This window comes from Hymenobacter rigui, assembly GCF_003944715.1.
Lineage (GTDB): Bacteria > Bacteroidota > Bacteroidia > Cytophagales > Hymenobacteraceae > Hymenobacter > Hymenobacter rigui.
The window spans coordinates 115,010-569,329 of record NZ_RWIT01000002.1 but is presented as its reverse complement, the minus strand read 5'-3'; the positions used below and the strand labels follow the sequence as shown (position 1 = coordinate 569,329).

Here is a 454,320-nt window from a genome sequence, read left to right as displayed (position 1 = left end):
AAGCCGCCTGCATATCGAAGCTGAATGCTTTGGTAGCCCCCACCGCCGCCGAAATGATGTTGGCCGTGGCCGGAAATACCAGATCAGGAGTGGTCGTGGCGCAGATGAGCAGGTCAATATCCTCGGCTTTGTTGCCGGTTTTGGCCAGCAGCTGCTCCACGGCCTTAATGCCCATCACGGAGGTGCCCTGGTTCTCGCCCTTCAGAATGTGACGCTCCTTAATTCCGGTTCGGCTCAGAATCCACTCGTCGGTGGTGTCCACCAGGGTTTCGAGCTCTTGATTGGTCAGCACGTAGTCGGGCACGTAGGAGCCAACTCCGGTAATGGCAGCGGTAATCTTCATCAGCGAATTGGGAAACAGCAGATGCGGCAAAGGAAAAGTCCGGCGCGGCGGCCGGACTTACAGTCGCTCTTTAGGACTTGAAGGTGTTTTTTATCTGGTCGGCAATACCGGAGCTGGCCATTTGATAGCCTTGCAGCAGCATGTTACAGATGGCGGTAGGCGTGCTCACGCCGTGGCCAATGATGGCGTTATCGTTGATGCCGAGGATGGGCGAACCGCCCACGGCTTCGTAGTTGAACTTGTCGAGGAAGGGGTCATGAATGTTCTTCTCGGCAATGATATCATACACCGATTCGGCCATTTTTAGCACCACGTTGCCCGTAAATCCGTCGCACACAATTACGTCGGCTTTGTCGTTGAACAGGTCGCGGCCCTCAATATTGCCGATGAAGTGAATATGGGGATTCACTTTCAGCAGCTGGTGCGCGGCCTGAGTAATGGCAGTGCCCTTACCCTCTTCTTCGCCCAGGTTCATGAGGCCCACTTTAGGCTTCTCAATGCCCAGCACGTACTGGGCGTACAAGGAGCCCAGCTCACCGAACTGCTCCAGCATTTCGGGCTTGCACTCGGCGTTGGCCCCCACGTCCAGCATAATGCCCATACCGCCGTGCAGCTTCGGAACGAAGTTGGCAATGGCGGGGCGCATTACACCCGGAACGGCTTTTACGCTGAACATAGCGCCTACCAGCATAGCCCCGGTATTACCGGCCGAGCAGAATGCTTCTACCTCACCGGTAGCTAGCATTTTATACCCTACGGCGATACTGGAGTCCTGTTTTTGCTGATACGCTTTTGCCGGGTGCTCCCCCATCTCAATAATCTGGGAAGCGGGAACAAGCTGGAGGTCGGCGGCCGCAGCCCCATGCTGCTCCAGCAGCGGGCGTACGGCATCTTCCTGGCCAATGAGCACTATCTGGGCCTTACCGGCCAGCGCTTCAGCGGCCAGCACGGCCCCATCGACGGCGGCCTGAGGAGCAAAATCGCCCCCCATTGCGTCCAGGGCTATCTTCATGAACGGAGAATCAAAGAGGTCCGGGAGAGAAACCTCGGGCCGCACCTCACCGCCCGGCCCCGCGCAGCTGTATCAGCAACACGGGAAGCCGGGCGGCGGTAGTGGCTGCGGAGCCGCGAGGCAATAAGCAGCTAACGTGCGACTATTCTTCGTCGTTGTCGGTAGCGGCCGGGGCGGCTACGGGCGCGTAATCTTTGATGGCTACTTTACCGTTCAGGTACAGGTCGCCGTCCACTACGTAGGCTTTGTGACGCAGGTGCAGCTCGCCGGTGTTCGAGCACACGGTAACAGCTTTGGGGGTCAGTTTGTAGTGGCTACGACGCTTATCACGGGTAGCGGAGGAGGTCCGGCGCTTAGGATGTGCCATGCTTGAAAAAAAGTTAAAAAGTAAAAGTTAGAAGCGAAGAACCAGACCGGAAAGATGGTCTAATTCAGGTTTTTGAGCGCACTCCAGCGCGGGTCAATATCATCGTCGTCATGGTCATCGTCGCCCTCCTGGCGGGTGGTGAAGATGAGTTTAGCGTCGGCGTCGGGGTTTTCGTCGGTTTCGTTCTGGAAGCGCGGGTGCAGCTTCTTCATGGGCAGAGCCAGACCGATGTAGTCAAACAGGTGCTGGGCCAGCGGGAGCGTCTGGGTGTCGGGCGTGATTTGCAGCACGTTGTCGTCCAGCTCCTGGTTCTGGTCGCCGAAGCGCACCAACAGTTGCTCCTGCGCATCAATTTCTTGGTCGTATTCGTCCAGGCTCCGGTCGCAGATCTGGCGCACGGTGCCGTGCAGGTCAAAATCCACGGTGATGAGGCGTTCCGTTTTGGTCAGCGTCACGTCGGCGTGCACGTTGCCATCCGGAATCAGCTCCTGGTCGAACTGCTCGAAGAAGGAGCGGTCTAGGTCAAACGCAAAATGGTGCGTTTTATCGGCCAGCCGGGCAATGTTGATGTCGTATTGCGAATCCTTCTTCACGATGGTTTTTTAGCAAGGGGCAAAAGTAGTAAGTTTTGCCCGGTTCGTAAAAGCGGTGGGGGAGTTGCGCTAGGCGTTTTTGAGAATAAAATCGGAGGGAATTCCCAGCCGCTCATACAGTCGTTTAGCCAAATCCAGGGTTACACGCCGCTTGCCGCTCAGAATCTGGGAGAGACGGCCGGCGGGCACTTCCAGCAACTCCGCCAGCTCCTTTTGCTTCAGGCGCATCTGCTGGCGCTTCAACTCAATCATTTCGGCCAGGGAGGTCGGTAGATTGGGAATTGGCAGCAGACCCAGCTTGCTTTCGTAGGCATCCAGGGCCGTAATCAGCTCCCGGAATTCCGTTTCCAGCGCCGCGTTTCCTTCCACGCCCGCGGCCACCAGCGCATCAAGGCGGCGCAGGGCAGTGCGGTAATCGGTAGGAGTGGTCAGCGTCATCGAAACGGGTGAAAAGCAAAACGGAACCGTAATGGTTCCGTTGATTACGAATGCAAACTTACGGCGGTATTTTAAAACCGCAAAGTAAATTTCGTTTTTGAAAAGATTATTTCGTTTCAGTAGCATAAAAAGTGCGTGCCCCACGGTATACCCGGGACACGCACTTTCAGCACTAGTAGTAGCGGCGGGGCCAGTTAGTCGTGGCGGGCGCTCCGCAGCGGGGGGCCGGGAACCAACGGTTTAATTTCGGCCTCGCCCTTGCGGTAGCGTACCAGCTGGCAGGCCAGGTACAGGGCTTCGCGGAAGGAGGTGGCATCGGCCTGAAACTTACCGGCCAAGCCGTAGGCCGTGCCATGGTCGGGGGAGGTGCGAACCACCGATAAACCGGCCGTGAAGTTCACGCCCCGCTCGAAAGCCAGGGTTTTAAACGGAATCAGCCCTTGGTCGTGGTACAATGATAGAGTGGCATCGAACTGCCGGAACTGGCCGGTGCCAAAGTAGCCATCGGCCGGAAAGGGGCCGTAGGCGAGGTGGCCTTCGGCCTGCAACTGCTGCAGCACGGGCGTTACCACGGCAGCTTCCTCGGTGCCCAGCAGGCCGTTTTCGCCGGCGTGGGGGTTGAGGCCGAGCACGGCCACGCGGGGCTTGGCAATGCCGAAGTCGTTCTTGAGCGAATTCAGCAGGATGCGCAGCTTGGTGGTGAGCAGCTCCTTGGTGAGGCGAGCGGGTACGTCCTTCAGCGGAATATGGCCCGTAACGGTAGCCACGCGCAGGCCGGCGGCCTCGTCGGTGAGCAGCATCAGGCTTTCTTTGGCCTCAAAGAAGCTGGTCAAGAACTCGGTGTGGCCGGGAAAGCGGAAGTCGTCGGCCTGGGTATTCTCTTTGCTGATGGGAGCCGTTACGAGGGCATCGAGCAGGCCGGCTTTCAGGTCGCGGGCGGCGGCCTGCAGGCTCAGGCGGGCGGCGGTGCCGCTGGCCTGGCTGGGCTGGCCGGGGGTGAGGTGGTAGTCCTCTTCCCAGCAGGTTACGGCGTTGTGCTTGCCGGGGGCAATATCGGCCGCCTCGCGCACCTGGCGGAAGGTGAGAGGTTCGTGGTCGGCGGCCTGGGGAAAGTCATCAAAGAGCACGGCGGCAGTGCCGTACACTACCGGCGTGCAGAACTTGAGCAGGCGCTTATCGAGGAAGGTTTTATAGATGATTTCCGGACCAATGCCGGCCAGGTCGCCGACGGAAATACCAATGCGTGGAAGCATGTACTGAGAATGAGTGAATGAGCGAGTGAATGAATGGGGGCGGCTGTCCTCCTGCGCTTGCGAAGGACCTTCTCACATCAGAACGGTTCTGGCGTCATTTTCCGCAGAGGAATGCAGAGTCGTTCAGCGGGGAGAATGTCCTTCGCAGGCTCAGGAGGACAAGCGGATGGTTACAACCCCTTCAAAAACTCATACGTGGAGCGGATGGCGGTACCGGTGCCGCCTTTGCCGCGGTAGGAATCGGGGGCGGTGAGGAAGGCGGGGCCGGCAATATCGAAGTGCACCCAGGGGTAACCCTCGGTGAAGCGCTCCAGGAATTTACCGGCCGAAATGGCGCCGGCCTCGGCCTTACCCAGGTTGCTGATGTCGGCAATGGGGCTCTTGATGTGGTCGGCGTACTCGTCCCAGAGGGGGAACTCCACCAGTCGCTCGTGGGTAGCGTTGCCGGCTTTCTTCAGGGCCAGCATGGTATCCTCATCGGCGGTGCCCATGTACACGGTGCCTTCGATGCCGATGGCGCGCACGGCCGAGCCGGTGAGCGTGGCGTAATCGAGTACCAGCTGCGGGTCATACTTCTTGGCGAAGGCTAGGGCATCGGCCAGAATCAGGCGGCCTTCGGCGTCGGTGTTCATTACTTCCACCGTGAGCCCGCTGTACATGGTGATGACGTCACCGGGAGCCAGGGCGGGGCCGCCGGGGCGGTTGTCGGTGGCCGGCACCAGGCCGATGACGTGCAGGGGGACCTTGTTTTTGGCCAAAGCCGTGAGCACGCCCACTACCACGGCGGAGCCGGCCATGTCGCACTTCATCAAATCCATGCTGTTGGGCGTGGGCTTGAGGCTGAGTCCGCCGGTATCATACACGACGCCCTTGCCCACCAGTACGATAGGCTTGGCGTTGGTGGCACCTTCGGGCTTGTACTCCATGATGGTGAAGGTGGGCGGCTCGGGGCTGCCCTGGTTTACGGCCAGCAGCCCGCCCATGCGCAGGGCCTCAATCCGCACCAGGTCCAGCACCTCCACGTGGAAACCGGCGGCTTCGCCGGCCTGCTCGAACTGCTGGGCCAGCTGGGTGGCGTTGAGGTGGGAGTAGGGCATGTTTACCAGGTCGCGGGCCAGGTATACGCCTTGCAGCACGCCATCCAGCTCCTGCACCTGCTCGGCAGAAAGGTCAGGGCCGACCAGGGTGAGCTGCTGGAGCACGGCGGGCTTCTTTGATTTCTCGTCGGTTTTGTAGCCTTCAAACTGATAGGCCGTAAGGGCGAGTCCTTCGGCCAGGGCCAGGGCACCGCCGGGGGCGGTGAGGTTGCAGATGTAGAGTTCGGCCACTTCATCGGCCTTAAGCTGGGCGTGCAGCTTGTGGCCGGCTTTGCGCAGGGCTTCCGTGCGGAGGTCGGCGGTTTTCTTATCCTCGGCCACCACGTAGTAATGGTGGTGGGTGTACTGGTTTACGCTGATGAGCTTGTCATCGGCCTGGAGGCGGGTGGCCACGTACTGGCGGGCGGCCTCGGGCAGGTCGGCGGCGGCGGTTACGGGCAGCTCCCGGGTGCCGGCCGGCAGAATGAACACGGTATCGGCAATGGCGGGAAAATCGGCGGAGTAGGCGAGGGCTAAGGGCATAGGAAGAAGCAGGTAAAACGGGAAGCCAGGGCTGCTTTCCGACCCAAGGCCGGAAGAAACGGCCGGGACTGGCGTATCTTTGGCCGTGAAGGTAGCCGATTTATAGAAGTGAGTACAGAGAAGCCAGAAGTTAGACGTAGTTCTGACGGGTACGCTTCGGACTTGCTTCCGGCCAAGGTTCACGCAGAACCTAGCTTCCTTCTCCGCACTCATTTCAGCGCACAGCATGGATTCCGTTAAAGCCAAAAAGCACCTCGGGCAGCATTTCCTCAACGACCCCAACATTGCCCGCAACATTGTGGAGGCGTTGCGCCTGCCCGATGGGGTGAAGGAGGTGCTGGAAATTGGCCCCGGCATGGGCGTACTCACCCAAACCCTGCTCCAGCACCCCGAGTACCGCACCTCGGTGGTGGAAATTGACCGGGAGTCGGTGGAGTACCTGGGCAAGCACTACCCGGCGCTGGAAGACCGGATTTATTCCCAGGATTTCCTGAAAATGGATCTGGCCAAGCTCTACAATGGGCAGCCGCTCACCATCATCGGCAACTTCCCCTACAACATCAGCTCCCAGATTTACTTCCAGGTGCTGGCCCACCGCCAGCAGGTACGCGAGTGCGTGGGCATGATTCAGAAGGAAGTGGCCGACCGCCTGGCCGAGGGGCCCGGCTCCAAAACCTACGGCATCCTGAGCGTGCTGCTGCAGGCGTTCTACGATATCGACTACCTGTTTACGGTGCCCCCGCACGTGTTCAGCCCGCCGCCCAAGGTGCAGTCGGCCGTTATCCGCCTCACCCGCAATAAAACCGAGCAGCTGGCCTGCGACGAGAAGCTGTTCTTCAAAGTGGTGAAGCAGGCCTTTTCTACCCGCCGCAAAACCCTGCGCAACGCGCTGAAACCACTGGGTATGCCCCCCGAAGCCACCACCGACCCCATCTTTGACAAGCGCGCCGAGCAGCTCAGCGTGGCCGATTTCGTGGGCTTGACGCAGCACGTAGAAGAGCATAAAGTGGACTAATGAACGACTTTGGGTTGCAGGCATACTTGGTGCAGCAACCGCATCAAAGTGGGAAAAATACAGCACGATAGTAGATAGCCGGGCGGTAAAACGATGATGCTATGAAACCTAATTATTGGCCTTTTCTGGTGATGGTAGGTCTTGCTGTTTTTCAGCCGTTTATCATGGCTGGCACCCGCAGGCTGAGCGAAAAATTCCTATCAGAGACGCAACGGCAACTGCTGGATAAAACGGCTCAGGCGTTGTTCATCTTAGTCCAAAGCTTTCTTACTCTGTTCGGTGCAGTCACACTGATTTCTATTCAGCGCAACGGTCACAAATTCGGAATGTCAATTTCTTATTCTTGGTTGTGGACAGTTGCAGTGACCTCCGTCTGCATCACGGTACTCCGGCTGCTGAAGGAAAAATACCCTGTTCAGGAAAGTCTCTAGTTCATTTTTGGCACCGAAACTTACCATGTCCCTCTGCCTCGTCATCGACGAAATGCACCCCAGTTTGCCGGCGTACCTGGAGCCGCTGGGCGTGACGCTGCACTACCGGCCCGAGCTGAAGGCGGCCGACGTGCCGGCCGCGCTGGCCGCGCACCCCTACGATGGGCTGCTGGTGCGCTCCAAGCTGCGCGTGACGCGGGAACTGCTGGCCCACGGCCCGCACCTGCGCTACGTAGGCCGGGCCGGAGCCGGCGTCGATAACATCGACGAAGCGGCCCTGGCCGAAGCCGGCGTGACCCTGCTCAACGCCCCCGAGGGTAACCGCGACGCGGTGGGCGAGTACGCCGTGGGCCTGCTGCTGGCCCTATTCCGCAACATTGCCCGCGCCGACCAGGAAGTGCGCCAGGGCCGGTGGCGGCGCGAGGCCAACCGGGGCGAGGAAATCGGGGGGAAAACCATCGGGCTGCTGGGCTACGGCCACATGGGCAAGGCGTTTGCCAAACGCCTCCAGGCTTTCGACTGCACCGTGCTGGCCTATGACCATGACCCCGCCGTGGAGCCTGACCACCACGCCATCCTAGTAACGCTGGCCGAGCTGCAGGAGCGGGCCGAAGTGTTGAGCCTGCACATCCCATATTCGGCGGCCAACCACCACTTCGTGAACGAAGAGCTGCTGGCAGGCTTCCGCAACTCGCTGTGGCTGCTGAATACGGCCCGGGGCGAAGTGCTCGACCACGCCGCCGTGGTCCAGCGCCTGCAAAACGGCCAGCTGCGCGGCGCGGCGCTGGATGTACTCGAAAACGAAAAGCTTACCACTCTGAGCCCCGAGCAGCAAACCCGGTTCGACTACCTGCGCACGGCCCCGAACGTGGTGCTTTCGCCGCATGTAGGCGGCTGGAGCTTCCAGAGCTACGAGCGGATAAACCGGGTGCTGGCCGATAAGCTGCGGGCGTTTCTGGCGAGGAAGGGGTGAGACTCGGGTTTTCCTCCCTGTAGCCTCTTTGCCCAACATTTCGTATATTTGCCTAAACCTGTTCCGGGGAGAACGGCCAGCCGCGCTGGCCGTTCTCCTTGTTTTTTGAGCTTACATCACCCCACCATGGCTACCATCAACTATTATACTCCCGAAGGTCTTCAGAAGCTGAAAGATGAGCTCCAGGACCTCAAAATCCGCGGCCGGGCCAAGGCGGCCGACGACCTGCGCGAAGCCCGTGACAAAGGCGACCTGAGCGAAAACGCCGAGTACGACGCGGCGAAGGAAGCGCAGGGCCTGCTGGAGCTGAAGATTTCCAAGCTGGAAGAAGTGGTAGGCAACGCCCGCCTGCTTGATGAGACGAACCTGGACCTGACCAAGGTGCTCATCATGAGCAAGGTGAAGCTGAAAAACCTGAAGAATAATATGGTGCTCGACTACACGCTGGTAGCCGAGGAAGAAGCCAACCTGGCCGCCGGCAAAATCTCCGTGAAGTCGCCCATCGGCAAAGGCCTGCTGGGTAAATCGGCGGGGGATACCGCCGAAATTACGGTGCCGGCCGGCAAGCTACAGTTCCAGATTCTGGAAATCAGCCGCTAGCGGCGAATTTGTGAAGTGGTGAATTTGTGAAATTTGCCAGCTCCACGGAAGGGCGAAGCCACTGGCTTCGCCCTTTTGCGTTTTGCCCCGTACTTTGGCTGAGCCCTGCCATAGTTGTTCGCAGCTTCACCATTTCACAACTTCACCATCTTCCCGCATGCCTTCCATTTTCTCTCGCATTGTGTCCGGCGAGCTGCCCGCCTTTAAGGTGGCCGAGGACGAGCACCATTTGGCTTTCCTGGACATCACGCCCTTGGTAGAAGGCCATACGCTGGTCATTCCGAAGCGCGAAGTTGATTACATCTTTGACCTGCCCCCGGCTGAGCTGGCAGCATTGCACCTGTTTGCCCAGCGGGTGGCCAAGGGCGTGAAGGCCGCCGTGCCCTGCAAGCGGGTGGGTGTGGCCGTTATCGGACTGGAAGTGCCCCATACCCACATTCACCTGATTCCGATGAACAACGTGGCGGATATGAATTTCGCCAACCCCAAAATCAAGGTGCCGGAGCAGCGCCAGAACCAGCTGGCTGCTGCTATTGGCGCTCAGGTACCAGCCCAGGTAGCTGGTACGCCGGCCGCCCCTGCTGACCCACGCGACACCAAGGGCGGCCGGGAAACCATTGCGGAGTCAGAACCCCAGGCCAAGCACAGCAAGCCCGCTGCTGCGGCCTCCGACGACCCCACGCTGGCCCAACTGCGCGAGATGACCAAGGGCCTCGTGTACATGAGTGAGGGCGACGCTCCATTGGAGCCCGTAAGTTTTCCGGCCCCCGGCGGTGGCCTTACCGATGCTGCTCTGGCCCAGCTGGCCGGCCTGCCCGCCGATACCAAAGTGGAAAAGCAGGAGCTGACCTACTTCCTGCGCAACCACACCGCCGACAACGGCGTGCTGGGCAACCCCGAGTTGGCCAACCGCTTCAAATCCCTGCAGATGTACCTGAAGCAGGAGCTGAGCGGTACGCAGGTATACCGCTTCGGCACGGGGCCACAGGTGCCGGTGCTGGTGCTGGGCGAGGCCGAAGGCGGCAAGCTGGTTGGCTTCAAAACTGTTTTGACGGAAACCTAGCGCGCACAGTACCCAGGAACTGCCGCCATGCCCTGGTTTTGTCTGGAACAACCAGATGAAGCCAGGGCATGGCGGTTTCTGTGGGCAAGCAGTGCCGTGGCATCACGCAAACTTTCTTGTTATTTGATTACACAAACGATTGTGTAAGTGCGAAACCTTCTTTTAATTTACATGCCGCTTAGCAAGACTACAGATATTCATTGGTGCCTACCGCTCCGGAAGTTACACCACTGCTGCTAGGTTTATGTTGGTTGCGGTAGTTTGATCAGGGTGGATAACCGTCCTTCATTCTCTCTAAAAATTCCCACTCCTTCGGTTCATGAAGCATTACTCAACGGCTCGTGAAGCCACTCGTAATACCGCTATGCTGGCGGGCTTGCTGCTGATTGCCAGTTGCAACCAATCGGCTCCTACTGAACAGACCACTGGCTCTTCCGCAACCATGACAGACTCAACCCATACAGCCGCTCCTGTAACTCCGGCCGTTACCTCCTTCGGCAAAACTACCGATGGCACCGAGGTACAGCTATATACTCTTACCAACGCCCACGGCCTGCAGGTGAGCATCACCAATTACGGCGGCACCATCACCAGCCTGCTAGTACCCGATAAGGCCGGCAAGCCCGGTGAGGTAGTGCTGGGCTTCAACAGCGTGAGCGGCTACCAGAGTCCGGAGTTTCTGAAGGCCGGGCCGTACTTCGGAGCCCTGATCGGGCGCTACGGCAACCGCATTGCCGAGGGCCGGTTCACGCTCGATGGGAAGGAGTACACTCTGGCCAAAAATAACGGCGAAAACACGCTGCACGGCGGCAAAAAGGGTTTCGATAAAGTGCTGTGGCAGGCCGAGCCGGGCACTTCCGCCGAGGGGCCGACGCTGAAACTTACCTACCTCAGCAAGGACGGCGAAGAGGGCTACCCCGGCAACCTCACCGTGACGGTGGTGTACACCCTGACGGCCGACGACGCGCTGGAAATCGACTACTCCGCCACCACCGACAAGGCCACGCCCGTCAACCTCACCAACCACGCCTACTTCAACCTCAGCGGCAGCAAAGATGTATTGGGCCACGAGGTAACCATTGCCGCCGACCGTTACACCGTGGTGGATGCGGGCCTGATTCCGACCGGCGAGCTGCGCCCTGTGAAGGGGACGCCCTTCGACTTCACCACGCCCCACGCCATTGGCGAGCGAATTGCCCAGGTACCCGGCGGCTACGACCACAACTGGGTGCTAAACCAAACTACCGGTCTGCACGCCGCCGCTACTGTGTATGAGCCTACTACTGGCCGCACGATGGAAGTAACCACCACCGAGCCCGGTCTGCAGTTCTACACCGGCAACTTCCTCGATGGCACCCTGAAAGGCGCCAACGGCCAAACCTACGGTAAGCACGCGGGCTTCTGCCTGGAAACCCAGCACTTCCCCGACTCGCCCAATCAGCCCAAGTTTCCGAGCACTATTCTGCAACCCGGCCAGTCCCTGCACTCCACCACCATCTACAAGTTCGGCGTGCGTCAATAAGGTTTCTGACCTGGTAGGAACGTCATGCTGAGCCCAGTCGAAGCATCTCTACTGCTTCGTTGCGGTAATAATCAAATGAAGCGGCGGAGATGCTGCGACGGCACTCAACATGACCGGTTACGGCTTGTCTAACCCCACGATTTTACAACTTCACCTTTCCCCGTGGAAACTCCCTCTTCAACCGCTACCTATGTTATCGGCCTGGACTACGGCACTGATTCCGTGCGGGCTGTGCTGGTAAATGCCCACACCGGCCAAGAGGTAGCGCAGGCCGTGCATCCCTACGCCCGCTGGAAACAGCAGCGCTACTGCAACGCCACCAAAAACCAGTTCCGCCAGCACCCGCTCGACCACATCGAGGGCCTGGAAGCTACCGTGCGCCAAGTGGCCCAGAAGGTGCCCGCCGCGCAGATTGTGGGGCTGGCCGTAGATACTACCGGCTCCACGCCCGGCCCCGTGGACGAGCAGGGCGTGGCGCTGGCTCTCAAGCCCGGCTTCGAGGAAAACCCGAACGCCATGTTTGTGCTCTGGAAAGACCACACGGCCCTACCCGAAGCCGCCGAAATCAACCACCTGGCCAAGACCTGGGGCGGCGAGGATTTCACCCGGTTTGAGGGCGGTATCTATTCCTCGGAGTGGTTCTGGGCCAAGATTGCCCACGTGGTGCGCGAAGATGAAGCCGTGGCCAAAGCCGCCTATTCTTGGATGGAACACTGCGACTGGCTGACGCTGCTGCTCACCGGCGGCGAGCTGAGTACCTTCAAGCGCAGCCGCTGCGCCGCCGGCCACAAAGCCATGTGGCACGAAAGCTGGGGCGGCCTACCTTCAGAGGAGTTCCTGACCCTGCTGGAGCCCCGGCTGGGCGGCCTGCGCGAGCGGCTGTTCGAGCAAACCTACACCGCCGACGAAGTAGCCGGCCACCTCTCCGAGGAGTGGGCCCAACGCCTGGGCCTGACCACCAATACCGTCGTGGCCGTGGGTTCCTTCGATGCCCATGCCGGGGCCGTAGCGGGCGAAATTGAGGCCTACTCGATGGTGAAAGTGATGGGCACCAGCACCTGCGACATTGTGGTGGCGCCCATGCACGAAGTAGGAGGAAAGCTGGTGCCTGGCATCTGCGGGCAGGTAGATGGCTCCGTGATTCCCGGCATGCTGGGCCTGGAAGCCGGGCAGTCGGCCGTGGGCGATTTGCTGGCTTGGTTCCGGGGTGTGCTGGAGTGGCCGCTGCGCACGTTGCTGCCGCAGTCGGCCGTGCTGACGCCGGAGCAGCAGCAGGCGCTGCGCCAGGAGCTGAGCGACAACATGATGGCCGAGTTGAACCGGGCCGCCGCCGCCGTGCATCCTGACGACTCGCAGGTGCTGGTGCTGGACTGGGTGAACGGCCGCCGTACCCCCGATGCCAACCAGGCGCTGAAAGGGGCCCTGATGAACCTCACGATGGGCACCGATGCCCCGCAGATTTTCCGGGCCCTGGTGGAAAGCATCTGCTACGGCTCCCGCCAGATTGTGGAACGGTTTGAGCAGCACGGTATTCCCATCAAGCAGGTAATCGGGCTGGGCGGCGTGGCCAAGAAGTCGGGCTTTATGATGCAGACGCTGGCCGACGTGCTTAACCGCCCCATCAAAGTGGCCGAATCGGACCAGGCACCGGCTTTGGGCGCGGCCATGTACGCGGCCGTAGCCGCCGGCATTCACCCCGATGTGGTATCGGCTCAGCAGGCCATGGGCAACGGTTTTGCCGAAACCTACTCGCCCAACCCGGCCCGCGTAGCCGACTACCAGCGCCGCTACGAGCAGTACCAGGCCTTCGGTCAGTTTGTGGAAGCCGCCACCCCGCCCATGGCCCCGGAAACCGAGAAATCCGCCCTTCCACAGCAGCACGCATGAGCCAGTACCAGGAACTGAAACAGGCCTGCTACGAGGCCAACATGCAGCTGCCGACTCTGGGGCTGGTACTCTTCACCTTCGGCAACGCCAGTGTGGTGGATCGGGAGCGGCGGGTGTTTGCCATCAAGCCCAGCGGCGTGCCCTACGCCACGCTTAAAGCGGAGGACATGGTGGTGCTCGACTTCGCCAACACCGTGGTGGAAGGCAGCAAGCGGCCTTCCTCGGATACCAAAACCCACGCCGTACTCTACAGTCACTGGGAGCATATCGGGGGCATTGTGCACACGCACAGCACCTACGCCACGGCCTGGGCCCAGGCCCAGCTCGATATTCCGATTCTGGGCACCACCCATGCCGACCACCTTACGGTGGACATTCCCTGCGCCCCGCCCATGGACGACCAGATGATTGCCGGCGACTACGAGCACCAGACCGGCTGGCAGATCATCAACGAGTTTCAACGCCGCGGCCTCTCGCCCGAGGAGGTAGAAATGGTGCTGCTCAGCAACCACGCGCCCTTCACCTGGGGCAAAAACGTAGAAAAAGCCGTGTACCACAGCGCCGTGCTGGAGGAGGTAGCCCGCATGGCTTACCTCAGCCGCACCCTGCGCCCCGACGTGCCCCGCCTGAAAGAAGCCCTGATTCAGAAGCACTACGAGCGCAAGCACGGCGCCCATTCCTACTACGGCCAGAGCTAGAACGTCGCTCCCCTCCTTGGAAAGGAGGGGTTGGGGGTGGTTGACCCGCGAACGAGCGGTATCTCACGTTAGTTTTTAGCTCAAAAAAATCAACCACCCCTAGCCCCTCTTCGGAAATGAGGGGAGCCAGTTACTCTTCTTACCGTTTCTCAACACAATCGATTAACTAAATCCACTCCGGCTTCATTCGCCTTTCACGCATGCTCGACATTTCGCACTACGAAGCCTGGTTCATCACCGGCAGCCAGCACCTCTACGGTCCCGAAACCCTGGAGGAAGTAGCCCAGCACTCCCAGCAGATTGCCGAAGCTCTCGGCTCCGCGCTGCCCATCAAGGTGGTCTACAAGCCCGTGCTGACGGGTCCGGCCGAGATATACCAGCTGATGCAGGAAGCCAACACCACCCCCAGCTGCGTGGGACTAATTGCGTGGATGCACACCTTCTCGCCGGCCAAAATGTGGATCAACGGCCTGAAGATTCTGCAAAAGCCCATGGCCCACCTGCACACTCAGTTCAACCGCGACATTCCGTGGCAGGACATCGACATGGACTTCATGAACACCAACCAGTCGGCGCACGGCGACCGGGAGTTTGGCTTCATCACGTCGCGCATGCGGGTGAAGCGCAAGGTGGTGGTGGGCCACTGGCAGAGCCCGGACGCGCAGGAGCGCCTCCGCGTCTGGGCCCGCGCGGCCTGCGCCTGGGCCGACTGGCAGGGCGGCCGCATCGTCCGCTTCGGCGACAACATGCGCTACGTGGCCGTAACCGAGGGCGACAAGGTGGAGGCTGAGCTGCAGTTTGGCTACGAGGTGAACACCTACGGCATTGGCGATTTGGTAGCCGTGATTAATGAGGTAACCGAGGAGCAGGTAAACGAGCTGCTGGCTACCTACGAGCAGGAATACGAGCTGGGCGAGGCCCTACGGGACGGCGGCAGCCAGCGCGAAGGCCTGCGCGACGCGGCCCGCATTGAGGCCGGGATGCGCCGGTTTCTGCAGGACAAAAAGGCCATTGGCTTCACCGATACCTTCGAGGATCTGCACGGCATGGTGCAGCTGCCCGGCATTGCCACTCAGCGCCTGATGGCCGAGGGCTACGGCTTTGGGGGGGAAGGCGACTGGAAAACGGCGGCCCTGGTACGCGCCATGAAGGTGATGGGCGCGGGCCTACCCGGCGGCAACTCCTTCATGGAAGACTACACCTACCACTTCCAGCCCGGCAACGAGCTGGTGCTGGGCTCGCACATGCTGGAAATCTGCCCATCCATTTCGGAGGGCAAGGTGAAGGTGGAAGTGCACCCCCTGGGCATCGGTGGCAAGGCCGACCCGGCCCGCCTGGTATTCAACTGCCCGGCCGGCCCGGCTCTCAATGCTACCATCGTGGATCTGGGGCACCGCTTCCGGCTGATTGTGAATGAGGTGGAAGCCGTAGCGCCCGAGCACGACCTGCCTAAGCTGCCCGTAGCCCGGGTGCTCTGGAAGGTGAAGCCCGACCTGAAAACCGGCGTAGCCGCCTGGATTCACGCCGGCGGGGCCCACCACACCGGCTACAGCCAGAACCTCACGGCCGAGTACCTCGAAGACTTCGCTGAAATGGCCGGCATTGAGTACCTCATCATCGACGACGAAACCAAGCTGCGCACCTTCAAAAACGAGCTGCGCTATAATGACGTAGCCTTCAGCCAGCGCTAGGCTGCTACGCTGAATAGAACGTCACAACCAGTCCGTCATGCTGAGCGAAGCCGAAGCATCTCTCATGCTGACGTTGGCAAGAAAACAGCCCGTCATGCTGAGCTTGCCGAAGCATCTCTACCGCAATGCTAACTTCTTTGATTAGCCAGCGGTAGAGATGCTTCGGCTCCGCTCAGCATAACGGGCTGCTACGTTCGTTCTGGCTGTTCCCTACACCAATTCCTGCATAAAGGCGTCGGTGTAATCGGGGGCGAAGTGGAGGATGTTGGGCAGGTGGGCGAATTCGGCCGGCTCGTGGGTGGTGGTGAGGATGACGGCCCGCATGCCGGCGTTGATGGCAGCCTCGGCCCCTTTGGGCACGTCCTCAAACACGAGGCAGTCGGTGGGGACTACGCCGAGCTGGGTGGCGGCTTTCAGGAAGGTTTCGGGGTGGGGCTTGCTGATGGTCACGTCATCGGCCGAAACAATGGCCGCGAAGTAGTGCCGAATGTTCAACGTGTCGAGCACGAAATCAATGTTGAACGGAATAGCCGCCGAGCCAATGGCCATCGGAATGCCCCGCTGGTGGGCGCGCGCCAGAAACTCCGGAAGTCCCGGCAGCAGCCGCAGGTGCGGGCGGTAGGCCTCCTGGTAGCGCTTTTCCTTCTCCAGGGCAAGGCTGACCATTTCTTCCTCCGTAAACCGGTCGGGGCCGAACATACGCACCAGCACTTCCTGGTTTTTACCGTACATCTGGAGCTTCACCTGCTCGCGGGTAAACTGCCCACCCAGGTCCTCGTTCAGCAGCTGCTGCCAGGCCCGGGTGTGGTAGTCCATATCGTGAATCATGGTGCCATTGAGGTCGAAAAGGAATGCCTTCATGCAGGTAGAGAATGAGTGTCAGCGCCGGAACAGGCTGCAGTGACAAAGGTATTAGGGAAACAGAAGGGTTACCAGGGCAAATGGCATGATTAAAATGATATGTTGAGTTGTTTAACACAAACGATTGTTTTATAATTATCTGCTTTTCATATTCCGGAGAAATTAGGTCGTTGCAACGGTGGGAGGGAGTAAGATCCGGCCGTGTATACACGATTTATAGCCCGTTCAATATCCATAACGTACTTATTCTGTTTGTACGCGTAGCGAATGTTACACCACGGGATGCCGGGGCGCTACTGCTGAAGCCTCGGCCGTTATGCCGGATTTTTGCTTTATTTACACAAAGCATTGTGTATTACCAGTTATATGGCTCCCCGTAAAAAGACTCCCGCTGCGCCCTCATCCGGCACTCCCGTTTCTATGGCCGACCTAGCGCGGGAGCTGGGCGTATCCATGACTACCATTTCCCGGGCGCTGAGTAACCACTATAGCATCGGGCCGGAAATGAAGGCGAAGGTACAGAAGCTGGCCAAGAAATATAATTACCAGCCTAACCGGCTGGCCTCAGCCCTGCGCAAGGGCAAGAGCAAGCTGCTGGGCATTATCGTGCCCTACATTGAAGGGCGGTTTTTCCCATCGGTCGTACACGGCATCGAAACGGCCGCCACCAAAGCCGGCTACAACGTCATCATCTGCCAGTCGCACGAGGATGCGGCCCAGGAGCGGCGCAATATCGAGGCTTTGCTCAGCGCCCAGGTTGCGGGCATTATGGTGTCGTTGTCGCGCACTACCACCAGCTACCGGCACTTCGAGGAGGTCCAGAATCGGGGCCTGCCGCTGGTGTTTTTCGACCGGAGTATGGAGGGGGAAGACGTAAACGCCGTGGTGCTTGATGACCAGGAAGGAGCCCTTATTGCTACCCGCCATCTGGTGGCGCAGGGCTGCCGCCGCATTGCGCATCTGGCAGGGCCGCAGCATCTTACCATCTACAAAAACCGATACCGGGGCTACCTGGAGGGCCTGCGGGAAGCCGGCCTGCCCGTGGACGAGGAGCTGATTGTGTTTACCGACATGACCCAGCTGGAAGGGGCAGGCGCTATGCGCAACTGGCTGGCCCTGCCCAACCCGCCCGATGCCGTCTGCTCGGCCGGCGACTACTGCGCGCTGGGGGCTTTGCAGGAAGCCCGGCGTCAGGGCGTGCCGGTACCCGACGGCGTGGCCATTACGGGCTTCAGCAACGAGGCCTTTACCGTTATTTCCGAACCCTCCATCACCACCATCGACCAGCGCTGCGAGGAAATGGGCCAAGCTACGGTACGCCTGCTGCTGGAGTTGATTGAATCCCACGGCACCGCCTTTGCGCCCCGGCAGATTGTGCTACGCCCGGAGCTGCTGATGCGGAGCTCTTCGGTGCGGGAGGCGAAACCGGCAGCGCCGGCCGGCAAGCGCGCCGCCAAAACTGCCGCCCGATAGGTCTGCGCCCATGCCCCGGCAGTATCTGCTTTTTATTGATACCGAAACCACGGGCCTGCCGGCCCGCTGGCACCGCCCGTACGCCGAGGAGTGGGAGTGGCCTCATATTGCCCAGCTGGCCTGGGAAATTTACACGCCGGAAGGCGAGTTGCTGAAAGCGGAGCAGGCCTACCTGCCGGTACCCGCCGGCCGCATGACGGCCCAATCAGTAGCCATTCATGGCCTGACGCCGGAGTTTCTGGCGGAGCAGGGGCAGGAGCCGGAGGCGGTGTTGCGCCGCCTGCTGGCCGATCTGGCGGAGTACACCCCCCGGGTAATCGGGCACTTTCTGCAGCTGGATTTTCACGTGGCAGGGGCGGCCCTGTGGCGGGCGCAGCTGCCCAACCCGCTGCCGGCGCTACCGCAGTTCTGCACCATGCAGGTGAGCCGGGCAGTCCGGCCGGAAGGCCCGGGCCGGGCGCTGCGCCTGCACGAGCTGCACGAGCGGCTGTTCGGGGAGCCCATGCCGCGCCTGCACGATGCCGTAACGGATGTGGCCGCCACCGCCCGCTGCTTTTTTGAGCTGCGCCGCCAAGGCATTATTTCGGATGCGGTGCTCAACGGGCAAGCGCCCTTACTTCTACCCGGCGGGCGCACGACGCGCCGGTTTCCCTGGCCCTGGCTGCTGACGCTGGCCGGCTTTCTTGTACTGGTTTACTGTCTCGCGCATGGATAATCGACTGGCTTTTCTGCGGACGGTAGCCCCGTTCAACCTGTTGCCCGATGAGGTAGTGCGCGGCGTGGTCGACCTGCTGGAAGAAGTGCGCTACACCAGCGAGAAGCTGCTGTACCAGCAGGATGTATCCAAGCTGCGCAGCCTTGATATTCTGGCGGAGGGAGCCTACGAAACCTTTTTCTACGACAGTGAGCAGCACAAGCGCCTGCCCGAAACTTACGGGCCGGGCACCTGCTACGGGGGCATGTCCATTCTGCTCAACAAGAAACGCTCCTTGCGCACCGTGCTGGTTCGCAAAGGCACCCGCGTGCTGCAGCTGCCCCGCCGGGATTTTCGGGCCCTCTGCCTGGCGTATGAGCCGTTTTTTCACTACTTCACGGCCCGCTACGGGGAGCGGATGCTCGACGAGGAGTACGCGCACTTCGTGAAGCCGGTAGCCCCGCCGGAGCAAAACTACCTGGTGGCCGACCAGCTGTTTTCGCGCCGCATCAGCACGCTGGAAGTGCGGGCCCTGGTGACGTGTCCGGGGCAGCTACCCATTTTTGAAGCCGCCCGCCGCATGGCCGCCGCCAAGGTCAGCTGCCTGTTCGTGACGGATGAGCACGAGGCCATTACCGGCTACTGCACGGATATTACCCTTCGCGACTCCGTTATTGCCCGCTGCCTTGATGCCCGCGGGCCGGTGCAGGAAGTGGCCGCCACGCCGCTGGTCAGCATTGCGGAGGAGGCCTACGTGTATGAGGCTGTGCTGCGCATGTTCCAGACCAAAACCCGCTACCTGCTGGTGGAGCGGGCGGGCCGCTACGTTGGGTTTCTGAGCCGCAACAAGCTGCTCAGTGATTTGGCCCAGTCGCCGTTTATGTTTATTCAGGCCGTGAAGCTGGCCCAGAGCCCCCGGGAGCTGAAGCGGCGCTGGGAAATGGTGCCCGATATTGTAAACCAGCTCCTGAGCCGGGGCGTGAAGGCCGACATCGTCAACCAGGTTATCAGCACCGTTGTCGATACGATTTCGCTGAAGGTGATTGAGCGGGCCCTGGCCGAGCAGGGGCCGGCGCCGGCGCGTTTTGTGTTTATGGTGCTGGGCAGTGAAGGCCGGCAGGAGCAGACCTTGGTGACGGACCAGGACAATGCCATCATCTACGAGGACAAGGCCAATGAGCATCGGGAAGAGGTCCGGGCCTGGTTTCTGCGCTTTGCCACGGCCATTTCTGATGAGCTGAACCACATCGGGCTGCATTTCTGCACGGGCGGCTTTATGGCCAAGAATCCCAAGTGGACCCACTCTCTCTCGCACTGGAAGCGCAACTACCAGCAGTGGATGAGCGAATCGAACCCTGAAACGGTGATGCGGATGGCTACTTTCTTCGACTGCCGCTACCTGTACGGCGACGCCGGGCTGATGCAGGAACTGCACGCGTTTCTGCGGGAGGAGCTGGCCCGCCCCCTCGACCGGTTCCTGTTCTTCATGACCCGCAACGCCCTGCAGTACGAGCCGCCACTAACGTCATTTCTGGGCCGTTTTCGCACGTTTGAGCAGGAAGGCCAGCGCGTGTTCGACCTTAAAAAGGCCATGACACCCATTGTGGACCTGGTGCGGGTGTATGCTCTGCGGCATCAGTTGTTCGAAACCAATACCGGCCGGCGGCTGGCCGGGCTGCGGGAGCTGGGCGTGTTCAAGGAGCAGGAGTACCAAGAGCTGCTGCAGGCCTACTACTACCTCATGGGCATGCGCCTGCAGAAACAGGCCCGCCAACTCATCAACGACCGGGAAACCCCCACCAACTACCTCGACCCCAAGACGCTGACCCAGGTGGAGCAGGTCACGCTCAAGGAAATTTTCAAGGTCATTGCCGATTTTCAGCTGAAAATCAAGGTCAGCTTTACCAAGGCGCTGTAAAACCAGTGGGTGCGTTGAAGCCATCTGCCGACGCTCCAACGCACCCACTGCTACGCTACCGGAAAAGACAATTCCGCCGTAGCTACTGCAAATCGTAAATGCCAACGGGGTCCATGTCGGTGTACTCCAGGTTTTCGCCGGCCATGCCCCAAATGAAGGCGTAGTTGCTGGTGCCGCAGCCGGTATGAATGGACCACGGCGGCGACAGAATGGCCTGCTCGTTGCTCACCCACAGCGGACGGGTTTCGCTCGGCTCGCCCATCAGGTGCAGCACCCGCTGGTTTTCGGGCAGGTTGAAATACAGATAGGCTTCCATGCGCCGCGTGTGCGTGTGCGAGGGCATGGTATTCCACACTGAGCCCGGCTTGAGCTGGGTGAGGCCCATTACCAGCTGGCAGCTCTGGATACCTTCGGAGTAGATGTACTTGTAGATGGTGCGCTGGTTGGCGGTTTCCAGCGTGCCCATTTCAAGCGGTGTGGCCTCCGCCTGGGTGCGCAGAGTGGTGGGGTAGGCGTGGTGCGCCGGCGCCGACAATACGTAGTATCTGGCTTCCGCACCGCTGAACTGCACTTCTCTGGAGCCCCGGCCCACGTACAGGCAATCCTGGTGGCCGAGCTGGTAGGTGGTGCCATCCACGGTTACCTGGCCGGGCTGGCCGATGTTGAGGATGCCCAGCTCGCGGCGCTCCAGGAAATAAGCAGCTTTCAGCTCATCAGGATTTGGCAGGGCTACCGTAGCGCCGCCGGGCACTACGCCGCCCACAATCATCCGGTCGTAGTGCGTGTATACCAGCGTGATGTCACCGGCCACGAAGAGTTGTTCAATCAGAAAATGCTCCCGCCGTTCGGCAGTGAGCATAGCCGCCGTTTCGCGGGGGCTGACAGCAAAGCGTTGTTGCATACAGAGTGAAATTGTGAATTTGCGAAGTTGTGACTGGGTGAATCTGGCGGGTGAAGTTTCTCGTCAGCTGCTAAGGCCGCCGCACAATTGCACCACTTCACACATTCACCGTTAGCGGCCCATCCAGCCGCCATCCACGGTCAGGATGGTGCCGTGCACGTAGTCGGCGGCGGCGGAAGCCAGGAATACGGTGGGGCCTTTAAAGTCTTCGGGGGTGCCCCAGCGGCCGGCCGGAATCCGGCCCAGAATGCTCTGGGAACGGTCTGGGTCCTGGCGCAGGGCGGTGGTGTTGTCGGTGGCAATGTAGCCGGGGGCAATGGCGTTTACGTTCACCCCGCGCCCGCCCCACTCGTTGGCCAGAGCCTTCACCACACTGCCGATAGCACCCTTGCTGGCCGCGTAGCCCGGCACGTTGATGCCGCCCTGAAACGTCAGCAGCGACGCCGTGAAGATGATTTTGCCGGCCCCCTGCTCCAGCATGCGGCCCCCGATGGCCCGGGCCGTCCGGAACGGAGCATCCAGGTTAATCTGCAGCACCTCGTCCCACAGCTCGTCGCTGTGCTCGGCGGCGGGGGCGCGCCTGATGGTGCCGGCGTTGTTGATAAGGATATCAATCCGGGGGAAATCCTGCATCACCTGGGCCAGAAAAGCATCTGTTGAGGCCCGCTGGCTAAAATCAGCCTGGTAGGCGGTGAAGCTGCGGCCCAGGGCCTGCACTTTCTGCTCGGTTTCGGAGCCGCTCAGGGCCAGCGTGGCCGATACGCCGATAATGTCGGCCCCGGCCTCGGCCAGGCCCAGCGCCATACCCTGGCCAATGCCTTTGTTGCAGCCCGTTACCAGGGCAATTTTACCGGTCAGGTCAAAAGGTGAAGTCACGAAAAGAGAGCTATTAGGTGAACGTAGGTGTCAATGAAAAGTGCCCTATGGGCTGCCTGCGGCGCTGTGCCGAGTGGGCAAGCTTCCAAGCAGCTGCGGCGTCCATTTATGAAGATTTAGTCATTTTATGCACAAACGATTGTGTATGGACTGCCTAATGTACAACTTCTTCTTTCAGCTGGCGGCTTTCCGCGTTACTGCTCTGGTACGTCTGGGGTAGGGCTATCTGCCGGCCGGCTTAATGCTACCGATGACGGTGTCGCTGAGCGGGGAAACGGCGGGGCCGAAGTAGTTGAGCAGGCGGCCGTCCTCGCTGATGAGGTATTTGGCAAAGTTCCAGTCGGGGGCCTGTTCGTTCCAGCCGTTGCAGCCGGCATCGGAAAGCCACTGGTACACCGGGTTCTGCTCGGATTGCTTCACCACCACGCTTTTCTTCATCAAGGGGAAGGATACGCCGAAGTTTACCTGGCAAAACTGCTCAATGGCTTTATCGTCGGCCTTTTCCTGTTCGGCAAAATCGTTGGCCGGGAAGCCCAGCACCACCAGCTCATCTTTGAACTGCTCGGAAAGCTGCTGCAGCTCCTCGTACTGGTTGGTGAAGCCGCAGTTGGAGGCCGTATTCACCAGCAGCACTTTCTTACCCTTCAGGTCCTGAAACGCCAGGCGCTGGCCGCTGTTCAGCTGGCCGTCGAGCTGGTAGAACGAAACCGGCCCAGCCACTTGCTTCTTGTTTTCGAGCACCTTGCCCCGGTTGCCTGATTTGGACAGCCGCATAATGAGCGGATAGAGGAACTTGAGGGCTTTCTGGCGGAATGAGGTCATGCAGAAGAAGAAAAAAGGGAAGTAAGTTCAGAGGCCAACTACCCGGCCCGCCCCGGAAATGTTTTACCCGGGGCGTGCGGCAAAAGTAAACGGTACCCCCGGTATTTCTGCCCGCCAGTGAGGCCATAAGGCCGGAGCTGCAAATGTTGTAGGTCTGGAAGGGTAATTCTGCACCGCCAATGGCGGGCTTACCTGGTTTATTTGTTGCGGAGTCTGACTCTGCTGCCCCACTGCTTGCTATTGCTTTCCGATGTCTGCTGCTCAACCCATCGGCCCGGCCGCGCCGCCCGCCGGACCAACCCGCACTGAAACCCTGAACATTGAGGGAATGACGTGCGCTTCCTGCTCCAACTTTGTGGAGCGGGCCCTCAGCCGCACGCCCGGCGTGCAGCGCGCCACCGTCAACCTGGCCTCCGAAAAAGCCACCATTGAGTACCTGCCCACTCAGATTGACCGCGCCGGCCTCAAAGCTGCTGTGGAGCAGGCCGGCTACGCGGTACACGAGCCCGCCGTAACGCCCGGCCCCGGCGTGCTGGGTGCCACTGAGGAGCTGGACCAGCGCAAAGCCGCCGCGTATGCCAGCCTCAAGCGCCGGTTTCAGGTGGCGGTGGCACTGGCCGTTGTAATTATGCCGCTGAGTATGCTCATGCTCTGGCCCCGCCTGATGGCCCTGGTGCCCGCGCCCGCGCTCAACTACGTACTGCTGCTGCTCACGCTGCCCGTGTTGCTGTATAGCGGCCGGGAGTTTTACGTGGCCGCCTGGAACGGCCTGCGGCACCGCACGGCCAGTATGGATACGCTCATTGCCGTGGGTACCGGCGCGGCCTTCCTCTATAGCCTGGCCGCCACCGTGGCGCCGCACTACTTTATGCAGCGCGGCATCATGCCAGAGGTGTACTATGATACCACGGCCACCATTATTGCCCTGATTCTGCTGGGAAAAGTGTTGGAAAGCCGGGCCAAGCAGAAAACATCGGCGGCTATCAGGGCCCTGATGCAACTGCAGGCCAAAACGGCACGGGTACTACGCCAGGGCCAGGAGGTAGATGTGCCCATTGAGCTGGTGCAGCCCGGCGACGAAGTGCTGGTGCGCCCCGGCGAGAAGGTGGCCACCGATGGCCTGATTCTGGAAGGCCGCTCGGCCCTGGATGAGTCCATGCTGACCGGGGAGAGCCTGCCGGTGGAAAAGCAGGCCGGCGACGTGGTATTCGGGGCCACCCTCAATAAAACCGGGTCGTTCTGCTTCCGCGTTACCAAAGTAGGGGCCGATACAGTACTGGCCCAGATTGTGCGGCTGGTAGAAGAGGCCCAGGGCAGCCGCGCCCCCATTCAGCGCCTGGCCGACCAGGTTAGCGCCGTGTTTGTGCCCATTGTTGTGGGTATTGCCCTCGTCACGTTTGTGGCGTGGTTTGCGCTGGGTCCGCCAGAGCAGCGGCTGCCGCTGGCCCTGGTCAATTTCGTGGCGGTGCTCATTATTGCCTGTCCCTGCGCGCTTGGGCTGGCTACTCCCACGGCTATTATGGTAGGCACCGGGAAAGGGGCCGAACAGGGCGTGCTTATCCGCAACGCGGAGGCCCTGGAAAAGGCCCACCGCGTGGATACCGTCCTGCTCGACAAAACCGGCACCATCACTCGCGGTGAGCCTAACGTAACGGATTTCGTGCCCGCCGGGCAGCCGGCTGCCGAAGTGCTGCCACTGCTGGCGGCGCTGGAGCGCCACTCCGAGCACCCGCTGGCCGCCGCCGTGGTGCGCTACGCCGAAGCCCAGAGCGCCGCCCGGCCCGAGGCCAGCGGGTTTCAGGCACACGAGGGACGTGGGGCCGGTGCCACGGTGGCCGGCCGGCAAGTGCTTGTGGGTAACCGGCGCCTGCTGGCAGACCACAACATCCTTCTGGCACCGGAGCTGGAAACCACAGCCACGCAGCTGCTGAACCAGGCCAAAACGGTGCTGTACGTGGCTATTGATGGCCAGGTAACAGCCCTCATTGGCGTGGCTGACACGGTGCGGGATACCTCAGTGGTGGCCATCCGGCAGCTGCAGGCCGAAGGTATTGACGTGGTGATGATGACCGGCGACAATGCGCAAACGGCTGCCAGCGTGGCCAGAGAAGTGGGCATCACGCGGTATTTTGCCGAAGTGCTACCCCAGGACAAAGCCGGTAAAGTGAAGGAGCTGCAGGGCGAAGGCCGCACCGTGGCCATGGTGGGCGACGGTATCAACGATGCGCCCGCCCTGGCCCAGGCCGATATCGGGCTGGCCATTGGGTCCGGGACGGATGTGGCGATGGAGGCTGCCGGCATCACCCTCATGCGCTCCGACCTGGGGGGCGTGGTTACGGCCATCAACCTCTCGCGCCAGACCATGCGCACTATCCGGCAAAACCTGTTTTTTGCGTTTATCTACAATGTGCTGGGCATTCCGGTAGCGGCCGGACTGCTGTACCCGTTCACCGGCTGGCTACTTTCGCCCATGCTGGCCGCCGCCGCCATGGCCCTCAGCTCCGTTTCAGTGCTCACCAATTCCCTGCGGCTGAGAAGGTAGCTGTTGGTTGTTGGTTGTTCGTTGTCAGGTGAGGTTGTTGGTTTTTGGCCGAATTCTCTGCTATTGCCTGACAACGAACAACTAACAACTGACAACCAGCAACTAACAACTATTATCCGGGTCCCGGCTGCGTGGGGGGCTCCAGGTAGTATTGGTTGAGCCGGTTGAGGTCATCATCCAGTTCCAGCACCAGCGGGGTGCCGGTCGGAATATCCAGCTCGGCTACTTCGGCGTCGGAGAGGTGGTCGATGTACTGCACCAGGGCCCGCAGGCTGTTGCCGTGGGCGCACACCAGCACTTTCTGGTGGCTGCGGAGGGCCGGCACAATGGTTTCCGTCCAGAAGGGCAGGGCCCGGGTTATGGTCTGGCTGAGGTTTTCCGTGAGGGGCAGCTCCCGGGCCGTCAGGTGGCGGTAGCGGGCATCGTGGCCGGGGTAGCGCGGGTCGTCGGGGGTGATGGGCGGGGGCAACTCATGCGGGTCGCGGCGCCAGCGCTGCACCTGTTCGGTACCATACTGGGCAATGGTATCGGCTTTGTTGAGGCCCTGCAGTGCCCCGTAAAACCGCTCGTTCAGCCGCCACGATTTCTGCACCGGAATCCAGAGCAAATCCATAGCCTCCAGCGTCAGGTGCATGGTTTTAATGGACCGCTTCAGCACCGAGGTAAAACCTATATCAAACATGTAGCCGTGCTGGCGCAGTACGTCGCCGGCGTGCCAGGCCTGCCGCAATCCTTCCTCCGACAAATCCACGTCGGTCCAGCCCGTAAAGCGGTTTTCCTGGTTCCAGATACTCTCGCCGTGGCGGAGCAGCACAAGTTTTAGCATATAGTAAAAGCTAGGAACTGTAGCTACGAAGGTTGAGCCAGAAGGTCATTGCCTCGGATGGAAATCTTCCGCACAAATTCGTCAGAAATTAGAATTTCATCCATAGCCAGTAGATTTTAAGCGCATGCTCAACCTATACCTGGATATCGACGGGGTATTGCTGACAACCCGCCACTCAACCAAGCCAGCCGGCATCGAGCCGCTGCTAGACATAGCCCTAAACCGATTCACCTGTTATTGGCTCACTACTCACTGTAGGGGAGATGCGGCCACGGCCCTGCGCTACCTGGCGCAATTCTATGAGTCTTACTGGCTAAACCGGCTGGCGGCAGTACGCCCTACGAATTGGGACGCGCTGAAAACCGATGGCATAGATTTCACCCAGCCCTTTCGCTGGCTGGAGGATGCCCCTTTTGAAGCCGAAAAGGCAGTGCTAAGTAGCCAGCAGTGTCAAAGCAGCTTGGTACTGGTGAACCTGCGGCGGCCTTTGGAAACAGACCGGGTGCGGCTGCTGCTGGAGCAACTGAGCCGCTAATTGGTTGGCGAGGCCTCCTCAGCTGGACCAGCCGCCGGAAGCTGCTCGGCACGGACGCGGCGGTGCAGGCGGTTCTCCCGCTCAAATACGCCCATCAGCACCATGAAGTAGGAGAGGAGCAATGGCCCCAGCACCAGTCCCAGAATCCCGAAAATTTCGACGCCCAACACTACCCCGGCCAGCGTGATAAGCGGGTGAATATTGCCCATGCGGCGGGCCAGCACAATGCGCAGCAGGTTATCGATGTTGATAATGAGAATGATACCCACCAGCAGAATCCCGACGCCCTGCCCCGTATGGCCCTGGGTGAGCTTCAGAATGGCCGCCGGCCCCCACACCAACGGCGTGCCCAGCACCGGAATGAAGGCGGTAAAAAATGCCACTGTACCCCAAAACAGGGCATCGGGTACGCCAAAAATCCAGAGGGTGAGGCCGGTAAGCACCGCCTGCACGAAGGCAATGAGGGCCTGGCCGAGTACGTTGGCATTCACCGTGTTGCGTAGCGACTCGCCCAGTTCCCGCAGGGTGCTGGCGCGGAAGGGCAGGTAGCGCCGCAGCCCCCGCAGAAACCCTTCTTCCTGCGTGAACATGAAGTACATGGTAAACAGCATCAGCCCGATAATCACTGTAAAGTGCAGCAGGCCAGTGGCCAGAGAGGGAATCCGGGTGCTGAGCCAGCTGACGCTTTGCTGCACCAGCCCGCGCACATTCTGCTCGGTGGTGAAGCGGTAGCCGGTTTTCTGCTCGATTTTGTGGAGCACGGCCATAATCTGGGTGGTATCCTGGGCGTAGTCGCGGATGCGGTCCACCAGCATCAGGGTGAGGGCCGTAAAGGGCAGAATAATCACCACGAAGGCAAAGGTGAGCAACCCCGCCGTGACAAGCTGCCGGTTCCAGCCGCGCCGGTGCACCAGCGCCTGAAACCACGGCCGGAACACCACATACAGAATGCCCGCCCCCAGAAAGGCCGTAATGTAGCTGCCCAGGCCCACCAGAATCAGTACGGCCAACCCGATCAGGCACACAATCAGCAGCACGTACTGCTGACGCGGGGTGTAGATATTCTCGGAGGGCGCGTCGGGCATGGCAGCGGGGAGGGTTGGTAAGGCGCCCCAAAGAACGACATTCCGCGCGTGGCGGGAAACGCCCCCTCCATTCCCTGATTACGGCCTAAAATTACTCCTCTACGCGCCGGGCCAGCAGGGCTACTACAAGCCCCATTACGGCAATAAGCGCAAAGGACACGCGCAGACTGGTAGCCCCGGCCACCAGCCCGATAACCGGCGGCCCCAGCAGAAACCCCGCAAAGCCCACCGTAGACACGGCCGCCAGTGCTACCCCCGCCGACATGGTTTTGGAGCGTCCGGCCGCCCCGTACACCAGCGGTACCACCGACGACACGCCCAGGCCCACCAGCATAAACCCGATGGTAGCCGTGATGAAGCCCGGGAAACCCACGGCCAGCAGCAGGCCCGCCGCTTCCAGCAAGCCGCTCAGCATGAGTGTGCGGGTGCGGCCAAACCGGTCGGTAAACCAATCGGCAATGAAGCGGCCGGCGGCCATGGTGCTCATGAAAGCGGCAAAGCCCACGCCCACCTGCGCGGTGGGAGCCTGCACCACTTTGCGGAAGTACACCCCGCTCCAATCGAACATGGTGCCCTCGCAGAGCAGGGAGCAGAACGCCAGCACCCCCAGCAGCAGCAACGATTTGTCGGGCAGCACGAAGATGGGGGCGTCGGCTTCGCGGGGAGCATCCTGGGGCAGCAGAAACGGCCGGGCCACCAGCAGCCCCAGCAGCACCGCCCCCGATATCAGCAGGAAGTGGGGCAGCAGTGCCACGTGGTGGGCAATCATAAACGCGCCGATAGCCGAGCCGGCAAAGCCGGCCAGACTCCAGACTCCGTGAAACTTAGCCATAATGGAGCGTCCGTACAGCCCCTCCACGCCCACGGCCTGGGTATTCACGCTGATGTTGGCCATGTTACTCGCCACCCCAAACAGCACCAGCGCCGCCAGCAGCTGCGGCACCGAGGCCGCCAGGGCCAGCAGTGGCAAACCCAGCGCGTACAGCATCACGCCCAGTACGGCCATCAGCCGGCTCCCGAAGCGGGCCACCAGCCAGCCCGTGAGCGGCAGCGAAGTCACCAGGCCCAGCGGCACGGCCAGTAGCACCCCGCCCAGCTCCGTGTCGGAAAGGCCCATTTGCTGCTGCACCGTAGGGATGCGGGCCGCCCAGGTTGAAAAGCACAGGCCCTGCAGCAAGAAAGTGCTGCCCACTGCCAGCCGGTAGGTGTGCCGGGGCCGCAGCGCAGGCGAAGGAACGGATTGAGTAACCATGTGATAAACGGCCGGAAGCCCAAAAAAACGCCCATTCCACCCCCACGGAGGGGCAGAATGGGCGGGGAAGTCTCAAGGAAAAAACGATGAGGCGGTGGGACGCGTCAGAGCAAAGGTACGCGCCCGCAAATGGAATAGTTCACCAACCCATGTAGATACGGGTATTTGCTACTCATAAACCGCACCCGAAGGCGGCAGTGTAGGTAGTTGACCAGAAAGCCATATCTAAAAGGTCGTCATGCAGAGGCGCAGCCGAAGCATCTCGCGTGCTGACGTTGAAATGCTATTCAGACGTCAGCACGCGAGATGCTTCGCTGCGCTCTGCATGACGTTCCAGTGGGTTGTAGTCCGCGCAGTGTGGCCGTGAGGCTTTGTTTTCTTCTTTGCTGCTGATGTAGTTACCGCGTGGGGGCGGTATCTACCTGGGCCTCCAGCCGGTCCTGGGCGGCCAGCGGGATTTTGCTGAGCAAATCCAGGCCGGTGGCCGCTTCGATGGCGTCGATGCTGGTGCGGTACTGGCTCCAGTCGGGGCTGACGGTCTGGTCGTTGGGGGTATCCACCGCCAGCAGTCGGGCCTGGCCGGCGGCAATGCGCTGAATATCATTGGAGCCCTCGGGCAGAATGACCAGCACCTTCCACACCCGGGCCGGCACGGTCACGTGGCCGTTATCGATGGTAGTTTTGAAGCCGGCCGTGCCGGTGCCGCCCTTGCCGTAGCTGCCCATGATGATGTACACTTCCTGGCCCCGCTGCACCTGCCCGCGCGTCCATTCTTCCAGGCTGCTCCAGGTGCGCTGGTTGTTGTTGCCAGCCTGCGGAATCATGTTGGTCATCAGGAAAGTGGCCGAGTTGTCGTCCAGCTCCCGGGTGCGGTCAGCACTGGGGCAGTTGTGGCCTTTGTCGAAGCCCGAACCCGAATAGGAGTTGCGCGTCACCTGGTAAAACTCCCGGGGCAGGGCCGGGTCGGGCCGGAAATCGTCCTGGCGCGGGGCCGAGCCAATATCGGTGCGGGTAAGATGCCAGCTAACCCAGGTGGGCGTGCCGCGCAGGGCGTTGTAGCCAATGGTAAACTGCGGCTTCACCAGCAGATAGTTGGTGGACATGCTCACGTTGGCCGTGGCGCCGCTGGGGTTGCCCAGGCCCAGGTTGTCGTTGTCGAGGGAAGGGGCCTGATTGGGAGCCTGGGAGGTTGAGGGCTTCGGAGCTGAAGTGGATGGCCGGGGCGCAGGGGTGGGAGCCGGCACCGAAGCCACGCCACCGGCCACAGCTGCGCCGCTGCCCGTTTCTAGCTCAATATCATCAATATTCAGCCGGCCGGAGCCGCTGTCCGTTTTGCGGATTTCCAGCCGCAGTGGACCGGGCGTGGTACCCTGAAAGGTGGTGGTCAGCAGGCGCGGACCTTTGGCCTGCACCGGGCTACCGATGCGCCGGAACGTGCGGCCCCCGTCCACGCTGCCCCACAGCTCCCAGATACTGGCCGCGTCCTGGCCGTAGGCCGCCGAGCTGATGCGGATGGTGCGCACTCCACTGGGCGCGTCGAAGTTCATGCGCAGCCGGCCCCGGGTCCGCAGGCGGGCGGCGTGCTCCCCGCGCTTGTGGTCCTGGTCGGAGGAGCCGATAAGCGCCTCGGTGAAGTGCCAGGAGCCGGAGCCCAGCTGCTCGTCGCCCTCCGAGTAAGCGCCTTTGCCGCCCTGTTCAAACGTTTCAGGAAAGCGGCCGGAAGCCTGCATCACGGCCGCCCCCGACTCTACCGGAATAGCGGGCGGAGCATCGGCGGTTGGAGCAGTTCGGATGGTTTCGGGCGGGGTGGTCGAGCAGGCCGAAGCCGAAAGGCTCAGCAGCAGGCCGGAAAGCAGAAGCGGGGAGAAGCGGCGCATAGCGGAAAGAAATTCTATCCGGCGAATGTAGCGCGAAGCGTTGGTTTCGCGAAGTGCGGCGGGTTAGCTTCGGCTGCGGCCTGTCGAAACGGCGGGTCTACTTCCGTTTGATTTTGAGCTTAGTGGTGTTGACGGGCGCTTTGGCCTGCTGCATCTGCGCAGCCAGGGGCAGACTGCTCATAGCCAGAATAATCTGGTCGTTGGGGAGGGAGGCGCAGGAGAGGGCAGCCAGGCTGCCGTGCCACTTGTAGCTGAAGCCATCCGGCCGGCCGGGGCCGTAAAGGGCTTCAAACATGGGTAGCACCTTCTGCACATGCTCGGGGCCGCGCACGATGATGGTCACGGTAGCAAACTGGTCTTTGTAGAACTTGTAGTGGATGCGAGCCGCCGAGAACTGCCCCACGCGCAGGTCTTCGTCTTCCCGCTCGTAAATCTTCTCGTCGCCTTTGTCCTGCAGAAGTTTCAGGTGCAGGCTTTCCGTAAGCGGGGATCCGAAGCGCAGGCCCCGGAAGCCGTTGCTTTCATCGAGGCGGCGAACGGAGCCCTGCTGGGCCTTGAGCGCCAGCGGCAGCACCAGAAACAGCAGTGGCAGCAGGTGCCTGGCTTTCATTTGAAATAACGGTAGGAGGAGGCGCATACGCAGAAACAGGCGGGCGACTGACCCGCTTGGCGCTAACGTGGCCGCCCGCAAAAACGTGTCAGGAAAGCCTGGGATTTTTGGGGAACCAGAGCCGGCCGCGTCAATAGAGAACAGGTCCCCAAAAAGAACGTCATTCCGAGCGCAGCCGAGGAATCTCGCGTGCTGACGTTGCCAAACTATCTGTCATGCTGAGCGAAGTCTAAGCATCTCTACCACTTCGCTGGAGTTACCATTACAACATCAGCACGCGAGATTCCTCGGCTGCGGTCGGAATGACGGTCTGGGTTGTGGTGCTGTCTACCCCCGGCCGGCCAGGAAATCGGGGTAGACCTGCAGACAGACGGGGGCGGGAAGCTCCACGCTGGTGCCGGTGGGGGTGAGGCGGCCGGTGCGGGCATCGGCGCGGTAGGTGACGATGGTGTTGCTTTGCTGGTGGGCCACCAGCACTATCTGGCCGCTGGGGTCGAAGGTGAAGCTGCGCGGGGTTTTGCCGGGTAGCTTCACGTGCTCGACCAGGGTGAGGCGGCCAGTGGCTTCATCGAGGGCAAACACCACCAGGCTGTCGTGGCCGCGGTTGGAGCCGACGACGAAGCGGCCGTTGGGGGAGACGTGCACATCGGCGCAGGCGTTCCAGCCGGTAAAATCGGGCGGGAGGCAGGGCACGGTCTGGATTTCGCGCAGGGTACCCTGGCGGGCATCGTAGGCCAGGGCGGTGAGGGTGGAGTCCAGCTCGTTGATGAGGAAGGCCAGCGGGCGGCTGGGGTGGAAGGTGAGGATGCGCGGCCCGGCCCCCGGCTTAGCCTGGAAGGCCGGCGCGGCCTGGCGCACCAGCTGGCCGGTGGAACTCAGCGTGTAGCTGTACACGGTATCATTGCCCAGATCCACAGCGAAGAAGAACTTGCCGGCGGGGTCCGGAATGATGCAGTGGGCGCGGGCGTTGCTTTGGTTTTTGTGGGGGCCGTGGCCGGTGTGCTGGTCCACGGAGGCGGCAGGCTGCAGCTGGCCCTCGGTAGTGAGGGGCAAAGCGGCCACGGTGCCAGTGCCGTAGTTGGCTACTAAGGCGTGCCGGCCGGCTTTATCGAGGCTGATGTAGCAGGGGATGGTGCCGCCCGAGGCCTGCTGGTTGAGCAGGGTGAGGCCGCCGGTGCCGGGGTCAATGGCGAAGGCGCTGACGCCGCCGTTGGGGGTGTTCTGGTAGTTATCTACCTCATTCACGGCGTAGAGGCGGCGGTGGCGGGCATCTACGGTGAGGAAGGAGGGGGCTGCCCCGCCCCGGGCCCCGGCCACGCGGGTAAGCGCGCCGGTGCCGGGGTTGAGGCGGTAGAGCCAGATGTTATCCTGCTCCGCAGGGCCGTAGCTGCCCACGTACACGAGGTACGCGTCGGCTGCAGAGCCCGAGCCGGCCCGCAGGCAAGCGGGCAGCAGGACGGTGCCGGCAGCACTCAGGCTAAGGGTGTAGAGAAACCGGCGGCGGGAAACGGAATGCGACATGGAGCAGCTACAAGCAGGTGGCGGAGCGCCAAATGTAGCGCGTAGCCGGGAAGTAGCCTGTGGTTGTGCTTGGGGTAGGAGCGCATTACTGGTAGGCTGCCGCAACGTCCGGTAGCAACCCGCGTCCTTTCGGCGCTACCTTGCGCTGTAAACTCAACTGTACATGTCCCACCGTTACTTCTCTCATACGCTGCCCCTGGCCGGCCTGCTGGCGCTGGCGGCCTGCAACTCCGGCAGCAAGCCCACCTCCGGCATCCCCGAAACCGTGAATGCCGATTTCGACCGGTACAAGCAGCGCTTCATCGACTCCCTGTGGTACTACAACCCCGAGTGGGCCAGCGGGGCCGGCTACCACCGCTACGATTCGCTGCTGGTGGTACCCAACGCCGGCCGCCGTCAGACGGAATCCGCCGCTTTGGCCCGCCGCCGCCAGGAAATGAAGACGTTTAAGCTGGAAGACCTGTCGGTGAACAACCAGACGGACTTCCGGCTGATGCAGAACTACCTGGAGTCGGCCCGCTTCTACGCCGATACCCTGCGCGACTGGCAGTGGAACCCGGCCAACTACAACCTGGGCGGCTCGGTGGCTGATATCCTGAACGGCCGCTACTGGCCCCTCGACCGGCGGCTGCGCGCCATCAGCCTCAAGCTCAGCCGCGCTACTGACTACTACGAAGCCGCCAAGGAAAACATCAAGCAGCCCACCCGTGAGCATACCGATCTGGCCATCCGCCAGAACCAGGGTGGGCTGGACGTGTTCGGGAAGGCACTACAGGATTCGGTGGCGAAATCGGGCCTGTCGGCGCGGGAGAAGCAGGATTTGCTGGCCCGCGTGGCCACTACTCGCCTAAGCATGGAAGGGTACGTGCGGTTTCTGCAACAGGAGGTGCTGCCGGCCGGGAAGTTTCGTTCATTCCGCATCGGGCCGGCGTTGTTTGCCCGCAAGTTCGCCCTCGATATCCAGTCCACGTACTCCGCCGACGAGGTGTACCGCAAGGCCCTGGCACATAAGCAGGAGCTGCTACGCGACATGAAAAAGCGGGCGGCGCGGCTGTACCCGAAGTATTTCCCCGGCCAGCCCCAGCCCGCCGATTCATTGGCGGCGGTGCAGCAGGTAATCGGCCGCCTCTCGCAGCAGCACGCCACGCCCGCGGGCTTCGTACAGGCCGTGAAGGATCAGATGCCCACGCTGGTGAAGTGGGTGGATGACCACAAGCTGCTTACCCAGGACCCCAGCAAACCCCTGGTCGTGCGCGAAACGCCGCTGTACATGCGCGGCAGCGGGGCCGGTGCCAGCATCTCGGCCCCCGGCCCCTACGACAAGGCCGCCAACACCTATTATAACGTGGAGCCCCTCACCGGCCAGCCCGCCGACCGGGCCGAAAGCTACCTGCGCGAATACAATACCTACACGCTCCAGATCCTGAACATTCACGAGGCTATTCCGGGCCACTACACCCAACTGGTGTACGCCAACCGCAGCCCCTCGCTCATCAAATCCATCTTCGGCAACGGGGCCATGATTGAGGGCTGGGCCGTGTACACCGAGCGCATGATGCTGGAAAGCGGCTACGGCGGCAACACCGACGAAATCTGGCTGATGTGGGACAAATGGAACATGCGCGTGACCCTCAATGCCATCCTCGACCACGAGGTGCAGGCCGGTACCATCACCGAAGCCGCCGCCGTGGCCATGCTCCGCCGCGACGGATTTCAGGAAGAAGCTGAGGCCCGCAACAAGTGGCTGCGCGCCACGCTCAGCCAAGTGCAGCTCAGCAGCTACTTCACCGGCTCCACCGAAATCTACGACCTGCGCGAGGAGCTGAAGCGGCAGCAAGGCAGCAAGTTCGACCTCAAGGCCTTCCACGAGCAGTTCCTGAGCTACGGCAGCGCCCCGGTGAAGTATATCCGGCAGATGATGCTAGCCGGCAACAAGCTGAACTGATTTCCCGTTTTAGGACGAAAAAAACCGCTCTGGGAAGGAATTTTCCGGAGCCGGTTTTTTGTCTGCTGAGGAAATTTGGTCTGTCCGGATTAGTGGCAGTTCAATCTCAGTCAACCAGCTTGCCGCATGAAAGTAATTGATACCAACGACCAGGGCCTGCGCACCCTTATTCACGACTACCCCCGGGTAATTGCTAAGTTCACCTCGGCCAACTGCCCGGTGTGCGACCTGCTGGCCCCACCTTTCGAGAGTTTCTCGCAGGATGCACGGTTTGGCAGTACTGCTTTCCTGCGGCTGGATGCCAGTGAAAACCCGGTGGCCCGCAAAATGATGGATACCAAAGTGGCTCCGTTCTTTGTGTCGTATTGCCGGGGCGTGCTCATGGAGTGCGACACGCTGCGGGCCGAAGAGGAAGTGCTGGAAATGCTGCAGAACCTGCAGCGCTGCACCGATGTAGCCCCGCAGCCGGCCTAATACCGTCTGCCGGCAATTGGCAAAACATCTTGGCCGCGAAGCACTGGCAGCATTTCCTGCCGTAGCTTCGCGGCCATGTTTTTTATCCTGTCCAAGCTTCTTGATTTTGTGTTGTCGCCGGCCGTGTGGCTGGTGGGGTTGGTGCTGCTGGCGGCTTTAGTGCGCCACGCCCGCTGGCAGAAGCGGCTGCGCTGGGCAGCTGCCATCGGCCTGCTCGTCTTCACCAATCCGGCCCTCGTGAATGAGGCTTTGCTGGCCTGGGAAAAGCCCCCGGTAACGCTACGTCAGCTGGGTCGCCACGACGCGGGCATCCTGCTCACCGGCATCACCGAGGGCCAGAAGTCGCCCCACGACCGGGTGTACGTGGGGCCGGGAGCCGACCGACTGCTGCATACGCTGTGGCTGTACCGGGCGGGGCGCATCAAACGCATCATCATCACGGGTGGCTCCGGAGCATTGGTGCAGCCCAAGGTAAGCAAGGATGAAATGCCCCGCACCGAGGCCCAGGAGCTGCAGGTGCTGCTGCGCCTGGCTGGCGTGCCCAGGCAGGATATTCTGCTGGAAACCCGCAGCCGCAACACCCGCGAAAATGCGCTGTTTACCAAAGAGCTGCTGGCTCAACACCCCGAAATCAAGTCCACGGTGCTCATCACCTCGGCATTTCATCAGCGCCGGGCCCTGGGCTGCTTCGCCAAAGTTGGCCTGCACCCCGCGCCCTTCCCGGCGGGCTTCTACTCTTCCGACCGAAAACCCACGTTATCCTATTGGCTGCTCCCCGGCGACCAGCCGCTGGCCTTGTGGAGCATCCTGCTCCACGAAATGGCCGGCTATGCCGTGTACCGGGTGCTGGGCTACGCCAGTTGAGTCATGTGGGCTAGCTAGAGTTAGAGCTAGTTCCCCTCCTTAGAAAGGAGGGGCTAGGGGTGGTTGATTCGTTGAACGACGACTAGAGCTAGTTCTAAAACCATTCTGACGCAAGGTCAACCACCCCTAACCCCCCTTTCTAAGGAGGGGAACTAGTTTCTAGCTGCAGCTACATCCAAAGAGGCAATCTGGGCACGATACTCTAGTGGCAGCAGGCTGGTCTTGGCCCATTGGCTGAGGCGCAGGTGGCGGGTAGCGCGGTAGAGTGGTACCACAGGCCCAAGCCAGGAGCGGCGGCCGAAGCCCAGCAACCGGCTCACTACTGCAGGCACCACCAGCCGCTGCCCCTGTAGCAGCAGCTGATACCGTACCGGGCCCAGGTGGCGGCGGTACTGGCGGTACAAATCGGAGGTGCAGGCGCTGTGCTCCAGGTCCTGCTCCAGGTGCCGTTGCCGATCCGGGAGCCAGGCGGCGTAGGTAGCAGGGATGTCCGGAACGCCCATGCGGCGACCCACCCGCCCAAACACATCGAATACCTCAGCCCGCTCAGCCTCCGTAAGGGGCCGTTCCAGCAGCTCAAAGGCCCGTATGGAATAGTCCATGAGCATGTACAGCACGTCCCGGTAGGCCCAGGCCGGAATCGGCTGGCCGCGTTGGGCTTCCACCTCGCTGTGGATGGCGGCAATGGTATCAATGGCCTGCTCAGCCCCGGCGCGGTCGGCAAACACAATGCGGCGCGCATACTCTACCGTCGAAAACAACCGGCCCAGCGGGTCGGCGGGCAGGCGGCCGGTGAAGTACAGCCAATCCACGGCCTTATTCACGGCAAACTCGGCCGCGGCCCCGGCAAAAATGAACAGCACGGTATCGGCCTTGCCCCAAATGGTACGCACTACCGAATCCTCCGTTACGAAATACTCCATGTATGGCCAGTATTATCAACTCTGAGCCCAGCAGAAAGCTGAATGCATGTAATATTGATGCAAATTACTTTGAAATACAAAGTAAATAAAATTACTACCGATTCGCATCTGAAGTTTTCAAACTAACAGTTCATTGAGGCTGGTCAGGAAGTCATAAAATCAATAGAACGTCCTGCAGAGCGCAACATCTTACGGGCTGTCGTATGAATAGCCACGAGATGCTGCGCTCTGCAGGACGTTCCACTACTTCCTGAACAGTTTCATTAACTGGCACCAGCCCGGCGCAACGTCTCAACTGCCTCGGTTCGTAACATGACACCATCAGCATGCGGGACACTTCGGGCTGCACTCGGGATAACGTAAACACGCCCTTAACCCCGGAAGCCAGGCCAGCTGGATAACGAGGTGGACGTTACTCGACCTTTTTCGCGTGGGTTTCTTCGTTTTTCGCCACCCAGATGGATTTCTGGTTTACAAACTCCCGGATGCCCAAGTGGGATAACTCCCGCCCATAGCCCGACTTCTTAACCCCTCCGAACGGCATTTCCGGCGACGACTTCACCATACTATTCACGAAAACGGCCCCGGCCTCTACGCGCCGGGCCAATTCCTGGCCCCGGGCCGCGTCGCGCGTCCAGACGGAGCCGCCCAGGCCAAAGCGGGAGTCGTTGGCGAGGCGGATGGCATCGTCAGCATCTTTAGCTTCCAGAATGATGGCTACCGGACCAAAAAACTCCTCCGAGTACGCCCGTTGCCCGGGTCGCACGTGGCTCAGAATCATGGGCCGGAACAGGGCCGTGCCGGATTTGCTTTGGCCGCCGTACAGCTCCACTTTGGCACCCTGCTTCACGGAATCTTCCACTTGCTGGGTCAACTCGTCGGCTAGGTCGGCGCGGGCCAGGGGGCCGTACTGGGTAGCTGCATCCAGCGGGTCGCCGGGCCGGAACGCCAGCAGGTGGGTTTTCATCTTCGAAATAAACTCCTTCACCACCGGCTTTTCCACGATGAAGCGCTTGGCGGCAATGCAGCTCTGGCCGGCGTTGATCATGCGGGCTTGGGCAGCGGTTTTGGCAGCCAGCTCCAGGTCGGCATCGGCCAGCACAATAAAGGCATCGGAGCCGCCCAGCTCCAGCACGGTTTTCTTGATCTGGCGGCCGGCGGCGGCGGCCACGGCGGCCCCGGCCGGCTCCGAGCCGGTCAGCGTCACGGCCCGGACCCGGTCGTCTTCAATCAGTTGCTCCACCACCTCGGAGCCTACCAACAAGGTGCGGAACGTGGCGGGCGGGAAACCGGCGTCGTGAAATATTTTTTCCAGCGCCAAAGCACACTGCGGCACATTGGAAGCGTGTTTGAGCAGGCCCACGTTGCCGGCCATCAGGGCCGGAGCCGCAAACCGTACCACCTGCCAGAACGGAAAATTCCAGGGCATAATGGCCAGCACAATTCCAATGGGCTCATAGGCAATAAAGCTGCGCTGGGCCTCAGTTTTAATTTCCTCATCGGCCAGAAACTGCTCGGCGTGCTCGGCGTAGTAGTCGCAGCACAGCGCGCACTTCACGGCTTCGGCCCGGCCATCGGTAACGGGCTTGCCCATTTCCACGGCCATCAAATGGGCCAGTTCCTCCTGCCGCTCGCGCAGCAGCTCGGCGGCGCGGTGCATCAGCCGGGCCCGGTGCGCGAAGGTGGTGGTGCGCCACTCGCCAAACGCACGGTGGGCCTGGGTTACAATCTGCTCTACTTTAGCCTGGCCGAAGGGGCGGAAGCGCCGCTCCACGCGGCCGGTGTAGGGGTTGAGGGATTCTATAGGCATAGGAAAGGCAAGTGATTGGACCAGTACCGGCCCCGATTCAGAAAGAAAGCAAACAACCCGGGCGGCAGATAGGTTAGCTTGCCGAAACATCCGTTCTAGCTCCGTCGTAGCTACCGGGTTCGGCGTGCCAACCATATTTTACAATATGCAGGCCGCCGAAATCTAGGTTTATCGTGTACTTTCGTTTCATCCGTGGGGTTTGGCCCGTTACGCCGCCCTGCTTCCCTTAGTTGCTGCCCGTGTCTGCCACCACTCCTGAGTCAGCTGCCCTCGAAACTGAAGTTCTGCTCGTGCAACGCCTGCGCGACCGGGACGAAGGGGCCATGACCATCTTCTACGACAAATACTCCGCGGCTCTTTATGGCGTTATCCTGCGCATCGTGAAGAAGGAAGAAACCGCCGAGGATGTTTTACAGGAAGCTATGGTCAAAATCTGGCATTCCTTCCCATCCTATGATGCCGAGAAAGGCCGTTTGTTTACCTGGGTGATGAACGTGTGCCGAAATTTAGCCATCGACAAAATCCGCTCCCGACAGTACCGCGTAGGTAGCCGTACGCAGCCCATCGAAGAAAGTGCAGCGCTGCGTCAGGCCGCCGAGCCTTCGTTCCGGCCTGAGCACATTGGCTTGCAGGAAATGACGAACCAGCTGAATCCGGAGCAGCGGCAAATCGTGGACCTGCTTTATTTCGGCGGATTTACGCAAAGCGAAGTGGCAGAAGAACTGAACCTACCTCTCGGGACGGTGAAAACCCGGGCCCGGGCAGCTATTAAAGTACTCTCTAAACTGATCCGGTAATCGTGAACATCCAAGAGTACATCGAATCTGGTATCCTTGAAGAGTACGCCTTGGGCGTACTCAGTGAGGCCGAGCGCGCCGAAGTAGAGCGCGTCGTGCGGGAGCATCCGGAAGTAAGCCGGGAGCTACAACAAATACTGAACGGGCTGGATGCCTACGCCGAAGCCCACGCCGTTACGCCCCCTGAAGGCATGCGGGAGCGGGTGCTGCAAGGCTGGCAACAAGCTATCCGGAATACGGCCGGGCAGGAAATACTGATTCAAACGGCTGATGCCCCGGTGGCAACCCCTCTGATGACGGCTTCCGTGACGCCAATGCAGCCGGTACCGGCTGCTCCTGAGCAGCAGGGGGCCGTGGTACGCCAGATGCCCGCAGCCCAGGAAGCTCCCAGTCGCCTGAAATGGCTGATTGCCGCCTCCGTAGCCTTGTTGCTGCTGAGTGGTTTAGGCAATTATCTGCTCTACAGCCGGCTACAGGAAACTGAAGCCAACTTAGAAGTGGCCCAAACGGCGCAGTCGCGCTATGCGGCTACCCAGCAGGCAGCTCTTAACGAGCGGGACCAGCAACTGGCCGTACTCCGCAACGCCGATTTCCGCGCGGTAGAGCTGAAAGGCACGCCCAAATCACCGGAGGCCTTGGCACGGGTGTACTACAACCCCAAAACCAAAGCCGTGTACGTGGATGTGCGCAATCTGCCCGCTCCGCCCAGCGGCAAGCAGTACCAGCTGTGGGCCCTCGATAATGGTAAGCCCGTGGATGCCGGCATGCTGGCCACCACAACGGCAGCCGGCGACAGTATCCAGCAGATGAAGGATATTGACAGTGCCCAGGCATTTGCCATGACGGTGGAAGATGCCGGGGGCGTAGCCTCACCCACTATGAGCACGCTGACGGTAATCGGCAACCTCTAGGGGCGAAGTAAGGTTAAGGTGGGGAGCAGGTTGCGCAAGCAGTCTGCTCCCTGCTGTATCTGTCTGGTTCATTCAGGCAAAACAGCCTATCTTCCGGTCCTACTCTTCAGCTTCTGTTCCGTGCACGGCACCATCTTCACCCTACTCAAACGTTACGTTCAAACCCAGTACGACCACAGTACCTGGATCCGGCTGCTGGAGGTTTCCGGCCTGACGGCTGCCGATTTCGACCACAAGCACGTGTACCCCGATGAGCACATGTATCGACTGATAGGGGAGGCGGCCACCATGACTGGGTTGTCGGCGGATGAGCTGCACGAGAAGTTCGGCGAATACCTGGTGCCCGACCTGATGTACATGTACCAGCGCCTGCTACAGCCCGGATGGGATACGCTGGATATGCTGGAACACACGGAGGGCACCATGCACCGCCAGGTTCGGCAGGAGCACGCCGATAATGCCCCGCCGGTACTGCAGGTCACCCGCGTGTCGCCGAACGAGTTGTTCATTGACTATGTTTCGAAGCGGCGGATGGGCGCCCTGGCCGTGGGCATTGTGCGCGGAGTGGCAAAATACTACGATGAGGCCGACCAGATTACCGTGGAGCCGACCACATCGGAAAATGGGGAGCAGGTCCGCATCCGGGTGCTGCGTGGAAAGTAGTGGAGAGCGGGCGCCTCAATGGATGAATCGGTTGGTATGGGTGTAAGGGAGAAAGGGTGCAAGTTTCGCCGCTGTAAATGACATACTCCATGGTGGTCACCACTGTTTCCCGCTTCGGCTCCCGCATAGCCCACAGAGGCAGCCACGTACTACTGACGTTGCTGCTGGCGGCCTGTGCTGCCTGTGGTCAGCAGAAGGCCGGCACCTCACCCGCAACTGCTGATATGACGGCCTACGACCATATGCTGAAACTGCTGTACAGGCAGACAGTACCTGTTATGCAGCCGGCGGGGCTGGCGGCCCTGCTGCGTCAGCCCACACCAAATGTGCTGCTGCTGGATACGCGCACGGCCGCCGAGTACCGCGTCAGCCATCTGCGCGGTGCCCGGTTCGTGGATTTCGACCATTTCCGGCAAACCGACCTGAGCACCGTCCCGAAGACCCGGCCGGTGGTGGTCTACTGCACCGTAGGAGCCCGGAGTGAGCAGGTAGGAATGTGGCTCCGGGAGCAGGGCTTTCAGCAGGTGCACAACCTGTACGGAGGTATTTTTCAGTGGGTAAACGACGGCTACGACGTGGTAAACGCGCAGGGCACTACTACCACCAACGTGCATCCATACTCGGTGCTCTGGCGGCCCTGGCTGAAAAAAGGCACCCCAGTATATGAATGAGTTGTCAGTTGCTGGTTGTCAGTTGTCAGGTCTGTAGCTGCAATGACAACTAACAACCAGCAACTGAAAACCAGCAACTAACAACCAATCATGCCCCATCTGCTTATTTTCGCCCGTCATCCGGAACTGGGCCGCGTGAAAACCCGGCTGGCCGCCACTGTTGGCGCGGAAGGCGCGCTGGCTGTTTACAAGGAACTGCTGGCGCACACCCGCGCCGTGGTAGCTCCATTGCCGGTGCACAAAACGGTGTGGCTGGCGGAGGCCCCTACTTCTCCAAGGCAGGCCGCCGAGTGGCCCGGCTACGAGCCGCTCCTGCAGCCAGCCGGTGACTTGGGTCGGAAAATGCAGGTGGCTTTCGAACATGCGTTTGCCCAGCACGCGGGGCAGGTGCTTATCATCGGTACTGATTGTCCGGGGCTGACTACTGCCCATTTAACGGAGGCCTTTGAGGCCCTGCACACTCACGATGTGGTGCTGGGGCCGGCCGCCGATGGAGGGTATTACCTGCTGGGCATGCGGCAGCTGTATCCGCAGCTGTTTCAGGGCAAGAACTGGAGCACGGCTACCGTACGCGCCGAAACCCTGGCCGATATCCGGAACCTGAACCTGCGGCTGCACCAGCTACCGGAACTGCAGGATATTGACACCAGTGCCGACCTGAACGCCTGGCAAATCAGCAGCGGCCGAACATTAGTGCCGGGTTTACGCGTAGTATAGCGCATTCCTGAGCTTCTGTTCCCTTTGTATGCGTTGTATAACCCTGGTTGCCGCAGGAGCGTGGCTATCCGCCAGCCTGATTGCCTGCTCCTCTGATGCCGATAAAAAGGCTGTGCCAACGGCGGCCCCGGAGTTTCTGGACAACCCGCTCACGCGCCGTGGCGGCCCGTTTCGGATGCAGTGGGCCATGAATCCGCTGTGGGAAGATGGCAAAGCCGAAGTAGCTACGTACGACGCCGAACGGGTTATCTACGGGGAGCCGCGCCGGTTTCAGTACACCCTCATTACAGTGAAGGAAGAGTTCAACTATCAGTACAACGTCAAGACGGATAACTATCAGCGTAAGGACGTGTTTCCGGTGATGAAGGTGAACCAGTTCTGCAGCATTGCCACCAACAACTACCCGTATCATTTCCTGACGTCCCTGTTTTTCCGGCGCGACCAGCCCGTGCAGCTGCACAAGCTCACCACGTCGTCGCAGGAATGGTGCGGGAACACCTTCAAGGCCATTACCGACGACGGGCTACAGTACCAGCAGCAGTACAACTCGTACTGGGACGGGCAAGGAGCCGGCCAACGGGCTTTGCGCCATGATGTGCTGTTTGAGGATGCGCTTTCGTATACGCTGCGCAGCCTGCGCTTCGAGGAGCAGCCCGCGTTTGAAGCCCCGGTGTATGAGCTGCAGCAAACCAGCAAAGCGCCCGTGCCAGCCCTGTACAAAGCCCAGGTAAAGGTAGAAGATGCCCTGACCGCCGATACCAAAGAGCCCGCCTGGCGCGTACGCGTGGCCCTGACCGACCAGAAGCAGAACGTTTACTGGTTTGCCAAAGCATATCCCAACCTGCTGCTGCGCCAGACAAGCTGGGACGGTCGCAACCTATGGCTGAAAGACGTGAAGCGTTACGCCTACTGGCCCCAGACTACTCCCGCCGCCGCTACCGCCCCGGCTGATTCCGCCACGGCAAAATAGCGAAGCTGCCCAGTCGCCGCTGTCGGGCATCGTAGAGGAGTACCGTCAGCACCACAGCGTATTCCACCGCCACAAGCCAGAGGTTTTCGGAGTACGCGGCCGTGCGGTAAGCCGCGTACGACAGCACCGCCAGCCCCGACCACACCAGCGCGTAGCGGGCCTGGGTAAACACGCTCAGCAGTACCAGCGGCGTCAGGTACCAAGGGTGTACGGTGGTGGCCAGCAGGAAGTACAGCGTCAGGAGCAGGAGCAGCGTGCGGGGCAGGGTGGCCCAGGTGGAGCGCCGTTCGGTGGCCGCCAGCCCCAGCCCACCCAGCGCCACGGTAAGCGCCAAAGTCGGGCCGATGCGGGCAATGGCATTGTAGCCGTAGTACCACTGGCCCGCCGCCCGCAGCAGGTAGTAGAAGCTGGCGTTGAACTCGAAGTTGCGGAAATACAGATTCAGGCTTCGGCTGATGTTCTGCAGCAATTCCGGGCTCAGAAACGGCACAAACAGCGCCACCAGCATTCCCGCGAGGCCCGCCCCAAACCAGCTCAGCTGCCGGATGCTCAGCCGCCGTACCAGCAGCGGCAGTACCAGCAGCGGCAGCAGCTTGGTGGCTACGGCCAGCGCCAGGGCCATACCGCCGGCCGCCGCCTGGCCGCGGGCCAGCAGCCATAGCATCAGGAGCAGAAAGCTGATAACCAGCGCCTCAAAATGCAGATTGCCAGTCAGCTCCACGATAACCAGCGGGTTGAGTAGATACCACAGCGCCCGTTGGGGCGGCTGGCTAAAGTGGCGCAGCAGTGCCACCAGCAGTGCCGCCGAAGCCATTTCCGCCACCAGCACGCACACCCGTAGCAGCAGCACGAATCCGGTTTCGGAAGCAGGGGACACCCAGGCTGCCGTTCCGAACAGAACCTGGCAAACCGGCGGATACACGGAGTAGTAGTGCGGCGAGTTCAGCCGGGGGTACAGGCTTTGCAGTTCAGCTGCGAGCTGCGTGTGCTTCGGCCGGCCAGCGGGCTGGGGAGCAGCCGGCAACGCCACCAACTCATCGGGCCGGTATTGGTAGGGGTTGACACCGTGGGAGAGGAGCAGGCCGTCCCACCGGAAGCGGTGGTAATCATCGGACAGGGCCGGCAGAGCCGGTAGCCAGAGCAGCCGCAGCACCAGGGCCGTTGCTAAGCCGGTGCGCAAGGCAAGGCCGGTTTTCAGCAACCAGGCGTACAAGCCAAACACCACCAGCAACAGCCCCAGCAGCTGCGGAAATGCGGCCCGCTGCGTAGCATAGGCCAAGAAGCCATACGCACCGGCGCTCAGCAGCAGGGCCGCCCAGTGCAGAGCGCGCGGCGTTTCCTGCGGCCCGTGGCTACGCATGCCGAACGGAGTAGTAGAACACCAGCCCATAGCCGGTGGCCAGCAGCAGATGCGTAGGCAGCATCCCGAACTCGCGCAGGTATATTCCGGCGGCAATGCCCACCCCAAAATATACCGTCAGCAAACCTTCCAGCCAGGTTAAGCCATTCAGTAGCCGGCCGGTGCGGTAGTGGCGGCCCTGCAAAGCTCCCTGGCGGTGCAGCAGGCCCAGCTTGGGCGTGCGGATAAAGGCGCTGCGCCGCCCCACCAGGCCCAGCAGCACGGCCCGGGCATTGTGCAGACTCAGCCCCATCGAAAAAGCCAGAAACAAGACCAATTGCCCCACGAAACCCGGTCCGGGCGAGGTCCGGTAGCGGGCCGCCTGCTGCCAGGCCGTGTGGAAGTAAAAGACAAGCGGGGCCAGCGCCAGCAGAAACAGGGAAGCCAGCCGGAAGGCAGGCCGCAGCTCCTCCGCGCCCAATGCCCGCACAAATACCAGCGGTACGCTCAGCACGGCCATCAGCAGAATTGCTACAAACACGGAGCTATTCAGCAAATGAAACGTAGCGTACAGCCGGGTGCTGAGGGGCTGCCTGGAACGCCACACGGCACCCAGGTGCTTACGGGCCGTTTCAGCAGCACCCTTGGTCCAGCGGAACTGCTGCGACTTGAGGGCATCCATGGTAGCGGGCAGCTCGGCGGGGGCGGCTACCTGCGGCAGGTAGCGGAACTGCCAGCCCCGCAACTGCGCCCGGTAGCTCAGGTCCAGATCCTCGGTGAGGGTATCGGCGCTCCAGCCGCCGGCGTCTTCAATGCAGGTGCGCCGCCAGATACCGCCCGTGCCATTGAAGTTCAGGAAATGCCCGCCGGCCTGCCGGCCCGGCTGCTCCACAAAGAAGTGCGCGTTCAGTCCGAAAGCCTGCAGCGTCGTCAGCAGCGAAAATTCTTCATTGAGGTGGCCCCAACGGGTTTGCACCACGCCGGTGCGCGGGCCGTCAGGTTCATCCAAGAAGAAGTGCGGCACTACCCGCTCCAGAAAATCCGGTTCGGGCAGAAAATCGGCATCGAAAATGGCAATCAGCTCCCCATCCGTCTGGGTGAGGCCGTGGGCCAGCGCTCCGGCCTTGTACCCCACGCGGTCAGGTCGGCGTACGTGGTCAATGCGCAGCCCCTGGGCCTGATACCGGGCTACCTGGGCCGCTACCAGCCCCACCGTGGCGTCGGTTGAGTCATCCAGAACTTGCAGATGCAGGCGGTGCGGAGGATAACGCAGGGCGGCGCAGGCCTCAATGAGGCGCTCCGCTACAAACTGCTCATTATAAAGGGGCAGCTGCACCGTTAGCCGGGGCCACTCAGCCGGGGTGGGTGGTTGCGGGGTGGGCGTAGTGGCATAAGCGCGGCGGGCCAGCCGCGTGAGCTGCCACTGCGTGAGACTAAACCCCGCCAGCAACAGCAGGCACAGCCCAAAAAGCCCTACCAGTACAACCTGCAGAACGAGCATTCAGATAAAAAGTGAAACGGCGTACTAGTTTGAAAAAACTACCACCGGCAGTAGCCGGTAGTATAGCGCAGGAGGTTATAGGTAGCGGAAAATCGTCCACAGAATTTTGTAGCCGGCTCCCAGCGTACCTTTCACCGTGCCCGAGACCTTGCTGACGCCAATGCGGCGACGGTAGCGCACAGGGACCTCTACGGAGCGCAGCCCCAGCTTGGCGGCCTTCAGCTGCATTTCCACCGTCCAGCCGTAGGTGGTATCCTGCATCCCGATACGTTGCAGCGCCTCCCGTCGGATTGCCCGAAATGGTCCCAGATCCGTGAACCGGGCCCCGTAGAGGCGGCGCAGCAGGGTGGTGGCCAGCCAGTTTCCAAAGATTTGCTGGGGCAGCATGGAGCCGGCTTCCCGTTCGCCCAGCGCCCGGGAGCCAATCACCAGGTCGGCCTCCTGGCGCAGTAATGGGGCTACCAATGCCGTCATATCTTCGGGATAATCGGAGTAGTCGCCATCCAGAAACACAATGATATCGGGCTGCTCGGCGGCCGGCCGGCCGTAGCAGCGCGCCATACCAGCCAGGCAGGCGTAGCCGTAGCCGGGGCGGGGCTCCCGTAGCACGGTGGCCCCGGCGGCGGCGGCTACCGCGCCGGTCTGGTCCCGGGAGTTATTATCCACCACAATCACTTCACGCACCAGTCCTTCCGGAATTTCGGCCAGTACCTTGGCAATGGATTGCTCCTCGTTGTAGGCGGGAATGATGACGTCGATAACGGACGGACGCGGGGGAGAAGCGGGCATGGAGGGAAGTTTAATCCGCAAAGATGCACACCTGAGCGGGCTTAATCGGTACGTGCCGGGTACAAACTCCTGAATCTGGCCGCCTCCCGCCTGCCCTGGCGGCGGGCTTGCACGGCCAACCGGACCACGGCCCGTTGATCAAGCGGGAGTTGTTGATCATCCTTTTCTGACGAAAAACGGTCGCGCGGCAACTGGTACGGTGGTAATACCCGAAAGCTGAACAGTAGTTGGTGCCGAGCCTGGCAATTGTGTAGTTTTGCATACGTCCTGTTCTACTGCTCTTTTCCCGGTCCTATGAATCGTTTGCCTGATGAGCTGGTGCCATCCAACGACGCCAGCCGCCTGCGGAGCCTGCACAATTACCAGGTGCTGAATACCACGCCCGAGCCCATCTTTGATGAGTATGTAGCGCTGGCAGCCCAATTGTTCAATCTGCCCATTTCTCTGCTGTCGCTGGTGGATGAGCAGGAGGTATTCTTCAAGGCCAACACCGGCCTGCCCGGCCTGGAGCGCGTGGCTCGCCCCGACAGCCTGTGTTCGGCTGCCATCCTGCAGAACGAGGTGCTGGCCTACGGTGACTTGGCGGCCGAAGGCTGCTCGCTGGTTAACCCGGTAGTGGCCAAATCGGCTGGGCTGCGGTTTTATGCCGGTGCCGCCCTCAAAATGCCCGATGGCCACAACATTGGCTCACTGTGCGTGATTGGGCGCGAGCCCCGCACTATCTCCAGCGAGGAGCAGGAACTGCTTATGCGCCTGGCGGAGCTTACCAGCATGACCATTGAGCTGCGCAGCTACTACCTGCGCCAGAACCGCCCAGCCGAATGGCAGCAAACCCAGCAGCAGCTCCAGACCCTGCTGAGCGACGAGGCGGCCATGGCCCGGTATCTGACTAGCCGCCTGGGTACGCTCTCCGTCCTGAACGGGGAGCACGCCCCCATACAGCAGCGGCTGCTGGCACTGCGCCACATACTCACCACCCTGCTGGCTGGCTGCATGGCCTCTCCGGCCAAGTAGGGTATTGTATTCTTCTATTTTCGTTTGATGCCCGGTTTATTTCAGGAAATCTTTGAGCGTGCCCGCCAGGAAAAGCGTCTGCTCGGTGTTCGCACCAGCCAGAGCGACCCGGGCCGGTTTTCGGTCGGCTACGTGCTGAGCTATTCAGATGAAGTGGTGGTGCTGCGCATCATCAACCGCGACGGAATGCCCACGGCCATTCAGTCGTTCAACATGCTGGAAGTATTCCAGGTGGATTTCGACGACCAGTACATCCGCCACGTGGAGTTCAAGGCCGATAACCTGGATAAAGTGTACGCCGGTCTGAAGTCGCCGCCGTTTCTGGAGCAGGAGTACGTGACGGTGCCGCTGCTGCTGGAGCGGGCCCACCAGACGGGCCAGCTCGTGAACGTGTACACCCACCTGGGCATGGACTACTATGGCTACATCCGCCGGCTCACGCCCGAGCAGGTGCTCATGGAATGCTTCACCGAGTACGGCGCCCCCGACGGGCTGGTGGTATTCCGGGTGGAAGACGTGCGTAACTTCATCTGGAGCAACGAGGATACCCGCGTGCTGGAGCTGCGCCTGAAGCCGCGCGGCCCGGCGGGCGCATAGCCCAAGCCGCAACCTAATATCGGGGCGGGCAGTTGAACAGCGTATCTGTTCGACTGCCCGCTTTTGCTATGTTTCGTTTTCTTGCCTGCGTGTGCAGCATGCTGCTGCTGACCACCGCCCCGGCCCCCGCCCAAACGCCCGCTGCCCTCAACGCCACCCTCGACGGGCTGGAGTACCCGTACCCGGTGCGGTATCTGCCGCTGACGCTGGAGGGCCAGACCGTGCGCATGGCCTACATGGACGTGCCCGCCAGCGGCCCTGGCAACGGCCGCACGGTGCTGCTGCTGCACGGCAAGAACTTCTTCGGGGCCTACTGGCGCGAAACCATCAGGGCGTTATCGGCCAAAGGGTTCCGGGTGGTAGTGCCCGATCAGGTGGGGTTCGGCAAGTCGGATAAGCCGGCGCTGCACTACTCGTTTCATCAGCTGGCCCGCAACACCCACCGCCTGCTTGATACGCTGGGCGTGCGGCAGGCCGTGGTGGTGGGCCACAGCATGGGCGGCATGCTGGCCACCCGTTTCGCGTTGCTCTACCCGCAGCAAACGGCCCAATTGGTGCTCGAAAACCCTATCGGGCTGGAAGATTACCGCGTGGGCGTACCGTTTCAGTCGGTGGACGAGGCGGCCGCCACTGAGCTGAAAAGCACCGAAGCCAGCATCCGGAAATATCACGCCACCTACTACCCCCACGGCTACTCCGCCGCCCACGACGAGTGGCTGCTGCCCCTGGCCGCCCAGACCCGCCACCCCGATTTCCCACAGGTGGCCCGCGCCAACGCCCTCACCTTCGACATGATCTACCAGCAGCCCGTCTGCTACGAGTTCAGCCGGCTGACGGTGCCCACGCTGCTCATCATCGGCCAGGACGACCGCACGGTGGTGGGCAAAGGGCTGATCAAGAACCCGGCCGTGCTGGCGCGCATGGGCCAGTACCCGGCCCTGGGCCAGCGCACCGCCGGACAGATAAAAGGAGCCAAACTGGTGCCGCTGAAAGGCATCGGCCACATCCCGCACCTCGAAGCGCCGGCCGCTTTTCAGGCCGCGCTGCTGGGTTTTCTGCAGTAACGGGCTATTTACGGTTCGGGTATGATACCTCGCACACGCACCGGAACCCGATGTGTGGGGCCGGGCCGCCGTAGGTGCCGCGCGCCTTTACGGTGCAGGCCTCCAGCGGGTCGAGGTAACTGCCGCCCTTGGTCACGCCCCGTTCCTGCACCATTTCGGCCGCGTTGCCGAGTAGTTGATACAGGCCGTGGTCGTTGGGTGGTCCTTGGTACACGTAACCCGGGGCCAGCAGCGTCAGGAAGTAGGGCTCCGGTTGCCGGTAGTTAATCCAGGAACGCAGGGGTTTTCGTTGGTTGTACTGCTTGATGTCGGCCTTGATTTGCGCCGCGTCGGTGGGGCTGCCGGACCGTTTTTTCAGGTAGGCGGCGGCGCTGGGGTTGACGACGACGGGTAGCTCGGTGCAGGTAGTGCCGTAGGGCAGTCCCCGCTCCACAAGTGCCGCCAACTCCCATTCCGCCTCCGTGGGCAGTCGAAACGTGAAGCGCATGTAATCTGTCGACAGGCTGTCAACCGGTTTTGCGTTACCCTGATTAAAGCTGGCGGTGACCACCTGACTGCGCCAGCGGCAGAAGGCTACCGCCTGCTCGTAGCTGATGCCCGTTATTGGAGAGTAACGGTAAAACGGATCAGAAAAATAATCGGGACTGGGTAAGCCTGAAGAGAGGGGTAAGAGAGGGGCCGCTGTTGCGCCAGCCTGCTCTTGGTGTAGCAGATACTGGAGCCATTCCCGGTTGGGAATTTCTGCCTCATCTATTCCCAACGTGTCGTTGACTCGTACGATGCCCAGCGCAAATACCTGCTTGGCTTCTTGTGCTGCTTTACGGGGAGGCTTTACCTGACCAAAAGAGCAGATAGCAGTCCGGAAGTTGAATTGCAGCACCCGGTCGTCAGGATAGCCCCGGTAGGTGTTAGCACCAGTACCCGGTATAACCCGTCGCCCTGTAGTTGTGCTGTATATACCGTCGAAGGTGCTGCTTGGGGTACGGATAGAACAGCCGGCCGCCAACAGTAGGACAGCAGAGAATAGAAGTGTAGGATAGGTCATGCCAGTAAAGAAAAGTAAGCCTTGCTGCTTACCCCAAAATCCGTAGCGAGTCGGCGGAAATGAGCTGGGACGATTGCATACGGCCTTCGCGCGGGCCGTTTTCGAGGTTGAGTACACCGCGGGGGCAGGCGGTGCTGCACAGGCCGCAGCCCACGCAGGAAGCCCGCACAATCGGCTCGCCGCGCTGGGCGTACTGCTTCACGTCGATACCCATTTCGCAGACGTTGGAACAGTTGCCACACGAGATGCACTGGCCCCCATTGGTGCTGATGCGGAAGCGGGAAAAGTGCTTCTGCAGCAACCCCAGATAGGCGGCCATGGGGCACCCGAAGCGGCACCACACCCGGCTACCCATCAGCGGGTAGAAGCCCACGCCAATCACGCCGGAGAAGATGGAGCCGATGAAAAAGCCGTATACTTTGCTCAGCCCATCCACTGGGCTCAGCCCGCCTACCAGGGGCAGGCCCGACTGCTGCGGCGTGGTAAACCAGCCCGGCAGCACGCCCGCCGACCCCAGCCACAGCAGCGCCGTAACCAGCACAATAAAGCCCAGGATGGGGTAAATCAGGCGGACTTCCCAGCGCCAGGCGGCGCGGCTTTTGTCGGAGAGGTGGCGGTACGGGTCGCCGGCGGTTTCGGCCAGACCGCCGCAGCCGCACACCCAGGAGCAGTACCACCGCTTCCCGAAGAAGTAGGTAAGCACCGGCGTGGCCACGAACGACATGACCGCGCCCCAGAACACCATAAACACGCCCAGGGCCGGGCCGCCATCCTTGAGCAGGTAGCTCACGGTGCCCGGAAACAGGTAGTCATACTTCAGGGGCCAGAAGTAGCTGAAGTAGTACTCGGGCCGCTGAAAGGCCAGCAGCAACCCCGGCAGCAGAAAGGCAAACCCCAGCTGAAAGAACATGACCGACGCCGTGCGGATGCGCTGGTAGGGCGAGTGGCGGTACTTCCACAAAGCCCGTCCGCCCATCAGCAGCACGGCCAGGGTGTAGAAGGTGCCGTAAAGAAACCACTGGTCGGCGGGGCGGCGGCGCAGGGCCTGGCTTACGGGGTCGAGGGCGTGGATGAGCTGGTTGAGCGGGCCGAAGTTGCCTTGGCCGTTGTCGTTGCTGAACCAATAGAGCACCACGTAAAAGCCGGTGAGCACCACGGCCGTGAGCCAGGCCAGGGCCCCGCGGCCGGTGCTGCCGCGCAGCCACAGGTTATTATGGTGTACCCCGGTCGGTCCGCGCCCGAACTTCCACCAGCTCCAGCCCAGGGTGCCCGCGCTCAGCAGCCCCAGGGCCGCGAAAAAGCACTGCTGGGCCCGGGCCGCATCCCCGTCGAAGGCCACGGGCAGTAGCAGCAGCAGCCCCAGGCCCACCACGGCCAGCAGCAGCTTTTCAGGCACCGAAACCGGCGAAACAGGAGCAGTCGTCATGGCGGTAGGGAAAATCAAAAGGCAAAGGGAAAAAGGAAAAGGGGGCGTTGAGGAGAGTGGGATAGAGACGCAATATTTTGCGCCTCCCGCATGCTGGCTCTCCGCGTACTGTTCTAACGAGGAGACGCAAAATATTGCGTCTCTACCTCGTTCTGCGGCGTGCTGATGTAATCGGGCGGTACCTCATCCGGAAGTCCATACGCTAGATTTCTCGCCGGCTCGGAATAACGTTCCGGTGACAACTGACAACCGGCAACTCAATGATGGTGGTGGTCGTCGGAGGGTTTGCCGAAGTAGTTGAGCAGGGTGCCGAAGATGTAGAGGGCCAGCCAGCACAAGTACAGGTAGTTGTAGCCCTCGGGCTGCGCGTTGCCCAGCAGGCGGATGATGAGCTGGGCCCCGCCGCTCATGATGGCCCCCACCACGGCAATAAACTGGAAGCTGTTGAGGGCGTTGGGGTGATATAGTTTGGAAAAATCCATCAGGGGAAGAAAAAGAGAAAACGAAAGGTAGGCCGCGCGGGCCGGGCTTACCGCCCAAACAAGCCTTTACGGCGGCGCAGTGCCACCGGATGCTGCGGAAACTGCCGGTTGAAGGCCGCCACAATGTCGGCCTCGTATTGGCGGAAGAATTCGGGGTCGAAGTTAGCGGCTCCCAGCTCGGCCAGCACCTGCGGGGCGGGCGTACCGGCCTGCAGCCAGGCGTGCCAGGCCTCGTGGCGGTGGCGCAGGCCCAGCACGTTCAGGCCCGTGACGGCCAGCGTATCGCGCCGGAAATTCAGGCGCAGCAGATGGCGGCCGTTGGGGTGCTGCCAGCAGAAGCTGTGCTCGGCGGGGTCGGGGCGGGCGGGCACGCGGCCGTATGTCTGGTACTCGAGGTCGAAAAACTTGGCCGAGTTGAACCACACGCCGCGCCGGTAGGGGCGGGGTTGCCCGCACAGGGTGTAAGCCACGGTTTCGCCCTGCTGCCGGCCGGTGTACCAGAGCTGCTCCACGGCCACCTCGCCGGGGGCTGGCTGGCGGTGCTGGGCACAGTCGCCGGCGGCGTACACGTGGGGGGCGCTGGTCTTCAGCTGCTCATCCACCAGAATGCCCCGCGCTACCTCAAGTCCGGCAGTCTGGGCCAGCTCAGTGTTGGGCTCCACGCCAATGGCCAGGCCTACCCACTGGGCCGGTAGCTCCTCACCGGTAGTGGTTTGCACGGCCCGCACCCGGCCCTGCGTATCGGGGAGCAGGGCGGCCAGCTCAGTGCCGTAGCGTACGGCAATGTGGTGGGCCGCCAGCTGCCGCTGCACCAGGGCCGCTTCCTCGGGCGGCAGCACCGAGCCCCAGTAGTGCGCGTCGCGGATGAGCATGGTGACACCCACGCCTTTGGCGGCCAGCATTTCGGCCAGCTCAATGCCAATCAGCCCGCCGCCCACCACCACGGCCTGCCCGATGCTATGCGTGTCGCGGGTCATCTGTTCCAGGTCGGGTAGCGTCACGAAGCCCTGCACGCCGGCCAGCTCCCGGCCCGGCCACTGGCCGGAGCGGCTGCGGGAGCCGGTGGCCAGCAGCAGCTTATCATAGGAAAGTGCGGCGCCGGTGCTCAGCGTGACGGTGCGAGCTTGCGCATCGAAGGTGGTAGCGGTGGCGTGCACCAGTTCCAGGCGGTTTTCGGCCCAGAACCAGTCGTCGTAGGGCTTGATATCCTGCGGGCGCAGATGGCCCAGGTACACGTACATCAGGGCCGGGCGCGAAATGTGGTGCGGGCTCTCGTCGGCTACCAGCGTGATGCGGGCCGCGGGCTGCAGCCGCCGGGCCGTAAGGGCGCACGTAACGCCGGTAATGCCATTGCCGATGATGACCAGGTGCATGCGGGGAAGGCGCGGAAAAGTGGTGGACGCCCGAGCAAAGCTACGCCACTGGCGCGCATGTGGTTCTGTCCGGGCTTAACCCCGAAGCCCAACCGTGCGTACAGTCCCTCACATACCCCTTCCACTCAACACCCCCGCCCATGGCTACCGATAACGAAAAATCAAACAACGACATCATCCGCAACGACGAGCAGGCCATTCCGGAGAACGAGCAGCTGCAGAAGGAAAAGGAGTTTAAGCAGAGTATGAGCAACGATAAGGCCGCCAGCGACCCATCGGCCCAGCGCAACACCGGGGCCGGCGGCTACACTCAGCGCGCCGACCAGAAAGACCAGCTGGAAAACCTCACGATTCGGGGCGGTGAAGGCGTGCCCCAGGGTGGGAACGAGCACCATGAGGCGGGCGAACAGGCCAGCGGCCCCGGATTCGAGGTAGAGGGTAGCTACGATATGGGCAATCCTATTCGCAGCCAAGAGCAGGAATTTGGTGAGAAGGCCCCCAGCGGACCCGCCCAGCCCGCTCACGACTAAGCTGCTGTACTCGCAGCGCTGCCGCCGCTGCCCGGTTTTCAGTCTGGAAACCGGGCAGCGGTTTTTTTATGATATTTTCAGATAATAGTGCCTATTGCTGATAATCATACCGGGAAATAAATCCGAAAATTGGAATAGCTGATTAGGTAAGGGACCAATCAAGGTTATATCTTTAGGAGCCGATGGTATCTGCTTCAAGTGAATTCCCGCAAAACAGGACCAGCATCGTGCTTTTCTGCTCCTTTGAAAATCCCCACTTTTTACCTAACCCCTTATGGATGCTAACACCACTACCCCCACTGAAAACGAAGAGCTTACCCCGGAGTTTATAGAAGAGGAAGAAGATTTTTCCTCGGGTAACCGCCGGCTGGCCATCATTGTCGGGGCCATTGTGGCTATTGTAGTGCTGGGTTACGTGCTGCTGCCCGCGCAGGCTACGCGCCGCCTGGCCGCCGCCATGCCCGTTATGGAGCTGGGAGAAGCAACCGTAACGGCCACTCGTCCCACCGATGAGGTAAAAACCGAAGCCGTTGCCACCGAAGAAGTAACGGACGTGAAAGCCGCTGCCAAAGCTCCCAAAGCCACCGCTACGGCCAAAGCTGCTGAGGTAGCTACGGCCGCTCCGGTGGCCACAGAGGCTGCCCCGACCGAGGAGCCGGTGGCCGTTGAGCCGGTGCCTGCCGCTGCGGCCCCTGCCGCCGAAGCGGCTCCTGCTACTGTCACCATGAGCGGCCGTATTCTGGACGAGAATGGCCGTCCGATGGCCGGTGCTACCGTAATGGTGCGCGGTCTGAAAAAGGTAACCGGTACTGATGCCAATGGTAATTACTCCATTGAAGTACCCGCCGGCGACAATACACTGGTGTACGGCTACGGCGGCTACGAGGACCAGGAGGTCCGGACCCGCAGCACCCAGCCTCAAAATGTAACCCTGCTACCCAAGGAAGGCACCCGCCGCAAGCGCCGCTAACACCATAGCCGACCCTGCTGAGTTCAGCTTCCAAACACCAAAAAGCCCCGTGCCGGTTAACCGGCACGGGGCTTTTTGGTGGAACAGACACCCGTATTACTTCTCGGGAGTATTAGCAGCGAAGCGTTTGCCGAACAGGAAGTACACCGGCACACCCACGGCTACCAGCAGCAGCCCGCGCTGGGCGAACTTGGAGTTGGCCGGGTCGGTGAGCAGGATAAAGCAGAAGGCGGAGGCCAGCACCACGTACAGCAGCGGCACCACCGGGTAACCCCAGGCACGGTAGGGGCGGGGGGCGTCGGGGCGGGTGCGGCGCAGCACGAAAATGCCGATGATGGTGATGACGTAGAACAGAATCACGGAGAACATCACGTAGTTCAGCAGCTCACCGTAGGAACCCGACAGGCACAGCAGGCAGGCCCACAGGCACTGACCCCACAAGGCAACGCTGGGTACGCCGGCTTTGTTGAGCTTGGCCATACCGGGAAAGAACACGCCATCCTTGGCCATGGCATAGTAGGCCCGCGCCCCCGAGAGCAGAATACTGTTGTCGGCGCTGAAGGTGCTGATCATAATGAGCACGGCCATGACGTAGGCGCCGGGGGCACCCAGAATAGCCTCGGCGGCGGCGGTGCCCACCCGGTCGTTGGCGGCGTACATAATGCCCCGGCCCATTACATCAGTGGCCGTGGGGTCGCCGTGCAGGGGCAGCACCAGCAGGTACACCACGTTGATAAGAATGTACAGCGCTGTCACGATGCCAGTGCCCATGGCCATGCTGAGCACGATGGTGCGCTCGGGCCGCACAATCTCGTCGCCCGAAAAGCCGATGTTATTCCAGGCGTCGGAGCTGAACAACGAGCCCGTCATAGCCAGGCCGATGGCCGATACCAGCGCCGTTACGGTGAGGGGCGTACCCTGGCCGGCGGCATCGAAGCTCATGGCCTGCCACACGTTCTGGAAATTCTGGCTCACGGCCTGCCCGTTCACGCCCAGCGTGAGGCCGAACAGAATCAGCAGGCCCAGGGCTATCAGCTTGGTGCTGCCGAAGATGTTGGAAATCAGCTTACCCGAGCGCACGCCCCGGGAGTTGATGAAGGTGAGGAACACCAGCAGCCCAATAGCCAGCAGCTGTACCGTGGTGAAGGTGAACGTGCCCAGCAACGGCACGCCCTCCAGCTGAAACAGCACGTTGGTTTCGGAAAACCAAGGCAGTAGCACGCCGGTAAAGCGCGCAAACGCTACGGCCACGGCCGCAATAACGCCGGTCTGGATTACTAGGAACAGCGTCCAGCCATACAGGAAGGCTACCAGCTTGTTGTAGGCCTCGCGCAGGTACACGTACTGGCCGCCCACTTTCGGGAACATGGAGGAAAGCTCGCCGTAGCTGACGGCCCCGGCCAGCGTAATTACGCCCGTAAGCAGCCACACCACCAGCAGCCAGCCGGTGGAGCCCACCTTGCGGCTGATGTCGGTGCTGACGATGAAGATACCGGAGCCAATCATGCTGCCGGTCACAATCATGACGGCATCAAATAGCGTAATGGCCCGCTGAAACTGGCCTTGTTTTTCTGACATAGAGGGAGAGTAGAAAGTGTTTCGGGGCGGAAGATAGAAAACTGCCTTCCAAACCCCAGCGGCCGCGCCGCGCGGCACTCTGCCCCGAATGCCTATTTTTGCCCTTCCCCACCTCCCGGGTTTCCCGCATGTCGAACCGCATTCTGGTTTTTTTAACGGCTCTGCTACTGCTCACGGCGCTGGGCTCCTACGTATATTACCGCCGCACGGTGGCCAGTATTCCCGTGGACCCCTGGGCCCTGGTGCCCGACGATGCCGTGCTGGTGGCCGTTACCCGCGACCATCCCACGCTGGTGCGCCACCTCAAGGAAACCCAGCTCTGGGACAACCTCTCGGCCGTGCGCTACTTCCAGCAGGTGCAGAACCAGCTCACCCTGGCCGACAGCCTGACCGGCGGCCGCAACGTGGTGCTGCGGTTTCTGGGCCGGAAACGCGTATTTACCTCTCTGCATGTGACCGGGCCGGGGAAGTTTGATGTGCTGTTTCAGATACCCATAAGCAGCGTACGGGAGTACCGGCAGGTGCGCAGCCTGGTGGAAGGACTGGGTCGTAGCTCCCGGTTTCAGGTGACTACCCGCGAGGTGGCCGGCCAGCAGCTCACGGAAGTGCGGGAGCGGGGCAGTTCAGAAGGCCTGACCCTGCTCAATTACCGCAACCACCTGCTCATCAGCGCCAGCCCGGCCCTGGTGGAAGCCGTGGCTCACCGCCTCAATAAGCCGGAGGCCCCCACCGTTGCGGCCGATTTTCAGACTACTGATTATTTTCAGTTGCAGGATGTGGATGCCACCCTGCTGCTCAACCAGCGTCGGCTGCCCCAGCTGCTGAGCGTATTCTTCCGGCAGGAGCTAACGGCGGAAATGGCCGCCGTGGCCAGCCTGGCCCGCAACGAAATGACGGAGATGAAGCTGGCCGGCAACAAAGTGGCCTTTGCCGGTTTTGCCAACCCCGAAACCACCCACGACGGCCTGCACCAGCGGCTGCTGGGGCAGCCGGCCCAGCGCCTGCGCATGGCCGAGGTACTGCCCACGCGCTCCGCCCTGGTGGTGCACGTGAGCCTGGGCCCGGCCGCCGCACTCCGGGGCCAGCGCGCCGCCCTGCCCGGCCCCGACTCATTGGCGGCCGTAGTAGGGAGCCTGCCCGACAGCCTCACGGCCCAGCTCAGCCAGGAAGTGGCGCTGTGCTACCTGGCTACCCCCTCGGCCCGGGCCCGGCCGGGCAAGCTGGTGGTGGCTTACACGGCCAACCCCGGCAAAGTCAGCAACCTGCTGGGTCAGCTGCGCCGGGCCGCGGGAGCCAGCCCGGCCTTCGGGCGGGTGGGGCCGTACCAGTGGTACCAGACCGGTGTGCCTGAGCTGCCCCGGCGCTTGCTGGGTAGCATGTTTGGTGGGTTTGCGCGGCCGGTAGTAGCGCAGGTGGGTAACTACGTGGCCTTTGCTGATGATGAAGCCGCGCTCCGGCAGTGGCTCACGGATGTAGCCGCCGGTGAGGTATGGAGCCGTTCGCCCACGCAGGTGGCATTTCTGCAGGAAAGCCAGCCGCTGGCCCGCCTGCGGGTGGTGCTGGATACCCGCAACTGCTGGAACCTGCTGCTGCGCGGGCTGCAGGAGGAGCGCCGGGCCGGGCTGTTGCGCAACGAGGCCCTGTTCAAACGGTTTCCCCAGGTGAGCATGCAGTGGGTGCCCGCCGCCGATGAGCGGGAGCCTGGGGCCCAGTATTTCACCCAGTTTGTGCTGCGCCACCCGGTGGTAGGCCCGGCCGAAGCCCGCCCCCAGAACCAGAATGGTACCGGCAGCACACTGGCCTTCAAAACTCCACTGGCCAGCTCCCCCGAGGCCGTACTCATCAGCGGGGCCAAGCTGCCCGGTGTGTTGGTGCAGGATACTGCCCACGTGCTGCACTATGTAACCCCCGATAACGTGGTGGCCTGGTCCGATACGCTGCCGGGGCCGCTGGTAGGACCCACATTCCGGCTGCCCGGGGCGGCGGGTTTTCTGCTGGCTACGCCCGGTCAGCTGTTCCAGTTCAACAACCGGGGGCAGCTGCAGCCCAACTTCCCGCTGAACCTGCCCGATACCGTGCGGGCCACCTCCCTGAGCGTGTCGTCGGGCGGTGTGGGGCCGCGCCGCCTGCTGGTGGCCGGGGCCAGCGGCAACCTGTTTCTCTACGATACCCAGGGTCGCACCTTCCCGGGCTGGCAACCCAAGCAGCTGGAATTCCGGTTGGCTGGTCCGGCCCATTACCTCACCGTAGCGGGGCATGATGTGGTGGTAGTACTGCTGGAAAACGGCTACGTGTACGCTTTTGACGAAGCCGGAAGCCCTTACCCGGGCTTCCCCATCAGCATGGGCGGCCGCCTTACCGAAGGCGTGCTCACGGAGCCCGGGGCCACCCTCAGCCGCACCCGGGTAACGGTAGTGAATCAGCACGGAGAGCTGGTAAGCTTCAACCTGAGCGGCGACATCGTGAGCCGCCGCCGGGTAGCCACCTGGAGCCGCACCAGCCGCTTCCGCCTCATCCCCGACCAGCAGCAGCGCACGTACGTGGTGGTGCGCGAAGACGGCGGACAGCTCAGCCTGTTCGACCCCACGGGCCGGCAGCTGCTGAATCAACGCTTTGTTACCTCGGCCCCCCGCTCGGTGCAGTACTTCAACTTCGGGGCGGGCCGGCAGCTGTACGCCCTCACCGAAACCGGCCCCGGGCAGGTGTTTCTCTACGATGCCCGGCTGCGTCTGGTGGGCGGCCAGCCCTTCCGCAGCACCGCCCCCCAGGTAGCCCTCACCTACGACCCCACTACCAACATCTACCACCTGTTTCGGGTAACCGGCAATGAGCTGCGCCGCACCGACGTGAAGCTGTAGCACCACTAATGGGTCGCGGAGGACGAGCGTGCGGCAACAGTGAAGAAAGCGGTTCTAACCCGCATCCTCAGCCATTTTCGCCTGAACATCCACTGCCGGCTGCAGTGCGTCGGCCGCTTGTTGGCTGCTGCGCATAAACCAGAGCAGGGCCAGCACGGCGGCCAGCGCGTTACTGGCGACAAAACTCCACCACAGCCCCCGGAAACCCAGGTCGGTGTGGCTGGAGAGGTACCAGGCAATGGGAAACTGCAGTACCCAGGTGCTGATGATAGTGAGCAGCATGGCTGCCAGGGTGTTGCCCGCCCCGCGCAACGCCCCCGATACCGACTGCTGCACCCCGGTAAAACACAGGCTGCCGGCGGCAATGCGCACAAACTCCACCGCATCGGCGGTTACGGCCTCGTCGCCGGCCAGGAAGAACTGCACTAGCGGGCGGGCCGCCAGAAAAATGGCTGCGCCCACCAGCAGCAAGCCCAGAAAGCTGGTGGCAATGGCGTAGCGGGCCGTTTGGCGGGCCCGGTCGGGGCGGCGGGCTCCCAGGTTCTGGGCCACTAGGGTGGAGCAGGCCAGCGAGATGCCCAGGGCCGGAATAATACCCAAGGCCAGCAGCCGCGAGCCAATGCCGTATGTAGCCAGCACGGTGGTGCCGAAGCCCGCCGCCAGCGTCGTCATCACCGACAGCCCCAGGGCCCGGGCCGATAAATCGACGGAGGAGGGCGCCCCGAGGCGGAAGGCGCGCTGCATCAGGGCCGTATCGGGGCGGAAGCCGCGGAAGCTCAGCCGGAGCCCGGCCGTGCCGCGCAGCATCACCACCAGCCCCAGCACCATGGAAAGCGCCTGGGTGCTGACGGTAGCCAGGGCCGCGCCGGCCACGCCCAGGCCTTGTATCGGGCCGTAGCCGTAAATAAAAAGCGGGTCGAGCAGGAAGTTGAGGGCCAGGGCCAGAATGTTGATGTAGAGCGGAATCCGCACCTGGCCCACGCCCCGCATCAGGGACTGAAACATGATGAAGCCAAAATTCAGGGGCAGCCCCAGAAACAGCACCCGCTGAAACGCATTGGCTTCCGTGAAAATATCAGCGCCCACTCCAATCAGCCCCAGCAGCAGCGGCGAGGCAAAATAGGCTACCACGGCCAGCACCAGGGCCAGCGCGGTTTCAAGCACCAGCGTTTGAGCCGCCACGTGGTTAACGGTAGCCAGGTCGCGGGCCCCAAAGGAGCGGGCCACCAGCACCGAGCCCGCCACCGAAAACCCCGAGCCCAGCGCCACCAGCAGAAAGTTGATGGGAAAGCTCACCGCTACGGCCGCCACGGCATTGGCCCCCAGCCGGCCCACCCAGTAGGCATCTACCAGCTGATAGCCCGTCTGTAGCAGGTTGGCCAGCACAATGGGCAAGGCTAGCGTGAGCAGGGCGCGCAAAATGGAACCTTGCGTGAGGGCGGGGGTGGGAGCAGGCATAAAGCCAGCTAACGGGCAAGCTGGGCTGGGCGTTGTGCCCCGGCCCGGCTCCCGCAGGCCTCCCGCGCAGCGTTACCGGTTCGTCAGCCAGCCTTTGCGGTAGAAATACGTCAGCTGCCCGATGACGATGAGCACCAGCACTGCCAGCAGCACCGGGTAGCCCCAGGGACTGTACAGCTCGGGCATGTTGAGGTAGTTGATGCGGCCGTCGGGGCCTTCGCGCTGGAAGTTCATCCCGTACAGGCCCACCACAAAGCTCAGCGGTATGAAAATGCTGCTGATGATGGTCAGCACCTTCATTACCTCGTTGGCCCGGTTGGCCTGGTCCGACATGTACAGCTCCACCAGGCTGCTCACGGTTTCGCGGTAGCTCTCGGCCAGGTCCAGGGCCTGAATGGCGTGGTCGTAGCAGTCCTTGAAAAACACCTTGATGTCTTCCGGAACGGTTTCCTCCGGCATGCGCAGCAGTTCCCCGATTTTTTCCCGCTCCGGGTACACCAGCCGCCGGAAGCGCACAATGTCTTTTTTGATGTGCAGGATGCGGTTGAGCACCCGCCGGTCGGGGCGGCCCTGAAAAATGCGCTCCTCCAGCGTTTCCAGGTAGTCGCCAATGGCGGCCATGGTGGGGTAGTAATGGTCGAGCACTACATCGGTGAGGGCATAGGCGAGGTACAGCGGGGGCCGGCGGCGGATGTTGCTGCGGCCGGTGCGCAGGCGCAGGCGCACGGCCTCCAGGCAGTCCTCGTAGTCGTCCTGAAACGTGAGCACGTAGTTGGAGCCGGTGAAGATGCTGAGCTGGTCGTCGTCGATATCAAGCAGGGGGGTAAACTCCGTCATGCGCGACACCAGGAACAGGCCGTCCTCGGTTTCCTCCACTTTGGCCCGCTGGTAGTCACCCAGCACGTCCTCCATCTGCAGCGGATGAATCCGGAAATCTTCCTGAATCCGTTGCATCAGGGGCAGGTCGTCGTAGCCGCGCACATCAATCCAGTGCTTTAATTCGGGGTGCTGATGGAAGTAAGCCAGCAGCTCGTCGTACTGCTGGTATTCCTGCTCCGTGAAGGCAGTATCGTCGTAGGAAACCAGGAACAGGCGGGGCGGCAGGGCATCTTCGCGCACAATGAGCGTGCCGGGGCGCTGGCCCACCATCTGCTGGCGGGCCTGGCGGGTGGCGTCCCGGTCGGCCACGGCGCGGTTGTGTAGGTGGTCGTCGTCGGCCGGGGCAGAATCGGGCTGGGGCTGGGGCGGAAGGGGAGTAGCGGCAGTTTCCGGAGGGGTCATGCGGGCAGAAAGAGGCAGTATACGGGGCAGTTTACGGGAATCTGCCGGAAAAGCTGGGCCCTGGGTGTTTCCCGGCCCGCGAAAAATGGTCTGGGAGCGGCTCGGGTGCCGGAGCCGGCTGGAAAACCTTGTACTTTCGTGCTTCTTCTGCGCCTGCTGCCCTTGTCTGCTTCACTCACCGCTGCTTCCTGCTTTCTGCCATTGCCCGCCGCAGCGGGGCAATACGCCCTGCGGTTGGTATCGGCCGATGCGCCGGCTCCGGTGCTGACGCCAGTCTATCAGCCCTGGCTGTACCATACGCCCGAACACCTGGCCTTGCAGCTAAGTCCGGGAGAGAGGCTGCATTTCTTTCTGGAAGAACCTGCCCTGAGTTGCACGGTGGCCCAGCTTTCCGTGTTTCTGAGTGCCGATGGGCAGGAAGCGCGTAGCCCCTGGCAGGCTCCGTTTGGGGGTGTGCAGGCCGGGCCCACGCTGCCCGCGGCGGTGCTACGCGAGATGCTGCTGGCCGTGGAAGCCGAGCTGCGGGAGCGGGGCGTGCGGCACTTTACGTTGCGCCTGCCGGCCTTCGCCTACGAGCCGGCCGCGGCTTCCAGGCTCACCGAGGTGCTCCGGCAGCTGGACTACCAGGTGGCGCTGGCCGAGTTGAACAACCATCTGCCGCTGGACCGGGAGTTTCGGGCGGGACTGCATCCTTCGGAGCGCCGGCGGCTGCTGAAGTGCGAGCGGCACGGCCTGCGCTTCGAGCAGGAGCCCCCGCTGCTGCTGCCGCTGGCCTACGAGTTTCTGCGCCGCTGCCGCCAGGAGAAAGGTCAGGACCTGTCCATGACGCTGGAGCAGCTGCAGACGCTGTTTCGGACGCTGCCGGGCCACGTGTTCCTGTTCTCGGTGCGGGATGCCGCCGGCGAGTGGGCCGCCCTCACCATTGCCATTCGGGTGCGCGCCGATGTACTGTATAACTTCTACCCGGCCAGCCCGCTGGCCTACAACACGCTCAGCCCGGTGGTGCTGCTGAACGCCGGTCTGCACGCCTTTGGGCAGGCCAGCGGCATGCGCCTGCTCGATTTGGGTACTTCCACGCTGCCCGAGGGCCTCAACCATTCTCTGCTGCAGTTTAAGCGCCACCTGGGCGGCGTGCCGAGCCTGAAGCTGACGCTGGAAAAGCAGTTGGGAACCGCCAGCCAGTAACCCTGACAAGCCCGCCAGCGGTGCACGCGGGGCAAGTTGCCATCCGGCCCGCCAAGCTTGCCCTTACCGAAACCCAAAACCAGCAACAAACCCATGACCGACCCTCAGCCCGAACCCCGCGCCACCGTACTGGGTCGGTTGCTGCGCGGCTCCCTGGGCTCGGGGGTGGCAGTGGGGGCCCGTACGGCCGGGGCGCTGGTGCTCAATAAGCTGCTGGCCGTGTACGGCGGCCCTGGCGGCCTCACCCTGCTGGCCCACTTCCAGAACCTGATGGCCCTGTTTACCACTTTGCCCAACGACGGAGTGCACGTGGGCACGGTGAAATACTTGGCCTCGCTGCGCCCCGGCTCGGGGCGGTACCGGGCCTGGCTGGGTGCGGGCGTGGTGCTGAATGGTGCTGCGCTGGTGCTGAGTGCCCTGCTGCTGGCGGGCGGGCGCGGTCCGCTGGTGGGCGTGTTTGCGGCGGGCTGGGGCTGGCTGACGTTGTTCGTGGTAGGGTTGGGGCTGCTGCTGGGGCACGCGTTTGTGGTAACGGTGCTGCTGGCCGCGGGCCGGCTGCGGGCCTACGTGGGCCTGACGGTGCTACTGAGCGTGCTGGGCCCGGCGGCGGTAGCCGCCGTGCTCGGGCTGGGCGGCTCGGTGCCCACGGCTCTGCTGGCGTATCTGCTGGCGCAGGGCCTCACGCTGGGGCCGGCGGCCTGGGTGGCGGGGCGGGCCGGGCTGCTGCCGCGCCTGCGCGGGGCCGTGAGCCGCCCGGCCCTGCGCGGGCTGGGCCGGTTTCTGCTGATGGCCCTGAGCGTGCTGCTGTTCTCCAAAGCCGTGGATTTCAGCCTGCGGGAGCTGCTGATCAGGCAGTTCGGGCTGGCGGTCACCGATTTGTGGCAGGCCGTAGCCAAGCTCTCCGATAACTACACGATGGTATTTTCGGCCCTGATGAGCAGCGTGTACTACCCCCGGCTGGCGGCGCTCAGCAGCCGCCCCCGCGAGCGGGCCCAACTGGTACGCACGGTGCTGACCGTGCTAGCGCCGGGGCTGGCCCTGGGCCTAGGGCTGCTCTGGCTGCTGCGCGGGTGGCTGCTGCCGTTGCTGTTCGAGCCCCGGTTTGCGGCGGCCGGCTTTCTGCTGGCTCCTCAGCTGGTGGCCGACTGGGCCAAGTTTCTGAACTGGATTCTGCTGTTTCTGCTCACGGCCCAGGCCCGGGTAGGGCGCTACGTGCTGGTGCAGGCCGTATCGGCGCTGGTGCTGGCGGCGCTGCTGGCCCTGCTGCTGCCGCGTTACGGGTTGCTGGGGGCTCCGCTGGCCCAGGCCGCCCGCTACGGCTTGCTGCTGCTTTGGGGCCTGTGGTACTTTGGGGACTCGATTCGTTCGTAAAAGAGAGCTGCCGTGCGACATTGTATCTTGCTCCCGCATGCCTGCCTCCGAACTCCCCCTCGTCACTATCGTGGCTCTGTGCTACAACCACGCCCGGTTTCTGGAAACGGCGCTGGATTCTATTCTGGCCCAGACGTATCCGCGCCTGGAGGTATTGCTGGTGGATGATGCCAGCACCGACGGCAGTGCGGATATCCTGCGGCGCTACGCCGCCGCCCACCCGCACTGGCACCTGCGGCTGCTACCGGCAAACGTGGGCAACTGCCAGGCGTTCAACTCGGCTTTCCGCGAATCCCGTGGCGAATTCGTCATCGACTTTGCCACGGATGACGTGCTGCTGTCCGAGCGGGTGGCGCAGCAGGTAGCGGCCTTTGCCGCAGCCGGCCCCCGCTGCGGGATGGTGTATTCCGATGCGGAGCTGATTGACGAAGCCGGCCGGTTCGTGCGTTACCATTTCCGCCGCGACGCCCAGCACCAGTTGCACCCGCGCCCGGCCAGTGGGGACGTGTTTGCCGAGGTGCTGGCCCGCTACTTCATCAGCACGCCCACCATGCTCATGCGCCGCGCCACACTGGAGCAGCTCGGTGGCTACGACGAAACCCTGGCCTACGAGGACTTCGACTTCTGGGTGCGGGCCAGCCGTAACTGGGAGTTTCACTTCCTGGATGCGGTAACCACCCAAAAGCGTCTGCACCCGCAGTCCATGTCCAGCAAAGGCTACCGCCCCCACGACCCGTACCTGCGCTCCACTATCCGGGTCTGCCGTAAAGCCCAGACCCTGTGCCGCACCCCCGCCGAGCGGACCGCCCTTGCCGTGCGCGTACGTTGGGAGCTGCGCCAGGCCGTGCGCTACCGCAACCTCCCCGAGGCTCGCGAGCTATACCAGCTGCTGCAGGAGCTCCGCGCCGTGCGCCCCCTCGATTGGCTGCTGGGCCAGGCAGCAAGATGGAAAAACTAGCAACATCATCGCTACCGTAGTAAGACGAAGTTCACGGCCCGCCGTTACCACTTCTCACTTCTCACTTCTCACTTCTCACTTCTCACTTCTCACTTCTCACTTCTCGCCCTAGCTCCACCTCATACAGCTCCACCCGGCCATCCTGGGCTACCAGACGCCGCCTTGGGTACCAGCTCAGCACCGAATCGGGTGAGTAGCGGATGAGTTTGCGGGTGAGTTCGTCGTTGCTGAGCGTGGCGCGGTTGAGCAGCAACCAGGCGTGCTCCTTGGGGGCCAGCTGCACCGAGTCGCGGGCCCAGTAGCGGCGATACTGCAGCCCGGCCGGCACCCGAAAGCCGTAGTAAAAATCGTAGTTGCCGATGAGGTAGTCATCCACCAGCACCGTGCCGCCAGCCGGGCCGCTTAGGTGCTGCCGAATTACCCGGTCCTGCTCAAAATGCGCCGATACCGACGGTTTGCGCATGAAATACACCGGCCGAATGGTCAGGACGCCCGCCAGCACCAGCACCGTGGCTGCTGCCAGCGCCGACGTACCGGGCCGCAGCCGGTCTGGCCAGCTCCGCAGCCGCCCGCCGATTCCCACCAGCAGCAGAAATAACCCTGGTACCGCATACACCACCGATAGTGGGTCGTGCAGCCAGGCGGCCAGTCCCAGCAGCAGCAGCCCCGCCACCACCGCCCGCAAGCCCCCGCTGCGCACCACCCGTTGCAGTCCGAAACCGGCCGCCAAAGCCAACGGCGGCAGCAGGGGCGTGGTCATGCGGGGCAACAGCGTGATGGGGTTGTAGCTGCTGAGCGAGGTGCTGCCAACCCAGTAAAATACCAGCGTAGTGGCCGCCAGTAGTAGCCAGAAACGGCGGTCAGAAGCTTCCGGCTGCGGGCCGGCTGGGCGTGTGGCGGCCATACCCGCCAGTACCAGCAGCAGGCCCATCCCCGCCCCCACAAAAAAGGCCAGCGGCTGCCAAGTAACCCGGCTTAGCAGTGCGGCCCGATTGCCGGCCAGAAAATTCCCGTCCCGGAGAAACTCGTTGGTATGCTCAATCAGGTGAATCCGGTACAGCGCGTCGCCGGTGAAATGCTGGTACAGGCCCAGATAGCCCGTTAGCAGCACAGCCCCCGTGCCTAGGGCTGTCAACCAGAACCGACCGTTGCGGCGCCGCCACGCGTCCAGCCCCAGCACCCCAAGGTAGAAGGGTAGGTAGTAGGCAATGGTTTCCTTGCTGAGCAGGGCCGCGAAGTTGAGCAGGGCAAATCCAGCCCCCCACCAGCCGGCCCGGCGGCCCGGCTCTCGTCCGCGCAGCAGCACCGCCCCACTGGCCAGGCACCAGAACATCAGAATGTTATCGGGATAAAGGTAGTTGGTGAGATTAAGCGTGAAGTAGTGCAGCCCCAGCAGCAGCATGGCCCCGCTGGCCACCACCGGCTCCCGCCGCCGGTACAGCCGCCAGATCAGCCCGGAGCAGCCCAGCGTAGCCAGCAGCGGCCACAGCGTCGCGCTGATGATGTTTAGTCCAAAAAGTCGAAAAAACACCGCCACTGGCCCGAAAATCAAATACCGCTCCTTCAGCGGGTCGTGCAGCAGGCCCTGAGGGTCGGGCGCCAGCCGAAAGGTGCCATCAAGCAGTTGCTGGGCGTAGCGGGAGTAGTAATAATCATCGAGGGCGTACAGGCCTTCGTGGGTCAGAAAGAAATACGCCAGCGTGACGGCCACTACCAGCAGCAGCGTCCAGTCCGGTAAACGGGTTAATCGTCGAATCACTGGGGCAAGATAGTGAGCAGGTAACAGGTGACGAAGTAAGAGGTGATAGGTTGAACGCCATACAGTCGTAGCCGAAGCATCTCGCATGCCGCCGTCAGAATTACTTCCGCAACGTCAGCCCGCGAGATTCCTCGCGCTGCTCGGAATGACGTACCAACCTGCCACCTCTTACCTCGTCACCTGTTACCTGCTCACTATCTTGCGCCCCATGTTGCGTCGTCGCCTGGTTATGCTATTGCTTCCGTTGCTGCTCCTACTGCTGAGTGGGGCGGTGCTGGGCTGCTACTTCGAAACCAACGACGACCTGACCATTGTGGCCCTGCTGCGCGGCGAAACGGCCGCCGTGCCGGTTACGGAGCTGTACCTCTATTTTCACGGGTATGCCTGGTTCTGGAGCCGGCTGTACGCCGTAGCCCCGCTGGTGCCTTGGTACGGCCTCACGCTATACGGCCTGCTGTATGTTGCCACAGTGGGCATATTTGTCGTGCTGTGGCGGCTACTGCGGCCTCACGCCGGCCGCTGGCAGGTGCTGGCGGTGTTGATGCTGTTTTGGAGCGTGGCCTGGCTCGAGCATGGCCTGTGGTTCAACTACATGCGGGTGCCGCTGCTGCTGGCCGGAGTGGGCGTGCTGTTCGCCGCCCAGCGGGCCCCGGCACGGTGGGCGCTGGCCGTAGGGCTGCTTGCTTTTGGCTTGAGCTGGCTGATCCGGCCCAGCGCGGCGGTGCTGGGTGCTGCCGTGGCGGCCCCCGGCGCGTGGTGGCTGGCGGGCCGCAAAGGCCTGCCGGTGCTGGCCGGAGCCGTTGTTTGGGCCTTGGCTGGGGCTCTGTGGCTGAACCTGACGTGGCCGCCCGCCGCCGCCACGTTCCGCCGCCTCGATGTGCTCAAATCCAACCTCAACGACTTCCAGCTAACGGCCCCACCCGCGCAGCCGCTTACGCCCGCCGACAGTCTGGGGCTGGCTGAGGCCCGCGCCTGGATGTTCCCGGACTCCGCGCTGGTGAATGAGCCGCTGTTTGCCCGCGTCGCGCCATTCCGACCTGGCTATTTTCTGCAGAAAACAGCCCCCGTCAAGATCCTGGCGCTGCTTCAGCAACTGCCCCGCGACTATTTTTCGCTGCTGCTGCTGTTGGCGGCCACTTGGGCGCTGGTGGGCCGTGGGACGGGCCGCCGCTGGTTCTGGCTGGTGCAGTTAGGCTACGCGGGGCTGCTGCTGGGCCTGGGCACGCTGCTGAAGCTGCCGCCCCGGCTGGCCCTGCCACTACTCGATTTCTGGGTTATCGGAAACCTGCTTTTGGTATTTCGCAGCGAAGCCGCGCCGCGCCGGGCGGTGCCGCTGCTGCTGGCGGCGCTATTGGTGGCCGCCGTGCCGTACGGCTACAAAATCTGGCACCGCAGCCACACGCTGGCACAGGAGCAGCAGCGCAACTATCAACGGCGGGAGGATTTACACAAGCTGGCGGGCACGGCCGATATTGTCGTGTCCGATCTGTGGGAGGAGACCTACAAATCGCAAAGCCCCCTTACGGAAGGGCACCCGCCGGGTATTTATGCTTTCCGAATCATCAAACCTCGCAAGCACCTTTCCCTGCTGGGCTGGCAAACCCTGCACCCCTCGCAGCCTGCGTTGCGGCAGCAGCTCACCGGCTCCCGCGACTTTACCGGAGCCCTGCAGCAGCTGGGGCAGCGCCCTGATGTGGCCTGGCTGCTTTCCCCGGAAGGCGCGGCCCTGCTTAACCGCCACCTGGCCCTACGCCGGCAACCCGGGCAGCCGTTACTGCAGTTGGTACCTGTTCAGCCCAACCGCCGAACCCGGAAAAATGCTATGCATGCATACCTTTTTCGTGTAAAATTCCCGCAATCATCTTCGAAAGCCAAAATTTTGTAGTGCAGCTTGGACTTATTCCCACTATGACGGGGTAGGGGTAGTATACCTTTGGTGCTACCAGTACTTTTTTCTCCCATCACCATGATTACCGCCTCCGTCACCTCGCGCTCCGAAGTCCTCCAGTATATGGAAAGCTTCGTGAAAGAAAACATGGGCTCTTTCCTTAAAAGTGTGGAAAGCAGCTGGCAACCCGCCGATTTTCTGCCCGATTCCCGCCTCGATACTTTCTTTGATGAAGTAAAGCTGCTGCGTGAGCGGGCCAAAGAACTGAGCTATGATCTGCTGGCTGTGCTCATCGGCGATACCATTACCGAGGAGGCCCTGCCCAACTACGAAGCCTGGTTTCATGAACTGGACGACCTAAACCGGGACCCCGACAACGGTTGGGCCCAGTGGATCCGGGGCTGGACCGCCGAGGAAAACCGCCATGGCGACCTGCTTAACCGCTACCTCTACCTCTCCGGCCGCGTGAACATGCGCGAGTTTGAGGTAAGCACCCAGTATCTCATTGCCGATGGCTTCGACCTGGGTACTGCCCACGACCCGTACCGCGCCTTCGTGTACACTTCCTACCAGGAAACGGCCACTAACCTCTCGCACCGCCGCGTGGGTACCCTGGCCCGCAAAGTGGGAGAGGATCAGCTCAGCAAAATCTGCGGTATGATTGCCGGCGACGAAACCCGCCACGCCCGCGTGTACAAAACCTTCGTGGAGAAGATTTTTGAGGTAGATGCGTCCGAAATGATGCTGGCCTTCGAGGATATGATGCGCAAGAAGATTGTAATGCCGGCGCACTACATGCGTGAGCTGGGCGTAGACATCGGCAAAACCTTCGGCCACTTCACCGATGCTGCCCAGCGCCTGGGCGTGTACACCAGCCACGACTACACCGATATTCTGGATACGCTCATTGCCGATTGGAAAATCGACCAGATTACCGGCCTGACCGGTCCGGCTGAAAAAGCCCGCGAGTACGTGATGGCCCTGCCTAACCGCCTGCGCCGTGTTGCTGACCGCATGCCTGTACCCAAGCTGGAGTATAAATTCAAATGGATTGAGTAGTTGCCTGGTGGTTAGTGCTTAGTACTCAGTTTTTAGCGTCCAGGACCAGAAATGGCAGCAAAAAAAGAGGCCCCGCCGAGTAACGGCGGGGCCTCTTTCATACATTCTAAGCACTAACACTAAGCACTAAGCACTAACGCTGAGCACCCATTACCAGCTTACCGGTTGAGTCGAGCGTGTACTCCACGGTGCGGCTGCCCGCTTGTTTGGTAGAGTCGGTGGCGGTTACCGGGAACGTACGCACCAGTTTGTTGCCGCTGATCTGGTACATATCCTGACCGGAGTAGCCCATGCCAGCGGAACCGGACGGAGTGCCGGGGAAGCTGATGGGCGTGTAGCCCCGCTCCCCAAACTCGTAGGCATACAGGCCACCATTGGCCTTCTTGTTATCGGTCATGATGTACAACTCGGGCTTACCGTTGCCGTTCAGGTCGCCGGCGGCAATATTGGTGACGGCTCCGCTCACCTCCGCGCGCAGCGGGTCAATGGTCTGGGCCGAGCCACGGTAGGAGCGGATGCTCACGATGCGGGGCTCCTGCGAACCAAAGGTTTTCACGGTGAAGCGATAATCGCCCTGAGTTACTTCCCGGTTAAAGCTTACATCCCCTTCGTCAACGGTAGGAGCGGCCGGTACACTGTCAGAAGAAGATTCACTAGCTACCTGACGGGTAGAGTCGCAGGCGGTGAGCGAGGCGGCTACCACGCCGGTAGCCAGCAGCAAAAAGGAAAAGGAAGTACGCATGGGTAGTAAGGAGATTAGGGAAGATGCTTCGATACGCTCCGGTACTCACCGGAGCTCAGTTTCATCTAAGGGAGAGTTCGGCAGTTGTAAACGCAAGGTAAAGAGATTGAGTTGTATTTTTTCCATTATGTATTGATTAAGTCACTAACTTCTATACTACAACGTATCTATATACTGAAACTGAACGATGGCACCCCACCGCGGGTATTATCCCTTTACCTGATCTATGGGATTACCTGTACTCCTTTCCAGAATGCTACCCGGTTTTTGATGGCTGCTGCCGCATCTTTGGGCTCCGGGTAGTACCAGGCGGCGTCCTTGTTCAACTCGCCGTTTACGCGCAGGGAGTAGTAGCTGGCCCGGCCCTTCCAGGGGCAGGAGGTATGCGCAATACTATCCTCAAAGTATTCACGCCGGATGGCATCGGCCGGAAAATAATGGTTGTTTTCCACTACCACGGTGTCGTTGCTCTCGGCAATTACCGTATCGTTCCAGATGGCTTTCATAAGGTGAGTTGGGGGATGTAGGAAGAAGGGAAGACTGAATTACTCCTTACTGAACATTGCCCCCCCGCCCGTTGTTCTGATTACTCACTCCCCTTTTATTATGTCGGCAGGCTTTCGTTTTCGGGACTTCACGCCCGAGGAGTCGGGTAATCCGGGCTTCGACTCCCTTTTCAAAATATTTATGCAGCTGGTTTCCATTACCAGCGGCGACGTGGGCGAGGCCCTGCAATGGCTCAACGAGCTGGATAAGCAGTATGGTCTCACTAACGACGAGTACGGCATGGGCAATTTCATTGAAGACCTGAAGAAAAAGGGTTACATCGATGAGAACCCCCAGGAGCCGGGCGCATTCAACATCACGGCCAAAAGTGAGCAGAACATCCGCCGCTCGGCCCTGGAAGAAATCTTCGGCAAGCTCAAGAAATCGGGCACCGGCAACCACCGTACGCCCCACACCGGGCAGGGCGACGAGCTGAGCACCGACATGCGCGAGTTCCGCTTCGGCGACTCGCTGGAGCAGATTCAGATGACCGAATCCATCCGCAATGCCCAGCTCAACCACGGCATGGATGGCGACAACTTCATGCTGACCGAGGGCGACTTGGAAGTGCGCGAAAACGAGCACAAGAGCCAGACCTCCACGGTGCTGATGATTGACATCTCGCACTCCATGATTCTGTACGGCGAGGACCGCATCACGCCCGCCAAAAAGGTCGCCATGGCCCTGGCCGAGCTGGTGAAGCAGAAGTACCCCAAGGACTTCCTCGACGTCATCGTGTTCGGCAATGATGCCTGGCAGATTGAGGTGAAGGAGTTGCCGTACCTGCAGGTGGGACCCTACCACACCAACACCGTGGCCGGCCTGGAACTGGCCCTGGACCTGCTGCGCAAGCGCAAAACCGCCAACAAGCAGATTTTCATGATTACCGACGGCAAGCCCACCTGCCTGAAGGAACCCGGCGGTTACTATAAGAACTCGTTCGGGCTGGACCGTAAAGTGGTGAACCGCACCCTGAACCTGGCCGCCGCTGCCCGCCGTCTGAAAGTGCCCATTACCACCTTCATGATTGCCGACGACCCGTATCTGCGCAGCTTCGTACAGGAATTCACGGAGGTGAACCAGGGTAAAGCTTACTACAGTTCATTGAAAGGCCTAGGCCACCTCATTTTCGAAGACTATAAACAGAACCGGCGCAAGTCGTTGTAATTGTTGAGCGGCCGTAAAGACGCGTATTCGCGTCTTAATTGGTGGCGGTGTTGTTTACCTGACGCGGATTCGGCCGTTCAGTCGCCTTCCTTCCATTCGCATAATCTATCTTCCCTACATGCCTTCTTACGCCTCCCTTTCTGCTGCCGAGTTGCAGCAGCTTACTACCCTCGGCCAGCTAAAGGCCAGTGGCTACCAGCCCCGCTCCGTGAAGCAGGAACTGCGCGACAACCTGATTCAAAAGCTCAGAAGCAAGCAGGATGTGTTTCCGGGCATCTATGGCTACGAGGAAACCGTTATTCCGGAGCTGCAGCGCGCTATCCTGGCCGGGCACCACATCAACCTGCTGGGTTTGCGCGGGCAGGCCAAAACCCGTATTGCCCGCCTGCTGGTGGGCCTGCTGGATGAGTACGTGCCCGTGGTGGCCGGCTCCGAGCTGAACGACGACCCGCTGCAGCCCCTGAGCGTATTCGCCAAAAACCTGATTGCCGAGAAAGGCGACGATACGCCCGTCAGCTGGCTGCACCGCGACGAGCGGTACACCGAGAAGCTGGCTACTCCCGACGTATCGGTAGCCGACCTTATCGGCGACGCCGACCCTATTAAAGCGGCCACGCTCAAGCTGCCGTACTCCGATGAGCGGGTAATTCACTTCGGGCTGATTCCACGGGCTCACCGGGGCATCTTCGTGATTAACGAGCTGCCCGACTTGCAGGCCCGCATTCAGGTTTCCCTGTTCAATATTCTGCAGGAAGGCGACATCCAGATCCGGGGCTTCAAAGTGCGGCTACCGCTGGATATCCAGTTCGTATTCACGGCCAACCCCGAGGACTACACCAACCGGGGCTCCATTGTAACCCCACTCAAGGACCGCATCGACGCGCAGATTATCACGCACTACCCCAAGAGCCTGGAAATCGGGAAGCGTATTACCAAGCAGGAGGCCCGCATCCGGGAGGAGCAGCGCGGCCTGGTAACAACCAACGACGTGGTGCACGACCTGGTGGAGCAGGTGGCCATTGAGGCCCGGGGTTCCGAGTTCGTGGATGCCAAGTCGGGCGTGTCGGCCCGCCTCACCATCTCGGCTTACGAGCAGGTAATTGCGGCAGCGGAGCGCCGGGCGCTGCTCAACGGCGAAAACCACACCTACGTGCGCATTGCCGACTTCCTGGGCGCGGTGCCGGCCGTAACGGGTAAGGTAGAGCTGGTGTACGAGGGCGAGCAGGAAGGCGCGGGTATCGTGGCCGAGAAGCTGATGGGCAAAGCCCTGCGCACCCAGTTTCTGCAATACTTCCCGGACCCCGAGAAAACCAAGAAGCAGAAGGACAAGCCCAACCCCTACAAGCCCGTGCAGGAGTGGTTTGGTTCGCGCACTATTGATCTGCTGCACGACGCTTCTGACGAGGACTACCGCAAGGTGCTAAACGTGGTGCCGGGCCTCAAAGACATGGTGCAGCAGAGCGTGCCCGCCGAGTTGAGCAAGGATAACCTGCACTTCTGGATGGAGTTTGCCCTGCACGGCATGGCCGAGCACAGCCTGATTTCGCGCAACCGCCTCACGGCCGGGGCCCAGTTCAAGGACCTGCTCAGCAGCATGTTCACCATGCCCAACTTCGGCGATGATGACGACGACGATGAGGAATACCTGTCCTCGAAGAAGCGTAAGCGCCGGTAGTTAATAGGTCATTGCCAGAGTAAGAAGGCCCGCTTTCTGTTGCTATAACAGGAAGCGGGCCTTTCCGTGTGGGGTGGTTGCGTAGAGTAAGTGATAATGAAGTAGGTTCCCAGCTTCAGCTAGAAAACCTGCTCATTCAGAGAGAAAGCAGCTGGGGCTGGCGAAGCAGGCCGGCTGGGGCCGAAACCGCACCGTTCCTTTGTAGTGTTCCCGGCCGGCAAATAGCCTGCCACCTCTTCCTCCTGATACTCCCACTACTCCCGGATATGAAAGCTGTACTCGCCGCCCGTTTCGCCTGCCTCGCCCTGGTGCTTGCCTTGTTGTTGCCCAGCCTTCCCGCCTCGGCCAACCGCGTCAGCAACGCCCGCTACTACAAAGGTGGCATGCACCGGCCCGTGTATAAGAAATACCAGCCCGGCTGCCGCTGGATCTTCCAGAAGCGCTAGGCTGCTTATTATCTTCTTGCAGAAACAAAAAGGCCCCGCCTACCACTTGGTAGGCGGGGCCTTTTTGTTTAGGGGTTTCGTAAGAACGTCATGCTGAGCTTGTCGAAGCATCCCTACCGCTTTGCTGGGTTAGCATCACAACGAAGCGGGAGAGATGCTTCGACAAGCTCAGCATGACGTTCTTTTGCGGTACGTGTAGCCGGAGCTTATGCCTCGTTCACCACGATTTTGTCGATGGTGTCGTTGGCTTTGATCTGGTCGATGATATCCTGACCTTCCACCACTTTGCCGAAGCAGGTGTGGTTGCGGTCCAGGTGGGCGGTATTGTCGCGGGAGTGGCAGATGAAGAACTGCGAGCCACCGGTGTTGCGGCCGGCGTGGGCCATGCTCAGCACACCCCGGTCGTGGTACTGGTTGCCGCCATTCAGCTCGCAGTCGATTTTGTAGCCGGGGCCGCCAGTGCCGGGCGTGCCGTTGGCACCCGCGCGGGAGTTGGGGCAGCCGCCCTGAATCACGAAGTTGGGGATAACGCGGTGAAACTTCAGGCCGTCGTAGTAGCCTTTCTGGGCCAGGTCGGTGAAGTTTTTTACGGTGTTGGGCGCGTCTTGCTCATAGAACTCAACTTTCATCACGCCCTTGTTGGTGTGGATTTCGGCAGTTTTCATGCAGATTCTAAAACGTGGGTGGAACGGCCCGTATACGTACAATGGGCCGCTGGCGGACGCCCGCCGGGGGCAAAGGTAGCCATTTTGCTTCCGGCCAAACATCCATTGCAGGTAATGGTTCGTATGGATACCGCCGGCCGGCAAGCCGGTACACCGTATTCCATACTTTCCTCACCGATTTTTCTGTTGTATGAACCAACCGTTGCGCTTCGCCACGCTTTCCCTGTTCTCGGCCGCCGTCCTTAGCCTCAGCAGCTGCGGCGACAACAAAACTGCCGACACCACTACCACTACCCGCACCGACTCGATGGAAACCACCGTCGATTCTACCGCCATGCTTTCCGACTCGGCCCGCATTGGCAAGAGCGAAGGCGTGATGGTGGATGGCGTGGCCATGACGCCCGATAAAACTATCGTGCAGAATGCCGTAATGGCTTCCAGCGTGAGCACCCTGGTGAAAGCCGTGCAGGCCGCCGGCCTCGATGGTGCCCTCAGCGGCCCCGGCCCCTTCACCGTATTCGCCCCCACCAATGCCGCCTTCGATAAGCTGCCTAACGGGGCGCTGGCTGGTCTGCTGAAGCCCGAAAGCAAAGAGAAGCTGAAAGGCGTGCTTACCTACCACGTCATTCAGGGCCGCCTAGTAGCCCAGGACCTGAAGGATGGCCAAGAGCTGACCACCATGAACGGCGAAAAGCTGAAAGTAATGGTGAAAGACGGCAAAATCATGATTGGCAACGGCAAAGATGCCCCCGTCAACATCCTGACCCCCGACGTTATTTCCAGCAACGGCGTAACCCACGTTATCGACGGGGTAGTGCTGCCGCTGGCCAAGTAATTCCCTGATCTTTCCTGATTGGTTAAAAAGGCCCGGCTGGTTCAGCCGGGCTTTTTTGTGGTGTCAGGATGGATGCGGAAGTAGGTAGAACGTCATGCAGAGGCGCAGCCGAAGCATCTCGCGCACTGACGTTGCAGTGGTAAATTCACCGAAGCGGTAGAGATGCTTCGACAAACTCAGCCTGACGCTCTTTTACTGTTTGGGCGTCAGCACGCGAGATGCTTCGGCTGCGCCTCTGCATGACGTGTTGGTGCGTATCGTTCAAAAACTACAGTCCGGCACCGTCGGTGATGCGCTCGGCGAAACCGGCCCAGTCCACCTTTTCGCCTTTGGCTACGGTGGTGGAAAGGTGGTCGTGGAGGATGTTGGCGAAGGGCATGGGCACCAGGTGGGTGCGCGACTCATCCAGCACCAGGCGCATATCCTTGCGGATGATGGCCGGGGCCGCGCCCACGGGCTGATAGTGCCGCTCGGCCACCAGCTTGCCGTAGCCCTTGTGAATGGGTGTGTTGAATAGGGTAGAGGTGAAGAATTCGTACACCTGCTGCCGGTCGAGGCCGCTTTTCTGAGCCAGCGTGAAGGCTTCGGCCATGGCCTCAATGGCGGCCCCCAGCATGAAATTGCCGCAGAGCTTCACGGTACTGGCCGCGCCCGGGTCGTCGCCGAAATCGTGGACGCCCTGGCCCAGCGCTTTGAGCAGGGGCGTAACCTTGCGCCGGGCGGCGGCTTCACCGGAAACAGCCAGCCACAGCTTAGCGGCGGCGGCCACATCGGGCTTGCCGAAAACGGGCGTGGCTACCAGGGCGCTGCCGTGGCGGGCGTGGACTTCGGCGAGGCGGCGGTTGGTATCGGGGGCTACGGTGCTGCAGGAGGCGTGCACGGCCCCGGCGGGCAAAGCCGGCAGCAGACCATCGGGGCCCAGGCAAAGCTCTTGCAGCGCGTCATCATCGGTTACCATCGTAAACACGAAGGCGGCACCCGCCACGGCTTCGGCTGGAGTAGTGGCTACGGTGGCACCCAGCTTTTTGAGGCCAGCGGCTTTGCTGGCGGTGCGGTTATACACGGTCAGCCGATGGCCGGCTTTCAACAGGTTTTCGGCCATGGCCTCGCCCATATTTCCCAGGCCGAGGAAGGCTACGTTATGTGGTGTCAAAGGGGAAGTTGTTAGTTGGTAGTTGTCAGTTGCTTGTTGTTCGTTATTAGTTCTCCGTTGTTCGTCATCAATAGCGGAAAACTGACAACTGACAACTGACAACTACCAGCTAACAACGAGCAACGCTACTTCCGGTTGTCCTCGGCTTCCAGCATGCTCACGTAGCTGTCGTAGCGGGGGAGAGCAATACGGCCTTTGTCCACGGCTTCGCGCACGGCGCAGCCGGGCTCGTGCAGATGCTGGCAGTTGTGGTAGCGGCACTGGTTGAGCAGGGCGCGCATCTCGGGGAAATAGTGGGCCAGCTCGCCGGGCTTCATGTCTACCAGCCCCAACTCCTTAATGCCGGGCGTATCAATCAGGTACGTACCGGGGCGTACTTCCAGCATCTCGGCGAAGGTGGTAGTATGTACGCCCTTATCCGAAAACTCACTGATTTCGGCCGTTTTCAAGTCCAGGTCGGGCACCAACGCGTTGATAAGCGTGCTTTTGCCTACGCCCGAGTGCCCCGACAGCAATGAAACCTTCCCGTCCAGCAGCGCATCAATATCGGCCACACCCTCACCGTTGTGGGCCGAGCAGCGCAGCCCGGGGTAGCCCACGCGGGAGTACATCTTCAAAATCTGGTCCTGATAATCGGCCAGATCCTCGTCGTACAGGTCGGTTTTGTTGAACAGCAGCGTTACCGGAATGCTGTACGCTTCGGCCGTCACCAGAAACCGGTCGATGAACCCGAACGACGTGGCCGGGGAAGCCAGCGTAACTACCAGCAGGGCTTGGTCGAGGTTGGCAGCCACAATGTGGGCGTGCTCAGTTTTATGCACCGAGCGGCGGATGATATAATTGCGACGTGGCTCAATGTGATGAATGACACCTGCGCCTTCAGTCTGCGCCTCCACCGTAAAGTCCACCTGGTCGCCCACTGCCAGCGGGTTGCTTACTTTGAGGCCTTTGTGCTTGAATTTGCCCCGCAGGCGGCAGCGGTGCAGCTGCCCGGAGGCCTCGCGCACCACGTACCACGAGCCCGTGGATTTAACGATGGTTCCGGTCATGGAGGTGAAGTTGTGAAACGGTGAAGTGGTGAAATGGTGAGTTTGATGTTCTGTCGGGGCTACCTGCGCACATTGGACATCAAATTCACCATTTCACCACTTCACCAATCCAGTTCATAATCTTGCGGGTGGCACCGCTATGGTCGTGTACGTAGTCGAGGCTGACATCCTGCACCTGCAGGCGGGCTTCTTCGCGGTGATAGAGCGGGCCGAAGGCCGTTAACAACTCCTCGGCTGAGGAAATCGGGAAAGCGCAGCCAAGCTCCACCAAATCCAGGGCTTCCTGAAACTTGTGGTAGGTAGGGCCGAAGAACAGCGGCAGCCCAAAGGCAGCGGCTTCCAGCGTATTGTGCAGCCCCTTGCCAAACGCCCCCCCGATGTAGGCAAAATGCCCGAAGCGGTAGAGCTGGCTGAGCAGACCCACGTTGTCCATGAGCAGCACCCGGGCCTGCGCCACCGTGGCCGCGTCGGCCTGGGAGTAGCGCACCACCTGGCTGGGCAGGGCGGCTTCCACGAGGCGCAGATTGGTTTCGCTGATTTCGTGGGGAGCTACAATGAAGCGTAGCTCCTGCTGGTATTGCTGCAGCAGGGGCGTGAGCACCGGCAGGTCTTCGGGCCAGCTACTGCCCACAATCAGCACCGGGGCCCAGTCGTCGGTGAAGGCATCCACCAGCGGCAAAGGCCGGGCCGAAGCCTCCGCCGTGCGCACCACCGTATCGAAGCGGGTGTCGCCGGCCACGCTGGCCTGGCTGATACCGGCTTGGCGCAGCAGCTCCACGCTGGCCTGATTCTGGGTGAAAATGTGGGTGAACCGGCTCAGGATGCGACGGAAAAAGCCGCCCCAGGGCTGGAAAAACACCTGTTCGGCCCGAAAAATGGCCGATACGCATACCGTGGGCACCTGCCGCCGCTGCAGCTCGGTGAGGAAGTAATACCAGAACTCGTACTTCACAAACACGGCCAGCCGGGGCTGCACCGCCGCCAGAAAAGCGCGGGCATTAGCGGCCGTATCGAGGGGCAGGTAGAACACGTAATCGGCCCCCGCCCAGTTTTTGCGGATTTCATAGCCCGAAGGCGAGAAGAACGTCAACACAATCTTGTGGTCCGGATACTGCGCTGCGTAGGCTTCCATCAGCGGGCGGCCCTGCTCAAACTCGCCCAGCGAGGCGCAGTGAAACCACACGCGCGGAGCCATATCGGCCGCCAGCGCCGCTTGAATCTGCAGCAGCAGCCCGCGCCGCCCGGCTGTCCACTGCGCCGCTTTGGGCACGAACGGTGCTACCAGCCGCAGCAGCAGCGCATACAGGTGCAGGCCAATGGTATAGAGAAAGCGCAAGAGGTGGTTCTTAGGACGTAAGGCTTACATCAGGAAGCCAAAGAAAAGTGTGCTTGTAATGGCACTAGGCCACGCTGCTGCAAAAATAGGCCTTTTGCCCGCAGCCCCACAAAAAAGGCTCCGCCGTAACCCGACGAAGCCTTTTTCATACATTCTAAGCACTAAGCACTAAGCACTAAGCACTAAGCACTAAGCACTAAGCACTAAGCACTAAGCACTAGCATTAGTGAGCCGCGTGCTTGCCGAGGTAGTTGGCTACGCCCTCACGGGTGGCCGACATAGCCTCTTTGCCTTCTTCCCAGTTAGCGGGGCACACTTCGCCCTTTACCTCGAAGTATTGCAGGGCATCCACCATGCGCATGGCTTCGTCGATGCTGCGGCCCAGCGGACCGTCGTTTACTACCTGGTGGCGCACGATGCCGTCCTTGTCAATCAGGAACAGGCCGCGGTAGGCCAGAGGCGAGCCCACGAAGGTCATTTCGCCGGCTTCGTTGTAGTCGTAATGACCGCCCAGCACGTCGTAGTTGGCGGCAATGGTTTTGGTGGCATCGGCTACCAGCGGGTATTTTACGCCCTCAATGCCGCCGTTGTCGCGCGGGGTCTGCAGCCAGGCAAAGTGCGAGAAGTGCGTATCGGTGGAGCAGCCCACAATGGCTACGCCTTTGGCTTCGAAATCGGCCAGACGGTCCTGGAACGCAATGATTTCGGTGGGGCACACGAACGTGAAGTCGGCGGGGTAGAAGTAGAAGATGACGTGCTTCTTGCCCAAATAACGGTCAAGCGAGAAATCCTCCTCGAATTCGCCGTCGATAACAGCGGTAGCTTTGAAAGAAGGAGCACGTTTGCCTACGAGAACTGCCATGAGGTATGGAAAATGGTGAAAAAAGAAAGTAGAAGGAAGATGGCGGCCGAAGCCACCAGGCCCATAAACAGGCCGGTTTAGCTCAGCACCTTGTTGCCCGTCACGTGCAACGAGAAGGAGTGGGGCTGAAAGCCCGTCAGGCCCTTGGTAGCGAAGAAGTCCCGAATCAGGGCGTCCAGCTGCGGGTCGCAGTAGTCAATGATTTCCTGCGTGTTGGCGCAAAACAAGTGGTGGTGCTCGGTGCAGTCGGCATCGTAGCGGCGGGAGGAGCCCTCGGCCGACGCTACTCGCTTGGTGAGGCCGGCGGCCACAAACGCATCGAGGGTTTTGTACACCGTGCCCAACGACACCGACGGCGTCTGCTCGGTCACGCGCCGGTGCACCTGCTCGGCCGTGGGGTGGCCCGGCAGCACCAGCAGGCTTTCCAGAATCAGCAGGCGCTGCTGGGTAGCCCGCAGGCCGGCAGCGGCCAGCCGGTCGCGCAGGTGGCCGGCTGTGGGAGCAGGGTGTGAATGGTCAGACGTGTGGTTCACCAGATGAGAATAATTCTCCGCAAAGATACGGCTATAAGGTCCGGCCGGGCAAAATTGTTTCATGCCGGCTGCCGGGCCTATGTGCGCCCCTATTTAATCCACTCATTCTCACCGCCCCGGCACACAAACTGAAACGTCTGGCGGGTGCGCTGCTCCAGCAGCAGCTCCCGGCCCTCGGTCAGCCGCCGGATGCTGGCGGCGTCGTAGTTTTTAATGGTGTACAGCTCCAGGCCGGTGTTGTAGTGAATGGTGAACTGCTCCCGCAGCACGCCCAGCAGCTTCTCTAGGCGGTAGGCCGAAAAATCGGTGCAGACCGAGAAGCTGATGGCGGAGTTCTGCATCAGGTGAATCTTGAGCCGCACCTGCGCCAGCGCCCCGAAAATCACCTCCAGGTTTTCCTCCGATATAAACGTGAGGTCCTTGGACTCAAAGGACACCAGGCACTGCCCGGTTTTGCGGATTAGGGCGGGCACCAGCAGCCCGTGCCGGCAGTCGTGAATCACGGTGCCCTCGGCCGCGGGGTCCACAAACGACTTCACCAGCAGCGGAATCTGCTTTACGGCCAGCGGCTTGATGGTTTTGGGGTGAATCACCGAGGCCCCGTAGTACGCCATTTCAATGGTTTCCTGGTAGCTGATTTCGGGGTAGCGCACCGTGTCGGCAAAAATCTTGGGGTCGGCGTTCAACAGGCCTGCCACATCCTTCCAGATGGTGACCGAAGCGGCCCCCAGGCAGTAGGCCAGAATGGCGGCCGTATAATCGGAGCCCTCCCGGCCCAGGGTAGTGGTCTGGCCGCTGGAGGTGCCGCCCAGAAACCCCTGCGTCACCACTGGGCCGTGGGCCAGCCGCTCGGGCAGAATGCTGGTGAGCAGCCGCTCGGTAGCGGGCCAGGCCACGCGGCCTTCGCGCCAGGTGTGGTCCGTGCGAATCAGCGTGCGGCAATCCAGCCACTGCGCCTGCATGGCCCGGGCCACGATGCGCGTCGCCAGCAGCTCCCCGAAGCTCACTACTTGGTCGTACTGCTTGTCGAAATCACCGGGCTGCAACGTGGCCAGGCGGTCCTGCAGCTGCTCCAATAACTCCGCCAGCGCCGGTGTGCCGGTCGCTTCATCCGTGGTTCCCAGCTCAGCGGCTACCTGCAGATGAAAATTGCGCAGGGCGGTAAGCTGAGCCGTGTACTCCTGGCCGCTGTGAGCCAGCTGAAAGATTTCTTCCAGGGCATTGGTGGTTTTGCCCATGGCCGATACCACTACCACCAGCGGGCCGGGCTGACCGTAGGTTTGGGTAATGTGCACCAGGTTGCGGATGGCGGCAGCATCTTTCACGGATGCGCCGCCAAACTTGAAAATCCGAAGTTGCTGCGGTTCCTGCATGGCCCAAATGTAGGGCCAAGGCGCGCATTCTGCCTAAATACCGGTAAAACAGCCTTTCTAAAGCGGTGAAATAAACGAATAGCGAAATTTCGCTGCGGCTCTGCGGCAAATTGGTTAATTTTGGCCTTCCACCCGCATCATTCCCACTCAGCCCATGACCAACCACGACAAACTGGCCCTGCCCGTTGGTACCACCCTGGACCGCTTCATTATGCGGAAGCAGGAAGATTTCCCCTACGCTACCGGGGAGCTTTCCCAGTTGCTGCGCGACATTGCCCTGGCGGCCAAAATCGTGAACCGTGAAATCAACCGCTCCGGCCTCATTGATATTGCCGGCGCCTACGGCAACCGCAACGTGCAGGGCGAAGACCAGCAGAAGCTCGACGTAATTGCCAATATCCGCTTCATCCGTGCCCTGCGCAACGGGGGCGAGGTGTGCACCATCATTTCGGAGGAAGATGACGAGATGATTCAGACCGGCAACACCCAGGGCAAGTACGTGGTGGCCATTGATCCGCTGGACGGCTCTTCGAATATTGATGTGAACGTCAGCATCGGCACCATTTTCAGCATCTACCGCCGCGTATCACCCACCGGCCTGGAAGGCACTACCCAGGACTGCCTGCAAACCGGCACCCATCAGGTAGCGGCCGGCTACGTGATTTATGGCTCCAGCACCATGCTGGTATATACCACCGGCAATGGTGTGAACGGCTTCACCTACGAGCCCAGCCTCGGCGAGTTCTTCCTCTCGCACCCCAACATCCAGACGCCCAAATCGGGCGCCATCTACTCCATCAATGAGGGCGTGTCGGAGTCCTTCTCCGAAGGCATGAAGGCCTTCGTGGCTTACTGCAAAGAGCAGAACTACTCGGCCCGCTACATTGGCTCCTTGGTGGCCGATTTCCACCGTAACCTGCTGAAGGGCGGCATCTACATGTACCCGACTTCGAAAAAAGCCCCCAACGGTAAGCTGCGCCTCATGTACGAGTGCAACCCGCTGGCTTTCATTGTGGAGCAGGCCGGGGGCAAATCCAGCAATGGCCGCCGCCGCACCCTGGAGCTGGAGCCCCGCGACCTGCACGAGCGGTGCCCCCTGTTCATCGGCTCACCGGAGTTGGTAGAGAAAGTGGAGGAGTTCCTCGCCGCTGAATTTGCCCACGACGCCGTGCTGAAGGCGTAGTCCCGGTTAGCGGAGGCTAATCGAATAAAACATAAAAGACCACCCGGAACCGGGTGGCCTTTTGCATAAGAAAGGCGGCAGTTACTCGGCTTTCTTTTTCGTGGTTTTCTTGGCAGGCTTAGCCTCGCCGGCTTCGGGGTTGCCGGCGGCGTTGGTTTCCTCAGCAGCCGGAATAACGCCGGCCGTGCTCAGGGCTTCGTCGGCGGCGGGCTCATCTTTCTTGGTGGCCTTTTTCTTAGCCTTGGGCTTCTCTTCAGTTGCTTCTGCAGCCGGGGTTTCGTCCTCGGTAGCTGGAGCCTGGTATTCCAGATTCTGGCTTACCACGCGGTACCACTGCACCAGCTTTTTGATGTCGGACATATACACCCGCTCCCGGTCGTAGTCGGGCATGATGCCGGCCATAAACGCAGCCAGGTCCCGGTCGTCCGATTTATTGGTGAGGGTCAGGTCTTTGCCGTGCTGCTGGTAAATTCGGTCAAACACTTCCGACAGCGGAACCGTCTGGTCGTAGTCCTGAGTATACATGGAAATTTCCTGCAGCAACGACACCTTGTTGCGGGCGGAAGCCACGGAACGGGTGCCCTTTGCATCGAGGGCTTCAATGATAACGCCGGCGCGGGTGGGCTTCACGAGGCGGTACAGACCGGGCATTCCGCTGATGGCGGCAATTTCCTTAAGGTCGAAAGGCATAGGATGTAAGCGGTTGTTGAAAGTGCAAAGTTACTCAGTTGGGGCGGCTTGGCCGGGGACCGGCAATTTAAACGTAACGGGTAGGCTGGTCAGAATAGCGTAGTCGGGCTTATTGAACTTCAGCAGGCGTACTATGCGCAGAGCTTCCTCGCCGCAGCCGCCGCCAATGTTCTTCACCAGCTTAATCCCCGACATAGTGCCATCGGTGTTCAGCGTGAAGCTCACAATGCACTGACCCTGAATCCGGTTGCGGCGCGCCATAATCGGATATTTCAGCTCCTTCTCAATGAAGGCGTACATAGCTTCCTGACCGCCTTCGTAATATTCCGCCACCGGAATGGCCTTGGGCGCATGCGCCGGAGCAGCCGGGGCGGCCTCATCCGGGGCAGTCGTCGTTTCGGGCGTCGGGCCGTCGGTTTTTATCTTAACCTTGGTTTTTTGGGCCAATACGGGAGCTGAGCAAGCCAGCAGTCCGATACCCAACAGGAAAGCGAATTTTTTCATGTGAACGTGAGCGGAGAAAAGCGAAAAACACGGTAGGAAAGACTCCCGCCGGAGCCTGGCAATTACGAGGCCAATCTACGCATTATCGGGCGTTTCGGCGTACTGCCGGTTAATCTCCTCAATGAAGCTGAGCACCTCCTCACGGCCGGTTTTCTCTTCCGCGGAGGTGACAAAATGCCGGGGTACCTCGTCCCAGGTTTCCTCCATTTTACGCAGATAATCCACCACGTTTTGCTGCGTCCGGGAGCCGGATTGTTTATCAGCTTTAGTAAATACCAATACGAACGGAATTCCTTCGGTACCCAGTTGCTCCATAAATTCCAGATCTACCGCCTGGGGCGTATGACGGGAATCAATAAGCACAAATACACACGCCAGATTTTCGCGCTTGCGTAAATAATAATTAATCATGCGCGACCATTTGACGCGCGCATCTTTACTGACCCGAGCGTATCCATAGCCCGGTAAATCAACCAGATACCAATTATTATTAATGATAAAATGATTGATTAACTGAGTTTTACCCGGCAGCGAAGACGTTTTGGCAAGCCCCTTATGGTTGGTGAGCATGTTAATCAGCGACGACTTGCCAACATTCGAGCGCCCAATGAAGGCATACTCCGGCAGGGTGGGCGCGGGACAGTCCTCCACCCGGGAATTGCTCATCAAAAATTTTGCGTCCTGGATATTCATGAGTTCAAGGATGATCTGAGCAGCAAAGGTAGGTATTCAATGACGGGCGTTACGACACATAATTTTTTTGGGAAAAACCTTGTAATTTAAGTAGGCGAACTATATTTGTGCGTCCGGTAATGCATTCAGGAAAGGTTTTGGAGCGGAAAACTTCATTTCTTTTCTGCTTCACTGCCTGCTATTTTACGTAATTGGATGCGGCGAAGGCCGTATTATGAAATTCCTATCTTTGCCCGCTTATTCCCCGTCTTTGGGGATGTATGTAGTGGGCAAAATGTGTGGCTAACGACCAGTTATTTACGTGTAGCAGCACATTTTTACCTACTACCCCTCAACCCTGAGGCGGGTTTTCAGTATAAGAGGCAACTCTTGAAAATCCGCTACGCGCAACCGGCGTTCGGGGTATTCTCTCCTCCTTTGCAACTCCTTATTTCCCTAACCCCTCCAACAATGGACAACTTAGTCAGAAGGTTATTGAAAGCCTCGTGCGCCTTCGCGCTTACGGCTGCTGTGGCCCAGCCTGCCCTGGCTCAGAGCACACGAAAGCAACTGAAGACTGCCAATAAGTTCTTCGGACAAGAGAACTACCGGGCCTCTTTGCCTTACTATGAGCAAGTGCTGGCCAAGGAGCCAAACAATGCGCAGGCACTGTTCCGGGCGGGTATTGCCTATATGTCGTTTGATAAAGAAAAAGCCAGCGACTATATCTATAAGGCGCAGCGCCTGAAGAAGAATGTATCCAAGGACGTAGAATACTGGCTGGGCCGGGTTGACCACCTGAACTACAACTTCGACGAGGCTATTTCGCACTTCCAGGCCTACAACGCCACCCTGAAGAGCAAAGACACCCGTAAAAAGGAGCTGGCGCAGCTGATTCAGCACAGCAAAAACGCCAAGGTGCAGTTCAACAGCCCCAAGGATATCTTCGTGAAAAACCTGGGCCCCACCATCAACACGCAATGGTCGGAGCACAGCCCGGTAATTTCGGCTGACGATAAAATCCTGCTGTTCACGTCGCGCTCCGATGACATGAGCAACGCCCCGGCCGTAAGCGCCGACGGCACCGTGAAGGATAAAAACAAAATTGCCGCCGACGGCCAGTACTACGAGAACATCTACGAAGCCAAGCGCATCGACGATGAGAACTGGGAAAAGCCCCGCTCCCTGAGCGGCGTGCTGAACGGCAAAGGCCATGATGCTTCAATTCAGGTGTTCGATAACGACACCAAGCTGCTCATGTACCGCAACGACGAGAACGGGGACATCCTGTATTCGGAGAAATCGGGAGCTGACTGGACGGAGCCGAAAAAGCTGAATAAGAACATCAACACGTCGGCTTTCGAGTCGGATGCTTACATCACGCCCGATGGACTGACGATTTACTTTTCGACCAGCAAGTATTCGGACGATAACACGCTGGATATTTACTATGCTACCCGTCAGCCCGGTGGCGACTGGGGACCGGCTAAAACCATCGGTAACGCCGTTAACACGGCGTACGATGACGACAGCCCGTACCTGAGCCGCGACGGCAAGACGCTGTACTTCTCCTCGCGTGGTCATAACACGATGGGTGGATACGATATTTTCAAATCGGAGTGGGACTCGGTGGGCCGCAAGTGGGGCCGGGCCGAGAATATGGGCTACCCCATAAACACCCCCGATGACGACACGTATTACCGCCTGTCGCCGGATGGCTCGTACGCTTACCTGTCGTCGTACCGCATCGGTGGTTACGGTGAGAAGGATATCTACACCATCAACTACATAAAAAACGCCATTATCCGCGGCCGGGTGCTGAGCCAGAAGGACAGCACAGTAATTCCGGGCGTGGAGCTGGTGTTCAGCGGAACCCAGGCCGATAAAACGGCCCTGAGCTACCGCGACATCACCAAGCCCGTAACCGGCGACTACCAGGTGAGCGTGCTTTCGGGCCGTACCTACCAGGTAGCCGTGTCGAAGGATGGCAAGAACATCGAGACGCAGGAGTTTGCCGTGCCGATTTCGACTAACGACTCGACTACCATTACCAAGGACTTCTACGTACCGTACATCGATACTTTAAACCGTGGTATTGTTGCGCTGAAGCCGATTTATTTCGATACTGACAAGTACAAGCTGCGGCCGGAGTCGATTACGGAGCTGAACAAAATCAGCGAGATTCTGAAGGCTAACCCCGGCATCAACATCTCAATTGAAGGTAACTGCGACTCGCGCAATACCGATGAGTACAACATGGTACTCGGCCAGAACCGTGCGGATGTGGCCTACAACTACCTGAAAAAGCAGGGTGTAGCCGAAACGCGCATGGTGACGGTAAGCTACGGTGAGCGTCGTCCGGTAGCCGCCAACGATTCGCCGGAGAACATGCAGCTCAACCGCCGCACCGACTTCCGCGTGATTACCAAAGAAGGCGAGGCAGCTCCGACGCTGAACCCTGCTACGCCTACCTCGGGGGCTAACTCAACGGGTTCGTCTTCCTCGACTACCACTACCACCATGCCGCTGCAGCCTGGCAAGAGCAAGGCGAAGCTGCCCGATGGCACCAAGGTGAAAACCAAAGTGGATGAGGACAGCGACAAAGTGAAAGTAAAAACCAAAGGTGCCAACGACGAGAAGAGCAAGACCGTGACCAAGGACGGTACCATCGACTCGAAGGCAAAAGATGCCAACGGTGAGAAGACCAAAGTGAAGACCGACAACGACTAAGCGTTGGGTTTAGCTGAAGCAAACGGGTCGGGCCAGCAGCCCGACCCGTTTTTTTTTAACATAATGCTGGGCGGGCCGTTGTAATTGGGCAATTTTGCCTGAGTTTCCTCGTTCTTCGCCCTGAGAAGTATGTCCGTAGTTCCCTACAAAGATGACGCCGCCGGCAAAAAGTCGCAGGTGGCCCAGATGTTCAATAGCATTGCCGGCAAGTATGACTTCCTGAACCACTTTCTGAGTGTGGGCACGGACATCTACTGGCGGCGCAAGGCCGTGGATGAGTTGAAACAGCTGCGGCCGGCCCGGGTGCTGGACATTGCTACCGGCACCGCCGACTTCGCCATTGAAACCCTGCGGGCCGCCACGCCCGATGCCCAGATTACGGGTGTGGATATTTCGGAGGGGATGCTGGAGGTAGGACGGCGCAAGCTGGAGCAGAAGGGCCTGAGCCAGCGCATCCGGCTGGAGCTGGGCGACTCGGAGGCCCTGCCGTTTCTGGATAACCATTTTGATGCCGTAACGGCTTCATTCGGAGTGCGCAACTTCGAGAACCTGGAAAAGGGACTCTCGGAAATGTACCGGGTGCTGCGGCCGGGCGGCAAGATGGTGGTGCTGGAGTTCAGCAAGCCCACGGCTTTCCCCATGAAGCAGGCCTACAACTTCTACTTCAAAAACATTCTGCCGGTATTCGGCAAGTTGATTTCCAAAGACCGCGCCGCTTATACGTACCTGCCCGAATCGGTGCAGGCCTTCCCGGATGGTCAGGATTTTCTGGCAATTCTGCGTAAAGTTGGCTTTACCTCTCCTGCATGGCAACCCCTCACGTTCGGCATCAGCTCCATTTACACGGCTCAAAAATAGTGCGTCTGGCAGTAGTTGCCCTGGCCATCGGGGCGTTGCCCTTTGGAGCGCAGGCCCAGAAAAAAAGCCTGTCGAGCGCTAACAGAGGCAAAAATGGCCGGGTAAAATCGGTGACAGTAAACAACCTGCCGGGCTACGACGACCGGTGGTTGCACCTGGGCATGTACGTGGCACCCAACTTCTCGCGCTATAAGCTGGAGCAGGCGGCCGGCTACCCCAGTCAGGGCGTATCGGCCAACTCGGTAGTGAGCCCCGGCGGCTCGGTGGGGTTTCTGGCCGATGTGCGGCTTGGCTACTACGGGGCCCTGAACTTTGCGCCCGGTGTGAGCTTCCTTACCCGGCGCATCGAGTTCAAGCCTTACGGCTACTCGCAGAATACGGCCCAGTATCCCAACGACCCCAAGGAAATTGAGGATCAGGAAATCAGTGCTACCCAATTGGATTTCCCGTTGCTGTTCAAGCTGAAATCGGAGCGCCGGCGCAACTCGCGGGTGTATATCATTGGCGGAATAAAGCCCAGTTTCACCATTGGGGGGCGGAAAAAGGAAACTACCCAGACGCTGCTGGAAGCCGGCCGCTCCGATGTGGCCATTGAGTACGGCGTGGGAATGGACCTGTTTTATCCGTTCTTCAAATTCTCGCCGGAACTGCGCTTCTCCCACGGCCTCACCAACCTGTACGTGCCCAATAACAACGACGTGTACAGCCGCAGCCTGCAGAGTATGAAAAGTAATACTGTGACGCTGTACCTGAACATCTGGTCGGGCAGATAGCTGCTGGTGTATCAACCACGGACTGCTTATTCTGACGTTGCCCTTCCGCGGGAGGGGCAACCTAGCTACTGAATTATGAAAACTGCATTTGTAACCGGCGCTTCGTCGGGGATTGGGCGGGCTACGGCCGTAGCGTTGGCAGAGGCCGGTTTCCGGCTGGTGCTGGCGGGCCGCCGCCGGGAGCGACTGGAGGAACTGGCGCAGCAACTGGCTGGTACGCCCACGCACCTGCTCACGTTTGATGTGCGTGACCGGGCCGCCGTAGAAACCGCTGTACAAAGTCTGCCCGCTGAGTTTCAGGACGTGGACGTGCTCATCAACAACGCCGGCAACGCCCACGGTCTGGCTCCCATTCAGAGTGGTAACCCGCAGGACTGGGACGATATGCTGGATGGCAATGTGAAGGGGCTGCTGTACGTGAGCAAGGCCGTGCTGCCGGCCATGACGCGCCGCAACGTGGGCCACATCATCAATATCGGCTCCATTGCCGGGTATGAGGCTTACGCTAATGGTAACGTGTACTGTGCCTCCAAAGCGGCCGTGGCCTCCCTTACAAAGTGTATGCGGCTGGACTTGCTGCCCCATAACATTCGGGTGGCCGAAGTAAACCCCGGAGCCGTGGAAACCGAGTTTTCGGAGGTGCGCTTCAAAGGCGACACGGAGCGTGCCGCTAAAGTATATGAAGGCTTCGAGCCGCTGAAGGCCGAGGACGTGGCCGACGTTATCCGGTTTATGGTAACGCGTCCGCCCCACGTGAACGTAGCCGAAGTGCTGTTGCTGCCCACGGCGCAGGGCGCTGCCACTACTATTCGGCGCAGCTAACTCTTGGTCTGTTCATAAAAAAGGCTTCTCCTGTCAGCAGGAGAAGCCTTTTTTATGATGCCGGATTAGCTAACTCGGTAAGTGTGGCGGCATCCAGGGTATGCCGGCCGGGGAAGCGGAGGATGCGGGGCGTAGAACCCAACTGCTCCAGAAACTGCTGCTGCTGCCGGAGCTGCACCTCCGATACATACTCGTCCTCGGTGCCACACACCAGCGTAACGGGCACTTGACGAAGCAGGTGGGTAGCCGTAGGTAGTTCCATATCGGGCGGGAAGCCCCCGGCCCAGAGGACCAGGTGGCTGGGCCGGAAAACTGCCTTGGCCAGCCAGCGGCTGATGGTGGCGGCTCCCTGCGAAAAACCCAGCACGGTAATTTCTGTTTCCGGTGCCGCCTGGGGCAGTATGCTGGCGGCCAGTTGATTGAGGTAGCCCACGTAATCGGCAATTTCCGTCAGCCGGTCGTCCTTCGTCATCCAAGTAGCCCCGACGCGGCCGGAAGAGCCCTGCAGGTAAAAGCGCGACAATCCTTCGGGCGCAATAACTACCAGCGCCGGGTCGGCAGCGGTGAGGTGGGCGAAGTGCCGGATGAAGTAGGCGGCCAGCTGCCCGTAGCCGTGCACCACAAACCACACCCGCCGGGTAGCGGGCGTAAGTTCGCCCAGCTGATAATAACGGGCCGAGCGTGTAACGGCCAGGTGCTGTTCCCGGGCCTGCATGGCTATTGTGCCGAGGGCAGGTCGTCGGCCGTGAAGCCGAAGGGTAGCAGGTCGGAGAGGGAGCGAAACCGGTAGATGCTGCCATTGGGGCCGGGCAGCAGTAGCGGAATGGGCTGTTTCTGGCGGTGCTCGTACTCGGCCATCACCTGGCGGCACGCGCCGCAGGAGGTAACCGGCACAAACTCTCCATTGGCCGGGCGGGCCGCTACGGCCATACCCACAATACGGCGCTCCGGCTGGGTAGCGGCCAGCCCGAACAGGGCCGTACGCTCGGCACAGAGCCCGGATGGGTAGGCCGCGTTTTCCTGATTGGTGCCCCGAAAAATGGAGCCATCATCGAGCAGCAGGGCAGTACCTACGTGAAAGTGGGAGTAGGGCGCGTACGCGTGGTCGGTAGCAGCGCGGGCCGCCTGCCAGGTGGCAGCTTCGGCGGGAGTAAGGTCGGCTTCGGAAGCCACCACGTCAACGGTGATGGTCAGGTGAAGGGGGTGGGCCATTGGAGGCAAAGAACGGCCCGGCACCGGCAAGCGGCCCCGGGTAGTGAAAAAGGGGGCGGCGAATGTACAACCTTTTTTGAGAAGACAATCAGATACTTCTGAAGATGGAGAAGCTCCATGATTGAAAACGGACTTACAGAACTACTGTGGGCCTTTCTCTCGGGCATTATGCAGATATTGGGCTCCGAGTTCATCCCACCTTCCCACCCCCAACATGACCCGTATTCTGCTGCTGGGCGCCGGCCGCTCAGCTTCCTCCCTGATTCAATACCTGCTGCTGCACGCGCCCACCGAAGGCTGGCAGCTGACGGTGGCCGACATGCAGCCCGCCCACCTGGCCCCCGTGCTGGCGGCTCACTCGGAGTATGCCCGCGCCGTGCCCTTCGATGTGCACGACGAAGCCCGCCTGGAAGAGCTGGTACCTCAGGCCGACGTGGTGATTTCCATGCTGCCGGCTCTGTTTCATGGAGCCGTGGCGCGGGCCTGCGTGCGGCACCGGCGGCACTTGGCCACGGCCAGCTACGTGAGCGAGGAAATCCGGGCCCTGGAGGCCGAAGCGCAGGAGGCTGGTATTACCATTTTGATGGAGTGCGGCCTCGACCCCGGCCTCGACCACATGTCGGCTATGCGGGTGCTCAACGATATTCGGGCCCGGGGCGGTGTGGTTACGTCGTTCAAATCTTACTGCGGGGGGCTGCTGGCCCCGGAAGTGGAAGGAGATAATCCGTGGAAGTACAAGTTCACCTGGAATCCGCGCAACGTGGTGCTGGCCGGCCAGAGTACCGCCAAATTCCTGGAAAACGGCCGCCCGCGCTTCATTCCTTACCAGCACCTGTTTGCCCGCACGGAAACCGTAGCGGTACCCGGCTTCGGAGAATTTGAAGGTTATGCCAACCGGGATTCGCTGAGCTACCGTGCACCTTACGGCCTGGAAGATATCCCCACGATGCTGCGTGGCACCCTGCGCCGGCCCAGCTACTGCGCGGGCTGGCACGCACTGGTACGCCTGGGCCTCACCGATGACGCCGTGCACCTCGATAACCCGGTTACACTGCCGTGGCGGGAGCTGGTGGAGGCCTATCTGCCCACCGGCTCTGGCGACACGGCCGCCCGCGTGGCCGCCTACCTGGGCCTGGACCCCGCTGGTACCGTACTGCAGCACCTGGTGTGGCTGGAGCTGTTCACGGAGCGGCCGGTAGGCATGGCCAACGCTACGCCCGCCCAGCTGCTGGAAAAGCTGCTCACCGAAAAATGGGCCCTGCAGCCCCACGACCGGGACATGATTGTGATGCAGCATCAGTTCGAATACGAGCTGGAAGGTGCGCACCACGGCCACACTTCCTCCTTGGTGGTGCTGGGCGATGATGCCGTGCACACGGCCATGGCCAAAACCGTAGGCCTGCCCCTGGCTATGGCCGTGCGCCGGTTAACCCAAGGAAGGCTTACGCAGCGCGGCGTGGTTATCCCAACAGCGCCAGAACTGTATGAGCCAATTCTGGCGGAGCTAGAGGCAAGCTACGGCATCCGGTTTGTGGAGGAAAGCCAGCAGCCGGCCGCAACCGCGGACTAATTTTCGGGGAGAATACCGTTTACAACGCCAGATAGAATGGCCCCAACGCTTCCCGAAACCACGCCGAATAATCCTCTGAGCCGGCCTCGTGCAGCGGTAATGCCTGTTGCTGCGCGGGAGCCGGCTGCCGGCTAAAGGTGGTGATGTGGCGCAGCGGTTTACTGTCCGGCCGGTGGTGCAGCACCCGGCGGTGAGTGGGGTAGAGGCTGGCCGCAGCGGCTTCCTGCTCAAACTGCTGCATCTCGGGCAGGGGCAGCAGTACCGTCAGTTGGCCCGCGGGCGTGAGGAACCGGGCCGCAAACCCGGCCAGTTCCGCAAAGGTCAGCGAGTCTTCGGCGGTGTGGCGGGCCGTGGTGCGCTGGGCGTTGGGAGAGCGGAGCGAGTTGCGGAAGAAGGGCGGGTTGCAGAGAATATGGTCGAAGGGCACGGGCTCAGTGGCGGCAAAAGCCGCCAGCGGAACCGGATGCAGCCGGAGTCGCCCGGCCCAGGGACTAGCCGCAAAATTGGCCGCCGCCTGAGCCGCAGCGGCTTCGTCCAGCTCCACGGCCTCAATCTGCGCGTGTGGGTTGCGCTGGGCCGCCATCAACGCCAGCAGGCCCGTGCCCGTGCCGATGTCTAGGATGCGCTGCGCGTTGGCTATGGGGGCCAGCGCGCCCAGCACGCAGGCATCGGTGCAGACCTTCATGGCGCAGGCGGCCTGCTCCACCCGGAACTGCTTGAACTGGAAATAGGAATTTGCCACGCCGGTAGGTTAGCCGCGCTTCGATTCAATCAGCTCGTAGCCTTCATCCGTGAGCAACGGGCCTTGGGTGGCGCTGCGCACGGCCAGCTGGTCGCACCGCTCGTTTTCGGGGTGGCCGTTGTGGCCGCGCACCCACCGAAACTGCACCGTGCGCTGCCGGTACACCTTCACGAAGCGCCGCCACAAATCCTCATTGGCCTTCTTGCCGAAATCGGGCTTGTTCATCCAGCCGAACACCCATTTCTTTTCCACCGCATCCACCACGTAGCGCGAATCAGTAACCACGGTAATGGGCAGCTCGGGGCGGTTGATGGCTTCCAGGCCCACTATCACGGCCAGCAGCTCCATGCGGTTGTTGGTGGTGAGGCGGAAGCCCTGGGTCAGCTCTTTCTCATGCTGGCCAAAGCGCAGAATGGCTCCGTAGCCGCCAGGGCCGGGGTTGCCCCGGGAGGAGCCGTCAGTATACAGGTAAATCAAGCGGGAAGCGGTAAAAGCAGAAAACCCCCGCAAGGTACGAAGTGGGAATTGTTGGATGGGTGAATGGCTGGATTGTCGAATGGTACTTATGGGCTCGGTCCGACAAATCAACCATTTATCATTTCAACAACTCACCCAGCCATTTACTCACTTTCCTTAATCAGCTGGCGGCGGTAGTTGGCCAGGATGGTGGATTTGAGCAGGAAGCCTAGGTACCGGTCATCGAGGTCGAGGACGGGCAGGGCCCAGGCCCCGAGTTGCTCCATACAGCGTAGGGTATCGAGCAGGGTATCATCGGGACGCACAATGGCGGGCGGGTCGGTCATCAGGTCGCGCACCCGGGTAGTGGTATAGTGCTCATCGTCGAACAGCGCGTCGCGGACAGTATCCAGGCTGACCACACCGTGCAGGTGCCCCGCACTGTCTACCACCGGAAACAGATTGCGCGAGGCATGCCGGAAGGTCGTCACCAGCTCGCCCAGCGTATCGTTGGGGTGTACGGGCAGAAAATCCGTCTGGAGCAGGCTACGCACGTCCAGTTGGGCCAGCAGGCCCCGGTCCCGGTCCTGGTTCACGTACACGCCCTTCTGCACCAGCTTGCGGGTGTACACCGAGTACGGCTCGAAGTAGCGCGTGATGAGGTAGGAGCCGGACGTAACCACCATCAAAGGCACAAACAGAGCGTAGCCGCCGGTTATTTCGGCAATGAGGAAGATGCCGGTGAGCGGGGCATGCACCACGCCGGCCAGCGTACCGGCCATGCCTAGTACAATAAAATGTACCTCGGAAATAGGGTAGAGGCCGCTCAGGTTGATGAGGCGGGCAAATACGAACCCACACAGCGCCCCGGCAAACAACGAGGAGCCGAACATGCCCCCGTTGCCGCCCGAGCCGATGGTGATGGTGGTAGCTACCACTTTTAGCAGCATACTGCCCGCCGCCACCAGCAGCACCAGCCACACGCTTTCGTCCCGGAACACATCAAACAGAGAGCCATCCACCAGCTGATCAGCATGGCCGCCCAGCAGCAATTGCACGATGTTGTAACCTTCGCCGTAGAGCGGCGGAAACAGGAACACCAATCCGCCCAGGGCCAGGCCGCCCAGCAGCACCTTACGGAAGGTGCCGTGAAGCTGCTCGAAATACTTATCGGCCCAGAAGTATACCCGGATCATATACACCGACAGCAGGGCCGTAAACACGGCCAGCATCAGGTACAGCGGCACGGCATCCACGGGCCAGGACGTGGTGATGAGCACGAAGGGCTGCCCCGCGTACAGCGCTTTAGAAACCACCGTGGCCGTGGCCGAGGCAATGAGCAGCGGCACGAAGTAGGCCGCCGACAGCTCGGATAAGATGACTTCTACCGCAAACAGCACACCCGCAATGGGCGAGTTGAAGATGGCCGCCACGCCCGCCGCCGCCCCGCACCCCGTGAGCAGCCGCCGCTCCCGCCGCCCGATACGCAGGATACGGGACGTGTTGGAGCCAATGGCCGAGCCCGTTACGGAAATAGGGGCTTCCAGACCCGCTGAACCCCCGAACGTAACCGTCAGGAACGACGACACCAACTGCGAATACAGCTTGCTGCGCGGTACAATGCTGCCCTGCCGGGCAATGTTGTATATGATGGGGCCGATGCCGCGGCCCAGGTTGCCATCTAAGAAATACCGCGTAAACAGCACCGTGAGAGCAATACCAATAATCGGGTAAAGCGAGTTAGCAAATACCCGGTACTCGCTTGGCACCCAGGCGCTGAGCATTGACTGCGAATCGTGGACCAGGGTTTTGAGCAATACCGCCGCCAGCCCCGCCAGCAGCCCCACCAGCATGCTCACCAGAATCAGGTACACCCGGTCGCTCATGTGACGCACGCGCCACACAAGCAGCGGGCGAAGCAGCCGGTGAATGGTATTCTGAGGCATAGGCGTGCAAAGGGTGGGTGGCAGCCAGCGGGTGAAGCTGCTAACCTAACGAAAACTTCGTTGAGTTATTCGGTGCTCATGGTTAGTTATCAGTTGTTAGTTGCTCGTTGTCAGAGAAAATTCCCACGCGGTCCGAATCGAACAACGAACAACTAACCCGCCAGAGCCGGCACGCCCAGACCGGCACCGAGCAGTTCCTGCTTTACCTCCTGCATCAGCCGACTTTTGAGTTGCAGCACGCCCCGGCGGTAGTCCTCCGAATCGGCCCAGAAGTACACGCGCAGGTCGGCGGTGGTGGCGGTGGCTTTTTCGAGGTTCACGTAGGGGGCGCGCGGAGTTTGCTGCACGTCGGCCACGGTGCGCAGGTAGTTCAGGATGATGGTGGTTGCCACGTCGGGCGAGGCGTTTTCGCCCAGTTCCACGCTCACCAGAAATTCCTGCCGCAGATTCCCGTCGCGGGTGTAGTTGATGAGCGGCTCCTTGAGCACCAGCGAGTTGGGCAAGTAAATGTGCTTGCCATCAAAGGTGCGAATGAGCGTGATGCGCAGATTGAGCGCCTCCACGTGGCCAATCAGCCCTTTAATTTCCACCGTGTCGTTGATGTGGAAAGGGCGGTTGAAGGCTAGAATCACGCCGGCCAGGAAGTTCTCGGCAATATCCTTGAAAGCGAAGCCCACAATAAACGCCGACACGCCCGCCGCGCCCACCAGGCTGCCCACAATCCCCGAAAAACCCAGGATATTCAGCGCCAGCAACAGGCCCAGCAGCACCATCACCCACTTGCTGATACTGGCCAGAAAATCGGCCAGCAGCGGGTCAGTAGAGCGCTGCCGCAGCCGCCCGCCCAGCAGCGTACTGACGCGGTTGGCAATGAAAACAGCCACAATCAGCAGCAGCAACGCAATAAACAGCTTGGGCAGTACGAATAGAAAATGTTGCCAATAAGTGGCCAGCACGCGTTGCAAATCCTGAAACATAAGCAGAAATGGTAGTGCGGAGAAGATGGTTTTTCCACCGCAGAAAGGTCAAAGCAAAGCCCCACGGGCACAAGCCAGCGGGGCCAGATATGACCGTCTATACGCAGAAACTACCGTTACAGGTTAGCCAGCTTCGGTTCAGACCACGGCCGGCTTGTTCATCCAGCGCCAGAAAATCAGGCCGCCCACGGCATAGGCCACCACATCGAGCCAGTCGGCCGTAGCGCCGCGGCCGTAGCGGGGCCACAGCCACTCAAACCACACCGACGTGAACAGCCAGGCGCTGAAAATCCAGCTGGTGGGCAGCACAAACTGCGGCTGCCGGAAGTAGTAGCGGCGTAGCAGCCACAGCATCAGCGTCAGCTCCAGCGGCAGCGTGAGCAGGTCGGTGAGTTGGCCGTTGAGCACGCGTGGCCACCAACTCAAGAGCATGTGAGGTCCTCCCTTTTTCTGGGTGATGGTCAGCAGATACAGCGCCGTGCCCACCCAGAACAGCGGGTGCCGTAGTTCCCGGGGCAGCTTCATCCGGCCAGAATCGTTACGAGCCAGAGCACAAATGCCATCAGCGCCCCAAACGCCAGCTGCCCGCCCCGAATCAGGTACTTTATGAAGCGCATCAGCGGCTTGTCATCGGGCTTGATTTCGATGAGCATAATGGGCGAAACCGGTTCCTGAGCCAGCCGCTCTCTTTCCTGCTCGCTACGCAGGCGCTGCGGGTCCAGCAGCTGCCCGCACCGCTCGCACCGGTCGGTGGTCAGCTGCTGCCAGCTGCTCCAGTATCCGCAGGCCGGGCATTTTTTGGTGGCTTGCAACGTGGGGAAAGGTGAAGTGGTGAAATTGTGAAGGGTGAAGTTGTCAGGAGGGTATCCTGAGCTTGCCAAGACCCTTATCCTGGCAAAATAACTCGCAGCAGCATGATATGATTCTTGGCAAGTTCAGGATAACAGCGGAAGGCCGCCTGGGTGTTTTCACTAGTTCACCTTTCACCACGTCGCCTTTCGCTTACAGTTCCATGATATCCTCGTTCCAGAGCGTGGGCTCGGCTTCGATGAACTCCTCCATCATGCGCACGCACTCGTCCAGGTCGAGGTCTACCACTTCCACGCCGTGGCTTTCCAGAAAGGCCCTTGACTCGCCAAACGTGCGCGACTCGCCCACCATCACCTTCGGAATTTTGAACTGCACGATGGTGCCGGCGCACATGTAGCAGGGCATCAGGGTGGTATACAGCACCGTGTCGCGGTAGCTGCGCTGGCGGCCGGCGTTGAACAGGCAGTCCATTTCGCCGTGCTTGATGGGGTTATCCTCCTGCACCCGCTTGTTGCGGCCCCGAGCCACCAGCTTGCCGTCGCGCACTAGTACCGAGCCAATCGGAATACCGCCTTCCTGGCGTCCCTGCCGCGCTTCATCAATGGCAGCCTGCATGAATTCGTCCATAGTTGCTTGGTTTTTGGTTGGTGGTTTCTGGTTGAAAGTAGGCAATCAAACCTTCTATTGGTTTCGTTCTAGGCCGCTTCCCGAAGCCCGTTTTGGTTGAAAGTGAATAATCAAAGCCAAACTAACAACCAGAAACCAGCAACGAGAAGCTAAACTTACCGGGCGCAGATGCCGCGGTAGGGGCAGTACTGGCACTTGTCCAGGTCGTCGGTTTTGCGGATGGGCTCCTGCGGGTCCAGCATGCGGCGCACCAGCTGGCCCAGCAATTGCTCGCTGTGCTGCACGAAATCCTGGCCTTCGGCAGTAAGGAAGTTCATATCGGCCGACATGGGGCCCGCGCCGAGGTTACGCAGGGAGATGATGGCGGCATCGGCGGCGGGGCGGCCCTGCTGGGCCAGCAGGAAGCGGTACAGCCACAGCTGCCGCACTTTGTCGGTGGCCGGGGAGGTGTCGGTGAGCAGGCGCTCCACGGCCTCGGCGGCTGAGTCCTTGCCCTTCTGCAGGCGCAGCTCGGCGGCCTGCACTAAGCCGGTCTTGTAATCGACCACCCGCAGGTTGCCGCCGGGGAGCTGGTCTACGCGGTCGGCTTTACCCAACAGGCGCACGGGCAGCTTTTCGCCGGTTTCGGGCAGGGCCACGAACACGGTGGCGTGCAACTCTTCTTCCAGGCCTTGAATCTGCAGGGGCAGACTTTCGGGCTTTTCCAGCAGGCTTTCCAGGTAGCGGCGCACCAGCTGCCCGGCCACCTGACCCAGCACGTGGTTCAGGCCCTCGTCGGCGCGGGCGTGGCGGCCGGTTTCCTCCTTGCGCAGGGCCTTGGCCACCATCACCGGAGCCAGCTTGAGCAGCCCGGCAATATCATTGGCGGTAAGGGGCGGGGCCTGCGGGTTCACCAGGTTGCGGCGAATGGTTTGGGCGAAAGGCGTCAGCAGCTCCTCCAGTGCCTCGTGCACCACCGTGCCGAACCCGTCGGGGCCCAAGGCTTCCTCCACCTCGTCGTTTTCCCGGAACCGGGCAATTCGCTGGAAATAAAACTGCAGGGAGCAGCTCAGGTACTGGTTCAGGGCCGTGGGCGAGAGGCCTTTATCCAATAGCTCCCGTATGGCCAGCAGCATGCCGGTGTCCTTCTCCAGCACGAGGTCGGTGGCTTCTTTTTGGCTGTTAGCTGCTAGCTGTTGGCTGTTAGCTTCTTCCACTGAGCCATCAGCTAACAGCTCTAAGCTATCAGCGGAAGAAACCGTCAAATCCAGCAGCTCCAGGGCGGGGTTTTGCAGGGCCAGGTCGTTTTCCAGCTGCAGCAGGAAGCGGCTCCGCTCGCCGGTGCGGGTGCCCTCAGCGCCGGGCAGGATGTGCAGCAGATCGACGCGGCGGGCGCGCTGCAGCAGCCGCCAGAACTGGTGGGCGGTGGCGGCTTCGTGGTCGGCGTAGGTGGGCAGGCCGAAGGTGGTGAGCACGTCGTAGGGGAACAGGGAGCTGTGGCGCTTGGGGGCCGGCAGCACGTTTTCGTTGCAGCTCAGGATGATGACGTGGTCGAAATCCAGGGCCCGGGTTTCCAGCAGACCCATCACCTGCACCTCGGCAATGGGCTCCCCGCTGAAGGGCAGGCGGGTATTCTTCATCTGCTCGTACAGAAACCGCCGGAACGAGCGCACCGACAGCCGCTGCTCCCGGCAGTCGAACACCGATTCCAGCCGCTTCACCAGCGTGAAAAACAGGTACAGGTACTCCGCCTCAATAGCCGAATGCTGGTCCTGGTAGGCCTTTTTGAGCAGGTCGATAAGAGCGTAGCAGGCTTGGATAATGTCGTCGCAGTTGTTCCAGGTGGCAAACAGGGCCGTGAGCAGCGGGTGGCCCTGGCCCATTTCCACCAGCTCCTCGGCCGTGAGCAGCACCGCGTGGCGCTTGATGATGGTGCGGCACACCTGGTCGAGCAGGCCGGGGTGCTCGGTGTCGGGCTGCTTGTCGAGCCACTGCTGGTAGCGGCGCAGAAACGGGTGCTGCAGCAGCTTGCTCACGGCCAGGTGGTGGTAGCGGGGCACGCCGTAGCCGGTTTCCGGCGAGCCTTCCCGCACGCCGGTGAGGTGCACTTCAAACAGCAAATCCACCAGGTTGAACAGGGGCGTGCTCTGGAAGTTGAGGCCCATGGTTACGTTGTACTCGGGCACTTCCTTGGGCGGCAGGCCGTGCAGCACCGGCAGCAGCAGGGTTTCGTCGGGCAGCACCACGGCCACGGTGCCAGTGGGGTGCAGGCGGCGGGCCTCGGCCAGCAGCTGGCCGGCCACTTTGCCCTGCATGGAGGCGTTGGCCATGCCCACCAGTCGCACCGTGCGTGGCAGCTGCCGCAGCAGCTCGGCCGGCCCGCCGAAGTTATCCCAGGGCAAATCCAGACGGTCCTGGTACTGTTTCAGGTGCTGGCCGGCGCGGTTGGGCGAGCCTTTTTCGAGGTAGAAGGCGTCGCCATCAAACTGCACTTCGGCCCGGCCCACCTTGCGCAGCCGCCGAATCAGCCGTTCCTCGGCCTTCGACAGAAAACCCAGCCCGATAAACACGTGGTAGGGCATGGTTTCGCCGGCTTCCAGCCGGGCGCGCACCCGGCGCTGGGCCAAACGGTAGGCCAGGCCGGGGTAGGCCAGGCGGTCCTGGCGCATGCGCTTCTGGAGGCGGTAATACACTTTCTGCAGGTCGTCCCAGAAGCGGAAGTAGGCCGTGGTACTGCTCTGGGGCGTGAATTCGGCGCCCAAATCCCAGCGCTCCAGGGCTTTGGCCTGGCTCAGATACTCAAACACCTTACGGGGCGAGGCCAGGTTCTGGTCGAGGCTCGAAAAATCCTGCAAGAGCAGCGCCGACCAGCCCACGAACTGGTCGAATTCCAGCCGCGGGTCAATGTCGCGCATGATTTCGAACAGCAGCAGCTGCAGGGCAATGGGCTCCTCCACCTGCACGCCGGCCAGTTCCACCATGTAGTCTTCCATGGCCGCAATGCGCGGGCTCCACAGCGCCTGCCCGGCCTCGGCGGCCAGACTCAGCTCGTTCTGCAGGTACACCACCGCCCGCCGCGTAGGCACCACCACCACCAAATCCGACAGCTCGCCCGAAGCCCCGTACTGGGCCACCAGCTCCCGGGCCATGCGCCGCAGAAACGGCGTAGCATCAGGCGGGGGCAGGACGGGGGAAAGCGGGGTGGGGGCAGCGGGGGCGGGCAGCATAGAGTGTAAAGATAATGCCGGGTGAGGCGGAAATGGTTTACCGGGCCGTAAAGGGTATTTTGTGGTATCTGTGTTCCGCCCGCAAAGGTAAATGCCCCATATGCTTCCTGCTTTTACTGTTCAGCAATCCGTTCAGCTCCCGGTGCCTCACCCACCTACGCGGTGGCCGGAACACGTGAAAAACGGCTTGTTGCTGGTGGTGGTGATTGCGCCGCTACTGTTACTGTTGGTGGTAGCCGGCGTAGTGGCAGGAGCGGGCTACCTGATGTGGGATGCCCGCCAGAAAGCATGGCTGGCATTACGCCGCACGCTGGGCTACCAGCCACCACCGCCGCCACTTCCGGAGCCTGAGCAGCCAAAGGAGCTGCTGGTTAATGACCAGCTCCGGCTGCTGACAACTGAGGCAGATTGGGAAACGAATGGACCTGAGTTCCGCGAATGGCTTTACCTGTGGGGTGAGTTGGAAGATGAGTTCGGCCGCTACCCTAGCCTTTTTTGCCTGCACACCGAGCCCGAAATCTCCGGTCTGCACGGTCAGCTCATTACCGACCTGTGCCGAACCGACGCCGCGGGCGTATTTCTGCAGTTGCTGGAGCCGCGGCCGGGCCAGCAGCCGGCCGGTACGTCCTGGCTCGGGTACCTGGAGTTTGCCACCCGGCAGTGGCAGTACGTCACCGAAACCAGTGATTTTTACCTTCTGCCCGAAGAGGCCGGGGGGCCTTATAATTTCAGCGGGATACAGGTTGGGGGCGGCCGGCTGACACTACAAGCTCAACCGGCAGAACCAGCACCCTAATGCCCCGGCACCGCTGCCTCGGCCGGTGCGGCGGCTTTGGCGGGCTCCACGTAGGTGGCCAGGGAGCGGACGGCCAGCAGCAGACTCACCAGAATCAGCACGGTGCCGAGCAGGAAGGGCGCGCCGGGGAAGTACACGGGGGCTCTGGGGCCGGTGAAGTAGGAGAACAGGTTGGTCATCAGGGGCGGGCCGATGATGGAGGTGAGGCTCATGAGGCTGGTAAGCGCCCCTTGCAGCTCGCCCTGCTGGTTACCGGGTACCTGGCCCGAAATAATACCCTGCAGCGCCGGCCCCGAAATACCAGCCAGGCAATACGGCAGCAGAAACACGTACATCATCCAGCCCTTGGTGGCGAAGGCAAACAGCAGAAAACCCAGCGCATACAGGGCCATGCCCAGAAATACCGAGCGTTTGGCCCCCAGCGCCGGGTTGATGCGCCGGATAAGCACGCCCTGTACAATGGCTACCAGCAGCCCGATGGCGGCCAGCGAGTAGCCCACCTGGTCGTTGTTCCAGCGGAATTTCTCCATCACGTAGTACGTCCAGTTGCTTTGGGTGGCGTGGGCGGCAATGTAGATGCACAGCAGCGACGATACCAGCCCCGTAATAACGGGGTAGCGCTGCAGCAGCCGCAACGAGCCCACCGGGTTGGCCCGCTTCCAGTCGAAAGCCCGCCGCCGCTCCCGGGGCAGCGACTCAGGCAGCACGAAGAAGCCGTAGAGCAGGTTCAGAAACGTGAGCCCCGCCGCCGCCAGGAAGGGCACCTTGGGTCCGAAGCCCACCAGCTGGCTGCCCAGCAGCGGCCCGACGATGAAGCCCAGCCCGAAGGCGGCCCCGATCATGCCGAAGTTCTGGGCCCGGGTTTCGGGCGTGCTGATGTCGGCAATGTAGGCTGAAGCAGTGGTGAAGCTGGCTCCCATCACGCCCGCAATCAGCCGGCCCACAAATAGCCAGCCCACGGTGGGCGCAAAGGCCAGCAGCACGTAATCCAGCGCGAAGCCCAGCAACGAGAGCAGCAGCACCGGCCGCCGCCCGAACCGGTCGGAAAGGTTGCCCATTACGGGCGAAAACAGGAACTGCATCAGCGCAAAGGCAAACAGCAGCCACCCCCCAATGCGAGCCGCGTCGCTCACGGTGCCGCCTGTCAGGTGCCTGATCAGGGTGGGAATCACCGGGATGATGATGCCGATGCCCGTGACATCCAGCAGCAGCGTGACGAAAATAAAGCCCAGCGCGGCTTTGCGGGGAGGAGAGGAAACGGTCATGGCGAGGCGTCAGGAAGGAGCCGCAAAGCTACGGGTTTGGGGGCCGGGATGCGTGCCGATGAGCCAGCTGTGGCCGTTGCGGAAAATAATCCGTTCTTGGGCCCGATATGCCCGCGGGGCAACACCGAGTAATTGTTCCTTATCCAGTAGCTGTATGATCTTTATTTATGGTACGGGCACGTCCCGCCTCATCACCGCCCCGCTGCCCACCACCACGTGCGCACACTGCGGCACCCGGGGGCAGCTGAGCGTTACCGTTTTCTCGCGCTACGTGAGCCTGTTCTGGATTCCCGTTTTCCCCTTCGGCAAGCTCAGCGTAACCGTCTGCAACCATTGCAAACAGACGCTCACGTCCAAGGAGCCATTACCGGAATCCTACCGGCTGCCCGTGCAAACGGTGCAGCAGCACGCGCCGCGGCGCCTGACCAACTTTGCCTTGCCGCTGCTACTGCTGGCCGGAGTGGTGCTGATAGTGGTGCTGGCTCGTCTGGGTCCCGCCCGCCCGTCGTCCGCTTCGGCCGCTACCGTCGGCTCCGACGATGCCGGGGTAACGGTGGGTGCGCGCTACAAAACGCAGCCGATGGCAGGCACCCGCGGATACGCGCTGCTGGAGGTAACCCGCCTCACCCCCGACACGGTGTACTACAAAACCACCACCGGTCTACTCGGGAAGCCCACGGCGGCCAGTGTGGCCGTGGCCTTGCGGGATTCGGTGCCTCCCGGTGCCGAGCGGGCCCGTTACCCCCGCGCTATGTGGCACTTTCTGGTGGAAGGGCAGGGTATGTTCCGGCCGTTCGTCGCCACCGAGTAGCCCGCCGTTACGCGTAGTGCCGCAGTTGGTAAACACGCCGGTAGGTGAATGGCAACGGCGGTGTGCCAGCTGGTGGTCTCAGTCGTTTTTTATGCTGCTCTGGTAGCTATCCAACGGCGGCGGGTGGTAAATTGCGGGAATTTGGGGCCAGGGTTGGTCCCGTTGCTATCCGGAATTATCCTGATGAAAAAATTATTACGCTTCCCGCTGTTGGCGTTGGCCTGTCTGACGGCCGCGCCGGTACTGGCACAAACTGCGCCGGCCAACTTACCGGCCAACTTCGTGTACGCCTCGGCGTTTGAAAAGGCCGCCTTCGTTCCCGAAACCCCGCGCACCGAGCGGGAGTACTTGGCTCAGCTGCTGGCCATCAACCCCGCCAGCACCGATGCGGCCCTGCAGCAGGCCGAAACGCTCCTGGCCGACTTCTACACCCAGCTCGACCGGGAAAACATTGGGGCCAAACCGTTGGCCCGGCAGGTGCGCAGCATTTTTGAGTTGGCCCACCAACGGTTCCTGACCAAGTACGAGGACGCGGCCACCTTCGACCGCACGGTGCAAAGCGGGGTGTATAACTGCGTCAGCGCTTCGGCTCTGTATGCGCTCATCTTTGAGCACTACCACCTCCCGTACGCCATCCGCCAGAAGCCGACCCACGTGTACCTGGTGGCTGATCCGCAGGCCAGCAACATTACCGTTGAAACCACGGCCCCCACCTTCGGCTACTTTCTGCCCGATGCCAAGTTCAAAAAGGCCTACGTGGAGTACTTGGTGGAAAGCAAGCTGGTGAGCCAGAGCGAGGTGCAGCAGCAGGGAATGGAAGAAATATTCAAGCAGAAATTTCAGGCCGATAAAACCATTTCACTGCCGCAGCTGATTTCGCTGCAGTATTACAACGAGGCCGTGCTGGCGCTGCAGGCCGATGACTCGGAGAAGGCTTACTATGCGCTGCGCAAGGCGGAAAAGCTGTTTCCGGCCACCGAAACCAAATACCTGCTCACCCAAAGCCTGGCCTCCCGGCTGCAGGGCAACAACTACAACACGCTGGCGGATGTGCAGCTGCTGACCGAGTTCTACGCCCGGCAGTCGGCCACCAAGTACCGCGACGAGTGCGTGAATGCCTTCAAGTCCATCACCCAGAAGTTTCTGCTGGAGCGCGGCGACACGGCCACGTACCGCACCATGTACGGAACTTTCCTGAACAGCGTGGCCGACACCAGCACCCGCAACACCCTGTCGTACGTGTACTACATGCAGCGCGGCCGCATGCTGGCCATGCAACAGCACTCGGAGCAAGCCTTCCCGCTGCTGCTGCAGGCCTTCAGCTACAACCGGGTGAGCCCGGAGTTGCAGGGACTGATCAGCGCAGTGGTGCAGGACGAAATCAACGTGCACCGCAACTCAGTGGGCTTGTTGCAGCGCCTCGATAAGTACAGCGCCACCTACCCTTTTCTGCGAAGCTCACCGCCCATGCGCCAGGCCTACCTCTACAGCTACGCCCGTGCCGCGTACGATGCCTTCATGGGCAACAAGCGCACCGAAGGAAAGAAATATCTGACGGCCTTTGAGCAGGCATACGCCCGCAAAGATGCCACCATCGACGCCGAGCAGGTAGCTACCGTGTACCTGGCCGCCAGCATCGCCTCCGGCAAAGCCAACGACTTGGCCGGGGCCCGCACCTACGCCCGCAAAGGCCTGACCTACGAGCCCACCAACCCCGAGCTCAAGCGGATTGCCAGCATGAACTAATTGCTTGTGCGTGCAGTGAAATAAAGAAAGCCAGCGCCTGTTAGTCAGGCGCTGGCTTTTTCGTTGGTACTTCTTGGCAGGAAGCATTTACGCCTCCCACTCCTGCACCTGCTGGGTGTCGAAGTAATACAGCACGCAGCACACTTGCTCAAAGCGCAGCTGCCGGAACAGACCCGCGTAGTGCTGCAGGGCCTGGCGGTGGCCAGGGTGGGGTGGGGGCAGCTTGAAGTCGATGAGGGTAACGCGCTGGCCCTGGCCGCCGGGCAGGGTTTCGAACACAATCCGGTCGGGCTTGTAGTCCTGCTTGCGGGTGCCGCCCACCAGAATTTCCCGCTCCGCCTCGGCCGCTACTTCGGGGCTGAAGTAGTGGGCCATGTAGGGGTTGCTCACCACCTTCCGCAGCCGCTCCAGCAGGCCCGCCCGCTCCCGGGTACTGATGAGGCCATCGGCCACCAGCTGCCCGGCCACGCGGTCCACGTCGTCGGCCTGGCGCACGCGGCGCAGGGCGTAGTGCAGGCGGCGGTTCCACTCGTGCTGTTCCTGCTGGTCGTCGAAGTCGAACACCGTGTTAGCGTGCCGTTTCAGGCGCAGGCGCTTTTCCCAGGGCGTGCTGGTGAGGTTGGTTAAGGGCAGTTCGTTGGTGGCTTGCCGCTTGGAGCTTGCCGCTTGTCGCTCTGCCTCAGCCTGTGCCGCCTGCAGTTCCGGGGGGAGCTGACCATGGGCGTCGGCCAATACGTAGGCCATCTGCTCGTCGTGCCACTGGTTGGTGCTCACCAGGTAGCGGTGCAGCAGCTCGGCCACGGTGGCGGCGGGCTTGTCGGTGGGGGTGTCGTCTTTGCTGGCTTTGGCAGGCTTGGGCTGGCGGCTGATGAGGTAGAGGCGGTAGCGGGGGCGGGTGAGGGCCACGTACAGCGTATTCAGGCCTTCCAGGAAGGTTTTTTCTACTTCCTCGGTGTATTGCTCAGCCAGCGGTGTCTGCTGCAAATCCTGCTTCAGGCCCACCACGGCCACGCCGGGCATTTCGGCCACGGGCCGGTCGGCCTCGGCGGGCAGGCGGCCCCAGAGCAGCGTGTTCAGGTGGGGCCGCAACGACCAGTCAGCAAACGGCACAATCACCACCCCGTAGGCCAGGCCCTTGGCCTTGTGCACCGTGGTGATGGTAACGGCGTTGCGGCCGGCCGGGGCGTTGATGCTGAGCGTGCTCTTTTTCTGGTCCCAGTACGCCAGGAAGTTGTTGAGGTTGTTGCCGAAGCGCAGGCTGTACTCCAGCGTCAGGTCCAGAAACCGGAACAGGTATTCTTGCTCTGTCACCCGGTTGAGTAGCCCCAGCAACCCCACCAGCCGCTCGGTCAGCTCGTAGAGGCCCAGGTTGCCGGTTTCGCGCTCCTGCACGTCGTAGCCCAGGGCGCGCAGCTCGTCCCAGAACGGTTGGGCGGTGTCGGCGTTGGCCAGGGCGGCGTGGTGGCGGGCCCGTTCGGGCGAGGGGTTAAGGCCGCGCACCACGCGGTCTACCAGCAGCAGGGCCTCGGCCCGGGCCAGGGTATCGGCCGGCTGGTTGAGCACCCGGAACAGGGCCACCAGCAGGTTTACCACTTCCGCAAACTCCAATGACAGGGAATCGGCCGAAATAATGTCGTAGCCCCGCTCTTTCAGGGATTTGGCCGTGCGCCGGCTGCTATGGCGGGTGCGGCACAGCACGGCCACATCGTGCAGGGCGAAGCCGTCGGCCACGGCTTTTTCCACCAGCTGCAGCGTCAGGTACAGGGTACTTTCGTCGTAGTCCAGCGTCTGGCCCGCTAGGTAGCCGGGCAGGGGTTCGGGCGTGTAGGTGCCCAGAGCGGCATCGTAGCGGCAGGCGGGGGCGTCGTTATCAGTGAACAGCAGCTCAACATGGGCGTTGGTCGGGGCGTTGGCCGGGGCCTGCTGCACAAAATCAGCGTCGTAAATGCCCTGCACCAGCGGCAGCGCGGCGTGGGTGGCGCTGATAAACCGAAACAGGTCGTTGTTGAACTGAATAATGGCTGCGCCCGAGCGGTAGTTGGTGCTCAGGTTGCGGGATTCCAGGGCCCCGTCGATGGTGCGGTAGCGCTCCGTCAGAATCCGGCGCAGCTCCTCGTCGGCCACGTGCTGGTAGAGGTGCTTGGTCTGGCGCTGGTACAGGCGCAGAATCTGTTCCATCTCGCCGCCCCGCCACCGGTAAATCGACTGCTTGGCGTCGCCCACGGCTAGGCTCAGGTTGCCCTGGCCCAGGGCGTTTTCCACCAGCGGCAGCAGGTTGTTCCACTGCAGCACCGAGGTGTCCTGAAACTCGTCAATCAGCAGGTGCTGGTACCGGTCGCCCAGCCGCTCGTACAGAAACGGCACCGGCTCGCGCAGCACAATGCGGGCAATGCGGCGGTTGAACTCGGCAATGAGTACAATGCCCCGGTCACGGCTGATCTGATCTACGGCCTTGCTCAGCTCACTCAGCAAGCTCACCTGAAACACGTAGGGCAGCATGCCCGTGGCCACCAGGTAAGGTGCCAGCAGCCGCTCGCGCTGCTGCTGCAACTGCCGAAACACCTGCTCCAGCACCGGCGCGGCGGCGTCCACGGCCTCCCGCAGCGGGCCCTTCTTCGATTTGGCACTGCTCCAGTCGCCCGATTCCAGCGGCTTCAGGGCCGTGGCCGTGGGAAACTGCCCGCCGGCCGTCGGTAGCTCCAGCCAGCGCCGCCAGTTGCTGAAGTGGCCGTACACGCCGTTGGTGCCGCCGTTCAGGTGCTCGGCTTCCAGCCCATGCTGCTGCAGGGTTTCCAGGGCCAGGGCGGCGGTTTGCTCTACCAGCAGTTCAATTTCCTGCTTGCGCTGCCGCAGTCCTTCGTAGAGGCGGCGGTGGTCCTGCAGGCTCAGCTGCTGCAGCTGCTCCACGGCCTCGTGCACCGGCTCGCTCAGCAGAAACTGCCCAAACTGCACCAGCTCCTCGGGCAGGTTGTTCCAGCTGCGGCCCTCGTCGGCCTTGTTCAGGGCGAAATCGGAAATGGTTTTCGACAGCAGCGCCGAGTTGGGGTCCCGGTTCACCTTGTCCAGCAGCACGGCCACGGCATTCTGCAGCACGGTGGCGCTGTCCAGCTCCACCTCAAACGTAGCCGGCAGCCTCAGCTCCCGCGTGAAAGCCGTGACGATGCGCTGCACAAACGAGTCGATGGTGCTCACCGCAAAATCGGCGTAGTGGTAGAGCGCCAGCCGGAACGTGGCCGTGGCCCGCTGCTGCAGCACCTGCTGCCGCTCCTCGGGCGTTTCCAGGTGGGCCAAAGGGCCTTCTTGGGCCAACTCGTCGGCAATTTCTGTCAGCAGCCGGTCGGTGCCGCCGGCGGGCAAGCGGGCAAACCGCCGTAGTGCCCCCAGAATCCGCTCCTTCATCTCGCCGGCCGCATCGTTGGTGAACGTAATGGCCAGAATGGTTCTAAAGTACGCCGCGTCGTCGGTGGCCAGGGCCAGCTTCAGGTATTCCTTGGTGAGCTGGTAGGTTTTGCCGGAGCCGGCCGAGGAGGAGTAAATGCGGAAGGAGGGGGGCATTGGAGGGAAATTAAAAATCGTTGCGGGCGTCTAGTTGCCGGTTTTTCTCAATTAATCGCCTTTTCTGAGCCCAGCTCATATTTCGTCCGCGGTCTAGGTACCGGTCTTGTTGTCTCGACCAGACATAGGCCATTCGTTGATAGGTTGTTTTGCGTGCTGCAGAGAGGGTGTCCTGCGCAAACTGTCTGCTTCCTCTGTATTTAAGCAGTATAAAACCAACCACCGTGTATGTAGAAGTAAAACAGCCACATTGCCGGTCAAATTTGTCCGTGTCCCGCCGATGCCGGAGCATCAGCAGATACAAATCTACCTCAGGCCGCTCCGACAGCGCCCAAAAGGCATATCCGCGCACGGCCGGCGACTTGTGTTCCAGCAACGCCTGTAATTCTGTGGAACTGCAGTAGCGGCGCAACGAATCGAAGCGAATATACTGGCGGGGAGTATAGCCGATGCGACTGACGGCTTCACATTTCACTACCCCTACATGGGCAATGGTGTCGGTTACGCGCTTGATAAAGGCTTGATGGCGGTCCTGCGCCCACATCCCGCGGCTTAGGAACAACATCACCAGAAGAGTAAACAGTCGATACATCATCGTAATAAAGTATAGTGCTGAGAATAAACGGGGTAGAAATCAGCCGTAATATACCTACACCGGCTCCTGCACCCACCGGGCCATTTCCGGCGGGATGCGCTGGGGGCGCATTGTATCCGGCTGCAGCAGAATCCAGTGAGTTTCCGCCTCGCACAGCAGCTTGCCGTCCCGGGCCCGCTCGATGCGCACGTGGCGGTGCGAGGTCACACCTTCCATACTACTCACCCAGGTAATGCAGCGCAGCTCGTCCCCCAGCAGGGCCGGGTGCAGGTAGCGGATATGATGCTCCCGCACCACCCACACGTACTGCGCCTGAACAGTAGCCGGCGCGGCAGCATGCCAGTGTGCCCCAGCCGTATCCTGCACCCACTGCACGTAGCGCACATTATTAGCATGGTTGAGCTCGTCGATGTCTTCGGGCTGTACTGTAATCAGACGCGCGAAGCGGTAGGGAAGCGGTGTGGGTGTATCCATCGGGGCAAAGTAAACAGAGGACAGCCGGAAGTCCTTGCGCACATTCCGGTGCCGGCTCTTCCATATCTAAAATATCCCCGTATCTTTGGGCAGGTTAAGAAAACGCGGTTCCACCGCCCTGTTGAGTACTTCCGTAAGGAGGGGAAAGCAGAGTTGAGTACTGCTTTCCTTCCTAGAAACATCCATCATCACAAGTACCATGCAGACAGGAACTGTAAAATTCTTCAACGAAACCAAAGGTTTCGGCTTCATCAAAGTTGACGAAACCGGCGAGGACGTATTCGTGCACGTAACTGAGTGCATTGACGAAATCCGCGACAAAGACAAAGTGGAATTTGAAATTGCTCAGGGCCGTAAAGGTCCTAACGCCGTGAAAGTGAAGCTGGCCTAGTCCGGCATCCTTTTCGGATAGCTCAGAAAAGCAGACTCCTCTCGGGGTCTGCTTTTTTTATGTTCTGTATAGCAAGGCGTTGGGTAGAAAGTACGGTGCGCCATATCGGCACCGGGCTATATTTTATGACCGGGTTGGAATTATTTCCGGAATGATTGGCTTGTAAGCCCATCGGTACAAGAGAAGATAGAGCCGGGCTGCGGACAAGTCGTAGCTAAATTCGCGCTTCTTCGAAAAAATACATACCTTTGCACCCGCATTTGAGAACGGCCACGTTCCGCGCAGCTTGTGAGCTGCCTTTAAAAGAAACTTGTTGGGCCGGCTTTGTCTTCCGTCCGTTGCTTCCGTCACTTGTCGTTGTGTTGAGTGGGAGAGAAGAGCGTCGCTGAATCCGCTGTTTTCAGAGCTATTCACTCCACTCCATTCAACTGACATGGAAAACGAAACTGTAAAGACCAAATTCAGCGAGCTGACCCTCTCTGAAGAAATGCAGCGCGCCATTACGGAAGTTGGCTACGAAGAGGCCTCGCCGATTCAGGCCAACGCCATTCCCGTCCTGCTGCAGGGCCGCGACGTAATCGGCCAGGCCCAGACGGGTACCGGCAAAACCGCCGCCTTCTCCATCCCCGCCATTGAGCGTATCGACACCGACTCCCGCGAGGTGCAGGCCATTGTGCTGTGCCCCACCCGCGAGCTGGCCGTGCAGGTTTCCGGCGAAATCCAGAAACTGGGCAAATACAAGCGTGGTCTGGCCGTAGTGCCCATCTACGGTGGCTCCTCGTACGACCGGCAGTTCCGCGCCCTGGAGCGCGGCGTGCAGATTGTAATCGGTACCCCCGGCCGCGTAATGGACCACATTGAGCGTGGCACCCTGAAGCTGGACGCCTGCAAAATGATCATCCTGGATGAGGCCGACGAAATGCTCGACATGGGCTTCCGCGACGACATCGAGACGGTGCTCAAGAAAATGCCCGAAGACCGCCAGACGGTATTCTTCTCGGCTACCATGAGCAAGCCGATCATGGAGATGACCAAGCGCTACCAGAAGGATCCGCAGATCGTGAAGGTGAACCATCAGGAAATGACGGTTACCAACATCGAGCAGAGCTACTTCGAGGTGCGTGGCCCCCAGAAAAAGGACGTGCTGACCCGCCTCATCGACATGTACAACATCAAGTCGGGCATCGTCTTCGCTAACACGAAGCGCATGGTCGACGAGATTGTGGGCGACCTGCAGGCTAAAGGCTACTTCGCCGAAGGTCTGCACGGCGACATGGGCCAGCAGCAGCGCCAGAACACGCTGGATAAATTCCGCAAAGGCACCCTCGAAATTCTGGTAGCTACCGACGTAGCCGCCCGCGGTATCGACGTGGACAACGTGGAAGTGGTAGTAAACTACGACCTGCCCGCCGACGAGGAATACTACGTGCACCGCATTGGCCGTACCGGCCGCGCCGGCAAGCAGGGCAAAGCCTTCACCTTCGTGAGCGGCCGCGACATCTACAAGCTGCGCGACATCATGCGCTTCACCAAAGCTACCATCAAGCAGGAGCGTGTGCCTTCGTTTGAGGATGTGTCGGAGGTGAAAACCACGCTGATGCTGGGTTCCATTAAGGAAGTAATTGAGAAGGGCAACCTCGACAAGTACATTGCCCGCGTGCAGCGCCTCATTGATCAGGATCAGGAAGATGGCGTTACGTCGCTGGACGTGGCCGCTGCCCTGCTCAAGATGACGATGAAGGAAGACAAGCGCGCCCAGGAAAGCCTCGACGCCAGCCGCACCCAGGGTGCTGCCCGCCCCGGCTTCACGCGCCTGTTCGTGACTATGGGCAAGAAGGACCGTCTGCACCCCCGCGACATTGTGGACCTGATTGCCGAAAACACCAGCCTCACGGCCGGTAAAGTAGGTGATATTGCCCTCTACGACAAGTTCAGCTTCGTGGAAGTACCGAACGAGTTTGTGGAAGAAGTAGTAAGCCAGCTGGGCCGCAGCACCATTCAGGGCCGGCCGGTAGCCTTCAACATTGCTACGCCCCGCCAGGAAGGTGATGCGCAGCAGGAAGGTGGCAACCGCGGCGGTTTCGGCGGTGAGCGTCCGCGCCGCACCGGCGGCTTCGGCGGTGAGCGTCGGGAAGGCGGCTTCGGTGGTAACCGGGGTGGCGGCAGCTACGGCGGCAACCGGGGTGGCTTCGGTGGCGACCGGCGCGAAGGTGGCAGCTACGGCGGCAACCGCGGCGGTGGCTCCTACGGTGGCAACCGCGGCGGCAGCTACGGCGGCGACCGTCGGGAAGGTGGCTTTGGTGGCAACCGGGGTGGCGGCAGCTACGGCGGTGGCTACAAAGGCAAGCGCGACGGCGGCTTCGACGAATAGAACCACTGATTCCACGAGTTTTTCGCGGATTCCACGGATTTTGTAGACGATTCTGTTCAGAATTCTGATTACACCAAAGCCGTAAAAAAAAGGGGGCTTGCCAGATGGCAAGCCCCCTTTTTTTTACGGCTTTGGTGTACAAACTCCGTGGAGTCAACGGTCTTTACTTGGCGGCGTCGCGCAGGTTGCGGATTTCGTCATGGCCCTGCTTGATGCCGGCAGCCTGCTTCTCAATGAGAGCTTTGAGCTCGGCGGGTACACCTTCAATCTTCGTGGCTTTCTCGTAAGCGGCTTTGGCGTAGTCTTCGCCCCGCTCGCACTCAGCCAGAATGCTGTGACGGTCTTTGCTGGTTACCAGACCCTTGAGGTTGATAAACGCACGGTGAATGGTGCCCGTGATGGACGACTCTTCGTCCGGCTTCAGGTTCAGTTTGAACATCTGATCTTCCAGCTCAGTAATGTACTCGGAACGCTGGGCCGCGTATTTCTTGAACGTCTCTTTCAGGTCGGCATCTTCCACGTCGGTCATTGCCTCCGCATAGCCTTTCTGGCCGTCTTTCAGCGTTTCAATCAGTTCGTTCAGGCCGGCTTGCATTACTTTAGCTTCCATGAGGAGAGGGTTATTTGGGTGTTGGTGGAAAAGAGGATATGAGATGCTGTACTGATAAACACAGCGCAGGGTTATGCCTGAGGATGCAAACCATTCTCCGATGGAGCCATTTTGCGAGGAAACCTTATCCTCCTGAGCGTAAGCTCAGCAGTAGGATAATGCAGTTGCGTAAGCATGGGTATAAGTCATTAAATGGTTAATATATAAGTATATATATGTATTGTGTAATGGTAGAATAACAAGAATTTACACGTCGTATTTTAGAACAGGCAAGGCTTGGAAGCGTATGAACGGGGGAAGCATATCGTATTCTGTTCTTTCACCTTTCATCCCACCCTGTATGGAAAATGAACAAATGAAGCAGGCCCAGCCCACCAACCCAACCACCAACGCGTCGGGTATGGGCAGCAGCGTGAATGCCAACTCTTCAACTACCTCAACGAAGCCTGGCTCCGCCACTTCCAACTCCTCGGCAACAACTCCTGTTGGCGGCACGTCCGGTGTTTCCAGCCAGTCGCTGGCATCATCGGAAATGAGCGCCGGCCGGGGTGGTCTGGGCAGCAGCCAACAGGAAAACAAGGAAGCGAAACCCAGTGCCTTGAAGCCTGAGACGAAGAAATCTTCCTCTGCCACTAAATCCTCCTCGGCAAGTAAGCCTGCCAGCAGCGCCACGGCTAAACGAGCAACCGCATCTACTTCTTCAACTTCCTCTAGTTCTTCCCCCACCCAAAAAACGAAAAGCAAGATGAATCAGTCAGAAAATCAGCAGCAAAGCCAGCATTCAACCACTAATTCAACTAACTACGGCAGCTCCACGGACAGCGGTCAGCACGACCGGAATGAGATGAGCAACGGCGGCTCAATGGGCCGGCAGGAGTATTCCGGTTACGGTAATGCCGGTGGTATGCATTCCGGTAGCATGGGCCAGGGCGGCTACGGCAACCAGTACCGCGACAATGACCACAACTACGGTAGCAACCAGGGCAACTACAATAGCTACAACAGTCGCAACGATTATTCGTCGTCGCAGGACAGCTACGGCCGCTCGGGCCAGGACGACTGGAATAACTCGAACCGTAACAGCTACGGCAGCAACTATGGCAGCCACGAAAATGATAACCGGGGCGGCTGGATGAACTCGGGTAACCGCCAGGGCAACACCCAGAACCGCTACGGCAACCAGGACGACCAACGCGGCTATAACAGCAACTCGCGCAGCAACCAGTGGAGCCAGGATGAGCAGCGGTGGAGCGGCAGCAATAACATGCGCAACGATTCGCGCAGAGACAACGGCGACATGGGCTACGGCCGCTCTGATTACGAATCCCGCTCGGGCCAGGGCTACCCGGACAATGCAAACCGCATGAATTCGCGCCAGAACGACAGCTACGGCTCATCCGACTACGGCCGCAACAGCAACCAGGGCCGCTACGACCAGAACAACCGCTCGTCGTGGTCGGGCAGCAACCATCGGCAGGACGAGTACCGTTCCGGTCAGCAGAACCGCTATAATCAGGACAGCTATAACCAGGACCGGTACAACCGCATGGGCGGTGGCCGCAACGACTACGACCAGAGCAACTACGGCCAGAACAGCTATGGTCAAGGCAACTTCGGGGACAATCAGGGGAGCCGCGGCAGCTACGGCCAGAACCAGAACCGGGATAACGCGCGCGGTAATTCATATAACGACGACTATTCGTCGTCGGGAAATAACTCCATGCGCGGCAGCTACGGCAGCGGCCAAGACTGGGACCGGGATAATAACCGCAACCAGAGCCGCAACTATGGCCAGAATCAGTCCAACCGGTACCGTGACCAGGACGACCAGGAGTACGGCCGTGCATCGGGGCGCAACAGCCGCCGCGACGATGATGACCGGTATTAAACTGCCGACAGCGTGACCAGTAAGAAACCGGGCTTCCTGCACAGGAAGCCCGGTTTTATTTTGCCGTAACTGGTACGGCTCCCGCCATGGCACGGCCGGCGAGGTAGCCGGTGGTCCAGGCTGCCTGGAAGTTAAAGCCGCCGGTGATGCCGTCGACATCCAGCACCTCACCCGCGAAATGCAGCCCCGGCACCAGCCGGCTTTCCAGGGTGCGCATGTTCACTTCCGAAAGGGTGATACCCCCGCAGGTCACAAACTCATCCTTGTAGGTGGTTTTGCCCTGTACGGGCAGGGAAGTGCGCAGCAGGGCTTCAATCAGACGGTTTTGCAACTTGAGCGGCAAATCCAGCCAGCGCAGGTCGGGGGCAATGCCGGCCTGCTCGGCCAGGGTGCGCCACAGCCGTTGCGGCAACCCGAACAGCGGGTTGCCCGCAACTTGTTTTTTGCCGTGCAGCTCCCGGTAATTGAGCAGATGTTGCCGCAGCGTGTCCTCGGTAAACTCCGGAATCCAGTTGATGAGGGCTGTGCTCTGGTATTGCAGCTCGTGCAGGCGGCGGGCCCCCCAGGCCGAGAGCTTGAGCACGGCCGGTCCGCTGATGCCCCAGTGCGTGACCAGCACCGGGCCCTCGTATTCCAGCTTTTCGCCGGCTACCCGCACGCGGGCGTGGGGCACGCTTACGCCCGGCAGCTCACGCAGCGGGGAGTTGGGCACGTTGAAGGTGAACAGGCTGGGAACCGGCTCCTGCACCGTGTGCCCCAACTGCCGCAGCCACGCGTACTGCTCCGATTTAGGGGCTCCGCCAGTGGCAATCAGGATTCGGGCGGCGGGCAGGGTTTGGGCGTGCGTTCCGGTGAGGGTAAGCTGAAAACCGCCCCCCGGTAGTGGCTGAATCTGCTCGGCGGTGGTGTGGGTCAGGATTTCGACCCCGGCCCGGCGGGCGGCCTCCAGCAGGCATTGAGCAATGGTTTCGGAGGAATCGGTGGTGGGAAACATGCGGCCGTCGGGCTCGGTTTTGAGCCGCACGCCCCGGCTGGCAAACCAGCGCACCGTGTCCAGCGTCCCAAACTGTTTGAATGGCTCCTTCAGCTGCCTGGCCCCGCGGGGGTAGTGCTGCACCAGTTGCGCGGCCGTATCGGCGGCGTGGGTTACGTTGCAGCGCCCCCCACCCGAAATCCGCACTTTGCTCAGCAGCTTGCCGGTTTTTTCCACCAGCAGTACCCGCAGGGCCGGGTTAGCCTCGGCGCAGGCAATAGCCCCAAAAAAACCGGCGGCCCCGCCGCCCAGCACTACTACCGTATTCTGCTCCGTATTCACTCCGGCAAAGATACGGTTCCCGCTAGCAGAACGCCAGGGCCGCTACCACATCATCGTGCCGGAACTGGTAGCCGGTCATTTCCCGAATCAGGGATGAATCAATTTGCTTGCCGCTGGTGGTTTCTTCCTGAAAAGTGGGCGGCTGCAGGCCCAGGCGGGTAGCGGCTTCCGTGTAGAAGGTGCGCCGGGAAGGGTGGGAGGCGGCGCTGGCATTGAAGGTATGGCCCCACAGCTGCCGCTCCAGGATGCTCTGGAGCAGCCCGATACAATCCCGCAGATGAATCATATTCACGGGGGCCTCGCCGTGCGCTACCCCGGCACGGCCCGCCAGAAACCGGCCCGGAGAGCGGCCCGGCCCCATCAGGCCGGCCAGCCGCACTACCGTGTGCCGGTCCGATTGTACCAGGGCCTCTGCCCGCAGCAACGGCTGCAGGGCCAGGTCATCGGCTACGGCATCCGGCTCCCGCATCAGCCGTGGCTCATCGGGGTACACGCCGGTGGAGCTGACCAGCAGAATGTGCTGTACGCCGGCCGCTTCGGCGGCCTCCGTCACCTGGCTCAGCAGGGTTGGATAGGCCTCGGGGCTGCCGGCGGCCCGGCTGGGGGGTACGTTGAGCACCAGCACCTCCACCCCGCGCAGCAGAGCCCGGAGCGTATCGGCATCGGTGGGGGAAAGCGTGGGGGAGAGCCGCAGCAGATACGGCCGGATGCCGGCGTCGCGCAGGGTGAGCAGTTGGCCGGGCGTGGTGGTAGAGCCGTGCACGGAGTAGCCCGCCGCCACCAGGGCGCGGGCCAGGGGCAGACCCAGCCAGCCGCAGCCCAATACGGCTACGGTGGGCAGGGCGACGGATGGCGTGGAGTCGGTCATGCGGGGTAAAGGTGGCAAAAAATCTTTCCCGGGCAAGACGAGTCCGCCCGGAATCCGGAAACTGTTACCTTGCACCCAAACCAGTATGCAAGCATACTATTTATGACCTCGCCGACCCGTCTGCACCCTGAGTTTCCAACCGACTTTGAAGCCCGCGTGCGAATCCTGCGGGCCGATGAGGGCGGACGGCAGCAACCACCGTACAATGGTATCCGCTGGGATTTTAGCTACGCTACGGCTAAGCCCAGGCAGTTTCATATGATGCTGTACCCCGATTTCTTCGACCCCATGACCGGCGACTCGTGGCGGGAACTGCCGGTGCCGGTGGATGAGTGGCTGCATGTGCGGGTGAGCGTAATGTTGGAACATATGCGCGCCTTCCACCAGACCCAGATTCGGGCTGGTACCAGCTTCTACTACTGTGAAGGCAGCCGAATAGTGGCCGAGGGTACCGTTACCCGCATAATCGGTTTATTTGAACCCCGGCCGTAGTTAACAGCCCTGAATTCTGATTTCCCACTTCAACCTTTCTCACCTTATGTCTTTCGCGCACCCTTACGCCCAGCCCATGCTCCGCGACAACGCCCTGCAGGGTAAAACCATTGTGGTAACTGGCGGCGGCACCGGCCTTGGCCGGGCCATGACTACGTATTTCCTGCAGTTGGGAGCCAACGTGGTTATCAGCTCCCGCAAGCTGGAAGTGCTGGAAAAAACGGCCGCCGAACTGCGCGAGCAAACCGGCAACGCCAACGTGCTGGCCGTGCAGTGCGACGTACGCAAATACGATGAGGTAGAGAAGCTGCTGCAGCAAACCATTGACACCTACGGGGCCGTGGATGTGCTGCTCAACAACGCCGCCGGCAACTTCATCAGTCCCACGGAGCGCCTGAGCCACAAGGCCTTTGATGTGATTGTGGACATCGTGCTGAAGGGCTCCTACAACTGCACCCTAGCCTTCGGGAAGCGGTGGATTGCCGACAAGCGCCCCGGTACAATCCTGAGCATCGTGACGACGTACGCCTCGGTGGGCTCGGCATTTGTGGTGCCCTCGGCGGCGGCCAAAGCCGGCGTGCTGGCCATGACCCGCTCCCTGGCCGTGGAATGGGCCAAGTACGGTATCCGCGCCAATGCCATTGCTCCCGGCCCGTTCCCCACGGAGGGTGCTTGGAGCCGCCTGTTCCCCGAGCCCCTGGCCTCCAAGCTGGACCCCGCCGCCAACGTGCCGCTGAAGCGCGTAGGCAACCACCAGGAGTTGGCTAACCTCGCCGCCTACATGGTATCCGACTTCTCGGCTTACATGAACGGGGAGGTAGTTACCCTGGACGGGGGCGAGTGGCTGAACGGAGCCGGCGAGTTCAACAAGCTGGAACTGCTCACCCCGGAAATGTGGGATCAGATTGAGAAAACCATGCGCCGCTAGCCCACGGACTTCACTCATTTTGTGGATGACTCTGGGTCGAGGCGTAGCGTATGCCGTGCGCTAATTGGCCTAGGGTACAGCCTGCAACAAACCAGTTGAGGTATAAAACAGCAAGAGGCTTGCCGAGCGGCAAGCCTCTTGCTGTTTTATCTGGTAGGCGAAGCCGTCAACCGACGCATGGCACAAGCCAAAATCGTCCACAAAATCCGTGGAGGGATTAGAGTTTATAGCCTTTAAAGTCCTTAGTGAACTCCTGGGCGGGAATGGGCTGGTTGGCGACGATGTCGGAAAACTCGAACTTTTCGAACAGGCCCTTGTCGTCGTTTACCTGTACTACCAGCGGCAGAAACAGTTTCTGATCCACGCACATGATGGTGCGGCGGCCGTAGCCATTGGGCACCTGCACCGTCTTGCCAGCCGGCACCACGTCGCCCGGCGACAGGTTATTGCGCTCCAGGATGCGGTATTCTCCGCACCCGAACTTATCGGAAATGGTGGTTACGCTCTCGTTTTTGGTGGGCTTGTAGCTCACGTAGCGGAACTGCGGAAAATCGGAGCGGAGGATGTAGGCGGGACGGCCCTGCACTGTGGTGTCGCCGGCGTAGCGGAAGGTTTTCTCGAAGCTCCGGTCGAGGCGCTGGCTGGAGCCGTGCAGCATTTCGGCAATGGTGCCGTAGCCGGCGTCCAGGGTGCTGTGGTGCTGGTTTTTGCGCATCACCGAGCCGTTGGGGTCGAGGCTGAGCGTGACGTAGGGGAAGCTGTTCGGGTACACCCAGGCGTCGCCGTTGTTTTGGCCCGTCACGTACAGGATTTCGATGCCCTTCTGGTTGCGCATGTACACCTTGTACGGCCCGAAGCTGATTTTCATGAGGGTACGAGCTTGCTGAATTCCGCCCGGAATCCGCTCCTGGGCGCGTACCGTGCAGCGTAGGGTTTTCAAACCCTGAATAGAAGTGCTCAGCCGGGAAACAAGTTGTTCGGTGGTCAGTTTGGGCTCGGGAGAAATGGCCGCCGCAGTAGTGAGGCCCAGAGTAGCCGCAGCCAGCAGCCGGTAATAACGAATCATGTAATGCGTAAGGAAGAGGTTATGCCGGGGAAGATACAGGAAAGCGCCGGACCTGCAGCGCTGCAAAGCCCCGGCAGATGACAGGCAAGCAGCAAAGCCAGTATCGTGCCTGATTAGTTCAGGCTGATGGCGGGGAAGCGGCTGGCTTTGCTGTCGAAGATGAACAATTCATCTACCTCAATACCCTGCAGAAACCGGAACAGCGGAAACTGCTCTACAATTGCCTGGATGGCCTCGGCGCTCTGCCCGTTCATGGTAACCCAGCCGCGCGTGCGGTCGGCACTAATGGCGTAAGCCTCAATGATATCATCTTCGATGAGGCGGTTAATGAAGGCCCGATGACGCGAAATGAGGGCTATAAAGGCATCATCGAAATCATCGGGCAGGCGCAGAGTTACTACAAATTTGGCCATAAGGAAAAGCGGCTTTCCTGCCATAACGGACGCAGCCCCCGCAGGGTTGACACCCACTCAACCGTAACTTTTTCGGGGCAGGTACAGAATAGAAAGGCATGCACTTTACTGTTATTACCCCGACTCACAACCGCCGCGACTATCTGCCCGAGGCCATAGCCAGCGTACGGGCCAGCGTATCGGCCCCGCTGGACTTTTCCTTTGAGCACCTGATTTGTGAAAATGCCAGCACCGACGGCACGGCCCAGTGGCTGCGCGAAGCCGCCCCGGAAGCCGGCCCCACGTTGCGCGTCCGTACCCAGCCTGTTTTACTGAAAGCCGGACCGGCGCGCAACCTGCTCATCCGGGAAGATGCGCCCGCCGATACCTGGATTGTACCCCTCGACGACGACGACCTGCTGTTGCAGCGCACCCTGTTCCACTACGCCGACCAGATCCAGCGCCACCCCGGCCGGCCCTGGCTGGTAGCCGATTTCCTGCGCGTAGACCAAGACCGGCGCTACCTGCCCAACGAGGATTACTACGCCTGGCAGTTCGATTCGCCCCGGACCATGCTGCAGGCCATTTTCCGGGCCGAGCACTTCATTCAGGGCAACGTGTGCTACAGCCGGGAGTTGTTTGATGCGGTGGGGGGCTATGATGAACACATCAAAATGGCGGAAGACCTGGACCTGTACGTGCGGTTTCTGCTGGCCGGGCACCTGCCCGTCATCTGCCCCCACATCAGCCACCTGCACCGCTTCCACACCAGCAACGTGAGCATCGGCGTGGATGCCGACCACCACGCCCAGGACCTACGCGTTATCTACGACAACTACGCCGAACAGCTGCAGCAGCTGGGGATTGAGCGGCCGTAGAAACTACTCGTCATTGTGAGCCGGAAGCGAAGCAAACCGTCCTCCCAAAGTATACTTGTACTAATAAAGCCCCTGCGTGTGCACGTCAGGGGCTTTATTATGAGGATGAGTTGAGGCGGGGGGAAGGACGGATTGCTTCGTCGTGCCTCCTCGCAATGACGGTTCTGTTACTCTTTCACAACCACCCCGCCTTTCACCACCAGCTGTATCTGGCGCAGCGTTTTGATGTCCTGAGTGGGGTCGCCGGGCACGGCTATGAGGTCGGCGAGGAGGCCGGGCTGGAGGCGGCCCCGGTCGGGGAGTTGGAAGAGGCGGGCGTTGGTGGCGGTGAGGCCGCGCAGTACCTGCAATGGGCTGAGGCCGTAATTCTGCACCAGATGCTCGGCTTCGCGCAGGTTGTCGCCGTGCTGGAAAACGCCCACGTCGCCGCCTACGGCCAGCTCCACGCCGCTTTGCAGGGCCAGGCGCATGCTTTCCCGCTTCTGGCGGATGCGCTCAGGCTCGGGCACTTGGCCGGGCTGCCAGCCCCGGTAGCGGGAAATGGCGTCGCCGGCGGCTACGGTGGGGCAGAGGGCCACACCGCGCTGCTTCATCAGTTTGAATACATCCAGCGTGCCCCCGTCGCCGTGTTCGATGGTTTGCACGCCGGCCAGGGTGGCGCGGCGCATGCCCTCGGGCGTGCTGGCGTGGGCCACCACCGGGCGGCCGGCGCTGCGGGCGGTTTGCACAATCAGGTTCAGCTCCTCCTGGGTGAAGGTAGGGCGGCTGGGCTCGTTGGGGCCCCAGCGGTAGTCGGCGTACACCTTGATAATATCGGCGCCCTTGCCAATCTGCTCCCGCACGGCCCGGATGATGCCGTCGGTACCATCGGCCTCCTGGGCTCCCTGGGGCACATCTACGTCCACGGAAAGCTTGGGACCGTAGCTGCCGGTGGCCACCAACGCCCGGGTGGCTACCAGCAAGCGCGGGCCCGGAATCAGGCCCTGGTCGATGGCTTGTTTCAGGCCCACATCGGCGTAGCCCGCGCCTTCCGTGCCCAGGTCGCGGGCGGTGGTGAAGCCGGCTTCCAGCGTTTGGCGGGCGTGCACCGTGGCCCGGGCCACCCGCAACGCTTCCGATTCCAGCAGCACCTGGTCGTTCCAGGGCGTTTCATTGTATGGGTGCAGCAGCAGGTGGCTGTGGCCCTCGATGAGGCCCGGCAGCAGCGTGAGGCCCGGCAACTCCAGTGTGCGGGCACCGGTCGGGGCCTGGAGCTGGGCGGCGGGACCCACGGCCTTAATCCTGTTGCCCTCCGTGAGCACCGCCCAGCCTAGGTGCAGTGTTTCACCATCGAACACGGCGGCGGGGCGCAGGAGCAGGGCGGGAGGAGAAGTCTGAGCGGAAGCTGCCCCGGTAATGCTGAAAAGCAGAGCGGTTGCAAAAGGCCACAAAAGACGCATAGCGGGCGAGGGGAAAGGAGTGCCGCACAAGGTAGCGCAGCCTTTCAGAATTGCCACCATGCTTTCGGCTCCGGCTCTACGGGCAACCCCAGCACCTGCCGCAGCACGCGGGCTATTTTTCGGGCAGTATCCATTGTTTCAACCTCCGCCAAGTATAAGCGAGTGTTGTTGGTCAGTAGTAAATACACTTCGCCGTACTCCATCTCCTCAGACCTGCCGATTAGGTTAGCTCTTATCTCGCGCACCTCCTGGAAGGCTACCACAGCAGTTTCACTTACCCGTTGCCGGAAGTATGGATGCAGATGCTCCACCGTAATCTGCTGATTGAGCATGCTGACTATAACATCGTTCTGCAACCGTACAGCCTCTAAAGAGGGAGGGTTGTTGCGCGTCCAGTACATATGCCAAGCGGACCCCAACCCAAAAAGTGCCGTTATTACCCCAAACGCATACGCTCCACTGATGAAAGCACCAATGCTAAAAATTCCTGTTATTCCCAGCCAAACCAGGATAGCGTGCCACGTATTTTCCGGGCTGTAAGCCGGTGCCTGAATTCGAATAGTGGTTTCGGAATAGCTGAATTTGAGTTTGCTGGATTGCTCTCGCAAACCACGGCTGATTATCTGTAAATCGGGAAATAGCGGTGTCAAATCCATATAAAGCACAAACGCCCGCCGGAAGATACATTTCCGGCGGGCGTTTCCCTATAACTCCAAGCTGCGTTGATTACGCTTTTTCCTTTGCGGGCTTGCGCTTCACTTTGATTTTTTCCAGTTTCTTGCCATTGGTATTTGGCGTGGCATCATTGGAGCTGCCCACCAGGGTCATTTCCTTCACCAGGTGGCTGGCTCCGGCGAATTTATCCACTACGAACAGCATGTAGCGCACGTCCAGGGTGATGTTGCGCACCCGGTCGGGGTCGAACATGATGTCGGACATGGTGCCTTCCCAGTTCCGGTCGAAGTTGGTGCCGATGAGCTCCCCGCGGCCGTTGATAACGGGCGAGCCGCTGTTGCCGCCTGTCGTGTGGTTGGTGGCAATGAATGCCACCGGTACCGTGCCTTTGTAGGCGTAGGGGCCGAAGTCCTTGTTGCGGTACAGCTCGGCGAGGCGGGCGGGCACTTCAAACTCGGGGTTGGTGGGGTCGGCCTTCTCTATGATGCCGTCGAGGGTGGTGTAGAAGTCGTACTTCGTGCCGTCGGCGGGCTGGTAGCCGGCTACCTGGCCGTAGGCGAGGCGCAGGGTGGAGTTAGCATCGGGGTAGAACTTGCGCTCGGGCTGCTGCAGGCGCAGGCCGGCCACGTAGGTGCGCTGGAGCAGGGCAATCTGGTCGGTGGCGGCGGTGTAAGTGGGCAGAATAGCCGTGCGATAGTTGCCGATGATGGCCGAGGCCAACTGGGCGGCGGGGTCCTGGCGCAGCGCATCGGCCTTGCCCTGAGCCACCTCGTCCAGCACCGCCAGCGCCGACTCCTGCGACGTGAGGCGCGACTTGCTGAACAGCTGGGCGGCGTAGGCGTTCCAGCCGCCCTGGGCGGTGTACTGCTTCTGCAGGTTGCTCACGTAAGCGGGCAGCAGGCGGGCCGGGGTGCCGGCAGCGTACAGGGGCAGCAGCTGGGCGGCTACCTTCTGGTCGGTGGGGGCGTTGTAGTTGCGGAAGAAGCCCGGGGTGCCTTTCTTGGCTTTGTCCACGGCGGCGGCCAGCTCGGCGGCGGGGGCCTTCTTATCCACCAGCTCCAACAAGGGCAGCAGGCTGTTGGCGTAGGTCACCAGCTCCACACCTAAGGCGGCCTCGGTCACGTAGTCGCGGGCCAGGGTGTAGTCGCGGGCGGTGGCGTAGTTGCGCTGCAAATCGGGCAGCAGGGTGGCGAAGGTGGCCCGACGGGCTTCGTCGCCGCTTTCGGCCCACTGCTGAAACAGCACTTCCTGCTGCTGCTTCACGCGCACGGCATCCAGTTTTTTCAGCCCGCGTACCTCGCCAATCCACTTTTTCCAGTAGTTGGCAATGCTGGCGTATTTGGCCGCGTACTGAATCCGCACTTTGTCGGAAGCCTTCATATCGGCGTCCAGCACCTTCAACTTGGCTTCCCGAACACGGATTTTGGCCGGATCGGAAAGGGCGTAGGTTTCTTCCACGCCCCAGCTGGTGAGGTACTCGTTGGTGCGGCCGGGAAAGCCGAACACCATCGTAAAGTCGCCGGGTTGCACGCCGCCCAGGGAAATGGGCAGGTGGTGGCGGGGCTTGAAGGGCTTGTTATCGGGGGAGTAGGGGGCGGGCTTGTTGTCGGGGCCGGCGTAGATGCGGAAGATGCTGAAGTCGCCGGTGTGGCGGGGCCAGGCCCAGTTGTCGGTGTCGCCACCGAATTTGCCGATGCTGCTCGGGGGCGCGCCCACCAGGCGGATGTCCTGGAATACTTCGGTTACGAACAGGTAGTATTCGTTGCCGTTGAACATGGGCCGCACGAAAGACTGGTAGCCTGTTCCCTGCACCGAAGCCTGAGCCACGCGCTGTGAGTTGGTTTGCACCATTTTCTCCCGGTCGGCTTCGGCAATGCCTTTGGTTGGCACGCCGGCCAGCACCTGGCTGGTCACGTCCTCCATGCGCACGATGAAGGTGGCCGTGAGGCCGGGGTTGGGCAGCTCCTGGCTGCGGTCCATGGCCCAGTAGCCTTTCGTCAGGTAGTCCTTCTCCACGGAAGAATGACTCTGAATCTGACCGTAGCCGCAGTGGTGGTTGGTGAGCAGCAGGCCCTGGTCGGAGATAATCTCGCCGGTGCAGCCGCCGCCAAACTGCACGATGGCGTCTTTGAGGCTGCCCTGGTTGATGGAGTAAATCTGCTCAGCGGTAAGCTGAAGGCCTTTTTTCTGCATGTCGGCCTCGTTGAGCTGCTTCAGCAGCAGCGGCAGCCACATGCCCTCGTCGGCGCGGGCCGCGGGCAGGGCCGAAAGCAGCGTGAAAGCCAGCAGCGCCAGCCGGGTACGAATTGTCATTCTGTAAATGAAAGGGGGTGGAGGTGGTCTGAAAGACGTAAAAGTACGGCTTCGGCTGCTTGCCAACCCGATTTCTCGCAGTGTTTCGCGGGGGAAGGCGCAGTGTCTTGTAGGGCCGTTCAACGCAAAACGCCCGACCAAAACCGGTCGGGCGTTCCAAAACGAATCTGCGTAATTCGCGCAATCTGTAAAATCTGTGATGCTAGGAGTGACCCAGCTCGGCTACGGCCGGCGTGTTCTGGGTATTGGTGTTGGAGGCTTTCAGGTTGCGGGATGCCGCCGGAATATCATCTGTTTCTTGGTCGGCGTGGGTGGATTCCCACTCGCGGAAGCGGGTGATTTCGCCCTGGAATTTCTCCACAAACCAGCTCAGCAAGGCCAGATCATCCAAAAAACCCACTACCGGAATAAAATCGGGCACCAGATCCACCGGCGACAATACGTACAGCAGCACGCCCAGCGCCGATACGATGGTGCCGGTTTCAATCTGCCGGTACTCGCCGCTGATGTAGTTGCGCACCATCCGAATAACGGTGCCGGCAATGTCGAATAGTTGCTTGAATTTATTGTCGCCGCTGTCTTTGCTGGCCAGCTTATTGGCTACTTCGTTGAGTACCATCACCACCTTAAAGGGGCGGCCCAGCAGCTTGCCGGCGCGGTTCAGGAATACGCTAAACAGGGCGTTTTTGGAAATGGAGAGGCCTTTTTCGGTAATCGAAGACATGAGGAAATGTTGAGGTTGTGTGCAGCGTGTACGGCCCCGGTAGGGGTAGCGTTACAGCTCGTCAGCGCCACCACGCCGCATACAGCGCCGGCACCTCCCGCAACAGCGCGTACCCGTCGCGCACTTCCACGTAGTGGGCTGCCGACCCCGAAACGCGCGTAATTCCCGCCTGCCGCAGCAGCAGCTTGGTGCGGCTCAAGTGGAAAAACTGCGACACAACCACTGCCGATTTCCAATGTTGCGCCTGGGCCAGCTGGGCAAAGTTCTGAGCCGTAGCCAAAGTATTGCTGCCTTGATTGTCAATGTAAACAGCTGTGCCGGGCACTCCTTGCTGCAGTAGGTAGCGGCGCATTGCAGTACCCTCAAAATGACCTTCCTTGCCCAAGCCGCCGCTGACGAAAATATGCCGACTTACGCCGGCCCGGTACAAGCGTAGCGCCTCATCGAGACGGGCCTTTAAGCGCGGAGAAAGGCTGCCGTCCAGGTTTACCGTGTTGCCAGGCACTACTAAACAGTCGGCCGGGCGGGCTTGGTCGGTGAGGGCGTCGAGGGTAATGCCAGCGGCGTGTAAGGCCAGTAGCATCAGCAGCCCACCGGCTAGTCGACGCCAAACGAGAAAACGCATGTAGTGAACGTATAAGAATGCCGAATGGCCTTGGATAGACCGGAGAGTTCCGGCAGGCCGCACTCAGCCCAGCATGCGACCCGTGCACCGGCTCGCCCCGAAGTTATCCGGATTCCGCTACATTCGCCGCCATGAGCACCCATTTCACCCTACCCTCCTCCACCGAGTACGCCCCGTATTACCATACGTATGTGAAGCTGATTGCCGAAGACCCGCTGGAAGCATTGCGCCGGCAGTCCCGGGAGTTGCGCCAGCTGCTGGCCGGCCTCACCGAGGAGCAGGGCGCGTTCCGGTACGCCCCGGGCAAGTGGAGCATCAAGGAAAATCTGGTGCACATGCTCGATACGGAGCGCATCTTCGCCTACCGCGTCCTGCGCATCGGGCGGGGCGATACAACGCCGCTCCCCGGTTTCGAGCAGGACGACTACGTACCCGTTTCCGGGGCGGATGCCCGGAGCTTTGCCAATATCCTGGCAGAGTACGACACGGTACGGGCCGCCACGCTCAGCTTGCTGGAGTCGTTTACGGCTGAGGACGTGAGCCGCCAGGGTACGGCCAGCGGGCAGCCGGTGAGCGTGCGGGCTTTGGCCTACATTCTGCCCGGCCACGAGGCGCACCATCTCAACCTGCTGCGGGAACGGTACCTGCCGGTGCTGCACTAATCCGGCGCGCGGCACAACACCCGCTGCCAGCACCACGTTAAAAACCTTCTGATTCACCCTTTATCCCACACTACGCATCATGGCAAAAGCCCAGGAACCCCGCAAAGAGAAAAAGAAAGAGCCGGCCAAAACCACCAAGGAAAAAAAGGCCGCTAAAGAAGAGAAAAAAGCTCTGAAAGCTCGTCAACAAGACTAGAAATTTAAAAAATAACCTTTGTTCAAATTGGATGAGGGTTATTTTTTATTCATTACTGAATTATGAAACAATTGATTAAACCAGATAAATGTTTGCTTTTATATGTCTTTGCAAAGAATATTATTTTTATTTCGTTCATTTGGCTGGTTATGTCCTTCTTCTCTGGTTACAAAGCAACTATGTTGTTGTATATGCTTTGACTGGCCTCTACCTTTAGTTTGCTAGATATATTAGTGTCAGCGGGATATTGGAAGCTAGTTGATGTATTGGATATATATGGATATAAAGCCAATTTGGATACAGTGATATATGCGTCGTACATAGTTGTCAGTATGATGCTTTTTAATTTCATGATAGGGCGAATTGAACTAACAATTACTTTCTGTAAGATTGTAGTAGATAGTGTATTGTTGTGGTGGTTTGTGTACAGGTTAGAAAAGCAAAAATTATATAATTAATATAATCTGCAAGTACAAAGCGAAACTCCATGCCTCAGCGTATTGCTCTTGTTACCCTAGTGGTGGCGGACTATGACGAAGCCATTCACTTCTACACGGAAAAGCTGGGGTTTGTGCTGGTGGAAGACACGCCGCTGAGTCCGGAAAAGCGCTGGGTACGAGTTGCACCACCCGGCGCAACTGGCGCGAAGTTGCTGCTGGCCAAGGCGGCCACGCCCGCCCAGCAAGCGGCAGTCGGCAATCAGACCGGCGGCCGCGTGGCCCTGTTTCTCTACACCGATAACCTCGCCCGGGACCACGCCCGCCTGCTGGCGCAAAACGTGCGCATTGTGCGGCCGCCGGTAACGGAGCCCTACGGTACCGTGCTGGTATTCGCCGATTTATACGGCAACCTCTGGGATTTGCTGGAGCCCAATCAGAGCGTGTAATACACTTCCTTCTGCTTGTCGTGGTGCTTGATGTAGCCGTGCAGCGTGAGCTTGATGAGGGTGCGGTAAGCCCGGCGCTGCCCGATGTTGAGCAGTTTCATGTACTGCGGCAGCGTAATACGCGGATTCTGCCGCAGGTATTCCAGCACGGCCAGCTCTTCCTTGTTTAACGGAATCCGCTCGAACTGCGGTGCTGGCTCCTGGCGTTCCAGCACTTTCTCGGTGAGGAAGCTGGCCAGCACGCTTTCGTCGCGCACCCGCACGTAAGTGCGCCATTCATCGTCGGCTATTTGGGCGCGGTGAGGTTTTTCGGCGCTTTCCGGCACGGTTACGATGAGTACGGTCCGGCCGTTTTCGGTTTCTACTTCCTCAAACCGCAGCCGGATGGGCGGGTCAATGTAATGCTGGGCCGCCTGCCGAAGCTGAAACAGTTCCTCCTCCACGTCGCGCACGCCCAGCACCCGGCCGTTATCATCCACGCCCACCAGCACCCGGCCCCCGTGCGTGTTGGCCAGCGACGACAACGTGCGGGCAATGCGGGTAGGGTGGGTGGTGCGCTGCTTGAACTCCAGCCGTTCCCCTTCGCCCTGCTTAATCAGTTCCAGTAGCTCGGTCATGGATGTATGTGGTAATGGCGGCAGTATGACAAAGCAAAAAAGGCTGCTTAAAAACTACTAACGCACGTCATTCCACGCCGGTTTCCTCCGCCGAGACGCGCCAGAGGCGGCTGGCTTCCTGGGCACTGCTGGCCCGGCCGGAGCAGCGCGCCGGCTTGCAGTTGGCAAAATAGCGCCCGCTCTGGCTGGCTACTTCGGGCGCAGTGGCTAAGTATAGAGTGGTTTGTGCGCCGAGCTCCGGGGAGGTTATGGCGGGACGGGCCATCCACCATAGGGCCTTCATAACGGCCGAAGTATCGGGGCGCATCAGGCCGGTGTCCACCATGCCGGGGTGCAGGCAGTTGGCGGTGATGCCGGTGAGGTCGAGGCGGTGGGCCAGTTCCTTGGTGAACAGGATGTTGGCCAGTTTGGAATCGGCGTAGGCCGTGAGCCAGCTGTAGTTATCCGGCGAGTTGCGCATGTTGCGGTCGGGCTCAATCTCGCCCACCCAGTGCATCAGCGAGGAAACCGTAACGACCCGGGCCCGGCCGGCGGCATCCAGCAACGGCAGCAACCGGTTCGTCAGCACGTAGGGAGCCAGGTGGTTGGTGGCCCAGCATAGTTCGTGGCCTTCCTCGGTCAGCGCAAAATGGCCCGGCATAATACCGGCGTTATTCACCAGAATATCCAGCTGGTCAAACTCCTGCTCCATCTCGTCGGCCAGCTGATGCACGTTCCGCAGCAACGATAAGTCGAAGCACTTCACATGCACCAGTGCCTCAGGCCCGGCCGCCAGCTGAATGGCCTGCTGCGCCCGGGCGGCTTTATCGGCGTCGCGGCCCACCAGCACTACCCGGGCACCACGCCGGGCCAGATCCCGGGCCGTTACCAGCCCAATGCCGCTGGTGGCCCCGGTTACCAGGGCGGTTTTTCCGGCCAGTGGCAGCACTGAAACGGTTGTCATGCAGAAAAATGAGAATGGGAGAGAAACGAAGTGCCGCCGCAAAGTACCACCGCGCCGGCAATGTGCTACTTACAGACGTAGCCCCGACCCGGAAGGTTGAGCGGCTTCCGCAGAAAACAATAGCCCTTGCAGCTCCTGGCTGATTTCCGCGAGCAACGGCCGGGCTGCAATGGTGGGCTGCAGGCAGCGCTGTTGCCAATGCCGGAGCTGCTGAGCAGTGGCATTGTCAGCCGTAGCCTCCGGACAAAAGTCCAGCAGCTCTTCCAGCAGGTAGCCAAACGCCCGCACCTCCAGGCACTGCAGCGCGGCTGCCGTCGGTGAGCCCACGTCAAAGAAGCCCGCCGCGCCAAAATCCCCCAGCAGGCTGCGCCCGTCGGCCGCTACCAGAATGTTATGCGCATACAGGTCGCCGTGCAGAATGCCGCGGCTGTGCAGGTGGGCCGCCGCCGCCGCAATACCTTGGGCAATCCGCAGCACCGCCGTCAGCGAAAAGGTGGTGCCCGGTGCGTACACGTCGCGGGTGCAGGTGCTGAAGCTGGGCGGCCCGGCCAGGTTGCCAAATTCCGGGCTGATGAGCTCCAGCACCAGGCCTTCCGCTTCGGCCGGGTGGTTCACCACTTTGCCCAGGACCGGAATCAGATTGGGATGAGCCCCGGCCCGGATGCAGGCCACCATTTCGCTGTGCGGCAGTCCGTCGCTGGTTACGGCTCCTTTGAACAGCTTTACCGCTACGGGCGTGTTCTGCCACTCGGCCTGAGAAATTACTCCCGAAGCACCTTCGCCCAATACGTGCTGCAGCTCAATTTCGCCCCAGCTGATTTCCCGGATGGGGGAGTGGGCCAGGGCCGCCGCCTCAGCCGGCTCCGCAAACGGGTTGCCGGCGTACGCCAGCCAGGTCAGGCGGGGCAATTGCAGCAGCCAATCAGGCAGCCCGGGCAACTGGTTGGCCGAGAGGCGTAGCAGCTCCAGATTCTGGCACTGGCCCAGCTCCGGCGGCAGCTCCCGCAGCTGATTGCCGGCCAGCATCAATTTCTGCAGCCGCGCACAACGGCCAATTTCCGGGGGCAGCGCGGTCAGCTGGTTGTCGGTCAGAATCAGCCAGCGCAGCCGGGGGGGCAGGGCCGCGCCGGGCAGGGTGTGAATCTGGTTGGCTTTGAAGCCAACCATTTCCAGCGCTTGGCACTGACCCAGCACGGCGGGAACTTCGGTAAACTGGTTTTCGGAGCAGAACAGAATCCGTAGCCGGTGCAGGCGGTGCAGGTCGGCTGGCAGCTCCCGCAAGGCATTGCCCGTGAGGTTGAGGATTTCCAGCGTATCGGCCAGCGCAAAAATTTCCCGCGGAAATTCAGTCAGACCTCCGCGTAGGTCCAGGCGGGTGGCTCCGGCCAGCGCGCCGGTGCGCAGTTGGTGCAGCGTGTGCATGCGTTTTAGTTGTCAGTTGCTCGTTGTCAGTTGTTCGCTCGTTGTTAGCTGCTTGTTGTTAGATGGGTTCTGACAACTGACAACGAGCAACTGACAACTAAAAAAAGCCGCCTCCGGCGTGCGGAAGCGGCTTTTAAGAGGTAAGACAGCCGAAAGCTAACAGCTAGTAACTCTCAGCCAGCAGCTTTTTAACCTTAGAAAGGCAGGTCGTTGTCGTCGTCCGAAGCAATGGGAGCGGCCGAGGCGCGCAGGTTCGGGTTAGAGTTCTGAGCGGGGGCAGCAGCGCGGGGAGCGGCCTGCTGATAACCACCACCCTGGGGAGCAGCGGCGGCACCGGCACCCGACTCGATGCGCCAGGCTTCGAGGTTGGTGAAGTACAGCATCTGGCCGTTCTTGTTGAACCCGCGGCCCCGCAGGTTGAAGGAGATTTTTACTTCGTCGCCGATTTTGTAGGGGTCGATAAGCGCGGTTTTATCCTGTACCAGCTGGAACTTGATATGCTCGGGATACTGGCCGTCTACGACCTCCAGCACGAACTCGCGCTTGCGGAATTTTTCGCTCACCTGCTGTTCGTCGAAAATTTCGTGCAGGCGGCCGGTAGCTTCGTAAGCCATAAGGTTGAATATGTTTGGGGAGTTGAAAACAGTAAACCAAACCTACGAAAAAAAACGCGGTTCGTTCCGGTCGCGTAAGCCCATTCCGGGCCCGTAGCCTGACTACCTTTACCTTGCGTTTTTGCCCACCCACCAACTTTTTTACCCATGACTGCTCCCTTCGCTCTGGCCCTGCACGGCGGGGCCGGCACCATTTCGCCCGCCCTGATGACCCCCGAAAAAGAACATGCCTACCACCAGGCCCTGCAGGCGGCTTTGGCCGCCGGCTACGGCGTGCTCCGGCAGGGTGGGGCCGCGCTGGATGCCGTGGAGCAGGCCGTGCGCAGCCTCGAAGACTGCCCGCTGTTCAATGCAGGCCGGGGCGCGGTATTCACCCACGACGGGCACCACGAAATGGACGCCGCCATTATGGACGGCCGCAACCGCGCAGCCGGAGCCGTAGCCGGAGCCCGAACGGTGCAGAACCCCATCCGGGCGGCCCGGCTGGTGATGGAGAAAACCGAGCACGTACTGCTGGCCTGGCCCGGGGCCGATGAGCTGGCCCGGCTGCACGGCCTGCCCACCCAGCCCCAGGAATATTTCTTCACCCAGCAGCGCTACGACCAGCTGCAGGAGGCGCTGCAGGAAGGCCGTATGCGCCTCGACCATTCCGAAGCGCAGTCCGCCGATACGGCGGCTACCCCCACGCACGAAGACCCGAAAAAGAAAATGGGCACCGTGGGCGCAGTGGCCCTCGACCAGCACGGCAACCTGGCCGCCGCTACCAGCACCGGCGGCATGACCAACAAGCAGTTCTCCCGCATCGGCGACTCGCCCATTATCGGCAGCGGCACCTTCGCCGATAACCGCACCTGCGCCATCAGCTGCACCGGGCACGGCGAGTTTTTCCTGCGGGCCGTGGTAGCGCACGATATCAGCTGCCTGATGGAGTACCGGGGCCTGAGTCTGGCCGAAGCCTGCCGCGTGGTAGTGCACGACAAACTGGCGCCGATTGGAGGGGAGGGAGGCTTGGTAGCCGTGGATGCGGCCGGTAACGTGGCCCTGCCCTTCAATTCCGAAGGTATGTACCGGGCCTGGCAAACCTCCGCCGACCACACTCCTTCGGTCGCCATTTACAAAGGCTAAACCGAAAGCACACGGCGTCGGTCCTGGCTGCGTTTCAGGTGGCTATATATATAAGGAGTAGCCGTTGCAATAGAGCAACGGCTTCCCGATCAGGCAATATAGCATTTGGATAAATCTAAAAACCCCTTATTCAGCCTGAATAAGGGGTTTTTATGCATTTGGTTAATCGAGCTTACCCGGCCGGGGCTGGGGCGTTGGCCGATTTGCCGGCCGTGAGTCGTTCTGACTCGGCGGCCTGCTGACGGAGCTTCAAGTCGGGGTAAAACTCGCGCTGGGTTACGTCGTAGAGGTTGCCCTTCACCAGCACATGCAGCAGCATATTTTCGATGGAAATGGCTTCCCCTTTTTTGGCGGCGGCGGCATTATTGTGTTCCAGCTTGTGCCCGTCCATGATGATAACCAGGTTGGAGCCGATGGCTTCCAGCTGATTTCCTTCCGTGATGAGCACACCCGTATCCTCGCCCAGCCCAATGCCGATGAGCTTGGGATGCAGCGCCACTGCCTCAAGCAAACGGCCGAAACGGCCCCGCTTCACAAAGTGCGAGTCGATGACCACGTTATCCAGAAAGCCCAGGCCGCTGCCCATTTTCACGGCCCCTTTCATCAGCGCATCCGGCACGCTGCCGCCCTTCACCATCGTCTTCGACATGGCGACGGCCCCGGCCGAGGTACCGGCAATAATGAAGTTAGGCGTGGAGTAGTACCGTTGCTTGAGCGTGGTCAGAAATTCCGTCTCGCCGAACATTTCGGTCAGGCGCGACTGGTTGCCCCCCGAGAACATGACAATATCGGCCTGGCGCAGGCGCTCCAGGTACTGGGGCTGCAGCGCGTCTTCACGGGTGCGGATGTCCATAATGTTCACGTTGTTGCAGTTCAGCATCGTGAACGAGGACAAATAAACGCGGGCTACTTCTTCCGGAATCATAGAGGCCGTGGTGATTACCTCAATCTGAGGGTCCTCCTTGCCTGACTCCAGTACCACCCGTTTCAGAATACCCAGCTCAAAAAAATTGAGATAGTACTTCTTTTTGGTGCGGGGGTTTGGGTAGGTGCCCTTATCCTCATTGCCTCCAATGGCAATGAGCTTACCGAGCGGTTTATGGTTTTTCAAGGCAGAAATCAACTAAAGCAAATGAAAGAAACAGCCGCCTCCGAGGAAAATCCGGCTTACTTACCGGGCTTTGCAAGCAAGCTTCGGGCCATCCGGCCAGCTGCACAAGTAAAAAAGTAATGTCAACCCGCGCGCTTCAGCGGTTGCGCGGCCCATTTTTCCGGACGAAAGTAACGTAATGCGCTTCACCAGCGGTACGACACGGCCGGCTGCTGGAGCAGCTTAGTGCGGCGGACGACCTACCAGGGCATCCAGCGTGCTGGTAGCCACAGCGTGGTAGTTGGGACGAGCCAGCGCGTAGAGCTGCAGGGCCCGCTCGGGGCCGCCCGGGGTAGTCAGCAGTATCCGGTACAGGGGCGTAAGAAACTTGCGCCGCCCCACGTGCCGCAGAAACTGGTGCAACGCCTCATCAGCCGGCGCGTAGCCCGCCGCAACTGTAAGCGGAAACCAGGCTGCCAGAATTTCCGAGTTGCCGGACCGGGTAAGGCCAAAAGCATCATCCAACTCGGCTAGTTGCTCGGAAGAAAGTTGGCGGGGGAGATGCTGCAGGAAGTGTACCCACTCGTGGCTGCTCCAGCTGCCCGTGGCGAGCTGAGTGGCCGGGGTACCCCGTTGCCAGCTCTGCACCGCGGCATCCACAGCCGCAAACCGCTCCGAGAAAACGGGCGGCGCTCCGGCCGGAATGCCCGGGCCATATATCCAGGCTTCCAGCTGCAGCTTCTCCTCCAGGCCGGGGTGCTGGTCGAGCAGCTCCCGGCGCAGGTACTGCACAAACGAGGCTGTGTCCATGCTCTGAAAACTGTGCCGCGCGAAGTACTCCTTTATAAAGGTATCGAGGGTAGGACGGCCCACCAGATTTTCCAGGGTCAGGAGCAGATAGTCGCCCTTCTCGTAGGCAATATCATTAAGGCCCTCGTCCGGGTCGCGGCCGGCCAGGTTGAGGTGCAGGTGCGTATCGGGACTATCGGGGCCGAGTTCCTGCAGGGTGTGATGCAGGGAGGTATTGCCCAGCACCTGGAGCATATCGGCGTAGGGCCGGCCGTAGAGTTGCTCCATAATGCGGCGCTCGAAGTACACAGTGAAGCCCTCGTTCAGCCAGAAGTCGTTCCAGGTGGCGTTAGTGACCAGGTTGCCGCTCCAGGAATGGGCCAGCTCGTGGGCCACCAGGCTGGTCAGGCTCCGGTCACCGGCCAAAATCGTGGGCGTTACAAAAGTCAACCGTGGGTTTTCCATGCCCCCGAACGGGAAGGAGGGCGGCAGCACCAGCAAATCGTACCGCTCCCAGCGGTAAGGACCGTACAGGTCTTCGGCGGCGGCTACCATCTTCTCCAGGTCTTCAAACTCGCGGGCCGCTCCCGGTAAGGTAACCGGCTCGGCGTACACGCCGGTGCGGGCGCTCAGAGCCTGGAACTGCACGTCGCCCACGGCCAGGGCCATGAGGTAGGCCGGAATGGGTTGGCGCATGTGAAACTGGTAATGGCCGCCCGGGTCGAGCTGCTGCGGGTTCTCTGCACTCATCAGGGCCAGCAGATGCGGCGGTACCGTCACGCGGGCCTCGTAGGTGAAGCGCACCCCCGGCGAATCCTGACACGGCAGCCAGGTGCGCGCCAGAATAGCCTGCGACTGGGTAAACAGGAACGGCTGCTGGCGGCCGGCCGTTTGCTCGGGGCTGAGCCATTGCAGCGCGGCTGCGTCGGGAGCCGTTCGGTAGCGGATGCACACGGCCGTGGTATCAGGACGGAGGCTGATACGCAGGGCCTGGCCCAGCACGGCATCGTCAGGTCCCAGCTCGAATTCGGCCGGGGCGCCATCGGGACCATCGAGCAGCACGGCCTCTAAGTGCAGGCCGCGCACATCCAGCAGCAGGTGCTCAGCTGAGGAGGTGGAACGGGTGAGTTGCCAGGTGGCGGAGCCGCGCAGTTGGCGGAGCTGAAAGTCCACGGTCAGGTCGAGGGCGAGGTGATGCACGCTTACCTCGGCGGGGCGGGCGTGGCTGTGCGGGTCGGCGGCAAGCAGCTGGTCGGGCATAAGTGGGAAAGGGCAGGAGAGAGGCCGGCGGGCCTCCGGTGAGTAGCGGGGCAAAGGCAGCCAAAGCGGCAGCCTACGGTTTACGGGAAATCCGGCCCGGGCGGATAGAAAAGAGTCGACCGAAATGCGCTACCTTGCGGCGTTGAGGGCGAATTATCGGCCGTGGCAACTCCGCGCCGCCGAAATCAGTACAACGCCCTGACTCCGCCGGCTGCCTGGCCGGTGCGCGTCAGGAACTGATTTTTTGATTCTCTCCCGACCACCCCGCATGAACGAAATCCACCGTCCCTCTTTTCTCACCACTTTCTGCTGCTGGCTATTGGGCCTGCTGCTGTGCACCTCCGTGGTGTCGTGCAGTCAGGATCAGAAAGCGCAGATGAAGGACGCCCTGCCCGCCGGCCTTACCAAGGCTGGGGGTGCCCAGCCTACGCTCGACAGCATGTACATTGAGAAGTACATGGTAGCCGAGCCCAAATTCAAGGACCAGCTGGAATGGGCCAAGAAATTTTACCGGGAGCGAAACTACCGCCTTGGCTGGTTTCGCAACCACGAGGTAGTGCCCCAGGCCCAAACCCTGCTCGGCGTCATCAACAAGGCTGCCGACGAAGGCCTTGATCCTAAAGAATACAAAACCAAGGACTTCGATAAGCTTTTTAAAGAACTGGAAGCTGCTCAGGGCGACTCTACCCGGCGTAACGCGCTGGAGAAGGAAATCGATGTGGCCCTGTCCGGGACCTACTTCAACTACGCTTCCGACTTTTACCGGGGCACCGTAGACCCGCGCGCCGTCAAGACGATTGACTGGAAAGTGAAGCGCAACAAAGTGAAGCTGCACCGCGCCCTGCAAACCATTCTGAAGGAGCGCGAAAGCACCTACGGCTATTACGACTTTGAGCCCCTGCACCCCGAGTATGACCGGCTGAAAAAAGCCTTGGCCGACTACCGCACGATCCAGCGCAACGGCGGCTGGCCCACGCTGCCGGCCGGTACCCGGCTGGTGCCGGGTGCCACCTCTTCGGCCGTGGCCGCCCTGCGGGCCCGCCTGCTGGGCAAGGATGCCACTACCCCGGCTACCACCGCAACGCCCGCCGTAGCAGTGTCCAACAAGCCCGGCCAGCCGGCTACTCCTGCCCCGGCCGCCCAGAAATACGATACCGAGCTAGTCGCGGCCGTGAAGGAATTCCAGTCGCTGAATGGCCTCAAGGCCGATGGCATCGTGGCCGGTGAAACCCTACGTTTGCTCAACGTGCCGGTCAATCAGCGCATCGACCAGATTACGCTGAACATGGAGCGGTGGCGCTGGATTCCGAAGAAGTTCGAGCCGGACTACCTGCTGGTAAACATCCCCGAGTACACTCTGCACGTGGTGGAGGATGGCAAGGAGCAGTTCACCATGCCCGTCATCGTGGGCAAGACGCTCAACGCCACGCCGGTGTTCAGCGACAAGATGGAATTCGTGGTGCTGGCTCCCTACTGGAACGTGCCCTTCAGCATCATCGACAAGGAGCTGCGCCCGAAGCTGGAAGCCAATGCCCAGGCTACCCTCGACCGCCTCGATATGGAAGTGGTGAAGGGCTGGGGTGCCAAGGCTACCCCCATCGACCCCAACAGCATCGACTGGGCCAACGTGAGCCAGAAGACCTGGAAGTATACCCTGCGCCGCCGGCCCGGTCCCAAGAACGACCTTGGCGACGTGAAGTTTATCTTCCCGAACTCGAACGATATCTACCTCCACGACACGCCCCACGACGAGCTGTTCAGCCAGACCAAGCGCGGCTTCAGCCACGGCTGTGTGCGCGTGGCCGAACCCATCAAGCTGGCCGAATACCTGCTGCGCGACAAGCCGGGCTGGGACCGGACCGCCATACTGGATACCATTGCCGGCCGCCGCGAGAAGTACGTGACGCTGCCCGAGAAGCTGCCCGTATACTTGGTGTACTTCACTACCTGGGTGGATGAAGCCGGCAAGGTGCACTTCCGCGACGACATCTACGGCCACGACAAGGCCTTGGCCAAAGAGTACTTCAACTAACTCCCCGGATTCCCCAACTCATCGGGCCCCCATCTGCCAACCCTCTACGGGTCGGGCGGGTGGGGGCCCGATGCGTTAGGCGGGAGTGTCGCCATTCGGGTTGGCCAGGAGAAGAGCATTGAGCAGCCCGGTTGTAACCTGGGCTGCTACGTCGAAAGTTGGGAAAGGGCATGCCCAAACGCCCGACAGTTGGAAGATACTCTGGGTTGACGAAACACAAGCTTCTCAGTAAGCCCACCATAACAGCGTCTACCTGGGGGGGGGGGATTTTACAAGGGATGGCAAACGGTAGTCGTGGAGGAAGCAGTACATAGAGCCGTTTGCAACTAGTAGGATGATGCACCGCTAATGGCCCATCAAGTGGCTTATTTAACTGTAAGCTTTAAGTAGGAAGGATAGTTGAGGTGAGGGGTATAGCAAGCAGAATATTAGTTTACATTTGTTTAACATATGTAATCAGAATACAGATAATTGTCAATTGTAAAGCATTAAAATAGTGTAGCCAAGCCTTGTTTACAATTGATAACAAATGATAAGCAGTCCATGCGGTTAAAATCATTACAGTACATTTGTAAATAATGACTTTTCTATGCTTGAGCGTATTCGCACACTGTTAACAGCCCGTCAGCTTACTCCTACGCAGTTTGCTGATACCATTGGCGTTTCCCGGCCTATTGTCAGTCACATCCTCAGCGGCCGTAATAAGCCCAGCCTGGAAGTAGTGCAGAAGATTATTGGCGCGTTTCCAGACCTGTCGCTGCTCTGGTTACTTAACGGTGAAGGCCCAATGCTGGCTCCCCAGACCCTGACAGCCCCTGTAGCCCCATCCCAGGCCCGTCAGGTGGCACCTGAGCCTGCGCGGGCCGTGGCATCGCCACAGCCCGCGCCTGAGCGCACTGTACCTGCTGCTATACCCGCGGCTGCTCCTGCTCCAGAGCCAGCTTCCCTGCCCGTAGCTGTACCCGTGGCTCCCCCCGAGCCAACTGCTGAAAGCCGCACAGTGACGGAGGTTACGCCGACTTTTAGTTCAATGTTTGAAAATAAAGTAGTTACGCCGATTGCGAGTGCAGCCGCCTCCGCGCCCGCCCCGGCCGATGCAGCGCTGGCCCAGGGGTTAGCTGAGCCGGGTAAGCGAATTCGTCGCATCGTTATTTTCTACCAGGATGGCACATTTGCTGATTATCAGCCGGATGCTACTGCCTGAATCGGCGAAACATCGTAAAACCTGGGTGAACTGCCGGTGTTTCACGGTAGCGTATTAGTCCGATACAATTTGGCAGGCTTCTATACACACGCACAAACCTTGCTTTCATATTGGGCGTCAGTGAGATAAAATAGATGTACGAAGGAAGGCTTTTTTAGCAGGTATAGTCATATCGTTATTTGTGCTAATAATGTTGTTAGATGGTAAATAAGTAGATATATAAGTTGCTGTATTTGAGAATGTATAAAGCAAGTATATTTACCATGGGTTTAGATTAAATGAATTAGATCATGACTGTTTGGTAACAGGAATAGTTAAAATAGTGAGCAAAGTATATTGCTCTTGTTAGACAACCCTGTGAGAGAGTGTTAGATGCTAAATTTATTGCCTTACCTGGCTCTTTGATAAGTAACAACGGTCTGTCTGGCTAAATCAGATGGTTAGCGCGCAAATTCGCAATCCAACGCTTCGATTAGGCCACGGCCAATGTGAGGAACCCGGTGCAGCCTCCAAGGGTAGTCAACCTGCTATTTACAACTGTGGCAGGAGGTAATTGAAACGAACTTGTCTACGCATGATGGGTGAGATGGATTATAATTGTTAACAGGAGTGTGCGCTGCATGTAGGGTGCAACGGGGCGTTACATTTGTAAGATATGAGCAAGGGGCGAATTGCTGCCCTGTAAGCAGCCGGAAGGCTTGCCCGGTTTCGGGGCGGTGCGTACCTTTGGCGCATGAAAAATCTTCGTCTGCTTTTCCTGCTCGCCGCTGGCGCTTCCCTGATTCTGTCGTCCTGCTCGCAAGCTCCCGACGCGGAGAAGGACCCCAACGCCGACGCGGCCTATAAGCGTAGCCACCGCCCCGAGGGCTACCGCGAGGCGCAGCGCAGCAACGTAAACTACTAAGGCACCCGGCTCCGGCCGGTTCTGACAGACAAAAGCCCCGTTGGCCAGTTGGCTAACGGGGCTTTTGCGCGTGTGTTGATTGCTCCTTCGGGCTACTGGGCAGCTACCAACTCGGGGGTGGGCTGGGGCAATAGCGCAGGAAGTTCAATTCCGGCCAGCAGGTCGCCTTCCAGCAGGTCAGCCCAGGTACGCAGGTACAGCACCACATCGTCGCGCTGGTTGTGGCGCAGGGCGTCGCGGCGCTCGAAGGGAATAGCCGCCCGGATGGTAGGGTCGGAAAGACGCTCCAGGTGCGTGAGGTCCTGGCGGGTGAAGCCCAGGGCCAGCATCTCATCAATGGTTTCATCGATAGGCAGGCCGCTGGTGGGGCAGTAATCGGTGAGTTGCCGCTCCCAGTCGCCGTAGCGCTCCATGGCGCGGGCGTGGATTTCGGCTTTTGTGAGCCGGGTAATCGTCTGGGCCAGGTGGCCGCAGTTGCAGCTGCCCATGTGCCCCCACTGATATGGAGCCTGGCTGTTGAGGCGCTGAGCAGTGTCGCGCAGGGCCTGAATAACGGGAAGAGTGCGTTGTGCCATAACGAAACGAAGGAGGTAAAAACCGCCCACCGGGCGTCCGGGAAAATAAGCAACTTCCGGCCCGAATTGTTTATCCTCACTGCATCGGTCCGGCCCCATCCAAACTGCCCGCCCTCTGCTAACGCACAACGCCACGACCAGACCGGCCGGGGCGTTGAAGACTAGGGCTGGATACAGGCTTAGCGGCCGCTGCCGCCCCGGTAGCGGCGCTGGCCGCCCCGGCTGGTTCCGCCGGCGTTGCCGCCTTCAGGATGAGCAGTGCCGGCCGGTCGGCCCGCCGCGGCGTGGCCGCCGCGCTGCCCTTCCCGACCCGCGTTGCCGCCAGCCCGCTCGGGGCGGCCACCGCCCTGGCTGCCAGCACCACGCTGCCCTTCCGGACGGCCGCTGCCACCGGCCTGCGGACCCCGACCCGGCCGGGCCGGCCGGCCGGCCGGACCTTTGGGGCGCTTGATGGCCGGACCGCCCGAGAGCGGCACCGGCGCCACGGCGCTGGAAGTGTACGGATGGTTCTGCACGACCGGAATCTGACGGCGGATCAGCTTCTGGATGTCCTGCAGGTAAGCGCGCTCCTCGTCGTCGCAGAAGGAAAGGGCCGTGCCGTCGGCGCCGGCGCGGCCGGTGCGGCCGATGCGGTGCACGTAGGACTCGGGCTCGTTGGGAATTTCGTAGTTGATAACGTGGGTGAGCTCCTCCACATCAATGCCGCGGGCCGCAATATCGGTGGCTACCAGCACGCGGGTGGTGCCGGCTTTGAAGTTGCTGAGGGCCCGCTGCCGATGGTTCTGGCTTTTGTTGCCGTGGATGGCCTCGGCCCCGATGTTGGCTTTAAGCAGCGTGCGAACCACCTTATCGGCCCCGTGCTTGGTGCGCGTGAACACCAGCACCCGGCGGATATTCTTGTCCTGCAGCACGTGCTCCAGCAGGTCAGCCTTATCGGTTTTCTCCACCATGTACACGGCCTGGGTTACGGTATCGGCCGTGCTCGACACGGGCGTAACCGTCACCTTCACCGGGTTGGGGCGCAGAATGCTGTCGGCCAGCTCCTGAATCTGGCCGGGCATGGTGGCCGAGAAGAACAGCGTCTGGCGCTGCTTGGGCAGCTTGGGCAGAATCCGCTTGATGTCATGGATAAAGCCCATATCCAGCATGCGGTCGGCCTCGTCCAGCACAAACACCTCGATGGTGCGCAGGTCGATAAAGCCCTGATTCATCAGGTCGAGCAACCGGCCGGGCGTGGCAATAAGTACTTCTACGCCGCGCTTGAGGGCCTGCACCTGCGGGTGCTGACCTACGCCGCCGAAAATAACGGTGGAGCGAAGCTTCGGCAGGTGACGGCCGTAAGCCCGGAAACTTTCGCCAATCTGAATGGCCAGCTCGCGGGTGGGCGTGAGCACCAGGCAGCGGATGCGGCCGGGCGCGTGGCGCTCTACCTGGGCCGTCTGGTGCAGAATCTGCAGGATAGGAACGGTGAAGGCGGCCGTTTTGCCGGTGCCCGTCTGGGCAATTCCCAGCAGGTCGTGGCCTTCCAGCACCTGCGGAATGGCCTGCTGCTGAATGGGTGTGGGGGTAACGTAGCCTTCCTCGTGCAGCGCAGTAAGGATGGGCTCAATCAGGTTGAGTTCGTCGAACGACATCTAGGAAAAAAAAGCAGCCGCCCGGAGGGGCAGCGAAAATGACACAGCTATAAGAGCCCGCAAAGGTCGGCTTTTTTTACCGTAACGCACTCCATAGCCCGGCGCGCACTCCGGGCAGGAGCAACAACGGTCCGGCACGGGGCCGCAAAATTCGTATACATTGGCTTCCTCAGCATCACTTACCTTATTTTACTATGCAGATCATCGAGCGAAAAACAGCCTTCGATGGGCACTACAAACTCAGCGTGCTGCGGGTGCAGGATGGCCCCGACGTGCTGCGGCGGGAGCGGTTTGAGCCCGGTACGGCGGTGGCCGCGCTGGTGTACCACACCGGCACCGGGCAGTATATTCTTACCCGGCAGTACCGCATCGGGCCGGAAGCCGAAATTCTGGAGCTGGCCGCCGGTATGGTAGATGGGGAGGAAACACCCGAAACGGCTATCCGCCGCGAAATTCAGGAGGAGTTGGGGTATGATGTGGACCACCTGGAGCAGATTGCCCGCATGCTGCCCTCGCCCGGCACCAGCTCAGAAGTCATCACCGTGTTCTACGCCGAAGTCAGTCACCAGTCGGGCCCCGGTGGGGGGCTGGCCGAGGAAAACGAGAAGATTGAAGCCGTACCCTTCGCCGCCGCCGACTTGTGGAAGCTGCCCCTGGAGGATGCCAAAACCATTATTGCGGTGCAGTGGGCGCAGCTCCGGGAGGCTCGCAAATAACCTGTCTACTACGCGCAAAAGCCCGGCCTTTCGTAGGAAAAGCCGGGCTTTTGCATGCGGTAATCGGGGGGCTGACTACTCGGCCTTGATGATGTACTCGAAGTTTTGCTTGGTTTTGGCGTCGTTGATAGTCAGGAAGATATCCTGCGCTGCATCGACTTTACCAAATGGGATAGTGCGCTTGCTCATGTACAGGTCCCGGTTCCAGAAGCGGCCGTTGCCGGCGGGGAGGCCGGGCACGTTCAGCACTTCTTTGCCATCCTTGGTTTTGGCAACCAGGCTCAGGTAAGCGGGGTCGGCGTTGGCGGCACCCCGGCGGTACATGGTGATTACCAGCTGGCCGCCGGCGGCCAGCTGCTGGAAGCGGCGCTGGTACGTGGTATCGGCCCAGTTGTTCATGCGCTTCAGCTCGTTGATTTCGGTGAGCAGCAGGCTGTAGGGGCGGTAAGCCACGCGGGTTACGCAGGCATCCACTTCGGCGTCTTCATCCGTGTTTTTAGTCACGTTGAGTACGTAAGGGCTTTCCTCGTCTTTTTTAGGAAAGGTGTATTTTTTGCGGGGCTTGCCGGGCATGTACTGGGCCGAGGCAGCCAGCGTGGTCAGCACCAGAATGGCGAGGAGGAGAAGTTTCTTCATTATAGGAGGTGAAAATGCGAATTATAACAGAGGCTGATTTTTGGAGGATACAAAGATACACAAAGCCCGGCCCGCTGCCGCAGGTTTCGGTCAATGACGGCTGGCAAGCGGTAGGAATTGGTTCGCATCGGACCAAACGTCTACTCGGCGTGGCGTAGCTGCATAACCCAGGCGGCCAGCAGGCTGCCGACGGCCAGCACCGCCGTGTACCCAAACAGGCCCAGCAGCAGAAACCCCATAAACAACCCGAACACGATCCGCAGGTACCGGTTCATGCGGCGACCCGTCTGGTAGAGCACGGCCCGGAACAGCAGCGTAACGCTTACCATCATCAGTAAGCCAAGCAGGGCTTGGGGTAGGCCGGAGAAATAGATAATCCACAGCATTTCGGGCAGCAGCAGCAAGCTGAACAAGGCCACCTGCTGCCCAAATTGCCGGTTTTTGCCGTACGGGAGGTTGCGGGCGAAGCGCAGGTAGGTCAGTTCAAACTCATTGGACTGATACACCAGTACCGCGTGGATCAGGGCTACACACAGCCCAACAATACCCAGTAGCCGCGCGTCGGAGTGAGAGTCGGGAAATACGCCGAAGAGTAGGGCAATACTCACTACGGCAGCTACTTTGGTAACAACGAAGGCAACGCGTTGGCGGGTCAGCAGCTCAAACAGAAACAGGCTGAACAGGGGTTTGGGCCAGCGGCGCAGCCACCGTGGCCCCACCGAAGCAGCCGGCTCAGAGTGCAGGTGGTTGGTCAGGCGGTAGTAGAGCCGGGCACCGTAGGCGGTGAGGGCCAGCAGGTACGCCGGCACGAGCAGCGGTACCAGCCAGTAGCCGTACGCCACGCCTACCAGTATGGCGTAAGCGCCCATTACCAGCAGCGGCAGCACCATAACCAGCTGCACCACGGCCCAGGCCCGCAGCTGCCGGGGTTGGGGCAAGGCGTTGAGGCTGTAGTAGAGAAAAGTCGTGTCCGGAGCCTGCAGGCGGGCGCGGGCATATTGCCAGGTTTTGGCGCTGTAGGCCCACAACAACACCGCAAAAATAGCCGCGCCCTGGGGCTCACTGACGCTGGATATGGCCAGCTTCAGGGCGGTTTCGATGATTTGGTCGGGCGTTAAATGGGTTTGGTTGAGGACGTTGGTATAAAAGAAATTGCTGAAAAGCAGGATGAACAGGGAGAGGAGCAGGCCGGTGTGGGCCCGGTAGAAGCCCTTGGCTACCACCCTGATAAGGACGCGGGTGTGGGCGCTGTTCATGCGGGATAGTGCAGCGTAGCCCCGGCCACTAGCATTTCTCGCACGTTCGGGAGCATGTCGTTTTCCAGCTCCTGGTGCGAGGAGAGCAGAAACGTGGTGCCCGCCTGCTGCTGCTGTTCAGTAATCCAGCTAAAAAGTATGGGCAGCGAATCGGCGTCCAGTGTAGTCAGGGGCTCATCGAGCAGAATGCAGCCGGGCCGGCCCAAGAAAGCCAGCACCAAGGCCAGCTTCTTGAGCATGCCGCTCGAATAGGTGCTGATGGGGGCCGTCACGTAGGCCGACATGCCCATACTTTCCACGTACGGCTCCTCCTGCCGGGCCGGGGCCTGCTTGGCCGATTTGAATAACCGGATCAGATCGGTGCCCGTCAGAAAATCCGGAAATACCGGCTCTGCTTCCGCAAAATTCACTTTGTTACGGTAAGCGGCCGGATGCTTTTTTATGGATAGGTGCTTATCCAGCACAATGTCGCCCTCGAATGATAGAATACCGGCTACCGACTGCAGAAAGGTGCTTTTGCCGGACCCGTTGTGGCCGCGAAGCCAGTAAATTCCGGAGTCGATGCTGAAATCAGGCAGACGCAGAATGGTGTGGCCGTTGTAGGCTTTGTGGAAATCGTGGAATTCCAGCATGCAGGAAGGAATAGAGGTCAGGAGGGACCCGGCAAAATGAATTGCGGCCCTAACGCTGCGGCAGCGCAAATGTTGCTGGAATACATGTATCTAACCATACATGGGGCGGCTCCAGCCAGAAGGGCGCAATCAGCCAAACGTGACGAAACCGTAACCCGACCGTAACCCCGGCATCACACTGTATATCGATTTTTGCAGTGGATCAAACGGGTAGAAAGCATGCGGACTCCCATTGCCCTGTTGTTGCTGCGCCGCCTGGTGCGCGCCGCCGCGTACCTCGCGTTTCAGCTGGCCCTGGTGCTGGCCTACGCGTTGCGCTCCGTGGGCGCTGTGCGGCTGCCCTGGCACTTCAGCCACGCCGCCGATGAGGACGGCCCGCCCTCGGCCATTCGCCCCGGGCGGCGCATCCGGCCCCGCGCCGGCCTAACTGCCCGCCCTGCCTTATGAGCGACGCCCCGACTGCGGCCAACAAGACCGCGCGCAAGCCCCCCCGGCGCCGGCTGGAGGTCTGCGTGATTTCCGATGTGCACCTGGGTACCTATGGCTGCCACGCCCCCGAGCTGCTGCGCTACCTGAAAAGCGTGCGGCCCCGCACCCTGGTGCTCAACGGCGACATTGTGGACATCTGGCAGTTCAGCAAAAACTACTGGCCCCCGGCCCACATGCGGGTGGTGCGCTACCTGGCCGGGCTGGCGGCCAAGGGCACCCGCATCCACTACCTCACCGGCAACCACGACGAGCTGCTGCGCAAGTTTGCCGGCACCCGGCTGGGGGCGCTGCGCATCGACAACAAGCTGGTGCTGGACCTGCCCCACGGCAAAACCTGGCTGTTTCACGGCGACGTGTTCGACGTGACCATGCGCCACTCGCGCTGGCTGGCCCGCCTGGGCGGCCACGGCTACGACCTGCTGATTCTCCTGAACCGCCTCGTGAACTGGGGGCTGGCCCGGGTGGGACGGCCCCGGGTGGCATTGTCGAAGGCGGTGAAGGACCGGGTGAAAAGCGCCGTGAGCCTGGTGAGTGACTTCGAGCAGACCGCCGCTGCCATTGCCGCTGACAAGGGCTACCGCTACGTCGCCTGCGGCCATATTCACTGCCCCGAAATCAAAGCCCTGACCACTGCTCAGGGCGAAGTCGGCTACCTGAACTCCGGCGACTGGGTGGAAAACCTCACGGCCCTGGAGTACACCGCCGAAACCGGCTGGCAGCTCTACCACTACCACCTCGACCCCCGCATGCAGCAAACCGCAACGGCCCACCCCGCCGAGCCCGACGAAGCCGAAGCAGCGGCCGATGCACCCGCCGCTGAACTACTGGCTGGTTTGCTGCGCGAAATGGGGGTGAGCTAGTTATTTTTCGTTGTTATTCTCGCTTCATGCGCATTTTGTACGCCATTCAGGGCACCGGCAACGGGCACCTGAGCCGGGCCCTGGATATAGTGCCGCTGCTGCAGCAGCGGGGAGAAGTAGATGTGCTCGTGAGCGGCCCGCCCGCCGATATTCCGCTGCCGTTTCCGGTGCGCTACCACTGCCACGGGTTGGGGTTCATTTTTGGCAGGAAGGGTGGCATTAACTTCGTCAAAACCTTCGTGCAGCTGAACTCCAAAGCCTTTCTGCGCGAAATCCGGCAGCTGCCGGTGGAGGAGTACGATTTGGTGATAAGCGACTTTGAGCCGGTTTCGGCCTGGGCCTGCCAGCAGCAAGGCGTGCCCTGCGTGGCTTTGAGCCATCAGGCGGCCGTGCTGAGCGACTACGCGCCTGAGCCGGCTTCCTTCGACCCGGTGGGGCGGGCGGTGCTGCGCCACTATGCGCCGGCCACGCGCCACTACGGCTTCCACTTTCAGCGCTACGAACCCCACATCAGCACGCCCGTTATCCGGCGGCAGGTGCGGGAACTGACTCCCGCCAACGACGGCCACTACACGGTGTATCTGCCCGCTTTCGATGAGGAAACCCTGGTGCGCCGCCTGCGCTACCTGAGCCGCACGGTGCAGTGGCACGTCTTCAGCAAGCACAGCCCGCAGCCTGCCCAGCACGGCAACGTGCAGGTGTGGCCCGTGAGCGGGGCGGCCTTCACCGATAGTCTGGCCCGGAGTGCGGGCGTGCTCTGCGGGGCCGGCTTCGAAACGCCCGCCGAGGCGCTGTACCTGGGCAAAAAGCTGCTGGTGCTGCCCATGAAACAGCAGTACGAGCAGGCCTGCAACGCCGCCGCCCTGGCCGATATGGGCGTGCCCGTCGTCAGGAACCTCAAGGATAAGTCCCTGGCCGTACTGGACCACTGGCTGCAATACGGCCGCCCTATTCCCGTCAATTATCCGGATGAAACGGCCGCCGTGCTGGATAAGCTGCTGCTGGAAGCGGGCAGGGGGCTACTGGTGAAACGGTGAAGGGGGGAGAAGGAAACGCGTGGCCGCCCAGAGCGTCTTTTGTACTACCTAAAAATGGAGTTGTTCGAGAAGCAGTAGCAGTTTCCTTCCGAGCGAGGCCGAGGAATCTCCTATGCTGATGTTGCAGACCCATTCCCAACGTCAGCACGCGAGATTCCTCGGCTTCGCTCGGAATGACGTTCAGGTAGTATCTGATTATCTTCTCTCCAAACAATTTAAATAACTGCGCCTGCCCATGCTGCCTCCCGCGTTTTATCCGGCTTCCGGCCCCGCTGCTTTTTCCCGGGCTGACTTTGGGCCGGACTTCCGCTGGGGCGTATCGGCGGCGGCGTACCAGACGGAGGGAGCCTGGAACCTGGACGGGAAAGGCCCCAGTATCTGGGATGATTTTGTGCGCCGCCGGGGGCGCATCAAGCGCAGCGAAACTGCTGACATAGCCACCGACTTCTACCACCGCTGGCCCGGGGATACCCATTTGTTGAAGCAAATGGGTATAGCTGATTTTCGCTTTTCGGTGGCTTGGGCGCGGGTTTTACCGGCTGGTAGAGGTAGTATTAACCAAAAGGGAATAGGGTTTTATGACCGCCTGATTGACGGCTGCCTGGAGCGGGGCATTACGCCCTGGCTTACGGCCTACCACTGGGATTTGCCTTCGGCTTTGCAGCAGCTGGGAGGTTGGACCAACCGTAGCGTAGTGGGCTGGTTTACGGAGTACGTGGAGCTACTGGCCGCCCGCTTCGGTGACCGGGTGCGGCACTGGATGGTGCTGAACGAGCCGATGGTGTTCACCGGGGCCGGCCACCTGCTAGGCGTGCACGCGCCTGGGCGGCGCAGTCTGGGCGCGTTTCTGGCCGCCACCCACCACGCGGCCCTGGCCCAGGCCGAAGGCGGCCGGGCATTGCGGGCGGCGCTGCCGGCTACGGCCCAAATCGGTACCACGTTTTCCTGCTCCTACGTAACGCCCAGCCGCCCCGGCTTAGCCCGCGACGAGCGCGCCACCCGCCGCGCCGACGCCCTGCTCAACCGCCTTTTTGTGGAGCCCGCCCTCGGCCTGGGCTACCCCGTGGTCGATTTGCCGGTGCTGGGTTGGCTGGACCGCTACCACCGCCCCGGCGACGAGGCCCGGCTGCCTTTCGCCTTCGATTTTCTGGGCGTGCAGAACTACACCCGCGAGGTGGTGCAGCACGCGCCCTACGTGCCGCTGCTCTGGGCCCGGCTGGTGGGCGCGGCGGCCCGGGGTGTGCCGTTCACGGACATGGGCTGGGAAGTGTATCCCGAAAGCCTCTACCACATGCTCCGGCAGTTCGCGGCCTACCCCAACGCGCCCCGTCTGCTCGTCACCGAAAACGGCGCTGCCTTCCCCGACCAGCCCAACCTCATGGGCCGGGTGCCCGATGCAGCCCGGCAGGCGTATCTGCAGGCCTGCATCGGGCAGGTGCTGCGCGCCCGGCGGGAAGGCGTGCCGGTGGACGGGTACTTCGCCTGGTCGTTCACCGACAACTTCGAGTGGGCCGAGGGATACGCGCCCCGCTTCGGGCTGGTGCACGTGGATTACGATACCCAGCGCCGCACCATTAAGGACTCGGGCCATTGGTACGGACGGTTTCTGGCCGGGGAGGAAGTGCGCCGGCAATCCGGGCTTCACGATTCGGTAACTGCTTCATAAAGTTGCCCTAACACTGCCCCGGTAGCTTTGGCGCATTCCTTTCACCAACCCTTTTCCCGAATGCACCAACCGATACCCAAATGGGTGAGCCTCTCCATGCTGGGCCTGCTGCTCAATGGCCCGGTTCTGGCCCAAACGCTCCGCCAGGGCTTCGAAGGCACTGCCGCCGATACTTGGAGCTTCACGGCCACACCAGCCACTTACATTTTCCCCAGTCTCACAGATATATGGGCCCCCGTGGCCAGCGTGGGCACCACCGGCACCAGCGGGGTACAGGCCGTGCCGGCGGCCGGGGCGCTGCTCTGGGGTATGCAGGATTTGCAGAACCCCGTCACCAACGACCAACCTACCTGGCACTACCTGGATTTTGCCCCGGTAGCCATCCAGAGCGGAGCTTCGGCCGCCAACCAGGTGTCGTTCCGGTTTTTCAGCAATGGGTTTGATGCCTCCGACTCGCTGGCGTACGTGGTGGCCTTCGACAACGGCACCTCCTGGCCGGCCACCAAAACCTACGTGCAGCTTAATAAGGATACCCGCGCTTACCAGACCGTGGCGGTGCCCGTGCCCGCCACCGCCACCCACGTGCGCCTGCGGCTGGCCGCCAAGCAGAACGGCAACGACGACTGGGCCGCCTTCGACGAGGTGGAGCTAAGCCGCGCCACCACGCCGGTGCTGCCCGAGCTGCGCCTGGGCTCCGCCTTGGTGGTGGTCAGTGAAAACGCAGGCACCGTGAGCATTCCGGTGAACATCACTAACCCCTCGGCCACCACTGCCACCACCGTGGAAATAGCTGTGGTGCCCGGCCTGGGTACTGCCGCGGCCGGCCAGGATTTCACCTACGCTGTTACCCAGACGCTGACGTTCCCCGCCATTGCAAACACCGCGCAGACGCTCACTATCCCTATTACGGATGACGCCCTGGCCGAAGGGGCGGAGTACTTCACGCTGAAGCTGCAAAACCCCACCAACGCCACCCTGGCCGCCGGGGCCACGGAGGTGCTGGTGTACATCAAGGACAACGAAAGCGCCGCTCCAGCCCAGGAGCGCAACCTCACGCTCAACCGTCTGAGCTCGTACCAGAACGGCGCGGCCGGCACCAATTCGGCCGAAATTGTAGCTCACGACCCCACCACCCAGCGCCTGTACGTGGCCAACTCGGTGGGCGGTAAGCTCGATATTCTGAGTCTGCCCGCTTCGGGCGTACCCGTGGCCGTGGCCTCCATCGACATCAGGCCCTACGGCAACATCAACTCGGTGGCCGTGCGCAACGGGGTGGTGGCCTGCGCCATCGAAAACACCGACCCCCAGCAGAACGGCGCGGTGGTGCTGTTTGACCAGAACGGCACGTTTCTGAAACAGGTGACAGTGGGGGCCATGCCTGATATGGTCACCTTCTCGCCCGACGGCCGGCTGCTGCTCACCGCCAACGAAGGCGAACCGAAGTCGGATTACTCCCTGGACCCCGAGGGCTCGGTATCGGTGATTGACTACAGCGGGGGCGTGGCGGGCCTCACCCAGGCCAGCGTGACCACCGTGGGCTTTACGGGCTACAACGGGCAGGCCGCCGCGCTGCGCCAGCAGGGCATCCGCATCTACGGGGGCACGGCTGCCGCGCCCAGCACCGTGGCCCAGGATCTGGAGCCGGAGTACGTGGCCGTGTCCGCCGACTCGCGCACGGCCTACATCACGCTGCAGGAAAACAACGCCATTGCTACGCTGGATCTGACGACCAGGCAGTTTACCGCCCTGCGCCCGGTGGGCTACCAGGACCACGCCCTGGCTGGTTTCGCGCTGGATGCCTCCGACCAGACCCCGGACGTGCTGCTGGCCAACTGGCCCATCAAAGGCATGCGCCAGCCCGATGCCCTGGCCACCTTCGAAGTAGCCGGCCAGCGCTACCTGCTTACGGCCAACGAGGGCGACGCCCGTGAGTACTCGGCCCTGACCGAAGCCGTGCGCCTCGGCGACGCGGCCTATCCGCTGGATGCCACCCGCTTCCCGCAGGCTGCCCTGCTCAAGAACGCCCAGGCTCTGGGCCGCCTCAACGTCACCAACAAGCTCGGCGACATCGACGGGGACGGCGACTTCGATGAAATTTACGCCTTTGGGGGCCGCTCGTTCAGCATCTTCAACGCCACCACCGGGGCCTTGGTGCACGACAGCGGCGACCTGCTGGAGCGCCTCACCAGCACCGATGCCGCCTACGGGGCCATCTTCAACGCCAGCAACACCACCGGTACCCCCGCCCGCAAGAATCGCTCCGACGACAAAGGCCCCGAGCCCGAGGGCGTGACCACCGGCCTAATCCGGGATACGCTGTACGCCTTTGTCTCGCTGGAGCGCATTGGGGGTGTGGCCGTGTTCAACCTGAACAACCCCGCCCAACCCCGCCTGGTGCAGTACGTGAATAATCGCAGCCTCACCGCCGGCACCGGCGACCAGGGTCCCGAGGGTATCGTGTTCATCTTGGGTTCCAACAGCCCCACCGGCCAGCCGCTGCTGCTGCTGGCCAACGAGGTCAGCAGCACGGTATCGGTGTATGATATCCGCACGCGCGGCCCCCTGACGGCTACCGCCTCGGCCCGCCGCGCCGCCCCGTTGCAGCTGTATCCAAACCCCACGCAGGGCCGGGTGCAGCTGAGTCGCCCCGTATCGGGCACACTGCACGATGCCCTGGGCCGCCCGGTACGTACCCTGCGCAAAGCCAGCCAGCTGGAAACCGCCGGCCTCGCGCCGGGCGTGTATGTGTTGCGCGCCGAGGATGGCGCCAGTTCCAGGCTGGTGGTGAAGTAGGAGAGTGGCAAAGGCGTAAATGCGAGTTTATACAAATGAACAAACGCCTCGGCCGGTTATAGTCGGGGCGTTTACTTTTTGGTCGAGGTGCCAACTATGACAGTTGCTTGAACGAGGTGTAGAGATGCGACACTTCGCGTCTCGTCGTCCGCACCGCCTGATGTGTGTCGTTCAACGACGAGACGCGAAGTGTCGCGTCTCTACACTGCTTGCAGGCAGCTGTATTACGCAACTGTTGCCACAACCACTTGATTGTAAGTTGGAAAATAGCAATGCAGTAACAAATGGATAAAGATGGAATAATACTGGGGGGAGTCCTTTGTGGCATCCTTTCACCTACCTCTTTTCCTGCTATGTACTCCAACCGTTACGCCTTCGTGCCCAAGCTGCCGGCCCTGCTGCTGCTGGCGTTATTGGGCGCCTGCAACGACTCCGAAACTGAATCGAACCCGACCTCAGAAGTTGAGCTGAAAGCCTATTCCGTGAATCCGGCCCTGGTAAAACCGCTGAGCGGTTTCGAGAGCCTGGAAATCCTGCCCCTGATCAGCTCCGACGATGTGCTGCCGGAGTCGCCGGGTTTCATCTTCGGGGCTCAGCCCGACGGCTCGGGGCTGCTGAAAAACCCGAACGGGGAGGGCTACATCCTCATCAACAACCACGAAATCATGTTCTCGGTGTCCCGGGTGTACCTGGACAAAACCTTCAAGCCGGTGAAGGGCGAGTACATTCTGGACGGCGACGGTGGCAACTTCCGGTTGTGCTCGGCTACGCTGGCCACGCCCGAGGAGCACGGCTTCGGCCCCACCTTCCTGACCGCCGGCGAAACCGACGGGGAAAGCATGGTGCACGCCCTCGACCCGCTGGGCCCGGCCAACAAAAAGGACCGTAGCCGCATGAAGCCGGCCCTGGGCCACGCCTCCATGGAAAATGCCGTACCGCTGCCCAAGGATGCGTTTCCCGGCAAAACCGTCATCCTCATTGGCGAAGACAGCGGCAACGGCCAGCTGATTGCCTACGTGAGCAACACCGTGGGCGACCTGGACAACGGCAAGCTCTACATGCTCAAGCGCACCACCGCCGACCCGGCGGAAACCAACATGGTGGCCGGCCAGCAGTACGACGTGGAGTTTGTGGAAATCGACAACGCCAAAACCTCCACCGGCGCCCAGATTGCGGCGCAGTCGGTGGCTAAGAATGCCATTCAGTTTGCCCGGGTAGAGGACGTGGACTACCGCAAGGGCGGCAACGGCGCGGGCCGGGAGGTGTACTTCACCGCCACCGGCGTGAGCCAGTCGGACAAGGTGACGCCCGTAACCGGCTTTACCATGTGGGGCCGCGTGTACAAGCTCACCCTGCAGGCCGATAACGTGCTGAAAGGCAAGCTGGAAGTGGCCGTAGACGGCGCCACCGACCCCGGCAACAGCATCGTGAACCCCGATAACCTGTGCGTGACCAAGGACTTCGTCTACATTCAGGAAGACGGCGACTCGTTCTACGCCAACAACAAGCACGACGGCCGCGTGTGGCAGTACGGCATGAGCAGCAAGCAGCTGAAGCCGATGCTGGAAATGAACCACCGCCGCCAGGATGCCACCTTCAACGCCAAGTACAATAAGAGCAACGACCAGCGCCTGAGCAGCTGGGAATACGGAGCCATGCAGGACATTTCCGACCTGGTGGGCGTGCCCAATACCTTCCTGCTCAACCTGCACCCCCACACTTGGCAGGACGATAAATTCCTGAACGCCGACGGCTCCAACGAAACCCGCAACAAGAACAAGGAAGGCGGCCAGGTAGTCATCGTGCGCGGCGTGCAGCGGTAAGGGGCATCAAGTACCGTCATTCCGAGTGGAGCCGAGGAATCTCGCGTGCTGATGTTGCCAGACTAACCTTTATGCTGAGCAAAGTCGAAGCATCTCTACCGCTTCGTTAAGGTTACCAGCACAACGTCAGCACGCGAGATTCCTCGGCTGCGCTCGGAATGACGGTCTATTCGTCGTCATACGGCTTATTTATCCGATTCTATCCACTATCCAGCCCTCCGCCCTTATGCAGCGGGGGGCTATTGGTTTTCACACTTCTGGTTCCTCATGCTTTCGTCTCTTTCCGTTGCTCTTCGGGCGTGTGCGCCGCTGCTGCTGGCGGCGCTGCTGGCGCTGGCTGGGGCCTGTTCCCGCACCGATGTTTCCTCCACGCCACCTCCCGCCGATAGCCCTGCCCGGCGCGTGCAGCAGCATGTGGCCCGGGAATTGGCCCGCCTGCATCGGCACGTGCAGCGGCAGTTGCTGCCCCTGGCCCGGCGCGGTACTGCCCCGGATTCGCTGCGCCGCAGCTTCCGTACGGCCCGACTGCTGTACAAGCGGGTGGAGCCGTTTACCGAATACTACATGCCCGGCACGGCCCGCCTGCTCAACGGCCCGCCCATCGGGGAGGTGGAAGTGGCCGAAAACAAGGACTTCGAGCCCGGCGGTCTGCAGGTGATTGAAGCGCTGCTCTACCCCGACTTCGACCCCGCCAACCGCGCCGAGCTGGAGCGGCAAGTGCGGGCCCTGCACCGGGAAATCAGCAATGCCCGCACCCGCTGGCAGGTGCAGGAGCTGTCGGATGCCCACGTGTTTGACGTGCTGCGGCTGCAGGTGTTTCGGGTGGTATCGTTGGGCATCACCGGGTTTGATACGCCCCTGAGCCCCGCCGCCACCTTCCCCGAAACGGCCGCTGCCCTGGCCGCCCTGCAGCCCGTGCTGGCCTGCTACGAGCCCGCCACCACTGCCCCCGACTCGGTGCGCCAGGCCTACGCGGCAGCGCGGCGGCAGCTTGCTCAGGCCGGGCAGTATGCGCGCCGACACCCCGATTTCAACGGCTTTGACCGGCTAGCGTTTATCACGGAACACGCCAACCCGCTGGGTCGGGCGCTGCTGGCTTGCCAGGTGCAGCTGGGTATTCGGCCGTTTGATGAAGTGCGGGCGCTGCGGGCAGATGCGGCTACACTCTTCGATTCGGCGGCTTTCAACCCCGATTTTTACGCGCCTACCACCCAACACTACCGCACCGAAGCCCGCGTGGCCCTGGGCCGCCAGCTGTTTCAGGACCCCGTGCTGTCGGGCACCGGCACCCGCTCCTGCGCCAGCTGCCACCAGCCCGACAAGGCCTTCACCGATGGAGTAGCCAAAAACGCCACCCTCACGCCCGGCGGTTTGGTGCGCCGCAATACGCCCACCATTCTCAACGCCGCGTTGCAGGCCGGGCAATTCTACGATTTACGCTCCACCACCCTAGAAAACCAGGCCGCCGACGTAGTGGGCAACCCCAACGAAATGCACGGCTCCCTGGAAGCCGCCGCCCGCCGCCTCCAGCGCCGCCCCGAGTACGTGCGGCAGTTCCGGCAGGCGTTTCCCGGCAGCGAAGTAGGAGCAGAGCCTACCATTGCGCCCGTGCAGATTCAAACGGCTTTGGCGGCCTACGAGCGGAGCCTGATTCGTCTCAACTCCCGCTTCGACCAGCACATGCGTGGCCGTCGGGAAGCATTGAGCCGGGAGGAAATCCAGGGTTTTAACGTGTTTATGGGCGTGGGCAAGTGCGGCACCTGCCACTTCGCGCCCCTGTTCAACGGCACGGTGCCGCCCGGCTTCACCGAGGCCGAATCGGAGGTGCTGGGGGTGGAGGCCGCGCCCGGTAGCCACCGCCTCGACGCCGACCAGGGCCGCTTCGCCCAGGTGCCGCTGCCGCAGCTGCGCCGTTCCTTCAAGATTCCGACGGTGCGCAACGTGGCCCTCACCGCGCCCTACATGCACAACGGTACCTACCAGAATTTGGAGCAGGTAATCGACTTCTACAACGAAGGCGGCGGCCAGGGCCGGGGCCTGTCCGTGCCCAACCAAACCCTGCCCCCCGATAAGCTCTACCTCTCCGCCGCCGACCAGCGCGCCCTCAAAGCCTTCCTGCTGGCCCTCACCGATACGGCCTCGGGGCCGTTGAACGCAACTGAACAACACCGGAAATTATAAGGAACGTGTCATGCTGAGCGGAGCCGAAGCATCTCTACCGCTTCGTTGAAATGCTATTGTTTAGCACTGCGGTAGAGATGCTTCGGCAAGCTCAGCATGACGGTAGTGTATAGCAATTCCGCAATGCGCGGCTTTTACAGCCTGCAAAACGGCAAACCCTGTATCTTGCCGCCTGCCCGCGTTTTTGGCGGTGCTGTGTATTGTTAGCATTAGACTATCCATGCTGCTCACCATTTCCACTACCCACCAGCCCGCCACCGATTTGGGCTATCTGCTGCACAAAAATCCGGCTCGTCTGCAGTCTATTGACATTGCTTATGGCCAGGCTCACATATTTTACCCCGAAGCCACGGCGGAGCGCTGCACTGCCGCTTTGCTACTTGATATTGACCCCATTGGGCTGGTGCGCAACCACCGGGGGCCTGCCGGGGAGGGGTTTGCCCTGGAACAGTACGTAAACGACCGGCCCTACGCGGCCTCCTCGTTCCTGAGCACCGCCCTGACCAAGGCCTTTAATACGGCCATGAATGGCACCTGCAAGGACCGCCCCGAACTGCCCGAGCAGCGGCTGCCGCTGGAAGCCACTGTGGCGGCCCTGCCCGCCGCCAGCCCCGAGCAGCTGCACCGGCTGTTTGCGCCCCTGGGCTACGAAATCAGCATAGAACCCCACCCCCTGGACCCCACCGTGCCCGACTGGGGAGCCAGCCGCTACCACACGCTGCGCCTGCGCCACCCGGCTCTGCGCCTGCAGGACTTGCTCAGCCACCTCTATGTGCTTATTCCGGTGCTGGACCGGGGCGACAAACATTACTGGATCAACCGGGAAGAAGCCGAGAAGCTGCTGCGTCGGGGCGGAGCTTGGCTGCCCCTGCACCCGGAGCGGGAGTTTATCACGCGCCGCTACCTGCGCTTCGCCGAGTTTGTGAACCCCACGCTGGAGCGCCTGCTGGCCGTGGATGCTGAGGCATCCGACGACGTAGCCGGGGAAGAAACAGCTTCTGTGGAAACCAGCGGCGACCTGCCTGCCGATGGCCCGCAGCAAACCACCACCCGTCAAAATCTCCATGATCTGCGCCTGGACCGGGTGGCCGACATAATCGGACAGTTGGGTGCCAAGCGGGTGCTGGATTTGGGCTGCGGGGAAGGCAAGCTGGTGCGCCGGCTGCTGAAAAACCCGCAGATTGAGCACGTACTGGCCCTGGATGTGGCGTGGCGGGAGCTGGAACGGGCCGGGCAGCGCCTGCACCTCTCGGAAATGCCCCCGCGCCAGCGTGAGCGGCTCACCCTGGCCCAGGGCTCGGTGCTCTACCACGATGCCCGCCTGGAAGGCTACGATGCTGCGGCCGTGGTAGAAGTTATTGAACACCTGGATGAAAGCCGCTTGGCCGCCTTTGAGCAGGTGGTGTTTGCCCGGGCCCGGCCCGGCAGCGTACTCGTTACCACCCCCAACGCCGACTACAACCAACGCTACGAAACCCTCTCGGCCGGCGAGTTCCGGCACTCCGACCACCGCTTCGAGTGGAGCCGGGCCGAGTTTGCCGCCTGGGCCGCCGGCGTGGCCCAGCGCCACGGCTACCGGGTACGCCTGGAGCCGCTGGGCCCGGAGTACGCCGAGGTCGGGGCTCCTTCTCAACTGGCCGTGTTTGAGCGGTAGCGCGTTAGGTGGGACTATGCGTAACGCTTGTTCTTAATTAGGACTATGCGGAGATAAAGTTTGTTGTCGGACACGCGCGGTGTACCCGAAAAAGCCGCCTTGCTGAAACAGATACCGGAAATAGCTGCAGGCTTCGTAATTTTGAAGAATGTTACCTATTCCTGACGGGCTGTTGGTACGGCTGACTATGCTGCTCCTGGCGCTGCTGCTCATCGGGCCGCGGGCCGGGGCGCAAGTGCCGGCTGGTGGGCAAACCTTCACCGATGCCCGCACCGGCTACCAGCTTGCCTATCCGCACGGTTGGCAGGTGCACGAGGAGGTAGCGCCGGCCATGAGCTTTTACGCCGGTAACAGCTGGGACGCGGCCCCGGCCATCGTGCGCTTCAGCGTGCACCCGCTGCCGGCCGGGCGCGTCAACCGGCCACCACTGGCCGCGGGGCCGGTCGATTCGTTGTGGCAGGCCCTTACGGCGCTGCCCCAGGCCCAGGTGGTGCGTTTGGAGCAGCACGATGCCGGCGCGTTTCAGGAAGTGCGCTACGAATACACCTTCGCCGATTCGGCGGGCCGCCGCCGGGTGCTGGGGCGGCGGCTGTGGCGGGGCGGCTACGAGTTTCAGCTGGAATATCAGGCCGCCACGGCCCAGGATGCCGCCACCCTGGCCGCGGGCCGGCAACTGGTGGCTTCTTTTGCCTTTGCCGGACCCGGCCTGCCCAGCCGCCGCTACGCCGACCAGCGCTGCGACGATAAAATCTACGGTATTGCGGCCCTGCGCACCCACGACGGTATTTGGGAGGACGACTGCCGCACCATTCACGAGTGGAGCGGGCTGAACCTGGCCGCCGAGCCGCGGGTGCACCGCCGGGTGCTGCCGTTTCAGTCGTACGCCCTGGCCAAGGGCTTCGATAACTGCCTGTACTCCGTCACCAAATCCCCCACCGACCAGCCTGAGCAGGTATACCGATACAACCCGGCCACCCGCCGCGGCGAGTACACCGGCTGGGAGCTGCCCGCCCAGGGGCCCGGCAACGTCTGGATTTCGGCCGCCACCGACCGCCGCGGCGACCTGTATTTCCAGACCAGCGACGCTCACCTGCTGGTGCGCGTAAGTCCGGCCACCGATTCGGTGGTGACGGTGTGGGAAACGGACCCCCTGCGAAAAGCAGCGTATTATCCGGCCATCGGGTTTGCCAAAGCCGGCACCCATGCCAACTTCGGGCTTGATGAAACCGGCAAGCTGTACGACGTGTACAGCGCCGACGGGGCCCTGCTGACCGTGGACCTGGCCAGCCAGCGCCCCGGCCCCGAGCTGCTGCCCCTGGATGGCCTGCCTGAGCAGGGCGGCTACAGCGACGTGCTGCTGGAGCAGGATGGCGCGGGCCGGCGCCGGTTGCTGCTGGCCGGGCCTAAATCTATTTTTGAAGTAGACCTGGAGCGCCGCCAGGCTACGCGCCTGCGCCGCGGCGTGTACACCGATCTGGCCGGCTGCAGCCTGTTTCGGCCGGCCCCGTCGGCCTCGGTGGGGGCGGCCACCGGCACGGCTACCTGGCTGGGCCGCGTGCTGGATGCCACCACCCTGCAGCCGCTGCCGCAGGCCCGGCTGCAGTTCAGCGGACCCGGGGCACCGGCCGGCAGCCGCACGCCCACCGCCGCCGGCGAGTTTCTGCTGGCCGGCCAGTCGGGGCAGGCTTACCAGGTGCAGGCCGAGCTGGCCGGCTACTTCCCGGCCGATACTACGTTCCAGCTGCCGGCCGGTCCTTCGGGCCACGATGTGGTGCTGTGGCCCGTGCAGCCCGGCACCACCCTGCGCCTCGACAACGTGCAGTTTGAGCAGGGCAAGGCCGTGCTGCTACCCTCCGCCACCCCCGACCTCAACCGGCTGCTGGCCCTGCTGGTGGCCAGCCCCCAGCTCACCATCGAGCTGCGCGGCCACACTGACAACCAGGGCGACCCGCAGCTGAACGTGCAGCTCAGCGAGCAGCGCGTGGCCGTGGTGAAGGCCTATCTGGTGAGCCACGGCGTGGCCCCCGAGCGGATTACGGGCCGGGGCCTTGGTGGGGCCGAGCCCCGCGCCAGCAACGACCAGGAGGCCACCCGCCGCCTCAACCGCCGCGTCGAGTTCCGCATTACGGGCGGGCGGTAGGAGGGTAGGTAATCATATTGGGAGCTTGGTAGCTGATCAGTTAGCAAGCTCAGCCGCCCAGTCAAGCAATCCAAAAATGTCCCCCTGCAAGAATCGGTGGATAAATAAGGCTAACGAATCGGTAAGAAAGACCATTTCGCCAGCTGAACCCTGACTCAGAATCCGGTAGCTGGTTGCCTCCGGCGCTATTTCCACTATCCAGAAATCAACACAAGCACCATACTCGGCAAAGAGGAATTGGTGAGGCTGGTAGTCTTTGAAATGGAGTATTTCCTCAATTGGGGTGATATGAAACAGGAATTCAGCTGACCCGAACCCGTTGCAGAAGGCATAAAACTCCCGAAAGTCAGCCGGAAGGACTACACCTAACGCTGCCTCCAGCTGCTGCATCAGTTGCGCGCTGGCCGGCGGATAAAGCGTTATATCCTTCTGCGGTAGGTCTGCTTTGAGAGTTGCTATGAGTTGCTGAATCGACATGCAAGTTCTATTCATCATCAGCCTGACTGGAAACGGATTGCCTGAAGAACTTGCGGTCCTGCTTGCGGGCTACTGCTTTTAGGCGGATTGTATGCCGGTTCTTATCAGCGCAAAACGACATTGGTCGTACTGCACGCGTGCTATCGGTCTGCCGCAGCATCACGCCTTTCAGCGGACAGTCGTCGTAGCCGCAGTTGTGCCTGGAGTAGGTGCCGAAGTTGCGGTGGCGTAGCTTTTTGTCCCGCAGGATTATCTGCTGGTTGACCCGGATGTCCGTCCACCGCTGGGCTGTATCGGCTACGGTGAGCTGCTCGCCCAGGGTGGTAAGGGCGAAGTAGGTTGCCGGATCTTTGAGCTGCAGGAACTCAAACGTCTTTCCGAAGACTGCTTCGGCCAAGTTACGCAGGTCTATTTTCTGAGTCAGGTTGAGCTTTTCATTCTCGATAATAGAGCGAAACAGGCCCAGCGTATTAAAGTCGGTGTATTTTTGGTGCTGGCTCAGGACACTGCCGTATTCCGAATAGGTAAGGGTATTGAGTCTCCTGTTAATTTTCATAGGTGTAGCGCATTCGTTACGGCCAAATATAGAGCGTTTTATCCCCCGATGCCCCAACCTGCTACCTCCCTCAAGCTTCCCGAACTTTCTCTTGTCCTGCTCATCGGTACCTCCGGGGCCGGCAAATCCACGTTTGCGCGGCGGCTGTTCGCGCCCACCGAAATTGTGTCGTCGGACCAGTGCCGGGCACTGGTGTCGGATGATGAAAACGACCAGTCGGCTACCACCGATGCCTTTGCCCTGCTTCATTACCTCGTGGGCCTGCGTCTGAAGCGGGGTCTGCTGACGGTGGTGGACGCCACCAACGTGCAGCCCGAAGCCCGCAAAACCCTGGTGCAGCTGGCCCGCGACTACCACGTGCTGCCCACGGCCGTCGTTCTGGACGTGCCCGACCGGGTGGCCGAGGACCGCAACCGCCAGCGCGCCGAGCGTCGGCACCTAGGCCGCCACGTCATCCCGAACCAGCGCCAGCAGCTGCGCCGCAGCCTCAAAACCCTCAAGCAGGAAGGCTTCCGTCACATCTACCACCTGCGCGGCCCCGAGGAAGTGGACGCCGTGCAAACCATCCAGCGCGACCCGCTCTACAGCAACCGCAAGCAGGACACCGGCCCCTTCGACATCATCGGCGACGTGCACGGCTGCTACCAGGAACTGGTGCAGCTGCTCGCGCAGCTAGGCTACGCCGTGGAAGAAACGCCCGTGCTGGATGCGCGGGATTTGGGCGTGCGCGTAACGCGGGTGGCCTCACGTGACCCCCTCGGGGCCGGCCCCCTCTCCGGAAGAGAGGGGGAGCCTGACGGTAGCGGAACCGAATCTTTCGTCTCCCCCTCTCTTCCGGAGAGGGGGCCGGGGGGTGAGGCCATACGCCGTGTCCTCTTCCTCGGTGACTTGGTGGACCGGGGCCCCGATTCGCCCAAGGTGCTGCGGCTGGTAATGCACATGGTGCAAAGCGGGCTGGCGCTGTGCGTGCCCGGCAACCACGACATCAAGCTGCTGCGCTACCTCAACGGCAAGCAGGTGAACGAAAAGCATGGTTTCGCCGAAACGGTGCAGCAGCTGGCCCTGGAATCCGACACGTTCAAAAGCCAGGTGCGGCAGTTTCTGGATGGGCTGGTAAGCCACTACGTGCTCGATGGGGGCAAGCTGGTGGTGGCCCACGCGGGCATGCGCGAGGAAATGCAGGGCCGCGGCTCGGGGGCCGTGCGGGCCTTCGCGCTGTTCGGCGAAACCACCGGCGAAATCGACGAGTTTGGCCTGCCGGTGCGCTACAACTGGGCCGCCGAGTACCGCGGCCGGGCCATGGTGGTGTACGGCCACACGCCCGTGCCCGCGTCCGAGTGGCTCAACAACACCATCGACATCGATACGGGCTGCGTGTTCGGCGGCCGCCTCACCGCGTTGCGCTACCCCGAGCGGGAGCTGGTATCGGTGCCCGCCGCCCAGGTGTACTGCGAGCCGATCCGGCCCCTGGCAGTTGCCGGTTACCAGTTGTCGGTTGCCAGTGAATCGGTGAACGAACCAGCAACTGACAACCAACAACTAACAACTCACCTAACCGCGCAACAAGCGCACGACGACCTGCTGGATTTGCGCGACGTGCTGGGCAAGCAGATTATCTGCACGCGCCTGCTGCCGTCGGTGACGGTGCGGGAGGAAAACGCGGCGGCGGCGCTGGAGGTGATGAGCCGGTTTGCCCTCAACCCCAAGTGGCTGCTGTACCTGCCGCCCACCATGAGCCCTTCCGAAACCTCGGCCCTGCCCGACCTGCTGGAGCACCCGGCCGAAGCCTTCGACTACTTCCGCCGCCAGGGGCAGGAGCGGGTGGTGTGCGAGGAAAAGCACATGGGCAGCCGCGTGGTGGTGGTGCTGGCCCGCAGTGAGGACGCCGCCCGCCGCCGCTTCGGGGTGGTGGGCGAGGGGCCGGGCAAGGTGTACACCCGCACCGGCCGCAACTTCTTCACTGATGCTACGCTGGAAGCCGCCTTCCTCACCCGCCTGCAGGCGGCCCTCACGGCCAGCAACTTCTGGGAGCAGTTCGGCACCGACTGGCTCTGCCTCGACGCCGAGCTGCTGCCGTGGTCGGCCAAGGCCCAGCAGCTGATCAAGGACCAGTACGCCGCCGTGGCCGCCGCCGCTACGGCCGCTCTGCCCGAAGCCGTGGCCGTGCTCAGCCGGGCCGCCGGCCGAGGCCTCGATGGGGTAGAGGCCCTGCTGGCCCGCACCAGCGCCCGCCAGCAAGCCGCCCGGCACTACGCCGAGGCCTACCGCCGCTACTGCTGGCCCGTGGACAGTGTGGAGGATCTGCGGCTGGCCCCCTTCCACCTGCTCGCCACCGAAGGCCGCACGTACTTCGATAAGGACCACGCCTGGCACATGGAAACCCTGCGCGCCATCTGCCTCCAGGATGAAGGCCTGCTGCGGGCCACGCCCTACCGCGTGGTGCACCTGCAGGATATTGCCGACGTGGAAGCCGCCACCCAGTGGTGGCTGAACCTCACGGCGGCCGGGGGCGAAGGCATGGTGGTGAAACCCTACGACTTCATCCCCGCGGGCCAGAAACACCTGGTGCAGCCGGCCCTCAAATGCCGCGGCCGCGAGTACCTGCGCATCATCTACGGCCCCGACTACCTGCTGCCCGGCAACTTGGAGCGCCTGCGCGAACGAAACGTGAAAAGCAAGCGCAACCTGGCCCTGCGCGAATTCGCCTTGGGCGTGGAAGGCCTGGAACGGTTCGTGGCCGGCGCCCCCCTGCGCGAGGTACACCAGTGCGTATTCGGCGTGCTGGCCCTGGAAAGCGAAGCTGTGGACCCGCGGCTGTAGTAATGCTTTCGCTTTCAGCCGCTCGGCTGCACTCAGTAGGAGCGCCAAGTAGCGTGTAGCGGTGCGGGGCCTGACTAACCCGGTACGGGCAGTGGGTAAACATGCAGTCTGAGTGGAGCGCCGCCGCCGCGGCTAGCGGCGCCTGCCCGCGGGGTCCGATGAGGTAGAACGAATAACGGCCTTACCGGTGCCGGTTCCCAGCACAGCCGGCAGAATAAAGTCGGCCATCATCTTGTCCACCTGCGGGTGTGCGTAGGCGGTTCCGTAGGCGGTGGCCGTCACTACCACCACCAACGGCTGGTTCTGGAATACAAATATCTTATTGCCACCGTTGCCCGCGCAGTAGAAGGTTTCGTAGGCCTTGCCCTGCACCTGGTACGTCTTGTTCCAGAACAGGTACCCATAGAACTCGTTACTGCGGTTAGGAATGGCTACGTGTTTGGTAAAGGTTTTGGTAACCCAGGCGGCGGGCAGCAGTTGCTGCCCTTGCCATTTTCCGCCGTTCTGGTACAGCTGACCGAATTTAGCGAAGTCCAGCGCGCGGAGTTGAAGGCCGCCAGCCGTATTTGCCACGTGCTGAGGTGTATACTGCCACTGATACTCCGTGATGCCCAAGGGGCGGAAGAGCCTGCGGTCGGCGTATGCTTCCAGCCCCCCGGCTACGTGGTGCTCCAGCACGTCGCCCAGCAGGATGGTGCCGGCCGTAAAATAGGCCCACTGCCCGCGGGGCCTGATGGAATCCAGGGGCAGGCTGAGCGCGAATTTTGCCCAATCCGCCGTGGGATACATGTTCTCCTCGTTGCCGGGCGAATCGGAGTCATCATCGTTGCCCGCAAACGCAGACCGCATGGTGAGCAGTTCGCCCAGCGTGATACGCGCCTTGGCCGGGGTAAAATGGGGGTATTGCTTCAGGTTGTACAATTGGCCCAACGTCTGGGATTCGTTGGGCAGAAATTCGTCGGCAATGGCCATTCCGGTGAGGGCGGAGGCAAAGGACTTTCCTACCGACCGAGGGTCGTGCAGGGTATGCCGGGTGGCCCCGTTGAAGTACTCCTCTACCAGCAGCTGCCCATCCTTGATGACTACTACGCTGGTAATGGCTTTGAACACGCCCGCCTCAATGTTGCCTTTCAAAGCTTTGATTTTGTTGACGTCAAACGACTGTGTGGAAACAGGCAGTCCCGGATACGGCAGGAGCGGGGTTAAACGAACGGTGCTGACGTCGATGATGGGCGTTTTCATCTGCAGCGTTATTTGCCCGCTGGCCAGCACGGGGCCCACCTGCAGCGTGGTGGTTTGCAGGTACGGCCGGATTTCTACCCGGAGCACGTGCCGGCCCTCGGTCAGGGCTTGTTCGCCGCCGCCGGCCCAGAACCGGTTCCACAGCGACTGGCTCCACCAACTGGTGGTGGTCTGGTTGTTCACCAGCGGTTTGTGCCACACCGTTTCCGTGTTTTTGAGGGTGGCATAGGGTGCGCCGGGGTGCAGGTTGCTCACGAACACCTGCCGTTGGTCCACATAAAAGGTAAACTGGTAGTTACCCTGTTTCACCAAGTCCTCTGCCGTTGCGGCCGGGGCCAGCTCGTGCAGGGCATTGGTCAGAGAAGTACCCAGAAACACGGTAATAAACAGGCTGCTCTTCGGGGTAAACAGGCTGGATTGGGTAAACGCCGCATCGGTGTAAGCGTCGGGCGCCACTGCCTGGCTACTGAAAAGGATTTCTCCGACGTGAGCCCGGTGAAAAGGCGAGGTAATGCCGTTGTCGGGAACAAACGGGGCGGGCTGGGCAACGAGCCGGGCGGCCGTGAGCAGTGCCCACAGCAACAATACAAGATGTTTCATGGAAACCAGAAGAGAGAGGCCGCAAAATTACCCGCCTCTGGCCGCCCGAAATAGCACAGATTTAACGTAGCCCCGGGCGTGGCTCCCGCCCCAGCAGCTGCCGATAGCGCGCGGGCCGCTCGTGCATAACGGCGCGGAAGCAGCGGATGAAATGGCTCTGGTCGTAAAAACCGCACGCCAGGGCAATATCCAGCAACGACTGCTGAGGGTCAGAAAACAGCGCCAGAGCCCGTTGCACGCGCAGGCGGCGCACGTACTGGCCCAGCGTGCAGGAAAAATACCGGGGAAAGCCCCGGGACAGATGCGCCGGGTGAATGCCTGCCTCGGCGGCCAGCTCGGTTAACGTCCAGGGAGTAAGGGGCGCGTCGTGCAGCAGCTCCCGTATTCTGCCAACCCAGGGCGGAGCCACCCGCGAGGCGTGCTCCACCGTGCGGGCCAGGTGCTGCAGCCCCGTGGTCAACAGGGATTCGATAGCCAGCGCACTGGTCGAGTCGTGCAGCCGGGTTTCCCGGAAAATCTGGTAGATGCTATGCTTAACGGCCGGCTCCTGAACGTGGAGGCTGCCCTGCACGGCGCAGGATGCCAGCCCCACCGATTCAAACCAGGCCGGCGGCACCTCAATATGAAATCCTCGGGTGTAGCCCGGCGGCTTGCGGTTATAGTGTGCTTCCTGCCAGTGGTGGAACAGCAGGCTGCCCGCGGCATACGGCTGCAACTGCTTCCGGTCGCCCTCCAATACCCGCCCCGCCAGAATAAAGGTAAAATAGGCGTTTTCGTGGTAGTGCCAGTCTACGTGCTCGTAGGTATACTCGGTGTCCGTGAGCGTGAGTCCTCCTACCTGCAGCAAACCATTGGTTTGCCCGTAAAACTGGCCAGTGCTTAGCTGGTGCATAGGAACTGGCGTAATGCGTAGCCGTTGTCAACGGGTCCGATTATCTGCTTTGATGGATGGAAGGATGCAAGTACCATAATTGGCGGCAACGAACTTTTGAGGCGTTACCTCCCGCCCATGCTCCGTTCCCGCGCCGACCGGAACTCCGAGCCTGCGCGCCACTTCGGGAAGGTGGTTTCTGAGGCCAGGCGCTGGCCCACGCGGAAATAGAGCTGGGCGTCCTGGGCAATGCCCGTGAGGTCCCAGGCGGGGTCGAACTGGTCGGCGGGCTTGTGGTACATGTCGGCGGTGTAGGCGCGGCGCTTGTCGGCAATCCACTGCTTGCCCTGGGTGCGGCTCTCGAAGCCGCCGCTGGCGTAGAGCGAGGGCACGCCCAAGTGGGCAAAGTTGAAGTGGTCGGAGCGGTAGAACATACCGGTTTCGGGCGTCTGGTCGGGCAGCACGTAGCGGTCCTGCTCCCGGGCCGCCGCGCGGGCGTAGTCCTCCAGCTCCGACTGCCCGTAGCCGATAACCGTCAGGTCCTTCATCGGGCCGTAGGGCCAGAGCATGTCCATGTTCAGGTCGGCCACGGTTTTGTTGAGCGGGAAGGGCGGGTGCTGGGCGTAGTAGGCCGAGCCCAGTAAACCCTGCTCCTCGGCCGTAACGGCCAGAAACACGATGCTGCGCTGGGGCTTTTCCGGACTTTTCCGGAAGGCCTCGGCAATGCTCAGCAGCGCAGCCAGGCCGGTGCCGTCATCCACGGCCCCGTTGTAGATGGAGTCGCCCTGAATGGCTTTGCCGATGCCGAAATGGTCCCAGTGGGCCGAGTAGAGAATGTACTCCTGGGGGCGAGTGGTGCCGGGCAGCACGGCCAGTACGTTGCGCGAGGTCTGGCGGCGCAATTTGTTCTGGATGCTGCCCGAGAGCGTGAGCCCGCCCAATGCGCGCGGCTTAAAGCCCTTGGTATTGGCCGCAGCGTACAGTTGTTCGTAGTTCTGGCCGGCGGCCTGGAACAGCTGTTTGGCCGCGTCCAGCGTCAGCCAGCCTTCCAGCGCGCACTTGTCGGCCCCTTTGTTGTCGGTTTGGGGGCGCAGCTTGGGGCTCACGGCCCCGCTCAGCACCACGCTCCAGGGGTAGGCGGCCGGCTGGGTATCGTGCACGATGAGCACGGCGGCGGCTCCGTGACGGGCGGCTTCCTCGTATTTGTAGGTCCAGCGGCCGTAGTAGGTCATGGCCCGGCCTTTGAATAGCGTGGAGTCCTGGCCCGCGTTGCCGGGGTCATTCACCAGTACCACCACGGTTTTGCCTTTCACGTCGAGGCCCGCGTAGTCGTCCCAGCCGTACTCGGGGGCCACCACGCCGTAGCCGGCAAACACCAGCGGCGCGTTCTGCACGCTCACGGTGGGCTGCTCGCGCTGGGTGAAGGTCACGAAGTCCGTCTTGTAGGCAAGGCTCAGCGGCTGCCCTTTGCCCTTGATGAGCAGGGCCGGGGCGGGCGTGCCGGTAATTTCTACCAGCGGCACCGGCTGGAAATACGTGCCGTTGGGCCCCGGCTGCAGGCCCAGCCGCCGGAATTCATCGGCCAGATACTGGGTGCTGCGCGTCTCGCCCTCGGTAAACGGCTTGCGCCCCAGCATCTCATCCGAGGACACCGCCCGCAGATACCGGCTGATGCTGGCCGCCCCAATAGCCTCGGCCGGGGCCGCGCCGGGCGCGGGAGCCGCCGGGGCGGTGGTTTCGGCCGGGACGGGCGTGGTGGCGGTGGTGGAGGCGGGCCGGGTGTGGCAGCCGGCCAAAGTCAGGCCGAGCAGGAGCGGGGCCGCGGGAAGCAGACGGGGCAGCATAGCAGAAGCAGGTAGGTAGCAGGCCATAAGGTAGCAGAAGTTCGGGGAGCGGGCTAGGGCCCCGGCTCCGGGCGGTGCGCGAGGGCACGCGCCAGGCGCCGGTCGGGCACCAGCCACAGCAGGGCCACCAGCACGTAGAAAAACCCGCCGACGCCCGCGTGCCAGAAGCTGCCCCCGATGCCCAGGCAATACAGCAGCGGCGACACCCGGCCTTTCCAGTCGGGCCCGAGCGCCGCGGCCAGCCGCGAGCCGGGCCCCTCGGCCCGGATGATGGTTTGCTGCAGCACGTAGTACGCCATGGCCGACATCAGCAGCACGAAGCCGTAGGTGGCCATGGGGGCCGGGGCAAACTGGTTCTGGCCCATCCAGCCGGTGGCAAAGGGCGTGAGCGAAAGCCAGAACAACAGGTGCAGGTTGGCCCACAGAATACCACCGCTCAGGCGCTTCACGGTGCCAATCATCAGGTGGTGGTTGTTCCAGTAGATGCCCACGTACACGAAGCTCAGCACGTAGCTCAGGACCACCGGCAGCAACGGGCGTAGCACGGCCCAGTCGGCCCCGTGCGGCACCTTGATTTCCAGCACCATAATAGTGAGGATGATGGCCAGGACACCGTCGCTAAAGGCCTCGAGGCGGGCTTTGGTCATGAGGAAAGAACGTTAGGGGAGTACGTATCAGAGCGTATTTGGAAATCAGAAAAGAACGTCATGCCGAGCCCCGCGAAGCATCTCTGTTGCTTTGTCCGGGGCTTTTTCAACGGAGTGGTGGAGAAGCTTCGGCAAGTTCAGCCTGACGGAAACAACGGGTTCATACATTTCCCAACACGCTCTTACTCCACATCCTCACACTCCGACTGCACACCTATGAACAGCTGCTCGTATTGCCGGTAGAGCTGCTCGGTGGGCTCAGCGCGCCGGATGGTTTCGTTGATGCAGTTCCACCAGCCGAAGCTGATGAGGGCCACCTGGGCGTGGCCGTGCCAGTCGGGGGCGGCGGCTTCCTGCTCAAAACGCTCCTGCAGGCTTTCCGGAATGCTGTTGTTCCGCTGCTGCTCGCGCACCAGCTGCTGCCAGTCGGCCCGGATCAGGCTGTCGTTGGCGGCGGCCAGGCCCCGCACGTAGGCTTTGCACGCGGCCGGGTACGGGGCGTTGAGCAGCAGGCGAGGGTTAGCGTAGCCCTGCATGGTGAGCTTGATGGCGCGGTACTCGTCGTTGAGCTCCTGGAGCTTGCGGCGTTTAAACTCCAGCCACGGCGCGCCCGGCACCGGCTGCAGCCCGTTGATATGGGCCAGCACGTTGGTGTATTCGGCCTCCAGGGTATCCACGCTGAGCCGGGCAATATCGGCGGGCTTAAACACGGTGGCCGAGGTGGTGAGCAGTCCGCCGCTGAGCAGTTCGTGGGTATCGGCGAGCTGCCGGGCCGTGTACTTACGCGGATCGTAGCGGCCGGTGTAAGTGCACATTTCCGATTCCCAGCGGAAGGTAGCCAGCGTATCGGTCGGGGCCGGGGTGGGGGCCTGTGCGGCAGCGCTGGGGGCCGGAGCCCGGGCAGGCTGTTCGGTGGTGGGCGTATCGGGAGAGCAGGCGCTGAGCAAACCCGGCAGAAGCCAGAAAAGGCGACGGTAGTTCACAGGGCAAAAGTGTTACAACCCGCGAAGCAGTGCGCGGCGGCCAAATATACCAGGCAGAATGAACCGACCATACGTACCAAAACAGCGGGCCGTGACTTTACCTTGCATTGCCACAACGGGGCACCGGTCCGACGGCGTAGCCGTCCGACCGGTTGTCGTCCGGAGCCGTTGTTTCGTTGTCGTGTGGTTGTCAGCAGGCCGCCAACCGGTCGGACGGCTGCGCCGTCGGACCGGTATTCCGTTCAAAAATCCGCCATAGTATCGGTGCTGGTGCCATTGACCGGAACAGCTGTAGAAATCAATTCCATCATTCACTCTCTAATTCTGCCCGTGCAGCACCGCATCCAGACCGCCCTCACCCAACTCGAAGCCACGCACAACATCCGCATCCTGTACGCCTGCGAGTCGGGCAGCCGGGCCTGGGGCTTCCCCTCGCCCGATTCCGACTACGACGTGCGCTTCATCTACAGTCATTCCGCCGACTGGTACCTGACCCTCGATGACGGTCCCGACACGCTCAGCTTCCCCGTGGACGACGAGCTGGACCTGGGCGGCTGGGAGCTGCGCAAGGCCCTGAAGCTGCTGCGCGGCTCCAACGCGGCGCTGCTGGAGTGGCTTCAGTCGCCGGTGGTGTACCGGGAGGCGGCCGGGTTTCGGGCGGCGCTGCAGCCGCTGCTGCCCGCCTGTTGGAACCCGCGGGCCGGCCTGCACCACTACCTGGGCCAGCTACGGCGTGGGGTGGAGGAGGACCTGACCGGCGAGCAGGTGCGCCTCAAGCGGCTGTTCTACGCCCTGCGCTCGGCCCTGGCCGCTAGCTGGATTCAGCAGCGCCCCACCGAAGTGCCGCCGATGGAGTTTGCCCGGCTGCGCGAGCTGCTGCCCCCGGCCCTGAACAGCACGGTGGATGAGCTGCTCGCTCAGAAATCCACTGCCAACGAGAAAACCACCGTGCCCCGGCCGGCGGCGCTGGTGGCCTACCTGCAGCAGGAATACGACGCTGGCCAGGCCGCCCGCGCCACCCTGCCCGTCCCGCACCAGCCCAACCCCACGCCGGCCCTGGATGCCGTGTTCCGGGCCTGGCTATACAAGTAGGTCCCCCGGTCCGACGGCGCAGCCGTCCGACCGGTTGGCTGTGTGCTGACACCGGCACGACGATGGAACAACGGCTCCGGACGACAACCGGTCGGACGCCTCCGGCGTCGGACCGGAGGCAACGACGGCGCTAGGACAGCTGGTAGATAACCTCTTCCACCTCCGTTTGCCGGGCGGGGGCGAAGCCTGTATCGGTGCCGATTGGCACGAAGCCGCAGTTCTCCAGCACTTTCCGGGAGCCGAAATTGTCGCAGGCCACCCGGCCGTGCAGGGGGCGGGCCGGCTCCAGGGTCAAAAACTGGCGCAGCGCGGCCGTGGCCACGCCCCGGCCCCAGTAGCGCCGGTCGAGCCAGTACGTAATTTCAGCTTCGCCTTCGATTTCAAACTTGGCGATGCTGCCGGCCAGCTCCCCGTCTACCAGAATGCTCTGCATGTGGATGGTGGGCGTGTGCAGAAACCGCTGAAATTTGGCCAGGTAGGCGGCCCGGTCGGCGTTTTCGGCGGGCACGAAGGCGGCCAGGCGGCAGGCTTCGGCATCCAGCTGAAACGCGTAGAGGTGCGGTAAATCGGCCTCCTGGGTGGGCCGCAGTTGTATAAGGGAAGCCGGCATCCTGAACCAATGGAGTTACATTCGTGGCAATATGCTGACTATCGACGACCTGCGCCAGCGGGGCCTGATTCTATTTGAAGCCCTGAGCGGCAGCCGCGCCTACGGCACCGACCTGCCCCACTCCGATGTGGACCTGAAGGGCGTGTTCATCCTACCCGAAACCGAGTTCTACGGCCTCGACTACGTGCCCCAGGTAGCCAACGCCACTAACGACGAGGTGTACTACGAGCTGCGCCGCTTCGTGGAGCTGCTGCTCAAAAGCAACCCCACGGCCCTGGAGCTGCTGGCCTCGCCCGCGGATTGCGTACGGCTGCGGCATCCGCTGTTCGAGGTGTTTCAGGTGGAGGATTTCCTTTCACAACTGTGCCGCCAGAGCTTCGCTGAGTATGCCGTGGCCCAGATCAAAAAGGCCCGGGGACTGAACAAGAAAATCAACCACCCCGAGCCGCCCCAGCGCAAATCGGTGCTGGATTTCTGCTACGTGACCGTGGGGGCCGGGGCGCAGCCCGTAGCTACCTGGCTGGACCGGCGCGGCTACGCTGCCAGCCAGTGCGGCCTAGCCAACGTGAACCACCTGACGGACCTGTACGCCCTGTTCGTGGACGAAACGCCCGATGGCCGCCACGGCTACCGGGGCCTGCTGCGCGACGCGGAAACCTCCCAGGATGTGCTGCTCTCGGCCGTGCCGAAGGGGGAGGTGCCCGTGGCCTATCTGAGCTTCAACCGCAACGGCTACAGCACCTACTGCCGCGTGTTTCGGGAGTACCAGGAGTGGGAGCAGAAGCGCAACCCCGAGCGGTACCAGAACACGGTGCAGCACGGCAAAAACTACGACGCCAAGAACATGCTCCACGTGTTCCGGCTGCTGGGCATGGCCGAGGAAATTGCCACCACCGGCCGTCTGCACGTGCGCCGCCCCAACCGGGAGTTCCTGCTGCAAATCCGCCGCGGCGAGTTCGAGTACGAGCAGCTGGTAGCCGAGGCCGAAGCCCTGGTAGCCCGCGTAGAAGCCTCCTTTGCCGCCTCCGGCTTGCCCAAAACCCCCGACCGGGCCGCCGCCGAGCAGCTGCTGGTGCAGGTGCGGCGGGCATGGTACGCAGCGCACCCGGCCTGAAAAGATGCGGGAGCGGCCTGGTAAGTCGGGGGGATAGAAAAGTGGCTGTCAGCCTTCGTCCTTGCTTGATGCGCGACACGGCCAGGCTGCCAGTTTCTCACCGGCTTTGCTATCTTGGCCGCCGGATTATCTCCCGCCTGCTCCGTCGTTCGAACGCCTGGTCAAGCGCAGCTTACTTCTTTTTCTGTAAAAAACAGCTGCGCCATTACCCGGCTCCGGCCGGCGGAGCGGTGGGTAGGTAGTCATTTTCTTATCATTCGTATTGAAATTGAAGCAGTAGCTCAGTTGGTAGAGCAAAAGTCTTAGTTCAGCAATTATCCGTTGTGGTCAAGTTGCGCTTACTTCTCAGGTAGACCCTTCGGGGTTTTGGTTCAAATCCAAAAGCGCGGCCCTTACCGGTTTCCGGGCCCAGCTGAGCTTACTTCCCTTTGGGTCGCCGGTTCGAGTCCGGCCTGCTTCACGTATAACTGTCACATGTTATGCGGGTGCCGGGGTGCCCGCTATTCGTCATGCAAGAAGAACTCCTGAAAGCGAGCCTGCGCCAGCAGGCGGTGTACGTGCCGGCGGTTGCACCGGCGGCGGGTGTTACCACCGTTTCGCCCGTTACAGCCGCGCTGGTAGCCAATCTGGCCCGCCTGGGCTACGGCGTGTCGGAGCCGCTGCTGCGGGCTCTGGAAAGTACTACTCCTGAGTTTCAGAACGATTTGCTGGCCGTTTTTCGGGAGGTGATGGGCATTAGCAAAAGCTGGCTGCCGCTGGTGAAGGGCTGGGACGTGCCCACCGGTGAATCGTGGGTGGACCACCTGCTGACGTGGTTTGCCCAGCAGTTTCCGGCTCAGGGTACGCGCCTGCCCTGCGGCCACCTCATTCCGGCCAACGCATTTCCGCTGGAGCGCTACAACGGCTGCCCCTTCTGCGGTACGCCCTTCGGCGCGGCCGGTCCGTTGCTGCTGGGCCAGGGCAGCAAGCTGAAAGTGCTGGACATCTGGACGCCGGCCGACGCCGAGGCGTTTCTGCGCAGCCTGCTGCTGAGCAAAACCGCCCTCGATGCCACCCAGCAGGATAGCCTGCGCCTGCTGCTGGCCGTGCTGCCCCTGCCCGCCGGGGTGCCCATTGCCATGAAGGAAACCCGCATGGCCGTTATCGACAGCTACGTGGCCCGGCAGCAGCCGGCGCTGGCCCAGCCGCTGTTTTCCTCGCCCACCGATGTGTTGCGCTACCTCTGGTTTAAGCACACCGGGTTTCTGCAGCTGGTAGAGCCCAAAACCATTCGGCACCGCCACCAGCAGAACAGCACCAACTTGGTGCCGGCCCGGAGCCAACGCGTGGCAGCCGGGGCCCAGGCCCTGGAGGCGCTGAAGCTAAAATACAGCCGCCGCGACGCGGCCATGGTGGCCGACTGGCTGAACGCGCTGCCCCAGTCGCCGTTGCAGCAGTGCGAAATCATGCATCCCAAGCGCGGCATGTGGGTGCGCTTCATCCGGGCCCTGCGGCTGGCCGAATACAGCCAGCGGGCCGGCCGTACCCGCCTGCGCGAAACCCTCGACCGGTTTTACCGCCAGGACTATCCCGTGTGGCAGGGCCAGGTGGAGCAGGCCCGCTTGCGTACCGACGCCACCCGCACGCTGGCGTTGCTGCAGCAGCGGCCGGGGCTGTTTGCCCGCTCGCTGTTTGCCAACATGCTCTGGTTCGGGCCCGAGCCGGTGGTAGCGGCCTTCCGCACGGTGCTCGACCAGGTGCCGGCCCGCCTGCTGTTCACCCTCAGCATGTACGCCGAAGCCTACTTCGACCCTCGCCACCAGCGCACGGTAAAGCCCTTGGGCGGGACGGGAAAGCGCGTTCCGGCCCACCCGCTGCTGAGCCGCTACGCCCCCGAGCAACTGACTGCCATGCGCGAGCAGGTGACGGAACTGGCCCTAGAAGCCGTGCGTCGCCGGTTTGCGGCCCAGCCCACTACCGGCCGCACCATCTTCATCGACCCCACGCTGCGCTACCTGCCCGTAGCCATCGGCGACCGGAGCGAGACGGTGCAGGACCTGCCCGCGGCCCTGATGGGCACCCGCTTTGCCGTGGAGGGTGATGCCGTGCGCCTGTTTCTGCAGTGGGGCACCGGCCTGCCCGCCCAGCACCTGGATATGGACCTGAGCTGCCGCGTGGCCTACGACAACCGTGTGGACTACTGCGCCTTCAACCAGCTCACCACCACCGGCTGCAAGCACAGCGGCGACATCCAGTCCATCCCGGATAAGGTGGGCACGGCCGAGTACATTGAGCTGGATTTGCCGGCTCTGGAGCAGGCCGAGGCGCGGTACGTGGTGTTCACCTGCAACGCCTACACCAACGGCGCGCTGTCGCCCAACCTGGTGGTGGGGTGGATGAGCAGCGCCCAGCCCATGCGCATCAGCCGCAGCAGCGGCGTGGCCTACGACCCCTCCTGCGTGCAGCACCAGGTGCGCGTAACGCAGCCCCTGAGCAAAGGGCTGGTGTTTGGGGTGCTGGTGGTGGAGCGCCGGGAAGTGGTGTGGCTGGAGCTGCCCTTCGCCGGTCAGCTCACCGGCCAGCTTGATGTGGTGGCCGTAGAAGGCCTGCTGCGCCGCCTCGAGGCCAAGCTGAGCGTGGGTACACTGCTGCACCTCAAGGCCGAAGCCCAGGGCCTGCAGCTGGTAGAAACTCCCGAAGCCGCCGACGAGGCCTACACCCGCGAGTGGGCCCGCAACCCCGCCGCCGTCACCCAGCTGCTGCCCGACTGATACCCGGCCCCGCTAATTTTCATGGGTCTGTTTGCAAGCTACAAAGCTCCACGGCCCGCCACGCTACCTGTTGAGGTGGTGCGGCGGGCCGTGGAGCATTGTAGAGTGAGAAGGGCAGCGCTACCGCGTGGAGTGCCGGCCTACTTTATAGGACGATGTGCCGGTACGGGCTTTTTTGCGGAACAGGCCCAGGCGTTTTTTACTTTTCTTGGTGCCTTTGTACAGCTTGTAAAATGGCCGGTGCGTGTAGCTGCGGCCCCGCATTTTGGCGCGGGCGTAGCGGGTGGGCCGGCCGGCTTCAGCGGTGGATACAGGACCGCCGCTTAGCATCAGCAGCGCAAAAACCAGAATCAGAACGCGAGTCATAGGCCAAAACGGGTTAGTGTGTTGCCTCATAACTTCCGCTACTCATCAAAAATTGCATTCCGCGAGTCTCTGTTTGCAGAAAACGGAATGGTGATTGTCGCGTGAACACAAAAAACCGGTCTTTCCTGTCTGGATAGACGAGAAAGACCGGTTGCATGTTGGGCAGCTATACGCTACTGACCGCCGCCAATCGTCTGGTTACGGGAGCGTTGCGGCGCGGGAGTTGTGGTTTTCTTCCGGCGACGCCAGAACTGGAACCATTTCTGGCGGTAGCGCACGGTACGTTTGCGGCGGACTTTGCTGCTCCGGCCTTTATAGGTGCGGTAGTTGGGGCGGTGTACGTACACTTTACCGCGCATTTTGGCGCGCGCCGCCGGGCCGGCCTGGCCCAATGCCGGGCTCACGTCCACCAGGACCATGAGCATCAGCCAGAGAAGTAAAAAAAGTCGGGGCATAGAAAGAAGGGTAAGCCGCAAAACGGGTGGCGAAGTTAAGACGCCTGACGGCAAGTATTCGGCCAGAATACGGTCAGTACGCAAAAAAAGTCGGAGCCGGATTGTGGAATCTGATAATTACCAGCATCTGACGGGTAGAAATTATACTTCAACCGGCCTATGTTGCAATTTTTACGTCCGCTGTTTCTGTTGATTTTTTTGCTGGCCACTGCTGTTGCTGGCTCCGCGCAGCAGCCGGTAGCGGTGGCCCGGCAGCGCAGTTATTTCACGAAAGTATTTCGCCTGACGGATAGCCAGACGCGCGTGCTCTACGAGCGGGGGCTGAACGCGGCCCGCCCGGAGTTCTTCACGCAAGCAGTGGATTCGTTTCCGACGGATGCCGACTCGCTGGGCCGGCTGCGGCTGGCGGCCCTGCCGCTGGGTTACTACCTGGTGGCCCACACCGAAGGGCCGCAGTTGGTGTTCTGGCTGCACGCCCGCACCAGCCGGCAGCTCACGCTGCTGGATAATCAGGTGGATCTGTCGGTGCTGGTGCTGGACTCCGTGGGCCGGCTGCTGCCCGATGCCCGCGTGACCCTGCCCAAAGGCCGCGCTGTGCCGTTTGATGCGGCTACGCAAACCTACCGCCTGTCCGGGCGCAGGGCGCGGGCAGGGCTGCTGGCGGTGGAGCAGGGCGGCCGCACCACATTTCACGCGCTTACCCAGACGTTTCCATATCAGCGCCCTTCCGGCCGCCATTACCCGCTTACCTGGCGACGGGTGTACCAGCGGGTGGTATTCGGGTTTCCGCTGGGGCTGCTGACCGGGCCGGTACGCACGCTGGTGGGGCAGCTGCGGTATGCTTCCAATGTGTACACCGGGCCCATTGGGCTGGTGCGGGCCGCATTCAGCGCCGATGCGCGGGAGGAGCGGCAGGACCGACGGGCCGAGCAGCACGGGCAACGGTGGCAGACGTATCTGGCGCTGAGCAAGCCCCGCTACCGCCCCCAGGCCGATACGCTGCGCCTGAAGGCCCGCATCCTCAGCCGCCACGGGCGGCCCTACCGCCGCCCGCTGGAGCTGCGCCTCCTGCCCGAGCAGGACCGCCGGAGCCGGCTGCTGGCCGTGCTGCGGCCGGTGCGGCCAGGCTCCTACGAGTACGCGGCCCCGCTGCTGGATACCCTGAATCTGCGTGCCGACCAGCGCATTGCCCTGGAGCTGGTGCAGCCGGGCCGGAACGGTCAAACGGTGGCGGAAAGCAGCTTCCGGATGGAAGACTACGAGCTGAAAAACACGCGCTACACCCTACGCCCGGCCCAGACCACGCACCGGACCGGCACCACGCAGGCGCTGTTTCTGCGGGGGCAGGATGCCAACGAGCTGAACCTGCTGGATGCCCGCGTGCGGCTGAGCGTGACGCCCGCCGGCGTGGGCCGCTTCCCCGGCCGGCAGGTGTTTGTGCCCGATACCCTCTGGACCCGCGCCCAGCCGCTGGATGCCGTCGGTGAAACCCGCCTGAACCTGCCCGCTACGGCTCTGCCCGCCGCCAACCTCACCTACCAGGTGCAAGCCGTGTTCCTGAACAGCGACAATGAGCGCCGCACGCAGGCTGCCACCGTGGGGTATGTGCTGGAAGAAGGGGAGCTGCAGCTGGAGCTGCGCCAGGATTCCGTGGTGGCCCGCTACCTGGTCGATGGCAAGTCCCGGCCGGGAGCGGCCACGCTGCGCGTTACCCGGTTCAATGCTGAGAAAGGGGAGATGACCACGCGGGAAGCGGTAACGCTGCCGCTGGCCCGCCCCGTGGATGCCCGCGCCACCCGCTACCAGCTGCAGGATGCGCAGCAGCACGCCGCCACCCTGTTTCTCGCCGCCGATAATGCCGGCCTGCTGGTGCGCTCCGACCGCACCCCAGATTCCATTTTCCTGGCCCTGGATAACCCGCGCCGGCTTTCCTTCTGGTACTATCTGTACCGGGGCAACACCCTGGTGCGCCGCGAGTACACCACGGCCCTTGCATTGCGGCTGCCTGCCCTGGGCTCTGAGCCGTGGTACGTGTCGCTGCATTACTTCTGGGGCGGGCAGCTGCGCACGGCCGAGTACAACGTGCCGCTGCCCCAGCACCGGCTCACCATTGAGGCCGACCAGCCCGAAGTGGTGTACCCCGGCCAGAAAGTGCAGCTGCGCTATACCGTGCGCGACGGCGCCGGCCGCCCCGTGCCCCGCGCCGACCTGACGGCCTACGCCTACACCAGCAAGTTCGACCAGCCGGATGCGCCCGCCCTGCCCGATTTTGAGCCGGCGGTGCAGGGACGCATTTCCTGGCGGCGGTTCGGGCTGGGCGCGGGCTTCGAGAATAACGCCGATCAGCCGGCGCAGCAGCCGTTGCCTTGGGGCGCGTGGCGGCAGCGGCTGGGCCTCGACTCGCTGCGGTTTTATCAGTTCCTGTACCCCGAGTTTGGTGCGTTTTACGAGTACCGTCCGGCGCCCGGCGGCATCACGCAGCTGGCTCCGTTTGTGGTGGATTCCGGTCGGGTGCAGCCCACGGTGGCGGTGTACGTGGATGGCCTGCCGGTGTATGTGGCGGCCGTAAATGGGGAAGAGCCTTTCGCGCTGGTGGCCGACAGCGGCCGGCACGTGGTGGCTATCCGGACGCCCACCCACCGCATTACCCTGCACGATGTGCGCCTGCGCCACCTGCACAAGCTCACGCTCAGCATCGACCCTAACCACCCCTGCCACGAGCTGCAGGTAGAGAAGCTGGGCCCCGTGACCGTGCAGGAGCAGCGTGAGCTGAGCCGGTTTCTGCTGCTCATCGACCGGAATCAGCCGCACGAGCGGCTGCTGTTGCGCCAGGGCAACCGCCTGCAGGCCGTGGGCGAGGGCCGGCCCCAGCTGCCCAACCGCCCGGCCATACCCTTTCGCTACCAGTCCGAAAGCCAGTATACCTGGCTGGCCGGCCCGTTCCGCCCTGATTCGGTGCTGCTGCGCCGCTCCGATGGGCTGCGCCAGGTGTTTCTGCATGAGCCCGGCTTCCGCTACACGTTTACGGCGGGCCTGCTGAAAATGCGCAGTTTGCCCGATGACCGGCTGGGCCGGCTGGACGCGTCAGCTGATTTTACCCGGCTGCCCCTGGCCGATTTCGCCTACACCGAAGCCGACCTGCGGCCCCGCCCGGCTACCAGCTACTACCACGCGCCCCGCCCCGAGCCATTGCTGCTCAACCCCACCAGCACCCCAGCCGGACAGGGGCGGGTAGAGGTGCGCCTGCCGGTGCAGCGCGGCCGTATTGGGTTGCCGCCGGTGCTGTATACATTGGTCACGCAGCCATCGGTACCTGCTTTCAACCGGCTGTTGCGCTACCTGCCGCAGCCGGTGCACGGCTTGCCGCCCGGCCGCTACCGCCTGGCGCTGCTGCTGGCCGATAACTCCGTACTGGCCCCGGCCATTGATGTTCAGGTGCAGGCCAACGGGACCACTTATGTACAGCTGGATTCCCTGGACCGCCTTACCACCGGCCCAGCCTGGCGCACCTTCAAGCGCCGCATCACCCGCGAAATTGACCGGCGCCTGCTGGCCGCTCAGCCCACCCCAAAAGAAGAGCTGGAAGCCCGCCGCGAAATTCCGGTAGCCACTCCCGTCATTCCGCAGCCCGGCTGGGTGGTGGTGCGCGGCCGCGTTACTGACCGGTCCACCGGGGAGGGACTGCCCGGCGTAACGGTGCTGCTGAAGGGCACCACCATCGGCGTCAGCACGCAGGCTGATGGCAGCTTCGTGCTGTCTGCCCCGCTCGAAGGCAGTGTTTTAACGTTTTCCTCTATCGGCTATGTATCGAAGGAGCGCCGGATTGATGGGCTGGATATCCGGGAGGCGTTGGCAACGGACAGTAAGCAGTTGCAGGAAGTGGTTGTGACAGGCTTCGGCGTGACGAAGGTGGGAGGCCAACCTGTAGCGGTGGAAAGCATTGCCTCAACCCAAGACCTGCAGGGTAAGGTAGCCGGCCTGCAGATTCAGACGTTGCCCGATGGCCGGAGCCGCGTTATGATCCGCGGAGCCAGTAGCTTACCAGGCGGCCAGCCGTTGCTTATTGTGGACGGGCTGCCGTACAGCGGCGACCTGAGCAGCCTCAGCCCCGACCTGATTGCCAACGTGCAGGTGCTGAAACCCGAGTCGGCCATGGCTATGTACGGCTCTCGGGCGGCCAATGGGGTTCTGATCATCACTACCAAAAACGGGGTGCCCGGCCGTCCGGCCCCGGGCCTGAATGGTGCTCCGGCCGCGCTGGGCCCCGATGGCCTGCCCCTGGCCGCCGGCCGCGACCCGCGCCTGTCCCTGCGGCAGCGCTTCTCGGACGTGGGCTGGTGGCGCCCCACGCTGGTGACCGACCAGCAGGGCCAGGCCCGCACCGAGGTGATTATTCCCGACGATATTACCGGCTGGGATACCTTCGTGCTGGCCTCCGACAACCACGCCCGCACCGGCTGCTTCACCCAGAAGCTTCGGTCTTTTAAAGCCGTGATGGGAGAGTTGGCCGCTCCACGCTTCCTGGTGCAGGGCGACCGGCCGCAGGTGCTGGGCAAAACCCTCAACTACCTGCCCGATACGGCCCAGGTAACCATCCGCTTCCGGGTAGGCGAGGGGCCGGCCCGCACTCAGGCCCGCCGTGTGGCCACGTCGGCCGTGGATACGCTCACCTTCACGGCCCCCTCCGATACCGATTCCGTGTCCGTGAGCTTCAGCCTGATGCAGCCCAACGGCTATCAGGATGGGGAGTTGCGGCACCTGCCGGTATTGCCGGCCGGTACCCGGGAGCGGGTGGGCACCTTCGCCGTCGTTACCGCCCCCGATACGACCCTTACCCTGTCAGTACGCCCGGAGCTGGGCCCCGTGACGGTGCGGCTGGAAAGCGACCCGTTGCCCGTGCTGCTGGAGGAAATCCGGCACCTGCAGGGGTACGCGTACCTCTGCAACGAGCAGGCGGCTTCCAAGCTGCTGGGGCTGCTGCTGGAGCAGCGCATCCGGCAGGGGTTGCAGCAGCCTTTCAAAGAAGGCCGCAACGTAGAGCGGCTCATTCGGCACCTGCTGCGCGGCCGCCATCAGCCGGAAGGCCTGTGGGGCACCTGGCCCACGTCGCCGGTGAGCCCCTGGGCCACGCTGCACGTGCTGGAGGCCTTGCTGCAGGCCGAGGAGCAGGGCTACAAAGTGGCGCTGGACAAAGCCCCGTTCCGGCAGTTTCTGCTCCGGCAACTGGACATGGCCTTTGCTGATGCGGCTGTGCGGCAGGCCCTGGCCGCCACGCCCAACGGGCAGCGCCTCGATGCCCTGTATTTCCGAACCGATGATGACCGGATCCGGCTGCTGCACCTGCTCTACCGGCTGGGCGCCCAGCCAGATTTCGCCACCCTGATCCGGCGCATGGAGCAGGAGCCGCGCGGCCGCCAGCCCCTCGACCGGTACCTGGCCCTCACGCAGCTGCGCCAGCAAACCGGCCTGCCGTTCCAGTTGGATACGCTGCGTCGCTACCGCCTGCGTACGGAGCTGGGCGGAGTATTTTATGCCGATACGCTGCACACGGGCTCATATTACCGGTACCTTCTGCCGGACCGCGTCGGCAATACGCTGCTGGCGTACCGGCTGCTCCGGGCCCAGGGCGGACAGGAGCGGGAGCTGTTGCGCATCCGAACATACTTATTGCAGCAGCGCCGCCAGCAGGGCCATTGGGCCAGTACCTACGAAGCCGCCCAAATTCTGGCCACCATCGGCCCCGACCTGGTGGTGCCGGCCAGCGGCGGCCTCACGGCCCGGGCCCGGCTCAGCGGCGGGCTCACCCAGGAAATCAACAAATTCCCGTTTGAGACGACAATGCCGGCAGCTGCCGGGCCGCTCACGTTGCACAAGCAGGGCGGCCTGCCGGTGTACGCCACGGCCTATCAATCGTTCTGGAACCCCGCGCCGGCCGCCGTAGCCGCTCCTTTCGTGGTGCGCACCCGCCTGGCCGGGCAGGAGAGTAGCAGCGTGCAGCTACCGGCCGGGCAGCCGGCCGAGCTGGAAGTAACCGTGGAGGTAAAAGCCGAAGCCCGCTACGTACTGCTGGAAGTGCCCATCCCGGCGGGCTGCTCCTACGGGGAGCCAGCGCGCGGCAACGCCTTTGAGGTGCACCGGGAGTACCTGCGCCACCAGGTGGGCATTTTCATGGATGTGCTGCCCGTCGGCCGCCACACATTCCGCATTGCCCTGCAGCCGCGCTACCGGGGCCACTATACCGTCAACCCCGCCAAAGCCGAGCTGATGTACTTCCCCACCCGCTACGGCCGCTCCGCCAGCAAGCAGGCGGTAATACGGTGAGGTGGTGAACGGTAATTGATAAAAAGAACGTCATTCCGAGCGCAGCCGAGAAATCTCGCGTGCTGATGTTGTAGTAGTAAACCAGACGTCAGCACGCGAGATTCCTCGGCTGCGCTCGGAATGACGGACCAACCTGTCACCTCATCATACCATCACCCAATTCCTGTTCTCCTCGTAATTTGGGCGCGTATCCCTCTTTATATACTGCATGACAGCTATACCCTCCCGCGAATCCCAACTCCGTTCTGCGTTACTGGGCCTGGCCGTGGGCGACGCTTTGGGCGTGCCCGTTGAGTTTCAAAGCCGCCCCGCCCGCCGCCAAGACCCCGTGGTGCACATGCGCGAATACGGCACCCACCACCAGCCCGCCGGCACCTGGTCCGATGATGCCTCGCTTACTTTCTGCCTGGCCCAGGCCATTGCCGATGGATTCAGCGTGGGCAAAGTGGCCGAATACAGCCGCCGCTGGTACTACGAAAACCTCTGGACGCCCCACGGCCGGGTGTTCGATATCGGCATCACCACCCGGGAGGCCCTGAGCCGACTGCAATCCGACCCCGACCTGATCCTGGCTGGCAAGACCGATGAATACAGCAACGGCAACGGCTCCCTGATGCGGATTCTGCCGCTGGCTTTCTATCAGGAAAATGCCCCGCTACCGGAGCGTTTTGAGCTGATCCGGCAGGTGTCGGCCGTTACGCACGGGCACATCCGCTCGGCCGTGGCGTGTTTTCTGTACCTGGAAATAGCCCGCCACCTGCGCGCCGGCCACTCGCCGGCCGCCGCCTACACCGCCATGCGCACTGCGGCCCCAGCTCAGTTACTTGAGCTGAATATTCCGGCCCATGAAGCTGATAAGTTTGAGCGCATCCTGAGTGGCCGTCTGCCCGATATAGCCGTTACGGCCATCGACAGCGGGGGCTATGTGATGCACACTCTGGAAGCCAGCCTCTGGTGCCTGCTCCGTCACGAAACCTACGCCGAAACCGTGCTGGCCGCCGTCAACCTCGGCGACGACACCGACACCACCGGGGCCGTAACCGGCGGTTTGGCCGGCTTGTACTACGGCGAGGCCGCTATTCCGTCCGAGTGGCTGCAGGTGCTGGCCCGCCGGGCCGATATTGAAAACTTAGCCCACCGAGCAACGGAGGCAACGGCGTAAAGCCGAAAAAGCCCCAGCATCATTTGATGCTGGGGCTTTTTGCGGTCCGGACGGGACTCGAACCCGCGACCTCCGCCGTGACAGGGCGGCATTCTAACCGACTGAACTACCGAACCGTTTCATCATTGGGTCAGATCGTGTGTCCTTCCGTTTTGATGATGCAAATATAGAAGGTCGATTTTGACTGTGCAAACAAAAAACTGCATTGCGGCAGCGTAGGCGTGGTTTTTACAGGGGTATTGGTCTGTTACTAAACCGAATAGCCTTTGAAAAAAAGTTGAAAATTTTTCTTGAGTACCTGTTTTAACCGCCAACCCAATAGAAAGCAGCCGGGCCCATTAGGTACCTGACCTAAACATCGGCACCTGTAAACGCCATTATGACCGGTGAATTCCCTGACTCAGCTGCAAGCCAGCCTGTAGGAGGGGAGTGTAAAAGCCACAAGCCGGAAAAAGCAAAAGGCCCTCCAGATTTCTCTGAAGGGCCTTTGCGGTCCGGACGGGACTCGAACCCGCGACCTCCGCCGTGACAGGGCGGCATTCTAACCGACTGAACTACCGAACCGTTTATCTCACTGGTCAGGCCGTGTGCCCTTCCTGTTTTGATGATGCAAAAGTAGAGGGCCGAAATGGACTGTGCAACCTTAGGAATAAAAAAAGTTAAAAAAAGCAGTTGTCTGATCTGTTTTGGGCTGGCAGTCAGGGAGAAAGTTTTTTGAAAAAATCCCGGCAAGCAAGCAGCACACTGTATCCGGCCCTTCGCTTACCTTTGCTTTCTTCTCAACCCAACTCCTCGCACCTCCAAGACGCACTCTGCCGTGGCAATGCTCCTCGATTTCGAACAACCAATTGCCGCTCTCGAAGGCAAGCTCCGCGAAATGCAACAACTGGCCCTCGATAGCCAGGTAGATGTATCGGACGCTGTAACGGCCCTCGAAGCCAAAATAAAAGCGCTTAAAAAAGAAACGTACCAAAATCTCACGCGCTGGCAGCGCGTGCAACTCTCACGCCACCCCGACCGGCCTTATACCCTCGACTATATTGAGGGCATGACTGAGAAGTTCATCGAGCTGCACGGCGACCGGACCGTGGGCGATGATAAGGCCATGGTGGGCGGATTCGGAGAAATTGACGGCCGCTCGGTAATGTTTATCGGGCAACAAAAGGGGCGCAACACCAAGCAGCGTCAACTCCGCAACTTCGGTATGCCCAACCCTGAGGGCTACCGCAAGGCCCTGCGCCTGATGAAGCTGGCCGAAAAGTTTGGTAAGCCCATCGTAACGCTCATTGATACGCCCGGCGCATTTCCTGGCCTGGAGGCCGAGGAGCGGGGCCAGGGCGAGGCCATTGCCCGCAACCTCAAGGAAATGTTCCTGCTGAAGGTGCCGGTTATCTGCATCATCATTGGCGAAGGTGCCTCGGGTGGAGCCCTGGGTATTGCCATCGGCGACCGGGTGCTGATGCTGGAAAACACTTGGTACTCGGTTATTTCGCCGGAGTCGTGCAGCAGCATCCTGTGGCGCAGCTGGGACTATAAGGAACAGGCCGCCGAGGCCCTCAAGCTCACGGCCACCGACATGCTGGGCAACAAGCTCGTGGACGGCATCGTGAAGGAGCCCCTGGGCGGTGCCCACACCGACGCGGCCACCATGATCAAAACGCTGAAGAAAACCATCCTCAAAACCCTCGATGAGCTGGAGGCACTGCCCCACGAGGAGCGCATCAGCCAGCGCATCGATAAGTTCTCGAATATGGGCGTGGTGCTGGAGTAACAGCAAGCGGCTAAAAAAACCTTGTCATCCTGAGCGAAGCGAAGGACTTTATCACAGCTGAACAAATCGTTGCAACGTGATAAGGTCCTTCGCTCTGCTCAGGATGACATTTTTTTATTCCTTTACTGTTCCAACCCCACCCACTCCCTATGACCGTTCATACCCTCGATACCGGCCTGTTCAAACTGGATGGCGGTGCCATGTTTGGCGTGGTGCCCAAAAGCATGTGGCAGAAGCTGGTGCCCGCCGATGACAACAATATGTGTACCTGGGCGTTGCGCTGCCTGTTGGTGGAAGACGCAGGCCGCCTGACGCTGGTAGATACCGGCATCGGCAGCAAGCAGGACGACAAGTTCCGGGGCCACTTCTACCTGCACGGCGACGATACGCTGGAAAACTCCCTGCGGCAACTCGGCTTCACATCCGCCGACATCACCGACGTATTCCTGACCCATCTGCATTTCGACCACGTGGGCGGAGCCGTGGTGCGCACGCCGGATGCCAAGCTGCTGCCGGCCTTCCCCAACGCCACGTACTGGAGCAACCAAGCGCATTGGGACTGGGCCCTAACGCCCAATCCGCGCGAGAAAGCCAGTTTTCTGCAGGAAAATATTCGGCCTATTCAGGAAAGTGGCCACCTGCAGTTTGTACAGGAGGGCGTGCCGGCCGGGCTGCCGATGTTCCAGGAAATCGTATTCGTAGATGGTCACACTGAAAAAATGATGCTGCCGGTGCTGCAGTACAAGGGCCGCACGGTCGCCTTCGTGGCCGACCTGATACCTAGCGCCGCTCATGTGCCGCTGCCCTACGTGATGGGCTATGATATGCGCCCACTGGTAACGATGCAGGAAAAAGAGGCCCTGCTGCGCCGTGCCGCCGCCGAAAACTGGGTGCTGGTACTGGAGCATGACGCGCAAACCGAATGCATAACCGTGCAGGATACCGAAAAAGGTGTTCGGGTGGCGGAGCGCTTCCGGTTAAGCGAGCTGTAGGGCGGTTTACTGCTGGTTTTTGGTTTTTCGTCACTTACTGCCTCGCCAATTCCGTGATGCCGACCGTACCGCCTCCTTCCGTAAACGAGGTGCAAGCCACCGGAACCCAGGCCCCGACCATCAGCTACCAACTGGGGCTGGCACTTTCCGGTGGGGGAGCCCGGGGCATTGCTCATTTGGGCGTGCTGGCGGCCCTGGATGAGCTGCAACTGCCTGTAGCGTGTCTGTCGGGTGTGTCATCGGGAGGGATTGTGGCGGCGCTGTATGCGGCAGGCATGCCCCCGCGGGAAGTTCTACGGCTGTTGCAGGAGCTGCGTATTGCCCGCCTTACCCGTGTTGCCCTCAGTCGCCACGGTATTCTGCACCTGGATGCCGTAGGAAGCCTGCTGGAGCAGCATTTGGGCGTGGGCTGCACCTTCGAGCAGCTACGGCTACCACTCACGCTGGTGGCTACCGATTTGCTGGCCGGTACTTCCGTGCGCTTTTCCAGCGGCCCCCTGCTGCCGCCCTTGCTGGCTTCGGCGGCCGTACCCATCCTGTACCGACCGGTGGAGTACCAGGGGCGGCAACTGGTGGATGGCGGGCTGCTGAACAACCTGCCCGTGGAAGCGCTGCTGGAAGGAGCACCGGCCCATTTACGCGTGGTGGGTGTGCATTGCAATCCGCCTAACCCGGAAGCACAGGTGCCCAACATGCGGGCGTTGGTGGAGCGTACCTTCAACCTGGCAATTGGGGGCAATACGGTGCTCAGTAAGCAGCTGTGCCACCTGCTGCTGGAGCCGCCGGAGCTATGCCAGTACCGCACCCTGAGCTTCCGCCGTGCCCCTGAGCTGTTCGACATTGGCTACCGCTATACCCTGCGCCGGGAACCGGAGCTGCGGGCGTTACTGGCACCGGAATAGGGGGCATCCGCCGCATTTCTCTAGCTTTGAATTCTGGTAGCCACTTAACCCCACCCGGCTGCTGCTTTTTGTACTATGGCTCGAAAGACTTCTACCTTCTGGTACCTGTTTTCTAAATTCTGGTTCTGGCTGACGGGCTGGCACTTGGGGTATCCGGTGCCTCCCGGCATCAAAAAAAGCATGATGATTGCCGCACCGCACACTAGCAACTGGGACTTCATGTTTGCGCGGGCGGCTTTCTTCCTGATGGACGTAGATGTGAAGCTCACCATCAAAAAGGAGTGGACCACCATTCCGGTACTGGGTGCGCTGGTGCGCAGCCTGGGCGGCCTGGCCGTGGACCGTAGCAAAAACAACAGCCTCGTGGATGGCATGGTGCAGCTGTTTAACGAGCGGGAGGAGCTGGTCATTCTGATTACACCGGAGGGGACCCGGTCCTATCAGCCGAAGTGGCGCAAAGGCTTCTACCACGCTGCCCTGGGAGCGGGGGTGCCTATTCTGCTGGGTTACCTCGATTACGAGAAAAAGGAAGCCGGCGTGGGCCCGGCGTTCTGGCCCACCGGCGACTACGAGAAGGACTTGGAGGAAATCAAAGCTTTCTACCGCACCAAAAAAGGCCGCTTCCCCGAAAAAGGCGTACGTTAAGGCCGCGTACCGGATCTGCCGGATCGGACGGGCGCTACCGGATTCTTCAACCCGTTTTCCTGTTGCACAATGGCGGAACTGAAAGCACTGCTCTGGATTCTGATTGGGCTGGGGGTATTCATCTGGCGAATGGTGCAGAAGGCGCGGGCCACTACGGCGCGTGAGCAGCGGGAGCGGCCCCGCACCACCGGCAAACCAGCTAGCCTGCCCGCCGGCAGCTTCGACGAGCTGCTCAAGCAGTTTCAGGCCAGCGCCCGGCCTCCTGCTGCGCCAGCGCCAGCGGCTACTACCATGGCTGGGCGGCCACTGCCGATGGAGGCTGCGCCCCGGTCTCGTAGCCTGGAGCAGACCACAGCTCCGGCTCGCTCCCTCGAAAAGCCAGCCTCACCCCACTCGCTGGAAGTGCCCCAGCGGGAAGCGCGCCGGGCTGCAACACTGCCCCGGGCCGCCAGCCAGCCCAACCCCGACGACTACTGGTCGCGTCCGCCGGTGAATACCCAGGATACCCGCCAGACGCTAAGTGAAATGCTGAAGAATCCGGCCAGTGTGCGCGCTGCCTTCGTGCTGGGCGAAATTCTGCAACGACGGTTTTAAGCAGCACTGGCATCAAAAAAACCGCAAGCCCATGCTTGCGGTTTTTTTGATGCCAGTGCTGCTTTTGAGTAGCTTACTCCTGTGTCAGGGCGTAGGTAACCAGATTCGCGCCCATTTTGAGGGCGGCTTCGTGCACGGCTGGCGTGTCCTCAGGGTACGTACCTAGGTCCTCCCAGCCGTTGCCCAGGTCGCACTCGAAGCTGTAGAAGCACACCAGCCGACCTTTATAGAGCAGGCCAAAGCCCTGGGGTCGCTTGCCGTCGTGCTCGTGCACCTTAGGCAGACCGCGCGGAAACTGAAACTTCTGGTGGTACACGGGGTGGGAGAAGGGCAGTTCCACGAATTCCAGCTCCGGAAACACTTTTTTCATCTCGGGCCGGATGAATTTATCGAGGCCGTAGTTGTCGTCGATGTGCAGGAAACCGCCTCCCATTAGGTAGCGGCGCAGGTTGCGGGCCTCCGCGTCGGTGAACGTGACGTTGCCGTGGCCGGTCATGTGCACAAAGGGGTAGGTGAGCAGCTCCGGCGAATCCAGCTCTACGGTCCCTTCCTCAGGGTCAATGTTGGTGCGCAGCGTCTGGTTGCAGAAGCGGATGAGGTTGGGCAGGCTGGTTTTGTTGGCGTACCAGTCGCCACCCCCACCGTAGTGCAGCTTCGCAATGCGGAAGCTGGGTGCGAGCGGCGGCCCGGCGGCCACCAGCGGTAAAACAAGGAGAAGCAAAAACGCGAATAACCGATGCATAGGCAGGAAAAAAGGAAGCATGTGGCGGCCACCATGTGTGGTGATACAAGGCTTAACGGCCGCGCTGCGCTATAAATTCGTGTGGGTGTTGCTACTTTAACACGGCTACTACGAATTCACGTGACAGTATTCAATATGACCGAAAATAGTACGCTACTACTAAACTACTACACGCGCGAACAACGTGCGTTGGCCAAGCAATTACGCGAAGCTTTGCAAGAGCAGGACTACCGCTTGGCTGCTCGTATTCAGAAGGGGCAGCACTTGGTGAAACACCAGATACATTTGCTACAGCTGCTTCAAAATAAGCATGCAGATGAGTTGGAGCAGGTAGATCGGTGGATTCGTTTTTTGCAACGGGCAATAACGGCAAAGCAGGAGCCGCATGGGCTGCACCATGAAATGCTGCTGAATTACGAACAGCAACGCCAGAAACTTTTGGACGCTGCATCCAGTCCGCCAACTAATACTTCTGTACTGCAGGAGCTCATGAAACAACTGTTGGCTGGGGACCTCGCTGCTTTTACCTTGGTATTGAGTAAGTCCACGCGGTTGTGCCTTTCCATCCGGCGTGTGCGTCGAACCTTAATTCTAACGCTACCTGAGCTGATCCGCCACCGCCAAGAATCTACCATTCGCCCTGTGCATCTGCGCCGATTACGCAACCTCGGGTTCACCTATTACGACCATAAGGACAAGCTGCTGGCATTTCAGCCGCTGGCTACGGCGGAGGATTTGGCCCACAGCATGCAGCTCCTGATGAAGATAACCTGCTTAGTGTTTGATTTTCAAGATCTGCACAACGATACCGAAGTGCGCTATTTCTCCGCCTGAGCAAAGCGCGCCTTTACCCCGCCAGCTCCCGCACCACGTGCGCCGTGTGCACGGCGGCCAGGGCAGCTGTTTCGGTACGCAGGCGGGATGCGCCCAGTGTTACGGGCCGGATGCCCCGGGCAAAGGCGGCGTCAATTTCCTGGGGTGTAAAGTCTCCCTCGGGCCCAATGAGGACGCAGCAGGTGTTGGCCGTGGCGGCTACCCTTGCCAGCGGGGTCCGCTCGCCATCTTCCAAATGGGCGATAAACGTGGTTTCGGGCGCGACGGTGGGCAAGAAGCGGCCGAAATCGGTGAGTTCTGTAAGCTGCGGCAGCCAGGCTTGGCCCGACTGTTTGAGGGCACTGATTGCTATTTTCTCCAGTCGGTCCAGCTTTAGCTCACGCCGCTCCGAGCGGGCGCAGCGCAGAAACGTAATCTGGTCCACGCCTATTTCAGTGGCTTTTTCCACCAGCCACTCCATGCGGTCGAGGTTTTTGGTGGGGGCCACGGCCAGGTGTACGTGGTAGGGGCGGCGGGCCACCAACTGGGACTGCACTACCCGCAGCTGGCAGCGTTTGGGATTGGCCTCAGCCACCTCCGCTTCAAACACGCCGCCCTGCCCATTCAGTAGCACTACCGGGTCGCCTTCGGAGAGACGCAATACGCGTACGGCGTGCTTACTCTCATCTTCGGGGAGTTGGTAGGTGAGGGCAGTGCTGAGGTCAGGGGCGAAAAAGGTGTGCGGCATGGGGCAAAGGTAGGGCGAATTGGGCAGCAGAAACGCAAAACGCCCCGTTACACGAAGTCAACGGGGCGTTGGAATAGGTCGGAATAGTAGGACAGTCTACAGCACGTCGTTGAGCAGACCAGCCAGCCGGACGCCGGCTTCCACCATACGCTGCTTCATCAGCTCGGCGTGGGCGGGGTAGTATTTGTAGTCCACGTCGGTGCCGTCGGGAGTCTCCTGGTACAGCTTCTCGCTGGAGGAGTACGATTCCCACAGCCACTCTTCGGGCGTGCTTTTCTGGAAGGCACGCGCTTGGCTGTGGCGCAGCTTCCGGTCGTACTGGCAGGCCATTTCGGTGTAGCTGAGGCCTTGATAGTCAATCAGGCCACTGTCCCAGAGGCTGTGCAGGTTGGTGTCCTTGCCACGGTATTTTAGCTTGATGTCGTTGCCGCCTTTGTCTTCGGCGTGGCCCGTGTGCATGGGCTGGTGAATGTCACCTACGATGTGCACCACGTATTTCAGCGCGGCGGCGCGCTCAGCCTGCGGCTTGCTCTCGTCGCCGAGAATGCGCAACTGCGTTTCCAGGGCCGAGTAGGCGTTGGCGTTGGTCTGGGTTTTCACGGCCTGAATGTAGGCGTCGTGGCCCAGGCCGGAGGGGGTATTCACGTAGTGCCAGGGGGCCGTGTCTTTGAACTCCGGGTAGAAGCGGATTTCATCGGGCCAGGTGCTCACTAGGGTGAGGGTTTCGGTGCCCAGCAGCTTCTTCACCTCACGGCGGGCGTGGCGGGAGAGGTGGTGTTCGGCAATTTTTCCGACGGTGCGGTGTCCTTCCGCGCCCCAGGCCCACAGGCTCAGGGGTGACAGCAGGGCCAGCAGCAGCGGCAACAGGCGCTTACGCATACAACTAACAGGAAAAGGAATGAAGTCAGAAGACAAACTTACTAGATTTGCCGCCTTTCCCAGTATCCCTACGTTATCATGTACCGAGAAAAATACGCGCAGAAACGCGCCATCCAACTCTACACCGCCGGCCGGCCCCAGGAAGTAGTGCCTATGCTGCTGGAAGAAGGTGCCATGCCCGAACAAGTAGAGCAGCTAGCCCAAAAATATCAGAAGATGCAGCGGCTGCTGGTTACCGAAGATGCCCGCAAAAAGCTCAAAGCCGCCCAAATGCTGGTAACGATTGGGGCCGTGTTTATAGTTGGCGGCGTAGTGCTCAGCCTGTTAAGTTGGCTGTATCTGGGTGGGAGCTACGTGGTGTATGTAGGAATACTGTTGTTCGGAGCGGGCCTGCTTGTCAAGGGCACTCTGGAAAAACAAGCCGCCAGTAAACTGCTGCAATCCAGCTCTATCTAAAGTAGAAGCCAAGCAAAAAGCCCCTCGAGCTGCAACTCGAGGGGCTTTTACATGCCCGAAAGCAGAAGGCGCGGGGCGTTACACGCCGGCGGCCACGGCTACTTTAGGCGCGCCAGCGAGGATGTCCTCGTTGGCATAGTCGGCGTACCGCTGGAAGTTGTGCACGAACTTCTCGGCCAGGTCGGCGGCCGTGCGGTCGTAGGCTTCTTTATCGGCCCAGGTGTTGCGCGGGTCCAGAATTTCGGTGGGCACGCCGGGTACCGAGGCGGGTACTTCCACGCCAAACACCGGGTGCTTGTGGAACTCCACGTTGTCCAACTCGCCGTTGAGGGCAGCCGTAATCATGGCGCGGGTGTAGCCCAGCTTCATGCGCGAGCCAACGCCGTAGGAGCCGCCCGTCCAGCCGGTGTTCACCAGCCACACGTTCACGTCGTTTTCCTCCATTTTCTGGCCCAGCATCTCGGCGTACTTGGTGGGGTGCAGGGGCAGGAACACCTGGCCGAAGCAGGCTGAGAAAGTGGTCTGGGGCTCGGTAACGCCCATTTCGGTGCCGGCTACCTTGGCGGTGTAGCCGCTCATGAAGTGGTACATGGCGTGGCACTTATCCAGCTTGCTGATGGGAGGCAGCACGCCAAACGCATCGGCCGTCAGGAAGAAAATGTTCTTGGGTGCCCCGGCCACCGACGGCTCAATGGCATTCGGAATGTAGTGAATGGGGTAGGCCGTGCGGGTGTTTTCCGTTACGCTCTTGTTGGCGTAGTCCACGGTGTGGGTGCCGGGTACGAAGCGCGTATTTTCTACGATGGAGCCAAACTTGATGGCGTTCCAGATTTCGGGCTCCTTCTCCTGGCTCAGGTCAATCACCTTGGCGTAGCAGCCGCCCTCGAAGTTGAAGATGCCCGCGTCGGGCGTCCAGCCGTGCTCGTCGTCGCCGATGAGGCCGCGGTTGGGGTCGGCCGAGAGAGTGGTTTTACCCGTGCCCGAGAGGCCGAAGAAGATGGCCGTGTCGCCGTCTTTGCCTACGTTGGCCGAGCAGTGCATGCTCAGGGTGTTGTGCTGGTGGGGCAGCAGATAGTTCAACACCCCAAAAATGCCCTTCTTCATCTCACCGGCGTAGCCCGTGCCGCCAATCAGAATCATCTTCTTCGAGAAGTTCAGAATGGCAAAGTTCTTCTGGCGGGTACCATCCACGGCTGGGTCGGCCTCGAAGCCAGGGGCGCAGATGATGCTGAAATCGGGCGTCCAGGTGGTATCCGCACCCTCGGCGGGGCGCAGGAACATGTTGTAGCAGAACAGGTTGTGCCAGGCCAGCTCGTTTACCACGCGCAGCTTCAGCTCGTAGTCGGGGTTGGCACCGGCGTAGGCGTCGCGCACGTACACTTCCTTGTCTTCCAGATATTTCACCATCTTCTGGTGCAGCTGGTCGAACTTGTCGGCGTCGAAGGGGATGTTAATGTCGCCCCACCATACCGATTCTTCGGTGCTGGCATCCTTTACCACAAACCGGTCTTTGGGGGAGCGGCCGGTAAACTGACCGGTATCGGCCATCAGCGCACCGGTGTCGGTGAGGGTGCCTTCGCCCCGGCGCAGGGCATGCTCTACCAGCTCGGCGGGGGTGAGGTTGAGGTGCACCTGGGCGGCGTGGGAGATGCCCAGGGGTGCGAGGCGAGCGTTGGCGGCGGAATCCATCATAAAAAAGGGCCGAAAACGGGTTGGGGGTTGGGTGGGATAATGGGGGAATTCGAGAACAAAAATAGTCAAAAACCCGAGCCCTCTACGGTGAAAGGAGAAAAAAGAGCGAATTTTCGCTTAGGTTTTTTTCTTACTTACAAATGTTTGTCAGTTGAGATGGAAGCCAGCGTCGGGGCTTTCGGCTGGGTTGCGAAACTTTTGTAGCTTTACCAACCTGCCCTGCGGTTGCAGCCGCAGGTATTTCTTTCTTCACTTCACTTCTTTTTTTCATGCAAACGACCTCCGCTGTTCAGGAGCAGCCCACCATGCGGCAAAGCCATCCGCCTGGACTTTACCTGCTATTCTTCACCGAAATGTGGGAACGGTTCAGCTACTATGGTATGCGGGGCCTGTTGGTGCTTTACCTCACCAAAACAGCGCTTGAAGGAGGCCTGGGTATCCCGGAGGCTAGTGCTACGCTCATCTACGGCTACTTTACCGGCTTCGTGTACTTTACGCCCATCATTGGGGGCTGGATTGCCGATAAGTTTATCGGGCAGCGTCGGGCCATTCTCATCGGGGGCCTTACCATGGCTGTCGGGCAATTTTTCCTGTTCATGCAGCCTTCACTGTCTACGCAGGCGGCAGCTTTTGGCATGCCCTGGCCCACGCTGGTAGGCCTGCTGATGCTGATTCTGGGTAACGGCTTCTTCAAGCCCAATATCTCCACCATCGTAGGTAAGCTCTATGAGCAGGGCGACCCGCTGCGCGACGCGGCGTTTACCATTTTCTACATGGGCATCAACACCGGCGCGTTCATTGCGCCGCTGGTGTGCGGTTTCCTGGCCGAAAACCTGTTTGCCACCAAGAATGCCGCCGGCGAAATCATGAGCTACGGCTTCCGCTACGGCTTTATGGCGGCCGGTATCGGCATGCTCATCGGGCAGCTGGCCTTCAACCTGCTGGGCAGAAAGTACCTGGGCGACGTGGGCATGTACCCCGAAGGCCAGAGTGCCGACTCTACCAAAGTGGCCGTAAAAGAGCCGCTGACCAAGGAAGAAACCGACCGCATGGCCGTAATCTTCATCATCACCCTGTTCGTGGTGTTCTTCTGGGCCGGCTTCGAGCAAGCCGGTTCTTCGCTCACGCTCTACACCGATAAGTTTATCGACCGGAACGTGGGTGGCTTCCTGATTCCGACTTCGTGGTTCCAGTCGGTTAACGCCGGCTTTATTGTGCTGCTGGGCGCGCCGGTGGCGGCTCTGTGGGTAAGCCTGGGCCGCAAGGGCAAGGATTTGAGCATTCCCGTGAAAATGGGTCTGGGCATGATTCTGCTGGGTGTGGGCTTCCTGTTCATGGTGGGCGCGGTCATGCAGCGCGGCGGCGATATTGCCGACCAGAGCATCAAGGCCAGTATCTGGTGGCTGATTGCCACGTATTTCTTCCATACGGTAGGTGAGTTGTGCCTCTCGCCGGTGGGCCTATCCATGGTGTCGCGCCTCTCGCCGCCGGCCCTCACGTCCATGCTCATGGGCGTGTGGTTCCTGGCACCCTTCGTGGCCCAGATTGCGGGTGGCTACATTGCCAAGTACGTGGAAGAGCTGGGGGCTCTCACGGTGTTCGGCCTCATTGCCGGCTTCGTGATTTTCGCCGGCTTGGTGCTGGTGCTGCTGGCCCGCAAGCTCTTTGCTATGATGCACGGCCGCGGCTAAATCACGGATGTAGACGGATTCGTCGGATTACACAAATTCCGTGTTTCTCACATAAAAGCCTCGTTGGACATTGGTCCGGCGGGGCTTTTTTATGGGGAGCATGGTAGGTTGACCGGCTGACTACAATCTGGCAGTCTGACTATACATGCTTTTGCTTCTTCTATAATGTATCTACTCTATGTCTGACAGAATGCACACGTGGTTGGTGGTGGCTCTGAGCCTGTTGCTGTTGTATGCTGGCCTCGGAATTGTGAGCGTACAGGTGAGCATGAAATATGAAACGCATCATGACCCGTGTTTTTCGGTGGTTACACACCGTAACCTGTGCGCCGACTACCAATTCGCTAAATGGGTCACGGCTGGCTTAGGAGTGCTTCTGTTGGGCATTATCGGCTTCAGTAATCAACTCATTCGCAAGAAGTAGCGTGCCATTCACCCAACAAAAGCAAAAAGCCCCGCCGGACCAATGTCCAGCGGGGCTTTGTAGTAAGCCAGCAGCTAAGAGCCGGCAGCCAACGGCTGATATTACATCATGCCGCCCATGCCGCCCATGCCGGGGGCACCGCCAGCGTGCGAGTGGCCTTTGTCTTCCTCAGGCTCATCCGAAATCACGCACTCGGTGGTCAGGAGCAGGCCGGCAATCGAAGCGGCGTTTTCCAGGGCCAGGCGCGTAACCTTGGTGGGGTCGAGGATACCGGCCGCCATCAGGTTTTCGTACTTGTCCTCGCGGGCGTTGTAGCCGTAGTCAGCTTTGCCTTCGCGCACTTTCTGCACTACTACCGAGCCTTCGCCACCGGCGTTGGCCACGATGGTGCGCAGGGGAGCCTCAATGGCAGTGCGGATGATGTTCACCCCGGTGCGCTCATCGGCGTTCAGGGTATCAACAGCTTCCAGGGCGTCGATGGCGCGTACCAGGGCAACACCGCCGCCGGGTACTACACCTTCCTCAACGGCCGCACGGGTAGCGTGCAAAGCATCGTCCACACGGTCTTTCTTCTCCTTCATTTCTACTTCAGTAGAAGCACCGATGTAGAGGATGGCAACACCGCCCGACAGCTTGGCCAGACGCTCCTGCAGTTTCTCCTTGTCGTAATCGGAAGTGGTAGTACCGATCTGGGCTTTGATTTCGTTTACACGAGCCGTGATGGTTTCTTTCTCGCCTTTACCGTTTACGATGGTGGTGTTATCCTTGTCGATAATCACCTTCTCGGCGGTGCCCAGGTACTCCAGGGTAGCCGAGTCCAGCTTGTAGCCACGCTCTTCGCTAATAACGGTACCGCCGGTCAGCACGGCAATGTCTTCCAGCATGGCCTTACGACGGTCGCCGAAGCCGGGGGCTTTCACGGCGGCAATCTTCAGCGAGCCACGCAGTTTGTTTACTACCAGGGTAGCCAGGGCTTCGCCGTCTACGTCTTCGGAGATGATAACCAACGGCTTGCCGGTTTGTACCACCTGCTCCAGCACGGGCAGCAGCTCCTTCATGGTGCTCACCTTCTTGTCGTAGATGAGGATGAAGGGGTTGTCGAACTCAGCCTCCATTTTCTCGGGGTTGGTCACGAAGTAGGGCGACAGGTAGCCGCGGTCAAACTGCATGCCTTCCACCGTTTTCACTTCGGTTTCAGTACCGCGGGCTTCTTCCACAGTAATCACGCCTTCCTTGCCTACTTTGTCCATGGCGTCGGCAATCATTTTGCCGATTTCCATGTCGTTGTTGGCCGAAATAGCGCCTACCTGGGCAATTTCCGAGGAGTTTTCGATTTTCTTCGACTGGGCTTTCAGGTTGGCTACCACGGCCTGTACGGCCTTGTCGATGCCACGCTTCAGGTCCATGGGGTTGGCACCGGCGGCCACGTTTTTGGAGCCGGCCGTGTAGATGGCCTGCGCCAGTACGGTAGCGGTAGTGGTACCATCACCGGCCTGGTCGGCGGTTTTGCTGGCTACTTCTTTCACCAGCTGCGCGCCCATGTTTTCAACCGGATCCGACAGCTCAATTTCTTTAGCAACCGATACCCCGTCTTTAGTGATGGTGGGGGCACCGAATTTCTTGTCGATAACCACGTTGCGGCCTTTGGGGCCCAGGGTTACTTTCACGGCGTTTGCCAGTTTATCAACGCCGCGCTTCAGTTTGTCGCGGCCTTCAGTATCGAATTGGATGTTCTTAGCCATCGTGGGTTCGGGTATTTGGAATCAGAGAGGAATGAGAGAAGGGAAACCTTACAGTACGGCAAAAATGTCCGACTCCTTCATGATGAGGTAGTCCTGGCCGTCCACGGTAATTTCGGTACCGGCGTATTTGCCGTACAGTACCTGGTCACCTGCTTTCACCTGGGGCTTAATAGTGGTGCCATTGTCGGCCACTTTGCCTTCACCTACGGCTACTACTTCGCCACGCTGGGGCTTTTCTTTGGCCGTGTCGGGGATAATGATGCCCGATTTGGTTTTTTCCTCGGCGGCGGCAGGCGCGATAATTACGCGGTCAGCCAGCGGTTTGATGCTAAGCGACATATTGTACGTTTTGGTTGAAAGGTTTACTTGAAAACGAGTGGTGCCTAGGGTGCTACACTTCCTGTGCCAGCCCCGCCAAACCTGACAGAATGGACACTAAAAGCCATCTTTCTGTCAGCCGTGGCAGAAATTACGACAGCCGGACCTGGTAGATCGGGGCTTTGGGCACTACAAGCGCAAAAGGCAGACAGATGTTACGCCGCGCACAAAAAAACCGGTGGCTCCCGAAGAAGCCACCGGTTTCAGAATCGGTGATAAGGCTGCTGGGCAGCGCCGGCCGCTTACTGAGCGGGCTGGGGCGTAGGCGTAGCGGCCGGAGCGGCTGCCGGGGCTGCGCCGGGAGCGGCAGCACCAGGCATAGCCGGGGCGGGAGTAGGGCGGGATTCCAGTGCTTTCTGCTGGTTGATGCTGCGTACCGGACCACCGGCAGGAGCACCGCCAATAACGTGGGTGCCCAGGCTCAACACCATCAGCCCGATGGCGAAGCCCCAGGTGAGTTTCTCCAGCAGGTCGCCGGTGCGCTTTACACCCATAAGCTGGGCGGCACCGCCGGCCCCGAACTGGCTGGAAATACCACCTCCCTTGGGGTTTTGGGCCAGCACCACTACGGCCAGCAGGAAGCAAACAAGAAGAATCAGGGCAATAAGAACGTAGTACATCTACTCCGAAGGTTGTTGCAGTTGTTGGATTTGCTCGGCAAAATACGCCTTTTTTTCGGGCTGGCGCTCCATCAGCCGCTCATATATTTCAATGGCCTTATCCTTTTTGCCCTGCCGCACCATGATTTTGGCCAGGCTTTCGGAAGCCAGCTCCGGGGCACTGCTCGTGCTGCGCACCGACAGATCCGGTTGTTCCTCAGCGGGTAACGGAATGCCGTGCGGCGTTTTGATGCGCGGCTGAGTTTTCAGAAAACGGTTAATCAAATCAAACGACGAGGCGGCCGGCTTAGGCTTGTGCGCTTTCAAATGAGCCAGCAGCAACGCGTCGGGCTCAAAGAAGGCATCCAGGGGCAGGTCCAGCGTGTAGCCGTCATGCGCCTGCAGGTCGTAGCCCAGGCGGCTGCCGGCTCCCAGCGAGTATCCCAGGTCGGCGTCGGCGCGGAAAGGGGCCGTAACGGCGGGTGGAGGCGTGGCTGTCAGACCGCTCAGGGTCGGCAGTTCGTCATCTTCCTGCTCGGCTTCCAGATCGGGAAGATGATATCCGCTTGGTTCGGACAGGGTTGTCTGGCTGAGGCCAAACTCAAACCGGGAAATCCCCCCGTCGGCGGGCGGGCGAATGGGCGGCGCTACGGCCGGCAGCACATCATCTGCCACCTCTACTGCAGCTGCAGCCTCGGGTGGGGCCGTCTCAGAAACAGCGGTAACCTCGGTTAGGGTAGCTGGCTCCAACTCTGCCTTGGCAACGTGTAGCGGCGGCTCCGGAGCCTCAGTGATTTCCAGGGGAGCTGCTTCTGCTGAATCTGTTACAGCTTCCTGCAAAAGGTCCGGCGTTACTTCCAGGCTGGCGGGCTCCTCGTGCGTCGGTTGTAATACAGGCGGTTCAGCAACCACCGGGCTAGTGGTTGCGCTGGCCAGCGGCGTATCGACGGTTACGACGTCAGCCGGGGATGTCTGCAGCTCGACAGTATCCGGATTGGGAGAGGCGGTTTCGGTGGGCGAAACGGTGACAGCTGCGGCAGGCTGCTCCAGCAGCTGGCGCAGTAAGTCCCGGTCGGCGGCGTAGGTAGCGGCCCGGCGCAGGCGCTGGCTGGCCAGCATGCTGCCCCGGTCATGAGCTGCCTTCGCCAGCAATACATGGGCCGACTGGCAATAGGGAAATGCGGCCGCCAATTGTTCCAGCTCCCGAACTTCGGTATCCGAAATTCCGTGTACGTGGTCCATGATGTGCAGTAGCGACGCGCGGGTCATGCGGTAATAAACTAGGCTCAGCCGGCTACCGGAAAGTAGGCAATGAGGCTGTGCGGAAAGGAATGAGGAAGGAGTGGTGGCGTAACCCAACTGGTAACGGGGCTGCAACAATACGCCAATTTAGGCATTAAACCTGGCTATTACCCGGCTTACCAGTTGGCAACCGACTTATTGAAGGCGTCAGTAATAATGTTGCGGAACAACTCCCGCAGGGCTGTGGGGTCGTTGTTGATACTGGTAATGTCGCGGGTGGCGGAGAACGGACGGGTGGTTTGCAGCGTCTGCTCAAAGTCCTGCTTGGGGTCCTTGGTATTGGTAAACTTCACCCGCACTTGAATAGTGAGCTGGTTGGCACCAGCCTGGTCCTGGCCGGTAGCGGTTTGCTGGATGGCCGCCGGGGCAAAGTCATAGGCAATTATCTGTCCTTCAAACTGTAAGTCGCCGTCCCGGGGCACCAGCTTCAGGCTGGTATTGCGCTGGAAGTAGTCCTTGAAATCCTCCGTAAATCGGGCCGACAGGAAAGATGGCCCGTTGTTAGCATTGTTGGCGAAGGTGGCAATGGAAATCGTCTTGACCGTGGGGTCGATGTTCGTACCGCTGAACGAATACACGCCGCAGCCACTGAACAAGGGCAGCAATAAAAGCAGACACAGCCCGAAAGCCCAGTTACGCTTGTTCCAGATCATATTGCTTGAGTTTCCGATAGAGGGTGCGTTCTGAGATGCCCAAATCATGCGCGGCATACTTGCGCTTGTTGTTGTGCTTCTTTAACGCTTTAATAATCATTTCCTTTTCCTTGGCCTCCAGACTCAGCGTTTCTTCCTCGGTTTCGTGTGAAATATCCTCCACGCGCTGTCCATCCTCGTCCTCGTAGTCGGTGGCGTCTTCCACGGCCAGGTCGCGCGGGTTCAGGATAAAGTCGGACGCACCTACTTCGGGGCGAAGGGGACGGGCAGCGGGTCCTTCGTAGGGCGAAACCTGCACACTGGTGAACAGGTGACTGTTCTGGCGCAGTAATTCCTGGGCCTCATGAGGGCGCTGACCACCGGCCAGATCCAGCACCAGCTTTTTGAGGTCGGTCATGTCACGGCGCATGTCAAACAGCACCTTGTAGAGCAAATCCCGCTCGGAATAGGCGTTGCCGGCTCCGTCGGTGGCCCCGCCGGCGGCACTCACCAGCATGGGTAGCTGGGATGTTTGCTCCTGGGGCAGGTAGCGGCGCAGGCCCCGGGAGTCGATTTCCCGGTCGGTTTCCAGCACCGAAATCTGCTCAGCTACGTTCTTGAGTTGGCGGATGTTGCCGGGGAAGCGGAACCGCTGCAACTCCTGCACCGCGTCGCTGGTGAGGCTCACCGGTTTTACCCGGTACCGGTCGGCAAAATCCGTGGCGAACTTTCTGAACAGTAAGTAGATATCATCGCCTCGTTCACGCAGTGGTGGAACCGTAATGGGCACCGTGTTGAGGCGGTAGTACAGGTCTTCGCGGAAGCGGCCTTCACGCACAGCATCCAGCAGATTCACGTTGGTAGCGGCCACTACGCGCACATCCGTCTTCTGTACTTTACTGGAGCCGACGCGGATAAACTCCCCGTTTTCGAGCACGCGCAGCAGACGGGCCTGAGTGCCCAGCGGCATTTCCCCGATTTCATCGAGGAAGATGGTGCCACCGTTGGTAACTTCAAAGTAGCCTTTGCGGGCTTCCTGCGCGCCGGTAAAAGAGCCTTTCTCGTGCCCGAACAGCTCCGAATCGATGGTGCCTTCCGGAATAGCACCGCAGTTGATGGCAATGAACTGCCCGTGCTTACGCGGCGACAGGGCGTGGATAATCTTGGAAAACGACTCTTTACCGGAGCCACTCTCGCCCGTTATCAGCACAGTCATGTCCGTCGGGGCTACCTGCGCAGCCACCTGAATGGCGTAATTCAGCGCCGGCGCATTACCAATAATGCCGAAGCGTTGCTTGATTGATTGTATTTCGGAAGGTGTCAAGTCGGAGTGGGTTTTCGTAGGAAAGACGAAAAGCGGCGCGTTTTATTTTGGAGCGTGTTGTTAAAACGCTGTTATCCGGCCAGAAATCATTTTTTAAGCCGGATAACAGGTTATTACACAATTTCCCCAATCAGTGCAGCGCCGGTGGTGCTGGTGACCAGCACGTTCACGTAGTCGCCTTTCTGGGCGGTGCCTTTGGGGAAGATGACCACCTGGTTCTGGCTGTTGCGGCCGCTGAGCTGCTCTTCCGAGCGTTTGGAGCGGCCTTCTACCAGCACCTGGTGCACGCGGCCTACCATGCGGGCGTAGCGGGCCCGGGCGTGCAGCTGCTGACGGTCAATGACTTCCTGCAAGCGGCGCTTCTTCACGTCCAGCGGAATATCGTCGGCCAGCTTGCGGGCGGCCAGCGTGCCGGGGCGCTCCGAGTAGAAGAAGTTGTAGCCCATATCGTACTGCACGAAGTCGATGAGGCTGAGCGTATCCTGGTGCTCTTCCTCGGTTTCGGAGCAGAAACCGGCAATCATGTCGGTGCTGATGGCGCAGTCGTCGCCGAGGATGCGGCGGATGGCCAGCACGCGCTCCTCGTACCAGGGCCGGTCGTAGGTGCGATTCATCAGCTTGAGTACGCGCGAGTTACCGCTCTGGGCAGGCAGGTGAATGTACTTGCAGATGTTGTCGTACTTCGCCATCGTGTGCAGCACCTCGTCGGTAATATCCTTGGGGTGCGAGGTAGAGAAGCGCACCCGCAGCAGGGGGCTTACCAGCGCCACGCGCTCCAGCAGCTGGGCAAAATTCACCGACTCAGCACCATCCTCGGAAGCCCACTTGTAGCTGTCCACGTTCTGGCCCAGCAGGGTCACTTCCTTGTAGCCAGCGGCTACTAGGTCGCGGGCTTCCTGCACGATGCTGTGGGCGTCGCGGCTCCGCTCCCGGCCCCGGGTGAAGGGCACCACGCAGAAGGAGCACATGTTGTCGCAGCCCCGCATGATGCTGATAAAGGCTGTGATGCCGTTCGAGTTCAGGCGCACCGGCGTGATGTCGGCGTAGGTTTCCTCCCGGCTCAGCAGCACGTTCACGGCCTTTTGGCCGCCGTCCACCTGCTGAATCAACTGGGGCAGGTCCCGGTAGGCGTCGGGGCCCACTACCAGATCCACCAGCTTCTCTTCTTCCAGAAACTTGCTTTTTAGGCGCTCAGCCATGCAGCCCAGCACGCCCACCAGCAGGCCGGGGTTGCGCTTTTTGTGGCTGTTGATCTGCGACAGGCGCATGCGCACGGTCTGCTCGGCCTTCTCGCGGATGGAGCAGGTGTTTAGCAGTACCAGGTCGGCGCTGTCCAGCTGGTCGGTGGTGTCAAAGCCTTCATTGAAGAGGATGCTCGACACAATTTCCGAGTCGGAGAAGTTCATCTGGCAGCCGTAGCTCTCAATGTAGAGCTTGCGGCTTTTACCCGTGCGGGTAGCCGCCTGCACCCGCACCTGGCCCGAGGGCTCATGGTCGTGGGTAGCTGCGTCCACGGCGGGGGTGGGCAGGGTAGGTGTATCGAGAAAATCGAGGGTCAGGAGCGGTTGCGACATAGTAAAAGGCCTTTATCAGGCAGCAGCTTCACAATTCAGAGAACGGCAAAGGTAGGGTTTTTACCCTGAAAATGACAGAATGGCAGAACGGTGAAGTGGTGAATAGGTGAATGAGTGATTTAGTGAATTCGCGCGTGAAAACGGACTGTCATTGCTTACGAAGGACCTTGTTAGGATAGAACGACTTGCTCACGCATGGTAAGGTCCTTCGCAAGTTCAGGATGAATACCATTCACTCACTCACTCACTCACTCACTCACTCACTCACTCACCACAGTCCCCAGCACCTCCAGCATAGCCCGGGCTTTAAGCAGACACTCCTGATACTCCCGCTCCGGTACGGAGTCGTAGGTAATGGCCGAGCCGACCTGGAAGCTGAGGTAGCCGGTGTCCTGGCGGTATTGCAGGCTGCGAATCACGACGTTGAAGTCGAAGCTGCCATCGGGAGCCACGTAGCCGATGCTGCCGCTGTACAGGCCCCGGCGGGTCCGCTCATAATGCTCAATGAGCTGCATAGCCCGGATTTTCGGGGCTCCGGTCATGGAACCCATCGGGAAGGCGGCCCGCAGTACATCCACTAGGTCGGCCTCGGGGCGCAGCTCGGCGGTAACGGTGGAAATCATCTGCCAGACGTGGCGGAACGGGTAAAGGCCGAACAGCTCGGGTACCTGCACGGTACCGGTGCGGGCCACCCGGGCCAAGTCGTTACGCACCAAGTCCACAATCATCAGGTTTTCGGCTCGTTCCTTCTCATCGTGCAGCAGGGTCTGGCGCTGCTGCGCATCCTCGGCCGGCGTAGTGCCGCGGCGGATGGTGCCTTTGATGGGCTGAGAAACCAGCCGGCCCTGATGTTGCGACAAAAACCGCTCGGGCGAAGCGCACAGCAGGAAGTGCTCATGGTAGCGCACAAAGCCCGCAAACGGTGCCGGCGAAGCCGCATTCAACCGCAGAAACAGGTCCACTGGGTCGAGCTGTACACCTTCCGCATAGAACTCCTGGCACAGGTTCAGCTCGTACACTTCCCCGCTGAGAATGTCCTCGCGCACGGCTTCCACAGCGGCCAGGTATTCCGCTTTCGGCATGCGGGCAGTCAGCGCGGGCGTGGTTGGCGGTTTGGGCTGGGGCACTTCGGTAGCGAGAATAGCTTCCAAAACGCCCCTGGTGCGGCCGTGAATTTCCAGCGTGCCACCGCGCCACTGCAGCCAGGTATGGGGGGTGAAAAAGTGCAGCTGCGGCCAGTCGAGGCCCGAGGGGTTGTGGCTGTACAGCTGCTCTACCTCGTTTTTGACGTCGTAGGTGAGGAAACCCAGGCGCGGAACTCCGGCAGTAGCGTCTGGCAGCTGGCGGAGTTGGTCCAGCGAGTGGGGCCCAGCGGGAGCCTGTTCAGCTACGCCCAGCAGCCGCTCAAACGGGCCTTCGGGATACGTTAGGTCATTAGGCTCGAAATAGGCGCAATGCGGAAACTGCGCGGCCCAGTGCAGGGCCCGGGCGCGAAAATCGGGCGGGAGAGTGGTAAGCGGAATAGAAAGCACGGGGCAAAGGTACGGGACCGAACTGCCAACTTGCTTTGACGAAAGCCTGTGGTCAGCGCACTAAAAAGGGCGTCATGCAGAGGCGCAGCCGAAGCATCTCGCGTGCTGACACCTGAATAGTATTGCAACATCAGCACGCGAGATTTCTCGACTTCGCTCGGAATGACGTTCGAACCCCTGCTTTCAGCAGCCTCATTCCCCCAGTTCCTTCAAGGCCAGCTTGGCTTTGGTATCGGTGCTGTTTTTGTACTCGTGGCGGGGGTAGCTCAGGGCTTTGCGAAAATACGTGCGCGCCGTAGCGGCCTGGCCGGCAGCCTGGTACAGGTAACCCAGCTGCAAGGCCGACTGCGGAGCGAAATAGTACGGCGCGGTGCCCGCCAGCGCAATGGTGCGGGCGTAGTACGGCCGGGCCGAATCGGGGCGGCCCAGCAGGTGCAGGGCCCGGGCGCGGCGGTAGGGCTCCTCCAGCCGGTCGTGCAGGGATGTGGCGGCAGTGCTCTGGAACCCATCCAGCGTACTCAGTGCCTCCCGGTAGTAGCCGCCATCAATCTGCAGGCGCGCTTTGGTCAGGATAGAGTTCAGCGGCTGTTTGTCTTCCAGAAACCGTTGGGCGTACGTGTCTTCCTCAAGTACCGTGCGGCCGCCCGCGCCAATCTGCCGGCGGTACTTGTCGGCCGCCGCCGGGCTGTTGCCCAGCCACGCCGCCAGATACAGCTTGAAATAGGCATCCTTGCGGTAGTGCTGCCCCCGGTACAGCTGCAGAAACTGCAGGTTTTCGCGCTGGGAAGTCGCGTACTGGCCCTGGTAGAGCAGTAAATCGGCGGCCATGTGGTGCAGGTAGGGCAGCGGCAGGTACTCGGGGCCAGTGGGAGCGGCCCGGTAGGCGGCCAGGGCGGCTTCGGTGCGGTGCTGCTTTTTCAGCTGACTGATCAGCAGGTAGCTCAGCAGCAGACTCTGGGGCTGCTGGCGCTGCAGCGTGCTCATGAGCGTGAGAGCCGCCTCGGGTTTTTTGTAGTAGGTTTCTTCCAGCAAAGCCAGAATCAGCCGGCTTTCCAGCTGAAAGTCATTGGGCTCGGTAGCGGCCCGGCGCAGGTTGTGCAGGCCAGCCTCCACGGAACCCGGCAGCCCCAGCAGCTTCAGAAACCAGCGGTACGACTCCGGCAACGACCCGATGAAGAACTGCAGCATACCCAGCGTTTTGCGGGCCGGCAGAAACTGCGGGTAGCGGCGTACCACCTGCTGCATCTGCTGGTAACTCTGGCGCAAACTCCAGGCGCCTTGCACCTCGTGCCCGAATACCACCTGCGCCGCCGCCTGGTGCAGCCGGATTTCGGCGGCGGTGTAGGCCTGCAGCGCGCCGGCGGGCTGTTTTTCCAAGAGCTTGAGCCGTTGGTCCTGGGCCTGCACGGTGGCCTCGTAGCGGCCGGCATCCTGGCTGATGAGCAGCTCCGTGATACCGAGGCAATCCTGAACCAGCAGCGTGCTGGCGTCGGAGCCGCTGAGCAGGGCCCGGGCCGCGGCGGGCCGCATGTTCAGCACCTCGGCGTAGGCTTTGACCTGAGTGGGACTGAGTGCGTCGCGCAGGGGCTGAGAGTGGGAAACGCAGGGTTTGGCAAGCACCAGCAGCAGCCAGAACAGCCCCTGCCAGCCCCTGCGAAATCCACGGCGAACCATTGCGAGCAAACTCATAAGAACAAAAAAAGAACGGCCCCGAAAACAAGGCCGTTCTTCTCTAAAAACGCAAATACACTTAGGCGTTGCGGGCTTCTACATCGGCCAGAACGCGGCCGCAGTGCTCGCACACGATGATTTTCTTGTGGGCGATGATGTCGGCTTGGCGCTGGGGCGGTACGGTGTTGAAGCAGCCGCCGCAGGCGTCACGCTTTACCGTTACCACGGCCAGACCGTTGCGTACGTTGCCGCGGATGCGGGTGTAAGCCATCAGCAGACGGTCTTCCACCGGCTTCACGGCTTCGGCCCGCTCGTCCATCAGTTTCTTCTCATCGGCTTCGCTTTCCCCCACGATGGTTTCCAGCTCCGACTTCTTGTTGTCGAGGTCTTTCTTCCGCTCGTCGAGCTTCTGCTTGGTGCCGCTGATTTCCTGGTTTTTCAGCTCAATCTGGTACTGAGCTTCTTTGATCTTCTTCTCGGAAATCTGAATTTCCAGCTTCTGCAACTCGATTTCCTTGGCAATGGCCTCGTACTCACGGTTGTTGCGCACGTTGGTCTGCTGGTCTTCGTAGCGCTTAATCAGGCCGTCGGCGTCTTTGGCGTTCTGCTTGCGCTGCTTGATCTGGTCGTTGAGGCCGGAAATTTCCTCGTCGAACTTGCTTACGCGCACCTCGTAGCCCGCAATTTCGTCCTCCAGGTCCTGCACTTCTTCGGGCAAATCGCCCCGCACGCGACGGATTTCGTCGAGTTGCGAGTCAATGCGCTGCAGGTTCAGGAGGGCTTCCAGCTTACTGGCAACCGGTATTTCCGCGGACGGATTAGAAATCATAACGGACAGGGTTGGTGAGGGTCTCTGCAATGAAGAGCGCAAAAGTACTTCCAAAGTTGCCCATAAGCAAATCCCGGAAGATTTCGCCGGTGAACTGCTCGCTCTCAAAATGGCCTACGTCGCAGAGCATCAAGCCCCCTTCGGGCAGGAAGTATTCGTGGTATTTCAGGTCGCCGGTTACGTAGGCCTGGGCCCCGGCGGCGCGGGCTTTGCCAATCAGAAAGCTGCCCGCCCCGCCGCACAGCGCCACCGTGCGAATAGGCTCCCCAAACTCGGTGTGCTTCACTACGGGCACGCCCAACGCAGTGCGCAGCCGCTGCCGGAACTCGGCGGGGGTAAGGGGCTCGGGCAGCTCACCCACCATGCCGGAGCCTACCTCCTGGTGCAGATTTTCCAGCTTGATCAGCTCGTAGGCCACTTCCTCGTAAGGGTGAGCCTGGCGCAGGGCGCGCAGGGCCGCCGCCTGCAGGTGCAGGGGCAGCAGCACTTCCACGCGGTCCTCGGGGCCGGTGTGCGGCTGGCCGGGCTGGCCGCTGAACGGGTTTGTTTCCGGGCCCGGGGTAAAGGTGAAGGTGCCTTCGGAGCGGAAGCTGCACTCTGCGTATTGCCCAATCTGGCCCGCACCGGCGGCGTACAGCGCCTGCAGCACGGCCTGGGTGTGGGTGGAAGGCACGTAGGTGATGAGCTTGCCCAGCAGCCCGGGCTTGGGGTCGAGGATGCGCAGGTTCTGCAGGCCCAGCTTCTCGCCCAGCTTGCGGTTCACGCCGTGCAGCACGCTGTCGAGGTTGGTGTGGGCGGCGTAGAGAGCCACGTCGTGGCGAATGGCCTTGAGCAACGTTTGCTCGACTTCATTGGCCCCGGTGAGGCGTTTGAGGGGCTTGAAGATGAGCGGGTGGTGGGCCACCACCACGTTGCAGCCCCGGCGCAGAGCCTCGTCCACCACGGCCGGAGTGCAGTCGAGGGCAATGAGCACGCCGCGCACCTCCATCTGTGGGTCGCCGCACTGCAGGCCGGCGTTGTCGTAGCTTTCCTGATAGGCCAGGGGAGCGGTCTGTTCCAGCACCCGCATCAGGTCGAGCAGTTTAGCCATGGGGAATAATAGTAGGATGAAACGCCAAAAGTAACCGCTCTACTTGGGACTGTGGGCGGCCTGTTCCAGCACCTGCACGTAACGGGCCACGTTTTCTACGAGGTTCTTGCGCTTATACTGCATCAAAAACCGTGGGTGGTCAAGCACATGAATCTGGTCGAATAGCTGCAGCTCTTCATTCAGCCGCTGCAGGTACTGCGCGTTGCGGCGACCCAGGCACACGGCCGCGCGCCGGCTCAGGCCCACTTCCGCTACCTGCTGCCGCAGCGAATTTTGGATACTGGGCCATAGCGCGTCGGTTACGGCCGGTGAGTCGTAGAAGTTATAGTTGCGGCCGTCCTTCAGAAGCACCAGAGGGTAGAGGGAGCCCAGGAAAAACCGCTGGTAGAAGGCTGCCGGGCCGCCCATAGCCAGAATCACCTGCTGTACAAACTCGCTGGATGGCTCCCGGCGGCGCGGCAGCTCGTTGGGAATGCCCCAGTCGGCGAGGGTGGCGGGGTCGGTGAAGGCCACGCCGGTGCGGCCGTTGCCCAGGCGGCCCGGGTTGATGCCTAATAAGGCCACCCGGGGCTGCTCGCCGGTGTAATACTGCCGGGCAAACTGCGTAAGCAGCTCCCGCGGCCCCGGTTCCTGGTACGGGCTGTACGCCTCTACGCCCTCGGGCAATGCGGGTGGCGGCGGAAATTCGGTAAGGAACTGGAGCAGGCGGTCGGCGAAGGGCATAGGCTGCCTTACGGTGGCAAGGACAGAAGGATAGGGAGGCGGCAATGGTTTCTTGCAGTTCAGCGCGGGCCAACCGTTACCTTTGCCGCCAGTCATGCCAAACCTGCTTTCCTACCTGCTGCTGCCCCTGAGCTGGCTGTACGCGGCCGTAATGGCCGGGCGCAACTGGCTGTACGAGCAAGGCTGGAAGCCGCAGACGGCCTTCCCGGAGGTGCCCGTGCTGAACGTGGGCAACCTGCGGGTGGGCGGCACCGGTAAAACGCCCCACGTGACCTGGCTGGTGCAGTGGCTGCGGCAGCAGGGGCAGCGCCCAGCGTTGCTGAGTCGGGGCTACGGCCGCCGCACCCGCGGCTACCGCCTCACCAGCCCCACCGATACCGCCGCCACCGTGGGCGACGAGCCGCTGCAGCAGTTTCAGCAGTTTGCCGGGCAGGTGCCGGTGGCCTTGTGCGAAGACCGGGTGGCGGGCATCCGGCAGCTGCTCCAAGAGGTGCCCGACCTCACGGCCGTAGTGCTGGATGATGCCTACCAGCACCGCCGCGTGCAGCCGGCCTGCAATATCCTGCTCACCGAGCAGCAACGGCCCTTTTACCAGGATTGGGTGTTGCCCGCCGGCCGCCTGCGCGAAAGCCGCCGTGGAGCCCGCCGCGCCGACGTGATTATTGTAACCAAATGCCCCCTGCAGCTGCCGGCCGCGGAGCAGCAGCAGATTACCCGGCGCATCCGGCGCTACGCCCGGCCCGATGTGCCGGTGCTGTTTTCGGGGTATGCCTACGGCGCGCCGGTGGCGGTGCCCGGCACCGCCGCCAGCGTCCAGCCCGGGCCGGAAGTGGTGTTGCTGACGGGTATTGCCCAGCCCGGGCCGTTGGTGGAGTATCTGGCGGAAGCCGGCTACCGCATCCGGCACCACGCCCGCTTCGCCGACCACCACGCCTTCTCGCCCGCCGACCTGCAGGCGCTGGCGGCGCAATTACAGCCGGGTCAATGCGTTCTGACTACACAGAAGGACGCCGCGCGCCTGATGGAGCCACATTTGGCTGCAAGTGTGCGCAATTTGCCCGTATTTTACATTCCTATTGAAGTTCGTTTCCTGGCCGACGGTGCTGCCCGGCTCGCGGAGCAGCTCACCGCTTATTTTCCGCCCCACGTTGTTGTCTGACTCACTGCTGACTGCTTTTTTCTCTGCCAAGCCGGCCCGCTGCGCCGCATCCACGGTGCGCTGCCGGGTGCGCCAGGCGTTGCCCGTGGCTGCCCTGCTGGGGGTGGGGCTATTGCCGGCCACGGGCCAGGCACAGGTGCTCGATGACTCCACTAAGGTGCGCTACGGGGCGCACACTACCTTTATTCTGAAGGAGCGGGATTTGCTGCGCGAAGACACGTTGGGCCAAGTTATTGATACCACGCTCACCCGCCTGCCCCAGCAGCGCTACTGGGCCCACGATACTACGTTTCAGCAGGATCTGGGCAACTTTGGCACGGCTTCGCGGCGGCTGCTCTGGGAGCCTAACCTGAAGCTGGGTGCCCGCCTGGGCCGTAACGTATTCGATAAGTACGCCCGCAACGCGGCCGATGTGCCGTATTACGATACCCGCTCACCCTACACGTTTTTTCGGTTCCACCAGGGCAACCCCTACGAGCAGATTTTTGAGCTGTCGTACGCCCGCAGCCTGAAAAAACACTTTAACGCGGGCTTCGCCTACGAGCGGTTCGGGGCCAACAAGGCGGTGGCCGTTACCAACACCAAAACCGGACAGGTAGAACACAGCAACTTCCTGTTCTTCGTGCGCTACGACTCGCCCGAGGGCCGCTACCACGCCATGTCCAACTTCAGCACTGCCCGGCATCGGGTGGCGGAGCAGGGTGGCATTCAGCCCCAGTTAGTCACTAACAATCCGGACGCTCCCAGTGACTTCGAGAATGGGAAGGTTATCCTGTCGCAGCTGTTTGATTATCAGCGCGAAGTAGTCAGTCTTACCAAGGCTATCAACCGGGACGACCGGGACGAGCTGCGGCTGGCTCACACCTACCGCCTGCTGGGCCGGGGCCTTACCGTTTTTCACATTTTTGACTATAGCCGCCAGCTCAATAAGTACACCGACGAGGCCCTGTCGAGTACGGGCGGCGTGGCGCGTTTTTACCCGCTCATCCGGCGCACCACCACCGTCACCGACGACCGGGCCGAGTTCCGGCAGCTGGAGAATACAGTAGGAGTACTGGGGCATACCAGCGCGGTGGAGTACCGCCTGTACGGCCGGCAGCGTACTTTCCGGCTCATCACCCGCAGCAATATTGGGGAGCCGGCCGTACTCCGGCCTGCTCTGCCCGATTCGACGGGCACGCAGCTGTTTGCCGGCGGTACGGCCGCATTCCGGTACCGGCAATTTGCCATTGAAACGGCCGGTGAGCTGAAGCTCTCGGCCCGGCTCGGCAACATCGGCAATACCGAGTACTGGCTGCGCGGGGCTGCCCGCCTGGGGCCATTGCGCGGTGAGGCCCTGATTAGCAGCTATGCTCCCACACTCACCGAGCTGCGGCTGGTAGGCAACCACTACGCCTGGGACCACACCGAGAACAGCACCGACTCCTTCCAAAATACGCAGGTGCAGCAGCTACGGGTGCAGGTAGCCCAGCAGCTGGGTAAGCACTACCTGGAAGCCGCCGGCACCGTGGCCAATATTCAGAATCTGGTGTATTACACGGCCGACGCGCCGGGTGGACAGTTTGGGGCGCCTCAGCAACTGGGCACGGCCCGGCAGCTAACCACGCTCATGGCCCGCTACCGCCTCACCTGGGGCAAGTTCGTGGCCGACAACCAGGCAACCTATACCATCGGAGCGGGTGCCGATAACCCGGGTCTGCGCATTCCGGCGCTGGTGGGCGAGTCGCGGGTGTACTACCAGGGGTACGTATTCAAGAAAGCATTACTGGGCCAGGCGGGCGTGCAGGCCTATTTTCAGTCGCGCTGGAAAGCCTACGACTACAGCCCCAGCACCCAGCAGTTTTACGTGCAGGATCACTTCACGGTGCGCAATACGCCGGTGGTGGATGTGTTCCTGAGCGGTGACATCCGAACAGTAGGGTTCTTCCTGAAAATGGCCTACGTCAACCAGTTCCTGCCTCAGTCGGGCTACTTTGCCGCGCCGTACTACGCAGCTCTTCCGCGCCGGATGGAGTTCGGTATCCGCTGGCAGTTCTTTAACTAAGTTGTGAAATGGTGAAAGGTGAAGTTGTGAATCCCACAAACGGAGAAGTGCCGACTTCCCATCATGTCCCTACTTCACCTTTCACCATTTCACCCTTGCTTCCATGAAAGAAAAAACCATTCTTAAGCTCAAGCTGAACTCTGACCCGCGGTGGGTGGATATTGCCAGCAAGAACATTGTCGATATTCTGGTGGACCATGCTTATTGCGAGCAGAAGGCCGCCAGCACCGGTATTTCGCTGATTGTGAAATACCCCGAGAAAACCCGGCTGGTAGAGGAGCTGACAGCTCTGGTAGCCGAGGAATGGGAGCATTTTGCCCGGGTGCTGCAGGAGCTGCACAAGCGCGGCCACGAGCTAGGCCGGCCCCGCCGCGACGAGTACGTGGTGCAGCTGATGAGCCACGTGCGCAAGGGCGGAGCCCGGGAGCGGCAGCTAATGGATCAGCTGCTGGTAAGTGCTCTGATAGAGGCGCGTAGCTGCGAAAGGTTCAAGCTCTTGTGGAAGCACATTCCAGATCCTGAGCTCAGCCAGTTTTATTATGAGCTGATGGCTTCAGAGGCCGGTCATTTTGTAAGCTATGTGGATCTGGCCAAAGAATATTGCAACCCCCAGGAGGTGGATGCCCGCTTACAGGAGTTACTCAAAATTGAAGGTGAAATTGTCACCAGCTTGCCGGTCCGCGACGACCGGATGCACTAATCCCCTCGGTACTGGCCGGTTTGGAATAAGTAGATACGTATTTGTAGTATATCCATATAGTTTTATACATTGGACATTACCTATTCATCCCTGCCCCTTATGAAACAACCTGTACAACTGCTACTTGCCCTGTTGCTGAGTATCCCGTTTGGCTGCTGGGCACAGGCTCCCGCCGATGTGGCCCCGGTCACGCTGAATTTCTGCGGCGTTGAGCTGCCGGTGGAAACCGGCTGCACGCCCAACAATAAATACCAGCTAACGTGTGGTAATTACCAGGTAACGTGGATGTATCTGGATTTCAGTGTAATGAAGACGTTTCCGGCTCAGTTTATCAAGCAGGCAGAAAAGAAGCACAAAGGCACTGAGAAACAGCCATTCGACTGCGTGATTCTGGATGGGCCGCCGGCTCAGGGAACTCGCCTGAGTTATCCCACCGATGCTGGCGGCATGGCGTACGAACTGGTAGCCTACGGAATTGCCAAAGGCCAGCCCGTACTGCTGGATATTGTGCTGCCTACCGACCCGGAAAAGACAGCCGATTTGCCTGCTATTGTGCAGAAAATCATGCGCTTGCAGAAATAGGCTGGCCGCCTAAGGTGCAGGCGCAACTGGTGGAACAGGCGTATTTGGCGGCTGCGAAGCCAGTAGCCCGGCCGGCACGGACAACTCACCTGTATGTGGATCGAGCAAACCGTTGCGCTCATCCTCGATATTGGTGGCCTGGGTATACACGTCGCCGGCCATGGGTCGTTTGCGCAACTCCTGCTTGAACTGCCGAATACGCTCCGCGCGCTCCTCGGCGCTCTGGGGGCCGCCGTAGTCAGCAAAGCCAAATCCACCCCACTCACTGATAACCAGTGGTTTTTGTCGGCCGTAGAAAAACGGGTCGCCGATAACCAGCGGCAGTACTGCCACATGGTCCAGGTCGCCGTATACCATACGGTCCAGCAGCTCCGCCCAGCGGTTCACGTCCGGCGTATACACGTGGGCCGTCAGCAAATCTGATTTCAGCCGGCCTTCCTGCGAAATATGCTGCCACCCGTCGTTGTCCACCACCAGAAACTGCGGGTGGTGAATCTGCAGGTAGTGATACATATCGATAATGTAGCGGCGGGTTTCGGGGTTGGTGGCAATGTCCTGAGCTCCCCAGTCCTCGTTGTACAGGCTCCAGATAACAACCGACGGGTGCGACTCAATGAGGGCCAGCATGCGCAGCAGTTCCGCCCGGTGATTTTCCCGGCTCCGGGGGGTAGAGGAGTGCGGGCTCGGCACTTCCACCCACAGCAGCAGCCCCAGCTCGTCGGCCAGGTTATAGATGCGCGGATCGACGCCGGCAATGTGCACCCTTACTAAGTTGCATCCCAGAGCCTGCATGGCATGCATGTGCCGCTGCATTTCTTCGTAAGTAGCTGTACCGGGCTGATACAGAATGCCATCCAGATAGATTGGCTTGTTGTTGAGGTACACGAATTTGCCGCGCGATTCAATTTTGCGCAGGCCGAAATGAGTTTCAATCTGGGCGGAGTAGCCCCTGTCGTCAATTAGTTGCGCTACGAGGCGGTACAACGTAGGCGCGCCGGGCTCCCAGAGGTGGGCCCCGGTGAGCTCCATAACCACCCGCTGCCGCCGCTGACCCGTTTCCAGGCGGAGCGTAAAATCGGAGGTGGCCAGGGGTTGAGGAGTGGGCGCCACCTGGTCGAATACCTGCAGGCGAAGCGTATATATGCCCGGGTCGTGGATGCGGGTGGTCAGGTTAAAGCGCACCAGTTGATCTTCAATTACGCTATCCACCCCCACGCGGGAGCGGAGGCGGTTGCGCTCCACCATTTCCAGCCACACGCTGCGCACGGCTCCGGTATAGGTCTGGTACCAGATGCCGCCCCGCTTGTACACGTGCGACTCCTGCTTACCCCGGGGCGTTTCGGCATCCATCGTGTCCACAATGCGCACTGTGAGGCGGTTTACCGGCCGCAGGTGTTCTTCACGCAGCTCAAACGAAAACGAGGTGTATTCCCCGTAGTGTACCTCTTCGCCCTCAATAGTGGAAAGCAGAAAGCCGTTGAGCCATACACGGGTTTCATAGCCGCAGGCCCCGAATGTGAGCTGAAACAGCGAGTTGGTGTCCGTGTCGTCGCGTTCCGGCAGGGGGAATTCCCGCTCGTACCACACCACTACTTTGTCGCGCCAGCCGGGGGTATCGGGCAGGGCCTGCTTTAGATGGTCCTCCACGGAGCCCGGCCAGCTGGCGGTGCTGGTGTACGGGTGCGAGAGGTACCACAGGTCGCGCAGGCCTGCATCCTCCGGGTCCAGGGCAAACTTCCACTCCCCATCCAGCAGCAGGTAATTGTTGGTGCGCAGCACGGCGCGGGGCAGCGGATTGGCCGTGCGAATATCGTGCTGACTGGTAGAGAAACCGAAGTTGGAATTGGCAGAATCGGACATAGCGGCAAATCGAGGGTGTTGTATACAAACGAGGCCGGGAAGTTGACGGATACCCTAACCCCATGAAATACACATTCCTGTACGCCACTGGCATACAGGAATGTGCCTACACGCAAAGCGTGGGAGAGAAGCCGTCAGGGGTTAGGTTTTCTGCTTCTTCTTTTTAGCTGCCGGAAACAGGATGTTGTTCAAAATCAGGCGGTAGCCGGGGGAATTGGGATGCAGGGAAAGGTCCGTCGGTTCCTCTTCCACCAGGTGCTGATAGTCCTCCGGGTCGTGGCCGCCATAGAACGTCCAGGTGCCTTTGCCCAGCGTGCCGTGCATGTAACGCACCTCTCCGGAGGCCTTGTTGTCGCCCATCACTACCACGTCCGGCTTAATCAGCTGCTTGCGGAAAGCCGTGGTCTGACCCATAAAGCCGTGCACGGTACGCTCGTGGTTCTGGGTGAGCATGGTCGGTACGGGGTCGTACTTGGCCGAGAAGGTGAACAGCTGAAAGTAGTCGTTGTCTTCGTACACGCCCCGCTCGCGTGGGTCCATGTCGATGTTGCTGTACTCGTACTCGTAGGGGTTCATGCGCAGCTGAAAGTTCTGAAAAGCCAGCGTGCGGTTGAAGTTGAGCTTGGATTGGGCGGCAGGGTCGGCGGGGTCTCCATCGTACATGGTTTCCACCATGTCCACGCCCAGCCCGGCCAGGGCAATGTCGTAGGAGTCGGTGGCGGAGCACATGGCAAACAGGAAGCCCCCGCCGGCAATGAACTCCTGCATTTTCACCGTTACGGCGGCTTTCATCTGGCTGACTTTGGTAAACCCATTGCGCTTGGCGGCGGCTTCGGCGTCGCGCTGCTGCTGCTGGTACCAGGGGCGGGAGCGGTACGTCGCGTAGAATTTGCCGTATTGCCCCGTAAAGTCCTCGTGGTGCAGATGCAGCCAGTCGTACTTGGGCAGGTCGCCGCGCAGCACTTCGTCGTCGTAAATCTGGGTGTAGGGAATTTCGGCGTAGGTAAGCACCATTGTCACGGCGTCGTCCCAGGGCTGCTTGCCTTTAGGCGTGTACACCGCAATTTTGGGCACCTTCTCCAGCTTCATCACGTCCATGTTGGCGTTGGGGTCGGCTATTTCCGACAGAACACTGGTGTACTGAGCCTCGGAAATTACCTGGTACGTGACGCCCCGCACGGCCAGCTCATTCTCGGCCCCGGCCACTACATCAAAGGCAAACGCACCGCCGCGGTAGTTCAGCAGCCAGTCCACCTCCACCTGCTTGCCCAGCAGCCAATAGGCCGCCCCGTAGGCTTTCAGGTGTTCCTTCTGGGTGTTATCCATCGGGATGAGGATGTGGTTGGCCCAGGCACCGAGCGGCTGCGCGAGGCCGGCAGCCAGGAGCGTCAGGAAAGCAAAAAGGCGGGGAAACTTCATACGTGGGCGAAAGTCAGGCGGCAGACCGGCAAACCGGACCGGAGTAAAACAGCGTCAGCCGTTGGAATCCGAACAATCCGATTAATCCATCTAAATCCGTGATTCAAGGTAAGAAATCCGGGTGGGAGTTTCATGGAAAACCCGTTACCTTGCGGAACCGGCCGTTGGTGGTTGCGCGCCCGATGCAGGGTTTCCAGCATTTCCGGTAGGTCCCATCCGCGTCCGTAGTTGACTGCCCCCGTTATGCACTTGCTGGAAAACATCAAAGAGGCGTTTCGTTCCATCCACAGCAATCTGCTGCGTACCATTCTCACGGCGCTTATCGTGAGTATCGGCATTATGTCGCTGGTGGGGATTCTCACGGCCATTGATGCCATGAAGGCCTCGCTGAACTCCACGTTTGCCAGTTTGGGAGCCAATTCCTTTGAAATCAAAGCGAAAGGCTACTCCAACCGGATGCGGCGCGGGGGCGTGCAGAACAAAACCTACCCGGCACTGACCTATCTGCAGGCCCGACAGTATAAAGCGCAGCTGGGCGAGGAGGCCAAGGTAGGCCTTTCGGCGTTTATTGCGGGAGCCGTGGAGGTGAAAGCCAACGGGGTGAAAAGCAACCCCAATATGCAGGTAGTGGCCGGCGACGAAAACTACCTCATGATTCAGAACTACAACCTGAAGGGCGGCCGCTCCTTCTCGCCGGCCGAGCTGGATAACGGGACCAACGTAGTCATTGTAGGTGCTGAAATCAAAGACAAACTGTTCCCCAACCAGAGCCCCCTCGATAAGTATGTGTACATGCTGGGCCGCCGCTTTCTGGTGGTGGGGGAGCTGGAGAAAAGCGGCAGCAGTATGGGTGGCAGCGGGGCCGACCGGCTACTGCTGATTCCGCTGGAAACCGGCAACCAGATGCCCCGGCAGCGCGCCCTTACCTACGACGTCAAAACGGCCACCCTCGACCCTGTACAGCTTACTTACCTCACCGGCGAGGCTACCCGCATTATGCGCGCCGTGCGCCACGACCAGTTGGGCCAGGAGGACAGCTTTGAGCTGGAACGCTCCGATTCTTTGGCCGGCAAGCTGGATTCCTTATCGGGAAACCTCAAAATGGGCGGCTTTCTGGTGGGCTTCATCACGCTGCTCGGAGCCAGTATTGCCCTCATGAACATTATGATGGTGTCGGTAACGGAGCGGACCCGGGAAATTGGGATTCGGAAAGCCCTGGGGGCTACGGCCCTGCAAATCCGCCAGCAGTTCCTCATCGAGGCCATTGTGATTTGCGTGCTGGGCGGCACGCTGGGCATTCTGCTGGGCGTAGCCATGGGCAACGGCGTATCGTTGTTCGTGGGCAGCGGCGGCTTCATTGTGCCCTGGCTCTGGATGATAATCGGGCTGGTGATATGCGTATCGGTGGGCCTGGCATCGGGGTATTACCCCGCCAGCAAAGCCGCCGCCCTCGACCCCATCGAGTCGTTGCGGTTTGAATAGAAGCAATAGGAGAGAGGTAGGTCTGGACGCATTTGCTGCCGCTCATTCCCTGTACCGGAAAGTGGTTGTGTATTCGACTGACAGCCGTTCAGCAACCTACATTCCTGCCTTCGGGCCAGGCGCTAAACCAGCCCTCAACCGCTCCCCGGATTCGGTCCTCTGCTCACGCTGAGGTTCCGCCGACAGCGCAACCGGGCCGATAAAAATCAGCTCCGATCAGTCACTGCCAGCGCATCAGCACCGCGCGCTACTGCACGCCCGCATTTCCAATCTGGATACGGCCCGGCAGGAGTCTGAACCACACCTCGATTCGTTGGTCCAGGTGCTGTTCCAGCACGATCCAGCTGGCCTGGGAACTGCCGCTGAATCTTTTCCTGTGTATCCCGGAGCTGGCCCACCGCCAACTTTATCAGCTACCTAAAACTGACAATCCTGAGCACCTTCTGCACCTAATTACAGCAGGAGACATACCTGTGGTTTGGCGAGGGGTACACTAGATTGTGTCTGAAAACTCTCAAACGGTCATGCTGAGCTTGTTGAAGCATCTCTGCCGCTTCGTGACAGCAACATTTCAACGAAGCGGTAGAGATGCTTCAACAAGCTCAGCATGACCGTCAGCAGATCAGACCCTACTTTTCAGACACAGCCTAACCAAATCTTAAGTCGCGCTGACGTTGGTTTATAATGCGTGGTGTTAGTAGTTCAGTCTCAGAAGGTCACAAGCTGGTAGGGTAAGAGGCCCTGAAATCTGAATTGCTTCGGGCAGAGCGGAGCTACGCTGGAAGCAGGTATACCAAGCGGAGCGCTCATTATTTTATCCGCACACGTCAGTCGGCACTTCGCACGGTAGTGCGCTCGGGATTGCGCGGTACTCTGAAGGCTGCTGGGGTAGTAGTACGCTTTTGCTCACTGATTGTAGCGCCAAGCAGTTTTGCAGAAGCGGATGTCAGCAGAGTTGGTCTAATGAGAGGAGCAAATAATTCATTTGGCTGTTTTTGTATACATTTGCATAAATAATCATTTGGATATGAATGAATCATCAACCGTAGGACAGCGTATTGCACAGCTCATTCAGCAATTAGGGTTGAGTAAGAATGCCTTCGCAATTTCCCTGGATAAGACAGCTACCGTTATTCAACATTTGGTTGAAGAGCGGAATAAACCGGGTTTTGACCTTTTGTGTAAGATATTTGAAGTGTATCCAAATGTATCAAAAGACTGGTTGATGCAGGGTGAAGGCACCATGTGGAATTCTACTGAGTCTGTTTCTTCCTCTGCCAAAGCACCAGAAGCTACTACGCCAGCCACGCCGACTTCCTCAGCCACTGCCCCGGTAGCGCCCGCTGTGGAAGCCCCTGCCGAGCCTGCCCCGCAAACACCCGCAGTTCCGGCAACGGCGCTTGAGCCCGCGCCGTTGCCTACGCCGGCCGCGCAGACAAGCGCTCCGCTATCAGCTGCGTCATCTTCAATTTCCGAGCCGGCTGCCGCATCTATCCCCGTGGTTGCTGCTCCGCCTGTATCGGATGCGGGAGCTTGGCAAACGGCATTATACACGCAGCAGATGGCCCACCAGCTGGCTCTGGCAGAGCTTCGCAATCAGCACATGCAGGAGCAGCAGCGGCTGATGCAGCAGATGATGGACCTGATGCAGCGGCAACTAGCAAAGTAGGTATTATACAAATGGAAAAGACCCGAAAGATTAATCTTTCGGGTCTTTTCCATTTGTATAATATGCCTAGTGGTGTAATACTTCTATACCTACCTCTTCTGCTTCCATCAGGTTCTGTGGATTCACGGCGGTCAGGCGCAGGCGTTTCAGTTCGCCTACCAACAGCGGATCGTACTTGGCCGTTACACGGATGTAGTTGGGCGTGAAGCCTTCCATCTGGCCGTTCGTTACGTCATCCTCAAAGAGAACCTGCGTTTCCTGGCCAGTGTGCTGCTCGTAGAAATAGCGCTTTTTCTTTTCGGAGAGGCTGCGCAGCTGAGTGGTACGCTCGTGGCGGTGGCGGTCCTGTACGCGGCCTGGCAGCGTGGGCGCCAGTGTATTTTCGCGCTCCGAGTACGGAAATACGTGCAGGTAGCTCACGTCCAGCTCGTTCAGAAATTGATAGGTTTCCAGGAAATCGGCCTCGGTTTCGCCGGGAAAGCCCACAATAACGTCCACCCCGATGCAGGCGTGGGGCATCACCTCTTTAATGAGGGCCACGCGCTCCTGGTACAGCTCGCGGCGGTAGCGGCGGCGCATCAGGCCCAGAATCTTGTTGGAGCCCGACTGCAGGGGAATGTGGAAGTGGGGCATAAACCGCTTCGACTGCGCCACGAAACGAATAATTTCATCAGAGAGCAGGTTCGGTTCGCAGCTGCTGATGCGAAACCGCTCGATGCCTTCCACTTCATCCAAAGCCCGCACTAGGTCGAAGAAGTTTTCCTTCCGCTCCCGCTCGGGGCCCTGCAAGCCAAAATCACCGAGGTTGACGCCCGTCAGCACAATCTCCTTCACGCCGGTTTCGGCCAGCTTCTGCACCCGTTCTACCACGCTCTGCACCGAGCCCGAGCGGCTCTTGCCCCGGGCCAGGGGAATGGTGCAGAAGGAGCAGGAGTAGTCACAGCCGTCCTGTACTTTTAGGAAGGTGCGCGTCCGGTCACCGTAGCTATGGGCCGCGTGAAACTCGGTGGCTTCGGAGATGGGTGACGCAAACACCTGGCCCGGCTGACCCGCTGCGGGCTTTTGAAAGCCCGCCAGCGTTTCAACCAGTTGAAATTTCTCGGCGGCCCCCAGCACGGCGTGCACGCCCGGAATTTCAGCAATTTCCTGGGGCTTAAGTTGGGCGTAGCAGCCCACAATGGCCACGAAGGCCTCGGGGTTGTGCTTCAGGGCTTCCTTTACCACTTTCCGGCACTTGCGGTCGGCGTGGTCCGTCACGGAGCAGGTATTGATAACGTAGATATCGGCCGCGTCCTCAAAGGCCGCTTTTACGAAGCCGTGCTCCTCAAACTGCCGGCCAATAGCGGAGGTTTCGGAGAAGTTGAGCTTGCAGCCCAACGTGTAAAAGGCGACTTTTCTGGTTTCCATTTCCATAACAAGGCCGCAAAGATACAGCGGAAGTTGCGGGTTTCCGGTACGCGGCGGCAGCTACAACCCGCTGGCCGGCTGGTTGGTTTCCCGCAGCCGGGTTTCCACGGCTCGTATCACGCCAGGCAAATCGAGCGGTTTAAGTTGCGTAGCCGATAAAAATGCCTGCCAGGGTTCCAGCTCTGAGGCGCGCCAGAAAATAGCGGGTAATGGTTCCTGAGCCAGTTCCGGCAGTTGCTGCAGCTCGTCGCGGTGCAGGAATTGGGTCCGGGCCGGCAGTTGCTGCAGAAACTCGCGCCACTCGGGGTACATGGTGCGCGCACCGTAGGTGATGGCGCACAGCGAGCAGGGGTAGGTGGCCGGCGAGAGGGTTTTGTGCAGGGTATCCAGCACCCCGTTCAGCCAGCCGCCATTGGCGTTGTAGATGAAGAGTAATTCCGGTTGGGGAGCTTTCACAGTAGCCAGGAAGAGATTATTGCCGCGGGAGATTGGAGACGAGACTTGGTTAGCCAAACGCTTGGCTGGCCTGTTGGCAGGGTAAATTCCACACGAGTTATTTCTTCATATCCTCATTAATTCATTTCATCCGCTGACCAAATGAATTAATGACGCTGTCTAGAAAGTGCTAAGAAACGGTCCTGCTTCGGCAAATTCAGTATGACCGTTTCTACTTAATTCGGCTACTATCTAATCAGCTTTAATGGGTATCCGGATAGGATGTGCTTTTTAGTTTTACTCAGTGAACTCACAACATTATGCCATTACCTTTACGGTCCTCAATACTGCTACCCCAGTTATACGCTAACATGAAAGCATTTTTTACCCTGGCTGCCGGCACTTTACTACTGCTCGCGAGCTGTGGCAAAGACGCCGCTTCCCCAAAATCGGAGCCGAAGCCGCGCCTAGATGGGCAGTTGGTCGGCACATGGAAAATGGTACAGGTTTCGCAACGCACCTTCACCCGGGCCGATGAGCTGGTGAGTGAGTGGAAAAATGACGTAGCCGATAAAGATACCCGGTACCTGACGTTTTCTGCCAATCCGGACGTAATGCATTGGCTGGAAGTGTATCCGGATTCGGCTGTTACAGGCCCCTATACCTACCGACACACGCCCAACCAGCTCTCCATTGACAGCGTTCATATGACGATGCCGTTGCAGAACTGGGTGGAAAACTATAGAATCCTGGAGCTATCCGATGAGAGGATGATACTGGAGATGCGCCAAGAGCGGGGTATTCCCTACTATCACCTGTTTGCTATGTACTTCAAGCGGCAGCCCTGATATGCGCCGCGCAGCCACCCGCAGCGCGTGCTACTGCACCAGCACGCGCTGCATCCCGATGAGTTGGTTCGGGGCTTCCAGCCGCAGGTAATATACTCCGGCGGGTAGGCCGCGCACGGGCAGCGTGGCACTGGTAGCGGCCAGATTGCCTGTGTACTGCTCCTGTTTCACCTGCCGACCGACTGCATCCAGTAGCACCACGGTAACCACGCGCATGGTCGGCTGCGCCGGTATTGTAAAGTGCAGCTGATCATGGGCGGGGTTAGGGGCCACCCGTACCTCACCAGTCAGCGTCGGCTTCAGGGTGGACAGCGGCAGAAACGGAGCCATTTTTACCAGCCAGAAATTCACTTGCCCGATATTATCTTCGCTCTTGTCCCCATACCGGAACGAGTAGGACCAGCCGCCCAGTAGGCAGCCTCCGTCCCGGGTAAGCACCAGGGCTTCCAACGCGTCCAATGACGTGCTGCCGTAGCGCTGTTCCCGCACCAGACGGCCCTGCAGGTCGAGCTGCAACAGCCAGTAATCATCATAGCCCCAGCAGGGCTGCGTTTTGTCGCCGGAAACCGGTGACCAAGAGCTGGCTCCCACCAGATAGCCACCCGGAATAACGCGCGTTGCCCCCATGATGTCATCCTCCTGACCGCCAAACCGCCGCTCCCATTGCAGCGTGCCGGCGGCATCTATCTTCACCAGCCACAGATCCTTCTTACCCCGACTGGTCTGGGTTTTATCGCCCCCGATACCGGAGCTTGTGGTGCCGCCCAGCAGATAGCCGCCATCCGGAGTTGGCTGGCAGGAGCGCAGTTCGTCGTCGCCCGGTCCGCCGTAGGCCCAGTCCCATTCCTTCTGGCCCAAAGCCCCGATTTTCACGATCCAGTAATCGTAGCCGCCCCGATCAGGCTGCGTTCGGTCATTGAACACGCCCCCGGTCGCAGAGCCCGCCAACAGAAAGCCCCCATCGGCGGTCGGCTGCACGGTCTGCAATTTGGTGGCCGGCCAGCGTAGTCCTGAGCCGGCGCGATAGGTGCGGATCCAGTTGGTCTGGCCGTTCGCCGATAATTTCCAGACTCCATAGGCGTTATCGGACTCTCCCGCGAGTAAATATCCCCCGTCCTGCGTTTCCACCAGGTTGGTCAGGTGCTCCGGGGAGCCCGTACCCAGCGTCACATCCCACTGCTTGACCCCGGTTGGAGAGGTCTTGATTACCCAGAAGTCATAGTCACCGAAGCCAAGCTGGGTTTTATCACCTCCCATCGATTCTTTTCGCGAATCCCCGCCGATTAGGTACCCGCCGTCGCTGGTTTGCAGCAGAGCCCACGCTTCATCGTATCCATCCCCACCGTAGCGCTGGTCCCACTGGGGCATACCCTGGGCATCCAGCTTCAGCAGCCAGTAATCGGTACGGCCCTGGCTGCCCTGCGTACGGGTGCCAAATGCATTCGACGTGGACTGTCCTCCGGCCAGGTAGCCACCATCCTGGGTAGGGATGAGGGTATGCAGTTCATCAGCTCGGTCCCCGCCATAGGTCTTGTCCCATTGCTTAACAAAGCCAGGCGTTTGTCCCAGCGAGTGAACCCAGCAACTTCCTATAAGCACTCCTGTCAGGAGCACCCTATAAACGGAAACCTGTTCCAAAAAAGCTGATAGAATTGCCCTGCGGGTAGATGGTGGAGAATCGGTTTGGTAGTGCTGTGAGGCTGGCATACAAATTATTCAATGGAGAGGTATTATAGCTTCTTATAAGTAATGAGACGCTAAATTATGCTTTCTATAGGTCCGCATGGGCTTTGTACACAAAATACAATGCGGGTTCAGGAGTAGTATGGCAGAAAGGGATGCGTGAAAAAAGAGCAGCGACGCAATACGGTGCACGAACGGGCAGAAGATGTCAGCCAAAATGGGGGAGCAGTCAGGCTTTTTTGGCTGAATTCAAACCACTCACTTTCGCAAAAAATCCGTAAACGACAGCTGCTCATACGCCTTGCCGAACCGGAGTTGGGCAGCCTGCACGGTGGCGTCCCGTTCTATTATCTGCCGGGCCACGTTGTCGTAAGTAACGGCCCCGGCCGGCGTAACTACCCCGAACCCGTCGGTGAAGCAGTAGAAGGCCAGGCCGCCAGGCCAGGCGGTCGGGGCGGGGGCCAGCAGGTCGCGGCTCCAGCGGAAGTTGGAGGCGGGTAGTTGCAACTGGCGCAGAAGGGTAGCGGCTACGTCGGTCTGGCTGCCGAAGGTGCTGATGCTACGGCCCTGGGCCGTGGGGCGCAGCGCCCCGCCCGTGAGCAGCAGCGGCACCCTGAATTTCTCGGGGGCGTGGTTGGGCGTGTCGCCGGGCTGGGGATGGCCGTGGTCGGCTACCAGCACTACCAGCGTATTCTGCCACCACGGCTGCAGGCGGGCCTTATTTAGAAATTGGCCCAGCACGTGGTCGGTGTAATACACGGAGTTACGGAAGCGGCTGGCCTCATCGATACCCGGGAAACGGGTGCGCATGGGCACGTCGAAGGGCTCGTGGCTGCTGAGGGTAAAGGCCGTGACGAAAAACGGCGGCCGTTGCCGGGGTAGCTCCTGCAGCATGCGTTGCAGCAGCACGTGGTCGTGGGCACCCCACTTCGAGTTCTGGTCCCGGGGAGCAAAGTCCGCGCGTTCCGTCAGCCGCTCGTAGCCAGCCGTTACCAGGTAGCTTTTCATGTTAGCAAAAGCCAGCTCGCCGCCGTGGTAATAGGCCGTGCTGTAGCCCTGCCCGCGCAGTACCCGGGCCAGGTGAGGCAGGCGCTCCGTCTTGCGCGGGTACTTTATAATAGAGGTAGCCGGCTGGTTGGGATAGCCCGAAAGCAGCGCCACCAGGCCCTTCTGGCTCCGGTCGCCGGCCGCGTAGATGTTCCGGAACGATATATCCGTGCGGGCCAGGCTGTCGAGGGTAGGCGTAACGCCCGCTTCCCCGCCCAGGTGGCCCACCAGCTTGCCCGTGAAGCTTTCCAGGATAATGAACAGCACGTTGGGCCGCCGGGTGCGCAGTAGCGTGGTGGTATCGGCCGGGGCAGGGGCGTAGAGCGGTTGCACCAGCCGCTGCGCTGTTGAGTCGGCCATGAACTGGTAAGGGTTCGGACCGGCGTTCTGTAGAAACAGGGAGTTAACCACGTTCCAGGGTACATTCACCGCCGCGTGGTTGGCGAAGGGCACGCTGGAAAAGTACACGTCGCTCTGGTTCACCGGAATCTGCTGCAGCCCGCCGCGCAGAGGGACTACCAACAGCAGCAGGTACAGCAGCCCCGCCAGCGCCGCCCGGCCCCGGCCAAAACCGGCGGGCAGGGCCGGTAACCGCCCCACTATCTTCTGATAGAGCCCCCAGCCCAGCAGCAGCAACCCGGCAAACGCGCCCAGCAGCAGCAGCACCGGCGCAGTTCCCGCCGAGGCAGCAGCTTCCTGCGGAGTGCTCAGGTATTGCAGCGGAGTGGCATCGAGCCGGAAACCCCAGGCGCGGTACAGTTCCAGATCGGCCACGGTAATCGTGGCCACCACTACGCCGGCCACCGCCGTGAAAAACCGCAGCAGCCGCTCCAGCGGAAACTTCGGCCCCAGCAAACTGCCCACCGAAAACAGCAGAAACGGCACAAGGCACAGATACGCCGTGGCCGAAGCATCCAGCCGCAGCCCGTAGCCAAAAACCCGGGTAACTGTTGCCGGGCTCAGTGTAACCGTGCGGGTAGTATGGTACAGCAGAAAAGCGGCCTTGGCCGTTACAAAATACGCCAGCCAAAAAAGGAAATAGCGGGGCTGAAACGCGAAGCGGTTTTTCACACCCCAAAGGTAGGCCGCAGGCTGCTAGTGGAGAAATTGGTGGCAGGAGGAAGCTGTATGAATTAGAAGGGGCAGCGGGAGTGTGATAGGTCAATGAGTTATTTATGTGTTAATTTTTGTCTGTATAGCCTAATAATTGATAGGGGTAGGGAAGGGAAACAAGTTGTTTATCGAAAAAGTAGTGCAAAAAAAGAGGGGTGTATTGCGAAATAGTGTGATTTGCCTGTACCTTTGGCTTCATAACTCTGATTTATCTCTCACGCCTTCCTCTAGCATGGCAATTCTTCGCTTCAAAGCTCTCGAATTAGTTGACCAGCGCCAGCCGCTGGCCGTCACCGTTTCCGGTGAGCGTCGCTCCGATACGTTCGGCAAGAACGTGTTCAACCTCGACGCCATGCGGGCAACTATGCCCGGCGAATACTTCAAGAAGCTGCAAGCGGCCATCAAGCAAGGTTCGCCGGTTGAGCGCAGCGTGGCCGACGCCGTGGCTTCGGCCATGAAAACCTGGGCCATGGCCAAAGGTGCCACCCACTACACGCACTGGTTCCAGCCCCTGACCGGTGCTACCGCTGAAAAGCACGACTCGTTCTTCGATCTGAACTCCGACGGCCGGCCGATTGAGAATTTCAAAGGCTCGGCGCTGGTGCAGCAGGAGCCCGATGCGTCGTCGTTCCCCAACGGCGGTATCCGCAACACCTTCGAGGCCCGCGGCTACACGGCCTGGGACCCCACGTCGCCCGCCTTCATCATTGAAACTGCCGGGGCCAAAACCCTGTGCATTCCTACCATATTCGTTGCCTACACCGGCGAAGCCCTCGACTACAAAGCCCCGCTGCTGAAGTCGCTGGCCTCCCTGGAAAAGGCTGCCGTGGATGTGTGCCAATATTTCGATAAGGACGTACAGCGCGTGCACACCACGCTCGGTATCGAGCAGGAGTACTTCCTGGTGGACCGCGCCCTGTATAACGCCCGCCCCGACCTGGTCATGACCGGCCGTACGCTGTTCGGCCATGCTCCGGCCAAAGGCCAGCAGCTGGAAGACCACTACTTCGGCTCTATTCCGGCCCGCGTGCACGCCTACATGCTGGACTTCGAAGAAGAAGCCAACAAGCTGGGCATTCCGCTGCGCACCCGCCACAACGAAGTAGCCCCGCACCAGTTTGAGTGCGCCCCCACCTTCGAGGACGCCAACCTGGCCGTCGACCACAACCAGCTGCTCATGGACATCATGGAGCGCGTGGCCGACAAGCACAACTTCAAAGTGCTGCTGCACGAGAAGCCCTTTGCCGGCGTAAACGGCTCGGGCAAGCATAACAACTGGGCCATGAGCACCGATACCGGCGTGAACCTGCTGGCTCCCGGTCGTCGCCCCAAGGAGAACCTCCAGTTCCTGGCGTTCTTCATCACCACCATCAAAGCGGTGCACCGCTACGCCGATTTGCTGCGTTCCAGCATTGCCTCGGCTAGCAACGACCACCGCCTGGGCGCCAACGAAGCCCCGCCGGCCATCATGTCGGTATTCGTGGGTTCGATGCTGGATTCGGTACTGGATGAGCTGGAGCGTACCGCCAAAGTGCCCCTCGACAAAGGTGACAACATCTACCTGAAGCTGGGTATCGACAAGATTCCGGCCATTCTGCTCGACAACACCGACCGTAACCGTACCTCGCCCTTCGCCTTCACCGGCAACAAGTTTGAGTTCCGCGCCGTAGGCTCCTCGGCCAACTCGTCGTCGGCCATGACCACGCTCAACGCCATCGTGGCCGAGCAGCTCATCGACTTCAAGAAGTCGGTGGACAAGCTCATCGAGCAGGGCAAGAAAAAAGAAGTAGCCATTGTGGACGTGCTCCGCGAGTACGTAATCAGCTCCAAGAGCATCCGCTTCGAGGGTAACGGCTACTCCGATGAGTGGAAGGATGAAGCCGCCGCCCGCGGCCTTTCCAACGTGCCCACCACGCCCCAGGCCCTGGATGCCATTGTGGAGGAAGAAGCCGCCGCGCTGTTCGAGCGTCACAACATTTTCTCGCACGTGGAGCTGCACGCCCGCCACGAGATTCTGCTGGAGGACTACATCAAGAAAATCCAGATTGAGAGCCGCGTAATGGGCGACCTGGCCGTAAACCACATCATTCCCACGGCCGTGGCGTACCAGACCAAGCTCATTACCAACGTGCGCGGCCTGCGCGAGCTGGGCCTCGATGATGAGAACACGCAGGTAACGCTGGATACCATCAAAGCCATTTCTCGCCACATCACCACCATCAAAACCCAGGTGGATGAGATGATCAACGCCCGCAAAGTGGCCAACAAGATTGACGATACGCGCGAGCGGGCCGTGGCCTACTGCGACACCGTGAAAGCACATTTCGACACCATCCGCCGCTCGGTAGATAAGCTGGAGCTGATGGTGGCCGATGAGGACTGGCCCTTGGTAAAGTACCGCGAACTGTTGTTCCGGCACTAAGTCCGAGGTCAGAATCGGGCCGGAGTTGGGTGGGAATTTTCTCCGCGCCACGATTTCAGAAAAGCCGTTTCCGGGTGGGGACGGCTTTTTTTTGTGGGCTCACGTCAATGTGTCGTTTTGAGCTTTAATAATACATCATGCAGCATCGTCTTATGACGTGGTAGGCTGCGCAGGAGTTAAACCATACCCAAACCATACCCATAACCTGCCCTATGACTCGCTCCAGACCGGGCTTTTATAATAAGTTTCGCATCCATGTATACCTGCGCCGTCCCCGGCCTGATGGCTTTTATCAGGTCCGGATTGTGTGCTATTTCCATGGTACTGATTTTTCCGTTTCGCCTGGGCTGCTTATCCTGCCTGAGCGGCAGAAAGGCCGTAAGGTCGAGCAGCTGTTTGAGCCGAAAACCGGACGTGTTCTGTCAGACCACCCGGAGGCGGAACACATCAACGACGAGTTGAACAAGTGGGAAAAGACGCTCCGGGATGCGTTCCGCTCACTGGCCGGGCCGCTGGGCACTACGCAGGTAACCCGGGCCATGCTGGAAGAGGCGGTGTACGGCCCAATGGCCGGGGAGCCCACCGCGCCGCAACCTGCTCTGCTCTCGCCGGCGGAACTCACTATCAGCACGCACTACGCGCAGTGGCAGCAGGAAAACCAGGGCCTGCACTCGGCTTCTCACCTGCGCCACTATCAGCACGTGGTTGATCAGTTGGAGGCCTGGAAGCCGGGGCTATTGGCCGGGCAGTTGACAGAGCAGCTGGTGCGCGACTGGCGGAAGAAGCTGGTAGATCGGGGGGACTCCGATGGCAGCATTGCCGAGCATTATAAATTCTTCCGGCTGCTGGCCACGCGCATCGGCCTGAACCCGAAAGCGCCCTGGCTACGCTATAAAGCCCTGCACGCGGTGCAGCTGGACCTGACCCGCGAGGAACTGCACCAACTCATTACCGTGCGGCTCGACGACGCTCGGCTGGCAGAGGAACGGGACCGGTGGCTGTTGCAGTGCCTGTCGGGTCGGCGTGACTCCGACGTACGCTCAATCAGTGCCCAGCAGATTACCGAGCTGCGCACGGCCGACGGTCAGACCGTCGCCGCGTTGCGCCACTACCAGGGCAAAACGGCCGCCGAGGTGCTGCTGCCGCTGCCGCCGCTTGCTGCCCGTATCGGCCGACGTTGGGGGTGGGACTTGCCAGAGCGGGTAAACCGCCGGCGTACCGGCCTGATCAAGGAGGTAGCTAAACTGGCCGGCCTGAACCGTCTGTTCAACGATGCGAAGATTTCTAACGGTGAGGTGCAGGACAACTACCGACCGGTGTGGGAGGTGATTGGCACCCACACAGCGCGACACACGGCCGGCAGCCTGGTACTGGAGTTTAGCGCCGGTGACAAAAGCATTGCGTCCTACCTGCTGGGCCACGCGCAAAACGCCACTAGCACGGATATCTACGCAAAGGACAAAGCCCGGCGAGTGGCAGTGCCGCTATTGGAAGCCTGGAAGCAGATTCTGGGTCCATACTACGATGCTGACCCGCCGGGCTGGGTAGATGCAGAAGATGGGGGGCCGCTTCGGGCGAAGGTGTACATCACGAAAAAGAATCGGAAACCCCGAACTGAATAGGCGAAAAGAAAGCCCAGCCGTTGGCGCGGCTGGGCTTTCAGGAGCTGTCAGTGTTCGGCCCTGACAACTATAGAGGTGTGTACGAGCAGGCAATATAGGCGTTAGGTACGAATCCGGTACCAGCCGGGGCGGGCCCGGCGCTTCAGCTTAACCACGCCCATACACCAATACCGAACAGGGTGAGTGAGTAGGCCACACAACCATTTACCAGCAGGTTCTGCAGCAGTTGCTTGAGTAGCGGACCGGCGACGTTCACCACCTGCCGGTCCTCATAGGCCGGCGGCGCAGTTTCATCCGGGGCCCGAACCTGCTCCCAGGCGCGGCGCCACACATACCGGTCGGGAAAGTAAGCGGCCTGCGGATTCCAACTGACGTGGTAGCGGCCCACATAGGGCAGGTTGCGGGCCTCATTCAGGCGCGGGTTGAAGTCGTAGAGCCAGTAGGCAGCCTGTAAAATGAGTAGGCCGGCCATGCTCAGACCGAATGGCAACCAGTGGCCCCAGGTGGGCAAGCTGGCCAGCCCTGCAATCAGCACCATCACGATACCCCGCACGGTGGCCCGTTGGCGGTGGAAGGTGCGCAGCAACGTATCAACGGCCCCGGCCTGCACGAACCGACGCACATCGAGCTTTACCCAGATGCGCGGGTGCAGATACGTCAGCAGCCAGGCCAGCGGGTGAGTGAGTAGCAGCCAGAGCATTACTTGCGGGCAACCAGTGCGGTATCGACTACTTCCCAGCCGTTGGAGTCGGTTACCATCCGAGGGGTAGGGAACAGATACTCCGGGTCAGGTGCGACGGCCGTTGTTGGCGTGTTCCGGCATGCTACAGCAGTCAGGCTCGCTGCCATCAGCAGCAATATGACAGAGTAGGTACGGTTCTGGCCAGCTTTGTCATTGAGTGTTTTCGGGCGTTTCCGGTAGTCGAGTACCGCATTGACCACGTTGATAGCCAGCACGAACAGGAAGCCGATCCAGTACCAAGTAGCTTCCAGCGAATTGTAATTTTCGCTCTGGGCGGCATGGTGCCACCACGCGCCAACGGCAACGAGTAGCAAAAGCAGAGAAATACGGGCAAACCAGTCTTTCATAGCAGTAAGTAGTAAGTGGTTAAAGTGTAATGCGGGAAAGCCAGGAGGCCACAAATACTTCCTGCGTAGGGCTATTTTCGGCCAGGGTCAGATAGAAGCTGCCACGTTTGATGGCAAAGGCTTTGCGGAGCAGGGCCGGAGTAGGGTGGGCATTCAGCACGGCCACCGTAGCCGGGCCAATCTTCCCGTCCACTACCAGGTTGGTGCCGGAGTTGCGGTTGGTCACATTCGCCGCCTGCTGTAGCAGCGTAGCCGACCGACCGGGTCCGGCATTCACGCCGAAGTCATACACTGCGTTGGCCAGCAGCTGATCTGTTATACTATCCAGTTTCAGCACATCCCAGAACTGAACCTTGTAGAAGTTGGCCGCCAAAGCTTTAAGCTGTGTGCTGTTGTTGGCTGTGCCGGGGAAGCCCACCTGCTTTTTCAGCGTGTCTACAATCTGCCAGCCAGGCCAGTTAGGATGGAACCGGCGGGCAATCCCCAGATGGGTTTCGCCGCCCCGGTCGGCGGGGTTGTTGGCGTAGCCGCCTTCATTCTTGGCGGTAATAGCGTGGGCAATCTTGAAATCAGCCATATCAGTAGACTTTAGGTGCTGGTTGTTCAGCCTCCGGAGTAGTTCCGACGTTCAGGTTTTCCGCATCTACCTTGGCATTCACAGTGGTAGCCGGCTTGATCTTGCTGGCCAGCTGCACCGCACCCCCGATACCGAACAGGATGAAGCTGCACTCGAAGCAGTGGGAGAGGGCATCGTTATCGATGCGGTCAGCGGCCCGCATAAACAGGCCGAACAGCGCCACCACCCAGGCCAGAATCTGACGGGAGGATAGCACACCCTCGCTTTCCCAGATGCTGAGCACGCGCTTTGGCGTCAGCTCTTTGCGCAGCCACAGCCAGAGCAGCAACGCAACCAGCAGCCGCACCGCGTAGAGAAAGAAGGTATCGGGTAGGGTAGGTAGGTTGATGCTCATGGGAATACCAGGCTTTTAAGGAGTAGGATTGCTTTCCACAGCAGGCCCCGGCCGGCCACTACCACAGCCAGCCAGAACTGCCAGAACTGCCAGAATTTGCTATCGAGGTAGACCAGCCGCTCGTGTATGTTCTCTGTGACGTGGGAGGGGTATTCCACCCGTTGCGGCGCTTCGACGATGGAGAATCCATACTTGCCGTTGTTGCCCCGCTCTATCTTGAAGGTGATACCGTAGGCGGGGAATTTGACCAGCGTATCCGGCAGGCAGGCCCGGGCGTTGAAGGCCTGCAGCACTTTGGCCCGGAGTCGAGCAACTTCGGCTCGCAGCTCACTGTCCGCTTTTTCCGATTGGACCAGCAGCTGCAGCGCCTGCAAAAGAGAATCCCGTTCGATTCGGTTGCGGGCGGTATCTGCCTGCACCGGCACTTCGACGTACACCGTTTTGCCGGGTATCTCTTTTGTTTCGGTCCGGGTGATAGTGCGGGTAATGGCCCGGCCGGGGTATTTGCGCAGCAGCTGATCCAGCACGTCCAGTTCCACCCCTGGGGCGTAGCGGCCGGTGCTGGTGTCCGGAGGCACCACCGGCTGCTGCTTGAGGTCCTTCAAATACTTGTTCCACTGCCGAAGCCGGCGCGTTTCAGGTGAGCAGCTGCCGAGCACCAGCAGGAAGGCAAAGAAGAGAATGAGTCGTTGCATGGCAGGTGTTGGTTAGTTGGGCGCGGGTACTTTTTCCATCCGGGTCAGTATGTTTTCCATTTCAGCCAGTTTGGCGGCGCGGGCCTGCTCGTAGGAGGCGAGCCGGGCGGCCTGTTCCGCTTCCCGCTTGGCTTTGTCGGTCTGGTAGTCGGCGCGAAGCGCGTTCAGGTCGGTGCGGAGCGTCTCGATCTTGTCGGCGTTGGCCGATACTTTGCCTTCCAGGGCTCCGTATTTGTAGGAGAAGGTGGCCAGTGAGCCGATAACGCCTGCCAGCAGACTCAACAGCGGCATAATCCACGGCGGAAAAGAGGGTTTTTGTTCAGCGGGCATGGATGTTCGGCGGCGGAATAAGCTGATATTATTGTATGTAAAATACATACAATAAGTTGAGTAAAACAAAAAGCCCCGCCAGGTGGGGCGGGGCTTTTTGTTTTACTTGATCAACTTCTCTTCGTGCCACTCATCCCGCACGACCTGAATATCGCGGTGTAAGCGGTCGATTAAGGTTGCCACCCCAGGGGCGGATACTGCTTCGCTATGAGAAGTGGACGCATTGAAGTGCTGATGCACCAGGGCGATACTGCGAAACGCTGTATTCAGTTGGCAGGTGATTTCTTCTTGAGTCATGAGTTGAGCAATAAACTACTGCCAAGCTATCGTGTCACCTCGACAGTATCCATAACTTTCGGTAAGTGCGCCTAACTAGCGGATAAATCCACCGGATTAGCCGCTGCAATCCAGATATCTTCAATGCGGCAGCCGCGCCAGAACCAGGCCAGCGACTGGTAAATAGTCTTTTGCTCGGCCCGGTACCGCTCAGTGCTCAGGATAACGTCCTGCGCCCGGGTAGCTCCCTCCAGCACCAGGATGGTGCGGGTCTGCTCGAAGATGAGGCGCAGGTACTTGCCGGTCTGGGCGCGGGTATCGAAAGCCGGGTTGTCCTGCGGGCTGTACAGGTTGGCCCCGAACTGATCCACGCCGTTGTTGCCGGTGCTCACCTTCACGTAGCTGCCAAAGTGAATGTCTGGCAATTCGTTGTCGTAGTTCGGCACCCCGGCCCGGCCGCCGAATATGTAGTTATTTACCCCACCGTTCGCCTTTGCTCCGTTCAGGGCGGCTTCCGTTACCTCGGCCACATCCACCAGCTTCCAGCGAAAGTAGCCTACCACGGCATGCGTGGTATCGTTGCCAATGGCATAGCGTGCCTTGGCGAAACGGGCTACGTCATCAATGCCGCCGGTAGCTGTGAGCGTGTTGGTATTCGACACGGTGATGCCTTGCGTCTGGGTAAACTCCTGCTTCCGTAGCGTCAGATACGGATAGTCCGGATCGGCATTGGAAACCGGCGGCGTAGTGCCCCCGCCACCAGTGGCCGCGCAAACCGCATTAGCTGCGGCCAGGGCTTTGCTATTAGCATCAGCCAAATCAACAAACGAGTACGCCTGCCGCACCGCTCCGCAGCTCGCCGTTTTTGGGGCTGATACATAGGCTTTCTGAATGGACTCACCCAGCCAGAGGCTTACAATCTGTTTCGCCTCCACCATAGCAGAGTAGAAATCGTCATGGTGCTCGTCCTGCCGATTGTAGCCGGCCGCATCATACGTTTTCAGCACCAGCTTCGCGCTGGGGTAGTTCTGCACCAGCGAGGCAATGTTGGCCCGCGCCTGGGAAAGACTGGCCCCCGCCACCGTTTGCGAGGCTACGAGGCGGAATACGACCATCGAGCCAGCGGGAATGTGCCCGCCATCTACCAGCGCATTCAGGATGAGTGTCCAGTCTGTTTCCCAGCTGGCCAGGTTACCATCCGTTTCGCCCTGACGGATAACGCCGCGCACTGTGGCCGCCGTCCACGGAATACCACGCGCCGTGAAGTCAGCCTTCAGGGTGGCCAGGCTGCGCACCAGAATATTGAAGACGTTGTTCGTGTCGGAGTTATTGGCATCCGGACGGAACGTCGAACTGGGCTGACCATCAGCATAGGAAATAGCCCCGCCGAAGTGGCCGGAGCTGCGCTGTTGCAGCTCCCAGGCCAGGGGGGTAACGCCACCTACCTGCGTTAGAGCAGGGTTACCAGCCTGTAACGGGTAATAGCCTCGGTCATTCACGCCGAGCTGAATGGGCATCATGCCGCCGTTTACAATGGCGACCTCTGAGCGGGTCAGCGGGTCAGAGATGCCCGGAAACTCGGCCAACTGCCCGGTTGGCATGGTGCTTTGCAAGGCCTGCTTGGAGCCGTTGCTTTGGCTGTAGCTCCAGAAAGCGATGGACTGCGTGCCCGGGGCTACCGGTGCCACCGGCGTAGCACTGGCTACCGTGCCCGCCGCGTTCCAGCCGACCGAGTTGTGGGCCTGCGCCCGGAACTGGTAAGCCGTGCCGTTGGTGAGGCCGGTGTAGGTATAGCTCAGGCTATTTGTCGTACCGTGGGTGAGCCAGTTGGTTGAGCCCTGAGCCCGGTACTGGTAGCGGTAGTTGTCTATTGAGGCCCCACCGCTGGCCGGGGCCTCAATCACCGCCGATACCTGCGCATTGCCGGGCGTCAGGTCGATTTGCGTCACATCGGCCGGCACCGTGGGCACAGGCGTAGTGCCGGCATCGACTACCGTAACCGGGCCGGGCCACGTTGCTGTAATGGCTGGATTTGAGCCCACCAGCCGGGCCATCAGATTCGAGTAGGTACCGGCCGGAACGCCAGTAAAGATGATTTGAAACGAACCATCCGGCTGCGTGATGCCCGTTTGCCATGCCCCGGTTGCTGGGTTCTGAAATTCAATGGCCCGGGTGGTGTTGGCCCGGACAGCGCTCATTTTTATTGTGTTGGCCATGACGCTAAGAAGCGGTTACAGTGAAAGAGGGAATGGCATCAGAGCCTTGCACATCCAGGAAAGTGATGGAGCCAGCATCCGCTACAGGACCAGTGAAAGCCACGGTATTACTTACTGGGGTACCAGCCGGCCGGCTACCGCTGGCTACCACGCGGCTGCGAACGGTGCCAACTGCGTGCGGCCCGGTTATGCCCGGGAAATACACCCGCCCGTTCTGCACATAGGCATCGGTCCGGACCGAGTAGCCGGCCGCTTCCGCCGATTTTTCCAGTTCATAATCGGAGGCCGATGGAAACCCTGTCACCAGCGAATGCGAGAAGATGTTGCTTACATCATCCGTTTGCGGATTGCGCGGGGCTTCCGGAGCGGGCTGGGACGTAGCCGAAATCAGCAGCTTCCCATTCACCACCGACAGCGTAATACCAGGACCCTGCTGGGTGATGGAGGCCAGAATGGCGGCTGTCAGTGCTTGGCCACCGCCAGTCAGCGCAGTATCCGTGTCGCTGGTTAAATCGTACGTTACGTCCGTAACCGAGCCGTTCGATTCCAGCCGGGTGCCGATGGCAGCCAACTGCGTGCGGCTTACCGCTGCTACAACGACCGGCAGCTTCCCCACGCCCCGGCCGGTCACCTGGTACTGAGTGCCCGGCACGAGCTTGCCGGCTCCGGCCGCCGCCAGCAGGTCGGTGCGCGAAGCCGCTACCTGGAGCACGGCAGCCTGTGAGCCACTGGCTGCTGGTAGCTGCGACTGCTCAATGCGAAATTCGTTCTGCAGCGACGGCACACTGATGATGAACAGCGTGTCATCCGGTAGCGGTGTACCCAGCGGCCACGGGTCGAGCCCATCCAAATACTGATTGGCCATGGTGTTAATGGAGTTTAAGGAAGCCGCCTTGACGCAGCACGAATAGGTTGTCATCTGTGGCAGGCAGCCCGCCATTGTCTGTGCCGTTACCAGTACCGAAGCCTTCCAGCAATTCCAGCGTTACCGAGCCCGCCGACAGCGGAAACGTGCGCAGCTCCGTGCCCTCATAGCCGTCCGGGGCCAGCACGGCCCGGCCCTGTACCCGGACATCATCCAGGCGGAAAACCAATGTGAGCTGCTCATGCAGCCAGTCCGGTAGCCCGGCCGTTTCCAGCACCAGCTGCCGGTGCATAGTGGAGGAAAGCAGCGTCGGCACCCCGCTGCTGGAGCGGTGCACCGTGGCGTCGCCGGCCGGCTTGCGGCGGAAGAACGTACCCGGCACCCGCAAGCGGCCGGCCATGCCCGATGTCCAGACCATGCCGTAGGCGTTGTCGCGGTTGCGATAATCAACTACCACCGTGTTTTCGTGCTCGGTTGCCAAGTGCAACGGCTCCGAGACGGCTACCACGTCGGCTTCGGTAGCATCGGTGCCGCGCAGCTTTACTTGGTAGTCGCCAGCGGTGAGGCCGGCCAGGTTCAGTGTGGTTTCCCAGACGTTGAAATCCACGATGTCCAGCTGCCAACGGGCGGCTACGTCACCGGCCACCGGCTGCCAGGGTCGGTTGAGCACCAATACTTGTTCGCCTTCCTCTGTGTAGGCCACTTCCCGCACGCGGTAGGTGCCGGTAGTACCTTCACTTAGCATCAGGCGAGCGGCCCGGCGCAACGATACCGGTAGGCCACCGGCCTCCGATACCAGGTAGGTGAGCCCCCCGGTCCACTCGCGCAACGATACTGGCAACGGGTCTGATAAGCCGGTCAGGCGCTGCACCAGCGCCAGCGGCTGGGTACGCACCAGCAGCCCGGTCTGGTGCTGGTAGATTTCAGCCTGCACGCTGGTAAAGTCGGTCTGCACCTGCAGGCGCAGCACGTCGCAGAACTGTACTTTCTGCCGGAACCGCGGCCGCATCTGCTGCCCGGGCCGGGATTGGTGGCAGAACAGCACGTTGTCCAGCGTCTCAAACACCGCGCAGTTATCGGTGGCCTGCTCAAGCACGAAGCGCAGCGGGTTCAGGCGGGGCACCCGGAACACCGGACGGCGTACTGGCGGGGCGTAGGTGCAGCTACCATCTTCGTAGCGGGCGTTCGGGTTGAAGTTGTTAGCGGTCCGGTCGGTGCAGCCGCCGACAACGGCTGCTACCAGCCGGAATTCCTGCTCCAGTACCTGCGCAACTGGTACGGAACTGTCGGTGACGCGTGCCAGGTAGGTGGCCGGCGCGGTAAGGCCGGATACTTCCACCCATCCGTCTCCATTCAACTGCCCGGTACGCGCCGGGCCGGGGCCGATAATTTCGTAATTCAGGGGCGCGGTACCGCCTTTCGTGTCGAGCTGCACCCGGCCGGTGGTCTGGCCAGGGGCGGGCGAAAATGGCGTTACCCGCTCCCAGGCCAGCGCCCCGAAGCCGCACTCGGTGGAGTTCGGCGTGTCCTGTGGGGTGATGAGGCCGCCGCCCACGTGGATATAGGCGCGGCGGGTGGTGCCGAAGCATTCTGCATGAATTTCACCCAGCACCTCCACATCTTCCGGAATCGGCTCGGTGCTACCCTGCCCGGTGTAGCGGGAATAGCGCGGGTTCTGGCTGCCGTCGCGGTACAGCACGGTGCGGGCCACGGTGTCAAAATCCCACGTCTCCACCAAGTAGAGTTCAGAGGAAATTTGCGGGTCCGGGTCCTGTACGACCTGCTCAAACGTGTAAGCTGTTCGGTAGCGTTTGTAGGCCATGTCAGAGGGAGAGCGTGTGGCAGCGCAGCAGGGTAAAATCCGCCTGCTCGCGGCTAAGCGAGTGTTTGAAATCCATAATCCAGCCTTCCTGCCACTGCCCGCGCTCATCCTGGAACCGGATGCGGCCCCGTGGATTGGCCAGCACGGCCGCCGCCTGGGTGCGGGTGCACGGTGCGGTAAACTCCCAGGACTGAGCACGCCACAGCGGCGCGCCCAACTCGGCTACCGGAATGTCGGCCCCTTCCACCACGGCCGTTTCGCCAGGCAGGCGGGTGCTCAGGGCGTTGTTGCCTTCGCCAAAGCTGAAGCGCAGCCGGCGACCCTGCTGGAAACGCAGGCCTGCCGCCAGGGCCGGCCCGTGGCGCCACAGCATGCGAGCGGGGGAGAGGCGCAGGTTGTAGGCGGTATCCGGCGAGTACAGGCCCGATACCTCGGCAAACAGTTGGTTGCGTTCGGTCTGAAACCCGCCTAGCGGGGCCCGCAGCAGGCAGATGAGGAAGTTTTCGTTATCGGCCCGGTCGTCGGTGGTAGCGGTGGCGTCGTAGCGCTGCCGGCGGGTGCTTTCCAGGTAGAAGCCGGCTGTGATGTAGCCGCCCACGGCATCGTAGGTGGCATCGGGCTGCACCAGGGGCAGGGCCCATTCGCGGGTCGCGTTGAACTCATCCAGTCCGTTCAGGCTCTGGGTTTGCCACTTCTGCCAGCCGGCTTTGGCTGTGATGTAAGTGCGGTCCGGCTGCTCTTTCAGCAGCAGGTTGCTGGTGAGCGTGCCGGCGGTATCGGGCAGGTAGTCCTGCACCGGGGCGGCCAGCGTCAGAACAACTTCATCCGCATAGAAATAGCTGGCCTGCTCTACCCGCACTACCTCGGTCCCGTCGGGCAGCCGTTCCGTGCCGTAGCCCAGCCAGTGGGCGGCGTGCAGCGAATCGAACAGGTCTTTCCAGGTGGCATACACTGATTTGAGCAAGAGCGGAAACCCGCGCACCTGGAAGCCGCCGGTGACCATGGTCAGGCTGCCCGGGCCGTCGGCGGGGTAAGCCGGCCGGGTATCGGTGCGGCCGTAGAACGCGCTGCGCAGCGCCACCGGCTGATCGGTCAGGGCCTGCGCGAGCCGGTCCAGCGCCTCATACACCAGCAGTCCGGCCGCTGGAGTAGGGTCGGTCTGCGTGTCGGCGCTCATCTTGAAGTAGGAGCCGGCCTGCATTTCCAGGAGCACCGTGAAGTTGTAGGGGCCGATGGCCGGGCCGCTGATGTCGTACACGTGCAGGCGGCCATACAGGTAGATCCGGTCGCCGATGTTCAGGTTACGCGTGAGGCGGTAGGCGGCGGTCAGTTGCTTGCGGTACTCGCCGGCAATGCCCGAATCCTGGAAGGAGAACAGCTCGACCGGCGGCTCATCGTTGATGCGGAAATACACCTTGCCATCCGCCTTGTCGAAGTCGCCGCGGCCGTTCTGCCGCTGAATCCGCAGCAGGCACAGGATGGTAAAATCGATACTGAACAGCCCTCGCTCTTTGGTGGTATACACCGGCACTTCCGGATTGCTGTTGCCAGTGGGCATGGTGACGGTGCCGCCGCCCACTTCCTGCACCCCGAACTCATCCACGGCCGCCGGCCCGAAGCCGAAATACATGCTTTTAAAACGGCTTTCGCCATCGGTCACATAGTCCGGGAAAGCCGGCGGCGGGTCAGCCGGTGTTACCACTTCGTAGCGCTGGCTGATAGCTTTACTATGTAGCTCTACCGTGGTAGGCGCAAACGCGGGCAGCGCGTTACCGCTTACTGACTCGCGACCCAATAGGTCCACGGTGGTATCCAACCGGTTCAGGAACTTGATGGTGAAGCCCGTTTTTTCCGCGGTGCACCGGAACTCGGTAGCAGTCTGCGTTGCATTGCTCAGGTCCAGCGGGCCCTGGTAGTAGGTTTCCCAGTAGAACGTGTTGGAATCGTATACCTCAACCAGCAGGGAGGCGCTGGCTTCCACGCCGGCCACGTCCAGCAGCTGCGCCAGGTAGGCGCGCCCCTCTTTCACGAAACCCAGTTCCACGGTGTATTCCGTGGTCATGCCGTGGTACTTGCTGTCGCGGTGCAACTGTACGCCCATATCCTCCCAGCCGATAGGGTCCACGCTCTGCCGTTGCGGGCCCAGCAGCTCGCTCAGCAGGGTAAAGCGCAGAAGGGTCTGGTTTTGGTCGAGCATTATTGTATGTAAAATACATACAATAAGCTGAGGAAAGCAAAAGCCCTGACCGGTTATGGGTCAGGGCTTCCCAAATCTATGGCAGTGTTATACGCCAGGGATGGGTCGTTTTTGTTGAACCCATTTGCGTAGTATGAAGTACGTGTCCCAGCCAATTCGATAGGCAATGTCGTTTTTGTAGCCTTTAGGGTCAGGATGCTCTGAATCAGGTTGATTGAATTTGTTTGATTCATGGCAAAGGCCCCGTTCATGCATAAACTCATGACATAGATTTACAGCTAGGGCATAGGCTCTGGGCAGTTTTCGCATGTCGTAACGGATAGTATAATAGTTTGCAGTTGTTCTGCCTGTGTGCGGATACGTATATCCCAAGGCACCTCCGGATTTCATCCGTAAATAGATACCCCAGGACGGCTTTTGTCTTGCAAATATTCTATCGTACAGCTGCTGGCCAGTAATACCGTTAGGAGAGTGCTTGTCTCGTTCTTCCCAGTCGCAATAGTTACTATTAGGGAACTTGACATTCTTGTACATGCTCTGAAACTTAGCGGAATTAAAAACCGCATTCATGATAGCATACGCACTGTCAACGCAGGATTTATAAGCAGGCCCATAATAAGAATTCTCTTTATCAACCGTAATCTGAATTCTCCTTCCTTGTCCGTAACAACCTAGGCTTGCAAAGAAGAAAGCCAGTAGTATGAGGTGTTTCATAATGTAGAGGTGCTTTGCCCGGTTAGATGGTGAATCGATAACTGAGTAGTTAATATATGATTATTTTATACATAATTTATATTATATTGATGATGCTGCTCCATTTATTCTCGGTGCTCTCGCTCCATCTTCTTTTGCAGCCAACCCAGCCTCGCGTGAAACTGGAACAGGGGAAGGGTACCAGCGTCCGGGGTGCCGTGCTCGGCCATGATAGCGCATAAATTCTCAAAGCTGCGGTGCAGGTGGGTAAGCACGTTGTCCGGGTCGCCGTCGGAAAACTGATCGGGCCGGATCAGTTCCAGCATCCATGCATCTACTTCCTGCACGATGCGCAGGTGGGTAGCATCCTCTGTAAGCAGGTAGTCGCACATTGCCAGGGACCGGCGCTTCTGTTGGCTGGCCATGGCCAGCTGCTCGCCTTCCTGCTGCCGCTCCGGAAATAGGGCGGTTAGTTCAGCTGATATTATGCCATTGTGGGAATAATGTATGTAATTTACATACATGAGCAATGCCATCACTTACTCTGACTTGTTTGACGGCTTGGGGCCGGGGGCGCAGGAACTGCTGACCTTCACTCAGAACGTCAAAACCCTCAGCGCCGCCTACCGCGCCTTTTCCAAGAGCGTGGAGGGCGACTCTCAACGCCTCACCACGGGCCTTGCGGCTATCCAGACGGCCAATCAGGAATTGACTGCCCAGGCCCAACAGGTCAACATCCTCAACCGGCAGAGCCGGGCCGGGCTGGATGCCCTCAGTGAGGCGGCCTCCAAGCTAGCCCTGCGGCAGTGGGAGTTGAAAGAAGCCCAAGCCGGGCTGAACGCGGTGCGCCGCAACGCCAAGGAAGGCACCGACGAGCTGACTCAAGCCCTGCGGCAGCAGCAGCAGGCCCTGAAAGCCGCGTTTGCCGCCAAGGATGTAGAAGGGGCGCGCGTCGCTGCGCAACGTATCCTGGACCTGAAACAGGAAACGCTGGAGCTAAGTCGGGCCCTACGTGGTACCAGTAGCGTGTTTACGGCTACGCAGGGCAGTTACCGGGCGTTGGAGGCGGAAGCACGCCGCTTAGATGCGCAACTCAAATCCTTGGAAGGCGGCATAGAGGGAAACAGTGAGGAGGCCCAGCAATTACAGAAGCGGCTGGCTGGCCTGAACGACAAGCTGCGCACCTTTACCCAAGAAACCGGCATTGGCTACCACAATGTGGGCCGGTATGCCGAGAGTCTGCGGGAAAGTGTTTCCGCCCTGGTGCAGCAGCAGCGCAGCCTGGAGGCGGATAGCCAAGCTTTGCGCACACAGGCGCGCGCTACAAGCTTGTCGGCAGAACAGCAGCAACGCTTGCAGCAGGAAATCCGCAACACAGATACTGCCTTGGAAAAGGTGAATGGGGAACTGCGCAGCTACGGCGTGGGCGTGCAGCAGAGTCAGCAGCACACCAGCGGCTTTGCCGCTGGCACCCAGAAAGCAGAGGCCGGGCTGTTGGGCTTGCTGGGTTCCACTGTATCCGCTTATGCAGGCTTACAGGCCCTAAGTCAAGCCGTGGGCGCGGCCTACGATGACTACTTAGCCTTTGAAGCAGCGCAGAGTAGCTTGGCTGCCATTACCGGCGCGACGGGCAAAGACCTGGAGTTCTTTGCCGACGCGGCCCTGCGTATTGGCCCAGCTATGGGCAAATCGGGAGCCGACACGCTCAAAGCCTTTGAGTTGATTGGTTCTGCCCAGCCGGAATTGCTCAAGAGCAAAGAGGGGTTGGTGGCCGTGACCGAACAGGCGCTGCTATTGGCCGCTGCTTCCGGGGAGGCGCTACCAGATGCCGCCGACTCGCTGACTTCCGTCATGAATCAGTTCGGAGCCACGGCCCAGCAAGCCGGCCGCTACGTCAACACGTTGGCTGCAGGGGCTAAGGAGGGGGCCGCGACCATCGGGCAGACTGCCGCTAGCCTAAAATATGCGGGTGTAAATGCGGCCTCCGCTAATCTGAGCATCGAGCAAACCGTTGCTCTGGTGCAAACGCTCGCGGAGCGCAGTATCAAGGGCGAGCAGGCGGGTGTGAACCTGCGCAACGTATTGGCAAAGCTGGCCAGCGGCGCGAAGGAAACCAATCCGGAAATGGTGGGATTGGAAAAGGCGTTGGACACGCTGGGCAAGCGCAACCTGAGCACTGCCCAATACACCAAGCTGTTTGGGCTGGAAAACGCGAATGCGGCCAAGATATTGGTTGAGGGGCGCGAGAAGGTGCGTAGCCTCACCACGGCACTAACGGGCACGCAGACGGCCACCGAGCAGGCCAGCAAGCAGATGGATAACGCAGCGGCAGCGGGTACGCGCCTGAAAACGGTACTGCTCAGTGCGGGCTCTTCGTTTCTGCGTGGCTTTTCCCCGATGTTTAAGGATGCGGCCAACGGGCTGGCTGACTTCGTTGCCAGGTTGACGGGGCTGAAAAAGACGGTGGAAGAGCAGGTGCAGGTGTCGGGGCGGTTGATTCAATCCAACCAGCAGCAGGCCGCCTCTGCGCAGCAGTTGCTCAATCGGTATGAAGAGTTAACGGCGAAGGGGGTGAAGCCCACCACCGCCGAGAAAAAGGAGCTGGACTTAATAGCTCTGAAATTAAAAGATACCGTTGGAGAGAGCGCCTTAGTATTCGACAGAGAGACCAATTCATTGAGGGTGAACAAGGAGGCAGTAAAGGAGCAAATCAAACAAAGATTCCTACTTGCAAATCAAGAAGCCAGTACGTTAGTGTTGCGAGCAGAAGCAGCAAAAAAGCGGATAGCAATAAGCGAAGCAGAAACCGCTAAGCTTAAGGTTGTGCTAGATAAACAGCAGGTAGCGTTGGAAGCTGCGGGAGTGAAATATGCTAAGCGAGAAGCACAGGGCCTGCTAGGTAGTAGCAAAAAGGTATTCACTCGAATCGCAGATGACAAAGCACCAATTTCGAAAGCTGAAACTAAAGCTGTTAATGACTATAACTTTGCTCAAAACGACCTTACGACCTCAATCCGCCGCCTCAGCGAAGCCCAGGCCGAGTATAACCGCTACATGGCCGAATTAAAGAGCCTCGGTTTCGATGCCGCTTTCATTCAGAAAACCCTCACCGGCGCCACCGACGCCACCACCAAGGCCACAAAGGACAACACCCAAGCAGTAGAGGACAATGCGGCCGTGCTGGATCGAAACGCGAAAGCCCAGGCCGAAGCCCGCAAAGCCCGTTTGCAAGAACAGGTGCAAGAGCAGGAACGGCGCATTGCCCAGGCCAAGAAAGCTCAGGAGGAAGCCAGCCGCTTGTTTGAGGCCAAGAACCTGAACGGGGAAGCCTACACGCAGCAGGTGCGGGGTTTGCAGGAGCAAATTACCACCGCCGAGCGCTCAGCCTCTAGCCTACGCATCCGCATCATTGGGGAGGAAGCGGCGGCTAAAAACGCGGAAATCAATAACGAGCTGACTGGCATTCGCACCAAGCGCAATGTCTCGAATGCCGAGGTATTGGATGCGGAAAAAGCCGCGTCGGCAAAACGGCTGGTAGTGGTACGCGAAACCCGCATAGCGGTGCAAAAGGAACTCGACAGCCTGCAAGAGCGGCTGACGGTACCCCCTATTGAATTCCATGTCAACGGCATCAATCCCGATGATCTGGCAAAGGTAGAACGCGAACTAGACCTGAGCAGTGAGCGGGCCTTGAAACGGATGCAAGAGGATGTAGAGGAGCGCAAGCGTCTCTACGACCAGGACGCGGCCAACAAGCAGGCGGCAGAAGAACGTAAATGGCAGATTGAGCAAGCCTCGTTGGACCTAGCCTTTCAAGGGCTGGAAGTCTACGCGCAACTACAGGCCGGGCGTAACGCCACTATTCTAGATAACCTGGAACAGCAAAAACAAGCAGAGTTGCAGGTAGCAGGGGAAAATGCGGAGTTACGGGTACAGATTGAAGCGCAGTTTGATGCCCGGATTCGAGCGGCCAAGCGGAAGGATGCCCAGGATAAGCGACAAGCGGCGTTGTTTGAAATTGGGCTTTCCACAGCCATAGCTGTGGCCAAGTCGTTTGCGGAAAGCCCGGCCACCTTTGGTTTACCATTTAGTGCGTTTGCCTTGGCTGCTGGCGCGTTGCAGGTAGCCACTGTATTGGCGCAGCCCCTGCCACAATACTTTGTAGGGCGCGACGGCGGCCCGGCTGAATGGGCCTGGGTTGGCGAACGGGGACCGGAGTTGGTGACCACGCCCAGCGGCCAGGCTCAGCTGTTCAGTCAGCCGACGGTAACGTATCTGCCGGCCGGAGCCGACGTACACACGGCCGACAAAACCCGGCAGCTGCTGGCCTCTGTACCCCGACTACGGGAGCCTGCTGCCGTTGCCCAGCAGGAGGCTAAAAGCGCCGTTGCCTATGCTCACCGCGTGCAACAGCAGGATGTGCAAGCTACCCAGATACGCGATATCCGCATGGCGCAAATCATTGTTGAGGGAGTCGTGAATGGCGTTGTAAGTGGGGTTGTAGGTGGAGTACGACAGGCTATCCACGAACGACCAGAGCAGCGACTAACAGATCGAGGCTGGGAGTTATTTACAAAGCGTGCAGATCACACTACTCGGCATATTAATCAGCGGTACAAGCGGAATGGGTAGGTAGCACTAGCGTGCTACTTCTTGCACTTGCCCGGATTTGTACACCACCAATTTACGCTCTGACACGCCCTCTATCTCGCCCTTCGTTCTATACTGGACAGTTAGAGTACTTCCCAGTCGGTTAGTATCCGTCATACTTAACAGACGAAGTTTTTGATCGACAATCTTCAGACGCTGTTCCGAAATGCTCATTTGATCCAGTTCGCTTGCCGCAGCCTGATGTTGCTTGTCAAGGTCTGCTAACTGTCTTTCCAGCACCTGATTCGCCACATCATGGGCGGAATCAGCCCGCGTGTAAGGCGTTACAGCCCCAAAGGATTGTATAGAAACATTCCCTTGCTTTTTAACGGCTTCGGCCGCCAAGCGCTCCACCTCGTTTTTGGGTTCTACTTGCTTACGCTGGCAAGCTACTAGCAGGATAAGGAACGGCAGATAGAGGCGTGCTTTCATCGCCCACAAACTACAAAAAAGCCCTGACCTAAGGTCAGGGCTTTTTCATGCTTAAAACAATTATTGTACAATAGAACCCAGGCTGTATCTTCCCTAGTATGAGAATGCCGCTTATCGCTTCTCTATTCCCAGAAAGCAGTATCCACTATCACGCATGGAAGATTTAGAATTGATCCGTACTTGGCATAGACGTATACAAGCCATTTATGCCCAAGAGTTTCTTACCAGCATTCGTGGTATTGATGATGAACAGCGCTACCAACACAACAATGTGAACCTGTATGAGCGCTACTACCAGGTAACAAGTCAAAGCCGGAACAAGCGTGAGGGAGACTCCTTCAACAGGGAGTATATCATAGACGACTTGACCTACCTTTCCGATCAAGTTCTGTATTTCACAGCGGAAGTTTACTTGTATGCTCCATACATAAACAACCCATTGGAGCATGGCATTCAACCACCTGGTTATTCCCGCGTGCTTTACCCCAACTATCAGAATCTTCCCGCTAAGCGTTTCGACATGTCGGCGGAGACTGCTTTCGAGAAATTGTATGGTTATTGGAACCGGTTAGCAAACTTGATTAATTACTTTCTGCCTACTCCTATTGCGGAGAAGAAAGTGAGCTTTTCAGTAGTGGTTGATGCGTTAGAGCAACAGACTAGTTATCAAGACAACGAAGGATTAAAGTGGCTGGTCGCCTTCAAGAAGAATGAGTACAAGAAGTTCCTGGACAAGCGTAACCCAGTGGTTCACCATCTCACCACTGCAACAGCATTTAGGTTCAATCACCTAAACGCACGCGACAAAGAGACGCTGGAACTCTTAATGCAAAAGCGTTTCTCCACGCCCAACTTTCTAAAACAAAACTTGCAGTTGTCGATTGAGTCCTTCGTTCACACGCTAAATCTACTAGAGGAAATTAATCAAGTAGACCATACTGATTAGATAGCTACAATGCCTGGCAAAAAAGCCCCGATCTTAAGTCGGGGCTTTTTTGCCAGGCAGTCAATGTCATAATCAACACAAGAGCTTCTTTAGTCCAGCGCAGGAAAGGTGTCAGTAGCTGTGAAGCATCCCAAATACTTATTCAGGAAAGTGAAAGGCCATTACTTCCGTATAAACCAGTTTCCCTGTGTCTGTAGGAAAGTGGAAGATGTACGAGAACGAGCTTTCTCCACGGCCACCATTTTCCCTAACGAAGTATGGATGCTTCTTTACAGCATCACGGATGGCCGTTAAAACCTTAGAAAATTCTTTGTTTTTCACAAAGAAGATCAGTGCTGTTTTGCTGTCACGCCAAGTCAGATAACGATCAAATAATTGATTGATCGTCTCTAGAAAGCCAGATTCCCCTTTCCAGTATTTGCACTCCGCTACAAATAGATTAGAGTTGTCCTTGTAGCGGACCAGTATGTCTGTCTTGCCTCCTTTATTAAAGGTTTCTCCCGTCACAGTTGAGCTTTCATAGCGAGTTTCCAAGAGGGGCAAGATGTAATCCCGCAGCTCTTCCTCATCCTTTACCTTATAGACAGATGGTTTCTTTTCAACTGATTTATACGTCGTATATATAACGTTGATAATATCCTTGTAGAAGGCATCATCCAAACTCGGATTTGGAGTGTATTTCTTTGGAACCGCCTCGTCTAACTGGGGTTCGGGAACTCGTTTCTTTGCTGGTGCAATCGACTGATATAATGATTCTGTATCATTGTTAATTTGAATGCCAATGCTTTCAAAAAAAGTGTTTTCACTTAAAGCTTTCTGTTTTCTGGCTTCGTACGATGTAGAAAACGTGTAGCGAATTTTGGTATTAAATATTTCAGCTTCACGATTTATTGAGGGGATGTTATCAGCTACATAGGCAAGAAAGGACTGCTTCGACGCATTGAACGCTTCTGTGTTTTGTTCAGTAAGCTCCAGGGTATGCGTTACAATACCGCTGTCGTTACCTCGCGCTTCTACAGTTGCCTTTACGCTATTGAGCGTATAGGTAGATGGCTGGAGATAGAAGAGGTAACTTGTTCCTGTAAATGGCAGGCTGATGTCTATTCTAGTTGTTTCCGCTTCGTATGGACCCCAGACACCACTGACTGATCGTTGCCCTTTGCCTGCAAAAGACGTTGTAATCCTTTCTGGATATATGATCAAGGGCTTCTGTTCGAATCGATCAGTTATGTAGCGCAACCATTCTTCATAATCTATATTTAGGACGTAATCATTTGGCTTTTCGCTGACCTCTTTCTTGATGATTTCAAGGTAGTTATCAAAGACCTCAGAAGCGTTTTTCTGCCGAAAAAGTGAGATACGTTCCATTATGATAGATATGTATGGCGTAATAAAGGTGCATTTTGCCCAGTAATCAAGTAATTGCTGTTGCAGTGGGTTTACTTACCAGCTCTCAGGCTACAAAAACACATCATGGATAAAAAATATCAGGTCTTTATTAGCTCGACATTCATTGATCTTACCGATCAGCGTCGCAGGGTAGTTGACACAATTCTCAGGATGGGGCATCTCCCTGTTGGCATGGAGCTCTTCAATGCTGCAGACGATAGCCAGTGGGAAATTATCAAAACGCACATCGATAACTCTGACTACTACTTACTCATACTGGCCCACCGTTACGGTACAGAAGCTGATGATGGACTAAGCTACACAGAGAAGGAATTCAATTACGCTTTAGGAAAAGGGATACCCTGCCTGGCTTTCATTATAGATAAGTCAGTAAAGTGGAATGCGGAATTCGTGGAGAAAGGCAAGAAGGCAACTAAGCTAAATACCTTTAAAGCCAAATTCACTAACCGCTTGGTCAACTATTGGACTTCAACAGAGGATTTGGCAGCTCATGTTTCGCTGTCTTTAAGCTCTTTGATGACAACGAAGCCGCGAGTAGGTTGGGTTCGAGCTGATACGGTCAGTAATAATGTGTTAGTTCTAGAAGAGCTGTCCAGGCTCAGTCGGGAAAACAGCGAGCTAAGATTACAAGTCGATGCAAAAGGCAACGATATCGATAGTATTGAACATACCGAGAAGGTTCTTTCTGCTATGGAATATCAACTGGAATTGCCTAGCGGTATTGGCACAGGCACATTCTTAGATCTCTTTAAAGCGCTTGGAAACGACTTCATGGATCAGATAGGATCCCACCAGGTCCCAGAGGCTATAAAGAAAGCGCTTACGGGTAGCCCGCATGCATCAGTAGACGTAGGTAATTTAAGAGAGGTTCTACTTAGAAATGCTGAAATTCTAGGGTTAGTAATTGCCACCAGAAGTCCGTCTGGAACATATTATTTCAACATGACGGAAAAAGGCAGACGCCTATTGGTCCATCTAAGTTATCCTCTCGAATAGCATGATATAACTATGTAACCTCAAAACTATAAACTACGTTAACCTTTGCGCTGCTTCAGTTAGCAGTTGGTCTAGTTTGTGGGCTATTATTCTTTTTACCTATCACTACTACTACGATGGGAATTCAAATTACCCCCAATATGGGGCTCAAAATCACTTCCACCCACAATGAGAAGGGTAAAGTAGAGAAAATCTTTGTGCAAGCTGTACGAGATGTAAACCTAAGTGACTACTTGATCTATGATACCACGTTTGACGACGAGGAGGATTTCTCCAACAAAGGCCGACACGTATACCGCTTTCCAACCTATCAGCTAGCCAAGGGAGAACGAGCTGTCTTGTGGATAGCTGAGGGGCCGAGAGGGGCGAAACCTACTACAATTCACGAGAAACCAGCTCAGCGCTTCTATTGGGGTAGAAAAGGGCCTGTCATCAATAATACAGGTGATAATCTTACCCTAGTGGAAATCAGTGCTTCTAAAGTCTACTCTACTAAATAGGATTATCTGCACCAAGCAAGAGCCCTGACCATATGGTCAGGGCTTTTGTATTACCCTACCTCCCGTTTCCGCTTCTCCATGACATGCTCCACCCGCGCCTGAAACTGAAACAGGGTCAACTGCTCCGGAGCAGCTACCCCGTTCTCCGCTAGGACACTACACAGCTGCCCAAAGGCGCGGCGGCGCAGCACCAGCGTATTCTGCGGGTCGCCGGTTTCAAACACGGCCGGCTCCAGCATATCCAGCAAGGCATTGTCCATCTGCTCCACCGTCTGCAACGCGGTGGGGTCGGCACTGAGCAGGTAGTCGCACAAGGCTAGCACGCGCCGCTTCAAGTGGGAGGCGCGCGTGACTTCATCCGCATCCGTGTCAAAGCGAGCCGGAAAGTGTACGGCCAGCTCGTCACCGAAAGCTTCCTGCACGGACGCTAGGGCCTGGGTGATGTGTTCGGGCGTGAGGCCGCACACTGTAAGCTGGTTGAGCAGGCGCTGCAATCCTTCTTCCGAAATATCCATGGTAGGCACACCATCTATACTAGCTACCAGTACAGCGAAAGCCAAGCGCTCAGGAGAGTAGGACACCTCGGCAAAGTGACGGGCGTAGTGCGCATTGCTCAGGGAAAGAAACTGCTGCTGTTCCTTGCCAGGTCGAGTATCAAACCGGGCCGCTAACTGTTCGTGGCGTTGGGCATCTTCCTCTGTCGAGCCAACGCCATTTTGTAGGGCAGCGTAGCACTGGTATTCCAAGTGCCGAGCGACGGGTAACTCCAGAATGGATTGATAGTACTGGAGCTGGTGCTGGGAGTTTAGGTCTAGAGTGCGCATGATTATGTATGTCTTATGCATACAATATAACTACCGTATTACAAAAAAAGGCTCCACTCTTATGTAGAGTAGGGCTTATTGTTACGCTGCCAATAAATGACCTAGGCTAAGTGCCATTTTCGCCCAACTCAAGAAGAATGTTTCGGTGGGCAAAAGTGAAATGATTGGCGATATGTCTGTGAAGCACTCAGTTTGCCCTCCAAATGATAACAAAGGGTTATATGAAATATGTTTTAAGTGCTGATGTAGTTTGTTTTCTAAATCATACACTTCTCCAGCATCATAAGACTTATACAACGCCACAGTACGAAATTGGTAAGGGAATGATGTCTTAGTGAAGCGTTTGCCAATGCTATTAAATGTTATACCAACCTTATAAAATGATTCGTTCCTGTTTTCAGCCTTTATAATATACAAAGTAGCTTTTCTGTTGTTCTGTTTGGCAATCCATTGGCTCCTAGACCATCCACCGGTGTTTTGACTTTCAATACGAGATCTAATGCTTTTAATCTTTCCACAAGAAGGGCATCCCAATCCTCTTACATGATGAGGAGCCGTTTGAAGGAATATTCCGTGTTCCTGGCATACAATCTGCAATTTTTGCAAAGACGTAAAGTCTTGAGGTATCAAGCTGTAATCATAAACGTGCTGGTGCCTAGCATGAAACTTGGTTATGTACTTATCTTTTCTATTCCGGCCACCAGTAGTTATATCCCAAGCACATTTTCTACAACCTCTTCCGGCGAGTAATTCGGCAGGCCATTTTCTAATAGCTCCATGTGTTTTACAAACACATACAACTTTAGTCTTTAGATTTCGATAACTGCAAGGAAGTATAAACAAGGTGTGATGTAGGAGTCTTACTTTACATAGGAAGTCATCAACAGGCACTGTATGATTGGCTGCACATTTTGCGCAACCTTTACCGGTCAAGTGATTACTGGGCCGTTGTTGGAATAGACCATGCTGAGGACACACTATGCTAACTGGTTGAGATTGGCCTGAGTACTCCACTTGGGAGTAATCATACCGCTCTCCATGTACAGCGTGGGCCTTGGCAATAAACTCTTCAGTGGTGAGTTTAGCAGGCATTGTTCCTCCTTTCTGCCAGCTCTACTTCCTGGCCCCGTTTCAGTGACTGTTTATCCAGTTCCTTATAATAGGCGTGCTCTTCCAGGTGTTCCTGTTCTTCCTGTTTCAAAGCCAGGTACTGACGCATTAGCTCATCAGCTACGTCGCTTAAAAAGATGCTGACCTCCTTCAACTGTGGGGAAAGGGCGACGGTGCGCGCACCGCTGCGCACAGTGAGTTCTAATGTCCCTTCTAGTAGAATGGCCCGCACGGCGTTGTACTGTTTGCCGATGGCTTTGCGGGCCGCCCGTGCTTCACGGGCGGCCTGCTTGTAACCGAATTTCATCGCGTAGGCGGGTTAGGCGGCTACGGCCAGTGAGGTAGTGGAGCCATCCACGAAGGCCAGCTGTAACGCCCGGTCGCGCTCTGTTGCTACTCGGCACACGTTGCGCAGCCACACAAATTGGCGGGCTACATCCTGGCTCTGGTACACCGTGTCATTGGCACGTAGGCGCTCGACAGGGGTAAACACTGCTCTCTGCATCACGTCCATAATGGAGCGGCGCACGGTGGATAAAATGAGCCGTTCGGCGGGGGAGAGGGCAACATTTGAAGTTGCGGGGGTGGTTGCGTTTTGCATACCTTTGGGGTGTTGATTAAGTAACCGGGCCTTGGTTCGGTTGCTGAGAGGCCAGCGGGTGCAACCGCTGGCCTCTCCCTGTTTCTGGCCCTTTGACAATCAAATATACATTGTTTTTTTCCATTGTTAAAAACAATTGAAAAGTATTTTCATTGTTTTTAACACTTGCAATTATCATTGATAAAATTTATATGTTTGCATCATGGAAGAGCAGCCAAGAAAGCAGGGGCGCCCACGCAAAGACCCTTCTCGACAGAAGAAGAACAGAACCATTTCGCTAACTGATGCAGAATGGAAAGAGATGGGAGAAAAAGCTGCCGCTGCTAACAGAGGAATCAGTGAGTACATCATTGAGCAGTGTGGCATTACTGCCAAGGACTAATAGCTAATCATTGCAAAACCCATTCTATAACCAGAATGGGTTTTTTGTTACTTGCTCTTACTAACCAGTATCTAGAAGACTATGGTAGATTTTGATTATATGGCCGGTACCGTAAAGCTGGATGATCCAGCAGGACCGCGCTCCATTCTGGAAATTCGCAGTGCACTTGCTAAAGCTTATGAGTTATCACAGCATACCCTATTTGCGGATGATCCTGTTCTGGATGTTTTCGAGGATAAGCCGTGGCACATGCACAGAACAACAGTGGAGCGAATGTTGCTCGAAATAGATACGCTTCCCAGCCTGAAGAACCGTATCTATACTATGACTAGTCAAGGACTAGAACTGGCGATAGCAGAGTTACAGAGCACTGAGAGAACCCTAGCTAAAGTAGCGGGTAGTGAACATGAGTACTTTGTAAAACTGCACTTGGCAGGAAAGTTAAAAGCGGAGTTGCGCTACTTGGTCAGTCTTGCGAGGCACGGAGTCATTACCACTAATAAGAGTGCTATCGAAGAACAATTAGATGCGCTATCAAGTAGCGCACAAAAAGTCGTCTACTTAAAGCAATTATTACTATCCTATAAGCAGCGAGAGGATCACTATGATAAAGAGCAATACGCTGAACTAACCAAGTTCATCAAGTTGGAGAAGAAGAAGTGGGCTCTCAGCGTAGACGAACCTCAGCCCTACTTCGCTACTACGGTTGATCTACTAACCTTCATCTCTAATGTCGTCACTACGGAGTTAGAGCATAATATTCGCTACCAAGCAGGATACAAGAACTTTTGGAGGGATGCTCACTATACTGTTGACAAAAGCGAGGTAGAGGTTCAACCTTACATTCGTACTGTGCTAGAGCCCGCCTGCAAACAGAGGAATGTCGCTATTCATCGGGAGTCATTTGCTGCGGATGGCTCAATAGATATGACATTTACATACTTGGACCTTCGAGTTTGCATGGAAATCAAGAAGGCTCAGCATCCTGATGTGGAGACAGCTATTAGTAAACAGCTAGTGACATACATGCAGGCCGAAAAAACCGATGCAGGTATCTATCTTGTATTATGGTATAAGTCATCCAATGGTATTTCCTTGCCAGCACGCTATGCTACACCTAATGAACTGGCTAATACTCTGCAACGGCACTCAGCGACAGACTACCACATCAAAGCTTATGTCATAGACTGCACCAAACCCATTAGCCCTTCAAAGCGACAATAAGCTTGGTTAATTTAACATTCAAAAATGCTAATATAAATAGCGGCAATTCTATTTTTCTGCGTACTAGCACGGATAAAGCGCTAGGTGCTAGTACGTATTTTGCCATATACGTGGCTTTTTGCTAAAGCTTTTATCTAGATTTAACGTTAGAGAGGAAGTTGTTTTTCTCACCTTTCTTTTCTGTACTATGTTGAAAACGTATATGATCGGATACGATCTAAATAGCCCAGGGCAAGGCTATGACGAACTTATCAAAACCATTAAAACTCTCGGCACGTGGTGGCACTGCCTAGACTCTACTTGGTTGATTAAAAGCTCTAAAACAGCGGTTGAAATTCGCGATATACTCACTCCCCATTTGGATGCTAATGATGAACTGTTAGTAGCCAAACTAAGTGGAGAAGCCGCTTGGCGCGGATTCAATAAGCAGTGCGCTGATTGGCTTAGAGAAAATCTATAAGCGAAGACAAAGAGGGCTCTAGATATCTAGAGCCTTCTTTGCTGTAACTACTCACCATGGCTTCCGATCTTATCACTTTACTTGAAGGTGCTGCACTTACCAAGTTCATAGGCCCCGCTGCGGAGCACTATGGCAAAGCAGCCTTGGAGCGCGCGCAACATTTAGGAGCGGCAGCATACCGCTATCTTGCGAATGTAGGCCGTGAAGCAGCTCCCGTTGCGCCCAACGTATTAGTGCCTCTTGTTCAGGCTGCCGCTCTCGAAATAGACGAAACATTGGCAGCCAAATGGGCGGCCCTCTTAGCGAATGCGGCCGACCCAGAAAAGCAGATTGCGGTTACGGCCAGCTATGTGGAAGTGCTACGCCAGTTAAGCTCAATAGACGCACAGGTATTGGAACACCTATACACGAAGGCGCGGCCAGACGATAGAAGCATACTGGACTGGGAGCAAGCCCCTGTGTACACGCAGGAGTTCCCAGCAGCACTACAGCTAAGCCCTACACAGGTATCGCTATCAGTGGAGACTTTATTGAGGCTGCGACTATGTACTCCTTCCACTTACAAAAATTCCAAGTTTGATGGTGGGCTTTCCCCTATACCTTCTCCGACATTTAAGGTATGTCCGACAGTGTTCGGGTATGAATTTTTGCGCGCCTGCATGCCACCTTTAGTATAAAATCGCCTAGATAAATATTGTCCCTATGACTTTAAAAATTACCTCTGACGAGCAGAGCACAAAGTTCAAACAGCACCTAGATGCTGAACGGAATGAGCGTATCATCTTTTCCGGAGCCTTTGGCATTGGCAAGACACACTTTCTACAGCAGTACTTCTCCAAAGCAAATACAGACTATCTAGCAATTCGACTCTCGCCGGTCAACTACTCGGTCTCTTCCAACGAGGATATCTTTCAGCTTATCAAGTATGATATCCTGTTTGAGTTAATGGCCGTGCATCGGCTGACTCTGGAAGCTGATCCAATTGATCGGAGTATTGCATATCCAACGCTGCTGCCAACTAAGATCAACAGCATTTTACAGGGGCTCATTGGGATGGTACCGCTGTTGAATAAAGACAGTGCGTTTATCGAGCCAGTAGTCAAATCAATTAACTCCTTCTACGATGTCATCGAGAGTATTGAGGAGCAACGGAAAGACCCTGAGCTGACAAAACCGGTCCTAGCATTTGCTGAAAAGGTAGCCGCTACTTCCTTGCTGGAGATTGATTACATCACGCGTTTTCTAGAAGATAGTCTGAACGAGCTCAAGCAAAAGCGAGGGGCTAGGTTCAAGGTATTAGTCATTGATGATTTGGATAGAATAGACCCCGAGCATATCTTCCGGCTGTTCAATATTTTCAGTGCCCACCTCGACTACAATAGCAGCTCCAACAACAAGTTTGGGTTCGACAAGGTGGTGTTTGTCTGTGATATCCATAACATCCGCACCATCTTTCATAGTCGCTATGGAGCGGATACTGACTTCAACGGGTATATCGACAAGTTCTACAGCTTGGACATGTTCCACTTCGACAACCGCCAGGAGGTCAAGCGAATTGTGGATGAATTTGCTGCTGGCATCGGTGTGCCTGAGGGGTACCAAAATTTCTTTGAGTTATATATCAAAAAGAAGCACAGGCGCAGGATTAAAGCACAGCTACCGTTGATTTTAGAAGAGCTGGTGCATGCAGGCGCGTTAAAGCTGCGCAGAATAGCGACGACACATCAAGTTATTTTTCCCTTTGTGGAAAGAAAAATTCGTTTTGACCGCAAGGGGCGTGAAGTAGGGAACTGGCAAATTCCTATCGTTGTCGTGCTGGAAATGCTCCAGCTAATTCTAGGAGGGACGTGGGCTTTGGAAGCGGGACTGAAGAAGCTGGCTTCGTATGAGAAAAGTCAAGAATACACTGATCAGTCTGTAACAGACCAAGATTTCTTAGTCGGGAATCTGCTGCCCATCCTAGACTATGAACAGCACAAGTTCAAAAGCAGCCACAGTGTGAATAACTCAGATGCAACTGGTTTACTCGGATTTGAGCATCCTCAAACAAAGCAATTTATAGCTTACCAGTTGCTGGAGACTGGGGAAAGTCATGACCAATACTACGGTTATATAAAGTTAGTAGACGGGGATGCCTACCACAGTCAAGAATTAGACTATTTCAGCTTGCTATACCTAGCCTTTACACAGCTTAAGCAGATAGGGTATTTCAGCTAAGAAAACTGTGCCCTAATAGAAAAGTCCCACCCCCGATAGGGAATGAGGCTCCAGTAGCAATAGGCGGCTTGCTCTCACACGCCCGGCCACAACACCTGTATGCCTAGCCAGCCCGGCACAGGAGGAGGTTTGCAGTCTTGATCTAATAGTTGAGAACTTTATCTCAAAACTTCGCAGGTTTATCTCAATACTCGGCGACTTTATCTCAATACTTGGCAACTTTGTTCTCAAGTTGCGTACATTTGTATCGTACGATACACAAAATAGCGGGAGCCAACCCGTAGGCTAACTCCCGCTACTGCCTTAGTGCCTATCAAACCAATCGGTAAAATAGGCGCGAAGAATGCTCCCAAGAACTGTTTTGCCCAGTTCCAGGAACACCCGAGGAATGCCAACCTTGTCAGTATCCTTCGGTTCAACACGCTTTTTCTTCATCAGAGTAGAAGTAAGGTGTTTGCCCACCTGCTTCTTAAAACCCCGGCTGCTCCAACAGTCCGGGGTTTTTGCTTTTCTGGAGCAACCCGTATGTTGGTGAGGTGGCGTAACCACCATGCGTGTCAATGAGAGTAAAGGTAATTGGTGGGGTAGCAAGTCATCCTATTTTGCTAGCATTTTGCTATATATTTTTTGAACAGAGCCTGTTTGCATAATCAATATCATTGTATGTATTTTACATACAATGATAGAGCAAAACGCCCCTCAACTTCGCTTTACCCTATTAAGCGACCTGTTCGGTCCCCAGCGGCAATCTGCTGATCCTGTGGGCTGGGAAGAAATAGGGGTTCAACTGCACCGCGACGGAAAGTACCACGGTCTCACAACCGAGTACACGGTCGAACTGGGCTTTGTAAAAGAGGGCCGGGCGTATTTGTTGCAGGCGCTGGAAATAGCCGGCATAGAAGCAGAAGTGGCAGTATTGATTGAGGTGTATGACCCCAACGCGTTTACCTGGGAAGTGTATTACCGAGGCCGCCTTGACTTTGCCGGGGCAAGCAGCACGGCAACCGAGTTTCGGTGTACTGTGGAAAAGCCGGGTTTCACCATCAAGTTCCTGAACCGCGAAAACATCACGGTGGACTTGCTCGGGCGCGAGTCGGTGGGCGGTAGTGCGTTAGCTCCATTTACCCCAACCACGGTAGAACTGCACAGCAAAGCTATCCGGCAACGGTATGAGGCGGAAACGTCCGCCAGCCCACCGCCCCCTTTGCCCGACTACGTGACCGACGGTAACAGCCGCTTTAAGGTGATGTACTTTGGGTTTGGCTCAGCCGTGGTAGATGAGTTCGGCGTACAGGAAACCTACGCGGGTACCATCACCATGCCGGATACCAACCCAGAGGTGCCGGTGTACGTGACCAAAGAAAAGGGGCTGTTCAGTATTGATTTTACTGTGTTGGCCCTGCTGCGGATTCAGCGGCAGAACGGGAAAGGTGACTTCGATAAAGCAGATGGGGAGGTGTATTTCCGTATCAACAGTGAGCCGCCAGTTAAGCTGTTTGAGTTCCGCGACAGCGGCATTGCCGGTGAGTTCCGCAAGCAGCTGACCGCCGCCTACCGTGTCACTCGCAACCTGAACATCGGTGACCAGGTGTATCTGTATGGCCGCCTGCATGTGTACGATATCAGCGGGCCATTGATTGGCCCGTACCAGTTCACCACATACATAGAAATGCAACAGGGCTCCTATTTCAAGATGGAGGCGCTTACCCAGACCGACCCAACCCCGGCGGCTGGGCTACTGGTGTATGAGGCATTTGACCGGCTCGCACAAGCGGCCACAGATAGCCCGGTAGCGTTTCGTTCCGCCTACTTCGGCCGTACCGACACCCGCCCGGCGTACCCCGCTGATGGGGCGGGTAGTCTGACGATGGTTACCGGTGGTTTTCAGGTGCGCGGATTTCCCCTCGCGCTGAAATCAATCTATGCTACTTGGCAAGGGCTGTTCGACTCCCTAAGCGCGGCGCACTGGCTGGGCTATGGCATCGAACGGCTGCCCGGTGGTACCGAGGTGGTGCGAGTGGAACAGGCTAGCTACTTCTACTCCGATGCGGTGGTACTGACGCTGGCCGCGCCGGTGCAGGATCATTTACCCGATATAGACGGGGTGGCGTTCAGCAACTTTGAACAGCACGTTATAGCAGACCGCTATTATAACCAGGCGGAAGCGGGTTGGCAGAAGTGGCAGGTGCAGAACCTGAACGGGCTGGACGAGTTCAACACGCGCCGGGAATGGGCATTGCCCTTGACACAGGTACAGGCTACCTACACTGCCGTAGGCGGCTATATCACCGCCGGATTGTATCTGGAGAATACCCGGCGGCAGCGTTATGAAGCAACGGCAACCACCGATGACCAAGCCGACAACGACAACTTTTTAGTGTGTCTGTTACGCCATCCGTTGGGCGGCTTCCAGACCGAGCGAAACCAGCTGTTCGCCGATGTAACGGGGCTACTTTCACCCGATACCGCCTATAACCTGCGGTTGTCACCAGCGCGGGTGCTACGTCGGCACAGCCCTGTGTTGGCTGCTGGGTTGTTTGGTCGCCAAGGCAAGCGAATCCGTTTCAGCTTTGGCGAGGGCAATAACGAACTGAGTACCCGTCTGCCGGGGGAAACCGCTGTTGTCGAAAAGGCGGACATATCAGTCGAAGAGTTGGGCCCGCCGCTGTGGCGTAACGAGTCTTACCAGTTCACCGCCCCGTGTACGTGGCAACAGGCGCTGGCTATCCTTTCCCGGCCCAACGGGCGTATACGGTTCCGCACAGAGCGAAACGAGGTGCGCGAAGGCTGGATACTGGATTTTAAGCATGACCTCATTGGTGGTACCGCTGATTTTACGCTGTTGCGGTGTTATGCTTTAAGCCAGTAGTCCAGCAGTTCCTGCGAGCCAAGGCCCAAGCCGTCAAATAAATCGGAATACTGAACCGGTTCACTCATGTATGTAAAATACATACAATAATGCCGGAAATACAAACGCCCCACCGGGTAGGCGAGGCGCTGTTGCAATAGGTGGCGCTCTTTTGTCGGTACACACCTGTAACCCGACGGTGCAAACTTATCATTCAGATGTATAAACCATCTGAGCTTGTATATTATTTCTCCAGAACTATCCTCTGGGTTATATACTTATTATTGTACAACAGCCGCAAGGTGTATAAGCCATTGGGCAAGTGTTGTAAGCTGAAGCCATCTGCGACTGTATGAACATTTACTGCCTGTCCTTTAGCATCGTATACAGCAATTAATTCAGTGCCTTTATCAAAGTGTATTTTTCCAGTGGTAGGTGAGGGATATGCTTTGCTATAAGTAACTGTGTTGTTCAGTGACGGTGTTGTAAGCGGAGATGATAGTTTAGATTGGGGGCAACTCGATACAACATTGGGATTACCACCTGCTACACATACGGGGAAAGTATTAGTGCATTTATAATCGAACTCATCAAGCATTGCTGATTGACCGATTATAGCCGTTGGAGCAATGTATATCTTTCCATTACCAATTACATTTATCTGTACGCTAGGATCAATGCAAATATAAGCTCCGTCTTCTACGACGAGGGTACCTGCAATATCGATTACGGTGTTTGGGCGAATTGCTAATGCGCCACCTTGCTTAACAAGGAAATAGGCATTTTCGCCGATGTATAGATGTGTAGGGTCGGCAGGCTTCGTACCAGTGATATACATTGCATTTGTGCTCCCTATTTCTAAGCCTGTAACGATTGTAGTTGGGACAGAACCTCCAATTGTAAAATTGGCGTCCCATACTTTGTGCTTAACGTTAGAAGAAAACAACTTTACAAATGACCCAGTTGGTACAATGAGTCGTTTCCCATAGGCTCTTTCAGTGCGTGCAAAATTAGAGCGGGAGGGGCTGTCTATATCTCCTATATTGCCCTCGAACTTTACGCCGTTAAACAAATTGTGAGTTGACGATATAGGTGCGATCTGATTGTTGTTTATGAACGTACAGCTACTGAACACTGGAACAAGCTCAGGATCATAGGGTGAATGAGCTTCATCCCAGATATGTTGACGCTCATTCGAGATGAAGGAGCAGAGTTCAAAACGCATACGCTGTGCTCGGCCATCGGTGTTAACCAAAAAGTCTCCACCAGCAGGTTGACCGTTATACCTTTTATCCTCAAATGTGCAGGCATAGAATGCAGTGGCATCATTGGCATTGTCTGCTAGACTTCCATGGGTAAACTGCCCATAAATGTTGCAGTATTCAAATCTGAAACCTCGTTGCGTCACGGAGGCCGCTAATTGGGTTCCTGTACCTGATTTAACACCCCAAAGTGTGCAATTGCTGAATAAAATATTCTTAGTAGTAATAAATGTATCAGACAGGTTCGGGTTGGTAAGTGGACGCATAGATCCAACACCGAATGCGTAGTTATCAATAAACTCACATTGAGCAAACTTTACGTTTGCGACATTGGAGTCCTCGGGTTCAACATCAACTCCACAGCCTGGGTTGGATGGTACAGTCGTATTCGATATTGTGTTTATAGCTCTTCCTGTATGATTGAATTTACTGTTCAATACAGTTAATCCGTTCACGCCAAGCAAGCTGAAACCCTGACGAACGTTGTAATTGAATGACGAGTTAGATATACGCATCTCTTCGTCATGTATCATATCCATGTTACCCGTGATATTTCGAATGCATACACCATCTTGTCCGAAATAATCAGCACTGACATTATCGATATTAACTCTTGATGTTTCCGTTACAATAATGCCGGTGTACTGAAGCTGAATGCCGTCATCACCCCATCTATTACCAATTTGCGCGTGAGTAACATTTCCATTTAATGATAAATCTCTAATAGTAATATTTTCAGACCGATCGATTTTTATACATGCCCCAACGGTGGCAGCATTATCACGAGAGTCTTCCTTATTAGCGGATGGTTGGCCAGTTAAAGGGTCGAAAGACCCATATTTCAACCCGTCTTTGTACCGAATGAGAGTTTTGTCTGTTCCATCGCCTACTATTTCTACGTTATAGCATCGTATTAGACGCAACACATCTTCTCCATTCAAATAATAGTTATTATCATTTGACCATGGATAAGGGGTCTGAGAATTTACAGGCGCGCAACAGTTGACACATGCATCTTTAGGAATTTGCCTTCCTACTATATAGGTGCCTTCAGGAATATACAGTTTGACTTTTGCGGATGGGTCCTGAATGTAGATACTGTTAATTGAGCAAGATGCTGCTTGGAAGGCATCATGATCATCATGAACACCGTCACCTACTGCCCCAAAGTCTTTAATGTTCAGAGCTGTGATTTGTGCAAAACTACTGGTCGCTTGTAGTAGGCTTATCAGCAGTAATGGGGCATAAAATGCTCTAATTCGTTTGGAGAGGTTTGTCATAAAGGTTTGACTATAAAGTGGAAAAGCTACTTGTGATGACACCAATACAAATGCCCTGTTCACGGCAGTGCTTCACAATAACTTGTTATGAGCAACAGCAGTAAGCAGGGCAACAGGTAGCAGGGACAGGTATTTCGGCGCTAATATATAGGATTAACCATTGTACAGATTGGTTACAGCAGTGAACTGCTATTAGATTAGCGCTGAAACCCTCCCACAAACCGGCACAACGCCGCCGCCGGTAACGCCCCGGCCACCCACCACCACGGCAGAGCCAGTAGCGCCACACTCACAACCAGTAGGGTCAACGACAACCAGAACCCTGCGCAGAAGTCGCACCGGGGAAACCAGCGTGGGCCCCAGACCTCCCAGGCCCTGAGCCAGCCCCACTTCTCGAAGCAGACCAACAGACAGGCTGCAGTGAGGGCTACCAGCACCACCAACGACAACAGTTCACTTAGCATAGTACGTTGGCGGTATGCATTTCCAGTTGAATGCGAAAGCCAGCGTAGGGGTGCTGCAGCACCGGTGCTGCTACCAGGTCAGTGGTGAAGCCGCGGAATACCTCATCGGGTGAGGTATACACGCGCTGTACCAATACCCCCAGACTGGTAAACAGCCGCAGCACATCGCGCAACAGCTCAGGATCGAACCGGTCCGGCCGGGTATCATCGATACGCTGCAGATTCCCCCAAAATATCCAGTCAATACTTTGAGTGAGGGGCAGGGTGCCCGGCGTCGGCTCGCGCAGGTCGGTTACAGCCGGGTCACGGGGCAGGAAGAAGCCCTGGGCCTGCACGTTGTCGTTGGGCAGCACGTCGCGGTACTCGCCGGTGCTGGCGTACACTTTGGGTAGATACACGGTTTTACCGTCACGCTTCTCGCTATGCCGGAAGGCCTTACCGTAGCTCACCTGCAACCAGGTGAGGCGCTGGGCCAGCAGCAGCTGCAGCCGCTGGATTTCGGCGTCCAGCCCGACCGGGTTGGGCAGCGTGGGCGCGGTGGGGGTAGCGTAGGAAACCATCAGGCTAGTTGGCTAAAAGACGAATGTATTGGCCGCCGTAACGCTGCTTGTAGCGCAGGTACGCAGCCAGTACCTGTTGAAATTTTGCCCGGATATGCAGATGCTGGCCACCCCACAGAACTGAGCAGACCGGGTACTGCTCATCGGGGAAAATACGGGGTTCAGTAGGCCCCAGTACCGCCGTGGCTTGCGCCCATTCCCATACCCCGATACCACCGGCAACCAGCCCCTTATCATCAATCCAGATCTGTTGGGCCATGAACTCGGTGCCGTGGTTGAACTCTTTGAATTCGGGGGTATCGTTGCTCATACGCCTAATATGTCGCGGGTTTTCTGCTGTAAGTCGGGCTTGATATAGTCCTGTCGAAACTCATCCAGCGCGGGGTCGGGCACCCCGATAATGTCGGGTCCGTACCTCTCTTCCAACTCGGCTGTTTTGGGGTCCGTTCCAACCAGCTCCACTTGCTTGCCAGATAATTGAGCAATGATGCCGGTGTAGAAGTCGCCACTGTCGCGAAGCGTTACCCGGTCGGTGGGCTGGCCTTTGATCTGCTTGAGAGCGATGGTGAGGTCGGCGTACTCCGGGGTGATGTCGGCACCGGTAGCATCTTTGCCGCTGGCCAGCTGGTCGGTGTTGGCATCTTCCAGGAAGGCCGTGTTGTCGCGCACCGTGTCTTCTACCTGTTGCTCCAGGACCCGGGGCAGCCGCTGCAGCGCCCGGGCCAATGCGTCGAGTCGGTCGCTCATAGCTTAAAAGATGGTGAAAATGACAGTTCGGGTACCTGGCACACTTCGCAGGCAACGTACGGCGAAGTAAAGTGGGATAGGACCTCTGCTATCGACCAGACACAGTTGACCCTGGGAGCTAATAACCGTGCTCATCCGATGGATTTGAACTTAATAGCCCCAGGCTTGGGCGCACACGGCAAACAGGTAGCCGATACGCCCGAAATGTCCACATCCAGCGCCTTCAGCGTACGGCTCAGCTGCGTGAGCAGGCCCGGCTGGCCATCAGTGCGGTTATTGAGTTCCATCAGGGCCAGGGCCTTTGTTTTGTCGGCCAGACCGTTGTCGCGGGTGGAGTAAGCCATCAGGCTCAGCAGGTTCACGGCGAGCTGCTCGCGTACGGCCGCCGCGAAGCTGGGTACCTGGCCAGCCAGCCGCTGGGTCAGGTCGCAGGTAGCTTCCAGTCGCAGGTTCAGGCCCCAGTTGGTGTTGCTCTGATAGGTGATGTCATCCGACAACGCAGCCTGGGAAAACGGCAGTACCTGCACGTAGGGACTCCACTTATCATACTGCACATAGGCGTTACCGCAGCACTGTCCGGGGCGCTGTTGCAGGTTCTGGTCCAGCCGGATAGCCTGCCCGCTCAACTCATCCTCGTAGTACCCAAAGTACCAGGTGCCGCCGGACTTGCTGGCCAGATCGATGGACTGCGAAAGTTTGCTCCATTCGAAATACACCCGGTCGATGCGGGGTATTTCCAGTTCAGCCACCGGCGTATCGAGGTCGGAGCTATGCAGCACTACCAGCCGGAAGTTCGGCTCCCGCTCGGTGAACTGGGTGCCGATGGCCGTTACCCGCACGCCGATATCCTGCATGCCCGGCCGCATCTTGAGCGCCAGGCCAACGAAGCGGCCCTGCCGGATAATCTTGTCCCGATACGCGCCGCTGGCCTCTGTGAGTGGCAAGTCCTGGAGCAGGCGTTTGCCGGTACCCGTCAGCTGCTTCTGCTCGCGAAACGACTGCAGCACTTTCGTTGCAGCAGTTACGCGGGCGGTTTTCAGGAAGTCGGGAAACGCAGCGGCCGGCATCTGCGGGGCTGCTTGCTGAATGTTGCGCAGGGTCAGCAGCGGATGCACATCCTGCACGGCCAGCTCGCCATCCGGGGCTAACAAGTCATTGGGCAGGCTGGTCAGCTCATCAGGCGCACCGGCAACGGGCCGGTAGCCGATGGTAGTGGCGAGCAGGGCCGCGAGTGTGAGGGTATTAAACATAGCGGGAGGTATGAAAAGGTAAAATGCCCGTCCCGCATCCGGGACGGGCATTTATCACAAATAGCACTCTCAGGCTGGCCTTAAGCGGCAGCTTTCTGCTCCACTTTGATGATGGGGAAGAAGCGGCCGGCCTCGTCGGAGTTATAAGCCTTTACCCAACACACATCGAAGCTATATTCGAACGACTCCACGGCCGTGCGCGTGAGAGCCTGCAGGTTCTGGCCAGCCAGGGGAGCCGACTGGTCCGAGCAATCCGCCCGGTAGAACAGGCCCATGGTACCCAGGCCGGGCACGTCCTGAGTAGTCCACTCACGCACGGGGTTATCGGCCCCACCGTGTACCACGCCGCGGGCGCAGTCGGGATCTACCCGGGTTTCCAGGCCTACAGCGCCATCAGCTACCAGGTACATGGTGGCGCGGTTGCCGGTGCCGGGCAATACGCGGTTGGAGCGGAAGAACTGGCCTACGCCGTCCAGCACGTAGCTCAGGTCGCCGTCGTTGGTCTGGCCAGCACCTTCAATGGCGCGCACATCGGCCATGGCCATTGGGTTGGTGAGCACGTCCGGAGCACCACCCAAGTCCATCGTTTCCAGGATGGATTCGATGTAGTTGTAGAACTCCTTACGCTCGGCATCGGGTACTTGCAGCGCGTCGGCCACCTCGGGGTAGTAGGCGGTGATACCGGCGGGGAAATACTGGTTTTTAGCCAGCTCCAGGTGATCTACGCACTGTGTGTCGAGGAACTCCATCGTTTTCAGACGGCGGGCTTCAAACAGGCGGTAGAACGTATCCTCGTAGCTAATCTCGTTGTTGATATGCTGCGAGGGAATCATTGGGAAGCCGAAAGCCACGGTGGCGAAGGTGAACGTCACCAGCTTCGTGTTCAGGCCACCTACCTGCACGGCGCAGGTGCGCACGTTGGACAGGGTGGGGTTTTCGTAATCGATAACCGGGGCCTGCACGGTGTTACCGAACGAAGCCTGCAGGGCCTGCCGCAGCTCGGGCGTCATGATACCGGTGGCCGAGGCGGTTTGCTTGCGGTACAGCTGCAGCGCGCCGTAGTTGGAGCCGCGCAGTTCCAGGTTGTCGAGGCCACCATTCGGACGCCGACGGTAACGGGTGCGGATGGCCTGTTTGAGGGTTTGAGCGATGGAGGGCATCGTCGTAGTAAGGGTAAAGTGAAAAGATGAAACAGGGGTGCCAGGTCGTCCCGTAACCAGCGGCAAATGCAGTAAGCGTATTGGCCAGCGGCGCACGTCTCATGTGCGCCGCCGACACTAGATGTTAGCGCAGGGGTAAGCCCGTGCCGAATTTGTCGTAAGCGTCGTCGTACTCTTTGGAACCTTCGGTCAGGCCGTACTCCATCAGCCAGTCCATAAGCTGGCCCTGATTTTTCACGGTGGCCGGCAGCGTAGCGGGTAGGGCAGTAGGCTTACGGCCACCCTGAGCTCCACCCGTGCCTTGCCCACCAGCACCGCCGCCCTGGCCTTGGTGGCCGGCGTCTACCACGTCCTTCAGCATATCCGCCAGGATATAGGCGGCATCAGCTGGCTGGTTTTTGTCGTTGAGCAGGGTTTTGCCATCCTTGATGTAGACCACCGATGTAGTGCCATCGGCGTTCTGCTGCTGTTTGGCCATGCCGATGATGGATTGCGTAGCGTTGTCCACCAGCACTTTCACCACCGACTCTTTCACCGACGGATCGAACTTGATACCACGCACCCCGTCGCGGATATCGAGCTTCACATCTTTCTGGAACAGGGCTGTATCCTTCTCCGTCAGTTGCTTCTGGTATTCGGCTTCTTTGGTCTGCAACGCTTCCAGCTGGGCTTTCATCGTTTCGTTGCCGTTGCCGTCCGCAATGGTTTTTTTGAGGTCGATAATTTCCTGCTGCAGCGGAGTCGTATCCTCCTTGAACTTGCCGATAACGCGCTTGGCGTAGTCGTAGGTGCGTTCCGTAGGGTTACGGGCAATGCCAGAGGTATCGAAGATGTCCTTGTCAAGGCCATCGTAGATTTCCTTGGTTTTGGTGCCGATAAAGCTGGTTTCCTCGTCGGCGCTACGGGCAACGTAGCCGGCACCTTTCACGGCACCTACCAGGTGCGGTACCAGGGCGGGGTTGGCTGCCACGGCGGCGGTCAGCTCTTCGGGGGTAAACGAATTGTCGGTGATGGCCATACTTCAGTCTCGTAGAAGTGGTGATGGTGGGATAGTTAAGCAGCGGCTTTAAAGTCCGTTGCCGTATGAATGAATTCGCGACCTTCGGGGCCGTCGAGCGTGTAGAAGGTTTTGCCGCCGTCTTTGCTGAACGCATCAGATTGGCGTCTGCTCTGCCAGATTGGTTCGCCGCCGTAGCTCACGTCCATCCATTCTTCCGGATTGTTGGTAAGTGGGCCAAGAGGCTGGAACCGGGCGAGCTTTTCGAACAGGTTCAGGGTCTGGTCGTGCGAGCCGCCGGAATGGCCTTGGTAGGAGAGCACCTGCACCAGCTGCATTACCGAATTAGCAACCTCCCCACCGTAATCCGCCGTCTCATCCCACAAGCCGGCCGCTTTTAGTTCGGCCCGGGCGTGCAGCACCAAGTTGCTTTTGTTCGTCTGCTCTAATGCTGGAGCACTCCCCTGTACCCACATAGGCGGTTGGGTGTGGCCAGACAGCAAGCCGATAGTGACGCAGTGCGTCTGATTGATGCTGATCAATTCTTCGGGCCCCAACTGCCACTGGCTGATACACTGGCCGTCATCGGTGCGCAGAATCGGAAGGGAGCAGCATTCTTCGTCGGTCATGTTGGCCGGCTTCTGGAGAACTGCGTTTGCTTCGGGGAAGTTGATGGGAGTTGCCATGCGAATGGGAAAATGGCGGTGAAACAGACACTCTGACGTTATTATGCGGGTGGGACGGAAGGGCCGGCTCCGGAAGTCCCACCCGCGTGGAACCGGCCCCGGTCACTTATTCAGCGACCTTCCCGAAATCGGCATCCTTGGCCTGGATCAGCTCGATGAGCTCATCGTAGTTCTTGGAAGCCGTCAGTTCTTTTTCCTCGGGATACAGCTGCTGGAAGCGCATCTGGGCATCCTGAAGCGAGGGCAGTTCCTTCTTAGGCTGCATCGGCTCTTTGTTGCCGTCACCAGCTTCAGCAGATGCCTCAGCTTCTTTTTTGGCAGCAGCAGGGCGCGGGTCGTGCAGGATGGTTTGGGAGTCGTACTCGGCAAAAGCGTTGTTGCGCTCCATGCGCTCGTACTGCGCCGGCACCAGCTTCACCACCTTGTCCACGTCAGAGTATTCCTTCTTCACTGGGTCGTTGACCTTCTTGGTGAGCTTCAGGTGCACGCGGTCGGCTTCGTGGGCGGGAAACTCATACGAGCTGTCCTGATTGCCTTTGGCCTGCTCGATTTCTTCGCCGTTAAGCTGCTTGGCCTGCAGTTCGCGCAGGTCGAGTTTCTGGGTTTTGGCCGCCACTTTGGCTGCCGCTGCCTTGGGTTTGGTTGTCGTTGACATAAGACAAAAGGATTTGAGTGATGAGGGCCAGTTTGATATGGTAAGGCTGAAGCGAGGCGAAGCGGGTAACCGGCAACTTCTCCGACTCAAAGCGGGTGAGGTAGCGGCCGAAATCCACCTTCAGCCGCATCAGCTGCTCGTCGAAGAGGCCGGTTACTATCGGCGAGGTGCCGGCGGTGGCCAGCATGGTCAGGATCTGATCCACCGAGTATTCGGGGTAGGGTTCCAGGTCGGAGAGTATCCGCATCCGGTCCAGCATGGCCGGGTTGTGGCGGTACTCGGTCTGATAACGGAATTCGCGCTGCTGGCTCAGCTCGTACACGGGCCGGCCAGCTTTGCGGGCCTCCGCTTCCTCAATGGCGAGCTGCTCCGGGGTTTTGAGGTAGAACCGCTCGCCCATGTTGACGATGGTAGAGCGGTACAGCGAGCCATAGCGCAGGCGGCCTTTGATGGTAAGCTCCCAGGCGCGGGCCTGTTCCAGGGGCTTTTTGAACTCCACCAGTACATCCTGCTTGATTTCGAAGCCGGACTGCACTTGTTTCTGATTCTTGGCCTGCTCATTCTGAGGCTCCCCACCACCACCGAGCACCGACCGCAGCAGGGCTTCGCGGCGTTGCTGCTGCACCTGCTGGATATGCTCCAGCACCTGCACATCGGGCGTGACCATGCCGATGGGGTCGCGGGTGTCGGGCATATCCTTGGAAGGCGCAGGCACCTCCACGTACACACCTGGTCCCAGCAGCTCTTTGGCGGCGCAGGATGGGCACTCGTACACCTGGTAGCGGGGTATCTGCTCGCCGGTGCCCAACGTCTCGTAGCCGGTGATTTTATTCACCTGCCCGCCTTGGCACCGCTGGCCATCGGGGGCCTGATAGTCGCATTCCGACTCAAAGCCCCAGATGATAGGGAAGGTGCCGTACTGCCGGTAATACTCAATGGCTCCATCCCACCACACGAAGCGGTCGAGGCTGCCGAGTACGGCCGTCAGCGGGGCCCGGCGGGGCAGGTCGGTGGCTTGGTCCAGCGGTTCCGACCACAGCACCCGGGCCGGGCAGGTGCCCAGCTGGTGCGGGTTGTTCACCACCTCGGTCCACTGCTGCTCATCTACCGGCTTTTCCCAGATAGCATAGGCCGCATCATCGTAGACGTGTAACCGCTCGATTTCGCGGCCGGTAGCATCCTTGTAGCTCGGCTGGGTGAACATCACGTACTCACAGCTGCCATCGGCTTTCAGGAACACATCGAAGATATCCTCCAGGTGCACCAGCAACGTGTATGGCTCCGGGTAGCGGGTGCGCTGCTCCGCGGGCATATCCACTACCAACAGCGCATGTGGCCGGCTTTTCAGTGCCGAAAACGCTTCCTTCTCCCAGAAGTCCGCCTCGCGTTGTGCGGTGCGGAACTGCTCGAAGTCGGTTTCCAGCTCGGGCGTGGCCAGCTCGCAGCTGATCATGCCATCCTCGGCTTCAAACACCCGGCGCAGGCCAGTGAAGATGTCCTCTACAATGTCGGTAGTCGGCAGCGGAGCCGGTACGCACTGTTCCCACTTGGCAAATCGGTCAGCCGGCAGCATGGATTTGGCCCAGTCGCGCAGATATAGCCAACCGGCGGGCCGGCGGCTGGTATCCACGTGCGGAACCGCGTGCAGCCGCAGCCGCTGCTCATGCCGCAGACACTCCGCTATGGCCAGGCCGTTGGCGGGGTTTTCGAGGAGAGCGATTACGTCTTGGGGCTGGAGAATCATCGGCCGTAGGGCGCGCGGTGGTGGCGGTGGGCGGCTCCATCGGGAGCCAGTCGGAGTGACCTTGCTTTCTTTCTAAGGCGAGAAGCCGCTCGGCATGATCGGGAGAGAATGGTTTCTCTTCGCCGAGCGACTCGGAGCGCAACCACACTACATCGGGTTGCGCTCCGGTCGAGGTGGTGGCCATTAACCGCCGCCGGCTTCAGGGTACAGATTCAGCAAGTCGAAGGCCGCCTGGGCAATGGCCACATCTTCGTCCCACTTACCATCCAGCGAAAGGCCGAAGGTGTTTTTGTTCAGGGCCTTGAAGCCTTCCGACCCTACCGACTGTAGGTAGAAGTTGGAAAAGGGGATACCAGCAGGCTTGCTGTCGATTTCGCGGTAGATGATGCGGCCGTCGGGAGTGATCAGCACGGCTTCCACCGGATCAACACCCAGTTCGGCGCGGCTTTCCTCTTCAATCTTTGCCAGCTCCTTTTTGACAGCGCTGGGCAGGCCGATGAAGTCAGCGGTGTACTTCACCGAGTTGTAGCCGGTCAGGAAGCCTTTGCCTCCCACTGACTCATTCGTGTTTTCACCAGCGAACTGAGCTTCCGACTGCGGAATCTGCGGGTTGACGTAGATCGGCGTCAGAATGACTTTATTATCACCGCCGGCCGTAATAGCGGCATTCCAGGCAGCCTGGGTAGCCAGTGCAGCCGCAGTTGCGAAAGCTGCAGCAATGGCACCACGGCGGCCAATAGCCATCCGGACGGTTTGGCCGAAGTGCACAGCGCAGTCCACTTTGGCAGGGGCGGTAAGAGAAGCAGGGCGTACGCAGTCCATGGCGAGCAGCTTTGATAAGGTTGAATTATTGTATGTAAAATACATACAATAATTTCAGAACTGCAACAATCCTTTTTAAAGCAGAAAACCCACCTCGTATGTCGAGGTGGGTTTTTAGGAAACGGTGATTACTCCTGATGCCCTATTACTTACTACGGGATAACGGGGGAGCCGCTGTCAGGAATCCAGTTCAAACCATCGACATAGCCATGCCAGAACTCTGCTTGGTCATTCTCGCCAACGCTTTGATAGTATTCCCAATTGGCGTACGCTTCGTTATACGCCCGGTCCATCTCCTCTTCATTGTCCCCAGTGCGCTGGGCAAATCCCTGACCATCTCTATAACCAAGGGTATAGCCGATGGGCAGAGCAATCTGTGTCTGGGTAACAGCAGCAGCCTCAGCTACAGCTCCCACACCTAGCAGCATAGCTGCCATTGCGAGAGAATATGCAATTCGTTTCATTGAAAGGAAGTAGTTGGTAGAACAATGGCCAAGTCTACGGCCTTAGTGATCCTAGCGAAAGGGCTATTATCCTGAAATTGTGACATCAGTCATTCCCTATGTGTTTCGAATTACTCTCGGAAGGTAGACACTTACCTTTGCAGCCTCAACCTACAGCCACCTATGAGTTCCAAGAAACTGAGCACCCCGGATGATTTGAATGCCTACGCCAGCAACCGAGCATTCATCCGCATCTTCAAGTACAAGCCGCTCAACCAGTACGACCACCTGATCTGCGTAGACGGTGACCGGGGCCAGGGTACCACGGGTGAGGTGGCTTACCTCATCATCAGTGAAGAGGCTTACAACGCCATTGCAGAGCTGCACCCGATTGCGCAGCGGGAAGCTGGCCTGAACCGGAGCGAACTATTTGAGGTAGGTAGTGTAATCGACCTGGTGAAGACACATACGCCCGCACCTGTTATAGAAGGCTAGTTTTTCCCGCTTCACAAAGCCTTTTTGGAACACTATCTACAATAAAGAAGGCCACCTGAGGTGGCCTTCTTTATTTATTTTGAAAGAAAATTGGTATTAACGCTTGCTGATACCAGCGATATAACCGTCCCAGTAGTTGTAGTCGCCTTGGGTAGTAGCTCCTTGGCGGTAGATGTAGGCAGCATCGACTTCATCCTGCACAGCTGCCAAGAAGGCTTGATTGTGAGGATTTCCACCAGCATCAAACAACAATGAGGCCCGAACAGTCTGGCCGCTATCATACCCATCTTGGTAGTCACCAAACAATACGATGCTGCTCGCAGCTGCGGGAGTGGCAGAAGAGGCAGGGAGTGTCGTGAACAGGCTGCACACAGCCAGGGAGAGAAAAAGCAGTTTGGTTTTCATAAGTTAGAAAGGATGGATAGGTTATAGAGCAAAGCTAGGATAGGGACTAAGTGCCATCAAGGCCATACTACGGACAGTTTTGACATTGCCAAGCGCGAATATTCCTCAGTATATCTGCCATTGACTACTCAAATACTCTGACAGAAGAAGCCCAGCCAAACTTGACTGGGCTTCTTCTGTCAGAATAACTAAGGGAATAGAGACATTCCAGTAAGTCGCTGATAGTTTGCAGCAATGTTATTGGCTCTCATGCGTGAAGGAGGATGAGTACTGTCGCCCATGTTGTTCACATTCCACATGAACATAGCACCACTTTGAATAATAAGCTTGTTGCCACGGGCAACCCAAAACTCAACGGCGAAGGCATCAGCAGCATTTTCCTGATTCATGTTTAGCCATAGCTGGGCCAATGGGTTGCCAGACATCTGGACAGCTTGGTTCAGGTTATGATGCCCTACTTCATGCGTCATCATGAATGCCGTGGCTAGATCTCCAGCTTGTTGGCACAACATGGGATTATAGTAGATTACCGGCCCTCCTTGATCGAATGTTGCCATAGCAATATCATTCAAACTGGCGTTAGCAAATACACGAACAGCAGGAGCCGCCTGCTGAAGGTCTTGCTGCCACTGACCAAACCCTGGCAAGCTCACCAAGGTGAAAAGTAACACGAGTAGGCGAAACTTTTTCATGATGAGGAAATCATTTGTGTATCACAGCCAATGGCATTGTTGGGTCATACGTGCCTTGTAACTCGGGATTTTGTGTGGCTTCGTAAGCAGGTACGCGCCTCGCCAAATAGCTATAGATCTCTTGAATGGTGATTAAGTTGTCTCTATCGGTATCAGCCGCCCCATTAAGTCCCTCCAGGAAATAATAGGTGAATAAACCATGTTGTAATTCAGGTGATTCTACAGACAATTGATTTGCTCGGCAGGCAAGTAGATATGCTATACCATCACCTGACCTACTTAGTGCTGCATAGAAAAGATTGACGGATTGGTCGGGATCAAGTGTTTCACCCCGACTTGTCAATACTTCTTTTCTGGAAAAGGAGCCTGAATGGCATGCATCAATAATGCAGAGCTTTTTTCTCGCATTAGACCGGTTGATGATGACATTCAGATTTTGATAATCTAATGTTCCATCATGGGAGGCGAATGATCCATAACCACCGTGCCCCGATAAGAATGTGATAATGATATCATTTTGCGAGGCTTGGGAAAAAAGTCTGTTGGCATTTCGTAAAATATTGTCTACGGTTGCTTCCTGATTCTCTAATAATACAATCTGATTTCTTGGAATTCTGCCACCGCTTGCACTAGTCCAAAAATTGTACATAGCTCTCACATCGTTAACGGTGTAGTTAAGAGGTGTTTGGTATAAATAATTGTCTATCCCTGCAAGCAGTATCCAAATGCGAGGATTGGAGCTTGATGTAGTGGCACCTTGTTGATTCGCTGATGCGACAGGTGCCACGGAAAGATTTTTACGGTATATGCTAATATTATCAACCAGATATGTGCCACGCCCATAATTAAGCTGAGCGAGTCGCATACTGCCTGAATAGTTGAAATCCAGCACATTCTTACCATTTACATAAACCGTCCATGTATAGTTATCCTTGGATATTTTTACGTGGTTAGTCGGTCTGTCTTCAGTATCGGTTCCGTCTATTATCCATTTCAAGTCTCTGTTACAATTCATGGTTTGTGAAAATGATGTCTCCAAAGTGGCTCCATCACCTTCAAATAGGATAGCCCTAAAATCTCCTCCAGGGCACCCATCACGTATATTGTAGGTGTCGAACATTAGTCCGATTCGTGAATCATCCCGATTAGAAGTAACAGTCCAGTCGAACTCTAAATCTATTTTACTATTAGAGTCCACTGTCTGTCGTATTCTATCTGGGAGGGAGACAAAAGTCCACGCCCAGCCCATTGAGTTATTCTCTGGCAAACGACATACATACTTGCCCTGATTAATGTAAGCTTCATAGCCTAGGTCGTCAATCGTGACGTGAGACCATTCACGGCTACCGCTGTCAAAGCCCTCTTGGTAGAGTGGGGTTCGTGTTATGCTTTGCCCATGGCTTGCTATCGCAGCAAACACACAGGCCATCATCAGGATGATCCGCATGACTAGGTACATTAGAGTTGAACATAGTACTATTTTGCTATGCCTGAGCTTTCTCAACAGGCGGCAATAGGTGGGTAGTAGTCAGCAGGTAAGCACATAGTTAAATATACCTATATTTATAATAATTAAAATATTAATTTTGACTTATCTAATTCTTGCGCTTCGTTAAGCCTTTGCGGAACACTGGTCGCAGTTCGAACCACTCGTGGACGAAAAAGGCCTCAGTATTTTACTGAGGCCTTTTAGAATACATACTAAAGGACGCTTACACCCAGTTGGTACCCGTCCAGGTTGCCCATGTACTAGTGTCAGTAGCAAAATACTTGAAGCCAGCTTCTGTACCAGTCATGTCTGGCCGTTGAGCCGTAGTACCTACGCCGTCACCTGTTGCTCGGAAGAGGGGGGCTACGGAGGAGAAAGCAATAGGGACGTAGGAGGAATTAACATACACGTTGAGCTTCACCATGCCATTTTCTACTGCTACTACATATGCATAGTACTCATGCAGAGTAGTGGCATCGTTGCCTACTGTGAAGCCCTGAGCAGACGTAAGTACAATACTGTCGCCTGGTTGCACGGTCACATTGGATGGTAGAGCAAAGCTGTCATTTCCACCCCATGTGTTGATGTTAACGGTGAAATTATCCGCTCCTTTTCGGCCACCACGAGTGCATTTCCAACCGGCGGGCAAATGCGGTTGGTAAGCCGTGTTGAACAGTTCATCACCAGCTCTGTAGAGCATATCAGGCGTGGTAGTTAGACTTTCAACAGCTGTAATCACGCTATTGCCGACCCATAACGCTCTATCCGCAGCAAAGCTGTTGATGGGGAGACTACGCCGTTTGATCTGACCTTGGTATTCGAACAACTTCGCGTACGGATAATTAGCTCCTACAAAAGATGCGAGCGGGTTAGCTGCCCCGTAATCCGTAGTCAGTGAAACGCATGGGTATTGCCCACCTGTTTCCCGCATCTGAATGGTATTGTTAGTAGCTTGAAAGCTAAATCCGTCACTGGAGATGCCTAAAACATGCGTATTAGGGTAACCGCGAGTAAACACAAAGTTGTTCGCGAATACGCCTTGTAATATCAAGCCACCAGAGAGGCGATATTCATTGCCAGGAGCATTGCCACGCCAGCCATTTGCATGCAGTCCACCAACAACCATGGCGCCAACAGCTTCAGGAGCAATATAGCTTTGCAGGCTACCGCCTTCACCGTAGCAACCGATAAACGAAGTACGAGCATTCGGATCAATCACTACGTAATGGCCATCTCCATTATTGTTTCCGTGGCAAGCAACAAACTGGTTACCCAAAAAGGACTGGTCAAAGAAGCCGGCACCACCATTGTCAACACTGTCGCAATACGTAATGGCGCATTGGTTGGCATCGGGGCCTCGTAGCTTCATACCGTTGCTGGTATTCTCAGCAAAGCGGCAGTGGTCAACGACTGAAAGAGATGCGTCGGTACCTTCCTGTACGGCAGCATAGATTGATAGACCATTGCCCGACCACCCACGGAACGTACAGTCCTTAATAGTGCAACGACCCTCCACGTACATGCCATCATAGTTCGTGTTGGCTATCTTCTGACGAGACTGGATAAACAGTTTCTCGAAGAAAGGACCTTGGGTAGTATACTCCCCTTGCACCGGGACGCGAGTGTAATGAATACCGCGGCTGTTGCCTTCAAACACAAAACGAGTACTGCCCTCTGCTGCAGTAAAAGAAGACCCTCCTTCGCCGAAGAGACGGAAGCTCTTGTTGCGAACCACGACTTCGGAAATGAAGTAATAGTCGCCTTTAGGTACAAAGATATCTACCGCTTGACCGAATGGGATGCTGTCGATGAGAGCCTGAAGTGCAGCAGTATTGTCAGTGCCCATTGTGGCAGAGTCATAATCTGCTTTCAGACCGAACCAAAGCGCATTGATGGGACCATTGTAAAGGCGCTTATAGTACAGTCCATCAATTTTACGGAAAATAATTCCGTCTGCCTTGGCATCCGTCATCGGTGAGCCGTCCCACCATTCTGCCGTTTTTTCAAATTGCACATTTTCTCCTGAGTACTCATCTAATGAGTAAATAAGGGCGCGGGTTTGGGCCATGATCAGATTGATTAAGTTGATGATACTTATTCAACCTTTACTAATTATGTTGGGTTCTTATGGCTAATAAAATTAGATTTAAGTGGCTTTAAAGCAGTGGCTTATATACTTTTTGCTAAAAAAACTAGTTAATTCTTTTCATAAAGCCCTTTCGATACGTCGGCCGCAGCTCGAACCACTCGCGAAAGCTGAATGTGTCGGCAAAGTCGGGGGAGGCCCCACCAAGCAGGATCTTCTGTTCTTCCTTGGAGTTGATGGTTTTCTTGCCCTCAGCTGTATCCTTGCCCCGTTTGATGGCTTTAAGATGCTGGTTGATAACCTCCCGAATATCAACCACGACGCCGCCCACCTTCATCTTGGTGGTGCGCACATCATCAATCAGGCAACTGTCGGTGGTGACTTCAATCCGGACCTCGCCCCGGTTGACGCGGCCGGCCATACGGTAGTAGCACTGCGTTTTGAGGTTCTTGTACGCTTCCTTCGTATCGGTTTCCGGATCTGGCAGGGCCGGGCTGCCGCCGCTGAAGCCCTGGTAGCCACCCAGCGCCACCGCGCCACCGCCGACACCATCCTGGTCGATGAGCGTATCGGACTGCGCCACGTTGTAGCGGCGGCGTAGCGGCTCAATGGCATCTACGATGTCGCGGGAGCCGGATTTGCTGATGACAGTAATGGCGACCACCGTCCAACCTACCCAGACTTTAATGACGCACTTATCCTGACCGAAGCCGGCAGCGTCGCAGGTAATGCAGCGCCGGGGCTGGGCTTCTACCACGGGGTAGTTGGTCCAGAGGTCGTTGATGCGGGTCGGATCAAAGAGGGCCAGGCCGTCCACCTTCACCTTCCAGTTACCTTCCAGCAGCTGGGCTTTGGTTTCGGCGTCCTGCGCCATCAGGCCGGCCAAGTACTCTGGGTTTACCGCGAGCAGCTTCTTATTCTCGTAGATGCTGCCCGGAATGAAGGTGAGCGACTTCGGGCGGGTAGCGGCCAGCTCTGCCTGGAACAGGTGCGGCGCTTTGGCTATGACCTCTTCAGGGGTATCACCCCATACCATCACCTCACCGTCGCGGGTGAAGTAGCGCAGCACGCCGGCCCGCTCCGGAATAGGGAAACCATCCTCACCAATCCACCACGAAATCAACTCCGCTACCCAGCTGTCGGGGTCGGGGTTGCAACTGCAGCGCACGTATGGCCGCACCCCGCACATAGAGCGGTTCCGGGTGAGCATGTACCAGAACTGCTTACTGGTGAAGTGGGTGAGCTCGTCGAAGACAATCAACGGTATCTGGGTGCCCTGCCAGTCGAACATGTTTTTCTCATGCTGCATGTGGGCAAACGACACGCGGGCCCCGCTGGGAAACTTCCATTCCAGGTCGCCCTGCTTGGCACCCACCATCGGGTACAGGTCCTTGCTGGTATCCCAGAGGCCGCCCTCATTGGTGACCATGGCGTAGGTGCGGCGGAAGATGACGGCCCCGAAGTCCTTGTTGAACCGGTGGCGAGAGGCCTCAATCAGCAGGGCATACGTTTTCCCGCCGCCAGCACCACCGCCGATGATGGCAATGTCGGCCGCGGTGCTCAGGGCGGCCATCTGGAAGCCGGGCTGCGGGGTGATGATTCTTGCTTCGGGAGATACGGCGGTCATTTGGCCCAAATCAGTAAGGATAGTCCTCGAATGACAGTGCCACTTTTCACGCCGATCGAATAGAAGTAAGCAACTCGCTGTACTGCCGAGGTACAAGACCTAAGCGTTTGCAGGCTCACTGCCAGTCTATCTGCGAAAGATTGTTCGGCGTTTGGCAGGAGACGGTCTAATTCATCAACAACGATATGTGACTCAGGTAGCTGAAAACCTGCCTCTTGTAAAAATTCGATGGTAGCTTCTTTGGTCATAGGTCGGAAATCCAGATTTGCAGCATGCTGGTGACACGGCAGCCGGGGTAGAGGGATAAGAACTGATTGAGCGAGCCACGTACGCCCTGATCGGGCAGATACACCGTGCCCTGGTTGTAGACGACGGCCCACCACTTCCCCTTCCAGCCCCAGTGCTCTGGCACCTGCACGCGCAGGATGCAGGGCCACGGGGTAGCTGGGTCGAACTTGATAAAGCGCGGGTTCACGTTGAAGCCCAGCAGCCGGGCCACCCGTGGGAAGCTGCTGCCACGCCAGCCACCGCCGCCGCTCAGGTCCTGGGGAAGCTTCTCCCGTATCTCGGCTTTGGGCAGGCCGGTGATGGTGGCCAGCAGCGATTCGTGGTAGTCTGTATCGGTTTCGCTGGCCACCAGCTCGATTTCGTAGGGTTGTGCGCTCATGTCCAACTCACTTTCAACCCGTCCGCTACCCATTCCGTATCGTAGCCCCGCGCTTTAAAGCAAGCCTCAAAGCGGACATTGAAATGCCGTGCGTTTTCGAGCACAACGAACATTCGGCCGGCCTCTATCGCCTGCAATACCGGCGTGGCCAGCTCTAAGGGCACATCCATGCAAGGCTGGTGAACAGCGGCAGCTTGTGTATGTGCTTCAACTCGGGTGGGTAGGGTTACCATAAGAAAGGGAATTAGTCGCGCCCGTTGTCGGGCATCATGATGTTGGAACCGGGCATATCGTTGCCGTTGGTAGTGTGGTCTACCTTGACGGGGGCGTAAGCTCCATTGAGCTTCAGTATTTTGTCGGTGGCGTCCCTCGCGTCGTGTAGCTCCACTTCAAGGCCATACTTGGTTTCCTTGACCTTTTTAATCATGTGGCCGGCCTGCAGGTCGTGCACCTTCACAAGGTCTACCTGCATCCGGTATTTCTTCACTTTGGGGCCATCAATGATGCGGAAAGCATTGGGGTTGCGCTCCAACTGCATCTTGTGGCGCAGGATATCCAGCTTTCGATGCTTAACCCATGCTTGGTGTTGTAGCAGCTCTTTACCCTGATCCTCTTCACTAGTGCCCAGCACCTCCCAGGATCGAACCATGAACTCATATTCATAGTCGATATCATCTTTAATAGCCTGAATAGCCTCTTCCAGCGGCTGGTGTATCTTAGTGGTTTCCTCATACTCCACTTTAGTCAGCACATCATCGGCGGTGACGCGGCCCCACTCCGACATGCGAACGGTGGCCTCGTCTATGCTCATACCGAGCCTAACCGCTTCTTCCTTAATGGCTGCCAGGATGCGCTCGTCCTTGAGCAGGTCGAGTGCGGTCTGTTTGGCGCTTCCCGTGGCGTAACCCGCTACACGCGCAGCAGGAGCCCCCTTCCATAGACGTGCGTACGCCTCACAAAACCGTTGCTGTAGGGCCGTGAGCTTCTTTTTGGATGGAGTAGGTGCATCTGGCTGTCCCGTGGCCATAGCGAAAAACGAAAACGGTAAGGAAAAGTAATGGAGTAATTGTATGTAAAGTACATGCAATTACTCCAAATAAACCATTCAAATCAGGCGGCAAGGTCGTAGGGCATCAAATCCGCCTTCGTCTCATTGCAGGGTTTACACAGGCATTGCAGGTTGGAACGGTGCCAGCCGCCGCCTTTGCTGCGCGGGATAATGTGGTCCAGCGTGAGGTTGAACCGGCTGCCGCATTGGGCGCACTGGTAACCGGCCTCCCGTAGCACCCGCTGCTTGAGCCGGAAGCGCTGGGCCCCGCCGATATCCTCCGTGGCAGTGTGGAACAGGGGGCGCGGGTGGCAACCAGCGTACTTCTGTTTTTTCTCCCGACGTTTGCGAGCCTTATATTCTTTTGTGGGCTTGCTGGGCGTGTTGAAGTTGCCGGAAGTGTTGTAGCGTGACGTGTGGCCAGCTTTGAAGTATTCGACGTCGCCGGTTTCGGGGTCGATGGAGCAGGCTATGTGGCGTAGCTTCTTCATGGCTCGATGCGCTTAAATTCAATAACCCACATCCACTCGTTGCGCTTCCAGGCGTTGGAATAGATGGAGGTGAGCAGGGAGCGGAACGCCGTGATAGGGCTACTGTACCAGCGGAAGTGGTTCGGAACGTCCGGGTGGGGCTCTACACCACCCCATTCGGTAGCGCCGAACTTATCGAACATCTGCAGGCCTTCCGCTTTGGCACCTTCTTCGGTGATGCTTTGCACCTGTTCGGCCCGGACACGTTCGATACGCAGGATGATGTTCGGATCTTCCTGCACTACCAATAAGTCACCTGCTTTGCCGAAAGGGCATGCAACAGGTGTAACCCAAGGGGTAATTTCGGGCTGCAGATCTTCGAATAGAGCCCGGCCATCCTCATCCACGCCCAGGAATTTGTATCGGTCAGGATGAAGGTTGAAGATCAACTCATCGGAAAAGCGCCGTCGGGTAACGGTTTTTCTACCAACGGCGGTTGCTTTGACGAGAGGGGGAGTAAATGAGATGCTACGCTTGAATTCCATTATGCTGCTTGATTGAATTGAGTGAGTGATTGTTTCCATTGGTTGAACTCGCGCTGTACCTGCTCCAGCGAGCGGCCCTCACAAGCGAAGCCGCCGGCGGCCCGGACCTCTTCCAGGAACTCGCGTTGCTCATCTGAGAGCGCATCCTTACCCACCTTCACTTCTACGGCCAGCACCCGGCCGGTGGGACGGTGGTAGCCCATCACGTCACTGATACCGTCCACGGTGCTGCCTTTGCGGAAGCAGCCGCGGGCCGGGTCGTACACTGGGGCGTTGTTCTGGCGCCAGGCTTTGCACCGCTGGAGCTGTAGCCAGTTGATAATGGCTGTGGTGAGGGAGTTGGTGGGACCGGTGTTGCGCTTTTTCTTCGGCTTGGCGGACGTATCGGGTGCCGGCTCAGGTGGTTGGCCAGCTGGCGGTGCGCGAGTAGCAGGGCGGGTATCGTTAATGATGCGCTTCTGCAGGTGCGGAGGTAGGGTGAACTTGCCCATTACGCGGCCTGATTGAGGTAGTGCTGCGCCAAGACCTTGATGCGGCTCTCGTCGCTGTGCTGGGGTGCTACTTCCTGCAGCGGGTCCACGATACCGCTGGACTGCGAGGATTTCAGGCCCAGCATGTTGATGATAACGGGGTCACTGCCTGACTCACTCACCAGGTAGAAAGCCGTTACCTGGTGCTGCTGGCCGTCGCGGTCGGCGCGGCCAATCAGTTGCTCGTGCACCTTGGGGCTCCAATCCAACTCGCCGAACACGACCGTTTTGCAACGCTCCTGCAGGCCGTCCAGCCCGGCCCCGCTGCGCAGGGAGATGATGAACAGGTCGGTTTCACCTTCCAGGAACTTCCGCACCGACTCCTGCTTTTGCGGGCCGGTTTCGCTACCTGTGTAGAGGACGGGCCGGAAGGATTTGAGCTGCTGCATCCAGATGTCGTACACGTCGCGGTGCCAACCGGCGAGGATAACCGGCTCGCCGGCCTCTAGCAGCATGCGCACGAAGACGGCCACTTCGCGGGCCTTGGCTACGCCGGTGGTGTAGCGGGCCAGCATGTCCAGTTCCCGGGCGGCCTCGCCGCGTTCCACGAACGAGCCGGTCGTGATGCGCAGGGCCAGCTGCTTAGCCAGGGCCTCCGATTCCTGCACGGTATGCTCATCGTAGCCGACGGTGTGCACGATGGTATTGACCGGTGGCAGTTCGCGACCTACGTCAGCGCGGGTGCGGCGCAGGAACAGGAAGTTTTCGCGCAGGTAGGTACCGAGGGCCCGCGGGTCACGGATGCGATGGTGCATGCCCTGCGGCACGGCCCACTCGCGCAGGAAGTCCCATCGGTCCCCCAGGCAGCCGGGGTTGAGCAGATCCAGCACGTTGAAAATCTCGTCGCCGTAGTTGTAGATGGGCGTGGCCGAAAGACCCAGTGTGTATTCGGCGTTTTCCGACAACACCCGCCCACCGCGGTACTTCTCGCTCTCGTGCCGGCGCAGTTCCTGCACCTCATCGAAGATGGCGTAGCGGAAAAACCGCTTGGTAAACAGGCTGGTCCAGCCGGCGAGCTGCGAATACTTGAAGATGTACACGTCCGCCTCTGGCAGGCTGTAGGGCGTGGTTTTCTTGATCATGTGAGTGCGCAGGCTGGTAAACTTATCAATGCCTTTCAGCTGCCACTGCTGGGGCATGTGCGTCTGTACCACAACGGCCGCCGGCAACGTGTCCGGGTGCAGCAGCGAGAGAATAGCCGTCAGGGTTTTACCCAGACCCAGATCATCACCCAGTAGCAGGCGCTTGGTGCGCAGGTGCACCTGGCTACCCTGCAGTTGGTAGCTACGGGCCTGCCAACCATCTTTGAGCTCGGTGGGCATTGGGTGGTAATCGGGCAACAGGATGCTTTCCAGTTCGTTGATGGTGTCCTGGTAAGTCTGTTTACCATGGGTGAGGGTCGCCGCATCGGTGTGGGATACCTGTAGTGGGTAACGCTGCATGAACCACTCCAGATCGGCGCTGTTCTGCGGCGTGGCAGCGAAATGATAAGGCGGAGTAGCCGTTTTCGGGATACGGGGAAAGATGCTTTTGAGCTTGAGGGAAATGTGCGGCTCAGCGCGGGTAATGGTGTAGCGCTGGGCGGCAGCATCGTAGATGCACTCTCCGTATGTTTTGGTCATAGCCATGAAAGTCCGAGGTTAAAAACGTGAGTGTGTTTGCCGTGCAGGCTGGCAGGGAGCCGCACTTGCTTGTTGGTGAGCAGGAGTAAGGAGGTGATGTGCTCACTTTCGCAGTAGCGCTGACACTGCTGGTAAATGGCTTTGGGCGTGCCTTTGATTTTGACTTCTACCCCGATAGATCCTACCATAAAATCAATGATGCTGGCCGGGGAAAGGCTCACTTCCCGCTGGGCTGGTAGGGCCGCCGCTTCAAAGGCCTGCGCGAGTTGGAGCTGAAGTACTTTCTCGTTTTGCAGGTCGAAACGGCGGCCTTTCAGGATGGCCAGCACTTGGGCCAGCGTCGTCATGAGGCAAACCCGTGGTCGGCAGCAGCCTGGTTGTGACCCTGTGCGTCCGGCTGGCCATAGGAGGGCTGGGTATCGGTGGTACAGTTACCGTTGCTGCAGCCGGTGCAGGCCTGCGCAACAGCAATGATACCAACCGGGCTATGCTCGCGGGCCGGCTCGGTGCCGGTCAGACGGCCGTAGGCGGTGCGAAACGCTTCCTTCGCAGCATGCAGGGAGCCGGCCTCCATCAACTCTAGACCACCCTGCACCCACAACGCGGCTTCGCGCATCTGCTCAGTGGGCTCGGGGTGGGCGAGTGGGGCCGGTAGCGGCTGCGCGTCGCAGATAGGGGTAACCAGCTGCCATTTATCGCCCAACTCCTGCAGGAAGCGCAGGGCGGTGGCGTCGGAGCTGAACTGTTGTTGGGAGATGCGGCCGTCGGCGCGCTGGTACTGATAGATTTTCATTGGATAAAGGATTAAAAAGGTGGATGCCCCTCACTGGGGCTGCGGTTGATGAAAATGGGCCAAGAGGGTGCGGATTCTGCTATGGGTGCCGTGTTGAAGCTGGCCGGACCCATCAGGAAGGCATGGCCTTTGAGTTGCTCGCGGGTGATGGATTCGGGCGAATACTCTTCTACTGGCAGGGCCAGGGCGGCTTCGGCTGCCTGGAGTAGCTCATCGTAGGTAAAAGGGCCAGGGACATCTGGGGTAATGCCCAGGCTGGCCAGCGCGTCGGCAGCGGTCATGGGTTGAGTTTTGACGGACGAATGATGGTCCGGGCCCGGCCGGTCCGGGCCCGGTAATGCAGGCGGTAGCTCAGGTGGTGGATTTCGGCCCAGTCAGCTCGGTGCGGTTCGCCTACCTGCTGCCAGAACTCGGCGGCTACCAGCGCATCGAGCAGGGCCCGTTCCAGGGTAGTCATTGCCGGCGGCTGTCTCCGTCGAACGGGACGATGTTGCAGAGTTCGTACAGGCGGTCGGCTACCCGGTCGCCGTATAATTCCCGCAGAGAAGGCATATCCGTAGGCATGCCATCGTAGCGTTCCAGCGGATTGTTGGTGCTCAGGTGGGTCCCCCATTGCGGCAACAGACCCTTTTCGTAGCGGGCGTAGCGGCCAAGAATGACTTGGGCGAGCGGCGCATCTTCGTTACCCCAGTTCTTGACGGTGCCGGGTTCGGCGGCCATATCATCGAAGCACATATTCTGCCCGCCCATCCCGCAGAAGCGCAACTGAAGCTCCTTCCCCTGCTCGCCGGATTTATAGGCCTCGGCTACCCGTTCAGCCAGCACCATGCCGTAGGGCCGGTGCGGGTTATGCTGGTAGCAGGCCAGCAGGAAGGATTTGCCGACGCCGGGCGGTCCAGCCAGCAGCAGACCTTTGGCCGTGGTGAAGGTGTCGTCGCCGAACCACTCTTCCCCCAACTGCCGCACCAGCTGCTCATGTCCGGAAAAGTAGGCTGCGCAGAAAGCGAACAACTGCTGCTGGCGCTCCAGGGGTAGAGAAAAGGCGCGGGGTGGCTGTCGGGCTGCTCCCAACCGTATGCCCTGCTGCACAGCCCACTGCTGCATCTGATCGGGAGTGAGTTGCGGGCCTTTTGGTGTGCCGTGGGCTTTCTGGTACTGGGTTTGAACGTCGTAATACTGAGCAGCCAGATTGCCCCACACGCGGCGCTGGGCAGCGGCCAATGCCTCAGTCGATTCTTCCGCCGACAGGTCGGTAAGCTCCACTTTGAGCGGCAGAAAGGGCGGTGGCGTTGCGGATGCCCGGGGGCGGGATTCCCACTGCTGGGTATCGTCGTTGAATAGCAGGTCACAGTTGAGGTGAGCCCAGAGCCGGTATTCCCGGTAAATCTTGCCATACTTAACCTTCCGGGCTCTGTGCAGGGCCTCCTGCACTTGCCCGGTTGTCAATTCAACTTCATCGGGCGTTTCCGGTGGTGCCTCAGGCTGCCTTCTTGCGACCATAGGCGGAAGCGGGGAGGGATGCGACTCGCCCGGCTGCTGCGGGGCGGCCTGCGCCAGTAGTGCGTTGAATTCCATGTCGTGGGTTTTTGCGGGCGGCTTCTAGCATGGCTACCCAGTCGTTTTTAATCCATTCTCCATCCTGGTAAGCAGCGGTTTCTTTGCCGATCCACGTTTCCCAGCGGTGTACCCGTTCGTCGTTTTCCTGCTTGTAGAAGCGGTAGGCCGTGAACTGCTGCTGCAAGGCCTCGCCGTTGCCAGCTTCGAACACGGTGCGGCAAAAGCGGCTCAGGCTGAAGCGGGCCTGCTGCTGCAGGGTGCCCAGCTTCCAGAACTCTGCCATCTGCTCTGCTACCAGCCGCATCTGAGGTGCCCACTCCGGATCGGGCCGGAATTCAACATGTGTAGCTACATCGGCCGCCGCGCCCCCAGTGTGCGAAGCCGACGCGAGCGAGCCTTCAGAGGGTAATTCTTCACCTGCGGCTATGCCCTCATTTTTTTTTGAGCCTTCAGCCAACACACACAACTCGGCAGCGGGGGTAGGGGGTGTTTTATCTGAAGATGTAGATGAAGTAGAAGATGAAGAGTGAAGTGTTACACCACCGTTAAAGCCACCCTTATTACCACCGTTATAAGGGTGGCTACCGTTTGGTTGAGATTCTTTCTTGCCCCAGCGCTTCTCAGCTGATTTTCGGCCACCTTCCGAAGACTTGTTACGCCACACTTGCTGTTTAGCTCGTTCCTCTTCTAAACGAGGATGCACAAGTCTATCCGGTCGGTTATCATCCGGTTGAAAGCATTCTATAACCACCCTTATAACATTGGCTGTAGCACCTTTACAGAGTCGTGCCAGCAGCGCTTCATCAGCCGGGATACTGCCTTCACGCCAGCAGTACGCTAGCAATCGAATGTATGCGCCCTCCTCTTCAAGACTCATCAGCATCACCTGCTCATCAGCCAAATAATCGGCGGCGTAAAATTGAAATGCAGGAGCCTTCATGCGGCAGATGATTTAAGAAAGTCGAAAATGGGCCAGACCGACCCATCCGAATACATAGTATCCAGCGCGATATCAGCACGGGGTTCCTCGCCAGTCCACTTGTTGGGCCAGGTGTTGAGGGCAATCAACTCCCGGATGCGGGCCTCTTCCTCCGGATTGAGAATGTCCACCCGCGGCCGGCCCGTGGCTTCAGCTACCTGGTTTACTTCGGCCTGAATAGCCAACACCTGATCCAGTGCCGATAACCGCGCTTCCATCGTGAGCGGTCCCATCCGCTGCTGGTTGGCAGTTAAAGTGCCATCCTTGCGCTTCTCACCACCAGGCTGCCGGAGCCGCTGAGAAGGCTCGCGCAACCATCGGTACATCGGCTTCAGGCGCAGTAGCGGGGAGAGGTAGGCCCACTGGGGCCGCTTGGTGAGGTTTTCCAAAGCCATATCCTTGCTGGCCAGCGGACACCCCATACAGCCGGTGCGGGCGTTCTTTTCCTCAGCTTCGTCGCCGCCGTAGGCCTCGGCTACCATCTCGGTGCTCCAGTCGCCGTACTCGGCACGCGGGGCCCAGTGGCGCAGCCATTCCCAGATGTGGCACACCCGCCAATGCAGCAGCGGGGCCAATGTATCGCAGAGTGACGTTGGCAAGGTTTCCTGATACCAGCCCTGGCCACACTCAGCCCCGTCCTTGCCGCAGCTCATCACGATGCGGGCATCCCGCATTGCCGATTCGCCCTGCCGTACGCCGGTAATCATCAGCACCTTTTTCCCTTTTTCGGCGAAAAGCTGGCGCAGCTCGGCTTCCATCGGCTCAATTTTGATCTGAGCCGTGCACCAGCGCAGGGTACCGTTGTTGGGCGGGGGCACTCCTCGGCCCAACAGGTACACGAAATACCGCTGATCCATTTCCGCCATCACGACGCGGACATCAATACCCAGTTCGCGCAGGTTGTCCATGATATCATGGGCGGCGGCCATCAGCGGTACCATTTCCAGGCGGGTATCGGCAAACAGGACAGTAAGTGTTTCCGGACGCTGAATCTTACCGGACTCAATCAACCACACAACGAGGGTAAGCGTGGCCGTGCTGTCTTTGCCGCCGCTCCAGGCAATGGCCCAGTGCTTATGGGTCGGCCCGTACGCTTGCAGACTGCGAATAGTCAGGTCGATAGATTCATTCATCTGCAGCCGCCGGCTGCCGCCGAACATATTCTGTTGTTGCGCTTTCATGAGGCAGCGGCCTGTAGCCGTTCGTTATTGGCTTCGATGTTGGCCCCGCCTAAGCGCCAAGTAGTGTCCAGTCCTAGGCTGCTAAGCAGCAGCCCAGTGGCAACAGCTAGTTCTTTTACCATAGAAAATGCGTCCGGCCGCCCGGCGTGGGCGGCCGGCTCAGGTTTAGGCAGCTTCGGAATAGGTGAGGGATAGTTGGCCGGGCCCAGCGGCCGTTGGTGCTGCGGCTCTCAATAGCTTCTCGGCTTCTTGCAGGCCGACGGTGTTGAGGAAGGTCTGCACGCGTTCGGCCGCGTTCAGGTCGGCGGCATGTCCCAGGCTGGAAACCTGCAGGGTAATGATGCCTACTTGATGATTGGGGGTAGGACGGAATTCAGGCGTATTCATGGCTATTAAAGGCTGAGGAGTGAAGAGAATTATGCCGCAAACAGGATGGGCATACACAGAGCGCGAGTCGTGAGCTGGTTGCTGGGCTCCACATCAGCCGACTCGAACACGGCGGCCCGGTTGGGGGTGCTGAACACGATGCGCATCTGTTCGCCTGGAATCACGGACAGGCATTCGCCCAGCAGCTTGGCATTGAAGGCAATGCGCATATCCTCGCCCTGGTAGTCCACGGCTACCTCTTCAGAGGCATCAGTACCCCGGTCAATCGACTCGGAGTAGAGTTGTACAGTGTGGCTGCTTAGGCGCAGCTCCACGGCCATTTTCTTGTCGTCAGCGAAGGCACCCACGCGTCGGAGCGCTTGCTGCAGGTCATGGCGGGAAATCACCGCTAGGTTGGGCCGGTCCAGTGGAATAAGGTTCTCGTACTCGGGGTACCGATCATCCACCAGCCGTGCTTTTAACAGCCACTCTGGCTGGGGACCCTGCGTGAGCACGGATGAAGCCACTAGCCAGTCACCTAGTTCGAGCTTGATCCGCTCGGTCTTGCCGGCTAACGCCCCCAGTCGTTTGGCTACCTGTGCTGGCAACAGAAAGGACGCTAGTTGGTTGCCGCCCAATTCTGGCTTAAATCCATGCCAGGTCATCGCATGCTGGTTGCAGGCGACAGCCCGAATAGAGCCGTCCGTCCGCAGCTGGAGCAGTACACTTGCCAACGCAGGCTGGGTAGCCTTGTCAGTAAACACGAATGGTAGCACAGACTGCAACGCTTCTTCCAGTTGCTTGCCCAGCACCGTTTCTACCGTGCGTACAGAGGTCTGGGCCTGTGGCCAATGTTGTGCATTCTCACCCGCCAGCTTATAGCGGCCAGTTGCCGCTGTCAACATGCTGGTGTGGTCGATTAAATCGACATGCAGAGTCAGAGGCTGGTTGGGAAGATTACTCAGGATGGTCAGCAGCAACTTGCCAGGCAGGCAGATGCGGAATGAGTCCACCGCTTCCACATCGGTAATACGAAGGCTTAGCTCCGCCTCGCCGCTGGCAGCACCCAGTTGCAATTCGCCTGGCTGCACGACGAGCAGAATGTTGCTGTAAATGGGAACGATGGGGTTATCTATGAGCACAGCATTGGCCTGCTTGACGGCGGCCAACAGCACGGAAGAATTTATAGCAAAAGAAGGCATATACAAAAACCTAGAAAGTGGCAGAAGCAGGCCGCGACAGTGCGTAGACGGCCTCATCATGGGCAAGGGGAATGCTCAGCAGCAGCAGGGATTCCAGAGCGGCTACTTCGCGGGCCACGTATAGAAAGCGGCGCACGTAGAAAATCAGGTCGGGCCGGCACATCATCCGGCGGCGGGCCCGGGCCAGCACGCCATTCAGCCGGCGTAATTCCTGCAGAATGGCAGTTTCGGGGGTAGCAGCTACCTGTTTCATGCGGCGTTGCGCTTCTCGCGCCGGGCGGCGCGGCGGTGGGAGATGCGCAGCAGGCTTTCCGGTAGCTGGGCTTCGGCCTCTTCCGGCTGATGCAGGTTGCGTTGCTGCCAGGCTTGCACGTCACTGAGGCGAATCCGGTTACCACGGCCGGTGTCGGTGCACTGCACAAAAGGCAGGTAGCGACGGTGGTCTGTGGATAACTTTAGGTAGTTGCGTACGGTGCTGGGGTCCACACTGAGGATATCAGCCACTTCTTCAATCGTGTATTGCGGGTCGGGCTGGGGCTGCTCACGCAGGAACTCACGACTGGCGCGGCTGAATTCCTCACTGAACAGGGACTTTAAAGCGCTTTGGTTGAACTCAACTACATGCATGATCAACTGGCTTTCGCATAAGTCGTGGAACCATCGTAGGCGTCGATGAGCTGATTCAGGTGCTCTATCGTTTCGGTGGCCTTATCCGGGCTGATGCGGTTGATGTTGAGCAGCACTTTGGTTTTCTCCTTGCGCTCAATGGCCGGGTGGTTCAGCAGCCGGATGATTTCCGTTTTCTGCTCGACTGTCGCGTAGTCGCTATTTGCGGCGGCAGTAGCGGGGGTGGCCGGGAGTGCTAAATCCGGCGCGCTGACCACGGGTGCGTCGGACTGGGGCTTTACCAGCAGCTCGCCAATGAGCTCCGACAAGCGCAGCGTCAGGCCGGCCAGCTTCACGCACTCGGCTTGCGCGGATGCCATGTTGCCATCCGTGATGAGTTGGTTCGCCCGAATCTGCACGCGGGCAATTTCCTGCATCAGTTCTGCGTGGGAATAGGTGCGGGCCTCGGCAGCGGCGTTGTATAGCGTGCGGAAACTGCCGTTTTTGGCCATCTTCTCGATGGTCTGGGCTGCGGCCGACATCAGCCCGATTTCGCGGTCCATCTGGCCCTGGGTGATTTTCCCAGCAGCTACCCGGCCGGGATATACCCCCCAGCGCATCGTTACCTCCCGGTGCAGGCATTGCACTTGCTCGGGAAGTGAAAAAATGACTTGATTTTCTTTCATTATCTTTGGCCTACAATCGGCCTTCGCAAGGGGTTGATGGATTAGATAGGGCCTGCAGCGTTGGCGCGTTGCGGGCCCCTCTGTTTTAGGCCGAAGCCGGTTTAATCCGCTTCGGGCGCACCTGATCGACAATGGTCTGAATCGTGTGCTGATTCACGCAGTTGGGGGCTTCACCACTAGCCATGTGCAGCAGTTTATCCAGGGCTTTGCGGGGCGAGAGGGATTTCATAAGTCGGTTGGTTGAACAGTGAGAGGTAAACCAATGGGGCGTTTGGGATTGCGGTGTATCAAGGCCACGGGGCAAAGGGGCGGTTGGAAGGCAGGGAGGAAATGATGGGCGATGGCCGGTGCAGCATTTTTGGCTTGCGGCCGGAACCGGGCTTGCGGGCGGCGGTTGGCTGCACCAGGGGCCGGGATGCTTTCGCTGCGTCGAAGCCTACCAACTCATCCAGGGTGCAGGCAAACAAGGCAGCCATCAGTATCAATACCCGTAACGGCGGCTCTGCCCGCGCTTCCTCATAGGAGGCATAGCATTGGCGCGTAATGCACAGCGCGTCGGCTGTTTGTGCCTGTGTGAGTTTTGCAGCGGCGCGACGCTTGCGTAAGCGCTGGTTGAAGAATTGCGGCTCATCCATACCCTAGGCTGCAATAGACATTGTGTAGGAAACACTCATCAGCGCGGGCTGCGCCATGGGCACCGGGAAGTAGAGCAGTGCGCCGGCGGCGTACTCATCCAGCCGGTATTCCCGCAGGGTATCGGGTACCTGGCCCCCGAAGAATTGCTCTTCCTCACAGCCATCTTCCAGCGCGAGGCGGAACAGCGAGCTGTCGGGGCCGGCGGTGTATACCGACAATTCCCCGTCCATTCCCCGGGCCCAGCCGATAATAGGCTGTGGCAGGGTGTAGAGGCCGGTGGCTTCCAGCACGGCCAGCGAGTCGCCGGCTACGGGCTGGGAAATGCTGCGCGGGCCATCCGGCGTGCGCAGCGTGTAGAGGGGTTCACTGGTAACGACTTTCATAGAGGTTGATGGATTAGAAAAGGGAGTTTTCTTGGAAAAAGACCTCGGCAGGTTTGGCGCCCTGCCGAGGACACTGATTAAGCAGCTTGGGCGTGGGCAGACTGCCAGGCGGCAAATCCGGCGGGGTCGGTTTCCTCGGCGAGCTTTTCAACTTCAGGCCAAAGGCGGGAGCCGGTGTTTTCCAGCGAGATAACCCCGCTGAGCTGGGAAGCAGACTTGCAGCCGGTGCGACGGGCCAGCTCCTTAATAAAGCCGGCTGGCATCAGCTCGCGCATGGTCGGTGTGGTGGGCGTCTCCATAGGCAGTTGTTGCCGCTTCGTATATTGCGGCTGTTCTTCTTCTTGTTCTTCTTCACAAACATCAGAAGTTTACTTGGGATTTCCAAGAAAACTTCTGATAAAATCTAAGTTTTCTTGGAAAGTCAGGACTTCACGGCCGGCATAGGCGACCGGTACAAGCAAATCCGGGCGCACTTTGGGCATAGCCGGGAGGCGCTGGGCACAATTGCCGGCGTCTCCGGTACCTCTATTGGCAACATTGAGGAAGGCAAGCACACGCCCAAGGCAGAGAGCGTAGCCGCTATTGCAAGAAAACTTGGTATCAGCCTGGAGTGGCTGCTCTTTGGTGAGGGAAGTATGCTGGCCGCCGCGCCCAGCTCGCTGATGACGGAGCTCGATAGCCTAGTGCCGCCGCCGGTTGTGCAGCATCTGCCGCCACTAACCGTTACCGTTGATATAAGCGGTGACGAAACAATTCCTATTGTAGAGTCTGAGGCAACTGCCGGCTATCTGGCTCAGCATATGGAACCGGAGTTCCTGCGGAACCTGCCGATGCTGGCCTTACCGCTGCCAGAGTTTAAAAACGGTACGTTTCGGGCCTTCCGTGTAAAAGGCCGCAGCATGTACCCAACGCTGCACGATGGCTCCCTGGTCCTTTGCCGATTCGTGGATACTGAGTTGGAAACGATCAAGGACAGCTACGTCCACGTCGTTGTCACCTACGAGGGGATTGTGGTGAAGCGGGTATATACCGGTAGAGACTCGGTAGGAGGTCTGGAAGTGCGCTCCGATAACGATGAATTTCCTCCCTATACCATTAAAAAAGGGGAGTGGCAGCAGCTCTGGTGCGTAGTAGCCTCGCTGAATTTCCAGATGCCGGCCCCGCGCAAGTATCCGACGAAGCAGCTGTACAGCTTTGAACTGGAAGAGATGCGCAACCGCCTGGAGATACTCTGGAAAAATTATACCGGCCAATAGAAAAGGCCGGTATTCCTTTCACTTTGCCTTCTAATTATCTTATTCATGCTGATTTCTCTACTGCTTACCGCCTACGATGCGGGCTACCTTATCGGCCGCTTTTTAGGTGCCGTTCTGGTTGGTGCCATTTACTTTCTGCCGACTATCCTAGCCCGCAAAAAGCGCAAGTCCACGCAGATTTTCCTGCTGAACCTGCTTGCTGGCTGGACCGGTCTGGGCTGGATAGGCGCACTGATCTGGGCTGTTTCCAGCGACACGCAGCAGACGGTGCCGGTGCGCATCGTGGGTACGGCTTCGATGGCTGATGAACTGACGAAGCTGCAGGCGCTACGTGCCAACGGCAGTCTGAGCGAAGAAGAGTTCAACCAGCAGCGCCAACGCCTGCTTAACCAGCCTGCATAGTGGCACTTCCCGACTTCTCTTTCGCCGCACTGGATCTGCGCTTCCTGGTTGAGGTAGACCGCCTGCTCAAAGCCGGGGCCGTGGCCTCGTACCGGGACTTGGCCGAAATGCTGGGTATTCACCCCAACACATTCGCGCAGATCGAGGTGGGCAAGTACCACTGCAATGCGAAGATGCTTTACATGCTCCGCTCATTCTTTCCCGACGAAGCCGACGTGGATTGGGTGTTGTACGGAGAGGCCTTCACCGGCCGACCGGAGCCGACGACAGCACCGAAGCGGGAGCGGGGCCGGCGGCCGATTGAGCATTAAACAGGGTAGAGTATGCCCGAATCCATGCCCAAATAACGGTACCTATTTATATGTGTGTTGTAAATCAATGCATTACGTGAATATAGCCGTTTCCGGGTGGGGACGGCTTTTTTTTGCCTGCTTTTTGCTGACTATCAAAAACGCCCTGCTGATACACAGTAGGGCGTTTTTATTTTAGGCGTTAGGCAGCGGTATGCTACGCTAGGCGTTTTGCCGCCACCAAATCCGCCACCAGTTCAGGCGGCTAATTTGGCGACGCGCCGATAGCTTTCCACCAGTTCCTGTTCGTTCGTGCCTAGGTAGCGCATGAAGCTCTTCTCAGTCTGGTGACCGGTGGCTAGTTCATTTGGCTGGGCGGCACGCCTTGGTAGATGCGCGAGGTCACGTGCAGGCGCGTGAGGCCGGCGAGCTGGGCAATGTGGGGCTGGTACTTGTCTAGGTCGTAGGCAGGCACGTGGCCAGGCCCTGCGTACTTGCCCACCAGCTGCACCGGCTTGAGCACCTCATCGTCCAAGAAGGGGATATAGCACAGGATGCCGGTCTTGCCCGCTTCCAGCTTGATCAGGTCACTTTGGATATGCTCCTGGGCCAGCTTATCGGCGTCGGTGATGCGCAGGCCGGTATAGGCGCAGAGCAGAAACTTGTCGCGGGCGTGCGCCAGGCGCTGCAGGTAGTCTTGCAGGTGGTCCTGCAGGGTGAGCTTGCGCGGGCTTTTAATGCGGTAGGAGGCTACTGCCGCACGTAATGATTGCTATGAAGTAAGTAGCTATTCCCTACATACACGCGCGTGCTAAGTACCATCTCGGTAGCCGTTAGCTTTTTAATGGTACTCTCAAAATCGGGAATACCGCCTTGTGGATTAATCAGCTTAAAGGAAAGCACATCGCCCGTCCGGATATAGGAGTACACGAACGTAAACGGGGTTGGGGTATTAATGAGTATTTCGAGCGTAGTGGGCGTAATGGTATAGCGCTCAGCGGGCGATGGTACTCGGGTAGCGCTGGGGCCTATCGGGTTGTCGTCAGGGCCATATTCTGTTGTTTCAATGCGTTGAAGCGTCCACTGTCCCTGCAGAGAATAGACTGGCTCTGGCGCTTTCTTGCGACAGGAGATAAGCAGGACGGTCGCAACTAACAGGCAAGAGAAAAAGTAGCGCATGCAACGAGCGAGAGTAGGATTAACAATAGGACGAGCTGCTGCTCAAACGACGGAGTGCTAACAACCGTGTGTAGCGTGAAGAATTGATGTTAAGGTTGTACTTGTTTAGGAACCGCCCCCGGCCGTCACAGCAGGTTGAGGGCGAAATAGCTAGGCCTTAAAGAAGAATGAAGGTTTTAGCGCCGATGGACCCCGACCTTGGCATGTAGTAGCTGGTGGTGTCAGAGGAAAAGTTGAAGGGTTTTTTTATACCGCGCACTACTCTAAGCCAGCCGGAGTACTCTCCTTGCCGAATAATGACTGCATCACCAGCTCGAAGGCGGAGGGCAGGACGGCCGGATGCGGTATCCTGCAGCTGACGGTAAAGCACGGTGCTCTTGGTGAGCTGCAGGCCGTGCGGGTTCAAGCTGCCGCGCAACGCCTGTTCAACGTTCACTGGTTGTGGTGGCGACACTACCCGGGGCGAGATTCTATCCTGAGCTTGAGCCATTGCCGGAACCAGCAAAGCTGTGAAGAATAGTTGCTTCATTAGTTCGGTTGGTTTTGCTTACTGACTGGAGCCGTGCGCTTTGCAGCGGCTCTGCCCCACCCAGTGGACCTACGTGCTGCCCTGGATGGGGCAGAGCCAGTTTCAGAGTCCGGCATACACGACGCGCTGGAAGGATTTGCTGTGTATTCGGGAGTAGCCCCGACGGCCGCGTGGCGCAACCAGTGAACTAAACAATAGGTAATACGTGTCTAGATAAGGTTCAGCTTCCTTTCGATTGTCTACTTCTGTCCACGCTCGTTTCCTGTTCTGCCTATGGCCCTGCACCACCTGATCTACCTGAGTACGCCGACTAGTGACTTTTCTGCCTCTCGCCTGAAAGAGTTATTACTGGAATGCCGCACGAAGAATAATCAGCAGGATGTGACGGGTATCCTGTTCTACGGAGGGCAGCACTTTATGCAACTCATTGAAGGAGAGCAGTCAACTATCTACGCCCTTTACGAGCGGCTACAGAATGACCCACGGCACCAAAACCTGTTAAAGCTTGCCGACAAGCCCATTTTAGCGCGTGCGTTTTCTGACTGGTCGATGGCATTTAAGAGTGTAGATGCGTCGTTGGCTGGCCCCGGCGTGCTTGACTTGGAATCTGCCGTGCTGAATACATCAGCGCTACCTGACGCCGATAAGCAACTGCTGGAAACGGTGCGTCAGCAATTACTGACGGCGTAGCGGCGCAGTAGCTGCTTGACCGCTGCGGCAGGTAGGCCAGCACATACAGATTCGCCGCCTTGCGGTCATTAGCGTACGTATATGTCCTCAGGTTCGTAATAGGGATAAGGGACAGGGAGTTTCTCAGGTAAGTAATGCAAGACTAGCCGGTGCGCCGTTAACTCCTTAATGACAATGGTGCCGCTTGTGCGGCCATAGGTTACCGTGGTAGGATTGAGATAGGTAATCGGGCCGCCGCCCAGCAGACTATTATTCTTCCGGTCGTAGTGCAGAATGGCATCCTTGGAGATAATGGTGTAGAAATAGCGGGCTGCCGCGCTTGTGTCCACCGTGTAGCGGAGAAGCTTTCTGTCCGCATCGTAACTGTACGTATTCGTACTCTGAATTTCCCAGCGACCCTCAATAGAGGGCGCGGGTTTCGGCTCATCGTTCTTTTTGTCGCAGGCAGCCGTGAGCAGAGTCAAGCCAAGTAGCAGGGAGAATAGTGTTTGATTCATTAACAGGGTAGTATAGACTCGGTTTACTGGGAAATTCCCGCCCTCGGCTGGCGCAGCAGGTCGCGGGCGACGATGACTACGGCCCAGAGTAGCAGAGCCGTACTCAACAGAGGTAGAAGCATTTGGGGCCACGGGGTAGCCATAGTGGGAAGGCGTAGCAGATACCACACAGTACTTGGGCCATTGAGCAGCAGCAGCACTACCTTGGCCCAGCGGCGACCTTTGCGCACTGGCCAGCCCAGCCCGGCTATCAGTAGATAACCGCAAAAAACCGAGAATAGAAAGATATTCTCGCTAAGGTAAGGTGTGGGAGTGAGGGGCTTTCGGTACAGCAGAAAGGAAACCAGGGAAACGGCTAAGCTGAGCCAATAGAGGTTGGCAGTCTTGCCGTCGTTAGCGGGAATAGTAACGGCCATATTAGTTCACTTGATTATACTCGTGTCCGCTTCAGCAGGAGCAGCACGCCGCGTGAGCTGCTGCCGGAAGAGAAAGAAGGCTGCGCCCAGCAGCAAGGCCAAGGCAACCGATTCCTTGGTCATCGTCCAAGCACTTCGCTCCAGGAAGAAGGGGAATGCTCGGACGAAAACGTACATGGCATAGGCGAATAAAAGCAGGTAGATCCCTTTCGCCCATGTCTTGCCAGCGCGGATGCCCAGGCCCAGACCAATGAGCGCGGCCAATGGAAGCAGAATGGCCAGCAATACAGGCCCAATTATCTGTTCAAAGGATGCATCGGCATGCCGGGCCGGGCCGAGGGGTTCAGGTAAATAGAGGTAGAAGGTGGGTAGCAGGTAAAGGGCTACAAACACGGAATACAGGCATGAGGCAATGAGGTAATCTCGGCGGAGGGGTGAGGGCATGTTACCGAACAAAGTAATAAAACGTCTCCAGGCGCTTGAACGGGACGGGAGGCGGGGCCAGAACCAGAACCGTTGCTCCTCCTAGTACACCAGCTCCTTTTCAACTTGGCTACTGCCGCACCATATAGAACGTATTGATGTGGTAGCCTGGGACCATACTATCCACGCGCAAAACGAGCACCAACTCTTTCGTGGTGAGCTTCTCAATTATTTGTTGGTAACCGTACGGGATGCGCAGGACGTTGCCTTCCTGCTCGGGAGCTGGGAGCCGCTGGCCGAGGCCCGGCTGCTCATGCTGGAGGAGGTTACCGTAGCCACACCTGGTGCAGCAGCGTCAGCCCCTCCAGCACCAGCTGCCGCTGCCCCGCCCACGAGTGATGCACATGGGGCGAGGGAGCCAGCAGCTCCAGCAGCTCGTCGGCCCGGTGGGGCACCGCAGGCTCCTGCGGCAGGTAGGTAAACAGAAACCGTTGCGCCGCATCCAGGGGCCCCCGGCCCCCCGCTTCCTCAGCCTCCGTCGCTTCCATGAGGCGTTGCCCCAGGGTTTGGAGTTCAGAAAGCAGGGCAGGAGCTAGCATCGGGCAAAGACATACATACGCGTTTCAAATCTACTCTTTTTCCCCATTTTCATGACGGAAAAGCGGGAATACTATGCCCTGTTGGCCCTGGTCTGCGAAGACCTGCTGCACTTTGCCCTGCTTGACGTGGGCCACCCGCGCCGGCTACGGCCAGCAGTACGCCTCGGCCGCCACGCACCTGGCCCACGTCAAGCAGGGCAAAGTGGCCTGCCTGCCCGATCTGCTGGCTTTAGTGGATAGTGGAGCACGCGCTGCCTGAATGGGCGGCGTTGGTGCTCACGCCCGAGCCGATTCTGGGCTACACCTACCAGCAGGGCCACCTAACGGTGTACGTGCGCGGCACCATGCCCCCGGAACTGCACACGGCCCGGCAGGAGGCAAGCACCCACCAGGAAGTGCTGCCCGTACCCGAACTGCCCAGCGGCATCCGCGAAATCGACTGGACGGACTGCCGCCGCGAGTTTCAACTGCTACTGCCCCAGGCTGCCTGATGGACGCGCACTGCTTTTTTTGGCGTCCGGGCCTAGGCCACCAGTTGGGCCACGGCCAGCAGTCCGGCCTGCACCTGCTGCCAGGGCAGGCCGTGGGCCAGCCGGCCCAGCGCCTCCAGCTGCGTGAGGCCCTGCGCCACGCGGGGCTGCTGGTGGCGGGGCAGCGACAGCAGCCGGGCCTCGCGCAGCAGCGTGGTCCACTCGCGCACGTACATGCCCAGCTGCAGCTGCTCTAGGTGGGAGCCGGCCGTGATGCTGGCCACCAGCTGCGCCTGTCGGTGAATGGTCACCAGTTGATACATCGATGCCATGCGCCGACGCTAGGAACGCTGCCGGCGCGCTGGTGCCGTACGTGGGGCCGGGGGCGGAGCGGGGGCATGGAGGCCCAGCAGCACCTGCACGGCCTGCTGGGCCTCCTGCACCTGCTGCGCGCGGCTGCGAGCCGGGAAGGTGGGGGCAGCCTGTAGCAGGCGCACTACGGTTTCGAAGCGGCGCTGGAGCGCCGGCTCGCTGGCCTGCAGAACCGGGTTGGATACCTGCAACAGGTGGCGCAGCAGCTCGCGGCGCACGGCAAAGAGGACAGTAGGACCGAAGTCGGCCGACGAGTCGCTGGCTTCCAGTTCAGCGCGCAGCTGCTGTAGGCGGGAGGAAAGGGTAGTCATACAGGGAGCGTGAGCCCGCCTGTACGGTCCGTTTTAGGGCCAGGTTGCCATTTTAAGACCGTTTTAACGTCAGCTGATCGGTTGTGCTGCCCTCCCCGGCCGGGCTCAGGCCCGCGCCGCCGGAGTCAGGGCCTGTAGCAGCCGCAGCGCCTCCTGGCCCAGCCGCTGGCGGGCCGCCGGAGGCTGCGGACTCAGATCATGCGCGTAGGCTTCCAGCAGGTAGAAGTACTTCTGCACCTGCAGGGGCGTGGCCGCCACCAGCCGGGGCGTGGCCATGTTTTCCAGTGCTTCCCGCACGCTGCGCTCCAGCAGCAGCAGCTCGTGCTCGGTCACGGTGGGGGCCAGCGCCGCCGCCTGCAGGCGGGGGAGCTGACTGATCAGGGTAGAGAGTTGCATAGGCGTGTGGTAGTGAGAGTGACATGCTCCAATGTAGGGATTCAGCTTTTTACATACTCCACGCTTTGTCGAGCTGAATCGATGATTGGTCGAATGCCTTCCTGCTTTTCAACTTCCCGGCCATGACCCCGCCTGCTGCTATTCCCCACTTGCCCGGCCCCCACGACCTGTCGGCGGCCGTAGCCCGACGGCTGCGCCGCCTGCGCGAAGTGTGCCTGCTCATGCTCGGCAACGACCGGTTTGCCCTGGCCCGCCAGCGCCGCTAGCTGGCCGCTTCCTCCACGCCTTTACCAATGCCTACGCCATGACCCGCGACGACCTAGCCACCGCTGGCCTCATCTCTGACCACTTTCATGACCTGTTTAGCCAGCTCCAAACCCTGTAGCAGTCCCTGCCCAAGGCCGCCGTGCTGCCCCGCCTGCAGGCATACTGGTTCAACACGGCCCAGCCCAGCATTCCCTGGCCCGTGCTGACCGCCTTCGGCCAAGCCCCCGGATCTTGGCTGGCCCGCCTCGACCGGGTCAGCCAAGATCCGGGGGCCTGCGCGCCGCCTAATCCTTTCGCTCACCTTGCTTACTGCCTTACCCGCCATGACTACCGCTAGCCTCTACACCGGCCCGGCCGGCCGCCTGCTGGCCGATACGCATCGGCCTGAACCCGAAGGTGCCGTAGCTGCGCTACAAAGCCCTACACGCGGTACAGCTGGACCTGCCCGCGAGGAGCTGCACCAACTCATTACCGTGCGGCTCGACGACGCCCGGCTGGCAGAGGAACGTGACAGGTAGCTGTTGCAGTGCCTGTCGAGCCAGCGCGACTCGGACGTGCGCTCGATCAGTGCCCAGCAAATCAGTCAGCAACTGGGATCTGCCTATCTAGGGGCGGGTGTGGTAGCAGTAGGAAACTGGTACCGCATGCTTAGATCCATATTCAAGGGTAGCAAAACTGGAGAGCCAAGCAAGGGGGCTAAGATGGACCCAGGCGTTGAGCGAACTTCAGTGGCCATTTCCAAAGAACGAGTTAGCGCAAACCGAAGACCAACACCCACAACAAAGCGGGCCGTAGTAGCTGACCCAGAAGTGGTAGTGTAGCCAGTAGACACATGCGCACTGTTGAGCAGCGTAGTTTGGGTTTTTTCCCGGGTATGGAAGATACTAGCTCCCGTCAGCAGGTCCAGTTTAGTGTCGGGGCTTTCGGCAATTGTAAAACGGACCAGAACCGGTAAAATGTAATATCTGCGGAAAATAGCACCCTCTTCGTAACTAAGCGTGTAGGTAGTGTGGTCAGCCGAATAGTTGATGTATGAACGGGAGTAGTCACGCCTGACAGCAAACGTTAATCCACCTCCATCCAGCGCAATGCCCGGCCAGACTTGTATGCCCGCCACAATGGAGGGAGAAAGTTGTGGATTTTTACCGGCGTATTCCTTGGCTCGGAAATCAATATAGCGGCCAAGATTACCACCAATACCCACATAGGCTCTGTGGGCAAGCCGAGAGGAGTCAGCCAATTGGGTAGGTTCGGGAGTAGGTTGCGCCAATAGGCAGCAACAAAGTAGCGTAACCATTAGATTGATTTGATAAAGAATAGGGTGCACTGAATGTAAGAGAAATTCAGTGAAGTTTGATATAGTCGTTTTGTGCCACGGATATCATCAAAACAGCCACTGACAGTTACCGATGGGCCGTAATACAAGCCGGAGCATTTTATGTATATCGACAGTCCCAGCAGCCGGTCGTCGGCAATCCACCTCTGCACCTGATAGTGCCGGACTACTTAAAGTGCCTGGATAAGAGATACTTGAAATTCAGTACTAGGGCGAAACGTCCAGTGTGTTTCAAGTGCAGCAACAGGGCCATCATGCAGATATACCTGTAGCTAGGGAACTTAAGGGCAGTATGTACAAGAGGGCTTTAATAGGCCTGCGTCGCCCAGACCCGGGCTTCATTGGGGGAAAGAAAGGTCTGGGTCAGGATCTGCGTATTCGGGATGACATCGGATAGGAATAGCTTGATGCCCATCCGGTTCATGGCATCCTGGGAATCAATGACCGCCAGCCGATGAACGCCCATCTGGTCCAGGGGAGTCATGATATTAGGGCCCATCCACTCAAAATCCTTGGTTCGAATAGCGCGCAGCAGCCGGTTATCGGCAATCCAGGCCCGGATGGCATGCTCCCGTCCCAGGCGCAGGGCTTCGAGCAGGCAGCAACGAAGCGTTTCACTGTTCACAAAATCCAGCCACTGCACCTCCAGGGTGTTATGCGGGCCGGTGTACAGGTACATATTTACGAGCGGAGCAGAGAAAACTTTCTCCATATACGCGAAAGGATAAACGTCGAAACTAAATGAGTAACCAAAGCTACGGGCCAGCCATGCAATGGGCCGGTATGCGGACAAGCCGTGGTTGAAAACAGATACAGACTTCCGGGTGTTTTGGCTGATAGTGTTGATAGTTGAATATTAAGCAGATACGTTGTGTTGAAGCAGATTATGAGCTGATCAATGACATACATGCGAGTCATAAAGGCATTTCGAGCGTTCCGAAACAGGTAAGTAATTGCTAAAATATATAGCATATACAAACTAATTAAATTAGCTATTCGTATACTTGCACCAGTTCGTTTCTGCTGCATTGCTATGAGTGAAATTGTTGTTTTGCCCGTGAGGCGCAAGCCGGTATTGCTGCTGTTTTTTGAAGGGCTGGTGCCCGCCGGATTTCCCTCGCCGGCCGAGGACCACCGGGGTACGCGGCTGGACCTTAACCGGTTACTGCTGCCGCATCCCGATTCTACCTACTTGGTTCGGGTGACGGGGGACAGTATGACCGGAGGAGAGTCAGGCATCCGGGATGGAGCGTTGCTGGCCGTGGACTGCCGGCTCACGGCCACGCATGATGATGTAGTTATTGCCGTGGTGGAAGGGCAGTTTACCGTGAAACGCTTGGTCAGGCGCAGCGCAAATGCCTGGTTTCTGGTGCCGGATAATCCCTGCTACCCGGAAATACCCATAACGGAGCCTGATTTATTCGACGTGTGGGGCGTAGTGACTTATGTTGTGACCGAAACCCGGCGCGGACGCCTTTCCAGCCATGTACGCGTTAGTTGACTGCAACAACTTCTACGTCAGTTGTGAACGGGTATTCCGGCCTGACCTGGAAGGCCAGCCGGTGGTGGTGCTTAGTAATAATGATGGTTGCATTATTTCCCGCTCAGCTGAGGCTAAGGACCTGGGGCTGCGCATGGGAGCCGCGTATTTCCAGGTACAGCCTGAGTTACAGCGCCACGGGGTACAGGTGTTTTCCAGTAATTACGCACTGTACGGGGATATTTCGGGCCGGATTATGCGGTACCTGGCTTCGGTGGCTCCGGTTGCGGAGGTGTATTCAATAGATGAATGCTTCCTGCAGCTGCACGGCATGACACCATATTGCGGTACGCTGGTGAAGCTGGCTGCTGTGTGGAAAGAGCAGATCCGCAAGCAGATGCACATACCTGTGCGCATCGGGCTGGGCCCTACCAGAACCCTGGCTAAGCTGGCTAACCGCCTTATCAAGCAGCTCAATATAACCGACGGTGTACTGCTGCTGGATACTGCGGAGCGCCAGCAGTGAGCGTTGGAGCAAACGCCGGTTGAGGAAGTATGGGGCGTGGGCCGGCGCTACAGTGAGAAATTACTGACATTGGGCATCCGAACGGCGGCGCAGCTGGCCCGCCAGAGTGAGGCCTGGGCCCGGCGTTACCTCGGCGGGGTAACCGGAGCGCGCCTGCTTCGGGAGCTGCAGGGAGAATCGTGCGGGGAGAGTGTCGGAAGTGAAGAGGATGAGGCGCGCCGCAATACGATTATGTACACCCGCAGCTTTGCCCGGCCACTCACGGAGCTCTCGGATATACAGGTAGCGTTGGCACATTTTGCATCCCGCGGGGCGGAGAAGCTGCGCCGCCAGAACTCCCTGGCTAATACCCTCACGGTGTTTATCAGTCGGGGGCGGTTCAGCCCGGGGCCATTGCCGCACACCTGCACAGAGGTGGTCACGCTGTCCGTTGCCACCCAGGATACCAGCGAGTTACTGCGCTATACCTCCAGTGCATTACAACGATTGTATAAGGCAGGAGCAGCGTACAAAAAGGCCGGTATTGTGCTCAGCGGGCTGGAAACTGTCGGCCGGCAGCAACTGCAGCTATTCGGCAACGCAGCGGATGCAGTACTCCGGACTACCCTGATGGCGGAGTTAGACCACCTCAACCAGCGGTTCGGGAGTGGTACTATACGGTTTGCCGCGGCCCTGCCGGCCCCCAGTGGCGTGGCGCAGCCGTGGGCCGGCAACAGCCGCTGGAAAACGCCCGCCTACACCACTCATTGGGACGATTTGCTGTGGGTTCGCGCCTGATAGGAAGCTGGAAGCGGCGGCGAAAGAGTATTGCCACCTGCCGGGCGCGGAACCTTTCCGGCAGCTGCGGCATCGGCTGCCGTTATTAGGACGGAAGCGCTATTTGGACAGCAGGCGGCCGTTGGAATCGAAGAGCACATCCTGCCGCTTGCCGCTGCGGCTTACTTCCGCTTCGTACTGCACTATCCCGCCGGCGGATACAATTTTGGCGGTTTCAACAATCTTGTAGCCTTTGTACTGCTGCGCCAGCGCAGTGCGGGCCAGGGCTGGCAGCAGGTTGTAGCGAATGGCTGATTCCGTTTCGACCAGTACGCCAGCCGCCGTAAACACAGCCGACATTTCGACGCCTTTCTGCGCAAAGTCGGCTTCATAATTGGCAGCCTCTTTTTCCCAGTGCACTGTTTTGGCCTCGGGAAACTGTGTTCGGAAGGCCGTAACAGCTGCCGCCGGAACCTGCCAGACGGAGAGCTTCTGGGCCTGGGCAGCCAGGGGCAGCAGGGCGGCAAGCAGCAGGGCGTAGTTCATGCGCGGCAAACAGTGAAGGTGGATGATGCTGCAAGTGTAGAAGCTGTTTCTGTGCTTTTTCTGTGGATGCAAGCCGCCGGAAATACGTCGGAAAACTGTCGGGGCCGGAGGAGTACCGCTGGCTAAAACCGGACCTTGAGCGTGTGTAAAGAGCCGACGGAGCTAAACGAATAGCTAAGCTGAAAGCCGTAGTAGGTACAAATTTGCTGGGCAATGGACAGCCCCAGCCCCGGCGAGTCGGAGGCGGCGTTGTGCTTGCGGAAGCGGCCCAGTAGCAGCATCGGGTCGGTGGTGAGGATGGGGCCGGTGTTGGTGACTTCCAGGGCCTCGGGGCTGAGGTGAATGCGCAGCTGGCCACCGGGTACATTGTGCTTCACGGCGTTCTGGAGCAGGTTGCCCACCAGCGAATCGGCCAAGGCCGGATGCATGGTTACGGCTACCGGGGCGACCAGCACCAGCTGCGGCTCAATGCGTTTGGCCTCCAGAAAATCCTGCAGCTGCTCCAGCTTCTCTCGTAGCAGGTCCTGCAGCTGCAGGGCGCGGCTGCCGGTAAACTGTCGGTTCTCGATTTTACTCAGCAGCGTGAGGGCCTGGTGCAGCCGCGAAAGGCGAATGGTGGCCCGGTACAACGCATGTACCGAAGACGCGGCAGCCTCGGGCAGCTCAGGCAGTTGCAGCAGCTGCTCCAGCTTCGCCTGCATAATGGCCAAGGGCGTCTGGGTTTCGTGGGCGGCGTTTTCGGTGAATTCCTTCAGAGCCTGATAATCCGCCGTCAGGCGCTGGGTGAGCTGGGTTACGGCCTGGTTCAGCTCACTGAACTCGTCAATGGCGGTGTGGGGGAGCAGCAGCGGCTGCGGTTGTTGCAGCTGGTAGCCTTGCAGGGCCCGTAAGGTGTACTGAAACGGCGCCCACAGCCAGCGCGACAACCAGCGGTTCAGCAGCACTAAGCTACCGAACAGCAGCGTCATCACGGCCAGCATCACTGCCAGCACTACTTCCAGCACGTCCTCGGTTTCAATCAGCGACTTGCGCAGCGTAAACCAGTACGGCTGCCCCTGCACCGTGGCCCGGAAAGTCACCTGTCGAAATGGAACCTGGGTCTGCTCAATCGGGTCAAGCAGCACGGTGTCGCCCAGGCCAGTGGCAACAGGTGTGGACGACACCGTTAGCTCCTGTGGGTTGACAGGAGCCGGCAGCCGGTGCGTGTGCTGCAGCTGGCGCTGCAAATAGCTCTGGTACAGCTGCAACTGCTCATCTACCTCGTGGGCCAGGGCCCGCTGAATGCCCACGTACAACAACCCCGTACCCAGCAGAAACAGCACGGCAGCCAGCGCCAGGTAATAGCGGTTAGTAGTAGTGAGCAGCTTCACGTGCTTGATTGCTGGTTATTAGTTGTTCGTTGTCAGTTGTTCGTTGCTGGCACAAACACAGGCTCTGCATTCGATAGGAGTGCCCGAAAGCTAACAACTGACAACCTATTCCGTTTCCAGCTTGTAGCCCAGGCCGTACATGGTGCGGATGTAGTTATCGGCCCCCAGCTCCTGCAGCTTTTTGCGCAGATTCTTGAGGTGGGTGTAGATGAAGTCGAACGAGTCGGCGGCATCGGCCGCGTCGCCCCAGAGGTGCTCGGCAATGGACTCCTTGGTGAGCAGGCGGTTGGGGTTGGCCAGCAGAAACAGCAGCAGGTCGTACTCCTTGCGCGTGAGCGTCACGGGCTGGTCCTTCACCAGCACCAGCGCCTGGTCCGGGAATACGGTCAGGTCGCGGAAGGCGAGATGGCGCTGCCCCTGAAACTGCCGCCGCCGCAGCACGGAGCGTAGGCGCGCGTTCAGCTCGGCCAGGTGAAACGGTTTCTGTAGGTAGTCATCGGCCCCCAGCTCCAGGCCTTCCACTTTATCATCGAGGGAGCCCCGGGCCGAAATGATAACCACGCCCGCTACTGAATTTTCCTGTTTCAGAGTGCGTACCAAATCCAGCCCGGAACCATCGGGAAGGGTTAAGTCAATCAGCACGCAATCATACTGATACAGCTTGATTTTCTCATGGGCCTGCTGGTAGTTCTCGGCGGTTTCGCACACGTAGCCATCATGGCGCAGGTATTCCAGCAGGGAGGCCCGTAACGGGGCTTCATCTTCTACAATCAGGATTTTCACGGGAGGGGAGCGGTAAACAGAAGAACAAACGGAGCGGTAGGCGGGCAATTTGGAGGATAAATCTGAAGATATTCTGGAGTTATGGGAGCGGGCAACCAGCCAGCACAGACAGCGTAGGAAAGCTCCCTCGGAGCCGGCCGCAGAACCGAAAATTAGCAACTCCAAAATTTCTTCAGAATCGGTTTCCTGTTTTGCAGTCGTTCAACCAGCTCACTGCCCTTGGCTACTCCTGTTTTTTATTTCCGATTAGTGGGTTGCTGGCTGCTGGGGCTGGGCTGCTGGCTGCTGTCGGTGGGTCCGGTGCACGCGCAAAGCAACGAGCTGCGGACCCTGGACGAGTTTCTGGCGCTGGCCCGCAATACCAGCCCGTTGTTGCGCGACTACGCCGGGCAGGTAAGCCAAAACCGCGTGGATAGCCTGATTCGGGCGGCGCAGCAGCGGCCTCAGGTGGCAGGTACCGGCGCGGCCGTGGCCGCGCCTATCTTCGGCCGCAAAGCCAACGGCGAAGGTGGTCTGGGCTACGATGAGGCCGTTTCCAACGGCGGCAACTACGCGGCTTTTGCCAGCGTGAGCCAGCCCCTGCTCAACGGCCCGGTACTACGCAACGACTACCGCATTCTGCAAAGTCAGGGGCTGGTGCTGCGCAATACCCGCCAGTTGGCTGCCCTAGACGTGCGCCGCAACATCACCGACCAGTTTCTGACGGCCTTTGCCGCGGAGCAGCAGTGGAGCTACAATCAGAATCTGCTGGGCCAGCTGCGCCGCCAGGATGGGCAGCTGCGCCAACTGGTGAATGCCGGGGTGTATAAACAAACTCAGTATCTGGCGTTTTACGCCTCCCTGCGCAACCAGCAGGTAACCACCCAGCAGGCCCGCCTCACGTACCGCCGCGAGCTGGGCACGCTGCGCTACCTGGCTGGTGCCGCCGATACCGCCCTGGTGCTGCTGGAGCAGCCCCGGCCGCCTACGCACCGGGCGCTGGCCGGCCTCAATTCCATTACGCAGCGCCAATATCAGCTTGATAGCCTGCGCCTGCGTCTGGACCGGGAGGCCGTGGATTTGCGCTACCGCCCGCAGTTGCGCTGGGTGCTGGATGCGGGCCTGCAGTCGGCCAACCCGTCGCCGCTGTATCTGGGGCGCAGCTTTGGGTTTAGCGGCGGCCTAGCCTTGTCGGTGCCAATCTTTGACGGGCACCAGCGGCAGCTGGGCTACGAGCGGATTCGGCTGGCGGAGCAGATTCGGGTGGGCTACCGCACCTTTCTGACTACCCAGCGCCGCCAGCAGTACCAGCAGCTGGAGGGCCTCACCCGCGAGTCGGACCAGTTGATTGCCAGCATCCGGGAGCAGCTGCGCATTGCGGCGGCCCTGGTGGATGCCGGCCGGCAACAGCTGACCACCGGTGATATAACCATTCTGGATTACCTGCAGCTGGTGAACAGCTACCGGGGCTTCCAGTTCAGCCTCACGCAGGCCGAAACTGAGCGGCTTCGCACGCTATACGCCCTTGATTATCTGGGCGAATGATGGCCGTGCCTCCACAACCGTCCGCTACCACTGACTTCTCCCATGACTATTCCTGATACTGTTCTGAAGCACTTCGTCAACCGTACCGGCCTGGTTCGGCGCCGGGGGGGCGGGCTATTGCTCCTGGCGCTGCTCACCCAGGCCTGCGGCGGCAGCTCCGGCGGAACGGCCGATGAAGCTTCGGCTGAAGAGGAGGAAGTGCACGCCCGCGCCGCCGTAACGGTGGGCTACGTAGCCGCCGATACGGTGGCCGATGTGCTGCACCTGAGCGGGGTAACGGCCTACCCGGCCAAAGATGTGCTGCGGGCTACTACCACCGGCTACCTCATGGCCCCGGTGCCGGTGCCGGGCCAGCAGGTACGCGCCGGCCAGACGGTATTCACTCTGCAAACCAAGGAGTCGCGCACCCTGCATCTGGACCGCCTCACCGGCGACCCGAAGCTGCGGTTCAGCGGTATCATCCGGATTCCGAGCCCCCGGGGCGGGGTGCTGGCTACCGTGGATAAGCTGGCCGGCGACTACGTGCAGGATGGCGAGCAGCTGGGCACCGTATACGACCAGTCGCGCTTTGGCTTCGTGCTGGATGTGCCCGTGACCCAGCTGCGCTACGTGCACACCGGCCAGAGCTGCCGCATTACGCTGCCCGATGGCCGGGTGCTGACGGGCCGCGTGGCCGAGCCCCTGCCCGCCGCCGACGTGGCCGTGCAGACGCAGCGCTATACCGTCCGGCCCCTGGGCAAAGTGCCCCAGTTGCCCGAGAACCTGGCCGTCACCATCGACCTTGATAAAACTGCCCCCCAGCTGGCCCGTACCCTGCCCCGCGAAGCCGTACTGACCGACGAAACCCAGACCAGCTTCTGGGTGATGCGCCTGCTCAACGACAGCACCGCCGTGAAGGTGCCGGTGCAGCCCGGACCCGAGCAAAACGGCCGCATCGTCATCAAAAGCCCCGTTTTCTCGCCCCACGACCGTATTGTGCTGACCGGCAACTACGGCCTCGACGATACCGCCGCCGTGAAGCTGACGAGGTGAGTTGGTAGAAGGTCATTGGGAGCTATCAGAACGTCATTCCAACGATAGGAGGAATCTCGTGTGCTGACATTGCCAACGTAATAGTCATACTTCATCTGGCGTCCGCGAATGCGCAGCGTTTCTACCGCTGGCTAAGTTAATGACACTCCAATATCAACCGTTCCATAGCCCAGGTTCAATCCTGGGCCCCCAGCCTACGAAGTGGTGGAGATGCTTCGACTCCGCTTTGCTTCGCTCGGAATGACGGTCTAATACGCACCAAGGTCAGGCCAACTCCTGGCTCCTGTCTTTTACTTCCCAGCTCCCAACTCCATGCGTCCTTCTGTTTTTCAAGCCTATAAAGCACCCATTGCCGTGCTGCTGGCGCTGGCACTGGCGCTGGGTGTGCTGGCGTACCGGCGCATCTCGGTGGCGCTGTTTCCGGAAGTCACGTTCCCGAAGGTGAAGGTTATTGCCGACAACGGCCTGCAGCCCGTGGACCGCATGATGGTGACGGTGACCAAGCCCATGGAAGACGCCATGAAGCAGGTGCCGGGCTTGAAGCTGCTGCGCTCCACTACCAGCCGGGGCAGCTGCGAAATATCGGCTTACCTGGAGTGGAATGTGGACGTGGTGCGCAGCCAGCAGACCATTGAAAGCCGCCTGAACCAGATCCGGGCCGATTTGCCGGCCGGCACCCAGATCAGCGTGGAGCGTATGAATCCGGCCATTCTGCCGGTAATGGGCTACACGCTGGAAGCGCCGGGCCGCTCGGCGCTGGAGCTGCGCCGGCTGGCTTTGTACACCGTTAAGCCGTTTTTGTCGCAGGTAGAAGGCGTGTCGTCGGTGCAGGTGCAGGGCGGGCGCACCAAGGAGTACCAGGTGGAGCTGCAGCCCGATCAGCTGGCGGCCCTGGGCATCACGCCCAACGATGTGAGCACCATGCTGGGCCAGACCAATTTCGTGCAGAGCAACGGCTACCTCACCGATTACCGCCGCCTCTACCTGACCATTACGGATGCCACCATCGAGCGCAAGGAAGACCTCGAAAACGTGGTGCTGCGCAACGACGGCCGCCGCATTGTGCGCCTGGCCGACGTGGCCACCGTGCGCCTGGGCGAGCAGCCCGAATACACCCGCATTAACGCCAACGGCCACGATGCAGTGCTGATTTCGGTGGTGCGCCAGCCCGATGCCAACGTAGTGCTGGTGTCGGAAGGGGTGCGGGCCAAGGTGAAAGCCGTGCAGGCCGGGCTGCCGCGCGGCATTACTCTGCGGCCCTACTACGACCAGGCCGATTTCGTGTCGGAAGTGGTGCGCTCGGTGCAGGAGGCCCTCTGGATTGGCCTGGCCCTGGCCCTGGTGGTAACGGCCCTGTTCCTGCGCTCCTGGCGGGCCTCGCTCACCATCCTGCTCACCATTCCCATGGCTCTCAGCCTCACGCTGGCGGTGCTGTATTTCGGGCTGGGCTACTCCTTCAACATCATGACGCTGGGCGCCCTGGCCGCCGCCATCGGCCTCATGATTGACGATGCTGTGGTGATGGTGGAGCAGCTGCACCGGGTGGGTGAGGAGCACCCGCAGGCCACCGTCGGCGAAGTAGTAGCCCGCTCCGTGCAGCACCTGCTGCCGGCGCTGGTGGGTTCCTCGCTCAGCACCATCGTTATTTTTCTGCCGTTCGTGCTGCTGGGCGGCGTGGCCGGGGCCTATTTCAAGGTGCTGGCTACCACCATGGTTGTGGCCCTGGTGTGCTCGTTTCTGGTGGCCTGGCTGGGTTTGCCGGTGCTGTATCTGCTGCTGTCCAGGAAGCAAGCTGGCAGCCCACGGCCAGTGGCTGCTGAGGAAGAAAGCGCTGCAACAGCCGATAGCCTCACCGAAACTGCCCACCACGAAATTCCGTGGGTCCGTTCCGTTATCCGGCACCCGGCCTACAGCGTGGTGGGCGTGGCGCTGCTGGTGGGGCTGATGGCGTTTATTGTGCCCCGGCTGGGAACGGGCTTCCTGCCGGATATGGACGAAGGGGCCATTGTGCTGGATTACAACTCGCCGCCCGGCACCTCCCTGGAAGAAACCGACCGGATGCTGCGCGCCGCCGAGAAGCTCATCGTGCAGGTGCCCGAAGTGGCGAGCTACTCGCGGCGTACCGGCACGCAAATGGGCTTTTTCATCACCGAGCCCAACAGCGGTGACTTCCTGATCCGGCTGAAAACTGACCGGCAGCGCACCACGGAGGAGGTCATTGACGATATCCGACAGCGCATCGAAAGTTCGCAGCCGGCCCTGATCATTGACTTTGGGCAGGTAATTGGCGACATGCTGGGGGATTTGATGAGCACGGTGCAGCCCATTGAAATCAAGGTATTCGGGCCCAACGCCGCTACCCGCTACGCCCTGGCCGATACGGTGGCGGGCATAGTGGAGCACACGGCCGGCACGGCCGATGTATTCAACGGCATTGTGCGCATGGGCCCGGCCGTGGATGTGCGCCCCGATGCCCGCCGGCTGGCCCAGTTTGGCATCACCGGCCTCGATTTTCAGAGTCAGCTCCAGACCCAGCTGGGCGGTGTGGTGGCGGGCAGCGTGCTGGAAGGCGAGCAGCTGCTCAACATCCGGCTGCGCTACCCCGGCGCGGCGCAGGCCACGCTCCAGCAGATGCAGGCCGAGCCCGTGTTTCTGCCCGGAGGCCAGCGCCGCCGCCTCGATGAGCTGGCAGTGGTGAGCGTATCGGCCGGGGAGGCGGAGCTGGAGCGCGAAAACCTGCAGGCCATGACGGCCGTTACGGCCCGCCTCAACGGCCGCGACCTGGGCTCGGCCATGACGGAAATCCGCCGGAAGCTGGACCGTGACCTGGCCCTGCCTCCGGGCTATTTTCTGCAGTTCGGCGGCTCCTACGCCGAGCAGCAGCAGTCGTTTCAGGAGCTGCTTACCATCCTGGCCTCAGCCTGCCTGCTGGTGTTTGCGGTGGGGCTGTTTCTGTTTCGCGAAATCAAGGCGGCGGGGCTCATTCTGCTGGTGGCGGTGCTGGGGCCGGCCGGCGGCACGCTCGCTTTGTACCTGACCAACACCCCCCTGAACGTAGGTTCCTACACCGGCCTGATTATGGTGGTGGGCATCATCGGCGAAAACGCCATTTTCACCCTGCAGCAGTTTAATGATGCCCGCCGGGAAGCCCCGGTGGAGCAGGCCATCGGCTACGCTATTGCCGCCCGCCTCCGCCCCAAGCTCATGACGGCCCTTTCGGCCATTGCGGCGCTGCTGCCGCTGGCTCTGGGCATTGGGGCCGGTGCGCAGCTGCACCAGCCGCTGGCCATTGCCGTAATTGGCGGCCTGCTGCTGGCGCTGCCGCTGTTGCTGGTGGTGCTGCCCAGCCTGCTGCGCCTGGCCTACGACCGGAAGCCGGAACCCGTGGTGTAGCACACCAAACCGGCAGAATTGAAAACGGCCCGTTCTCCCCACATAGTGCGGGGGAACGGGCCGTTGCGTTGTTCATGAATGGGAAGCTCGTCAGGCTGGCCGGTGCCAGAAGCGGAGGCTGGACTGCCAACAGCTACGGAGTTGCTGCAAATCGGAGGAGAGGAGCAGGTGCAGGCCCGTGACCCAGCCAATGGAGCAGACCCAGCCGGCCAGCACATCGGAAGGGAAATGCACGCCCAGGTACATGCGCGACAGGCCGACGCCCAGGGCGAACAGGCTGCCCAGCACCCACACCGGCCACCGCCACGGCTGCTGCCACACCAGAAACCCCAGCGCCGCTGCCAGTGCCGCCGAGCCCATAGCGTGCCCGCTGGGAAAGCTGTAAAACTTGGCCGGCGCAATGGATTCCCACAGCGCCGGCCGGGGCCGCCCGAATACCAGCTTGGTTACCACGTTGAGCGCCACGGCCCCGCCCACCGAAAGCGCAAAAAACAGGGCCTGCGTGGAGCAGTGCCGCCACAGCAGCCACAGCGTAATTATCCCGCCAACAGTCGACATTACTACCGGGCCACCCGCCGTGGTCAGGGCCAGGGCCAGCGTATCCAGACCGGGGCTTTCCAGCTGGTGTATCCAGCGCAGAATGGTTTGGTCGCCGATGAAGCCGCCGCTTTCCCAGATGTCTTCGGCCACTTCCGCGAAAATAAACCACGGCACGCCCAGGCCCAGCATGAGCAGAGCCACCAGGGGCCCGTGGCCCCGCACGGCTGCCAGAGCCTTCTGGTAAAACCGAATCAGGCGCTCCTGCATGTCGGGCTGCTGCGTTAGTGGGTTGGCCGCCACACCACGCTCATGCCCATGCCACCCGGCATCCAGGTGGGCGAGAAGCTGGTGCCTTCCAGAATGCGGGGCTTGCGGCCCCACCGGTTGCGGTGCGTCAGGTAGCCCAGGTGCGCCGACAGAATGCCGAAGCCGGCACCCGCCACCACGTCGCTCTGCCAGTGCTTGGTATTAATCATGCGCAGTGCGGCTACGCTGGTGGCAATGGTGTACGCCCCGATGCCGTACCACTGGCTTTTGTCCCGAAACTCGGTGTGTACGATGCTGGCCGCCAGAAATGCCTGCGCCGTGTGCCCCGAGGGAAACGAGAGGTTGTCGGAGCCATCAGGACGGGTTTCGCGGGTGAGGTTCTTCACCGTAAATACCGTGGCCAGCATAATCAGCTCCGATTTGCCAATGACCAGCAGTGTATTCAACCGGTCGTCGCGGGACTCCACGCCCGACAGCGCCACCAGGCCCAGCTCGGCGTAGGGCGCGAAAATCAGCAGGTTATCCAGCTTGGTGCGGTAGGTGGGGAAGAGCTTGTGAATATCCCGGTTGGCCTGCTGATTGGTGTAAAAGCCGCCGCCGTTGAAGGTGTACGCCCCGTAGCCGATAAGCAGGGCCGGCACCACGGTGGCTTTCACCAGTTTGCCTTTGTACCAGGGCTTGGTTACCGGGGCAGGTACGCCGGCCGGGTTTTCGAATTTGTGGGTAGTATCGGCCGGAGTAGCGGGCAGAATCTGGGCCGGGGCAGAGAAGTGAGTAGCCGCCATCAGCAGCACGCCTGCACCTAGCTGGCGGAAAGAGAAGTTCATTTAGTACACGTAAAAAAACCGGTATTCATCAACCTGATGCCTTGCTCAACCGAGCAGGAAAACAGTATACGGAGCCATTCTGAAGGAATCCTAAAGGTGTTCTTCAGAATCGAAATAAGTGGAAAAAAACTTGACAGGTTAGGCAGATGGCTAAAACAGGACCATTACGGCCAGCGTCACCAGCCACAGCAGTCCGCTTACCACGGAGGTGTTCAGGCGGGTTTCCGGCGGAAAAGGGAGTAACACCCCCAGGCCTGCCACCAGCAGCAGCAGAATAGGAAAGGCGGCCATAGCTGAGTTATAGATACCGCCGCCGTAGGGCGCAAACGGCTCCCGGCCCGCCGGCACGGTAGGGGCCTTCACCAGACGCACAATGCGCAGCAGCGGGGTGCGCCACACCGTTACGCGCGTAGCATCCTGAATGCGGTACGCCTGGCTGGTATGCAGCCGGAAGCTGGCGTGGGGTGTGAGGATGCGGTAGGCCATCTGCGGATTGGAGAGGGAGGCACCAATGGAAACCGGCCGCCGCTCCAGCACCGGCTCATCCGTGAACTGCTGTAGCGGCAGGGCCCAGTCAAGGCTCAGCAGCACGCAGAATACCACGGCGGCCCAGTTCACCCAGCGGGCCTTATGGGCCATGCTGGCCATGCGGGCGTACTCGGCTTCCCGGCGCTGCATGGCCAGGGTGCGGGCATCGGGGCGGTAGGCATTCATAGCAACAAGCCGACTTAATGAGAAGCAAACGAACCGGAGGCAGCCACTATACCCGTGTGCTGTTATCCATCGGGAAGTAAATAAACCAGAATTGCCGGCTCCGCAAACTGACCAGGGGTCAAAAAGAAGCCGCCCGACCTGGGAGGTCAGACGGCTTCTTTATTTTCAGTTCAGGCCTGACTCAGGCAAACGGAACCAGGGCCGCCAGGAGCATGGTGAAGATGCGGTGCCAGGTAGCATAGGGCCATACCGTGCCGGGGCTAGTACCTGTCTGCTTAATTTCCCGCTGGGCCATCAGCACCCAGCCCAGCAACACCTGACGGGCGGGCAGGGGCTGGCCGGAATGCAGAGCGGCGGGCCAAGTTTCAGCAGTCCAGTTTTGGAGAAAGTATTCCGCCTGATCAGCAATACGAGCTAAACGAGCCGGAGCATAAGGGTCGGTGGAGGGCAAATGACGGGCCGCGCGGTATAAGTCACGCAGGGCCGTGCGGGCAGGCGGGAAAACCAATTTTTCTCCGGCCGGCGGCTCAGGTGTTTGTTTCATCGGGCCCATTTACGGGAGCCTTTCAGCAGTTGGATTGTGTAGAATAGCTTCAAAATCAATAAAAAAAACTAACGTCTGAAGCGGGAATTTTTTACTTAAAACCTGGGTTTAAGGCCGGTTTACGCAGAAAGGGGCAGCGGGGTGTCATCAGGCAGCACTTCGGCGCCGGTTCCGTGGTCGGGCATGAGGCGTTTCCAGGTGGCCTGCTTCAGCTCATCCAGCCGGTGCAGGGTGTCCTGCACCGTGGCGTTGGCCCGCACTTTCTCAAACACGCCCGATTTGTGGGCGGCCTTCAGCAGCTGCTCCAGCACCACGGGCAGCACCCAGCCGACTACATTGCTGGCCAGTGCCCCGCGCAGTCCCAGCCGCACCAGCACCCGGGCGGCCATGCGCTCCAGCAGCAGGGCCCGGGCGGCGGGCAGGGCCTTGCCCGTCAGAAACTCCCGCACCTGCCGCATGTTGCCCTTTTCCACCTCGGCCCGCAGCACATCCTGCACCGCATCGAGAGCGGTACGGGCAGCCTGGCGGAACAGACGGCCGGTTTGCCAGGCCGCCAGGCCGGTAAGCTGGCCGGCAGTGCGCAGAAAATGAGGCAAACGAGGTAGTTTTTTCATCGGGGGTATACTCAACCGTAGCGTATTCAGGGCAACATACGTAGGGGGGTAGGGCTGGTTACAGCCGGAACCCTGTTCTTTTTCTTTCTATGAATGCAAGTGTAATAACCCAGCCCGGCGGCCCGGAAGTGCTGGAACTTCAGCAAGTACAATCACCGGAGCCGGCCGCCCACGAAGTGCTCATTCAAGTAGCCGCAGCCGGCGTCAACCGCCCCGATGTGCTGCTGCGCCAGGGGAAATACCGGGGCAGCGGCAACGTAACCGGCCTGATTCCGGGCCTGGAGGTGGCCGGTACGGTGGTGCAGTGCGGCGCTGCCGTAACCCGCTGGCACCCCGGCGACGCCGTGTGTGCCCTGCTGGCCCAGGGTGGCTACGCCGAGTTTGTAGCCGTGGATGCCCGCCATTGCCTGCCCATCCCGGCCGGTCTCACCATGCCGGAGGCCGCCAGCTTACCCGAAACGGCCTTCACGGTGTGGCATAACGTGTTTCAGCGGGGCCAGCTGCAGCCCGGCGAAAAGCTGCTGGTGCACGGCGGCAGCAGCGGTATCGGGGTACTGGCAGTGCAACTGGCTCATGCGCTGGGCAGCCCGGTAGCGGCCACGGTGGGCACGGCGGAAAAAGCAGCTGCCGTGCGGGCGTTGGGAGCCGAGCAGGTCATCAACTACCGCGAAGCCGATTTTGAAGCCGTACTGGAGGCCGGCGGTGGGGTAGATGTGGTGCTGGACATGATTGGCGGCGACTACACCGCCAAAAACCTGCGCCTGCTGCGCCCCGATGGCCGGCTGGTATTCATCAATGCTATGCAGGGCGGCCCGGCCGAGTTTAATGCGCTGGATCTGATGAGCCGCCGCCTCACCATTACGGGTAGTACCCTGCGGCCCCGCTCCGCCGAGTTTAAGGCGGCTCTGGCCCTGGCCGTGGAGCAGCACGTGTGGCCGTTGGTGGCCAGTGGTGCCGTGCGGCCGGTGCTTCATGCCACCCTGCCGCTGGCGCAGGCCCGGCAGGCACACGAGCTGCTGGAAAGCAGCGCCCACATCGGTAAGCTGGTGCTGACAGTGGAGTAAATACAGTACTTGGTCATTACTGCCGAAATGGGTGTGCGACAGTCGTTTTCGGAGACGCTGTGCAATACTTACCAACGAAATTCGTCTTTGCCGGTTAAGGGGCTGCACGCACCTCATCCGGGTTCGTGGCGTTTGGCCGGCGGCCCGGTCCACCGTTCCTTTCCTTTTTCCTTACCCTTTTGCTATGTACACAGCACTCTTAGTGGGCGCCACCGGATTGGTAGGTAACTATCTGCTCGGTCAATTGCTGCTCGATGACCGGTTTACGCACCTGAAAGTTTTCACCCGTCGGCCCACCGGCTACCAGAATCCCAAGCTGGAGGAGCATGTGGTCGATTTCGACCAGCCCCGCGACTGGAGCCACCTGCTCACCGGCGACGTGCTGTTTTCCTCCCTGGGCACTACCCTGCTGCAGGCGGGCAGCCAGCAAAACCAGTACCGCGTCGATTACACCTACCAATACCAGGCCGCCAAAGCCGCCGCCGAAAATGGGGTGCCCACCTACGTGCTGGTCTCCTCGGCCGGGGCCGATGCAGAGGCACTGGTATTTTACAGCCGCATGAAGGGCGAGTTGGAGCGCGACGTGAAGCGGCTTCCGTTCCAGCGGATTCGGCTGCTGCAGCCCGGCATTCTGGCCGGAAACCGGCAGGAGGCACGGCTGGGCGAAAAGGTGGGCATCCTGCTGGCCACAGTAGCCGGGGCACTGCCCATACTGCATCAGTATCGGCCCATCCATGGCCGCACCGTGGCCCGCGCCATGATTCAGGCCGCTCTGGATGAAACACCGGGCGTGCAGACCGATACGCTGGAAGGCGTGTTTACCCGCGCTGGCGAGAAATAAAAACCGCCAGCTCTCCTGGATCAAAAAAACACAAAAGAGGCCGTTTCCTGATATAGGAAACGGCCTCTTTTCTTCAAATTTCAGTACCGCACTAAGCACTAAGCACTAAGCACTAAGCACTAAGCACTAAGACTTCTTCCACTTAATGGTGCAGCCGATGGCTTTGGTGGAGCTGACGGAAGCGGTTTTGCCGGCTACCAGTTCGGTCATGGCGTTTTCCAGATACTTGGTTTTTACCAGCTTGGCATCCTCCGAGTTGTCATCAATGGCCCCGATGTAGCTCACCACGAAGTCAGCGCCCTGGCGGGTAAGCACGTAGAGGTGGGGCGTGCGGGTAGCGCCGTACTGGTGCGCCACCTGCTGGGTTTCGTCCTGGAGGTAGGGGAAGGCGTACTTCTTTTCCCGGGCCCGCTTCTGCATCTCCGCGAATGAGTCGCCGGGCACAGTGGCGGGGTCATTGGGGTTGATGGCCACCACGGGGAAGCCCTGCGGGGCGTATTTGGTATTCAGGTCAATGATGCGCTGCTCATAGGCCTTGGCGTAGGGGCAGGTGTTGCAGGTAAACACCACAATGTACCCCTTGGCGGCCTTGTTATCGGCCAGGGACACCAGTTTGCCATCCACGTTTTTCAGCTTGAAGTCGGCGGCTTTGTCACCTACCTGATAACCGGCATCGGCCACGGGACGGAGCATGATGAAGCTGCTGAGGACCAGCACCAGAAGGGAGGCCAGGAAAGGAAGAAGCTTTTTCATGGAAGTGAAGATGAGGGTGAAAACGGGTTACTTCATAAACGCCTGCAGCTGCTTCTGCAGCTCCTCGGCTGTAAACTCCTGCTCAAACGTCTGGCGCTTGTGGCGGGCATTATTGAGCAGCAGCGTGAAGGGCAAAGAGCCGGTCCACTTGGGGTCAATTTTGGCCAGGTAGAGGTTGGGGTCGGTTTCGTTGAGCAGCATTACCTCCGATTTGAGAGCATTTTTTGCCACGAAGGGCATCACCTTCTTATCCAGCTGCGAGGCGTAGTCCATGCTTACCAGCAGCACTTTCACTTTCTGGTTTTTGTAGGTGGTGGTTAGCTTATCGAAGTGGGGCAGCTCTTTCACGCAGGGGCCGCACCAGGTGGCCCAGAAGTTCACTACGTAGGTGGTGTCGGTGGGGCGGGAGAGGCGCTTCTGCAGCTCCGGCAGCTTAATCACCTGCACCTGCTGGGCGTGGGCCGTGGCCGTGAGCAGCAGCCCGGCCAGCAGGGCAATGAATTTCAGTTTATTCATGGTAAAAGGAAAGGGATCTGCCGGAAAGACAGCGGAAGTCCACCGGAAGTTGCGAAGCAGGACCATAGTTCTGCTCAGCCTCCGAGTACAAACCTTGCGTACCTTTGTTATTCCCTGAGAAAAACGCCTCCCAACCGGGTTATGAACAAACTATATTGCCCCAGCCTCACCGAATATAAGCGCCGTCTCTCCCGTGAAGTGAAAATCGGCGACCTGCCGATGGGCGGGCTCAACCCCATCCGGGTGCAGAGCATGACCACCGTGGACACTATGGACACGCTGGGCTCGGTGGAGCAGACGCTGCGCATGGTGGAAGCCGGCTGCGAATACGTGCGCATCACGGCCCCCAGCGTGAAGGAGGCCCAAAACCTGCTCGAAATCAAGAAGGAGCTGCGCAAACGCGGCTGCACTGTGCCCCTCATTGCCGACATCCACTTCACGCCCAACGCCGCCGAGCTGGCCGCCCGCATCGTGGAGAAAGTGCGCGTGAACCCCGGCAACTACGCCGATAAGAAGAAGTTTGACGTTATTGATTACACCGACAGCAGCTACGCCGCCGAGGTGGAGCGCATTCGGGAGCGGTTCCGCCCGCTGGTCCAGATCTGCAAGCAGTACGGCACGGCCATGCGCATCGGCACCAACCACGGCTCCCTCTCGGACCGGATTCTGAGCCGGTATGGTGATACGCCGCTGGGCATGGTGGAGTCGGCGCTGGAATTTCTGCGCCTCTGCGAGGAGGAAAACTACTACGACGTGGTGCTGAGCATGAAGGCCAGCAACACCCAGGTGATGGTGCAGGCCTACCGCCTGCTGGTGCAGAAGCTCGACGAAGAGGGCCTGCAGCCCTACCCGCTGCACTTGGGCGTAACGGAAGCCGGCGAGGCCGAAGACGGCCGCATCAAGTCGGCCGTGGGCATCGGCACGCTGCTCGAAGACGGCCTGGGCGACACCGTGCGCGTGAGCCTCACCGAAGCCCCCGAAGCCGAAGCCCCCGTAGCCAAGGCCTTGATTGACCGGTACACCAACCGCGCCCAGGAAGCCCAGCCTATTCCTCCAGTTGTTAGTTCTTCGTTGTCAGTTGTCAGTGAGAATGACGCTCCAAACGAACTGACAACTGACAACCAACAACTAACAACTACTATTCCCATCGACCCTTTCCAGTACCACCGCCGCGTAACGCGGGAGGTGCTGAACCTGGGCGGGCAGAACGTGCCGCGCGTCATGGCCGACCTCTCGCGGTTGCCCGGCCTGGAATACGCCGATCTGCGCGCCGTGGGGCATCTGTATTCGGCTTTCCTGGATAAGTTTCAGATGAACGACCTGGGGGCCGACTACGTGTACGCGGGCCAGCGGCCCATCCCGTTCATGCTGCCCAACGGTCTGAAGGAAGTGGTGGACTACACCGCCTGGCTCGACGCCGGCCAGCGCCCCGACCACTACCCGCTGCTCACGGCCGAGGAGTACGCCGCGGCCGGTCCGCGCCACCCCGAGCTGAATTTCGTGCGCCACACCCTGGCCTCGCTCACGCCCGCCGCCCTGCCGCTGCTGCGCGCCGATGCCACCGCCGTGCTGCTGCTGCGCACCGACAACGCCCACGCCATGCCCGAAATCCGCCGGGCGTTCTTCGAGCTGCTGAACAACGGCGTGCCCAACCCCGTCATCATCCAGCGCCAGTACCCGGCCCTGAGCCCCGAGCAAACCCAGCTCTACGCCGCCACCGACGTGGGCGGCCTGCTCCTCGACGGCCTCGGCGACGGCGTGCTGCTGAGCACCGAGCTGCTGCCCGAGCGCCCGAAGGAGGAGTGGCTCACCACGCTGGACCAGCTCAACCAGCTCGGGTTCGGTATCCTGCAGGCGGCCCGCACCCGCATGAGCAAAACCGAGTACATCAGCTGCCCCAGCTGCGGCCGTACCCTGTTCGATCTGCAGGAAACCACCGCCATGATCCGCAAGCGCACCGACCACCTGAAGGGCGTCAAAATCGGCATCATGGGCTGCATCGTGAACGGCCCCGGCGAAATGGCCGACGCCGACTATGGCTACGTGGGCGTGGGCAAAGGCAAAATTGCCCTCTACCGCGGCCAGGAAGTCATCAAGAAATCCGTCCCCGAAGAACGCGCCGTGGACGAGCTCATCGAACTCATGCGCGAAGACGGCCGCTGGCTGGAAAAAGAGCTGCTGGAAGAGCCAGTGGTGGGGTAGTTACTCGCAAACATGGAAGAGTTTACCATTGCAGGGAAAGATTCATTCCTCACCATAAGGTTAGTTGAGGTATTGGGCTTTCCGGATGACACGTCGCACTGGGGTGGCTACGATGTCCGTGCGGGCATCTACATACAGGTGGGCGGCTTCTCCGTAAACTCGACTTTGTGGACCTCCACCGGCGAGCTATATGAACTGTACCAACAGCTCCGAGTCTGTAATGAGTCGGTGAAGGGAACAGTGCGTTTTGAGTCGTATGAACATCAGTTAGAATTCACAGCTCAATACACACCTGCTGGACAGCTTATTCTGGAAGGCGTTTTTTCAGAATTCATCGATTCGAACAACAAGCTGATTTTTACTATCATCACTGACCAGAGCTACATCCAAAGCACGTTGATGGAGATGCAGAAAATTGTTCAGAAATACGGTGGTATGGAAGGCGTCAAATAAAGCCATGCTGGATTTTTACTTGATTCCCGACAGCCAGAATATTTCAAGCAAGGGTTTAATGCTGGAACGTATTGGCGGCATTGAATACGAAGCGTTTATCGAACTGCAAGCCGCCGGAATTATTGAATCGTGGCTTGATTACTATGGTAAGTTTCGCTGGGGTAACGAGTTGGTTATCCGCAAGCAACAGCAACTGCGTCAGTTGCCTGCAGCGGCCGTGAGCCCAGGCACGCGGGCTGCGTTTATGGCACTTCTTCAACAGGCAGCGCAGGCGCATTGTGGCTTGCTGGCGGAAGGTGATTGACCAACAAAGCACGTTCGTATGGGCCTTTACACAATAGTGATGGATTTTGAGGGCGGGGCGTATATCGCGCAGGTAACGGCCAAAAACGAAAGTGCCGCTATCAGGGAATGGGCTACTACCTTAGATACAGCAGTTATACCCCGAATAGGCAAAAAGATAAAAGCCCGGATGCAGCAGCTACTTTCAGAGGATGAAGTTGATAATCCGGTAGCAATACACGGTTGTATTCAGGTTTGGTGTGACACGCTCTCAGTTTCGGGGCGTTTTATGCTGCTTACTATCATCAAGACCGCGCAGGATGCATAACGAGATGATGTCTGGCTGGCCTGTCTCCCTGCATGATGCCGTCGTGGATAGTTTCCTGTTCGATAACTCAAGGTGCCGTCTGGAGGTGACTATCTGGCGAAAATCGGAGAGTGGCAATAGGAAGTGGGCGAAACTCGTGGTTTCTGGTATTGCGGGCAGCAGCGTGCAGGTGCTGCAAAAAGTACAGACCACAATAGATTCTATACTTCGGGAAGAGCAGCGCAAAAGCTTGAGCTTTCGAGTAGATGAGTTTCAATGTAGAAAGCGGCCAGTTGTATATGGTACCTCTGGATTCACCGTCAATCTGTCCATCGACCATCTGGCTCCTTTGAGGATAGATTGTCTAAAATGCAATTTTCTGTCTCTGCAATGAAATCTCAAATTCAACTGTTTGCTGGCTCAACTCTTCTCGGGACTATCGAAGCCAAAGTGGTAGATGCTTCGATGGGAGTAATAGGTGGTACTTTGAAGCCAACAGCCGCCTATTTTGCTAGCTTTCAAGCCTTTTTTCGAGCACATATAGAGACACTCGACTGGAAAGGACTAGCGGCCCTCGAGTTGAAGGCTGTTTCGCCAATAGTAGGTGAAATCGTTGCCCAAGGAGGAATAGATATTACCGATGTAGAAGGTTTTGATGAGGTTGATGCTAATGTCTGCGGAATAGGTTTTCAGCAAATGAGTAGGCTATTTCCTGATGCCTAAAACATCCGTGCCGCTCATCCGTCCTTACCTGCATGAAACTACGCGTGATACTCACCGGCACGACCGGTATGGTGGGGGAAGGGGTGCTGCTGGAGTGTTTGCATAACTCCGATGTGGAGCAGGTGCTCAGCATCAGCCGGCGGCCCAGCGGGCACCAGCACCCCAAGCTGCGGGAGCTGCTGCACGAAGATTTCCAGAACCTCACGCCCATTGCCGATCAACTCCGGGGTTACAACGCCTGCTTTTTCTGCCTGGGCGTATCGTCGGTGGGAATGCAGGAGCCGGAGTACCGTCGCCTCACCTACGACCTGACCCTGCACTTCGCCCGCACCCTGCTGGCCTACAACGGCCCCGACCTCACGTTCTGCTACGTCTCGGGCGCCGGCACCGACGATACGCTGCGCAGCCGCCAGATGTGGGCCCGCGTGAAGGGCGAAACTGAAAACGAGCTGCGGCAGCTGGGTTTCCGGCAGGCGTTCATGTTTCGCCCCGGTTTCCTGCGCGCCACCCCCGGCCAGCGGCACGTGCTGTCGTATTACAAGTACTTCGGCTGGCTGTACCCTGTGCTGCGCGGCGTGGCCCCCAAATTCGCCTCCACGCTGCAGGAGCTGGGCCAGGCTATGCTGCACGTAGCCCAGCGCGGCTACCCCAAACCCATCCTGGAAGTACCCGACATCGTGGCGGCGGCGAAAGGGTAGAGACCGTATATCACTGGACCCGGTCCGACGCCGGAGGCGTCCGACCGGTTGAAGTTTGCGCCTATGGAACTATGACGGCCGCACAACCACGCAAACCCGTCAGCACGCGGCAACCGGTCGGACGCCTCCGGCGTCGGACCGGGGCATGACTGCGCTACTTACACTTCTCCTTGCGCCGCGTATCGATGATGTGGGCGATGCGCCAGCCCTCAGCCAGCTTCACCAGTTGAAACGAGTTGTAGCCGCAGTGGCTGAAGGTGCTGCCCCGGTAGAACTGGTAGGGCGTCCAGACGCTGGCCAGGTTGGCGTCGATGAGTACTTTTTCGAACGTGATGCGCTCATCCCACACCTCCGGGTGCGGCGTGCCCACGGCTTTCACAAAGTCGGAGGGGTTTTCGGGGCGCAGCTGCGTCTGGCCGTTTTTGGTGGTGAGGGTGTGGAATACGGCCCCCGGGGCCAGCGTGGCGCGGACGGCGGCACTGTCGCCGCGGCGCATGCCCTCGAAGAAGCGGCGGATGGTTTGCTGCACGGCCTCGGTTTCGGCGGCCGGCTTAGTCTGGGCGAAGATGGCCGAAGCGGTGAGCAGCAGCGGCAGCAGGAGCAGAGGCTTCATAAAGTGGGCAGCTGGGTAAAACGCACAAGGTAACGGAAAGCCGGGGAGGGGTGCCGCAGACTCTTGCGAGTAGCCGGGCGGTGTAGAGACGCAATATTTTGCGTCTCGTCGTTGCTGATGTTGTTCAGTAAGCGCAACGCCATTCGTTCAACGAAGAGACGCAAAATATTGCGTCTTTACACCGCCCGGCAGCCCGCGGCTTGATAAAATTATGACGTGCCGCCATTGCCACCCGGAAGCGGCCTATTTTTGCGGATTGCCGCAGTTGCGGCAGCTTTTTCCGTGCTTTTCTCATGACGTTTTCCCGCACCTTCGACCTCCTAGCTCATCTGGCCCACACCACCCCCGAGGCCGACTGCCTGGTAGCAAAAAAGGACGACCAGTGGCAGCCGCTGAGTGCCGCCAAAGTGCAGGAAATGAGCAACCACGCCAGCCTGGGCCTGCGCGCCCTGGGCGTGCGGGCCGCCGATAAAGTGGCCATCATCTGCCCCAACCGCCCCGAGTGGGTAGTGGCCGATATGGGCATTGCCCAGCTGGGGGCCGTGAGCGTGCCTATGTACCCCACCATCACGGTGGAGGACTACCGCCACATTTTCCAGGATGCCGGCGTGCGCGTGGTGCTGGTGGAAGGCGAGAAGCTGCTGGCTCGGGTGCAGGAGGTCGTGGCCGGGCTGCCGCACGGCCCCGAGCACATTCTCACCTTCGAGCCCACGCCCGGCCATCGCTCCTTTGCCGACCTGCTGGCCATGGGAGCGGCCGCCGACGTGGCCGCGCTGGAACCCCTGAAAGCCGCCGTGCAGCCCGACGACCTGCTCACGCTCATCTACACCTCGGGCACCACCGGCCGGCCCAAGGGCGTGATGCTCAGCCACCGCAACATCCTGTTCAACTGCCAGAACCTGCTGAGCTACCTGCCGCTGACTCCGGGTCACAAAACCCTCAGCTTTTTGCCCTTGAGCCACATTTTCGAGCGCACGGCCACGTTTCTGTACCTGCAGTTGGGCTTCAGTATCTACTACGCCGAAAGCGTGGAGCGCATTGCCGACAACCTGCGCGAGGTGCAGCCCCACGTGTTCACCACGGTGCCCCGCCTGCTCGAAAAAATCTACGACAAGATTGTGGCCACCGGCCAGCAACTCACCGGCGTTAAGCGCAAGCTGTTCTTCTGGGCCCTCGACCTGGGGCTGCGCTACGACACCCAGAAAGACCAGGGCGCGTGGTACAACGCCCAGCTGGCCTTGGCCAATAAGCTGGTGTTCAGCAAGTGGCGCGAGGCTATGGGCGGGGAGGTGCGCTACATCGTGAGCGGGGGCGGGGCCTTGCAGCCGCGGCTGGCGCGGGTGTTCTGGGCGGCCGGCATCCGGGTGATGGAAGGCTACGGCATGACGGAAACTTCGCCCGTTATTGCCGCCAGCCAGCCCGTGCCCGAGAGCAACCTCATCGGGGCCGTGGGGCCGGTGCTGCCGGGCGTGGAAGTGAAAATTGCTGCCGACGGTGAAATCCTGACCCGGTCCCCTTCGGTGATGCAGGGCTACTACAACCGCCCCGACCTCACGGCCGAAGTCATCGACACGGAGGGCTGGCTGCACACCGGCGACATTGGCGAGCTGGTGCAGGGCCGCTTCCTCCGCATTACGGACCGCAAAAAGGAGATGTTCAAAACCTCCAACGGCAAGTACGTGGCCCCGCAGCCGCTGGAGTCGAAGCTGTCGGAGTCGCCGCTGGTGGAGCAGGTGATGGTGCTGGGCGAGGGAGAGAAGTACGCCGCCGCCCTGCTGGTGCCCGCCTTCGCCGAGCTGCGCGCCTGGGCCCGGCAGCACCAGCTCCCCGCCGACCTCTCCGACGCCGCCCTGGCCGCCCATGCCCAGGTGCGCCAGCTCTACGAGCAGCTGGTGCAGCAAACCAACGCCGCCTTCGCCCAGTGGGAGCAGATCAAGAAAATCGAGCTGCTGCCCGCCCTCTGGAGCGTGGAATCAGGCGAGCTGACCCCCACGCTCAAAGTGCGCCGCAAAATTATCAGCCAGAACAACCAACAGCGCATCGAGAACCTGTTTCGGGGCTAGCCAGGTCGTAGAGACGCACCATGTTGCGTCTTGTCGTTGCTGACGTTGAAGCTATTCGGACGACCCCGAAAGACAGTCATGCTTCGGCAGGCTCAGCATGACTGTCTTTCTATGATGTTCTGCTGTTAAAGTAGCCGGAGACGCCCGTTCCACGACGAAACCCGATTCCTTGCGTCTCGACACTACGCACTACCTGTTTATGGCCCGCGGGTAAATCTTTTCCGCGCGCCGGGTGTTATCTTGGCAAACCTGATTTTCCTTTTCTTATGCGCAAAGACCTGTTTAATCTCGGCCCCGTGTTCGGGTATTTTTTCCGCAAAAAAGATCCTAACCGCCACTCCAACTTCAACCTGCGGACCATGCACTTCATCAATAAGCTGAGCATGGCCATGTTCCTGGTCGGGTTTCTGGTACTGCTGTACCGCTGGTTTATCCGGTAATTAGTTGTCAGTTGGTAGTTGTTGGTTGTCAGAAACCACGCGCCAGCAGCTAACAACCGACAACTAACAAGCAGCAACGGCTGATCACGCATATGAACATCGAAGACTTCCGCGACTACTGCCTGCTGAAGGCGGGCGTAACTGAAGAAACACCTTTCGGGCCCGAAACGCTGGTATTTAAAGTAGGGGGCAAAGTGTTTGCCCTCACGGATATCGACACGTTCGGCAGTATTAACCTGAAGTGTGACCCGGAGCGCGCCGTGGAGCTGCGCGAGCAACACGAGTACGTGCTGCCCGGCTACCATATGAACAAGAAACACTGGAACACTGTGCTGGTGGGCACGGGCATTCCTGGTAGTCAGCTGCGCGAGCTGATAGACCATTCCTACGACTTGGTGCGGGCTTCGCTGCCGAAAAAACTGCGGGAGGAGCTAACCGAAGCGGAGCAGTAACGTGGGCTTCCAATAAAAAGCGGCTCCGGCCGCTTTATTTTTTAAACAGCATTGTAACATCAATGGTTACAATGCTACCTTTGTCATAACCAAGCGGGTCAAAGCGGTTCGCCGTTTCCCGGTTTTCCCGTTACCATGCAAATCAGTAGCCGCTTTTCCGTTGCCGTACACGTGCTTTCCCTGCTGGCTTTGCAGCAGCCCGGCGACGAGCTGCTGACCTCGGAGCGCATGGCGGGCAGCGTAAATACCAATCCGGTGGTGATTCGGCGGCTGCTGGGGCAGCTGAAAAAGGCCGGGCTGGTGGAAGTACGGCCGGCTTCGGGAGGCACTTTTCTCACTCGCTTGCCCCAGGCTGTTTCGCTGCTGGAGGTGTACCGCGCCGTGGAAGTGGTAGAGGAAGGCCAGCTGTTCAGCGTGCACGACAAGCCCAACCCGGCCTGCCTGGTCGGCCGCCACATTCAGTCGGCGCTGGATACTACGCTGCAGCGCGCCCAAACGGCCCTGGAGCAGGTGCTGGCCGGCACCACACTGGCGCAGGTAACCACCGATATTCTGGCCAGGGGCCCGGAAACGAGTTAAATTTTTTTTGTGCCTGATTGTAACAATGGTGGTTACAGCAGGTTTGTAGTTTACTTCACCTCATACCCTTCATTCTCATGAAAATTGCCCTCATTGGTGCCACCGGTTTCGTTGGCTCGAAACTGCTGACCGAAGCCCTCAACCGTGGCCATCAGGTAACGGCCATTGTGCGCGACCCCGCCAAACTCACCACTCAGCACCAGAACCTGACCGTGGTAACCGGCGACGCCAACAAGGTGGATGAGCTAGCGCAGCAGCTGGCCGGCCACGATGTGGTTATCAACTCGTTTAATGCCGGCTGGACCAACCCCAACCTCTACCACGACTTCCTGCAGGGCTCCCGCGACATTGAGGCGGCCACCGAGAAATCGGGGGTGAAGCGCCTGATTGCCATTGGCGGTGCCGGCAGCCTGTACATCAACGGCCAGCAACTGGTAGACGGCCCCGATTTCCCGCAGGACATTAAACCCGGTGCCACTGCCGCCCGCGACTACCTGAACGATCTGAAAAAGAACGAGTCGCTTGACTGGACGTTTGTCAGCCCGGCCATCGAAATGCACCCCGGCATCAGCACCGGCCGCACCGGCCACTACCGTCTCGGCACCGAAAGCCCGGTATTCAATGAGGAGGGCCGCAGCATCCTGTCGGGTGAGGATCTGGCCCTCGTAATTCTGGACGAAGCGGAACAGCCCAAACACAGCCGCCAGCGCTTTACGGCAGCCTATTAGCCATCAACTCAGGAGGCGCCAGCGGCAGCATCCTGCGAGCACCGAGGCCCGGTGTGGGGCGTAGTTGAGTAACTACGCCCCACACCGGGCCTTAACGTTTAGGAACAGTCTAACGCTATATGGCCACGGCGGCGGGAACATCAACTGAAACCCAGTCCACGTCCTTGCGCAGCCATTGCAGGGTGTCGGCCTCGGGCGAGCCGGGGGTGGGCTGCAGGTTGTAGTGCCACTCGCACTGGGGGGGCAGGCTCATGAGGATGCTCTCGGTGCGCCCCCCGGTTTCCAGCCCGAAGCGTGTGCCCCGGTCGATGGCCAGGTTGAACTCGGCGTAGCGGCCGCGCCGGATGAGCTGCCACTGTTTTTGTTGCTCGGTGTACGGGAGGTCGGCGTTGTGGCGCATGATGGCCGAGTAGGAGCGGCCGTACACCTCGCCCACGGCCTGCACAAAGGCAAACAGGTCTTCGAAATTACCATCTGGGCCCACGGTGAGCCGATCAAAGAAGATGCCGCCCACGCCGCGGGTTTCCTGGCGGTGGGGCAGGAAGAAGTACTCGTCGGCCCACTGCTTAAAGCGCGGGTAGTAGCTGGCGTCGAACTGGTCGCACACCTCGGCAATCTGCTCGTGAAACCAGCGGGCCTGCTCCACGTCCACGTAAATGGGGGTCAGGTCGAGGCCGCCGCCAAACCAGGCCTCGCCGTTGCCGGCCTCGAAGTAGCGCACGTTCATGTGCGAAATGGGCACCAGGGGGCTGCGCGGGTGCTGCACCACCGATACGCCGGTGGCGAAGTAGTTGGGGTTGGGCATGAGCAGCTGCCGGGCGGCCCGGGCCTCCATCTCACCCCACACGGCCGAAAACGCCACCCCGCCTTTTTCGAGCACCCGGCCCTGCTGCAGCACCCGGGTGCGGCCCCCGCCGCCGCTGTGGTGCTGCCAGGCATCTTCCTGAAAGCGGCCCGGCCCGTCGGCCGATTCGAGCTGCTGGCACAGCCAATCCTGAAACTGCCGCATCCAGTGCTCCACGCGGCGGCGGGTGGGGGTGGTGGCGAAAACGTCGGAGGGTTCCATAGTCGGGGAAAAATAAGCTTGACAAAAGGAGTGGCGGCCGGGCATCAGCCCCAGTGCACGGCGTGGTAATCGGGACGCAAGCGGGGAGCTGGCTGGGCCAGGCGCTCGGCGCACCGGGCGCAGCAGGCCGTGGAGGCCGAGTACTCCGGGGCCCGCAGCACCAGCACCGGAATCTGGGTGTGGTAGGCGCGGGTGGTCGTGTAGCAGTGGTCGAAATAGGCCAACAGCTGGGCCGTGCTGGTGGGCGAGATGATGAGCAGTTGGGCCTGGGTGCGGGCGCAGAACTCGCTGCTGCCTTCCAGCGGGGCATCGTCCTCGAGCAGGTGGGTGGCGACGGCCGGCCAGGTGAGCTGGCTCGCGGCCCGGGTAAGGGCCTGCTTGAGGGCCCGCCGCTGGGGGCGCTGCGCCGGGGCGTAGAACTGCAGCAAATCGAGCGGGGCCGGGAAGGCGGCCTGCAGGGCCGAGAGGCGCGGGAGCACGTGCAGGCCCAGGGAGGCGAAATCGGCCATGAAGGCCAAGCGGTTGGGCAGGGGGCGGCGGCCCGGGGGCACCACCAGCACCGGGCAGGGCACCACTGAGGTGATGGTGGCCGCCTCGAGGCCCGGCAGACGAGGGTGGCGCGCGTCGGTGGGAGGCAGGCCCAGCACCACCAGGTCGGCGGCGCAGCGGGTTACTTCGGCGGCCAAGTGCTGGGGCAGCGAGCCGGCCAGCACGCGGTAGTGGTACCGGATGCGGCGGCCATCCTGGCGGGTGAGCTGCTGGTAGCGCAGGCGCTCGGCCAGGGTGCGCAGGCGCTGCTCGTGGGCGGCCGCGGCGAGGGGCGGCTGGTCGGTGGCGGTATCGTCCGGGCAGTACAGCAGCACGATTTCGGCGGGCCAGCGCACGGCCAGTTTGTTGGCGTAGGCCAGCGTGTGCTCGGCGGTGGCGGGGTCAATCGGAACAAGAAGGGTTTTCATGCAGCAGGAAAATGGACGAAGCGGAAAATTAGCGGCAGTAATGCACGGTGCGCGGCAAGTGCGCCGGGGCCGGAGCGCCGGCCAGGGGCTGCAAACGGGGGCTCAGGTACGGAATGCCCAGGCCCAGCCCGCGCACCACAAACAGCAGGGCCAGCGTCGTGGCCGCGTAGGGCACCACCCGGCGCAGCCGGCTGCGCCAGGCCACCGGCACCAGTCGGCCGGTGAGCGAGAGGGAGAGCAGCAACGGCAGCGTGCCCAGCCCGAAACAGGCCATGTAAGCGGCGGCACCCAGCACGCCAGGGGCACTAAGGGCGCCGGCCAGGGCCAGGTACACCAGGCCGCAGGGCAGCAGCCCGTTGAGCAGCCCGGTGCCGTAGAGGGCGGCGCCGGAAGGCCGCCGGAACAGGTCGGCCAGCGTGGCCTGCACCCAGCGCAGCAGGGCCGCCAGGCCCAGGGCGTCGGCCAGCCGGCCAGAGTAGCGCGCCGGGGCGGCTATCAGCAGCAGAATCAGCAGGCCCGAGGCAATGGACAGGCTTTGCTGCCAACCCGCCAGGCGCAGGCCGTGGCCGGCCAGCCCGGCCAGCGCGCCCAGCCCCGCGTAGGTGCTGATGCGCCCGGCGTGGTAGAGCAGCCGCCCCCGCAGAAACGGCCAGCGGCCCCGGTCGGCCGGGGAGCCGGGCTGGCCGGGCAGGGCCAGGGCAATGGCCCCGCACATGCCCACGCAGTGGAAGCTACCCAGCAACCCAAATACAAAGCCGGCCCAGAGCATCGGAAAAACAAGCAAAACGCTACCTGATTAGGCCGGCAAGTACGCACCCCGAATGGGCGGACTACATGACGAAAATCAGCTGCCCAGGGTGATATTCCTCTCCACGAAATACGCCTGCCCGCCCGCCGTGAACGTGAACCGTACCCGCCAGAAACCCGGCTGCATCCGGGCCGTACTGATGCGCTGCTCCCGGGAGGCATCGGGCTGCAACGGCATACTGAAATCCAGCTGCTGATTGGAGGGCCGGAAAAACTGCACGCGGCCCCGCACCGCCGCGCCGGCCACGGCCGCCGGCAGGCGCAGCACCAGTTGCTGGCGCGCCGGCTCCAGCGTGAGCTGCACCGGCCCCGGCAAGGCCGCCGTGCGGGCCACCGACTCCATCCGCTGCTGATAGGCCAGCTCCTGCTGGTAATAATCCGGGCTGACGAGCTCCACGCTGGTGCGCATGGCCTGCTGCACGAGGTAGCCGATAAAGCCGGCAAACAGCCCAAACGCCGCCACAATGGCATAGGGCCAGCGCGCCCGCTGAGGGGCCGAGGATGTCGTAGGGTTCATGCGGATAATAGAAATGAAGTGAAAGGGCCGGTCCGACGGCGCAGCCGTCCGACCGGTTGGCTGCGTGCTGACGCCCGGGTGGCCGGCACATTGCAGGCGGCCCGGTTGGCTATGTGCTGACGTTTGGGGTGCAACTCCGATAGACCGGGCATGTGGCGCGGGCGGCAACCGGTCGGACGCCTTTGGCGTCGGACCGGGGCGGGCGTTTCCGTAGAACTGGTTACTGCACGGGGCCGAGGAACTTGGTGCGGGTTTCGGCAATGAGCTGGTTGCCGCTGTAGAGGCCCAGGCGCAGGGGCTGGTTGGTGCGGTGCAGGGCCGTACGGGGCAGCTCGGCAAAGAATACGCCCTCCACAATGCCCTGGGCCGGCAGCTGCAGCACCCGGCCGCCCACCAGCGAAACGCGGCCCTGGGCGGGCTCCAGCACCCGGAGCGTAAGCGGGTAAGGCGCGTTGGTTTTGTTGATGACGGAGATGTTGTAGAGGTTGGTGATGGTGCCGTGGGTTGTTTTCTGGTACAGCTGGCCCGGGGTGCGCAGCACGGTGGCCTGCACGTTGGCGCGCGAGGCCAGCAGGCCCGTCAGCACGGCCACCAGCACCAGCAGCACCCCCGAGTAGGCCTTCACCCGGCCCGTGAGGCGGAAGCGGGAACCCTCGGCAATGGCCTGCACCGAGGCGTGCCGGATCAGGCCCGGCGGCTGCTCCAGCAGGGCCATAATGTTGTTGCAGGCATCAATACAGGCCGTGCAGTTGGTGCACTCCAGCTGGGTGGCCCCGTTGCGGATATCAATACCGGTGGGGCACACCTGCACGCACTGGTTGCAGTCGATGCAGTCGCCGGCGGTGCGCACCTGGTTTTTGCGCCGTTTCTCGCGGGGCTCGCCGCGCTGGTAATCGTAGGCCACTACCAGGCTGTTCTTATCCAACAATACCCCCTGCAGGCGGCCGTAGGGGCAGGCAATGGTGCACACCTGCTCCCGAAACCGGGCAAACACGGCGTAAAACACGCCCGTGAACAGCGTCATGGCCGCCAGCCCGCCCAGGTGCCGGCCCGGCGCGTCGGTGATGATGCGCACCAGCTCCTCCGAGCCAATGATGTAGGCCAGGAAGGTATTGGCAATCAGAAAGGAAATGCCCACGAACAGCGCGTGCTTGGTGGTTTTGCGCCAGAGCTTGTCCCAGTCGAGGGGCCGCCGGTCGAGGGCTTTCTGCTGGGGTCCGTCGCCTTCCAGCCAGTACTCGATGCGGCGGAATACCATTTCCAGGAAGATGGTTTGGGGGCACACCCAGCCGCAGAACACCCGCCCGTACACCACCGTGAACAGGATGATGAACAGCACGAAGGTAAGCATGGCCAGCAGCAGGATAAAGAAATCCTGGGGCCAGAAAATCTGCCCGAAGATGATGAAGCGGCGGGCCGGCAGGTTCAGCAGCAGCACCGGCAGCCCGTGCAGGCGCAGCCAGGGGCCGGCAAACAGCAGGGCCAGCAACCCGTAGCTCAGCCAGGACCGCCACCGGTACAGCGGCCCCTGCGGCTTTTTGGGGTACAGCCACACCCGGTGCCCGGCGGCATCAATGGTGGCAATGGAGTCCCGGTACGAATCGTCGGGGGTGTAGGGAGTAGCAGGCATGGTAAGTAAGGCAACGGTCCGGTCCGACGCCGGAGGCGTCCGACCGGTTGGCTTCGTGCTGAGGTTGTTACCCGGCAGCGCAAGCTGGCCGAGCAGCGCAGATGGCCCGGCTCCAACGGCCTGGTCGCACGCCTCCGGCGTCGGACCAGGCCGTTGGAGCCGGGCCATCGGTCGAGCGGTGCGGGCAGAAACCGGTCGGACGCCTCCGGCGTCGGACCGGACCGCTAGAGCTTGGCTACCGGCTTGCTGGCCGCTTCCTTCTGGCCCTGGGGCTCCTTGGCACCGGCGGGTTTGGAGCCTTGCAGGCTGAGGATGTAGGAGCTCACCTGCAGAATCTGCTTGCCCGAGAGCTTGCCCTTCCAGGCCACCATGCCCTTGCCCTGCACCCCAAACTTGATGGTTTTATAGAGGTGGTTTACTTCGCCGCCGTGCAGCCAGTACTCGTCGGTGAGGTTGGGTCCCACCTTGCCCTCGGCATTCGGGCCGTGGCAGGGCGCGCAGTTGGTGGCAAACAGGGTTTTGCCGCTGGCGAGGTCGGCGGCGGCCGTGAGGGGCTCGTAGGTGGTGAGCTGGTTGGGGTCGTCGGCCGAAACCAGTAGGGCGGCCTGCTGCATTTCGGTTTCGTACTCGGCGTGGCTGAGCTGGCCGGCCTGCGCCACGTGGTAGTAGGCCAGGTACACCAAGCCAAACACGATGGTCACGTAGAAGCCGTACTTCCACCACGGCGGCAGGTCGTTGTCGAACTCGTGGATGCCGTCGTAGTCGTGGTCCAGCATCTCGTCGCGCACTTCGCCGCGCACCAGCACGGCATCGCCCACCAGCAGGCCCAGCACCTGGCCGCTCCAGGAGCGGCGCACCGAGGGCAGCTCGTAGAGGCGGCGCAGCTGGGGCCGCATCAGGGCCAGCACGGCCACAAACAGCGTCAGGAACACCAGCAGCACTGCCCCCAGCACGCCCGCCAGCACCCAGAACAGGGCGGGCAGCGCCGCTTGGGCCGCCGGGGCGGGGGCCGCCGCCTGGCCCAGGGCCGGGGCGATGCTCAGCAGCGCCAACCCCAGCCCGGGCATCAGCATACGGGATACCTTGCTCATGCCGCAACCGGTTCGGGGGTGAATACGGCTGCCGGGGCGGCCACCTCAGCCGGGGCCGGGGCAGCTACCGGGGCCGGCACGGCGGCGGGCTCCGCGGCCGGGGCATCGGCCAGGGCCGCGCCGGCCGTAGCGGCCACCGAGAGGCCGGTCATCAGGCCCATAATCACTACCAGCACGGCCAGGGCACCGGCAATCCAGCTCAGAATATCGGTGGGGCCGGGGCCGGCCGGGGCGGTGGGTTGGGCGGTGGCCGCAAAGCCGCTCAGCAGGGCCAGAGCAGTCAGCAGGAGGGGGCGCTGGGTTAGCATAGTACGTCGTGGTTAAGGTGATACTGGAGCGTTTCGTCGGGCGTGGTATCGGGGCCCGGGTGCAGGGGCAGGTGGCTCATGGCCTGCAGGTGCTGGCGGCTGGTGAGCAGCACAAACACCAGCAGCCCCAGGAAGAAGGCCAGGAAAATGGCCAGGGAAATCAGCGGGTAGATTTCGATGCCGGCAATGGATTGCAGCACTTGCTTTTCCATGGGAAATGAGGAGGTAAAGACATGAGAACCGGGCCGCCGGCCCCGGTCCGACGGTGCAGGCGTCTGACCGGTTGGCTTCGTGCTGAGGGTGTTATCCGGCAGCGCGGGCGGGGCGAGCGGCGCAGATGGCGCGGGCGGCAACCGGTCGGACGCCTGCGGCGTCGGACCGGGCAGGGCTACTGGGCGGCGGCGGTGGCCGGGGCTTGCTCGGGCTTCACCTTGATGTCGGTGCCCAGGCGCTGGAGGTAGGCAATGAGGGCCACGATTTCCTTGTCGGGCATCACGTCGATTTCCTCCTTTTTCAGCTCGGCCGTAATGCCCTGGGCCTGGCGGCGGGCGTCGTCCACGGCCACCTGGTCGTAGTCCGGGGCGTAGGGGGTGCCCAGGTGGCGCAGGGCCTTGATTTTGGCGGGCAGAATCTTGTAGTCGATGTCCTGCTCAAACAGCCAGGGGTAAGGCGGCATAATGGAACCCGGCGACATACTGGTGGGGTCCAGCATGTGGTTGTAGTGCCAGGAGTGGGGATACTTCTGGCCCACGCGGTGCAAATCGGGGCCGGTACGCTTGCTGCCCCACAAGAAGGGCCGGTCGTACACGTACTCACCAGCTTTGCTGTACTCGCCGTAGCGTTCGGTTTCGGAGCGGAAGGGGCGCACCATCTGGCTGTGGCAGTTGGAGCAGCCCTCCCGGATGTACAGGTCGCGGCCCTGCAGCTCCAGCGCCGTGTAGGGCTTCACCGAGGCAATGGTGGGCACGTTGCTTTTCACCAGAAACGTCGGAATCATCTCCACGGCCCCCCCGATGAGGATGGCCACGGTGGCGGCTACGCTCAGCTGCACGGGGCGGCGCTCAATCCAGCGGTGCCAGTGGCCGCCGTGCTGCTCGCTGGCCAGGGTGGCCGGTTGCAGGGCCGGGGCCTGGGCTTTCTCGTTGCGGAGCAGGGCGCCGGCGCTGGCCGTTTTCACCAGGTTGTACACCATGCAGAACACGCCGCTCAGGTACAGCAGGCCGCCCAGGCCGCGCAGGTAGTACATGGGTACAATCTGCAGCACGGTTTCGAGGAAGTTGCTGTATTGCAGCATGCCCTCGTTGTTGAACTGCTTCCACATCAGGCCCTGGGTGAAGCCGGCCCAGTACATGGGCAAGGCGTAAAACAGGATGCCCAGGGTGCCCAGCCAGAAGTGCACGTTGGCCAGGCGCTTGGAGTACAGAGGCGTGCGGTAGAGGCGGGGCCACAGCCAGTACAGGATGGCGAAGGTGAGGAAACCGTTCCAGCCCAGAGCCCCCACGTGCACGTGGGCCACAATCCAGTCGGTGAAGTGGGCAATGGCATTCACGTTCTTCAGGCTCAGCATCGGGCCCTCGAAAGTGGCCATGCCGTAGGCCGTCACGGCCACCACCATAAACTTGAGCACCGGCTCCTCGCGCACCTTATCCCAGGCCCCGCGCAGCGTGAGCAGGCCGTTGATCATGCCGCCCCAGCTGGGGGCAATCAGCATCACCGAGAACACCACGCCCAGGCTCTGGGCCCAGTCGGGTAAAGCGGTGTAGAGCAGGTGGTGCGGCCCGGCCCAGATATAAATGAAAATCAGCGACCAGAAGTGAATGATGCTGAGGCGGTAGGAATACACCGGGCGCTCGGCGGCCTTGGGCAGGAAGTAGTACATCAGGCCCAGGTAGGGCGTGGTCAGGAAGAAAGCCACCGCGTTGTGGCCGTACCACCACTGCACCAGAGCATCCTGCACGCCGGCGTACAGCGAGTAGCTTTTCAGGAAGCTCACCGGCAGCTCCATGGAGTTGACGATGTGCAGCACGGCCACCGTGAGCAGGGTGGCAATGTAGAACCAGATGCCCACGTACAGGTGCCGCTCGCGCCGCCGGGCAATGGTGCCGAACATATTCCAGCCGAACATCACCCACACCAGGGTAATCAGGATGTCGATGGGCCACTCCAGCTCGGCGTACTCCTTGCTGGTGGTGATGCCCAGCGGCAGCGTGGCCACGGCCGAGAAAATCACCAGCTGCCAGCCCCAGAAGTGAAGTTTGCTGAGGACGTTGGAGAACATCCGGGCCTTGCACAGCCGCTGCAGCGAGTAGTACACGCCCATGAAAATGCCGTTGCCCACGAAGGCGAAAATGACGGCGTTGGTGTGCAGCGGCCGGATGCGCCCGAAGGTGGTGTAGGCCGTGCCCAGGTTCAGCTCGGGCCGGGCCAGCTGAAACGCGGCCAGCACGCCCACCAGCATCCCAATGATGCCCCAGACCACCGTGGCCACGCCAAAGTCGCGGACGATTTTGTTGTCGTAGAAAAACGTGTCGACCGCCGGCGGGGGAGTGCGGGAGGTGGCGGGCGGGTGCGGGGCCGCCGCGGGTACAAGAGCTTCAGCTTGCATAGCCTTCAGGAGGAGGTGAATTACTGCTCCAAAGGTCCCGGGAAGCGCTTTCCGGCAGGATGACAAACGTCAGGTGCGCCGGTTGATTGATGTCAGGCGGCTCCGGTCCGACGGCGCAGCCGTCCGACCGGTTAGCTGCGTGCTGATGCCTGCCTGGCCCCCCGGCAAACGGTGCGGGCGGTAACCGGTCGGACGGCTGCGCCGTCGGACCGGACGACGGACGACGTGTAGTAACGCTCTTGTTTTTCAGTAGCTTAAGCTCATGTATTTCGAGGCTGAGCAACTATACCACGTGTATAATCGGGGCAACAACCGGCAGCAGGTTTTCTTTACCCCCGAGCACTATCTGCATTTCCTGCGCAAAGTGCGGCAGCATATCCGGCCGCAGTGCCAGTTGCTGGCGTACTGCCTCATGCCCAATCATTTCCACCTGCTGTTGTACACTACCCTCAATGGCTGCCGGCTCCTGGATACGCCCAGCAGCAACCGGCAACTTCTGACGCGCGGTATTGCCGTAGCGCTGAGTAGTTACACCCAAGGACTAAATAAGCAGCTGGACCGCACCGGGGCGCTCTTTCAGGCTAAAACCAAAGCCATCCGGCTGACGGATGCGTCGGGTACTTATCCCGGTACCTGCTTCCATTATATCCATCAGAACCCGGTGCGGGCTCGGTTGGCCGCATCGTTGGAGCAGTGGCCGTATTCCTCCTACCGCGACTATGCCGGGCTGCGTAGCGGCACCCTCTGTAACCAGGAAATGGCCCACCAGCTGCTGGCGGTGCCACCTACGCCGGAGCTATTCCGGCAGGAATCGGTCCGGGCAATTCCGGTTGAGCACGTAGCCGGCTGGCTGTAACCGCCCCGGTCCGACGGCGCAGCCGTCTGACCGGTTGCCACCCGCGTCGCCTGTTGTGGCACCAGGCAGACGTCAGCACGCAGCTGCCCGGTCGGACGCCTCCGGCGTCGGACCGGGCAGGTGGCCCGGATGTCAGCACGAAGTCAACTGGTCGGACCGGACCGGGGTTAGTCCTCGTCGTCGAACAGCATGCGCACGGAAGGGGTGTAGTCGTCTTCGTACTGGCCCGAGCGCACGGCCCAGAGAAAGGCCCCCAGGAAGGTGAGGGCCACCGAGAGGCTGATGCCAATCAGCAGAAAAATGATGTTCATGGGCGGGCAGGGTTAGAGGCGGCGCCGGCGGGCGGCGTAGCGCACCAGCAGGGTGGCAAACGTCATCACACTCAGGGAGCTGATGGGCATCAGAATGGCCGATACGATGGGCGTGAAGCGGCCCTGTACGGCCAGCCCCAGCCCGATGCCGTTGTAGCAGAACGACAGCACAAACGTGGCCAGCACCACCTGCAGACTGTCGCGGGAGAACTGCAGGAACGTGGCCAGCTGGCCGAAGCTGCTGGCGTCGAGAATGGCGTCGCAGGCGGGGGAGAAGTTGGTGAGCGTGTCGGTGAGGGCCACGCCGGCGTCGGCCTGCTGCAGGGCCCCGGCGTCGTTCAGGCCGTCGCCCACCATCACCACGGTGCGGCCCCGCCGTCGCAGGTGGGCCACGTAGTCGAGCTTCTGCTGGGGCGACTGGCGGAAGTGCAGCTCGGCGGCGGGGCCAAACAGCTCCCGCAGCAGGTCCTGTTCGGTGTCGTTGTCGCCCGAAAGCACGGCTAGGTGGTAGTGCCGGCCCAGCTCGGCCAGCACCGGGCGCAGGCCTTCCCGGTACACGTTGCGCAGCAGAAAGCAGCCCTGCACCCCGTCCACCCGCACGTACACCCGGCTCTGGCGGCCATCGGTGGCGGCGGCCAGGCCTGTGGCATCGTCTGCCGCTGGTGCGGAGCCGGTCGGAGTCTCACTCGCCACAAACGCCGCTGAGCCCACGCGCACTGCCCGGCCCGCCACGATACCCGCCAGCCCCTGGCCCGGCACTTCCCGGAAGTGCTGCACGGCCAGCGAGGTGGCGGGCAGCTCGGCCGCCAGGCGCTGACTGAGCGGGTGGGTAGAGTGCCCCACCACGGCCGCTACGGCGGCCAGCTGGTCGGGCCGCAGGGGCGGGCCCTGGTATTCCACGGCCGACTGCTGCACGTCGGTGAGCGTGCCGGTTTTGTCGAACACGATGGTATCGGCCCGACCCAGGGTTTCTACCACGCCGGGGTTTTTGAGGTAGAACCGGCGGCGGCCCAGCACCCGCAGCGCCGCGCCCAACGCAAACGGCGTAGCCAACGACAACGCGCACGGGCAGGCAATAACCAGCACCGAGGTGAAGGCCCGCAGGGCCATGGCCGGCTGGCCCTGCAGGTGCCAGTACGTAACTGCCCCCGCGGCCAGCAGCAGCGTGACGGCCACAAAGTAGCGGCCCACTTTGTTGGCGTAGGTCTCCAGCGAGGCCTTTTCCTCCTTCTTGAAGGCGGGGTTGTTCCAGAGCTGGGTGAGGTAGCCCTGCGACACTTCGCGCACCACTTCCAGCTCCACGGCCTCGCCGGTTTGCCGGCCGCCGGCGTACACGGTTTCGCCGCTGGCGCGGGCCACGGGCGCACTTTCGCCCGTCACGAAGCTGTAGTCAATCTGGCCCTGGCCCCGCAGCAGCACGGCATCGGCCGGCACAATTTCCTGGTGGCGCACCCGGATGCGCTGGCCCGGCCGCAGCTCCCGCACCGGCACCGAATCCTCCCCGCCACCGGGCAGCAGCCGCGTGACGGCCACCGGGAAGTAGGAGGTGAAGTCCCGGTCGAAGCGCAGGGCGTCGTAGGTGCGCTGCTGCACCCATTTGCCAATCAGCATGAAAAACACCAGCCCGGTAAACGAGTCGAGGTAGCCCGGCCCGCGGTGGGTGAGGATGTCGTAGAGGCTGGTGAGAAACAGGGCACTGAGGCCCAGGCTAATGGGGAAATCGAGGTTGATGTAGCGCTGGCGCAGCCCCTGCCAGGCCGAGCGGTAAAAGTCGCGGGCACTCACCAGCAGCACCGGCAGGCTCAGCACAATGCTCAGCACCCCAAAAAACCGCCCAAACGAGGCCTGGAGCTGTTCGGTGAAAGAGAAATACTCGGGGAAGGCCAGCAGCATCACGTTGCCGAACGCAAAGGCTGCCAGCCCCAGCTGGTAGGTGAGGCGGCGGTTGGCGGGGTGGGGCTGCGCGCCCAGGTCGGCTAGGGTAATCTGCGGCTCGTAGCCGATGGCCGCCAGCAGCTTCACCACGTCGTTCAGACTGGTAGCTCCGGGATTGTAGCTGACGGTAAGCTCCTTGCGCAGAAAGTTGACGCGCGAGGCCGTGACGCCGGGGTTGAGGCGGAACAGGTTTTCGAGCAGCCAGATGCAGGAGGCGCAGTGCATCTGCGGAATGCTGAACGTGAGCCGGGCTAGCGTATCGGAGCGGAACGCCAGCAGCTGCTGCTGCACCGAGTCGGCGTCGAGGTAGTCGAAGCGGCCGGGCAGCTCTACTTCCTTGATTTTCTGACCGGGCTTATCGTCGAGGCGGTAGTAGGTGCACAGGTTGCTCTGGTCCAGCAGCTCGTACACGGCCCGGCAGCCTTGGCAGCAGAACGCCAGCTCGGGCCGGGCGGGCAGGCGGATGGGCTCGGTGGGGCAGGCGTCGCCGCAGTGGGCGCAGGCCACTTGAACGGGCGCGGGAGCAGGGGCAAGGATAGGCACGGGGAGAAGCGGGCTGATTCGACCCCAAAGCTCCGGCCCCCGCCCGCCCCGGCCCCTGACCAAAATCAGCCCCGCCGGCTGATACCTTTCAGCTGCGGCCCACGCCAGGGCCGTCCTCCGGTCCGACGGCGCAGCCGTCCGACCGGTTGTCGTTCGGGGCCGTGGTGGTTCCGCTGAGCCGATGTCAGCACGCAGTCAACCGGTCGGACGGGCTGCGCCCGTCGGACCGGAGGCCGGTTGTCGTTCGGGGCCGTGGTGGTTTAGCCGGGCTGATGCCAGCACGCAGCCAACCGGTCGGACGGGCGTAGCCCGTCGGACCGGAGGACGGTTAGATAGAGTGTTTACCAGTTGGGCTGGCGCAGTTTCTGGGGCTGCAGCACCCGGATGCCCTTGCTGCCCAGCTCCACCAGCCCGTCGTGCTTGAACTCGCTTAGGGTGCGGATAAGCGACTCGGGGGCGGTGCCCACTACGGCGGCCATGTCGTCGCGGGAGAGCTGGATGAGGGCATCGGGCGAGGCCCCGGCTTCCTCGTACATGCGCAGCAGGGTGTCAGCCACGCGGCGGCGCAGCGAGCTGTAGGCCATGCCCACCAGCTGCTGCTCCCGCTCGCTCACGCGGCCGGCCAGCAGGCGGATAAACTGCTGGCCCACGGTAGCGTTGCGGAACACCAATTGGGTGAAATCCTCGCGCGGGATGTAGAGCAGCACGGCATCGTCGAGCACCACGGCCGAGTCGTCGTGGGGCGTTTGCTGCAGCAGGGGCAGGTACCCGAAAAACTCGCCGGGGCCGTACACGGCTGTAATCAGCTCCTTACCGGCGGCGGTGCGGCGCACGGTTTTCACCCGGCCGCTCTGCACAAAGTACAGGCGGGTGGGCTCGTCGCCTTCCTCGTACACCTCCTGCTTTTTGCGCAGCGCGTGGGGCCGGCGGTCGGCCGTGAGGTCGGTGAGCTGGCCCACGGCGGCGGCATCGTCCAGAAACTCGGTTAGGCCGCCGGGCTGCTGCAGGTCGTAGTCGGGGCGCAGGTGGCGGAAGCGGTTGAGGCGGCCGCTCACGGCGCTCAGCAGCTCGGTTTCGTCGAAGGGCTTGGTCAGGTAGTCGTCGGCGCCCAGCTCCATGCCCCGGCGCTGGTCGGCCCGCTCGGTTTTGGCCGTCAGGAAGATAAACGGAATGCCCGACAGCTGGGGGTTCTGGTTGAAAATCTGCAGCACGCCGTAGCCATCCAGCACAGGCATCATAATGTCGCACACCACCAGGTCGGGGCGGGTGCTGAGGGCTTTTTCCACGCCCACTTTGCCGTTTTCGGCCGTCAGCACCGCGTAGCCCGACAGCTCCAGAATCTCGGCTGTGTTTTCGCGGATAAACTCGTTGTCCTCAATCAGCAGGATGGTTTTCATAGGGGATGGTGATGGTAACGGTGGTGCCCACGCCCAGGGCGCTGTGCAGGGCAATGGTGCCCCCCAGCAGCTCCAGGTACCTGGCAATGATGTAGAGGCCCAGGCCGGTGCCGGGGATGTTGGCCACGCTGCGGGCCCGGAAAAACCGCTCGAACAGGTGCTGCTGGTCTTCCTCCGAAATGCCCACGCCCTGGTCCTGCACTCGGATGGTAAGCGCCCCGCCCGCGTTGCGGGCCTGCAGCAGCACCTCGGTGCCGGCCTCCGAGTATTTGAGGGCGTTGGAGAGCAGGTTCACCACCATTTTCCGCAGCAGGGAGGGGTCGAGGTGCACGGTGGCCGGGCCCTCGGTGCTGAGCCGGATGGTTTGGCCCGGCTTCAGCAGGCCCTGCAAATCGGTAATGGTTTCCTGTAGCAGGCCCGGGAGGTGCAGCGCCACCGGCCGGGCCTCAATGCGGCCTTCCTCAATGCGGCCCACCGACAGAAACTCTTCCAGAATATCGTTGAGGTGGTTTACCGAGGCCCGGATGCGTTGCAGGTGCTTCACGCGCTTGTCCTGCTGGTCGGCGGCGGGGTACTTCTCGATGAGGGCAGTGGAGGTCAGCACGGCCGTGAGCGGGGTGCGGAACTCGTGCGAGGCCATGCTCACGAACCTCGATTTCAGCTCGCCCAGCTCCTGCTCGGCGGCCAGGGCCTGGCCCAGCTCCTCGGTGCGCTTTTCCAGCTGGGCCAGCGTGGTCATGAGGGCGTGGGTGCGGTCGGTTACCTTCTGCTCCAGCTCCTGGTTGAGGCGCTCCACGCGCTGGCGCTGCTCAATCAGCTCCCGTTCGGCTTCCTTCTTGAAGGTAATGTCGATAACGTACGACACCACAAACAGCTCCTGGTCGAGGCGGAAGTAGCTCAGGCTGATTTCCACCGGAAACTCGGTGCCGTTGCGGCGGCGGGCCACCAGGTTGCGGTTGTGACCCATGGCCCGCACCTGGGGCTGGGCATTGAACGACTCGCGCAGGCGGGCGTGGTGGTGGCGCACCGAGTCGGGCACCAGCACCTCAATGCGCTGGCCCAGCAGGTCGTCGGCGGGGTAGCCGAACAGCTCCCGGGCCTTCTCGTTCACCAGCACAATGTCGCCCTGCTGGTTGCACACGATGATGCCGATAGTGGCGTGGGCAAATACCGCCTCGAAGGGGCCGGTGGTGTGGTGCAGGCGCTGCTGCATGGTTTGGGGCGGGGGCAGCTCGGTGAGGCGCACCAGCAGGTGCGGGCGGCCCTGGTGCTGCAGCGCCTGCAGCTCGGCCCGGGCCGGCACCACCCGGCCGGCGGGCAGGTGCAGCTCCACGGCCGCGTCGGCCGCGCCGGTGGCCAGGGCCTGCTGCTGCAGCGGCTGCCAGTGGGGCGGGGCCAGCTGCGGGGCGGGCAGCCGGCGGCCGGCGTCGTGGTACAGGGCCTCGGCCGAGGGGTAGCCCAGCAGCGCCACGCCGGCCGGATTCACCTGCGTAAACCAGCCCCGCTCCACGTCCAGCAGCCCCACAAAGTGGGGCGCCTGGGCAAACAGCAGGTCGGAGAGGGATGGGGCGGGCGGCAAAGCGGACATAGGCAAGGCAGTGTGCAAAGAGACGATGCAGCCCCAAGAACCGCAAAAGTAGCCGGATGATGCTTATCAGGCGGGCACCTGATGCTGGTCATACCGGGCCCGGGTGGGGGCGGATACTTTTGGGCTGGCTTACTTTCCTTGCTCATGCCCGCCCCTCTGCTTGCTTCCCCCAACCCCACGCCCCCGGCGGCCGCCATGCTGCTGGTGATGATGCCGCCCGCGGCTGCCCGGCCGGGGCCGGCGGGCCCCTACTTTTCCGCCACCGACCAAAGCCGCCTGCAGCACCTGCTGGGCGCGGGCGTGCAGGTGCTCCGCATCGATGAGGCCGAGTACCCGGCCGTGGTGCGCAGCTTTGCCCCGCCCCGGTTACCGGCCTGCGTGCTGCTGTGGCAGGGCATGGAGCTGTGGCGGCAGGAGGGCCTGCCCCAACCCGAGCTGGTAGCCCCCATCATCCAGGCCCGGCTGCAGGCCGTGGCCGTGGCCGTGGTCTGCCCCGGTCCGACGGCGTAGCCGTCCGACCGGTTGTCATCCGCGCCGTTGCCGGGTGATTGTTTGGTCGTTAGCTCGCAGCCAACTGGCCGGAGTCGTCGTTCCAATGTCATCACGCAGCAACCGGTCGGACGGCTGCGCCGTCAGACCGGACGTTCTAATTTGGATACGGTAGCATACCAAAAAGGCCCGGCGGATGCTTCCGCCGGGCCTTTTGGCTAACAGCTATAAGCCATCAGCTAACAGCTTAAGTAAGCTACACTACAATGTTCACCATGCGGCCGGGCACCACAATCACCTTCTTGGCTTCCTTGCCTTCGGCGAAGCGGGCCAGGATATCGGTGGCGCGCACGGCGGCCTCAATTTCCTGGGGCGTGGCGGTGGCCGGAAACTGCAGCTGCTCGCGCACCTTGCCGTTGATGGCCACAGGGTAGTTCACGGTGTCTTCCATCAGGTACTCCTCCCGGAACTCGGGGTAAGCGGCCTGGCTGATGGAACCGGGCGCGTGGCCGAGCTTCTGCCACAGCTCCTCCGAAAGGTGCGGGGCGTACGGCGACAACAGCACTACCAGCGGCTCCAGCACGGCGCGTTTGTGCGTATCCAGGGCCGTCAGCTCGTTCACCGTAATCATCAGGGCGCTGACGGTGGTGTTGAACGAGAACTTCTCGATGTCCTCCTCCACTTTGCGGATGGCCTTGTGCAGAGCCTTCAACTCAGCAGGCTTGGCGGCCTCGTCGGTTACGGCAAAGTCGCCGTCCTGGGGGTGGTAGAGGCGCCAGAGCTTTTTCAGGAAGCCCGCCACGCCACTCATACCGTTGGTGTTCCAGGGCTTAAACTGCTCCAGCGGCCCCAGGAACATCTCGTACAAACGCAGCGCATCGGCCCCGAACTTCTCAATGAGCGTGTCGGGGTTTACCACGTTGTACTTCGACTTCGACATCTTCTCCACTTCCACGCCCACCACGTAGGTGCCGTTGTCTTCCAGGATGAACTCGGCGTTAGAGTATTCCTCGCGCCAGTTCCGGAAGGCTTCCACGTCCAGCACATCGTTTTCCACGATGTTCACGTCCACGTGCAAAGCGGTGGTCTGGTGGTCGGCTTTCTTGCTCGCCGTAACAAACGTGTTGGTGCCGTTGATGCGGTACACGAAGTTCGAGCGGCCCAGAATCATGCCTTGGTTGATGAGCTTCTGGAAGGGTTCGGGGGCCGTTACCAGACCCAGGTCTTTCAGGAACAGGTGCCAGAAGCGGGAGTATAGCAGGTGGCCCGTAGCGTGCTCAGCCCCACCCATGTATAGGTCAACCTGCTGCCAGTACTGCTCGGCTTCCTGGCCCACAAACCGCTCGGCGTTCTGCGGGTCCATGTAGCGGAGGTAGTACCAGCTGGAGCCGGCCCAGCCGGGCATGGTGCTCAGCTCGTACTCGTACTGGCCCTGGTACTTCCAGTCCTTGGCGCGGCCCAGCGGCGGCTCGCCGGTTTCGGTAGGCTTGTATTCGTCAATTTCCGGCAGCACCAGCGGCAGGTCGGCCTCGGCCACGCCGTAGGCGGTGCCGTCCTTGTAGTAAATCGGGATGGGCTCACCCCAGTAGCGCTGGCGGCCGAAGATGGCGTCGCGCAGGCGGAAGTTGGTTTTGCCCTTGCCAATGCCGCGCTGCTCCAGCTCCTGAATCAGCGTCTGGGTGGCCTGCTTGTAGTTCTGGCCCTGGATGAGGCCGTGCAGGTAGGTGCCTTCCTTGGTGGGGTCGGCCTGCTCGTCAATCTGCTGCTGGTCTACCACCTGCACGATGGGCAGCTGGAAGTGCTTGGCAAACACGTAGTCGCGCTGGTCGCCCGAGGGCACGGCCATTACCGCGCCGGTGCCGTAGCCGGCCAGCACGTAATCGGCAATCCAGATCTGGATGGGCTCCTGGGTGAACGGGTTGATTGCGTACGCCCCGGTGAAAGCGCCCGACACGGTTTTGGTATCGGCCATCCGGTCGCGCTCCGAGCGGCGCTTGGTGGCCTCCACGTAGTCCTGCACGGCCTGCTGCTGCTCGGGGGTGGTCAGCTCCTTCACCAACTCATGCTCGGGGGCCAGCACCAGAAAGGTCGCGCCATAAATGGTGTCAACCCGCGTCGTATAAACCTTGATTTGTGCCTGCTCGTGACCCTGCACCGCAAAGGTTACCTCGGCCCCGATGCTTTTGCCAATCCAGTTGCGCTGCATCTCCTTCACGGCGTCGGGCCAGTCGAGGGTATCGAGGCCCTGCAGCAGGCGGTCGGCGTAGGCGGTGATGCGCAGGTTCCACTGGGGCATCAGGCGGCGCTCCACCGGGAAGCCGCCCCGCTCCGAGAGGCCGTCTTTTACCTCGTCGTTCGAGAGTACCGTGCCCAGGGCCGGGCACCAGTTCACGTAGGTGTCCTGCTGGTAGGCCAAGCGGTAGGGGTGCACGGCCTGCAGCTTCTGCTTTTCCGTAAACATCTTCCACTGGCCCGCCGTGAAGCTGTGGCGTTCCTCCTCGTCGCCGGCCGCGCGGATTCCTTCGCTGCCGTTCTGCTCGAACTTTTCCAGCAGGGTTTTCAGCGGCTCGGCCCGGTCGGTATCGAGGTTATACCAGCTATTGAACAGTTTCAGGAAAATCCACTGCGTCCACTTGTAGTAGCTGGGGTCAGAGGTGCGCACCTCGCGGCTCCAGTCGTAGCTGAAACCCAGGGCCGACAGCTGCTTGATGTAGGTGCTGATGTTCTGCTCGGTGGTAATGGCCGGGTGCTGCCCGGTCTGGATGGCGTACTGCTCGGCGGGGAGGCCAAACGAGTCGAAACCCATGGGGTGCAGCACGTTGAAGCCCTGCAGGCGCTTGTAGCGGGCCACAATATCGGAGGCAATGTAGCCCAGCGGGTGCCCCACGTGCAGGCCCGCCCCCGAGGGGTACGGGAACATGTCGAGCACGTAGTACTTGGGCTTGTCGGCGGCGTTATCGGCCTTGAAGGTCTGCTGGTCTTTCCAGTGGGCTTGCCACTTCTTTTCGATATCCTGGGGATAGTAGCCGGGCATGGGCAGAGGGGGTACGGTTAATCGGAGGGGGCGAAATTACGGAAAAACGGGGGCGGGGCGGCTTTTTTATGCCGGCTGCCGCCCCGCCCCGCCCAACACCCCGGCACCCGATCCGTAGGAGAAAGGCAAATCTGAACCGTATGCCCCTTTCCGAGTACCCGGCTTTGCTGCTGCGCTGGCTGCGTCAGCGGTTTGATTTGCGCGACGATATGGCCTCGCCCGAGGACATTGCCGAGAGCGTAGAATCCAGCACCACTTTCCGGGGTACCAACCTGTGGGTGCTCATCTTCGCCATCCTGATTGCTTCCGTGGGGCTCAACGTCAACTCCACGGCCGTCATCATCGGGGCCATGCTGATTTCGCCGCTGATGGGGCCGCTCGTTACACTGGGCTACAGCGCGGCCACCAACCATCCCGGCCTGCTGCGCCGGGCCCTGAAAAGCCTGCTGCTGGCTGTGGGCATCAGTTTGCTTACCTCGGGCCTATACTTCTGGCTTACGCCCCTGAATGAGGCCCAGTCGGAGCTTCTGGCCCGCACCGAGCCCACCATCTGGGATGTGCTCATTGCCTTATTTGGGGGGCTGGCCGGGGCCGTGGGCCTCACGCGCCGCGAGAAAAGCAACGTGATTCCCGGCGTAGCCATTGCCACGGCCCTGATGCCGCCGCTGTGCACGGTGGGCTACGGGCTGGCCTCGGGACACTGGCGCTACGCGGCCGGGGCGTTCTACCTGTTTGCCATCAACTGCGTGTTCATCACGCTGGCGGCTTTTCTGGTGATGCGCTTTCTGCGGCTGCCTGCCCATCAGTTCGAGGATGAAAGCCGGGCCCGGCGGGTACGCCGGCTGATGCTGGCCGCCGCCGTAGTGGTGGCTGCGCCCAGCGTGTGGCTGGGCTACGGCATTGTGCAGCGCTCCGTGTACGAGCACCAGGCCCAGGAATTTGTAGAGGAGCAGCTCCGCTTCCCGGGGGCTTACGTGGCTACGCGGCAGATTGACGCCCGGCAACGCAGCATCAACGTGCTGCTGGTGGGCCGGCCCGTGGATACAACCCGCCTAGGCCAGGTGCGGCGGCAGTTAGGTCAATACCGCCTGCAGCCCACCACACTGGTGGTGCGTCAGGGCCTGCAGGCCTACGATTCAGCTGATGCCGAGGCCTTCCGCCGCAGCTTGCTGGCCGATGTGCGCGCCCGCCAGACCCAGCAGCCTGCTTCGGCCGAGCTGGCCCGCCTGCAGCAGCTGGCCGCCGGGGCCGACGCTGGCCTGCCGATCCCGGCGGCGCTGTTGCGGGAGCTGCAGGTGGAGCATCCCGCGGTGCGCCGCCTGGCCCTCACGCGCCTGCCCCGCCCGGCTCTGGCTGCCGACTCTCTGCCGGCCGATACGGTGCTGGTAGTGAGCCTCGATGTGCGTGACTCCCTGCCCCGGCCTGAGCGGCAGCGGGTGGGCGAGTGGCTGCGGGTGCGCACCAGCCAGCCAAGGGTGCAGCTGCTGGTGCAGCCGGTAGTGCGGTAGGGTTGAAGTTAAAAATACTTATCAGAACGTCATTCCGAGCAAAGTCGAGGAATCTCGCGTGCTGACGTTGTGATAGTAGTACAACGAAGCGGTAGAGATGCTTCGACAAGCTCAGCAGGACGTTATTTTAGCAACGTCAGCACGCGAGATTCCTCGGCAAGCTCGGAATGACGGGCTAGTGGCTCGTTATCCACTGTGCTTGATTCAACTTGCCAAGTAGCTGCTACAGCGTGGCGGGGTTGTGGCCGTTCCAGGTGCCTTCCGCGTCCAGCACTCGAAACCTGGCAAACAGCTCCTCACCATACCAGTCCTCCTGGCGCGTAAGGCGGATAACTTCCTTGTGTTTGGGGCTACGGTAGGCGTAGTCCTGCATGGCCTGTTGGGATTCCCACAGGCTCACGGTAGCCTGGCGCACCACCGGCAACTCACCCAGCCCGATGGCGGCCCGCACGCCCGGTGCCTCGGCTATGGTGGCGCTTACCGGGGCCACGTAGCGCCAGAAGCGGGGCGTTTTGCGCAGCCGGATAGAGGCCCGCGTCAGCACCATCAGTGGTCCATCGGCCGCACTGGTTTCGGCTTCATAATCAAACGGATTGACCCCATCCCACAGCCCGTGCGACTTGAGCGGGGCCAGCCGGGCCGTCCAGATTTCGGAGGTGCGCTGCCGGTACTGCTGCCACAGCGAGTGGCTGGTAAAGAACGCCCGCGCGGCCTCCTCCGAGTCCCACACGGCCATAAACCCGTAGCGCCGCAGGTTGGGCAGGGCTCCGAAGCCGCCCGCCCCGCTGCCCAGCAGCTTCTGAAACCGCAGGCCCGGCACGCGCTGCAAGGGCCGCTGGGCGGTGCCCATCTGCGCGAAGCCCCAGCGCCGCTGGTCGGGCAGGAGGGTCAGGATGGAAAGGGTAGTGAGTGGCAAGGGGCGGAGCTGAAAAGAGTAGGGATTAATAAGGTGGAAACTGCCATTCAGAACGTCATGCTGAGCGAAGCCGAAGCATCTCTACCGCTTCGTTGCAGCAGTATTCAAAGAAGCGGTAGAGATGCTTCGGCTTCGCTCAGCATGACGTTCTAACATGATGGCAACAACTCCAAAACAACAAAAAAGGCCCGGAATTGCTTCCGGGCCTTTGCGCAGGTTCAGCAAGACAAACCTACTTCACTTCTACTTTAGCGTGCTCGTTCACGTCGTCGGAGGTGCTCCGCTCGCCAGTGGCCAGGGCTTTCACGTAAGCTACGGCCTGGGTGAGGAGGCTGCTGGGGGTATCCCAATACTCGCCTTTCTCGATTTCCACTTTCAGGATGTAGATGCTCTCGTCATCCTTACCTTTGGGGAACCAGGCGCGCATGGGCTCACTCCAGAGCTTGTCGATTTCGGCCTGGTCGCGGTAGGCGTTGGCGCGGCCCGAAACCGACACGTACACGTTGTCGTCGGGCTTGCCATAGCTCAGGTTCACGTGGCTGTCTTTCTTCACCTCGTACACTTTGGCCGAGTCCTTATCGGTCAGGAATACTAGGGCGCTGCTGCCGTCGGGCTTCTGGGTGAACATGGGGCGGCTGCGCAGACTGCCGTCTTCGTCCTGGGTGGTGAGCATGGCAATGCGCACATCCTTGATTTTTTCGAGCAGTTTATTCAGGTCGTTGGTGACGTTGGTTTGGTCAGACATGGGAGGCGGGTGTTGGAAAGAATAGAAAGTTCAACGAAAAGGCAGCCGAATAGCGGCTCTGCCTGTTGCCTGTACGGTCCGGCGCGGTCTTGGGTTGAGCTCAGCCGTGCAGCTGGCCGGATTTTGCCGTACTTCCGTTTTCTATGAATTTCCTGGCTCACCTGCTGCTCTCCGGCTCGCCCGCCACCACTCCCGATTACGCTGATATCGTCGTCGGCAACTTCGCGGCGGAGGCCGTGCGAGGGCGCGCCGCCCTGGAAGCCTACCCGGCCACCGTGCAGCGTGGTATCCGCCTGCACCGCTTCATCGACTCGTTCACGGACCAGCACCCCGTGGTGCGCCGCACCACCGCCCGCCTGCGCGCCGCCGGCCTGGGCAAATGGGCCGGCGTGGTTTCCGATGTCGGCTTCGACCACCTGCTGGCCCGTGACTTCGCCCACTATCATCCCGAGGAGCTGCTGCCGCAATTCGCCCAGCGCCAGTACCAGCTGTTGCACCAGCGCCGCCACGAGCTGCCCGAGCGGCTACGGGAAATGCTGCACTACATGCGCCAGCACGACTGGCTGACCGGCTATGCCCACCCCGAGGGCCTGCACCGCGCCCTGCTGGGCCTGAGCCGCCGCGTGCCCGCCGCCGAAGTGCTGGCCACCGGAGCCGCCGCATTCCTGGCAGCACTGCCGGCGTACGAGGCCGATTTCCGGGAGTTCTGGCCGGAGCTGCGGGCGGGGGTGGAGTTACAAACGGCCATTTAGAGCATTAGCCGCTGCCCAGAATAATGGCGCCAGGGCGCATCTTTGGAGTTAAGTAGCTGGGTAACGATACCGAGTTTGTTGGTCGCCTGATTTCCCAGAATACCTGTCCAATAGTCCAGTATGCTGTCGTGCCTGACTTCGAACAAGAGTACTCTGGTGAACACCCCAACGCCGCCCACATTGTAGGCCAGCAGACAGGTTCTTTGACCTACTCCCAGATAGCGTAACTGCCGCCCGGGTAATCCTTTTTCAGGTGTACAGCCTGCATTGTAGCGGTGTCCATAATCTGCCATGGCAAACGGCTCATTATACAGGCTGTCATTTTGGTGCAGGAAGGCGGAAATAACGGGCGGAATGGCACTGGCTTTTCTGTATTCCACCAAGGTGTCACGCATTACGGCCGCTAAAAGCTTAATCAGGTTTTGATTAGCCAGAATTGCCGCCGTATCCGGCAGGTATTTCGGATATTTCTTTGATGGGTTTTGGCTTGGCTTTACCACAGGAGCAACTGCTACCGGTGGTTTTGTGCCTTCCTGACAACCTGCTAACAGCATGCATATAGCTATGAGTAACCGCTTCATCGGATAAGTGAAATAGTGGAGTGGGCTACCAGCCGCAGGCCTAGGCCCTACCGCGAATACGTAGCCTCAATGGTAACCTTCTGGTTCATGACGATGGCCGGGAGCTGGTAGTGCAGCACCAGTTTCTTACTGGTAAGCTTCCGCACTTCCCGCGAGAGGTCGGTGCGCGGGTTGGTGCTTTGCATGCTGATGGTGGAGCCGGCGTAGGTGTAGGGGGCCGTGAAATAGAGATGGTTGCCCCGGTACTCGTCGAAGGTGGTGGCCGAAACTTCCAGGTAATCGGCTGCCGTGCCGGCCAGGTGCTGCTCCACTATCACCTGGCCCGTGCTGGCATCGGTGTTGGTGCTGTGCTGGGTGACCAGCTGCCAGCGGCCGGGCAGAGGAGCGGGCTTATCGTCATCGTCTTTGGAGCCGCAGGCCGTAAGCGTAGTGAGGGAAAGCAGCATAGCCCAGGCAGCCGGGCGGGAAAACAGCGTAGAAAGAAACATGTGTAAATAGAATAAGAAGGCCCGCAAAGAAAGAAGGAATATCCGGGAAAAGTGACTTCCACAAGCCGCCGGCTTACCCGCGGTTCGTATTGCAGAAGCGTGGGTTTGTGTAGCTCCGGCGGGCTGGCGGGGCCACACCTTTGTGCTGTTCAATCATTCTTCTGATTCACTGCACAATGAGCAACCTCAAACGAGTACCCCTGGGCAGCCAGGGGTTGGAATTACCCATCGAAGGCCTGGGCTGCATGGGCATGACCAGCGGCGTGGGCGGCATGAGCGTGTACGGCGAAGCTGACGAGCAGGAAAGCCTCGCCACTTTGCACCGCGCCCTAGAGCTGGGCGTGAACCTGCTGGATACGGCCGACCTCTACGGCCCGCTGCTAAACGAGCAGCTGATCGGCCGCGCCATTACCGGCCGCCGCCAGGAGGTTATTCTGGCCACCAAATTCGGCTTCGAAGTGGACGACAGCGGCACCTTCACCGGCCGGCTTAACGGCCACCCCGCCTACGCCCGCAAGTGCCTGGAACGCTCCCTGCGCAACCTCCGCACCGACTACGTGGACCTCTATTACCTGCACCGGCAGGACCCGCAGGTGCCCATCGAGGACAGCATCGGGGAGATGAGCCGCTTTGTGGAGGAAGGCAAGGTGCGCTACCTGGGCGTATCGGAAACGCCGGCCGCGGTGCTGCGTCGGGCCCACGCCGTACACCCCATTACGGCTCTGCAAACCGAATATTCTTTGTTCGATAGGGGCGTAGAGGAAACCGGGGCCTTGCAGGCGGCGCGGGAGCTGGGCATCGGGTTTGTAGCCTACTCGCCACTGGGGCGGGGCTTTCTGTCGGGCGACATCAAAAGCCCCAACGACTTCGAGGTCAACGACTCGCGCCGGATTTTCCCGCGCTTCCAGGGTGAGAATTTCTACCGGAATCTGGAGTTAGTGCAGAAGCTCGAAACCCTGGCCGCGGCGAAGGGCGTCACGTCGGCGCAGCTGGCGCTGGCCTGGGTGCTGGCCCAGGGCGTGGTGGCTATTCCGGGCACCAAGCGCCGCAAGTACCTGGAGCAGAACGTGGCCGCCGCCAGTATCACGCTTAGTGCCCAGGAACTGGCCGAGCTGGACGCCATTGTGCCCGTGGGCAGCGCCGTAGGCGCGGCGTACCCGGAAGGCTTTTAGGTAGGTTGGCAGAATCAACTTCGCCGCGCAATGGCGTACTTCGGACTTCAACCCCTGACTACTATGCCTGATTTTGTAGGCTATTGCGCGGCAGAAGTGGCCGACCCGGAACTGGGACTGACCTTCCCGCTGGCCATTCTGTACCCCACCGACGAGCCCGGCCGCCTGCACCCGCTGGGCCCGTACGAGCTGGAGGTTGCACTGAATGCGCCCGTGCGCGTCGGGCGGTGGCCGGTGGTGCTGATTTCGCACGGTACCGGCGGCTCGGGGCTCACCCACCGCAACCTGGCGCACTACCTGGCCCGGCACGGCGTGGTGGTGGCCCTGCCCGAGCATCCGCATAACAACCGCTCCGACGACACGTGGGCCCACACCCCACAAAACCTCATGGCCCGCCCGCGCCACCTGCAGCTGGCGCTTGATTCCATACTGCAGAATGCGCGCCTGGCTCCGGCCTTGAAACCCGACGGCGCAGTGCTGATTGGCCACTCCCTGGGCGGGTACACGGTGCTGGCCGCGGCCGGCGGGCAGCCCTGGTCGGTTTCCCGGGAACCTGATACCGCGCCGCCCCGGCCCATTCTGGTGCCTCCGGCCGATACCCGGGTGAAGGCCCTGGTGCTGCTGGCGCCGGCCGTGCCGTGGTTTGGCGTAGCGGGGGCATTAGCGCAAATGCGCCTGCCGGTATTGCTGCTGGCCGGGGAGCAGGACGAATTTATCCCACCCCAGCACGTGGAAACCGTGTTGCGCGGGGTGCCCGATGCCGCTCAGGTAACGTATCGGATAGTCGAAAACGCGGGCCATTTTTCCTTTCTCAGTCCGTTTCCGGCGGCGCGCACCAGTTCGGCCTTTCTACCGTCTCAGGACCCGCCCGGGTTCAGCCGCAGCCGGTTTCACGAGGAGTTGTATCCCGAAATTCTGGCATTCATCCGGCAAACCACCTGATGTAGCTGTTATCTATCCATGAAACCTGCCACCCCGCCATTTCGCCTGCTGGCTTCGGTCAGTGACTTCACCGACCATTTCGGGTTTCCGGCCCCGGCGCACCCGCTGCTTACGGTTATCGACCTGGCGCAGCACCGCCACCCGCCGGTAGTGGGGCCGGCTTTGCGGCAGCTCTACATCATTGCCTTGAAAAAGAATCTGCAAGGCCGGATTCAATACGGCCACCGCGCCTACGACTTTAATGAGGGCGTGCTGGCGTTTTATGCGCCCGGGCAGCTCTGCGAAAACAACGAGTCCATCGACGTGTCGGAGCTGAGCGGCTGGATGCTGGTATTTCACCCCGATTTGCTGCACAAGTACCCGCTGGGCCGCAAAATTGCCGGCTACGGGTTTTTTTCGTACCAAGTGCATGAGGCCCTGCATCTCTCGGAGCGGGAGGAACAGATGCTGGAGAGCGTGGTGGACGTGCTACGGCGGGAGCATGCCCAGCCCATTGATGCCTTCAGCCAGGATGTGCTGGTGGCCCAGCTGGATGTGCTGCTGAATTACGCCAACCGCTTTTACCACCGGCAGTTCCATACCCGCCGTCCCGCCGAGCACGACCTGCTTACGCGCTTCGAGGAATTGCTGCGCGGGTATTTTGCCGAGGAGAAGGAACAGCCGCTGCCCACCGTGCAGTACTTCGCCGATGCCCTGCACGTGTCGCCGGCCTACCTCAGCGACATGCTGCGCACCCTCACCGGCCAGAACACCCAGCAGCACATCCACCAGGTGCTTATCGAGAAGGCCAAAGTGCTGCTGCTCGGTACTTCCCAGTCCATCAACGAAACCGCCTACCAGCTGGGCTTCGAGTACCCGCAGTATTTCACCCGCCTGTTCAAAAGCAAAACCGGCCTCACTCCGGCCGCTTTCCGGCTGTCGGGGCAGTAGCAGCGGGTAGGGTACTACTGAACTTCAATGCCGACCGTCATGCTAATAGAACGTCATGCTTCATCTGGCGTCCGCTTGTCGAAGCATGACGTTCTTTTTCTGCATCACTAATCTTCTTCGCTTATGAACCTGACCGAATATCGTACGCTGGGCCGCTCCGGGCTGGTGGTGAGCCCCATGGCTTTGGGCACCATGACGTTTGGCACCCCGCGCTGGGGCTCTTCGGATGAAGAATCAAAGGCCATTTTTCAGGCATACGTGGAAGCTGGCGGCAATTTCATTGATACGGCCAACGTATACGCCAAGGGCCGCAGCGAGGAACTGGTGGGCCAGTACACCGCCAGCAGCAGCCTCCGCGACCAACTGGTGCTGGCCACTAAATTCGCCTTCCACAGCGGCGAGGCCGGCAACCCGCACGGCGGTGGCAATGGCCGCAAAAACATCCAGCAGGCCCTGGAATCTTCCCTGCGCCGTCTCCAGACCGACTACGTGGACCTGTACTGGCTGCACGTGTGGGATATGGTGACGCCGGTGGAGGAAGTGCTCCAAACCCTCAGCGACCTGGTGCGGGCGGGCAAAATCCGCTACTTCGCCTTTTCCGATGTGCCGGCCTGGTACGCCACCAAAGCCGCCACGCTGGCCGCCGCCCATCACGTGCCCGGGCCCATTGCCCTGCAGCTGGAATACTCACTGGTGGAGCGCAATATTGAGCACGAGCATGTGCCCGCCGCCTGGGAGTGCGGACTGGGCATCACGCCCTGGAGTCCCCTGGCCGCCGGGTTTCTGGCCGGCAAATACCAGCGTGCTACGGGCTCCGGTGCCAAAGCTGCCGGCGAAGGCCGCCTCAGCGGCCCCAATCCATTTCAGGACAGCAAGTTTACCGAGCGTAACTGGCAGATTCTGGCGGTGCTGCAGGACGTGGCCCGGGAGCTGGACCGGCCCGCCGCCCAAGTGGCTCTGGCCTGGGTGCTGGCCCAGCCCGGCATCAGCTCCGTCATTCTGGGAGCCAGCAAGCTTACGCAGCTACAGGATAACCTCGCCGCCCTCAATCTGCACCTGACGCCCGCGCACCTGCAACGGCTCAACGAAGCCAGCGCCCCAACGCCGGTTTTCCCCTACGGCATCTTCACCCCAGCCATTCGCAAAGGCATTTTCGGCGGAACGTCGGTGCAGGGCTGGCAGTAAGGTGTTTCTTTAGGTGACATTGAACGTCATGCAGAGCGAAGCGAAGCATGACGTTCATTATCGGTTTAAAAACAAACAGAGCGACCCTGACGAGTCGCTCTGCTGTTTTCGGAAAGTTGGAAACCTAGTGCTGGTGGCCGCCTTCGCCGTGTACGTGGCCGTGGTCGAGTTCCTCACGGGTGGCTTCGCGCACGTCGGCCACTTTACCGTCGAAGTGCATTACCATGCCGGCCAGGGGGTGGTTGAAGTCCATTTTCACGGCTGAGTCGCCAATTTCCACCACTTTGCCCTGCATGTGGTGGCCCTGGTTGTCAGCCATGGGCAGGAAGTTGCCCACCTGCAGCATTTCCTCGTCAATCTGACCGTCGATTTCAAAGACGTTTTTGGGAATTTCTACCACGGCCTGCTGGTCGTAGTCGCCGTAAGCCTGCTCGGGAGTGAGCGAAAAGGTGAACGAGTCGCCGGGCTGCTTGCCGCTGAGCTGGCGCTCAAATTCGTCGGGCAGGCCGCTCATGCCGAACAGGAACACCATCGGCGCATCTTCCTCGGCCGATTCCACCAATACTTTCTCCTGGTTTTCGTCGGTTACGCTCAGATCGTAGGTGATGGTAACGACTTTGTTTTCGCTGATTTGAGTCATGGGGGTAGGATGGACGCTGCTGGTCCGGGCTGGGTTGGGAAATGAATTGAGTGGCTAATTACGGAATTGGCCGGTAATTGTCAGTTACCCGTTGCCAGTTACCTGTTGTCAGTATCGTTCTGGCAACGGGCAACCGATACCTCACTGTAACTCCCAGGCCGTGCGGTAGGCCCCGATGCTTTCCACGTAATCCAGGAAGGCTTTGTAGAATGGGTGGCCGCCCAGGGTGCTGGAGTCGCCCACGAGCAGGAGCTTGCGCCGGGCCCGGGTCATGCCCACGTTCATGCGGCGCACATCCGACAGAAAGCCGATTTCACCCTGGGGGTTGGAGCGGGTGAGGCTGATGGCAATAATGTCCCGCTCCTGGCCCTGAAACGAATCGACGGTGCCGATGCTGAGCATGCGGTGCTCCAGCAGGCCCACCAGCTCGTCGTTGTCCTCCACGGCGTCCTTGAGGTAATTGATCTGGGCGCGATAGGGGGCAATTACGCCGATGGTCAGTAGGTCGTCGGTGTGGTCGGCCTGGTCGTAGGGTTCCAGCAGCTGGGCCAGCCGCTTCAGCAGCAGGTCGGCCTCCTCGGGGTTGGCCGTGGAGCGGCTTTCCTCAATGGTAAGCTCCTGAAAGCCAAAGCCGGCCGTATCCAGAAACTCCACCGCCATATCCGGAGCGAAACGCAGGTCGTAGGCGGGCAAATCGGCGTGGGCCACGCTGGGCGCGGCTTTCAGGCGGCCTTCGTAGAATTGCTCCGAGCTGAACTCCATAATCTGCTCGTGCATGCGGTACTGCACTTCCAGCATGCGGGCCGTGTCGGGCTGGCGCCGGATGCACTTCTCGAACAGCGTTTCGCGCAGGCCCTGGGCGGCGGCCTTCTCGCTTTTCACGGTGGGCGGCAGCTGCTGATGGTCGCCGGCCAGCACCACGCGGTTGGCCTTGCTGATGGGAATCCAGCAGCCCGGCTCCAGGGCCTGGGCAGCCTCATCAATAAACACGGTTTCGTAGGTGAGGTGGCGGATGGCCCGGTTACTGGCGCCCACCAGCGTGCAGGTAATCACCTGCACCTGCTCCAGCAGGTCCTCCGTGATGTAGCGCTCCAGCTGGTCCGACTCCTGCAGCAAATCGTGGGCCTGCTGCTTGAGCTGGCGGCGCTGCTCCCGCTCTTCCCAGCCGAAGTGGCGCTTGAACTTGCCGGCTTCCTCGCGGTACTGCTCGGCCGTCTGGCGCATGCTGCGCAGCTCGGCGTAGCTTTTGTGGTTCATAATCTGGGCATCCAGCGTGTGCTGCAGCAGCAAATCCGACACGCGGGAGGGGTTGCCCATCCGGATGACGTTCACGCCGCGCTCGGCCAGCTTTTCCGTCAGCAAATCCACGGCCGTGTTGCTGGGGGCGCACACCAGCACCCGCCGCTCCCGCCGGATGGTTTCCAGAATGGCCTGCACCAAGGTGGTGGTTTTGCCGGTGCCGGGCGGGCCGTGGATGATGGCCACGTCCTGGGCCGCCAGCACGTGGTGCACGGCCGCCAGCTGGCTTTCGTTCAGGGGCGAGGGGTAGTAAAGCGTGGCTTCGGATTCTGGCTTATAGCGGGCCGGTTTGGCCCCTAGCAGCACGTCGCGCAGCTCGGCCAGGCGGGTGCCGTAAGCGCCCATCACCTTGCCCAGGGCGTACTCCATCTCGCGGTAGCTCACCTCGTCAAAGGTCAGGTCCACGCCCAGCTTGCCTTCCTCCACCCAGTCGGGCAGGTCTTCCTTGGTGGTGGCCAGCAGGATTTTATTGCGCTTGACGCTGGTAATCACGCCCGAGAGCGTAGGCCGGTCGGAGCCCGAGCGGCCGGGAATATTGCCGAACAATGCGGCGTTTTTGCCCACCTGAAACAGGTGCAGCCCGCCGCCGCCCTGGCGTTCCAGCTCAATAACGAGCTTGCCGCCGAAGCCAATGTCTTCCGACGTTATTTTGACCGGGTACCAGGTGAGGCCCCGCTTCTGGCGCTCGGCAACGGTTGCCTGGGCGCTCTTGATTTTGAATTGTTCGAGGTCCTCCTGCTGCTCGAGCTTCATGAGGGCCTGCACCTTACGCAACTCTTTTTCCAGCGCGTACGGGTCGGTATAGGTAGGTTGTTCAGCCAACGGGTTGAGGTCTTGTGCGAATCGTTGGTAACAACGAAAACGGGGAAAAGGTGGCCGAAGGTCGGGAGGATTTTGGGAATCGCTTGACACCAGCCGGGTTAGTTGTAGCTGATGAATTGCGTATGGTACCGTTCAATTTTACCATCGGCCCCCAACAGAAACAGGTAGTGAATGGACTGATCAAACGTGGAAAGTACGTTGCGGACGCCCGGGCCGCCTTCCTGATTGTCACTGACTTCCGCCAGTAACATTCCATTGTTCACGCGCGAAAACAGGATGACCATACAGCCTTTCGCCGCACCGGAAACAGGAGTGAGGCGCGCTACTTGGCTCGAGAAATAGGGCTTGTGGTAACCCAGCTTATCCAGTGTGTTCAACGAATCTAATAAGCGGCTCATTTTTCCGTAACCAATATAGCCCCAGCGCTTTGCCAGAATTTCTGAAAAGCTCGTCGGGCTTTGATATATTAGGCTGTCGAATACCGCCACGCAGCGTTCCGGTCCCAGATGCTGCTGAAATACGGTGTCAGCCCTGATGTGAGAATAGGCTTCTGCGTACAGCTCATCGAGGGCGGGTACGGCGGTCTGGCCTTTGCCGAATAGTGGCGTCAGGACCATGATAACGAGGAGAAATAGTTTCATAGGGCTAAGAAGTGTCACATTGATAGGATGTGAGGCGTAGAGATGCTTCGACAAGCTCATCACGTTTCAGACCATCTGAAGCGCCGCATTAACTGAACGGATTTCTGCAGGAAGATACAGCGGCTTCTGGAACGGTATCCCGGTCCGACGGCGCAGCCGTCCGCCCGGGGAACTGTTTCGGAGGCTGCAGATGCCGAATGGTACGTATTCTGCCTGTAGTTGCACAGTCAAACTAGTACCGCGTAGCAGATATATATCGTACTGCCGCTAACTCGGGGTGGGGTGGGCCGTATGCACTAACCACGCTTTTCCCTTTCCCCTTTTTTTATGGCATTGCACTACATCCGGCGCGGCACTGGCCCGGCCCTGCTACTGGTTCACGGCATCGGCGGCAGCTGGCGCTCCTGGAATACCATCTTCGATACGCTGGCCGCCGAGCACGATGTTATTGCCGTTGACTTACCCGGCCACGGTGCATCGCCCCGGCTACCCGGCGAGCATACCATCGGCACCCTGGCCGATGCCCTCACGGCTTTTCTCACCGAGCACGACCTGCTGGGCATTGATGCCGTCGGCAGTTCAATGGGAGCCCGGCTGGTGCTGGAACTGGCCCGGCGCGGCGGCGTACTCGGGGCCGTGGTTTCCCTTGACCCCGGTGGGTTTTGGGAAGGCTGGGAGGTGCCATTTTTCTACCACTCCGTAGCCGTGTCGCAGAAGCTGGTGGGCGCTTTGCAGCCCGTAATGCCGGCGTTGATGCACTCAGCAGTGTGCCGTACGGCGCTGCTGACGCAGTTTTCGGCCCGCCCCTGGGCCGTGAATGGTGACCAGGCCCAAGATGAGATGTACAGCTTTGCCCACACACCCGTGTTCGGCGAGCTGCTCGACACGCTGGCCCATGGCGAGGTGCAACAGGCCGCTCCGGCCGGCAGTATTACGGCCCCGCTGGTCATCGGCTGGGGCCGCCACGACCGGGTGTGCCTGCCCACCCAGGCCCGCCGGGCCCTGGCCAAGTTCCCCGACGCCCGTCTCTACTGGTTCGAGCACTGTGGCCACTTCCCCCAGTGGGACCAGCCTGCCGAAGCCGCCCGCCTGATTCTGTCCACCCTGCGCCGCCAGCCCTTCCGCGACCAGGACATTGCCCGCAAGCTTGCCCCGCAGCCGCGCCCGGCCGTACCGAAAGCTGCCGTAGCCGCGGCGCTGGTGCTGGGCATTATGGGGGGCTGGGCGCTGATGAAGCGCGGTAAATAGCCGGCAAAGCGCCGCCAGCGAGGCCGCGCACCATGTATCCACAAACAAGCAGGTATTGCCGCCGAGGCAGTGCCTGCTTGTTTACATTTACAGTAGTAGCAGAATGAAACCATCGGCCAGAATCGAAGCTACTTCAGGGGCTTCAGTAGCCGCCGCGTTCTATAGCAGCTGCCGCGACTTCCGGGCCAGCCGATACCTCAGCGTCTTCCGTGAACGGACAACTGTTGTCGGTGTGGCTCAAGGTGCGGGCAGCATTGTAGGTCCGCACGCTGGTATAAGGAGCATTGGGAAATACGAAGAGTTCAGGTAATTAACAAAGCATCAAGCCTTCGTAAACCGCTCCACCACGTCCGCAGCCTGCGGAAACTCCCGTAGCAGCGTTTCCCGCTCGGCCAGCTCGAAATCGGCGAAATCGAAGCCGGGGGCCACGGTGCAGCTCACCAACGCAAAGCCAGGGCGGTGCTTGACCTGGGCTGCAAACCATACGCCCGCCGGAATAACGGCCTGCGGTAGCTCGCCGGCGGCAAAGTCGGGGCCGAGGGTGAGGCGAATGGGCTGGCCGGGCGCGAGCAGGACGATTTCCAGCGCCTGCCCCTGGTGGAAAAACCACAGCTCATCGGACTTGATGCGGTGGAAGTGCGACTTATCCTCGTTTTCGAGCAGGTAATAAATGGCCGTGCTCACGCTGCGGGTGTGGCCCTCGGCAGTGGGGAGGGTGGCATCGGAGCGGTAGGTTTCCCGGTAGTAGCCACCCTCGGGGTGGGGCAGCAGCTGCAGGTGCCGGATGATTTCCTGGGCGGTCATAGGGTTATAGGTGAGTTTGGGAGGGAGTTGTTCAGAAAGTGGTAAATGTCATGCAGAGCCGGAGGCGAAGCATCTCGCGTGCTGATGTTAGGTTACTATTGCAACGTCAGCCGAGCGAGATGCTTCGCCTTCGGCTCTGCATGACGTTCTGGTAGGTTCACGCTCAGCTCTTGTTGAACTCGCCGATGTGCCAGAGCACGCCGGAGGGGTCGTGCACGAAGCCTTCCCGGCCCCAGGCCTCCTGCCGGATGGGCAGCACCCGCACGCCCGGAAACTGCCCGGGCAGGTCCAGCGCCTCCAGCTGTGGCCAGTACTGCTCCACGTCTTCCATTTCCAGGAATAGCATGGTATTGTCTACCCACTCGGCTGCGTAATAGTCCTGCAGGTAGAAGCTCACGCCCGCAAGGGTAAATAATGACATGGCCGGCGACAACACCACCTCTGTGAAGCCCCAGGCCTGGTAGAAGCGGCGCGACTCGGCATAGTCTTTGGCCCCAATGAAGGGGCGGAGGGAACGGATTTTTTGCTCCATAAGGAAGGTCTATTGAGAACAGGCGGTTACTGCAGGCCCGACGCGAAAAGTAAAAAATACAGCAGACACATACTGTACAGCAGCCCGATCAGGTTGAGCACGAACAAGGGAAGGCTGCCGCGCCACTTCCGGGTAAAAGCCAGCGCCGCCGGCATAAGAAAGCTGTAAGCAGCCAACAGAAAAGGCAGCACTAGTAACCCATAACCCATTGGGCCACCTCCGGAGCGGATGGTTAGGAAACCCAGCGTAAGGAAATAGCAGTTGCTGAGCAGGAGCAGACTGGCCGCCACGCGGTTGGCGTACTGAAATCTGACGGGTGAAGCGAGCGTAATGGTTGGCATGGACTGAAGGACGGTAAAAATAGCGCAACGCCCTCATCCAGCGGTTTGGCGGGCCGATGTACGGTTCGCTAAACCACCAACAGCAACGCCCGACGTTTCGGCCGGGCGTTGCTGACGAAAAACAGCCGTTTACAGCTTGAAAATAGCTTTCAGGCCTTCTTTCAGTGGCGTGGGCGGGCGGCCCAGTACATCGGCCAGTTCGGGGCTGACGGTGGATTCCTGGCCGTTTTTGATGTCGGTGAGGAAGCCGGTGATGCGCCGGATGGCTACTTCGGGCAGGCCCTGCGCCTGCAGCCGGGCTTCGAAGGCGGACTGCTCGATGGGCGTGTAGGCCACAGGCTTCCCGGACAGCTCGCTCAGGGCCGCGGCTACATCGGCGAAGGAATAGGTGGTGCTGCCGGTGAAGGTGAAGATGCGGTTGTCGCAGCGGCTGTCGGCCAGCACGTTGGCAATGGCCTCGCCCATATCCTGGCGGAGCGCAAAGGCCACCCGGCCCTGGCCGGCGGGCAGCTGAATGCCCCGCTCAAACACCTGCGGACCCACAAACTGCGGCATCGTGTCCAGGTACAGAATGTTGCGGAACAGCACGTACGGCACCCCGCTGGCCCGGATGTAGTCCTCCGTCTGGAAGTGGCGCTCCATGAGCTGGTTGACCAGCGTGGCGGGGTTTTGCAGGGCGCGACTGGTGTAGGCCAGGCACGCTACGCCGGCTTTTTTGGCGGCATCCACTACGTTGCAATGCTGCTGCAGGCCGTCGTCGTCGCCACCGCCGGAAACCAGCAGCACTTTGCTGATGCCCTGCATGGCCCGGTTCAGGGAGGCCGGGTCGCGGTAGTCGCCCACGCGGATGTGCACGCCCCGCGCCTGCAGGCCGGCGGCTTTGGCTTCGTCGCGCACCAGCCCGGCCACATGGCCGGGGTCAATCAGCTGCAGCAGCCGCTCTATTACCGCCAACCCAATGTGGCCGGTTGCACCCGTTATCAGAATCATACGAAAAGGGAAAATAGGGAAGAGAAATACGATCCGCGCCGGCCGGCAATTGCCTGATTCAGCTGTTCCAGCTCCGACCGGAAGCGGGTGCTGCAAAGGTGGCCCGCCCCCACGCCCGCTGCCAGAGCGAAAGGGCGGGAAGGTTGGGCAAAAAGGCGGGAAGGTGAGGCGGATAAGTGTCAGTAGCAACGGCTGCCACTATTCAGAACGTCATGCTGAGCGAAGTCGAAGCATCTCTCCCGCTTCGTTGCCATGGTAATCCAACGAAGCGGGAGAGATGCTTCGACAAGCTCAGCATGACGTTCCTATATCCTCTAAAGCCTACCCTGCCTGCTTGTACGCCGTAGGTGAGAGGCCGAGGCTGTTGCGGAAGAAGCGGCTGAACGCGGATTGATCGGGGAAGTGCAGCAGGTCGGCTACCTGGGCCACGGAGAGCTGCCCGTGCTGCAGCAGGGCCTTGGCTTCCAGCATCACGGCTTCCTCAATCCACTCGCCGGCGGTTTTGCCGGTGGTCTGCTTCAGGGTGTCGGTGAGGTGCTTGGGCGTGATGCAGAGGCGGTCGGCGTAGAACTTCACGCTGCGCGCGGTGGTGCCGTGCGCGTTTACCAGAAGCTTGAACTCGGCGGTAAGCAGCTGGCTGCGGGTTTGGGTAGCCTGCAGCGCCGCATGCTGCTGGTCGTAGAGGCCCACCACCTCATAGAGCAGGCTGTTGATCAGACTTTTGATGACCTGGTTGCGGTAGGGGTGCGGAGCCTGAAACTTCTGCTGCAGCAGGCGCATGGAGGCCGTGATGCTGGCCGCTTCCGCTGCCGCTAGGGGCAGCACGTGCCGGGTGGCGCTTTCCAGAAACTGAAAGTTGTCGATTGGAATGTGGTTGCGGGTGGTGATGAACTCGGGCGTGAAGAAAACCGACAGGCTGTCGTGGTCAGGCGAGAAGCTTGTCCACTCTTTGATGATGTGCGGCGTGATGAGCATCAGGCTGCCGGGCTGGATGCAGTACGTTTCCAGATTAGCCTTCAGCGTTGCGGTGCCGCGCAGGCAAATCCCGATTTTATAGTAGTTGCCCCGGTACGGCACCCCCAGGGGCGGCCCGGCCGTGTGGGTGTGCTCGTCCATGAAAAACGCATCCGCCGGCTCCTCATCGGGGCGGGAAAAGTGCTGCAGCCGGTAGGTCGGAATCAGGTGGGGCATGAAGGCGGGCTGTTGAAATAGAACGTCATTCCGAGCTTGCCGAGGAATCTCGCGTGCTGACGTTGTGGTAGCAATCCTGACGTCAGCACGCGAGATTCCTCGGCAAGCTCGGAATGACAAGCGGATGCTTAGGTGTAATACTACTGGTTCCTTCGCGAAAACGGCGGTAGTGGCGCGTACACTTTCCGGGTTTCTGCGTACTTGCTACCCCAATCCAACCAACTCCGCTCATGCCCTACCAACCCAGCCCCAGCCGCTACGCCGACATGCCCTACCGCCGCTGCGGCCGCAGCGGCCTGAAACTGCCGGCCGTGTCGCTCGGCCTCTGGCACAACTTCGGCGACGTGGATGTGCTGCATAACTTCCGCGCCATCCTGCACCGGGCCTTCGACTCGGGCGTCACTCATTTCGACCTGGCCAATAACTACGGCCCGCCGCCCGGCTCGGCCGAAACCAACTTCGGCCGTATTCTGAAAGAAGATTTCCGCGGCTACCGCGACGAGCTGGTTATTTCCACCAAGGCCGGCTACCACATGTGGGAGGGGCCCTACGGCGAATGGGGCTCCCGCAAATACCTCGTCTCCAGCCTCGACCAGAGCCTGCGTCGCATGAAGCTGGACTACGTGGACATCTTCTACTCGCACCGCCCCGACTCCGAAACGCCCTTGGAAGAAACCATGGCCGCCCTCGACCACGTGGTGCGCCAGGGCAAGGCCCTGTACGTGGGCATCAGCAACTACGCGCCCCAGGAGGCGGCCGAGGCCATCCGCATCCTGCGTGAGCTGGGCACGCCCTGCCTGATTCACCAGCCCAAATACTCGATGTTTGAGCGCGGCCCGGAAAACGGTTTGCTGGATCTGCTGGGCCAGGAAGGCGTGGGCTGCATCCCGTTTTCGCCCCTGGCTCAGGGCTTGCTCACCAACAAATACCTGCACGGCATACCCGACGATTCGCGCGTAGCCAAGGGCGTGGGTTTTCTCACCGAAAACCAGCTGACCGAAGCCCGCCTCACCCAAATCCGCCAGCTCAACGACCTAGCCCAGGAGCGCAACCAAAGCCTGGCCCAGCTGGCCCTCAGTTGGATTCTGCGCGACGAGCGAATCACCTCCGTGCTCATCGGGGCCAGCAAGCCCGAGCAGCTCACCGACTCCCTGCGCTGCCTGGAAAACCTGCAGTTCAGCCCCGAGGAGCTGGCCCGGATTGAGGCGGTGTTGGGGTAAACGAGGAAGCCGGCTTTATAAAAGCCCGTCATGCTGAGCTTGTCGAAGCATCTCTACCGCTTCGCCTGCACTGCTTCAACGAAGCGGTAGAGATGCTTCGACAAGCTCAGCATGACGGGCAGTAATGTAATAAGTCCTGGCCGCCACGCTACAGGTTCTGTCGCAGAATCTGCAGCGTTTTCTCGTCCGGTTCGCTGCCGAAATACTTATCCAGCACCCGTTGAAAAACCGGGTCAGCACCTTCCAGCACGGCAAACAGCGTCATGCTGGACCGGAGCTTCACGTCGTCGGGGCTGCCCATGATGCGGGTGGCGTCGTTGCTTTCTAGCGTCAGCAGCGCCTCACTGATTTCTCGCAGGCGTGGCCCCAGTACCGGGTGTTTCAGATAGGCCTCAGCCTCTTGCTGGTCTTGGATGGCGTAAAACCGGGCCGTTTCGCTGTGGCCCAGCCCTTGCACCTGCGGGAAAATGTACCACATCCAGTGGCTGCGCTTCCGGCCGCCCCGAATTTCCGAGAGGGCCGTGGCGTAGTCGCGCTGCTGGGCGTCGAGGAAGCGTTGGAGGTTGGGCTGTTGGGGCATGGTGCTGGCAGGTTAGGGCATTCATACTTGACCGTCATTCCTCGGCTTCGCTCGGAATGACGGTTGATTGGAAACGTGGAGGTCGTTTACGCGTCGCCCAGCTTGTCCAGGGCCGCCATGTCCTCAGCAGAAAGCTGAATGGCGGCGGCCTGCACGTTTTCTTCCAGGTGCTTCACTTTGGAGGTGCCCGGAATGAGGAGGATGTTGGGGGAGCGGTGTAGCAGCCAGGCCAGGGCAACCTGCTGGGGGCTGGCCTCGTGCCGCTGACCAATTTCGGCGAGTTTGCTCAACGCCTCCTGGTTGCCGCCGGCCAGTGGGTACCACGGAATAAAGGCCAGGCCGTTCTGCTCACAGTAGGTCAGCTCGGCTTCCCACTTGCGGTTGTCCACGCTGTACATGTTCTGCACCGATACCACCGGCACCGCTTGCTGAGCCTGCTGAATCTGCTCCACGGTTACTTCCGAGAGGCCGATGTGCTTGATTTTGCCCTGCTGTCGGGCCTGCTGCAGGAACTCCAGCGTCTGCTCGAACGGTACGTTCGGATCGATACGGTGGAGCTGGTAGAGGTCAATCTGCTCCAGTTTCAGCCGTTTCAGGCTGCCTTCCAGGGCTTCGCGCAGGTGTTTGGGGCTGGCATCAATGGGCCACTGGTTGGGGCCGGTGCGCAGCAATCCGCCTTTGGTGCCAATCACCAGCCCGGCCGGGTAGGGGTGCAGGGCCTCGGCAATCAGCTCCTCTGACACGTTCGGGCCGTAGCTGTCGGCCGTATCGATGAAGTTGATGCCCAGCTCCACGGCGCGCCGCAGCACCCGGATGGCTTCGGCATGGTCGCGGGGCGGGCCCCAGATACCGTCGCCGGTAATGCGCATGGCGCCGTAGCCCATGCGGTTAACGGTCAGGTCATTGCCCAGCGTGAAGGTGTTAGCGGGAGAGGTGGTGTTGTTCGTCATGGAAGGGAGTGTGAATGGATAAAGTACGCACGCGCTAGTGAAAATAGCCGTGGTAGATAACTGCTGAAGCCGGTAAAAGTCACAAGCTCCTCCGTTCATTCGCACCTGCCGACTGCAAAACTCAATTAGCCGGTTGGGTTTTCCGCAGCAACTCTGTGGCTCGTTGTACGTCGGCATCCTGGCCGGTAGCTACCTGGCGCAGCGTGGGAGTTACCACTTCATCCGGCGTAATGCCCTTGCCCTGGTAGGAGCCGCTCCGGCTCACCACCCGTCGCCCGGTCCAGCTCAGCAGGTAGGCGCGCCCGATGGCCGCAAAATTCATTTCCCCGTTGGTGCCGCCGGTGGGCTGGCCCAGCAGCGCCCCGAGCCGGTGCCGCCGCACCACCTCCGCCACGGTTTCGCCGTAGCTGTAGGTGTGCGGGCCCACCAGGAATACCTTTGGGGCCGCAATAAACGGCAGCTGCGGCATCTTTCGGTCTGATTTCTCTCCCGCAAACTCAGCCTGATTGAAAGCTGGCTGGCGCAGCACCGGCATGGTCAGGCTATCCGTAAGCAGGGGCTGCCGGCTGAAGTGGGGCAGAATGCGCAGCAGGTCGTAGTGTGGGCGCTGGCGCAGGTCAATTATCAGGCCCTGGGCGGACTGCAGCTGCGGCAGTACCCGCTGAAAATCGGAGTAGCGCAGGCGGGTGGCATCCAGGTACACCAGTCCCGGTGCCAGCTCCCGCACGGGTGGGGCCTGGTTGTACAGGCTGCCCCGTAGCTGCTGAAGGGTCCACCGAATATCAGTGCTGCGGCCCAGGGAGTCGCGGAAAGTAAAGCTGGCCGCCGGGGCTCTGGTTGCGAGATTGGTGAGCAGTTGCTCGGCGGCCAGCTGCCGCGCCACGGCCGGGAAAGTGGCTGGTATTCTGGTTTGCAGCGTGTCGAGCAGATTGCCTACCGGCCGGCCGTTTACGTGCGTGAGGATGCTGCCGCGCGCTACCGTTGGCTGCAGTGCCGCCGGCACCTGCCGCAGCACTACCTGGCCTTCAACTAACGCCAGCTGCAGCGCCCACGGTGGGTCCACGATGCGCAGGCCGGTGCGGGTTTTGGGGCCGATAGCCACGTGCCGGTCGGGCAAATGGGCCAGCATCGTGCGGCAAGCGGCGAGTAGCTCGGCTTCGGTAGTGGCCTGGGCAGCTTGTTGAAGCGCCACGGGTAGCGCCGCTTCCCACCGGACTTGCTCCAGCACCGCGCGGTACGGGTAAAAATGCTGGATGATGTTCCAGGTCAGGATTACCGTGGCCAGCCGCTGCTCCGCCGTAGTGGCCGATAACCGCCGTACCCGCCGCCCCGGCCGGTACACCAGCCGCTGCCGATACTGCGCTGCCGGGAGCACCAGCGGTAACGCCAGCCGCACGGAGTCGGTAAGCTCGGCGGTATAGCGGCGCTGCCCGTTCGGAAACAGGCTGTCGGCTACCGCCCGTGTAGCTGCCCGAATGGTGCTGGCGTACGGAATGCCCGCCAGCTTCAGCATCAGCCGGGCCACCGGCAGCCCGGTTTTATCCTGGCCCAGACTATGGTGCTCCCGGAAGTAATAGGACCCGGCGTTTGTTGTCGCTGGGCCAGCAGGTGCCGCGGGAGAGCCGGGCAGCAGCAGCCGGATTTCCGGAGCCAGGGGCCGCAGCAGACTATCAAGCGTGCGGGCCAGGGCGGCATCGGTGCGGGCGCGGCGCACGGCCGGAATGCTGCGCACGAGCACCGTTTCCCAACTCAGGTGGGCCGTGTGGCGGTTGGGGTAGAAATACTTCACGTTACCCACCAGCTTGGTAAGGGCCGTGAGGTTGCGGGTTTCGCGGGCGGTGAGTGGGGTCGGTAAAGCGCTGGAAGCCAATGGTAGGGCCAGCAGCAGGAGTACGCCAGAGCGCAGAAAATTCACGGAAATGGGGTAGGGTAAGCACTTGGAAAGAGCCCGGTGCCCGGCTGGGGGTTGCAAGTTGCGGCTGCAGACCCGCCTTGTATAATGGAAATATCCGCGTCACGGGGGGCGAGAAAACCCGCCCGTTGGTGTCCAACTCCCGACTTCCATTTCTACCTTACCACCACGACTTTATCTTTTTCCTTTCCGCGTGAAAAAACTCTACTCTCTACTGCTTGGCGGCTTCCTGCTGAGTGCGCCCCTGGCTTCGGCCCAAACCCTGGCCGAAAAAACCAAGGGACTCCAGAAGTTTCCGGGTTACTTTCCGTTTTACTGGGACGAGAAAGGTGGGCGTATTCTGCTGGAAATCGACAAGCTCGATCAGGAAATCCTCTACGTGAGCAGCCTGCCCCAGGGCGTGGGTTCCAATGATCTGGGCCTCGACCGGGGCCAGATCGGGCAGACGCGCATCGTGAAGTTTGTAAAGAGTGGGCCCAAGATTTTGCTGCTGCAGCCCAACTACGACTACCGGGCCGTGAGCCCGAACCCCGAGGAACGTAAATCGGTGGAGCAGGCGTTTGCGCAGTCGGTTATCTGGGGGTTCAAGGCTGAGGCCCAGGAAGGCAACCGGGTGTTGGTAGACCTCACGCCGTTTCTGCTCCGTGATTCGCACCAGATCAGTGATAAGCTGGAAGACCTGAAACAAGGCAGCTATAAGGCCGAAGAAAGCCGCTCGGCGGTGTTTCTGCCCAACACCAAGGGCTTCCCCCAGAACTCCGAGTTTGAGGCCATCATCACCCTCACCGGCAAGGCCAAAGGCCGCGAAATCCAGTCGGTGACGCCCGACCCGAACGCCGTGACGGTGCACATGCACCACTCGTTTATTCAGCTGCCCGATGCGGGCTACAAGCCCCGGGCCTTCGACCCCCGGGCCGGCTACTACGCCAACGAGTACATGGACTATGCCACGCCCATCGACCAGCCTATTCTAAAGCGGCAGCTGGTGCGGCACCGGCTCGTAAAGAAAGACCCCACGGCGAACCAGAGTGAAGCCGTGGAGCCCATTGTGTACTACCTCGACCGGGGCGCGCCCGAGCCCGTGCGCTCGGCCCTACTGGAAGGGGCCGCGTGGTGGAACCAGGCCTTTGAGGCGGCCGGCTACCGCAACGCCTTCCAGGTGAAGCTGCTGCCTGAGGACGCCGACCCCATGGATATCCGCTACAACCTCATTCAGTGGGTGCACCGCTCCACCCGGGGCTGGTCGTACGGGGCGAGCATTGTGGACCCGCGCACCGGCGAAATCATCAAGGGACAGGTGTCGCTGGGCTCGCTCAGGGTGCGCCAGGATTTCCTGATTGCTGAGGGGTTGCTGCAGCCTTACGAAGATGGTAAGCCCACCCCGCCCGATATGCTGCAGATGGGTGTGGCCCGCCTGCGCCAGTTGGCTGCCCACGAGGTGGGCCACACCCTGGGCCTCTACCACAACTACTCGGCCAGCACCCGGGACCGGTCGTCGGTGATGGACTACCCCATGCCCCGCATTACGATGCGCCCCGACGGCAGTATTGATTTGAGCGAGGCCTACGCCGTTGGCATTGGCAGCTGGGACAAGCGCGCCATCCTCTACGGCTACCAGGATTTCGGGCCCCAGGCCGATGAAAAGGCCGCTCTGGACGCGGTGATGAAGCAGACGCTGGCCGAGGGCTACGTATTTATTTCCGATGCCGACGCCCGGGCCGCCGGCGGAGCCCACCCCACAGCCCACCTCTGGGACGACGGCCCCAACGCCGCCGCCGAGCTGAACCGCCTCCTGGACGTGCGCCGCCAACTATTGGCCCGCTTCTCAGAAAAGGCCCTGGCCCCCGGCCAACCCATGGCCATGCTGGAAGAAGTGCTGGTGCCCATGTACCTGCTGCAGCGCTACCAGGTAGAGGCGGCCTCCAAGGAGCTGGGCGGCCTCTACTACACCTACGCCGTGAAGGGCGACGGCCAGACCATCACCCGGCTGGTAGAGCCCGCCGAGCAGTGGAAGGCCTTCGACGCGCTGCTGCGCACGATTTCGCCCTGGGAACTGGCTTTGTCGGAAGAGCTCTTGCTGAAGATTCCGCCGCGCCCCGTGAACTACGGCCGCAGCCGCGAAACCTTCCCCGCTCGCACCGGCCTCACCTTCGACCCGCTGGGCGCGGCCGAATCGGCGGCGGCTACTACGCTGGAGTTTCTGCTGAATCCGCAGCGGGCGGCGCGTTTGGAGGAATACCACGCCCGCCACGCCGAGCAGCCCGGCCTCGGGGCGGTGCTGGATAAGCTGCTGGCCGCTACCTGGGAGGCCCGGCCCGAAACCGGCTACCCCGGCGAGCTGCAGCGCCTCGTGCAGATGCTCACGCTGCAAAAGCTGCTGGCTTTGGCCGCCGCGCCCCAGGCTCCGGTCGGCGTGAAAGCCCTGGCTGCCCTGAAGGTAGAAGACCTGAAAAAGCAGCTTCAAAAAGAGCAGAAGGCCAAGGAGGAAGGCCGCCGGGCCACTGCCCTGGCCGCCCTGCGCACCATCCGGCAGTTCGAGGACAACCCCGAGAAATTCCAGCCCGCGCCCGCCCTCCCCATGCCCGACGGTGCCCCTATCGGCTCGAATGACTGTGGGACGTGGTAAGGGTGACAAGGGAAATTCGCAGGCTAGCAATAGAACGTCATTCCGAGCGAAGTCGAGGAATCTCGCGTACTGACGTTGTGCTGGTAATCCGACGAAGCTGTAGAAATGCTTCGGATTCGCTCGAAATGAGGTTCTTCAAGCAACAACATCAGCACGCGAGATTCCTCGGCTTCGCTCGGAATGACGTTCTGGGAAACTGTTCATACTAAACAGAAAAGCGGCGCCACTCCAGCAGTGACACCGCTTTTCTGTTTTAACATACCTTGTTACTCCGCCGCCGCAGTCGGTGTCCAGCCACCGCCCAGGGCGCGGTAGAGGTCGATGAGGAGCAGGAACTGCTGGCGGCGGGTTTGGGTCAGGTTCAGCTCGGCTTCCAGCACGCTGCGCTGGGCGGTTACCACTTCCAGGTAGGAGGCGTAGTTGGCCTTGTATAGGTCGTCGGATACGCTGACGGCTTTGTTAAGGGCGGCTACTTCCTGCTGCTGCAGCTCAAACATGCGCTGGTAGTTGCCAATGCCGCGCAGGCTGGTGCTCACTTCCTCGAAGCCGGTTTGCACGGCTTTCTGGTAGTCGTTGTAGGCAATCTTCTGCTCGGCGGCCGAGCGGCGCAGGTCGGCCTGGAGGCCGTTGCGGTTGAGCAGGGGCGCGCTCAAGCCTGCGAGGAGGCCGTAGGCCAACGAGCCGGGCGTGTTGAACAGCACCGAGGCCCGGTAGGCATTCACGCCCACGAACGGGGTGAGCGTGAGCGAGGGCAGAAATGCCGCCCGGGCGGCCGATACATCGGCGCGGGCCGCCACCAGCTGCAGCTCGGCCTGCTGCACATCGGGGCGGCGCAGGAGCATGGTGGCGGGCAGGCCGGCCTGCACCTGGGTGGGCAGCGGCTGCTGCAGAATGGGCAGGCCCCGGGCAATGTGCTGGGGGTAGCGGCCCAGCAGGCGGTTCAGCTCGTTTTCGGAGGCGGCAATGCGCTGCCGGGTTTCGGCTTCCAGGCTGCGGGTGCGCAGCAGCTGGGCCGTGAACTGCTGCACGGCCAGCTCGTTGGCCCGGCCGGCCTGCTTCTGCACCTTCACAATTTCCAGGGCGCGCTCCTGCAGGCGCTGGTTTTTGGTGAGTACGGCCAGCTCGTTGTCCAGCCCCAGCAGGTTGTAGTACAGCCGGGCCACCTCGGCCACCAGGGCCGTTTCTACCAGATGACGGCCTTTTTCGGAGGCCAGCAGGCGCATATAGGCTGCCTGCCGGCGCTGGCGCAGCTTGCCCCAGAGGTCAATTTCCCAGGAGCTGCGCAGGCCCAGGAAGAAGTCGGGCGTGGGGTTGGGGATGCGCTGTCGGCCCTCCACGTTGGGCGAGAGGTTGGTGTCGTAGTTGCCGATGCCGTTGAGGGTGTAGTCGCCGAACTTCTCCACGCCGGCGCTGGCTACCCCGTTCACGGTAGGCAGCAACGCCCCGCGCTGCACCTGCAGGTTGGCCCGGGCAATTTCGATGCGCTGGATGGCCGTGCGCACATCGGGATTGGCCTGCAGGGCCGTATCGAGCAGGCCCACCAGGTTCCGGTCCCCGAAAAACTGCCGCCAAGATTGGTCGGCCACGGAAGCGGAGTCGGTGGTAGCGGCCGTGGCGGGGAAGGCGGCCGGCATGGTGGCCGCGGCGGGCTGCACGGTGGGCGCGGCCACCCGGCAGCCCGTAGCCAAAGCCAGGGCGGCCAATGCCGGCAGCGTGCGGCGGGTGAGGGAGCGTATTGGGTTGGGTAAGGTCATGGGGCTAGCAAGGCTAGAGCTAAAAGCTAGAGTTAGTTCCCCTCCTTGGAAAGGAGGGGCTAGGGGTGGTTGATGGGCGTAGGTACGACTTGCGTTTGTCGGGCTGAGCATGTGACGTTACATTTATACCGCGGCGTAGGGTGATGTTCTTGTGCATCGTTCTACCGTCATCAACCACCCCCAACCCCTCCTTTCCAAGGAGGGGAGCCACGTTCGTCAGGCGTGGGCGGGTTCCAGGGCTTCGGTGGGCTCGGTGAGCTGCTTACGCTTCTTCTCCTGCTTGCTCTGGCGCGAAAACAGCACGTAGAGGCCCGGAATCAGGATGACGCCAAACAGGGTGCCGATGAACATGCCGCCGGCCGCCGCGGTGCCGATGGAGCGGTTGCCCAGCGCGCCCGCGCCGGTGGCAATGGTCAGCGGAATCAGGCCGGCAATAAAGGCGAAGCTGGTCATCAGAATGGGGCGCAGGCGGGAGTAGCCGCCCTGCACCGCCGCTTCCAGCGCCGACAGCCCCTCCTGGCGCTTGAGCACTGCAAACTCGATGATGAGAATGGCGTTCTTGCCCAGCAGGCCAATGAGCATCACCAGCGAAACCTGGGCGTAGATGTTGTTTTCCAGGCCTAGCAGCTTCAGAAACAGGAAGGCCCCGAAGATGCCGGTGGGCAAACTCAGCAGCACCGGCAGCGGCAGCAGGAAACTTTCGTACTGGGCCGCCAGCAGCAGGTACACAAACAGGAGCACTACCGCAAACACGTAGAGGGCCTGGTTGCCGCTCAGGATTTGCTCCCGCGTCATGCCGCTCCACTCATAGCTGTAGCCGCGGGGCAGCTCCTTGGCGGCCACTTCCTCAATGGTCTTGATTACGTCGCCGGAGCTGAAGCCGGGGGCCGCGTCGCCGTTGAGCATGGCCGAGGTGTACATGTTGTAGCGCGTCAGTTGCTCGGGGCCGTACACCCGCTCCAGGCGCACGAAGCTGGAGTAGGGCACCATCTCGCCCCGGTCGTTTTTGACGTGCATTTTCAGCACGTCCTCGGGGCTGGTGCGGTAGCCGGGGGCGGCCTGCACCATTACCTTGTACATCTGCCCGAAGCGGATGAAGTTGGAGGCGTAGAACGAGCCCATCAGCGTCTGCAGCGTGCTCATGGCCTTTTCCACGGTCACGCCCTTCTTGGCCGCCTGGTCCTGGTCTACGTGGATGAGGTACTGGGGGAAGCTGGCATCGAAGCCGGTGAAGGCCCCGCCCACGGCCGGCGTGTTGGTGAGGGCGGTGATGAACTTATCGGCCACCCGGGCGGTGGCGGGCAGGTCGCCGCGGCCGGTTTTGTCGAGCAGGCGCAGCTCGAAGCCGCTGGAGTTGCCGAAGCCCGGCACGGTGGGCGGAGGGAAGAACTGGATGTCGGCGTCGTGGATGTGCTTGGTGCGCTCGTTGAGCTGGGCAATCAGGTCGGTTACCGATTCCTTCCGGTCGTCCCAGGCTTTCAGGTTGATCATGCCCATGCCGTAGCTGGCCCCGGCCACCTCGTTCATGAGACTGTAGCCGGCCAGCGTCGACACCGATTCTACCGGGCCCAGCTTGGCGGCCACTTGCTGGATTTCGTCGAGCACTTTCTCGGTACGCTCCACGGTGGCGCCGGGCGGCGTAGTCACGTTCACATACACCATGCCCTGATCCTCAGTCGGGATAAAGCCGCTGGGCAGCACCGCATTCACCCCCCAGGTTGCCAGGCAGAACCCCACCAGCAGGCCAATGGTAACAACGCGCCGACTGGCCACGGTGCGCACCAGCCACTGGTAGCGGGTGGCCAGGGCCTCGTAGCGGCGGTTGAAACCGGCAAAGAACCGATCCAGCAGCCCCAGCTTCCGGCCGGTTGCAGCATCGGGCGTGTCGCCCTCAATGGCGTGGGTTGGTTTGAGCATCAGCGCGCACAGCGCCGGCGTCAGGGTAAGCGCATTCACCCCCGAAATGACGATGGATATAGCCAGCGTAAGCGAAAATTGCCGGTAGAACACGCCCACGGGCCCGTCCATAAACGACACCGGCACGAACACCGCCGACATCACCAGGGTAATTGCCACAATGGCCCCGCCAATTTCCGACATGGCTTCCAGCGTGGCATCCATCGCCGAGAGGTGCTTTTCGTGCATTTTGGCGTGCACGGCCTCCACCACCACAATGGCGTTATCCACCACAATGCCAATAGCCAGCACCAGCGCAAACAGCGTGAGCAGGTTGATGCTGAAGCCCAGCAGCTGCATGAAAAACAGCGTGCCCACCAGCGCCACCGGCACGGCCAGCGCCGGAATAAGCGTGGAGCGCCAGTCCTGCAAAAACAGGTACACCACCACGAACACCAGCAGAAACGCCTCGACCAGGGTGCGCAGCACTTCATGAATGGAAGCATCGAGGAAGCGTGACACGTCGTAGGCCACGTTGTAGGTCATGCCGGGTGGGAAGGACGTCTGCTTCAGTTCAGCCATGCGCTCCTTTACCTGCTTAATGACATCCGAAGCGTTGGAGCCGGGGCGCTGCTTGAGCATGATGGCCGCCGAGGGCCGGCCGTCAATCTTGGATACCATGCCGTAGCTGAGCACGTCGAACTTCACCTGGGCCACGTCCCGGAGGCGCAGCACCGAGCCGTCGGGGTTGGCGCGCAGCACAATGTCCTCGTACTGCTTGGGCTCGAAGAGCTTGCCGGTGTAGCGCAGCACGTACTGCAGCATCTGGGCATCCTGGCCCGAGCTTTCCCCCGATTTGCCGGGCGCGGCCTCCACGTTCTGGGCCCGGATGGCCTCCACCACTTCCTCGGCCGACACGTTGTAGGCCACCATGCGGTCGGGCTGCAGCCACACGCGCATGGAGTACTCGCGCTGGCCCATGATTTCGGCAAAGCCCACCCCGTCAATTCGCTTGAGCTCCTGCAACACATTGATATCGGCGAAGTTGTAGATGAACTTCTCGCTCACCTTGGGATCTTCGCTCATCACGTTGAGGTAGAGCAGCATGCTGTTCACCTCCTTCTCGGTGCTCACCCCGGCCCGGATTACCTCTTCCGGCAGCTCATCAATGATGGTTTGCACCCGGTTCTGCACGTTCACGGCGGCCAGGTCGGGGTCGGTGCCCACCTGGAAAAACACGGTTATCACCGTCAGCCCGCTGTTGCTGCTCACCGACGACATGTAGGTCATGCCCGGCACCCCGTTGATGGCCCGCTCCAGCGGCGTAGCTACGGCCTTGGCGCACACCTCGGCGTTGGCCCCGGTGTAGCGGGCCGTCACCGTCACGGAGGGTGGCACGATGTCGGGGAACTGGGTGATGGGCAGCGAGAAAAGCGCCAGCCCGCCCAGAAACGTGATAAACAGGGAAATCACCAACGAGAGAACCGGCCGGCGAATGAAGAGTGCGAGCATAGGGTGTGGGGTATCGGGGAAGGTGAACCGTAGGGAGCGGGGGGAAGAACCAAGGCTTGAGCTAGTTCCCCTCCTCAGATGAGGAGGGGTTAAGGGTGGTTGATGGGCATCATCGTTTTAGCGCCAGTATCATACTTCCCAGCCCCTCAACCAGGAATAAAATCCAGGACCAATACCAACCCTAACGCTCCGGTCAACCACCCCCAACCCCTCCTCATCTGAGGAGGGGAGCTAGTTTTTAGTCCTCTAGCTTTAGACTTATTACCAACCCTACCGTGCTTCTTCAATCAGCTCGTTCATAGCCACGGGCTGGGGACGGATGGTGGCGCCGTCGCGCAGGTCCTGCACGCCTTCGTACACGATGTTGTCGCCGCTTTTGAGGCCGGTTTTCACCACGTAGAAGTCGGAGAGGCGGGTTTGGGGCTGGAAGGCGTGCTGCTTCACCCGGCCCTGCTTATCCACCATGAACACGTAGTTCTTATCCTGAATCTCGAACACCGATTTCTGGGGTACCAGCACGGCATCCTCCACGGTGCTGCTCAGGCGCACCTTGCCGCTGGCCCCGTGGCGCAGCAGGCCCTGGGGATTATCGAAGCGGGCCCGGAAGGCAATGGAGCCGGTGCCCGCCTGAAACTGGCTTTCCACGGTTTCCACCTTGCCCTTCACCGAGTACGTGGAGCCGTCGGCCAGCAGCAGGTGGGCCACGTTGGTGGCCCGGGCCGAGTCGCGGCCGGCTTTCTTCGCATAGGCCAAGTACTCGGCCTCCGACACGTTGAAGTAGGCAAACACCTCGTTGATGTTTGACACGGTAGTGAGCAGGGTGCCGTCCTCAATCACGCTGCCTTTCTTGAGCGGAATGCGGTTCATAACGCCATCGAAGGGGGCCCGCACCAGGGTATAGGAGAGGTGCAAAGCGGCGTTGGCGGCCGTGGAGCGGGCCTGCTGAATATCGGCCTGGGCGGCGTGGTACTTGGCCCGGGCCACTTCCAGCTCGGTTTTGGAGATGATGTCCTTGCTGGTGAGCAGCTGCACGCGCTCCAGCTCCAGGCGGGCCACGCGGGCGGCGGCCTGGGCGCTGCTCAGCTCGGCCTGGGCCCGGCTCAGCCGGCTTTTGTACTCCGTATCGTTGATGCGAAACAGGGGCTGGCCCTTGCGCACGGCCTGGCCCTCATCCACGTAAATCTGCTCCAAAAACCCCTCCAGCCGGGCCCGGATTTCCACGTTCTGCACCGCCTGAATATCGGCCACGTAATCGTGGGTCAGGATGGTGTCGCGGGCGGTGAGCTGGGTGGTGGGCAGGGCGGGCGGAGCTTCGGCTTTGGGCGTTTCGGCCTGGGAGTTGGCCCCGCAGCCCGCCAAGGCGGCCGAGGCCAGCGGCAGCAGGAGCCAGCGTAAGGATTTCAGAACAGGAGCAGGCATAGTCAGGTGTCGGAGAAAAGGCACAGAGAAGGAGCGTGTCCGGCAAAGCTCATCCGCCGGCATTAGAGCCGCGTGAGGCTCACATTAGAAAACATTAAAACCGGCCTACACAAAGGCCGTGCGGCAGGCGTCTTCGCCCCGGCGGCAGGCTTCGGTGCACACCCGGTGGTGGTCGGTGGCAAACTGGGTACACGCATCGGCGCAGGCCCGGCACAGCTCGGCGCACTCGCGCAGAATGTGCACGGCGTGTTCGGCCTCGCGGGCCACGAAGGCCGCCGCCAGCCGGCACAAGTCGGCGCAGTCGCGGCTGAGCTGCAGGCTGCGGAGCTGGGTGGGGGTAGAGGCCAGGGCGGGCAGGCCCAGGGCGGCGCAATTGTCGCAGGCGGCCGCACAGATGGCCAGGGCGTTCAGAACGTGTTGTTGGCGAGGGAGCATGAAGGAAGGGAGAAAACAAAAAAGCCGCTTGGCAGCGGCAAGGCCACCCCGGTCAGGGGTGGCGGGGGACAGTAACGGTGGTGAGCGTGTCGGGCGTAACGGGGTGGCCGGACTGGCACTCGGCCAGCGCGCGGCGGGCCTGCTGCAGCTCCACTTCCGTCACCAGCTCGGGCAGCTGCGCGTCCAGGTCGTACTCGGGAGCGTACTGTGGCCCCTGAAACAGCAGATACAGGTTCAGGGCCGTCGACAGCAGCAGCGTAGCCAGCAGCAACCCGAGCAGAAACCGGTTGCGTGGGGCAGCAGCGGATGCGGTTGGTTGTCCGGTCATGGCGCAAAACACGCCCGCCGGCATTAAAACCGTATGAGAAGGGAATTAGAAGATGTTAAATGGGCGTGATGAGTCACCATTTACCTCGAAGCCGTCAAAAAAGTAGTGCTACGTCATGCAGAGCATGTGGCGCCTCAAGCCAGTGACGAAGCATCTCGCTTGATGACATCTGAATAGCATTGCAACATCAGCACGCGAGATGCTTCGTCACTGGCTTGAGGCGCCACATGCTCTGCATGACGTTCTTTAGGCTGTTATGACTTTCTAAACCGCTTCCCAAATTCAACTACTCCGCCGCCGGGAACTGCACGGTGGCGGTGGTGCCGCGGCCCAGCGTGGAGGTCAGCTCGATGTGGCCGCCGTGCAGGAGCACAATTTTGCGCGTCATGGGCAGGCCGATGCCGTAGCCGGGGGCAGTAGTATCGGTACCGGCGCGGTACAGCGGCTCGTAGATGCGGGCCAGTTCGTGGGGCTCCATGCCGATGCCCTGGTCGGTTACGCGCACCTGCACGGTTTTCGGGGAGAGGTAGCCCAACTCGGCCTGCACGGTTTCCCGGGAGTATTTGCAGGCATTATCCAGCAGGTTGAGCAGGGCCGTGGTGAGTAGCTGGGCGTTGCCGCGCACCATAAACATATCCTCCACCTCGGGCGGCAGCAGGCCAAACTGCAACTGCACCAGGCGGCCGGGGTAGCAGGCCTGGCAGGAGTCGATGGCCTGGGTCAGGCACTCATCCAGCCGCACCAAGTCGCGGCGGGGGGAGGCGTCGGTTACTTTGGCCAGACTCAGCAGGCCGTTGGTCAGCTCAATGAGCTTTTTGATTTCCTCGGTGGCGGAGCTGATGCTCCGTTTGGCCTCCGCTAAATCGGTATCGTAGGCGTAGGCGGTTTCCAGCGTGCCCAGCACCGAGGCCAGGGGCGTGCGCAGCTCGTGGCTGGCGTTGCTCAGAAAGCTTTTCTGCGACTCAAACGCCTGCTCCACGCCGCCCAGCATGTGGTTGAAGGTGCGGGCCAGCTGGGCAATTTCATCGGTGCCGTTGCCCTCGTCCACCCGGGCATTCAGGCGAGAGGCCGTGATGCGCTCTACCTGCCTGATAACCCGCGAAATCGGCTTCAGCGACTCCTCCGCGAAATACCAGCCCGCCAGAATGATGAGCACCAGCGCCCCCAGGTTGGCCGCCAGCAGAATCAGCCCCAGCTTCTGCAGCTGTCGGTGCCCGAAATCGTCGTGACCGGCGGCGAAAATCCAATACGGCTGGCCGTTGCGCTCATAATACAGCCCAATTGATTCCAGCGCCCCATCGGTAAACTGCACCGGCTGGTCGGGCCGGATGCGGCCCAGAAAGCGGGAGTTCAGCTTCTGGCTAAGGCCGTCGGCGCTGGTATAGATGAGGTGCTGGCCGGGCCCGTAGATACTGATTTGCTCGCCCGGCACCGTGAACAGGTCGCGGCGGTGCATGGTGCGCAGCAGGTCGTGGTTGAGGCTGTCGTGGCGCACCAGCACCCGGGCCGTCATGGTGGCCTTGCCGGCCAGGCGGTTGATAAACCGCTGCTCCCGGGTAGTGGCCTGGAAGTAATAAATAAAGACGGAAAAGCACAGCTGAATACCCACCACCAGCAGGGTAAAGCGCAAAACCAGCTTGTTGCGGATGAGCACAGGAGGGGGAATTAAAAATTAAAAGTTTAGTGCGGTGGGTGTTGCAACCTTGGTTCCGTTTGGGCCAACAGCCACAGCGGGCAGTGCAAGACGCAGGTGGATGAACGGCGTAAAGCCATTCGAAGGCAATGCCTTTTAATTTTCAATTTTTAATTAAAAATCACCCTTCCCGCAGTACGTAGCCCATGCCCACCACCGTGTGAATGAGCTTAACGGGGTAGCCCTTATCCAGCTTTTTGCGCAGGTAGCTCACGTACACGTCGATGACGTTGGTGTTGGTGTCGAAATTCAGCTCCCAGACCTTCTCGGCAATATCTACCCGGGAAATGATTTTGCCCCGGTTCAGCAGCAGGTACTCCAGCAGGGCGTATTCCTTGGTGGTGAGGTCGATGCGCTGGCCGGCGCGGGTTACGGTTTTGGCGTCGAGGTTCAGCTCCAGGTCGGCAATGCGCAGGGCTTGTTTCACAGTGGCGGCCTCGGTGTGGCGGCGCGTGAGCACCCGGGCCCGCAGCAGCAGCTCCTTGAACTCGAAGGGCTTCACCAGGTAGTCGTCGGTGCCGGCCTCGAAGCCGGTTACTTTGTCGTCGAGGCTGTCGAGGGCGGTGAGCAGCAGCACGGGCACGCGGGCATCCTGGCGGCGCACCAGCCGGCACAGCTCGAAGCCGTTCACGTAGGGCAGGTTCACGTCCAGAATCACCAAATCGTAGCGGTTCTGCTGAATCAGCGACTGGCCCACGCGCCCGTCGTAGGCTACGTCGATTTCGTAGCCCTCATTCTCGAAGCCTTTTTTCACGAAAGACGCCAGCTTGGGCTCGTCTTCCACCAGGAGTATTTTCATGCGGGCAGTAAAGTAACGCAGTTGGCGTATACGGGCCCATGACGCCAGCAAGCTGTGGTTATATTCTGAGCGGCGCGAAACGGTATCAGAACGTCATGCTGAGCTTGTCGAAGCATCTCTACCACTTCGTTATGGCAGTACTTGATTACCCTCGGTAGAGATGCTTCGACAAGCTCAGCATGACGTTCTTCTGTATTTTCAAAATACGTTCCCGGATTCCTCTTCCTGCCCGGAATGACATGCGGTTTACACCTGTAGCTTGCCGCCCTGAATAGCCGCCGCCATCAGGCCCGGGAACTGGCCCGGCGTGCAGGCAAAAGATGGAATATCGAGGGCGGCCAGCTGCTCGGCCACGCGCCTGTCGAAGCTGGGGGCGCCGTCATCGGAGAGGGCCAGCAGGGCTACGACGGTAACGCCGGCAGCACGCAGGGCAGCAGCTTTCTTGAGCATTTCCCGCTCATTGCCGCCCTCGTGCAAGTCGCTGATAAGCAACAGAATGGTATCGGTGGGGCGGGTAATGAGCTGCTGGCAATAGCCCAGGGCCAGGTTGATATCGGTGCCGCCGCCCAGCTGCACCCCAAACAGCAAGTCCACCGGGTCCTGCAGATCCTCGGACAGGTTCACCACGCTGGTATCAAACACCACCATGTGCGTTTTCACGGCCTTGATGGAGGCCAGCACCGCCCCGAACACGCCCGCGTACACCACCGAGGAGGCCATAGACCCGCTCTGGTCCACACACAGCACAATTTCCTTGAGCGCCTGCCCGCGCCGCCCGAAGCCCACCAGCCGCTCGGGCACGATGGTGCGCTGGGCCGGCTGGTAGTGCTTAAGGTTGACCCGAATGGTGGCGGCCCAGTCGATTTCGCGGTAGCGGGGGCGAGGGTTGCGCACGGCGCGGCTCAGGGCGCCCTGCACGGCCTGCCGCAGAGGGTTCGAGAGCTGCTGCTCCAGCTCCTTCACCACCCGGCCCACCACCTCGCGGGCGGTGTGCTTCACCTTCTGGGGCATCACCCGGCTCAGCGACATGAGCATGCCCACCAGCTGCACATTGGCCTGCACCGTGCGCAGAATCTCGGGCTCCAGCAGCAGCTGGTGCAGCCCCAGGCGGTCCATGGCGTCGCGCTGCATCACGGCCACTACCTCAGTGGGGAAGTAGGTGCGGATGTCGCCTAGCCAGCGGCTCACGCGGGGCGCGGAGCCGCCCAGCCCCGCCTTGCGCTCCGACTGGTCATAGAGCGAGGTCAGCACGTCGTCCATGCCTTTGTAATCGGCATCGAAGGCAATCTGGTTCTGCGCGTCGGCCTCGGAGCCGAGCACGAGCTTCCAGCGGGTGGCGTTGTCGGTGGAGGGGGGCATACATTGTTGTTGGGTTCGAAAATGTTAGTAAGCCATATGCATTTGGCTTACTGCTGATTATGCTTATGGCTTACTGCTGATGTAGAAGACATCTAGGGAGTTAAAAGTTGAATCGATGCCGGGCCGTCTGAGATTTAGGTCCAGTGCAAAGGAATACTTCAAGTGGGCTACATCCACAGGCTGTTTAAATGCTGTCGGATCAGTTATATCGAATGTCACGTAGGCAGTGTCTTGTTGGAGTCTATAGTGGACAATACTCAGTCCTTTACTTTCTGACTTACAAGAGAATTGCAGGTAATCTGTTATTCCATTTGCCACTGCCTGCCGGTACAAGGCACGACTGTTTAGGTACACTTTTACCGTGTGTGGTGTTGAAATTGAGAATGTGTCATGGGTAGCACTGCTGACAGGCATAACAGACACTTCAGTGTCTGGAAGTAGAGGGTTTTGCGGATTTTCTGATTGAGTTGTGCAGGCAGTTAGGGCTGCAATACCAAGTAAAGCACCCCAAAAGGTGACAATAGCAGGGGTGGCTGGCATAGGAAAAATGTCTACTCAAAAAAGTCGCCGGGGTCAGCCTGACTGAGGTACTTGTTGAGGCTGCCCAGGTCGCCGAAAATGGGTTGAATTAGGGCCAGAAACTGCTCGGTGGCGGCGGGGCCGTCGGTGAAGGCCAGGAAAATGTCGCCCTGGCCGGCCAGCTCCACGTGGTCGAGTAGGGCGGGGGCGTGCTCCTCCAGGATGGTTTCGATGTGCTCGGCCCAGCTGGCGCCGCTGCCGCTGAAGCCGTACTTCTCGAACACGTTGTAATAGTCCTCCAGGTTGGTGAGGTTCACCAGGATGCGCTCCTGGCGGCCGGGCTCGGCCTTGTCGGCTAAATCAGCAACCTGGAAAGGGTAGGTAGTAGGCATAGGTGGCAAGGTACGACGGCTGGTAATTGGAACGGTGTAGAGACGCAACATCTTGCGTCTCGTCGTTGCTGATGCTGTTTGATCTGCGCGAAGCCGGTCGTTCAACGACGAGACGCAAAATATTGCGTCTCTACATCGTGCTATGATACGTCAATAGCCCATCAGCTCCCGTAGGCCCGGTAGTACCCGCAGGCCCCGTTCCAGGTCGAAGTCTTCCTCGGCTGCGGCCAGGGCCGGCTGGGCGCCTTGCTGGGCGAGGTCGAGCAGCTGGCGGCGTTCGGGCAGGCTGAAATCGGCGAAGGCACGGCGCAACAGGGGCACGATTTCGCGGAAGGTGTCTTCGGGGAGCGTGCCCAGCCAGTCGTTGAGTAGATCGAAAAGGGGACGGTGATGGAGCAGCAGCAGGGCGCTGCCGCTGAGGAAGCCTTCCAGCCAGGCCGTGGCGTAGCTGGTGGGCTGGGCCGGCGAGAGGGCCAGGCCCAGGGCCGTGGCGGCCTCCTCCGGGCTGAGGCGATGGGCATCAAATAGCAACCGCCCCGCCGCCCCGGCCAGCAGCCCCGACGAAGCCGGGTTGCGCAGCACCACGGCCAGGGCCGCGTACCAGTCGATTTCCTGGGCTTCGTCCTGCAGCAGCCGGATGGCCTGGTGGCTGCCTTCGAGGCGGGGCAGCAGCTGGCGTGCTGCGTCGTAGTCGAGGCCGGTGCAGGCCGGCGGCAGGCCAATGCACAGGCGCGGCACCAGGTGGTGCACCACAGTGGCTACCTGGGCGGTTTCGGTGCGGCGCACGTTGCCGTAGCGTAGCACGTTCACCAGCGGGGGCAGGGCCGCCAGCAGGTGCGTCACGTCGCGGGTGCCGGCAGAGAGGGTTTCGAGCCGGGCCACCAGCGCCCCGATGGCCGGGCCGAGGTCGGCCTGCAGGGCTTCTTCCAGCAGCTGGCTCACGGCTTCCAGATCGGGGGCCTCGGCGGCGCGGCTGGCGGCCCGGGCGGCGGCGGCGGCCAGCACGGTGTTGCCCCAGCGGCCCGCGTCGAGCACCTGCAGGGCGTACTCGGGCTGCCACTGCAGCTCCCACAGCTCGTGGAAGGTGCCGGCTTTGCCGTGGGCCCGGCGCGGCTGGCCCCAGCGGATATCGAGCAGGCGCAGGCGGTGCAGCAGGTGGCTGCGACTCAAATCCAGCTCCTTGCGCAAATCCAGGTCGAGGGTGCGGGCGGTGGCTTCGGGCTTGAGGCGGGTGGCTTTTTGCTGCAGCTGCACGTCCTGCTGCAACGGCGTGGCGGGCTGCTCGGGCGGCACCGCGCCCAGCCGCTCGCCCACCACCAGCTCGCGCTGCACCATATCCAGAGCCTCGGCATAGCCCCCGCCCAGGATGGCCACGGCGGCTTCCTGCAGCTCCTCGATGCCCGGCAGCTCGCGGCCGCGCACGGCGGCCAGGGTGTGGGCCAGGCGCACGCCCTCAATGGCGTGGGCGGCGGAGGCGTCCAGGTCGCGGGAGCGGAGCAGGCGAGCGGCGCGCACCATCCAGTGCGTGACCACCTCGGCGCGGGGCGTAGTAAACAGCAGCTCGTACCAGGCCGGCGACCCCACGCCCGCCCCGTAGCCCGAGGCGGTAGACAGGCGCTCAAACGTCCACGGAATCCAGGTGGCGGCGGTGGCTACTTTTTTCAGGCCCTTGAGACGGGCTTTGTCTTCTTTCTTGAGCAGCTCGGGCCGCAGCACCGGGGCGTGCCAGGCCCCGCACACCACCGCCACGCGCTGGTAGCCCTGGCGCAGGGTGGCGCGCAGGGTTTCGCGCATGAAGGCCTCACGCAGCAGGGTTTCCTCGGTTTCGGGCAGGTTCAGCTCCTCGCGCAGGGCCGTCATCAGGTCCCGCACCACGGCAAAGGTGTCGGCGTGGCCGGGGGCGTGTTCCAGGCGCAGCTCCCACCACCGCTCCCCGTCGGCGTATCCGTCGAGCTCGGCCAGGTAGGAGATGGGGTCCCGGGAGGCTTCAGCCGCTGAGTCCTGATCCGGTGCCTCACCCCCTAACCCCCTCTCCGGTAGAGAGGGGGAACTACCTGCTAATTCCAGCTCTACACCCTGATCTGGCGCTTCCGTGGTTGAGTTGAAGTCAGCTTCCAGAACTGGTTCCGACGGGGCCAAGGGGAGAGACGCAACGTCAGGTACTTCATCCGGCATTCCGAAGCGCAGGGCCATGGGCAGGTCGAAGCAGCGCAGGTGGGCGCCGTGGCGGTGGCACCAGTGGAGGGCCTGCCACTCGGGCGAAAACTCGGCGAAGGGCAGAAACGAGGCCTGCTGGTGCTGTTTGGGGTTGTACACGAGCAGGGCCACCGGCGGCACCATCTCGGGGTGGGTGGCCGCCGCCAGCGCCGCTTCGGCATCGGCGGGGCACTCCAGCAGCACAATGTCGGGCTGGTAGGCATCGAGGGCGTGCACGAGGCTGGCGGCGCTGCCGGGCCCGTGGTGGCGGATACCGAAAAGGCGGAGGTCGGTGGGCATTGGGGTTAGAGAGCAGGCTGATTAAAGGGCGGCCGTTTCATTCGGTCATTTCGGTAGCTGGTGCGGATATCCTCCGGAATCTGTTGCCATACATGGTCCGGAATTCCAGGCTGGCTTTTGTCAAAGACCTGCCGGCCGTTTTTCCGAATAGTCAGATAGTCCCAGAAAACCAGAAAGAACTCACCCGCCAAAATAAATTCCATCCACCCATCGGCTACACATTTGTCGTCAGCATCATATACCGCTATACCTGAATAATTTTCTAGGCTGCTGCCCAAATATTCCTCTAGATGGCCTTCAATGCAGCTTTCTGACCAATCAAATTTCAGCCCCTCCCGAACGACTCCATAGTGAGCCAAATCGACAAGCAGCTGCTGCTCCACTAAGCTTCGTAAGGTGGGGCTCATGGGGCTTGAGAAGCCCAGGTCAGCATAGTTTGGGTTGGATTGCGACATTATCGAAGGGAGGTTATAGCTATCCAATAGTCGGTTGCTATGCTACGCGTTGGGAGGCTATGGATCGGCTTGGCGAGAACTTAAGTCTCAAGAATTATTGGAAAAGCTTCCGAAGCCAAACCAAGAATGGAATGGTGGCAGTAGTTTCTTCTTGGATAGGTAATGCGCTTTCTCTGAGCTTGGTCTTGTAGTTCAGTTGCCAGTGTGGAATTGCCCGGCACATCGTTTCCGCTAGTTCCTTAGTGAGGGAGGAAATCGGGCCAGCATTATAGTGTGACTTCGGGGAATAGTGCTCTTTGAACTTGGCAATGGCAGTAGGGTTGTAGCAGACTTTCGCACGCAGGTTTTCCACCAATCGGACGTCAAGTGACAGCGTTATCAAGCGCTTAGATTTGCGGTGTTGGCCTACTACCACGATGCTTTGACACGTTCCCGGGTACCAGTCGATGATGTATACTTTGGCGGCCGGTGCAAAATGCTTCGTGCCGTAGCGAATTTCAGCTCCGGCCGGTCCGTAGGGCCGTTCCCGAATGATGTTGCCAACCGCTGTCCAGTAGGATTCAGGAGATGTTTCAGAAGCTTCAGGCCCGTTAGTGTCCATATCTCAAATCCATTATTCTAGGTTGTTTTCGAAATGATTTGCTAATCTCATGGCAATAATTCTTTTGACCTCCGTGTCGTCTGCATCAAACAAAATATCACGCAGCGCTTTAGCGGAAACAGCCTCTGCAGCATGAATTAGTGACCATTCTATTCCGCATGCTGATGTGCCGTGCGGTGGCCCTAGATTGATTAAAGCCAGAGAATGATCTGGTTCCAAAGGCTCGGAAAGTTGCTGCACGAGCTCGTCAAATTTCTTCAAGGGAAAGTCGTCAATGGCAGGAGTAGTATCGTCTGGCAATGACCCCAGGTCACGTAAACGGGCGATGATGCTGACGTTATCCATTATTCCACCACCTCCCGGCAGGCGCGGTAGAGGTCTTTCCAGCCGTCGCGCTCTTTTACCACGGTTTCGAGGTATTCGAGCCAGACGGTGCGGTCTTGCACGGGGTCTTTGAGCACGGCGCCGGTGAGGCCGGCGGCCAGGTCGTGTGCGCGCAGGCTGCCGTCGCCGAAGTAGGCGGCCAGGGCCAGGCCGCTGTTCATCACCGAAATGGCCTCGCCGGTGCTGAGCGTGCCGCTGGGACTTTTGAGCTTGGTTTTGCCGTTCTCCGTCACGCCCGAGCGCAGCTCCCGGAAGATGGTCACGAGGCGGCTGATCTGCTCCAGGGCCGGGGCCTCCACGGGCAGCTGCAGCGCCTTGCCCTGCTTTTCCACCCGCGTCTGCACGATGCGCACTTCCTCATCCGCGGAGGTCGGCAGGGGCAGCACCACTGTGTTGAAGCGGCGGCGCAGTGCGCTGCTGAGCTCGTTCACGCCCTTGTCCCGGTCGTTGGCGGTGGCAATGATGTTGAAGCCGCTCACGGCCTGCACCTCGGTGGAAAGCTCCGGGATGGGCAGCACTTTTTCGGAGAGCATGGTGATGAGCGTGTCCTGCACGTCGGAGGGGATGCGGGTGAGCTCCTCGAGGCGCACCAGCCGGCCTTCCTGCATGCCCTTGAACAGGGGCGAGGGCACCAGCGCGCCCAAGGAAGGCCCTTCGGCAATGAGGCGGGCGTAGTTCCAGGAGTAGCGAATGGCGTCTTCCGAGGTGCCCGCCGTGCCCTGCACCAGCAAATCCGACCGGCCGCTGATGGCCGCCGTCAGGTGCTCCGATACCCAGCTTTTGGCCGTGCCCGGCACGCCCAGCAGCAGCAGGGCGCGGTCGGTAGCCAGGGTGGCCACCGCAATTTCCATCAGCCGCCGCTGCCCGATGTACTTGGGCTCGATTTTAAAGCCGTTATCCAGCTTGCCGCCCAGCAGGTAGGTGACAGTGGCCCAGGGCGAGAGGTGCCAGTTCGGGGGCTTAGGCCGGTCGTGGTCGGCGGCGCGCAAAGCGGCCAACTCTTCGGCGTACACATCCTCGGCGTGCGGGCGCAGGACGGCGGTTTCGGGCGTGGTAGGCATATTGGAGGAGAAGTTAAAGGCTAGAGCTAGTTCCCCTCCTTAGAAAGGAGGGGTTAGGGGTGGTTGATGTTGGTAGAACGATGTAAGTGAACGTCATGCTGAGCTTGCCGAAGCATCTCTCCCGCTTCGCCTGATTACCATTGCAACGAAGCAGTAGAGATGCTTCGGCTCCGCTCAGCATGACGGGTGGGGTTTTTGTGGGTGGGGCTGTTCAACGATTGTCAACCACCCCCAACCCCTCCTTTCCAAGGAGGGGAGCTCCGTTCTGATGTAGCCGTTGAATCGGGTGGTTCGAGTAGTACTTCCTGGAGCTGCTGGCGGAAGTGCAGGGTGTTGAGCAGGCGGGCGAGGCTGTTGTGCAGGTAGGGCACGTCCTGGAGCAGAGGCTGCAGGGGCTCGGCGCAGAGGCGGTACTGGGCGGCGGGCACCGCGCGGGCCATGTGCTCGAGCAGCTGCCCGGCCGCATACTGGATGCGGTACAGTTCCACGGGCTTGCTGAGGGTGTCGCGCAGCACCTCCACCACCCGGCGGGTGAGGCGCTCGGGCCAGGGGCCGGGGGTCAGCTGCAGCAACGGCAGCCAGCGCACCTCGGCGCTGAAATGGGGCGTGGCGTTGATGAGGGGCAGCAGTAGGTCGGCGGCCTGCTCCGGCGTGAGCTGGCTTACCAGGCCGCCGGTGGGCAGGGTGGCGGGCAGGGGGCGGGGCTTCTCGTAGAACCAGGCAAGCAGGGTCCCGGCCCAGTCGGCGTCCTGGTGGAGCACAGCGGCTTCGGCCCAAGCCGTGAGCAGCAGCCCGGCCCACTCGGTGGCGGCGGCCAGCTCCAGCAGCTTGCGGGGCGGCAGCTGCCAGTGGGCCGTCCAGCGGGCCGGCGGCAGCAGGGCTAGCACCTGCCCCAATAGCGCGGCCCGCTCGCCCTGAAACCGGCTGTCCTTCTGCTCGATACCGTCGGGGAGCCAGGTTTTGTCCCAGTCGACCGGGGGCAGCTCCACAAGCAGCTTTTTGCTGAGCAGGCCGGTTTTGAGGCGCACCAGGGGCTCGGCCCGCTGCCACAGCCGCGCCAGCAGCGGACTATCGGGCAGGCGGGCCAGCAGCGGCCGAACGGCCTGCCGCACCTCCTTGCTTTTGGCCGTCAGGTACTGCTCCAGCAGGGGCGCGTCGGCGGGGTTGGGGCGGTGGGCGAGGGTCTGGAGCAGCTCGGCCTGGGTGCGGGCGGGCTCCTGGGGCAGGGTAGCGGCCAGCAGCGTCCGGGCCTCGGTGGGGTCGGTTTCGCGGAGCAGGTAGAGGTAGGTGCGGCGCTCGGCCAGGGTGCCAGTTTCCCAGGTGGCCGGGTCAGGGGCCGAAGCGCCGGCCAGCAGCACGGGCTGCCAGGCCGGGTTCTGGGCGGCCAGCCACTCGCCCCGCCGGCCCAGCACCTGGGAAGCGGGGCCGTGCAGCTCCCGGCGGGTGCGGGTAGCTTCCAGCAGGCCCACCAGCAGCCGGGGCGGTACCCGCCGCTGGTGCCGGTGCATATCCTCCAGAAAGCCATAGAGCGAGCCGGCCTCGGTGCCTTCCAGCATCAGCTGCAGCAGCTGCGCGCCCTGCGGCCCCAGCGGCGCAGCCGTTTCGGGCCCGGCTACTGCCGCAGCGGCCGGCCGGTGGGCCGCGCCGGAATCAGGAGGGGCCGGCAGGGATTCGGAGGCCGTCACTGTTGGGGCTTCAGGGGATGCCGCCGTGGGAGCTTCAGGGGATGCCGTTGCCGGGGCGGGCCGGGAGGTTTCCGGCGCATCGGCCCGGGCCAGCGGTGGTCGGAAGCCGGCTTTGCGCACGGTGCTCAGTATCCCGGCCAGCAGCAGCACCTGCTGCTCGCGGTGGTCGGCAGAGTCGGCAGGCAGCGCGAAGCCGGGCACGGTGGGCAGGGCCTCGGCGCTTTGGCGGGTGCCCAGCAGGGCCACGCGCTGGAGCTGCTGCCAGTCGGCGGCGGGGCGCAGGTGGGGGGCGGAAGGGGGCAGGGCGTCGGGCATAAGTCAGGCAGTGAGCGGGTGAAGGGCGACCGGCCAGCTGCCGAGCGGGCGCAGGCCCCGGCCGGTCCATTCCCCGAATACTGTGAGGGGCTGGCCGCCGCTGAGGGCGCGCAGCTCCCAGCCCGCCAGCTCGTCGCAGAGCAGGGGCAGGGCCACAGAATCGGCCGCCGCGGCGGGGCCGGTGTTGGCTTCTCCGGCTTCCATTCCGTCATCAGCCGCCGGAAACTGAAGCTGCCAGCCGCCCGTGGCGGTGCGGGCAGGAATGCCGCCGCGCAGCAACGCGGGCCACTCGCGCAGCCAGGGCAGACGGGCCAGGGCGTCGGCGTAGTCGTTCAGGAGCCGGGTGGGGCCCTGGCCGCCAGTGGGAGCGGCCGTAGCCGATGTCAGACCCTGGAAAGTGAGCGGCCCGGGCACGGCCCGCAGCGGCACCCGACCGGGATAAAACGTCAGCTCGCCCGCGTACCGGCCCGCGGGCAGCAACGGCGTGGCGAAGGCCTGTCCGCCGAAGGAAAATTCCACCACCAGCGCGAAGCGGCCGGTGCGCTGGCCCTGCAGCCAGGAGCGGCGCACGGTCAGGCGGTCTTCCTCGGTGGTAGTCTGGCTGAGTACCTGCCACTCGTCGGCCACGGCGGGCTGGGTGGCCAGCAGGTCTTCCTTCTTCAGGCTCACGCCCAACAGCTGCAGCACATCGGCGCGGGTTTCGTCGGCTAGCTCGGGCAGGCGCTGGAACGTGCGCACCAGCAGATACAGCTCGCCGAGGCGGGCCAGCAGGCGGGCGGGCCAGTCGGGGCCCTGGTGGCGCAGGTCGGGCAGCTCGCGCACGGCCGCCGCCAGCCCCGGCAGTTGGTTGTCCACGAGGCGGGCGGCCTGGCTTTCCCAGTAGGCGCGGGGCTGCTGGTCGAGGGCAGCCAGGCCGGTGCGCACCACGTCCAGCAGCCAGGTTTCCAACTCCTGGGCCCCGCGCTGCATGCGGGCGTGGCGCTGGGTTTCGCGCTTCTGGCGGGCGGCCTCGCTCCCCGCTGCCTGCTCCTCAGCAGCAGGCGAGCCAGCCGCTGTTTCGGGGGAATTGCCGCCTTCCGTCCCGGCCGTAGCGGCGGTTTTGGGGGCTTTTTTCTCCTGGGTCTGCTGGCGCTTTTCCAGCCATTCCTGCAGCCAGGCGGGGGGCTCGGCGGGGTTCAGCAGTTGGGGCTGACGGGCCAGCAGCAGCAGCAGGCCCGCCCCGTGCTTGCAGGGGAATAGGCGGCTGGGGCAGCTGCACTTGAAGGCGGGAGCGGTGAGGTCGAGGCCGGTTTGGTAGGGTTTGCTGCCGCTGCCTTTGCACTCGCCCCAGGCGGCGGTGTCGGTGCGGCCCAGGTTCTGCCACCGGGCGGGGGCGGCCAGCTCCTGGCCCCGTTTCAGGGTGCCGGCATCGGGAATAAGGGCGCGGGCCTGTTCTTCGGTCCAGGTCAAGATAGGTGCACGGTTAGGCCGGCCGGGGCCGGAGGATAGACCGGGGCAAAGTAGGGGTTCAGACCGGAAATTCCGCGCCGCACTGCGGGCATTTGTGCAGCACCGTGCCCGCGTAGTACAGCCGCTGCCACCACGCTGGCCGGGGCAGCGGCGCGGCGCCCTCGGCCCGGCAGCGGGGGCAGCGCAGCACCGGCGGCGTGGCGCGCTGGTGCTCAAAGGCTTCCACCAGCGCCCGGGCCTGCGGCACGTCGGCTTCCTCAATCAGCAGCTGGTAAAACAGCCCGTCGCCGAAGGGAAAGGAGGGCGGGCCGCAGGTTTTCACCAGCGCATCCACATCGGCATCTTTGAGCTGGTTGTACAGCGCCACCGCCTCGGCGTAGGTCAGGAACTGGGCGGCGGGGGTGAGCATGGGTGGAGTAAGAACAATGTAGAGACGCAATATTTTGCGTCTCGTCGTTGAACGACCGGGGGAAAACAACATCAGCAACGACGAGACGCAAAATATTGCGTCTCTACATAGTGCCAAGCCTTACTTCCGGCGTTTTACCGGGGCGCTGCGTTGGCCGCGCAGCTTCAGCACGTAGAACAGCAACCCGGCCGACAGCACGGCCAGGGCGGCGGCCAGCAGCTCGCGGCTGGTGCGGGCGGCGGTGGCTTCGTCGGCGGTGGCTTGCAGGTCCTGGAGTTTCTTGTCGCGCTGCCGGTCGCGCTCCTGCAGGTTGGCAATCTGGTTTTCCAGGTCGTGGAACCGTTCCTGGGTGCTGCTCTGGTCGGTTTGGGCGACGGTGATTTGCTGTTTGGCCTGCTGGTTTTCGGCCACTACAGCGGCGGTTTTGCGCAGGGTGCCGGCCTGCACTTCGCGCACGATTTCGGTGTCCTTGCGGATGATGCCTTTCAGGGCGTTCACCACTTCCTGCAGGTCTTTTTTGCTGGGTTTATCGGCCAGGAAGGCGTTGCGCTGGGCGGCGGCGGCTTCGTACTCCTGCACCAACTGCTGGCGCTCCTGAATCAGGCGAGGCAGCGGGTCGTCGGGAGCGGTGGCGGGCGTTTGGGCGAGGGCGGCGGTGCTGGCCAGGGCAAACAGAGCGGGCAAAAGGCGTTTCATCATATGGGGCAAAGATGGCAGCTTGGCGTAGTTGGCAGGCTGCCCGATTTCTTTACGGCCGGTACTTCCACCGCGTTACCCGGTGGTCCTGCACCACGGTTATCAGGGGCGAGTTAGCTTCCTTGCGCAGCCTGGCCCCTTTTTCCAGGTAGAAGCCCAGCGTTTTATAATACTGAAAACCGCCCCGTACATCCTTCATAAAGTCCAGGCTGTCGGCGGTTACCAGCTGGTCAGTGGCCGCGTCGCCGGGCTCAAACGACCAGAAGTCGTACCTGGTCGATTCGTCGTGGTTGAGGTACCAGTTGAAGTGCTGGCGGTTCACGTCGCGCTTAGTAACCTGGCCGGCCAGTGCCATTTCCTGGTTCACGGTCACCAGATCCAGACCGAAAAAATTATAGAAAAACCACCCCATGAGCCCCAGGGTTAAGACAAACTGCAGCAGGCGCGCAGCATAGCGCAGAATCTGGCGACGCGCTATTTTTTTGCGGAGGTGGGCAGGGACGGGCATAGTCGTATCGGGCCTAAAGATAGACGGCGTTCCAAGATGCCCGCCTACGCCTCCAGCAGCGGCACCGGCTGCCGGATTTCCTTGGGCTTGTGCCGGTAGAACCACAGAATCAGAATCGGCAGCAACGTCAGCTCGGCCACCACCCCAAACAGCAGCGTGAGGCCAATCAAAAGTCCCACGTAGAACGTGCCGTCGAAGGAGGAAAAGATCAGCGTGGAGAACCCGCCCACCAGAATCAGGGAGGTGACGATAACGGCTTTGCCGGCCATCAGGTAGGTTTTGCGCACGGCTTTGAACAGGCTGGGCTCCTGCAGCAGTACCAGTTTCAGCTTGGAGATGAAGTGGATGGTGTCATCCACGGCAATACCGAAGGCAATGGTGAAGATGATGCTGGTGCTGACCTTCATGCTCACGCCGGCCGCGCCCATCACGCCGGCCACAATCAGGATGGGCACCAGGTTGGGGATGAGCACCACCACCGTCATGCGTACCGAGCGGAACAGCAGCAGCACAATCAGGGTCACCATCACGATGTCGATGCTCATGCCCGTAATCATGTTGAGCGTGAGGTTTTCGTTGTTTTTGTCGATGAGGTTGGCCGAGCCGGTGAGGCGGGTTTGGAGCACGGTGCTGTCCACGGACGTGCGCAGGAAGCGGCGCAGGCCGGCGTTCAGCTGGTCGGCCCGGATGCTGCCCACGTCGGGCATGCGGCCGGTGAGGCGGCCCTCGGAGCCATCGGGCAGGGCCAGGGCCCGGAACTCGGGCTTCTTGCGAAACAGCTTCACCTTGCGCAGCAGTCGCTGCAGCTCGGCTTCCGAGTCGGGCAAACGATACTCGGTCAGCAGGCCGCCGTTCAGGGCTTTGCGTACCGATTTGATGAGCGTGACGGGCGAGGCCACGAAGTTCAGGCCGTAGTCTTGTTGCAGGTAGTTCTCAATGTGCTCGGTCTGGCGCAGCACCTGCAGGTCGTAAATCGTGCGGCCGGGGCCGGGCTCCAGGTCCAGCTCGAAGGGCCGTACGCCGGCAAACTGCCGCTCGAAAAACCGGAAATCCAGCTTCACCGGGTCGTTTTTCGACAAATCATCCAGCAGCGCCGAGTTGATACGGATGCGCGAGGCCGAGGCCACCGACAGCCCCAGCACCACGGCGCTGATGGCCACCACCCATTGCCGGCGGGACAGCACCGTGCGGAACATACGGCCCAGCACGCCGTCCCAGCTGTGGCCGGTTTTGCGCGGAATGCGCAGCTGGGGCTTGCGCAGCAGCACCAGCATGGCCGGCAGCAGCGTGAAGCTGAGGGCAAACGTGAGCAGCACGGCAATGCCCGTAAACAGCCCGAAGTTGTAGATGGGCCGGATGGTGCTGGTCATCAGGGTGAAAAACCCAATGCTGGTGGTCAGGGCCGACAGCCCCGAGCCGAAGCCCGATTCCTTGAGGGCAATCAGCAGCGAATCCCGCTTGCTGGCCCCGTAGCCCAGCTCCGTGACGTAGCGCGTGATGATGTGGATGGTATCGGACATGCCCACCACGAACAACATCACCGGCAGCAGCGCCGTCATCAAATCAATGCTCACCCCGAAGGCCGACATCACGCCCAGCCCCCACAGAATGGCCCCCAGCACCACTACTAGCGGCAGCACCACGCCCCACCACGTGCGGAACGTGAGCCACAGCAGCCCCGTCACCAGCAGCACCGAGAGGCTCATGAACACCAGTAGCTCCATCTGCAGCCGGTCCACAAACACCGACTGGGCCACCATCTTGCCGGCCAGGTGGTACTCGTTTTCGGGGATGCCCTGGCGTTGCAGCTCCGTGCGCACGGCCGCCAATAGCGAGTCGCCAGGCGGTTTGCTGAGGTTGGGCGAGGTCTGGAACAGCACCGTCACGGCCCGGGCATCCCGCGAAATCAGGTTGCCCACCAGCCCCGGCGTGCGGTACACCAGCGCCGAGTCTGTAGCCCGGCGGGCGGGCTCCCGGGGGTGCAGATAGGGCACGTTGAACACGCCCAGCCCTTCCACCACCGGGTTGCTGGCCGTGGTGGGCGACGATACCTGCGTAACGTGCCGCCGCGCCCGGATAAAGCGCGTGAGCGAATCGACCTTGGTCAGGAACCGGGGCTCGAACACCGTCTGGCCGGCCGGGGCTTCCAGGCCCAGCAGCACGTAGTCGTTGTCGTTGCCGAAGCGGCCCGAATACTGCTCGTAGTAGTCCAGGTCCGGGTCGCCGGCGGGGTAGAAGTCGTTGAAATTGTAGTTGAAGCGCAGCTGGGCCACGAAGAACACGGCCAGGGCCGTGAGCAGTCCGAGGGCCAGCAGCGTGAGGTGCGCAAGTTTGCGAAGAGGCATAGAAACCAGTACCGCGCCGCCGGGGCCGCGCGCATCGTTGAACGGAAAAAGGCCGCGGGGCAGCCCGGGCAAAGGTAGGGCCGCCCCGGCGCGGGTTTCTGCCGAATCCGCGCTACTTTAGGGCAACCAGAAGCCAACCCCGGCTTTCGGGCTTTTGTTTCCTCGTTTCCCTAGTCTTCGCCCATGAAAAACGCCCTGCTCGCCCTCTGCCTGTTCGCCTTAGCCGGCGCCGCCACCGCCCACGAGGGCCACGACGCCGGTAAGAAAGGCAAGAAGAAAGAAGCCTGCACCGCCGAAATGGCCGCCAAGTGCGCTAAAACTGGTGCCACCGCCGGCACGCCCTCGTGCTGCATGAAGAAAGCTGCCAAAACCACCGCCGCCACGCCGGCCCCGGCTGTGAAGTCGCTGTAAAGTAGTAGCGCGAACTGTGTAGTTCGCGTCCCAGAACGACAACCGTTTGAACGGCGCGGGGACGCGAACTACACAGTTCGCGCTACTACCTGCAGGTGCTTGGGGCTATGCCGCCGCTACGATGTAGAGACGCAATACTTTGCGTCTCTTCGTTGAACGACCTGAAGCCGTTTGAGGCAAACAACGTCAGCAACGAGGAGACGCAAAGTATTGCGTCTTTACGTCGTTTAAGCCGTTGCCTGACAATGTAGCACACCCCCCCATGTAGCTTACTGCGTGAGGGGTTTTATATTGATAATATGTTGACAGGTATGAAATTACAGGCACTGACTTGGGGCGCTATAGTCTTGGTGCTAACCGCCGCCGGGCAAGCTCGGGCGCAGGCTGCGTACAACCGTTGGGAGGCGAAGCCAGTGACTCCCAGGAAAGCAGCAACCACTCCAGCCCAGCGCGGCCGGCAAGTCATGCAGGCAAAAAATCGGCAGGATTTCTTGAATCAGGTACAGGCGCTGCACCGGGATTCCCTACGCATTGTTGCGTCGGGCGCTGCTATGCCGCTTCTGCAACGAGGTATTGGGCAGCGCATCAAGGAAAACCACATTCTTCCCGAAGACAACCAGTATTACGACTACCTGCGCAGAACGATCCGCTACCCAACCCAGGCGTTGCGGGCGCAGGCAGAAGGCAAGATTACCATGCGGCTGACCATCAACACCACCGGCCAGGTAAGTAACCTGGAAGAGGTGGAAAATACGATACCGGCCGGCGCAGCCGGCCGGGCTGAAATGGTGCGGCAAGTGGTAGTAGCGCTGCGTCAATTACGCTTCGAAGCTGGCCCGGTCACAACGGAAGAGCTGACCTTTGGCTATAAATTTCTATAGGTTCATGTGATGGCTTATTGTTATTGAAAATGCCTTAAAAGGTGCATTTGGCGTAGTACGACCTCTGACTTAACTTGACTAGCAGCGTGGGCCTATTCGATTTCTTACGCCGAAAACGGCTGCCGGAATTTTCGTTCGAGCTTCAGACGCTATTTGCCGATAGCCGGTTACTGGCCATTCGGTTACAGAACGATTATATCAGCCCAGAACACCTGATGCTGGCAATGCTGGAGCTGCCGCATGGTTCGGTTTCGGGCCTGCTGGATACCATACTGGTTAGCCCGGCGCTGCTGCGGCACCAGCTGGAGCAAGTTATGTTCGGGCACCGTGCGGCCCCTGACGAGCCGCTGCCCACCGGCAGCATCGCCATTACCACCGAGCTGGAAGCGTGTTTGCATTCGGCCCAAGGCATGGCCGCGGAGGCCCAGGTGCCGGAAGTAGCCCCCGAGCATGTGCTGTTGCCGATTCTGTTTCGCGCCGAGGCCACCGGGCAAACCGGCTATGCAGAAATTGGGTTGACAGTAGCCGTGCTGGCCGCCCGTATCGGCGTACCCGCGCCCGGTAGATAAAGCCAAACTCTTCAGATTCGGTCGGCTGGGCCTCCCGAAACATCCCCCGAAGCCCGACGGTTGCTGAAGCGCCGGCCGCCCCACGCCGGCCCTTATCCGCTGCCGTATGCCCGAAAACGCCCCTTTATCTCCCGCCGACATTGACCGCATCATCGAAATGGGGTGGGAGGACCGCACGCCGTTCGAGGCCATTGAGGCGCAGTTTGGCCTGGCCGAAAAGGACGTCATTACCCTGATGCGCCGCGAAATGAAGGCGTCCTCGTTTCGGATGTGGCGGGCCCGCATGAGCGGCCGCGCCACCAAGCACCGCGCCCTGCGCCCCACTGAGGTGGACGGCTTCAAGAGCAACCAGCAGCGCAGCATCTCCCTCAACAAACTCAGCAAGCGGTAGCGCCCCTTTTCCGTCATGAGCACGCACCTGCGCAAACTCCACGCCGGCCAGGCCCACCCCGAGCCCACCGCCGCCCCCAACCTCAGCTTCCCCACCCGCTACGCGGACATTCTGGACCGCATAGCAGCCATCGACCCGGTGCGCTACGGCCGCTCGCGCAATTTCCTCAACGGAGCCCTCACGTACCTGTCGCCCTACCTGAGCCGGGGCGTCATCAGCACCCGGCAGGTGTACGAGGTCCTGCAGGCCCGCGGCTTCACCTTCGACGACAAGCAGAAGCTGGCCAGCGAGCTGGGCTGGCGCGACTATTTCCAGCGGGTGTGGGAGGCCCGCGGCGACGAGCTGTTCACCGACCTACGCCAGCCTCAGCCCGGCGCGCAGCATCACCAGTTGCCCCGGGCTCTGCCCGAAGCCCGCACCGGCATTGCGGCCGTGGATGGGTATTTGCGCCAGCTGCCCGCCACCGGCTACCTGCACAACCACCTGCGCATGTACGTGGCCAGCTTGGCCTGCTGCATCGGGCGGGCGCACTGGTCGGCCCCGGCGGCGTGGCTCTACTACCACCTGCTCGACGGCGACCTGGCCAGCAACACCTGCAGCTGGCAGTGGGTGGCCGGCGCGTTTGCCAGCAAGCAGTATTACTGCAATCAGGAAAACATCAACCACTACACCGGCAGCCAGCAGCACCACACCTACCTCGACGTAGCCTACAGCGAGCTGCCCACGCTGCCCGTGCCCCCGGAGCTGCAAGCCACCGTCGCGCCCGACCTGGAAACGCCGCTGCCCGTCACGCCCACGCCTATTATCGACCCCGCTCGCCCGCTGCTGCTCTACAACAGCTACCATCTCGACCCGCAGTGGCGCGCCGACGAGCCGGCCAACCGCATCCTGCTGCTGGAGCCCTCGCACTTCCGGCGTTTCCCGGTGAGCGGGGCGGTGCTGGCCTTTATCCAGCAGCTGGCCACCGACAATATCCCCGGTATTCAGGTGTTCGTGGGGGAGGTGACGGAGCTGCCCCACCTGGCCGATGTGCCGGCCATCTACACCCGCCAGCACCCCACCACCGCCCATTACCCCGGCATCCACGACGCCCATTCCTGGCTGGTGCCGGAAGTAGCCGGCTATTTCCCCAGCTTCTTCAGCTATTGGAAGAAGTGCGAAAAAGTGCTGCGCCGCCAAGAGGTAAATGACACAGTGTAGAGACGCAATATCTTGCGTCTCCTCGTTGCTGATGATGAAGCTGTTTAGGAAGTCAAAACCGTTGTCATCCTGAGCGCAGCGAAGGACCTTCTCACGTCTGGACAGCCGTTGTTCTGACGTGAGAAGGTCCTTCGCTGCGCTCAGGATGACAGATAAGTGGCTAAACCAGAATTCCTAAACAGCTTCGTTGTTGAGATGGGGCGTATCGTTCAACCACGAGATGCAAAATATTGCGTCTCTATGCCGTACAATTGGCAGGGTGTAGAGACGCGACACTTCGCGTCTCCTCGTTGAACGGCTCGTCCAAGCCGCTATAAATAACATCAGCAACGAGGAGACGCGAAGTGTCGCGTCTCTACATCACGCGGACAGCTGCCTGAACACTTAATCATCTAAAGAGAAGCCGTAGCTTTGCGCGCCCGATGCTTGCTCCTAACTTTTATAGCGGGGGGCACGCCGTCTTCACTTCGCTCTGCTTACCCACGTCATGCACCAATACCAAACCCTGCTCCAGCACATCCTCGATAACGGCACCCAGAAAACCGACCGTACCGGCACCGGGACGCTGTCGGTGTTTGGGTATCAGATGCGCTTCAATCTGCAGGAGGGGTTTCCGCTGGTGACCACTAAGAAGGTGCACCTGAAAAGCATCATCCACGAGCTGCTGTGGTTTCTGCGCGGCGACACCAGCAACCAGTCGCTGGAAGACGTGGGGGTGACCATCTGGCGGGAGTGGGCCGACGAGCACGGCGACCTGGGCCCCATCTACGGCAAGCAGTGGCGCAGCTGGGCCACGTCCGACGGCCAGAGCATCGACCAGATTGCCCAGATGGTGCACCTGCTCCGCACCCAGCCCGATTCGCGCCGCATGGTGGTATCGGCCTGGAACGTGGCCGATTTACCGCTGATGCGCCTGACGCCCTGCCACGCCCTGTTCCAGTTCTACGTGGCCGACAGCCGCCTGAGCTGCCAGCTCTACCAGCGCTCCGCCGACGTGTTCCTGGGCGTGCCCTTCAACATTGCCAGCTACGCCCTGCTCACGCTCATGATGGCCAAGGTCACCGGCCTGGAACCCGGCGAGTTCATCTGGACCGGCGGCGACACCCACCTCTACAGCAACCACCTGGAGCAGGCCCGCCTGCAGCTCACCCGGGAGCCTCGCCCGCTGCCCACCATGCGCCTGAACCCGGCCGTGCAGGACATCTTCGCCTTCCAGTACGACGACTTTACCCTGGAAAACTACGACCCCTGGCCCGCCATCAAAGCCCCGGTAGCTGTATAAGGGACGTGTCTGGGCGAAATGCAACTGCTGTGAGGGTGCATGTATCAGATGAAAAGTTCCCAGGGTAGAAAAAAATTTCAATTCAAATTGAGAATTGAAATCTGAAAATAGGATGATTGCCGTAGATAACGGTGTCTGCAATGCTACTGTTATGACTACTACATCATGTGCGAGTTTCGGTCTTTCTCGTCAGCACCGCGCCTGGATTGCCCTTTATGCTCTTCAGATTGCACCTGTGTACCGCAATCAGGTATTAGTGCAAAACAATGTAACCGAAACAGATTTAGCAGAATTCCTGGATAGCTGGCTGCACCTAAAAGAACGGTATCAACTACGGCAGGTAAAGTGATTTTACCGTTTCGGGAAACGGTAGAGTGCAGGCTGATTTGTAAAATCCAATAACAAAGGCGGTTGCGTAGCTGAGGTATGGTGTTACTCTCTACGCTATACTTGTATGACTGCCGTTGTTACTGCTGGTGGGGCTGCTGGTCTGAGCCGTCGGCACCGCGCCTGGATTGCCCTGTACTCACTGGATGCCGGTCGGCAGGACCGTGCTGAAATACTGCGTCAGAACAGCGTAACCGAGGCGGACCTCGCCGAATTTTTTGAGAGCTGGTTTCAGATGCGAAGCCGCACAACCAGCATGGCCGCCTGATCAGCCGGTTTACGCGCGCAACGTAGCGGCTGCAAAAAATTGCTGCAACACCGAGTGCTCACTCGGAAAGCGTTGGCTGCCGATCTGCTTCACCAGCCGAACGCCGGCCACATTGGCCGTGTAAATGGCATCGGCCGCTAATAGGTCGGCGGAGGTGAAAAGACCCTCCTGCCAATTGATACCAATAGTTTCTGCAATACGCCGCAGGTGCCCTACCTGCACCCCTTGCACGCGGCCCGTGGCTTCAGCGGCACTATATAGCGTAGTGCCCCGTAGCCAGAAAATAGCCGCCGTCACCGTTTCGGCCACGTAGCCGTCGACTGACAGCAGAATCATCTCCTCCAGCCCGCGCTGCTCCCGCTCCCGGGCGGCCAGCACGTAGGTTAGGGCATTGGGACCTTTGCAGAAGGATACTGGCGAGCGGTATGTGCGTACCGTTTCGGCAAAGCCGCAGGTAGTGATGGGGAAGTTGTTGGGCTGGAAGGGTTGCGTAGTCATGAGCCACTGGACCTCCTCGGTGGCAGGGGCGTAGAGGCCGGCCCCTGCCCGCCAAAGCTGCAGCCGGATACGTTGCAGCGGCTCCGCAGCAGTACAGGTCAGTTGGCGCACGGTGGCGGTAAGTGCAGCCGGGGTAGAAAGGGCAGACGGTAGCTGCAGGCCCAACGCCACCGCTGCCCGCTGCATTCGGGCCATGTGGTGGGGCAGATAGCGCAATCCGGTTGACTCCCACACCAGCGTTTCGAAAAATCCGTCGTTGAAGTACAGGCCCCGGTTGGGCAGGGGTAGCCGTACCTCGTCGGCTGGCAGTAGCTCACTGTTATAAAGCACCATCATGCCCGCAAAGAAAGCAGCCGGAGCCATATCCCCCTTTTCTACAACCAGTGCCGATGAGCCATGTAGCGAGAAGAAAGGACCTTGCGGTAGGGAGGTGAATATTTTTCGATAAAAAACGTTGCTGTAGTTTTAGCGCTAAGCCGCTGAAAACTTGTCGAAACGCTCTAAAAAGCGGCAAAAGGGTCTGACGTTCCCCGTGGAACATTTTGGTGTTCCACGCTTTTTTGGCTATTGATTCAGATGTCGGATACAGTGGCTAACTGAACGTCATTCCGAGCGAAGTCGAGGAATCCCGCGTGCTGACGTTTGAATAGCGTTGCAACCTTGGCACGCAAGATGCTTCGTCGCTGGTTTAATGTACCCGATGCTCTGCCTAACGTTCTACTGCTTCTACAGCAGCCCGAATTCTACAGCAGCCCGAACCGTTTACCCGGCAAGGCCTTAATCACCGCTCGGAATTCCAGCCCCAGCAGGAGAGAAGCCACCGTATGCACCGGCAACTGGGCTTTCCAGGCCAGGTTATCGAGGTGCTCTTCCCGGTTGGGAGCCGTGAGCAGCACCGTAATCAGCTGAAAATCCTCGGCGGTAAAGTCGTCGGCATCGTAGGTACTGGGGGCGGTAGGTTTGCCTTGCAGGTGCAGAGCCAAATCCCAGTTCAGGGCCTGCTCAATGTCGGCGGGCTCAGCGTACAACGCGGCACGGCTGGTTTTGATGAAGTCGTGGCAGCCTTCCGATGCAACGGAGCCCAAGGGGCCGGGCACGGCCAGCACCTCCCGGTTGTAGTCCAGAGCCAAATCGGCCGTTATCAGGGCCCCGCCTTTACGAGCCGCTTCCACCACCACGGTGCCGTCGGAAAGGCCGGCAATAATGCGGTTACGGGCCGGAAAGTTGTATTTGTCGGGTGGGGTGCCGAAGGGAAACTCCGTGAGCAGGCCGCCCTGGCTGAGCATTTTCTCGGCAGTTTTGCGGTGGGCGTGGGGGTAGATAACATCGAGGCCGGTAGCCATGACGCCCACGGTTTCCAGGCTTTCCTGTAAGGCGGCGCGGTGGGCGGCAATATCGATGCCGTAGGCCAGGCCGCTGACAATGAGGGGGCGGTGGCTGGCAATGCCTTTGATGAGCCGTTCGGTTTGCTCCCGGCCGTAGTCGGTAGCCTGGCGGGTGCCTACCAGGGCCAGTGTTTTGGGGTGGTTGAGGTCTGCGGTGCCCTGATAGTAGAGTAGGGCGGGCGCATCGGGAATCTGCTTGAGCCGGGCCGGAAACTGCTTGCTGGTGTAGAACAGCAGCTGCACGCCTTCCTTCTCCGCCTTGCGCACCGAGTCCTCGGCCTGCTTCAGCGCGGCGGTGCGCTCCGGGCCCGTGAGTATCTTCGACGTGGCCGGCCCCACGCCCGGAATCTTGAGCAGCTTGCCCGGCGGCAGGTGCAGCACATTCCGGGCCGAGCCCCCGTAGCTCATCAACTGCCGCGTCAGTTGCGGCCCCACGCCGGGAAACAGCGTCAGGGCGACTTCGTGGAGGAGGGTATCGTTCAAATCAGTGGGCATAACAATAGAAGTAGAATTTGTCTATAAATCATCAAACCAATACCAAGTGGGATTCTGCTGCATCTTTTGCACAAATTCATCACCTGGTAGCAGGGTTCCACAATCATTGTCGATTAAGTATTCTGATGAATTGGCAATAAGCGTTAATACTTCTTTTACAAATTCGATACCTCTGTAATTTAGGCTATACACATGCGGCTCAGTTGAATAATAATGACGGATGAACTCCAGTTCCATTTCATCCCAGCCTACATCTTCTATAGAACCATCATATCTAAAGTAGATACGGGTCCTACTGCCACGCTCAGTGACAAAATCTCCAGATTCTATTTGGATGGTGACATCAGTATCAGATAGTTTTTGCTGGATTAAGAGCTGAAAATGAGCTAATAAATCACCACGCTCTGAAACTAGCATTACTGATTCCATTATCCCTGCTGCTGCGCCTTGCCAATAGCATCCAGCTCCTTTTTCATGGTCACCATGAATTTGCGGATGCGTTCCAGGCTCTGGATGACGTCGATTTTTTCCTTGAGCTGGGGGCCTTTCTGCTTGAGCATGTCGCGGGCCCCGGGGATGGTGTAGCCGCGCTCCTTTACTAAGTGGTAGATGGTGCGGAACACGTCGATATCCTGCGGCGTGTAGAGGCGGTTGCCTTTTTTGCTCTTGCGGGGGCGCAGCTCTTCAAACTCCGTTTCCCAGAAGCGGATGAGCGAAGGCGCCACGTTGAACTGGGCCGCTACCTCACCAATGGTGAAGTACTGCTTCTCGATTTCACGGTCTTTGTAGGGCATGCTTTAGAACTCAGAACTGAGAGTTTAGAACAGAGAGGGGGGAACAGACAGTGAAAAAGAAGCGCTGAAAAACCAGTCTAAGCTCTTCGTTCTAATTTCTCACTTCTATAAAGTCGGCTACCTTTGCCGTCAGTGCCTTTCCCGGAGGAAAGGCGAAAAATAGCCAAAATCCCGGCGGCCGCCAATTTCCGGTGCCCGCCGCCACGCAATCCGACATGTCACTGCCCACCGCCTCGCACGTCCGCCAGCAATTCCTGGACTTCTTCGCTTCCAAAGGCCACCACATCGTGCCCTCGGCCCCCATTGTGGTGAAGGACGACCCCACGCTGCTGTTCATCAACTCGGGCATGGCCCCGTTCAAGGATTATTTCCTGGGCAACAAGCCCGCGCCCTTCAAGCGCATTGCCGACACCCAGAAGTGCCTGCGCGTGAGCGGTAAGCACAACGACCTGGAAGAGGTAGGCTACGACACCTACCACCACACCATGTTTGAGATGCTGGGCAACTGGTCGTTTGGCGACTACTTCAAGAAGGACGCCATTGCCTGGGCCTGGGAGCTGCTCACCGAGGTGTACAAGCTGAAAAAGGACCGCCTGTACGTGACCTACTTCGAGGGCGACCAGAACGACGGCACCGCCGCCGACACCGAGACCCAGGACCTGTGGCGCCAGTACACCACCGACGACCGGATTCTGCCCGGCAATAAGAAGGATAACTTCTGGGAGATGGGCGATACGGGTCCGTGTGGTCCGTGCACCGAAATCCACATCGACCTGCGCTCCGAAGAGGAGCGGGCCCAGAAGCCCGGCCGCGAGCTGGTAAACGCCGACCACCCGCAGGTGGTGGAAATCTGGAACAACGTGTTCATGGAGTTCCAGCGCCTGGCCGATAAGAGCCTGATTAAGCTGCCCGAGCAGAGCGTGGACACCGGCATGGGCTTCGAGCGTTTGATGATGGCCGTGTCGGGCGTGAAGTCAAACTACGACACCGACGTATTTCAGCCGCTGATTCAGTTCATTGCCAAGGAGGTAGGCAAGGAGTACCACGGCACAGCCCCGGCCACCGTGAACGACCAGCCGGCCACCGAAAACGAGAAAACGGACATTGCCATCCGGGTAATTGCCGACCACATCCGCACCATCGCCTTCACCATTGCCGACGGGCAGCTGCCCTCCAACGTGAAGGCCGGCTACGTGATTCGGCGCATTCTGCGCCGGGCCGTGCGCTACGCCTTCTCGTCGCTGGGCCAGAAGCAGCCCTTCCTGTACAAGCTGGTTCCCGTGCTGGCCGACCAGATGGCCGGCATCTTCCCCGAGCTGAAAGCCCAGACGGCCTTCGTGCAGCGCGTGATTGAGGAGGAGGAAATTGCCTTCCTAAAAACCCTGGAAACCGGCCTGCGCCGCCTCGACGCCCTGGAGGAAGCCACCCGTCAGAACGGCGGCGTGATTGACGGCAAAACCGCCTTTGAATTGAGCGACACCTTCGGCTTCCCGCTCGACCTCACCGCCCTCATTGCCCGCGAAAAGGGTCTGACGGTGGATGAAGAAGGCTTCAAGAAGGAGCTGGAGCAGCAGAAAAACCGCAGCCGCAACGCCCAGGAAACCGAGCAGAGCGACTGGGTAACGGTAACGGAGCACGATGCGCCTAACGTATTCGTGGGCTATGACCACGACGAGGCCACGGCCCGCCTGCTGCGCTACCGCAAAATCGACAAGAAGGGCAAAACCGAGTACCAGCTGGTGCTCGACCAGACGCCGTTCTACGCCGAATCGGGCGGGCAGATTGGCGACACGGGCTACCTGGAGTCGCCGCTGAGCAAGGTGCGCGTAATTGACACCAAAAAGGAAAACGACCTCATCATCCACACCACCCTGGATTTGCCCCAGGACCTGGAGGCCGAGTTCCTGGCCCGGCCCGACGCGGCCCGGCGCGCCCTCATCCGCAACAACCACACCGCTACCCACTTGCTGCAGGCCGCCCTGCGCCAGGTGCTGGGCAGCCACGTACAGCAGAAAGGCTCGTTAGTAAACGACAAGCTGCTGCGCTTCGACTTCTCGCACTTCACCAAAGTAACCGACGAGCAGCTGCGCGAGATTGAGCAGCTCGTGAACCAGCGCATCCGCCAGCAGATTCCGCTGGATGAGCGCCGCAATGTGCCTATCAACGAAGCCAAAACGCTGGGCGCCATGGCCCTGTTCGGCGAGAAATACGGCGACTTTGTGCGCGTTATCACCTTCGACAAAGACTACTCAGTGGAGCTGTGCGGCGGCCTGCACGTGCAGAACACCGGCAGCATTGGCTACTTCAAAATCACCTCAGAAAGCGCCGTAGGCGCGGGTGTGCGCCGCATTGAGGCCGTAACCGCCGAAGCCGCCGAAGCCTACGTGGACCAGCAGCTGGATCTGCTCACGCAAGTGCGCGAGGCCCTGGGCAACCCCCAGCACCTGCTGACCAGCCTGGAGAAGCAAACCGAGGAAATTGCCGGCCTGCGCAAGCAGATCGAGCAGTTTGCCCAACAGAGCATCAACCAGCAGAAAGACCAGCTGGCCGGCCAAGTGAAGCCGCTCAACGGCGTGAACTTCCTGGCCGCCCAGGTGCAGGCTACCTCGGCCGACTCGCTCAAAACCCTGGCTTTCAACCTGCGCCAGGCGGTGCCCAACCTGGTGGCCGTACTCGGGGCCGAAATTGACGGCAAGCCCCAACTGGCCGTGATGCTTGACGACGAGCTGGCCAAGGGTGGTAAGCTCAACGCCAGCACGCTGGTGCGCGAGCTGGCCAAGGAAATTCAGGGCGGCGGCGGCGGACAACCGTTCTTCGCCACGGCCGGCGGTAAAAACGCGGCTGGTTTGGGTGCCGCCATCGGCAAGGCTGAAGAGTTGGTGAGTAAGTCGCTATAGAGTGGCGCTGATAATTGAGTAAGAGCTTAACTAGGCTCGATTCATATGGAATAGCTAAGAACCCGGCTGCATCTGATGCGGCCGGGTTCTTTGTTGTTGCTTAATCGGGCTTAACATATACAGCACGTCATTCCTCGGCTGCGCTTGGAGTGACACGTAGGACGCTCGGTATGCATAGGTGCCCGTACTTTAAGAGCTTAATGAGTTAGAACGCACACTGCCCTCGACGCTACGCTGCCGCTTTCTTCACCTTGATGTAATCATTCACTACCTGCTCCAGGATTTCCAGGGGTAGGCCACCGTTCTTCAACACGGCATCGTGGAAGTCGCGCAGGTCGAATTTGGGGCCGAGCTGCTGCTTGGCCCGCTCGCGCAATTCCAGGATTTTCAGCATCCCCACTTTGTAGGCACAGGCTTGGCCAGGCATAACGATGTACCGCTCTATTTCGGCCGTAACGTCGGAAAGAGCCATGCCGGTGGTGCGGCGCATGTAGCTAATGGCCTGCTCGCGGGTCCAGCGCTGGTCGTGGATGCCGGTATCCACCACTAAGCGGACGGCCCGGAACAGCTCGGCCCGGAGCCGGCCCAGATTATCGTAGGGGTCTTTTTCAAATCCCAACTCTGAGGCCAGCCGCTCGGCGTACAACGCCCAGCCCTCCCCGTAGGTCGGGAAGGGTATCACGGTGCGGAAAGTAGGCAGCCCCTGTAACTCCTGCGCAATACCAATCTGGAAATGGTGGCCCGGAATTCCCTCATGATAGGCCAACGTGCGCATGCCGAATTTAGGCGTAGCCTTCACATCATACAGGTTGGCGTAGAACACGCCCGGCCGCGACCCATCGAGGGCGGCGGGCTCGTAGTATGCACCCGGCGCGGTTTTCTGCTTGAACTCGGGCACCCGGCGCACTTCCAACGCAGCGTTGGGCCGGATGCGGAACGCGCTGCTTAAGCCCTTGTCTACTTCGGCGAGAATGCGCCGGTAATCGGCCAGAATCTGGCTGCGGCCGCTGTCGGTATCGGGGTACGAAAACCGGGGCTCCTCGCCGAGGCGCACCATCGTGGGGCCTACGCTGTCGGCACCGGCCACTTTTTCAGCTTGCAGAATGGTGCGCATCTCGGCTGTGATGCGCGCAACTTCGCTCAGGCCCAGGGCGTGAATCTGAGCGGCGCTGAGGTTGGTGGTGGTGTATTGCCGGAGGCAGTAGGCATAATAGGCCTTGCCGTCGGGAAACTTCCACACGCCCGCATCGGTGGTGGAGCGGGGCCGCAGGGCGGTGAAATAGGCTATCAGCTCCTGATAGGCCGGGTACACATTACCGATTATCTGGCGTTTGGTTTCGGCCAGGATTTCGGCCTGCTCAGTGGCGTTCAGGGCTTTCACCTTGTGCAGCTTCTCCACCAGGGAAGTGTACAAAATGCTTTGCTCGGGCACCTGGGCCACCAGCCCCGACATTTCGGCCAGCACCTTATCAATCACGAACGTAGGTGGTACCACGCCGTGCTGCTCCCGAACTTTCAGCCCTTCCAGCACCTGCGCAAACTTCACGCGCACGGCTGCCAGCCGCTCGTTGTAGTAGTCGGCGTCGCGGCGGCTGTGTACCTGGTGCACGTCGGCCATGAAGCTGGGGAAGTCGTTCTGCACCCCAAACATCTGGTTGACCGGGTAATTGTCGTAGCGGAATGCCGTGCCGGCCACCTCGTTAGTGAGGTACCAATCCAGCACCTGGTAGTTGAGCCGGTCCTGCCCACGCAGGCCGGTGGTGTCGTATCTATGCAACGTGGCCAGCGTTTCGCGCAGCTTGGCTATCTGTCGGGTAGCCTCAGCTTCGGAGGCGTCGTTAAGCTTGCGGTTGTGGCGCTGGATACCTATGCCTTCCACCAACCGCAGCCGGGAAAGCAATTCCGGCGAATCGAAGGCGAATTCGGCAAACACCCGCTCGTAAAAGGCCCGGATGAAAAACGGTTTAAACCAGATGGTATTGACGACCAGCACGGCCAGCAGCAGTAGAATGATAGCCAGCGTGCGGAGAAAAACTTTTTTCATACCTGTGTGCAACAGCGGATTATCTGAGAACAGATGCTAGATACAAGTTATATTCTGTAACTGCCATATAGTATCCGCTACCTCTAGCCCGGCCGTTGTCGTTGGTAGGCGAGCAGCTAGCGGCCACGTAGGCCATGCGCAAGCCTTTTTCACCGGGCCAGCTTGAAGCAGAGTCGGCGCCGGTTTACTACACGGTTCCGCTTACGTTCCAGATTAAATAGTGCGTACTTTGCACCGGAAATCAGCGCCCTTAGTGAAATCAGCGCGAATCTGTGATTCAATGGACGACAGCATCAAATCCAAATACCAGCCCGTTATCGGACTGGAAGTACACGCCCAGCTGCTCACCCGCAGCAAAATGTACTCCTCCGATGAAAACGAGTACGGCGCTTTGCCTAACAACAACCTCTCGGTGATTACCCTGGGTCACCCTGGCACGCTCCCGCGCGTGAACTACTCGGCCGTGGAGTACGCCATGAAGATGGGCCTAGCCACCAACTGCCACATCCGCCGCGACAACCTGTTTGCGCGCAAAAACTATTTCTACCCCGACCTTCCCAAGGGCTACCAGATTACCCAGGACAAAACGCCCATCTGCTACGACGGGCACGTGGATATCCGGCTGGCTGATGGGGAAACCCGCAAAATCGGTATCACCCGCATCCACATGGAGGAGGACGCGGGCAAATCCATGCACCTGGCCGGCGAAACCGAAACCCTGGTGGATTTGAACCGGGCCGGGGTGCCGCTCATCGAAATCGTGTCGGAGCCGGACATTCGCAACTCCGACGAAGCCTACGCTTACCTGGCCGAAATCAAGAAGCTGGTGGAGTATCTGGGCATCTGCGACGGCAACATGGAGGAAGGCTCCCTGCGCTGCGACGCCAACATTTCGGTGATGCTGAAAGGCGCCGAGAAGTTCGGGACCAAGGTGGAGGTGAAGAACATGAACTCCTTCCGCAACGTGCAGCGTGCCATTGAGCACGAAATTGAGCGGCAGATTGCCATTCTGGAAGCCGGGGGCGAAATCGACTCCGAAACCCGGGGCTTCGATGCCACCACGGGTACCACCAGCGGGCAGCGCAGCAAGGAAACCCTGAACGACTACCGCTACTTTCCGGAGCCCGACCTGCCCCCCGTAGTAATTGACGATGAGTGGCTGCACCGCGTGCAGGCCGAATTGCCCGCGTTGCCCCAGCAGCTCTACGCCCGCTTCACCGGCGAGCTGGGCCTTTCGGATTACGACGCTAACGTGCTGACGGCCGACAAAGACGTGGCCCTATTCTTCGACGAGCTGACCCGCCTGACGCCCAACGCCAAAGCCGCCGCCAACTGGGTAACCGGCCCCGTAAAAGCCTACCTCAACGAGCGGGCTCTTACGCTGGAGCAGTTCCCGCTTACCACTCAGCACCTGGCCGACATCATTGGTCTCATCGATGAGAACAAGGTGGGCCACTCGGTGGCCAGCAAACAGCTGTTCCCGTACCTGCTCGACAACCCCGCCCAGACGGCCGCCGCTGCCGCCGAGGCCCAGGGTTTGTTGCAGCAGTCGGATGCCGGGGCGCTGGAAGCTATGATTCAGCAGGTGCTGGACGCCAACCCGGCCAAGGTGGCTGAGTACCGCGCCGGCAAAAAGAGCCTGACCGGCATGTTCATGGGCGAGCTGATGAAGCTCACCGGCGGCAAAGCCGACCCCAAGCTAGCCAATCAGCTGCTGCGTCAGAAACTGGACGCGTAGTCGGTCGTATCCTCATTTTTCAAGAAACCCTCTTGCCTTACGGTTAGAGGGTTTTTCTTTATCCTTGACTTTGTTGTTCCAGCAGTCATTCCAACCTGTCGTATCAGAATGCTTTCCACCCACCGCTATGCTTCTTGGCTGGTTACCACGTTTATCTGGGCCGGTTGTCAGCGCCCGGCGGCACCTTCCGATGCCGCCCAGCCAGTGCCAGCAGCCACCGAATCCCGTGCTGCGCTGGCCCCGGAAATCGACCTGCCCGCTGCCGATGGCTCCCGGTTTCGGCTCAGCAGCCTGCGGGGCAAATATGTGTTGATTGATTTCTGGGCCTCGTGGTGTGGTCCCTGCCGGGCGGAAAGTCCCAACCTGCGTAAAATCTACGGGCAGTTTCACTCGCGGGGGCTGGAAATGGTAAGCGTTTCGTTGGATGATAACCGGGCGCGCTGGCATCAGGCCATTGCCGCCGACGAGCTGACCTGGTACCACGTTTCAGACCTGCGGGGGTGGCAGAGTGCGGCAGCCCGGGCCTACGGGGTGCATGCCATTCCGTACTCCGTGCTGCTCGACCCCGAGGGCCGCGTACTGGCCACCAATCTGCGCGGCCGGGCCCTGGGCCAGAAGATTTCGGGCTACATTCCGCTGGATTAAATCCGGTGAGTTGAGGGCCGGTATGAAATGTATAGGTTCCCTGGACTATATGCGCCGGATTCTGCAGCTTTACGCCTGTATTCTTCATTCCCTATCGTTTTTTCATGCTGACTAGTGTATTGCCCTGGCTGCTGAGCCTGGCCGCCGCTTCATCCGATTATGTAGTGCAGGGCCAGCTGACCGGCGTCGCGCCGGGTACCAAAATCTACCTCACACAGTATAAGGACCGGTGGCTCACGCTGGACTCGGCTACGGTGGATGCAGCCGGCCACTGCGAACTGCGGGGCCAGCTGCCGGCCCCCATCCTGGCTTCTCTGAAAATTCAGGGGCAGAAAGTGCTGTACCAAATGCCCCTGCATCCCGGCGACAACCTCACGTTCACGCTGGCGCCGGAGCCGAAAAAGGAGTTTCTACGGTTTACGGCTCAGGGTTCGGTGGGAGTAGAGCAGTGGCAGCAGTTTCAGCGGAATATTTATCCACAGATGTTCGGGACGGCCCAGCTGCCGGCCAAAAACCGGGGGCTACGGGAACTACGCGCGTTGGTGCGCCACACCTCCGACGACTTTCTGGCTGCCTACCTCACCAAAAACTACCTGAGCCGCCAGGCCAGCCAGCAGCCTTTCGTGGATTCCATGACCACGGTACTGGCCCGGCGGCAGCCGAACATGGCCGAAACGCAGACCCTTGCCGCCCGTACGGCCACGGCTAGCCTGTCGGAAAAAGGCGGAGACGTGGCCCCGGACTTCACGCTGCCCACGGTGGCCGGGCAGCCATTCACGCTTAGCAGCCTGCGGGGCAAATATGTGCTGGTGGATTTCTGGGCGAGCTGGTGCGGACCCTGCCGGGCCGAAAACCCGCGCCTGCGCCGCCTCTACCAGCAGTACCAGGGCAAGGGGCTGGAAATTGTGAGCGTATCGGTGGATGCGGACGGGGCCAAATGGCGCAAAGCCGTGAGCCAGGATCAACTGCCCTGGACGCAGGTATCGGACCTGAAAGGATGGGATTCACCGGTGGCTCAGCTCTATGGGGTGTTGGCCGTACCCACCAGCATCCTGATCAGCCCCACGGGGCAGGTGTTGGCCCACAACCTGCGGGGCGAGGACCTGGAGAAGCGTCTGGCCAAGCTGTTGCCCTAAGCTCAGCCGCCGTACCGGCCAGTGCCCGCCGGGAACCCACTCCGGGCCGGAATGGTTGAGGCAGGCGACGCAATTCCGGGCAAAATCGGCAACTTGCGCCCGATTTCCCCGTCCTTTGCAACTACTGCCGACCCTCGGTCGGTTTTGCTTTCTGAATGATGCACAAAATGAAGAGCCTGCTCTACCTGGGTGCCCTGCTGGGCATGGCCAATGCCTGCAACAAGAACACTACCCCCACAACCGGCGGTACCGACGGTGCCGGCTACCAGTTGAGCGGCCAGTTGCAGAATGCCCCGGCCGGCACCAAAGTGTATCTGGCGGAGCTGGGCGAAACGCAGTTCGTATCCCGGGATACGGCTACTACGGACGAGAAGGGCCAGTTTAAATTCACCGGCTCCCTGCCCGAAGCCGGCCTGTATCAGGTGAAAACCTCGGACCAGAACCAGGCCCTGGTGGTGCTCAGCAACGGCAGCCGCGTGGAGCTGTCCGGCGACGCTAACCAACTGCCCACTACCTACACGGTGAAAGGTTCCCCCGACTCGGAGCTGCTCAAAACCATTACCCGGACGCTGGAAAGCAGCCAGCGGCAGATGCAGCAGGTGATGCCCCGCCTGGAGCAGCGCTACACCCAGGCGGCCCAGGCTGGCCGTCAGGATTCCATGCAGGCCATTCAGCGCCAGGCGGAGGCCCTGCAGAGCCAGGGTCAGCGCGAGGTAGCCCGGCTGGTACGCCAGAATCCTAACTCGGTGGTATCGGCCTTCGTGCTGAGCAGCGTGCTGAACCCCGATGACAACTTCACCCTGGCCGACTCGGTGGCAACCCAGCTGAAGGCCAGTCAGCCCAACTCCCGCTACACCAAGAGCCTGGTGGCTCGCCTGGAGCCGCTGCGCGCCACGGCCATCGGTACTACCGCCCCGGAAATCAGCCTAGCCGCCCCCGATGGCAAAAATCTTCCCCTGACCAGCCTGCGCGGCAAGTACGTGCTCATCGACTTCTGGGCCAGCTGGTGCGGCCCCTGCCGCCGCGAAAACCCCAACGTGGTGAAGGCCTATAACAAGTACAAGGGCAAAGGCTTTGAAATCTACGGTGTGAGCTTCGACCAGGACCGCGCCAAGTGGCTGAAAGCCATTGAGGCCGATGGTCTCATCTGGAAGCACGTTTCTGACCTGAAAGGCTGGGAATCCGCCGCCGGCCAGACCTACGGTATTAAGTCCATTCCCGCTTCCATTCTGCTCGACCCCCAGGGCCGCATCATCGGCAAAAACCTGCGCGGCGAGGCCCTGGAAGCCAAGCTGGCCTCAGTGCTGAAGTAGCGTTGTCAGTTGTATAAAATCAAACAGCCGGCCCTTTGAAGGGCCGGCTGTTTGATTTTAGTGGAAAGCATGATTTTATTCCAGTACCACCCGTCGGGTAGTAGTGCCCTGCGCGCTTGACAGGCGCAGCAGGTATAGGCCCCGGGGTAAGTCGGCGACCGGGAAGGTGCGGTGCTGCGCGGGTAGGGGTACCGCTTTGACTACCCTGCCTGTGCCGTCCAGTAGCGTAGCCTGCAGCAACTCATTGTCGGCGCCAGTGCCGCGGATAACCAGCTGCTCCCGGGCGGGATTTGGGTAGACCTCAAGGCCCGATAAACGGCCACTGGCCGTAGCGGTGACGGTGGTCAGGCTGGTATTCAGGTAGGTGCGCACGGTGTTGTCGCCGGCGCAGGCCACCACTAGGTCCTGGATACCGTCCCCATTTACATCCCCCAGGTCGAGCGTGACGGGGTCGGGGCCGGTGGACAGCACCAGCGGAGTACCATAGCGGGCTACTCCCGGCTGGGTGGTATGCTGGAAGATCTGCAGCTTGTTATCGGCCGTGAGGACCAGCAGTTCAGGGAGATAGTCGTTGTTGAGGTCCTGCAGCAGCAGCCGGCGCGGGGAGCCGGACAGGGAATAAGCTGTTTCCGAGCCGAATCGACCATAACCCACGTTCAGGAAGACGGTCACCTCGTTGCTGCCGGAGTTAGCCACGGCCACGTCGGGGCGGGAGTCCCGGTTCACGTCGGCAGCGGCTACTTGGGTGGGGCGGGTTCCCAAACTGGAGAAATTGTAGTAGTCGCCGTTCCAGGTGGGATAGGTAATGTCACCCGTCGCGTAGGCCATCCAGAAGCGGTTATTGGCCGGGTCGGCCGTTACCACATCCGTTAAGCCATCTTGGTCAAAGTCGGCGGTACTGATACCAGAGGGGGTAAAGTAACGGGTAGTGAACCCATACCGACGACTGAGCGTGTTGGGCCCTTTGTAAGCTTGATATTCAACCCGGAAATCCGGAATGGTGCAGGGGCTGCCATCGTAGGTATAGGCCAGGTCCGGGTAGCTGTCCGAGTCGATGTAGCGGGCCAGCAATTGAGGGGCATTGCTCAGGCAGCCGCCGCTGCCGAAGGCGGGCGGCGCGATAATGGGCGGGGAGAAAGTGGCCTGGCCGTTCAGGTCGTTGCGTAGCAGCGTCCAGCGGTTGCTAGGGCCGCTGAGGCCGACCAGGTCGGCGAAGGGCCGGTTGGGGTCATTATCTAGGCGCACGGCCACCAACCCGGTGGGAGCCGTGCCCAGCGGATAGGTGCGCAGCACCGCGGGAAACGTGCCGGTGGCCGACTGCAGATAAATAGCCGCCACGCCCGGCCCTTTCTCGCACACGGCCACATCGGGCCGCCGGTCTTGGTTGAAGTCCGCCACAGCCACGGCGCTGGGATTCGCGCCAGCAGGTAAGGTGACGGTGGCCCCAGTCTGGATGGTAACAGGTAATGGGCCTTGCTGTGCTGCAGCCGCAATGGGCATACAGTAGAGCAAACATTGAGTAACAAGTTTATTCATAAAGGAAGAAATTGGATGCTAGTCAGAGCCAGACACAATGGCGCTGGAATACAATAGGTAGTGTAAAAGGAAAAGAGCGGAAGGGTACTTTTAACTCAGAAACATCCGCTGAACGGCTTGCCAGAGCTGTTTTTTGCGGCCGGCATCGTACTCCAGCATGTCAATTTCGCCGGCTCCGAGGAAGGCCGTATCGCCGTAGAGGAGTACGGGCTCATAGGGTTGGGTGGTGTACACAGCCACATCGAGCAGGTTCTTGCCGAAAGCCAGGAATTGCCTGGCCGTCAGCTCACGGCGCAGGCTGCACAGGGCCACCGGGTATTTTTCGTGTTCCACATTCACCAGCACCACGTCCTCCATCACCAGGCGCAGGGCCTTGAGCAGGTTATTGAGGAACACGTTGCGGGGCAGCTTGCGGAACTGCTCCGCTGGCATGCGTACCAGAATAACCAACCCATGCGGGTTGCTGCCCAGGGTACTGAACGGAATGTGGGCCACCGGCGACTCGGTGGGCGTAGGCTGCACCCGGCCGGCCGGAGCCTGTGCCGCCGCTGGCAGGCTGGCCAGTGGTAGGGTACCCAGTGGCTGCGCCGGTTGTGGCGGAGTCGGCTGAGCCACCGGAACAGCGGCCGGTGCTGGAGCAACTGCGGGGGGCATAGCCACTATGGGTGGTACGGGCGGCTGAACGGGCACAGGCGCGGACTGCGGCTTTGGGGCTGCGGCAATGGGTGCCGGTGCTGGAGTGGGTTGCGGCTTCTGCGGTGTTGGTACCGGAGTCACCGCAGAAGCTGCAGCCGCTGCGGGCTCCGGCGGGCCGGGAGCCGGCAACGGGGCAGAGGCGGCCGGTTCGGCAACTACGTAGAGGGCCGCGCCGGTGTAGAAGTTCTGAAAAAAAGCAAGGTTGGCAGCAGTATCCATAGAAGCCGGAAGCAGCAAATGGCGAAAAGAGCGGAGGAAACTACGGGTGAACGGCTGGCGGTAGCACTTCTTGACCGACTGGCAAAAGCCAGAATCGTTATTGTTCCAGCTCCCCGAACAGCGCCTTGAGCTCAGTCGCCTCGTGCGGAGCCATACGGCCGCCCAGTACCAGCCGCAACTGGCGGCGGCGCAGGGCACCATCGTACAGGGCTACCTCCTCGGGCGTTTCGGGCGTGGCCTCCGGCACATCAATCGGCCGGCCCGACTGGTCCACGGCCACAAAGGTGAGGAAGGCCTCGTTGCTCTTGATTTTAGTGCCGCTGGGAATGTCTTCGGCCCATACGTTGATGTGCACTTCCATGCTGGAGCTGAAGGAGCGCGTCACCTGGGATTCCAGCGTTACCACGCTGCCCAGCTTGATGCCTTCCCGAAACGACACGTTATCCACAGAAGCCGTTACCACAATACGGTTGGAGTGGCGCTGGGCCGAAATAGCCGCGCATACGTCCATCAGGTGCATCATGCGGCCCCCCATCAGATTGTTGAGCGTGTTGGTATCGTTGGGCAGAACCAGCTCCGTCATTCGCACGAAGGAGTCTTTTACGGACTTTTGTTTACGCAGCATGGGCTGTGGTCAGGGTCAGAAATTACAGAGTGCAAAGGTAGCCCACGCCGCTGATTTACGGGCTACCGGCGCAAAAAAGCCCTGCTTCCAGGGTAGAAAGCAGGGCTTAGCTGATACGTTGGCGAGAGGAAGGCTACCGCACCACTACGCGCAGGTTGTACGGCTGCTGCCCCACGGTGAGCTGCCCCACGTACACCCCGGCCGGCAGCCGAGCCGCCCCCGCCAGGGGCAGGGCGAAAGTGCCAGCGGGGTAGCGGCGTTCCGAAGCCCGCAGCACCTCCCGGCCCAGCACATCCAGTACCCGCAGCTGCACGGCGGCCGGGGCCGCCAGGGTGAAGCGCACGGTGGTTTCGTCGGTGAGTGGGTTGGGGGCTACGCTGATCTGGTGCTGCGCCGGGTCGGCGGGGCGGGTAGCCGTAACGGCCGAGGTGCCCACCCGCACGTTGTCAAAATAGAAGTTGTTGCCGCCCCCGCTGGTCAACTGGAAGCGCAGCTGCAGCCGGGAGCTGCCCTGCACCGAGCCCGGCAGCGGCACCGACAGTCGCCGCCAGTCGCTGATTGAATCGGGGGCGTACCCGCCGAAGCGCTGGCTGCCCTGGGTGTTCAGCTGGCTGGCGGTGTAGGTGATGAGCGGGGTCCAGGTAGTGCCGCAGTTCACGGAATAGGCCACCTGGAGCTGGTCGGTTTCGGCCCCGGAGCGTAGCCCATACGCCCGGTCGAAGAACATCTGCACGCCCGTTGGTACGGCCGCCAGGTTAATACTGGGCGAAAGTAGCGTGCTGATGGTTCCGCTGGTGATGATGGGCGTGCGCACCATCAGATAGGCTGCTCCGTTGCTGGCCACGGCGCCCGTTTGCCGCTCCCACTTGTAGAACGAGGTGCCGGAAGTAGTGCTCTGCCAGTTGCGCAGTGATGGGGCCGCTTCATTTTCCGGAAAGTTCGGATTCTCAAACGACTCCACCACCGGAGCCTGCAGCCCGGCACTCGCCCCGGACCCCGACACCTGAATCAGACTCTGCTGGGTTTGGCTGGCACTGCCGTCGGGGGTGGTGATAGTGAGCGTGACGCTGTAGATACCGGCCGTAGGGTAGGTAACCGTGGGAGTACGGGCCGTGGAAGTGGCCGGCTGCCCACCCGGAAACGACCAGCTGTACTGCGTAGTGGCCGCGTTGTAGGTGAAGTTGTAGGAGTAATCGGTGAACGTAACGGTGGCGCCTTCACAAATGGTCTGTAACGAAGGGCGAAACGCAATAACCGGGGCGCAGGCCGGGGCCGAGTAGCCGTCGTTGGTGCCCGTGGCCCGCAGGTTGGTAGCCGATACCAGGGTGCTGCGGCAGGTGCGCGTGAGGGAGGCCCGCATCACGGCCTTCTGGCCCTCCGTGAACATGCGCGAGCAGCTGGCGTAATCCATGTAGTTCTGCACGTTGGCCAGTACGCCGCAGGGCGCGAAGCTCAGGTTGCAGTCCTGACTGCTGCCGCTGGTGTTGGGTGTATCGGCAATACCATCGTCAACGTTGCAGTTGCTGGGCAGGCCCACGTTGTTGGAGTTGCCCCAGGTATGCGGCAGCCCGAAGTAGTGCCCCACTTCATGGGTAAGGGAGCGGCGGCAGAAGTTGGAGCCGCAGGAGCGCCCCACGCCCCCGAACTGGGCGTTCCGGATAACGATGCCATCGAGGCTGGTGCCGGGGCAGGGCAGGAACGCATAGCCGCCCGCGCCGTTGGCGTTGTCGGATACCCAGATGTTGAGGTAGCGGTTCGGGTCCCAGCGAATCACGTTCTTGATGGTATTGTCGCCCACGGTAGTTTGCGCTGAGTAGGTGCGCGTGATGCCGGTGGTGCAGTTGCCGTTGGGGTCCAGCCGGGCCAGCCGGAAGCGGAAGCCCACGTTGGCATAAATTGGCTGAAAGTCCCGGATAACGTCGGCCGTGTCGGGGTTGGTTTTGCTGAAGTCCTGGTTCAGAATCCGGATGGCATCCTGCACCTGGACATCAGTAATGTTGTTGGCCCCGCCGGTATGCACAATGTGCACCACCACCGGAATCGTCACGTCGGGCTGGGCCAGCAGCCGGGCCCGGTCGGTGCTGCTCATGGCCCCCACCGACTGCAGGAAGGCGCGGTACTCCCGCTCAGCGGCGGGGTTGCGGGCAAACTCGGCCTGCTGGGCGCTGTCGAAGGCGCAGCGGTAGCCGGTGCGGTGCAGCGGGTGCGGGTCGGGGCGGTTGGGTTGCTGCGCGTCGGCAGCGGGGCCGCATAGCAGGCCTGTGGCCAGCGTAGCCAGCGCGAGTAGTTTTCTCAGCATAAAAGCAGACGTGGTGAAAGAGGCGAAACAGCGGGACCTGCCCCTGAACAGATTCGGAAGCAGTAGCCCATGCCTCAGCAAGATACGATGCCTGCTTGCCCCACGGGCTGACCTTCGTGGTTTTTTGCTGTTGCCGGAAGTGCAGGCTCACCAAGGGAGCTGCTACCCCGGCTGGCCCCAGCCGGCCTGGCCCAACAGTGGTACAAACCGGAACTCTTCCAGCTCCTGCCTGGAAAATTCCTCTTCGCTCTCCCGCACCACCCGCATCATGCGCTGGCTGTTCTCGTCGCCTACCGGAATAATCAGGGAGCCGCCTACGCGCAGCTGGCGCAGCAGGGGGCGAGGCAGCACGGGCGCCCCAGCCGTTACCAGTATCTTATCAAACGGAGCATACTGCGGCAGCCCCATCGACCCATCCCCGCAGAACAGATGCGGAGCGCGGCCCATACTGGCCAGTCGGCGGGCCGTGCGCTCAAACAGCACTTTATTGTACTCAATGCTGAACACGTGCGGCGTGAGCTCCAGCAGCACGCAGCACTGGTAGCCCGAGCCCGTCCCAATTTCCAGCACCCGGTCGGTGGGGCGGAGCTGCAGCAGCTCCGTCTGGTAGGCTACCGTGTACGGCTGCGAAATGGTCTGGCCTTCGCCGATGGGAAAAGCCTTATCCTGATAGGCGTGGGGCTGAAAGGCGGTATCGAAGAACAAATGGCGCGGCACCAGCCCAATGGCCGCCAGCACCCGCTCGTCGCGGATACCCTTACGGCGCAATTCCTCCACCAGGGCGCGGCGCATTCCTCGGTGGCGGTAGGTATCAGCGTGCATAGTGGTGGAAAGGTAAGAGAAAATGAAGCTGACGCAGGAACCCCAGGCGAGTACTTCCTGCCGGATTGCGGGGTTTTTCTACCTTTGCGCTGTTTCCCGGAAGGGCCCGAAAGGGCTTGCGGAGCCTGCCCAACGCGCAAAACTACGGTGCCGGGCTCACAAAATTACCCCTGATGCCGGCCCGGCCGGCTAGTTCTCTCGCTCTTGATTCGTACTCTCCAAAAACTGAAGCTGATAGCCGCCGACTTTGGCGCGGCCCTGTTGGCGTGGGTATGTTTTTTTCTGCTGCGCAAGTACCTGCTGCGTGAAATAACGGGGGAGTACCATTTCGCCGCCGACGCGGCTTTCCTCACCGGCTCGGCCCTGATGATTGCCGCCTTCTGGACGGGCCTGTACGCCCTGTTAGGCGAGTACAACGACATTTTTCGGAAGTCGCGCCTGGCGGAGCTGATCCGGCTGGGGCGGGTTTCCATTCTGGGAGCCATCCTGATTTTCTTCGTGCTGCTGCTCGACGACCAGGGGGTGCAGAACTACCGTAGCTACTACAAAACCATATCGGCGTATTTCCTGCTGCATTTCAGCATTACGGCAGTGCTGCGGCTCTGGGCCGTGAGCAGCGTGCAGCGGCTGGTGCGCGGCGGCGTCATCAGCTTCAACACGCTGCTGGTGGGCTCCGGGGCCCTGGCCCGCGACACTTACCACGAGCTGCGCCGCACCGGTCGTCATCTGGGCCTGAAGCTGGTGGGCTTTACTCCCCTCGGCGACGTGGTGGACGAAACCCTGGCGGCCGAGCTGCCCGCCCAAGGGACTTTCCGGCAGCTGCCTGCCCTCATTCGGGCGCTGCACGTGGAGCAGGTTATTATTGCTATTGAGCCCTCGGAGCACCGTACCATCGAGGAAATTCTGACGCTGCTGGAAGGAACGCCGGCCCGCATCAGCATCCTGCCCGACCTCTACCAGATGCTGCTGGGCTCGGTGAAGGTGAGCCACGTATTTGGTACCCCGCTCATCGAAATCAAGCAGGATTTGCTGCCGGTGTGGCAGCGGGTGCTCAAGCGCCTGATTGATGTGGTGGCCTCCTGTCTTTTTCTGCTGCTGGCCTGGCCCGTGTATGCCTTTACGGCCGTTATGGTGAAGCTGTCGTCGCCGGGGCCGGTGTTTTACTCGCAGGAGCGCATCGGGCGGCACGCGCAGCCGTTCCGTATCTACAAGTTCCGCTCCATGTACACGGATGCCGAGAAACAGGGTCCCGCCCTCAGCTCCGACCATGACCCGCGTATCACGCCCTGGGGCCGCTTCATGCGTAAGGTGCGCCTCGATGAGCTGCCCCAGTTCTGGAACGTCATCAAGGGCGATATGAGCATTGTGGGGCCGCGCCCGGAACGCCGTTTCTTCATCGACCAGATTGTGCAGATTGCGCCCCATTACCGCCACCTGCACCGCGTGCGGCCCGGCCTCACCAGCCTCGGCCAGGTGAAATACGGCTATGCCGAAACTGTGGCCCAAATGGTGGAGCGCCTCAAATTCGACATCCTCTACATCGAAAACATGAGCCTGGCTATGGATTTTCGGGTGCTGCTCTACACGCTCAAGATTATTATTGAGGGGCGGGGTAAGTAGGGATTAATTCTGAGAGTTGAATGCTGAATTATGAATTGGGGCCGGCGGCAAACTGTGGCGGGCTTCAGGGGTTAATTCAGCATTCATCACTTATCACTCATAATTCAACAGCTGTGTTTACCGGCATCATTGAAACCCTTGGCACCATCACCGATGTGCGCCGCGAAGGCACCAACATCCATTTTACCGTGCAGTCGGGCTTTGCCCAGGAGCTAAAAATCGACCAGAGCGTGGCCCATGACGGCGTGTGCCTGACGGTCGTAGCCGTGGACGGCATGGCCGGTACCCACGTCGTCACGGCCATCGACGAGACGCTGCAGAAAACCAACCTGAACGCCTGGCAGCCCGGCCGCCGCGTGAACCTGGAGCGGTGCCTCGCGGCCAACGGCCGCTTCGATGGCCACATTGTGCAGGGCCACGTGGACCTCACGGCCGAGTGCGAGTCGGTGGAGGACCAGAACGGAAGCTGGCTGTACCGCTTCCGCCACGCGCCCGGCCCCGGCCGCGTAACGGTGGAAAAAGGCTCCATCTGCATCAACGGCACCAGCCTCACCTGCTTCAACAGCACCGACGACGGCTTTTCCGTAGCCATCATCCCGTACACCTACGAGCACACCACCTTCCAGGACCTGCACCCCGGCCACCAGGTGAACCTGGAGTTCGACATCGTGGGCAAGTACGTGGCCAAGCTGCTGGGGAAGTAGGCGGGAACTGCTTAACCCCGATACGGGACCAGACAGTGGCCTACCTGAGTAATTAACTTAAGCGCCCTGCCCCGGCTACCAACAAGTGTGGGTAGCCGGGGCAGGGCGCTATCAATATGAAATCAACTATAAAGCGTTTGTAGAATGTCGTTACGTCGATACCTGAAATTAGCCCCGCTGCCGCAGCAGCTCACGTACCTCCGCCGCTGGTGGATGCTGCTGGGTGTTATTGTGCTGCTGGGCTGGGTGGATGTGCTGCTTCGGTACAATCCGTGTTTCGATGTACGCTACGGCTTTGTTGGAGTAGGTAGAGTGCATTTGAACCTTGCCTACTTTCACGTGCTTGTGTATGTCTTACTGTTAGCCATCAGTTACACAGAAAAACGGATACTTTGGGGGCTGGCAATCGGGATTATCAGCTATAAACTCTATAACCTTTTGCACTTCCATTTTTCTATTGATTGGCACCTTCTTTCCATCGACTACTACCCCGAACTTACCCGAATCTTCCATCATCAAGTTGTTATCAGCATTCTTGGTGAATTCTTGTCGGGTAGTAATCCGGTTTCAGTAGTGTTCCTGTCGGGCATGTACCTGTACTGGCTTATCGGCTGCGTCCGGATGATTCGGCACCTGACTTATAGTGCTGCCGGTTCCGCCGAGCCGAACCACCGCACCGCCAGCCGCTGATACGCCCAGGCGCAGAGCCAGGCCAGGCCGGTGCCGAGTAAGGCGCCGGCCAGCACGTCGGAGGGGAAGTGGGCGGCAAGGTACATGCGGCTGTAGCTCACTAGGCAGGCCCAGACGAACAGCATCCACTTGGCTACGCGGAAGCGGCGGGGCAGCACCAGGGCCACGAATACGGCCAGGGCAAAGGAATTGGCCGCGTGTGAGGAAATGAAGCCAAATTGGCCCCCGCAGCCGTTTACCAGGTTTAGAGTAGCCGAGAGGTCAGGGTCGTGGCAGGGGCGCAGGCGGGCGAAGTAGGGCTTGAAGAAACGGCTGGAAATGCTGTCGGCCAGCGCTACGCTCAGGGCCAGCAGCGGAATCAGCAGGCGGGCGCGGCGGCCGTACAGGTACGCCAGCACCACCAGCAGCACCAGATAGGCCGGAAACCACACGAAGCGTTCCGTGAAAAATACCATCCACGCGTCCAGCTTGGGCGTGCGGTGGGAGTTGGCGGCTACCAGCAGCCACCGGTCCAAGGCTTGCAGCTGCGCTAGCACGCGGCAGTGGGTTGAGCGCTGAGCCAGTCAACGCCCTTGCGCAGCCAGTGTTGGGTGTCGGCTTCCGCCGAGCCGGGCTGAGGCTGCAGGTTATAGTGCCACTCGCACTGCGGGGGCAGGCTCATGAGGATGCTCTCGGTGCGGCCGCCGGTTTCCAGCCCGAAGCGCGTGCCCCGGTCAATGGCCAGGTTGAACTCGGCGTAGCGGCCGCGGCGCACCAGCTGCCACCGTTTCTGCGGCTCGGTATAAGGCAGGTCGGCGTTGTGGCGCAACAGAGTGGCGTAGGTGCGGCCATACACCTCGGCCACGGCGCGCACGAAGGCGAACAGGCTCTCGGCGTCGGCCTCTTTGCCCACTACCAGCCTATCGAAGAAGATGCCGCCGATACCACGGGTTTCCTGGCGGTGGGGGATGTAGAAGTACTCATCGGCCCACTGCTTGAATCGCTCGTAGTACGCGGGGTTGTGGCGCTGGCAGACTTCGGCAATCTGCTCATGAAACCAGCGGGCCTGGTCCACATCCACGTAAATGGGGGTCAGGTCGAGGCCGCCGCCAAACCATGCCTCGCCGTTGCCGGCCTCGAAGTAGCGCACGTTCATGTGGGAGATGGGCACCCGGGGGCTGCGCGGGTGCTGCACCACCGATACACCGGTGGCAAAGTAATTCGGGTCGGGCATGAGCAGCACGCGGGCGGCCTGCTCGCTCATCTGGCCCTCCACGGCCGAGAAGTTTACCCCGCCCTTCTCGATGATGGTTCCTTCGGTGAGGATGCGGCTGCGGCCACCACCGCCGCTGTGGTGCTGCCAGGCATCTTCCTGGAAGCGGCCAGTACCGTCGGTGGTTTCCAGCTGCTGACAGAGCCAGTCCTGAAACTGGCGCATCCACTGCTCCACGGTGTCGCGGAAGCGGGCGTGGGGCGTGGGAACGGGGAAGGGCGAAAGCGCGGGAATCTGCATGTAAAAGAAGCCGCCGAAGTATAGGGCAGGAGTCCAGGAAAATTGGACTGATGCGCTTACCGCCAGCGGTAAAAAGTGGGGCGGTGATACAAACCACAAAGGTAGATAATTCCGGATGCGGCGCAGTGCCGCCACCATTGTGTCATCCTGGATAAAGTAAAAGGGGCCGCTTTGCGTCTGCCAGTATATCCGGCCCGGTTTGGCCGATTTACTTGTATGCTCCACGTCCTCGGGAAAAATCCCACCAGTGCAATTCAGCGGCGCTTTGCCGGCCTTACTAACTACCAGAACGGCCGTTTCCAGAACCTGGGCGGGGTTAAATTCAGTCCCGGCGAGGCCCCAATGGGTAAGATGCTGCTCGATTTCCTGCGCAAGCCCCGCACCGTAACGCCGTCCCGCCCGCTGCCCACCGTGCAAACCGATTTGCATCACCCGGCCACCGAACTGCCCACCATTATCTGGTTTGGCCACTCGTCCTACCTGATTCAGGCGCGGGGGCTCAATATCCTGGTTGACCCCGTGTTCAGCGGGGCCGCTTCGCCGGTGTCGTTTGCCGTGAAAGCCTACGCCGGGGCTGACGCGTACACCGTGGATGATCTGCCGACCATTGACGTGCTGGTGCTCACCCACGACCACTACGACCATCTCGACTACGGCACGGTAGCTGAGCTTCGTCCCAAGGTAAAGCACGTGGTTACGCCGCTGGGCGTAAGTGGCCACCTGCGGGCCTGGGGCTATGCGCCGGAACAGCTCACGGAGCTGAACTGGCACGAAACCACCGAGCCGGTGCCGGGCGTGCGGCTTACCGCCACGCCGGCTCAGCACATGTCGGGCCGCAGCCTCAAGCCGCAGCGCACGTTGTGGGCCTCGTTTGTGCTTGAGCTGGATGAATGCCGGCTGTTTCTGGGCGGCGACAGTGGCTACGGGCCACACTTCCGGGCCATTGGGCAGCAGTATGGTCCCTTCGACGTGGCTCTGCTCGAAAACGGGCAGTATAACCTGAGCTGGCACGCCATCCATTGCCTGCCCGAGGAAACCGCCCAGGCGGCCCAGGACCTCGGTGCCAAGCTGCTGCTGCCAGTGCACTGGGCCAAGTTCACGCTGGCCTACCACCCCTGGAATGAGCCGATCCGGCTGGTGCTGCAAGCCGCTGATGCGGCGGGCCTGCCCGTCACGGTGCCGCGCATCGGCGAAGCCTACACGCTGGGCACCCTGCCAAAACGGGAGGCGTGGTGGGCGTTTGACTAGGCCAGGGCGGTTATCTTCCCAGGCTCGAAACAACCGCGTAATGCGCTGGGCCGGCAGAACGGGTACTTCACAGCTCCTTACGCAGTACCAGCAGCACCAGCGGCTCTGTTTGGCGTGGGATGCCGAAGCGGGTATCGGTGGGAAAGTCCACGGTAGCGCCGGTGCGGCGGAAGCCCAGCCGCTCGTACCAGGCCAGCAGCTCGTGCCGCACCGAAATAACGGTGATGCGGATGCCGGTGCAGCCTTGGGTGCGGGCAATATCTTCGGCGGCGTTAACCAGTTGCCGGCCGATGCCCCGGTCTTGTTGCGTGGGCTCCACCGAGAGCATGCCCAGGTATAAGTCGGGTCCTTGCTGCTGCAGATACACGCTGCCTACCAGCTCCTGCGCCGCCGTGCGGGCCAGCAGAAACGTGGCTCCGGGGCTGCGCAGCTGTTCCCGTAAGTCGGCCTCATCGGTGCGCTGGCCGGCCAGTAAATGGGATTCGGTGGTCCAGCCCTGCTCGGCGGCCTCGCCCCGGTAGGCGCGGTTGACGAGGCGGTTGAGGGCCGGAATATCGGCGTCGGTGGCGGGGGAGAAGGTCAGGTGGGTGAGCATGGGGCAAAGCTACGCAACGCGGGTGGTCGAACCCGCAAGCCTGAACCACCCGCCGCCGGAGCTGGTTTCCCTCATCGTTGCCTTTGCGTACCTTCGCCCCGCACTCACCACCCACCCATGACTGCTGAAACTGCCGCTGCTCTGGAAACTGAAACCACTTTCACCCGCCCCGATGCGGCCACCCTGCGCCGGACCTACCTGCTGATGCGCACGGCCGATGAAATGGCCCGCCTCTACGAAGAAAACAAGGCCGTAACGGCCCGGTACGTGCACGCCACCGCCCGGGGCCACGAGGCTATTCAGCTGGCCGCCGCCTGCTTCCTCGGCCCCCAGGACTACGCCGCGCCCTACTACCGCGACGATGCCATGCTGCTGGGCATGGGCCTGCAGCCCTACGAGCTGATGCTGCAGCTCATGGCCAAGCGCGACGACCCGTTTTCGGGGGGGCGCACCTACTACAGCCACCCGTCGTTGCGCCGGGCCGGCTTCCCCACCATTCCGCACCAAAGCTCCGCCACGGGCATGCAGGCCATTCCGGCCACCGGCGTGGCCCACGGCATCAAATACCTGGAGGGGCAGGGGCTGCCAATTAAAAATTCAGAATTAAAAATTAAAAATCAGGCGGAAGGAGTTGGTCCGGAGTCTGACAGTACAGAACGACCAATTCTTAATTCTGAATTTTTAATTTTTAATTCCTCGGAGAAGCCGCTGGTGCTTTGCTCCATTGGTGATGGGGCCATGACGGAGGGTGAAGTGGCGGAAGCCCTGCAGATGGCCGTGCTGCACCAACTACCCATTATCTACCTGGTGCAGGACAACGACTGGGGCATTTCGGCCACCGGCCGCGAGATGCGCAGCATGGATGCCTACGAGTTTGCCGCCGGTTTCAAAGGTCTGCACCGCCTGCAGTTTGACGGGGCCGATTTTCTGGCCAGCTACGCCGGTATGCAGCAGGCCGCCGAGTATGTGCGCCAGCGCCGCGGCCCGGTGCTGGTACACGCCAAATGCCCCTTGCTGGGCCACCACACCAGCGGGGTGCGCCGGGAGTGGTACCGGGGCGACAACCTGGCTCAGCACACGCTGCAGGACCCGCTGCCGCGCTTCCACCAGCAGCTGCTGAACCTTGGCTTCGGGGAGGAGGAATTGCAGCAGCTTGCCGACCAGGCCCGCACTACCGTGCAGCAGGACTACGAGCGGGCTCTGGCCGCGCCCAACCCCGATCCGGCTACCTTCCAGGACCACGAGTTTGCCCCACCTGCCGTAACCGAGGAAGCCGGAGAGCGGAGCCCCGCCGGAGCTGATAAGGCCCTGATGGTGGATGCCGCTTTGCACGCCGTGGATGATATTCTCCGCGAGTTTCCGGAGGCCTTATTCTACGGGCAGGATGTGGGTGGAGAGCTGGGCGGGGTGTTCCGGGAGGCGGCGCTGCTAGCCAAAAAGTACGGCGACGCCCGGGTGTTTAATACGCCCATTCAGGAGGCCTACATTGTGGGCAGCACCGCCGGCATGAGCGCCGTGGGGGCCAAGCCCATCGTGGAAATCCAGTTTGCCGACTACATCTGGCCCGGCCTTAACCAGCTGGTGGAGGAGCTCAGCAAATCCTGCTACCTCTCCAACGGCCAGTTTCCGGTGCAAAGCCTGATTCGGGTGCCGGTGGGAGCCTACGGCGGGGGCGGACCCTACCACTCCGGCTCCGTGGAAAGCACGCTGCTCACCATCCGGGGCATTAAGGTGGTATATCCCAGCAACGCGGCCGACATGAAAGGCCTGCTGCGGGCCGCCTTCCTCGACCCCAACCCGGTAATTATGCTGGAGCACAAGGGCCTGTACTGGAGCAAGGTAGCCGGCACCGAGGACGCCAAAACCGTGGAGCCCGCCGCCGGCTATGTGCTGCCCCTGGGCAAAGCGGCCGTGGCCCAGGAGGCCGATGCCACCAAGCTCCGCAACGGCGAAACCTGCGTGGTGATTACCTACGGCATGGGCGTGCACTGGGCCAAAACCGCCAGCCGCCAGCTGCCCGGTCAGGTTGAAATCCTGGACTTGCGCACCCTCAACCCGCTTGATTGGGAAGCCGTACAGGCCGCCGTCCGCCGCCACGGTAAGGCGCTGGTGCTTACCGAGGAGCCGCTCCTGAACTCCTTCGCCGAGAGCCTGGCCGGCCGCATCCAGCGCCACTGTTTCCGGCAGCTCGATGCGCCGGTGTTTACCCTGGGGGCCGCCAACCTGCCCGCCATTGCCCTCAACGTGGAGCTGGAAAAGCAGATGCTGCCCAACCCCGATAAGGTGCTGACGGCTTTGCAGGAGCTGCTGGGATATTAGCTGAGAGGTTAAACCAGAAAAAAAGCCGGTCTTTCCCGCAGGAAAGGCCGGCTTTTTTCTGGCTAGGTCAGGCCAAGCTTGAACTTAAAATGGATAGCCGATACCCAGGTTAAAGGCTGATTGATCTTCCCGTAGGCTGAACTTCTGAATTACCCACTTATTACCCGTGGCGCTGGGGTCGTACACTTTAGTTGCTACGTCGAGGCGCAGAATCAGGAAATCGAAATCGAAGCGAAATCCGATGCCGGAGCCCACGGCAAACTGCCGGTAGAAGCTGTTCAGCTTGAACTCGGACCCCGGACGCGGGTCGTTGCGCAGCGTCCAGACGTTGCCAAAATCAGTAAATACGGCTCCTTTGATGAAGCTATAAATCGGGAAGCGGTATTCCACGTTGCCTTCCAGCAGTACCTCGCCGGGCTGCTCCGTATTGTAGTCGCGCACGATGGACGAGCTGCCATCTTTGTTTTTCACGGTGCGGGTGGTGGCGTACGAGCCCGGCCCCAGGCGGCGCGGTTTCCAGGCCCGCACGCTGGTGCTACCGCCCGCAAACAACGATTTATCGTACGGAATTAGATACAGCGTTTCCGTCACGGCATCGGAGCCATCTTTGTTTTTAGTGGTGAGCTGGGTGCTGGTCAGGGCCGTGGCTAGGCCGCCCGCCAGTCGGTATACAAAGTACGTGCTGGGCGTAAGCTTATAATAGCGCCGGTAATCCGCTGTTATCTTCCCGAAGTCATACACCTTCAGGCGGTTGCTGCGCAAATCGTCGCGGTAGCTGGTAAGCGGCTCCTGCTGGTACAGGCCCCGGGTGAGGCCGCCCAATTCGGCAAACAGCCGCAAGTAGTGCGCGCTGCGGGTCTGGGTGAAGTCGTTGGAGTTATAGAGGTAGGTGGCGTTGAAGCTGGGGATAAACAGGTTGTCAAAGCTGCGGTAAAGAGGGGAGCCCTGGTTGATACGCAGCCGGTCCAGCGTATTGCGGAAAGCGGTGTCAATGGAAGCCGTCCGGATTACGCTCACGTCAATTGGGGTCAGCACAATCTGGGCGTAGGGCGTGGGCTGCCAGAGGTAATCGAAAGTGCCCTCCACGTTAGTGCGCGTGTACTCCGGCCGCTGCACGTAGGTGTAGGAAGCGTTGAAGCGGGTACGCGGGTTGTACTGGCTCAGGTAGCGGTTGGCCCGCCACGGCACCAGAAACTGTGGCAGCACCAGGTTCACATTTGCCCCAAGCTGGGTGGTCAGCTGGCTGGGAAGCTGCCCGGAGCCCACGTCGCCCTGCGTGCGCCCCGTAAGGTTGTACTGGCCTTCAAAACCAGCCCGCACGCCAAATTCCAGTACCTCGGCCCCACCAAACACGTTCCGGACCTTCAGCCGCACATTGCCGAAAGGACCTACCTGACGGGCCACGTAGGTACCGCCGAATTCGGTGGTCTCCTGGAATTTCTTGGCCGGGGAGGCATTCACAACGGCATCCAGAAAGCCCCGGGCAGAGTCGGCGGGAGCCTCCGCACCGCGCACCCGGCGGTAGGTTACGGTACTGAACCGGAACATATCCAGGCCCGACAGCTGGCGCTGGGTTTGCTGAGTTTTGGTGAGGCTGTAGGGCTGGCCGGGCCGCACCTGCAGCTTCTGGTCCAGCGCCTTGGTGCTGAAGCGGTGCCGGTAAGCCAGGTACCGCACCGAGTCACGCACCAGCGTATCGCGCTGCTGGCCGAAGCGAATCAGGCCGGCATCGGTAATGAAGTTGACGTTGCGAATGGTGTACAGCCGGTGCTGCTCGCCCCGGGCCGGCTTGCTGATGAGGGTGCGCAGGCGCACGGTAGTAGGCACGAAGCTGGTATCGGCCTCCAGCGTGATGTACTGCTCCCGGAAATCAAAATAGCCCTGGTTTTTCAGCAGGATTTCAATTCGGTTGCGCTCCGAGCCAATGACTTCCTCATCGTACTGCTGGCCCACGTGCAACAGGCTCTGCGGCTGACTGGCCAGCACCCGTCGGGCCACGGCCGTATCGGCAATGTCGTAGTCCAGCTGTGCGTAGTGAAACGCAGGCCCCTCGTGAATCCGATACACCACCGTCACGCGCTGCGAATCGGTGTGGAAGGGCGACTGCAGGGCGAAGATCCGGAAAGGCGCGAACCGCTCGGTAGGCACCGTATCGGTGGCCGACACGGAGCTGCGGAAAAAGCCTTTGGACTTCAGGGAAATAGCCAGCTGCGTAACCGAAACGGCCGTCAGCGCCGAATCATAAATGACCGGGGCCTCGCCCAGGCGCATAATCGAGTTGCCTTTGTCCAGGGCCAGCTGGTGGCGGCGAGTGTGCCGCTCCCGCTTGGTGAGCAGCTTGCCGACCTGCGCCGAATCGGTGCCGGCGGCTTTGATCAGCTGATCGTACTTGGTGCGGTCCTCATCGAGCTTGCGCTGAATCCGCTCTTGGTTATAAAACGAGCGGCCTAGCTGGTAGATGGCTACCTTTGGCAGCGGAAAGGTGCTGTTGGGCTTTTGCTGTACCAGCGCCTGCAGCCGCTCCGCGTCGGCGTTCTGCGTGCCTTCTACCTTTACGCGGCTGAGCAGGCGCTGGCCTGGTTTCAGCAGCTTCAGCGGTGAACAGCCGCTCAGGCTGCCCGCCAGCAGCAGGCCGCTCAGGGCCAGGCCCGACGTAAATTTTCCAGAAAACAGTGCCCGTTGGGGCCATCCGTTCAATTGCGAATATGATTTCAAAAGCAGTAGCGAAATACGTGCACGCGCTGCACCTGAAGAAGTACCGACTCCGGCACGAAGCTTTCCTGGTGGAAGGGGGCAAAAGCGTGCGGGAGCTGCTAAGTTCCGGGATTCTAACGGAACGGCTCATTGTAACGCCGGAATTCCTGGAGAAAATTCGTGCCGAAGTGCCCGACGCCTTACCCGTTGATGTGGTATCGGAGGAGGAGCTGACCCGCCTGAGCACGCTCAGTGCCAATAATACGGCGCTGGCCGTAGCCCGGCTGCCCCGGCAAAAGCCCCTGCAGCCGGCCCCCAACCAGCTGTTGCTGGCCCTGGATGAAGTGCGTGACCCCGGTAACGTAGGTACCCTCATCCGCCTGGCCGACTGGTACGGGCTGGCCGGCGTGGTGTGCTCCGATACCTGCGCCGACCCCTGGGCCCCTAAAACGGTGGTGGCCACCATGGGCTCGTTCACCCGGGTGCCGGTGTGGCAGCGCAACCTACCCGAGTGGCTGCAGAGCCTGCCCGCGGAGCTGCCCGTGTACGGTGCCGACCTGCACGGCGACAATGTGCACCGCCTCACGCTGCGGCCCACGGGAGTGCTCATCATGGGCAGTGAAAGCCACGGCCTCACGCCGCCCGTGGAGGCCTGCCTGACCCAGCGCCTGCACATTCCGGGCCGGGGCCAGGCCGAAAGCCTCAACGTAGCTGTATCGGCCGCCATTCTGCTGGATAACTTCTACCGTAACGAGCGGTAAAATAGTGAGATAGTGAAATGGTGAGTTTGACGCTCTACGAGGCCTGATGGCGCAAGCAGAACGTCAAACTCACCATTTCACTATCTCACTATTTTACCGCTAATTCAGCAACGATATGCCAAAGCTCAGGGTCTGGGCCTGAGGGCCACGGTTGCTCTTGAACGTGTCGTTGAGGTTGTACTTCACGAACAGGTCGAAGCGGCGGATGCCAACGAGGCCCTGCACGCCGTACTGGAAGTCCTCCAGGTTATAGCTGCCCCGGTCTTTGTCTTTTTTGGTGCTGCCTTCCTGCTCGTATTTTACTTTGGTGTGGGAGCCCAGGCGGTAGCCTACAAATCCGCCGGCCCCGATGCGGAAGGCCTCGTGGCCTTTCTTATCCTGGAAGTTGAGCATAGGCATCAGGGGCAGATTTACGCTGGTAACGGAGAGCTTGCTTTTCTCCAGGTTGCGGCCTGCATCGGGTTTTACCAGGGTGGTTACGCCGTTGGTGTTGGCAAACTGGTAGTTGCCGTCCAGCATGTAGTTGTTGAAGGCCAGCTCAGGGCCGGTGCGCAGGAACAGCACGGAGCCCTTATCACCCAGGCGGATATCGTAGTGCCAGTTAAGGCTGATGTAGCGAGAAGCCAGGGGCCGCAGGTCGGGGGTTACGCCGTTGGCGTCGGCACCTTTTTTTATCAGCGCATTCACGCCCAGGTCGATGTTGAAGTTGCTGTGCACGGGGCGGTTGGCGTATTCTTCGTGTCTGGCCTGGCGCTGGGCATTCCGCAGAGAATCGGATACCGTGGAGGTGCCCACCCGCACCGAAACGTGGTCGGAGCCGCCGTCGGTGTTTTCGTCCACCGTCACCCCAAACACCCGGCCCAGCGTCACGTCCACGTGGTCGGCCGATTTGGTTTTGGAGCCGGGGCCTTGGTTGCGTACCGTGATGCGGATTTGCTCGGGTACCTGCTTGCCGGGCTGCTCTTTGGCGGGGTAGAACTCCATGGTTACCTGGTCCGACTTGGAGTTCTTACCGGCGGCCTCGGCCTGGGTGATGTAACCATCCAGCAGCACCAGCAGCGAGTCCAGCTTGTACTGGCGCAACTCCCGCAGCTGGGCTTTGTTTTTCACGAACAGGGTCATGCTGGCTTGGTTGGGCAGCTTCACCACAATGGTGTCGTCGTTGGCCGCGCGGGGCACGAGGCGGGTGAAATCGGAGGCTTGGGCGGCAGAGGCGGCACCCAGCAGGAGGGCGGTGAGGAGAACGGGGAGGCGTTTCATAACAAAAGACGCTGAAAGCGGGGAGAGTTAGAGTTGAATGACTTTGGTGAGCGTGCGACCCGCCAGGCGGGCCTGCACCGTCACCGATTCGGGTAAGCCGGCGGCCGTGAGGCTCACCTTTTCACCCTGCACCACGTTGCGGGCCTGCCGAAGCAGCGACACCAACCGGGGCCGATGAGCGGGAGCTTCGGGCGCAGCCGCAGCGGCTGCGGGCCGAACTTCCACCTCAATGGGGCCGGTGAGGGCCACCGTGTGGGCGGGTAGCTCCGTGGGGCGGCTGAGCTCCTGCGGTAGCTGCTGCTCGGCAGCGGGCTGCTCAGGAGAGGTTCCCAGAGACCGGGCCGGAGCGGGGGCCGTGGTAGCTACCTGCGCCACGTTTTGGCGCGAGGCCGAAGCACGAGGCCGGCTGGGCCGGCGGGCTGCCAAAACCGGGTCCGGTTGTACACCCTCGGACGGGGTTTTGACAGTGGGCACCGCAGTGGCCACTGCGGTAGTCGGCTCGTTGGCCGGGGCTTCTGAGGGGCTAGATGGAGACGCCGGGGCGGGGGTTGCCTGGGACCGTGAAATATTTTCAACAGCAGGAGCAGCGGAGCGGCGGGGAGTGGTAGCGGCCAGCTCGGGGCGGCCATTGGAGAGGCCCGCGCCGTTCTGCATCGTCCACCACAGGCCGCCCAGTAACGCCAGCAGTGCCACGGAGGCAGCGGCCAGCCATAGTACCGGCCGCCGCTTGCGGGGCTGAATTTCGGCTTCAATTTCGGCCCACAGAAACGCGGGCGGGATGGGGGCATGGTCCGCCAGCTTGTCGCGGAACAGCTTGTCGATATCTTCGGGTTGCATGGGCTTAGTAGCTGTAGAGGGTGGTGGAAGTGGGCCGGGCCTGCGCCCCGGCTACCGCCAGGCGGCGCTGGAGCATGGCCCGCGCCTTACTGAGCTGCGACTTGCTGGTGCCTTCCGAAATACCGAGCAACTCGCCGATTTCGGGGTGGGTGTAGCCTTCCAGGGCGTACAGGTTGAAGACGGTGCGGTAGCCGGCAGGCAGTTCCTGCAGCAGGGCCATCATGTCCTGAGCATTGAGCTGGCTCTCGGCCTCGGCGGCGGTGGCCGGCACGTCGTAAGTCAAATCGTCAATGGCCATGTGCAAAGGTTCCTTGCGGCGGAGCATGCCCAGGGCCTCATTCACCACAATGCGCCGGATCCAGCCTTCAAACGAGCCTTCGTGCCGGTACTGGCCCAAGGCCCGGAATACTTTGGTGAAGCCCACAATCAGGGCTTCCTCCGCGTCTTCGCGCCGCCGCAGGTAGCGTAGGCACACGCCCAGCATCATACCCGCAAACCGCTCGTACAGCAGTTTTTGGGCCCTACTACTGCCCTCGCGGCAGGCGGCTATCAGTTCTACTTCGGTCACGGAAAGAAAGGGTAAAGTGCAGTCAGAAGCAGGGCATTTGGGGGGCTAGATGCGCCCGTTGCACCAGTGGTTGCCTGGCAGCAAGAAAAAAGCGACCTTAATTACACAAAATTGGCGGGTGAAGGTGCTGCACCGGCTGCCAATTCCGCAAGCCATAGCCGGTGCTTTCCGCAACCGGCCTCTTGAAAACAGCTGCCGTACGCCTCCACGGGGCACACGTAGCTGAGTTATATCCGTGTATTTCAGTCTTTACCATGAACATATTTCTGCGCCTGTGCGGGCTATTGCTGCTTATTGCGGCGGTGCTGCCGGCCTCAGCCTCCCACCTGATGGGCGGAGAAATAACTTATAAATACCTGGATAATGCCGGCCCGGCGGCCCGGCCATTTCGCTACGAGGTGGTGGTAACGCACTATATCAACCAGAATTCCTTAATTCCGACCGGTGCTACGTCCATTTTTGTGCTGTTCCACAGCCGCTCGGCCAACAACCCGATAGTGGCAGAAGAGCGGTTTGCCCGCACCAGCGTTACTACTATCAATCCCTCCTCCAGTAGTTCCTGCGGACAGCCGCCTACCGGGGTGGTGGGCGTTACGCTGGCCGTGTATAAACAGGTAGTGAATCTGCCGGTGTCGCCTTCCGGGTATTATGCCGTGTGCAACATAACGGCCCGGAACGCGGGGATTCTGAATGTCCAGAACTCGGGCAGCTATTCCATGACCCTGTTTTCGGAAATGGCCCCGCCGCAACTGCCCAATACCTCGCCGGTGTTTCCGGATACGGCCGTGGTCTTTATTTGCCGTGGCGACACCAGCCTGGTACTCAACAACGCGTATGATGCCGACGGGGACCGGCTCAGCTACTCCTTCGGAACACCTTATGGCGTGGTGGGCAGTGCGCAGGATGACAATGCCATGCCGTTTACCTCCCTCACTTATGCCGCCGGATTTAGTGTAAACCAGCCATTTGGGGCTGGCGGTAGTGCCCGCATAGACGCCAATACCGGTGTTACGCGGTACTTTGCTCCACTGAACGGGGCGTTTATTGTTGCGGTGGATGTGAGGGAATACCGGATGGTAAACGGGCAGGAAGTGCTGCTGGGAACCACCCGCCGCGACGTGCAGCTGCTGACCCGAACCTGTCAGCCCAACGCCACGCCTCAACTGGTTACGTCCACCGGCAGCATCCGCAACCTGACTGTGGTAGAGGGGCAGACGCTGGAATTTACCGTCACGGCCTCCGACCCCGAGGGACAGGCCCTGACGTTAAAAGCCAGCAGCGCCTTGCTGGATGGTGCCGGCCCCTTTGATGCGTTTCTGAATAATGAGCCCGGCGTGGTTCCCGCGGGAAGTGCCGTTGGCTCAGTCAGTCTCAGCGGTATTGGCACGGTGCAGGGGCGGTTTCGGTTTGCGGCGCACTGCGGTAATGCCCGCGCTATTCCGTATGATGTAGTGCTGAGCGGTACGGATGAAGGCTGCAACAAGAAGACCGGTGTAACCGTGATCCGGATTACGGTGCTGCCTCTGACGATTACCGGAACTCCGTTCTACTGTACCGCCGGCAGTGGCTCATTGGTTTTTTCCGTCAGCGGTGCGCCCAACGGCCAATTTCAATGGGCCATTGCGGGCGGTGTAATTACCAGTGGCCAGGGTACGGGCACCATTACGGTTGATGTCCCGGCCGGTGCTACCAGTGTGACTCTTACGGTAAGTGAGCCAGGCAGCCAGAGCTGCGCCGCCACCTTCACCATCCGGCCCGACAACGCGGCGGTGGCGCTGAACACGGCCTCGGTGGATGCGGCTGCCCAGGACCGCAGCATCACGCTGGCCCTGCAGGTGCCCGGCAACAGCGGCAACGGCAACCGGGTGCAGATTCTGCGCCGTGACGCCGGCAGCACCGGCGCCTACACTGCGGTAGGCAACGTGGCCAACACCGCTACCAGCTTTACTGATAATACGGTGGATGCCGACAGCAAAGCCTACCAGTACCAGCTCAACCTCACCAACGCCTGCGGCACCGTGCTCAGCAGCCAGACCCACACGACCATCCTCACCAACGCCGTAGCCACGCAAAGCGCCGGCGGCCGGGATGTGGGCAAGGTGCAGGTCACCTGGACGGCCTACCAGGGCTTTGCGGTGAAGGAATACCGCATCAGCCGGGTGGCCGACAACGGCACCGCCGAGCTGGTGGCTACCGTGCCCGGCACCCAGCTCAGCCTCGATTTGCCCAGCAGCACGGCCGGCTTCAACCAGTGCTTCCGCGTGCAGGCCCTCAGCACCGATGCCGTGGCCCGCACCTCCGCCTCCAACGATGCCTGCGTGCGCTTCGACAACAAGCTGGGCTTCTACAACATCATCACCCCCAACGGCGACGGCAAGAACGATGTGCTCTGGATTGACAACGTGCAGCTCTATCCGCGCAACACGCTCACCATCTTCAACCGCTGGGGCAAGCAGGTGTACGAAACCCGCAACTACCGCAACGACTATGGTGGCCAGGAGCAGGCCCAGGGCATGTACTACTACCTCTTCCAGCTCGAGAACGGCACCAGCTACAAAGGCTGGTTTGAGTTGGTGCGCTGACAGGCTGACTGCCCAACACGCAAAGGCCGTGTACCTCAATGGAAGTACACGGCCCTTGCGCGCAGATCTGCGAATGACAGCTTAATACTGCCCCACGCTCAGCATCACCAGCGTGCAGGCCTCTTCAGTTTTGATGCCGCGCTGGTGGGCCAGCTCCTCCAGCTCCGGGTTTTCGGTGCCGGGGTTGAAGATGATGCGCTTGGGGTTCAAGTCCAGAATATAATCGTACCAGGCGGGCTGGTTCTGGGGGCCTACGTACAGCGTTACGGTATCCACGGCCTCGGCCGCGGGCCGGTCGTTACGGATTTCCAGGCCGGCTACGGAGCCTTTCCGGATGCCCACGGGCACTACCTCGTGGCCGTGGTTTTTGAGTTGGTGTACGGCCCGGTAGGCATAGCGGGCGGGGTTATCAGTAGCGCCCAGCACAAGGGTCTTTTTCATGAGTTCAGTTAATGGCTGACGGCTGTTTTTGCTGACAGCTGGTTGGTGTCCGTGAAGGACCCTATCACGCAAAAACAGCCGTATTAGTTTCGTGGTGGCAGATAAGCCGCGCCCGAAAGACCGTGAACGGTGGTGCTGGTTGCCTCTGCTGCAGCCCGCCCTAGTGACCAAACCGGTAGCGCACTCCAGCAGCCCCGGAGGTAGTCACCACGCGCGGCGAGCGTAAATCCATGTTAACCGTGCCTTCCGCCATGGCTTCCAGCCCGCCAACCAAGCGGTAACGCAGGCTCGGCCCCACGCTCAGAGAATATTGGTTCACGTCAGAGGCTCTGCGGAAGGGAATGCTCTCATTTGGATTTCCGGAGGCCGGGTAAAACCCTTCGCTCTGGTAGGTGGCGCGGTCAAGGGTAAAGCCTCCAAGGGCATCAAGCTGGAAGCGGTGGCTCAAGGTGCGGGTAAGCGTGTAGCGTCCCAGCGCCGTTATGCTCAAGGCCGTATTTCGGTAGTCAACATGATATTTACCTGCCGAGCCCCCATAGATGTCCACGAAGTTGGCAGTTCTGGATCCGGGGCTGTTGCTGTAGGCGGCACTTACTTGTACGGCCAGGCGGGGCCGAAGCTGGTAGCCCAGCGTCAGCTGCAGGGGCGGCCATTTGCTGGCATCAATCTCCCGGCTCTGGCGCTGGTTGGAGCTGGTGAAAGCCGAGAGGCCGACGTAGTAGCGGGGAGCTTCCGGCGTAATGGTCTGGGCCAGGCCCAGCAACGGAGTAGTAAGTAGAGCGGCACCAATGCTAATGGAACGACTGAACATAAGGAGGGAAAATGACAAGGAAAATAGAGTAAAGCCGGCTGCGACCTGCAGACGAATAGTAACAGGAGCCCGGCCCGCCCGGAATCGTTGCAATACTCACCCGAAATAGCCTGTCAGGGGCCGCTCAGGGAGTAACGATACCCCGGTATAACCCCAGTGGCGGGCCCGTACTACTACCGGACCCCGCCACTGGGGTAGGAAACCCCCTACACGAGTGCCAGCACGGCTTCTGCGCACCGCTCCCCATCCATGGCGGCCGAAACAATGCCGCCGGCGTAGCCTGCGCCTTCGCCGCACGGGAACAGCCCGCGCACCTCGGGGTGCTGCAGCGTGTCCCGGTCGCGGGGGATGCGCACGGGCGAAGAGGTGCGGCTTTCCACTCCTACAATCTGGGCCAGGTTGGTAGCGTAGCCGGGAATCTTGCGGCCGAAGTTCTGGAAACCCTGCCGCAGCCGTTCCGCCAGGCCCGCACCCAGTACCTTGTCCATCGGCACCGATACAAGGCCGGGCTGATAACTGGTTTCCAGTAGCTCAGCAGATACTTTTTTCTTCAGGAAATCCCCCAGCAGCTGGGCCGGGGCTACCTGGGTGTTGCCGGCCAGCTGGCAGGCCCGCTGCTCAATTTCCTGCTGAAAGCGCAGACCGGCCAACGCGCCGTACTGGCGCACATCCATGTCCTCCAGCTCCACGGCCGCCACAATGCCCGAGTTGGCAAAGCGCGAGTCGCGGCGCGAGGGGCTCATGCCGTTCACCACCACCTCGCCGGGAGCCGTGGCGGCGGGCACAATGAAACCACCCGGGCACATGCAGAACGAAAACACGCCCCGCTGCCGCTGCTGCCACTGCGTCTGGTGCACCAGCGAGTAGGAGGCCGCCGGCAGCTGGCCCCGGTCCTGGCGGCGGTACTGGGCCTGGTCGATGAGCTGCTGGGGATGCTCCACGCGCACGCCCAGGGCAAAGGGCTTGGCCTCGATGAGCACCCCGCGCCGGTGCAGCAGCTCGTACATGTCGCGGGCCGAGTGGCCGGTGGCCAGAATCACGGCGTCGGCGGTCAGCTCCTCGCCGGTGCTGGTCACCACACCGCGCAGGTGCTTGCCGGTCAGCAGCAAATCATCCACGCGGGTATCGAAGCGCACCTCGCCGCCGGCCTCGCGCACACTGTCGCGCAAGGCGGCCACCACGGAGGGCAGCTTGTTGGTGCCGATGTGGGGGTGGGCGTCCACCAGAATATCGGGAGTGGCGCCGTGCTGCACCAGAATCCGCAGAATGCGCTGAATGTCGCCGCGCTTGGTGGAGCGGGTGTAGAGCTTGCCATCGGAGTAGGTACCGGCCCCGCCTTCCCCGAAGCAGTAGTTGCTGTCGGGGTTCACCACGTGCTCCTTATTGAGGGCGGCCAGGTCGCGGCGGCGGGTGCGCACGTCTTTGCCGCGCTCCAGTACAATGGGCTTGATGCCCAGCTCAATGGCCCGCAAGGCGGCAAACAGCCCGGCCGGACCCGCGCCCACAATCAGCACCGAGCGGGTGGCCCGGCTGACATCGGGGTACCGGAACCAGGGCCCGAATAAATCGGCAGGCGGCGCGGCGCGGTAAATGTCGGCGCGGAGGCGCACCAGGGGCTGCCGGCCGCGGGCGTCAATGGAGCGTTTGCGCAGGTGGACAAAATCGGCCTGGCCGGGCACGAGGCCGGCGGCATCCAGCAGGGCCCGGTAGCGGGCCAGTTCATCATAGGCCACTTCCGGGGTCAGAAGCAGCTCAATTTCCTGGGAGGAAGCCATAGCTAAAGAGGTGAAAGGGAGTTAGCCTTTGAACCGAAACGGGTAAACAAGGGGCGGCAAAGATACGCAACAAGCCTCCCGTTGCCGCCGGCCCGGAAATGAAATCCGGCGGGCAGCAGGGGAGGCTTGCGGAAACGGGCGGGGTGGGGCGGCTAGTTATTGGTCAGGGCAGCGCCTGCACTGCTACCCTTCGCCCGGGGCCAGAACTTCTCAATGGATTCGTTGAACTGGGCCAGTACCTGGTTGCGTACTTCGCCGGAGGAGTGGCGCAGCAGCTGACCCAGAAAGTACCGGTACATTTCGGTGGTTACCTCCAGGCCCTTGGCACTTACCAGGCCGTGGTGAAGCAGGTCGCAGTTGGCGGCCACGGAATTGGCCAGTGACTCGGTGAGTTCTTCCCGGGCCTGGTCAGCATCCCGGAACGATTGTTCCAGGCGCTCATTTATTTGAGAAATCGGGGGCTGCTCGTTGGGCATAAGTGCAGTGGTAGAAGAAACGGGGAGTGGCAAGCAAACTGCTGCGCCTGCCTAAATAGTTCGGGATAAATCGAAAAATTCTTGCTTATATCCCATTGTCCTTCACTTTTACGCCGTTATGCCCCCTAAGGGTTGGCCCGATGCCTGCCTTACGCGGGTACTGACTCTACCGGCAGGATCCGGACAGGCTGCTTCTGGTCGTTGATGGCCACGAAGGTGAACAGCCCGGAAACTGCCCGATGGCGCTCCTCGGAGTACATCTGCTCCACAAATAGCTCCACCCGCACCTTCAGGCTGGTAGTGCCCACGTGCTCCACCCGGCCAATGAGCTCCACCAGCGTGCCGCCCGGAATAGGGTGCGTGAAATCCACCTTATCGGAGGAAACCGTGACCATTTTGAGGCGCGAGAAGCGGGTGGCCGTAATAAATGCTACCTCATCCATCAGGTGCAGGGTGGTGCCCCCGAACAGGGTGTCGTAGTGGTTGGTGGTGTTGGGGAATACGGCCTTGAAGATGCGGGTTTCCGCCTGGCTGATTTTCTCGTCGAGGGTGAGCATGCGTGAAAGGGAGAAAAAGGTGAAGGATGACCTTCCCGGCCCGCTTTTCGGAGCCTCTTTTCCTCGGATACCTTTTTGGTAAGCTGCCCACGCCTCCGCCGCGCCTGTCCCACCCGGAACGGCACGAGCCGACGAAAGTCGGCACAAAGTGGCAGCACCCAATAAGGCTCTCAGGTCGCGAAGAGGCCTCATCATCAAAAGCGGCGGGCAGGTATCCTGACTTGTGCCCGGTATCCCGCCCTTCTCACCCGCCAAGGGGCAATGGGCTGCGCGGGGATACCGCTGTGGCCGGTTATAGGGCCACGGGCACTTACAGTAGCGCGTCTGTCCGGGAGTTGCACCCGGTTCCCTTTTCGGGCCTGTTCTCCGGTGAAGAACAAGCCACCACGCCGCTCGTCTGACTGAAAAACACAGGCAAAGAACGTGGCCGCAAGGTACGCACGGAATGGTAGCATTACCTGCTGGAGTTCCCGCACTACTCCGTGTAGGGTTTACATTTGTACGGTCGGATGAATAGTTTCCGCCGGAAAAACCTGTTTATATCCATTCTCTGCATCGAGGGACTGATTTCTTCGCGAATTTCACGCCGGAAAATGCCCGGGCTACCGTACGGTACCGTCCCGAACTCAGCCACAGTTCAGCATGCAGCAACAAGAAACGCCCTTTTCCTGGGGGAGTTATTACCATTCGGGGCGGTTGTCCCAGCATCTGCTATGGCTGGCCTGCGGGGCCGGTGTAGCAGGGCTGCTGGCGTTTCGTATGCTCATTGCCCTGAGTCCGGTGGTGGGGGTGCTGGCGGTGCTGGCCAACCCCCGGCTGCGGCAGGTATTGTCCCGGTACTGGCGCAACGGGGCGGCCCTGCGGGCGGCGGCGCTGGTGGCCTTTCTGCTGCTGAGCGGACTCTATACCAGCCAGTGGGCCGTGTGGCGGCATGAGCTGTTCCGGAGCCTGACGTGGCTGGGCGTACCGCTGGCTTTCACGCTGGCCGTGCCGTTGAGTGCCCGCCAGCGGCTGACGGTGGGAGCGGGGTTTGTGCTGAGCGTGGCGGCCGTGGGCCTGGTGACCATGGGCCAGTACCTGCTGAACCCGGCTGAGGCCAACGAAGCCATCCGGATAGGCCAGAATATGCAGGCTGCCACAGGCACGTTTCATATTGCGTTTGGTACCATGCTGGCCCAGGCCTTTTTCTGGGGGCTGCTGCTGCGGGGCCATCCGCTGGCCGGCCGCGTGCTGCGGGGGCTGTTGCTGCTGGCAGCGGCGGGCATTGTGCTCACGTTGCACGTGCTGGCGTATCGTACGGGGCTGCTGCTGCTGTACACGGGGCTGCTGGCGTATGCCGTGCGCCTGCTGGTACGCCGGAACCTGCTGGCTGGCCTGCTACTGCTGCTGGGCGTGGTGCTGGTGCCCTGGATAGCCTACCGCACGCTGGACTCGGTGGAGCAGCGGGTAAGCGCCACGGTGTACGATGTGAGCCAATACCTTGAGGGGCACGACATCAACGACTACTCCCTGGCCCGGCGGCTGGCGGCGGTGGAAACGGCCGGTACCATCATCCGGCAGCACTGGCTGCTGGGCGTAGGTCCCGCCGACGCCTACGCCGCCATGCAGGACCAGTACAGCTGGCAGGACTTCGGCCTGCGGCCCGAAAACCGCGTGAATGTGCACAATCAGTACCTGAGTACGCTGGTGGGCGGCGGCGTGGTAGGGCTGGCCCTGTGGCTGGCGCTGCTGCTCTGGCCGCTGGTGCAGCCGGCCACCCGCCGCAACCCCTACGTGGCGGTGTTCATCTTCACGCAGGCCATAGCCATGCTGGTGGTGGATATCCTGAGCCTGCAAATCAGCCTGAACCTGTTCGTCTTCGGGTATGGCTTTTTGGTGGTAGCCACTGAAACCGCGCATCTGCGGGTGCCGGAAGCGGCTGATTCACCGGCCGTCTGACGGCTTACTCCTACATTTCGCCCATGACTTTGCCCCCCGCGCCTCGCTCCATGTCCTCCCGCATCCGGTCCATCTTCAGCGGCTCGGTGGGCAACCTGGTGGAGTGGTACGACTGGTACGTGTATTCGGCCTTTGCCCTGTATTTCGCGCCGGCTTTCTTCCCGAAGGGTAACCTCACGGCGCAGCTGCTGAACTCGGCGGCCATTTTTGCGGTGGGCTTCCTGATGCGGCCGCTGGGTGGCTGGCTGATGGGTATCTATGCCGACCGGGCCGGGCGCAAGGCGGCGCTGCTGGCTTCCGTGCTGCTGATGTGCGGCGGCTCCTTGTTGATTGCCCTCACGCCAACGTACAGTCAGATTGGCGTGGCCGCCCCGGCGCTGCTGGTGCTGGCCCGACTGCTGCAGGGGCTGAGCGTGGGCGGCGAGTACGGCACCTCCGCCACCTACCTCAGCGAAATGGCCGACGCCCGTAACCGGGGCTTCTTTTCCAGCTTTCAGTACGTTACGCTCATTGCCGGGCAGCTGCTGGCTTTGCTGGTACAGCTGGCGCTGCAGCAGCTGCTCACGCCCGCCGAGCTGGCCGCCTGGGGCTGGCGCATTCCGTTCGGAATTGGAGCCGGGGCGGCGCTGGTAGCCCTCTATCTGCGCCGTACCATGGAGGAAACCGATGCCTTCCGGCAGGAGGCGGCTCCCGGACCGGCCGCCCGAAAAACCAACCAGATGCGGCTATTGCTGCAGCATCCGCGCGAGGTGCTTACCGTAGTCGGCCTCACGCTGGGCGGCACAGTGGTATTCTATACCTTCACTACCTACGTGCAGAAGTTTCTGGTGAACACCACTGGCTTCACCAAGGACCAGGCCACGCTGGTATCGTTCGGGGCGCTGGGCGTGGCCATGCTGCTACAGCCGCTGATGGGCGCTTTGTCGGATAGGGTGGGGCGGCGGCCGGTGCTGCTGTTTTTTGGCATCGGGGCCACGCTCCTGACGGTGCCACTGCTGACAGGCCTGGCCCGTGCGCACAGCGTGGGGGCGGCCTTCGGGCTGCTGCTGCTGGCTATGCTGGTAATCAGCGGCTATACTTCCATCAACGCCGTAGTGAAGGCCGAGCTGTTCCCGACGGAAATCCGGGCGCTGGGCGTGGGGCTGCCGTATGCCCTCACGGTGGCCATCTTCGGCGGCTCGGCCGAGTACCTGGCGCTGCTGGCCAAAGATCATGGCGTGGAGCACTGGTTTTACTGGTACGTAACGGCCTGCGCCGCTGCCTCGCTGCTGGTGTATTGGCGCATGCCTGACACGCAGGCTACCTCGCGCATCAGCGGGTAGCCCGCGGCCTGTGGCTACTGAATGGTAATTGTATCCGTGAGAGTTTGGGTAATGTTGGGGAACAGCAGCACATAGGTGCCCGGCTCTGCCGCCGTGAACTGATACGTGCCCTGGTAGTCGGAAACTACCTGCGGGCAGCTGCAGCCCTCGTAGCGCACGGTGGGTACCAGGTATATCTTCTTGCCGTCCCGCTGCTCGCGCAGGCCCTGAAACTTCCCGCAGCCGTTCGGAATACTGACAATGTAGGAAACCGGTACCGGGGTGCCCACCGTGCCGGTTTTCGCGCCACCTACCGCCGCAACTGAGCCCACTACTTCCTCCGAGCATTTTGCTTCGTCGGTGGCCGGAAAGCAGGAGGTAACAGCGCCGGTCAGGAACACGCTGGCAGCAAGTGCCCGGATGGCGTTGATAGTCAAAGAACTCATGTGTAGAAAATCAAGTAAAACGGATGAACCTGCACTGTGCGTCGGCTGATAAGAGTCATGACAGTGCGTGCAGGTTGGCAAAGAAAAGTAACTTAACTTTTAACTTGAGGTATAATTATTGATGTGCTCTGCCGCACGCCCCCGGCGTCCACCGCCCGGCGCTTCACCTACTTGCCTTTATGCCCGTTACCCGTACTCTGTCTGTGCGTTTACTCATGGTTCCACTGCTGCTGCTGGCGGCCTGCTCCGAGCAGAAAAAACCCGAGCAGAAACCCGCTCGGCCCAGCCCGCCAGCCACCGTAACGGCGGCGCTGCCCGGCGGGACCCGGCTGTCTATCAGTTACAGCCGGCCCTCGGCCAAGGAGCGGAAAGTATTCGGTGGGCTGGTACCCTACAGGCAGGTATGGCGCACGGGAGCCAACGAGGCCACCACGTTCGAGGTAAATCAGCCGGTTACGGTGCAAGGGCAGCCGCTGCCCGCCGGCAAATACGCGCTGTTCACCATTCCTGCCGAGAAGGAGTGGGCCATTATCTTCAACAAAACAGCCAAGCAGTGGGGCGCCTATGAATATCAGGAAGCCGACGATATTCTGCGCGTAAAAGCCAAACCAACTACGGTAGCCACACCGCTGGAACGCTTCACCATTACCGCCGATAATGCCGGACAGGTAACGCTGACCTGGGAAAAAACGCAGGTGAGCTTTGTGGTGAAGTAGGCCGTATAAAATGAGACAGAAGGCTCGCTGCCCAATTTCCTCACCGGAAATTGGGCAGCGAGCCTTCTACATGATTAGGATAAGCCTAACGCGGGGTTCCACGATAATGGTTGTCCGCAAATGTTACCGGGGCGGGTGCAATTGTTGTCTTAGTGAGGTAGACCACCATAAACCAAAAATTAGGCTCGTATTTATTATCGAAAGAATATCCAATGAGACTCCCCTGTTTTATCTGTTGACCTATCTGCACTATTGAGTCGCTTTGGACAACATTTTCGTAGCTTCCGTAGGTGCCATCAGGGTGATAAATAAGAATTACGTTTCCTTTTTTTCGTTGGCGAGTAGCCTTTTGCGTCTGACGGATGTAAGCCACAGTCCCCTCGCGGGCCGCTAAAATGGGCGTGCCCGGTGGCAGAGCGAATACGTACTGGTTTCTGAATTTTTGTCGGGGCCTAATTGTATCTGCTGAAGCCTTAAAAGGCAGGTGGTAGACTGTATTGCTGTCAGGGACCTGACCAGTGTAGATACCCAAATCAACGAATGTCTTGTACCGATAAGAGCAGCCTGCCTGCTCCGGGGTAAATACAGCTAATACCTGTGGTTCTGTCGTAGGTGGTAGTGCAATTCTGGCTGGCAGTGCCACCGTGCTGCGCATCAGCACAAGTGTGGCATCCAGGGCAACAGAGTACGGAAGAAAGCCATGATTTTCACCCATAATCAATACGCTTCCATCCTCCTGCTTAATGGAATAGACCTTGCAGGGAGCCACCTGGCAACGGACTGGCGTAGGTATAGCCAAGAATAAAATGCCTGTAATAAGTGCTAAAAACTTCACCATGAGCCTGTTACTGGATAGAAACTAACCGGCAATTTTCGCCTTCGCGCGGACGATATCCGCCTACCCGCCGCCCAGCACGCTTTCCACCCAGCCTTTGCCCCAGTCGGCCAGTTCCTGCGCGGTCCAGAGCTGGGGGTAGAAGATGCGGCGCTGGAACTTGGGGGGCAGGTACTGCTGCCAGTTGGTGCCGCCGGTGGCGGCAATGGCATCGGGGTGGCGCTCCAGGTAGCGCACCGCCGACTTGTAGTGCATCAGAGGCCAGTTCACATTCACGTTCACATCCAGCTGCTTAAGCTGGCGCAGCAGGCGCGGGTGCTCCTGGCCCTCGGGGCCGGCGGGCAGGCGCTGCACCACGGCCCACAGGTTGCGGTGCTCGTACTCGCGGGCGTGGGACAATAGCCGGTCGGCGTACTTCTTCTCGAACTCCGTGAGGGTAAGGGCCTTGGCCCCGGTTTCTACTACCGTAGCCCCCGATTTCCAGTAGATACAGCCCATCAGTTCGTCGTGGGCGGCGGCCTCGCCCAGCAGGCGGCGCTGCTCCTCGGGCACTAGGTTGCTGAGGGCGGTGCTGGCCAGTTCAAT

433 protein-coding genes, 2 tRNA genes, 1 pseudogene and 1 riboswitch (2 of these 437 only partly in view) are annotated in these 454,320 nt (G+C 60.4%); of the genes and pseudogenes, 165 read left to right on the top strand and 271 right to left on the bottom strand.

Going from position 1 to position 454,320, the window contains the following annotated elements; genetic code table 11:
- The 7 genes from EI291_RS06645 to EI291_RS06615 form a co-directional block, all read right to left on the bottom strand.
- Window positions 1-343 carry the start of a beta-ketoacyl-ACP synthase III gene (locus tag EI291_RS06645; RefSeq protein ID WP_125419022.1) on the bottom strand. The gene continues 671 nt to the left of window position 1, outside the view, so only the first 343 of its 1,014 coding nucleotides appear in the window; it begins with the start codon at window positions 341-343; its stop codon lies off the left edge, out of view.
- A 70-nt stretch (window positions 344-413) separates the two neighbouring features.
- Window positions 414-1,355 (bottom strand): phosphate acyltransferase PlsX, encoded by a 942-nt coding sequence (gene plsX / locus EI291_RS06640; RefSeq protein WP_125419021.1) that lies wholly within the window; start codon window positions 1,353-1,355, stop codon window positions 414-416.
- Between the two features lie 142 nt (window positions 1,356-1,497).
- Entirely contained in the window at window positions 1,498-1,722 is a 225-nt protein-coding gene (gene rpmF, locus EI291_RS06635; protein WP_125419020.1) for a 50S ribosomal protein L32, read from the bottom strand.
- A 59-nt stretch (window positions 1,723-1,781) separates the two neighbouring features.
- Window positions 1,782-2,315, bottom strand: coding sequence for a YceD family protein (locus EI291_RS06630; protein WP_125419019.1), 534 nt, complete (start codon window positions 2,313-2,315; stop codon window positions 1,782-1,784).
- Between the two features lie 69 nt (window positions 2,316-2,384).
- The gene (locus EI291_RS06625; RefSeq protein ID WP_170172539.1) at window positions 2,385-2,753 is read right to left on the bottom strand and encodes a helix-turn-helix domain-containing protein; all 369 of its coding nucleotides are present in this window, start codon (window positions 2,751-2,753) and stop codon (window positions 2,385-2,387) included.
- A 194-nt stretch (window positions 2,754-2,947) separates the two neighbouring features.
- On the bottom strand, window positions 2,948-4,006 hold the full coding sequence (gene pdxA, locus EI291_RS06620) for a 4-hydroxythreonine-4-phosphate dehydrogenase PdxA (RefSeq protein WP_125419017.1): 1,059 nt from the start codon (window positions 4,004-4,006) through the stop codon (window positions 2,948-2,950).
- A gap of 170 nt (window positions 4,007-4,176) precedes the next feature.
- Window positions 4,177-5,625 carry a leucyl aminopeptidase family protein gene (locus EI291_RS06615; RefSeq protein ID WP_125419016.1) on the bottom strand — a complete coding sequence of 483 codons (1,449 nt, stop codon included), beginning with the start codon at window positions 5,623-5,625 and terminating at the stop codon, window positions 4,177-4,179.
- 226 nt (window positions 5,626-5,851) lie between these two features.
- On the opposite strand from EI291_RS06615, the gene rsmA reads away from it, so the two are divergent.
- The 9 genes from rsmA to araA all read left to right on the top strand — a co-directional run bounded on the left by rsmA (window position 5,852) and on the right by araA (window position 15,505).
- Window positions 5,852-6,640, top strand: coding sequence for a 16S rRNA (adenine(1518)-N(6)/adenine(1519)-N(6))-dimethyltransferase RsmA (gene rsmA / locus EI291_RS06610; RefSeq protein ID WP_125419015.1), 789 nt, complete (start codon window positions 5,852-5,854; stop codon window positions 6,638-6,640).
- Between the two features lie 101 nt (window positions 6,641-6,741).
- The gene (locus tag EI291_RS06605; protein ID WP_125419014.1) at window positions 6,742-7,071 is read left to right on the top strand and encodes a hypothetical protein; all 330 of its coding nucleotides are present in this window, start codon (window positions 6,742-6,744) and stop codon (window positions 7,069-7,071) included.
- Between the two features lie 25 nt (window positions 7,072-7,096).
- The gene (locus tag EI291_RS06600) at window positions 7,097-8,044 is read left to right on the top strand and encodes an NAD(P)-dependent oxidoreductase (protein WP_125419013.1); all 948 of its coding nucleotides are present in this window, start codon (window positions 7,097-7,099) and stop codon (window positions 8,042-8,044) included.
- A gap of 126 nt (window positions 8,045-8,170) precedes the next feature.
- Window positions 8,171-8,644: a transcription elongation factor GreA gene (greA, locus tag EI291_RS06595; protein ID WP_125419012.1), complete on the top strand. Its 474-nt coding sequence runs from the start codon at window positions 8,171-8,173 to the stop codon at window positions 8,642-8,644.
- A 157-nt stretch (window positions 8,645-8,801) separates the two neighbouring features.
- Window positions 8,802-9,707, top strand: a complete 906-nt coding sequence (locus EI291_RS23405; protein WP_125419011.1) for a nuclease A inhibitor family protein — start codon at window positions 8,802-8,804, stop codon at window positions 9,705-9,707.
- Window positions 9,708-10,026: 319 nt separating this feature from the next.
- Window positions 10,027-11,229, top strand: coding sequence for an aldose epimerase family protein (locus tag EI291_RS06585; RefSeq protein ID WP_394343374.1), 1,203 nt, complete (start codon window positions 10,027-10,029; stop codon window positions 11,227-11,229).
- Between the two features lie 162 nt (window positions 11,230-11,391).
- Window positions 11,392-13,116, top strand: a complete 1,725-nt coding sequence (locus EI291_RS06580; RefSeq protein ID WP_125419010.1) for a ribulokinase — start codon at window positions 11,392-11,394, stop codon at window positions 13,114-13,116.
- A complete protein-coding gene (locus EI291_RS06575; RefSeq protein WP_125419009.1) occupies window positions 13,113-13,814 on the top strand; it encodes an L-ribulose-5-phosphate 4-epimerase in 702 nt (233 codons plus the stop codon). The genes EI291_RS06580 and EI291_RS06575 overlap by 4 nt, the downstream gene beginning before the upstream one ends.
- Window positions 13,815-14,014: 200 nt before the next feature.
- Window positions 14,015-15,505, top strand: coding sequence for an L-arabinose isomerase (gene araA / locus EI291_RS06570; protein WP_125419008.1), 1,491 nt, complete (start codon window positions 14,015-14,017; stop codon window positions 15,503-15,505).
- A 210-nt stretch (window positions 15,506-15,715) separates the two neighbouring features.
- On the opposite strand, the gene EI291_RS06565 is transcribed toward araA, so the two are convergent.
- A complete protein-coding gene (locus EI291_RS06565) occupies window positions 15,716-16,366 on the bottom strand; it encodes an HAD family hydrolase (RefSeq protein ID WP_125419007.1) in 651 nt (216 codons plus the stop codon).
- 420 nt (window positions 16,367-16,786) lie between these two features.
- Here EI291_RS06565 and EI291_RS06560 point away from each other — a divergent pair, with 420 nt between their 5' ends.
- The 3 genes from EI291_RS06560 to EI291_RS06550 are packed head-to-tail and all read left to right on the top strand — an operon-like array spanning window position 16,787 to window position 20,451.
- Complete coding sequence (locus EI291_RS06560; protein ID WP_170172538.1) at window positions 16,787-17,839, top strand: LacI family DNA-binding transcriptional regulator; 1,053 nt, start codon at window positions 16,787-16,789, stop codon at window positions 17,837-17,839.
- Between the two features lie 10 nt (window positions 17,840-17,849).
- On the top strand, window positions 17,850-18,554 hold the full coding sequence (locus EI291_RS06555; RefSeq protein ID WP_125419005.1) for a 3'-5' exonuclease: 705 nt from the start codon (window positions 17,850-17,852) through the stop codon (window positions 18,552-18,554).
- Window positions 18,547-20,451 carry a DUF294 nucleotidyltransferase-like domain-containing protein gene (locus tag EI291_RS06550; RefSeq protein WP_125419004.1) on the top strand — a complete coding sequence of 635 codons (1,905 nt, stop codon included), beginning with the start codon at window positions 18,547-18,549 and terminating at the stop codon, window positions 20,449-20,451. The genes EI291_RS06555 and EI291_RS06550 overlap by 8 nt, the downstream gene beginning before the upstream one ends.
- An 82-nt stretch (window positions 20,452-20,533) precedes the next feature.
- Here the strand turns inward: EI291_RS06550 and kduI are convergent, their stop codons facing one another.
- From kduI to EI291_RS06535, 3 genes are all read right to left on the bottom strand, one after another.
- Window positions 20,534-21,352, bottom strand: a complete 819-nt coding sequence (gene kduI, locus EI291_RS06545) for a 5-dehydro-4-deoxy-D-glucuronate isomerase (RefSeq protein WP_125419003.1) — start codon at window positions 21,350-21,352, stop codon at window positions 20,534-20,536.
- A gap of 111 nt (window positions 21,353-21,463) precedes the next feature.
- On the bottom strand, window positions 21,464-22,228 hold the full coding sequence (gene kduD / locus EI291_RS06540) for a 2-dehydro-3-deoxy-D-gluconate 5-dehydrogenase KduD (protein ID WP_125419002.1): 765 nt from the start codon (window positions 22,226-22,228) through the stop codon (window positions 21,464-21,466).
- 222 nt (window positions 22,229-22,450) lie between these two features.
- Window positions 22,451-23,050, bottom strand: coding sequence for a glutathione peroxidase (locus EI291_RS06535; RefSeq protein ID WP_125419001.1), 600 nt, complete (start codon window positions 23,048-23,050; stop codon window positions 22,451-22,453).
- Window positions 23,051-23,300: 250 nt separating this feature from the next.
- On the opposite strand from EI291_RS06535, the gene EI291_RS06530 reads away from it, so the two are divergent.
- Complete coding sequence (locus EI291_RS06530) at window positions 23,301-25,592, top strand: heavy metal translocating P-type ATPase (protein WP_125419000.1); 2,292 nt, start codon at window positions 23,301-23,303, stop codon at window positions 25,590-25,592.
- A gap of 112 nt (window positions 25,593-25,704) precedes the next feature.
- On the opposite strand, the gene gpmA is transcribed toward EI291_RS06530, so the two are convergent.
- Window positions 25,705-26,418, bottom strand: a complete 714-nt coding sequence (gpmA, locus tag EI291_RS06525) for a 2,3-diphosphoglycerate-dependent phosphoglycerate mutase (protein ID WP_125418999.1) — start codon at window positions 26,416-26,418, stop codon at window positions 25,705-25,707.
- A gap of 124 nt (window positions 26,419-26,542) precedes the next feature.
- Between gpmA and EI291_RS06520 the strand changes: the two genes are divergently transcribed.
- Window positions 26,543-26,953 carry a hypothetical protein gene (locus EI291_RS06520; protein ID WP_125418998.1) on the top strand — a complete coding sequence of 137 codons (411 nt, stop codon included), beginning with the start codon at window positions 26,543-26,545 and terminating at the stop codon, window positions 26,951-26,953.
- Here the strand turns inward: EI291_RS06520 and EI291_RS06515 are convergent.
- The 5 genes from EI291_RS06515 to EI291_RS06495 all read right to left on the bottom strand — a co-directional run bounded on the left by EI291_RS06515 (window position 26,950) and on the right by EI291_RS06495 (window position 33,298).
- On the bottom strand, window positions 26,950-28,038 hold the full coding sequence (locus EI291_RS06515; RefSeq protein ID WP_125418997.1) for an AI-2E family transporter: 1,089 nt from the start codon (window positions 28,036-28,038) through the stop codon (window positions 26,950-26,952). The two genes, EI291_RS06520 and EI291_RS06515, sit on opposite strands and share 4 nt — an antisense overlap.
- A gap of 91 nt (window positions 28,039-28,129) precedes the next feature.
- Window positions 28,130-29,290 carry an MFS transporter gene (locus EI291_RS06510; protein ID WP_125418996.1) on the bottom strand — a complete coding sequence of 387 codons (1,161 nt, stop codon included), beginning with the start codon at window positions 29,288-29,290 and terminating at the stop codon, window positions 28,130-28,132.
- Window positions 29,291-29,688: 398 nt separating this feature from the next.
- Window positions 29,689-31,167: a DNA/RNA non-specific endonuclease gene (locus EI291_RS23125; protein ID WP_125418995.1), complete on the bottom strand. Its 1,479-nt coding sequence runs from the start codon at window positions 31,165-31,167 to the stop codon at window positions 29,689-29,691.
- Between the two features lie 97 nt (window positions 31,168-31,264).
- A complete protein-coding gene (locus EI291_RS06500; RefSeq protein WP_148103392.1) occupies window positions 31,265-31,804 on the bottom strand; it encodes a hypothetical protein in 540 nt (179 codons plus the stop codon).
- 300 nt (window positions 31,805-32,104) lie between these two features.
- Window positions 32,105-33,298, bottom strand: coding sequence for a lactonase family protein (locus EI291_RS06495; protein WP_125418993.1), 1,194 nt, complete (start codon window positions 33,296-33,298; stop codon window positions 32,105-32,107).
- 163 nt (window positions 33,299-33,461) lie between these two features.
- Between EI291_RS06495 and EI291_RS06490 the strand changes: the two genes are divergently transcribed.
- From EI291_RS06490 to EI291_RS06480, 3 genes are all read left to right on the top strand, one after another.
- The gene (locus EI291_RS06490; protein ID WP_125418992.1) at window positions 33,462-35,243 is read left to right on the top strand and encodes a DUF885 domain-containing protein; all 1,782 of its coding nucleotides are present in this window, start codon (window positions 33,462-33,464) and stop codon (window positions 35,241-35,243) included.
- A gap of 126 nt (window positions 35,244-35,369) precedes the next feature.
- Window positions 35,370-35,717 (top strand): thioredoxin family protein, encoded by a 348-nt coding sequence (locus tag EI291_RS06485; protein ID WP_125418991.1) that lies wholly within the window; start codon window positions 35,370-35,372, stop codon window positions 35,715-35,717.
- Window positions 35,718-35,792: 75 nt separating this feature from the next.
- Complete coding sequence (locus EI291_RS06480; protein ID WP_125418990.1) at window positions 35,793-36,581, top strand: YdcF family protein; 789 nt, start codon at window positions 35,793-35,795, stop codon at window positions 36,579-36,581.
- A gap of 152 nt (window positions 36,582-36,733) precedes the next feature.
- On the opposite strand, the gene EI291_RS06475 is transcribed toward EI291_RS06480, so the two are convergent.
- Together EI291_RS06475 and EI291_RS06470 are read right to left on the bottom strand one after the other, a co-directional pair.
- Window positions 36,734-37,504, bottom strand: a complete 771-nt coding sequence (locus EI291_RS06475; RefSeq protein ID WP_125418989.1) for an oxygenase MpaB family protein — start codon at window positions 37,502-37,504, stop codon at window positions 36,734-36,736.
- 412 nt (window positions 37,505-37,916) lie between these two features.
- A complete protein-coding gene (locus tag EI291_RS06470) occupies window positions 37,917-39,314 on the bottom strand; it encodes an NAD-dependent succinate-semialdehyde dehydrogenase (RefSeq protein ID WP_205701566.1) in 1,398 nt (465 codons plus the stop codon).
- Window positions 39,315-39,553: 239 nt separating this feature from the next.
- Between EI291_RS06470 and EI291_RS06465 the strand changes: the two genes are divergently transcribed.
- The 6 genes from EI291_RS06465 (at window position 39,554) to EI291_RS06440 (ending at window position 44,043) form a co-directional block, all read left to right on the top strand.
- Window positions 39,554-40,111 carry an RNA polymerase sigma factor gene (locus tag EI291_RS06465; RefSeq protein WP_240635390.1) on the top strand — a complete coding sequence of 186 codons (558 nt, stop codon included), beginning with the start codon at window positions 39,554-39,556 and terminating at the stop codon, window positions 40,109-40,111.
- A 2-nt stretch (window positions 40,112-40,113) separates the two neighbouring features.
- A complete protein-coding gene (locus EI291_RS06460; protein WP_125418987.1) occupies window positions 40,114-41,022 on the top strand; it encodes an anti-sigma factor in 909 nt (302 codons plus the stop codon).
- Window positions 41,023-41,142: 120 nt separating this feature from the next.
- A complete protein-coding gene (locus tag EI291_RS06455; protein WP_170172537.1) occupies window positions 41,143-41,685 on the top strand; it encodes a heme NO-binding domain-containing protein in 543 nt (180 codons plus the stop codon).
- A 77-nt stretch (window positions 41,686-41,762) separates the two neighbouring features.
- Window positions 41,763-42,356, top strand: coding sequence for a rhodanese-like domain-containing protein (locus EI291_RS06450; RefSeq protein WP_125418985.1), 594 nt, complete (start codon window positions 41,763-41,765; stop codon window positions 42,354-42,356).
- A gap of 90 nt (window positions 42,357-42,446) precedes the next feature.
- Window positions 42,447-43,073, top strand: a complete 627-nt coding sequence (locus tag EI291_RS06445; RefSeq protein WP_125418984.1) for a TIGR04282 family arsenosugar biosynthesis glycosyltransferase — start codon at window positions 42,447-42,449, stop codon at window positions 43,071-43,073.
- 28 nt (window positions 43,074-43,101) lie between these two features.
- Window positions 43,102-44,043, top strand: a complete 942-nt coding sequence (locus EI291_RS06440) for a hypothetical protein (protein ID WP_125418983.1) — start codon at window positions 43,102-43,104, stop codon at window positions 44,041-44,043.
- Here the strand turns inward: EI291_RS06440 and EI291_RS06435 are convergent.
- From EI291_RS06435 to EI291_RS06425, 3 genes are all read right to left on the bottom strand, one after another.
- Window positions 44,009-45,403, bottom strand: coding sequence for a hypothetical protein (locus EI291_RS06435; protein ID WP_125418982.1), 1,395 nt, complete (start codon window positions 45,401-45,403; stop codon window positions 44,009-44,011). The genes EI291_RS06440 and EI291_RS06435 overlap by 35 nt on opposite strands.
- Window positions 45,396-46,883, bottom strand: coding sequence for a glycosyltransferase (locus EI291_RS06430; RefSeq protein WP_125418981.1), 1,488 nt, complete (start codon window positions 46,881-46,883; stop codon window positions 45,396-45,398). Before EI291_RS06430 ends, EI291_RS06435 begins: the two co-directional genes overlap by 8 nt.
- Window positions 46,884-46,958: 75 nt before the next feature.
- The gene (locus tag EI291_RS06425) at window positions 46,959-47,672 is read right to left on the bottom strand and encodes a glycosyltransferase family 2 protein (RefSeq protein WP_125418980.1); all 714 of its coding nucleotides are present in this window, start codon (window positions 47,670-47,672) and stop codon (window positions 46,959-46,961) included.
- Between the two features lie 294 nt (window positions 47,673-47,966).
- Here EI291_RS06425 and EI291_RS06420 point away from each other — a divergent pair, with 294 nt between their 5' ends.
- The 3 genes from EI291_RS06420 (at window position 47,967) to EI291_RS06410 (ending at window position 50,347) form a co-directional block, all read left to right on the top strand.
- Window positions 47,967-48,686, top strand: coding sequence for a GAF domain-containing protein (locus EI291_RS06420; RefSeq protein ID WP_125418979.1), 720 nt, complete (start codon window positions 47,967-47,969; stop codon window positions 48,684-48,686).
- Between the two features lie 27 nt (window positions 48,687-48,713).
- On the top strand, window positions 48,714-49,283 hold the full coding sequence (locus tag EI291_RS06415) for a hypothetical protein (RefSeq protein WP_125418978.1): 570 nt from the start codon (window positions 48,714-48,716) through the stop codon (window positions 49,281-49,283).
- Window positions 49,284-49,351: 68 nt separating this feature from the next.
- Window positions 49,352-50,347 carry an alpha/beta fold hydrolase gene (locus EI291_RS06410; RefSeq protein ID WP_125418977.1) on the top strand — a complete coding sequence of 332 codons (996 nt, stop codon included), beginning with the start codon at window positions 49,352-49,354 and terminating at the stop codon, window positions 50,345-50,347.
- Between the two features lie 4 nt (window positions 50,348-50,351).
- Here EI291_RS06410 and EI291_RS06405 read toward each other — a convergent pair whose 3' ends face one another.
- The 4 genes from EI291_RS06405 to EI291_RS06390 all read right to left on the bottom strand — a co-directional run bounded on the left by EI291_RS06405 (window position 50,352) and on the right by EI291_RS06390 (window position 54,673).
- A complete protein-coding gene (locus EI291_RS06405; RefSeq protein WP_125418976.1) occupies window positions 50,352-51,392 on the bottom strand; it encodes a formylglycine-generating enzyme family protein in 1,041 nt (346 codons plus the stop codon).
- 28 nt (window positions 51,393-51,420) lie between these two features.
- Window positions 51,421-52,836, bottom strand: coding sequence for a 4Fe-4S binding protein (locus EI291_RS06400; protein WP_240635388.1), 1,416 nt, complete (start codon window positions 52,834-52,836; stop codon window positions 51,421-51,423).
- A gap of 239 nt (window positions 52,837-53,075) precedes the next feature.
- Complete coding sequence (locus tag EI291_RS06395) at window positions 53,076-53,300, bottom strand: hypothetical protein (protein WP_125418975.1); 225 nt, start codon at window positions 53,298-53,300, stop codon at window positions 53,076-53,078.
- 47 nt (window positions 53,301-53,347) lie between these two features.
- Window positions 53,348-54,673, bottom strand: coding sequence for an NAD(P)/FAD-dependent oxidoreductase (locus EI291_RS06390; RefSeq protein ID WP_125418974.1), 1,326 nt, complete (start codon window positions 54,671-54,673; stop codon window positions 53,348-53,350).
- 140 nt (window positions 54,674-54,813) lie between these two features.
- On the opposite strand from EI291_RS06390, the gene EI291_RS06385 reads away from it, so the two are divergent.
- Both EI291_RS06385 and EI291_RS06380 read left to right on the top strand, forming a co-directional pair.
- A complete protein-coding gene (locus EI291_RS06385; RefSeq protein WP_125418973.1) occupies window positions 54,814-55,203 on the top strand; it encodes a hypothetical protein in 390 nt (129 codons plus the stop codon).
- A 274-nt stretch (window positions 55,204-55,477) separates the two neighbouring features.
- Complete coding sequence (locus EI291_RS06380) at window positions 55,478-56,173, top strand: carboxypeptidase-like regulatory domain-containing protein (protein WP_125418972.1); 696 nt, start codon at window positions 55,478-55,480, stop codon at window positions 56,171-56,173.
- A gap of 96 nt (window positions 56,174-56,269) precedes the next feature.
- Here the strand turns inward: EI291_RS06380 and EI291_RS06375 are convergent, their stop codons facing one another.
- Window positions 56,270-57,751, bottom strand: coding sequence for an APC family permease (locus tag EI291_RS06375; protein WP_125418971.1), 1,482 nt, complete (start codon window positions 57,749-57,751; stop codon window positions 56,270-56,272).
- Window positions 57,752-57,879: 128 nt separating this feature from the next.
- Between EI291_RS06375 and EI291_RS06370 the strand changes: the two genes are divergently transcribed.
- Entirely contained in the window at window positions 57,880-60,609 is a 2,730-nt protein-coding gene (locus EI291_RS06370) for a hypothetical protein (RefSeq protein ID WP_125418970.1), read from the top strand.
- A gap of 54 nt (window positions 60,610-60,663) precedes the next feature.
- Here the strand turns inward: EI291_RS06370 and EI291_RS06365 are convergent, their stop codons facing one another.
- Entirely contained in the window at window positions 60,664-62,067 is a 1,404-nt protein-coding gene (locus EI291_RS06365; protein ID WP_125418969.1) for an MATE family efflux transporter, read from the bottom strand.
- Between the two features lie 72 nt (window positions 62,068-62,139).
- Window positions 62,140-63,348, bottom strand: coding sequence for a magnesium/cobalt transporter CorA (corA, locus tag EI291_RS06360; RefSeq protein WP_125418968.1), 1,209 nt, complete (start codon window positions 63,346-63,348; stop codon window positions 62,140-62,142).
- 162 nt (window positions 63,349-63,510) lie between these two features.
- On the opposite strand from corA, the gene EI291_RS06355 reads away from it, so the two are divergent.
- The 3 genes from EI291_RS06355 to EI291_RS06345 all read left to right on the top strand — a co-directional run bounded on the left by EI291_RS06355 (window position 63,511) and on the right by EI291_RS06345 (window position 66,862).
- Window positions 63,511-64,533, top strand: a complete 1,023-nt coding sequence (locus EI291_RS06355) for a hypothetical protein (protein WP_148103391.1) — start codon at window positions 63,511-63,513, stop codon at window positions 64,531-64,533.
- Between the two features lie 93 nt (window positions 64,534-64,626).
- Window positions 64,627-65,904 carry an MATE family efflux transporter gene (locus EI291_RS06350; RefSeq protein ID WP_125418966.1) on the top strand — a complete coding sequence of 426 codons (1,278 nt, stop codon included), beginning with the start codon at window positions 64,627-64,629 and terminating at the stop codon, window positions 65,902-65,904.
- Window positions 65,905-65,941: 37 nt separating this feature from the next.
- On the top strand, window positions 65,942-66,862 hold the full coding sequence (locus EI291_RS06345; protein ID WP_125418965.1) for a glycosyltransferase: 921 nt from the start codon (window positions 65,942-65,944) through the stop codon (window positions 66,860-66,862).
- A gap of 82 nt (window positions 66,863-66,944) precedes the next feature.
- Here EI291_RS06345 and EI291_RS06340 read toward each other — a convergent pair whose 3' ends face one another.
- Window positions 66,945-68,621: an ArnT family glycosyltransferase gene (locus EI291_RS06340; RefSeq protein WP_170172535.1), complete on the bottom strand. Its 1,677-nt coding sequence runs from the start codon at window positions 68,619-68,621 to the stop codon at window positions 66,945-66,947.
- Window positions 68,622-68,766: 145 nt separating this feature from the next.
- On the opposite strand from EI291_RS06340, the gene EI291_RS06335 reads away from it, so the two are divergent.
- Together EI291_RS06335 and EI291_RS06330 are read left to right on the top strand one after the other, a co-directional pair.
- On the top strand, window positions 68,767-70,506 hold the full coding sequence (locus tag EI291_RS06335; protein ID WP_125418963.1) for a hypothetical protein: 1,740 nt from the start codon (window positions 68,767-68,769) through the stop codon (window positions 70,504-70,506).
- Between the two features lie 81 nt (window positions 70,507-70,587).
- Window positions 70,588-71,568: an acyl-ACP desaturase gene (locus EI291_RS06330; protein WP_125418962.1), complete on the top strand. Its 981-nt coding sequence runs from the start codon at window positions 70,588-70,590 to the stop codon at window positions 71,566-71,568.
- Between the two features lie 133 nt (window positions 71,569-71,701).
- On the opposite strand, the gene EI291_RS06325 is transcribed toward EI291_RS06330, so the two are convergent.
- Both EI291_RS06325 and EI291_RS06320 read right to left on the bottom strand, forming a co-directional pair.
- Window positions 71,702-72,310 (bottom strand): hypothetical protein, encoded by a 609-nt coding sequence (locus EI291_RS06325; RefSeq protein WP_125418961.1) that lies wholly within the window; start codon window positions 72,308-72,310, stop codon window positions 71,702-71,704.
- A gap of 224 nt (window positions 72,311-72,534) precedes the next feature.
- Window positions 72,535-72,816 carry a DUF427 domain-containing protein gene (locus EI291_RS06320; RefSeq protein WP_125418960.1) on the bottom strand — a complete coding sequence of 94 codons (282 nt, stop codon included), beginning with the start codon at window positions 72,814-72,816 and terminating at the stop codon, window positions 72,535-72,537.
- 100 nt (window positions 72,817-72,916) lie between these two features.
- Between EI291_RS06320 and EI291_RS06315 the strand changes: the two genes are divergently transcribed.
- The 3 genes from EI291_RS06315 (at window position 72,917) to EI291_RS06305 (ending at window position 76,144) form a co-directional block, all read left to right on the top strand.
- The gene (locus EI291_RS06315; protein ID WP_125418959.1) at window positions 72,917-74,023 is read left to right on the top strand and encodes a vWA domain-containing protein; all 1,107 of its coding nucleotides are present in this window, start codon (window positions 72,917-72,919) and stop codon (window positions 74,021-74,023) included.
- 118 nt (window positions 74,024-74,141) lie between these two features.
- Entirely contained in the window at window positions 74,142-75,698 is a 1,557-nt protein-coding gene (locus EI291_RS06310; protein WP_125418958.1) for a sigma 54-interacting transcriptional regulator, read from the top strand.
- 266 nt (window positions 75,699-75,964) lie between these two features.
- Entirely contained in the window at window positions 75,965-76,144 is a 180-nt protein-coding gene (locus EI291_RS06305; RefSeq protein ID WP_125418957.1) for a hypothetical protein, read from the top strand.
- Between the two features lie 206 nt (window positions 76,145-76,350).
- Here EI291_RS06305 and EI291_RS06300 read toward each other — a convergent pair whose 3' ends face one another.
- Window positions 76,351-76,809, bottom strand: coding sequence for a peptidylprolyl isomerase (locus tag EI291_RS06300; protein ID WP_125418956.1), 459 nt, complete (start codon window positions 76,807-76,809; stop codon window positions 76,351-76,353).
- A 190-nt stretch (window positions 76,810-76,999) separates the two neighbouring features.
- Between EI291_RS06300 and EI291_RS06295 the strand changes: the two genes are divergently transcribed.
- Complete coding sequence (locus EI291_RS06295; RefSeq protein ID WP_125418955.1) at window positions 77,000-77,644, top strand: fasciclin domain-containing protein; 645 nt, start codon at window positions 77,000-77,002, stop codon at window positions 77,642-77,644.
- Between the two features lie 268 nt (window positions 77,645-77,912).
- On the opposite strand, the gene EI291_RS06290 is transcribed toward EI291_RS06295, so the two are convergent.
- From EI291_RS06290 to EI291_RS06265, 6 genes are all read right to left on the bottom strand, one after another.
- Entirely contained in the window at window positions 77,913-78,899 is a 987-nt protein-coding gene (locus EI291_RS06290) for an NAD(P)-dependent oxidoreductase (RefSeq protein ID WP_394343373.1), read from the bottom strand.
- A gap of 23 nt (window positions 78,900-78,922) precedes the next feature.
- The gene (gene rsgA, locus EI291_RS06285; RefSeq protein ID WP_125418953.1) at window positions 78,923-79,846 is read right to left on the bottom strand and encodes a ribosome small subunit-dependent GTPase A; all 924 of its coding nucleotides are present in this window, start codon (window positions 79,844-79,846) and stop codon (window positions 78,923-78,925) included.
- Between the two features lie 85 nt (window positions 79,847-79,931).
- Entirely contained in the window at window positions 79,932-81,182 is a 1,251-nt protein-coding gene (locus EI291_RS06280; RefSeq protein WP_125418952.1) for a 3-deoxy-D-manno-octulosonic acid transferase, read from the bottom strand.
- A 223-nt stretch (window positions 81,183-81,405) separates the two neighbouring features.
- A complete protein-coding gene (locus tag EI291_RS06275) occupies window positions 81,406-82,044 on the bottom strand; it encodes a peroxiredoxin (protein ID WP_125418951.1) in 639 nt (212 codons plus the stop codon).
- A 77-nt stretch (window positions 82,045-82,121) separates the two neighbouring features.
- The gene (locus tag EI291_RS06270) at window positions 82,122-82,577 is read right to left on the bottom strand and encodes a Fur family transcriptional regulator (RefSeq protein ID WP_170172534.1); all 456 of its coding nucleotides are present in this window, start codon (window positions 82,575-82,577) and stop codon (window positions 82,122-82,124) included.
- An 89-nt stretch (window positions 82,578-82,666) separates the two neighbouring features.
- The gene (locus EI291_RS06265; protein WP_125418949.1) at window positions 82,667-83,950 is read right to left on the bottom strand and encodes an aspartate kinase; all 1,284 of its coding nucleotides are present in this window, start codon (window positions 83,948-83,950) and stop codon (window positions 82,667-82,669) included.
- Between the two features lie 154 nt (window positions 83,951-84,104).
- On the opposite strand from EI291_RS06265, the gene fbp reads away from it, so the two are divergent.
- Complete coding sequence (gene fbp / locus EI291_RS06260; RefSeq protein ID WP_125418948.1) at window positions 84,105-85,133, top strand: class 1 fructose-bisphosphatase; 1,029 nt, start codon at window positions 84,105-84,107, stop codon at window positions 85,131-85,133.
- A gap of 81 nt (window positions 85,134-85,214) precedes the next feature.
- Here the strand turns inward: fbp and EI291_RS06255 are convergent, their stop codons facing one another.
- The 3 genes from EI291_RS06255 to yihA all read right to left on the bottom strand — a co-directional run bounded on the left by EI291_RS06255 (window position 85,215) and on the right by yihA (window position 87,020).
- Entirely contained in the window at window positions 85,215-85,823 is a 609-nt protein-coding gene (locus tag EI291_RS06255; protein ID WP_125418947.1) for a DUF5606 family protein, read from the bottom strand.
- Window positions 85,824-85,853: 30 nt separating this feature from the next.
- Window positions 85,854-86,327, bottom strand: coding sequence for an energy transducer TonB (locus EI291_RS06250; RefSeq protein WP_125418946.1), 474 nt, complete (start codon window positions 86,325-86,327; stop codon window positions 85,854-85,856).
- Between the two features lie 75 nt (window positions 86,328-86,402).
- Window positions 86,403-87,020 (bottom strand): ribosome biogenesis GTP-binding protein YihA/YsxC, encoded by a 618-nt coding sequence (gene yihA, locus EI291_RS06245; protein WP_125418945.1) that lies wholly within the window; start codon window positions 87,018-87,020, stop codon window positions 86,403-86,405.
- 450 nt (window positions 87,021-87,470) lie between these two features.
- On the opposite strand from yihA, the gene EI291_RS06240 reads away from it, so the two are divergent.
- The 4 genes from EI291_RS06240 to EI291_RS06225 all read left to right on the top strand — a co-directional run bounded on the left by EI291_RS06240 (window position 87,471) and on the right by EI291_RS06225 (window position 92,182).
- Window positions 87,471-89,729, top strand: a complete 2,259-nt coding sequence (locus EI291_RS06240) for an OmpA family protein (protein WP_240635386.1) — start codon at window positions 87,471-87,473, stop codon at window positions 89,727-89,729.
- 129 nt (window positions 89,730-89,858) lie between these two features.
- A complete protein-coding gene (gene ubiE, locus EI291_RS06235; protein ID WP_125418944.1) occupies window positions 89,859-90,587 on the top strand; it encodes a bifunctional demethylmenaquinone methyltransferase/2-methoxy-6-polyprenyl-1,4-benzoquinol methylase UbiE in 729 nt (242 codons plus the stop codon).
- Window positions 90,536-91,360 (top strand): type IX secretion/gliding motility protein PorT/SprT, encoded by an 825-nt coding sequence (gene porT / locus EI291_RS06230; protein WP_125418943.1) that lies wholly within the window; start codon window positions 90,536-90,538, stop codon window positions 91,358-91,360. Before ubiE ends, porT begins: the two co-directional genes overlap by 52 nt.
- 75 nt (window positions 91,361-91,435) lie before the next feature.
- The gene (locus EI291_RS06225; RefSeq protein ID WP_125418942.1) at window positions 91,436-92,182 is read left to right on the top strand and encodes an SDR family NAD(P)-dependent oxidoreductase; all 747 of its coding nucleotides are present in this window, start codon (window positions 91,436-91,438) and stop codon (window positions 92,180-92,182) included.
- A 52-nt stretch (window positions 92,183-92,234) separates the two neighbouring features.
- On the opposite strand, the gene EI291_RS06220 is transcribed toward EI291_RS06225, so the two are convergent.
- The gene (locus EI291_RS06220) at window positions 92,235-92,897 is read right to left on the bottom strand and encodes an alpha/beta hydrolase (protein WP_125418941.1); all 663 of its coding nucleotides are present in this window, start codon (window positions 92,895-92,897) and stop codon (window positions 92,235-92,237) included.
- A 2-nt stretch (window positions 92,898-92,899) separates the two neighbouring features.
- Entirely contained in the window at window positions 92,900-93,394 is a 495-nt protein-coding gene (cdd, locus tag EI291_RS06215; protein ID WP_125418940.1) for a cytidine deaminase, read from the bottom strand.
- A gap of 214 nt (window positions 93,395-93,608) precedes the next feature.
- Between cdd and EI291_RS06210 the strand changes: the two genes are divergently transcribed.
- Window positions 93,609-94,964: a saccharopine dehydrogenase C-terminal domain-containing protein gene (locus EI291_RS06210; protein ID WP_125418939.1), complete on the top strand. Its 1,356-nt coding sequence runs from the start codon at window positions 93,609-93,611 to the stop codon at window positions 94,962-94,964.
- Window positions 94,965-94,983: 19 nt separating this feature from the next.
- On the opposite strand, the gene EI291_RS06205 is transcribed toward EI291_RS06210, so the two are convergent.
- The 8 genes from EI291_RS06205 to EI291_RS06170 all read right to left on the bottom strand — a co-directional run bounded on the left by EI291_RS06205 (window position 94,984) and on the right by EI291_RS06170 (window position 103,728).
- A complete protein-coding gene (locus tag EI291_RS06205) occupies window positions 94,984-95,706 on the bottom strand; it encodes a tRNA1(Val) (adenine(37)-N6)-methyltransferase (protein WP_240635384.1) in 723 nt (240 codons plus the stop codon).
- Between the two features lie 9 nt (window positions 95,707-95,715).
- Window positions 95,716-96,183, bottom strand: a complete 468-nt coding sequence (gene rnhA / locus EI291_RS06200) for a ribonuclease HI (RefSeq protein WP_125418938.1) — start codon at window positions 96,181-96,183, stop codon at window positions 95,716-95,718.
- Between the two features lie 143 nt (window positions 96,184-96,326).
- On the bottom strand, window positions 96,327-98,108 hold the full coding sequence (locus EI291_RS06195) for a chloride channel protein (protein ID WP_125418937.1): 1,782 nt from the start codon (window positions 98,106-98,108) through the stop codon (window positions 96,327-96,329).
- Window positions 98,109-98,260: 152 nt separating this feature from the next.
- A complete protein-coding gene (locus EI291_RS06190; RefSeq protein WP_125418936.1) occupies window positions 98,261-99,085 on the bottom strand; it encodes a mechanosensitive ion channel family protein in 825 nt (274 codons plus the stop codon).
- Window positions 99,086-99,223: 138 nt separating this feature from the next.
- A complete protein-coding gene (locus tag EI291_RS06185; protein WP_125418935.1) occupies window positions 99,224-99,610 on the bottom strand; it encodes a hypothetical protein in 387 nt (128 codons plus the stop codon).
- Window positions 99,607-99,897, bottom strand: coding sequence for a hypothetical protein (locus EI291_RS06180; protein WP_125418934.1), 291 nt, complete (start codon window positions 99,895-99,897; stop codon window positions 99,607-99,609). Before EI291_RS06180 ends, EI291_RS06185 begins: the two co-directional genes overlap by 4 nt.
- Before the next feature lie 190 nt (window positions 99,898-100,087).
- Window positions 100,088-100,522: a nucleoside deaminase gene (locus tag EI291_RS06175; RefSeq protein WP_125418933.1), complete on the bottom strand. Its 435-nt coding sequence runs from the start codon at window positions 100,520-100,522 to the stop codon at window positions 100,088-100,090.
- A gap of 155 nt (window positions 100,523-100,677) precedes the next feature.
- Window positions 100,678-103,728 (bottom strand): PD-(D/E)XK nuclease family protein, encoded by a 3,051-nt coding sequence (locus EI291_RS06170; protein ID WP_240635382.1) that lies wholly within the window; start codon window positions 103,726-103,728, stop codon window positions 100,678-100,680.
- Between the two features lie 142 nt (window positions 103,729-103,870).
- Here EI291_RS06170 and EI291_RS06165 point away from each other — a divergent pair, with 142 nt between their 5' ends.
- Window positions 103,871-104,524 carry a hypothetical protein gene (locus EI291_RS06165; protein WP_148103390.1) on the top strand — a complete coding sequence of 218 codons (654 nt, stop codon included), beginning with the start codon at window positions 103,871-103,873 and terminating at the stop codon, window positions 104,522-104,524.
- On the opposite strand, the gene EI291_RS06160 is transcribed toward EI291_RS06165, so the two are convergent.
- Window positions 104,521-105,789 (bottom strand): TCR/Tet family MFS transporter, encoded by a 1,269-nt coding sequence (locus tag EI291_RS06160; RefSeq protein ID WP_125418931.1) that lies wholly within the window; start codon window positions 105,787-105,789, stop codon window positions 104,521-104,523. The two genes, EI291_RS06165 and EI291_RS06160, sit on opposite strands and share 4 nt — an antisense overlap.
- A 154-nt stretch (window positions 105,790-105,943) precedes the next feature.
- On the opposite strand from EI291_RS06160, the gene EI291_RS06155 reads away from it, so the two are divergent.
- Both EI291_RS06155 and EI291_RS06150 read left to right on the top strand, forming a co-directional pair.
- On the top strand, window positions 105,944-106,600 hold the full coding sequence (locus EI291_RS06155; protein WP_125418930.1) for a zinc ribbon domain-containing protein: 657 nt from the start codon (window positions 105,944-105,946) through the stop codon (window positions 106,598-106,600).
- 183 nt (window positions 106,601-106,783) lie between these two features.
- On the top strand, window positions 106,784-108,346 hold the full coding sequence (locus EI291_RS06150) for a hypothetical protein (RefSeq protein ID WP_125418929.1): 1,563 nt from the start codon (window positions 106,784-106,786) through the stop codon (window positions 108,344-108,346).
- A gap of 87 nt (window positions 108,347-108,433) precedes the next feature.
- Here EI291_RS06150 and EI291_RS06145 read toward each other — a convergent pair whose 3' ends face one another.
- From EI291_RS06145 to EI291_RS06135, 3 genes are read right to left on the bottom strand one after another with little or no spacing between them, the layout of a single operon-like run.
- Window positions 108,434-111,901 carry a UvrD-helicase domain-containing protein gene (locus EI291_RS06145; protein WP_125418928.1) on the bottom strand — a complete coding sequence of 1,156 codons (3,468 nt, stop codon included), beginning with the start codon at window positions 111,899-111,901 and terminating at the stop codon, window positions 108,434-108,436.
- A 10-nt stretch (window positions 111,902-111,911) separates the two neighbouring features.
- On the bottom strand, window positions 111,912-112,496 hold the full coding sequence (locus EI291_RS06140) for a hypothetical protein (RefSeq protein WP_125418927.1): 585 nt from the start codon (window positions 112,494-112,496) through the stop codon (window positions 111,912-111,914).
- A gap of 54 nt (window positions 112,497-112,550) precedes the next feature.
- A complete protein-coding gene (locus tag EI291_RS06135; protein ID WP_125418926.1) occupies window positions 112,551-112,970 on the bottom strand; it encodes an acyl-CoA thioesterase in 420 nt (139 codons plus the stop codon).
- 199 nt (window positions 112,971-113,169) lie between these two features.
- Here EI291_RS06135 and EI291_RS06130 point away from each other — a divergent pair, with 199 nt between their 5' ends.
- Together EI291_RS06130 and EI291_RS06125 are read left to right on the top strand one after the other, a co-directional pair.
- A complete protein-coding gene (locus EI291_RS06130; RefSeq protein ID WP_110980085.1) occupies window positions 113,170-113,361 on the top strand; it encodes a cold-shock protein in 192 nt (63 codons plus the stop codon).
- A 433-nt stretch (window positions 113,362-113,794) separates the two neighbouring features.
- The gene (locus EI291_RS06125; RefSeq protein WP_125418925.1) at window positions 113,795-115,732 is read left to right on the top strand and encodes a DEAD/DEAH box helicase; all 1,938 of its coding nucleotides are present in this window, start codon (window positions 113,795-113,797) and stop codon (window positions 115,730-115,732) included.
- A gap of 163 nt (window positions 115,733-115,895) precedes the next feature.
- Here EI291_RS06125 and EI291_RS06120 read toward each other — a convergent pair whose 3' ends face one another.
- Window positions 115,896-116,342 (bottom strand): PA2169 family four-helix-bundle protein, encoded by a 447-nt coding sequence (locus tag EI291_RS06120; protein ID WP_125418924.1) that lies wholly within the window; start codon window positions 116,340-116,342, stop codon window positions 115,896-115,898.
- A gap of 246 nt (window positions 116,343-116,588) precedes the next feature.
- On the bottom strand, window positions 116,589-117,086 hold the full coding sequence (locus tag EI291_RS06115) for a hypothetical protein (protein WP_125418923.1): 498 nt from the start codon (window positions 117,084-117,086) through the stop codon (window positions 116,589-116,591).
- Between the two features lies 1 nt (window position 117,087).
- On the opposite strand from EI291_RS06115, the gene EI291_RS06110 reads away from it, so the two are divergent.
- Window positions 117,088-118,230 carry a hypothetical protein gene (locus EI291_RS06110; protein ID WP_125418922.1) on the top strand — a complete coding sequence of 381 codons (1,143 nt, stop codon included), beginning with the start codon at window positions 117,088-117,090 and terminating at the stop codon, window positions 118,228-118,230.
- Window positions 118,231-118,285: 55 nt separating this feature from the next.
- Here EI291_RS06110 and EI291_RS06105 read toward each other — a convergent pair whose 3' ends face one another.
- On the bottom strand, window positions 118,286-119,545 hold the full coding sequence (locus EI291_RS06105) for a BaiN/RdsA family NAD(P)/FAD-dependent oxidoreductase (protein WP_240635380.1): 1,260 nt from the start codon (window positions 119,543-119,545) through the stop codon (window positions 118,286-118,288).
- Between the two features lie 22 nt (window positions 119,546-119,567).
- The gene (locus tag EI291_RS06100) at window positions 119,568-120,413 is read right to left on the bottom strand and encodes an NAD(P)H-binding protein (protein ID WP_125418921.1); all 846 of its coding nucleotides are present in this window, start codon (window positions 120,411-120,413) and stop codon (window positions 119,568-119,570) included.
- A 102-nt stretch (window positions 120,414-120,515) separates the two neighbouring features.
- On the opposite strand from EI291_RS06100, the gene EI291_RS06095 reads away from it, so the two are divergent.
- Together EI291_RS06095 and EI291_RS06090 are read left to right on the top strand one after the other, a co-directional pair.
- Window positions 120,516-120,905, top strand: coding sequence for a hypothetical protein (locus EI291_RS06095; RefSeq protein ID WP_125418920.1), 390 nt, complete (start codon window positions 120,516-120,518; stop codon window positions 120,903-120,905).
- A gap of 46 nt (window positions 120,906-120,951) precedes the next feature.
- Window positions 120,952-121,833, top strand: a complete 882-nt coding sequence (locus tag EI291_RS06090) for an SDR family oxidoreductase (RefSeq protein ID WP_125418919.1) — start codon at window positions 120,952-120,954, stop codon at window positions 121,831-121,833.
- Between the two features lie 217 nt (window positions 121,834-122,050).
- Here EI291_RS06090 and EI291_RS06085 read toward each other — a convergent pair whose 3' ends face one another.
- Together EI291_RS06085 and EI291_RS06080 are read right to left on the bottom strand one after the other, a co-directional pair.
- The gene (locus EI291_RS06085) at window positions 122,051-122,899 is read right to left on the bottom strand and encodes a LysM peptidoglycan-binding domain-containing protein (protein WP_125418918.1); all 849 of its coding nucleotides are present in this window, start codon (window positions 122,897-122,899) and stop codon (window positions 122,051-122,053) included.
- A 113-nt stretch (window positions 122,900-123,012) separates the two neighbouring features.
- Window positions 123,013-123,312 carry a hypothetical protein gene (locus EI291_RS06080; RefSeq protein WP_125418917.1) on the bottom strand — a complete coding sequence of 100 codons (300 nt, stop codon included), beginning with the start codon at window positions 123,310-123,312 and terminating at the stop codon, window positions 123,013-123,015.
- 98 nt (window positions 123,313-123,410) lie between these two features.
- On the opposite strand from EI291_RS06080, the gene EI291_RS06075 reads away from it, so the two are divergent.
- Window positions 123,411-124,169 (top strand): glycosyltransferase family 2 protein, encoded by a 759-nt coding sequence (locus EI291_RS06075; protein ID WP_125418916.1) that lies wholly within the window; start codon window positions 123,411-123,413, stop codon window positions 124,167-124,169.
- A 167-nt stretch (window positions 124,170-124,336) separates the two neighbouring features.
- On the opposite strand, the gene EI291_RS06070 is transcribed toward EI291_RS06075, so the two are convergent.
- From EI291_RS06070 to EI291_RS06050, 5 genes and pseudogenes are all read right to left on the bottom strand, one after another.
- Window positions 124,337-125,608, bottom strand: a complete 1,272-nt coding sequence (locus EI291_RS06070) for a metal-dependent hydrolase family protein (RefSeq protein WP_125418915.1) — start codon at window positions 125,606-125,608, stop codon at window positions 124,337-124,339.
- A 44-nt stretch (window positions 125,609-125,652) separates the two neighbouring features.
- Window positions 125,653-126,264, bottom strand: a complete 612-nt coding sequence (locus EI291_RS06065) for a hypothetical protein (RefSeq protein ID WP_125418914.1) — start codon at window positions 126,262-126,264, stop codon at window positions 125,653-125,655.
- Between the two features lie 70 nt (window positions 126,265-126,334).
- The gene (locus EI291_RS06060; RefSeq protein ID WP_125418913.1) at window positions 126,335-128,596 is read right to left on the bottom strand and encodes a S46 family peptidase; all 2,262 of its coding nucleotides are present in this window, start codon (window positions 128,594-128,596) and stop codon (window positions 126,335-126,337) included.
- A gap of 370 nt (window positions 128,597-128,966) precedes the next feature.
- Window positions 128,967-129,065 (bottom strand): annotated as a pseudogene (locus EI291_RS23480) (YkvA family protein); the annotation flags it as partial.
- A gap of 316 nt (window positions 129,066-129,381) precedes the next feature.
- Window positions 129,382-129,945 (bottom strand): YdcF family protein, encoded by a 564-nt coding sequence (locus EI291_RS06050; protein ID WP_205701565.1) that lies wholly within the window; start codon window positions 129,943-129,945, stop codon window positions 129,382-129,384.
- 131 nt (window positions 129,946-130,076) lie between these two features.
- Here EI291_RS06050 and EI291_RS06045 point away from each other — a divergent pair, with 131 nt between their 5' ends.
- Together EI291_RS06045 and EI291_RS06040 are read left to right on the top strand one after the other, a co-directional pair.
- Entirely contained in the window at window positions 130,077-130,607 is a 531-nt protein-coding gene (locus tag EI291_RS06045; protein WP_125418911.1) for a DinB family protein, read from the top strand.
- Between the two features lie 683 nt (window positions 130,608-131,290).
- The gene (locus EI291_RS06040; RefSeq protein WP_125418910.1) at window positions 131,291-131,689 is read left to right on the top strand and encodes a VOC family protein; all 399 of its coding nucleotides are present in this window, start codon (window positions 131,291-131,293) and stop codon (window positions 131,687-131,689) included.
- On the opposite strand, the gene EI291_RS06035 is transcribed toward EI291_RS06040, so the two are convergent.
- The 4 genes from EI291_RS06035 to EI291_RS06020 form a co-directional block, all read right to left on the bottom strand.
- On the bottom strand, window positions 131,677-132,306 hold the full coding sequence (locus EI291_RS06035; RefSeq protein WP_125418909.1) for an AlbA family DNA-binding domain-containing protein: 630 nt from the start codon (window positions 132,304-132,306) through the stop codon (window positions 131,677-131,679). The two genes, EI291_RS06040 and EI291_RS06035, sit on opposite strands and share 13 nt — an antisense overlap.
- A gap of 67 nt (window positions 132,307-132,373) precedes the next feature.
- Window positions 132,374-133,249: an SDR family oxidoreductase gene (locus EI291_RS06030; protein ID WP_125418908.1), complete on the bottom strand. Its 876-nt coding sequence runs from the start codon at window positions 133,247-133,249 to the stop codon at window positions 132,374-132,376.
- A 69-nt stretch (window positions 133,250-133,318) separates the two neighbouring features.
- Complete coding sequence (locus tag EI291_RS06025; RefSeq protein ID WP_125418907.1) at window positions 133,319-134,671, bottom strand: leucine-rich repeat-containing protein kinase family protein; 1,353 nt, start codon at window positions 134,669-134,671, stop codon at window positions 133,319-133,321.
- A 194-nt stretch (window positions 134,672-134,865) separates the two neighbouring features.
- Window positions 134,866-135,285 carry a DUF3127 domain-containing protein gene (locus EI291_RS06020; protein ID WP_125418906.1) on the bottom strand — a complete coding sequence of 140 codons (420 nt, stop codon included), beginning with the start codon at window positions 135,283-135,285 and terminating at the stop codon, window positions 134,866-134,868.
- 147 nt (window positions 135,286-135,432) lie between these two features.
- Here EI291_RS06020 and EI291_RS06015 point away from each other — a divergent pair, with 147 nt between their 5' ends.
- Window positions 135,433-136,410, top strand: a complete 978-nt coding sequence (locus EI291_RS06015) for an isoaspartyl peptidase/L-asparaginase family protein (protein WP_125418905.1) — start codon at window positions 135,433-135,435, stop codon at window positions 136,408-136,410.
- Window positions 136,411-136,582: 172 nt separating this feature from the next.
- On the opposite strand, the gene EI291_RS06010 is transcribed toward EI291_RS06015, so the two are convergent.
- Both EI291_RS06010 and EI291_RS06005 read right to left on the bottom strand, forming a co-directional pair.
- Window positions 136,583-137,521 carry a cyanophycinase gene (locus EI291_RS06010; RefSeq protein WP_125418904.1) on the bottom strand — a complete coding sequence of 313 codons (939 nt, stop codon included), beginning with the start codon at window positions 137,519-137,521 and terminating at the stop codon, window positions 136,583-136,585.
- A gap of 222 nt (window positions 137,522-137,743) precedes the next feature.
- Window positions 137,744-139,549, bottom strand: a complete 1,806-nt coding sequence (locus EI291_RS06005) for a M1 family metallopeptidase (protein WP_125418903.1) — start codon at window positions 139,547-139,549, stop codon at window positions 137,744-137,746.
- A 268-nt stretch (window positions 139,550-139,817) separates the two neighbouring features.
- Here EI291_RS06005 and EI291_RS06000 point away from each other — a divergent pair, with 268 nt between their 5' ends.
- From EI291_RS06000 to EI291_RS22790, 3 genes are all read left to right on the top strand, one after another.
- Window positions 139,818-141,581, top strand: coding sequence for a L,D-transpeptidase family protein (locus EI291_RS06000; protein WP_125418902.1), 1,764 nt, complete (start codon window positions 139,818-139,820; stop codon window positions 141,579-141,581).
- Between the two features lie 589 nt (window positions 141,582-142,170).
- Window positions 142,171-142,785 carry a helix-turn-helix domain-containing protein gene (locus EI291_RS05995; protein WP_125418901.1) on the top strand — a complete coding sequence of 205 codons (615 nt, stop codon included), beginning with the start codon at window positions 142,171-142,173 and terminating at the stop codon, window positions 142,783-142,785.
- 733 nt (window positions 142,786-143,518) lie between these two features.
- A complete protein-coding gene (locus EI291_RS22790) occupies window positions 143,519-143,689 on the top strand; it encodes a hypothetical protein (protein WP_170172533.1) in 171 nt (56 codons plus the stop codon).
- Between the two features lie 92 nt (window positions 143,690-143,781).
- On the opposite strand, the gene EI291_RS05990 is transcribed toward EI291_RS22790, so the two are convergent.
- A complete protein-coding gene (locus tag EI291_RS05990; protein WP_125418900.1) occupies window positions 143,782-144,264 on the bottom strand; it encodes a hypothetical protein in 483 nt (160 codons plus the stop codon).
- 179 nt (window positions 144,265-144,443) lie between these two features.
- On the bottom strand, window positions 144,444-145,898 hold the full coding sequence (locus EI291_RS05985) for a DEAD/DEAH box helicase (RefSeq protein WP_125418899.1): 1,455 nt from the start codon (window positions 145,896-145,898) through the stop codon (window positions 144,444-144,446).
- A 194-nt stretch (window positions 145,899-146,092) separates the two neighbouring features.
- Here EI291_RS05985 and EI291_RS05980 point away from each other — a divergent pair, with 194 nt between their 5' ends.
- Window positions 146,093-146,614 (top strand): NUDIX domain-containing protein, encoded by a 522-nt coding sequence (locus EI291_RS05980; RefSeq protein ID WP_125418898.1) that lies wholly within the window; start codon window positions 146,093-146,095, stop codon window positions 146,612-146,614.
- 75 nt (window positions 146,615-146,689) lie between these two features.
- Here EI291_RS05980 and EI291_RS05975 read toward each other — a convergent pair whose 3' ends face one another.
- The 3 genes from EI291_RS05975 to EI291_RS05965 form a co-directional block, all read right to left on the bottom strand.
- On the bottom strand, window positions 146,690-147,250 hold the full coding sequence (locus EI291_RS05975) for a hypothetical protein (RefSeq protein ID WP_125418897.1): 561 nt from the start codon (window positions 147,248-147,250) through the stop codon (window positions 146,690-146,692).
- 140 nt (window positions 147,251-147,390) lie between these two features.
- Window positions 147,391-148,506, bottom strand: a complete 1,116-nt coding sequence (locus EI291_RS05970) for a hypothetical protein (protein WP_125418896.1) — start codon at window positions 148,504-148,506, stop codon at window positions 147,391-147,393.
- Window positions 148,503-149,138 carry an ABC transporter ATP-binding protein gene (locus EI291_RS05965; RefSeq protein ID WP_125418895.1) on the bottom strand — a complete coding sequence of 212 codons (636 nt, stop codon included), beginning with the start codon at window positions 149,136-149,138 and terminating at the stop codon, window positions 148,503-148,505. Before EI291_RS05965 ends, EI291_RS05970 begins: the two co-directional genes overlap by 4 nt.
- 219 nt (window positions 149,139-149,357) lie before the next feature.
- Here EI291_RS05965 and EI291_RS05960 point away from each other — a divergent pair, with 219 nt between their 5' ends.
- From EI291_RS05960 to EI291_RS05920, 9 genes are all read left to right on the top strand, one after another.
- The gene (locus EI291_RS05960; RefSeq protein ID WP_125418894.1) at window positions 149,358-149,585 is read left to right on the top strand and encodes a hypothetical protein; all 228 of its coding nucleotides are present in this window, start codon (window positions 149,358-149,360) and stop codon (window positions 149,583-149,585) included.
- A complete protein-coding gene (locus EI291_RS05955) occupies window positions 149,582-150,487 on the top strand; it encodes a UDP-2,3-diacylglucosamine diphosphatase (protein WP_125418893.1) in 906 nt (301 codons plus the stop codon). The genes EI291_RS05960 and EI291_RS05955 overlap by 4 nt, the downstream gene beginning before the upstream one ends.
- A gap of 26 nt (window positions 150,488-150,513) precedes the next feature.
- Window positions 150,514-151,524 carry a glycosyltransferase family protein gene (locus tag EI291_RS05950; protein WP_125418892.1) on the top strand — a complete coding sequence of 337 codons (1,011 nt, stop codon included), beginning with the start codon at window positions 150,514-150,516 and terminating at the stop codon, window positions 151,522-151,524.
- Between the two features lie 235 nt (window positions 151,525-151,759).
- Complete coding sequence (locus EI291_RS05945; protein ID WP_125418891.1) at window positions 151,760-153,190, top strand: GH1 family beta-glucosidase; 1,431 nt, start codon at window positions 151,760-151,762, stop codon at window positions 153,188-153,190.
- A 60-nt stretch (window positions 153,191-153,250) separates the two neighbouring features.
- Window positions 153,251-155,983 carry a choice-of-anchor I family protein gene (locus EI291_RS05940; protein ID WP_125418890.1) on the top strand — a complete coding sequence of 911 codons (2,733 nt, stop codon included), beginning with the start codon at window positions 153,251-153,253 and terminating at the stop codon, window positions 155,981-155,983.
- A 353-nt stretch (window positions 155,984-156,336) separates the two neighbouring features.
- On the top strand, window positions 156,337-157,806 hold the full coding sequence (locus EI291_RS05935; protein WP_125418889.1) for a PhoX family protein: 1,470 nt from the start codon (window positions 156,337-156,339) through the stop codon (window positions 157,804-157,806).
- 267 nt (window positions 157,807-158,073) lie between these two features.
- Window positions 158,074-159,987: a cytochrome-c peroxidase gene (locus EI291_RS05930; RefSeq protein ID WP_125418888.1), complete on the top strand. Its 1,914-nt coding sequence runs from the start codon at window positions 158,074-158,076 to the stop codon at window positions 159,985-159,987.
- A 220-nt stretch (window positions 159,988-160,207) separates the two neighbouring features.
- A complete protein-coding gene (locus tag EI291_RS05925) occupies window positions 160,208-161,641 on the top strand; it encodes a 3' terminal RNA ribose 2'-O-methyltransferase Hen1 (protein WP_125418887.1) in 1,434 nt (477 codons plus the stop codon).
- Window positions 161,642-161,789: 148 nt separating this feature from the next.
- Window positions 161,790-163,781, top strand: coding sequence for an OmpA family protein (locus EI291_RS05920; protein WP_125418886.1), 1,992 nt, complete (start codon window positions 161,790-161,792; stop codon window positions 163,779-163,781).
- 36 nt (window positions 163,782-163,817) lie between these two features.
- On the opposite strand, the gene EI291_RS05915 is transcribed toward EI291_RS05920, so the two are convergent.
- Window positions 163,818-164,258, bottom strand: a complete 441-nt coding sequence (locus EI291_RS05915) for an SMI1/KNR4 family protein (RefSeq protein ID WP_170172532.1) — start codon at window positions 164,256-164,258, stop codon at window positions 163,818-163,820.
- Window positions 164,259-164,265: 7 nt separating this feature from the next.
- Window positions 164,266-164,814, bottom strand: coding sequence for a hypothetical protein (locus EI291_RS05910; RefSeq protein WP_125418884.1), 549 nt, complete (start codon window positions 164,812-164,814; stop codon window positions 164,266-164,268).
- Between the two features lie 48 nt (window positions 164,815-164,862).
- Here EI291_RS05910 and EI291_RS05905 point away from each other — a divergent pair, with 48 nt between their 5' ends.
- Window positions 164,863-167,634 (top strand): polynucleotide kinase-phosphatase, encoded by a 2,772-nt coding sequence (locus tag EI291_RS05905; RefSeq protein WP_125418883.1) that lies wholly within the window; start codon window positions 164,863-164,865, stop codon window positions 167,632-167,634.
- 132 nt (window positions 167,635-167,766) lie between these two features.
- Here EI291_RS05905 and EI291_RS05900 read toward each other — a convergent pair whose 3' ends face one another.
- The 5 genes from EI291_RS05900 to EI291_RS05880 all read right to left on the bottom strand — a co-directional run bounded on the left by EI291_RS05900 (window position 167,767) and on the right by EI291_RS05880 (window position 173,821).
- Window positions 167,767-169,476 (bottom strand): serine hydrolase domain-containing protein, encoded by a 1,710-nt coding sequence (locus tag EI291_RS05900; RefSeq protein WP_125418882.1) that lies wholly within the window; start codon window positions 169,474-169,476, stop codon window positions 167,767-167,769.
- Between the two features lie 61 nt (window positions 169,477-169,537).
- A complete protein-coding gene (locus EI291_RS05895; protein WP_125418881.1) occupies window positions 169,538-170,368 on the bottom strand; it encodes a helix-turn-helix transcriptional regulator in 831 nt (276 codons plus the stop codon).
- Window positions 170,369-170,472: 104 nt separating this feature from the next.
- Window positions 170,473-172,191, bottom strand: coding sequence for a M28 family metallopeptidase (locus EI291_RS05890; RefSeq protein WP_125418880.1), 1,719 nt, complete (start codon window positions 172,189-172,191; stop codon window positions 170,473-170,475).
- A 53-nt stretch (window positions 172,192-172,244) separates the two neighbouring features.
- Window positions 172,245-172,838, bottom strand: a complete 594-nt coding sequence (locus EI291_RS05885; protein WP_125418879.1) for a TMEM175 family protein — start codon at window positions 172,836-172,838, stop codon at window positions 172,245-172,247.
- Window positions 172,839-173,020: 182 nt separating this feature from the next.
- Window positions 173,021-173,821: a hypothetical protein gene (locus EI291_RS05880; protein ID WP_170172531.1), complete on the bottom strand. Its 801-nt coding sequence runs from the start codon at window positions 173,819-173,821 to the stop codon at window positions 173,021-173,023.
- A 330-nt stretch (window positions 173,822-174,151) separates the two neighbouring features.
- On the opposite strand from EI291_RS05880, the gene EI291_RS22785 reads away from it, so the two are divergent.
- Window positions 174,152-174,913 carry a nucleotidyltransferase domain-containing protein gene (locus tag EI291_RS22785; RefSeq protein WP_170172530.1) on the top strand — a complete coding sequence of 254 codons (762 nt, stop codon included), beginning with the start codon at window positions 174,152-174,154 and terminating at the stop codon, window positions 174,911-174,913.
- A 130-nt stretch (window positions 174,914-175,043) separates the two neighbouring features.
- Here the strand turns inward: EI291_RS22785 and EI291_RS05870 are convergent, their stop codons facing one another.
- Window positions 175,044-175,523 (bottom strand): GNAT family N-acetyltransferase, encoded by a 480-nt coding sequence (locus EI291_RS05870; RefSeq protein ID WP_125418876.1) that lies wholly within the window; start codon window positions 175,521-175,523, stop codon window positions 175,044-175,046.
- A gap of 31 nt (window positions 175,524-175,554) precedes the next feature.
- Between EI291_RS05870 and EI291_RS05865 the strand changes: the two genes are divergently transcribed.
- Both EI291_RS05865 and EI291_RS05860 read left to right on the top strand, forming a co-directional pair.
- Complete coding sequence (locus EI291_RS05865; RefSeq protein WP_125418875.1) at window positions 175,555-176,637, top strand: DNA polymerase beta superfamily protein; 1,083 nt, start codon at window positions 175,555-175,557, stop codon at window positions 176,635-176,637.
- A gap of 509 nt (window positions 176,638-177,146) precedes the next feature.
- On the top strand, window positions 177,147-179,387 hold the full coding sequence (locus EI291_RS05860; protein ID WP_125418874.1) for a hypothetical protein: 2,241 nt from the start codon (window positions 177,147-177,149) through the stop codon (window positions 179,385-179,387).
- Window positions 179,388-179,507: 120 nt separating this feature from the next.
- On the opposite strand, the gene EI291_RS05855 is transcribed toward EI291_RS05860, so the two are convergent.
- Window positions 179,508-179,753 carry a hypothetical protein gene (locus EI291_RS05855; RefSeq protein WP_125418873.1) on the bottom strand — a complete coding sequence of 82 codons (246 nt, stop codon included), beginning with the start codon at window positions 179,751-179,753 and terminating at the stop codon, window positions 179,508-179,510.
- A gap of 173 nt (window positions 179,754-179,926) precedes the next feature.
- Window positions 179,927-180,208, bottom strand: coding sequence for a hypothetical protein (locus EI291_RS05850; RefSeq protein ID WP_125418872.1), 282 nt, complete (start codon window positions 180,206-180,208; stop codon window positions 179,927-179,929).
- 159 nt (window positions 180,209-180,367) lie between these two features.
- Here EI291_RS05850 and EI291_RS05845 point away from each other — a divergent pair, with 159 nt between their 5' ends.
- Window positions 180,368-186,529 (top strand): carboxypeptidase-like regulatory domain-containing protein, encoded by a 6,162-nt coding sequence (locus tag EI291_RS05845; RefSeq protein ID WP_125418871.1) that lies wholly within the window; start codon window positions 180,368-180,370, stop codon window positions 186,527-186,529.
- Between the two features lie 208 nt (window positions 186,530-186,737).
- Complete coding sequence (locus EI291_RS05840; protein ID WP_125418870.1) at window positions 186,738-187,691, top strand: ADP-ribosylglycohydrolase family protein; 954 nt, start codon at window positions 186,738-186,740, stop codon at window positions 187,689-187,691.
- A 42-nt stretch (window positions 187,692-187,733) separates the two neighbouring features.
- Here EI291_RS05840 and EI291_RS05835 read toward each other — a convergent pair.
- Both EI291_RS05835 and EI291_RS05830 read right to left on the bottom strand, forming a co-directional pair.
- Window positions 187,734-187,807 (bottom strand) — tRNA-Asp (locus EI291_RS05835).
- A gap of 374 nt (window positions 187,808-188,181) precedes the next feature.
- Window positions 188,182-188,255, bottom strand: a tRNA-Asp gene (locus EI291_RS05830).
- Window positions 188,256-188,514: 259 nt separating this feature from the next.
- On the opposite strand from EI291_RS05830, the gene EI291_RS05825 reads away from it, so the two are divergent.
- The 5 genes from EI291_RS05825 (at window position 188,515) to EI291_RS05805 (ending at window position 192,595) form a co-directional block, all read left to right on the top strand.
- Window positions 188,515-189,462: an acetyl-CoA carboxylase carboxyltransferase subunit alpha gene (locus tag EI291_RS05825; protein WP_125418869.1), complete on the top strand. Its 948-nt coding sequence runs from the start codon at window positions 188,515-188,517 to the stop codon at window positions 189,460-189,462.
- Between the two features lie 149 nt (window positions 189,463-189,611).
- Complete coding sequence (locus EI291_RS05820; RefSeq protein ID WP_125418868.1) at window positions 189,612-190,454, top strand: MBL fold metallo-hydrolase; 843 nt, start codon at window positions 189,612-189,614, stop codon at window positions 190,452-190,454.
- Window positions 190,455-190,510: 56 nt separating this feature from the next.
- Entirely contained in the window at window positions 190,511-191,356 is an 846-nt protein-coding gene (locus EI291_RS05815) for a patatin-like phospholipase family protein (protein ID WP_125419089.1), read from the top strand.
- A 75-nt stretch (window positions 191,357-191,431) separates the two neighbouring features.
- A complete protein-coding gene (locus tag EI291_RS05810; protein ID WP_125418867.1) occupies window positions 191,432-192,001 on the top strand; it encodes a 1-acyl-sn-glycerol-3-phosphate acyltransferase in 570 nt (189 codons plus the stop codon).
- 69 nt (window positions 192,002-192,070) lie between these two features.
- A complete protein-coding gene (locus EI291_RS05805; RefSeq protein ID WP_125418866.1) occupies window positions 192,071-192,595 on the top strand; it encodes a hypothetical protein in 525 nt (174 codons plus the stop codon).
- Window positions 192,596-192,668: 73 nt separating this feature from the next.
- On the opposite strand, the gene EI291_RS05800 is transcribed toward EI291_RS05805, so the two are convergent.
- Window positions 192,669-193,337, bottom strand: coding sequence for a DUF4159 domain-containing protein (locus EI291_RS05800; RefSeq protein WP_125418865.1), 669 nt, complete (start codon window positions 193,335-193,337; stop codon window positions 192,669-192,671).
- Between the two features lie 120 nt (window positions 193,338-193,457).
- Here EI291_RS05800 and EI291_RS05795 point away from each other — a divergent pair, with 120 nt between their 5' ends.
- Window positions 193,458-194,171 (top strand): hypothetical protein, encoded by a 714-nt coding sequence (locus EI291_RS05795; protein ID WP_125418864.1) that lies wholly within the window; start codon window positions 193,458-193,460, stop codon window positions 194,169-194,171.
- Between the two features lie 13 nt (window positions 194,172-194,184).
- Here EI291_RS05795 and EI291_RS05790 read toward each other — a convergent pair whose 3' ends face one another.
- A complete protein-coding gene (locus EI291_RS05790) occupies window positions 194,185-194,898 on the bottom strand; it encodes a 16S rRNA (uracil(1498)-N(3))-methyltransferase (RefSeq protein WP_125418863.1) in 714 nt (237 codons plus the stop codon).
- Between the two features lie 96 nt (window positions 194,899-194,994).
- Window positions 194,995-195,777 (bottom strand): S1/P1 nuclease, encoded by a 783-nt coding sequence (locus EI291_RS05785; RefSeq protein ID WP_125418862.1) that lies wholly within the window; start codon window positions 195,775-195,777, stop codon window positions 194,995-194,997.
- A gap of 78 nt (window positions 195,778-195,855) precedes the next feature.
- Here EI291_RS05785 and EI291_RS05780 point away from each other — a divergent pair, with 78 nt between their 5' ends.
- Window positions 195,856-196,233: a hypothetical protein gene (locus tag EI291_RS05780; RefSeq protein WP_125418861.1), complete on the top strand. Its 378-nt coding sequence runs from the start codon at window positions 195,856-195,858 to the stop codon at window positions 196,231-196,233.
- A 78-nt stretch (window positions 196,234-196,311) separates the two neighbouring features.
- On the opposite strand, the gene pckA is transcribed toward EI291_RS05780, so the two are convergent.
- Window positions 196,312-197,925 carry a phosphoenolpyruvate carboxykinase (ATP) gene (gene pckA, locus EI291_RS05775; RefSeq protein ID WP_125418860.1) on the bottom strand — a complete coding sequence of 538 codons (1,614 nt, stop codon included), beginning with the start codon at window positions 197,923-197,925 and terminating at the stop codon, window positions 196,312-196,314.
- Between the two features lie 269 nt (window positions 197,926-198,194).
- On the opposite strand from pckA, the gene EI291_RS05770 reads away from it, so the two are divergent.
- The gene (locus EI291_RS05770) at window positions 198,195-199,616 is read left to right on the top strand and encodes a peptide MFS transporter (protein ID WP_125418859.1); all 1,422 of its coding nucleotides are present in this window, start codon (window positions 198,195-198,197) and stop codon (window positions 199,614-199,616) included.
- Window positions 199,617-200,141: 525 nt separating this feature from the next.
- On the opposite strand, the gene groL is transcribed toward EI291_RS05770, so the two are convergent.
- The 12 genes from groL to EI291_RS05710 form a co-directional block, all read right to left on the bottom strand.
- Entirely contained in the window at window positions 200,142-201,782 is a 1,641-nt protein-coding gene (gene groL, locus EI291_RS05765; protein WP_125418858.1) for a chaperonin GroEL, read from the bottom strand.
- 48 nt (window positions 201,783-201,830) lie between these two features.
- The gene (gene groES, locus EI291_RS05760; protein ID WP_045687497.1) at window positions 201,831-202,121 is read right to left on the bottom strand and encodes a co-chaperone GroES; all 291 of its coding nucleotides are present in this window, start codon (window positions 202,119-202,121) and stop codon (window positions 201,831-201,833) included.
- A gap of 281 nt (window positions 202,122-202,402) precedes the next feature.
- Complete coding sequence (gene secG, locus EI291_RS05755; protein ID WP_125418857.1) at window positions 202,403-202,780, bottom strand: preprotein translocase subunit SecG; 378 nt, start codon at window positions 202,778-202,780, stop codon at window positions 202,403-202,405.
- Window positions 202,781-204,028 carry a hypothetical protein gene (locus tag EI291_RS05750; RefSeq protein ID WP_125418856.1) on the bottom strand — a complete coding sequence of 416 codons (1,248 nt, stop codon included), beginning with the start codon at window positions 204,026-204,028 and terminating at the stop codon, window positions 202,781-202,783.
- A gap of 149 nt (window positions 204,029-204,177) precedes the next feature.
- On the bottom strand, window positions 204,178-204,714 hold the full coding sequence (locus EI291_RS05745; protein WP_125418855.1) for an LptE family protein: 537 nt from the start codon (window positions 204,712-204,714) through the stop codon (window positions 204,178-204,180).
- The gene (locus tag EI291_RS05740; protein ID WP_125418854.1) at window positions 204,695-206,017 is read right to left on the bottom strand and encodes a sigma-54 interaction domain-containing protein; all 1,323 of its coding nucleotides are present in this window, start codon (window positions 206,015-206,017) and stop codon (window positions 204,695-204,697) included. The genes EI291_RS05745 and EI291_RS05740 overlap by 20 nt, the downstream gene beginning before the upstream one ends.
- Before the next feature lie 113 nt (window positions 206,018-206,130).
- Window positions 206,131-207,591 (bottom strand): tRNA (N6-isopentenyl adenosine(37)-C2)-methylthiotransferase MiaB, encoded by a 1,461-nt coding sequence (gene miaB, locus EI291_RS05735; RefSeq protein WP_125418853.1) that lies wholly within the window; start codon window positions 207,589-207,591, stop codon window positions 206,131-206,133.
- 260 nt (window positions 207,592-207,851) lie between these two features.
- Window positions 207,852-209,123 carry an aminodeoxychorismate synthase component I gene (gene pabB, locus EI291_RS05730; protein WP_125418852.1) on the bottom strand — a complete coding sequence of 424 codons (1,272 nt, stop codon included), beginning with the start codon at window positions 209,121-209,123 and terminating at the stop codon, window positions 207,852-207,854.
- Window positions 209,124-209,315: 192 nt separating this feature from the next.
- A complete protein-coding gene (locus tag EI291_RS05725; protein WP_125418851.1) occupies window positions 209,316-210,812 on the bottom strand; it encodes a tetratricopeptide repeat protein in 1,497 nt (498 codons plus the stop codon).
- Between the two features lie 61 nt (window positions 210,813-210,873).
- Window positions 210,874-211,623 (bottom strand): zinc ribbon domain-containing protein, encoded by a 750-nt coding sequence (locus tag EI291_RS05720; RefSeq protein WP_125418850.1) that lies wholly within the window; start codon window positions 211,621-211,623, stop codon window positions 210,874-210,876.
- Window positions 211,613-212,713, bottom strand: coding sequence for a Nif3-like dinuclear metal center hexameric protein (locus tag EI291_RS05715; protein WP_170172529.1), 1,101 nt, complete (start codon window positions 212,711-212,713; stop codon window positions 211,613-211,615). The genes EI291_RS05720 and EI291_RS05715 overlap by 11 nt, the downstream gene beginning before the upstream one ends.
- Before the next feature lie 39 nt (window positions 212,714-212,752).
- The gene (locus tag EI291_RS05710) at window positions 212,753-213,436 is read right to left on the bottom strand and encodes a uracil-DNA glycosylase family protein (RefSeq protein WP_125418849.1); all 684 of its coding nucleotides are present in this window, start codon (window positions 213,434-213,436) and stop codon (window positions 212,753-212,755) included.
- 94 nt (window positions 213,437-213,530) lie between these two features.
- Here EI291_RS05710 and lpxK point away from each other — a divergent pair, with 94 nt between their 5' ends.
- The 4 genes from lpxK (at window position 213,531) to EI291_RS05690 (ending at window position 217,921) form a co-directional block, all read left to right on the top strand.
- Entirely contained in the window at window positions 213,531-214,595 is a 1,065-nt protein-coding gene (gene lpxK / locus EI291_RS05705; RefSeq protein ID WP_125418848.1) for a tetraacyldisaccharide 4'-kinase, read from the top strand.
- Window positions 214,588-216,639: a putative porin gene (locus EI291_RS05700; protein WP_170172528.1), complete on the top strand. Its 2,052-nt coding sequence runs from the start codon at window positions 214,588-214,590 to the stop codon at window positions 216,637-216,639. Before lpxK ends, EI291_RS05700 begins: the two co-directional genes overlap by 8 nt.
- A 103-nt stretch (window positions 216,640-216,742) precedes the next feature.
- Entirely contained in the window at window positions 216,743-217,339 is a 597-nt protein-coding gene (gene miaE / locus EI291_RS05695; RefSeq protein ID WP_125418846.1) for a tRNA-(ms[2]io[6]A)-hydroxylase, read from the top strand.
- A 99-nt stretch (window positions 217,340-217,438) separates the two neighbouring features.
- A complete protein-coding gene (locus EI291_RS05690; protein ID WP_125418845.1) occupies window positions 217,439-217,921 on the top strand; it encodes a hypothetical protein in 483 nt (160 codons plus the stop codon).
- Between the two features lie 9 nt (window positions 217,922-217,930).
- Here the strand turns inward: EI291_RS05690 and EI291_RS05685 are convergent, their stop codons facing one another.
- Window positions 217,931-219,781: a glycoside hydrolase family 2 protein gene (locus EI291_RS05685; protein ID WP_125418844.1), complete on the bottom strand. Its 1,851-nt coding sequence runs from the start codon at window positions 219,779-219,781 to the stop codon at window positions 217,931-217,933.
- 141 nt (window positions 219,782-219,922) lie between these two features.
- Window positions 219,923-221,200, bottom strand: a complete 1,278-nt coding sequence (locus EI291_RS05680; RefSeq protein WP_125418843.1) for an asparagine synthetase B — start codon at window positions 221,198-221,200, stop codon at window positions 219,923-219,925.
- A 243-nt stretch (window positions 221,201-221,443) separates the two neighbouring features.
- Here EI291_RS05680 and EI291_RS05675 point away from each other — a divergent pair, with 243 nt between their 5' ends.
- Both EI291_RS05675 and EI291_RS05670 read left to right on the top strand, forming a co-directional pair.
- Window positions 221,444-222,682, top strand: a complete 1,239-nt coding sequence (locus EI291_RS05675) for an ABC transporter permease (protein ID WP_125418842.1) — start codon at window positions 221,444-221,446, stop codon at window positions 222,680-222,682.
- 985 nt (window positions 222,683-223,667) lie between these two features.
- Window positions 223,668-224,351 (top strand): helix-turn-helix domain-containing protein, encoded by a 684-nt coding sequence (locus tag EI291_RS05670; protein WP_125418841.1) that lies wholly within the window; start codon window positions 223,668-223,670, stop codon window positions 224,349-224,351.
- A 66-nt stretch (window positions 224,352-224,417) separates the two neighbouring features.
- Here the strand turns inward: EI291_RS05670 and mtaB are convergent, their stop codons facing one another.
- Entirely contained in the window at window positions 224,418-225,764 is a 1,347-nt protein-coding gene (mtaB, locus tag EI291_RS05665; RefSeq protein WP_125418840.1) for a tRNA (N(6)-L-threonylcarbamoyladenosine(37)-C(2))-methylthiotransferase MtaB, read from the bottom strand.
- Window positions 225,765-225,818: 54 nt separating this feature from the next.
- Window positions 225,819-226,214, bottom strand: a complete 396-nt coding sequence (locus tag EI291_RS05660) for a hypothetical protein (protein WP_125418839.1) — start codon at window positions 226,212-226,214, stop codon at window positions 225,819-225,821.
- 350 nt (window positions 226,215-226,564) lie between these two features.
- On the opposite strand from EI291_RS05660, the gene EI291_RS05655 reads away from it, so the two are divergent.
- Window positions 226,565-227,041, top strand: coding sequence for a hypothetical protein (locus EI291_RS05655; RefSeq protein WP_125418838.1), 477 nt, complete (start codon window positions 226,565-226,567; stop codon window positions 227,039-227,041).
- Window positions 227,042-227,071: 30 nt separating this feature from the next.
- On the opposite strand, the gene EI291_RS05650 is transcribed toward EI291_RS05655, so the two are convergent.
- Both EI291_RS05650 and EI291_RS05645 read right to left on the bottom strand, forming a co-directional pair.
- Window positions 227,072-228,655 carry a T9SS type A sorting domain-containing protein gene (locus tag EI291_RS05650; protein WP_170172527.1) on the bottom strand — a complete coding sequence of 528 codons (1,584 nt, stop codon included), beginning with the start codon at window positions 228,653-228,655 and terminating at the stop codon, window positions 227,072-227,074.
- A gap of 327 nt (window positions 228,656-228,982) precedes the next feature.
- On the bottom strand, window positions 228,983-230,842 hold the full coding sequence (locus EI291_RS05645) for an LTA synthase family protein (RefSeq protein ID WP_125418836.1): 1,860 nt from the start codon (window positions 230,840-230,842) through the stop codon (window positions 228,983-228,985).
- A gap of 274 nt (window positions 230,843-231,116) precedes the next feature.
- On the opposite strand from EI291_RS05645, the gene EI291_RS05640 reads away from it, so the two are divergent.
- Together EI291_RS05640 and EI291_RS05635 are read left to right on the top strand one after the other, a co-directional pair.
- Window positions 231,117-233,306, top strand: a complete 2,190-nt coding sequence (locus EI291_RS05640) for a glutamine synthetase III family protein (protein ID WP_125418835.1) — start codon at window positions 231,117-231,119, stop codon at window positions 233,304-233,306.
- 212 nt (window positions 233,307-233,518) lie between these two features.
- On the top strand, window positions 233,519-234,928 hold the full coding sequence (locus EI291_RS05635) for a site-specific integrase (RefSeq protein WP_125418834.1): 1,410 nt from the start codon (window positions 233,519-233,521) through the stop codon (window positions 234,926-234,928).
- Window positions 234,929-235,070: 142 nt separating this feature from the next.
- On the opposite strand, the gene EI291_RS05630 is transcribed toward EI291_RS05635, so the two are convergent.
- The 13 genes from EI291_RS05630 to EI291_RS05570 all read right to left on the bottom strand — a co-directional run bounded on the left by EI291_RS05630 (window position 235,071) and on the right by EI291_RS05570 (window position 246,606).
- Entirely contained in the window at window positions 235,071-235,628 is a 558-nt protein-coding gene (locus EI291_RS05630; protein WP_125418833.1) for a hypothetical protein, read from the bottom strand.
- Window positions 235,628-236,017: a hypothetical protein gene (locus tag EI291_RS05625; RefSeq protein ID WP_125418832.1), complete on the bottom strand. Its 390-nt coding sequence runs from the start codon at window positions 236,015-236,017 to the stop codon at window positions 235,628-235,630. Before EI291_RS05625 ends, EI291_RS05630 begins: the two co-directional genes overlap by 1 nt.
- A gap of 19 nt (window positions 236,018-236,036) precedes the next feature.
- A complete protein-coding gene (locus EI291_RS05620; protein WP_125418831.1) occupies window positions 236,037-236,594 on the bottom strand; it encodes a glycoside hydrolase family 108 protein in 558 nt (185 codons plus the stop codon).
- A 1-nt stretch (window position 236,595) separates the two neighbouring features.
- Window positions 236,596-236,988 carry a hypothetical protein gene (locus tag EI291_RS05615; RefSeq protein WP_125418830.1) on the bottom strand — a complete coding sequence of 131 codons (393 nt, stop codon included), beginning with the start codon at window positions 236,986-236,988 and terminating at the stop codon, window positions 236,596-236,598.
- Window positions 236,985-237,683 carry a hypothetical protein gene (locus tag EI291_RS05610; protein WP_125418829.1) on the bottom strand — a complete coding sequence of 233 codons (699 nt, stop codon included), beginning with the start codon at window positions 237,681-237,683 and terminating at the stop codon, window positions 236,985-236,987. Before EI291_RS05610 ends, EI291_RS05615 begins: the two co-directional genes overlap by 4 nt.
- Window positions 237,684-237,695: 12 nt before the next feature.
- Window positions 237,696-238,013, bottom strand: coding sequence for a hypothetical protein (locus EI291_RS05605; protein ID WP_125418828.1), 318 nt, complete (start codon window positions 238,011-238,013; stop codon window positions 237,696-237,698).
- A gap of 102 nt (window positions 238,014-238,115) precedes the next feature.
- Window positions 238,116-238,310, bottom strand: coding sequence for a hypothetical protein (locus EI291_RS05600; protein WP_125418827.1), 195 nt, complete (start codon window positions 238,308-238,310; stop codon window positions 238,116-238,118).
- Between the two features lie 71 nt (window positions 238,311-238,381).
- Window positions 238,382-240,505 carry a fibronectin type III domain-containing protein gene (locus EI291_RS05595; RefSeq protein ID WP_125418826.1) on the bottom strand — a complete coding sequence of 708 codons (2,124 nt, stop codon included), beginning with the start codon at window positions 240,503-240,505 and terminating at the stop codon, window positions 238,382-238,384.
- A 4-nt stretch (window positions 240,506-240,509) separates the two neighbouring features.
- Window positions 240,510-241,370, bottom strand: a complete 861-nt coding sequence (locus tag EI291_RS05590) for a hypothetical protein (RefSeq protein WP_125418825.1) — start codon at window positions 241,368-241,370, stop codon at window positions 240,510-240,512.
- 4 nt (window positions 241,371-241,374) lie between these two features.
- Complete coding sequence (locus EI291_RS05585) at window positions 241,375-243,192, bottom strand: hypothetical protein (protein WP_125418824.1); 1,818 nt, start codon at window positions 243,190-243,192, stop codon at window positions 241,375-241,377.
- 1 nt (window position 243,193) lies between these two features.
- Window positions 243,194-245,389, bottom strand: coding sequence for a hypothetical protein (locus EI291_RS05580; protein ID WP_125418823.1), 2,196 nt, complete (start codon window positions 245,387-245,389; stop codon window positions 243,194-243,196).
- Between the two features lie 87 nt (window positions 245,390-245,476).
- Window positions 245,477-246,103, bottom strand: coding sequence for a hypothetical protein (locus EI291_RS05575; protein WP_125418822.1), 627 nt, complete (start codon window positions 246,101-246,103; stop codon window positions 245,477-245,479).
- Window positions 246,104-246,207: 104 nt separating this feature from the next.
- Complete coding sequence (locus EI291_RS05570; RefSeq protein WP_170172526.1) at window positions 246,208-246,606, bottom strand: hypothetical protein; 399 nt, start codon at window positions 246,604-246,606, stop codon at window positions 246,208-246,210.
- 289 nt (window positions 246,607-246,895) lie between these two features.
- On the opposite strand from EI291_RS05570, the gene EI291_RS05565 reads away from it, so the two are divergent.
- On the top strand, window positions 246,896-250,714 hold the full coding sequence (locus EI291_RS05565; protein ID WP_170172525.1) for a phage tail tape measure protein: 3,819 nt from the start codon (window positions 246,896-246,898) through the stop codon (window positions 250,712-250,714).
- Window positions 250,715-250,720: 6 nt separating this feature from the next.
- Here EI291_RS05565 and EI291_RS05560 read toward each other — a convergent pair whose 3' ends face one another.
- Window positions 250,721-251,164 carry a hypothetical protein gene (locus tag EI291_RS05560; protein ID WP_125418819.1) on the bottom strand — a complete coding sequence of 148 codons (444 nt, stop codon included), beginning with the start codon at window positions 251,162-251,164 and terminating at the stop codon, window positions 250,721-250,723.
- 154 nt (window positions 251,165-251,318) lie between these two features.
- Between EI291_RS05560 and EI291_RS05555 the strand changes: the two genes are divergently transcribed.
- On the top strand, window positions 251,319-252,110 hold the full coding sequence (locus tag EI291_RS05555) for a Cthe_2314 family HEPN domain-containing protein (RefSeq protein WP_125418818.1): 792 nt from the start codon (window positions 251,319-251,321) through the stop codon (window positions 252,108-252,110).
- Between the two features lie 138 nt (window positions 252,111-252,248).
- Here the strand turns inward: EI291_RS05555 and EI291_RS05550 are convergent, their stop codons facing one another.
- A complete protein-coding gene (locus tag EI291_RS05550) occupies window positions 252,249-253,478 on the bottom strand; it encodes a hypothetical protein (RefSeq protein WP_125418817.1) in 1,230 nt (409 codons plus the stop codon).
- A gap of 105 nt (window positions 253,479-253,583) precedes the next feature.
- Between EI291_RS05550 and EI291_RS05545 the strand changes: the two genes are divergently transcribed.
- Window positions 253,584-254,516, top strand: coding sequence for a DUF4062 domain-containing protein (locus EI291_RS05545; protein ID WP_125418816.1), 933 nt, complete (start codon window positions 253,584-253,586; stop codon window positions 254,514-254,516).
- Window positions 254,517-254,632: 116 nt separating this feature from the next.
- Entirely contained in the window at window positions 254,633-255,016 is a 384-nt protein-coding gene (locus tag EI291_RS05540; RefSeq protein WP_125418815.1) for a hypothetical protein, read from the top strand.
- 50 nt (window positions 255,017-255,066) lie between these two features.
- On the opposite strand, the gene EI291_RS05535 is transcribed toward EI291_RS05540, so the two are convergent.
- The 4 genes from EI291_RS05535 to EI291_RS05520 form a co-directional block, all read right to left on the bottom strand.
- Window positions 255,067-255,840 carry a hypothetical protein gene (locus EI291_RS05535; protein WP_125418814.1) on the bottom strand — a complete coding sequence of 258 codons (774 nt, stop codon included), beginning with the start codon at window positions 255,838-255,840 and terminating at the stop codon, window positions 255,067-255,069.
- 81 nt (window positions 255,841-255,921) lie between these two features.
- Entirely contained in the window at window positions 255,922-256,446 is a 525-nt protein-coding gene (locus EI291_RS22780) for a GIY-YIG nuclease family protein (RefSeq protein ID WP_170172524.1), read from the bottom strand.
- A gap of 475 nt (window positions 256,447-256,921) precedes the next feature.
- On the bottom strand, window positions 256,922-257,257 hold the full coding sequence (locus EI291_RS05525; protein ID WP_125418812.1) for a hypothetical protein: 336 nt from the start codon (window positions 257,255-257,257) through the stop codon (window positions 256,922-256,924).
- Window positions 257,258-257,269: 12 nt separating this feature from the next.
- Window positions 257,270-257,551, bottom strand: a complete 282-nt coding sequence (locus EI291_RS05520) for a hypothetical protein (RefSeq protein WP_125418811.1) — start codon at window positions 257,549-257,551, stop codon at window positions 257,270-257,272.
- A 202-nt stretch (window positions 257,552-257,753) separates the two neighbouring features.
- Between EI291_RS05520 and EI291_RS22615 the strand changes: the two genes are divergently transcribed.
- The 5 genes from EI291_RS22615 to EI291_RS05500 all read left to right on the top strand — a co-directional run bounded on the left by EI291_RS22615 (window position 257,754) and on the right by EI291_RS05500 (window position 261,834).
- Window positions 257,754-257,933 carry a hypothetical protein gene (locus EI291_RS22615; RefSeq protein ID WP_148103387.1) on the top strand — a complete coding sequence of 60 codons (180 nt, stop codon included), beginning with the start codon at window positions 257,754-257,756 and terminating at the stop codon, window positions 257,931-257,933.
- An 81-nt stretch (window positions 257,934-258,014) separates the two neighbouring features.
- Window positions 258,015-259,157 (top strand): hypothetical protein, encoded by a 1,143-nt coding sequence (locus EI291_RS05515; RefSeq protein WP_125418810.1) that lies wholly within the window; start codon window positions 258,015-258,017, stop codon window positions 259,155-259,157.
- A 187-nt stretch (window positions 259,158-259,344) separates the two neighbouring features.
- A complete protein-coding gene (locus tag EI291_RS05510; RefSeq protein WP_125418809.1) occupies window positions 259,345-259,617 on the top strand; it encodes a SinR family protein in 273 nt (90 codons plus the stop codon).
- Window positions 259,618-259,673: 56 nt separating this feature from the next.
- Window positions 259,674-260,294: an Abi-alpha family protein gene (locus tag EI291_RS05505; protein WP_125418808.1), complete on the top strand. Its 621-nt coding sequence runs from the start codon at window positions 259,674-259,676 to the stop codon at window positions 260,292-260,294.
- Window positions 260,295-260,319: 25 nt separating this feature from the next.
- Window positions 260,320-261,834, top strand: coding sequence for a P-loop NTPase fold protein (locus EI291_RS05500; protein ID WP_125418807.1), 1,515 nt, complete (start codon window positions 260,320-260,322; stop codon window positions 261,832-261,834).
- Between the two features lie 303 nt (window positions 261,835-262,137).
- On the opposite strand, the gene EI291_RS23320 is transcribed toward EI291_RS05500, so the two are convergent.
- The gene (locus tag EI291_RS23320) at window positions 262,138-262,269 is read right to left on the bottom strand and encodes a hypothetical protein (RefSeq protein ID WP_262697267.1); all 132 of its coding nucleotides are present in this window, start codon (window positions 262,267-262,269) and stop codon (window positions 262,138-262,140) included.
- Between the two features lie 325 nt (window positions 262,270-262,594).
- On the opposite strand from EI291_RS23320, the gene EI291_RS05495 reads away from it, so the two are divergent.
- A complete protein-coding gene (locus EI291_RS05495) occupies window positions 262,595-264,703 on the top strand; it encodes a hypothetical protein (RefSeq protein ID WP_170172523.1) in 2,109 nt (702 codons plus the stop codon).
- Window positions 264,704-264,926: 223 nt separating this feature from the next.
- Here the strand turns inward: EI291_RS05495 and EI291_RS05490 are convergent, their stop codons facing one another.
- The 13 genes from EI291_RS05490 to EI291_RS05430 all read right to left on the bottom strand — a co-directional run bounded on the left by EI291_RS05490 (window position 264,927) and on the right by EI291_RS05430 (window position 276,773).
- On the bottom strand, window positions 264,927-267,224 hold the full coding sequence (locus tag EI291_RS05490) for a glycosyl hydrolase family 28-related protein (protein ID WP_125418805.1): 2,298 nt from the start codon (window positions 267,222-267,224) through the stop codon (window positions 264,927-264,929).
- Between the two features lie 197 nt (window positions 267,225-267,421).
- Window positions 267,422-267,688 (bottom strand): hypothetical protein, encoded by a 267-nt coding sequence (locus EI291_RS05485; RefSeq protein ID WP_125418804.1) that lies wholly within the window; start codon window positions 267,686-267,688, stop codon window positions 267,422-267,424.
- A complete protein-coding gene (locus tag EI291_RS05480; protein WP_125418803.1) occupies window positions 267,682-268,248 on the bottom strand; it encodes a hypothetical protein in 567 nt (188 codons plus the stop codon). The genes EI291_RS05485 and EI291_RS05480 overlap by 7 nt, the downstream gene beginning before the upstream one ends.
- A gap of 4 nt (window positions 268,249-268,252) precedes the next feature.
- Window positions 268,253-268,558 (bottom strand): hypothetical protein, encoded by a 306-nt coding sequence (locus EI291_RS05475; RefSeq protein WP_125418802.1) that lies wholly within the window; start codon window positions 268,556-268,558, stop codon window positions 268,253-268,255.
- A complete protein-coding gene (locus EI291_RS05470) occupies window positions 268,555-268,995 on the bottom strand; it encodes a hypothetical protein (protein ID WP_125418801.1) in 441 nt (146 codons plus the stop codon). Before EI291_RS05470 ends, EI291_RS05475 begins: the two co-directional genes overlap by 4 nt.
- Window positions 268,996-269,126: 131 nt before the next feature.
- On the bottom strand, window positions 269,127-270,245 hold the full coding sequence (locus EI291_RS05465) for a hypothetical protein (RefSeq protein WP_125418800.1): 1,119 nt from the start codon (window positions 270,243-270,245) through the stop codon (window positions 269,127-269,129).
- Between the two features lie 80 nt (window positions 270,246-270,325).
- Window positions 270,326-271,405 carry a hypothetical protein gene (locus EI291_RS05460; RefSeq protein WP_125418799.1) on the bottom strand — a complete coding sequence of 360 codons (1,080 nt, stop codon included), beginning with the start codon at window positions 271,403-271,405 and terminating at the stop codon, window positions 270,326-270,328.
- A gap of 124 nt (window positions 271,406-271,529) precedes the next feature.
- Window positions 271,530-272,423, bottom strand: a complete 894-nt coding sequence (locus tag EI291_RS05455; RefSeq protein WP_125418798.1) for a hypothetical protein — start codon at window positions 272,421-272,423, stop codon at window positions 271,530-271,532.
- 35 nt (window positions 272,424-272,458) lie between these two features.
- Window positions 272,459-273,088: a hypothetical protein gene (locus EI291_RS05450; RefSeq protein ID WP_125418797.1), complete on the bottom strand. Its 630-nt coding sequence runs from the start codon at window positions 273,086-273,088 to the stop codon at window positions 272,459-272,461.
- 106 nt (window positions 273,089-273,194) lie between these two features.
- Window positions 273,195-273,743, bottom strand: a complete 549-nt coding sequence (locus tag EI291_RS05445; protein ID WP_125418796.1) for a hypothetical protein — start codon at window positions 273,741-273,743, stop codon at window positions 273,195-273,197.
- Entirely contained in the window at window positions 273,649-275,487 is a 1,839-nt protein-coding gene (locus tag EI291_RS05440) for a hypothetical protein (protein ID WP_125418795.1), read from the bottom strand. Before EI291_RS05440 ends, EI291_RS05445 begins: the two co-directional genes overlap by 95 nt.
- Before the next feature lie 183 nt (window positions 275,488-275,670).
- The gene (locus EI291_RS05435) at window positions 275,671-276,309 is read right to left on the bottom strand and encodes a hypothetical protein (protein WP_125418794.1); all 639 of its coding nucleotides are present in this window, start codon (window positions 276,307-276,309) and stop codon (window positions 275,671-275,673) included.
- Between the two features lie 152 nt (window positions 276,310-276,461).
- Window positions 276,462-276,773 carry a hypothetical protein gene (locus EI291_RS05430; RefSeq protein WP_125418793.1) on the bottom strand — a complete coding sequence of 104 codons (312 nt, stop codon included), beginning with the start codon at window positions 276,771-276,773 and terminating at the stop codon, window positions 276,462-276,464.
- A gap of 162 nt (window positions 276,774-276,935) precedes the next feature.
- Here EI291_RS05430 and EI291_RS05425 point away from each other — a divergent pair, with 162 nt between their 5' ends.
- Window positions 276,936-277,247 (top strand): hypothetical protein, encoded by a 312-nt coding sequence (locus EI291_RS05425; RefSeq protein ID WP_125418792.1) that lies wholly within the window; start codon window positions 276,936-276,938, stop codon window positions 277,245-277,247.
- 96 nt (window positions 277,248-277,343) lie between these two features.
- Here the strand turns inward: EI291_RS05425 and EI291_RS05420 are convergent, their stop codons facing one another.
- The 29 genes from EI291_RS05420 to EI291_RS05295 all read right to left on the bottom strand — a co-directional run bounded on the left by EI291_RS05420 (window position 277,344) and on the right by EI291_RS05295 (window position 297,116).
- A complete protein-coding gene (locus EI291_RS05420) occupies window positions 277,344-277,652 on the bottom strand; it encodes a hypothetical protein (protein WP_125418791.1) in 309 nt (102 codons plus the stop codon).
- 188 nt (window positions 277,653-277,840) lie between these two features.
- Window positions 277,841-278,344: a M48 family metalloprotease gene (locus EI291_RS05415; RefSeq protein WP_125418790.1), complete on the bottom strand. Its 504-nt coding sequence runs from the start codon at window positions 278,342-278,344 to the stop codon at window positions 277,841-277,843.
- Between the two features lie 10 nt (window positions 278,345-278,354).
- A complete protein-coding gene (locus tag EI291_RS05410) occupies window positions 278,355-279,791 on the bottom strand; it encodes a caspase family protein (RefSeq protein ID WP_170172522.1) in 1,437 nt (478 codons plus the stop codon).
- Between the two features lie 265 nt (window positions 279,792-280,056).
- Window positions 280,057-281,901, bottom strand: a complete 1,845-nt coding sequence (locus EI291_RS05405) for a right-handed parallel beta-helix repeat-containing protein (RefSeq protein WP_125418788.1) — start codon at window positions 281,899-281,901, stop codon at window positions 280,057-280,059.
- 124 nt (window positions 281,902-282,025) lie between these two features.
- Window positions 282,026-283,546, bottom strand: a complete 1,521-nt coding sequence (locus tag EI291_RS05400) for a terminase large subunit domain-containing protein (RefSeq protein ID WP_125418787.1) — start codon at window positions 283,544-283,546, stop codon at window positions 282,026-282,028.
- Entirely contained in the window at window positions 283,543-283,794 is a 252-nt protein-coding gene (locus tag EI291_RS22610; RefSeq protein WP_148103386.1) for a hypothetical protein, read from the bottom strand. Before EI291_RS22610 ends, EI291_RS05400 begins: the two co-directional genes overlap by 4 nt.
- Complete coding sequence (locus EI291_RS05395; RefSeq protein WP_125418786.1) at window positions 283,791-284,213, bottom strand: hypothetical protein; 423 nt, start codon at window positions 284,211-284,213, stop codon at window positions 283,791-283,793. The genes EI291_RS22610 and EI291_RS05395 overlap by 4 nt, the downstream gene beginning before the upstream one ends.
- Window positions 284,210-284,446 (bottom strand): hypothetical protein, encoded by a 237-nt coding sequence (locus tag EI291_RS22605; protein ID WP_148103385.1) that lies wholly within the window; start codon window positions 284,444-284,446, stop codon window positions 284,210-284,212. The genes EI291_RS05395 and EI291_RS22605 overlap by 4 nt, the downstream gene beginning before the upstream one ends.
- An 11-nt stretch (window positions 284,447-284,457) precedes the next feature.
- Entirely contained in the window at window positions 284,458-285,240 is a 783-nt protein-coding gene (locus EI291_RS05390) for a terminase small subunit (RefSeq protein ID WP_125418785.1), read from the bottom strand.
- 83 nt (window positions 285,241-285,323) lie between these two features.
- On the bottom strand, window positions 285,324-285,752 hold the full coding sequence (locus EI291_RS05385; protein ID WP_125418784.1) for an HNH endonuclease: 429 nt from the start codon (window positions 285,750-285,752) through the stop codon (window positions 285,324-285,326).
- The gene (locus EI291_RS05380; protein WP_125418783.1) at window positions 285,749-286,180 is read right to left on the bottom strand and encodes a hypothetical protein; all 432 of its coding nucleotides are present in this window, start codon (window positions 286,178-286,180) and stop codon (window positions 285,749-285,751) included. The genes EI291_RS05385 and EI291_RS05380 overlap by 4 nt, the downstream gene beginning before the upstream one ends.
- Window positions 286,181-286,275: 95 nt before the next feature.
- Window positions 286,276-286,767: a VRR-NUC domain-containing protein gene (locus EI291_RS05375; RefSeq protein WP_125418782.1), complete on the bottom strand. Its 492-nt coding sequence runs from the start codon at window positions 286,765-286,767 to the stop codon at window positions 286,276-286,278.
- Entirely contained in the window at window positions 286,767-288,428 is a 1,662-nt protein-coding gene (locus EI291_RS05370) for an SNF2-related protein (RefSeq protein WP_170172521.1), read from the bottom strand. Before EI291_RS05370 ends, EI291_RS05375 begins: the two co-directional genes overlap by 1 nt.
- On the bottom strand, window positions 288,425-288,775 hold the full coding sequence (locus tag EI291_RS05365) for a hypothetical protein (RefSeq protein WP_125418780.1): 351 nt from the start codon (window positions 288,773-288,775) through the stop codon (window positions 288,425-288,427). The genes EI291_RS05370 and EI291_RS05365 overlap by 4 nt, the downstream gene beginning before the upstream one ends.
- Window positions 288,772-289,221: a hypothetical protein gene (locus EI291_RS05360; RefSeq protein WP_125418779.1), complete on the bottom strand. Its 450-nt coding sequence runs from the start codon at window positions 289,219-289,221 to the stop codon at window positions 288,772-288,774. Before EI291_RS05360 ends, EI291_RS05365 begins: the two co-directional genes overlap by 4 nt.
- Window positions 289,222-289,232: 11 nt before the next feature.
- Complete coding sequence (locus tag EI291_RS05355) at window positions 289,233-289,502, bottom strand: hypothetical protein (protein WP_125418777.1); 270 nt, start codon at window positions 289,500-289,502, stop codon at window positions 289,233-289,235.
- Window positions 289,499-289,678, bottom strand: a complete 180-nt coding sequence (locus EI291_RS05350) for a hypothetical protein (protein WP_125418776.1) — start codon at window positions 289,676-289,678, stop codon at window positions 289,499-289,501. Before EI291_RS05350 ends, EI291_RS05355 begins: the two co-directional genes overlap by 4 nt.
- Window positions 289,675-290,721 (bottom strand): ATP-binding protein, encoded by a 1,047-nt coding sequence (locus EI291_RS05345; protein WP_148103383.1) that lies wholly within the window; start codon window positions 290,719-290,721, stop codon window positions 289,675-289,677. Before EI291_RS05345 ends, EI291_RS05350 begins: the two co-directional genes overlap by 4 nt.
- Window positions 290,699-291,718 (bottom strand): DUF1376 domain-containing protein, encoded by a 1,020-nt coding sequence (locus EI291_RS05340; RefSeq protein ID WP_125418772.1) that lies wholly within the window; start codon window positions 291,716-291,718, stop codon window positions 290,699-290,701. Before EI291_RS05340 ends, EI291_RS05345 begins: the two co-directional genes overlap by 23 nt.
- Window positions 291,715-292,938: a phosphoadenosine phosphosulfate reductase domain-containing protein gene (locus EI291_RS05335; protein ID WP_125418770.1), complete on the bottom strand. Its 1,224-nt coding sequence runs from the start codon at window positions 292,936-292,938 to the stop codon at window positions 291,715-291,717. Before EI291_RS05335 ends, EI291_RS05340 begins: the two co-directional genes overlap by 4 nt.
- 165 nt (window positions 292,939-293,103) lie before the next feature.
- The gene (locus EI291_RS05330; protein WP_125418768.1) at window positions 293,104-293,325 is read right to left on the bottom strand and encodes a hypothetical protein; all 222 of its coding nucleotides are present in this window, start codon (window positions 293,323-293,325) and stop codon (window positions 293,104-293,106) included.
- Window positions 293,326-293,354: 29 nt separating this feature from the next.
- Entirely contained in the window at window positions 293,355-294,506 is a 1,152-nt protein-coding gene (gene dnaN, locus EI291_RS05325) for a DNA polymerase III subunit beta (protein ID WP_170172520.1), read from the bottom strand.
- A gap of 10 nt (window positions 294,507-294,516) precedes the next feature.
- A complete protein-coding gene (locus tag EI291_RS05320; RefSeq protein ID WP_125418764.1) occupies window positions 294,517-294,759 on the bottom strand; it encodes a hypothetical protein in 243 nt (80 codons plus the stop codon).
- On the bottom strand, window positions 294,756-295,133 hold the full coding sequence (locus tag EI291_RS05315; protein ID WP_125418762.1) for a helix-turn-helix domain-containing protein: 378 nt from the start codon (window positions 295,131-295,133) through the stop codon (window positions 294,756-294,758). Before EI291_RS05315 ends, EI291_RS05320 begins: the two co-directional genes overlap by 4 nt.
- A gap of 2 nt (window positions 295,134-295,135) precedes the next feature.
- Window positions 295,136-295,759 carry a hypothetical protein gene (locus EI291_RS05310; protein ID WP_125418760.1) on the bottom strand — a complete coding sequence of 208 codons (624 nt, stop codon included), beginning with the start codon at window positions 295,757-295,759 and terminating at the stop codon, window positions 295,136-295,138.
- A gap of 124 nt (window positions 295,760-295,883) precedes the next feature.
- Complete coding sequence (locus EI291_RS22775; RefSeq protein ID WP_170172519.1) at window positions 295,884-296,027, bottom strand: hypothetical protein; 144 nt, start codon at window positions 296,025-296,027, stop codon at window positions 295,884-295,886.
- Window positions 296,028-296,085: 58 nt separating this feature from the next.
- Window positions 296,086-296,433 carry a helix-turn-helix transcriptional regulator gene (locus EI291_RS05305; RefSeq protein WP_125418758.1) on the bottom strand — a complete coding sequence of 116 codons (348 nt, stop codon included), beginning with the start codon at window positions 296,431-296,433 and terminating at the stop codon, window positions 296,086-296,088.
- 3 nt (window positions 296,434-296,436) lie between these two features.
- Complete coding sequence (locus tag EI291_RS05300) at window positions 296,437-296,817, bottom strand: hypothetical protein (protein WP_125418756.1); 381 nt, start codon at window positions 296,815-296,817, stop codon at window positions 296,437-296,439.
- Between the two features lie 77 nt (window positions 296,818-296,894).
- A complete protein-coding gene (locus tag EI291_RS05295) occupies window positions 296,895-297,116 on the bottom strand; it encodes a hypothetical protein (protein ID WP_125418754.1) in 222 nt (73 codons plus the stop codon).
- Between the two features lie 114 nt (window positions 297,117-297,230).
- Here EI291_RS05295 and EI291_RS05290 point away from each other — a divergent pair, with 114 nt between their 5' ends.
- The 3 genes from EI291_RS05290 to EI291_RS05280 are packed head-to-tail and all read left to right on the top strand — an operon-like array spanning window position 297,231 to window position 298,786.
- Window positions 297,231-298,073, top strand: a complete 843-nt coding sequence (locus tag EI291_RS05290) for an XRE family transcriptional regulator (RefSeq protein WP_125418752.1) — start codon at window positions 297,231-297,233, stop codon at window positions 298,071-298,073.
- 45 nt (window positions 298,074-298,118) lie between these two features.
- Window positions 298,119-298,475 carry a superinfection immunity protein gene (locus EI291_RS05285; protein ID WP_125419087.1) on the top strand — a complete coding sequence of 119 codons (357 nt, stop codon included), beginning with the start codon at window positions 298,119-298,121 and terminating at the stop codon, window positions 298,473-298,475.
- The gene (locus tag EI291_RS05280) at window positions 298,475-298,786 is read left to right on the top strand and encodes a helix-turn-helix domain-containing protein (protein ID WP_125418750.1); all 312 of its coding nucleotides are present in this window, start codon (window positions 298,475-298,477) and stop codon (window positions 298,784-298,786) included. The genes EI291_RS05285 and EI291_RS05280 overlap by 1 nt, the downstream gene beginning before the upstream one ends.
- A gap of 337 nt (window positions 298,787-299,123) precedes the next feature.
- Here the strand turns inward: EI291_RS05280 and EI291_RS22770 are convergent, their stop codons facing one another.
- The 3 genes from EI291_RS22770 to EI291_RS05275 form a co-directional block, all read right to left on the bottom strand.
- The gene (locus tag EI291_RS22770; RefSeq protein WP_170172518.1) at window positions 299,124-299,300 is read right to left on the bottom strand and encodes a hypothetical protein; all 177 of its coding nucleotides are present in this window, start codon (window positions 299,298-299,300) and stop codon (window positions 299,124-299,126) included.
- A gap of 215 nt (window positions 299,301-299,515) precedes the next feature.
- A complete protein-coding gene (locus EI291_RS22600; protein ID WP_148103381.1) occupies window positions 299,516-299,944 on the bottom strand; it encodes a hypothetical protein in 429 nt (142 codons plus the stop codon).
- Window positions 299,945-300,101: 157 nt separating this feature from the next.
- Window positions 300,102-300,473, bottom strand: coding sequence for a hypothetical protein (locus EI291_RS05275; protein WP_125418748.1), 372 nt, complete (start codon window positions 300,471-300,473; stop codon window positions 300,102-300,104).
- Between the two features lie 85 nt (window positions 300,474-300,558).
- Between EI291_RS05275 and EI291_RS23475 the strand changes: the two genes are divergently transcribed.
- Both EI291_RS23475 and EI291_RS05265 read left to right on the top strand, forming a co-directional pair.
- Window positions 300,559-300,630 carry a DUF4113 domain-containing protein gene (locus tag EI291_RS23475; RefSeq protein WP_394343375.1) on the top strand — a complete coding sequence of 24 codons (72 nt, stop codon included), beginning with the start codon at window positions 300,559-300,561 and terminating at the stop codon, window positions 300,628-300,630.
- Between the two features lie 116 nt (window positions 300,631-300,746).
- Entirely contained in the window at window positions 300,747-301,163 is a 417-nt protein-coding gene (locus EI291_RS05265) for a BLUF domain-containing protein (RefSeq protein WP_125418744.1), read from the top strand.
- A 68-nt stretch (window positions 301,164-301,231) separates the two neighbouring features.
- Here EI291_RS05265 and EI291_RS05260 read toward each other — a convergent pair whose 3' ends face one another.
- From EI291_RS05260 to EI291_RS22760, 4 genes are all read right to left on the bottom strand, one after another.
- Window positions 301,232-301,660: a hypothetical protein gene (locus EI291_RS05260; RefSeq protein ID WP_125418742.1), complete on the bottom strand. Its 429-nt coding sequence runs from the start codon at window positions 301,658-301,660 to the stop codon at window positions 301,232-301,234.
- Between the two features lie 23 nt (window positions 301,661-301,683).
- Complete coding sequence (locus EI291_RS22765; RefSeq protein WP_170172517.1) at window positions 301,684-302,076, bottom strand: hypothetical protein; 393 nt, start codon at window positions 302,074-302,076, stop codon at window positions 301,684-301,686.
- A 6-nt stretch (window positions 302,077-302,082) separates the two neighbouring features.
- A complete protein-coding gene (locus EI291_RS05255; RefSeq protein ID WP_125418740.1) occupies window positions 302,083-302,520 on the bottom strand; it encodes a hypothetical protein in 438 nt (145 codons plus the stop codon).
- Window positions 302,521-302,825: 305 nt separating this feature from the next.
- A complete protein-coding gene (locus tag EI291_RS22760) occupies window positions 302,826-303,098 on the bottom strand; it encodes a hypothetical protein (RefSeq protein WP_170172516.1) in 273 nt (90 codons plus the stop codon).
- 121 nt (window positions 303,099-303,219) lie between these two features.
- Between EI291_RS22760 and EI291_RS22755 the strand changes: the two genes are divergently transcribed.
- Entirely contained in the window at window positions 303,220-303,357 is a 138-nt protein-coding gene (locus EI291_RS22755) for a hypothetical protein (RefSeq protein ID WP_170172515.1), read from the top strand.
- The gene (locus tag EI291_RS05245; RefSeq protein ID WP_125418738.1) at window positions 303,338-303,589 is read left to right on the top strand and encodes a hypothetical protein; all 252 of its coding nucleotides are present in this window, start codon (window positions 303,338-303,340) and stop codon (window positions 303,587-303,589) included. Before EI291_RS22755 ends, EI291_RS05245 begins: the two co-directional genes overlap by 20 nt.
- Before the next feature lie 32 nt (window positions 303,590-303,621).
- Here the strand turns inward: EI291_RS05245 and EI291_RS05240 are convergent, their stop codons facing one another.
- The 3 genes from EI291_RS05240 to EI291_RS05230 all read right to left on the bottom strand — a co-directional run bounded on the left by EI291_RS05240 (window position 303,622) and on the right by EI291_RS05230 (window position 304,647).
- Window positions 303,622-303,900 carry a hypothetical protein gene (locus EI291_RS05240; RefSeq protein ID WP_125418736.1) on the bottom strand — a complete coding sequence of 93 codons (279 nt, stop codon included), beginning with the start codon at window positions 303,898-303,900 and terminating at the stop codon, window positions 303,622-303,624.
- Between the two features lie 9 nt (window positions 303,901-303,909).
- Window positions 303,910-304,251, bottom strand: a complete 342-nt coding sequence (locus EI291_RS05235) for a hypothetical protein (protein WP_125418734.1) — start codon at window positions 304,249-304,251, stop codon at window positions 303,910-303,912.
- Between the two features lie 105 nt (window positions 304,252-304,356).
- A complete protein-coding gene (locus EI291_RS05230; protein ID WP_125418732.1) occupies window positions 304,357-304,647 on the bottom strand; it encodes a hypothetical protein in 291 nt (96 codons plus the stop codon).
- 122 nt (window positions 304,648-304,769) lie between these two features.
- Between EI291_RS05230 and EI291_RS22750 the strand changes: the two genes are divergently transcribed.
- The 3 genes from EI291_RS22750 (at window position 304,770) to EI291_RS05220 (ending at window position 305,432) form a co-directional block, all read left to right on the top strand.
- A complete protein-coding gene (locus EI291_RS22750) occupies window positions 304,770-304,913 on the top strand; it encodes a hypothetical protein (RefSeq protein WP_170172514.1) in 144 nt (47 codons plus the stop codon).
- A gap of 140 nt (window positions 304,914-305,053) precedes the next feature.
- Window positions 305,054-305,251 carry a hypothetical protein gene (locus EI291_RS05225; RefSeq protein ID WP_125418730.1) on the top strand — a complete coding sequence of 66 codons (198 nt, stop codon included), beginning with the start codon at window positions 305,054-305,056 and terminating at the stop codon, window positions 305,249-305,251.
- Complete coding sequence (locus tag EI291_RS05220) at window positions 305,238-305,432, top strand: hypothetical protein (protein WP_125418728.1); 195 nt, start codon at window positions 305,238-305,240, stop codon at window positions 305,430-305,432. The genes EI291_RS05225 and EI291_RS05220 overlap by 14 nt, the downstream gene beginning before the upstream one ends.
- An 83-nt stretch (window positions 305,433-305,515) precedes the next feature.
- On the opposite strand, the gene EI291_RS05215 is transcribed toward EI291_RS05220, so the two are convergent.
- Together EI291_RS05215 and EI291_RS05210 are read right to left on the bottom strand one after the other, a co-directional pair.
- Complete coding sequence (locus tag EI291_RS05215; RefSeq protein WP_125418727.1) at window positions 305,516-306,154, bottom strand: hypothetical protein; 639 nt, start codon at window positions 306,152-306,154, stop codon at window positions 305,516-305,518.
- Window positions 306,155-306,557: 403 nt separating this feature from the next.
- On the bottom strand, window positions 306,558-306,962 hold the full coding sequence (locus EI291_RS05210; RefSeq protein WP_125418725.1) for a hypothetical protein: 405 nt from the start codon (window positions 306,960-306,962) through the stop codon (window positions 306,558-306,560).
- A 321-nt stretch (window positions 306,963-307,283) separates the two neighbouring features.
- Here EI291_RS05210 and umuD point away from each other — a divergent pair, with 321 nt between their 5' ends.
- From umuD to EI291_RS23115, 3 genes are all read left to right on the top strand, one after another.
- Entirely contained in the window at window positions 307,284-307,751 is a 468-nt protein-coding gene (umuD, locus tag EI291_RS05205) for a translesion error-prone DNA polymerase V autoproteolytic subunit (RefSeq protein ID WP_125418723.1), read from the top strand.
- Entirely contained in the window at window positions 307,735-308,256 is a 522-nt protein-coding gene (locus EI291_RS23120; protein WP_240635377.1) for a Y-family DNA polymerase, read from the top strand. Before umuD ends, EI291_RS23120 begins: the two co-directional genes overlap by 17 nt.
- A gap of 69 nt (window positions 308,257-308,325) precedes the next feature.
- Window positions 308,326-309,033: a DinB/UmuC family translesion DNA polymerase gene (locus tag EI291_RS23115; RefSeq protein ID WP_240635375.1), complete on the top strand. Its 708-nt coding sequence runs from the start codon at window positions 308,326-308,328 to the stop codon at window positions 309,031-309,033.
- A gap of 99 nt (window positions 309,034-309,132) precedes the next feature.
- Here the strand turns inward: EI291_RS23115 and EI291_RS05195 are convergent, their stop codons facing one another.
- The 3 genes from EI291_RS05195 to EI291_RS05185 all read right to left on the bottom strand — a co-directional run bounded on the left by EI291_RS05195 (window position 309,133) and on the right by EI291_RS05185 (window position 311,711).
- Window positions 309,133-309,558, bottom strand: a complete 426-nt coding sequence (locus EI291_RS05195) for a PepSY-like domain-containing protein (RefSeq protein WP_125418721.1) — start codon at window positions 309,556-309,558, stop codon at window positions 309,133-309,135.
- A 122-nt stretch (window positions 309,559-309,680) separates the two neighbouring features.
- A complete protein-coding gene (locus EI291_RS05190; protein WP_125418719.1) occupies window positions 309,681-310,928 on the bottom strand; it encodes a sensor histidine kinase in 1,248 nt (415 codons plus the stop codon).
- 105 nt (window positions 310,929-311,033) lie between these two features.
- Window positions 311,034-311,711: a response regulator transcription factor gene (locus tag EI291_RS05185; RefSeq protein WP_125418717.1), complete on the bottom strand. Its 678-nt coding sequence runs from the start codon at window positions 311,709-311,711 to the stop codon at window positions 311,034-311,036.
- A 219-nt stretch (window positions 311,712-311,930) separates the two neighbouring features.
- Between EI291_RS05185 and EI291_RS05180 the strand changes: the two genes are divergently transcribed.
- The 3 genes from EI291_RS05180 (at window position 311,931) to EI291_RS05170 (ending at window position 317,660) form a co-directional block, all read left to right on the top strand.
- Window positions 311,931-313,235 (top strand): TolC family protein, encoded by a 1,305-nt coding sequence (locus EI291_RS05180; RefSeq protein ID WP_125418715.1) that lies wholly within the window; start codon window positions 311,931-311,933, stop codon window positions 313,233-313,235.
- A gap of 42 nt (window positions 313,236-313,277) precedes the next feature.
- Window positions 313,278-314,267: an efflux RND transporter periplasmic adaptor subunit gene (locus tag EI291_RS05175; RefSeq protein WP_125418713.1), complete on the top strand. Its 990-nt coding sequence runs from the start codon at window positions 313,278-313,280 to the stop codon at window positions 314,265-314,267.
- A gap of 312 nt (window positions 314,268-314,579) precedes the next feature.
- Entirely contained in the window at window positions 314,580-317,660 is a 3,081-nt protein-coding gene (locus EI291_RS05170) for an efflux RND transporter permease subunit (protein WP_125418711.1), read from the top strand.
- 90 nt (window positions 317,661-317,750) lie between these two features.
- Here EI291_RS05170 and EI291_RS05165 read toward each other — a convergent pair whose 3' ends face one another.
- The 5 genes from EI291_RS05165 to EI291_RS05145 all read right to left on the bottom strand — a co-directional run bounded on the left by EI291_RS05165 (window position 317,751) and on the right by EI291_RS05145 (window position 321,166).
- Complete coding sequence (locus EI291_RS05165) at window positions 317,751-318,467, bottom strand: phosphatase PAP2 family protein (RefSeq protein ID WP_148103380.1); 717 nt, start codon at window positions 318,465-318,467, stop codon at window positions 317,751-317,753.
- Window positions 318,468-318,481: 14 nt separating this feature from the next.
- Complete coding sequence (locus EI291_RS05160) at window positions 318,482-319,294, bottom strand: phosphatase PAP2 family protein (protein ID WP_125418707.1); 813 nt, start codon at window positions 319,292-319,294, stop codon at window positions 318,482-318,484.
- Window positions 319,295-319,444: 150 nt separating this feature from the next.
- Window positions 319,445-320,008 carry a hypothetical protein gene (locus EI291_RS05155; protein WP_125418705.1) on the bottom strand — a complete coding sequence of 188 codons (564 nt, stop codon included), beginning with the start codon at window positions 320,006-320,008 and terminating at the stop codon, window positions 319,445-319,447.
- A 181-nt stretch (window positions 320,009-320,189) separates the two neighbouring features.
- Window positions 320,190-320,552 carry a hypothetical protein gene (locus EI291_RS05150; protein WP_125418703.1) on the bottom strand — a complete coding sequence of 121 codons (363 nt, stop codon included), beginning with the start codon at window positions 320,550-320,552 and terminating at the stop codon, window positions 320,190-320,192.
- Window positions 320,553-320,671: 119 nt separating this feature from the next.
- A complete protein-coding gene (locus EI291_RS05145) occupies window positions 320,672-321,166 on the bottom strand; it encodes a hypothetical protein (RefSeq protein ID WP_125418702.1) in 495 nt (164 codons plus the stop codon).
- Between the two features lie 89 nt (window positions 321,167-321,255).
- Here EI291_RS05145 and EI291_RS05140 point away from each other — a divergent pair, with 89 nt between their 5' ends.
- Both EI291_RS05140 and EI291_RS05135 read left to right on the top strand, forming a co-directional pair.
- Complete coding sequence (locus tag EI291_RS05140) at window positions 321,256-322,230, top strand: NAD(P)H-quinone oxidoreductase (RefSeq protein WP_125418700.1); 975 nt, start codon at window positions 321,256-321,258, stop codon at window positions 322,228-322,230.
- Window positions 322,231-322,414: 184 nt separating this feature from the next.
- Window positions 322,415-323,071 carry an NAD(P)H-binding protein gene (locus tag EI291_RS05135; protein WP_125418698.1) on the top strand — a complete coding sequence of 219 codons (657 nt, stop codon included), beginning with the start codon at window positions 322,415-322,417 and terminating at the stop codon, window positions 323,069-323,071.
- Window positions 323,072-323,197: 126 nt separating this feature from the next.
- Here EI291_RS05135 and EI291_RS05130 read toward each other — a convergent pair whose 3' ends face one another.
- The gene (locus EI291_RS05130; protein WP_125418696.1) at window positions 323,198-323,824 is read right to left on the bottom strand and encodes a thioredoxin family protein; all 627 of its coding nucleotides are present in this window, start codon (window positions 323,822-323,824) and stop codon (window positions 323,198-323,200) included.
- 27 nt (window positions 323,825-323,851) lie between these two features.
- Complete coding sequence (locus EI291_RS05125) at window positions 323,852-324,340, bottom strand: TlpA disulfide reductase family protein (RefSeq protein ID WP_125418694.1); 489 nt, start codon at window positions 324,338-324,340, stop codon at window positions 323,852-323,854.
- A gap of 141 nt (window positions 324,341-324,481) precedes the next feature.
- Here EI291_RS05125 and ispG point away from each other — a divergent pair, with 141 nt between their 5' ends.
- From ispG to EI291_RS05095, 6 genes are all read left to right on the top strand, one after another.
- Window positions 324,482-326,542, top strand: coding sequence for a (E)-4-hydroxy-3-methylbut-2-enyl-diphosphate synthase (ispG, locus tag EI291_RS05120; protein WP_125418692.1), 2,061 nt, complete (start codon window positions 324,482-324,484; stop codon window positions 326,540-326,542).
- 12 nt (window positions 326,543-326,554) lie between these two features.
- A complete protein-coding gene (locus EI291_RS05115; protein WP_125418690.1) occupies window positions 326,555-326,995 on the top strand; it encodes a WapI family immunity protein in 441 nt (146 codons plus the stop codon).
- 4 nt (window positions 326,996-326,999) lie between these two features.
- Window positions 327,000-327,299 carry a hypothetical protein gene (locus EI291_RS05110; protein WP_125418688.1) on the top strand — a complete coding sequence of 100 codons (300 nt, stop codon included), beginning with the start codon at window positions 327,000-327,002 and terminating at the stop codon, window positions 327,297-327,299.
- 18 nt (window positions 327,300-327,317) lie between these two features.
- Entirely contained in the window at window positions 327,318-327,605 is a 288-nt protein-coding gene (locus EI291_RS05105; RefSeq protein WP_148103379.1) for a hypothetical protein, read from the top strand.
- A 369-nt stretch (window positions 327,606-327,974) separates the two neighbouring features.
- Window positions 327,975-328,307: a hypothetical protein gene (locus EI291_RS05100; protein WP_125418684.1), complete on the top strand. Its 333-nt coding sequence runs from the start codon at window positions 327,975-327,977 to the stop codon at window positions 328,305-328,307.
- A gap of 32 nt (window positions 328,308-328,339) precedes the next feature.
- Window positions 328,340-329,005 (top strand): Rossmann-fold NAD(P)-binding domain-containing protein, encoded by a 666-nt coding sequence (locus EI291_RS05095; protein ID WP_125418682.1) that lies wholly within the window; start codon window positions 328,340-328,342, stop codon window positions 329,003-329,005.
- Between the two features lie 154 nt (window positions 329,006-329,159).
- Here EI291_RS05095 and EI291_RS05090 read toward each other — a convergent pair whose 3' ends face one another.
- Complete coding sequence (locus tag EI291_RS05090) at window positions 329,160-329,618, bottom strand: nuclear transport factor 2 family protein (protein ID WP_125418680.1); 459 nt, start codon at window positions 329,616-329,618, stop codon at window positions 329,160-329,162.
- A gap of 293 nt (window positions 329,619-329,911) precedes the next feature.
- Between EI291_RS05090 and EI291_RS05085 the strand changes: the two genes are divergently transcribed.
- The 5 genes from EI291_RS05085 to EI291_RS05070 all read left to right on the top strand — a co-directional run bounded on the left by EI291_RS05085 (window position 329,912) and on the right by EI291_RS05070 (window position 333,880).
- Window positions 329,912-331,681: an AMP-dependent synthetase/ligase gene (locus EI291_RS05085; RefSeq protein ID WP_125418678.1), complete on the top strand. Its 1,770-nt coding sequence runs from the start codon at window positions 329,912-329,914 to the stop codon at window positions 331,679-331,681.
- A 266-nt stretch (window positions 331,682-331,947) separates the two neighbouring features.
- Window positions 331,948-332,121: a DUF6728 family protein gene (locus tag EI291_RS22745; protein WP_170172513.1), complete on the top strand. Its 174-nt coding sequence runs from the start codon at window positions 331,948-331,950 to the stop codon at window positions 332,119-332,121.
- Window positions 332,122-332,213: 92 nt separating this feature from the next.
- A complete protein-coding gene (locus tag EI291_RS05080) occupies window positions 332,214-332,573 on the top strand; it encodes an MmcQ/YjbR family DNA-binding protein (RefSeq protein WP_125418676.1) in 360 nt (119 codons plus the stop codon).
- Window positions 332,574-332,708: 135 nt separating this feature from the next.
- Window positions 332,709-333,152 (top strand): Rrf2 family transcriptional regulator, encoded by a 444-nt coding sequence (locus EI291_RS05075; protein ID WP_125418674.1) that lies wholly within the window; start codon window positions 332,709-332,711, stop codon window positions 333,150-333,152.
- 77 nt (window positions 333,153-333,229) lie between these two features.
- Window positions 333,230-333,880, top strand: a complete 651-nt coding sequence (locus tag EI291_RS05070) for an NAD(P)-dependent oxidoreductase (RefSeq protein WP_125418672.1) — start codon at window positions 333,230-333,232, stop codon at window positions 333,878-333,880.
- Between the two features lie 115 nt (window positions 333,881-333,995).
- Here the strand turns inward: EI291_RS05070 and hemF (EI291_RS05065) are convergent, their stop codons facing one another.
- The 9 genes from hemF (EI291_RS05065) to ccoN all read right to left on the bottom strand — a co-directional run bounded on the left by hemF (EI291_RS05065) (window position 333,996) and on the right by ccoN (window position 342,860).
- Window positions 333,996-334,946: an oxygen-dependent coproporphyrinogen oxidase gene (gene hemF, locus EI291_RS05065; RefSeq protein WP_125418670.1), complete on the bottom strand. Its 951-nt coding sequence runs from the start codon at window positions 334,944-334,946 to the stop codon at window positions 333,996-333,998.
- 44 nt (window positions 334,947-334,990) lie between these two features.
- Window positions 334,991-335,902 carry a universal stress protein gene (locus tag EI291_RS05060; RefSeq protein WP_125418668.1) on the bottom strand — a complete coding sequence of 304 codons (912 nt, stop codon included), beginning with the start codon at window positions 335,900-335,902 and terminating at the stop codon, window positions 334,991-334,993.
- A gap of 28 nt (window positions 335,903-335,930) precedes the next feature.
- Window positions 335,931-336,686 carry a sulfite exporter TauE/SafE family protein gene (locus EI291_RS05055; protein ID WP_240635373.1) on the bottom strand — a complete coding sequence of 252 codons (756 nt, stop codon included), beginning with the start codon at window positions 336,684-336,686 and terminating at the stop codon, window positions 335,931-335,933.
- A gap of 60 nt (window positions 336,687-336,746) precedes the next feature.
- Window positions 336,747-337,226, bottom strand: a complete 480-nt coding sequence (locus tag EI291_RS05050; RefSeq protein WP_125418666.1) for a FixH family protein — start codon at window positions 337,224-337,226, stop codon at window positions 336,747-336,749.
- A gap of 220 nt (window positions 337,227-337,446) precedes the next feature.
- The gene (ccoG, locus tag EI291_RS05045) at window positions 337,447-338,856 is read right to left on the bottom strand and encodes a cytochrome c oxidase accessory protein CcoG (protein WP_125418664.1); all 1,410 of its coding nucleotides are present in this window, start codon (window positions 338,854-338,856) and stop codon (window positions 337,447-337,449) included.
- A gap of 224 nt (window positions 338,857-339,080) precedes the next feature.
- On the bottom strand, window positions 339,081-339,947 hold the full coding sequence (locus EI291_RS05040) for a cbb3-type cytochrome c oxidase N-terminal domain-containing protein (protein ID WP_125418662.1): 867 nt from the start codon (window positions 339,945-339,947) through the stop codon (window positions 339,081-339,083).
- Window positions 339,944-340,255, bottom strand: coding sequence for a hypothetical protein (locus tag EI291_RS05035; protein ID WP_125418660.1), 312 nt, complete (start codon window positions 340,253-340,255; stop codon window positions 339,944-339,946). Before EI291_RS05035 ends, EI291_RS05040 begins: the two co-directional genes overlap by 4 nt.
- On the bottom strand, window positions 340,249-340,467 hold the full coding sequence (locus EI291_RS05030; protein ID WP_125418658.1) for a hypothetical protein: 219 nt from the start codon (window positions 340,465-340,467) through the stop codon (window positions 340,249-340,251). Before EI291_RS05030 ends, EI291_RS05035 begins: the two co-directional genes overlap by 7 nt.
- A 176-nt stretch (window positions 340,468-340,643) precedes the next feature.
- Window positions 340,644-342,860 (bottom strand): cytochrome-c oxidase, cbb3-type subunit I, encoded by a 2,217-nt coding sequence (ccoN, locus tag EI291_RS05025; RefSeq protein WP_125418656.1) that lies wholly within the window; start codon window positions 342,858-342,860, stop codon window positions 340,644-340,646.
- A 262-nt stretch (window positions 342,861-343,122) separates the two neighbouring features.
- Here ccoN and EI291_RS05020 point away from each other — a divergent pair, with 262 nt between their 5' ends.
- On the top strand, window positions 343,123-343,716 hold the full coding sequence (locus EI291_RS05020; protein WP_125418654.1) for a transposase: 594 nt from the start codon (window positions 343,123-343,125) through the stop codon (window positions 343,714-343,716).
- Between the two features lie 167 nt (window positions 343,717-343,883).
- On the opposite strand, the gene ccoS is transcribed toward EI291_RS05020, so the two are convergent.
- The 4 genes from ccoS to EI291_RS05000 all read right to left on the bottom strand — a co-directional run bounded on the left by ccoS (window position 343,884) and on the right by EI291_RS05000 (window position 349,490).
- Entirely contained in the window at window positions 343,884-344,027 is a 144-nt protein-coding gene (ccoS, locus tag EI291_RS05015) for a cbb3-type cytochrome oxidase assembly protein CcoS (RefSeq protein WP_125418652.1), read from the bottom strand.
- Window positions 344,028-344,039: 12 nt separating this feature from the next.
- Window positions 344,040-346,505 (bottom strand): heavy metal translocating P-type ATPase, encoded by a 2,466-nt coding sequence (locus EI291_RS05010; protein WP_125418650.1) that lies wholly within the window; start codon window positions 346,503-346,505, stop codon window positions 344,040-344,042.
- A gap of 341 nt (window positions 346,506-346,846) precedes the next feature.
- Window positions 346,847-347,902, bottom strand: coding sequence for a response regulator (locus EI291_RS05005; RefSeq protein WP_125418648.1), 1,056 nt, complete (start codon window positions 347,900-347,902; stop codon window positions 346,847-346,849).
- The gene (locus EI291_RS05000) at window positions 347,880-349,490 is read right to left on the bottom strand and encodes a sensor histidine kinase (protein ID WP_125418646.1); all 1,611 of its coding nucleotides are present in this window, start codon (window positions 349,488-349,490) and stop codon (window positions 347,880-347,882) included. Before EI291_RS05000 ends, EI291_RS05005 begins: the two co-directional genes overlap by 23 nt.
- Window positions 349,491-349,634: 144 nt before the next feature.
- On the opposite strand from EI291_RS05000, the gene EI291_RS04995 reads away from it, so the two are divergent.
- A complete protein-coding gene (locus EI291_RS04995; RefSeq protein WP_125418644.1) occupies window positions 349,635-350,000 on the top strand; it encodes a thioredoxin in 366 nt (121 codons plus the stop codon).
- A gap of 235 nt (window positions 350,001-350,235) precedes the next feature.
- On the opposite strand, the gene leuS is transcribed toward EI291_RS04995, so the two are convergent.
- Window positions 350,236-353,013, bottom strand: a complete 2,778-nt coding sequence (gene leuS / locus EI291_RS04990; protein ID WP_125418642.1) for a leucine--tRNA ligase — start codon at window positions 353,011-353,013, stop codon at window positions 350,236-350,238.
- Window positions 353,014-353,153: 140 nt separating this feature from the next.
- Here leuS and EI291_RS04985 point away from each other — a divergent pair, with 140 nt between their 5' ends.
- Window positions 353,154-354,521: a DUF389 domain-containing protein gene (locus EI291_RS04985; RefSeq protein ID WP_170172512.1), complete on the top strand. Its 1,368-nt coding sequence runs from the start codon at window positions 353,154-353,156 to the stop codon at window positions 354,519-354,521.
- A 223-nt stretch (window positions 354,522-354,744) separates the two neighbouring features.
- Here the strand turns inward: EI291_RS04985 and EI291_RS04980 are convergent, their stop codons facing one another.
- Together EI291_RS04980 and EI291_RS04975 are read right to left on the bottom strand one after the other, a co-directional pair.
- The gene (locus EI291_RS04980; RefSeq protein WP_240635371.1) at window positions 354,745-355,437 is read right to left on the bottom strand and encodes a spheroidene monooxygenase; all 693 of its coding nucleotides are present in this window, start codon (window positions 355,435-355,437) and stop codon (window positions 354,745-354,747) included.
- A 232-nt stretch (window positions 355,438-355,669) separates the two neighbouring features.
- The gene (locus EI291_RS04975) at window positions 355,670-356,182 is read right to left on the bottom strand and encodes a pyridoxamine 5'-phosphate oxidase family protein (protein WP_125418638.1); all 513 of its coding nucleotides are present in this window, start codon (window positions 356,180-356,182) and stop codon (window positions 355,670-355,672) included.
- A 143-nt stretch (window positions 356,183-356,325) separates the two neighbouring features.
- Here EI291_RS04975 and EI291_RS04970 point away from each other — a divergent pair, with 143 nt between their 5' ends.
- Window positions 356,326-356,934 (top strand): acyl carrier protein phosphodiesterase, encoded by a 609-nt coding sequence (locus tag EI291_RS04970; RefSeq protein ID WP_125418636.1) that lies wholly within the window; start codon window positions 356,326-356,328, stop codon window positions 356,932-356,934.
- Here EI291_RS04970 and EI291_RS04965 read toward each other — a convergent pair.
- Window positions 356,931-357,515 carry a hypothetical protein gene (locus EI291_RS04965; protein ID WP_125418634.1) on the bottom strand — a complete coding sequence of 195 codons (585 nt, stop codon included), beginning with the start codon at window positions 357,513-357,515 and terminating at the stop codon, window positions 356,931-356,933. The genes EI291_RS04970 and EI291_RS04965 overlap by 4 nt on opposite strands.
- A gap of 47 nt (window positions 357,516-357,562) precedes the next feature.
- The gene (locus tag EI291_RS04960; protein ID WP_125418633.1) at window positions 357,563-358,003 is read right to left on the bottom strand and encodes a hypothetical protein; all 441 of its coding nucleotides are present in this window, start codon (window positions 358,001-358,003) and stop codon (window positions 357,563-357,565) included.
- Window positions 358,004-358,179: 176 nt separating this feature from the next.
- On the opposite strand from EI291_RS04960, the gene EI291_RS04955 reads away from it, so the two are divergent.
- The 4 genes from EI291_RS04955 to EI291_RS04940 all read left to right on the top strand — a co-directional run bounded on the left by EI291_RS04955 (window position 358,180) and on the right by EI291_RS04940 (window position 362,232).
- Window positions 358,180-359,175 (top strand): aldo/keto reductase, encoded by a 996-nt coding sequence (locus tag EI291_RS04955; RefSeq protein ID WP_125418631.1) that lies wholly within the window; start codon window positions 358,180-358,182, stop codon window positions 359,173-359,175.
- Between the two features lie 63 nt (window positions 359,176-359,238).
- Complete coding sequence (locus EI291_RS04950) at window positions 359,239-360,117, top strand: alpha/beta hydrolase family protein (RefSeq protein ID WP_125418629.1); 879 nt, start codon at window positions 359,239-359,241, stop codon at window positions 360,115-360,117.
- Window positions 360,118-360,135: 18 nt separating this feature from the next.
- Window positions 360,136-361,047, top strand: a complete 912-nt coding sequence (locus EI291_RS04945) for a helix-turn-helix domain-containing protein (protein WP_125418627.1) — start codon at window positions 360,136-360,138, stop codon at window positions 361,045-361,047.
- A 123-nt stretch (window positions 361,048-361,170) separates the two neighbouring features.
- Entirely contained in the window at window positions 361,171-362,232 is a 1,062-nt protein-coding gene (locus EI291_RS04940) for an aldo/keto reductase (protein WP_125418625.1), read from the top strand.
- A gap of 124 nt (window positions 362,233-362,356) precedes the next feature.
- Here EI291_RS04940 and EI291_RS04935 read toward each other — a convergent pair whose 3' ends face one another.
- From EI291_RS04935 to EI291_RS04925, 3 genes are all read right to left on the bottom strand, one after another.
- Window positions 362,357-362,872 carry an FKBP-type peptidyl-prolyl cis-trans isomerase gene (locus EI291_RS04935; RefSeq protein ID WP_125418623.1) on the bottom strand — a complete coding sequence of 172 codons (516 nt, stop codon included), beginning with the start codon at window positions 362,870-362,872 and terminating at the stop codon, window positions 362,357-362,359.
- A gap of 141 nt (window positions 362,873-363,013) precedes the next feature.
- Window positions 363,014-364,993 (bottom strand): AAA domain-containing protein, encoded by a 1,980-nt coding sequence (locus tag EI291_RS04930; protein ID WP_125418621.1) that lies wholly within the window; start codon window positions 364,991-364,993, stop codon window positions 363,014-363,016.
- 98 nt (window positions 364,994-365,091) lie between these two features.
- Complete coding sequence (locus tag EI291_RS04925) at window positions 365,092-365,634, bottom strand: hypothetical protein (protein ID WP_125418619.1); 543 nt, start codon at window positions 365,632-365,634, stop codon at window positions 365,092-365,094.
- Between the two features lie 327 nt (window positions 365,635-365,961).
- Between EI291_RS04925 and EI291_RS04920 the strand changes: the two genes are divergently transcribed.
- Window positions 365,962-366,882 carry an alpha/beta fold hydrolase gene (locus EI291_RS04920; RefSeq protein ID WP_125418617.1) on the top strand — a complete coding sequence of 307 codons (921 nt, stop codon included), beginning with the start codon at window positions 365,962-365,964 and terminating at the stop codon, window positions 366,880-366,882.
- Window positions 366,883-367,203: 321 nt separating this feature from the next.
- On the opposite strand, the gene EI291_RS04915 is transcribed toward EI291_RS04920, so the two are convergent.
- The 5 genes from EI291_RS04915 to EI291_RS04895 all read right to left on the bottom strand — a co-directional run bounded on the left by EI291_RS04915 (window position 367,204) and on the right by EI291_RS04895 (window position 370,740).
- Window positions 367,204-367,686: a cupin domain-containing protein gene (locus EI291_RS04915; RefSeq protein WP_125418615.1), complete on the bottom strand. Its 483-nt coding sequence runs from the start codon at window positions 367,684-367,686 to the stop codon at window positions 367,204-367,206.
- Between the two features lie 163 nt (window positions 367,687-367,849).
- Window positions 367,850-368,218 carry a VOC family protein gene (locus tag EI291_RS04910; protein ID WP_125418613.1) on the bottom strand — a complete coding sequence of 123 codons (369 nt, stop codon included), beginning with the start codon at window positions 368,216-368,218 and terminating at the stop codon, window positions 367,850-367,852.
- A 26-nt stretch (window positions 368,219-368,244) separates the two neighbouring features.
- Window positions 368,245-368,559: a hypothetical protein gene (locus EI291_RS04905; RefSeq protein WP_125418611.1), complete on the bottom strand. Its 315-nt coding sequence runs from the start codon at window positions 368,557-368,559 to the stop codon at window positions 368,245-368,247.
- 129 nt (window positions 368,560-368,688) lie between these two features.
- Window positions 368,689-369,549: an SDR family oxidoreductase gene (locus EI291_RS04900; RefSeq protein ID WP_125418609.1), complete on the bottom strand. Its 861-nt coding sequence runs from the start codon at window positions 369,547-369,549 to the stop codon at window positions 368,689-368,691.
- Window positions 369,550-369,870: 321 nt separating this feature from the next.
- Window positions 369,871-370,740 carry an AraC family transcriptional regulator gene (locus EI291_RS04895; protein WP_125418607.1) on the bottom strand — a complete coding sequence of 290 codons (870 nt, stop codon included), beginning with the start codon at window positions 370,738-370,740 and terminating at the stop codon, window positions 369,871-369,873.
- Window positions 370,741-370,970: 230 nt separating this feature from the next.
- Between EI291_RS04895 and mgrA the strand changes: the two genes are divergently transcribed.
- Window positions 370,971-371,960, top strand: coding sequence for an L-glyceraldehyde 3-phosphate reductase (gene mgrA / locus EI291_RS04890; RefSeq protein WP_125418605.1), 990 nt, complete (start codon window positions 370,971-370,973; stop codon window positions 371,958-371,960).
- Window positions 371,961-372,108: 148 nt separating this feature from the next.
- Here mgrA and EI291_RS04885 read toward each other — a convergent pair whose 3' ends face one another.
- From EI291_RS04885 to EI291_RS04875, 3 genes are all read right to left on the bottom strand, one after another.
- Window positions 372,109-372,540: a DUF1810 domain-containing protein gene (locus tag EI291_RS04885; protein ID WP_125418603.1), complete on the bottom strand. Its 432-nt coding sequence runs from the start codon at window positions 372,538-372,540 to the stop codon at window positions 372,109-372,111.
- An 86-nt stretch (window positions 372,541-372,626) separates the two neighbouring features.
- On the bottom strand, window positions 372,627-373,490 hold the full coding sequence (locus tag EI291_RS04880) for an aldo/keto reductase (RefSeq protein WP_125418601.1): 864 nt from the start codon (window positions 373,488-373,490) through the stop codon (window positions 372,627-372,629).
- Between the two features lie 121 nt (window positions 373,491-373,611).
- Complete coding sequence (locus EI291_RS04875) at window positions 373,612-375,405, bottom strand: S41 family peptidase (protein ID WP_125418599.1); 1,794 nt, start codon at window positions 375,403-375,405, stop codon at window positions 373,612-373,614.
- A 190-nt stretch (window positions 375,406-375,595) separates the two neighbouring features.
- Here EI291_RS04875 and EI291_RS04870 point away from each other — a divergent pair, with 190 nt between their 5' ends.
- On the top strand, window positions 375,596-378,028 hold the full coding sequence (locus EI291_RS04870) for a zinc-dependent metalloprotease (RefSeq protein WP_125418598.1): 2,433 nt from the start codon (window positions 375,596-375,598) through the stop codon (window positions 378,026-378,028).
- A gap of 266 nt (window positions 378,029-378,294) precedes the next feature.
- Here the strand turns inward: EI291_RS04870 and EI291_RS04865 are convergent, their stop codons facing one another.
- The 20 genes from EI291_RS04865 to EI291_RS04770 form a co-directional block, all read right to left on the bottom strand.
- Entirely contained in the window at window positions 378,295-379,782 is a 1,488-nt protein-coding gene (locus EI291_RS04865; protein ID WP_125418596.1) for an efflux transporter outer membrane subunit, read from the bottom strand.
- A gap of 216 nt (window positions 379,783-379,998) precedes the next feature.
- On the bottom strand, window positions 379,999-383,190 hold the full coding sequence (locus EI291_RS04860; RefSeq protein WP_125418594.1) for an efflux RND transporter permease subunit: 3,192 nt from the start codon (window positions 383,188-383,190) through the stop codon (window positions 379,999-380,001).
- Window positions 383,191-383,460: 270 nt separating this feature from the next.
- A complete protein-coding gene (locus tag EI291_RS04855; RefSeq protein WP_125418592.1) occupies window positions 383,461-384,609 on the bottom strand; it encodes an efflux RND transporter periplasmic adaptor subunit in 1,149 nt (382 codons plus the stop codon).
- Window positions 384,610-384,714: 105 nt separating this feature from the next.
- A complete protein-coding gene (locus EI291_RS04850) occupies window positions 384,715-385,044 on the bottom strand; it encodes a four-helix bundle copper-binding protein (protein WP_125418590.1) in 330 nt (109 codons plus the stop codon).
- A gap of 52 nt (window positions 385,045-385,096) precedes the next feature.
- A complete protein-coding gene (locus EI291_RS04845) occupies window positions 385,097-385,372 on the bottom strand; it encodes a hypothetical protein (protein ID WP_125418588.1) in 276 nt (91 codons plus the stop codon).
- A 286-nt stretch (window positions 385,373-385,658) separates the two neighbouring features.
- Window positions 385,659-387,026 carry a sensor histidine kinase gene (locus EI291_RS04840; protein WP_125418586.1) on the bottom strand — a complete coding sequence of 456 codons (1,368 nt, stop codon included), beginning with the start codon at window positions 387,024-387,026 and terminating at the stop codon, window positions 385,659-385,661.
- Window positions 387,027-387,186: 160 nt separating this feature from the next.
- Window positions 387,187-387,864, bottom strand: coding sequence for a response regulator (locus EI291_RS04835; protein WP_125418584.1), 678 nt, complete (start codon window positions 387,862-387,864; stop codon window positions 387,187-387,189).
- A gap of 246 nt (window positions 387,865-388,110) precedes the next feature.
- Complete coding sequence (locus tag EI291_RS04830; RefSeq protein ID WP_125418582.1) at window positions 388,111-389,223, bottom strand: VWA domain-containing protein; 1,113 nt, start codon at window positions 389,221-389,223, stop codon at window positions 388,111-388,113.
- 551 nt (window positions 389,224-389,774) lie between these two features.
- The gene (locus tag EI291_RS04825) at window positions 389,775-390,134 is read right to left on the bottom strand and encodes an Imm51 family immunity protein (protein ID WP_125418580.1); all 360 of its coding nucleotides are present in this window, start codon (window positions 390,132-390,134) and stop codon (window positions 389,775-389,777) included.
- A gap of 150 nt (window positions 390,135-390,284) precedes the next feature.
- Window positions 390,285-392,630: a DUF5682 family protein gene (locus EI291_RS04820; RefSeq protein ID WP_125418578.1), complete on the bottom strand. Its 2,346-nt coding sequence runs from the start codon at window positions 392,628-392,630 to the stop codon at window positions 390,285-390,287.
- 5 nt (window positions 392,631-392,635) lie between these two features.
- Window positions 392,636-393,085 (bottom strand): hypothetical protein, encoded by a 450-nt coding sequence (locus EI291_RS04815; protein WP_125418576.1) that lies wholly within the window; start codon window positions 393,083-393,085, stop codon window positions 392,636-392,638.
- A 94-nt stretch (window positions 393,086-393,179) separates the two neighbouring features.
- Window positions 393,180-393,686, bottom strand: coding sequence for a hypothetical protein (locus EI291_RS04810; protein ID WP_125418574.1), 507 nt, complete (start codon window positions 393,684-393,686; stop codon window positions 393,180-393,182).
- A 12-nt stretch (window positions 393,687-393,698) separates the two neighbouring features.
- Window positions 393,699-393,947, bottom strand: coding sequence for a hypothetical protein (locus EI291_RS04805; protein WP_170172511.1), 249 nt, complete (start codon window positions 393,945-393,947; stop codon window positions 393,699-393,701).
- 83 nt (window positions 393,948-394,030) lie between these two features.
- Window positions 394,031-395,131, bottom strand: coding sequence for an ATP-binding protein (locus EI291_RS04800; protein WP_125418570.1), 1,101 nt, complete (start codon window positions 395,129-395,131; stop codon window positions 394,031-394,033).
- A 221-nt stretch (window positions 395,132-395,352) separates the two neighbouring features.
- Complete coding sequence (locus EI291_RS04795; RefSeq protein ID WP_125418568.1) at window positions 395,353-397,131, bottom strand: DUF5691 domain-containing protein; 1,779 nt, start codon at window positions 397,129-397,131, stop codon at window positions 395,353-395,355.
- 3 nt (window positions 397,132-397,134) lie between these two features.
- On the bottom strand, window positions 397,135-398,580 hold the full coding sequence (locus EI291_RS04790; protein ID WP_125418566.1) for an SWIM zinc finger family protein: 1,446 nt from the start codon (window positions 398,578-398,580) through the stop codon (window positions 397,135-397,137).
- Between the two features lie 58 nt (window positions 398,581-398,638).
- Window positions 398,639-398,989 carry a hypothetical protein gene (locus EI291_RS04785; RefSeq protein WP_125418564.1) on the bottom strand — a complete coding sequence of 117 codons (351 nt, stop codon included), beginning with the start codon at window positions 398,987-398,989 and terminating at the stop codon, window positions 398,639-398,641.
- 120 nt (window positions 398,990-399,109) lie between these two features.
- Entirely contained in the window at window positions 399,110-399,688 is a 579-nt protein-coding gene (locus EI291_RS04780; protein WP_125418562.1) for a hypothetical protein, read from the bottom strand.
- Window positions 399,689-399,737: 49 nt separating this feature from the next.
- Complete coding sequence (locus EI291_RS04775) at window positions 399,738-400,193, bottom strand: hypothetical protein (RefSeq protein ID WP_125418560.1); 456 nt, start codon at window positions 400,191-400,193, stop codon at window positions 399,738-399,740.
- A 44-nt stretch (window positions 400,194-400,237) separates the two neighbouring features.
- Window positions 400,238-402,538, bottom strand: coding sequence for an efflux RND transporter permease subunit (locus EI291_RS04770; protein WP_125418558.1), 2,301 nt, complete (start codon window positions 402,536-402,538; stop codon window positions 400,238-400,240).
- A gap of 183 nt (window positions 402,539-402,721) precedes the next feature.
- On the opposite strand from EI291_RS04770, the gene EI291_RS04765 reads away from it, so the two are divergent.
- The 7 genes from EI291_RS04765 (at window position 402,722) to EI291_RS04735 (ending at window position 407,927) form a co-directional block, all read left to right on the top strand.
- A complete protein-coding gene (locus tag EI291_RS04765; RefSeq protein ID WP_125418556.1) occupies window positions 402,722-402,949 on the top strand; it encodes a hypothetical protein in 228 nt (75 codons plus the stop codon).
- 311 nt (window positions 402,950-403,260) lie between these two features.
- Window positions 403,261-403,830, top strand: a complete 570-nt coding sequence (locus EI291_RS04760; protein ID WP_170172510.1) for an energy transducer TonB — start codon at window positions 403,261-403,263, stop codon at window positions 403,828-403,830.
- Between the two features lie 86 nt (window positions 403,831-403,916).
- Window positions 403,917-404,399 (top strand): Clp protease N-terminal domain-containing protein, encoded by a 483-nt coding sequence (locus tag EI291_RS04755; protein ID WP_170172509.1) that lies wholly within the window; start codon window positions 403,917-403,919, stop codon window positions 404,397-404,399.
- A gap of 106 nt (window positions 404,400-404,505) precedes the next feature.
- A complete protein-coding gene (locus EI291_RS04750; protein ID WP_125418550.1) occupies window positions 404,506-404,790 on the top strand; it encodes a TIGR03643 family protein in 285 nt (94 codons plus the stop codon).
- A 15-nt stretch (window positions 404,791-404,805) separates the two neighbouring features.
- Window positions 404,806-405,990 (top strand): FAD-binding domain-containing protein, encoded by a 1,185-nt coding sequence (locus EI291_RS04745; protein ID WP_125418548.1) that lies wholly within the window; start codon window positions 404,806-404,808, stop codon window positions 405,988-405,990.
- Between the two features lie 487 nt (window positions 405,991-406,477).
- Entirely contained in the window at window positions 406,478-407,272 is a 795-nt protein-coding gene (locus EI291_RS04740; RefSeq protein ID WP_125418546.1) for a thymidylate synthase, read from the top strand.
- A 454-nt stretch (window positions 407,273-407,726) separates the two neighbouring features.
- Window positions 407,727-407,927, top strand: a complete 201-nt coding sequence (locus tag EI291_RS04735) for a hypothetical protein (RefSeq protein WP_125418544.1) — start codon at window positions 407,727-407,729, stop codon at window positions 407,925-407,927.
- Window positions 407,928-407,936: 9 nt separating this feature from the next.
- On the opposite strand, the gene EI291_RS04730 is transcribed toward EI291_RS04735, so the two are convergent.
- From EI291_RS04730 to EI291_RS04715, 4 genes are all read right to left on the bottom strand, one after another.
- Complete coding sequence (locus EI291_RS04730; protein ID WP_170172508.1) at window positions 407,937-408,761, bottom strand: aminotransferase class IV; 825 nt, start codon at window positions 408,759-408,761, stop codon at window positions 407,937-407,939.
- Window positions 408,762-409,168: 407 nt separating this feature from the next.
- A complete protein-coding gene (gene dprA, locus EI291_RS04725; RefSeq protein ID WP_125418540.1) occupies window positions 409,169-410,305 on the bottom strand; it encodes a DNA-processing protein DprA in 1,137 nt (378 codons plus the stop codon).
- 21 nt (window positions 410,306-410,326) lie between these two features.
- Window positions 410,327-410,734, bottom strand: a complete 408-nt coding sequence (locus tag EI291_RS04720) for a hypothetical protein (RefSeq protein ID WP_125418538.1) — start codon at window positions 410,732-410,734, stop codon at window positions 410,327-410,329.
- Window positions 410,734-411,099, bottom strand: coding sequence for a MerR family transcriptional regulator (locus EI291_RS04715; RefSeq protein WP_125418536.1), 366 nt, complete (start codon window positions 411,097-411,099; stop codon window positions 410,734-410,736). Before EI291_RS04715 ends, EI291_RS04720 begins: the two co-directional genes overlap by 1 nt.
- Window positions 411,100-411,314: 215 nt before the next feature.
- On the opposite strand from EI291_RS04715, the gene alaS reads away from it, so the two are divergent.
- The gene (gene alaS, locus EI291_RS04710) at window positions 411,315-413,996 is read left to right on the top strand and encodes an alanine--tRNA ligase (protein ID WP_125418534.1); all 2,682 of its coding nucleotides are present in this window, start codon (window positions 411,315-411,317) and stop codon (window positions 413,994-413,996) included.
- A 229-nt stretch (window positions 413,997-414,225) separates the two neighbouring features.
- On the opposite strand, the gene EI291_RS04705 is transcribed toward alaS, so the two are convergent.
- Window positions 414,226-416,040 (bottom strand): DUF885 domain-containing protein, encoded by a 1,815-nt coding sequence (locus tag EI291_RS04705; RefSeq protein WP_205701564.1) that lies wholly within the window; start codon window positions 416,038-416,040, stop codon window positions 414,226-414,228.
- Window positions 416,041-416,320: 280 nt separating this feature from the next.
- Between EI291_RS04705 and gatB the strand changes: the two genes are divergently transcribed.
- The 4 genes from gatB (at window position 416,321) to EI291_RS04685 (ending at window position 420,872) form a co-directional block, all read left to right on the top strand.
- Window positions 416,321-417,778 (top strand): Asp-tRNA(Asn)/Glu-tRNA(Gln) amidotransferase subunit GatB, encoded by a 1,458-nt coding sequence (gatB, locus tag EI291_RS04700; protein WP_125418530.1) that lies wholly within the window; start codon window positions 416,321-416,323, stop codon window positions 417,776-417,778.
- Between the two features lie 108 nt (window positions 417,779-417,886).
- Window positions 417,887-418,423 (top strand): peroxiredoxin family protein, encoded by a 537-nt coding sequence (locus EI291_RS04695; protein ID WP_125418528.1) that lies wholly within the window; start codon window positions 417,887-417,889, stop codon window positions 418,421-418,423.
- 104 nt (window positions 418,424-418,527) lie between these two features.
- Window positions 418,528-419,559, top strand: coding sequence for a TlpA disulfide reductase family protein (locus EI291_RS04690; protein WP_125418526.1), 1,032 nt, complete (start codon window positions 418,528-418,530; stop codon window positions 419,557-419,559).
- A 167-nt stretch (window positions 419,560-419,726) separates the two neighbouring features.
- Window positions 419,727-420,872, top strand: a complete 1,146-nt coding sequence (locus EI291_RS04685) for a TlpA disulfide reductase family protein (RefSeq protein ID WP_170172507.1) — start codon at window positions 419,727-419,729, stop codon at window positions 420,870-420,872.
- A 75-nt stretch (window positions 420,873-420,947) separates the two neighbouring features.
- On the opposite strand, the gene EI291_RS04680 is transcribed toward EI291_RS04685, so the two are convergent.
- From EI291_RS04680 to EI291_RS04660, 5 genes are all read right to left on the bottom strand, one after another.
- Window positions 420,948-422,372 (bottom strand): T9SS type A sorting domain-containing protein, encoded by a 1,425-nt coding sequence (locus EI291_RS04680; RefSeq protein WP_170172506.1) that lies wholly within the window; start codon window positions 422,370-422,372, stop codon window positions 420,948-420,950.
- Between the two features lie 126 nt (window positions 422,373-422,498).
- Window positions 422,499-423,062 (bottom strand): hypothetical protein, encoded by a 564-nt coding sequence (locus tag EI291_RS04675; protein ID WP_125418520.1) that lies wholly within the window; start codon window positions 423,060-423,062, stop codon window positions 422,499-422,501.
- A 358-nt stretch (window positions 423,063-423,420) separates the two neighbouring features.
- Window positions 423,421-423,948, bottom strand: a complete 528-nt coding sequence (locus EI291_RS04670) for an acyl-CoA thioesterase (RefSeq protein ID WP_125418518.1) — start codon at window positions 423,946-423,948, stop codon at window positions 423,421-423,423.
- A gap of 133 nt (window positions 423,949-424,081) precedes the next feature.
- On the bottom strand, window positions 424,082-426,247 hold the full coding sequence (locus tag EI291_RS04665) for a M43 family zinc metalloprotease (protein WP_125418516.1): 2,166 nt from the start codon (window positions 426,245-426,247) through the stop codon (window positions 424,082-424,084).
- 162 nt (window positions 426,248-426,409) lie between these two features.
- Entirely contained in the window at window positions 426,410-427,069 is a 660-nt protein-coding gene (locus EI291_RS04660) for a protein-L-isoaspartate(D-aspartate) O-methyltransferase (RefSeq protein WP_125418514.1), read from the bottom strand.
- Between the two features lie 204 nt (window positions 427,070-427,273).
- Between EI291_RS04660 and EI291_RS04655 the strand changes: the two genes are divergently transcribed.
- The 3 genes from EI291_RS04655 to EI291_RS04645 all read left to right on the top strand — a co-directional run bounded on the left by EI291_RS04655 (window position 427,274) and on the right by EI291_RS04645 (window position 430,083).
- On the top strand, window positions 427,274-428,689 hold the full coding sequence (locus tag EI291_RS04655) for a sugar transferase (protein WP_240635369.1): 1,416 nt from the start codon (window positions 427,274-427,276) through the stop codon (window positions 428,687-428,689).
- A gap of 113 nt (window positions 428,690-428,802) precedes the next feature.
- The gene (locus EI291_RS04650) at window positions 428,803-429,393 is read left to right on the top strand and encodes a riboflavin synthase (RefSeq protein WP_125418512.1); all 591 of its coding nucleotides are present in this window, start codon (window positions 428,803-428,805) and stop codon (window positions 429,391-429,393) included.
- A gap of 144 nt (window positions 429,394-429,537) precedes the next feature.
- A complete protein-coding gene (locus EI291_RS04645) occupies window positions 429,538-430,083 on the top strand; it encodes a hypothetical protein (RefSeq protein WP_125418510.1) in 546 nt (181 codons plus the stop codon).
- Here EI291_RS04645 and EI291_RS04640 read toward each other — a convergent pair.
- Entirely contained in the window at window positions 430,032-430,619 is a 588-nt protein-coding gene (locus tag EI291_RS04640; RefSeq protein ID WP_125418508.1) for a phosphatase PAP2 family protein, read from the bottom strand. The two genes, EI291_RS04645 and EI291_RS04640, sit on opposite strands and share 52 nt — an antisense overlap.
- Window positions 430,613-431,575: an oxygen-dependent coproporphyrinogen oxidase gene (gene hemF / locus EI291_RS04635; protein ID WP_125418506.1), complete on the bottom strand. Its 963-nt coding sequence runs from the start codon at window positions 431,573-431,575 to the stop codon at window positions 430,613-430,615. The genes EI291_RS04640 and hemF (EI291_RS04635) overlap by 7 nt, the downstream gene beginning before the upstream one ends.
- A gap of 216 nt (window positions 431,576-431,791) precedes the next feature.
- Between hemF (EI291_RS04635) and EI291_RS04630 the strand changes: the two genes are divergently transcribed.
- Window positions 431,792-432,823 carry an MBL fold metallo-hydrolase gene (locus EI291_RS04630; RefSeq protein WP_125418504.1) on the top strand — a complete coding sequence of 344 codons (1,032 nt, stop codon included), beginning with the start codon at window positions 431,792-431,794 and terminating at the stop codon, window positions 432,821-432,823.
- A gap of 67 nt (window positions 432,824-432,890) precedes the next feature.
- On the opposite strand, the gene EI291_RS04625 is transcribed toward EI291_RS04630, so the two are convergent.
- The gene (locus EI291_RS04625; RefSeq protein WP_125418502.1) at window positions 432,891-433,418 is read right to left on the bottom strand and encodes a GNAT family N-acetyltransferase; all 528 of its coding nucleotides are present in this window, start codon (window positions 433,416-433,418) and stop codon (window positions 432,891-432,893) included.
- Between the two features lie 117 nt (window positions 433,419-433,535).
- Between EI291_RS04625 and EI291_RS04620 the strand changes: the two genes are divergently transcribed.
- On the top strand, window positions 433,536-435,737 hold the full coding sequence (locus EI291_RS04620) for an alpha-ketoacid dehydrogenase subunit alpha/beta (RefSeq protein WP_125418500.1): 2,202 nt from the start codon (window positions 433,536-433,538) through the stop codon (window positions 435,735-435,737).
- A gap of 84 nt (window positions 435,738-435,821) precedes the next feature.
- Here EI291_RS04620 and tamL read toward each other — a convergent pair whose 3' ends face one another.
- Window positions 435,822-438,452: a translocation and assembly module lipoprotein TamL gene (gene tamL / locus EI291_RS04615; RefSeq protein WP_125418498.1), complete on the bottom strand. Its 2,631-nt coding sequence runs from the start codon at window positions 438,450-438,452 to the stop codon at window positions 435,822-435,824.
- On the opposite strand from tamL, the gene EI291_RS04610 reads away from it, so the two are divergent.
- On the top strand, window positions 438,443-439,192 hold the full coding sequence (locus EI291_RS04610; protein WP_125418496.1) for a TrmH family RNA methyltransferase: 750 nt from the start codon (window positions 438,443-438,445) through the stop codon (window positions 439,190-439,192). The genes tamL and EI291_RS04610 overlap by 10 nt on opposite strands.
- 99 nt (window positions 439,193-439,291) lie before the next feature.
- Here EI291_RS04610 and EI291_RS04605 read toward each other — a convergent pair whose 3' ends face one another.
- Genes EI291_RS04605 through EI291_RS04595 form a run of 3 tightly spaced genes read right to left on the bottom strand, consistent with a single transcriptional unit; the run spans window position 439,292 to window position 441,857 of the window.
- On the bottom strand, window positions 439,292-440,452 hold the full coding sequence (locus EI291_RS04605) for an outer membrane beta-barrel protein (protein ID WP_125418494.1): 1,161 nt from the start codon (window positions 440,450-440,452) through the stop codon (window positions 439,292-439,294).
- 27 nt (window positions 440,453-440,479) lie between these two features.
- The gene (locus EI291_RS04600; RefSeq protein ID WP_125418492.1) at window positions 440,480-441,289 is read right to left on the bottom strand and encodes a hypothetical protein; all 810 of its coding nucleotides are present in this window, start codon (window positions 441,287-441,289) and stop codon (window positions 440,480-440,482) included.
- 4 nt (window positions 441,290-441,293) lie between these two features.
- Window positions 441,294-441,857: an RNA polymerase sigma factor gene (locus tag EI291_RS04595; protein WP_125418490.1), complete on the bottom strand. Its 564-nt coding sequence runs from the start codon at window positions 441,855-441,857 to the stop codon at window positions 441,294-441,296.
- A gap of 254 nt (window positions 441,858-442,111) precedes the next feature.
- On the opposite strand from EI291_RS04595, the gene EI291_RS04590 reads away from it, so the two are divergent.
- Window positions 442,112-444,439, top strand: coding sequence for a T9SS type B sorting domain-containing protein (locus EI291_RS04590; RefSeq protein WP_125418488.1), 2,328 nt, complete (start codon window positions 442,112-442,114; stop codon window positions 444,437-444,439).
- A gap of 81 nt (window positions 444,440-444,520) precedes the next feature.
- Here the strand turns inward: EI291_RS04590 and EI291_RS04585 are convergent, their stop codons facing one another.
- The 5 genes from EI291_RS04585 to EI291_RS04565 form a co-directional block, all read right to left on the bottom strand.
- Window positions 444,521-444,880 carry a CoA-binding protein gene (locus EI291_RS04585; RefSeq protein WP_125418486.1) on the bottom strand — a complete coding sequence of 120 codons (360 nt, stop codon included), beginning with the start codon at window positions 444,878-444,880 and terminating at the stop codon, window positions 444,521-444,523.
- Window positions 444,881-445,040: 160 nt separating this feature from the next.
- Window positions 445,041-445,691 (bottom strand): outer membrane beta-barrel protein, encoded by a 651-nt coding sequence (locus EI291_RS04580; protein WP_125418484.1) that lies wholly within the window; start codon window positions 445,689-445,691, stop codon window positions 445,041-445,043.
- A 206-nt stretch (window positions 445,692-445,897) separates the two neighbouring features.
- Window positions 445,898-447,466 carry an NAD(P)/FAD-dependent oxidoreductase gene (locus tag EI291_RS04575; protein ID WP_125418482.1) on the bottom strand — a complete coding sequence of 523 codons (1,569 nt, stop codon included), beginning with the start codon at window positions 447,464-447,466 and terminating at the stop codon, window positions 445,898-445,900.
- 152 nt (window positions 447,467-447,618) lie between these two features.
- Window positions 447,619-447,942, bottom strand: coding sequence for a hypothetical protein (locus tag EI291_RS04570; RefSeq protein ID WP_125418480.1), 324 nt, complete (start codon window positions 447,940-447,942; stop codon window positions 447,619-447,621).
- A gap of 149 nt (window positions 447,943-448,091) precedes the next feature.
- A complete protein-coding gene (locus EI291_RS04565; protein WP_125418478.1) occupies window positions 448,092-448,499 on the bottom strand; it encodes an acyl-CoA thioesterase in 408 nt (135 codons plus the stop codon).
- 189 nt (window positions 448,500-448,688) lie between these two features.
- Window positions 448,689-448,904: riboswitch (cobalamin riboswitch) on the bottom strand.
- A gap of 291 nt (window positions 448,905-449,195) precedes the next feature.
- Between EI291_RS04565 and EI291_RS23315 the strand changes: the two genes are divergently transcribed.
- Window positions 449,196-450,437 carry an O-antigen ligase family protein gene (locus EI291_RS23315; protein ID WP_170172505.1) on the top strand — a complete coding sequence of 414 codons (1,242 nt, stop codon included), beginning with the start codon at window positions 449,196-449,198 and terminating at the stop codon, window positions 450,435-450,437.
- A gap of 23 nt (window positions 450,438-450,460) precedes the next feature.
- On the top strand, window positions 450,461-451,759 hold the full coding sequence (locus tag EI291_RS04555) for an MFS transporter (RefSeq protein WP_125418474.1): 1,299 nt from the start codon (window positions 450,461-450,463) through the stop codon (window positions 451,757-451,759).
- 14 nt (window positions 451,760-451,773) lie between these two features.
- Here the strand turns inward: EI291_RS04555 and EI291_RS04550 are convergent, their stop codons facing one another.
- Entirely contained in the window at window positions 451,774-452,184 is a 411-nt protein-coding gene (locus tag EI291_RS04550) for a hypothetical protein (protein WP_125418472.1), read from the bottom strand.
- A gap of 179 nt (window positions 452,185-452,363) precedes the next feature.
- Here EI291_RS04550 and EI291_RS04545 point away from each other — a divergent pair, with 179 nt between their 5' ends.
- A complete protein-coding gene (locus EI291_RS04545; protein WP_125418470.1) occupies window positions 452,364-452,900 on the top strand; it encodes a DUF2911 domain-containing protein in 537 nt (178 codons plus the stop codon).
- Window positions 452,901-452,985: 85 nt separating this feature from the next.
- Here the strand turns inward: EI291_RS04545 and EI291_RS04540 are convergent, their stop codons facing one another.
- Complete coding sequence (locus tag EI291_RS04540; protein ID WP_125418468.1) at window positions 452,986-453,738, bottom strand: M23 family metallopeptidase; 753 nt, start codon at window positions 453,736-453,738, stop codon at window positions 452,986-452,988.
- Between the two features lie 60 nt (window positions 453,739-453,798).
- Window positions 453,799-454,320, bottom strand: the 3' portion of a protein-coding gene (locus EI291_RS04535; protein WP_125418466.1) for a tryptophan 2,3-dioxygenase family protein. 456 nt of this gene lie beyond the right edge of the window; the window shows 522 of its 978 coding nt (coding positions 457-978); its start codon lies beyond the right edge, outside the window; the stop codon is at window positions 453,799-453,801.

Coding starts and splice junctions, on each gene's coding strand:
- plsX (WP_125419021.1), bottom strand. CDS start 1,355: ATGAAGATAGCCCTGGACGCAATGGGGGGCGATTTTGCTCCTCAGGCC.
- rpmF (WP_125419020.1), bottom strand. CDS start 1,722: ATGGCACATCCTAAGCGCCGGACCTCCTCCGCTACCCGTGATAAGCGT.
- EI291_RS06625 (WP_170172539.1), bottom strand. CDS start 2,753: ATGACGCTGACCACTCCTACCGATTACCGCACTGCCCTGCGCCGCCTT.
- pdxA (WP_125419017.1), bottom strand. CDS start 4,006: ATGCTTCCACGCATTGGTATTTCCGTCGGCGACCTGGCCGGCATTGGT.
- EI291_RS06615 (WP_125419016.1), bottom strand. CDS start 5,625: ATGCCCTTAGCCCTCGCCTACTCCGCCGATTTTCCCGCCATTGCCGAT.
- rsmA (WP_125419015.1), top strand. CDS start 5,852: ATGGATTCCGTTAAAGCCAAAAAGCACCTCGGGCAGCATTTCCTCAAC.
- EI291_RS06605 (WP_125419014.1), top strand. CDS start 6,742: ATGAAACCTAATTATTGGCCTTTTCTGGTGATGGTAGGTCTTGCTGTT.
- EI291_RS06600 (WP_125419013.1), top strand. CDS start 7,097: ATGTCCCTCTGCCTCGTCATCGACGAAATGCACCCCAGTTTGCCGGCG.
- greA (WP_125419012.1), top strand. CDS start 8,171: ATGGCTACCATCAACTATTATACTCCCGAAGGTCTTCAGAAGCTGAAA.
- EI291_RS23405 (WP_125419011.1), top strand. CDS start 8,802: ATGCCTTCCATTTTCTCTCGCATTGTGTCCGGCGAGCTGCCCGCCTTT.
- EI291_RS06585 (WP_394343374.1), top strand. CDS start 10,027: ATGAAGCATTACTCAACGGCTCGTGAAGCCACTCGTAATACCGCTATG.
- EI291_RS06575 (WP_125419009.1), top strand. CDS start 13,113: ATGAGCCAGTACCAGGAACTGAAACAGGCCTGCTACGAGGCCAACATG.
- araA (WP_125419008.1), top strand. CDS start 14,015: ATGCTCGACATTTCGCACTACGAAGCCTGGTTCATCACCGGCAGCCAG.
- EI291_RS06565 (WP_125419007.1), bottom strand. CDS start 16,366: ATGAAGGCATTCCTTTTCGACCTCAATGGCACCATGATTCACGATATG.
- EI291_RS06560 (WP_170172538.1), top strand. CDS start 16,787: ATGGCCGACCTAGCGCGGGAGCTGGGCGTATCCATGACTACCATTTCC.
- EI291_RS06555 (WP_125419005.1), top strand. CDS start 17,850: ATGCCCCGGCAGTATCTGCTTTTTATTGATACCGAAACCACGGGCCTG.
- EI291_RS06550 (WP_125419004.1), top strand. CDS start 18,547: ATGGATAATCGACTGGCTTTTCTGCGGACGGTAGCCCCGTTCAACCTG.
- kduI (WP_125419003.1), bottom strand. CDS start 21,352: ATGCAACAACGCTTTGCTGTCAGCCCCCGCGAAACGGCGGCTATGCTC.
- EI291_RS06535 (WP_125419001.1), bottom strand. CDS start 23,050: ATGACCTCATTCCGCCAGAAAGCCCTCAAGTTCCTCTATCCGCTCATT.
- EI291_RS06530 (WP_125419000.1), top strand. CDS start 23,301: ATGTCTGCTGCTCAACCCATCGGCCCGGCCGCGCCGCCCGCCGGACCA.
- gpmA (WP_125418999.1), bottom strand. CDS start 26,418: ATGCTAAAACTTGTGCTGCTCCGCCACGGCGAGAGTATCTGGAACCAG.
- EI291_RS06520 (WP_125418998.1), top strand. CDS start 26,543: ATGCTCAACCTATACCTGGATATCGACGGGGTATTGCTGACAACCCGC.
- EI291_RS06515 (WP_125418997.1), bottom strand. CDS start 28,038: ATGCCCGACGCGCCCTCCGAGAATATCTACACCCCGCGTCAGCAGTAC.
- EI291_RS06510 (WP_125418996.1), bottom strand. CDS start 29,290: ATGGTTACTCAATCCGTTCCTTCGCCTGCGCTGCGGCCCCGGCACACC.
- EI291_RS23125 (WP_125418995.1), bottom strand. CDS start 31,167: ATGCGCCGCTTCTCCCCGCTTCTGCTTTCCGGCCTGCTGCTGAGCCTT.
- EI291_RS06500 (WP_148103392.1), bottom strand. CDS start 31,804: ATGCGCCTCCTCCTACCGTTATTTCAAATGAAAGCCAGGCACCTGCTG.
- EI291_RS06495 (WP_125418993.1), bottom strand. CDS start 33,298: ATGTCGCATTCCGTTTCCCGCCGCCGGTTTCTCTACACCCTTAGCCTG.
- EI291_RS06490 (WP_125418992.1), top strand. CDS start 33,462: ATGTCCCACCGTTACTTCTCTCATACGCTGCCCCTGGCCGGCCTGCTG.
- EI291_RS06485 (WP_125418991.1), top strand. CDS start 35,370: ATGAAAGTAATTGATACCAACGACCAGGGCCTGCGCACCCTTATTCAC.
- EI291_RS06480 (WP_125418990.1), top strand. CDS start 35,793: ATGTTTTTTATCCTGTCCAAGCTTCTTGATTTTGTGTTGTCGCCGGCC.
- EI291_RS06475 (WP_125418989.1), bottom strand. CDS start 37,504: ATGGAGTATTTCGTAACGGAGGATTCGGTAGTGCGTACCATTTGGGGC.
- EI291_RS06470 (WP_205701566.1), bottom strand. CDS start 39,314: ATGCCTATAGAATCCCTCAACCCCTACACCGGCCGCGTGGAGCGGCGC.
- EI291_RS06450 (WP_125418985.1), top strand. CDS start 41,763: ATGACATACTCCATGGTGGTCACCACTGTTTCCCGCTTCGGCTCCCGC.
- EI291_RS06445 (WP_125418984.1), top strand. CDS start 42,447: ATGCCCCATCTGCTTATTTTCGCCCGTCATCCGGAACTGGGCCGCGTG.
- EI291_RS06440 (WP_125418983.1), top strand. CDS start 43,102: ATGCGTTGTATAACCCTGGTTGCCGCAGGAGCGTGGCTATCCGCCAGC.
- EI291_RS06435 (WP_125418982.1), bottom strand. CDS start 45,403: ATGCGTAGCCACGGGCCGCAGGAAACGCCGCGCGCTCTGCACTGGGCG.
- EI291_RS06430 (WP_125418981.1), bottom strand. CDS start 46,883: ATGCTCGTTCTGCAGGTTGTACTGGTAGGGCTTTTTGGGCTGTGCCTG.
- EI291_RS06425 (WP_125418980.1), bottom strand. CDS start 47,672: ATGCCCGCTTCTCCCCCGCGTCCGTCCGTTATCGACGTCATCATTCCC.
- EI291_RS06420 (WP_125418979.1), top strand. CDS start 47,967: ATGAATCGTTTGCCTGATGAGCTGGTGCCATCCAACGACGCCAGCCGC.
- EI291_RS06415 (WP_125418978.1), top strand. CDS start 48,714: ATGCCCGGTTTATTTCAGGAAATCTTTGAGCGTGCCCGCCAGGAAAAG.
- EI291_RS06410 (WP_125418977.1), top strand. CDS start 49,352: ATGTTTCGTTTTCTTGCCTGCGTGTGCAGCATGCTGCTGCTGACCACC.
- EI291_RS06405 (WP_125418976.1), bottom strand. CDS start 51,392: ATGACCTATCCTACACTTCTATTCTCTGCTGTCCTACTGTTGGCGGCC.
- EI291_RS06395 (WP_125418975.1), bottom strand. CDS start 53,300: ATGGATTTTTCCAAACTATATCACCCCAACGCCCTCAACAGCTTCCAG.
- EI291_RS06390 (WP_125418974.1), bottom strand. CDS start 54,673: ATGCACCTGGTCATCATCGGCAATGGCATTACCGGCGTTACGTGCGCC.
- EI291_RS06385 (WP_125418973.1), top strand. CDS start 54,814: ATGGCTACCGATAACGAAAAATCAAACAACGACATCATCCGCAACGAC.
- EI291_RS06380 (WP_125418972.1), top strand. CDS start 55,478: ATGGATGCTAACACCACTACCCCCACTGAAAACGAAGAGCTTACCCCG.
- EI291_RS06375 (WP_125418971.1), bottom strand. CDS start 57,751: ATGTCAGAAAAACAAGGCCAGTTTCAGCGGGCCATTACGCTATTTGAT.
- EI291_RS06370 (WP_125418970.1), top strand. CDS start 57,880: ATGTCGAACCGCATTCTGGTTTTTTTAACGGCTCTGCTACTGCTCACG.
- EI291_RS06365 (WP_125418969.1), bottom strand. CDS start 62,067: ATGCCTGCTCCCACCCCCGCCCTCACGCAAGGTTCCATTTTGCGCGCC.
- corA (WP_125418968.1), bottom strand. CDS start 63,348: ATGACCCCTCCGGAAACTGCCGCTACTCCCCTTCCGCCCCAGCCCCAG.
- EI291_RS06350 (WP_125418966.1), top strand. CDS start 64,627: ATGACCGACCCTCAGCCCGAACCCCGCGCCACCGTACTGGGTCGGTTG.
- EI291_RS06345 (WP_125418965.1), top strand. CDS start 65,942: ATGCCTGCCTCCGAACTCCCCCTCGTCACTATCGTGGCTCTGTGCTAC.
- EI291_RS06335 (WP_125418963.1), top strand. CDS start 68,767: ATGACGTACCAACCTGCCACCTCTTACCTCGTCACCTGTTACCTGCTC.
- EI291_RS06330 (WP_125418962.1), top strand. CDS start 70,588: ATGATTACCGCCTCCGTCACCTCGCGCTCCGAAGTCCTCCAGTATATG.
- EI291_RS06325 (WP_125418961.1), bottom strand. CDS start 72,310: ATGCGTACTTCCTTTTCCTTTTTGCTGCTGGCTACCGGCGTGGTAGCC.
- EI291_RS06320 (WP_125418960.1), bottom strand. CDS start 72,816: ATGAAAGCCATCTGGAACGATACGGTAATTGCCGAGAGCAACGACACC.
- EI291_RS06315 (WP_125418959.1), top strand. CDS start 72,917: ATGTCGGCAGGCTTTCGTTTTCGGGACTTCACGCCCGAGGAGTCGGGT.
- EI291_RS06310 (WP_125418958.1), top strand. CDS start 74,142: ATGCCTTCTTACGCCTCCCTTTCTGCTGCCGAGTTGCAGCAGCTTACT.
- EI291_RS06305 (WP_125418957.1), top strand. CDS start 75,965: ATGAAAGCTGTACTCGCCGCCCGTTTCGCCTGCCTCGCCCTGGTGCTT.
- EI291_RS06300 (WP_125418956.1), bottom strand. CDS start 76,809: ATGAAAACTGCCGAAATCCACACCAACAAGGGCGTGATGAAAGTTGAG.
- EI291_RS06295 (WP_125418955.1), top strand. CDS start 77,000: ATGAACCAACCGTTGCGCTTCGCCACGCTTTCCCTGTTCTCGGCCGCC.
- rsgA (WP_125418953.1), bottom strand. CDS start 79,846: ATGACCGGAACCATCGTTAAATCCACGGGCTCGTGGTACGTGGTGCGC.
- EI291_RS06275 (WP_125418951.1), bottom strand. CDS start 82,044: ATGGCAGTTCTCGTAGGCAAACGTGCTCCTTCTTTCAAAGCTACCGCT.
- EI291_RS06265 (WP_125418949.1), bottom strand. CDS start 83,950: ATGCAGGAACCGCAGCAACTTCGGATTTTCAAGTTTGGCGGCGCATCC.
- fbp (WP_125418948.1), top strand. CDS start 84,105: ATGACCAACCACGACAAACTGGCCCTGCCCGTTGGTACCACCCTGGAC.
- EI291_RS06255 (WP_125418947.1), bottom strand. CDS start 85,823: ATGCCTTTCGACCTTAAGGAAATTGCCGCCATCAGCGGAATGCCCGGT.
- EI291_RS06250 (WP_125418946.1), bottom strand. CDS start 86,327: ATGAAAAAATTCGCTTTCCTGTTGGGTATCGGACTGCTGGCTTGCTCA.
- yihA (WP_125418945.1), bottom strand. CDS start 87,020: ATGAATATCCAGGACGCAAAATTTTTGATGAGCAATTCCCGGGTGGAG.
- EI291_RS06240 (WP_240635386.1), top strand. CDS start 87,471: ATGGACAACTTAGTCAGAAGGTTATTGAAAGCCTCGTGCGCCTTCGCG.
- ubiE (WP_125418944.1), top strand. CDS start 89,859: ATGTCCGTAGTTCCCTACAAAGATGACGCCGCCGGCAAAAAGTCGCAG.
- porT (WP_125418943.1), top strand. CDS start 90,536: ATGGCAACCCCTCACGTTCGGCATCAGCTCCATTTACACGGCTCAAAA.
- EI291_RS06225 (WP_125418942.1), top strand. CDS start 91,436: ATGAAAACTGCATTTGTAACCGGCGCTTCGTCGGGGATTGGGCGGGCT.
- EI291_RS06220 (WP_125418941.1), bottom strand. CDS start 92,897: ATGCAGGCCCGGGAACAGCACCTGGCCGTTACACGCTCGGCCCGTTAT.
- cdd (WP_125418940.1), bottom strand. CDS start 93,394: ATGGCCCACCCCCTTCACCTGACCATCACCGTTGACGTGGTGGCTTCC.
- EI291_RS06210 (WP_125418939.1), top strand. CDS start 93,609: ATGACCCGTATTCTGCTGCTGGGCGCCGGCCGCTCAGCTTCCTCCCTG.
- EI291_RS06195 (WP_125418937.1), bottom strand. CDS start 98,108: ATGCCTCAGAATACCATTCACCGGCTGCTTCGCCCGCTGCTTGTGTGG.
- EI291_RS06190 (WP_125418936.1), bottom strand. CDS start 99,085: ATGTTTCAGGATTTGCAACGCGTGCTGGCCACTTATTGGCAACATTTT.
- EI291_RS06185 (WP_125418935.1), bottom strand. CDS start 99,610: ATGAAGCTGCCCCGGGAACTACGGCACCCGCTGTTCTGGGTGGGCACG.
- EI291_RS06175 (WP_125418933.1), bottom strand. CDS start 100,522: ATGGACGAATTCATGCAGGCTGCCATTGATGAAGCGCGGCAGGGACGC.
- EI291_RS06170 (WP_240635382.1), bottom strand. CDS start 103,728: ATGCTGCCCGCCCCCGCTGCCCCCACCCCGCTTTCCCCCGTCCTGCCC.
- EI291_RS06160 (WP_125418931.1), bottom strand. CDS start 105,789: ATGACCGTTTCCTCTCCTCCCCGCAAAGCCGCGCTGGGCTTTATTTTC.
- EI291_RS06155 (WP_125418930.1), top strand. CDS start 105,944: ATGATCTTTATTTATGGTACGGGCACGTCCCGCCTCATCACCGCCCCG.
- EI291_RS06150 (WP_125418929.1), top strand. CDS start 106,784: ATGAAAAAATTATTACGCTTCCCGCTGTTGGCGTTGGCCTGTCTGACG.
- EI291_RS06145 (WP_125418928.1), bottom strand. CDS start 111,901: ATGCCCCCCTCCTTCCGCATTTACTCCTCCTCGGCCGGCTCCGGCAAA.
- EI291_RS06140 (WP_125418927.1), bottom strand. CDS start 112,496: ATGATGTATCGACTGTTTACTCTTCTGGTGATGTTGTTCCTAAGCCGC.
- EI291_RS06135 (WP_125418926.1), bottom strand. CDS start 112,970: ATGGATACACCCACACCGCTTCCCTACCGCTTCGCGCGTCTGATTACA.
- EI291_RS06130 (WP_110980085.1), top strand. CDS start 113,170: ATGCAGACAGGAACTGTAAAATTCTTCAACGAAACCAAAGGTTTCGGC.
- EI291_RS06125 (WP_125418925.1), top strand. CDS start 113,795: ATGGAAAACGAAACTGTAAAGACCAAATTCAGCGAGCTGACCCTCTCT.
- EI291_RS06120 (WP_125418924.1), bottom strand. CDS start 116,342: ATGGAAGCTAAAGTAATGCAAGCCGGCCTGAACGAACTGATTGAAACG.
- EI291_RS06110 (WP_125418922.1), top strand. CDS start 117,088: ATGAATCAGTCAGAAAATCAGCAGCAAAGCCAGCATTCAACCACTAAT.
- EI291_RS06100 (WP_125418921.1), bottom strand. CDS start 120,413: ATGACCGACTCCACGCCATCCGTCGCCCTGCCCACCGTAGCCGTATTG.
- EI291_RS06095 (WP_125418920.1), top strand. CDS start 120,516: ATGACCTCGCCGACCCGTCTGCACCCTGAGTTTCCAACCGACTTTGAA.
- EI291_RS06090 (WP_125418919.1), top strand. CDS start 120,952: ATGTCTTTCGCGCACCCTTACGCCCAGCCCATGCTCCGCGACAACGCC.
- EI291_RS06085 (WP_125418918.1), bottom strand. CDS start 122,899: ATGATTCGTTATTACCGGCTGCTGGCTGCGGCTACTCTGGGCCTCACT.
- EI291_RS06080 (WP_125418917.1), bottom strand. CDS start 123,312: ATGGCCAAATTTGTAGTAACTCTGCGCCTGCCCGATGATTTCGATGAT.
- EI291_RS06075 (WP_125418916.1), top strand. CDS start 123,411: ATGCACTTTACTGTTATTACCCCGACTCACAACCGCCGCGACTATCTG.
- EI291_RS06070 (WP_125418915.1), bottom strand. CDS start 125,608: ATGCGTCTTTTGTGGCCTTTTGCAACCGCTCTGCTTTTCAGCATTACC.
- EI291_RS06065 (WP_125418914.1), bottom strand. CDS start 126,264: ATGGATTTGACACCGCTATTTCCCGATTTACAGATAATCAGCCGTGGT.
- EI291_RS06060 (WP_125418913.1), bottom strand. CDS start 128,596: ATGACAATTCGTACCCGGCTGGCGCTGCTGGCTTTCACGCTGCTTTCG.
- EI291_RS06050 (WP_205701565.1), bottom strand. CDS start 129,945: ATGCGTTTTCTCGTTTGGCGTCGACTAGCCGGTGGGCTGCTGATGCTA.
- EI291_RS06045 (WP_125418911.1), top strand. CDS start 130,077: ATGAGCACCCATTTCACCCTACCCTCCTCCACCGAGTACGCCCCGTAT.
- EI291_RS06040 (WP_125418910.1), top strand. CDS start 131,291: ATGCCTCAGCGTATTGCTCTTGTTACCCTAGTGGTGGCGGACTATGAC.
- EI291_RS06035 (WP_125418909.1), bottom strand. CDS start 132,306: ATGACCGAGCTACTGGAACTGATTAAGCAGGGCGAAGGGGAACGGCTG.
- EI291_RS06030 (WP_125418908.1), bottom strand. CDS start 133,249: ATGACAACCGTTTCAGTGCTGCCACTGGCCGGAAAAACCGCCCTGGTA.
- EI291_RS06025 (WP_125418907.1), bottom strand. CDS start 134,671: ATGCACACGCTGCACCAACTGCGCACCGGCGCGCTGGCCGGAGCCACC.
- EI291_RS06020 (WP_125418906.1), bottom strand. CDS start 135,285: ATGGCTTACGAAGCTACCGGCCGCCTGCACGAAATTTTCGACGAACAG.
- EI291_RS06015 (WP_125418905.1), top strand. CDS start 135,433: ATGACTGCTCCCTTCGCTCTGGCCCTGCACGGCGGGGCCGGCACCATT.
- EI291_RS06005 (WP_125418903.1), bottom strand. CDS start 139,549: ATGCCCGACCAGCTGCTTGCCGCCGACCCGCACAGCCACGCCCGCCCC.
- EI291_RS06000 (WP_125418902.1), top strand. CDS start 139,818: ATGAACGAAATCCACCGTCCCTCTTTTCTCACCACTTTCTGCTGCTGG.
- EI291_RS05995 (WP_125418901.1), top strand. CDS start 142,171: ATGCTTGAGCGTATTCGCACACTGTTAACAGCCCGTCAGCTTACTCCT.
- EI291_RS22790 (WP_170172533.1), top strand. CDS start 143,519: ATGAAAAATCTTCGTCTGCTTTTCCTGCTCGCCGCTGGCGCTTCCCTG.
- EI291_RS05990 (WP_125418900.1), bottom strand. CDS start 144,264: ATGGCACAACGCACTCTTCCCGTTATTCAGGCCCTGCGCGACACTGCT.
- EI291_RS05985 (WP_125418899.1), bottom strand. CDS start 145,898: ATGTCGTTCGACGAACTCAACCTGATTGAGCCCATCCTTACTGCGCTG.
- EI291_RS05980 (WP_125418898.1), top strand. CDS start 146,093: ATGCAGATCATCGAGCGAAAAACAGCCTTCGATGGGCACTACAAACTC.
- EI291_RS05975 (WP_125418897.1), bottom strand. CDS start 147,250: ATGAAGAAACTTCTCCTCCTCGCCATTCTGGTGCTGACCACGCTGGCT.
- EI291_RS05970 (WP_125418896.1), bottom strand. CDS start 148,506: ATGAACAGCGCCCACACCCGCGTCCTTATCAGGGTGGTAGCCAAGGGC.
- EI291_RS05965 (WP_125418895.1), bottom strand. CDS start 149,138: ATGCTGGAATTCCACGATTTCCACAAAGCCTACAACGGCCACACCATT.
- EI291_RS05960 (WP_125418894.1), top strand. CDS start 149,358: ATGCGGACTCCCATTGCCCTGTTGTTGCTGCGCCGCCTGGTGCGCGCC.
- EI291_RS05955 (WP_125418893.1), top strand. CDS start 149,582: ATGAGCGACGCCCCGACTGCGGCCAACAAGACCGCGCGCAAGCCCCCC.
- EI291_RS05950 (WP_125418892.1), top strand. CDS start 150,514: ATGCGCATTTTGTACGCCATTCAGGGCACCGGCAACGGGCACCTGAGC.
- EI291_RS05945 (WP_125418891.1), top strand. CDS start 151,760: ATGCTGCCTCCCGCGTTTTATCCGGCTTCCGGCCCCGCTGCTTTTTCC.
- EI291_RS05940 (WP_125418890.1), top strand. CDS start 153,251: ATGCACCAACCGATACCCAAATGGGTGAGCCTCTCCATGCTGGGCCTG.
- EI291_RS05935 (WP_125418889.1), top strand. CDS start 156,337: ATGTACTCCAACCGTTACGCCTTCGTGCCCAAGCTGCCGGCCCTGCTG.
- EI291_RS05930 (WP_125418888.1), top strand. CDS start 158,074: ATGCTTTCGTCTCTTTCCGTTGCTCTTCGGGCGTGTGCGCCGCTGCTG.
- EI291_RS05925 (WP_125418887.1), top strand. CDS start 160,208: ATGCTGCTCACCATTTCCACTACCCACCAGCCCGCCACCGATTTGGGC.
- EI291_RS05920 (WP_125418886.1), top strand. CDS start 161,790: ATGTTACCTATTCCTGACGGGCTGTTGGTACGGCTGACTATGCTGCTC.
- EI291_RS05915 (WP_170172532.1), bottom strand. CDS start 164,258: ATGTCGATTCAGCAACTCATAGCAACTCTCAAAGCAGACCTACCGCAG.
- EI291_RS05910 (WP_125418884.1), bottom strand. CDS start 164,814: ATGAAAATTAACAGGAGACTCAATACCCTTACCTATTCGGAATACGGC.
- EI291_RS05905 (WP_125418883.1), top strand. CDS start 164,863: ATGCCCCAACCTGCTACCTCCCTCAAGCTTCCCGAACTTTCTCTTGTC.
- EI291_RS05900 (WP_125418882.1), bottom strand. CDS start 169,476: ATGAAACATCTTGTATTGTTGCTGTGGGCACTGCTCACGGCCGCCCGG.
- EI291_RS05895 (WP_125418881.1), bottom strand. CDS start 170,368: ATGCACCAGCTAAGCACTGGCCAGTTTTACGGGCAAACCAATGGTTTG.
- EI291_RS05890 (WP_125418880.1), bottom strand. CDS start 172,191: ATGCTGCCCCGTCTGCTTCCCGCGGCCCCGCTCCTGCTCGGCCTGACT.
- EI291_RS05885 (WP_125418879.1), bottom strand. CDS start 172,838: ATGACCAAAGCCCGCCTCGAGGCCTTTAGCGACGGTGTCCTGGCCATC.
- EI291_RS05870 (WP_125418876.1), bottom strand. CDS start 175,523: ATGCCGGCTTCCCTTATACAACTGCGGCCCACCCAGGAGGCCGATTTA.
- EI291_RS05865 (WP_125418875.1), top strand. CDS start 175,555: ATGCTGACTATCGACGACCTGCGCCAGCGGGGCCTGATTCTATTTGAA.
- EI291_RS05860 (WP_125418874.1), top strand. CDS start 177,147: ATGCAAGAAGAACTCCTGAAAGCGAGCCTGCGCCAGCAGGCGGTGTAC.
- EI291_RS05855 (WP_125418873.1), bottom strand. CDS start 179,753: ATGACTCGCGTTCTGATTCTGGTTTTTGCGCTGCTGATGCTAAGCGGC.
- EI291_RS05850 (WP_125418872.1), bottom strand. CDS start 180,208: ATGCCCCGACTTTTTTTACTTCTCTGGCTGATGCTCATGGTCCTGGTG.
- EI291_RS05845 (WP_125418871.1), top strand. CDS start 180,368: ATGTTGCAATTTTTACGTCCGCTGTTTCTGTTGATTTTTTTGCTGGCC.
- EI291_RS05840 (WP_125418870.1), top strand. CDS start 186,738: ATGACAGCTATACCCTCCCGCGAATCCCAACTCCGTTCTGCGTTACTG.
- EI291_RS05825 (WP_125418869.1), top strand. CDS start 188,515: ATGCTCCTCGATTTCGAACAACCAATTGCCGCTCTCGAAGGCAAGCTC.
- EI291_RS05820 (WP_125418868.1), top strand. CDS start 189,612: ATGACCGTTCATACCCTCGATACCGGCCTGTTCAAACTGGATGGCGGT.
- EI291_RS05815 (WP_125419089.1), top strand. CDS start 190,511: ATGCCGACCGTACCGCCTCCTTCCGTAAACGAGGTGCAAGCCACCGGA.
- EI291_RS05810 (WP_125418867.1), top strand. CDS start 191,432: ATGGCTCGAAAGACTTCTACCTTCTGGTACCTGTTTTCTAAATTCTGG.
- EI291_RS05805 (WP_125418866.1), top strand. CDS start 192,071: ATGGCGGAACTGAAAGCACTGCTCTGGATTCTGATTGGGCTGGGGGTA.
- EI291_RS05800 (WP_125418865.1), bottom strand. CDS start 193,337: ATGCATCGGTTATTCGCGTTTTTGCTTCTCCTTGTTTTACCGCTGGTG.
- EI291_RS05790 (WP_125418863.1), bottom strand. CDS start 194,898: ATGCCGCACACCTTTTTCGCCCCTGACCTCAGCACTGCCCTCACCTAC.
- EI291_RS05785 (WP_125418862.1), bottom strand. CDS start 195,777: ATGCGTAAGCGCCTGTTGCCGCTGCTGCTGGCCCTGCTGTCACCCCTG.
- EI291_RS05780 (WP_125418861.1), top strand. CDS start 195,856: ATGTACCGAGAAAAATACGCGCAGAAACGCGCCATCCAACTCTACACC.
- pckA (WP_125418860.1), bottom strand. CDS start 197,925: ATGATGGATTCCGCCGCCAACGCTCGCCTCGCACCCCTGGGCATCTCC.
- EI291_RS05770 (WP_125418859.1), top strand. CDS start 198,195: ATGCAAACGACCTCCGCTGTTCAGGAGCAGCCCACCATGCGGCAAAGC.
- groL (WP_125418858.1), bottom strand. CDS start 201,782: ATGGCTAAGAACATCCAATTCGATACTGAAGGCCGCGACAAACTGAAG.
- groES (WP_045687497.1), bottom strand. CDS start 202,121: ATGTCGCTTAGCATCAAACCGCTGGCTGACCGCGTAATTATCGCGCCT.
- secG (WP_125418857.1), bottom strand. CDS start 202,780: ATGTACTACGTTCTTATTGCCCTGATTCTTCTTGTTTGCTTCCTGCTG.
- EI291_RS05750 (WP_125418856.1), bottom strand. CDS start 204,028: ATGACCCGCGCGTCGCTACTGCACATCATGGACCACGTACACGGAATT.
- EI291_RS05745 (WP_125418855.1), bottom strand. CDS start 204,714: ATGATCTGGAACAAGCGTAACTGGGCTTTCGGGCTGTGTCTGCTTTTA.
- miaB (WP_125418853.1), bottom strand. CDS start 207,591: ATGTCGCAACCGCTCCTGACCCTCGATTTTCTCGATACACCTACCCTG.
- EI291_RS05725 (WP_125418851.1), bottom strand. CDS start 210,812: ATGAGTTTGCTCGCAATGGTTCGCCGTGGATTTCGCAGGGGCTGGCAG.
- EI291_RS05720 (WP_125418850.1), bottom strand. CDS start 211,623: ATGATTTCTAATCCGTCCGCGGAAATACCGGTTGCCAGTAAGCTGGAA.
- EI291_RS05715 (WP_170172529.1), bottom strand. CDS start 212,713: ATGGCTAAACTGCTCGACCTGATGCGGGTGCTGGAACAGACCGCTCCC.
- EI291_RS05710 (WP_125418849.1), bottom strand. CDS start 213,436: ATGCCCTTCGCCGACCGCCTGCTCCAGTTCCTTACCGAATTTCCGCCG.
- lpxK (WP_125418848.1), top strand. CDS start 213,531: ATGCCAAACCTGCTTTCCTACCTGCTGCTGCCCCTGAGCTGGCTGTAC.
- miaE (WP_125418846.1), top strand. CDS start 216,743: ATGAAAGAAAAAACCATTCTTAAGCTCAAGCTGAACTCTGACCCGCGG.
- EI291_RS05690 (WP_125418845.1), top strand. CDS start 217,439: ATGAAACAACCTGTACAACTGCTACTTGCCCTGTTGCTGAGTATCCCG.
- EI291_RS05685 (WP_125418844.1), bottom strand. CDS start 219,781: ATGTCCGATTCTGCCAATTCCAACTTCGGTTTCTCTACCAGTCAGCAC.
- EI291_RS05680 (WP_125418843.1), bottom strand. CDS start 221,200: ATGAAGTTTCCCCGCCTTTTTGCTTTCCTGACGCTCCTGGCTGCCGGC.
- EI291_RS05675 (WP_125418842.1), top strand. CDS start 221,444: ATGCACTTGCTGGAAAACATCAAAGAGGCGTTTCGTTCCATCCACAGC.
- mtaB (WP_125418840.1), bottom strand. CDS start 225,764: ATGGAAATGGAAACCAGAAAAGTCGCCTTTTACACGTTGGGCTGCAAG.
- EI291_RS05655 (WP_125418838.1), top strand. CDS start 226,565: ATGAAAGCATTTTTTACCCTGGCTGCCGGCACTTTACTACTGCTCGCG.
- EI291_RS05640 (WP_125418835.1), top strand. CDS start 231,117: ATGGCAATTCTTCGCTTCAAAGCTCTCGAATTAGTTGACCAGCGCCAG.
- EI291_RS05635 (WP_125418834.1), top strand. CDS start 233,519: ATGACTCGCTCCAGACCGGGCTTTTATAATAAGTTTCGCATCCATGTA.
- EI291_RS05630 (WP_125418833.1), bottom strand. CDS start 235,628: ATGCTCTGGCTGCTACTCACTCACCCGCTGGCCTGGCTGCTGACGTAT.
- EI291_RS05625 (WP_125418832.1), bottom strand. CDS start 236,017: ATGAAAGACTGGTTTGCCCGTATTTCTCTGCTTTTGCTACTCGTTGCC.
- EI291_RS05620 (WP_125418831.1), bottom strand. CDS start 236,594: ATGGCTGATTTCAAGATTGCCCACGCTATTACCGCCAAGAATGAAGGC.
- EI291_RS05615 (WP_125418830.1), bottom strand. CDS start 236,988: ATGAGCATCAACCTACCTACCCTACCCGATACCTTCTTTCTCTACGCG.
- EI291_RS05610 (WP_125418829.1), bottom strand. CDS start 237,683: ATGCAACGACTCATTCTCTTCTTTGCCTTCCTGCTGGTGCTCGGCAGC.
- EI291_RS05605 (WP_125418828.1), bottom strand. CDS start 238,013: ATGCCCGCTGAACAAAAACCCTCTTTTCCGCCGTGGATTATGCCGCTG.
- EI291_RS05600 (WP_125418827.1), bottom strand. CDS start 238,310: ATGACTCAAGAAGAAATCACCTGCCAACTGAATACAGCGTTTCGCAGT.
- EI291_RS05595 (WP_125418826.1), bottom strand. CDS start 240,505: ATGGCCAACACAATAAAAATGAGCGCTGTCCGGGCCAACACCACCCGG.
- EI291_RS05590 (WP_125418825.1), bottom strand. CDS start 241,370: ATGGCCAATCAGTATTTGGATGGGCTCGACCCGTGGCCGCTGGGTACA.
- EI291_RS05585 (WP_125418824.1), bottom strand. CDS start 243,192: ATGGCCTACAAACGCTACCGAACAGCTTACACGTTTGAGCAGGTCGTA.
- EI291_RS05580 (WP_125418823.1), bottom strand. CDS start 245,389: ATGCTCGACCAAAACCAGACCCTTCTGCGCTTTACCCTGCTGAGCGAG.
- EI291_RS05575 (WP_125418822.1), bottom strand. CDS start 246,103: ATGAAACACCTCATACTACTGGCTTTCTTCTTTGCAAGCCTAGGTTGT.
- EI291_RS05570 (WP_170172526.1), bottom strand. CDS start 246,606: ATGTATGTAAATTACATACATTATTCCCACAATGGCATAATATCAGCT.
- EI291_RS05560 (WP_125418819.1), bottom strand. CDS start 251,164: ATGAAAGCACGCCTCTATCTGCCGTTCCTTATCCTGCTAGTAGCTTGC.
- EI291_RS05555 (WP_125418818.1), top strand. CDS start 251,319: ATGGAAGATTTAGAATTGATCCGTACTTGGCATAGACGTATACAAGCC.
- EI291_RS05550 (WP_125418817.1), bottom strand. CDS start 253,478: ATGGAACGTATCTCACTTTTTCGGCAGAAAAACGCTTCTGAGGTCTTT.
- EI291_RS05545 (WP_125418816.1), top strand. CDS start 253,584: ATGGATAAAAAATATCAGGTCTTTATTAGCTCGACATTCATTGATCTT.
- EI291_RS05540 (WP_125418815.1), top strand. CDS start 254,633: ATGGGAATTCAAATTACCCCCAATATGGGGCTCAAAATCACTTCCACC.
- EI291_RS05535 (WP_125418814.1), bottom strand. CDS start 255,840: ATGCGCACTCTAGACCTAAACTCCCAGCACCAGCTCCAGTACTATCAA.
- EI291_RS05525 (WP_125418812.1), bottom strand. CDS start 257,257: ATGAAATTCGGTTACAAGCAGGCCGCCCGTGAAGCACGGGCGGCCCGC.
- EI291_RS05520 (WP_125418811.1), bottom strand. CDS start 257,551: ATGCAAAACGCAACCACCCCCGCAACTTCAAATGTTGCCCTCTCCCCC.
- EI291_RS22615 (WP_148103387.1), top strand. CDS start 257,754: ATGGAAGAGCAGCCAAGAAAGCAGGGGCGCCCACGCAAAGACCCTTCT.
- EI291_RS05515 (WP_125418810.1), top strand. CDS start 258,015: ATGGTAGATTTTGATTATATGGCCGGTACCGTAAAGCTGGATGATCCA.
- EI291_RS05510 (WP_125418809.1), top strand. CDS start 259,345: ATGTTGAAAACGTATATGATCGGATACGATCTAAATAGCCCAGGGCAA.
- EI291_RS05505 (WP_125418808.1), top strand. CDS start 259,674: ATGGCTTCCGATCTTATCACTTTACTTGAAGGTGCTGCACTTACCAAG.
- EI291_RS05500 (WP_125418807.1), top strand. CDS start 260,320: ATGACTTTAAAAATTACCTCTGACGAGCAGAGCACAAAGTTCAAACAG.
- EI291_RS23320 (WP_262697267.1), bottom strand. CDS start 262,269: ATGAAGAAAAAGCGTGTTGAACCGAAGGATACTGACAAGGTTGGCATT.
- EI291_RS05490 (WP_125418805.1), bottom strand. CDS start 267,224: ATGACAAACCTCTCCAAACGAATTAGAGCATTTTATGCCCCATTACTG.
- EI291_RS05485 (WP_125418804.1), bottom strand. CDS start 267,688: ATGCTAAGTGAACTGTTGTCGTTGGTGGTGCTGGTAGCCCTCACTGCA.
- EI291_RS05480 (WP_125418803.1), bottom strand. CDS start 268,248: ATGGTTTCCTACGCTACCCCCACCGCGCCCACGCTGCCCAACCCGGTC.
- EI291_RS05475 (WP_125418802.1), bottom strand. CDS start 268,558: ATGAGCAACGATACCCCCGAATTCAAAGAGTTCAACCACGGCACCGAG.
- EI291_RS05470 (WP_125418801.1), bottom strand. CDS start 268,995: ATGAGCGACCGACTCGACGCATTGGCCCGGGCGCTGCAGCGGCTGCCC.
- EI291_RS05465 (WP_125418800.1), bottom strand. CDS start 270,245: ATGTTTAATACCCTCACACTCGCGGCCCTGCTCGCCACTACCATCGGC.
- EI291_RS05460 (WP_125418799.1), bottom strand. CDS start 271,405: ATGCCCTCCATCGCTCAAACCCTCAAACAGGCCATCCGCACCCGTTAC.
- EI291_RS05455 (WP_125418798.1), bottom strand. CDS start 272,423: ATGGCCATCACCGACAATTCGTTTACCCCCGAAGAGCTGACCGCCGCC.
- EI291_RS05450 (WP_125418797.1), bottom strand. CDS start 273,088: ATGGCAACTCCCATCAACTTCCCCGAAGCAAACGCAGTTCTCCAGAAG.
- EI291_RS05445 (WP_125418796.1), bottom strand. CDS start 273,743: ATGTCAACGACAACCAAACCCAAGGCAGCGGCAGCCAAAGTGGCGGCC.
- EI291_RS05440 (WP_125418795.1), bottom strand. CDS start 275,487: ATGATTCTCCAGCCCCAAGACGTAATCGCTCTCCTCGAAAACCCCGCC.
- EI291_RS05435 (WP_125418794.1), bottom strand. CDS start 276,309: ATGGACTGCGTACGCCCTGCTTCTCTTACCGCCCCTGCCAAAGTGGAC.
- EI291_RS05430 (WP_125418793.1), bottom strand. CDS start 276,773: ATGAAACGAATTGCATATTCTCTCGCAATGGCAGCTATGCTGCTAGGT.
- EI291_RS05425 (WP_125418792.1), top strand. CDS start 276,936: ATGAGTTCCAAGAAACTGAGCACCCCGGATGATTTGAATGCCTACGCC.
- EI291_RS05420 (WP_125418791.1), bottom strand. CDS start 277,652: ATGAAAACCAAACTGCTTTTTCTCTCCCTGGCTGTGTGCAGCCTGTTC.
- EI291_RS05415 (WP_125418790.1), bottom strand. CDS start 278,344: ATGAAAAAGTTTCGCCTACTCGTGTTACTTTTCACCTTGGTGAGCTTG.
- EI291_RS05410 (WP_170172522.1), bottom strand. CDS start 279,791: ATGCGGATCATCCTGATGATGGCCTGTGTGTTTGCTGCGATAGCAAGC.
- EI291_RS05405 (WP_125418788.1), bottom strand. CDS start 281,901: ATGGCCCAAACCCGCGCCCTTATTTACTCATTAGATGAGTACTCAGGA.
- EI291_RS05400 (WP_125418787.1), bottom strand. CDS start 283,546: ATGACCGCCGTATCTCCCGAAGCAAGAATCATCACCCCGCAGCCCGGC.
- EI291_RS22610 (WP_148103386.1), bottom strand. CDS start 283,794: ATGACCAAAGAAGCTACCATCGAATTTTTACAAGAGGCAGGTTTTCAG.
- EI291_RS05395 (WP_125418786.1), bottom strand. CDS start 284,213: ATGAGCGCACAACCCTACGAAATCGAGCTGGTGGCCAGCGAAACCGAT.
- EI291_RS22605 (WP_148103385.1), bottom strand. CDS start 284,446: ATGGTAACCCTACCCACCCGAGTTGAAGCACATACACAAGCTGCCGCT.
- EI291_RS05390 (WP_125418785.1), bottom strand. CDS start 285,240: ATGGCCACGGGACAGCCAGATGCACCTACTCCATCCAAAAAGAAGCTC.
- EI291_RS05385 (WP_125418784.1), bottom strand. CDS start 285,752: ATGAAGAAGCTACGCCACATAGCCTGCTCCATCGACCCCGAAACCGGC.
- EI291_RS05375 (WP_125418782.1), bottom strand. CDS start 286,767: ATGGGCAAGTTCACCCTACCTCCGCACCTGCAGAAGCGCATCATTAAC.
- EI291_RS05370 (WP_170172521.1), bottom strand. CDS start 288,428: ATGACCAAAACATACGGAGAGTGCATCTACGATGCTGCCGCCCAGCGC.
- EI291_RS05365 (WP_125418780.1), bottom strand. CDS start 288,775: ATGACGACGCTGGCCCAAGTGCTGGCCATCCTGAAAGGCCGCCGTTTC.
- EI291_RS05360 (WP_125418779.1), bottom strand. CDS start 289,221: ATGAAAATCTATCAGTACCAGCGCGCCGACGGCCGCATCTCCCAACAA.
- EI291_RS05355 (WP_125418777.1), bottom strand. CDS start 289,502: ATGACCGCTGCCGACGCGCTGGCCAGCCTGGGCATTACCCCAGATGTC.
- EI291_RS05350 (WP_125418776.1), bottom strand. CDS start 289,678: ATGACTACCCTGGAACGGGCCCTGCTCGATGCGCTGGTAGCCGCCGAG.
- EI291_RS05345 (WP_148103383.1), bottom strand. CDS start 290,721: ATGGTCGCAAGAAGGCAGCCTGAGGCACCACCGGAAACGCCCGATGAA.
- EI291_RS05340 (WP_125418772.1), bottom strand. CDS start 291,718: ATGAAGGCTCCTGCATTTCAATTTTACGCCGCCGATTATTTGGCTGAT.
- EI291_RS05335 (WP_125418770.1), bottom strand. CDS start 292,938: ATGAAAGCGCAACAACAGAATATGTTCGGCGGCAGCCGGCGGCTGCAG.
- EI291_RS05330 (WP_125418768.1), bottom strand. CDS start 293,325: ATGAATACGCCTGAATTCCGTCCTACCCCCAATCATCAAGTAGGCATC.
- dnaN (WP_170172520.1), bottom strand. CDS start 294,506: ATGCCTTCTTTTGCTATAAATTCTTCCGTGCTGTTGGCCGCCGTCAAG.
- EI291_RS05320 (WP_125418764.1), bottom strand. CDS start 294,759: ATGAAACAGGTAGCTGCTACCCCCGAAACTGCCATTCTGCAGGAATTA.
- EI291_RS05315 (WP_125418762.1), bottom strand. CDS start 295,133: ATGCATGTAGTTGAGTTCAACCAAAGCGCTTTAAAGTCCCTGTTCAGT.
- EI291_RS22775 (WP_170172519.1), bottom strand. CDS start 296,027: ATGAAATCCCTCTCGCCCCGCAAAGCCCTGGATAAACTGCTGCACATG.
- EI291_RS05305 (WP_125418758.1), bottom strand. CDS start 296,433: ATGGATGAGCCGCAATTCTTCAACCAGCGCTTACGCAAGCGTCGCGCC.
- EI291_RS05300 (WP_125418756.1), bottom strand. CDS start 296,817: ATGAAAGTCGTTACCAGTGAACCCCTCTACACGCTGCGCACGCCGGAT.
- EI291_RS05295 (WP_125418754.1), bottom strand. CDS start 297,116: ATGGAGACGCCCACCACACCGACCATGCGCGAGCTGATGCCAGCCGGC.
- EI291_RS05285 (WP_125419087.1), top strand. CDS start 298,119: ATGCTGATTTCTCTACTGCTTACCGCCTACGATGCGGGCTACCTTATC.
- EI291_RS22600 (WP_148103381.1), bottom strand. CDS start 299,944: ATGCGCTACTTTTTCTCTTGCCTGTTAGTTGCGACCGTCCTGCTTATC.
- EI291_RS05275 (WP_125418748.1), bottom strand. CDS start 300,473: ATGAAGCAACTATTCTTCACAGCTTTGCTGGTTCCGGCAATGGCTCAA.
- EI291_RS05265 (WP_125418744.1), top strand. CDS start 300,747: ATGGCCCTGCACCACCTGATCTACCTGAGTACGCCGACTAGTGACTTT.
- EI291_RS05260 (WP_125418742.1), bottom strand. CDS start 301,660: ATGAATCAAACACTATTCTCCCTGCTACTTGGCTTGACTCTGCTCACG.
- EI291_RS22765 (WP_170172517.1), bottom strand. CDS start 302,076: ATGGCCGTTACTATTCCCGCTAACGACGGCAAGACTGCCAACCTCTAT.
- EI291_RS05255 (WP_125418740.1), bottom strand. CDS start 302,520: ATGCCCTCACCCCTCCGCCGAGATTACCTCATTGCCTCATGCCTGTAT.
- EI291_RS22760 (WP_170172516.1), bottom strand. CDS start 303,098: ATGCTAGCTCCTGCCCTGCTTTCTGAACTCCAAACCCTGGGGCAACGC.
- EI291_RS05240 (WP_125418736.1), bottom strand. CDS start 303,900: ATGGCATCGATGTATCAACTGGTGACCATTCACCGACAGGCGCAGCTG.
- EI291_RS05235 (WP_125418734.1), bottom strand. CDS start 304,251: ATGACTACCCTTTCCTCCCGCCTACAGCAGCTGCGCGCTGAACTGGAA.
- EI291_RS05230 (WP_125418732.1), bottom strand. CDS start 304,647: ATGCAACTCTCTACCCTGATCAGTCAGCTCCCCCGCCTGCAGGCGGCG.
- EI291_RS22750 (WP_170172514.1), top strand. CDS start 304,770: ATGACCCCGCCTGCTGCTATTCCCCACTTGCCCGGCCCCCACGACCTG.
- EI291_RS05220 (WP_125418728.1), top strand. CDS start 305,238: ATGACTACCGCTAGCCTCTACACCGGCCCGGCCGGCCGCCTGCTGGCC.
- EI291_RS05210 (WP_125418725.1), bottom strand. CDS start 306,962: ATGGAGAAAGTTTTCTCTGCTCCGCTCGTAAATATGTACCTGTACACC.
- umuD (WP_125418723.1), top strand. CDS start 307,284: ATGAGTGAAATTGTTGTTTTGCCCGTGAGGCGCAAGCCGGTATTGCTG.
- EI291_RS23120 (WP_240635377.1), top strand. CDS start 307,735: ATGTACGCGTTAGTTGACTGCAACAACTTCTACGTCAGTTGTGAACGG.
- EI291_RS05195 (WP_125418721.1), bottom strand. CDS start 309,558: ATGAACTACGCCCTGCTGCTTGCCGCCCTGCTGCCCCTGGCTGCCCAG.
- EI291_RS05175 (WP_125418713.1), top strand. CDS start 313,278: ATGACTATTCCTGATACTGTTCTGAAGCACTTCGTCAACCGTACCGGC.
- EI291_RS05170 (WP_125418711.1), top strand. CDS start 314,580: ATGCGTCCTTCTGTTTTTCAAGCCTATAAAGCACCCATTGCCGTGCTG.
- EI291_RS05165 (WP_148103380.1), bottom strand. CDS start 318,467: ATGCAGGAGCGCCTGATTCGGTTTTACCAGAAGGCTCTGGCAGCCGTG.
- EI291_RS05160 (WP_125418707.1), bottom strand. CDS start 319,294: ATGAACTTCTCTTTCCGCCAGCTAGGTGCAGGCGTGCTGCTGATGGCG.
- EI291_RS05155 (WP_125418705.1), bottom strand. CDS start 320,008: ATGAATGCCTACCGCCCCGATGCCCGCACCCTGGCCATGCAGCGCCGG.
- EI291_RS05150 (WP_125418703.1), bottom strand. CDS start 320,552: ATGAAACAAACACCTGAGCCGCCGGCCGGAGAAAAATTGGTTTTCCCG.
- EI291_RS05145 (WP_125418702.1), bottom strand. CDS start 321,166: ATGAAAAAACTACCTCGTTTGCCTCATTTTCTGCGCACTGCCGGCCAG.
- EI291_RS05140 (WP_125418700.1), top strand. CDS start 321,256: ATGAATGCAAGTGTAATAACCCAGCCCGGCGGCCCGGAAGTGCTGGAA.
- EI291_RS05135 (WP_125418698.1), top strand. CDS start 322,415: ATGTACACAGCACTCTTAGTGGGCGCCACCGGATTGGTAGGTAACTAT.
- EI291_RS05130 (WP_125418696.1), bottom strand. CDS start 323,824: ATGAAAAAGCTTCTTCCTTTCCTGGCCTCCCTTCTGGTGCTGGTCCTC.
- EI291_RS05125 (WP_125418694.1), bottom strand. CDS start 324,340: ATGAATAAACTGAAATTCATTGCCCTGCTGGCCGGGCTGCTGCTCACG.
- ispG (WP_125418692.1), top strand. CDS start 324,482: ATGAACAAACTATATTGCCCCAGCCTCACCGAATATAAGCGCCGTCTC.
- EI291_RS05115 (WP_125418690.1), top strand. CDS start 326,555: ATGGAAGAGTTTACCATTGCAGGGAAAGATTCATTCCTCACCATAAGG.
- EI291_RS05110 (WP_125418688.1), top strand. CDS start 327,000: ATGCTGGATTTTTACTTGATTCCCGACAGCCAGAATATTTCAAGCAAG.
- EI291_RS05105 (WP_148103379.1), top strand. CDS start 327,318: ATGGGCCTTTACACAATAGTGATGGATTTTGAGGGCGGGGCGTATATC.
- EI291_RS05100 (WP_125418684.1), top strand. CDS start 327,975: ATGAAATCTCAAATTCAACTGTTTGCTGGCTCAACTCTTCTCGGGACT.
- EI291_RS05095 (WP_125418682.1), top strand. CDS start 328,340: ATGAAACTACGCGTGATACTCACCGGCACGACCGGTATGGTGGGGGAA.
- EI291_RS05090 (WP_125418680.1), bottom strand. CDS start 329,618: ATGAAGCCTCTGCTCCTGCTGCCGCTGCTGCTCACCGCTTCGGCCATC.
- EI291_RS05085 (WP_125418678.1), top strand. CDS start 329,912: ATGACGTTTTCCCGCACCTTCGACCTCCTAGCTCATCTGGCCCACACC.
- EI291_RS22745 (WP_170172513.1), top strand. CDS start 331,948: ATGCGCAAAGACCTGTTTAATCTCGGCCCCGTGTTCGGGTATTTTTTC.
- EI291_RS05080 (WP_125418676.1), top strand. CDS start 332,214: ATGAACATCGAAGACTTCCGCGACTACTGCCTGCTGAAGGCGGGCGTA.
- EI291_RS05075 (WP_125418674.1), top strand. CDS start 332,709: ATGCAAATCAGTAGCCGCTTTTCCGTTGCCGTACACGTGCTTTCCCTG.
- EI291_RS05070 (WP_125418672.1), top strand. CDS start 333,230: ATGAAAATTGCCCTCATTGGTGCCACCGGTTTCGTTGGCTCGAAACTG.
- hemF (WP_125418670.1), bottom strand. CDS start 334,946: ATGGAACCCTCCGACGTTTTCGCCACCACCCCCACCCGCCGCCGCGTG.
- EI291_RS05060 (WP_125418668.1), bottom strand. CDS start 335,902: ATGAAAACCCTTCTTGTTCCGATTGACCCCGCCACCGCCGAGCACACG.
- EI291_RS05050 (WP_125418666.1), bottom strand. CDS start 337,226: ATGAACCCTACGACATCCTCGGCCCCTCAGCGGGCGCGCTGGCCCTAT.
- ccoG (WP_125418664.1), bottom strand. CDS start 338,856: ATGCCTGCTACTCCCTACACCCCCGACGATTCGTACCGGGACTCCATT.
- EI291_RS05040 (WP_125418662.1), bottom strand. CDS start 339,947: ATGAGCAAGGTATCCCGTATGCTGATGCCCGGGCTGGGGTTGGCGCTG.
- EI291_RS05035 (WP_125418660.1), bottom strand. CDS start 340,255: ATGCTAACCCAGCGCCCCCTCCTGCTGACTGCTCTGGCCCTGCTGAGC.
- EI291_RS05030 (WP_125418658.1), bottom strand. CDS start 340,467: ATGGAAAAGCAAGTGCTGCAATCCATTGCCGGCATCGAAATCTACCCG.
- ccoN (WP_125418656.1), bottom strand. CDS start 342,860: ATGCAAGCTGAAGCTCTTGTACCCGCGGCGGCCCCGCACCCGCCCGCC.
- EI291_RS05020 (WP_125418654.1), top strand. CDS start 343,123: ATGTATTTCGAGGCTGAGCAACTATACCACGTGTATAATCGGGGCAAC.
- ccoS (WP_125418652.1), bottom strand. CDS start 344,027: ATGAACATCATTTTTCTGCTGATTGGCATCAGCCTCTCGGTGGCCCTC.
- EI291_RS05005 (WP_125418648.1), bottom strand. CDS start 347,902: ATGAAAACCATCCTGCTGATTGAGGACAACGAGTTTATCCGCGAAAAC.
- EI291_RS05000 (WP_125418646.1), bottom strand. CDS start 349,490: ATGTCCGCTTTGCCGCCCGCCCCATCCCTCTCCGACCTGCTGTTTGCC.
- EI291_RS04995 (WP_125418644.1), top strand. CDS start 349,635: ATGCCCGCCCCTCTGCTTGCTTCCCCCAACCCCACGCCCCCGGCGGCC.
- leuS (WP_125418642.1), bottom strand. CDS start 353,013: ATGCCCGGCTACTATCCCCAGGATATCGAAAAGAAGTGGCAAGCCCAC.
- EI291_RS04985 (WP_170172512.1), top strand. CDS start 353,154: ATGCCCCTTTCCGAGTACCCGGCTTTGCTGCTGCGCTGGCTGCGTCAG.
- EI291_RS04975 (WP_125418638.1), bottom strand. CDS start 356,182: ATGTCTGACCAAACCAACGTCACCAACGACCTGAATAAACTGCTCGAA.
- EI291_RS04970 (WP_125418636.1), top strand. CDS start 356,326: ATGAATTTCCTGGCTCACCTGCTGCTCTCCGGCTCGCCCGCCACCACT.
- EI291_RS04965 (WP_125418634.1), bottom strand. CDS start 357,515: ATGAAGCGGTTACTCATAGCTATATGCATGCTGTTAGCAGGTTGTCAG.
- EI291_RS04960 (WP_125418633.1), bottom strand. CDS start 358,003: ATGTTTCTTTCTACGCTGTTTTCCCGCCCGGCTGCCTGGGCTATGCTG.
- EI291_RS04955 (WP_125418631.1), top strand. CDS start 358,180: ATGAGCAACCTCAAACGAGTACCCCTGGGCAGCCAGGGGTTGGAATTA.
- EI291_RS04950 (WP_125418629.1), top strand. CDS start 359,239: ATGCCTGATTTTGTAGGCTATTGCGCGGCAGAAGTGGCCGACCCGGAA.
- EI291_RS04945 (WP_125418627.1), top strand. CDS start 360,136: ATGAAACCTGCCACCCCGCCATTTCGCCTGCTGGCTTCGGTCAGTGAC.
- EI291_RS04940 (WP_125418625.1), top strand. CDS start 361,171: ATGAACCTGACCGAATATCGTACGCTGGGCCGCTCCGGGCTGGTGGTG.
- EI291_RS04935 (WP_125418623.1), bottom strand. CDS start 362,872: ATGACTCAAATCAGCGAAAACAAAGTCGTTACCATCACCTACGATCTG.
- EI291_RS04925 (WP_125418619.1), bottom strand. CDS start 365,634: ATGAAACTATTTCTCCTCGTTATCATGGTCCTGACGCCACTATTCGGC.
- EI291_RS04920 (WP_125418617.1), top strand. CDS start 365,962: ATGGCATTGCACTACATCCGGCGCGGCACTGGCCCGGCCCTGCTACTG.
- EI291_RS04915 (WP_125418615.1), bottom strand. CDS start 367,686: ATGACCGCCCAGGAAATCATCCGGCACCTGCAGCTGCTGCCCCACCCC.
- EI291_RS04910 (WP_125418613.1), bottom strand. CDS start 368,218: ATGGAGCAAAAAATCCGTTCCCTCCGCCCCTTCATTGGGGCCAAAGAC.
- EI291_RS04905 (WP_125418611.1), bottom strand. CDS start 368,559: ATGCCAACCATTACGCTCGCTTCACCCGTCAGATTTCAGTACGCCAAC.
- EI291_RS04900 (WP_125418609.1), bottom strand. CDS start 369,549: ATGATTCTGATAACGGGTGCAACCGGCCACATTGGGTTGGCGGTAATA.
- EI291_RS04895 (WP_125418607.1), bottom strand. CDS start 370,740: ATGCCCCACCTGATTCCGACCTACCGGCTGCAGCACTTTTCCCGCCCC.
- mgrA (WP_125418605.1), top strand. CDS start 370,971: ATGCCCTACCAACCCAGCCCCAGCCGCTACGCCGACATGCCCTACCGC.
- EI291_RS04885 (WP_125418603.1), bottom strand. CDS start 372,540: ATGCCCCAACAGCCCAACCTCCAACGCTTCCTCGACGCCCAGCAGCGC.
- EI291_RS04880 (WP_125418601.1), bottom strand. CDS start 373,490: ATGACGAACAACACCACCTCTCCCGCTAACACCTTCACGCTGGGCAAT.
- EI291_RS04865 (WP_125418596.1), bottom strand. CDS start 379,782: ATGACCTTACCCAACCCAATACGCTCCCTCACCCGCCGCACGCTGCCG.
- EI291_RS04860 (WP_125418594.1), bottom strand. CDS start 383,190: ATGCTCGCACTCTTCATTCGCCGGCCGGTTCTCTCGTTGGTGATTTCC.
- EI291_RS04855 (WP_125418592.1), bottom strand. CDS start 384,609: ATGCCTGCTCCTGTTCTGAAATCCTTACGCTGGCTCCTGCTGCCGCTG.
- EI291_RS04850 (WP_125418590.1), bottom strand. CDS start 385,044: ATGCTCCCTCGCCAACAACACGTTCTGAACGCCCTGGCCATCTGTGCG.
- EI291_RS04845 (WP_125418588.1), bottom strand. CDS start 385,372: ATGACCGGACAACCAACCGCATCCGCTGCTGCCCCACGCAACCGGTTT.
- EI291_RS04835 (WP_125418584.1), bottom strand. CDS start 387,864: ATGAAAATACTCCTGGTGGAAGACGAGCCCAAGCTGGCGTCTTTCGTG.
- EI291_RS04830 (WP_125418582.1), bottom strand. CDS start 389,223: ATGCCCCCCTCCACCGACAACGCCACCCGCTGGAAGCTCGTGCTCGGC.
- EI291_RS04825 (WP_125418580.1), bottom strand. CDS start 390,134: ATGCCTACTACCTACCCTTTCCAGGTTGCTGATTTAGCCGACAAGGCC.
- EI291_RS04820 (WP_125418578.1), bottom strand. CDS start 392,630: ATGCCCACCGACCTCCGCCTTTTCGGTATCCGCCACCACGGGCCCGGC.
- EI291_RS04815 (WP_125418576.1), bottom strand. CDS start 393,085: ATGTCGCAATCCAACCCAAACTATGCTGACCTGGGCTTCTCAAGCCCC.
- EI291_RS04810 (WP_125418574.1), bottom strand. CDS start 393,686: ATGGACACTAACGGGCCTGAAGCTTCTGAAACATCTCCTGAATCCTAC.
- EI291_RS04800 (WP_125418570.1), bottom strand. CDS start 395,131: ATGCCTACCACGCCCGAAACCGCCGTCCTGCGCCCGCACGCCGAGGAT.
- EI291_RS04795 (WP_125418568.1), bottom strand. CDS start 397,131: ATGCCCGACGCCCTGCCCCCTTCCGCCCCCCACCTGCGCCCCGCCGCC.
- EI291_RS04785 (WP_125418564.1), bottom strand. CDS start 398,989: ATGCTCACCCCCGCCGCCCAGTTCCTGACCTACGCCGAGGCGGTGGCG.
- EI291_RS04780 (WP_125418562.1), bottom strand. CDS start 399,688: ATGATGAAACGCCTTTTGCCCGCTCTGTTTGCCCTGGCCAGCACCGCC.
- EI291_RS04775 (WP_125418560.1), bottom strand. CDS start 400,193: ATGCCCGTCCCTGCCCACCTCCGCAAAAAAATAGCGCGTCGCCAGATT.
- EI291_RS04770 (WP_125418558.1), bottom strand. CDS start 402,538: ATGCCTCTTCGCAAACTTGCGCACCTCACGCTGCTGGCCCTCGGACTG.
- EI291_RS04765 (WP_125418556.1), top strand. CDS start 402,722: ATGAAAAACGCCCTGCTCGCCCTCTGCCTGTTCGCCTTAGCCGGCGCC.
- EI291_RS04760 (WP_170172510.1), top strand. CDS start 403,261: ATGAAATTACAGGCACTGACTTGGGGCGCTATAGTCTTGGTGCTAACC.
- EI291_RS04750 (WP_125418550.1), top strand. CDS start 404,506: ATGCCCGAAAACGCCCCTTTATCTCCCGCCGACATTGACCGCATCATC.
- EI291_RS04745 (WP_125418548.1), top strand. CDS start 404,806: ATGAGCACGCACCTGCGCAAACTCCACGCCGGCCAGGCCCACCCCGAG.
- EI291_RS04740 (WP_125418546.1), top strand. CDS start 406,478: ATGCACCAATACCAAACCCTGCTCCAGCACATCCTCGATAACGGCACC.
- EI291_RS04735 (WP_125418544.1), top strand. CDS start 407,727: ATGACTGCCGTTGTTACTGCTGGTGGGGCTGCTGGTCTGAGCCGTCGG.
- EI291_RS04730 (WP_170172508.1), bottom strand. CDS start 408,761: ATGATGGTGCTTTATAACAGTGAGCTACTGCCAGCCGACGAGGTACGG.
- dprA (WP_125418540.1), bottom strand. CDS start 410,305: ATGCCCACTGATTTGAACGATACCCTCCTCCACGAAGTCGCCCTGACG.
- EI291_RS04720 (WP_125418538.1), bottom strand. CDS start 410,734: ATGGAATCAGTAATGCTAGTTTCAGAGCGTGGTGATTTATTAGCTCAT.
- EI291_RS04715 (WP_125418536.1), bottom strand. CDS start 411,099: ATGCCCTACAAAGACCGTGAAATCGAGAAGCAGTACTTCACCATTGGT.
- alaS (WP_125418534.1), top strand. CDS start 411,315: ATGTCACTGCCCACCGCCTCGCACGTCCGCCAGCAATTCCTGGACTTC.
- EI291_RS04705 (WP_205701564.1), bottom strand. CDS start 416,040: ATGAAAAAAGTTTTTCTCCGCACGCTGGCTATCATTCTACTGCTGCTG.
- gatB (WP_125418530.1), top strand. CDS start 416,321: ATGGACGACAGCATCAAATCCAAATACCAGCCCGTTATCGGACTGGAA.
- EI291_RS04695 (WP_125418528.1), top strand. CDS start 417,887: ATGCTTTCCACCCACCGCTATGCTTCTTGGCTGGTTACCACGTTTATC.
- EI291_RS04690 (WP_125418526.1), top strand. CDS start 418,528: ATGCTGACTAGTGTATTGCCCTGGCTGCTGAGCCTGGCCGCCGCTTCA.
- EI291_RS04685 (WP_170172507.1), top strand. CDS start 419,727: ATGAAGAGCCTGCTCTACCTGGGTGCCCTGCTGGGCATGGCCAATGCC.
- EI291_RS04680 (WP_170172506.1), bottom strand. CDS start 422,372: ATGCCCATTGCGGCTGCAGCACAGCAAGGCCCATTACCTGTTACCATC.
- EI291_RS04675 (WP_125418520.1), bottom strand. CDS start 423,062: ATGCCCCCCGCAGTTGCTCCAGCACCGGCCGCTGTTCCGGTGGCTCAG.
- EI291_RS04670 (WP_125418518.1), bottom strand. CDS start 423,948: ATGCTGCGTAAACAAAAGTCCGTAAAAGACTCCTTCGTGCGAATGACG.
- EI291_RS04665 (WP_125418516.1), bottom strand. CDS start 426,247: ATGCTGAGAAAACTACTCGCGCTGGCTACGCTGGCCACAGGCCTGCTA.
- EI291_RS04660 (WP_125418514.1), bottom strand. CDS start 427,069: ATGCACGCTGATACCTACCGCCACCGAGGAATGCGCCGCGCCCTGGTG.
- EI291_RS04645 (WP_125418510.1), top strand. CDS start 429,538: ATGTCGTTACGTCGATACCTGAAATTAGCCCCGCTGCCGCAGCAGCTC.
- hemF (WP_125418506.1), bottom strand. CDS start 431,575: ATGCAGATTCCCGCGCTTTCGCCCTTCCCCGTTCCCACGCCCCACGCC.
- EI291_RS04630 (WP_125418504.1), top strand. CDS start 431,792: ATGCTCCACGTCCTCGGGAAAAATCCCACCAGTGCAATTCAGCGGCGC.
- EI291_RS04625 (WP_125418502.1), bottom strand. CDS start 433,418: ATGCTCACCCACCTGACCTTCTCCCCCGCCACCGACGCCGATATTCCG.
- EI291_RS04620 (WP_125418500.1), top strand. CDS start 433,536: ATGACTGCTGAAACTGCCGCTGCTCTGGAAACTGAAACCACTTTCACC.
- EI291_RS04610 (WP_125418496.1), top strand. CDS start 438,443: ATGATTTCAAAAGCAGTAGCGAAATACGTGCACGCGCTGCACCTGAAG.
- EI291_RS04605 (WP_125418494.1), bottom strand. CDS start 440,452: ATGAAACGCCTCCCCGTTCTCCTCACCGCCCTCCTGCTGGGTGCCGCC.
- EI291_RS04600 (WP_125418492.1), bottom strand. CDS start 441,289: ATGCAACCCGAAGATATCGACAAGCTGTTCCGCGACAAGCTGGCGGAC.
- EI291_RS04590 (WP_125418488.1), top strand. CDS start 442,112: ATGAACATATTTCTGCGCCTGTGCGGGCTATTGCTGCTTATTGCGGCG.
- EI291_RS04585 (WP_125418486.1), bottom strand. CDS start 444,880: ATGAAAAAGACCCTTGTGCTGGGCGCTACTGATAACCCCGCCCGCTAT.
- EI291_RS04580 (WP_125418484.1), bottom strand. CDS start 445,691: ATGTTCAGTCGTTCCATTAGCATTGGTGCCGCTCTACTTACTACTCCG.
- EI291_RS04575 (WP_125418482.1), bottom strand. CDS start 447,466: ATGGCTTCCTCCCAGGAAATTGAGCTGCTTCTGACCCCGGAAGTGGCC.
- EI291_RS04570 (WP_125418480.1), bottom strand. CDS start 447,942: ATGCCCAACGAGCAGCCCCCGATTTCTCAAATAAATGAGCGCCTGGAA.
- EI291_RS04565 (WP_125418478.1), bottom strand. CDS start 448,499: ATGCTCACCCTCGACGAGAAAATCAGCCAGGCGGAAACCCGCATCTTC.
- EI291_RS04555 (WP_125418474.1), top strand. CDS start 450,461: ATGACTTTGCCCCCCGCGCCTCGCTCCATGTCCTCCCGCATCCGGTCC.
- EI291_RS04550 (WP_125418472.1), bottom strand. CDS start 452,184: ATGAGTTCTTTGACTATCAACGCCATCCGGGCACTTGCTGCCAGCGTG.
- EI291_RS04545 (WP_125418470.1), top strand. CDS start 452,364: ATGCCCGTTACCCGTACTCTGTCTGTGCGTTTACTCATGGTTCCACTG.
- EI291_RS04540 (WP_125418468.1), bottom strand. CDS start 453,738: ATGGTGAAGTTTTTAGCACTTATTACAGGCATTTTATTCTTGGCTATA.